The following is a 461373-nucleotide window of genomic DNA, read 5'->3' on the forward strand; positions in this document are numbered from 1 at the left end:
ATATTCGCGTGTAGAACAAAGTTTTGGAGACATAGATAAGGTGTTGCTATTCAACAAGATAGGAACTTTGAAAGTATTGGAGTTCTGTCGTAAACACCATTGTAAGCTAGTATATGCAGGAAGCAGTACTAAGTTTGGTGATGGGGGAATAGGCAAAGACCAGAGTCCGTATGCGTGGAGCAAATCGTCTAATACTGAGCTTGTAAAAAACTATGGTAATTGGTATGGATTAGAATATGCTATTGTATATTTTTATAATGTATATGGTAAGCGTGAGATACGCACAGGTAAATATGCCACTCTTATTGCGCTTTTTACTGAAAAAATGAAGAAAGGTGAGCCCCTGACCGTAGTAAGTCCGGGTACGCAACAGCGCAATTTTACCCATATAGATGATATTGTAGATGGACTACTTATCGTAGGCGAGAAAGGCAAGGGTGATGGCTATGGCATTGGTAGTCCTGAGACTTATACGGTATTAGAAATTGCACAGTTATTTGGTGGTGAGATACAGATGCTACCAGAGCGAAAAGGCAACCGTATGACTGCCGAAGTAGTTACCCAAAAAACAGAAGCGCTTGGCTGGAAAGCTAAGAGACATATAAAAGAGTTTATTGAAGAGTTAGTGAATTAGCAAATTATAGATAAGCTATGAAGGAATACGATTATTTGGTTGTTGGTGCGGGTCTTTTTGGGGCAGTTTTTGCTTGTGAAATGACTAAAAAAGGTAAGAAATGTTTAGTAATTGATAAGAGAAAACATTTAGGGGGTAATGTATATTGCAAAGAAATAGAAGGAATACAAGTACATCAATATGGTCCTCATATATTTCATACTAATGACAAGGGTATTTGGGATTATGTAAATCAGTTTGCTGACTTTAATCATTTCATCTATAGTCCTATAGCTAACTATAAGGGTAAGTTATATAATTTACCCTTTAATATGAATACTTTTTATCAGTTATGGGGAGTTACCACACCTGAGGAAGCACAGCAAATTATAGAAAAACAGATAAAAGAGAGTGGTATTACTTCTCCTAAGAACTTAGAAGAACAGGCTCTTTCGTTAGTAGGATGTGATGTATATGAAAAACTCATCAAAGGATATACAGAAAAACAATGGGGGCGCCCAGCGACAGAATTACCTTCTTTTATAATTAAAAGACTTCCTTTGCGTTATACTTTCGATAATAACTATTTCAATGATAGGTATCAAGGAATACCTATAGGTGGTTATAATGTTATTATAGAGAATATGCTCAAAGGCATTGAAACTAAAACAGGAGTAGATTATCTTGAAAATAAGAACTATTATGATAATATAGCTAACACTGTAGTATATACGGGTAAGATTGATGAGTACTTTGGTTATTGCTTTGGCGAACTAGAATATCGCTCATTGAGATTTGAAACAGAAGTTTTAGAGATTGAAAACTTTCAAGGGTGTGCAGGAATGAATTATACTGATGCAGAAACCCCTTATACTAGAATAGTGGAGCACAAACATTTTGAATTTGGAAAACAGAAGCACACAGTTATCACTAAAGAATACTCTCAGAATTGGGATAGAGAAAAAGAAGCTTATTACCCAGTAAATAATAGTGTTAATCAAGAGCTATACACTAAATATAAAGAGAAATCTTCTGCTTTAAAAAATGTTATCTTTGGAGGGCGATTGGCAGAGTATAGGTATTATGATATGCATCAAGTAATTGCTTCAGCAATACAAAAAGTAAAAACAATAATATAGAAAATAATGCAAATTAATTATATTATACTCACACATAAAAGTCCGACACAGTTAGAAAGGCTTATTGCTAAGCTTGACGATGAGGAAGCTACATTCTTTGTTCATATAGACTTAAAAACAAATATTGAACAGTTTAAGTACTTGCAAAAGGAGAATGTGATATTTTTGGAAGATAGGGTAGATGTAGTTTGGGGAGATTTCAGTATAGTACAGGCTACACTCAATGCGATGAAAAGCGTAGTAGCACACAAAAATAATGGTTATACTATTTTGCTTAGTGGACAAGATTACCCTATTAAGAGTAAAACAGCAATCAAAGAATATCTTTCAAAAAACCAAAATTTCGATTTTATTGAGTTCACAAGAGTTGAAGAACGTTGGAAAAGGTATAGAGAGAGAACTGTAGCAAGAAAAATAAACTTTTCCTCAAAAAAAGGAAGATTTGCAGTTATTTTTTCTATTTTTGACATTAATATTTTTAAACCACAAGAGGTGGCTATATATTGTTATAACTTATTAAAATTCTTATATTTCTCACCCTTTAAGAACTATGGAAAGCTGTTCTCTATACTTTTCAAAAAAACTAAGAACCCTTTTTCAGCTCAATATGGAGGAAGCGCTTGGTGGGCTTTTCGTCATAACACAGTAACAAAAATACTTGAACTGATAGCTCAAAGGGAAGAATTTGTTGAATATCATAAAGTATCTTTGTTGCCAGATGAAATGTTTTTTCAAACACTTATCAGCCTAATTGATAATTCTGAAAAGCAAATAAAACCTACTATTACTTATGCTAATTGGGGAAAGAAAGCAAAATCCCCTCTCACCTTTGATGAAAGAAACTTTGAAGAGCTATCTCAGCAGCCTGAAAATATGTTATTTGCGAGAAAGTTTGATACAGAACCAATTCTAGATATGATAGATAATTTTATTACAGTAAGGTGAATATTAAAAAATTAAAACACCATAAGAAAATAATTGAAAACTTTTCATACTTGTCAGCACTGCAAATTTTTTCAATGATCACTCCGTTGGTTACTTATCCATATTTGGTAAAGACTTTAGGAGAGGTAATATATGGTACTGTGGTCTTTGTACAGGCTGTAGTAACTTATTTTAACATTTTAGTTATTTTTGGTTTTAATTTTACTGCTGCAAAAGGGGATAATAGGGATAACCCTAAAAAGTTGAATGAAATTATCACTACTGTAACTATTATCAAGATATTATTCCTGATATTTTCATTATTCCTGATGACTGCTTATACGTTCTCCAAAATGGATCACACTTATATTATTTATCTTTTTGGATATGTGTCAATGAGATTCTCTTTCATTATTGGTTTTTTCAAGTAGCGGAATTGACCATGTGATGTTCTACTTTGGTAAATTGAATTTTTCCACTATAAATTTAGCATAATCATAGCTACCAATGTAATAGAAGAATCATTAGTTTCTATAAATATATACATAAAAAATAATAGATTTATGAGAGATAAATTACTTACTATAACTATTCCTGTATATAATACAGAAAAATATCTTCCTAAATGTCTAGATTCATTAATTATTGATAAATATATGAACCTTTTAGAGGTTTTAGTAGTTATTGATGGAAGTCCTGACAATTCATTAGCTATAGCTCAAAATTATGTTCAAAAATATCCTGAAACATTTATTGTTGTTAATAAAGAAAATGGAGGACATAGTTCTGCTATAAATAAAGGATTAGAACTTGCAACAGGAAAATATTTTAAACTCTTAGATTCTGATGATTGGTTTGATAAAGAGTCCTTTAAGGTTTTTTTAGAAAAATTACAAGGATTAGATACTGATATGGTTATGACAGATTATGTAGTAGAATATGTAAGCCAAAACAAACAAAAGTTAGTAGGTTTAAATATATCAGAAGATACTATTTATTCTATTAAGCAAATGAATATCAGCATATCAAGTTTTTTAGCAATGCACAGAATAACATATAGAACCTATTTATTTAAAGAGGTAAACTTTAAATTACCTGAAAAAACATTCTATACAGATGTTCTTTATGCCCATTTGCCCTTTTTTAAAACTAATAACTTTATTTATTATAAGCTACCTCTATATCGTTACTATATAGGTAGAGAAGGACAAAGTATGGATTTAACCAATTTATTTCGTAATAAAACACATCTATATTTAGTTTTTTCAATACTATATGAAAACTTTCTTTTGTATAAAGATAGTATAAGTACTAACAAAAAGGAATACTTTTTGAATTTTTTAAAAGAGTATAATTTATATATTTTTAGCATTTTACTGAAACAATCTTATTTTACAGCAAAGCAAGATATCAAAGAACGAAAAAAATATTTGAAGCAAGAAGTTTTAGAGCGAAAAATATATAGTTCTTTTAAGATTGATATAATATTTAAACTTCCTTTTTGGTTATTAAAAAAGTTAATAGATATGAGATTTTTAAATATATAAATAAAATATAAGCACCACTAGATCAAACGCACGAAATTTTTATTATCTTTGCGCATTAATTATATCCACTATGGATATAAAAGCTTATTTTGAAGGGATAGAAGATTTTCGTATGAAGACATTTATTATCAGGTATTTTAATGATAGGACTATTTACTTACCTATCAGGAGGAGAAAATTATGAAGATATAGTTCTTTTTGTAGAATCAAATGAAGATTTTGTATGGAAATACTGTGTTCTTCCTAATGAAATACCCTCTCACGACACATTTAATCGTTTTTTTTAAACAATAAAGCCAGAAGTAATACAAAATGTTTAGATGACTGTGCAAAAACTATTGTAAATACACTAAATGAGATACAAATCTGTATAGCTGGTAAGAAAATTAAGGGGGGGGTAATCCTCGATCCAAAGATAATTCAGGTCTCTATATAGTGAGTGCTTGGGTAAGTGAAAATGAAATTTGCGTAGGTCAGCAACGAGTAGAAGAGAAGTCAAATGAGATTACAGCAATCCCTAAAATTATAGATGGATTAGACATTGAGGGAGCTATAATTACCATTGATGCTATAGGTTGTCAAAAGGAAATAGCTAAGCAAATTATTGATAAGAAAGAACATTATTTACTGTCTTTGAAAGAGAATCAGTTAGATTTATTTGAAGACACTTAACTAGGTTTTAAATTAAAATCAACAGACTGTTTTTCAGATGAATGGGAATATAGCAGAGCTCGTTTTGAAACCAGAAAATGTAGTGTAATAGCAGCTAAAGATATGTTGTTAGAAGAAAGTCTATCAGCTTGGGCAGGTCTAAAAACATTGATTAAGATAGAGTCTACGCGACAGATAGATGGAAATACTACTGAAGAGACACGTTACTATATTACTAGTGAAGAAGGGTTTTCAGCGTGCTATTACAATTCCTTAGTTAGGGGGCATTGGGGAATTGAGAACAAACTTCATTGGCATTTAGATGTTACATTTAAGACGCTTGTAGAGCAAGGAAAGGACATGCCGCTGGAAATCTATCAACTTTAAGGAAATTATGTTTGCAAATAATTAAAAATCAGAAAGATAAGCTAATTTTAAGAAAAAGAAGACTAAAAGCTACCTATAGCATTGAGTATTTAGAACAGCTTTTGTTACAAGTTTTGTGCGTTTGACCTAAACTACCTCTCCTAATAAATTATAGTTTATAAAAAAATCTATAAGAAGAGAGTTTCTATAATAAATAGAAATTCTAAGTTAGCTATCAACACTTTTAATTTAGTTATAAAAAATGAGATTTAAATTACTATGGTTAAAAAATACATTTATTAGTAATAAGAAAATAGCTGAGAACTATTTTTTTATGACTTTATTGTTAGTATTGAACTCTTTTTTTGGATTACTTATTTATCCTTATTTAATTAGAACCTTAGGAGCTGAATTGTATGGAGTATATATTTTTGCTTCTACAGTAGTAAACTATTTCATCTGTTTTATAGGTTTTGGATTTGATATGTATGGGGTAAGATTAATCGCAGAAAACCCTTTTTCTATAAAAAAAAAATCAAATGTTTTATCAATTATATTTACTACAAAACTGTATTTAGAGATTGTTTCTATTATATTGGCTATTCTTGTAAGTTTTGTTTTTCCCATACTAAGAACCTACTTTTGGGTATACATAGTATGTTTTGCCAATACTTTGCTAAATATTTTTTTTCCTACTTGGTATTTTCAAGGTGTACAAAAAATGAGAGTAGTAAGCTATATACAACTAATTTTTAAATTGTTATCGCTTCCTTTTATTTTTATTTGTATAAAAAAACCTGATGATATCTTGCTTTTCGCTATTATTATGACAGCATCCTCTTTATTAGGTGCTCTCTATGCCTTTATACATCTATTAGTTTTCGAAAAATTGAAAATTTCATTAGTACCTATAAAGCATACTTTAGTTTATATTAAAGAATCTCAGTATTTCTTTTATACTAATTTTCTAAATATGATGAAAATACAAACTATCAACTTGATCATAGGAACTCGTTATAGTATGACTGATCTAGCCTTATATGATTTAGCTAATAGAATAGTTTCCATCCCCCTTATGCTTATAACTAACATTAATAGCGCCTTATTCCCTAAAGTGGTGTCTAACTTCAATGTTCCATTGATAAAAAAAATTTTAAGGACAGAACGTATAATAGGTATATTAGCTGTTTTAACTGTAGTTGTTTTTGGAAAAATAGCTATACAAATTCTTGGAGGTGAAACAATGGAAGGATCTTATTGGATCGCTGTAATTTTGAGTTTTACTATTTTTGCTTTTTTACAAACAAGTTGCTACATAGGGCTTATTTTAATTCCCAATAGGAAAGACTCTTACGTACTTAAAGATTTAATCCTTTCATTCACCACCCTTTTTACACTTATTGTATTAGGAATGCTACTTTCTAAAAATATATTAGCGCTACCCTTGGCTTTCTCATTAGCTGCTCTTGTCGAGCTTTTATACCTAAGAAACGTAAGTAAAAAAATATTAATATAATGACATTATCATACCTTTTAGAACAATATAAAATTTTTAGAAGTAAAGACTCTTTAAAACTTTACAACTTTTTCCCTATTGATAAAGAATTAAATTGGTTTTATTATTTTATGGAACATAGAGATATTCATACTCCTATCAATATGTTTTCAGTGTATGGTAATCGAAAACTAATGAAGTTTATAGGGGGTAAAAAAGTATTTTTCGCTGGAGAATACTTACAAGAAACTACAATTAATAACCAATGGAAATCCTTTGCTGACCACTGTGTAAGTGAAGTTAATTTATCAATGGGCTACGACTATATCAACCACCCTAACTATTTAAGGTTTCCTTTATGGATACTATTCTTTGTGCGACCTGATGCTACATTTGAAGATATAAAGAAAAAAATTGATTTGATTAACAATCCCGACTATAGAATTAAGATACAAAAAACAGGCTTTGCTTGTGTGATAGCCAGCCACGATACCAATGGCATTCGTAGAAAAATTGTTGAACAATTAAATAAAATAGAACTAGTAACTTGTGCTGGTAAATTCTTAAATAATACGCAGGAATTATCAGAGGCTGAAAAACATATACAAAAGCACTATGAAAAAGCAGATGAATTTAGCTTTGATACGTTTTACACTTTAAAAAAAGAATACCTAAAGAAATTTAAATTCAACATCTGTGCTGAAAATGCCTCTGGGAAAGGTTATGTAACCGAAAAACTTTTTGATGCTATAGAAAGTGCTTGTATTCCTATTTATTGGGGAGGTGGTGATAAAAAAGATTTCGTAGAACCCGAGATTATCAACCCCAAGGCTTTATTGTATTACGAAGAGGGAAAAGAAGATAAGTTGATAGAACAAGTAAAAACTCTCAATAATGATAAAAAAGAATATGAATCTTTTATGAGTATTCCTCCTTTTAAAGATACAGCGCCTGAAGCTATTTGGGCTATGTTACAAGAGTTTGAAAATAGATTAAAAAACTTATAAAATGCTGTTCTCTATTGTTATACCTGTATATAATGTAGCACCTTACTTACATGAGTGTGTAGATTCTGTATTGGCACAAGAATTTACTGATTATGAGATTATTTTGGTAGATGATGGATCTACTGATAATTCTCCGTCTATTTGTGATGAATATGCTGAAAAGTATAGTCAAATAAAAGTAATTCACAAAGCTAATGGAGGTCTTTCTGACGCTCGTAACTTTGGTATAAAAAAAGCTCAAGGAGATTACTTGATGTTCTTAGATAGTGATGATTTTTGGAATGGGAGAAATGTCTTATTAGATCTTCATAATATTATTAAAGAAAATAATCCTGACTTAATAATTCATGAATTGAGCAGTTTCTATAATTTAGAAAAAATTATTCCAAGAAAATTCAAAAACAAAGAAATACAAAATTTTTCTTATGATTTTAAAGAAGATTTAAAATATTTAGTAAATAATGATATTTATTACGCAACAGCTTGTAATAAAGTTATAAAAGCATCTATTGTAAAAGAAAATAATATTGAGTTCCCTAAAGGAAAATTACATGAAGATGTTGTTTGGTGTGCAGATATTATTCCTTATATAAACAATTATGCACTTTATTCTAACCCTTTCTATTATTATAGAAAAGAGAGAGACGGTTCTTTAACAGTCCAAATTAGACCTAAAAATATTATTGACTTAATAGATATAATTTCTGAGAAAGAAACACTTTTATCTAAATTTGATGGTGGATTATCTTATTTATCTTATAACTATTATATTTATCTTAATAATGTAAATTTGTTAGAGGAAGAACTAAAACAAAAATATTTAAGAAAACTCATTAATCTAAACTATCTATTAGACTATTATCCAAGAAACTTTTTATCTTTAAAAGGGAAAATACGATTAGCTCTTTATAAACTATTGGGTATAAGATATGCAGGTTTAATAGAATATAACATCAGAAAATTTCTAAAGAAATGAAGTATAAACTCCTTTTCATATTTGGTACACGCCCCGAGGCTATCAAAATGGCTCCGCTCATAAGGGCTTTTCAAAAAGAAACAACTTTTGATACAAAAGTATGTGTGACAGCACAACATCGTGAGATGTTAGATCAAGTGTTAGGCTTTTTTGATATAAAAGCAGATTACGATCTCAATGTAATGAGGCCTAATCAGAATTTGTATACACTTACCGCTACAATCATTACAGAACTGAAAGCTGTTTTAGAAGATTGTAACTCTGACTATATATTTGTACACGGCGATACCACTACCACTATGGCAGCGAGTATTGCTGGCTTTTATGCAGGAGCTAAAGTGTGCCATATAGAAGCAGGTCTTAGAACCTTTAATAAATACGCACCTTTTCCCGAGGAGATTAACCGCAAAGTAACAGGAGCCATAGCCGATTTTCATTTTGCCCCTACTCAGCAAGCGAAGCAAAACTTACTAAGAGAAGGTGTGGATGAGAAAAGTATTTTAGTAACAGGTAATACTGTAATAGATGCTCTTTTAGAAAGCTCTAAAAGAGTGGTGAATTTGCAAGACAAAGAGATTGATACCCTAAAAGATGTCGTAGATTGTACTAAAAAGTTAATTTTAGTCACAGGGCACAGACGTGAAAACCAAGGCGAAGGTTTTATACATATCTGTGAGGCACTTAAAAAGATAGCTTTGCAAAACCCTGAGGTACAGATAATCTATCCGGTACATTTAAACCCCAATGTAAAAGAACCTGTTTATCGTATATTATCAGGTATTGAAAATGTGAAGCTTATAGCACCCTTAGCCTATCCTGCTTTTGTTTGGCTGATGAATCAATCCTATCTCATCATTACTGATAGTGGAGGTGTACAAGAGGAAGCTCCTAGCTTAGGCAAACCTGTGTTGGTAATGCGTGATACTACTGAGCGTCCTGAAGCGGTAAGTGCAGGTACAGTTATCTTGGTAGGTACTGATGAGCAAAAAATAGTAGATGAATGTGAACAACTACTTAACAACCAAGAAAAATACTCAAAAATGAGTGCTTTACATAACCCTTATGGTGATGGTAAGGCTTGCGAACGAATAGTTGAATTTTTTAAGAAAAAGAAATGAAATCAATATTATACTTAATGCATATCCCTTGGCAATGGATTAAACAACGCCCTCATTTTATTGCGGAATATTTATCAGAATATTTTCAAATAGATGTTCTTTACAAGATTCCTTTAAATGTACATAAAAAGAATTTAATAAATAAAGAAGAATATATCCCTAACATAAAACCTTTCTTTCAATTTCCTTTTAAAAGATTCAAGTTTCTAAAAAGATTTGACTTTCTTAATAAATTATTTTTTAGATTTTCTATTTCTCAAAAAAAGATCAATTCTTATGATTATATTTGGATAACAAGTATTTCTCTATATCCAATGATTTCTCATCTAATAACAGATAGAACAAAAATTATTTGGGACTGTATGGATGATGAATTAGAATTTAAATCTTTTAAAGATAATAAAATTCTATTAAATTCTTTTTTGAATATAGAAAAAGAATTAATAGGAAGAGCTGATATTATCATCTGTTCAAGCAATTATCTTTCTCAAAAAATACAAAGTAGAACATCAGTTTTTAGAGAGATTTTTGTAATAAATAATGCAATTGAAATACCAAAAATTAATGTTAGCTTAAAAAATACAGTAGAAATTCCTAAATTAAACCTTATAAGAGAAATAAGTAATATCTTTATGTATATTGGTGCTATATCAGAATGGTTTGATTTTAAAATCTTATTTAAAATGTTAGAAGAAAATAGCGATATTAACATTGTTCTTATAGGACCTAATGATATAGAGATTCCTAAACATAATAGAATAATACATTTAGGAACAATAAAAAGAGACTATATTTTTGATTTTATGAGGTATGCTAAAGCTTTAATAATGCCTTTTAAAGTTAATGAACTTATTAAATCTGTAAACCCAGTGAAAATATATGAATACATTTGGATGGGATTACCTGTGATCGCTCCTCATTATGGTGAGACAGAAAAATTCTCAGATTATATATACTTATACAACAATCCAGATGATTTTATTAATATATCAAAAAGTATAGAGAAGAATCAAATTACTATAAAAAAAACAAAGGAAGAAAATAGACTTTTTGCAGAATCAAACCAATGGAAAAATCGATGTCAAGAGATATTGAAAATATTAGCTCTATAAAGAAAATAATATTTTTTATATTATTTTTATTATATTCTTTTCTGCCTGGTATATACAAGATCTTAGGGAATCAAATGATAATGTTATTTTCTATCCCTATTGTTTTGATATTATTATATCTTACAAGAAAATCTTATAAACCTTTAAAAATTGATGTCGTTTTTATCATTTTTTTTTGTTATGTTATTTTGCAATCAATTTTATGGATGTGTTCTCCTTGGGTAAATAGGATAGGAATTTTGATGGGAATGTATCTAAATATATTTCCAATGTTAGGTTTTTTTATTTCTAGAGGAATAGAATTTAAAGTTTTTAAAAGTATTATTTTAAACATAGTCCTAATACATTGTATATTAGGTATTATACTATATCCTTTTTTTAGAATTGTAGATGCTGGTTCACCTTTAGTTAAATCTTTAACAGAAGGTGTAGCTTATGGTAGGATGTCAGGAATATCAGGTTCTCTGATCTTTGGGAACTTAATTATGATTGGTTTTATAATGAGTTTTTTTACAAAAAAAATGTTTTTACCATTAATAACTTTTTGTCTGTTATTTAACGCTCAAAGAAGTGCTTGGTTAGCAGCAGCATCTTCTATTCTAATATATCTTCTTTATCTATTAAAGAATCTAAGAATCAAAAAAATTTTAACTTATACCATTTTTATTCTTGTATTTGTAATAATAGGAATATCTTTAATATCAAACTATATTAATTTTGATATTGATTTTATGTTGTCACGCCTTGACTCTGTAGGTAATGCATCTTCTGAAAGGCAAGATCAATGGGTATCTGGTTTGAAGAACTTTATTTCATACCCCTTAGGAACAGGTGTTGGACAAGTAGGACACGTGGCAGCTCGATTTGAGGGAGCTTCTAGCATTTATAATATAGTCCCTGATGGTGATTATTTTAGAATACTTTCAGAATATGGAATGATTGGAGGCTTATTTTATATGTTTGTAATTTTATCCGTTTTTTTATCATTTATATTTATTAAAAAAATGGATAAAATAGTTGTTTTGGCATTAATAACAGGGTATCTTATTCAGATGGTAGGATCAAATATTTCTGAATTTTACTTTACTAATTTTGTTTATTGGTTTATATTTGGCTATTATTTTTATTTTTTGAATGATAACTATAAATTTAAAATATGATTTCGGTTTGTATAGCAACATATAATGGTGAAAAATATATAAAAGAACAATTACAATCTATATTACAACAACTCTCTGAAGGAGATGAAATTATTATCTCAGATGATGGGAGTACTGATAATACCATTAAAATAATAAAAGATTTAAACGATAATAGGATAAGAATATTACAACATATAAAAAAGTACTATAAGGGATTTAGTTCATCACACCAATATTCTTCTTCAAATTTTGAGAATGCTATAAAAGAGGCAAAAGGAGAATATATCTTTTTGTCTGATCAAGATGATATATGGTATACCTATAAAGTAAAAAAAACATTAGAAATATTATCAGATAAGAATATCTATCTAGTTATGTCTAATTACTCTTTAATTAATACAGAAGGTATTCTAATTAAAAAAAAGATGTTTGAGAAAAACCCAATTAGTAATAGTAATCTTATAAATTTAATTAAGACTCCTTTTCATGGCTGTTGTATAACCTTTAAGAAAAATATACTGAAAAATGTACTACCTTTCCCCTCAAATTTAGTTTTACATGATAATTGGATAGGATTTTTAGCTAAAGGACATATAAAATACATTGAAGAACCTTTAGTTTTATATAGAAGGCATGATAAAAATGTTTCGGCTCAAAAAGGGGAAAGTAAAAATCCTTTGTGGTACAAAATTTACTATCGTATAGTTTTTTATATGCAATACATTAGGAGATCTTTTAAGAATATTATATGAATTTTTCTGTACTTATATCACTATATCACAAAGAAAAACCACAATTTCTAAGAGAATGCTTAGAGAGTTTAAAAAATCAAACGCTTTCAGCTACAGAGATTATAATGGTTTTTGATGGAGCTATTTCCTCTGAGTTGGAGGAAGTGGTAAGACAATTTATTACTATTCTACCTATTAAAATTATTAGACTACCACAAAATGTAGGATTAGGAAAGGCTCTCAATGAGGGGTTAAAATATTGTTCCTATAATTGGGTATTTCGTATGGATACTGATGATATCTGTTTGCCTGAACGTTTTGCAAAACAGCTTGCTTTTATATCAGAATTTCCTAAAGTTGTACTTTTTAGTGCACATATTGCTGAGTTTATAGAAGATAAGGCACTCATATCAACCTATAGAAGAGTGCCTATTGGTAATAAAAATATTAAAAAGTATGCACTTTCAAGAAGTCCATTTAATCATATGGTAGTTGCTTTTCGCAAAGATATTATAGAAGAAGTAGGGGGATATCAACATCATCTTTTTTTAGAAGATTATAATCTATGGTTACGAGTTATAGCTAAAGATTATGAAGTAGGAAATATAGATGAAGTACTACTTTTAGCACGGACAGGAGATGGTATGTTATCACGTAGGAGAGGGAGACAGTATATCAAAGGAGAATGGAAACTTTTTAAATTGAAAAAAAAGTTAAAGCTACAAGGTATATTTTTAGGTTTTCTTACTTTTTTGTTGCGTGTAATTCCAAGAATGCTACCAACTATGGCCTTAAAGATGATATATAAGATATTAAGAAAAAAATAATATAAAAGTTTTTAGTATATTGTTAATCAATATTTTATGAATGCTTTTGAATATTTCCTTAGTAAAAAATATATATTTCAAAAAACTAATTACTACCTTTGCACCCATTAAACCTAATTATAAACATTCAAAATGAGTTAACTAATGTCTAAAAACATTTTAAAAAACAGAAGATTCTATCAGAAAAATGTATTAAAAGGAGAAGAATACTTACAAAAAGAGAAAAGGGGTATAGATAATGTATTGTTGCTTCCTATCACAGTGGTCTCTTCTGTATTCTATTATGTAGCTCATACTACTGTTAGTATACCTTTATTTGCAACAGCAGTAGCCCTATTTTGTACATTCTATTATATAATTGTAAGATTGGGGATGAATCTGCGCATGCAAAGGTATTTAGCAAAAACCGTAGAGGGCTATCATTTTCGTTGGTATGAGTTATGGCATATACGTTGGAATGACAAAGCTCTTGTTTCAGCTTGGCATAAGAAACTTATAGAGATGGCTAAAGAAGAAGCTCTTACAGATACTCAGATAGTACAAATTATAGAAAATCAACGCCTTGGGAATCGTAAGAGGGTTTCATATGCTTGGCTTATAATAGTTATAGGTTTCTCGATATTACTTTCTATACTCTTTGTTTCAATAAGAACAAACTATAAAATAGCAGAGCTTCAACAATATAGAAGGAGGTATAATTTAGAAAAGACTTACTCTGTTACAACTAAGAAACAGATTATACTTCGATCATTTTTTATAAAATTTGTTAGACAACATAAATGAAACAAAAGATATTTTTAACTGGTGGAACCGGAATGGTAGGTAGTAATATACGCGAACATAAAGCAAGTGAGCAGTATATTATATTATCTCCTACAAGTGCAGAGTTAGATTTAACACATTTTGATAGTGTAAATAGCTTTTTAAAACAGCATAAGCCAGATATCATTATACATTCTGCAGGATTAGTAGGAGGTATCCAAGCCAACATAAAGAACCCTGTAGATTTTTTAGTTAAAAATTTGCAGATGGGGCTGAATGTTATTTTAGCAGCTCAGCAGAATAATGTAAAAAAGCTACTTAATTTAGCAAGTTCTTGTATGTATCCACGTGATATGGAAATAGGGCTTACAGAAGATATGATACTGAAAGGTGAGTTAGAACCTACCAATGAGGGGTATGCTTTGGCTAAAGTAGTGGCAACTAGGCTATGTGAGTATATGAATAGAGAGGATGAAAAGTGGCAATATAAGAGTGCTATCCCTTGTAATCTTTATGGCAAATATGATAAATTTGACCCTAAACATTCGCATATGGTACCTGCTGTTATTAGAAAAATATACGAGGCAAAAGAAAATAATATTAATGAGGTAGAGATTTGGGGTGATGGACTTTCGCGAAGAGAGTTTATGTATGCTGGCGACTTAGCTGATTTTGTATATTATGCCTTAGATCACTTTGATAAAATGCCTCAAAACCTAAATGTAGGATTAGGCAGAGATTATACTATTAATGAATATTATCAAGTGATAGCAAAAGTGATAGGCTATGAGGGTACTTTTACCCACGACTTGTCTAAACCTATGGGAATGAAAAAGAAAATGATAGATAATACACAGCTTATAGCTTTTGGTTGGCAACCTAAAACATCGTTAGAAGAAGGTATCAAACAAACATTAGAATATTTTAAAAATACAATTTTATGATAAAATATCCATTGGCATCCTCTACGTGGGATGAAAAAGAAATTGAAGCAATTAATAGTGTGATCGCAAAAGATATGTATACAATGGGCGAGGGAGTAAAGCAATTTGAAGAAGATTTTTCAAAATTCTTTGGCTCAAAGTACAGCGTAATGGTAAACTCAGGTTCTTCAGCCAACTTGATAGCTGTGGCAGCTCTTTTCTATACTAAAGAACCTAAGTTAAAACGTGGAGATGAAGTGATTGTTCCGGCAGTTTCTTGGTCTACTACTTTTTACCCTTTATATCAATACGGTCTAAAACTTAAGTTTATAGATGTGGATTTACAAACTTTAAACTTTGATTTAGAGCAACTTAAAGCGGCTATTACAGATAAAACTAAAATGATTTTAGCGGTGAATTTATTAGGAAACCCTAATGACTTTGACGCTATTAAAGAAATAATAGGCGATAGAGACATATTGCTTATGGAAGACAATTGCGAATCTATGGGAGCTAAATATAAAGGTAAATATACCGGTACTTTTGGTATAATGGGTACCTTTTCAACTTTTTACTCTCACCATATGGCTACTATGGAAGGAGGAGTGGTTTGTACTGATGATGAGGAATTGTACCATATTTTAGTATGCTTAAGAGCTCACGGTTGGACACGCCATCTTCCTAAGGAGAATAAAATCTCTAATAAAAGTGACAATTGGTTTGAAGAGTCTTTCCGTTTCTTATTACCAGGCTACAATGTGCGCCCCGTAGAGATGAGCGGTGTAATAGGGATTGAGCAACTAAAAAAATTACCAACATTCTTAGAGCAACGTCGAAAAAATGCTGAGCTATTTGTGTCGCTATTTAAAGATAGTAAGACTTTCTATATACAGAAAAATGTAGATGATAGCAGTTGGTTTGGTTTCAGTTTAATTATTAAGCCAGAATCTAAGGTAGATAGGAAAGATGTGGTTAAAAAATTAGAAGAAAACGGCATTGATTGCCGCCCTATTGTTACTGGTGACTTTACTAAAAATGAGGTGTTGAAATACTTTGATTATGAAATTTTTGGTCAAGTAAGAAATGCAAACTATTTAGATGCAAAGGGCTTATTTGTAGGAAATCACCAAATAGACTTGACTCAAGAGATAAAACATTTGTATAACGTTTTAAAAGAATTTTAACATTATGAAGAAGAAAGCTCTTATTACAGGGATTACAGGTCAAGATGGTGCTTATTTAGCAGAATATCTTCTAAAAAAAGGGTATGAGGTACACGGTATGAAGCGCCGTTCTTCATTGTTTAACACCGATCGTATCGATCACCTTTACCAAGACCCTCACGCAGAGAATCTAAATTTAATCTTGCATTATGGTGACCTTACTGATAGTATGAATATCACCCGCCTTATCCAAGAGGTACAGCCTGATGAGATTTACAATCTTGCTGCGATGAGTCACGTACACGTGAGTTTTCAAACACCCGAATACGTAGGTAATGCTGATGGATTGGGTACTCTTCGTATTCTTGAGGCGGTACGTTTATTGGGGCTTACTGATAAAACTCGTATTTATCAGGCCTCTACTTCAGAACTTTATGGTTTAGTACAGCAAGTGCCTCAGAGTGAAAAGACCCCTTTCTATCCACGTTCGCCTTATGCTGTAGCTAAACTTTATGCTTATTGGATTACAGTGAATTATCGTGAAGCTTATAAAATGCACGCCTCTAATGGTATCTTATTCAACCACGAATCGCCTATACGTGGCGAGACTTTCGTAACTAGAAAGATAACTCGTGCTCTCAGTAGAGTAGCTTTAGGTATGCAAGACAAGTTTTATATGGGTAACTTAAGTTCGCAACGCGATTGGGGGCATGCTAAAGATTATATCAAGGCGATGTACCTCATTTTGCAACAAGACACCCCTAGCGATTATGTTATAGCTACAGGTATCACTACTGCTATCCGCGATTTTATCAAAATGGCAGGACAAGAAATCGGTCTGACTATTGACTTTAAAGGTAAAGGTGTAGATGAAAAAGGTTATATAGCAGCGATAGACAAGGCTATTTTTGCTGAAAAAGTAGGTGAAAAGTACCTTCCTGCTATAGAAGCTAAAGTAACTAATAAGGATGAAATAGTAGTGGTAGACCCACAATACTTCCGTCCTACAGAGGTAGATTTGCTTATTGGTGACCCTACTAAGTCGCAAACAGTTTTGGGTTGGAAACCTGAATATGACCTAAAAGCCCTTATTGAAGATATGATGCGTTCTGATATTAAGCTTTTCAAGCGCGATGCCTACCTAAAAGAAGGAGGGTTTAAAGTGATGAACTATTTTGAATAACAGACAATTTTCTTTCTATAACAAAATTATAAACTGATGAGGCTCACGGCTTCATCAGTTTTTTTTAACATTTTATTTTGGTGGTTTATTATTATTTATATACCTTTGCTACATAAATTAAGAAATTAACCTCATAGTGTTATGTTAAAGAAATTGTATTTTTATGTGCTTTTATTGTGCTCTATTACTGCTTTTTCTCAGGTGAAAGTTGAAGGAACAGTAATTGATGAGATAACTAAAAAGCCTTTACAGGGTGTGAAAGTACGTGTGAACTCCCCTCGCCGTTATGCTGAAACTGATAGCAAAGGTAGGTATGTGTTGCAACTTCCACAGGGCGACTTTCTCCTTTTCTTCTCGCTTAATGGCTATACTACCCGCGAAGAGGTAGTAATGATTGAAAAAGAGCGCCGTCAGCTTCTCGACCCCTACGCCCTTTCGCCTGACTATGCTCAAGAAGCAGAGCAGTTAGCGGTTATTTCAGAAAACGAACTTGAAGATGACGAGAGCCAAGCCGATGCTATGTCAGGACTCTTGCAGAGTTCGCAAGATGTCTTTATGCGCCGTGCTGCTTTTGATTTTAGTTCGGTTTTCTTCAAACCACGTGGCTATGATTCTAAAGATGTGAGTGTGCTTATCAATGGTATTCCGATGAACCGGTTAGAAAACGGACGAGCTCAGTGGGCTAACTGGGGCGGACTTAATGATATTACTCGCAATCAAGAACTCTCTAATGGCATTGCTAAATCTGACTATACCTTTGGCGGACTTGCAGGCTCTACCTACATTCATATACGTCCGTCTCTCAACCGATCTGGGTTGCGCTTTTCTTCTTCACTAAGCAACCGTAGCTATGTAGGTAGGCTAATGGCTACTTATAGTTCTGGGCTACAGCGCAATGGCTTAGCTTACACCCTTTCAGCTTCTCGTCGTTGGGCAGCTAATGGTAGCTGGGTCGATGGTACTCTTTATAATGCCTATGCTTTCTCCGGAGCGATTGAATACCAACTTAATAACTATCACAACTTCAACTTAGTAGGGATGTTTTCTCCTATTAAAAGAGGGAAAACTTCCCCTCTTACACGCGAGGCAATCGACCTAATGGGCTATCGCTACAATCCTTATTGGGGCGACCAGCAAGGCGATAAAAGAAACTCTCGCAACCGTATTATCTCCGAACCTATTTTTGTGCTTTCGTATAACTATCAGAAGGACGATACGCGCCTAAATGTAGACTTAGGCTATCAGTTTGGCGAGATAGGCAATACCCGTATCAGTTATGGTAATGCACAGAACCCAGAGCCTAATTACTACAAGAAGATGCCTAGCTATTATCTAAATCAACAACCTTCTGATGAGGCAATGGCAGAGCTCCAAAAGAATTATTTTTTGAACAATTCTCAGCTGAATTGGGCTGACCTATACGCTGCCAATCGCAATGCTACCGATGGGCGTAGTGCTTTCATCGTAAGCAATGATGTAAACCGCGAGCGTACCTTTACTACTAATGTAAACTTTTCTACCCCTGTGTATGAGAATATTAAGAGTACCTCAGGCTTAGTGTACCGCAGAATAACTTCTGACAACTACGCTTTAGTAGACGATTTATTAGGTGGTAACTATTTTATGAACTACGATTATTTCGAAAGTCAGCCCTATAACAGTCTCGAGGCTGATAGAAAGAAGCAGCAAGGCGACAAGTGGAACTACTCTTATGCGCTTAATAGCAACGTAGTAGAAGCCTTTAGTCAGCTTGAGTTTACCTTCAAAAAAGCAGAAGTCTTTGTAGCGGCTCGTTATCATTATACTGATGTTCAGCGCGAAGGCAATTTCTACTACCCTGTATATCCTGATTCGTATGGCAAAGGTGCCCTACAAGTGCAAAAAGGTATGAGCACTAAGGCAGGATTTACGTATGCTATTACCGGCAGACACTTATTGCAGTTTAATACCGCTTACTTCAATACACCTCAGTCAGTACGCAATATTTTCGTAAACGTACGCAATTCTAACCGACTATTGCCTAATATAAAGAATGAGGTAGCTTATACTGCCGATGCCAACTATATTTTGCGTTTGCCTTACCTCAAATCTCGCCTTACAGGATATATTACCGAGATAGAAAATACCTCAGAAACCAACTTCTTCTACACCGAAACAGCTCTTACTGATGAGATAAGCAACGGTTTTGTAGCCCAAACAATTGATGGCATAAAGAAACGTCATTTTGGTTTAGAATGGGGGGCTGAAGCGCAATTACTTCCTACCCTCAAACTTTCAGCAGCTGTTGCTTTAGGGCAATACACTTATGTTAATAATCCAAAATTATATATTTCGTCTGATGATATTCCTCAGGGAATTGCTTATGATGAGGTGAAATTGAAGAATTACCACGTACCAAGTGGCCCTCAGCAAGCATATTCAGTAGGGTTAGAGTACCGCAGCAATAACTATTGGTGGGTAAGTGCCACAACCAATCTATTGGCTAAAAACTATATATCGCTTTCGGCGCTCAATCGCACCTCACAGTTCTTCATCGACCCCAATACCCGTCAGTCATTTACCAATATCGACTACGATAAGGCTCGACAACTCCTCAAACAAGAGCGTTTAGACGATGTTTTCTTAGTGAATTTAGTAGGAGGAAAGTCTTGGCGTGTTAAGAAGGTGTATATTAGTGCGATGCTAAGCATTAACAACCTATTCGATACCCAATTCTTGTCTGGTGGCTTTGAGCAATCGCGTACCGCTAACTATGGCAAAATGTTGCAAGACAACGCTCACGGGGTTCCTTCATTCGGCAACCGCTATTTTGTAGGATACGGCCGTACCTATATGGCAAACTTAGCTATCAGTCTCTAAATAATTAATGTATTAAAAAAATCGAACAATATGAAACTAAATGTATTAAAAAACACAGCTATAGCGTTTATTTCGCTATGTACTGTAATGTCGTGCGTAAAAGACGATGATTACGAATTGCCCGACAACAAGAAAGTGCTACCAGCCTTTGCTGGCAAGGTAGTGAGCTTTTCTGATGTTGCCAGTAGAACTACCGCTACTATAAAAACTTACAGTGCCGATGAAGCTATCGAAGGATATGTAATTTCAAGTGATGAAGGAGGTAATTTCTACAAGAAAATCTACATCCAAAACGAAGATAAAACCCAAGCCCTTTCAGTAGCACTCGATAAGAGCGGTATCTACACCGAATTCCCTATTGGCGCTAAGGTGCAACTTCGCCTCAAAGGACTTACTACTCAGCTTAATAATGCCATTACTGAAGTAGGTTATAAGATTTATAAAAACGAAAAATCAGGTCGCGAGAGTGTAGGTTCTATGGCCGAAGCTATTTACAAAACCCATCTATACGATATGGGTGGAGAGCGTAAAACCCTTGCTTCGCTTGCTAAAGAAGTTACCTCTATAGACGCAGTTAAAAATAATGCTAATGCAGGACAGCTTATCACCCTCAAAGGCGTACATTTCCCTAATGAAGTAGTTGGCAAAACGATGTACGACAAAAACAAAGATTTAGGAGGGGCTACTAACTACAAACTTACCGATGCCAATGGTAAGACCATAGACTTCAGAACCAGCAGTTATGCTAAGTTCAAAGACGAAAAAGTCCCTGCAGGAACTCTTGATATTACAGGGGTACTATCTAAATTCAATACCTCTTGGCAGTTTATGGTAAGCAATTATGCTGATATCAAAGTAGTAAGTAGTGCTACCACCACCTCTACCCAAACAAGTACTCAAACAGCTACCGTAGTAGCTCTCGATGCCGCTACTGCAACCGTAGCCGACTATGTAGTGGGCAAACGCGTTAAGCTACACGGCATAATAACCGTTAAGAGTAACCGTACTTACATTACATTCAAAGATGGTACTGAAATACAAGTCTATGCTCCTCGCGAAGTTACGCTCTCTCAAGCAGCTAAAGACAAATTGTTGATGGCAGGCTATGAAATAGCTGTAACCGGAGTATTTACCGATTACCCACTCAAAAACGGCACTGTGGTAAAAGAAATTATATATAGCAAAGAGAGCGATATAGAGTTTATCAAAGCACCCGCTACAGTCCCTCAGATTACCACCCTCGATGCCACTACTGCAACCGTAGCCGACTTTGAGGCTAATAAAGACAAAAGAGTACTTCTAAAAGGTACGCTTACACCAGAAGCAAAAAATACCTATATACACCTTTCTGATAACACTAAAATACAAGTGTTTATAGTGTCTAGCGTATATAAGAAACTATCAGCTGAAGCAAAAAATAAACTTAAAACAGCGGGACAAAAAATAGAAGTAAAGGGTACTTTTGACGTTTATAATGGCAGTAAACAGATAAAATGCGAAGATGCTAATGATTTAGTATTCAAGAATTAGAACTTTTACTTTTACCTTATAGCTTTTATTAAAAGAGGCTACCCTTTTTCGGATAGCCTCTTTTTTTGTCTCTTTACTTCAGATATACGAAGGATACAGGAAGACCGAAGGATCACTAGACGATTACCGAACAATCACCAAAAAATAAACATCTAAAAATCCTTCTCAAACCTCCTAATCCTCCCTGCCTTCTCAATCTTCTCAGCCTTCCCAACCCTCCCAGAAAAAAACAACAATAATTCCAACCTTTTAAAAAACATTTCGTTTATATAAACGAAAATTAAGATTAACAAAACCAATGAAAAAAATTATCCTATCACTGCTATTAGCAGTAACCGCCAGTGCCTTTGCGCAATCTTCTTTCAAAGGCACCCTTGTAAGCACTGACCAAAAACCAATAAGTGCTGCCAATATCATTCTTATTACCCTCCCCGATTCTACTCTTGTCAAAGGGGCTATCTCCGATGTTAAAGGCGTTTTTGAATTGCCTAACACGGCAGAGAATAAGAAAATCATTATTAAAATCACCCATTTGGAGTACGAGCCAAAGATACTTACCCCCTCACAATCGCAGTTGGGAATTATAGAGCTCACCCCTGCTACCAATCAGTTAGGCGAGGTAGTACTAACCGCCCGCCGACCAATTATCGAGCAGAAAGGCACGCGCATCAGCACCAATGTAGCACAATCATCTTTGCAAAAGATGCCCCGTGCCGAGATGCTCATCAACTTCCTACCTGGGGTAAGCACCTCGTATACCGGCGGAGGCTTTGAGGTCTTTGGCAAGGGCAACCCTATTTTTTATATCAATAACCGCCGTGTGCGCAACCTCGATGAGGTCTACCACCTTGCCCCTAAAGATATCGAAAGCATAGAACTCGAAACCCAACCGGGTGCCGAGCACGACAATACCGTAGGAGCCGTGATATATATTAAATTGAAGAAAAAACAAGGCGATGGACTTAGTGGTTCTGTCGAAAATGAAGAATATTTCCGCAAAAAAGGGCTAAATAATAACAATTGGGTAAGTATGAACTACCGCACTGGCAACACCGATATTTTTGCCAATATTGATACTTATCATAACTTCGGAAATCACTACTACCGCACCAAAGACCTACAAGTCTTTACCACCCCTAACCAATGGCGCGTTACTACTGATGAAGATAGTAATAACAACGATAAAAATGCTGAAGTGAAAGTGGGATTTGCCCACGATTTCTCTGACAAACACGCTATAGGAGCCAGTGTGCAAGGGGGTATATCGCCATATGCAGGGCACGCCTATACTGACCAACAAACAGAAACCTATCGCAATAACACCCTTATTGCCAAAGGACTCAATAAATATGACCAAATAAACCAAAACAAGAACCTCAATGCCAATGCTTACTACGAAGGCAAACTTACCTCTAAGCTAAAACTCCAAACCGATGTAGATTATATAGGGCAACGCTCAGGCAATACTTCTAATATCGCTGAGCACAACCTCCTTACTTCATCGTTGCGCCACGTGCGTACTCACCAAGATGCTGCTTCTGACTGGTGGGGACTCAAGGCAACTTTCTTACAACAGTTAGGCAAAGGAACTCTCAACTATGGGGCTGAACTTGGCAATTTGCACCGTACCGAATACTACCAAGACAATGTGCTTACCACTTCTGATATCAAGAATACTGAGAGTCGTTCAGCAGGATTTGTTAGTTTCTCATATCCTTTCGGGAAAGTAAGCCTAAAGCTCGGCACACGCTACGAGTACGCCGATTTTGGGTATTACGAAAACGGACAGAAAAGCAATGTAAAGAGCCAAACCTACCGCGATTGGTTGCCTAATGTATCAGTAGCTTTCCCTTGGGATAAAACCCAACTCACCTTTAGCTATACCCGCAAGATACGTCGTCCTGCGTTCTATGAACTCAGCGATTATAGTGCCTATAGTGCCCCTTTCTTATACAATAGAGGGAACCCCTTTGTGGTTCCTCAGCTTACTGATGAGTGGAATGCACTGGCTACCTACGGACCTCTTTCGGCTGCCGTGATATACAGTCATTTTCACAAGGCCATTCACGATGATTATGGGCTTTCAGCTACTGACCCCAATGTGATAGAGAAAACCCTTCGCAACTACGCTGATTATAATACACTTAGATGTGTGCTCAACGCTCAAACTCAGATAGGCAAGTGGATGCCTAAACTTACGTTTACGTATCTCAAACCTTTTGTAAGCGGAGTACTACCTACTAATGAGTCTTCTTTTTCTGTAGAAATGATGAATCAAATAGCACTAAGCGACAACTGGATGGTATTAGCCTTATTCAACTACGCCAGCAAGGGCACTGTTAGAGAGTATTATATGAACGAACCGCGCAGTGGGGTACACTTAGTTGTAGCGCGTATGTTTTTCAACCAATCGCTTACCGTATATGGAGGTGTAATGGACGCTTTCAACCAGTTAAACAACCATACGGAGTTCCGCAACCCTTATGTAGTGAGTCGTGCTACTAACAACTACAGCAACTACAGTATCAAAATAGGGATAAGCTATAATTTCAACGCTACCCAAAGCAAGTATAAAGGACAAAACGCTTCGGAAGAAGAAAGAAGCCGTATGTAGCAGCTACTATTAAATAACAAAAGGGCTTTGACAGTATTACCTGCCAAAGCCTCTTTTTGTTGTCAGAAAATCTACTCTTTTTTAAATGTTAAAAGCTCTTGTCCTTGTGCATCTAAGAGCACTAATTGTTTTTGTGTTACACGGTAAGCTTTTACCTTTTGTATTTCAGCGTGAAATAAGTCGGGTTGCTCCATATTTTCGCATAACATTAGAGAGGTTGCCAAGTCACTTAAAATAAGCTCCTTGTCCGTAGCTTTTTCAATCATACCCATAAAGGTATTGCAGCCGTCATTGCCATTTACCTTTTTGTCCTTTAGGTTTAGTTGTAATACGACACCCGTAGCAGCGGGTTTGCCATCAATATGGGTTAGCTGCCAACTGCCTTCTAAGGCTTCTGGAGAGGAACTGCTGCAAGCGCTAAGTGTAGCTACTACGGCGCTCCACAATAATAGTTTAATCTTTTTCATTGGTATAACGTTTTTATTTGTTTTCTATACTCTTTAAAAATATCCGCCTTTTTTGCGGTCTTCCATAGCGGCTTCTGTTACTTTGTCGTCTATACGGGTTTCGCCACGCTCTGAAATGCGAGAGGCTGTGATTTCGGAAACCACCTCTTGTAGGGTAGCCGCATTGCTCTCAACAGCCGCTGTACAGGTCATATCGCCTACCGTACGATAGCGCACGCGCTTGGTAAGGATAGTATCACTCTCATCTATTTGTATAAAAGGGGATACCGCTATCAGTCTGCCTTCGTGCTCAATAACCTCGCGGTCGTGGGCAAAATAGATAGAAGGAAGTTCGATATTTTCCTGCTCGATATAGCTCCATACGTCCAACTCCGTCCAGTTAGAGATAGGGAATACACGTACGTTTTCGCCTTTCTGTATGCGTCCGTTGTAGATGTTCCACAGCTCAGGGCGCTGTAATTTAGGGTCCCACTGACCGAACTCGTCTCTTACTGAAAAGAAACGCTCTTTGGCACGTGCTTTTTCTTCATCACGGCGGGCACCCCCTATGCAAGCATCAAAGTGAAATTCTTCGATGGTATCTAACAATGTGTGGGTTTGGAGCCAGTTGCGCGAAGCAAACTTGCCTTTGGGCTCTGTCAGTCCTTTAGCTTTAATAGTGTCTTCTACTTGGCGTACAATAAGCTCGGCACCTATACGTTTAGCCAAAGCATCGCGATATTGTAGTGCTTCAGGGAAGTTATGCCCTGTATCGATATGCACCAAAGGGAAAGGTATTTTCATTGGGGCAAAGGCTTTGATAGCCAAGTGTACAAGGGTAATAGAGTCTTTTCCGCCACTAAACAGTAGGGCAGGACGCTCGAACTGCGCTGCTACTTCGCGCATTATATAAATACTTTCAGCTTCTAATTGTTTTAAATGTTCTTTACTCATATTAGATGTCAGTCGTTAGAAAACCATATCAGATTGCTATTGTTGCAATTTAAAATTGATAGGGTATATGCCCTTTACGGCTATGGGTTCGTTGTTATGATTTTTAGCTGGGCTAAATGTTGGAAAGGATTCAAAAATGCGTCTGCCTTCAGCTGCCAAGATAGCCTCTCCTTCTACTTTTTCTACAATAATCTTGCCATTCTTGTCAATGAGGTAATGGACTAATACCTTACCTTGAATGTTTTTCTCTATAGCCTCTTTTGGGTATGAGAAAGCAAGCATTACCTTTCTATCAATACAATTGGCAAACAGGCGTTTATCTTCTCCTTTTTCGTAAGTAAGATTAGGATTTTCGCATAAAGGGAATTGTTTTACTTCATCGCTTTTCAGGTCGATAACTTTGGTTTGGGCTCGCATTGCAAAAGAAAATGCTACCCATAGTATCACGATAAAATATCTTGTTTTTACCATATTCATTAAAAAATAGCGTTAATAACTTTTTTCTTTATCTCTTCAAAATAAGGACGCTTGATATATCCTATTTTCCGAAGTATATCTCTTGTTGTATTTCCTGAGATAATATGACATTTCACATAACTCTGTCCAAAAACTTCAAAATTATGTTGCTTTTTACAAAGGACAAAGGTACTACTTTTTTAGTAAATAGCCAAATAAAAATAAAAGCGTTGCTTCTATCACAGAGCAACGCTTTCTTTGTTGTTAATAAAATATTTAGAATAATAGCGGAATGACTAAGTAGGCTACTAAGGCGGCTATCACCCCGTAGATGAACATCGGTACTGCCGTGGTTTTAATGATGCGTCCTTCGGCCTTGTCTATGCCCAATACTGAGCAAACGGCTATGATATTGTTGATGCACACCATATTACCCATCGCTCCTCCTACTGACTGTAGGGCTAAAATAAGCGGTACTGATATACCTGTAGCATTTGCCACAGAGTACTGTACTGCCCCGAAAGTAAGGTTGGATACGGTATTAGAACCTGAGAAAAATGCCCCTATGGCTCCGAGGTAAGAGGCAAACATCGTCCAATACTCGCCTGTAGCACTGGCTAACCCTCTACCTATGATTTGTACCATTGAGTTCTCACCCCCCATTAGCATCACATTCACCATAATAAGTGCCCCTACTAAGGCTAAAAATGGTTTTTGCACTTGCTTGAAGCTGGCTGTGAATAGGCTCTGAGCGTTTTTCCACTTCAGAGAGAAAATAGGGATAGAAATAAGCACCGTGATAACGAAAGGAATAAGCGCTGGTACGTACAACATCTTATAGCTTGCCGCTTGTGTGGTGGTGAAAATATCGGTGAGTGAGAAGATAAGTCCTTTGCTGAGGTGGAAGTTACCAAGGTAACCTAAATGAAGGCTGAAAAGCTCTGAACTATCATTGAGCATCGCTTTGAATGGCAATTGCTGAATGCGGGTGATAGCCAAAATAATAATAAGTGAGGCTGTAGGGAACAGGGCTTTTAGCAACTGAGGAGTGCTCACTTTTTCGTGATGTACTTCACTCTCTTCTTTTACTTTTGATAGCCCAATGCCTTTGCTAGCTACGCCTACAGAGATGAATAGCCCTATAGCACCTCCTACTAAAGAAGGAAACTCGTAGTTAAACCACGCGATGGCTACATAAGGCAGTGTACAAGCTAGTATGCTGATGATGATGAATAGTAAGTTCTGGCGTATTTGTTGCCACGATACGATAACGCGCAAAGCTAATATAGGTATTATTAGTGAAGCGAATAAATGCACTACTGAGGTAATCTGTCCGATTTCTGACAGCTGTCCGTCGTTTATATACCCTTTGTTAATAAGCTCACCAAAGCCGAACCACGTAGGGGTACCTACTGCCCCGAATGATACTGGTACAGAGTTCATAATAAGCGCCAAAATAGCTACTTGTAGCGGTTTGAAGCCTAAGCCCACTAATAGGGGAGCTGCAATAGCCGCAGGTGTACCAAAACCACTTGCCCCTTCAATCATAAAGGCAAATGCCCAGCCTATAATCATCAGTTGGGCTACAGGATTTGGGCTGATATTGCCCAACCAATGGCGCAATACGTCCATTGCTCCTGTCATTTCCATCATTCTATTGAAGAGCACCGCCCCAAAAATAACGGTAATAGGGGTCATTACCGAAATAATAGCTGATATAAAGTTAGCGTTTAACTCTAAAAACGAGCCGTCAAAATAAGTAAGGTGAATAATATATACTAAGCCTGCAATTAGTGGCAAGGCTACGTATGAAGGCAAAGCATTGCGCTTCACCATTAGGTAAATAAGCAGTACAATAGGTAGTACACTTAGAATTAAATCCATAACATTGATTTTCTTTAATTTTTCTTTCCGAGCGCAAAGATAGTGCTTTTTTTATAAAAAGCAAGCATAACGAAAGAAAAAATTATTATATCAATATTATTGATTATTTTCGGCTGTTTTATAAGCATCGATGATACTACGTACTAAGGGGTGACGAACCACATCTTTATCGTCTAAATGTAGGAAGGCAATTCCTTTTACGTTTTGCAGTATGAGCATTGCTTCTTTGAGTCCTGAGGATACTTTGCGCGGTAGGTCTACCTGCCCAGGGTCGCCTGTAATCATAAACTTGGCATTGCGCCCCATACGGGTAAGGAACATTTTCATCTGGGCGTGGGTGGTGTTTTGCGCCTCATCGAGTATTACGAAAGCATTGTCGAGCGTACGTCCGCGCATAAAGGCAAGGGGCGCAATTTCGATAATGCCAGCTTCGATGAAAGCGTTGAGCTTTTCGTGAGGTATCATATCGCGCAAAGCATCGTAAAGGGGCTGCATATAGGGGTCGAGTTTTTCTTTTAGGTCGCCAGGGAGGAAGCCTAAATTCTCGCCCGCCTCTACTGCAGGACGGGTTAGGATTATCCGTTTTACTTGTTTTTCTTTTAGCGCTTTTACCGCCAAGGCTACCCCTACGTAGGTTTTGCCCGTACCGGCTGGTCCTATGGCAAAAACCATATCGTTTTTGTGCATTAGACTGACCAATTTGACTTGGTTTTTGGTTTGCGGGCGTATGACTTTGCCGTTTACTCCGTGCACAATAATGTCGGTTTCGCTTTCTTTTTCGGCACTTTCAGTCTCAGAGGTCGATAGGATACTATCAATAGCTCGGTGGTCGAGGCGATTGTACTTAGTGGCGTAGGCTATGAGTTTTTCGAGTTGCTGTTGAAAGTCAGCTAAAAGGTGTTCTTCGCCAAAAGCGATGAGTTTGGTGCCGCGGGCTACTATTTTGAGTTTAGGGAAGAGGGTACGTATATGATTGATATTGGTATCGTCTTCCCCATAAAAAAGCTGCGGATCAACGTCTAAGTGTAGGGTAAGCTCGTTCATCAATTTTTTAGTATTGTTCTAATAAATATTTGATAAGGTCGGTGGTGGTGACTAAGCCTACGAGTTTTCCATTCTCGACTACGGGTATAGAGTGGAAGCTCTGTTTGGCAAGGATTTCGGCTACTTCTTTGATAGAGGTATCGGCGGCTACCGTTAGAGGGGTTTTAGCCATTATCTGTGGTATGGTGTACATATCGTACACTACTGAGGTTACTTCGTCTTCGCCGTCAGTCATATCAGCAAAACTGATGCGCAAAAGGTCGGAATAGCTAACAATGCCTATTATTTTATCGCCTTCGACTACTGGAATATGGCGAATGTTGTGCTTCTTGAAAAGGCGTTCGGCATCGTAAAGCGATTGGGTAGGAGTAAGGGTGATAAGCTCCTTGCTCATAATCTGTGATACGGGGACTCTTTGTTTCATATTAGTTTTTTTTAGTTTTTAGTCGTTAGTTATTAGCTTGCTAAGAGTTTGCTATGGTCTTCGGTTATTTTGCGGTAATAAGGGAGGTCGCCAACTTCGTCAATTCTTCTATTAACATCGTCTTCCTCCATATCACCTTCTTCTATATCGACTTCTTCAAACCCGCAAGAAAGAGCTAAATTATAAAGCTCTTCGGGGTCTGCTTGACTGAAGTATCTATCTATTATTTCTTTTGCTTCTGAAAATTTCATACTATTGCTCCTTTTTTTATTATTTTGTTGAACTTAATGTGTTTTTGAGGGTTATAAACAGAACAAATAGTGCAGTTGCACGTTCTAAGTTCGATTTTATTAACCCTTTCATTTTTAAATTTAATGTAAAAGTTACCTTTTATTATATCAAAAGAAAAGATGTTAGCTTTTCTTGCCCAGTTTAGTAAAAGTCCGTCATAGAATCTTAATCCTCTTTTTCTATTTCTTTGCACATTCTTTATCAAATGCAGAAAATTCTCTGCTAAATAAAGTAATGTTTTTATGCCATCGGCAGTGGTTAAGTCTAAAAAGTTTTCTTCTTTTACCTCTATTTTAGAGGCCATAACGGTATATTGGTTATACTTATACTTTTTAGTATCGTTATCCCAAGACTGGGCAATAGCCCATTTTTCAGCGAGCTCAATGGCTTTTTCGGCATTGGTAAGCACACTTTCTACGAAAAAGTAAACGCCATCTCCCAACCAGTGTGTATCTCCTTCTGATATTTGGTAATTGTCACTAAGTATTGTATGAGTATTAGCAAAATCTGTTCCGTGATAGCCTATTAAAGAAACTTCGTTCATAATTGGTTGTTAGTTATTAGAATGGTGCAATTGTTTTTTGCCCTACAAAGATACAAAATAAAAATGAATTGGCAAATAATAATTCAATAAAAAAATTATCAAAGGGGAGAAAGTGAAATGCTGTGCGTAGTATATTTTTCTGCTTTGAGGCGGATTAGTAGACGTTTGTACCTGGGTGGTTTTTTGAGTTATTCTCTAGTCTTCCTGTATCGTTCCTATATCCTTTCTATATCGTTTGTATAGGGGAGGGGTGAAAGAAAAATATTCTAAAGACGAGAAACTAAAGACAAAAGACGAAATGCAAGAGGCAAAAAAAAGACGAAGCTAAAAGTATGGCTTCGTCTTTCGTCTGTTGGATTTTGTATTTAAAAATCGGTTTCTTCGATGCTGCTGAATTTGTCTTTCCAATTGGCTACCGCTTCGTATTTAGCTTTGCTTCCTTTAGGGACGTATAGCACTCGGTTAGCGCCTGCTAGTTTACTAGGGAAGGTGGTGCGGAATACTTTTGGAGGCTCTGTAGCGGCGATACGTAGGCTTGCTAACTGACGACAAAAGTTAAAGGCACTAGCTCCTATCTCAGTAGTTTGAGCAGGTAGGCTAACGCTCTTTAGTTCGGCACAATTAGCAAAGGCTTCTTTGCCTAGCTTTAGCGGACTGCCCTCTACCCCTGTGATAGTAACCGTTTTGACTGAAGCATTTGATTGAAAGGCTCCTGTACCGATACTCTTTACTCCCTCTAAGTTGATGTACTCTACCTGTTGGCAGCTATGAAAAGCATTATTGCCAAAAGTCTCTACGCCTTTGGTAGTGACAGAGATAAACTCGCCAAAACCTTTGAACACGTTGTCGCCTACGGCTTTTACGCCGGTAAGCACCAAATGAGTGTCGTCAGCGAAATTGTGGCGGTCGGAGTGGGTGATGGTTTCACTCTCAACACTATAGAGTGCTTTTACGCTTACGGCGATTTCAGCTTTTTGCTGGCTCTTGGTATCGACTACGGTTACAGTAGTAGTACCGGTGGCTACGCTGGTGAGCTGTAGCGTATTGCTTACCACCTCTAAACTAACGATAGGTAGTGCCGTGGTGGCGGTATAGCTGCCTGATCCTGCGGTAATGCCTACCGACTGGGTGCTGCTAAGGGTAGTGAAACTAACCGTATTGGTAGCCACACTTAGGTTATCGTAGTGGGGGGTAGGAGTGGGGTTCTCTCCTCCTTTATCGTCTTTGCCGCAAGCTACAAGGGCTGCAGCGCATAAAAAGGTAAGTATTTTCTTCATTTTGAATAAGGTTTAAAAGATTATCTGTTAGGGACTGCTATAGCAGGGAACTTGATAGGTATGCTATAGCTTTGGAATAGGTAGGTGTCGAATCTATTACCATATTTGGTTTGTAGGTTCTTCACATACAGTCCGTTGCGGCTAAGGGCTAAGATAGCATAAATGGCCTGCTGTGCTTTGGCGTAAATAGCGCTGTTTTCAGGCTTCTGCCAAAGAGTCATATTGCTTGAGCTTAGGTCTCTTAACGGTGTGTCGATAAAGAGGCGTTTGTCTCTTAGCGAAAAGGTAGATACCGAATAAAGACTTGCTGAAGTACCACCAAAATTGTATTCTACAAAGATACCGCAAATTCCCCTTTGGAAAATGATGTCGATGCGGCTAAAAGACTTAGTATCATCGATTTTGAACACGGTGTTATAGAATAAGTCAGAGGTTTGTGGCGCCTCTTTTACATAGCTGTTGAGCAGTACTAACTGGCTGATATTGTTGAGCTCGGCATAGTCGTTGCTCAACTGATCGGGGGTAGGGTTACGGGTAAACCTTATCTCGGCAGTAACGCTCTCGACGGTAGCAATATAGCGCGCAGGTGAGGCATTATTGTCCCAAGGCAATTCGGTGAAAGTCTTGCCTTCGATTACTAAAGGAGGATTGAATTTGAGTCCTTCGGTAGTAGGGAGTACGCCTGTTTTTAGCACTTTGCCGCTATTGCTTGTAGAGGTAAGGGTTAGATACCTATGCGATAGCGATAGGCTGTAATTCTCGACATTGCCATTAGCGGTTACTTTGAAATAATGCCTAATGGGTTCGCTCCCTAAAGCCTCTATGCTTCCCCAGAGGTTTTGCATAGTACTCCACTCTTGTGCCGTAGCAGGTTCGAAATACACAAACTGTTCGGTATCTTTTCGCTGGGTACGGAATTTTAGTTTATTGCCCTCTTTGCCGTAGTAGATGAATTGGAATTCGCCTTCTAAGCCCTTACCATTCAAATCGCTTGGGTTTTGAGGGTCGCCCAGCTTATGGATATGGTTATAGGTAGAGAATACCAATAGGGTGCCTTGCGCCTCTTGTATAGTGTATTGGCTTTGGGTAGAGCCGAATTCTTCGCCTATATCGGAGGTCATTTCGACCCTTCCGTTTCGGTCGAACTTCATCAGTAAGGTATAGCCCCCGAATGTTTCGCTATTAGTGAAATAGGAGAGCTTCCACCCTTGCTCAGAGGCAGTAAGGGCTGCAAGGAGTTCGTTTTTGTTTTGCTCAAAACGTTCAGCAGGTGTTTTGCCAAAGAGGTCTTCGGGTTCGTTCTTCTGGCAGCTAACAAAGGTTGCTAAAAAAAATACAAATAAAATCTTCTTCATAGTGTAAATATGCTATAGAGGTACTCCCCAAGCAGGGAAGGTATACAAAGGATACTCGTGGCTTTGTAGGTAATATACAGGGTTGTCGGTAAGCGGTTCGATAACTATATCTTTTTTCTTGATATAGTAACCTTGTACGCCCAAGCTGTATATAGCCCCTAACGCGCGTTTTGCTTTCTCTAAAACGGCAGCATTCTTTGCGTCATTCCAAGCCGTAGCATTGCTTGATCTTAATCGGCTATCTAAGTTTTTGAGGTAAAGACGGTTGTTTTTCAACTCGTACTCGCAATTTACTTGAATGATAGAGAAACCGCTGCCGGCAAAAATATGACCTATTTGTATTTCGCATTCTCCTGCGTCTACGAAGTTGATTTTAAGCATAAACAAGTCGGTGCTGTTATTTACCTTTAAAACATCTTCATAGAAAGTTTTAGACATAAACTTATTGTTTTTGAAGTGTTGTGTCATTATGGAGAATCCTTCGATGCTTGTATTGATATCTCTGTAATCATTAGAACTTAAGAACTCTGGGCTTATTGAAGAAAAGAATAAGCTGGCGGTAACCCCATCGACTGTCGCACTGTAGGTAGGAGTAACGGTACCCCCACTGTGGGTAAGCGAGGTGAAGCTCTTGCCTTCGATAGTAAGAGGGCTTAAGAAAGCGATACCTTCTTGAGTAGCTGCTACGGGGGCTTTGATGTTAGTATCCTTTAGGGCTAAGACTCTGCTATCAAAACTTACATTGTAATAGGTAACAGACTGTGTAGCCGTTGTTACCTTTAGATAGTAATAGTCAGTAAGTTTTGTTATAGGGTTGAGGTTAGCAACGAAAGCATCAATATTTGACCAATCATTAGCGGTAGCGGGCTCGAAAACAAGGGTGGGTTTGCTGCTCTTCAATAGGTTTAGAAACTTGAGGTTGTTGCCCTCTTTGCCTGCGTATTGAAATTGGTATACCTTGCCCGATAAACCATTAGCGGCGTTGCCTTTGATAGCATCGGCTAATTGGTGGAGGTAGTTTTGCCCTATAAAGCTTAATACAAGAGCCCCATTTTTTTCTTGGGTGCTATAGCTGGTAGCTGTAGGGGTAGTAGTTGATGAGATGTCGGAGGTCATAGTAACGGTACCATCATCGCCAAACTTCATCAAAAACTGGTAGCCCCCAGTAGAACCATCTTCGGCTATATAGGTGAGTTTCCAGCCATCTTTATTGCTAGTAAGCTCGTTTTGTAAGGCTTTATTTTGCTCTTTTCTGTCCTCATCTTGAGAGGTGTCGTCATCGTTTTTTTGGCAACTTGCCAGCAGGGCAAGTGCAGCTAAGAATAGTATTTTTTTCATAGCAATATTTTTTTAAGGTTATAAAAGCTATTATTTATCTATACCGAGGAATGGTGCGATGTACTCAGGGGCGCTAAAACTTTGCAATCTGTAGAGTTTATAGCCTGAGTAGGTACCACTGCTCTTGACATAGAAGCCTCCAGCCCCGAGGTCTAATATTTTTTGTATTAGAGCTCTACCTTTGGCAAGAATAGCTGCATTTTGAGTTCGTCTCCAACTGTTTTGTACGTTTAGAGAGGTAGGATTGTTTAAATATAAGCGTTTGTTGTTAAGCTCATAGTTACAATCGAGGTAAATCCAAGAGTTTCTGCTATCGCCGTCGAACTTGTATCCTACTTGTATAGAGCAAGTGCCGTCATCTTCGAAATCTAATCTAAAGATGGCGAAGGTTTTACCCCCTCCGAGCTCGAGAAGTTCTTTGAACACATCAGACATCAAAGGATGGTTTACCATAGGGTTTGGCACTATCACTAAACCTGATATGCTGGTGTTAATATGCTTATAATCATCGTTTATAAGCTCTTGAGGTGGCACTAATGAATAGCTTAGCTTGGCAGTAGTACCTTCGACAGTAGCCTTATAGGTAGGAGGGTTAGTGCTGTTATCTCTGACTAAACCGGTAAAGTTTTTGCCGAGAAGGCTAAGAGCCGGCTCAAAAGCAATTCCGTTATTGGTAGGCACCACATTGGCTTTTATTGTTTCATTCCCTGTAATTGATTTTAACGTTAGGAAGCGGTGTGCAAAGCTCATTTCATAGCCTGTACTGGTAGCGGTATTGCTAACGGTAAAGAAATAATTATCGGCATTGTCTTCGATGAGGTTGATGTTTTCGCCCCACGTTTCTACATTAGCCCAATCATTGGCAGTGGCAGGCTCGAAATATACAAACTGCTCGGTATCTTTTCGCTGGGTACGGAACTTGAGTTTGTCGCCTTCTTTGCCGTAGTAGATGAATTGGAATTCGCCTTCTAAGCCTTTACCATTTAAATCGCTTGGGTTTTGAGGGTCGCCCAACTTATGAATATGGTTATAGGTTGAGAATACCAATAGAGTACCTTGCGCCTCTTGTATGGTGTACTGGCTATTGGTAGGGGTGTAGCTACCGCCTATATCAGAGGTCATAGTGACGGTGCCTTCGGCAGAGAACTTCATTAGGACATTGAAAGTACCGAACTTCTCTTTATTGGTGGCATAGGCTAACTTCCACCCTTGCTGAGGGGCCGTAAGGGCAGCGCGCAATTCGCTTTGGCTTTGCTCAAAACGCTCAGAGGGCGTTTTGCCAAAGACATCGTTAGGTTCGTTCTTTTGGCAGCTGACTAAAAGAACGAGTATAGAAAGGAATAATAATTTTTTCATAGTCATTACTGTTGTATTTTACGTTGTACTTCAGCTTGTAGTTCATAGAAATCGATATTCCATTCGCTTTTGAAATAGTTTACTACGAAAGCTTCTTTTTTTCGTAAAGCCTCTTTGCCTGTGGCACTGGTGATAGCATTAATCTTAGTATCCCAAGCAGTTTTGCCCATTATAAGCATATGTGCGGTCATCTCGGCAAAGTCTTCGATGTTATTAGCACGAGCGTAAGCACTGATAAAACCTAATTGTAGGGCTTCGGCATCAGTATGGTTATTCCATACAGCCGTGTAGCCTGAAGGGGTAATCTTAGCAAACTCGTCGCTGTAAGGTTTTTTCTGATTGACAATGTGGCAATACTCGTGGTGCACGGTATGGAAGTACTCGCGCACTCTATCGCGGTCGGTTAGGTCTATTTTATCGACCCCAAATAGGGCTATCTTCATACCACTATCGGCAAAACCTAAGGTGATAGTACCATTTTCCTCATTGACTAACCAACTGCCAATAAGTGATATTTGACGAGGAGCAGCCCCTTTGATAAAGTCTTCGCCAGCTATACGGGTATAAGGGTCTATCCAAATACGTTTTAGCTTTTTGAGTATGGGGACAACATTGCTTTCGGTAGCAGGATAAAGGTATTTTTTTTGATTTTCATCGCTGAAATCATTATCGACAAACTTATAAAGGACACCTACATTATAAGGTTTTTGGATACTATCGTAGATATACTGCTCAATATTATTTCGGGTTTGAGCAGAAGGCTCTTCGATTACACTCTTTTCGGTATCGAGTGCTTTTTCTTTTTGGCAAGCTGTAGTTAGTGCTACAGTCATTGCTAATATATATATCTTTTTCATATAGTTGCTATTTTATAAGTTTGTTATCTTGGGTTAGCGGTAAGCCCTTGCTTTATAGCGTAGTCGGGCAATTGTAGTTCGCGTCTTGGGTCGTTTTTAGGTAACTCGATAGTAGCACCGTCTTTGAGGTGGGTAATCTTCATACCGAGACGTTTGTTATCGAACCAACGGAGCCCCTCGAAAGCGAATTGTACACGGCGCAAATCTAACAAGCAAGCTAACCATACACGTTGGCGAGAGTTAAGAGTATAGGCAGGGTCGAGATCAGTGCCTTTGCCGTTGTATTTAGTTTCTATCACACTCTCGGTAAGACCGCTAGTATTGAAGTCAGCTTCTGTTTTGACAGGCAAGAATACTTTTAGGTCATCTAAGAACTTAGTGTATTCGTTTTTCATCAAGTAGGCTTCCATACGGTTTAGGATAACTTCGTCATACGATAGTAGGGTAACCATAGTATGAGGGACACCTGTTCCTGCTGATACATTCATATCAGTATAATAAGGTTGGAATTTTAGCAGGTTTTGGTTATTGACAGTAGCACCGTATACGGTATAAGCCCAACTTAAATTTAATGGGTGGGTACGCGCATTGATAATTTGGTTGTTCATCAAGTCGTAAGTCATACCGTATTTGTTAGAAGTTTGTCTGAATTGATACTGAGAGAGTACGCCCGCTATCAACAGGTTAGACACTTCGGCACTGCTGCTGTTTTGTTCGCGTTTTTGCAAAGCCGTAAGGGACTTTTGTTGTACCTTTTCATTGCGCAATTTGCTTTGAGGATTGCTGCCCAAAATCGCGTCGGCGTGCTCGATAACTTTATCCCAATCGCCTTTGTATAGGTAAAAACGAGTGGCAAAAGCGTGAGCCGCTTCTTTAGTAAAGTGGAATTTGGGTTTGCTGTACTTAGTATTGTCAATCAAAGGTAAGCCCTCATTGAGGTCTTTTTCGATAGCATTATAAAAAGCCTCGAGCGATATGCGTTTGTATTTACCAAACACTACAGTTTCGGGCTTATCAACATAAGGCAAGCCTAAATCGGTAGCCGCTGTAGCTGGATTGAAAGGTTTGCACCACAAATATGCTAACATAAAGTGAGCATAAGCACGCGCTACTAAAGCTTCGCCTTTTAGAAATTTTTGAGCGTTGCCTCCTTTCATCTGCTCGAGTGACGCTAAGGCTTGGTTAGCAGAAGCGATGGCATTATAAGCGGCTGTCCAATAGAATACAGGGGTATCGCGTGTGGTTTCGTTGCTTCCTCTCCAAGTATACAAGTCGGTGTTGAGGGGGCTTGATTCGGGTAGGGTAACCTTATCGCTAGCGTTATCGCTCATAGTTTCGGCTATATCCATATATAGTCCGTTAGGGTAAGCACTTACTAACAGCTCTTGAACCTCTTCGACCGTGTCTATTTCAGTACGGTTATCAGGCAATTCGTCTAAAAATTTATCGCAAGAACTTAAGCCAAATAAGCTTAAACTTACTAAAGGTATATATATCTTTTTCATTGTTAGCATTTTTTAAATTCCGAGATTGATAGTGAATGTATACTGAGAAGTAACAGGGTAAGCAACCCCACCAGAGCGGAAAAACTCAGGGTCTTGTCCGTTGAGGTCTTTATCAGCATAGATTAAGAAAGGATTGGTAGCTTGCAAACGTAAGCTAAAGTTGCTAACGCGTAAAGCATCGAGTACCTCTTTGCCAAAAGTATAAGAAAGGCTTATACTCTTCATACGAGCAAACGAACCATCGACTACTCTTGCAGAAGAATAGTTGTAAGCGTTATACACTCTTCTGAGTGTGTTTTCGCCTAACTCGGTAATGGTTCTCTTGCTTGGAATAGCAGGGATGTTAGTGATTTGCTCATCGCCAGCAGCTACCCAACGGTTGCGCATTTCTTTAGGGAAAACGCTTAGGTCATTATAATCAACACTGTACTGAGGGGCTTTGCGTATCTTATTACCCGCTTGTACGGTGATAAGGGCGCTGAGTTCCCAGTTTTTATAACGGAAGGTGTTAGAAAGACCTCCGGTGATGTTAGGCTCTACTGCTCCTTCTTTCTTCAGATAGCTTAAGATATTAGTAATCGATTGGAAGTTAATATCTTGGTAAGCTGTACTGCCGTTTAGCAAGTTGAAGAGCGGCATTCCCTTATCGCTAAGACCGATAAAATCGTATGAGTAGAGGGTATTGCGCGCGCCTCCTAATACATTTCCTCCTAAATCGCGTACTAAGTTGTAAACGTTAGGCTCATCGGAAAGCTTGGTAATTTCTTGATTGAAATAGGCAAAGTTGATACCGGTACTCCAGCTAAAGTTGTCTGTTTTGATGTTTTTAGTATCTAATGCCAACTCTATACCTTTGGTTACCATTGAGGCATTGTTGGCTAACTTGATACGTTGCCCCCCGATACCAGAGGTATTTACATAGTCAATCAGGTCTTTAGAGTTCTTTTGGTATATGTCGGCAGAAAGGGTGAGGCGGTTTTTGAATAGCCCTAATTCAAGCCCTAGGTTGCTTTCATATACTTTTTCCCAAGTAAGCTCGCTGTTTTGCAAAGAAGAGATTCGGATAGCACTTTCTTTATCGCCACTTCTGTAACGCTCCATTACGGCATTTCTGAAGATAGGTAAGGCATTACTTGCAGGGCTTAAGCCGGCGATAAGTCCGTAGCTGGCTCTGAAAGCAAGATTAGAGATGGTGCTATTGTTTTCTAAGAACTTCTCGTTGCTAGCATTCCAACGGCCACTGATATTCCACGTAGGTAACCAACGCGCTGAACGACTGCGACCTAATTGGTTAGTACCTTCGTAATTGAGTGTACCTGCTAATACGTAGCGGTTGTCGTAAGTGTAAGTACCTTGAGAGAAGAAAGCTATACCACGCTCTTTGGTGTATGATTTGCCATAATAAGGGTTGCTTTCGTCAATAGCCTTTTGTACGGCACGGTAATCGGTGAAAACGGTGCCTCCGCGGTTGAACTGATAGCCATAACCTGTAAAGTTATTATTATCGCGGTCGGTATGGCGATACTCTTGCCCTAAGAATATCTTTATGTCGTGAACATCTTTGAGTAGTCTTTTGAACTCTAACGCATTACGGAAATAGTAGCTTTGGAGGTTGTTTTCGCTTAGCTTAAAGATACCTCCTTCAGGCATTACTACTTTGGCGATAGCCTCGGGGTCGTTAGGATCGGTGAATAAGAAAGGGTTTTGCTGTCTTACTATAGTAGTTTCGGCAGCACGGAAAGCATTTGACACGTTAGAATCTTCGGTGATAGAGTGTTCGCTGCTGCTCTTTACGTGGCGCACAGACCCTAAGAAGTTATATTTTAACCCTTTAGCTAATTTTATCTCTAAATCGCCTTGTAGCTTTAACTCGATAACATTCAGGTCGATGTAGTTATTAGCTAGCTCGTTAAGGATATTCATCTTAGCGTAGTTATAGCGATAGTACTCGAGGTTGCCATTATCGTCATACGGACGCAAAGTGCGGCTGGTGTTGAGCGCATAACTGAAAGGGTTGATGTCGAAATCGCGGTCGTACCCCCCACTAACGGTGTTTTCTGAACGAGCAAAAGTACCCGGTGCTTTCTGAGTACGGATAGACCCTTGGGTAAGGATTCCTATCTTCACATTAGGAGAAAGGGTATAACTTGTCTTTAAGTTACCTGTAACGCGGTGTACGCGGTCGGCTATTGTCCAACCTGGGTCGGCAAAGAAACCTATTGAACCATAGATAGAAGCGTTTTCGCCCCCACCTGAAAGGCTCACGGTATGGTTTTGAGTAAGTGAAGGACGGAATAGGGTTTTAAACCAATCGGTATTGGCGTATTCGTATTTGCGCAAGAAAGCTGCACGCGCTGCATCGGAGTTTTCGAGTAAAAACTTGCCTGTAGCAGGGTCGTAAGTATCGATAGCGCGGTACATAATATTGTATACCCCTCCGTAACGACCTTGGGTGTGTGAAGAGAGTGAGAAGTAGCCTTTGCGCTCTAACTCTTGGTATACGTCCATTGTCTCTTGAGAGTTCATAATGTCGTACTGGCTATAGGTAGGCACCATACGCACTGATTCCTCTAACTGGTAATTCACTTGGGTTTTCATATTGCGTTTGCCCCCTTTAGTGGTGATAATCACTGCACCGTTGAGCGCACGTGCCCCATAGAGTGAAAGCGCAGAAGCGTCTTTAAGGATTTCGATGCTCTCGATGTCGTTGGCATTGATACCTGAGATAGCTGAGCTTACTAAGGTAGAAGCATCACCAGAGGCGAGCTGTTCGAAGGTTAGCGGTACTACCTCTTCTTGTACAGCCCCATCGACTACCCATAGCGGTTTGGTATCGCCAAAGATAGATGAACCCCCACGAATGGTGATTTTAGGTGAAGTACCAAAAGTACCTGAAATGTTCTGTACGTTTACACCGGCTGCACGACCTTCAATCATACGCCCTACGTCTACAACGCCGTCCATTTTGATATTGTCGGCTTTGAGGGTTTGGGCATTACCGGTAAATTTAGAACGGTCGAACTCTTGGTAGCCGGTAACCACCACCCCTTCGAGCTGTTGCGCTTCGTCTTGAAGGGTAACATTGATTACTTTGTTGGCACCAACAGTGCGTTCAACGGTTTTAGCTCCTAAAGAAGAGAAAACGAGCACCGTTTTGTTATTAGGGACTTTGATGGAGTATTTACCATCTAAGTCAGTAGCTACCCCGTGAGAGGTGCCTTTAACAACTACAGAGGCACTGGGTAGTGGAGTGCCATCGCTGTCTTTTACTACCCCTGTGATGGTGAGCTCTTGGGCATAGGAAAGTCCTACCGCCGATAGCACCCATAGCAGTACATACGTCAGTTTTTGTCTCATCGCTATTACTATTATTTTATTAACGGGGGCAAAACTAAATAAAAAATATCTACAATGCAAATATAAAAAGAATTTTTTTTCATACTAAATATGATATTATAGCAAAAGTAACTTATACAAGAGGTTTTGCTTATAATGTAATTAAATTGTTAAAACGGTATGGTATTTATGTTATAATACTGCAAACTGTTGCGAATATGTCAAAAATATAAATGATTTTTTGAAGCTTTTATATGTAAAGTTGTATTTTTAAAGTTCTGATAATCAGTATTAAATATTTTTTTGTTGGAAATATATTTCAGCAGTGGCTAAAAAGACAGCTATTTAGTAAGCAAAAATTAAAAAAGGCGGTAGAAGTATATTTTTCTATTTTTTAGTCGGTTAGTAGATGTTTGTACTTCGGCAATTCTTCGCTTATCCTTCGCTTATCCTTCGCTCTTCCTGTATTGTTCCTATACTGTTTGTATAGGGTAGGTGGCGGTAGAAATTTTTTCTAATTTGCTAAATTGCTAATTATGTAGTACTTTTGCCGATTATTAATAGTTTTCTATTTTGTATACATTTCCTAAAAGAGAAAAACTCTGCAAACGCACTCATATACAACAGCTTTTTGCCGAAGCGGATAGCTTAAGTAGCTATCCGCTGCGGTTGCTTTATGCGCCTATACCTGCCTTGGAGGCGCCCTATCAGCTGCTGATAAGTGTGCCTAAGCGTCAGTTTAAGCGGGCAGTACACAGGAATAGGCTTAAACGGCTTATTCGGGAGTGCTACCGCTTGCAAAAGCATTTGCTGCCACCCCCTAAGCAGCCTTGCGCTTTGGCTCTTATATATATAGGTAAAGAAGAACTGCCCTATCAGGCTATCTATGAGAGGGTAGGAGAACTAATGAGACGATTAGGTGATTTGCCGATTTGTCAATTAGAAAATTAGCTGATATATGATAAATAACTTTACTTTAGCACTACTGCCACCACCCTCTGAAATAGAAACACGCGAAGTACTTAAGCAGCTATCGCTTTCGCACCGACATCTGGCAGAACTCAAAGGGATTGTTAAAACTATTCCGAATGAGCAAATACTTATTAATACGCTTTCGCTGCAAGAGGCGAAGAGTAGTAGCGAGATAGAAAATATCGTTACTACCCACGATGACCTCTATAAAGAGCATATTATGATAGAAACAAACCCTGCCAGCAAAGAGGTAGTAAACTATGCCAAAGGTTTGAAAATGGGCTTTGAGATTGTGCGCAATCAGAAATTACTACTCAATAAACATATATTGCTTATTCAGGAGCAGTTAGAAGAAAATAAAGCTGGTTTTAGAACGCAAGCCGGTACAAAACTCATCAATAGCAAGAATGAGGTAGTCTATATTCCACCTCAAGACAAAGATGAGATACAAAACTTTATGGCAAACTTAGAGAAATTTATTAACGACCCAGATTTCTCAGACCTTGACCCACTTACTAAGATGGCTATTATTCACTACCAGTTTGAGAGTATTCACCCTTTTTATGATGGTAATGGACGTACAGGGCGTATTATCAATATTTTGTACTTGGTATTAGAGGGTCTTTTAGACTTACCCGTACTATACCTCAGTAGGTACATTATTCAGCACAAAGACGATTATTACAAGGCTTTGCAAGGGGTAAGAACTGGCGGTGACTGGCAAACGCTTATATTGTACTTGTTAAAAGGAGTAGAAGTAACGGCTATTGAAACTATAAGTTTGGTAGAAAATATCAAAGTACTGATGCAGCAAACTAAACAACGCCTCCGTACTAACTTGCCTAAAGTATATAGTCAGGATTTGCTTAATAACCTTTTTAAAAACCCTTACACTAAAATTGAGTTTTTAGAGGCTGATTTGAATGTAAGTTATCAAACAGCGCGTAAGTACTTAGAAATACTGACAAAGGAAGGTTATCTGACAAAAGTTCAGAAGTGGAAAACTAGTTACTATATTAATGAACCGTTGTTAAATTTATTTCTTAAATAGTTTTATCATTTATACGAAAAGGCACTTTTGTATAAATGAGGACTCTATCATTTATACGAAAAGGCACTTTTGTATAAATGATACTAACCCTAACTAACCCCTATAAAAAAATGCTAAAAATAGTTGTTTTTGCGTCTGGTTCGGGCTCTAACGCCGAACGTATCGCTACTTATTTCGCTGAAAAAGGTACTGCACAAGTGCAGGCTATCCTATCTAACAATCCGCAAGCGGGTGTGCTAGCGCGTGCCAAACGGCTGGCTATCCCCTCGATAGTATTCGATAGACAAGCGTTTTACCATTCGGATATAGTGCTCAACATCGTTAGAAGTTTGCAGCCAGACCTTATAGTATTAGCGGGCTTCCTGTGGAAAGTGCCTGCCTACCTGACTGAGGCTTACCCTGATAAGATTATTAACATACACCCTTCGCTATTGCCTAAATACGGCGGTAAAGGTATGTATGGCGCCTATGTGCACCAAGCGGTGATTGACCACGGCGAAAAAGAAAGTGGCATTACCATTCACTACGTAAATGAGCATTACGATGAGGGGAATATTATCTTCCAAGCGAAAACGGAGGTACTCCCCACCGATACTGCAGATACTTTGGCTGAAAAAATACACCAATTAGAGTATCAGTATTTTCCGGAAGTGATAAGTCGATTTGCCGATTAGGTGATTTGGCGATTTGTCAATTTGCCGATTTGTCAATTAGATGATAAAAAATGTTTTTTGAAGATTGGAAAAATAAAGAGAAGATGGAAATATTCATCAGAGTTTTACTATGCAAACAGAAATCATTTGGAGGAAACAGTTTAAACAATCGCCCGCTTTTAATATTACCCCTATAGCCGACCCTTTTAACCCCAATTGCTTTTATGTAGGGGGTGGAGCTGAAGATGATTATGGAAGATATACACGTCTACGCCGGTTGTCGTTTGCTACAGGTGAGGAAGAAGCTTCTGTATCTTTAAAAAACAATATTAAGGAAATATACTTTACTCCCGATACACAATTCATATTAGTTCTATCTGACGACTATTTGTTAAGAATACAACGTGAAAACCTGCTTATCACCGATATATATGATAAGAATTTCCCTAAAACCGCTAGCTGTATGGCTTTTAATCATCAGCCTATTTTTTTCTTGATGAATTCAGCTGATAAAAATCTCTTTGCTTTCAATTGTATTGAAGGCACTAAAAAAAGAAAAGTAACCAAGGTGGAGGGGTGTTTATCTCTTGATTTTGAAGATGATGACCACCTCCTTATCTATGCTCCTACAGCAATACAACGTTACGATTTGGTAAAAGATAAAATAGAGATACTTTTCAATACAGCCCCTTATAGGTCTGTAGTGAAAGATAGTAAAGGCAATATTTATATGAATTTATGTGATAACAACAGAAAACTTCTATCCATTATCCGTAAAATGGCTTCCGATGGCACTTATAAAGATTATGATTTAACTCCTTTCAATATAAAATTTGACAATTTCAAACTTTCTAAAGATGAAAAATATCTCTTTTTAATGGATTGTTACGAAAAAACAAATACTTTTTGTAAGTTTTCATTAGAGAACAATGAGATAGCAAGCAAATTCACATTCTCAGAAAACGAAAGACTCCTAATGTTTTTTGAGCAACAACAGCTTATACTCACAAAAGAAAAAGATAGCTTTCAAATGAATTTTATAGGTAGAAAAATAATTAAAGAATGAAATTATTCAAGCAAAAAACGTGGCAGTTTGAAACCTCGGGAGTAGAAGGCGCGGTAAAACTCTTTGGCGTAAATATATTTGACTACAAATGGCAAGAAACGGGAGAATATGTAAAAGTAACAGACCCTCTCTACCACGCCGAAAAATCTTTTACTCTTTATGAAGTAGTGATAAACGGCGAGACACACACCTTTGTAGCAGGAGAGTTTAGCAATATGATATGGGGATTTTATTTGCTGAAATATTAAAAATAATTATTAGTCCTTAGCCATTAGTGACTACCTAACAACTAAGGACTCAAGTTAGCTTTCCCAAGCAATAGAACTAAAGCTACCGTCTAAGTTAAAACGAACAGCAAGAATCTCGTCACTTTGGTCAGGGTCTATCATATAATCGATAGTAATTTCTGCCTTTGAAAGACAGTACCAAAGCGCTACGTGATGAATTTTCATAGCTGTCACAAAATCATCAATAGAGGTAGGCACCTCTAACTCTAATTCGTCTATATGAAAATCTATATACTCGCTATCTTGTTCTAAATAGCTTTTGAGCGCTTTGCGCGCCTGTTGGTCTCTTTCAGGAAAATGCTTGATAAATTGCTTAAACAAATCCAATCTTTCCTTGCTGATTTCTTCTTTTTTAGCTAACCAAAGATTAAACTCAACAGGGTCGTTTAATTCTTGGAAAGTCACTTTTTGTTCCCATAACACATCTGGGTCAAAATCTTCTTGTATAACACTGGTATCAAGAGTACCAAAATAAGGGTGTGTAATAGATGCCATAATGATATTTTTTTATTTAACTTTGCAAAGATAAAATAAAAAAAATGAAATACAATTAACAATATGACCGAAGCAGTAGCGAAACACATCAAAAAGCTCTATCAGTTGGAGAAAAAGGCGATTTGCCGATTTGCCAATTTGGCGATTTGCCAATTTGTCGATTTGGCGATGAGAAGATTTGAAAAAGAGTAGAAAAACACTGTTTTAAGACGCTGTTGCAGGCTGATAAAACAGTGTTTTTTTGTGTTAATAGTGATGAAATCTTCTGTTGATGAGGGTTTTATTTCTTTTTAAACATTGTTTTAAAATATATGTAAAAATAATTTAATATAAATTAAAACTTTATTTTTAGGTTTATCTAAAAATATTTTATACCTTTGCCCGCTCAAATAACAAAACTATGAATTACAAAGTATTTATTTTATCAGTAGTGGGCAGTCTGAGTTTGATTGCTTGTAAAAAAGAAAAAGATGAGGCAGAACCCTTGTCTGTTACTAATGATGTAAAGATGCTAAATGCTACATCGTATGAAAAATGGGTGTATTACTCGCTTGAAAAAGGAGCTATTGTAGAGGTGAGTTCGCCTGAAACTGACCTTACGTGGGATATAGCTTTCCAACGCTGGTATGTGAAAACCAATAGTGGTACCTCAGGCTTAGGGAAAGGGGGCGCTATTAACACTAAAAAAACAGATTGGGATAAGGTGGTTATAGCTCCTCCCACAGGCTATAAAGTAGATGCGATAGGAACGCTAAACGGTTGGGACGTAGTAAAAAACGTTGAAACTAAAAAAGAAGGTACTTTTTCTCAAGAGGCTTCGCTTTATGTAACCTACATCAGTGGAGGGAAATACAAAAATAGAAATGAGGTTTACTTGCTGAAAACAGCTAAAGGTAAGTTTGTGAAAATACAGTTTTATGACTATGTGAACGAAAGACTAAAAGGAGGTTATCCTAGTTTTAGATATAAATTAAGTGATAATGAAAATTTTTAATGTAAAAATGAGGTATTTATGGATATTGCTAGCTCTGCTGGCTCAGCAGGCTATGGGACACGCTATTTGGATTGAAACCAACACAGAGGCAAAGATAGGCGATTGGCACGAGGTGCGTATTTTCTTCGGTGAACCGAATGAAACCAATAAGCCTACCCCTACTGCTAAGTGGTATTCTGACTTGAATACGCTTTCACTTTCACTCATCTCCCCTTCGGGGAAAGAGACTGTTTTGGAAAAGAAGCAGTCAGAATGGTGTTATTACGCCCACTTTAAGGTAGAAGAAGAAGGTGTTTACAAATTGAATATTAATCATTTGGTGGCTAAAGTATACAAACGGATGCGCTTGAGGTATCAGTCCGTTGCTTTTGTGAGTACGAAACCGCTGACTGAAACGGTTGTCTTGGGTGATAAATCGTTTTTTAGATTGGGGGTGGCTCCCGCTAAAGGAGACGCGCAGGAGTATAGAGCCTTCTACAAAAAAAGAGGACTAAAGAAAGGAAAAATTACCTTTGATTTTTCAGTAGATAAAAGTATTACTGGTATTACTGACAAGGAAGGTGTTTTGACCTTTCAGCCAGAAATGCCTAATAAATATATAGTGAACCTTGCTAAACAAAAGAAAAATAGAGGTAAGCACAATGGTAAAAAACATCTTTTTGATTATATTTGGCTGACTTACTTATGCGCAAACAAGGAAATTATAGAGCAAAATAAGTTTTGATTTGCCAATTAGCTAATTTGCCAATTTGCCGATTTGTCGATTTGTCGATTTGCCAATTTGGCGATTTTGAAATTTGTTAATTAATTTTTTTTGCTGTTTCAAAAAAAAGTTGTACTTTTGCGCCCTAAAAATAGGAGTGCCCTTTGTTGGCACCAAAAGGAATGTTTAATTTATAATAAAAATCACAAAGAGTGGACACATTAAGCTACAAAACCATCTCTGCCAATAAAGCTACTGTAAATAAACAGTGGGTTTTGGTAGATGCTGACGGACAAACTTTGGGTCGACTTGCCTCTAAAGTGGCTAAGCTACTTCGCGGTAAGTACAAACCTGAATACACCCCTCACGTTGATTGCGGCGACAACGTAATAGTTGTAAATGCTGAGAAAATCAACCTTACGGGTAACAAATGGGAAGATAAAACATATCTTCGCCACACTGGCTATCCAGGCGGACAACGCACAGTAGGCGTGAAAGACCTACTAGCTAAACACCCAGAACGTATCATTGAAAAAGCTGTAAAAGGTATGTTGCCTAAAACTAAATTGGGTGCAGCTGTATTACGTAACCTAAAAGTGTATGTAGGCACTGAGCACAAACACGAAGCTCAACAACCTACTGCCATTAACTTAAACGATCTTAAATAATGGATGTAATTCACACTATCGGTAGAAGAAAAACCGCTGTAGCGCGTATCTACCTAAAAGCAGGCAACGGTACCATAACCGTAAACAAACGCGAACTTAACAATTATTTTACTACTCCTACCCTTCAGTATAAAGTGAAACAAGCTCTTGCTTTAGTTGGAGCTGAAGACGCATATGATGTGAAGGTAAATGTATACGGAGGAGGTATCACAGGACAAGCTGAAGCAACTCGCTTGGCTATAGCACGTGCGCTTTGCCAATTAGACGCTGAAAACCGCGCTACCCTAAAACCAGAAGGTCTGTTAACTCGTGACCCTCGTATGGTAGAACGTAAGAAATTCGGTCAGAAGAAAGCACGTAAGAGATTCCAATTCTCTAAACGTTAGGATAATTATGAATTTTGAGTTCTTAATTCAAAATTTAAAATTCAAAATTAAATTTGCTCCTTAGTTTAGCATCCAAATGGCTCAGGCGGTTGTTTATCAGAAAAGAAAAACCTCACCAAGCCATTGCTGACGCTGTAGGAACGTAAACTATTTAAAAAACAAAAATGGCAAATAACATAGAAATTAAAGAATTATTAGATGCAGGCGTACATTTTGGTCACCTTACGCGTAAATGGAACCCTAATATGGCTCCCTACATCTATATGGAACGCAACGGTATACACGTAATAAACCTTTACAAAACCGCTGCTAAAATAGAAGAAGCTGCTGAAGCCCTTAAGAAGATAGTAGCTTCTGGCAAGAAAGTACTTTTCGTTGCCACTAAAAAACAAGCTAAAGATGTAGTAGCAGAAAAAGCTACATCAGTGAAAATGCCTTACATCACAGAACGTTGGCCAGGTGGTATGCTTACCAACTTTGTGACTATCCGCAAGGCAGTGAAAAAAATGTCGTCAATCGACAAAATGAAAAAAGACGGTACCTTTGATACCCTTTCAAAACGTGAAAAACTACACGTAGAACGTTTGAGAGAAAAACTAGAAAAGAACTTAGGTTCGATAGCCGATATGTCGCGCTTACCAGGTGCCCTCTTTGTGGTTGATACCCTACGCGAACACATTGCTGTAAAAGAAGCACAAAGATTAAACATTCCTATTTTTGCAATGGTAGATACAAACTCTGACCCACGTGAGGTAGATTTTGCTATCCCTGCTAATGATGATGCTTCAAAATCTATCGACAAAGTACTTTCATACATCACTGAAGCAGTGAATGAAGGTCTTGCCAATAGAACCGCTACAGCAGAAAAAGAAACTAATGAATAATTACTTAATGACAAATGACAAACCATAAATTTGTCATTTGTCATTCACATTAAAAAATTAATAAAATGGCAAATATTACCGCCGCAGACGTAAATAAACTAAGACAAGCCACCGGTGCTGGTATGATGGACTGTAAAGCAGCCCTTATAGAAGCCGAAGGCGATTTTGATAAAGCAATAGAAGTATTGCGCAAAAAAGGTCAGAAAGTAGCTGCTAAGCGCGCTGACCGCGATTCTAAAGAAGGTGCTGTTATCGCTCAAGTAAACGGAAACCATACAGTAGGTGCTATCATCTCGCTTAACTGCGAAACTGACTTCGTAGCTAAAAATGCTGATTTCGTAGCTCTTGCTAAAGATTTGGCTGAACTTGCTCTTGGCGTAAACAGCAAAGAAGAACTTCTTGCTCTTAACTACAAAGGTATCAGCGTAGCTGAGAAACTTATCGAGCAAACTGGTGTGATAGGTGAGAAAATAGAACTTGGTGCTTTTGAAAAAGTTGAAGCTCCTTTTGTAGGTTCTTACATTCACAATGGTAACAAGATTGCTGCTATCGTAGGTCTATCAAGCGCTATCGCTGATGCTGCTGAAGTAAGTAAAAACTTAGCGATGCAAATTGCTGCTATGGGTGCTGAAACACTTTCATACAAAGACTTTAGCGCTGAGTACATAGCTAAAGAAACTGAAGCTCGTATCGCTATCATCGAAAAAGAAAACGAAGAACTACACCGTTTGGGCAAACCGCTAAAACACGTACCTCAGTACGTATCATACGCTCAGCTTACACCTGAAGTATTAGCAAAAGCTGAAGCTGATGCTAAAGCTGAACTAAAAGCAGAAGGTAAACCTGAACAAATATGGGATAAAATCCTTCCTGGTAAAATACAACGCTTTATCTCTGATAACACTACCCTTGACCAAGAGAAAGCTCTTCTTGACCAAGTGTATATCTATGACGAAAGCAAAAAAGTTTCAGATTTTGTAAAATCTAAAAACGTAGAAATTACTGGCTTCAAACGTGTAGCTTTGTAATCGTAATAAGGTCATAATATTAGATTTTTAAAGTTAATACTAAGCCTCCACGTAAAAGTGTGGAGGCTTTTTTTGCAATGAAACACATTATCCACCTCTTGTTTTTATGGCTATTTTTTAGCTTACAGACAACTTACGCACAATCGACCCTAAGTGGGAATATAGCTCTCCCTACTGATGAAACTCTTACTTTGCAGTGGCAAGAACGGGAGAACTCGCAGCAAAATAAAGGTATCCATACCTTTGTAGGTTACTACCAAAATCAGTTTGTCGCCACTTTGGTAATACACCCTAATAAGGAGGCTTCTGGCAGTTTGCAATGGGAAGGCACAACTTACCAACTGACAGGCACTCCACAAGGCGAGCTATCGGCAAAGGTACGCTTTCACTACAATCCTAATAGTAAGTGTGGTACCTCTCTTCAAAGCAGCCACACAGCTCGTCCTATTACCTCTCTTACTTCTATAATGCCTAACGACCCTGAGGGTATCTTGTATCTCTACCGGTTGGCAGTACTTATTGATTATCACGACTTCGCTAATACTTTCAGCAGTGATATAAAACAGGTAAAAGATTTTTTACTTAACCTTGAAGTCTTTCTCAATGAGGTGTATGTACGTGATATTGGGGTAAAATTTAGTATAGTGGCTGATGACCGGCTTATTATTCAGGAGGCTACGAAGCAGCTATACGACCAAACTTCGCGAAGAGATATTATTGAAAATTCTACTGAAAAAATAAATGAGCTTATAGGCGATAAACAATATGATTTGGGAATAGTGATTGCGCCTGGAACGGATTCCACCTTATCGGGGCTTGCTTTCTTTTCTGGAGGGTTCCGCCTTATACGAAAAGGAGGGGCTTCGGCAATAGCTGACAATGCTACCATAGCCCACGAAATAGGACACTTATTTGGCGCCGACCACACTTTTAAGAATGCTTATTCGGGTAACTCTCTCTATACAGAGCCCGCTTATGGTCAATCGCTAATGGGCTATAGCAATAATTTTCCTGATGGGGCTTTCTTCTCGCTGCCTACAGCTTATCAAATACGAGGAGGAATTGTTAATCGCTCTTATTTTAAAGACCCTGAACGCACTCAGTTAGTAAACCGCAATGGGAATGATGTGAGTAACTTCAATTATGCCTACGGCATCAAAACTGAAAGTTCTTTCCCTACCATAAACCGCACTAAGCTGCAAGAAACTTATACAATCCCTAAGGATACTTACTTCCAATTCTATATCAATGCGACTAATACTAATAGTATTCCGATTTATTACACAGCGCAACTGACCAGCAAGGCAGGCGTAAATGACCCTAAGTTCCTCACTCGTAAAGGGAAAACGGGTAAAGAACCTATTACTTTTCAGACCCAATACAGTGATTTGGGTGGATTTATAAACTACACACGCACAAATGCAAAAGGCGAACATCTTTTTTGGTTAGCGGCTTCGAATCCTGCGCCTCAGCACTTTGTGAATTACGATATGGTAGCTGTAAAAGTGATTATTGCAGAGGGTAAGACTTTCGCTATCACTAATGGAATGAATGATGAGTATGAAGGGGGCGCTTCCCTCACGCTAAACTGGCAAGTAGACCCTAATTTCTTTGACGCCAATAGCAAAGTGCGCATTCTTCTTTCTGATGATTTTTGGAAAACCTTTAAATATACTTTGGTGGAAAGCACCGAAAACGATGGTAGTTGCGAGATTACTCTCCCTAATATAGAGGTCGGCACTGTAGAATGGGGCAAACAAAAGAAAATACAGCTTCCCGCAGGAGTTATCAAGGTAGAGGTGATAGACCATATAGCTTTTGCTACTACCAATGTGGCTCCTTATAAAACCTCTAACGGGAAGTTAGTGCCTAATGGCGGTTTTAAAATTAAAAAGAAAGCAGAATTGCCTGAGCCAAAACCAGAACCCCAGCCTAATCCACTTCCGCAAGAGCCAGAAAAGAGGGTCGTTATCTATAACGGAGTTTCGTCAGCCAACCCTCAGAACTATTTTGCAGTAGAGGGGGTAGATGTTACTACGCCTATTCATCTTCTTATCTTTGATGAAATGGGCTTGAAAGTATATGAGAACAAGGATTATGGCAAAAACGGTGATTGGTTTAGAGGATATGCTAATATTAAAAACTTTATAAATAATAATAAAGCGTTGCACGGCACTTATTTCTATATAGTTAGTTACAGCAAAAATGGCAAGATAGAAAGGCAAAATGGTTTTTTGTATGTGAGGTAAAAACTTCATTTTCTTTTGAAATAAAAATATTTTATAAAAATTTCTTTCGTTTTCTTTGCACGGTTCAATAATATTAACTACCTTTGTCGCTCATTAGTATAAATAACCAAATAATTACATAACGAATTAATATATTATGGATGTAAAAAAAATTATGACCTCTTTGGAGGCTAAACACCCAGGAGAAAAAGAGTACTTGCAGGCTGTACACGAAGTGCTTGAGTCGGTAGAAGAGGTGTATAATCAGCACCCTGAATTTGCTAAAGCTAAAATTGTGGAACGCATCGTAGAGCCTGACCGCATCTTTACTTTCCGCGTAGATTGGGTAGATGACAAAGGCGAAGTACAAAGCAACCTCGGTTACCGCGTGCAATTTAACGCTGCGATAGGCCCTTACAAAGGAGGTATCCGCTTCCATAAAGCTGTAAACCTATCGATGCTTAAATTCCTCGGCTTTGAGCAAACTTTCAAAAATGCTCTTACTACGCTACCTATGGGAGGAGCTAAAGGAGGTTCAGACTTTGACCCTACCGGTAAATCGGACGCTGAAATTATGCGTTTCTGCCAAGCCTTTATGCTTGAACTATGGCAACATATAGGTCCTGATACCGATGTGCCTGCTGGTGACGTAGGTGTAGGCGGTCGCGAAATAGGCTATATGTATGGAATGTACAAAAAATTGGCTCGCGAGTACAACACAGGAGTACTTACTGGGAAAGGTATTAACTGGGGAGGTTCTCTTATCCGTCCGGAAGCTACTGGTTATGGAGCGCTTTACTTCGTAGACCATATGCTTAAAAAACTTGGCAAAGACCTTAAAGGACAACGAGTGGTAGTATCAGGTTTTGGTAACGTAGCTTGGGGAGCATCGCAAAAAGCTACTCAGTTAGGGGCTAAAGTGATTGGTCTGTCAGGCCCAGATGGTTGTGTGGAAGTGCCAGGAGGTATGACTCACGAAATGATAGACTACTTATTAGAGCTTCGCGCTTCTAACCGCAATATCGTAGCGCCTTTTGCTGAGAAATTTGCAAAAGAAAGTAAATTTACGGCTGGTAAGAAAGCGTGGGTAATTCCTTGTGATATTGCATTGCCTTGTGCTTTCCAAAATGAATTGAACGAAGAAGATGCTAAAACGCTTATCGCTAACGGTGTGAAATTGGTAGCAGAAGTATCGAATATGGGTTGTACACCAGAGGCTATCAAAGCTTTCCAAGATGCTAAATTGCCATTTGCCCCAGGTAAAGCGGTGAATGCAGGAGGGGTAGCTACTTCAGGTCTTGAAATGACCCAAAATGCGGCACACCTTGCCTGGAGAGCGGAAGAAGTAGATGCTAAATTGCACCAAATTATGGAGTCTATCCACAACGCTTGTCTAAAGTACGGACAAGAAGATGGTTATATTAACTACGTGAAAGGGGCTAACATAGCTGGCTTTATGAAAGTAGCACACGCTATGCTTGACCAAGGAGTGGTTTAATGGCAAAAAAACAATAAATAATAAAAGCTGCTTCTGCAAAAAGGAGCAGCTTTTTTTGCTACTTTCAATCTCCAATAATAGCGTTCTATCTTTCTTTCTAAAAAAAAATATGAAAAAACGCCCTTTCTCTAACCTCTGATTTCCAACCACTTAACTATCCCCCTCAAAAAAACTTGAAAAAAAGTTGCTGAAAAATTTGCAGAATTAAAAAAACGCCGTACCTTTGCACCCGCAAATGAGACGATAAGTGCTCTTGCAAGAATAAACAACACGTACATTGACATAATGTTGTACAGCACAAAAGAAGATTTAAAGAATCGAGTGAAACCTGAAGTCAATAACTTAAAAATCGGTTAGAAGAAATTAAAGATTTTAACGATGAAGAGTTTGATCCTGGCTCAGGATGAACGCTAGCGGCAGGCCTAACACATGCAAGTCGAGGGAGGAGCTTTCGGGCTTCGACCGGCGTACGGGTGCGTAACGCGTATACAATCTGCCTTTCACATAGGGATAGCCCGAAGAAATTTGGATTAATACCTAATGGTATATAGGGATGGCATCATTTTTATATTAAAGCTGAGGCGGTGAAAGATGAGTATGCGTTCTATTAGCTAGTTGGAGAGGTAACGGCTCCCCAAGGCTACGATAGATAGGGGTTCTGAGAGGGATATCCCCCACACTGGTACTGAGATACGGACCAGACTCCTACGGGAGGCAGCAGTGAGGAATATTGGACAATGGTCGGAAGACTGATCCAGCCATGCCGCGTGCAGGAAGACGGCCTTATGGGTTGTAAACTGCTTTTGCAGGGGAAGAATAAGGAGTACGTGTACTTTGATGACGGTACTCTGCGAATAAGCATCGGCTAACTCCGTGCCAGCAGCCGCGGTAATACGGAGGATGCGAGCGTTATCCGGAATCATTGGGTTTAAAGGGTCCGTAGGCGGGCTAATAAGTCAGAGGTGAAAGCGCTCAGCTCAACTGAGCAACTGCCTTTGAAACTGTTAGTCTTGAATGGTTGTGAAGTAGTTGGAATGTGTAGTGTAGCGGTGAAATGCTTAGATATTACACAGAACACCGATAGCGAAGGCATATTACTAACAATTAATTGACGCTGATGGACGAAAGCGTGGGGAGCGAACAGGATTAGATACCCTGGTAGTCCACGCTGTAAACGATGGATACTAGCTGTTTGGTTGTAAGACTGAGTGGCTAAGCGAAAGTGATAAGTATCCCACCTGGGGAGTACGCACGCAAGTGTGAAACTCAAAGGAATTGACGGGGGCCCGCACAAGCGGTGGAGCATGTGGTTTAATTCGATGATACGCGAGGAACCTTACCAAGGTTTAAATGGAGACTGACGTACTTAGAGATAGGTATTTCTTCGGACAGTTTTCAAGGTGCTGCATGGTTGTCGTCAGCTCGTGCCGTGAGGTGTCAGGTTAAGTCCTATAACGAGCGCAACCCCTGCCATTAGTTGCTAGCGAGTAAAGTCGAGCACTCTAGTGGGACTGCCGGTGCAAACCGTGAGGAAGGTGGGGATGACGTCAAATCATCACGGCCCTTACATCTTGGGCTACACACGTGCTACAATGGTCGTTACAGAGAGCAGCCACTGCGTGAGCAGGCGCGAATCTATAAAGACGATCACAGTTCGGATCGGAGTCTGCAACTCGACTCCGTGAAGCTGGAATCGCTAGTAATCGGATATCAGCCATGATCCGGTGAATACGTTCCCGGGCCTTGTACACACCGCCCGTCAAGCCATGGAAGCTGGGGGTACCTGAAGACGGTCACCGAAAGGAGCTGTTTAGGGTAAAACTAGTGACTGGGGCTAAGTCGTAACAAGGTAGCCGTACCGGAAGGTGCGGCTGGAACACCTCCTTTTTAGAGACGACCGATGTTATAGACGAATAGAAGGATAACACCTTTTCTTTAAATCTTGCTGGACAACAAAAAAACAAGCAGTCTCATAGCTCAGCTGGTTAGAGCGCTACACTGATAATGTAGAGGTCGGCAGTTCGAGTCTGCCTGGGACTACGAAAAGATAAGCTGAATTGAGGAAATTCTAGGAGCTGAAGAGTTAGATAGTTAAATGGCTAACGACTAACGACTAATAACTAACGACTAAACACGGGGAATTAGCTCAGCTGGCTAGAGCACCTGCCTTGCACGCAGGGGGTCAAGGGTTCGAATCCCTTATTCTCCACAAAAATAGTACATTGACATATTGGGATAAAAAGCATAAGAGATCAATAATAGATTATTGATAATCTAACGAAAAAATATTAAAAAGAATCAAAGAGAACGAGGTATTTTCTTAATTTAGAATTTAAAATTCAGAATTAAGAAAGACTACAAGCGCGAAAAGTTATGTAAGGGCGTATGGGGGATGCCTAGGCTCTCAGAGGCGAAGAAGGACGTGATAAGCTGCGAAAAGTTGCGGGGATTGGCACATACGATTAGATCCGCAAATATCCGAATGGGGCAACCCAGTACATTGAAGATGTACTACACCGATTGGTGGGCAAACCTGCTGAACTGAAACATCTTAGTAGGCAGAGGAGAAGAAAACAAAAGTGATTCCCAGAGTAGTGGCGAGCGAAATGGGAGCAGCCCAAACCCATATTGTTACGGCAATATGGGGGTAGTAGGACCCAGATATAGGTTGTAAAACTGGATTAGAAGTGTTTGGAAAGACACACCATAGAGAGTGAAAGTCTCGTATAGGTACAGCTTTATAAATCTTATGGGTATCCTGAGTAGGTCGGGGCACGTGGAACCTTGACTGAATCCGCCGGGACCATCCGGTAAGGCTAAATACTCCTGAGAGACCGATAGTGAACCAGTACCGTGAGGGAAAGGTGAAAAGAACCGTGAATAACGGAGTGAAATAGACCCTGAAACCATACGCTTACAAGCGGTCGGAGCAGCATTAGCTGTGACGGCGTGCCTTTTGCATAATGAGCCTACGAGTTACTGTTACCAGCGAGGATAAGTATTTCAGATACGAATCCGTAGCGAAAGCGAGTCTGAATAGGGCGATAAATAGTTGGTAGTAGTAGACGCGAAACCTGGTGATCTACCCTTGGGCAGGTTGAAGCGCTGGTAACACAGCGTGGAGGACCGAACTGGTTGTCGTTGAAAAGACTTCGGATGACCTGAGGGTAGGGGTGAAAGGCCAATCAAACTGGGAAATAGCTCGTACTCCCCGAAATGCATTTAGGTGCAGCGTTGATGCGAGTTTAATAGAGGTAGAGCTACTGATTGGATGCGGGGGTTTCATCGCCTACCAATTCCTGACAAACTCCGAATGCTATTAAATGCTCATCAGCAGTGAGGGTATGGGTGCTAAGGTCCATATCCTAAAGGGAAAGAACCCGGACCATCAGCTAAGGTCCCCAAATATATGCTAAGTTGACCAAACGCGGTCTGACTGCACTGACAGCTAGGATGTTGGCTTGGAAGCAGCCATACATTTAAAGAGTGCGTAACAGCTCACTAGTCGAGCGGTTGGGCATGGATAATAAACGGGCATAAGCATATTACCGAAGCTATGGGGTTATTACTTGAAGTAATATACCGGTAGGGGAGCATTCTATTGGCGTGGAAGCTAAAGGCGTGAGCCATAGTGGAGCCTGATAGAAAAGAAAATGTAGGCATAAGTAACGATAAGGCAGGCGAGAAACCTGCCCGCCGAAAGATCAAGGTTTCCTCAGCTATGCTAATCAGCTGAGGGTTAGTCGGGGACTAACGCGAACCCGAGTAGGGGTAGTGGATGTACAATAGGTTAATATTCCTATACCATTAGTCTGTTAAAAGTGACGGAATGAGATAACTACCGCGTACTGACGGAATAGTACGTTTAAGGAGTTGTTATGACTTCGAAAGTACGCTGAGGCTTCGGCCGAGGTGAGTGTGGTGACAACGTTTCCAAGAAAAGCGAAGGCTAATGCCCGTACCGTAAACCGACACAGGTGATTGGGATGAGAATTCTAAGGCGCTCGAGAGATTCATGGCTAAGGAACTAGGCAAAATAGACCTGTAACTTAGGGAGAAAGGTCGCCTATCATTAGATAGGCCGCAGTGAAAAGGTCCAAGCGACTGTTTATCAAAAACACAGGACTCTGCAAAATCGAAAGATGAAGTATAGGGTCTGACACCTGCCCGGTGCTGGAAGGTTAAGAGGAGAGCTTAGCAGCAATGCGAAGGTTTGAATTGAAGCCCCAGTAAACGGCGGCCGTAACTATAACGGTCCTAAGGTAGCGAAATTCCTTGTCGGGTAAGTTCCGACCTGCACGAATGGTGTAACGATTTGGACACTGTCTCGGCCATGAGCTCGGTGAAATTGTAGTATCGGTGAAGATGCCGATTACCCGCAGTGGGACGAAAAGACCCTGTGCACCTTTACTATATCTTCGTATTGGTCTTGGATAAGTGATGCGTAGGATAGGTGGGAGACTGCGAAGCGGCTATTCCGGTAGTTGTGGAGTCATTGTTGAAATACCACCCTTTGCTTATCTGAGGTCTAACTTTGCACAAGGCAAAGGACAATTCGTGGAGGGTAGTTTGACTGGGGTGGTCGCCTCCAAAAGTGTAACGGAGGCTTCTAAAGGTTCCCTCAGCACGCTTGGTAACCGTGCGTAGAGTGCAATGGCATAAGGGAGCTTGACTGAGAGACATACAAGTCGATCAGGTACGAAAGTAGAGCATAGTGATCCGGTGGTTCCGTATGGAAGGGCCATCGCTCAAAGGATAAAAGGTACGCCGGGGATAACAGGCTGATCTCCCCCAAGAGCTCACATCGACGGGGGGGTTTGGCACCTCGATGTCGGCTCGTCACATCCTGGGGCTGGAGAAGGTCCCAAGGGTTGGGCTGTTCGCCCATTAAAGTGGCACGCGAGCTGGGTTCAGAACGTCGTGAGACAGTTCGGTCTCTATCTACTGTGGGCGTTAGAAATTTGCGTGGATCTGACTCTAGTACGAGAGGACCGAGTTGGACGCACCGCTGGTGTATCTGTTGTCTTGCCAAGGGCATAGCAGAGTAGCTAAGTGCGGATGGGATAAGTGCTGAAAGCATATAAGTACGAAACCCGCCACAAGATGAGATTTCTTTTAAGGGTCGTGGGAGATGACCACGTTGATAGGTTACAGGTGTAAAGGTGGTAACATCATAGCCGAGTAATACTAATAACCCGTAGACTTTTCGCGCAGCATTCTTTTTAAAAGAGAGTTAGTTAAATATTTGCTTTTTATCCTCATATGTTAAAATATATGGGCTATGTAGTTAGTATGTAGTCTAAATGATTTAAGGTGGTTATAGTCAAAGGTCTCACCTCTTACCATTCCGAACAGAGCAGTTAAACCTTTTAGCGCAGATGGTACTACGCAAGTGGGAGAGTATGTCGCCGCCTTCTTATAAAAAGAGCAATCTAAATAATTAGATTGCTCTTTTTTTGTTTTAAAGAATTGAGCTGTATACCATACTAAACAAAATATCAAAGAACACGTTTTTTAGACTGCAAAATTGCAGTTAATTTTGTTCTTAAGCAAATAGTTGTCGTATGGAGGAACAAGGTTGTAAACTTAGAAAGAGTAATGAGTTTATTCAGAGCCTTTTTGATAAGGGGTATAACCTATGCTTCAAATTTTTTCAAAATCAATTAAAGACAGGCTTGAGCAGAGGTTATTATGAAGAGAATAGGGGTTAGTAGAAATTAAAACAGTGTGAGATTTTACTGTATAATACTCATATAAAAAAGCGATTCCTTACTAAGAGAATCGCTTTTTTATTACTTTTTAGGGTTATTTTTTTGTCAGTTCACTTTCAAAAAAAGTAATCAATTTATTTATAACATCTTTTTCACGTTTTTCAATATCTTCCTTCACCCAGTCAGATTTAGGATATTTTGAGAGACTCTGAACTGTAGCTATTTCAGACTCAGCATATTTGTTTTTTTTCAGTGCAAAATATTGATTCCCAGCTTGTATATTAAGCCTCTTTTCAAAAATAGTTTTATTACCTAATTTATCTAAATATAAATCAGCATCATCTCTTTCCCAACCATTATAGTTTGTATTTTGCCATTTCTTAGGGAAAATGTGTTCTATATCAAAGTTATTGTTTATTAATTTTGTTTGATTTTCATCTAAGTATGCATAAAGTAATAAAAGAGCTCTAGTCATTCTTGTAGAAGAACCAATGCTTTCAATACGCTCTCTTAAAGAATCTTTATTAAACTCAATATTGTATTTTAGTTTGTTTTCAGTGTGTAATGCTATGCAAGAATCAAAAATATCATCTCTAATGACATTTACTGATGGAGCATATATAAATTTTACAAATAAGAAAGCAGTAAGTTCTCTGAGTATAGAATTAAATTTTTCGTCAAAATTAGGAGTATTTCTATTTCTAATAAAAAATACACTTACAGGAAATTTCCAAAATTCATTGGGGTAGTAGTTTAAACATTGGATATATTTCCTTGTATCATCAGATATATAATAAGGATATTGATCAATGGCTTTATTGCTATTTAGATACCTCCAAAAGATAGCAAGATCTATAATATCTGCTAATAAGTTGGGGCTTCTGAGTTTTTCGTACTTATTTTCAGCATAAAACTTTCTCAATCCTATTTCTCTTGATTTATCTTTTTTTTCTGCTCTAAGAATGTGAGTGTAGTATTTGAAGACATCATCAATAGTAAAATTCCCTTCTTCACATATTTTTGTTAATTCTTTCCACTGATCAGTAAATTCTCTTTTAGCTTCTCTCTCATAATTTTTATATAACTGAGCTTTAAATATATCAGAATCAGCAAGAGGCATTCCTCTATCATTTAAAGTAGAAAATATAGTGAGGGCAGTATCTTGTGTATCGCATTCTATTGGTAGAATTACACATTGTTCAAGAATTGTTACGCAGAAGTCATTCCAATGCAAAGGATTACTTTTAGCATATTCATTACATTGCTCAAGAAAGAAAGCATAGTTAATGGAATAATTGTCTTGTTTATTTTTATCAACTTCCCCTATTTCTAAGATTTTGTGAAAAGTATTATTATCCTCATCTGTAGCAACTTCAGAATGAATATGAATTTTAGTTTTATCTTCTACTTGTTGTGATATTCTGCTTACTTCCCAAATGCAAGGTGCTATTTGATTTTTAAGTCCCGTTACATTAGAATCTTCATCCATCATTTCAAGTTTTTTATAAAAAGCTCGTAGTAACAACATAAAAGATGTAATACGCTGTTGCCCATCTATTATTTCAGGATTCTTATCATTATTTGTATAAGAGACAATAGTACCTAAAAAGTAGTCAGAATGTTTTTTAGCTTCTGTTGTGTAAAACTCTTTGAGATCTTCCCATAAAGTTCTACATTTATCAATATCCCATTTGTAAGGGCGTTGATAATCAGGAATAATAATTTTTTTAGTTTTTAACTCTGAGAAGAGTTCTTTAATGCTTTTTTTACTTACGATAAGGTCTGCCATTTTTTATATGTTTTATTGGTTCTTGCAGCAAATGTACAAAATTAAATTATATAAAAAGCTCTTTTAATTTATTTTTTTACCTTAAAGCATTTACAAGAAGAACTGACAGCCAAACAAAAATAACAGTCAATAAAAAAGCGACTCCCAACTTTAAGGAAGTCGCTTTTTTTGTTAGCCTAAAAAGGTAGATCATCTTCTTCTATAGGAGCTGCCGCTGGTGGCGTAGCTGCTTGCGGAGGCACTTGGAAAGGCTGCTGTGGTTGCCCTAATGGTTGCCCTTGAGGCATTGACTGAAAGGGCTGAGCAGGAGCCTGCTGATATTGCGGTGGCGCTTGCTGGTACTGAGGCTGTGCATATCCCTGAGGCGGATAGGCAGGCTGTCCGTATCCTTGTGGAGGGTATTGCGCATAGCCTTGTGGCGGATAAGCAGGTTGTCCATACCCTTGAGGAGCTGCCTGTGCAGCTGCCATAGCGTCTTGTATGCGCCATCCTTGCAAGTTCACTATATATTTAGTTTCCCCTTGTGGATTTACCCATTCGCGTCCTCTTACGTTGAAGCTGATGAGCACCACTTGTCCTTCGTGGAAGCTGTCGAGTAGGCTGCATTTCTCTTGTACAAAATCGAATGGTATGTACTGAGGGTACTGATCTTCAGTCATAATTACCACATCGCGGCGTTGAAAGCCGTTCTGACCTACCGTTTGAACAGGTCCTATTTTTATGATTTTACCTTGAATTTCCATATTTGCCATATTTTGGTCTTACATTTTAAATTTCTTGTCGGCAAAAGTACAACATAATTTGCGAATTAGCAAATTTGTGAGTTACCAACTACGCTAATCTGTAGTACTCTTTTAGTTTTTGGGGTTACCCTAAAGCGGTGGTCTAAGCGCTTGCCCACCACCCATACTATACGGTCGCCACTGCACAATAACCATTGCTGCTGACGCGCTATCTGACTGTATTTTTCGTCTATAAAATACTTGCTCAACTTCTTAGCACTACCCAAGCCTATAGGGTAAAATATATCACCCTCGCGCTTGTGTCGCAATGCTAATGGGAACTCTAATTTATCAGCATCTACACTGATAGTATTAGGGTCTTCCGATATGGCAGCGGTAGGGGGTACCTCTTCAAATACCAAACGTATAGGGGTTGTAACCTCGCGCGTACCCTCAGCTATCAGAAAAGGCGCTTCTTCTTCGTCCTCTATTGGCAACAACCATACCCATTCTTTGTCCTTTATCAGTTGGTGAGAGGGCGAACAGAGCATCTTGCCCGCTTCCGCCGTAAATAAAAGCTGCTGCAAGTCCTTTACATTGTTGAACCCGTAGGGATAGAAGAGCCTATGCAGCACCAAAGGCAGTTCAGGCACTTGCAGTAGGGGAGAGGGGCTAATGCGAATAGGATCCCCCTGAAAACACTCATTTCTTATCTTTTCGATATAATAATCGATAAAACGAGCCGATTGGTGCAAATATTCTTGCGTTTGATTAAAGTTTTCTAAGTAATTAGGGTGTACGTAGCGCAATTGAGGGATAATTTCGTGCCTAATAACGTTGCGCACGTACTTATTCGAAGCATTCGAGCTATCCTCACGCCAACTCAGCTGCTTTGCTTGGGCGTACTGGTATATTTGCTGACGCGAAAACGAAAGTAACGGACGTATTAGCTTGCCATTTTGCTGCGGAATACCCAAAAGACCGTCTAAACCACTGCCACGCGATAGGTTAATCAAGAAAGTCTCAAGGTTGTCGTTAGCGTGGTGGGCAGTGGCTATATAGGCGCAGGCATAAGCCTGAGCCATACGGTCAAACCATTCATAGCGAAGCTCACGGGCAGCCAATTGGGTGTTTAGCTGGTGCTCTTTGGCGTAGGCGTGAGTGTCGAAGCGCTCTACCAATAGCTGTACTCCTAAGCGCTCCGCAAAGCTGCGCACAAAAGCCTCATCGCCATCGCTTTCTTCTCCGCGCAAGCTAAAATTGCAGTGGGCGAGTATCACCTCGGCACCGTGACTGTAGAGCAGGTGGGCTAGCACCACGCTGTCGATGCCCCCGCTGATAGCCACCAACACACGCTGGTGCTTCAGCGCTTCTAAAAGGTTCGTTTTCATCGGTATATAGGGTTAAACTATCCCAAAGCGGGCAATCGTATTGAGTTTGCCTATCAGGCTTTTGGTTGCCGTATGGGTATAAGTCTTTTTGCGGTATTGGCTTACGGGCTGTATGCCTATAAGGCTGTTGGTGATAAATAGTTCATCGGCTTTTTGCAGTTCAAAAGGCGAAATAGAGGTCTCCTCCACCTGATAATCGCCTACTTTTTGTAGCGATTTTATAAGCATCTTGCGGGTAATGCCGTTTACAGCGCCATCGGTTAGGGCAGGCGTCTTTAGCGTGTTGCCATTTACTAAAAAAATATTGCCGTCCAGCGCCCCTGCAATGTTCTTTTGGCTGTTGAGCAGTATGCAGTTCTGATAGTCGTTTTCTTGGGCGAAAATACTGCCCAATACGTTCACTATCCGATTGGTGTGCTTAATGTTAGCCAACAAATCGGGTTGTATATAAAAATCCTTAAAAAGTTCCACCTCGTACGGCTCTTCGTTTAGCACGTAGAAAGCGCTGCTTAAGGGCTGTGTTTCAATAAGATATTCTATGTCGTTATTAGTAGGGGTATAAGTGTTGCCGCTCTTTCTAAATATGCTGATGCGTACCCTTACGGGCTGACTTTCAAGGGCATTGCTGCGGATAGTTTTTAGTATTTCCTCTTCAATGTATTCCATCGAAAAAGACATTGGTATATTCATACGCAGCACGCGCATGCCTGCCATTAGGCGCAGGTAGTGTTCTTCCCAAAACAACAACTGCTGATAGCTGTACTTGCTCACATCGGTTACGGCATCGCCGTAGGCAAAGGCGCGGTTGTGCAGCGCAAGTATATTGCCCTCTGCACCGATAAGCACGCCATTATAGTTTATATTCATTTATTTTTAAAAGTGATTTATTTTTAGTTAAGGGTATTTTTAGCCGCCAATACGTGCTTTTAGGTCAGCAATTTGCAGCCGCCACATCTGTTTTGCCTCTTCTATCTCATCAGGATAGGCAAAATCGACGATAACAAGCGATACTTCTTGGGTAAGTTCATCTACATTGATACGAATTTCGAAGAAAGTATTCGCAGGGTCGTCATCTACCCAATGAAACCGTATGTATTCGTCTAACTTAGTGCGCATCAAGATAGCTTTTTCGGGCGATTTATTCCAGAAAAACAGATATACATCGGCATCAGCGCGTACATCGTCAGCGTACCACGAAGCCAATCCTGCCGGAGTGGATATGTACTGGTAAAGCAACTGCGGAGAGGCATTAATGCCCACTTCCAATTGGTATTTTTCTTTCGTATTCATATCGGTAGGGGGGTTAGGGGCTTTAGTGGGCGCAATATACAACATTTTTTTTAATTAGCACCAATCCCGCTACTTTATCTCTTTTAGTTTTTTAATAACTTCTTCAGTATTAGCGCGTTGAGTGTAGTCAGCATTAACAAAAGCATATACTATTACCCCCTTTTGGTTAATGATATAAGTAGCAGGCATCGGCAATTGGTTCAAATGATTACCATTGTAAGCCGATAGTCCAAACCCTTTTTCATACCTAACTGCAGTGTTCTCATCTAAGGTGAAAACCAATCCGTAACGGCTGGCAACCTCGTTATTAAGGTCTGTTAGTATTTCAAATGCTAACTGATGTTTTTCTTTGGTCGATAAACTGTAGTCAGGAAGCTCAGGGGTTAAGGCTACAAAGGTAGCACCTTGTGCTTTTATTTCGGGTAAAACTTCTTGCCAGCCTTGTAGCGCCCTATTACAATACGGACACCAACCTCCGCGATACCAAGTTAGCACCACATTCCCATTTTTCAGTAGGGTAGAGAGTTTTACTTTTTTGCCTAAGGCATTTTTAAGGGTGAATTGAGGGGCTTTATCACCCACTTTTAGCGCTTTAGAAGTGTCTTGCCCATAAATAGGCGCTACTGCCAATAAGACAGCAAATAATAGTGTTTTGAATATTTTCATTAGTTAAATAAAAATAAAATTTCCTTAAAATAGTATCAAAGATTATACCATTTGCCTTCGTCTGACAGTAATAATAATAGCGATACAGAAACGATATAGGAACGATACAGGAACATCGAACGATGAGCGAAGGATAAGCGAAGGATAAGCGAACCGTTACCGAAGTGGAAGCAGCTAAAAAAATATCTTCTTTAATGCTGCTAATTTCTTAAAAATATCTTATTTTTGCACGCTATTTATGAATTGAAAAATGAAGAAATATCATACCAAAACCTTTCTTTTTGCACTATTATTAATCCTCCTCATTTCCGCAGGGGCGGTGGTCTTCTTCTTTACTCATAAAGAGGACTATACTTCTGTAGAAGCTGTTGATACTGTGGGGCATAACAGCTATGTGGGGGCTGCTTCCTGCCGAGAATGTCACTCTGCTGAGCACCAGCAATGGCAGCTATCCGACCACTTCAAAGCGATGCAAATCGCTAATGACAGCACCGTATTAGGCGATTTCAACACTTCGTATACCGCCGATGGTATCACCTCGCGTTTCTTTAAGCGAGATGGCAAATTCTTTATCAATACCCAAAACGAAAAAGGCGACTACCAAGACTACGAGGTGCTGTATACCTTTGGCTATTACCCTCTGCAACAATATATTACCGACTTTCCTAACGGCAAAAAACAAGTCTTTCGGCAGAGTTGGGACAGTCGTAAAAAACAATGGTTTCACCAATACGCGGGCGAGGTAATTCCGCCTGACGACTATCTGCATTGGACGCAAGCAGGGCAGAATTGGAATCTGATGTGCGCCTCTTGTCACAGCACTAACTTACAGAAAAACCTCGACCCTTATACCGATTCTTACCACACTACTTACAGCGAACTGACCGTCGGCTGCGAGTCTTGTCACGGAGCTGCTGGCGCACACGTACAGAGCAAGGGCAAAGCGCCTTTAGTGCCGATGCAGCAACAAGGGCAGGAACTCACTGCCTGTATGCCTTGCCACACAAGGCGCGGCGAGGTAAGTCAGCACCACGGTTTTTCGGCTGAAGTAATGGACAACTACATACCCGAAGTGCCTGTAACCGACCTGTATTTTGCTGACGGACAGGTGATGGGCGAGAACTACAAATATTCGTCTTTCCTGCAGAGCAAAATGTATCAGCAGGGCGTTCGCTGCACCTCTTGCCATTCCCCTCATACGGGCAAACTAAAAGCCGAGGGCAGCAAGGTGTGCTTGCAGTGCCACGCGCCTAACTATGCCACCACAGCCCATACCTTCCATAAGGGTAACGATGCCGAAACTGACTGCCGCGTGTGCCATATGCCTACCCGCACCTATATGGGCAACGATGTGCGCCACGACCATAATTTCTATGTGCCGCGCCCCGACCTCAGTGCTAAGTACGGCACGCCTAATGCCTGCAATGCCTGCCATAGCGATAAGAGTGCCCAATGGGCAGCCAAAGCAGTGGTGCAATGGTATGGCAAAGAGCGGAAGCCTCATTTTGCCGAAAACCTCATTATCGGCAGTAAGCAGACCGCGGAGAGTCTGCCCCGACTGCAATCGCTATTGCAAACCCCTAACACCCCCGATATTATACGGGCGGCAGCCCTGCATTACTTAGGGGGGCAACCTTCAGAAGCACGCTTTCCGCTGATAGTCAAAGAGCTGACGGCTGCTGATGCCCAAACGCGTTATCGGGCGGTGATAGCCCTAAGCGAGTACCCCCTATCGCGCTACGAAGCCCAGTTGCTGCCGCTGCTGACCGATAAGGTGAAGGCGGTGCGTATGGTAGTTGCCAATGTCATACTTACCCAAAAAGGCTGGGACAATGCGCGCGCTATGAGTCCGCATTTCGAAAAAGCCCATCAGGAGTACCGCGATTTTGTACTCTCGCAAGCTGATTTCCCGTTAGGAAGTGCTACGGCAGGCGACTATTTTGTGAAGATAAACCAACCCGTTGAGGCTATCCGCTTCTACGAGCGCGCGCTTCAGAAAGACAAAAATCTGAACTATCTACGGCTGAACCTCGCTACCCTCTACAATGGCGAGGGGCAAAACGACAAGGCAGCCGCTGTGCTACACACCGCCTTGCAATACGAGCCCAAAAATGCTGAAATATACTACTTTTTAGCGCTGCTGTACAGCGAAGAAAAGCGATACACGGAAGCTAAAAACGCCTTTGAAAAAGCGATGCAGCTCGGTATGAAAGACGAAAACATACAACGAAATTATAGAAATTTATTGCAGCTATTGGTTGGTATAAAAAAATAGCTTATATTTGCCGTGCGAAACAGAAAAAACACGAAAAAAAATGAATAAAAAATTAATGACCCTTGGAGTTCTTGCTACCCTTTTAGCAGCTCCTAACTATCTTGCAGCTCAAGAAGCAGACGAGATGGCACCTAAAAACAGTATTGACATCACTGCGCAGATACGTCCGCGTTTTGAGTACCGCAATGGGGCTTATCTGCCTTTGCAAGACGGCGATGCACCTGCTATTTTGGTGAACAACCGCACTCGTCTGAACTTTGAGTACAATAACGCTGACCGTCTGAAAGTGTACGTGTCATTGCAAAATGTGAACATTTGGGGGCAAGCACCTCAAATACAAGCCACTGATAAAACAGGCGGTATGTCAGTATTTGAAGCATATGCGGCATTCCCATTGGCTGAGCAAGTAAACATCAAATTAGGACGCCAAGTGATAGCCCTTGATGATGACCGTATTTTTGGTTCTCTCGATTGGCACCCAGCAGGTCGTAGCCACGATGCTGTAAATATCAATTGGGCACCTAACGAAGATTTTACCCTACGCGGCTTTATAGCTTACAACCAGTCGGCTGCATCTCCACTAAATGTAAACTTCCCTAAAGGACAGTATTTTAGCGGAGGACAACCTTACCAACACTTAGAAGCGCTACACGCTCACTACCACATCGCTCCTACCCAACAGCTTTCATTCTTATTTGCTAACTTAGGCTATAAGACTGATGCTGCTAAGGCTAACAATATGCAAACTTTTGGGGCGCACTACGCAGGCAAGAGCGATGAGGTAACCTATGGCGCTACTGCTTACCTACAAACCGGCAAAAACGCTGCAGGTGTTAGCAAAAGTGCTTATATGTTCGCGCTTAATGCAGGATACCGTTTCTCTCCTATCTTTGCTCTTACAGCAGGTCTTGATTACCTAAGCGGTAATGCAACTGATGACACTTCAGGCAAAGACAAGGCTTTCGATCCTTTCAGCGGTACTAACCACAAGTTCTATGGCCTTATGGATTACTACTTTGTAGGAGCTCCTGGTTCTAACAATGCTCCTGCACAAGGATTGCTAAATCCTTACCTTACTGCTAATGTTCGTACAGGCGAAAAGAGCAACCTAAGTGCTACTTACCACTTCTTTGGTCCTGCGGCTAAATACCAAGTAGGTACTAAAAAACACAGCAGCTATGGTAGCGAAATAGACTTAGTGTACAGCTTGAAAGTACAACCTTTCGTAGGACTACAATTAGGCTACTCTACCTATTTAGTTAATGATGGTACTAAAGCGCTTAAAGGTACACCTAACCCACGTGCTTACCAAGACTGGTTATGGTGCAGCCTAAACATCAATCCTAAGATTTTCTCTGCTAAATTCTAATTAGAGATAAAAGACGAAAGACGAAATACAAACGTCTTTCGTCTTTTGTATTTCGTCTCCTTGTCTTTTGTATTTATGAAGAAATTTACTATCAGCTTATTCTTATTGCTACTTATAGTAGTTGGGGGGGTATACCTCTTGGGCTACGGCTATCTCTTCAAAGCCGTAAGGGTAGTGTATGCCACAGGGCATAGCACTACTTTTTTAGATGACTACACTTATTTTGATAACCGCACTATCAGTCGCAGTACTACCCCGCAAGCGTGGGCACTTGCCGCTGAATATAATCAAGTGGCTGAAACCCCTGAACTGCAAAACGCTCATCACAAGTATGGTACAGTAGCCTTCCTCATCATTAAAGGTGATAGTATATGGCACGAACGCTATTTTGATAACTATAACTCTAAGAGCAAGAGCAACTCTTTTTCAATGGCGAAAAGCTACGTGTCAGCGCTTTTGGGCAGGGCTATAACCGATGGCTACATAAAAAGTCTAGACCAGCCAGTAAGCGACTTTTTCCCGCAGTACAAAGAAGGTTTGGCGGCTAAGCTAACAGTAGGCGACCTTTCGTCTATGGCATCAGGTCTCGACTGGGACGAGGCTTATTATGACCCTTTTTCTATCACCACCCGTGCTTATTTTGACGAGCATTTTCGCGAAAAGATGCTACAGCTAAAGATTACCTCTGAACCGGGGAAGGCTTTTAAGTACCTCAGTGGTAACACCTTTTTGTTAGGGATGGTAATAGAGAAGGCAACAGGCAAAACCCTTAGTGAGTATCTTGCAGAAGCGCTTTGGCAGCCTATGGGGTGTGAGGGTGAGGCACTTTGGCAGTTAGATAGTGAAGAAAGTGGATTAGAAAAGGCTTATTGCTGTATAGCCTCTAATGCCCGCGATTTTGCTCGTTTGGGCAAGCTCTACCGCGACCACGGCAAGTGGGACGGCAAACAGCTATTAGATAGTGCATTTGTAGCTAAATCGGTACAACCCCGCTTTGCTGACCACCCTGAGTATGGCTATGGCTGGTGGTTGTTAGATTACAAGGGCATTCACTTCTTTATGATGCGCGGACATTTGGGGCAATACGTTATTGTCAATCCAACTGATAAGGTTATCATAGTGCGTTTAGGGCATAGTCTCTCAGATGAAGCCCCTGAAGGCAGTACATTTCCATCTGATATTTACACCTATATTGATGAAACGTACAAAATGATTAATGGGAATTCATAATTTATAATTCAAAATTAAAAGAAGGTGCTCCATAAAATAAACCTCGAAGATATACTTTTTTTAGACATTGAAACAGTTCCTCAGTACCCTGATTACAGTTGTGTACCGGCAGCTGCACAAGCCTTATGGGAAGAAAAAACGCAATACCTGCGCAAGGACGAGCATACTGCTGAAGAATATTATAATCGTGCAGGCATATGGGCTGAGTTTGGCAAGATAGTATGTATATCGGTAGGTTATTTTTCTTTCCGACACGAGCAACGCACCTTTAGGGTAACCTCATTTACAGGCGAAGAAGACAGCTTATTACGTGATTTTGTGCGTTTGGTAGAAGAACATTTTTCTCGCCCTAACAAGCTTTTTTGTGCTCATAATGGCAAGGAGTTTGATTTTCCTTATCTCTCACGGCGTATGATTATCAATGGTATTCGTATTCCAAATAAGTTGCAACTCTTTGGCAAAAAGCCTTGGGAGGTACCCCACCTCGATACCCTTGATCTCTGGAAGTTCGGCGACTATAAGCATTACACTTCTTTAACTCTCTTAGCCCACACATTGGGTATTCCTTCGCCTAAAGATGATATTAATGGCAGTCAAGTACGCGATGTATTTTATGAAGAAAACGATATACATCGTATTGCTACTTATTGCGAGAAAGATACTATAACGGTAGCCCAAATACTATTGCACCTGCGTTACGAACCGCTCTTAACAGACGATGAAATACTCATCATTCCGCGCTAATACTATTAGTACTTGCTTATTTTAGATAAGTAGGTTCGAAATAAGCGATATCTTCAAAATTAGCGGCTTTATACTTCTCTATAGCAAAAGGAATCATATCTTTGGCCTCGGGGAAAGCTCCTGCAATAAATGTAGCATTAGGATGTTGGCAGATAGTAGCAAACTTAGTACTACCATCGCCTAAGAATGTCACTTTACCCTTATCCAAATACTCTTTATAACTGTCTGCATCGAGTATTTTAGCTTCAGTAGGAGATACAAAACGATATTCGCTATCAAATACAGCACTATAAACCTCCATACGGCGCGCATCGAGCATAGGAATAATGCAATCAGCTGCTACTTGGTGCGCAAGGATTTGCAAAGTAGGAATACCTATAAGTGGCTTGCCAAGAGCAAAACACAATCCTTTGGCAGTAGCAACCCCTATGCGCAAACCTGTATAAGAGCCTGCGCCTGCGCTTACGGCTATAGCATCAAGGGAAGAAAGCGGTACCCCTGCTGTAGTCATCACAGTTTCAATAAACAAATGTAGATTTTCAGAGTGCGTGAAGTGTCCTGCATTCTGAGCTTTAGTAGCTAAAATTGTGTCATTATCAGTAAGGGCAACTGAACAGTTCACCCCTGATGTTTCTATATGAAGTAATTTCATTATCTGTTGCCTATTATCTATTCCCCGATAAAACGAATACTATTTCCCCTTTGATATTTTTGTCTTTATAATACTCTAATAACTCTTGTAGTGTACCACGCTGGGTTTCCTCGTGTACTTTGGTAAGTTCTCGGGAGATACTTGCTTGACGGTCAGCCCCGAAAGTAGTGATAAAATCGGTGAGGGTTTTAAGTAATTTATGAGGAGAGACGTAAAAAATCATCGTTTTAGTTTCTTGAGCGAGGAGCTGTAAACGTGTTTGACGCCCTTTTTTGTCGGGTAAAAAGCCTTCAAAAGTAAAACGAGCATTAGGTAAGCCACTGCTTACTAAAGCGGGTACGAAGGCAGTAGCCCCTGGTAGGCACTCTACAGCTATCCCCTCGGCTATACAAGCCCTTGCAAGTAAGAAGCCAGGGTCGGAAATAGCTGGTGTACCAGCATCGGTTATAAGCCCTACTGTAGTACCCCCTTTGATACGTTGCACCCAAGTGTCTACCACCTTGTGTTCATTAAACAGGTGGTAGCTTTGCATTGGGGTGTGAATATCATAGTGCTTTAGCAATTTGCTGCTAGTACGAGTATCTTCGGCCAAGATGACCTCTACTTCTTTGAGCAAACGTAGCGCACGTAGGGTTATATCTTCTAAATTGCCGATAGGAGTCGGGATAAGATACAATTTGCTCATTATTCAAAACGGCGTAGAATAAGGTGTAAGAAGCGTTCTTCGTACTCTTCTTTGCCTTTCCAATTATTATAAGTAGGTTTTACTTGTTGTTGAATATATTGCGCCGCCTCTTCTAATGAGTGGAGTTGGTTTAAGTGTTGTAGCACACGGTTATACTCACTTTCACTTCCGAAGAAAAGCTTTTGTATGAAAGCCAACTTATCGTTTAGCCCTATTTGTATTTCCTTGCTGAAGCGGTCGTTTAGCGACTGTGCGGGTTTTACCTCCTCAGTATGGTCTTTTTTGTCGAAAGCTGTAGCTTTTGATTTTGCTAAAAACTCTTCAAGCGAAGGTGTCTGACGAAGTATTTGTTGCTCTTCTGTCAGATGTTGTTGCTGAATAAAGTTTTCTGGCTGTGCTGATTGTACCGGCTGAGCTACGGGTGCTTGTGCAGCTGCTGTAGGTTGCGCTGTCTGATGTGGGTGCAAACGCTCAGCTGTTAGCACTTGCTCTACTACTGAAGTAGGAGCTTGCTCAGGTGCTGCTGCGTGTATTGGCTCGTGTACGGTCTCTGCTTGTTGTGGACGAGGAGGTACTATAGGTTGCTCTATTGATACTGCCCAATCAGGAGTAGAAGCCTCGCGCAATGGTTGCTGTGTATTAATAGTAGTAGGAGGAGTTATGTTCTCTACTGGCTGAGTCACTGCTTGTGCTACTGGAGCGGCTTGCACTGGAGCAGCTACTGTTGTTTGTGCAGGTGCTACTTCTGATGCAGGGGTTGCTGCAGGAGCTGGAGTAGCTACAGGAGCAGAAACTGGTGCGGCTACTTCTGCAGGCGGATCATCAGGAAGAGTGTAAGAATGCCAATCGTTCCAATCTTGATATAAAGAGGTAAGATCTTCATCAGAAGTATTCGTTACTGGTTGAGCCGCTGCGGGTTCAGTTATTGCAGCTTCAGGGGAAGCAAACTGTGTCATCTCTACTACCGAATCTGTTGTGGTTTCTGGAACTTCAGCTGGAGTAGGTTCTGCTACTACTTCAATAGAAGCCGCTGCGGTCTCTACAGGAGGAGTAGCAAAGTGAACAGGCTCTACAGGTGCCGGTTCAGCTGCTGGAGTAGGTTCTGCAGGAGGAGTAGTAAAGTGAACAGGCTCTACAGGTACTGGTTCAGCTATTGGAGCTGGTTCAGTCACTACTGTTGCAGGTGCTGGAGTAGGGTCTGTAGGAGGGGTAGCAAAGTGAATAGGCTCAGCAGGTGCCGGTTCAGCAGGAGCTGGCTCAGGTGTTGGTTCAGGAGTAGGCTCAGCAACCTTCTCGGCTATTGGTTCAGCAGCAGCCTGAACGGGTGCTGGTTCCATAGCTACAAAAGCAGGTTTTTCAGCCGGTGTTTCTTCTATCAAAGGCTGCTCAAGAGGTTGTAACTCTTTGAAAGCTACATCAATATTGAAGATGTTTTCCTGTTCATCAATAAAATTAGCAACCTTTCGCAAGGTATAAGTCATACGTTGCTCTGAGGTTCTTAGCATTTGGTAGTATTTTTCGACAAAGCCCAATATAGTGATTTTCTCAGAAATCTTATGCGCTTTTTGGCTAAGCTCGCTGAGATTTAATCGCCCTTGATAGGCTATAATTTCGGTGGCTAAATCAACTAATTCTTGCTCTAATGTTTCTTTCATAGCAAATGGAGTTTATGATGTGGCAAAGATACAATTTTTTTGGTAATCTCTTGCTTATTTTTCTAAAAAACTTTCTTATTCTTTTTATAGCTCTCTTTTCTTTTTGTGCTTCAGTAGTTTAGCTGTACTTTTCTCTAATACTTTCAAACTCTCTAAATAAGATTGTTCTACAGGCGATAACGTTTTCGCTTCGTAAGTTCGGTATTCTTGTGTTGCTTTTTGTATAGCTTGCTCGTGACTAATATTTCCGGCTCCTTTTAGTACTCCTTTGCCATAATTGGCTGAAAATTTGTCTAATTCTTCTATCCAATCTTTCATATACATAGGTGTCTGCATTTCTGCTTTGAGTTCTGCTAAATCAAAAAAAGCAGAAACAAGGCGGTTTAAGCGGAATAACTCCTCTTCTGTAAGATAATTCTTGGCGATTTTAGCTTCATTAAGCGTAGGCAATGCTCCTTTGAAAGTAGTCAGTCCCATAAAATCTTTGCTACTATCAGCTTTGTGATAAATTAGTTCTGCTGAAGTTTGTTCGCTGCTGGCATAATGCAGTTTGTTCTGTACTACTTTGAAAAAAGCAATAGTAGTTTCACTTTTAGGATCGTAGTCTAAACTGGTAGCATACAAATCGAGTACTTGACGGTATAAAGCCTTTTCACTAGAACGAATATCTCTAATTCTATTAAGCAGCTCTTTCCAATAGTTGCCCCCAGCATTACCTTTCAGCCGCTCATCATCCATTGTAAAACCTTTTATAACATATTCTTTAAGCCTTTCGGTAGCCCATTGTCTAAAACGCGTTCCTTGTACTGACCTAACGCGATAGCCTACTGAAATAACTACATCTAAATTGTAGTGTTTTACTTCTCTTTCTTGAGTTTTACTCTCTATTGCACCGTGCTTATAGGTTTGTCGGAAACTCCGACAGACCACTTTTTCATCTAATTCTCCTTCCTCAAAAATGTGAGAAATGTGTTCCGTGATAGTACTACGCCCTTTTCCAAATAAAGTAGCCATTTGTTCTTGCGTAAGCCATACGGTTTCGTTTTCAATCTTTACATCTATTTGTACTGAACCATCTTCACGTTGATAAAGTATGATTTCTCCTTTTTGTGCTTCCATTTTTTATATTTGCGCAAAAAGACTTCAGCTCTCTTATGAGGGCTAAAGTCTTCTTATTTATTAGGTGTCTCTTTATGCTACTTTCTGTGCGGCTTACTTTACTGAGGCTTCGTAAATACCCTCAATGGTCTCTGCTAACATTTGGTTGAATTCTGTATCTGTTTGCTGAGCAGAAAGTCCTTGAGTGAGAGCACGTGAGAAACTAGCGATTACTCCTTTGTTCTTAGCCAATATTTCATTGGCTTTTTCGCGAGGATAGCCCCCTGAAAGGGCTACTACACGTACTACACGAGGATGTTTAGTAAATTCTTTATAGAAATTATCAATAGTAGGCAAAGAGAGTTTGAGCATCACGTCAGAGGTGTCGCGCAAACGATCTAAATGCTTCCTGATTTCATCGCGTAGGATAGCTTCTGCTCTTGACTTATCAGGAATGGTAATGTCTACCTCTGGCTCAATAATCGGAACAAGTCCTGCATCGATAATGACTTGCGCTACCTCAAACTGTTGGGCTACTACTTGTGCAATACCTCTGGGAGAGGCTTCTTTGATTACTGAACGCATCTTAGTACCGAAAATATGTCGCTCGTTGGCACGCTTTAGTAGGTCTGGTAGTCCGTCGATTGGCTTCATCAGTTGTACCCCATCACTATCGATATCTAAAAGTCCTTTATCTACTTTGAGGAAAGGAATAATGTGTTTTTCTTCCCAAAGATAATCAGCCGTGTATTTACCGTCGATAAGGTTATCCATTGTCTGCTCGAAGAGGATAGCCCCAAGTATTTTTTCACTATTGAAAGCAGGACTTTTGATGATACGAGTGCGCATTTGGTGAATAAGAGCAAACATTTCAGCATCGTTAGTATACTGACTTTCGTCTATCCCATAGAGCTTTAATGCTTTAGGAGTGCTCCCCCCACTTTGGTCGAGTGCCGCAATAAAGCCCTTTCCATTTTTCATTTGTTCAAGTTGTTCTTTTTTCATTGTAAAAACCTTTATTTAATGCCACAAAGGTACAACATATTTTTCTAAAAAACAAATGTACTTGTAGGTAATTCTTCTTCATTTACCAAATTGGCGTCAGTGACGGGGCTCCAAGCATAGCGTACCGACTTAGGGATACGGACTTGCTCGCAACTTACCTTGACCTCATCGCCTACTATCTCGGCAGTGGCAGGATAGAAAATACCATTGCCATCAGAAAGCTCGAACCCACGTATGGGCTTATTGTCGGAGGTGTGCAAGCCTTTGGCGTAATTGAAGCTAACAAAGGCTGCCCCTTCGGCAAAATGTACCGAACGCAAAAGAGGTCCTGAGGGGGTAATATGCTGCTTATCGTATGTTCGATTTAGCGCCCAACGCGCTAAACGCTCGCCTATAGGTTGCTTGTTTTTGGGGTGTACATCGGTACGGTGACCGTAGTCGTAAGACACTGCCATACCGCTATAGGGCACCTCGGAGAGCAGACGGCGTTGCGAATCGCGGAACCAACCCCAAGAAGGGCGGTTGATGCTCGATAACTGCACATAGTAAAACGGCAATTTAGGATTTTGAAACGTTTCCCGCCAACTTTTTACCAATAGCTTAAATAGCTTAGAATGAGCATCTTTATTATGAGCATTCGATTCTCCCTGATACCATATCACTCCTTTGATAGGGAAGTCTTTTAGCGGCAATATGGCTGCCTCGTACAGATAAGCAGGCTCATAGGGGTGGCGCTGTAGTTTGTCCGTACTCTTTTTGATATTTTGAGAGGCACGCTCGCGTACCCATTGCATTATAAAATCGTTATTACGCCAATCGTATAATATGCGAGGGAAATTGTTTTCAAGAGTATTTCTGCCAACCCACGCTTCAGTAGGAGAGCCTCCTACAGCATTGCAAATCAGTCCGATAGGCATATCTAAATCTTTTTGTAGCCATCTGCCGAAATAATAGCCTACGGCTGAAAACTCAGCTGCGGTTTTCGGGGTACATTCTTGCCACTGTGTATCGCGATAGTACTGTAGGTGGTTGAGCGAATCGAGGACTGTGGCATTCCACTCTACCGCATCGGTACGCCAGCGGGCTTTCATATCGTAGAAACGTATATTAGGATTAGTGGCTCGTGGTATATCAGTAGCTCCGGTAATGATTTGTTTGAGCATAAACTCCATATTTGATTGCCCTGAACAGAGCCATACCTCGCCAGCTACCACATTTTTGAGTATGCGTTTCTGCTTGCCAGCTACTATGCTAAGCGTATAGACTTCTTTGGCTTTCAGCGGGTCTAAAACTACTTGCCAATTGCCATTTTCGTCGGCTACGGCGCTGTATTTCTGTTTGCCTATACTCACCATTACCTTAGTGCCTGTATTGGCGGTACCTTTTATCGGTAATGGCTGTCCGTGCTGTAGCACCATATTATCGGTGTAAATAGCAGGCAATTGCAGTCCACCGTAATCGCCAGTGATAGCACTGTATACTACCTTAGCCAAGCGAGCAGCGCCTTCAGCATTAGGATGCAGTCCGTCGGGGAGCAACTGAGGATAAGGGTAAAGAGGCGCGTGGAAATCTATCAGTTGGGCTTGCGCCTCGCGGGCTACCATCGTAATAGCCTCTTGAATCTCGGCGTGCCAATCGCGGGTGCCTGACTCGAAGCGCGGGTGCCGATGTGAAATAGGACTCATCTGCGCCAAAAGGATACGCGCCTGAGGATTGACTTCCTTGAAAGAAGCGATAAGCTGTAGATAGTCGCTTACAAAATTATCGCGGTAGTTAGGCCAGTTGCGAGGGTCGGTATCGTTGATGCCTAAGTGGATAACCACTATATCGGCTGCAAAAGCAAGTGCTTGTTTATACTCATCTTGTTGGGTGTAGGGGCGGTGACCTTTGTTGAGCAAGGTAGCCCCTGATTTGCCAAAATTGCCTACTAAATAAGCTTTGCCTAAAGCGCGCTGCAATACTGAAGGGTAGGCATCTTGGGTTCTGTTTTCGAGCAAATAACCATAGGTAATGCTGTTGCCTACACAGGCCACTTTAGTCAGTTTTTTTTGAGCTCCTGCCCCCAATGAGAGTAGCAGCAGCATTGTCAATAATATTTTTTTCATTCTGATATGGTTTTTCTGTTGTTATAGTCCACCGATGCGCACTAAACTACCCAATACAACCATTGTAACCCCTAAGAGTGTTACACAGATGATGTGCACTGCCATTTCAGGTAGTTTTTTGATATTTCCTTTGCGCAGCTGAGGTAGTACACGTGTTTGCGCCGAGATGGCAAAACACACAGAAGTAAGCAAACAAAGGAGTTTTAGGGAAACTACTTTTTCTATTGAAAAATCGAAGTGCAGCCAAGTGCTGAAACTTACTCCGTAGTCGTATGCCATTAGTATACCCGTGATAACCAACACTAAGAGTGATGGCATTCCGATAGGCTCGTACGTTTTTTCGAAATTGCCTATATAGCTAAAATCGTTGTGCTTAAGCGCTTTAGGGAGGTAGCCTATAGCCAACACTAAGTGTCCGCCTACCCATATAGTAGCCGCCACTAAATGCAAAATTAAAAGGATATGATGTGTGTACATTACTTATTATTAAATGTGTTCATTGTTATTGCAAGTCCTGCTAAGCCATATGAGAGTACTGCCTCAGCACATTTAGCTACGCGCTCAGGGAGTAGTGTTTGTTCTTCGGGCGCCCACTCGCCTAATACGTAGTCTATCTGTTTACCAGACTCGAAATTACTACTGATACCGAAGCGCAAACGGGCGTACTCTTGGGTACCTAACTGATACTGAATATCTTTAAGTCCGTTATGTCCGCCATCACTACCTTTCCCTTTGATGCGCAAGGTGCCGAATTTTATATTGAGGTCATCGCAGACTACTAATAGATTTTCAGCCGTCAAACGTTCTTTTTCGAGCCAATAGCGTACTGCTTTGCCACTGAGGTTCATATAAGTAGAGGGTTTCAGCAGTATAAATGTGCGCCCTTTCACTTTTATCTCGGCGAGGTCGCCCAGCTTTTGAGTGGTGAAAGAAGCATTATGGTCTTTAGCCAACTTATCGGCTACTAAAAAACCGATGTTGTGGCGCGTATTAGCATATTCAGCCCCTATATTGCCGAGGCAAGCAATTAGATATTTTTTCATAGCTACAAAGGTAATAATAATTTGCTAAATAGGCAATTTGTTTGCGTTTTTAAACCACAGGTTCGCCGTAGAGGTCGTAATCGGTGGCATCTATGATTTTTACTTCTACAAAATCGCCTGTTTTTACGTAGTGTTTTTTGGCATCGATAAGTACCTCATTATCGACATCGGGAGAGTCGTACTCAGTACGCCCTACAAAGTAATTGCCCTCTTTGCGGTCGATGAGACAACGGAAAGTCTTGCCTACCTTCTGTTGGTTGAGTTCCCACGATATTTGCGACTGTATTTCCATTATCTCGTTGGCACGAGCGAGTTTTACCTCTTCGGGTACGTCGTCTTCAAGGTCGTAGGCGGTGGTATTCTCTTCGTGGCTGTAGGTGAAGCAACCTAAACGGTCAAAACGCATTTCTTTCACAAAGAATTTTAGCGCCTCGAAGTCGGCTTGGGTTTCACCTGGGTAACCAACGATTAGGGTGGTGCGTATTGCCATTTCGGGCATCGCCTCGCGGAATTTCTTCAGCAGTTTAGTGGTTTTCTCTTGGGTAGTGCCGCGCTTCATACTCGCCAAAATAGGGTCGGAGATGTGCTGCAACGGTATGTCTAAGTAATTGCATATTTTGGGCTCTTCTTTCATCACCTCTATGACGTCCATAGGGAAGCCTGTAGGGAATGCGTAGTGTATGCGTATCCACTCGATGCCTTCGACTTTTACGAGGGCGCGGAGCAGGTCGGCAAGAGCGCGTTTTTTGTAGAGGTCGAGTCCGTAGTAAGTAATATCTTGAGCGATGAGTATCAGCTCTTTAACGCCTTTGGCAGCGAGCTTTTCGGCTTCGGTGACAAGCGCCTCGATAGGGGTGGAAATGTGAGCGCCCCGCATCAGTGGGATAGCACAAAAGCTACAAGGGCGGTCGCAGCCCTCAGATATTTTGAGATAAGCGTAATTTTTAGGGGTAGTGGTGAGGCGTTCGCCTATCAGCTCGTGCTTATAGTCCGCCCCCAATACTTTTAGCAGTGCAGGCAGTTCGCTAGTGCCGAAATACTGGTCGACATCGGGTATTTCTTTTTCTAAATCGGGTTTGTAGCGCTCAGAGAGGCAGCCCATCACGAATACCTTGTCGATTAGGCCTGCTTCTTTCTGCTGCACATAGTCTAAAATGGTGTTGATGCTCTCTTCTTTGGCGTTATTGATAAAGCCACAGGTGTTGATAACCACGATATTACCCTCTTGCTCGTGAACTACATTTTTGCCGCCAGCCTTTAGCTGCCCCATAAGGACTTCGCTGTCGTATACGTTTTTAGAGCAACCGAGGGTTACTACGTTTATAGTGTTTTTCTTTATACTTCTTGTTCGCATTTGTTGTTAGTTTCAGGCGGCAAAGATACGGATAATTTGCTAATTAGGCAATTTGTGGATTTCGTTAATGAGAGGAAAGGGAAGGCTGCGGGAAGTAATAAATTATTTTTATCTTTGCACCCTTAAAAAAAACATACAAAAAAATGAAGAAAAGATTTTTGATAGCGGCTTTTTTTGCGCTATTTTTAGGAGGTATTGCCGTAGCACAATCTCAAGAGCAAGCCTCAACCCTTACTGAACTACAAGCTGAAAAAGAAAAATTGGAAGCCAAACTCGCTAAAGTCCTTGAAGAGAAAGAAAATGCAGAAAATTCTTTAATAGGTAAATACAAAGATGTAGCATTTGCTTTTAATAACCACATCAGCAAAAAACAAAAGAAGTTTGCTAAGATTGTTTTGCGAGGTGCCAAACGCAAAGAAAAGCGAATTAAAAAGGAATTGAAAAGGCTTAATAAACGTATTGAGAAAATTAGCAAATTAGAGAATTAGAAAAATCCCCGCTTATAGGTTGTTCTATGAGCGGGGATTTTTATGTTTATTCGGGGGCAGAATAGGTTACTATATCAATACCAATGCCGTTGGGGTCTATAATAGCAAAATGACGGTCGCCCCAAGGTTCTTCGCGAAGCTCTATGGCAATGGGTACTCCTTGCTCTTTTAGGCTGTGGTAATACTCATCTACATTCTCTACTTCAATGGTGAGGTATACTCCCTGTTGGGTAAAAGGTTTTTGAAAGAGAGGCTGTTGCGAAGGGTGATTAGGCAATAAAAAACTGATTTCTGCCTCGTGATTGGGGGTGTGCAACAGCAAATAAAAGTCGTTTTCAAAAGTAATACCAAATTGCAATACTTGAGTGTAGAAAGCCTTGCTCTCGGCTAATTTCTCGGTTATAATACCTGCGTTTAATTTCATTCTGATAATGTATTTGTTATTCGGCGGCAAAAGTACCGCAAGCACAGGGAATGTGATTGTAAAAAACGGACAAAAAATGACTAGTCTAAATCAATGTCAAATAACATTTCTAAATCTGTCTTATAAATAATACTTATTTCTGTATTGTATAATAAGAAACCAGAAACTTTAGGAGGATAAACTTTATCTAAAGTTTGTTCTTCTAAAATGAACTCCTTTCTTAACTGCATTAGTAATCTGCCAAGAGCGTTTTTACCAACTAAAAAACCATTTTCTTCTTTTGCCCCCCAATCTCTATCTTTATTGGATAATTCTACAATAGGTTTTTCTTCTGTTTTCCTTAGAAGTTCCGAAAGTCGATGATAATTATGTAAAAGTTTTATTTTTAAAACCCAATACATTATATCATATTTTTTTTGTTCCCAATCTTGACGAGTATATTTATAGTGTTTTTTACTAATCATTTTAGCTGTCATTGGGCTATTTTGGTTTATTATTTCCTCTTGTATTGCAGGAAAAAGAGGATATCTACAAGCCTGATATAAGGCTTCTGACGAAGGGATAATAACATTATTTACCAAAATCGAAAAACCAGAAGCCATATTAGATAAAGCTCCAAATGATTCTTTTGTACTTCTAAAAGTAATGACTTCTTCTTTCTTGTATGTTCTCTCGTTTGTATTCATATTCCTCTATTTTTAAGTGAAAATAAGGGTGTCCAATTATGTCCAAATACATCCCACCAAAATACTATTGGGCAAGTGTTAGAGATATTTCTCCAAGTAAAAAACAAAGTACCTGTTCCTAATGTTTTATGTGATTTTACAGTGTCTCCTAAAGGCCTTTTACGAGGGTCTGGATTTTCTTTTTTTACCTTTTGTAACAATTCTAATCCTTTGTCTAAAATTATCTTCTCAAATTTATTTCTATTCTCTTTAGAACTAAAAAAAGTTTCTTCTAAGGGTAGCTGTTCTGGTCTAAATGTAGGAGGAGAATAAGGGTTGTTTACATTAAGTTTTCCTATATATTCTGATATTTTACTAGATTGTTTATCAATAGGATAAGTACAATTTATCTTTTGTTTCTGAGCAATCCATTCGGGTTTTAATTTATTTTCTATTATGTAATTAGCTTCTATATCCAATATATCTTTTAAAGGAACTCCTATATCTTTTCCTAATCCCCATAATATGTTTCCATATCCTAATGTATGATAACAAAATAGACTTAAGGCAATTGTTTTTTGCTTATTAATAAAAGAATCTCGCTCTTTTTCTATAATAGATTTTAAATCTCTACTTATAGTTCCTCCTGTGGCTAAAATATCATCAAAATAAATATAATGTTTCTTTGAAGATATCTGTATTAAAAAATTATAGTCTATTCCGTACTCTTTTTGTAATATTTCTTTTACTAAAACTAAAATTTCTCTCTGACTTTTTTCTTCTTTTTGAAGATCAATAAAATAAGCATTTTTAATAAAGTCATTCATAGATGAGTATTTATATCTTATTCTAAAAGATTCTAAATGTTCTTTTAGAATAGAAATGGCTTTTTCTTTTGAAACATATATATTTGGTAAGAAATGAAGAAGTTCTGTTAGTATAAACTCACCATCACCTCCAAATTGTTCAGCCCATTTTAAAATATGTTCAACAGACATTTTATGTTTTGTGTCTGGGTAATCACAGTGATAATCTTTTAGTATTTCAAATATTTTTTCTGCTAATTCTTGCATATTTAAAAAGTGTCTTTTGTAGTAGAAAGTATGAATTAGTAATTTATGAGGGCAAAATTAATTAAAAAATCGTTACTTCAAAATCTTTTTAACATTTTACTATATAAATACCTTGCTAGGGGTATCGCCGTATAATGTTTTAAACGATTTGATAAAGTGGGCTTGGTCGTAATAAGTGTCTAAAAAGGAATGGTTGTGATAGGCTTTTGTACTTAGTATATGCTGGAAGCGCACAATATTGCTAAAAGTCTTTGGGTTATCGCCTATGTAGTAGTCGAAAAGGCGGCGCAACTGTCTGGGGCTGATGCCTGTATCTAACTGACTAATATGCATCGTGCCTTTGCTTTGCAATATCTGTGAAAGTGCTGAGAAAAAGCGGTTGTCAATCTGCAAAGGACGTTGTAATAGGTGGCGGAGAAAATAGACGTCTAAGCACTGTGCTGTGGCAGGTAATGATAGAGGAGCTCCCAACTGCTGAGCTATAAAAGTAGCCAACGCGGGAACTACCTCGCGTAAGGGGATTTCTTGTGCGCTGATTTCAAAAGCATCTTGACCAAAAAGTAACGGAAAGGCACTAGGCAGGAAGCGCACCCCTACATAGTGGAAAGCCCCCGTTATAGGAAACTCTATGTATGTATTGCAATAGCCCATAAGGGAACTCATCTGCGGGTTATCGCATTCAAAAAACAAGTCGATGCAGCCATCGGCAACTACTCGATAGAAGAAAGGTGTGTTGCGTGGAGGAGATTTCAGTTCCCAATAGCAATAGATAAATGGACGCAAAGCCTCGCAGGGAAGAAACTCGGTATAGGTAACCTCTTTTTCTTCCGCAGGAATAACCGATTGCATAGGGTGATAATAGGGGCGAAGTGATAACACGCGTATTGCTATTGATTGAATGCAAAAGTACAAAGAATTAGCCAATTAGGCAATTTGTGGATTTGGTTGATGGGAGGAATAGGAAGGCTATGAAGGCTGAGAGGGCTGGAAGAGGAATGAGATAATGATATTTTCAAGTTTATAAAATCCCCGTTTATAGGTTGTTCTATAAGCGGGGATTTGTTGATTTTGCTAATTGTTATCGGCTAATGACTATCCATTGTCCGGTGGTGCGGGTGTTGTAGCGGTTGTTGTACATCGCTTCGGCATAAGTGCCTGGTAGATAGTATCTACCTGCATACGATGCGTTTAACTTCAGCTTTATCACCTTAGTTTCGTTGGCTCTAAGTGATAAATAGAAGTTCGCACGGTCATCGCGGAAATCGGCGTAGTCTATATACTCGTTATCATCAGCTCCGTAATCGGTGAAGCGGGTGTTGATAATCTCAAACCCTGAAGGGATGAGCTGTGTAAGAGCAACGTTATCTACCCGCTCGTTGGTGAGGTTGCGCACCTCTATAGAGGCGGTTAGCTCGGTGCTTTGACGTAGGGTGCTGACATCTATCGTTTGTCCCTTATTATTATGGAAAACTGTTTTGATAGAAAGTCCGTTTTGCATAGCTAACTCTTGTCCCACAGGTAAGACTCCGCTGCTAATTAGGCGTACGTAAAGCGTTTGCTTTGAGTTGTTTTTCACCTGTACAGGCGTTTGTCCTTTGGTGTTGAGGGTTACTTGTACCATTGGTTCGCTTGAGCTTACTTTTTCGGTCTTGCCATTTACGGTATAGGTAGCCTCGAAGCTCTTGCCACTCTTGTTTACTGCTACGTACTTAGCCATAGCATAAAGCGAATAGGCGGTGGTTTGAGTGCTGAGCCAATCGTTAGAAGATAGTTTTTCGGCTATCTCGGCTGCCCAACGAGCAGCATCGGTTTTTCTGCCTATTAGTAGGGCTGTTTCCATTGCCATTGCCTTGTTGCGCCATACGGAACCATAATAATAATCGCTGTCCTCATCTATAGCAGTGGTGAGGAAGAGTTTTTCGGCCGTCTGTTTCTGACCAATAAGAGCATAAGCCGCTGCTAAGGTACGTTTGGCATTTTCGCTTATATCTTTGAGTTCGCGTAGGCGGTTCATAGCTCCTTTGTTGGCACTACCGGCTAAAGCCAAAGTATAGAGGCGGTAGGCTTGCGCGAAATCATTGCCATATTCGGGTTCGTATCGCCATTGGCGCGCTTCAGTATTCTGGTAGTCTAACCACTTCTGCTTGCTGCCAGAAGGTAATACATAGCCTTTCTTCTCGGCTTCGATATAGAAGTGACCAATGTATGAGGTAACCCAATTATCGGCATAACGACCGCCTTTCCAATAGCTGAAGCCACCGTTGCTCAATTGGTTTTCGTGTAGCTTGCTAATAGCCGCTTTGACATTCTTGCTCACTTCGTCGGCTTTGTCTTTGCTAAGCGTTATAAAGTCGGCTAAGAATAGCTGAGGGAATGCGCCAGAGGTAACTTGCTCGCCACAACCGTGAGGGTAACTGATGAGGTAGCCCAAACGCTGGTGTAGGTTCACCCCTGGGAAGCTAGAAATCTCGAGAACTGTTTTATTCTTTTCGCCTAAAGCAGCCGTGTTGAGGGTCTGTGCTTGTCCGCTAGTAAGTACTGCATTTTGTACCGCATAGGTAAGCGGATTAGGGTTGTAAACGCCCATTTCGACCTCGTAAGTAGCTTTTTCTTTGCCAGAAGTAGCGGTTATTTTGACCTTGCCTACCCCTTGTTGGGCAGCTTCGAGTTCAAAATAAGCCATTTGCTCTCCGTTTTTGGTAAAGGTGAGCGACTGTTGGCTATTACCTACTACCTTGAACTGTCCGTTAGTGCTAACGCTAAGGCTTACGTTGCGCACGTGGTTTTCCATAGCAAATACAGTTACTGGCAATACTACTTTTTCGCCAGGTACGGCTTTGCGTGGCAATGAGCCTAAAAGCGATAATGGGCTAGTAACCGGTATGTCTTTCTTCTCGGCACTACCATAGGCGTTGTTCTTGACATCGGCTGCTACTACCATTACACGGGCAGACCCCATATAGTTAGGAATCGCTACTGAGTGAGTATTGCTGCTGCCTTTCTTGAGTTCGAAAGGCCCTTTGAAGATGACGAACGGTTTGAACCTATTGGCTTTTTGAGCTTCGCTACCGCCCAAATCTTCGTCGCCCCCTATACTGAATGCCTGATTGATAGTGCCTCCATAAGCCCCTATCACATCATTATACACGTCCCAAGTTTTTACGCCCAAAGCGATTTTAGAGAAGAACGCATTCCAAGGGTTAGGGGTGCGGAAGCGGGTGAGGTTTAGCAAGCCGTCTTCTACAATGGCTAATGTATAATGCATTGGCTTGCCTGTTTTTTCGCTTACCTTTATGTTCACTTTTTGGTTAGGGATGAACTTATCAGGGGCTTGTATCACCGGAGTTAATATGGTATTAGGGTCTACTACCTTTATAGGAGCCACGCCATAGAGGCGTATAGGGGCATCGTTGGCAGTTTGGTTATGCGGCTGCAAGAGGGTAACGTATAGGTATACATTAGGGGTCATCTTGCTAGTAATAGGTAGGGTGAAGTTGGTTTCTTTGTCGGTTGTTTCTACCCAATGCGTTTCGAGTACATCACTACCGTTTTCTACTGATACGAGGGCACGTCCGCCTTTATCAGAAGGGAATGAAAGAGTCGCTTTTTCGCCTACGCTATACTCCTTTTTATTAGTACCCAAGGTTAGCATAATGGCTTCGCTACCTTCGCCGCCACGTGACTTGCCGCTCCAGCTACCCCAATCGAAATAGACGGTAGTACCACAACGGTGACCGCTTTGCTCATCGGTGAGTAGGACAAAATATCTGCCCCAATTATCGTCAGAGATGTTGAGGTTAAACTGCGCCTTGCCCTGTGCATTGGTTATTAGGCGGTGTTGCTCGTACAAAGCATTGCTACTGCTGCTGTTGTAAGTAGAGATGTTTTGGTTAGAGGCGTCCCACCACCAATTCCAACCTACTTTATAGACAGCTACGGTAACCTCTTTGCCTTTTAGCGGTTTGCCATTTTCGTCTAACACTATGGTTTCGAAAGTATGGTCTTGCTCGGTGTCATAATAGTCGTATTTGTTTACGGCAGGGAGGTGTAGCCCCACATACTCGCTATAAGGCGAATACATAGCCGAGCATACATCGGTACTAAAGTCGCCACCACTTTCGTTGGCTTGGGTTAGGAAGTTCACCTTTAGCATACCAGGGGCTTGCATTTGGTTAGGCTTGAAGAAGAAAGAAGCATAGCCATCGGCATCGGTACGACCTTCGTATAGGTTGAACTCTTCGCCCTCGAAATCATAAGCTTTGTTATTGAAGAGGTATTTTTCATAGCCTTTGAAAGCTGTTTCGGTAGGGTAGAACTTCGCTTTTACGCTTACCCCTGTATTGCCCGCTGGGCTGCCGTGTAGCCAAAGCACCTGCAACTGCGCATTGCTACCATTGGCACTGATGCGCTTGCCACTAAGGTTATTTTCTATCTTTAGGCGGTTAGGCTTGATGGTTTCTACCTTTATCAGTTTGCTGAACTGAGAAGCCCCAGCAGAGATGAGGACATTCCAGCCTCCGGTAGGGGCATCGGCAGCTGTTTTGAGTCCGAATACGTATAGGTTGTTTTCTTTAGCCCCTTGCATCTGCTCGCTGATTACCTTGCCATAAGGGTCGCTAAAGCGCAATTTGATAGGAAGTTTTTCGGGGTTCTTCTGAGCAAAATCGTTAAGCACAAAGCTGAGGTGTATGCTATCGCCAGGACGGTATACGCCGCGCTCGGTGTAGATAAAGCCATTTAAGCCCTTTTGTAGCTTGATACCATCGATGTCGTAATTGCTGAGCGATAGAGGAGCTCCCTCGTCTAACTTCACATAGGTAGTGAATTTGTCTTTCTTCACCTTAGCAAAGTACGCACGGCTGCTGAGTTCTAAAACTGCCAACCCTTGTTTGTCGGTTTTGGCCTCTTGTATTTTCTGTTGCTGATAGGTGTACACCTCTATGGTAGCCCCTGATACGGGTTCGGTAGAAAGCAGGTTGTTCACCGCAAAGACATAGCTGTTGTTTTGTCCTTTTTTCACTATAACGCCAAGATCGGTAGAAAGCACATTGGTAACCGCCTTTTTGTTATAATAATACTCCTCATCGCAAGGGTTTTCGCTATAGCCCCAATAGTCTTCATCGTCATCGTAATAATACTCGTTGTAGTTTACATCATCGTCATTAAGCGATTTTTGTTCGTATGAGAGGTCTAAAGGCTCGGTATTTTGTCCTTCGCAGGCGTAGAGCGAATAGTTTTTCTTCATACCTATTTCGACCCTATAGATAGCGCCAGGTTCGGGAGTGATGAGGCTGGCGAGGTCTAAGGCGTAGGTATTCCAATCGTGTAGGGAATTGCGCACATCGTGGTCTAAAGCGATGACTTTGCGCGCAATAGGTTTGCCCACACGGCGCAGGCTGCCATCGGTGCTGCCCAAGCTGTTGTCTTGCAAAAACTGCAAGATATTATTTTCATAAATACGTGATACCTTTACGTGTACTGCACGCAGATTGATGGCCTGAAAGTTGATTTTGAGGTTAGCCGAGCTAGGTAGCAAGGTACCACTACGCACCAAGCGTACTTGAGGGTTGAGCGGTGGGAAGGAGATAGGTATATAGCGGTCTTTTGCCAAACGCTGACCATAGATGTTCTTCACCCCTTGCATTACATTGACAGTGAAGTTGGAAGCGGTGCTTACCTCTTCGCGCATCACCTTTAGCACGTTACCATTGACGCTGTATTTTTGGCTAACACCGCTAAGAGTTACCAATCCTTCGAAATCTTGGTTTTTATCTAAAGGGTCAGAGAAGTTTACGCTGAACACGCGGTTAGCTGAACTCTCATCGATGCGGACATTTACCACCTCGAAAACTCCTTTTTTAGGCAGGTTGAAGCTAAAAGGCAGTAAGTTCTCTTTTTTGACCCCTGAAGCGTCCCACTTCACCTCTAAGGTTTGTTCTTTATCGGTGCGAGGGAGGCTGTCGAACACTATCGCAAAGCGGTTAGACATCTGGTTAGACTGGAATTTTACCGACACCTTTTTGCCGCCCACAGTAGCCGAAAGGAGCTCTTTAGCCTCGTTATAAGTAAGCTGGTCGTTAGCGAGCAACTCGGCATTGAGGAAGTAGAGGTCTGGGCTGTAGGACTGTAGGTCGCCTTTTTGGATACGGAAAGCCTGCTCGAAAGTTTTGAGCGTGAAGTTAAACGCCTCGAGGGCTTTGTCATTGACCTCGAAGAGTTTTTTTAGCTGAAAAGACACTTGGTATTTGGTGTCTTGCTTAAGGGGCTCGTTGGGAATAAAAACTACCTCGGTAGGGGTAGCGCATACGACTTTACCCTTGACGTTAGGGGAGATGCTGAAGAGGTCGAGGCTCTCGATTTTATCCATCTTGTCTTGCGCAATGGGTTGGTTTAGCAGGATTTTCACCTCGGAATGGGCTGATACCAAACCAGAGGTGTAGCCTGAGATATAGGCTTTGAACAGCATAGGGTCGCTGTTGAAATTAGCATTTTTCTTACACGCAAAAAGGGTAAGTAATGCTACTAATAATAAACTAATTTTTTTCATATAATTATAATTTTTTTTGAATGATATACTACGGGTGATTTTCGCGGTAAAGGTACGAATGATTTTGGTAATTAACAAATTTTTTTTAACATCCCGCTTTGTAGATAAACATCCCCCCAGCCCCCTTCAAAGGGGGAGATGTGATGGTCAGTATACACGAAAAAAAATCTAGTTAGGGTAGGATTGTTAGCTGTTTGCTCTTCGGTTATTGTTCGCTAATCCTTCGCTAATTCTTCGTCACATACTCGGCTGTGCCAGCTCGCCGACTTTCCTTCGGTGTTCCTGTATTGTTTGTATAGGGTAAGTGTATTTAGAAAAATTTTCTGTAGCTGTGGAGGTACAATATCTTGATAATATAACTAAAAAAAAATATCTTTGCAGCCGTAGTGGTGGGGGTGAGAATTTTGAATTTTGAATTTTGAATTGGGTGGGACGAGTGGGACAGGTGGGACAGGTGAGAGAATTTTGAATTCTGAATTTTGAATTGGGGACAAGCTGCAAGCTTGCACCAGCGGGGGCTGTTAGTATTGTTCCTATTGAAAGAAAGGGAACTATCTCAGATAAAGAATTAGGAGAGCGAATAGCTTCGACAAGAAAGGAATGGAATAATTGTTCTAAATTGTAATGTTATGTCATTTGAAGAAGAAGTAGTAAAATCTTTAGATTCAACAAAAGAATTAAATTCTTTTCAACCAATGAGAGATATGGTTGCTTTAGCAAGGGGTAAGAATATTTCTGATAAAGAAATTAAGTCTAAACTGCTAAGTTTGTTTATCAAGTATTATGAAGAAGGGGAGAATAACAATGAAGAATCTCGTGATAGAGCTGATAAAATAGCAGATTTATTAGATGAAATGGATTATAATCGTGTTTAAAAGAAATAATGTATCTGATGTTTTAGGCGATGTATCAGATGTGTTGTTAAACGCAGAACAACTTAACTATTAGTAAAATATAAAATGACTAAAACCTTATTTTTCTTTACCTAACATAGAGACAAGCGTTTTAAAAGACTATAATGGCTTTAGATAGTGCGCGAGGGGAATTATGAATTTTGGGACGAGTGGGACTGGTGGGAGGATTGAGAAGGCTGAGAGGATTGGGAGGATTGGGACAGGTGAGACGAGTGGGACAAGTGAGACGAGTGGGACAGGTGAGACAAGTGGGACAGGTGAGACAAGTGGGACAGGTGAGACAAGTGGGAGTGCGAGCCGCACCAGCAGAGATGTGGGACGGGTGAGACGAGTGGGACAAGTGGGACAAGTGGGACAGGTGGGCGTATTTTTCTGTTTTTGTGGTTTATCATTTGTAATTTGTAATTATTTCGTATCTTTGTCGCTTGAAAATTATAATTGAAAAACATAATTATTAAAAAATGCTGCATTCTCAAATAATAGGCGAGGGGGGAACTCCTTTTATCATATTGCACGGCTTCTTAGGTATGTCGGACAATTGGCGTAGCTTGGGCTTGCGATATGCCGAAGCTGGCTATGAAGTCCATTTGATAGACCAACGCAACCACGGACATAGCTTTCACTCGCCCGACTTTAACTACTCGCTTATGGTAGCTGACCTATTGGCGTATGCCGAAGGACACCACCTGAAGGCTTTCCACCTGATGGGACACTCTATGGGTGGCAAAACGGCTATGCTCTTCGCTACAGAATACCCCCATAAGGTGCTTTCGCTTATCGTAGCTGATATGTCGCCTAAATTCTTTCCGCCTCATCATCAGCAGATATTGCAGGGATTGGCTTCGTTGGATTTCGACCAAATACACTCGCGCGCTGAAGCTGATAAGGCTCTTACTCCTTACGTTAGCGAGCCTGGGGTACGTCAGTTTTTGCTTAAAAACCTATATTGGGAGACTAAAGACCGCTTAGGTTTGCGCCTGAACCTGCCTGCCCTGATAGAGAACGAAAGCGAAATAGGGGCTGAACTGCCCGACAGCAATGTATATGAGGGCAAGACGCTCTTTTTGAAAGGCGAGTTTTCGGAGTATGTGATGCCTGAAGATGAAGCCTTGATATACACACACTTCCCGCACGCAATTATCGATACGATTAGCCAAGCGGGGCATTGGCTTCACGCCCAAAATCCTACTCAATTTTATCAAAAAACAATAGATTTTTTATGCGACAATATTTAATAGGTATTTTTGTAAGTGCTATCCTTATTTTTTTGTTGGGATACCTTAATGTAGGGGCTCAGATAGAGAACTTTTTTTCGGCTATCTTGGTGGCCTTTGTGCTATCGGTGCTCAATGTGATGGTGCGCCCTATTCTGACTATTATTTCTATTCCTATCACCGTTGTTACCTTGGGGCTTTTCTTGTTGGTAATTAATGCGGTTATCATTCTTTTGGCCGGCGAGGTAGTGAGTGGTTTTGTGGTGCACGGCTTCTGGGGCGGGATGATGTTTAGCGTATGTTTATCGCTGGCACAAACGCTTGTTTTTGGCATTATCGAAAAAGAAGAAGTTAGTAATTAAGTGCGCTGCACAGATAAAATACGAAATACAGAAAAATGAATATCAAAGAAAGTTTGAAAAAAACTGGCCTTACGCTGTTTTGGCAGTTGGTGTTGGCTGTGATTGCTGGGGGTATATTGATATGGTGCTCCTTGCAATTGCTCAACTTTTATACTGACCACGGCAAGTTTATAGTAGTGCCTAACCTGACCAAAAAAACGCTCTCGCAAGTGCAAATTCTCTTAGATGAACAGCAATTGCGCTATGAGGTAATCGACTCTACCGAATACGACCCTACATATGCGCCTTTCGCCGTGATAAGTCAGAGTCCGGAGCCTAACGAACGGGTGAAGAAAAACCGCAAAATATATCTGACCCTCAACCCTTCGGGCTATCATAAAGTGACCGTACCAAAGGTGATTCAGGTAACACGACGCAGCGCTGAGGCTACCCTACAATCGGTGGGATTGGCTATCGGTACCGTTACTTATGTAGATGATATCGGTAAGGATATGGTGCTGGAAATGCAGTATCAGGGCAAACCGGTACTACCTGGGGATAAGTTGGTGAAAACTTCGCGCATTGACCTTATCTGTGGTAATGGTATGGAGGCGAGAGACTCTATTCCTGAGGAAATTCCTATTGAGGAGTTGATGGGGAATTAGATGATGAGGCGATTTGCCGATTTGTCGATTTGTCGATGAGGCGATTATAAACATCCCCCCCCTTTGCACATACTCCGCTGCGCCAGCTCGCGGACTTCCTTCAAAGGGGGAGATGTGACGGTTAGCAGGACGGGGAGATGTGATGGTCAGCAAGACGGGGAGATATGACGGTTAGCAGGATGGGGAGACGTGACGGTCAGCAAGACGGGGAGATGTGATGGTTAGCATACACGAAAATCAAAGTATGATGTTCGGGTATGAGTTCCCCCTTTTGAAGGGGGATAGGGGGATGTTGGAAATAAAAATATGAAAAATATAGACGAATTAGAAAATATAGATGATATAGACGAATTAGACGAGTTAGATGAAGAGGGGAGTCCCTCGATGTATGAGCATTACTCGTTTAAGGCGGGGAAAGGGCAGGAACCGCTGCGCGTGGATAAGTTTTTGATGAACTTCGTGGAAAACGCTACTCGCAATAAGGTGCAACAGGCGGCTAAACAAGGGAATATATTCGTAAATGGTCAGCCGGTAAAATCTAATCATCGCGTGAAAGCTAACGATGAGGTGAAGGTGTATTTTGCGCATCCGCCTCACGAAGATTTGTTGATACCCGAAAATATACCTCTGCAAATAGTGTATGAAGACGATAGTCTGCTGGTGGTAAACAAGCCGGCGGGTATGGTAGTACATCCTGGACACGGCAACTATAGCGGTACCCTTATTAATGCGCTGGTCTATCACTTTGAAAACCTGCCTAACAACAGCAGTAACCGTCCTGGGTTGGTGCATCGCATCGATAAAGATACCAGCGGACTGCTGGTTATCGCTAAGACCGAAGAGGCTATGCTGCACCTGACTCAGCAGTTTTTTCACAAGACTACTGAACGCGAATATATAGCCCTTGTGTGGGGCAATGTGGAAGCTGATGAGGGTACGGTGCGCGGGCATATAGGGCGGCATCTGAAAGATAGGCTACAGATGGATGTTTTCCCTGATGGGTCGCACGGCAAAGAGGCGGTGACGCACTACAAAGTGTTGGAGCGTTTTGGGTATGTGACCCTCGTGTCGTGTAGATTAGAAACAGGGCGCACCCACCAGATACGGGTGCATATGAAGCACATAGGGCATACGCTCTTTAACGATGAGCGCTACGGAGGCGACAAGATACTGAAGGGGACGACCTTTGCCAAGTATAAACAGTTTGTAGACAACTGTTTTAGCGTATTGCCGCGCCAAGCCTTGCACGCCAAGACCTTGGGTTTTGAACACCCTGTGAGCGGTGAGTACCTGCGCTTTGACAGTGAACTGCCTGCCGATATGCAGGCGTGCATAGAAAAGTGGCGCATATACAAATCAGCAAATTAGTTTTGGTACTTACATATTTTTATAGTATTTTTGCCATTTAGAAAAAAGAAAAGAACTTGCATTGCAGTTATGATAATTGATAAAATAAAAGAGCATATCGCTAAGATTGAGGACTTTAAAGTTCAGACTAAAGAAGAACTTGAGCAATTGCGCATTCAATACCTCGGCAAAAAAGGGGTGCTGAATGAGTTTTTTGCTGCTTTTAAAGAAGTGCCTGCTGCCGAAAAGAAATCTTTTGGGCAGGTACTTAATGAACTCAAACAAAAAACAGAAACTAAAATACAAGAAATACGCGACCTTTTGGAGCAAAAAGAGGAGCGCAAAGGGGTGTATGCAGACCTTACCCGTCCGGCATATCCTACTCCCTTAGGGGCGCGTCACCCTATTTCGTTAGTGAAAAACGAAATACTGACCATCTTTGCTAACATAGGCTTTGATGTGTCGGACGGGCCTGAAATAGAAGATGATTGGCACAACTTTACTGCCCTGAACTTGCCTGAATATCACCCAGCTAGGGATATGCAGGACACTTTCTTTATACAAACGAATCCGGATATACTGCTTAGAACGCATACCAGTTCGGTGCAAATACGCTATATGGAAGGGCATCAGCCGCCAATACGCACTATTTCGCCAGGGAGGGTGTTCCGCAACGAGGCTATCTCGGCGCGTTCGCACTGTCTTTTTCACCAAGTAGAGGGGCTTTATATCGATAAAGACGTATCGTTTGCTGACCTTAAACAGACTTTGCTATACTTCACCAAAGAGATGTTTGGCAAGTCGCGCATACGCTTACGTCCGTCATACTTCCCTTTTACCGAGCCAAGTGCTGAGGTGGATATTTATTGGGGGCTGAACAATGAGGTGGATTATCGCATCACTAAAGGTACCGGTTGGCTTGAGATAATGGGCTGCGGAATGACAGACCCTAACGTATTGAAAAACTGCGGTATAGATAGCGATACTTATAGTGGTTTTGCCTTTGGTATGGGAATAGAGCGCATTGCGATGTTACTGTACCAAGTGGGTGATATACGTATGTTTTACGAAAATGATTTGCGCTTCTTAGAGCAGTTTAAGAGTGCTTATTAATAACATCCCCCCCCTTTATATAAACATCAGTATATAAAACATCCTCTTATATAAACATCCCCCCTTTATATGAACATCCCCCCAGCCCCCTTCAAAGGGGGAGATGGGACGGTCAATATACACGAATATCATAATTGTATATCATACTAATATCATACTTATATATCATACTAAAGCTATTGGATGTAAAATTGAAAAATAATTAATGCTAAAACTTGATCATATTTCATACGCTTATGATGGCGGGCAGTCGATTTTGAAAGATATATCGTTTGTACTGCCTCAGGGCGAGCATTTGGCAGTGATGGGCGAAAGTGGCTGCGGGAAGAGTACGCTGCTGAAAGCTATCTATGGGCTTATAGATGTGCAAGGGAGTATATACTTCTGCGAAAACCGCGTGTGGGGGCCTTCGCGTCAGTTAGTACCCGGTTATGCTGCGATGAAGTATTTAGCCCAAGACTTTGGCTTAGGTCCTTATCACACCGTGGCTGAAAATGTCGGTAAATTTGTGTCGAACCTCGACCTTGATTACAAGAAAGAACGCGTGGCAGAACTCCTCAGTTTAGTGGGTATGCAGGATTTTGTTCAGCGCAAAGCCTTAGACCTTAGTGGGGGAGAAAAACAACGCGTAGCCCTTGCTATGGCACTGGCTCAAGAACCCCAGCTGCTGCTCTTAGATGAGCCTTTTAGTCAGGTAGATAATTTTAGGAAGAACGAATTACAGCGCACGCTTTTTGCTTACCTTAAGGAGCGCGGCATTAGTTGCGTAGTGGCTACCCACGATGGTAAAGAGGCTCTCTCATTTGCTGATAAAACTCTTATAATGAAAGGCGGGGAGTTATTGCATTTTGGCGATACGCTAACTGTCTATGCGCAAGATACTGATTATTACACTGCTTCGCTCTTTGGCGAGGTAAGTTGGCATAAAGGTAAGCTATTGAAGCCTCATCAGATACACATCTGTGCCCACTCTGACTGGCAGGTTACTGTACAGCAGCACTACTTCCAAGGGATACAATATCTTATAGAGGCAACTTCAGAAGAGGGGAAAGTTTATTTCTACAGTTCAGAATCTATAGCAAAAGGAGAAGTTTGTAGTTTAGAAAGTTAATTTTTTTAGTAGTAGGCAGCTTTGCGCTGTTAGACATAAAAAAAGCTCTTCAAGTTTGAACCTGAAGAGCTTTTTTCGTTGGTCTACTAGGACTCGAACCTAGAATAACAGAACCAAAATCTGCTGTGTTACCATTACACCATAGACCAATCTTTTTGCATTTTTGCGGTGCAAAGGTACAGCTATTTTTTTAATCTCCAAATTTTTAAGCGTATTTTTTTAAGAAAAAATTTAAGTAAAAAAGCTAACTTATTAATAATTAGTGTATTGATGTTTTTTGGGAGTGTAATTTTTTTTGAAGTTTCAGTAAAGTTTTGTATATTTGCCCCTCTATTGAGGTAAAAAACAATTATTTATGCAATTACATTTCAGACAGGCTACGGCTGCTGATGCCAGATGTGTAGCCCACCTCCTTACCGATGCGTTTGCCAATTATAATATGTATCGCGCTGTGCTAAATCGGTTTTTCTTTTCGGATAGTCAGTATATCGATTATCTGAACAAACTGCACTACGTACAGGCGATGAGCAATATTCGCAAAGGGTACTGCTTGCTGGCTGAGCACGAAGGTACCCCCGTAGCGGCGGCTGTGATGCAGCATTTGGGTAAAACTCACATCGGCTTATGGGACTACTTGCGCTCGGGTGCTTTTGCCCTATGGCAATACGCGAAACCTACGAAGCATTTTTTGCCTTTTCTTGACCAAAGCAGCGAGCAGGCGAAAAACAATGCACCTGAAGGGACGTGGTACTTAGAGAGTTTGGTGGTAAGCCCCGAATGGCAAAGCAAAAAGGTAGGCGGTAGGTTTATAGACCAAGGTATAGTGCCTTTTATAGCCCAACGCGGGGCTACCCAACTGCGCTTGGTGACCAATACGGCTATGAATGTGCATTTCTATACCCGACACGCTTTTCGGCAAACGGACTACCGCAAGATACAAGAAGTAGAGGTATGGACATTGCAGCGAGAAATAGCACTTGAAGAGTAAAAAATGTGGAATTATTTTTGGTAGTTACAAAAATAGTTGTATTTTTACACCCTTGAAAAAATGAATTAATAACTAAATACTCAGAATATTATGGAAGAAAATATAAGAGTGCGCTATTCTGATAAAGAATTAGAAGAATTTAAAGCGATTATAGAAGAGAAAATAAAAAAGGCTCAGACAGACTTAGAACTTATCCGCAGTTCGTATATGAACAGCGCTACTAATGGTACTGACGATACATCGCCTACCTTTAAGGCTTTTGAAGAAGGCTCGAAGGTAACGAGCAAAGAAGAGAATACGGCATTGGCCATTAGACAAGAGAAGTTTATTCGCGACCTTAAGAATGCGCTTGTCCGCATAGAGAATAAGACTTATGGTATCTGTCGCGTAACAGGTAAACTGATAGACAAACGTCGCTTGATGGCGGTGCCCCACGCTACCCTAAGCATTGAGGCTAAAAATATGCAATAAGTACCTATGAGTCCGACAGAGTACATTTGCCAAGAGACCCTTATCACCCCTGAAGTGCTTGCGCCTTTGGTAGAAAGGCTTTTTGAACAAAAGCACTACAAAAAGTATCAAACGCTGCAAAAAACAGGTAGCAATGAGGGACGGTTGTACTATGTGGAACAGGGACTGCTGCGCACTTTCTACGAGAAAAAGAAAAAAGACATTACCCATTCTTTTTTTATGGAGCAAATGTTTTATTTTCCGGTAGAGAATATTTATTTTGACAGTCCCACCCCCATTCAATTAGAGGCATTGGAGGATTGTGTGGTATGGGAAGCCGACTTTAGAGAGGTAGAGCGTGTGGTAAATGAGCATCAGGAGCTGGAACGGCTGATGCGACTGCTGTTAGTATCGGCCATACAGACCCTTAGAGAGCAGCTGTACACGATTAAGTTTCAGACCGCCCAAGAGCGGTATGAGTTGCTGCTGAAGAAATACCCCCAGATACTACTGCGTGCGCCTTTAGGGCATATAGCCTCGCTATTGGGTATCACCCAACAAACACTAAGTGTAATACGAAAGAATTAAACGATTAGTCAATTAGAAAAAATAAGCCAATTAGCAAATGAGAGAATTTGTTAATTGGCTTATTTTTAATAGGTTAAGCACTTTTCTTACTTAGAATAATAATAAATTTCGCTATTTTTCGTTTTTTATTTTGTAATGAAAGGAAAGCGTGGTATATTTGCAACGAAAAGACACGAAATACCTTATTTATTATATAATGGCGACAACTGATAAAGACACTCAAACAAAAAACAAACGATGGTTTCGTTTTCTGATACCTTCCTTGGTAGGTATCTTGATAGGTCTTGCGGGGTATATATTCTACCTATCTAAAGCACATTCCTATCTATCTGACGATCCAAAGGCGTGTGTGAACTGTCATATTATGGAGCCTGAGTATGCTACGTGGTTGCACTCATCGCACGGACGTAATACCGTGTGCAACGACTGCCACGTACCGCACGACAATGTCTTCCGTAAGTATTATTTCAAAGCTAATGACGGTTTGCGCCACGCTACGATGTTTACCTTCCGAATGGAGCCACAGGTTATCAAGATGCACTCACCAGGACAAAAAGTAGTGCAAGAGAACTGTATTCGCTGCCACAGCACCCTTGTAAGTGAGGTGCAGATAGGCAAGGTAACTGCCCCAATGGCACACGCTGGCAATGGCAAGCTCTGCTGGGAATGCCACCGCGAAGTGCCTCATAGCCGCGTACGCGGGCTGAACGCTGCTCCTAACTCGCCCGTGCCTATTATTGATGATATGGGCGCTAACGTTCCTGATTGGCTACAAGAAATGGCCGCTAAAAGTAAAAAAAGTAATAATTAAAAAAAACGAAATATAATTTATACAGCGATGAAAAAGAAACATTGGTTAATTGCAGGTATATTGGCAATAGTGACCTTCTTATTAGGACTATTGGCTAATTCAATAATGAATAGATCACAAGAGGCTGAGTTTATCGCAAAAGGCGGTAATAACCTCCCAGATCAGGAGTGTAAGAACGAGCTATTCGCACCGTTCTACCCACGTCAGTACGACTCTTGGAGAGCGACTGCTGACACTACATTCCGCTCTAGGTATATGAGCAGTCAAGATGATGATTTGCTCGCTTTGCGCCCCGAAATGGTCGTGCTTTGGGCTGGTTATGCTTTCTCTAAGGAATACAACGCTCCACGCGGACATATGCACGCTATTGAAGACGTTACTAAAATTCTTCGTACTGGTGCGCCTACCGATTCTACCCACTCTCCTCAGCCTGGTACTTGCTGGACTTGTAAAAGCCCTGATGTACCTCGCTTAATGAAAAAAGTAGGATTAGACAATTACTATAGTGCTCCTTGGGATAAATGGGGTAACGAGATAGTAAACCCTATCGGTTGTGCTACTTGCCACAATACTAAAACAATGAAGCTTGAAATTCACCAACCAGCTCTTGTTGAGGCTTTTGAACGTCAAGGGAAAGATATTAACAACGCTACTCACCAAGAAATGCGTTCGTTAGTATGTGCACAATGCCACGTAGAGTACTACTTCAAAGGTGATAAAAAACACCTTACTTTCCCTTGGGATAAAGGTATGACTATTGAAAAGATGGAAGAGTACTACGATGCAGAAGGTTGGACTGACTATGTACACTCACTTAGCCGTACTCCTATCCTTAAAGCACAACACCCCGACTATGAACTTTCTCAACTCGGTATTCACGGACAACGCGGCGTTTCTTGTGCCGATTGCCATATGCCATACAAAACTGATGGTGCTGTGAAATTCTCTGACCACCATATCAGCAGCCCACTACGCAATGTATCAGCGAGTTGCCAAACTTGTCACCGCCAAAGTGAAGAAGAATTGGTGAAAAACGTATACGATCGCCAAGATGCTGTATATGGTATGCGTATGAAACTCGAAAAACAATTAGCAAAAGTACACTTCAAAGCTAAATTCTTGTGGGATAACGGTGCTAACGAAGAACAAATGAAACCTACTTTGGCACTTATCCGCAAATCACAATGGCGTTGGGATATGGTACACTCTTCACACGGTGCCGCTTTCCACGCTCCTATCGAATCTGAACGCCTCCTTAGCGATGGTCTTATCTATGCTTATCAAGCTGAAAATAATTTAGATGTGCTTAAAGAAAAACTAAACATCAAAACAGCTTTCGTAATGCCTGATATTAGCACTAAAGCTAAAGCCCAAAAAGAAATAGGCTTGGATATACCAAAAGAAGAAGCTGCTAAGAAAAAATTCTTAGAAACTATAGTGCCTAAATGGATAGAAGAAGCTAAAAAAGCAGGACGCTTAGTATCACAAAAATAGTGCACGCCGTATTAGGCAATAACAGTCAATAATATAGACTTTGCCAAAGGTCGTGGGACGAAAAGCCTGCGAGACTTTGGCAAAGTTTGTCTTTATTATATTATTATTTTTTAGTTTTTATGAAGCAATACCCATTCGCTACCTTAGTAGCGTGTATATCCCTTATAATAGGGCTTATTTTACAACTTACCGTCGGGAGCCTCAGCAAAAGCTGGTTTAGCTTTCCTGATAATATCGTCGCAGGGTTCACTTTTGTAGTGATTACCACGCTGGTATTCTTTATTTTTAGAAAGTCGGCTTTCGTAAGTAGATTTTCATCAGCTCCGTTTGCTATTGTAATTGTAGCCGTTTTAGGCTTACTGACTATCGGGCTTGGGAGTATCAATGTAAAACCTGAAGAAATGCAAGGTGTTTTAGGCAAATTAGGCTTAAATGACCTAACTAAGACGTGGTATTTTGGTCTTATATTTGTATTAGCCCTTATGAACCTTTGGTTTGCGATACTCAAACGCTCTTTGGTATACGAGAGCAAGAATATTCCGTTTTTGCTCAATCACTTTGGACTATGGTTGGTGATGTTTGCAGGTGTACTCGGACAAGGAGATATCGTACGACTAAAAATGAATCTCTACAAAGACAAAGCTGAGTGGCGCGCCTTTACTGAAGAGAACAAAATGGTGCAACTGCCTTTGGCTTTAGAGCTTAAAGAGTTTAGCATAGATATTTATCCTAATAAACTGTTTGTGATAGATACTACTGGTTCGGCACTGCCTGTAGAGAAACCTCAAGGCTTTATGCTTGAAAAGGAAGGGGAGAGTATGACTCTTCTACATTGGAAAGTTACTCTTCATAAATACCTTGAAAAGGCAATACCCGACACAGATAGCACTTATATAAACCACACTATGTGGGGAGCTACTAACGCTGCCCAAGTGACGATAGAAGACTTGCGCACTCATAAGAAGAAAACGGACTGGATATCAGCTGGTAACTTTCAGTTTTCGCCTCGTGCTATCGACTTAGATAAAGATCATACATTAGTGATGGCACCCCCTGAAGCACGTAAGTTTCAGTCGCAAGTGTTAGTATTTCAGAAAGATAAGAAAGATGAGATACGCGAAGAACGCATAGAGGTAAACCATCCTATTAGCGTAGGAGGCTGGCGTATTTATCAAGTGAGCTACGATGAGCGTGCCGGTCGTTGGTCTGAACTTAGTGTAGTAGAGCTTATCTCAGACCCTTGGCTACCAGTGGTTTATACAGGTATATTTTTGCTTATTGCTGGTGGTATAGCTTTCTTGTTCCAAGTGAAAGGGAAGAAAGAGGTAATTGTAAATTCATAATTCTAAATTCATAATTAAAAGAAATGTGGCATCATTTTGACATAGTAACCTATCTCTCGGTAGCACTTTGGCTATTAGGAGGTAGCCTTATTTACAGTAAAAACAAAGCCCTAAGGGTAGCGAGTATAGCTGCTCACTTAGGAGCGACCCTTATAGTAGGGGGCTTTATTATAGCACTTTGGAAGAACTTAGAGCGTCCGCCATTGCGCACTTTAGCAGAAACACGTATATGGTACTCACTCTTTATGGGGCTTATAGGCTATGCTATCTACTTGCTCTATCGACAAAAATGGATGCTTAGCTACTCAGCTGTAATGGGTATTGTATTTATAGTGCTCACTTATACGCACCCTGATACGATGAACAAAGCGCTAATGCCAGCACTGCAAAGTGTATGGTTTATACCGCACGTAATCGTATATATCTTTGCCTATGCGATGTTAGGTATGGCATCGCTTACAGCTTTTTATGGCATCTATAGATATAAAAAAGGACAAGAAACTAGCAGCATATTTGCTGTGATAGACCAGCTTATAAAGGTGGGTTATGTATTCTTAACCTTTGGGTTGCTCTTCGGAGCGCTATGGGCAAAAGAAGCGTGGGGACACTATTGGACGTGGGACCCTAAAGAAACGTGGGCTTTCATCACTTGGTTGGGCTACTTGGTATATTTGCATCACAAGTACAATCATAATGAGCGTAAACCACTACAAAGCTTCGTAATTGTAGGGATAGCATTTATCCTTTTGTTGGTATGTTGGTTTGGCGTGAACTACCTACCTACTGCTCAAATGAGTGTACATACTTACTCAGGATAGGACAAAACGAAATATAAAAACGAGCACCGGTCTAAAAAGACTTACCTTTTTAGACCGGTGCTCATTTTGTATTATTACTTCTACTTCTTCATTCCCATAAAGAAAAATCCGTAGCAGCGCTCATTTTCTTCTAATTGTAAGAAATCTTTCATCTGAAACATAAAGCCGGGGGTACCCCAATAGCACCCTATGCCGTGGGCAGTGCAGGTGAGGTACATATTTTGTACAGCCATCGCTGTCGCAGCTATTTCTTCCCACTCAGGCACTTTTCCACTAAAACAAATGCTAATAGTTACTATTGTATCTGATTTAGCTGTTTTTTGGGCTATTTCATTCATTTTTCGCTCAGAAAAGTTCTCAGCAGGTACATTTTCTTTGTACAGTCGTACTAATTCTTCTCCCAAAAGGGCTTTATCAGTACCTCTATGAGCTTTTAGGCGCCAAGGTTTGGTGCGTTTATGGTTAGGAGCATAGTCAGCAGAGCTGATAATCTCTTCTAATACTTCTTTGGCTATAGGTGCATCACTATATTCAGGAGGGAATATACTCTTGCGAGTGGTAATGATGTGTCGGAGTGTTTGGGCTTCTGTCATAATACTAAGAATTAATGTTTAATGGGGCAAAGATAATAAATTACTAATTATTATGTATCTTTGCGCCCAATAAAATAGATAATATATGGGAAGTAAAAATAAACTTAAACGTTTTGAAGAAAACAAGACTTTTGCTAATGTTATACAGCCTTCGCGAGAGGAGCTTTTAACCAACACTTTTGCTTATAAAGAGAAGTGGAATGAGCTGTATTTTAAGAATAATAACCCTATTGTCTTAGAATTAGGCTGTGGTAAAGGCGAATATTCAGTAGGCTTAGCTAAACGACACCCCGAAAAGAATTTTATAGGTATAGATATCAAAGGAGCGCGCTTTTGGAGAGGAGCTAAGACAGCAGTTGACGAGCAAATAGCCAACGTAGCTTTTCTTCGTACCCAAATAGAACTCATAGAACAATGTTTTGCACCCGAAGAGGTGAGCGAAATATGGATTACTTTCCCCGATCCTCAGATAAAATACAAACGCACTAAACACCGGCTAACAAATGCTGATTTCTTAGCCCGTTATCAGCATATTCTAAAACCAGAAGGCTATATACATCTGAAAACTGATAGCGAATTTATGCACGGCTATACTCTCGGACTGCTACACGGAGCCGGACATAAGGTGCTGTATGCCAACCACAATATCTACAATAGTGATGGGGTACCTACAGAAGTTACCGAAATCAAGACTTTCTACGAGCAGTTTTATTTAGAGCAAGGCAAACCTATCACTTATATTAGATTTCAGCTAAAACGAGATTAACAAACTACTTTTTAAGAGCAATCACCCGAATGGTGCGCTTAACTTGTTCTGCTATAGCGCGTGCTTGTGCAACCTCAGGGTTTACAATTGTAACGTGTCCCATTTTTCGGAAGGGACGCGTTTCTTTTTTACCATAAATATGCGGAGTTACCCCCTCCATTGCTAATATTTGTGCTATGTTTTCATATACTACCTCTCCTTGCTCACCTTCAGCTCCTACAAGATTTACCATTACACCAGCTACTTTGCTTTGGGTACTGCCTAATGGAAGCCCTAAGATAGCTCGCAGGTGTTGTTCAAACTGGTTAGTATAAGCAGCCTCTATGCTGTAGTGACCAGAGTTGTGAGGGCGTGGGGCTACTTCATTTACTAATATCTCATCGTCTGCTGTTTGAAAGAGTTCAACAGCCAAAAGACCAACCACACCAAAAGCCTCTGCTACTTGCACAGCTATAGCTCTTGCCTTCTGGGCAACAGCATCATCTATACGAGCGGGACAAATAACGTATTCTACCTGATTAGCCTCAGGGTGAAACTCCATTTCTACCACCGGATAAGTACAAACTTCTCCTTGACTGCTTCTGGCTACTATTACAGCTAATTCTTTAGCAAAAGGTACTAAAGTTTCAGCTATACACTGCCCATCAGGCAAGCCGTTAAGGTCGGCAAGTTGGCGTACTATCTTCACGCCATTGCCGTCATAGCCAAAACGTGCAGACTTCCACACAAAAGGCAATTTTAGTGTACCTACTTCAGCAGCTGCGCACAAATCGGTAAGAGACTCAAATGCCGTAAAAGGAGCCGTAGGAATACCGTTTGCTGCATAGAATTGCTTTTGCACAGCCTTGTTTTGTATCTGCCGAATAGTCTGCGGACTAGGATATACTTGCACCCCTTCAGCTTGCAGCTTTTCAAGGGCATCAACGTTTACATTCTCAATTTCTATAGTGAGTACTTGTACATCTTTGCCGAACTGATAGACGGTATCAAAGTCGGTCAGGCTTCCTTGCACAAAGGTATTACTACCGATGCGGCAGGGCGCTTCAGCAGAGGGGTCTAGTACTTTAGTAGCAATATCAAATTTGCGAGTTTCGGTTAAGAGCATCTTGCCGAGTTGTCCTCCACCGAGTATGCCGAGGGTAAAGTCTGATGAAAAATAGTTAGTCATAGTTAAAGTTATTTGTTTTTTATCTCTCTAATCAGGTATATATATACAGGGAAGTGGTCTGAATAGCCCCAAGTGTAGTTGCCATTTGCCATACTGCGGAAAGGATAACCTTTATAGCGTCCTTTGGGGTTTGCCAAATAAGGACGGTTGAAAATACCGGCTTTCCAATAGCGGTAACTGCTCTTGTCTTCTTTTAGTAGGTCGTAGGTGAAATATATTTGGTCAAAGAGATTCCAACCGTCTTGATAGGCGAGAGTCCCCATTCCTTTCTTTAGCATTGCCTCCATAGGGTTGAAGAGCTCACCGGGCTTAACATCTTCCTTTTTATCTTTAGTTTTAAGTATGTTTTTAAATCCGGAGTTGATAGGGTCGTCATTAAAGTCGCCCATCGACATTATCTTAGCATTAGGATTTATCTTTAGCAGCGAATCAATAATCTGCTTGTTTAGAGCAGCAGCTTTTTCGCGCATAGGACGACTTTTAGCCTCTCCTCCTAAGCGTGAAGGCCAGTGATTTACGATAAAATGTACTTCTTCACCATCTAAATCCCCACTAACTAATAGCTGGTCACGAGTGTAGAGGGGTTTACCGTCTTCTTTGGTTAGGTATAGAGGGTGTGCTTTAGATGATGAGGGCTTAAAAACACCTTGTTTGTACAGAAGAGCCACATCTACCCCACGTGCATCAGGCGATTCGTAATGTACAATGCCGTAATTATATTTCTTTAGGTAAGGGGTATTGATAAGGTCGGTTAGTACCACATCGTTTTCTATTTCGGCGACGCCTATAATATCCGGAGCGTGATGGGTAACATCAGTACCTATTTCTGAGAGTACCTTTGCTATCTTCTGTACGTGGTCGTTATATACTTTTGAAGTCCAACGGTCAGCCCCGTTAGGGGTACGGTCGTCATCAAACTTATGTGGGTCGTTGATGGTATCAAAAAGGTTTTCTACGTTATAAAAAGCAACGGTTCTTACCATAAATTTCTTCGGTTGTGCGTTTACATACGCTAGTGCCAATAAGCACCATACTAAAATTAAATTTCTTCTCATTATATTAGTCATTAATCAGTCATTAGTTATATTATTACCTAAAAATTCTATTAAAAAAGCTCTTTTTCTTTTCGGGTTCTTCTTTTTGTTGGGTAGCGCTTTGGGTGTTAGGGTTCATCACATCGTCTATCGAAATCTCATCGTCATCATTGTCTATATCGTGCAGCTTACCTTTGCGCTCATATAGGCGATAGTGTATATCTCCTGCGTATATAGTATCTTTAGGCGGAGCGCTTAGAAGGCGGTCTATAAAGCCCTCGCGTACTACCGATTCGCATTCTAATACCTCGCTGCGTACCTCATCACTCACTTCAAAAGTAGCTTTTGTAAGCGAGTTAAACTGCCGATTGCGGTTCAGTTGTTGTATAAACAGAGCAGCTATAGGCAGTGCCGAGTTAGCTCCTTGCCCTATACGGGTACTGCGGAATCCTATCTGGTGGTCATTACCTACCCAGCTAATCATCACTAAGTTAGGAAGCATTCCAGCGAACCAACCGTCTTTGTTGTCTTGGGTAGTACCGGTCTTACCTGCTAAATCGTTGGTAAGTCCGTACTGTCCACGCATACGGGCAGCGGTACCTTCATTTACGGTAGCGCGCATCAGCTGTATCATCTTTTGGGCAGTGGTCTCACTAATGGCAGCCTCTTGTTTAGCAGGCTTGTGTTGCCATATCACTTTCCCTTTTTTATCTACTATTTTTTCTATGAAATAAGGTTGCGAAGGCACCCCTTTATTAGCAAAGGTAGTAAAGACTTTTGCCATTTCTATAACCGGTAATTCGGCAGAACCTAAGGCTATTGACGGCACTTGGGGCAGAGGGGTTTTCACTCCCATCTTATAAGCTTTTTGGATAACATTTTGCAGTCCTGCGTAGAAAAGGGTCTGTACAGCTATAGTGTTCAACGATTCTTTCAGCGCCTTGCCTACCGAATAATAAGTGCTGGGGTCATCGTCTGTGGCTGACGAGTTGCGAGGCGTCCAGTACTTCTCATCGGCATAGGTAAGAGCACGTGGCGAGAAATGCGAACATACAGGCATTCCCATTTCTAAGGCAGTAGCATAGACGATAGGCTTAAATATCGAACCTACCTGCCGCTTGCTCTGTAGTACGTGGTCGTATTTAAAATGCTCAAAATCAACACCTCCTACGTAGGTCTTTACAGCGCCTGTCTGAGGGTTTACACTTACGAACCCCGTGTTTAGCAAGCGTATGTAGTGCGAAAGGCTATCGAGGGTGCTGTGCTGCTGTACCTTGTCTTCTTCGTAAAACGACAATTCCATATTTTTCTTTTCGCTCAGCTGCTTCCATATCTCCTCTTCAGTTAGGTTTTTAGCTTTCAGTTCTTTATAGATAGGCAGTCGTTTTACTTCTTGCTTAAACCAATCGCTGTCTAAGTTCCAAGGCGCTTTTTTGCCATAAGCCTGCTCAAATTCTTTTTGTAGGCGGGCTAAGTGCTTCTTTACAGCTGTTTCAGCGTATTCTTGCATCGTATAGTCGATAGTTGTGTAGATGCGAAGCCCATCTCTGTAGATATTGTAAGGAGTGCCGTCTTCTTTTGTGATATTTTTTAGCAGTTCCGGCAGTTGTAAGCGTATTTGCTCGCGCAAATAGGGAGCAACCCCTTCACTTATTATGGTATTGTAGTTTATTTTCAGGCTGTCTTTAGTTTGTGCAGCAAAATCTTCATCTGTCAGATAGCCATTTTTCTTCATTTTAGCCAATACCGTATTCCGGCGCTCCTCACTGCGCTGAGGGTACAGACGAGGGTTGTAGTTGTTGTTTGCCTTTAGAGTGCCTATTAGCGTAGCAGCTTCGTTCAGGGTCAGCTCCTTAGCAGGTTTGTTAAAAAAGCGATACGAGGCACTCTCTATACCGTAGGTATTATCGCTAAAAGGCACAGTGTTTAGGTAGAGGGTAATGATTTCCTCTTTGGTGTAAACGCTTTCTATCCGCCTTGCGATAATCATCTCTTTTATTTTGTGTACAGGCATCGTCAGTTTGCCATAGCGTTCCCCACGCCCAAAGAGGTTTTTAGCCAATTGCATCGTTAGGGTACTCCCCCCTCCTGAAGAGTCATCTTGCAGTAGGAGAGTTTTAAAGAAAACCCTAAAAAGACTCTTAGTATCTATCCCACTATGGTCGTAAAAACGCTCGTCTTCAGTGGCTATAAGCGCATTGATAAGGTAAGGGGGAAAGTCTTTGTATTCTATACGCGTACGGTCGAAGATAAAAAACTTACCTATACAAACGTTGTTATCATCGTAGATAAGGCTGGCTTCAGCTTGGCGCAATTCTTTAAGTTCCTGTTTGGTAGGCAGTTTGCCAAAAGCCCCAAAGTAGATGAGTAGTATCAGTAGCAATAGGCAACCCAAGCCACTAGCTATAATGATGCCTCCCCATTTCAGGTAAGATTTTCGCGAAGTGCCGCGCAATGAGTAGATACCAAAAGGTATGAGCACTATAGCGGCTACAGCGGCTATCCAAAGGGTTTTAAGGCAATAGCGCAATAGGCGGTATAGTTTTTCGCCTATCCACACACATCCCTCTAGCACACGCGAAAGCCCTGTGCCCAGAAAGAGCAGGCACGCTACCGCATACTTTTTATAAGGTATATTTTTGTGCATTAGCTTCTTTGATTTAACCATTTCAGAGTACAAAAATACAAAACAATTATTAATTAGCAAATTTGCCAATTATAAGTTGATATATTTATCGAAATAGTTAGCTATATTTTTCAGTTCTTCGCGATAGAGGTCATCTTCTTTTTCTGAGAGGATACCATAGCCGTAACGCCTAAAGGTCTGTAGCACTTCCGAAAGAGCATCGGTAGTGAGCTTTACGGTTATCAGTACAGTATCTTCGTGATAGTTAGAAATGTATAACCCTAAAAGCTGACTGTGGTTGCTTTCCACTATCTGGGCTATTTCGGCAAATGAATAGCTGTGGGCGTCTTTTTCTAAGATAAGCACGCGTCCTGTCTCTTTTATAAAAGGGGTTTCAGCCAGTTGCAGTACAAAGTCGCGAAGCTGATAGCAACCTATTAGGTGCTGAGCTTCATCTACTACCGGCAGCATATCTGTCCGATGGGCAGCAAAAGCCTCCATTACCGCATCCCACGAGGTGTTTACCGACACGCTGTAATGGTCAAAAGCATAGCGATACTCGCTGATAAGAGCCTCTTCGGCTTCTTCAGCGATAGTAGCTTTGCTTAGCACCCCCACTAATAGTCCCTCTTCGCACACGGGGAGTGCCGAAAGACTATGCGCCTCAAAGAAAAGTTTTGCCTCCTCTACCGAGCGGGTTATTTCTATGTATAAAGAATGTGTGGTCATAAGCTATGGAGGTTTTAATAACAATCTGTTTTTATTTGTCCATTGTTTTCAAAGTAGCTCAGGGGTTTGCGTAGGTGAAAATGACAGACCTCTTCTAAAGTTTCCTTTACAGCTTTTAGCATTGCCATCGAACCGCAAATCATCACTACCCCTCCTTCGGCTAACAAGTTAGCAAAAAACGAACCTTCGCGGTGAATGATGTCCTGCACGTAAAACTTGTCTCCTTCTCGCGAAACGGCCTGCCAGTAAGTGCTGATTTTCCCTTCTTCTATATAAGGGTCTATATAAGGGCGATACAACTCTAAAGAGGCTTCGCGCCTACAACCCCATACTAAGGTAAGAGGCTTTTTGTCGGTATTCTCCTCTATCATTCCAAGGAAAGGCGCCATACCGGCTCCATTGGCGATACATACCACTTGGGGCGCTTTCTTAGGGAAATGAAAATTTGGGTTAGGCTCTATCACTGCCCGCAATGTTTCGCCTATAGGCAGGTCGTTTAGCAGGTTCGATACCACCCCTTGCGCAACCAGCTTAACGCTTAGCCATATTTCTTCGCGATATTTGGCTATAGAGTACAAACGCTCGCGACCATCAGCAGGGGTAATACCCAGTAGGTCGCCCGATTCAAAAGCTACATTCTTAAGCGGTTTTAGGCGTACTAAGAAAATATCATCATCCATCACAGGCGTTCTCTCTACTACTGTCAATTCTGTGCGTTTGCGTTTTTTACGAGTCAGGAAGTCTGACGGCAAACGCAGATTGAGGTCTTGGGTAGCACTCCACTTTTCAGCCCACTGCCTAAAGGCGTCTACCGACTGGTCGCTTATGGTGTGCAACGGAGTCATCGCCTTGGCTTGTGGCTCTTTGGCTAAGAGTACATCTACCTCTTTGGCAAATCGGCAAAACTCAGGATACGAAAGCGACCCAAACCCGACCACCGTATAGCCAAAGCTCTGCACTATAGGGTGTTTCTTCCAGAGTTCAGCAAAACGAGTCCCCGTCATAGGGGCATCGCCATCGCCGTAAGTACTCGCAAAAATAAGCAATTGTTCTAATTGTGGATAGTTGCCAAAATCGTTCATATCAGCTATATAAGAGCGTTTGCCTTGCCTTAGCAGGTCATCGTGTACAGCGCGTGCAAACTCGCGAGTACTACCGCCCTCAGTACCTACTAACACTATGTATTCACACACTTCTTTAGCAAACGGATTCACGCTCTTTTTGCGCCTTTTCAGCGTGATAGCAAAACCCGAATAGATAAAAAATAGTATAGCCAAACAGCTGATAAATAGCAGAGTAGCCCAAATATAATGCCCTTTGCCTATGTGTAGGGTGCGCACTAAGTAAGCCAATCCTTTAAAAGGAGAGGTCGAGGTGCTGATAATCTCACCTGTAAACTGATTCACAATCACATTTTTATTGATAAAATCTATCTTATACACCTCTTCAACATCTTCAAAAGCAGGAAACTCTACCGACCGCACTTCAGACAGGGGTACGTTGAAGACCTCAAAATCAGTGTAAGCTCTTGCGGGTTCTTCCGATAGGGTAGAGGCATCGTACTCGTGTTGAGGTTTAAATTTAGGTACAATTCCTATGGTTTCCAGCGTCATATACACGCCGGTAAGGCAAATAATAAAGATAAATACGAGCATCCAGCGCCCTATAGCCGAATGGTAATGAGGGTTAAATTCTTCCCCTTCGGGTAGTTTTCCAAAGAAGTGGCGCCAGCGTTGCTGTTTGCGTACAATCAGCCATATACCCGATAAGGCTATTATTGCAAAGCACAAAGCCGTGATTCCCATTATCACCCGTCCTGTTTTGCCCATATAGAGCGAGCGGTGCAAGGTTTTAACGAACTGTATAAACTTCGAAGGCTTATAATTTCCCTCCATTACCGCGCCCGATTGGGGGTGTATAAATAGTTTTTTACCCTCCGATGTCTCTACTTGCACAAAGTGATTGCGGTCGATAGTGAGTTTAAGGGCATCTATCTTCTTCTCTTTTAGGGCGGCAATGGTTTGGGCAAGAGTCGCCTTTTCAAACTCTGCACTTTTGTAAGGCAATGTTTGGTTATACACCGATTCTACTGCTAATATAGCCCCTGTAAGAGCTCCCAGCAATATGAATACCCCCGCTATTAGGGCAATTATTAAATGAAGTTTTCTTGCCATTTGTCAGTTAGTTACATCTTGGTTCATCAGTTATAAGAGCTTTTTCAATTCTTATTTCTTCAAGGCGTTTTAGTTTCTTTTCTTTTACAAAATCGTATAGATAGTAATAACCATCAAAAGATACTATAGCAACATTCTCTCTTAAGTATTGTATACTATTATATTTAGGTTCAGCTATTATTTCTCCTTTCAGATTGATAAGACCTATACCGCTATCAGTATAGTATTTAGCAACCCCATTTTTAAAGGAGCTTACCCCTCTATTAGTAAACTCAAACGGAATCACTACCTCATTTTTTAGGTTGATATACCCCCATTTACCATCTTTGCGTACCGCAGCCAATCCTTCGCTAAAATTACCTACTTCTTCATATTCTAACGGAATTATTACCTTGCCATAGCCATCTATATAGCCCCATTTACCCCCTTTTTTAACCCCAAAAATACCATTACCACTCCAATTGTTTATAAAACCATCATAGGTATCTAATAAATTACCATTCAAATCATAGACCATATACTTACATTCCTTACGTACCCCTACTATGTAAGTGTTGTCAGAAGGTTCAATCACATCGGCATCAAAATCTTGAATAACAGGTTCTCCTTTAAGGTTGATATATATGTAATCTCTCACTTCCATTACTTTAGCCAAACCTTGTCGAAAGGCAAAAGCATCTCTGTAGGTAGCAGGTATCACCCATTCATTTTTAGTATTGATATATCCCTCTTTGCCATTCAATCTTGCTACAATAGGAATATTGTCATCTATCTCATCGGTGTAAATCCAGCGATAGCTTATAGGGATAATTTCTTTCCCTTCAGAGTTAAAAAGACCTGTTTTATCATTAAGAGTTACTGTATAGCCATTTTTGTTAGAGTTTATAAATGAATATTTTAAGGGGAGTATTATAGTACCTTTTTCAGAAACCACCCCATATTTCCCATTCTTCTCAACAATAAACTGACCTTCACACCCAAATCTTATAGAGTTATAAGTTCCTTTAAGAATGGGTCGTAAATTTTCGTTATACACCCAGCAGCCTTTTGTTTTACCACAAGCAATGATGTATGGTTGTTTTTGTTTTATAGAATTAAAAGTAGGGGCTAACACTGTTTTTCCCTGCAAATTGACCAATCCTAACTTACCCTTTTCTTCAAAGATAAAGTATTTAGGTTGTGCCAACCCCATAAAGCCACACAACAGCAAGACTAATTTGATTATTTTCATTATTTTCATATTTGCTAATTTGTTAAAGGTTAAAATTTGTTTAAGTCTCTCCCCAAAGTTTTTCGTGTATGCTAACCGTCACCTCTCCCCATCCCACTGACCATCCCATCTCCCCATTCTGCTGACCGTCATATCTCCCCATCCTGCTGACCATCCCATCTTTCCTTCCTGCTGACCATCACCTTTCCCCATCCTGCTGACCGTCACATCTCCCCCTTTGAAGGGGGCTGGGGGGATGTTAATCGTCAAACCGTCACCTCTCCCCCTTTGAAGGAAGTCCGCGAGCTGGCGCAGCGGAGTATGTGCAAGGGGGGATGTTAATCGCCAAATCGTCAAATTTGCTAATTCCCTAATTTGTTTGGCACGAGTTATAGGCTTGCGCCAGCGGTGGGTAAAAAAGGCTTCTCTTCTAATGTTTCTAAATTGAGTGTGCTAAAGTTGTGATTTTTATCTATCAACAGTAATGAATTGTTGAAAAACTCACTAAACCCTACTCTTCCTAATTTGTATTTTTTGTAGGAAAAATCATTGCGATTGACGATGAACAACCAATTGCCATCTAACAAATAGACCGCTATATAATCAGGATTATCAGAAAGACATATTGAAAAAAGTGTTTTGCCACTAAGCTTTTCTTTTTCTTTAAAATTGATACGCCAAACTTCCTCGTCTTCATTGTTCATATACACTAAGATATTACTGCCTAAATAGTAGTAACCTTTGTTGTCGCAAGCTACTTTACAATCAGATATACGTATTTTTTTATCAGTAGGTATGGCTGAAAACATAAGTGTATCAAAGTTGAATTTGTACAGATTAGGCTGTCTGAAAGCACTAAAATACACCGAATTACTTGCAGGATGATAAGCAGTGTTACCCCATTGTGTTTTTTCGTCGAGAATAGCTATTACTTTACCCGTTTCGACATCTACACAAAAAGGGTTTCCATAAATATTCTTATAAATATCGCTTTTAGTTACTGAAAATACTTTGCTACCTTCTCTATCAAGACAAGGATAGATAAAAGTATGATTATAAATGGTATTTGTTATAGTTTTTTTATCAACATCAACCATAAGTAATGGTTCATTAGTGTCAATACTACGAGAAACAGCTATGGTTTTTCCGTTATCAGCTATAGCCCTAACCATATAATCCTTGTATAAAGAATCTTTTAGCACACAAAATGCTTTTTCTTTATCAAAATCCCGACACCAAATACCCTCTTTCCCAAAGTAGTATCTGTGCCAAAAATACATTCGTCTGTTAGTAAAATCTGTAATTATACTCATTTTATTGATTTACTGATTTGCTAATTTGTTCGAGGCTCTCCCAAAAGTTTTTCGTGTATGCTGACCATCCCATCTCTCCGTCCTGCTAACCGTCACCTCTCCCCGTCCTATTGACCGTCACATCTTTCCATCCTGCTGACCGTCACCTCTCCCCCTTTGAAGGGGGCTGGGGGGATGTTAATTGTCAAATCGTCACCTCTCCCCGTCCTATTGACCGTCACATCTTTCTATCCTGCTGACCGTCACGTCTCCCCCTTCGAAGGAAGTCTGCGAGCTGGCGCAGCGGAGTATGTGCAAAGGGGGGATGTTAATCGCCAAATTGCCAAATTGACTAATTAGTCAGCTCAAACCGTATTTTCTTCGCATTCTTCAGCGCCTCGTGACTGATAAAATACGATTTGTAAGGCTTCCCATCGATGTAAATATTCTTAATGTAAATATTTTCGGGCGAAGCATTACTTTCTATTACCAAATCACCAGCAGGATAGTACTTCGGATCGCGTTTGAGGGTGATTTTAGTGAACTTAGGCGAGGTAAAAGTATAGTTAGGCTCAGCAGGAGTAATAGGATAAAAACCTGCCATACCATAGATAAGCCAAGCCGACATTACCCCTGTATCCTCATTCCCTGGCAGTCCCGCAGGTTTGTTTTGAAAATACTCATTGATAAGTTGGTCTACTTTCTGTTGGGTCTTCCACTCTTTACCTTTAAGGAAGTTGTACAGATACGGATAGGCAATATCAGGTTCGTTAGCCATATCGTACTGCTTACTGTCAAAAATATGGTCGAGTTGCTTTTCAAAAGGCTTTTCACCACCCATTAGCTTAATCATTCCTTTCACATCGTGGGTTACCATATATACGTATTGCCACGCATTACCTTCTATGTAGCCCACATTTTCTTCAAAGTTAGCCCCACTTTCAGGGTTGAAAGGCGCATACCATTTGCCATCAGCGTGGCGCGGACGCAATAAATGGGTTTCTTTGTCAAATAGCTTTCTATACGAATAAGCCTGTTGATTAAACTTCTCGTAATCAGCTTTTTTGCCTAACTTCTTAGCTATTTGTGCAATAGCAAAATCAGCCGCATTATACTCTTGGGTAGTTGATACCGGACCTCTTACACCCCCATCTACACTCAGGTAACCCAACTTCCAATACTCTTTCACCCCTGGGCGTATAGGATTGTTTTCAAGCGTATTCGCCCCTTTTAGCATCGCCTCGTAGGCAGTTTGTATGTCAAAATCGGTCAGACCGCGCAAATAAGTATCTGCCAGTACTATGCTGGCAGGGTCGCCTACCATCGTAAAGGTTTCTGTGGAATTGAGTTCCCATTTAGGCAGCCAACCGCTTTCTTTATAAATGTCGAGCATCGTGCGCACCATTTGCAGTTGCTGTTCGGGGTAGAGTAGGGTCAGCAGTTGGTGGTAATTCCTATAAGTATCCCAAAGCGAGAATACCGTATAACGCTCGTTGCTTTTGCCTATTTTGTTGGTTTTGCTTTCGGGGTAATCGCCATTAACATCATTTAGTAAGTTCGGGTGAATAAGCGCGTGATACAGAGCCGTGTAGAAGATAGTTTTCTGCTCATCAGTACCCCCTTCTACGGTAGCGCGGAGGGCATCGTTCCACGTTTGGCGGGTAGCGGTGTACACCTCATCGAAAGTGCGGTTGCCTATCTCTTTCTCAAGGTTTTCACGAGCGTTAGCTATACTCACGTACGAGATGCCCACTTTTAGTTCCACCACCTCTTCTTTGTCGAATTTATAACGGAAATAAGCCCCAATACTATCGCCTACCACCTCGCGGGCAAATTGCTCTTTTAGGCGCGTATCGCCGTTGTACCACATCCATTGGGCTTCCACCCCTTGGTGTTTTTCAGGCGTATGCCATACCCCGTATGAGGGGGCAACTTTGTTCACTTTAGCTACGAAATACACCGGATAAGCCAGCTCCGGACTGTTATAGCAGAAAGTCCCTACCATACGCATTCCTTCCACCTCGGTAGGCGATACGAATTTCAGCATAGCCCCCTTTTCGTTTGTAAGTCCCAACCCAAGATTGAGCAGCAAATTGGCTTCTCCTTTCGGGAAGTGATAGCGAGTAATACCAGCCCTTGTAGTGGCGGTAGCTTCAGTTTTGATATGATATTTAGTAAGGAAATTGCTGTAATAACCAGCTTTAGCCACCTCATTTTGGTAGGTTGAGCCATATTTTAGGTGATTTACCTCCAATTTACCAGTAGTAGGCATTGCGATAATCACCCCGAGTTCAGGACAACCAACACCGCTGAGGTTCACGTGGGTAAGTCCGGTGAAGAAGTTGTTTTCATTCACATAAGGGTTTGAAAGCCAACGACTATCTTTTTCAAGTGGAGCTTTCACGCCAGTAGTATCGAAAGCCACGTTAAAGGGGGAGATGCTAAGCATACCGCGAGGTGCGATAGCCCCAGGGTGAGTAGCCCCAAAGTTAGACGTTCCAATAAGCGGATTGATATAATCCACAGGTTGCTGCTGAGCGTGTATTGATAGAGCCACCCACAGAGCGGCGAAAGAGAGTACTTTTTTCATTAGTCTAAAACGCTAAAAATGGTTAATCAGGCTACAAATATACGACTATTTTTTGAAGTTACAACCCTAACACCCTTTTTTATACCCCAAGTCAATTCCATTGCCTAATAACTTCGTTTGTTAATGCTAATGAAGTTTTTTTCTTTACATAAATGAAGAAATAATAAAAAACGCTGGTCTATTTTTTTAACCAGCGTTTTTTGTTAAAACCTAATGTAAAATCTATAATTATCTTAGGATATAGACATTATTACTTGCATTTTGTCTATAATAAGCTGCTGCAATTTCTTTAATAGCATTTATGCGATATTTTTCTAAAGAAACTTTATCCTTATATTGTTGCATCATAAAATTCCATTGTTTATCATCTTCTGCTTTTATCTTATTTTCTATAATACTAATTTGCTTTTTAGCTTCATTGTAGCAAGATGTAGAGGGATCTACATTCATTAATATAGATAAGGCTTCTTCATAATTTTTATTAGCTATTAAAGCACTAACTTTTTGAAGTTGTTGTTTACAATTTTTCTCTTGGTATTTATTGTAAATTTGTAATGCGTTTTTTTGAGCATTAGAATAACACTCTTTTACCTCTTCTGGAATACTCAACAATAAAGCAATAGCTTCTTCATACTGTTTTCTTTGAGCAAATCCTTCTGATTTCTGAATAATACTATTACAATTTTCTTTATAATAAGAGATTATTTCTTTTTTTCCTTCTGAAATAAATTTTTTCAATTCAGCAGATTTGTTATTTATTTTGTTAATAGCATCAATAACCGCTTTATCTTTTCCCATAGCACTACCTTTTAAAGTAGAATAATAAGAAGAAAATATTTTACCTGTTGTGTTTTCTTGTATAATTAAAGATAGATCTAGCCACACAACATTTATATTCTTCATTCCTCCCTCTATAACTTCGCTATTTTGTAAAGAAACTTTAGGAGTTATAGTAAAATTTCCATAAGTAAAAGAAGATATACCTTCAGAAGTTATTGTTTGTTCAATTCTTTTTGTTAATAAAGATTGTTGTGCTTCAGATATATCACTTTCAATGGGAGCTATACTCAAAGTTATTTTTCCAACATCTGAAATGGTTTGAGCTGATAATAGTTGGAAAAAAGATATAAATACAAAAAATAATGTTATTTTTTTCATTATTCAAATTTATTTAATGATGATGAAAATAGTATTGCCTTTTATGTCTCGTCCCACTTCAAGCCCTAAAGTTTTAAGGTATTTAATAAGAAGAGAAGCAAATTTATTTGGATTATAGTTACGTCCGTTACTTTGATCTTTTAAAGGGATTTTTACATCGTCAAAAATCATTCTTAAATCAGTAGTTCCTTGTATATGATAATTGTTTTTAAAAGCATTTTCTTCCATCCAAGTTTCTAATAAATCAGAAAATAATTCATCTTTAAACTCAGAAGATGTATTATAATGAGAACTTTCAGCAAAACTAATATCTACAATAATAGATTTTCCATTATTTACAACATCTGTAAACTTTGTCTGCATAACATTTAAAAAGTCATCTATACAACTTTCTACAGCTTTTGAAGCTAATCTTCCAAAGTCATCAGAGTAAAACTTTCCACTTTCGCATACTTTATTAGAAAGAGAATTTCCTGTTGATACTTCATAACCCGTAAGTATAATTTTGATTGAGTTTCCAGAACTTCCTTTATGTATAACAACTTCAGAAAGAACATAGATATCAGCACCTGACATTTCAATAATCTGTGTTTTTAAGTCATTTTGATTATCAGAAGTAAAAATAGAATTATCTTTTGCACTTTTCAATTTGGCAGTAAAATCAACAGTTGTAAAACCTCTGTTATCAAACCCTTCCTTAATTTTTGTAATAGCTATACGCTTATCTGCATCTTCTTCTAAAATAGTACGAATATCTTCACCTTCTTTTACAAATGGAATGACCATAATTTTAGGCTGAACAGTTATTACTTGTCCACCGCTATCTGTTGCTTTGTTTTGAGCATTTAATGAAAAACTCAAAACAAATAATAAGAAAAATATTTTTTTCATTTTAATAACCAAATTTTCTAATTACACCGTTTTGCTCTAAGTCTCTTCTTAAAGCATTGACATTGATCTTCATTACAATATCTAATTGCTTATTTCCTCTTATATTTTTAGAAATATTACTTTCTTGAGACAGTATGAAAAATGTCTTATAAAATCCTTTATCAAAAAAATTTGAAAAGTACTCCTTATACTGTACTAAACTTTGATTTTCATTAGGGACTAATGGAATGTTAAGGCTATTACTATTAGCAATCCCTCTAAACAATATTGTTTGCATTACTAATTTTTGTGCTTGTTCTACTCCTTTATCACTATTTTGACTAATAGTTTTAAGTGTTATTTCTCCTTTATTTTCAGATATTAAAAGTATATTGGGTGTTTGATATTGAGTAACTTTACAACTACTCAATAATACAAAAAGTACAAAAAAATAAAATAGATTATGTTTCATTTCCTTATTGATTTTTGTAAGGAGTTGCTTACATAAAGCAACTCCTTATGAAGTTATTGTTTAAAAGTAACTTTTAGGTTAGCATTAGTACTTATTTTTTCTTTCAGCAGTTTATCCCCTGATTTGATAGAACAAGTTGAAAAGTTTTCATCTTCAACTTTTTCTACTTTTAGTTCTGCAACATCTTTTTTGCGCTTAAGTTCTTTGCCATTTACATTTATCATTGTTTCTTCATAAACCTTCAAAATATTACCTTTTTTTACGCCAGATGAACTACCTCCAGATACTAATAACTTCCCTTTATCTTGTTCTTCTACTATTGCAAATTCAACAGGAAAGTTCTTAAGTACGAACTCTTCAATTTGAGGAGACATTTTATCAAGAGTCTTTTTAAAAGCTTTTTCTTGACTTGTTAAAGAACCTTCTGTCTCTAGTGCTGCATTTACAACTCCACTTAATAAAGTATTACCAAACCCTCCTGATTTTGGAGTTAAATTTTCAGAAGCTATGATCTCTCCTGTTTCAACATCAATTGCTTTTATAGAAATTAAGAATTGACACTTGTCGCCTGTATTTACATAATCAGATAATACACTTGAAATTAGGTATTTAGCACCTATACTTTTAGACTGTGAGATTACGGAGCCATCTAAAAAGTCTTCTGTTTTTTGAAGTTCTCTTTCTCGTTTTAAAGACTCCATTTTAGATCTGTCTACAATGCTAAATCGATTAGTTTTTAAAAAAGCATTTGATAATTCTTCTGTCACCATTACAGTTTCTTTTGTAATTTGACCATTTGCTCCATTAGTAGGAAGTATTCCTACTGAAATTTTTTCTGATTGTGCATTTACAGCTATTGTAGTTGTAAATAATGTGATGATTGTTAAAAATGTTTTTCTCATTGAATAAAGAAATATTAAAGTTATTCCCTACTCTTTTTAGGCTTTTCGGGATTTCGCCTCTTATAAAAATAGCTATTTTTTTAGTTACTGTTTTATATATGTTTTTGAAAAACTATATTCATTCCCTTTCTTATCCTTTTCCTTCCCTGATATCGTTAGATGATTTTTTGAAAGAGTCGCTGTATAAGAAAAGTCACCTTCTGCCGTCTTAAATTCAATTTTATTGCGAACAGCTTTATAATTTCCTGATACTACACGTACTCTACAAGTTTTTCGGCCATATTCTTCTTCAAATCCATACTTGCTATGAGTGAATTCTACACTACCAAAACTTATATGTTCATCGCTAGTACAATAGTCCAGTTCTTGTTTGACATCATTAATTGTTATACTTTCTATTATATAATTATGTCCAGATAGCTCATTATTAGTAACAGCATCTTTTACACAAGAAACTAATAAAAGTAAGATACTGATAATAAAGAATAGATTCTTCATCTGATAAAATATTAGTGTTATTCCCTACTCTTTTTAGGCTTTTCAGGATTTCGCCTCTTATAAAATAGCTCTTCGGATAGCTGCTTTATTCGTAATATTCATAGCTAAAAAATAAAAACAAATCAATGTTTTAAGGCATTGCTTCTATAATATTAGCGTATTTATTCCACTGGTTTGCAGCTTTATATTCTAATACACTATTTGCAGGCACGTAAATTTTTTTGATTTTATTTTTAAGTAAAAATGGACTATCTAATTCAGGCGGAATGCTTCCCTCTAAAGTGATAGTAATAATATTGTTAGCAAAAAAAGCAAAACCATTAATTTTTCTAACATTGTGCGGAATAGTAATATGCTTTATAGCTTTACAATCTCGAAATAAGAAATTATCAATAGTAATAAGTGTTTCAGGTAGCTTTACATTTTCTAAAATATCACATTCAGAAATAAAATACCCTCCAATGCTTTTCATATTATTAAGTAATGTGATACTTTTTAACTTTCTACATTGATAGAAAACAATAGGTTCTATATTAGTAAATATAGATACAAAAGTTACTCCTTTAGGAATTATAATTGAAGTTAAGCCACTATTACTGAAAGCAAGCTCTTCAATTTGTACAACAGCATTATTAGGAATGTTAATATTACCCAATGAATAACAATGAGCAAAAGCAAGAGTACTAATATAGGTAATACTATTAGGGATATTTATTTCTTCTAATAGCTCACAACCTTTAAAAGCTGACTTATAAATTACTTTTAGTCCTTTAGGAAGTGTTACACTTCTTAATGATTTACAATCTGCAAAAGCTTCTTCTCCAATGCTTCTAACTCCTTCTTCAATTACTACCGATTGTATATATTGGTTGTTACTAAAAGAAAAGTGAGTAACAGTACTTGGTATTGTAATATGCTTTAATGAAATACAGTCTCTAAAAGCTGTTTTGATTGTTTTTAAACCTTTAGGAAGAGTAATAGAGGTTAATGCCTTACAATTATCAAATGCAGTAGCTTCAATACTTGTAATCCCTTCTTCAATTATTACCGATTGTATATATTGGTTATTACTAAAAGAAAAGTGAGTAACAGTACTTGGTATCGTAATGTTTTTTAAAGAAGGACAATCGTTAAAAGCTCCTATTTCAATAGCTGTAATATTTTTAGGAAATTTGATACTCTCTAATGATTTGCAACCATAGAAAAAGCTATTGGGGATACTACTCATTTTATTGAGAAAAGTAATGCTTTTTAATTTTTCACATTGATAGAATGTTGTGAAAAAGTTGAATTGGTTAGGTATAAGGGTTACTTTTTCAGGAATGGTAATTGATGTAAAACCACTATTATGGAAAGCCCCATCTTTTATACTTTCTACACTATTAGGAATGTCAATACTCTCTAATGATATACAATTATAAAAAGAGTTCTGTCCTATAGATTTTAAGTTTTGAGGAAGTTTTATCTGACTTAATGCCTTACAATTACTAAAAGTTCGATCATTAATAATTGTTACCTCTTCAGGAATTACAATTGATTTTAGGGCTTCACATTGTCCAAAAGCATTTACACCAATATCGGTAAGTTTATCAGGTAGTACAATTGACACTACTTTCTTACAATTTTCAAAAATATTATCACTAATTTTGGTTACCTCTTTTAGTACTTTGTCCTCTTGCATATTAATGCTAGTAGCCTCGGTATTAAACCACTGCATTAAAGTTTTTTTGTCAGGGCTTAGCAGATAGTATTTAGAGGGAATTTTTCCCTCTTCTTTATTTTTCTGATAACTGATATTGCCTTTCCCATTGTTGTCAATAGGTAGAGATTTATCACTTTTAGAACAATTAAACGATAAACAACCGAATAAAAATAGAGTAAAAAATATCTTTTTCATTATTATTGATATATTAAAATCAATTAATACACTTAGTGCCCAAAAAGTTTCACCTTTTTAGACTTAGGAGTTTTTATAAAAGCCGAAGATTTATTCTTTTTTTAGAAGAAGTCGCATACGGCAAAGGAAAGCACTTTTTTGCAAGTACTCCCTTTGCGCTATAGGCTAACCTATTCTGTGTTGCTATCGAAAGTTTCCAGTTTTCAGATAACAGAACAAAGCTAACGCCTTTTCTTAAATGTATAAAATAGTAGAAATAAAAAAAGCGTGAGTAACACTCTTTGTCATCTGAGGTACTGGAATCACCTTGCAACACAAATAGGTTTCACTCACGCCTATAAAGGCGATGAGCATTACCCTTTTGTACTGTGTCGCAATGAAAGTTTCCAGTTTTCAGATAACAGAACAAAAGCTAACGCTTCTTATTTTTTCTATATTTTAGGGTGCATAATTACAATAAAAACACAAAATACACAAATTTTTTAACATTTATTTTATGTATAATCTTTCAACTATTTCACAATCAATAAGATATAATTTGAGAAAATAGGTCTCCACACTCCCACTTGTCCCACCTGTCTCACCTGTCCCACTTGTCCCACCAGTCCCACCTGTCCCACCTGTCTCACTCGTCCCACCCCTCCCACAATCGCCCCACACCCGTCTCACCTGTCCCACCTGTCTCACCTGTCCCACTCGTCCCACCCGCCCCACTTGTCCCACAATCGCCAGTGCGGCTCGCACTCCCACTTGTCCCACCCGTCCCACCTGTCCTACCTGTCCCACAATCGCCAGTGCGGCTCGCACTCCCAATCCTCCCAGCCTTCTCAGCCCTCCCATCTGCCCACCCCTCCCAGAAAAATTTTCTAAATACACTTACCCTATACAAACACTATACAAACGATACAGGAAGAGCGAACGATAAGCGAACGCTCACCGAAGTATAAACGTCTACTAATCGCCCTCAAAAAAGAAAAAAACACTGCTTTTGCCAAATCCCCCACTTGATAATTTTATAACAAAAAAGTGTTTTAGTGAGATATTTTTTTCTCTTCCTTGCATTTTAATAAATAAAATAATACCTTTGCCACCTTGTAATAATAAAAATCAAAATGAGGAAATTAAAACAGTTATTCACTTGGGGCTTCTTCTTTTTGGCGATATTTTCCGTATCGGCTCAAAATGTGCAGCTTTCAGGTACAGTGAAAGATGAAGCTGGCACGCCTCTCTTAGGTGTGTTTATTATGATTAAAGGCACTCAGCGAGGAGCCACTACCGACACCGACGGTAAGTACACCCTCAATGCCAGCGTAGGCGATGTGCTCGACTTTACGTTTCTCGGAATGAAAACCGTACAGAAGAAAGTAACCGCCAATACCAAAAAGCTCGATGTAGTGATGAAAGACGACGTACAAGAGCTCGAAGAAATGGTAGTTACCGGCTATGGGGCTCCTAAGCTCGCCAGCCGTACGGTAGCGCAAGTAGCGCAAGTGCAGGGCAAGGACGTAAGTGCAGCACCTGTAGCCAGCGTATCCGATGCGCTACAAGGCCGCTTAGCAGGGGTTGTCGTTACCAGCGATTCGGGTCGCCCTGGTAGCAATAGCGATATCCTTATCCACGGTTATAACAACTTCCAAGGGGCGCTACGCGGTGAAAGAACCCAAGAACCCCTCTATATAATGGACGGGATTGCTGTTAGTGCCAATGTGATGAGCCGATTCAACCCTAATGACATCGAGAGCATTACGGTGCTCAAAGATGCAGCTTCAACCTCTATCTATGGGGCACGTGCGGCCAATGGGGTCATACTCATCACCACCAAAAAAGGGCGTAATAACGAGCGTACTAATGTTACTATCAGTCACCAACTCGGTTTTACGGCACTTACTAACGCTAGCCGTAAGTTCTTCGATGATATGATGACCCCTCGCGAGTATATGGATTTCTGGATAGAAAAAGATCCTCAAGCCGTAAACTTGGCAGCAGGCAAGTTCACTTCAAACAAGGATGTTGCCAGACAGTCAGCAGATAAAATCTTAGCTGCCAATCCTTACAATACTCGTTGGGATAAGGTTTTCTTCAGAGATTTCGTACCGTTGATTCGTACCGATGTCTCTATCTCTGGGGGTACTAATAATAGCTCTTATTACCTATCATTTGGGCACTTCAGCCAAGAGGGTTCTACTTCACCTCGCAGCGATTACCGCCGTTATACCGTCAATGGTAGTATCAATACCCAAATCACAAATTGGTTAAAAGTAGGTTTCTCATTTGCTGCCGGACATACTGAGCGCGAAGGCGGCTCTTCTCTCAATATGCCTAAGGTGATAGCTTTGCCGCTTTACAGTCCTACTTACGAAGATGGCAGACGCAAGAACTATATCCCTGGTATCACTAGCCGTTCAGCTGGTTTCTATCACCCCGACTACTATGCCGAAACACACCCTACCGAGTCCTTCAACGATGACTTTTTGCCATCAGGGTTCGTTACCATAGAGCCTATTAAAAACCTTATATTCAAAACACAAGGAGGGGTACAATACGGCTATGGCGAATCAGAACAAAGAGAATTGCCATCGTTTATAGACTATAAGTTCTACGATGATCCTAATCCTTACACTTTTGTCTCTAACAACCGTACCCTTCGCAAAACGCTTACTAATACATTAGAGTACCGCTTTTTGTTAGGTGAAGCTAAAAAGCACAGCTTCAATGTGTTATTGGGGCAAGAGTCTGTCGAAAACAGCACTAAACAATTAGATGCGGCTACTTATGGGCAGCCTGCCGAAGGACTTACAATGCTCCGTCACGGTAGTAAAAATAAAAGAATAGAAGACCAAAAGTCAGTAAGTACTTTCAACTCTTACTTCGGAAGATTAGAGTACTCTTACAATACCCGTTATTTCGTAGATTTATCAATGCGCCGCGATGGTTCGTCAGCCTTTGGTAAGAACAATCACTATGGTAATTTCTGGGCGATAGGTGCGATGTGGAAGCTAAAACAAGAGAACTTCTTAAAAGAGGTGAAATGGCTTTCAGACCTTAATTTGCGCTTCAGTACAGGGCTTTCAGGAAACGCTTTAGGGGGCTATAACCACATCACCACTGTAAAGCCTGACAATTTCTACCAAAGCAAAACAGCTTATACCGTAGGTAAATTAGGGAATCCTGACTTGCGTTGGGAAGAACAACGCAAAACTACTGTAGGGCTAAACTTGGTGGTAGATAGAGGTACTTCTTTCAACATCGAGTACTACGACCGCGAAACCTATGATATGATTTCTAGCCGCGACCTCAATAGTACCACTGGGCAAGTTCAATTCTATGACAATGCAGGGGGTATGCGCAATCGTGGTGTCGACTTTACTTTCTCGTCAGTAGTTTACAGAAGTAAAAATCAAGACCTAACAGTGCGTCCTTACTTCAACGTAAACTATAACAAACAAGAAGTAACCGCCCTTTTTGGCAACAAGACCTCTAATGTGATTCCTTCTTCTGAAATAGGGTATAAGTTAGGGCGTGCGCTCGAGTGGGCTGCGGTTATCCCTAAAGGGGTAAATCCTGATACCGGACAAATGGAGTACTATATACCAGGTGATGACCGTATGGAGCAAGTAACCGATGATAATAGGGTGTCAACTACTTACGATTCTAGTAAATTAGGACAGACTACAGGCAAGAAAATGCAAGCACCTATCAATGGTGGTTTTGGTTGGAATGTAAGCTATAAAACATTCTCGCTCGATATGGCATTCTCTTTTTCGTTAGAAAGATACAAATGGAATTACGATATGAAGTATACCGAAAATCCTGACCAGTTTGGCGATCACAACCTAAGCAGAAAGATTTTGGATTATTGGAAAAACCCAGGTGATAACACTCGTCACCCTAAGATAAACACTACAACATTTGTAAATTCATCTGATGCGCGTATGATACAAGATGCATCGTTTATGCGTCTAAAGAATATTACCCTTAGCTACAGCCTTCCTAAAGAGGTTATTAAGCAGATACGATTCTTTGAAGGGGTACGCTTATATGCTACGGCTCGCAATATCTTTACGCTTACCAAATATGAGGGGGCAGACCCTGAATACACTAATCCAATATCATCAGGGGGCTATCCTCCTTCACGTCAGTTTACTTTAGGGGTTGATGTTAATTTTTAAAAATGCAAAACAATGAAAAAGATTTATAAAATAATAACTTTAGTAGTGGCTCCTTTGTTTTTCGCAGGCTGCTTTAGCCTAGATCAACAGCCTTATGAAGATTTGAGCCAAGCTAACTCGTTCAAAACGGTACAAGATGCACAGTTTTGGGTGAATGGTATGTACAATACCTTGCGTACAAACGTATACGGAAGTGCGATGTATGCTACCGATTTGCAAGCTGATTTCTTGAATATGACCAAAAGAGATGGTACTAACGAAACGATTACCAATTTCCAAAACTGGTCATTATTCACAGTCAATAACGGAGCTACAGCTGCTATTTGGCAGCGTTATTGGAAGGCGGTACAAGACATCAATATAGGTTTAGAGGGTATTCCTACCATTGCTATTCCACAAGAGAATTATCGCACCGATTCGGCACAAATAAAGCACAATTTAGGCGAATTGTATTTAGCACGAGCTTATTATTACACTTATCTAATTACACATTACTGTCCTACTGACGAGGCTTCAGCATACGGACTGCCTTTGTTAAGCGGGCCTACTATCAACAACTTCCCTAACAGAAGTACAGTAGGTCAGACGTATGATTTTATTTTAGCCGATATAGCGCAAGCAGAAACCCGTCTCAGCGATGTAACAGGCTCATTAGGGGCAGAGAAGTTTACTAAAGATGCAGTGGCAGCACTCAAAGCGCGAGTATTGCTTTACAGAGGCAAATGGGCAGAGGCTTATGCCGCAGCTACTTCTATCATTGGCAGTCGTTATAGCTTAGTAACCAGCAGTAGTGATTTAGAAAAAGTATGGAAAGATGATGATACTGCAGAGAGTATTGTACAGCTTTATGCTAAATACGATGTAGGTAATACAGCAGAGTTACCCTCAGCCAATGACATTTATTTGGGCTACCAAAAAGAGTGGAATTATAGATTGCGTAGGTATGAAATAAGGTATTTGCCAAGAGTGGTGCCCACTCAAGATTTTGTAGATTTGTATAATAACAGCGATTATCGTAAGTCTATTTACATCAAAAAGCTTTTTGCTAATTATGGTAGTGTTACTTTCACCGATTTGTATTTGGTAAATAAATACCCTGACAATCCTCTTCTAAAGCAAACATCAGGTACTTCGTCTACTTATATGCACCGTCCTAAAGTATTTCGTATTGCCGAGATATACTTAATAGCAGCCGAAGCCGCTTATAAAAACAACGATCAAACCAATGCTAAAATCTATTTGGATAGGTTGCGTGCAGCGCGAGGCATTGGCAGAGTCACCTATACCGACCTTTGGGCAGAGATACAAAATGAGCGTAACCGCGAACTTGCTTTCGAGGGCTTCCGTATGGCAGACATCAAGCGTTGGAATTTAGGGGTAGTACGTGGTACTCCTCAAAATCTGAATGCCATAGTATCAGATCCCGCTGACCAATATCATCAACTGAATATTCCAGCAGCCAATTATAAGATGGTTTGGCCACTTCCTCCAAGTGATATCCTTTACGAAAGAGGCAGAGCCAACTGGCAACAAAACCCAGGCTGGTAGATAATTATAATATACAAACAAAACGGCTGTACTCCATAGAGTACAGCCGTTTTATTTTTATATTAGTATTTTTGTTAATTAATTCCTCCCCAGAAGAAATAAGCTATTATCGAGATAAAGATAATAGAAAGAATATTGAGTACAAATCCTGCTTTTATCATATCGCGTTGGCTTACCATTCCCGTACCAAAAGCAATAGCATTAGGAGGGGTAGCCACAGGCAGCATAAAGGCACAAGAGGCACCCAATCCTATGATGAGCGAAAGCCCTAAAGGATTCACTCCTAAACTTTCAGCTACCGATATAAATATAGGCACTAACAGAGCAGCACTAGCAGTATTTGATGTAAATTCGGTAAGGAAGATAATAAAAGTAGCTACTAAAAGCCCAATCACAAAATGGCTTTGTCCTGCTATCAGAAACTGAATAGAGTCTACTAATGCCTTACTTGCCCCTGATTGGGTTAGGATAAGGCTTAAAGAGAGCCCTCCACCAAAGAGCATTAGCACTCCCCAATCGGTATTTTCTTGTATTTGCTTCCATTCAGCCACTCCGGTTATACATACAGCTATAGCGGCTATCATAGCTATTACAGCGTCAAAATCACCTATCTTGCTGATGCCTAATAAAGAAGACAGTTGTACATTTAGGGTATCACCAAATATCCAGCATAGTGCCGTGACAGCAAAAATAAGAATAGTGATATACTGCTTGCTGTTAAGTTTATCAGTTGTTACCTCTGGTGTTATTTTGATATTTAGTTTAGGGCGGAATATGAGGTACATAGTACCCAACATTAAGGGCATTAAGCCTAATACGGTAGGCATACCATATTGCAACCATTCAGAAAAACTGATTTTAAGTTGTGAGGCCACAATAGCATTCGGTGGACTACCCACCAAGGTGCCCATACCACCTATACTTGCACTATAGGCTATACCTAATATAACAAAGGCATAAGTACCTTTATTACTTTTGTAGTCTATATTTTTGAGCATCCCGATGGCCAAAGGGATAATCATAGCAGCAGTAGCAGTATTGCTAATACCCATTGATAGGAGAGCGGTAACTAATAATAGTAAAAAGACTGCAACCATAAAGTTGCCTCGAGCTAAGGCTATCACCTTATAAGCGATGTATTTGTCGAGTTGTTGCACACTTAGTGCTGTGGCAATGGCAAAGCCCCCAAAAAACAAGAAGATAGTAGGGTTGGCAAAGGCTTGCAAAGCAGATTTAGTAGTTTCTAAGCCTAATAGTATCGCTATTACGGGTATTGAAAGTGCTGTAATAGTGATGTGTATAGCTTCAGTAAGCCACAAGATAGCTACGAAAGCTAAAAGAGCTAGGCCTTTGTTAGTTTCTGCAGGGTAAGGTAAGAAAGCATATAGTAAAGAGGCTATGAGTATAGCTATTACTATAAGGGACGGTTTTCTAATCATTTTGGTTAAGGACATATCAAATAGTTTTAGAGTTTTGTTTAAAAAGGTAGGTAGGAGAGTAGTTACGATTGTTGTGTTATGATAATAATTCCTTTTTGCAGCAAGAGATTGTTGGGTAGGGTTATCTCTTCGCCTTTAGCTGTTTTTAGTAGGGTATAGAAAGATCTGATATCTATAATTTTAGCTTCTATAGGGAATTCTTTATCTACGAATCTAATAGTGTTACCTATTCTGAAAGGGGAAGAGAAAAATATTATAATTCCTGCAGTGATATTGCTCAATATAGACCATTGAGCAAAAAATGCCACACCTATCACCGTAAGTACAGACGATACGAAGAGAAATATTTGCTCTGGTTTAATACCCCATATAGAGACTAAGGTAAGCACCGCCAAGGCATAGATAAAATAGTCGATGTACTTTTTTACCAATTGAGTACGGCTCTCACCAAAGTCTGCTTTTCTTCCGAATTTTCCAATAATAGAATTTACCAAATAACGCAATACTACAAATACTACGATAGCTATTACCGTAGCAATAATCTGATATAGATATTGTTGTAGTATCATAAAAGGGGTATTACTTGGCGATATTTACTGCCCTCGTTTCGCGGATAACGGTTACTTTCACCTGTCCTGGGTAGGTCATATCAGTTTGTATCTTTTGCGATAGGTTAAATGATAGTTCTGCCGCTTTATCATCAGTTACTTTTTCGCTTTCTACTATTACGCGTAACTCTCTACCAGCTTGTATAGCATAAGCTTTCTTCACACCTTGGAAAGTGAAGGCTGCGTCTTCGAGGTCTTTTAAGCGTTGTATATAAGAGTCAAGCACTTGGCGGCGCGCTCCTGGGCGTGCTCCACTGATAGCATCGCATACTTGTACGATAGGCGATAGTAGAGAGGTCATCTCTATTTCGTCGTGGTGTGCCCCTATGGCATTGCATACTTCTGGTTTTTCGCCGTATTTCTCAGCCCATTCCATACCGAGTAGTGCGTGAGGAGTTTCACTTTCTACTTGTGGCACTTTTCCGATGTCGTGTAGTAGTCCGGCACGTTTGGCAAGTTTAGGGTTTAAACCTAATTCTGCAGCCATAACCCCACATAGTTTAGCTACTTCGCGAGAGTGCTGTAATAAGTTTTGCCCATATGAAGAACGATATTTCATACGCCCTACACACTTCACTAATTCAGGGTGTAGTCCGTGTATACCGAGGTCTATCACAGTGCGTTTCCCTATTTCAACAATTTCTTCTTCTATTTGTTTAGTAGTTTTTTCTACTACCTCTTCTATACGAGCAGGGTGTATACGGCCATCGGTAACGAGTTTGTGTAATGAAAGGCGTGCTATCTCGCGGCGTACAGAGTCAAAGCAAGAGAGGATAATTGCTTCAGGGGTGTCGTCTACTATTATCTCTACCCCAGTAGCAGCTTCGAGGGCACGTATGTTGCGCCCTTCGCGCCCAATGATACGGCCTTTTACTTCATCAGACTCGAGGTTAAATACCGATACACAATTGTCTACTGCCTCTTCAGTACCGATACGTTGTATGGTATTGATGATAATTTTGCGTGCCTCTTGGTGTGCAGTTAGTTTTGCTTCTTCAATAGTGTTTTGTATATAAGCCATTGCATCGGCTTGTGCTTCGCTACGCAGCGAATCAGTTAATTGCTTTTTGGCCTCTTCAGCAGAAAGTCCTGAAATAACTTCTAACTGTAGCACTTGGCTTTTGTGTAGGCGGTCTATTTCCTCCTGCTTTTTGTCGAGTGTTTGCAGGCGGTGTTCAGCCTCTTGTGTTTTAGTTTCTAACTCGTCTTTTAAACGTTTGTTTTGGGCTAACTCGTTAGATACTTGCGATTCCTTATCGCGAATACGCTTCTCTGCCTCTGCCATTTTCTTGTCTTTAGCAGCGATAGTTTTTTCGTGTTCTGATTTAAGTTCTAAGAATTTCTCTTTGGCTTGATAGATTTTTTCTTTTTTGATGTTTTCTGCCTCGTTTTTAGCATTTTTGAGTAGAATGTCGGCTTCGCTTTGTGCATTGAGAATAATTTTTGAAGCGTTCTTCTTCTCAAGAACTTTTGCTATGCTAAATCCTACGAATAGCGCAATGATAAAAACGGCAATGATTACTATAATACTTGTACTGTCCATCTTTTGGTATATGATATAAAATTGATTATATAAAAAAAGCCTATATTGATTAGATTGTTTCACGTAAAACTCTGAGAAACAGGTTTAGGGATACTGGGTGGGGCAAGTATCCGCAACGCAATGGCGGCACGCTTTAGCCACTCCAACTCACCCTTTTTTTTAATGTTAATGTTGAGTTTACCGAAAGGTTAATCAATATAGGCAGTAAGTTTTTCTTATGTAAAAGAACTTTTATTTTAAGCAAGACTATTAAGCACAGCATAAATATCCTGTAGCTTTTTAGTTATTTGCTCTTGTTTGTCATCTTCGTCCAGCTTTTCTTGCGAGGCTTGGCGCGCTAGCACTATTGCACACATAGCTATAGCGTCTTGCTTGTCGCGCAGGTCGTAATGCCGCTCGAAGGTTTGAATCATTTCATTTATCTTTTTAGCCGCCAATCTAAAACTTTCCTCTTCTGAGGGGTCAATGGAGAGAGGATAGAGCCTATCGGCTACCATTAGTTTGATATTCAGCAAATCCTTGTCCATTGCATTTATTTAGAAAGTTGTGCTATGCACGCATCGATTTCGCGTATGAGTGCATTTATTTTCTGTTTTGTTTCAGTTTTATGTTCTTTACTGCCCAATATGCGGTTCGCTACTTTCAGGGCATCATTCTGCTTCTTCAGTTCAGAGAGGTTGTGTTCACACTCTTTTTTTTCTTCAAGGAGACCGTTTATACACTGCTTTAGGCTTTCGTTTTCCTCCTTCAGTGCCTCTATATTCTTCTTTAGCAATACGGTCTTAGCCTCAATTAAGTCCACTAATTGGCTTATATTACTCATCAGTAGCGATACTATAATATTTGGCGCAAAGATAGTGTATTTTTAAAATAAAAACAATTTTTTTAATAGATAATTGAAAAATATACTTTTAATAGTCTCACTATCAGCACCTAATTGTGTTTATTTCTGAGCTTTTTGGGTAGACTTCCAAATATATACTATTTGCACTATTATCAAAAAAGCATTGGGTAGAATCACAGGAATGCTCATTATACAATAGCCGTATATTACAAAGAGGATACACCCCACAAGGTTGGTAAGGCGTATATACAATAAGTTGTCTTTGATGATAAAGCTCAAAACAACAAAAAAGGAGGCTGCATAACCTATAAAATCAATCATTTTCTTGTTTGTTTTAGTCGGGTTTGTCTTCTTAGCCAAAACATTGCTACTGCGGCTATGGCAAAGATGATATACATATAAGGTTTGCCTTGTGTAGCATTCCACAGCTGATACGCCTCGTAGGCGCAATAAAGGGCAATTGCCAAATAGGCGTATTCAAAAAAGATACGTGCATTCATATTTTATTCGTCTTTGTCTTCAATAGATAGAATACCAGTAGTTTTATGGGCTTTTACGGTTGAAAATTTCTTGTCGAAGTCCATTCCTATTCCTTTGGTAACAGTACCTTTTTTGGTGTCGGTAAAGGTGAACTCTCTGTCGGTAAAAATCCAGTCTTCTTTTTGGTCCCAAAACAGTTGTGCTGTATTGAGTTTTTTGCCATCGTAGGTAGTCAGCACTACGCTGTCGCGCAGCTCTACCATATCAGCACTCGGGTAGATGATGCCGTACTTTGCCTGCACGGTATTCTTATGGCGGGCTTGGTCGTAAAATTCTACCTTAACTCCTTCGGGGAACTCAGAATAGGGCATTTGTTGGTTTGAAAAATCCTTGTTCAGAGGGCTAGTCAGTACAGCTACTACTTTAGAAGAGTCGGTATATACCAACTTAAAGTCGTAGGCTTCTCCTTGAGGGAATTTCTTCTGCACACTTAGTTGCTGAAGATTTTTCATATCATTACTACACGAAAAAAGCATTGCCATACCCAAAGGTATGACAATACTTTTCATTAATTTGTATGTAATTATTTTCTTCATATAATCGCTTGCAAATTTGTTCATTTTCAAATCTGCTTATTACCACTACAATCTTGGTACAGTAACAGACTGTCCTACCCAGCATTTGAAGCTGATAGTTTTGCCAGCTAAGCCAGACTCGAAGATGTCAGCTTTGCTTGGAGCAAGAGCATCATAGCGAGCTGCTAAACTTTCCAAACCTCCTTTGCGTGCCATTTGTGCCGCTAACCAGTATACTGCTCTCTTCTCAAAAGAAGTGCTACCACATTCGTTAGCAGAACTTGCGTAGGCGTGTGCCATTATACGGTAAGCATCAGAGTTTGAAGGGTTGTAAGTTAAGGCTTTCTGAGCGTAACCTACAGCTTGTGCTTTGCTGTGCTTAGAAGCTATTTTGATAAGCAACTTAGATTTTTTAAAGTTATCTGTCTCAAGGTTTACAGCCTCATTGTAATACTGTATCGCTTTAGAGGTATTGCCATCTTTGTCGCTCATAACCCCTAAGTAGTAAGCTGAGTTAGCTGATGGTTTCACGTTGTGTAGTGAAGTTACTATCTTAACGAATAGAGGGTCTTTAGTACAGTCTTTATCAGACATTTTTCCAGCAGCACGACGTAGCCATTCTTCGTTAGTTTTGTTAGCCTCGAAGTTCTTAGTATACAATGGAATAAGGTTTTGGCAATCGGCTAACTGCCCTAATTTAGCATCTACACTTTCGGCTATAGTTTCGTAGTTATCTACACGTTTACGGCTTGCGTCTAATGTTTTCTTATCTTTTTCGCTGATAATACCAGCTTCTTCTTGAGCTAAATACTGGTTGATAGTAGCAGAAAGCTCATTCTTTTCGTCTTGTATTTTTTCTGATACGTTATCGTAAGCATCGAATACTTCTTGTAATTCTTTTTGTCCTTTCTCGTGTAGAGCTACCAATTCAGAGAAGTACAAATAAAGAGCTTTTTCGTTCTTGAAGTTAGCTCTGTCTTCAGTGAAAGCCTTGTTTAGCAAGTCGTATATTTCTTGTTCGCTACCAGCATTTTCGTCAAACATAAGTAGCGCTTGGCGTATGCGCATATCGGTAGTTGATAGGCGAGTAGGGAATAGCTTATTATAGTCGGTGTATAGCTGAATAAGCTCTTTTACAGATTGAGCTTTTTGTCCTGCAGTATTGTTTTTGATACGGTCTTGCAATATGCGTTCGCCATAGGCAAAAGTAGCATAGTGCAATGAAGGGCATTGGGTGTACACTTCTTTCCATATAGGGTATGCCTCGTTGTAATTTCTAGCTTTTGCATACTCACTAAATATAGAAAGTTTTTGCTTTAGTTCATCATTGCTTTTGCAATCTTGTGCTTGCACGTTCGCGGCGAAGAAAAAACTCGCGGCGATAGTGGCTAATAAAATTCTTCTTCTCATTTTCGTTTGTTTTTATTGATACTTTGTTTTTTGGAACCACTTATCATTTAAAGTGAATCCTATTTTTAGGTTGAAATAATTCTCTTTCAGCAATCCCGCACTTAGGGTACCGCGCTTGCTGTACTCGAATACGGTAGTGATGTTAGAAAAGCCTTTCACTGGCAAACTAAGTCCAAAAGACGTGCCAAATTTGGTGAGGGCTTGTCCGTTAAGTACTGTGCCAGTGTTTTCGTAGTGAAATCCTGCACGGTAAGTTACTCTTTTCCAATAACTTGTGAATGAGTTGTAGTTAGGTATCCAAAATCCACCTACTTCTATTTTATAGCTGTCTTTGTAGCTTACATTAGTAGTAGTTAGGAATGGATTAGCAAATTTGCTGGTGTTAGCATAGGTGTATTCTAATCCGGCAAACCATTTTTGTTGCTCGCCTATCCCTATACCTGCTTCTATTTGGCTGCCCATTGTTAGGTTTGTTTTCTTGATGCCTTGCGCGCTAAGGTTTACTTGTTGCACCTCGCGTACCGATAGCTGGGCACCCCCATTTGAATTTGAACTTGAAGCGTAGCCTAAGGTAGAGATACTGCGCTCGTTGTCAGACCTTAACACACTTTGAGGGGTGTATACTAATGAACTGTAGAGGTGCAATCTGTGTTGTAAAGGGTGTTCGTAATAAAGTCCGAGGTTGAAAGTAGCGCCTTTTACTACTGATTTGCTGTCTTCTTGAGTAAAGAACTCTACATTGCGCAACTGCTGTATGTCAGTCATTTGTATAGTACCGAAGTTGTAGCGAACAGTAGCCCCTAAACTGAAGCCTTGGCGAAGTTTATAGCCAACTGAGGCAAAAAATTGGTTTACGTTGCCATTGCCCTGATACTGATAGGTAGTGCCATAGGTTTCTGATTTTAGCTGGTAGCCCACTGATGAGTAAGGTACTAAGCCAAAAGAAACGCCTAACCTATCAATAATAGGAAATCCTAAGGTGAAATAATCAAAAGCTGACGAACGGGTGTTGACACTTGTGTTATTTGTAACAATTTTTTTTGATTGCATCGTCATACCTGCTGAAAAAGCCGTGTATTTCAGTTCTGATAGGGTAGCAGGATTTTGCATATTTACCCTTGTACTATCGGCAAAGACACCGATATTTCCCATAGCGCTCTCTTCAGCTATACCGTTGAAATTGCGTTCGCCTACTCCGTAAAACGAGTAAGGAGATTCAGTAGTCTTTTGAGCAAGTGCGCTGTAACTTACTGATAATAAGGTGATGATAAGTGTAATTAGCTTTTTGTTCATAGTTGTTTTTGATATTCAAGAATAGCGTTTAAGCCCTCCAACAATACGAATGAGCCTGCAAATATCCGATTTTTTATTCTTTTCTCCAAATAAATCTGATTTCCACCTGTGAGAATAGTTGTCAAATCGGGGTATTTTTGGGTGTATTGGGCTATTACGCCGTCTATTTCGCATACGATATTATTATATACTCCTGAGAGCATACAGTCTCGGGTGTTAGTGCCTATAAACTGCTGATTGTCAAAATCTTGTTCGCTTATCAGCGGTAGTTTAGAGGTGAAATGGTGCATTGCTTTTAGGCGCATTGCTATGCCTGGGGCTATAGCGCCACCGAGGTATTCATTTTTTTTATTCACAAAGTCGAAAGTTAAGCACGTACCAGCATCAATAATAAGGGTATTATGCTGTGGGAAACGACTCACCGCGCCTGCTACTAAGGCGATGCGGTCGATGCCTAAGCTGTGGGGGGTAGCGTATCGGTTAGTGAAAGGCACGGGTGTCTGTGCGCTCATCATTACGCAGTGGCTTACTAATGATGAGAGGAAGCTAAAACGCTCTTCAGCCTCAGCTACGACTGTAGCGATAATGGCGTGTGTGCAGTCTTGTAGCGGAACTCTCGCCAAGAATTGCTGCTGAAAGTTGTCTTTCTCAAAGGACTCGAAAAACTGTTGTTTACCTCCGTCGTAAACGGCTACTTTTATAAGGGTATTCCCCTCGTCAATTACTAAATTCAAAATTTTCTATGATTGTTTTAAGGACTCTAACAATTCTTTACCTACATATTAGCTGCTTTTTACATTCTGTTTAGTGAATATAGCAGCGAACAGCTACCTAATGTGTAATTTGAGTTAAAATTTGTTTTTGGTGTTCTATCTCCTCAGCAAGTTCTTCTTCAGTAGGTAAATAAGGCATATATTTGGTAGCAAAAAGATGTTTATTTTCGGCTAAAACAGAATATTTTGCTATAGTTTGGTCTGTTTGGGTACAAAGTAAGATACCAATAGTAGGGTTATCAGTTTCTGATTTTTCTAAATCGTCAAACATTCTAACATACATATCCAATTGCCCTATATCTTGGTGGGTGATTTTGTCTGTTTTGAGCTCAATAATTACAAAGCACTTTAATATATAGTTATAAAATACAAGGTCTATATAAAAATCTTGGGTTTCAGTGCGAATATGTTTTTGCCTTGCTACAAAAGCGAAGCCTTTACCTAACTCTAATAAAAATTGCTGTAAATTATTGATAAGGTTTTTCTCTAAATCACTTTCATTATAAGCATAGTGGGTAGGAATGTTTAAGAACTCTAATACAGCAGGATTTTTGATAAACTCATAAGGGTCTTGCTGAAATTCTGCTGTTTTTTGTTGCATTTCTTCTACAACAATATCTTTCCTTTGCGAAGCCAACAAACGCTGATAATAAGACGTATTGATATTTCGCTCTAAGGTGCGAACTGACCAATGTTGCTCAGCAGTCTCCTGTAAATAATAATCTCTTGCTTGAGTGCTTTCAACTCTCATTATCAGTCGAATATGAGACCACGTTAATTGTGCACACATGTGTGCAGAATCTTTGATGTTAGGAAAGGTAAGATAAAACTTTTTATAATCCCAAAGAGTTCGTTTGCTAAATCCTTTGCCTAATTCTTTTGAGAGTTGAGCTATAATCTGCTCTCCATAGTTAGCACGCACACTACCCTGTTGTTCTTCTTTTACAATACGTTCACCTATAAGCCAAAAACCTTCAATTTATTAATCACCAATCCTCATAGCGCCGGCTCTTTCTTGGCCGTCAGGGGTTACGAATACACAGGTGAAGTGCCACTTTACTAATCGTACTTCAGGGGTGCTAAAGCTGCCAATAGGTAGTTTTAACAATACACGATTCCAGCCTTTGTTGAGCGTTACCCTCAGTGGAGGACGTACCTCGAAGTTCTCATTTGTCAGCGGTACCTCATTAGAGGGGGTGCTGTGCTGAGATTGCCATATTGGCGGTGCAATTTCTGTGCCATTAAGCCAAATTTTACTCTGTTTATAGTCCCAGTTGCCTATGCGTGGGGGTATGTCTTTCTCTGAACGACTGTAATTTTGGAAACTTATCCAGAGTCCAACGGTCTGTTTTTTAGGACTATACACGCGTGTGTAAGCATAAGCGGTACTATTAGGTTTGGGGTGAGAGTAGAAACTAGGTATAAGGTCACCCCAAGTGTGCCGCAGGTAGATACTCGCCCCATAGGCTTTGCGAGTAGGGGCATTAGTCCAGTCGAAATCTTTGCTTAAGTCGCCACCATTATTGAAAGGTTCGGTGATTGCCCACTCTATGTCGGTTTGTTTTACATAGGCAAAAGGTACGTGTTTGAAGTGGTGCGCTTTGTGCCATAGCATACGGGCTTCAAAATCGGCAAACTGCTGAAATATAGGGTCATCGGGTGAAGAGGGCAACATAGTGCCATTGCCATCGAAATAAGCATTGCCTCCGCCACGCCACGCGCGTTCGGCTAAGGCTAAGGCTGCTGGATAGAAGTTGTTTTGAGCGATAATATCGCGTTCGCTCGCTATATAGCGGTCATTCCATATAGCGATGATAGCCCCTGCGTGGTCTTCATCACCTTGCTCTACGTTTAGTATACGACTGTTATACAGGGCAATGAGGTCGGCAAAAGCATCGTAGTGATTTAGGTAATGAAAACGGCAGTCTATAGCAGGGATACCCTTTTGAGCTTTGCCCCGATAGCTCCATAGCTGGGTCATATCTATCTCTCCAGCTTGGTACTGCCAACCGGGGTTCCACGAAATCACTTTCTTGCCCTTGTCACGCAAGTGCTGCACCATTTCGGGCACGAAGCGAGGGTTAGTAAAAGCAACCTCGTCAGTACCTATATGTATATAAGGGACGCTGAAGGTTTCGCAGACCTCATCTAATAGGTTTTTGAGTATGCTGATGCCTGCTTCAGTCTGCATAGAGGTGCCAAAAGCTTTCTCGAACGCACGACTATGCCCCGGCATATCGATTTCGGGTATAAGCATTACGTGGCGTTGGCGGCAGAACTCGACCAGCTCTTTGGCTTCGGCTAAGGTGTAGTACTGGGCAGGCATACGCTCGTAGTTTTCGGCAGCATTGAGCTGTGGATATCGCAGACTCTGCAGTCGCCAACCTTCATTTTCGGTCAGATGCCAATGAAATACATTTATCTTATACTGAGCGAGTAGTGCTATTTCGGTTTTCAGCTCTTCTATGCTCAGGTAGCTGCGCCCTGCGTCTTGCATAAAGCCACGCACCCTAAAGGCTGGGTAGTCGGTAATGGTGCAGCCTTCGATATAGCGCTTTTTGCCCTTTTGTACCACTAACTGCTGTAGGCTTTGGTGCGCCCTATAGACCCCTAAAGCCGTAATAGCGGTAATGCGCACCTTATCGCGCGTCACCTCTAATATATAGGCTTCGTCTTTATTGAGGGGTATTTGGGGCAAATCGGGGACTAATTGTACCGTAGCAATATCGGTCAGTAGAGTAGAGGCACTAAGCGGGTATTGCTGCCCATTTGGGGTTACTGTTTGTGGTATAGGAAGCAGTTGCCTCAGACCAGCCAAGGCAACTGCTGGGAATAATAAATATACGTAGAATAGTTTTTTTATCATTTTGGTTTTAATCTGTTAGGAATGTATTGGTAAGATATTCATAATCTTACGCTAAAATTTTCAGCAAATGTAGGAAAAATAAATGAAATGGGCAAAAAAATATTAACATTTCTTTTTGATTTACCTCTTATTCTCCCCAGCCCTCTCCGCCTTCCCATCTACAAACAATGAGCGAACAATGAGCGAACAATGAGCGAAGGATAAGCGAAGGATAAGTCATTTGTCAGCTAAATTAGTAAATTGGCAAATTATTACTATCTTTGCAGCGTAATTTTGTAATTCATAATTAAAAATAGTGCTCGAACAGGTAAATTTAACATACGAAAAAGTAGTCTTAATTGGTATTATAAACCAACTACAGACGGAAGAAAAATCAAAAGAATACCTCGATGAACTCGAATTTCTGACTTATACCGCTGGTGGCGAGGTACTGAAACGTTTTACCCAAAAATTAGACGTACCCAACCCTAAAACCTTTATCGGTACCGGTAAAATGGAAGAGGTACAGCAGTACGTAGAGGAAAACGAGGTGGGTACGGTTATCTTTGACGATGAGCTTACCCCTGCCCAACAGAAGAATATAGAACGCATACTCAAAGCTAAAATATTAGACCGCACGGGGCTTATCTTAGATATCTTTGCCCAGCGCGCGCAGACCAGCTACTCGCGTACGCAGGTAGAGCTTGCCCAGTACGAATACTTATTGCCACGCCTTACAGGTCTGTGGACGCACCTCGAACGCCAACGCGGGGGGATAGGGATGCGCGGACCGGGTGAGACCGAAATAGAAACTGACCGCCGTATCGTGCGCGACCGCATCGCCCTACTGAAAAAGAAACTCTCGGCTATTGATAAGCAGATGGCTACCCAGCGCAGCAATCGCGGGGCATTGGTGCGTGTAGCCCTCATAGGCTATACCAACGTGGGCAAATCGACCCTGATGAATGTGATAAGCAAAAGTGAGGTGTTTGCCGAAAATAAGCTCTTCGCTACCCTCGATACTACCGTGCGCAAGGTGGTGATAGAAAACTTACCCTTTTTGCTATCAGACACCGTAGGCTTTATACGTAAACTGCCTACCCAGCTGATAGAATCGTTTAAGAGTACTTTGGACGAGGTGCGCGAGGCTGACTTATTGCTGCACGTGGTGGATATTTCGCACCCTAATTTTGAAGAGCATATACAGTCGGTAAACCAGATATTGGCAGAAATACACAGCGCCGACAAGCCTACCATTATGGTTTTTAACAAAATAGACGCTTATACCCACGAGGTGATAGCCGAAGACGACCTTGCGACCGAGCGCACTACTAAGCATTTCACCCTTGAAGAGTGGAAACAAACGTGGATGCAGAAAGTAGGTAAAGATGTGCTATTTATTTCAGCCCTTAACAAAGAGAATCTGGAAGAATTTCGCAAGGTAGTGTATGAGAAGGTGAAGGAGATACACATTACTCGCTTCCCTTATAATAACTTTTTGTATTAGTAATGGCAAAAATAGGAAATATAGATTTGGGAGAATTCCCTTTGTTGCTTGCCCCTATGGAGGATGTGAGCGACCCGCCTTTTCGCCGCCTGTGCAAGTTGCACGGGGCTGATATGCTTTACAGCGAATTTATTTCGTCTGAAGGGCTTATTCGCGATGCGATAAAAAGCAGGCAAAAGCTGGATATTTTTGATTACGAGCGTCCGGTAGGGATACAGATTTTTGGGGGTGATGAAGAGGCTATGGCGCTTTCGGCAAAGATAGTAGCTACGGTTCGTCCGGATTTGGTGGATATTAATTTCGGCTGTCCGGTGAAGAAGGTGGTGAGCAAAGGTGCTGGTGCAGGGGTGCTAAAAGATATTGACCTGATGGTGCGCCTTACTAAAGCAGTAGTGCGTAGTACTGACCTGCCGGTAACCGTAAAGACGCGTTTGGGCTGGGACGAGAGTAGTATCAATATAGAAGAAGTAGCTGAGCGCCTACAAGATGTGGGCATTAGCGCCCTTACCATTCACGCTCGCACTCGCAGCCAGATGTACAAAGGGCATTCGGACTGGAGCTATATAGCCAAAGTGAAGAATAACCCCCGCATACACATTCCTATTTTTGGCAATGGCGATATTGATAATCCGGAGAAAGCCTTAGAATACCGCAATAAATACGGGGTAGATGGTATAATGATAGGGCGTGCAGCTATTGGCTATCCTTGGATATTTAGAGAGATAAAACATTATTTTGCTACCGGTGAACTTTTGGCGCCCCCTACCATAGCCGATAGGGTAGCGGCAGCTCGCAATCACCTAATATGGTCGGTAGAGTGGAAAGGAGAACGGCAAGGGGTATTGGAGATGCGTAGGCATTATGCGAACTACTTTAAAGGCTTGCCAAACTTTAAAGAACACCGCCAGCGCCTCGTAACCTTAGATAGCGCTGCTGAAATAGTAACAGCCCTTGAAGAGATAGTGGCAAAATACTAAAAAATAAAAGACTTTAATATAACTCAAATTCCTAGTAATGATGGGAAGAATTTTCCTACATTACATAAGATAATACATCAAGTAAAGTCTTGGATACGAGGTATATATTCTTGGGGTTCAGAATTTAACATAGACCGATTCCCAAAGTCAATTAGTATGTAGCTAAATAGACACCTTAATTATAATATTCCCAAAATAACTGCTGATGAGGCGAATAAGAAACATTTTTTAAATTTAGAAACAGAAGAAAATGAACAGACATTTTAAGGTATTATTGACTATTTATAGTATATTTATCTGTACTATTGGCATAGCACAAGAGGATAAAAATTATAGAGAGACTCCTCTTACAGATATGGAAATTAAAAAACTTTTTCCTGCTGAGGTGTTGCAGCAGATAGGAGTTGAATTTCCTATATTTAGGGTGTATCCTTTTGAGGATAAAGATGGCAAGCAGTATTTGATTCTTACTGAAAAGGTGACAAAAGGGAATATACAGGACGAAAATAGTCTGAAGCGGTCTATAAAGGCTTTTAACGTATCTTTTGAAGTAGATAAGACTGTAAAAGTGCGATGGACTATTACTGATTATATTGATAAAGAAAGAGAGACCTCTATTTGGTTTTGGTCACGTTATTTAAGATTGAAAGACTTAGACAATGATGGTTTTGTAGACCCGATTGTAGTGTATGGGACGAAATCTATCTATGGAGATCATTTTGAAGAAGGTAGGGTAAAAATTCTGATTTATCATCTCGGGAAGAAAATAGTTATCCGTCATCAGAATTCGGAAATGGATGATGCAAGACACACCCAAGTGGATAAAAGTTTTTATGCTTTACCTCTTAGCATAAAGAAAAAGGTATATGATATAATTGATCTTCTGGAAGATAATGGACATGCTTTGTTTCTTTCAGAAGTAAAAGAACAAATTAAAAACTCATTGAAGACTCAGAAAAATACAACTTCTTCCTTTGATAAAGGTGAAACCATTGATGAATTTTTACAAAGAGCCAAAAAAGCAGCTTCTTCTAATGCTGAACTACAAAAGACGATAAACTTTCCGTTACGAGTAAGAGGGATTAATGATAAATCAGCTGTTTTTGAAGATAAATTTTATTCATTTGCAGAAATAAAGGATAATGTAATGCTATATGAAGGAACTTTCAAGGCAGGACTACTTTCAGCTGTTCGTATTTATCGTGGAGATTGTCAACTTTTTAATGATAAAAATTGCTTTGTAATAAAATCAACTGAAATTGGTCTTACTGAAGTTGTTCTTTTGAAAAAAGGCAAACGATATATAATAGTAGGAATAGAAATATTGACAGCATAATAATACTTACTAAAATTTCTATGATGTAAGTTTATGAAAAACCTTTACCTTTGCAAACAAATAAAACAAGATAGAACAATGAACAACCTACTCACCCATTATCCTGTAAATTGGATAGACGAATGAAGCTAAGCAGTAGCCACATTATCGCTGTGCAGGACTTTGTTACCGACAGCCTTAGATAAAAAATAACAATAAAAATTCTTAAGCTATGAAAAAAAAGAGAAATTAATATCTATTACCATTAATGATAAAACCTCAATTAATAATAATAAATAATAAATAATAAAAAATATGAAATATTGTGTAGTATTCTTGTTGTTCTTTCAGATGAGTTGGGCTCAAAAACTCATTACTGAAGATGATATTATAGAGAAAAAGTATGGCTTGGAAAGTGTCTTTTCTCTTAGGGCAGATGGTTCGCCCCTAAATGGTAGCTATAAAATAGCCCAAGGGATGGGGGAATATTACGAGGCTACTTTTGCCGATGGGAAGCTTAACGGTGTGGCTAAATACTACGACCGCAAGGGCTCTATCAATATGGAAGTAACTTTTAAAAATGGTAAGGTGGCAGGTCTTACCAGAGAATATTACCCTAATGGCAACGTGAAAAAAGAGGGTATTATAGAAGACGGTATACAGAACGGATTTTATAAAGAATACGCACCTTATGGAGCTATAAGGTATGAAATGAACTATAAAAATGGCGAGTTAGAGGGTAAATTTATAGAATATTCGTCAGGTAAACCTTCAAAAGAGGGGACTTATAAGAACGGGAAGTTAGACGGCGAGTGGAAAGAGTATGATGATGACGGCAAAGTAGTGGTTATAGAGCATTATAAGTTGGGCAAAAAGGAAGGGAAGCACTGGCGCACCTCGCTTTGGGATAGACGCAGTGGTATAAAAATGATCTCTACGGAGTATTATAAAAACGATGCTCCTGCTGGCAAATGGGAAAAGAAATTAGACACAGGTAGGCTGATAGAAACTCGCGACTACAAAGACGATGGTACTTCGGTGAGAAATAGTTATCACGAGAATGGTAAGCTCTATGAAACCAAGCACTACAAAGGCGATAAATATCACGGTGATTTTAAACGCTATGACGATTTGGGTATCCTCACCAAAGAGGGTAGTTATGAAAATGACTACATAAACTACGAAAAAGAGTATTACCCCAATGGGCAACTGAAGTTTGAAAAACATTTCAGCAATCGTGAGCCTGACGGTAAGTACTTGGCATACAATGAGAGAGGTAAGCTCCTCACCTCTGGTGAATACGACAAAGGCTATGAAAAAGGCTTGTGGAAGTACTATTCGCTTAAAGGGGTGCTTGAGAAAGAAGTCAATTTTAAAGAAGGTAGAAAAGAGGGGGCTTATAAAGAATATTACCCTTCAGGAGAGGTGTCAGTAGCAGGGCAATACGCTAATAATCAGAAAGAAGGGGTATGGAAATACTATACTGAGGCAGGGCAACTCAGCAAAGAAGTAGAGTATAAGGCAGGCAATCAGCAGAGCGTAACTAAATACGAGCTAAAAGAGAATTAGCAAATTTGCCCATTGTCAATTATTTTGTACCTTTGCGCCCAATTATGAATCAGAGCAAACGAGATATAAGAGCTTTCACTAAAGAGGAGCTAAGGCGTATTTTTGAAGAAAACGGCGACCAAGCCTTTCGTGGTAACCAAGTGTACGAATGGCTATGGCAGAAAGGGGTGCATTCGTTTGAGGCGATGACCAATCTGCCCAAAGCTACCCGCGAGATGCTTGATAAGCACTTCGTTATCAACCACATCAAAGTAGATGTGATGCAACGCAGCGACGATGGGACAATCAAAAATGCAGTGCGCCTACACGATGGGCTGTTGGTAGAGTCGGTATTGATACCTACCGATACCCGTACTACCGCCTGCGTATCGAGTCAGGTGGGGTGTAGCCTTAACTGTTCGTTTTGTGCTACGGCAAGGCTAAAGCGTATGCGCAACCTGCTACCCGATGAGATATTCGACCAAGTGCGGGTGATAGATGAGCAAAGCAAGGCTTTCTTTGGCAGACCGCTCTCTAACATTGTATTTATGGGGATGGGCGAGCCGCTGATGAACTATAACAATGTGCTAAAAGCCATTGACAAAATCACTTCAACCGAAGGACTGGGAATGTCGGCTAAGCGCATCACCCTCTCCACTTCGGGCGTGCCTAAACTCATAAAAAAGATGGCAGATGATGAGGTGAAATTTAAATTGGCAGTATCGCTACACTCAGCCATAGATAGCGTACGCACTAGCATTATGCCTTTCAATGAACAGTTTCCGCTATCGGAACTGCGGGAGGCTTTGCAGTATTGGTACCAAAAGACTAAAAACCGCATTACTTACGAGTATGTGGTGTGGAAAGGTATCAACGACCAGCGCAAAGATGTGGAAGCCCTCATCAAATTCTGTAAGTTTGCCCCCTCAAAAGTGAATTTGATAGAGTATAACCCTATAGATGATGGGGAGTTTCAGCAGGCTGACAGTCGCGCGCTCACTCTTTACCAAACGATGCTTGAAGAGGCAGGCATAACGGTGACCGTACGCCACTCGCGCGGCAAAGATATAGATGCCGCCTGTGGGCAATTGGCGAATAAAACGACTAAAAACTAACGACTAAATAATGGATATATTTCTGATAAAGGCGGCTCAGCTGATTCTGAGTCTTTCAATTTTGGTTGTCTTACACGAGTTAGGACACTTTATTCCGGCAAAACTATTCAAAACAAGAGTAGAGAAGTTCTTTTTATTCTTTGATGTGAAGTTTGCTCTTTTTAAGAAGAAAATAGGCGAGACCGTATATGGTATAGGTTGGCTGCCCCTTGGTGGCTACGTGAAAATAGCGGGAATGATAGACGAGAGTATGGATAAAGAGCAAATGGCTCAGCCCGCTCAGCCGTGGGAGTTCCGCTCAAAACCCGCTTGGCAGCGACTTATTATAATGATAGGGGGGGTAACCGTAAACTTACTCTTAGGATTTTTTATCTACTCGATGATACTCTTCGTGTGGGGGCAAGATCAGCTAAAGCCAGAGGGCATCAAAGAAGGGTTTGCGGTATCGCGCACTATGCGTGCATACGGATTTAGAAACGGCGATGTAGTGACTGAAATAAATGGTAAGCCTTTGGAGAATGTGAGCGACATCAGCAAGTATATCTTGCTTCGCGATGTTAGTCAGCTGACCGTAAAAGATAGCGAAGGCGCTATACGTCACCTTTCGCTACCTGACTCGATAGGCAAGATGCTTTTCTTGCGCGGCGAGACTTCGCCTTTCACCCTGAAAATAGCGCCTATTATCGACTCGGTGCTACCTAATATGCCAGCAGCCCAAGCAGGAATGCAGAAAGGCGATAAGATAAAGAGCGTAAACGGCGAGCCTATTTATTACTACTCTGACCTTATCCCAGCGATGAACTTAGTGCCGCAGGGGAGTCCGCTGCTGATAGACATAGAGCGCAATGGCACTGACCTACAGCTAAAGGTGATACCTACTGAAGGGCGCAAAATAGGAGTAATGGCTGCACAAGTAGATGATAAAATACAAATCACCCATAAAAATTACGGCTTAGGCGAGGCGTTTTCCCACGGTATAGGCTATGGCTACAATGTACTTCGCGACTATGTAGCACAATTTAAGTTCGTATTCACCAAAAAAGGAGCAAGCGAGGTAGGAGGTTTTGGCAGTATAGGCAAGCTCTTCCCCGAAAAATGGAATTGGTTAGCTTTCTGGCATATCACCGCTTTCTTATCGATAGCTTTAGCTTTTATGAATATATTGCCTATCCCAGCCCTCGATGGCGGACACGTAGTATTTCTACTATACGAAATGGTAACCGGCAAAGCTCCTAGTCAGAAAGTACTCGAATACGCCCAAATGGTAGGTTTCGTACTATTAGTATCGCTATTGCTTTACGCTAATGGTAGCGACCTGTATAGGGCAATATTTAAATAATTCAGAATTAATAACTCAAAACTCATAATTAAATACAATGGCTGAAGAAATAAAAGAACCACGCGCTAATAATTTTATCGAAAATATCATAGAAGAAGACCTTGCGGCAGGTTTTCCGGCGAATGCTTTGCGCTTTCGCTTTCCGCCAGAACCCAATGGCTACCTACATTTGGGGCACGCGAGCTCTATATGCCTTAACTTTGGGTTAGGCTTGCGCTATAATGCCCCTGTAAACCTCCGTTTTGATGATACTAACCCCAGCAAAGAGGAACAGGAGTATGTAGATGCCATTCGCCGCGATGTGCAATGGCTCGGCTTTCAATGGGATAAGGAATGCTACGCCTCAGACTACTTTCAAGAGCTATATGAGTGGGCAGTAAAGCTCATCAAACAAGGTAAGGCATATGTAGATAAACAAACCTCTGAAGAGATAGCAGCCCAAAAAGGTACCCCTACCATAGCAGGTAGCGATAGTCCGTATAGAAATACTTCGCCTGAAGAAAACCTTGCTCTTTTTGAGCGTATGAAGAATGGCGAGTTTGCTAACGGTACTTATGTGCTCCGTGCTAAAATAGATATGGCATCGCCTAATATGCTGATGCGCGACCCTATCATCTATCGTATAATGAACGCTTCGCACCACCGCACAGGCGATAAATGGCATATTTACCCTATGTACGACTGGGCACACGGCGAAAGCGACTACTTAGAACAAATATCGCACTCGCTCTGCACGCTTGAGTTTTTGCCTCATAGAGAGCTATACGATTGGTTCTTAGACCAAGTAATCCCCTCCCCAACCCTCCCCCAAGGGGAGGGAGGAACTCGCCCTAAACAACGCGAGTTTGCACGTAGGAATTTGAGTCACACCATTGTTAGCAAACGCAAGCTGTTACAATTGGTAACTGAAAATTATGTAGCAGGTTGGGACGACCCGCGTATGCCTACTATTTCGGGCTTGCGCCGACGTGGCTATACCCCTGAGTCTATACGCAAGTTTGCTGATACTATCGGTATTGCTAAGCGCGAAAACCTAATAGATGTATCGCTTTTGGAGTTTTGCGTACGCGAAGACCTCAACAAGAAAGCTAATCGGGTAATGGCAGTGCTCGACCCCGTAAAGGTAGTGATTACTAACTATCCCGAAGGGCAAGAAGAGTGGTTAGAGGCAGAAAACAACCCTGAAGTAACCCCTATGACCTATCGCAAAGTGCCTTTCAGCAGAGAGCTATACATAGAGCGCGATGACTTCCGCGAAGAAGCTGATAAAAAGTACTTTAGACTGAAGTTAGGAGGTGAAGTGCGCCTGAAGAACGCCTACATTATCAAGGCTGAAAGCGTAGTGAAAGACGCAGAGGGCAACATCAGTGAAATACACTGCACTTACGACCCTGACAGCCGCAGTGGTAGCGGTACTGAGGCGAGTATGCGCAAGGTGAAAGGTACGCTACATTGGGTATCGATAGCCCACGCAGTAGCTGCTGAAGCGCGCCTATACGACCGTCTTTTCACCGTACCAGAACCAGACAGACAAGAAGATAGTTTTCTGAATTATATAAACCCTGAGTCGTTAAAAGTAGTAACCGCCTACGTAGAGCCGAGCTTAACTACCGCTAAGGCAGGTGAGACGCTTCAGTTTCAACGTCTTGGCTACTTCTGCGTAGACCCTGATAGCACTGCTGAAAAACTAGTGTTTAACAAAACGGTAGGGCTAAAAGATACTTGGGAGAAGATAAAGAGCGAATAATAAAACAAAATACTTAAGAATGAGCAGACAAGAAATTATTGAAATTACTACCCGTATATTTGTAGAAGAATTTGAAGTAGAAAGCACTGCTATTAGTCCTGAGGCTAATTTTCGCGAGGGTTTAGGCTTAGACAGCCTTGACTACGTAGATTTGGTGGTGATTATCCAACAAGAATTTGGGGTCAAGCTTGTAGAAGCAGACTTTAAAGAAATCGTTACTTTTGAAGATTTCTACACTACTTTAGCCAATAAAGTTAATGCACAATAACCCTACTAAATGGCAAGGAAAATCAAAAGGTACGGTACTAGGCTACCGTATCTTTGTTTTCTTGATGAAACACTTGGGCATTTACGCTGCTTATTCGTTGCTTGTTTTCGTCGCCTTGTATTACTTCCTTACCGAATGGCAGTCCAACCGCTTTATGTACTATTATTTTAGGCATCGTTTGGGGTATAGTGCCCCTAAAGCCTTTTGCTCTCTTTACCTCAGTTACTTCACTTTCGGACAAACGATCATCGATAAAATAGCTATTTTAGCAGGCCTTGAGGAGAAGTATACCTATACTTTTGATGGTGTTGAGCACCTAAAAGAACTCTTAGCTAATCGGCAGAGCGCGATACTCATCTCGGCTCATATTGGCAATTTTGAAATAGCAGAGCCTTTCTTTAGGAAGATAGACCTAGAATTGCAAATCAGTACTGTTATTGCCGATATGGAGCGCTCGGTAATTAAGGATTATATACAAAGTATTTCGCAGAAGAAACCTTCGCATCAGTATATAGTGATAGCAGAAGATATGTCGCATATTTTTAAAATCAACGAGGCACTGGCCACTAATAAAATAGTATGCTTCACTGGAGACCGCTATTTGCAAGGCACGCGTGCGCTTAAAGCCCCTTTTTTAGGAGCCGAAGCCTCTTTTCCTGCAGGTCCTTTTCTCATTGCCGCTAAGAAGAAAGTACCAGTGGTTTTCGTATATGTTATGAAAGAAAAACATTTGCACTACCACCTTTATGCCCGTATAGCACACCCTGCAACCCCTGATGCCGCAGGATTGCTTTCGGCATATACTGACAATATGGAGCAAATGCTACAACAATACCCTTTGCAGTGGTTTAATTATTTTGATTTCTGGGATTTTTTAGAGAAAGAAGAAAGATGATGACACCCCCTATTACCGATTTACCGTCTGTTATAAGCCTTATTCCGCAGCGTCCGCCAATGGTAATGGTAGATGCCCTGCTAAGCTATACCGCTACTACTGGAGCCGCAGGACTGACTATTGCCGCTGATAATCTTTTTGTGCAGAACGGACAACTACAAGAGGCAGGGGTGGTAGAACATATAGCACAAAGCATTGCTCTGCACAAAGGGTATTATTACTATCTGCAACATCAGCCCGCGCCTATGGGCTATATAGGGTCTATCAAGCGTATGAGTATATACGCTCTACCCCAAGTAGGAGCTACCCTCACTACCGAGCTGAGTATTATTCAGGAATTTATGGGGGTTACCCTCGTAAAGGTACGGACTACCGTTGGTGAAGAGCTCATCGCTGAGGGTGAAATGAAGACCGTAATAGCGGAGAGTATTGATAATTAGCAATTACTTCAACCTATAAGCAAGAAAGTTTTGTGCTTTTAGCTTTTTTCTGTACTTTTGTCCCAAATAAAACAATAAAGAGATATAAAAATGGAACTCACTATAAATATCAACACACAGCAACCTAAAGTAGATGCCTTTTTAAACTTTATAAAATCACTTGATTTTATAGAGATTACAAATATTAAGAGCAATGAAGATAGGAAGCATTTACAGCAGAAAAAGTTTAAGAAAAAACTTTTTACAGCTTTAGATGAACTTAAAGATGCGAGAGAGGGGAAAATAAAGTTAGGTAATTTAGAAGATTTGCTCAATGAAATATAAATTTGGTTACCTTCCTTCGTTTGGTAAAGAATTAAAAGCTTTATCTAAGAAATATAAGAGCTTAAAAAAAGATTTTGAAGCTTTAAAAGAAGAGATAGAGAATAATCCAGAAATAGGCGTTTCATTGGGGGAAGGCATTAGGAAAATCAGACTTAACATCACCTCTAAAAATAAAGGAAAAAGAGGTGGAGCGAGAGTTATTACGCACGAAGTATTAGTTGAAATAGATAGTGAAGAGGCTACTTCTGTAGCCTTTGTTTCTATTTATGACAAGTCAGAATACGATACTATAGATTTGGATATTGTGAAAAAAATGATAAAAGAATATCGTGGAGAAGCATAATGTCTGTATTGTAATCCCTAGCTATAACAATGCTAAAACCCTTAGGCGAGTGCTTGAGGGATTGTTGCGTTACCCCTATCAGGTATTGGTGGTAAATGACGGTTCTACCGATGATACTGCCGCAATTCTAACTCAATACCCCTCCGTAACCACTATTACACACCCCAAAAACCAAGGTAAAGGCAAAGCCCTGCAAACAGGTTTTGAGCAAGCTCGCACAAAGGGGTATGACTACGCTCTGACATTAGACTCTGACGGACAGCATTACCCTGAGGATATCCCTGCTTTTATAGAGGCTTTGGCTGCTGAAGAGTCGCCTGTACTATTAGTAGGCAACAGAGATATGCAGCAAGAGGGAGTGCCTAAAAAAAGCAGTTTTGGGCATCGCTTTTCGAACTTTTGGTTCCGATTAGAGACAGGGGTAGCCTTACCCGATACGCAGTCGGGGTTCCGCCTATATCCACTGCATTTTATTCCAAAGAAATACTACACCCGAAAATTTGAATTTGAGATAGAAATATTAGTGCGCAGTAGCTGGTGTGGTATAGCCATTAAGCCAGTGCCTATCAGGGTGCTTTACGACCCTGCAGAGAGAGTCTCTCACTTCCGACCCTTCCGCGATTTTACTCGCATCAGTATCCTCAATACCGTATTGGTAGTACTCACCTTTTTGTACATCAAACCTCGCAACTTCTTCCGCGAGGCACGCCAAAAAAGTTTTAAACAGTTTGTAAAAGAAAATATATTAGAAAGCGACAGTAGCAAAGAAGTGAAAGCCTGTTCGGTAGCCTTAGGGGTCTTCTTTGGCATTGCTCCTTTTTGGGGCTTGCAAACCGTGCTTACCATCGCTTTGGCAGTCTTCTTCCGATTGAACAAAACACTCGCTTTTATCTGCTCTAACGTGAGCATCCCCCCTATGATACCGGTGTTGATACTCGCCTCTCTAAAAATTGGGGCTTTTATAACAGGCGGACAGGTATTGCCTGAAGGAGAGATAAATATGGACTACGTAAAGAGCCATTTGCTGCAGTATTTGGTAGGGAGTATGGTATTAGCTATTACGGCTGCGGTAGTATTAGGAGGGGCAACTTATCTGCTACTGAAAAAACGGCAAAAATAATTCTGAATAGAGGATTGTGAATTATTAATTATTTTTTATCTTTGCGCGCAAAATCATTCTAAATAAAAAGATATATTTATGGAAGCGTGTACTATTGCGCAACTCAAAAAAGGAGAGAGGGGCATTATCAGCAGTTTTGATGTAGATAAAATCCCGCTCAAACTTATCGAATTAGGTTGTTTTGTAGGCAGTGAAGTAGAGGTGCTGCAGAAAGCGACCCTCGGCGACCCTATCTATATACGTATGAATGAGGCATATCTTTCTATTAGAAAAGATATGGCGGCACTGATACAACTAACTACTAATAATAAGTAACATTGGCAAAATCTTCAATAAAAGTAGCTCTTATAGGTAACCCCAATACGGGGAAGACCTCGCTGTTCAACGCACTGACAGGGCTTAATCAGAAAGTAGGTAACTACCCAGGGATAACGGTAGAAAAGAAAATCGGACAATCGCGCTTGTGCGATGACTGCAAAGCGCATATCATCGACCTACCAGGTACCTATAGCCTAAATGCCAGCTCTGAAGACGAACGCGTGGCGGTGAATATACTGCTCGACCGCAAAGGGGAGTACTTCCCTGATGTGGTGGTGGTGGTCTGCGATGTGAATAACCTAAAGCAGAATTTGCTTATCTTCACCCAAATAAAAGACTTACACCTGCCTACTCTGTTGGTTATCAATATGGCAGACCAAATGGAGCGCAAGGGTATTAGCATAGATATTGACGCCTTAGAGCAATCGCTCAATACTAAAGTAGTACTTACCAGCACCCGTACAGGTGAGGGGATAGAGGCTCTTAAGAAAGCTATCAAAGCCTATGAACAGCTGCCTGTAGCGCCTTGTGTAGCAGTAGAACGACTTGATAAGGCGTATTTTGACCATTTATCTTCTCTTTTTCCTAATGAAAATACCTACAAGCTATGGCTTATCATTTCGCACAACACCTATATCATCGAGAATTATAAGGAAAATGACCTTACAGAGGTAAAAAACACCAAAACCGAGAGCGAAATACGCCGAATGAAGCAAAAAGAGACGATTATTCGTTATCAATGCATCAATGAGACGCTTAAGAAATGCTATGTGGTAGACCAGCACAAAGCACAAACGCTGCGGGCTCGCCTCGACCGACTGCTCATTCACCCTGTGTTGGGCTACGTTATCTTTGCCCTTATCCTATTAGTTATTTTTCAAGCTGTATTCACTTGGTCGAGTTACCCTATGGATGCCATAGAAGCAGGTTTTGACCATCTTATCAGTTTCTGCGAACGCGTATTGCCTGAAGGGGCGCTGACTGACCTGCTCACCAAAGGGATACTGAGCGGTATTTCGGGTATCGTAGTGTTTGTGCCGCAAATTGCTATCCTTTTCACTTTCATCTCGCTCTTAGAAGAGAGTGGCTATATGAGTAGGGTGGTATTTCTGATGGACAATATTATGCGCCGTTTTGGGCTGAATGGCAAGAGTGTAGTACCGCTGATTTCGGGGGCTGCCTGTGCCATACCAGCGGTGATGATAGCCCGCAATATAGAGAACTGGAAAGAGCGACTCATCACTATACTCGTTACCCCTTTTATCACCTGTTCGGCACGATTGCCGGTGTATCTTATCATCATCAATTTGGTAATTCCAGAAGGTGATTTTATGTGGATAAGCTATAAGGCGTGGACGTTTTTTGCTATGTATTTCTTAGGCTTTGCTATGGCACTGCTGTCAGCTTTTATTTTCGATAAAGTCCTAAAAGTATCAAAGTACAAGAGTTTCTTTATAGCCGAAATGCCTGATTATAAAGTGCCTATGTGGCGCAATGTCGGTATTACGGTGTATGAGAAAACCAAAGGTTTTGTGATGGGGGCGGGTAAGTATATCTTAGCCATCTCTATTCTCTTGTGGTTTTTAGGTTCGCACGGAATGGGCGAGCACTACCACAACATCGAAGCTACTGCCGATACATTAGCCCAAGAACAACAATGGGATGAAGACCAAAAGACACATTATATAGAGTCAGAAAAATTAGAATATTCCTTTTTGGGGTATATCGGCAAGGGGATAGAACCTGTATTTCGCCCGTTGGGCTATGATTGGAAGATAAGCATAGGAGTCGTGGCCTCATTTGCAGCGCGCGAGGTGTTCATTAGCACGCTATCGTCAGTCTACAGTTTAGGGGGCGATTTAGATATTGAAGAAGCAGAAGGCGAACGCACTATTTTAGCCAAGATGCGCAGTGAGTTGCGCCCCGATGGTACGCCGGTCTACACCCTTGGTACAGGTATATCGCTCTTGTTGTACTATGCCTTTGCGATGCAGTGCCTTAGCACCGTAGCTATCGTTCGCAAAGAAACTAACAGCTGGAAATGGACAGCTATACAATGGGTATTTATGACCGGAATAGCCTACATTAGTGCGATGTTAGCCTATTTGTTAATCAGATAATTTGTCTCTTATGAAAAAACTTGGGTTGGTATTTTCAGGAGGGGGCGTACGAGCTTTAGCACACGCGGGACTTCTGAAGGCATTAGATGAAAATGGTATACAACCGTCTATTATTTCGGGCACTAGCGGCGGGGCTCTTGTTGGGGGGCTGTACGCTTGTGGGGTAGCTCCAGAACAGATGCTCGATTTCTTCAAGAAGACGCCCGTCTTTAAGTGGTCGATGCTCACCTTTAAGAAAATAGGCTTAGTAGATAGCGGCAAATACACGAAGTTCTTTCAGAAGTATTTCAAATACCCGACTTTTGAAGACCTACGCATTCCCTTGTCAGTAGCGGCGACCAACCTGCTGACCGGTAAAGTAAAATACTTTAGCGAGGGCGAACTAATACAGCCACTGATAGCCTCTTCGGCATTACCTCCCTACTTCTCGCCCGTAAAGATAGGTGATGGACTTTATTCCGACGGAGGTCTGTTAGACAATTTGCCTATAGAGCCCATCAGAAAACGCTGCGAGGTGATTATAGGCAGTTTTATAAACCCGCTTGAAGTGATAACTGAAAACGAATTGACCAGCTCCTTTCACTTTATGCAGCGCATTTACAGCATAGCGATGGACGGCAATTACAGCCGTAAGTTTAAGAAGTGCGACCACGTATTCTTTCACAACCTGAGCAATATAGGGGTACTCGATACCAAAATGCTTGAGCGCGCTTACCAGTACGGATACGAACAAACAAATAAACAAATAGAGCTAATTAAGTCGTTAGTTGTTACTGATTAGCCAATTGATAAATTAGCAAATTAACACGTTAAAATTATGAGTGAAATTTCACAAATCTTATTTTTGGTATCTGATAGCTTGCTGATACCCGACATTATTGTACTATTGGTGCTCTTCGTACGAGCGCTGCTATTAGTAGGCAGTTTTTACAACCGCTTTATCACTAAGTACAAAAACGATAGACTCCTCAACGAGGCTATCAGAAACCTCACCCCCGATACGGTAGCGCAGTTCAAAGACTTGTTGCCCGAGCGCGACAATGCCTTGTACATACAATACCTGCGCGACTTCGTTCACCACACCCCTGATGAGGCGTATTATAATTATATGATTTCTAACTTCGAAAACGAAGCCGAGAAAGATATAGCCACCTCTAAGCTATTGGCTAAGGTAGGGCCTGTATTAGGGCTTATTGGTACCCTTATCGCTATGAGTCCGGCGCTTACAGGCTTATCTACTGGCGATATATCAAAGATGGCTAGCAATATGCAAGTAGTCTTTGCTACCACAGTAGTAGGGTTGGTAATCAGCTTAGTAGGTCTTGTAACCCTACAGTTTAAACAACGTTGGTACAGCAAAGAAATCAACCAATTAGACTATGTAAGTAGTGTATTAACCAAAAATCTAAAACAATGAAAACAAACCGCCGCCAATCACACCTAAAAGAGGATGATGCCGACCCACTAAGCGTAGTGGTAAACCTATTCGATGTAGCGATGGTGTTTGCTGTAGCGCTGATGGTTTCGATGGTGATGAACCTCAATATGCAAGATTTTTTTTCGGGCGAAGACTTCACGATAGTAAAGAAAAAAGGAGATGATATGGAGATACTTAGGCGCGAAGGACAGAAAATCACCAAATACAAAACGGTACAAGGGGCTACCCCCGATGCTTCATCGCCTCAGAAAAAAGGAAAACGTTTGGGCGTAATGTACGAGACCGAAAGTGGTGAAACGATATTAGTACCCAGCGAATAACGAATAAAAACAACAAATTACTGAATTAGCAAATTAGTAAATCAGAGATTTTCTCAATTTACTAATTTGCTAATTTTTTAATGAAAAAATATCTTCTATAGCTTCCCTTTACAAAGAATATACTTACCCTTTAGGATGAGCGAAGGATAAGCGAAAGCTCACCGAAAAATAAGCATCTAATTATCCTCTCAAAACCAGAAAAATATACTATCCCCATCGCACACCTCTCAGCCCTCCCAATCCTCCCATCAACCAAATTAGCAAATTAGCAAATTATTTTGTACCTTTGCCCCGAAAATATAAAATATCAATCGTATGAAAAAAATTTTATTCAGTATTTTAGCTATCGCAGCTCTTATAGGTTGTGGTAAAGACGACAACAATACCGATGCGCCTGCGTATTCAGCTGAGGAAGCCAAGACAGAAGTAAAAGCTACAATGGACAACTTTTACGACTGCCTCAAGAAAGCTAACGATGGTGGTTTTGCTAACTTTCTTTATAACACTATTACCAAAGCACCGGGGCAAAACCAAGCTTGGTTTGGTAAATTGGCAGACCAGTTTGAACACCAACATCAGGGGCTATTTACAGCGTTAGATGATAATAAAAGATTTGATTTCAACAGCTTTAAAGGTACTTATACTTGGAGCAATGTAACTAATAGTTGGACAAAAGAAGCTAATACCGCAAAAATAGTTCTTATATTTCCTGCTACAGCTACCAGCACTACTAACAATGCACGTGCCGAGATTGATAGTTATCAAGATGAACTAGTAATAAATCAAGATAATGAGAATGTTTATCTACCCAAAAAAGCGCACCTTTTCATTTCAGTAGATAATACTAAACAGCTTGAGGTAACGCTTCGCAATGTAGAGTACAAAAAGTTAGGTGAAGGTTTTATGCCTACTGCTATTGATTTGGCTATCTTTACCAATCCGTTTACTACTACTATCAAATTAGCTAAGAAAGAGCCAACTATCTATACGCTTAACTTCAATTTTAGTTCGCCACAAGGTTGTGCTACCGGATTAGTGGGTAGTATAAAACTAACTTCTGATAATTTAGATAGCTTTACATCATTTGAAGAAGCAGTAGAATCTATCAATGTAGTAGCTTTCCAAGATAAATTCCAAGTAATAGCAAATGTTGATGTTAAATCAGTACATAAAGCAGGAAAGAAATTAGCCGATTTGGAAGGAGCTGAACTCAATACTTACTTTAAAGCAGAGCTTTACAAAAACAACAGAAAAGTAGCCGATGTGAAAGTAGAAGAAGACAACAGAGGCGATTCAGACCTTTTCTTTATCTTCTCTGATGGTTCTAAACAAAGAGCCGAAAGCTATATAGAAGATTTTGAAGAGAAAGTAGAAAATATATTCAAGCGCTTTTTCAAAGACTAAAATATGAAAAAGATAGTATTTATCTTACTTATTATAACTAATGGCATTGCTCTCGCTCAAGAGGGCAATGCTATTTTTACACCTGCTGATAGCCTAACCACTGTCCCAAGGCACCAGATAGGTATAGGGCTTTCGCGCTTTGTTAATGCAGCTTTTCCCAGCGATAGTAACACTTTCTTATTAGAATACCGATACCTAAAAAGTCCTATTTGGGCGTATAGAGTAGGGGGGGACTATAGTGCTCATAACCAAACAGACAGCCTTTATGAGGTTGCCCTAAAAGTAGGAGTCGACCACCTATACAAAAACTATCAACGTTGGCACTTTTACTATGGTGTAGATGTATGGGCGCGCCATTTGTACTACAAAGACCGTCAGCAATACTTCACCAGCATAGCGGTGAATCCGTTTTTTGGCATACAATACAAACTGAGTAAGAACTTTTCTATAGCTACTGAACCGGGTTTCTTTCTGAAATATAACATACGCCGCGACCGTAGGAGTTTCGACCCTAATGCGCAAAGCGATACTTGGGAAAGCCGATTGGCTAAAATAGGAGTGGTGCAAGTCAATTTTCATTTTTGATTTGCTGATTTGCTAATTAGTGAGTACTTTTGCCGCCCATATTTATTGTACTAATGAAAATATATCAAGACCTTTTACGACATATCTTAGCCAATGGCTATTCTAAAGACGACCGTACCGGCACAGGTACTACCAGTGTATTTGGTTACCAAATGCGCTTCGACCTCAATGAGGGTTTCCCTTTAGTTACTACCAAAAAAATACACCTCAAGTCAGTAATTTATGAGTTGCTTTGGTTTTTAAAGGGCGATACTAATATCGGCTATCTCAATGAACACGGGGTGCGCATCTGGAACGAGTGGGCTGACCCTAATGGCGACTTAGGTCCCGTCTACGGAGCCCAATGGCGCAACTGGAATGGCGAGGCAATCGACCAGCTCAAGGCAGTAGTCGATACCCTAAAGCACAACCCTGAGAGCAGGCGTATTATTGTATCGGCTTGGAATCCTTCCGTGCTACCCGATACTCGCAAGAGTTTTGCAGAGAATGTAGCCAATGGCAAGGCTGCCTTGCCTCCTTGTCACGCTTTGTTTCAGTTTTACGTAGCCGATGGCAAACTCTCTTGTCAGCTATACCAGCGCAGTGCCGATGTATTTCTGGGGGTGCCCTTCAACATTGCTTCGTATGCACTGCTAACGATGATGCTGGCACAGGTGTGCGACCTGCAATTAGGCGATTTTGTGCATACTTTTGGCGATGTACATATCTACAACAACCACCGCGAACAGGTAGCCCTGCAGCTTAGCCGTACACCGCGTCCCTTGCCTACTATGCACCTCAATCCTGCTGTAAAAGACCTTTTTGCTTTTAATTATACTGATTTCAGACTCGAGGGCTACGACCCTTACCCTACTATCAAAGCAGCAGTAGCTGTCTGAAGCGTTAAAGTTTAGTTAAATAGAGAATAAAACTTTGCTATATGCTGTTTTTTAGCGTTATTTGTGCTGTCTTAACAAATAAATTATAGCAATGAAAAAAATCAGTACCCTATTGTTAGTGCTATTGGCACTACCTAATGTTTTTGCCCAATTTACGACAGAAAACTTCTCGTCTGGCAAGCTAAACCGCTCGCAGAAAATAGGTATTTACAAACCTGCTAACTACTCTGATAAGCAAAGCTATCCGCTATTGGTAGTACTCGATGCCGAAACGCTCTTAGAGCCTGTTATCACAATGGCTAAGTACTATGAGCAGTACCAAGAGATGCCCAAATGTATCATCGTAGGGGTGTTTGGTACAAAATTAGAAGATGTAGCTATCATCGATGAGGTAGCCCGCCCGATGAATGAATCTGCACGTTTCTTTGAGTTTATCTCTACCGAATTGGTGCCTTATATGCAGGGGAAATTCCCTATAGCCGAGATGAAAGGTATTATAGGGGCTGAGGCAGCAGGATTTCTCATCAACTACTATATGCTGTCAGAAAAGCCAGTGTTTAATATGTACGTCAGCCTCAATCCTGTAACCATACCACGTATGGGGGAACAGTTTGCTGAAGCCTTAGCATTAGGATTTAAGAAGCGTATGTTTTACTATATGGCAGTTGCCGATGTAGAAAACAAGTTGAATTACGACACAGCTATTCGTTTTCAGCAAGCGATGCGTTCTACCCCTGCCCACGAATCGGTACAATACTATTTTTCTGATATGAAGGGGGAGGCTGTCAATCGCGCTAAGTTAGAAGGATTAGCAGAAGCTTTTGATAAGTGCTTCGATGTATATAAACCTATAGGCGGCAAAGAATTCAAAACCAAAATGGAGACGCTTAACAGTGGTATTTTTGAGTATTTAGAAAATAAGTACAATACAATTGAGGAGTATTTTGGGGTTAAGAAAAAGCCAACACTTAATGATATAATGGCAGATTATACCGCCATAAAAGGCGCTGCTGATTGGCCTTCGCTCAAGAAACTATCAAAATACGTAGAGGATAATGGCTATGCCAAAACAGCTATGCCAAGCTACTTTATGGCAGAATATTATGAGAAAACCTCCGATTATAAAAAGGCGCTGAAAACGTACCAAAAGGCGTATACAGAGCAAGATATAGATTTTATCACCGGCGATTTGATAACAGATAAAATAAATCAGCTAAAATCAGGAGGTAAGAAATAAGAAAATTGAATTTTGAATTATGAAAGTTATTAAAACAAAGATTGAAGGGGTAGTGATTATTGAGCCCCAAGTGTTTTTTGATGGGAGAGGCTACTTTTTTGAGTCTTTTTCGCAACAGCGATTTAATGAGCAAGTAGCCCCTATTACCTTTGTGCAAGACAACGAATCGAAATCATCGTATGGTGTCTTGCGCGGACTTCACTTTCAGAAACCACCATTCACACAATCTAAATTAGTGCGAGTAGTGAAAGGCAAAGTGCTAGACGTAGCAGTAGATTTACGTCGCAACTCACCTACCTTTGGGCAGTACGAATCGGTACTACTTACTGAGGAAAACAAAAGGCAGTTTTTTGTACCTCAAGGTTTTGCACACGGATTTGCAGTATTGAGTGATGAGGCTATCTTTCAGTACAAATGCGATAACTACTATGCCCCCCAGAGTGAAGGGAGTGTGCGTTGGGACGACCCCTCTATCAACATCGATTGGCAACTGCCTATAGCAGATGTATTGCTCTCAGAGAAAGATAAGAACGCACCTCTGTTAGAAGCACTCGAAACGATATTCTAATGAATTTTGAACGTATAAAAGAGAAATTAGCCATTCTGGCTGATGCAGCTAAATATGACGTTTCTTGCTCTAGTAGTGGTAGTAACCGCAAAGGAGTAAAAGGCGACTTAGGCAACACCTCCGCTTTTGGTATTTGTCATTCATTTACCGAAGACGGCAGGTGTATCTCTTTGCTCAAAATTTTGCTTACCAATCACTGCATTTATGATTGTGTGTACTGCGTATCGCGCCGCTCTAACGACATCAAGCGGGCTGCCTTTACTGTAGAAGAGATTGTCGATTTGACGATTAATTTCTACCGAAGAAATTATATAGAGGGACTTTTCCTCAGCTCAGGTGTATTTAAAGACCCTAATACTACTATGGAGCGCTTGGTGCGTGTGGCTAAGAAGCTGCGGTTAGAAGAGCGTTTCAACGGGTATATCCACCTGAAGACAATCCCAGGTGCTAGCGATGAACTCATCAGAGAGGCAGGCTTGTATGCCGATAGGCTTTCTATCAATTTAGAAATTCCTACTAAAGAGGGCTTGAAACTCCTCGCTCCTGAGAAAGATCATAAGCAAATGCTCTCTAATGTCGAATTTGTGAAAAACGAGTTGGCTATCAGCACTATTGAAAAGCAGAAGTACAAACACGCTCCTAAGTTTGCTCCTGCCGGACAGACTACCCAGATGATTATAGGGGCTACGAATGAAACTGACCAAAAAATCATACACGTAGCCGACTATATGTATCAGAAGTTAGCCTTGAAGCGAGTGTATTACTCTGGTTACGTGCCAGTGTTGCAAGACAGTAGGTTGCCATCGCTACAATCACAAGTGCCGGTAGTGCGCGAAAACCGCCTCTACCAAGCCGATTGGCTGATGCGCTATTACGGTTTTGCTCCTAATGAAATAGTAGACGAGCGCCAGCCTTTCTTAGACCTCGAAATAGATCCTAAACTGGCGTGGGCTTTGCGCAACTCGCACCTATTCCCTATAGATATCAACCAAGCCCCTCGCGAAATGCTGCTGCGCATACCCGGTGTAGGGGTTCGCTCAGTACAGAAGATACTGATGGCACGCAAGTTTCAGACACTTAGTTATTACGACCTGAAGAAAATGGGGGTTACCCTAAGCCGAGCAAAGTATTTCATTACCTGCAGTGGGGCTACTCCTTTGGCTGGTACCATAGACCCTCTCCGATTGCGCGGCTTGCTACTTAGTCAAAGTCATAGCAAACACAAACAGCTTTTTACAGGCCAGTTATCACTTTTCTAATCGCTTTCTCTTTTGAAATACCTAATCTACGACCATACTTTCGAAGGACTGCTCACGGCTATCTTCACCGTATTCGAGTACCGCTATGAGCAGGTAAAGATTATCAGCGAGCAGCGCTTTACGCCTATTCTTTTTGGTGAGGAAGTGCCTATATATACCGATGCCGCTAAGGCACAGCGAGTGTTTACTAAGTTAGAAAGTCTTGTAGGAAAAGAGGGGGTGCAGACCCTTCTGTACGCCTTTGTCTCAGAAGAAGAGGGGATGGAAAATAGTCTTTTAGAGGCGGTGCAGCTTATACTCAAGCACCCTACAGACAATGTGCTGACTAACTTTGCACATCCTGCTATCCTCAGCATTCGCAAGGCTGCTAAAAGCGTAGGGCGCGAAGTACATCGTATGAAAGAGTTTGTGCGCTTCGAGCAGGTAGGCGACTTATACTTTGCTAAAATCACTCCTTTTTTTGATGTATTACCCTTGGTAGTGCCTCATTTTCGCAATCGGTTTTCAGACCAAAAATGGGTGCTTTATGACCCCCAGCGGTTCTATGGCTTTGCTTACGACCTGCGGTCGGTTACGCACTTTACCCCAGCTGATAAGCACTTTGGTATTACCCAAGCGGTAGCTTATGAAAGCTACGAAACACTATGGCGCACTTACTTTCAGCATATCAACATCAAAGAACGCAAAAACCAGCGATACCAAATGCGTAATCTTCCCAAACGCTATTGGAAATACTTGCCTGAAATGTAATTTTTTATTCTATCTTAAAAACATTCCCTTTTTTTATAGCCTCTCTTTCAGAAAAACGCCGTAATTTTGCCCCGTCAAACAAAAGTAAAAGTTTTTATGAAGAGACTTATCTTATACGAATCATTTTCTTGCTTATTTTCTGCCCCTATGTGGGCACAGTCGCTTTCGTGGACTGAAGCCTTAGACCGGATGCAAAATCACAATCAAAAACTCAAAGGGATAGAGAAACAAACTGAGGCAGCTACCGAGGGCAAAAAAGCCTATCAAGGGCTTTACTTGCCACAACTGAGCCTCAATGCAAGCTATATGCACCTCGCCGACCCCTTATCGCTAGATTTTAATGATAATAAAGCGCCTTTGAAAAGTGGCTTGCAGGGCTTTGCTACCCAGCTACCGCCTACAATGCGCCCATTATTCACCCCTTTACTCGGAAGGGTGCAACCCCTCTTTGCCCAAGATTGGCGCTATGAGTTTCAGAAACAAGACATTTGGAAGATAAGTGCCGATGCCAAATGGGTACTTTTTGCTGGCGGAAAGGTGAGAGTCGCTAATAAAATAGGCACACTCAATACTGAAATGGCAACAGTAGAACGCCAAAAAACCGAAAATGTACTAATAAGCGAGTTAGCTGAACGTTATTTTCAACGTCAGTTAGCTGAAAAGGCTTTAGAAGTTCGCCAGAAGTCGCTATCTACAGCAGAACATCACTACGAGAATGCTCAAAAGCTCGAAAAGAATGGTATGATAGCTTCAGTAGAGGTGTTACAAGCCAAGAAAGCTGTTACCGATGCTCAGCGCGAGGTGATGGCAACTGAAAAAGATATGCAGTTAGCGCAGACAGCTCTGTATGGCGTAATGGGCATAGCTGAGCAACCTCTTACAGCCCTTACCACCGAACTTTTTGAGGTAGCACCGCTACAGCCGCTCGAATACTACCAACAGCAAGCCAAAGAGCACTATCCTGCTATAGTGCAAGCGAAGATAAAAGCCCAAATGGCTACCCAAAGCGTCAAAGCACAGCAAGCCGCCTACCTACCCGATGTAGCTGTAGTAGGCAAGAAATACTTGTGGAGCGAAAATCTACCACTTACCGAACCCGATAATTGGGTAGTAGGAGTAGGGTTGCAATGGAATCTCTTCAACGGATTGCAAGATAAGCACAAAATAGCCCAAGCCAAAGCCTTACGCGAGAGTGTAGAGCTCATCACCGCTCAGGCTGAAAAAGACGTACAAACCTTGGTAAAGAAACAATATACCGAGATAGAGAAGCAACGCGAACAATACCTCAGTTTAGAAGAGAGTTTGCGCTTTGCTGAAGAATTGGTGCGCGCTCGCGATAAGGCTTTTGCCGAAGGGCTCTCCACCTCTACTGATGTAGCCGATGCGAACCTCTATTTGGCTTCTATTAAAATCAAACGTTATCAAGCCCTTTTTGAAATGGACAAAACCCTCGCTCAACTTCTCGAGACCTGCGGAATGAGCGATAAATTTACTTCAATGATCAAATAACTAATAATTCAAAATACGCTATATACTATAATTATAACAAGATGAAAAAGAAAAACATCACCGGACTTATTATCACTATTGCCGTATTTGCGGTAGTACTCATTCTTTCTATTTACTTCTTTAGCGACCGCGAGCCCGTATACTTGCAAGGTCAGGTAGAAGCCAAACAAATCAACGTTGCTCCAAAAGTACCTGGTAGGGTAAAAGCTATTTATAAGCAAGAAGGCGACCAAGTGCGCAAAGGCGATTTGCTTTTAGAACTAGAGAGCACCGAACTCGATGCTAAGCTATCACAAGCCCAAGCAGCGCGTATGGCAGCGCAAGCCCAGTCTGACAAAGCCCAAAGCGGAGCGCGTACTGAGCAGATACGAGGGGCGTACAACGTATGGCAACAAGCAAAAGCAGCTGCCGAGTTGGCTGAGAAAACCTATCAACGCGTAAGCAACCTCTATAATGAAAAAGTATTACCTGCTCAAAAGAAAGACGAGGCATACACCCAGATGATTGCCCTACAAAAGCAAGCCGAGGCAGCTGAATCGCAGTACGAAATGGCTAAAAACGGAGCTCGTGTAGAGGATAAAACGGCAGCACAAGCACTTGTTGCCCAAGCGCAAGGGGTTATTACAGAGGTAAATGCTTATAAAGAGGGGGCTAAAGTATTTGCCCCTGCCGATGCCGAGATACAGACTATCATTCCTAATGAAGGCGAAATCGTAAATGCAGGTTATCCTGTGATGAACCTCATCGACAGCAGCGACGAGTGGGTAGTATTCAACATCCGCGAAGATAAAATGGCTAATTTCAAGATAGGCACCAAGTTTAAAGGGATAGTCCCTGCTCTTGCCAATCAAGTGATAGAGTTAGAGGTAAAACATATAGCTGTACAAGCCGATTTTGCTACTTGGACAGCTACCAAAAGCAAAGGCGACTTCGACAAGAAAACTTTTGCTATCAAAGCCTACCCTACCCAAAAAGTAAAAGACCTAAGACCAGGAATGTCGGTGTTAGTAGAAGATAAAAAGTAAAGGTGAAAATAACTGAAGGACTATCAACTAAAGATAAGCAAGCCATTATATATTGGACAAATAGCAAAGGGACAGATTTCTTGCAACAATGGGCAGGCGATGCTTTGCCCTATCCTATTACAATAGAAGCGCTCAATGCTTTGCCTCATTGTTTTCGTATTGAGGCAGGAGGTAACTTTATAGGAATGATTCAGAAAATAAGAGTAGAGGATAACAATGTACATATAGGTAGGTTTATTATCAATCCTTCGCTTACAGGAAAAGGATTAGGCACAGAGGCAATGCGCTTGTTTATCTCTATGCTTTTTGAAGAGGAATATGTTAGCTCCATTAGTTTAAATGTATTTGATGACAACCCCATAGCTAAAGGACTTTATACAAAACTCGGTTTTGAAGTAGTAGCCACTATTGAGGGAGAAAGAAAAAAATACAAAATGGTTAAAAATGCACCTACTTATGAAAAGTAATTGTTTACCTTGTCTATAGGTTGAGCGAAGGATAAGCGAAGAATGACCGAACTCGCCTCACAATCGCACCAGCAATTACAGAAAACCAAGCATTTTTGTAGCATAAAAAATTATTAATATGAACCCATTACAACAAATAGAACAAACTTATAGTTTTCAGTACCCCAAGCTATATCACCAGCTTTATGAGGATGGTATGCTCAATTGGGGACAATTTGGGCCTCGTTGGCGCGAACTTGAGTACCCTAAAATCAAAGATAATCCACCATTACTTTTAGAAGGGCGTATGGATTTTGAAATTTTAGAACTCTCTGAAATATCAGAAGAAATAGAATTCTTACACGGTGCCGAAAGTTTTTATAAAATTAAGCCTGAGTACCTCTTCATCCCTTTTGGGCAGAATGGAGCAGGCGACTATTATTGTTTATTTTATAATAAAGAAAACCCTTTTTCTGAACCTAGGGTAGTACTATTTGCTCACGATTTTAACGAAGCAGAAGTTCTAGCCGATAACTTTCAGAATTTTATTTTCTACGGATTGTTAGAATGTGTGTTATATATGGATGAACTCCTTGCTGATGACGATTCTTTTTATACCGAAATAGCCAATATGCTCCGCACTCATCGCCCTTATCTAAGTGAACAGCAAACAAAAATAGTAGAAGACATTTATAAAAGAAAAACTTTTGAATCTACTTACACCTATACATTTAAGGATAGAGAACGCACAGAAAAATATATAGGGTTGCTTTCGCGAGAAGAGTTCGACACTTTGTGTAGCAAGTTTATTGCTATTCCAAAAGAAGAAAAACAATTTGAATATAGCGATGTCTAAAAAGAAACATCTTTACCCCTGACGAGTTTATGGTAATCTCTCGGTACAGATTAATAAGATTTTTGAATAATATGAACTTAGAAGAACTCAGAGAATATTGTTTGTCTTTGACTCACGCTACTGAGGATATGCCTTTTGACGAGGATATTTTGGTATTTCGTATTTGTAATCGCATATTTGCGCTTACAAGTTTAGAAACAAGACCTTTGCGGGTGAGCCTCAAATGCGACCCCGAGCGCGCGATAGAACTCCGCGAGCAATACCCCGATAAGATTGTAGCGGGCTACCACCTCAACAAAAAACATTGGAATACGGTCTCTTTAGAAGACTTGCCTCTCACTCTTATTAAGGAGATGATACAACACTCTTACGACCAAGTACTCGCTAAAGTCCCCAAGAAAGAGAGAGAAATGTTAATCCATTGATTTCTCTAAAATAATTGATTTACTCGCAATCTATCTTTGTTTGACTATAACTAAAAAAACAACTATTCAAAATGACTGAAACAGAACAAACCCTACGCCAGCGTTTCACTGCTTTCTTACAAGCGATGTACGACTGGGAAACAGAAGCCAACAGAGTTGACGAAGAAGAAGTGGAAAAAAAGAAAACCCTCTCTTGGGAAGACTTTTGCAAAAAGCAAACCGAGCTCCGTATCCCTATTTATAAGGAATACATCACCGAACGCGAACGCAAATATGGTGGTTCCGAATACACCAGTCACGGATTCCCTCCTAACTACGACCCCTCTAAAGAAAGCATTACTGAGGTACAAATCTCGGGTAAAAAAGCCTCTATCTTTACCGATAGGGTCTATGCCGGAATGAATTACAAACGTGAGTACAAATACAAACTTGTAGAAGATCGCTGGCTATTAGATACTATCAAAGAACAGTATTTGCCAGAAAACAGAGACCCTGAAAAATGGAAGAGTGTGATTATATAAGTATTTATTTTATTATCAAGAGCTTACAAAAAGTCACCAAGTTGGTGACTTTTTAGAGATGTCACTGAGCATCGCCTCTTATCAACTCAAAGAAATCATCGATAACACTATCGCTGAATTTGAAAAAAACAAACTTAAAACCTCTTAGGAATAGAATGACACGAAGTAAATTAACTTTTATTGTTTATGGCGATATGTTTGATGTAGATGAGTTTTCCAAAATCATAAATATATCCCCTACCGAATTTGCTTACAAAGGTGATAAACTAAAATTTAGGATAAGTACAGAAACATTTTGGCAACATTCATTTAAAGATATTATATCTCTTTATGTAGAAGATAGTTTAAAGCCTCTTGAAAAAATTATAACCCCAAGAATTGAGGAGATAGCTTCATTTATGCAGAAAAACGATTTAAAATCTATAATGCGTTTTAAAGTTGAAACAAATAAAGAACCTGCTCCAGCAATAGTTTTTGAAAACAATACTATCAATTTGCTAAGCAAACTAAACAGTTCTATTGATTTAGATTTGTATATCTATGATTGATATAAGTCACCAATTAACAAAATGAACACATCTAATTATACCACCAAGTTTGGCACTCTTGCTTTCTCACAAAAAGTGGGAGACGAGTATTTTTGGGAGGCTTCATATCAGTGTAAAAGTGATTTCTATAAAGAAACTTTACAGCTACCTTTTTCTGTGTTTAGCAAAAGTGGAACCATCACCCCTGATACTATTGCTTTTATTGAACAGATCCTTATCAGAGCAGATAAGTTGGTAGCCAAAGCACTTTCTTATTTTCAAGAACAACTGCTGATATGTTCAGAAGGCTTTCATCTTTCAGAAGAAGAAAAACAATTGCTCAGTGTTCCCTTGCAGGAAGTCCCTTTGGAAAGTCCGCAGTTCCTATTTTATGACAACAAAGAATGGATATTGCATTTTGCCAGAGGTAGTTTCAGCTTTTGCGAACCTTATGGCGTTTCTTTTCACTTTAAAGACAAAGAACCTATCCTAATAGAAAACTTAGAAGACGCTGAAGAAATATAACTAATTTTCAAATTATACGATGAAATACTTTAAAACCGAATGCAAGAACCTATTCCTATCACCTAAACGGCTGTTTTACGTTTTGGTGCTTCCCTTTATTATCTTTGGGTTCTTTGCGGCTATTTTCTACAAAGGCGTTCCTCGCGACCTGCCTATGGCGTATATCAATTACGACCAAAGTCAGCTCTCCGAAAACCTTTTGCGTATGCTTGATGCTACGCCCAATATCGACCTGAAAATCAAACTCACCGATGAGCAGGAAGCCCAACGCCTTATTCAGCAACAACAGATAATGGGCTTTATTGTCATTCCTGCCGATTTTCAGCAGAAACTTTTCAAAGGCGAAAACCAATCGGTAATTTGCTATACCAATAACCAATTTATGTTGGGGGCAAGTCTTATTCAGAAGGATTTTCAGACCACAGTAGGTACTTTCTCAGCTGGATTGGTGATGAAAAAGAAAATGCAAAAAGGACAACAAACCGACAAGGTATATGCGGAAGCCCAGCCTATAAAGGTAGACGACCACGTTTTGTACAATCCTTATGCTAACTATGCCTATTATCTGCTCACGGCCTTTTTGCCTATGATGTTTCAGATGATAGTAATGATGGTAACCGTGTATGTATTGGGTATAGAGTTCCGCTATCGCAGAGGCAAACAATGGCTCAAAAGAGCAGGCGGCAGTCCGCTAAAAGCTCTTGTAGGGAAACTCTTGCCTTACACCTTAGCCCTCTTCTTTGTAGCGTGGTGGATGAATTATCTGCTCTTCGGACTTATCGGCGCACCTCTACATATCCCGATGCTCAATGTGGTGCTTATTACCTTTGCCTTAGTGATAGTATATCAGATTATCGGTATTACGCTTGTCTCTTTTATGCCTAACTTTAGGTCAGCACTCACTGTAGGTAGTGGCTTTACCGCCATAGCTTTCTCGTTTGCGGCTTATACTTTTCCTATGGAAGGGTTGCCTCGTAGCATACAGTATTTAGCGCAAATCTTCCCTTATGCCCATTTTATGAAATATTATGTGAATCGCGCTATCAAGGGTATCCCTGTAGAGATGACTTGGCAACCGCTTTTAGCATTGTTGCTCTTTGGTTTGCTACTGATAGTAGCCTACCCTATGTTTGTAAAGAAAATAAAATCAGGAGGATATGAAACAATTTAGAAGTTATGTATATCAAAGCTCAGCCGATTTTACCCGTGCTATGCTTTGGGAAGCCAAATATATATTCCGCGATAAAGCGGTGTTCTTTTCATTTGTAATTGTAGCTATTGCCGTCTCTTTCTTGTACACCTACCTTTATTCTGAAGAGACTCTACAAAAACTCCCTATAGGGGTGATAGATGAAGACAATACTGCCCAAAGCCGCCAGTTCTTGCGTATGATTGATGCTAATAGCGGCGTGGCTATCTATAGTAGTTACCTAAATCTTTCTGAAGCACAAAAGGCTTTTCAGCAGGAGAAAATACGTGGTATAGTTACGGTTCCTAAAGGCTTTTCACGCGACTTGCAACGCGGCGAACAACCCTCTATATCTGTCTATGCCGATGCCTCTTATATGCTCTATTACAAGCAAGTGCTTACAGCAGCCAAAATATCAGCTACTTACCTCAACGCAGGAGTAGAGATGAAACGCTCTTCAGCACAAGGCAAACTCCCTACCCAAGCGCGCGAAGAGGCTATGCCCGTAAGTGCTAAGGTAGTGAGCCTATATAACCCCTCTTCGGGCTATGCTACCTTTCTTATCCCTATGGTATTTGTGATTATCTTTCAGACTACCATTCTCACTGCGGTGGGCATTCTCGGAGGTACGATGCGCGAGGGCAATAAGCTACGCCGCATATACCCCAATTCTAATAGCTTCTGGGGGGCACTGCCTATAGTGATGGGCAAAGCGACTACCTATTTAGGTCTTTCTATGGTCATTTTGCTCATAATTCTCGGGATAATAATGCCTCTTTTTGGTATCCCAATGCGCAGTACGATGCTTACCACTATGGTGTTTATGACACCTTTTATCCTTTCAATAGTCTTTATGGGGCTTTGTTTGCTGAACTTTCTCCGCCGTAGAGAAGACGCTATTATGCTCATTATGTACACATCATTACCAGCGATGATGCTTACCGGTTTTTCGTGGCCTTCAGTAGCGATGCCCGAGTGGCTAAACGTCATCTCATATGTTGTGCCCACTACTTTAGGGGCGAAAGGCTTTACCTCTATTACCCAGATGGGTGCCTCCTTGCCTACCATTATGCCCTATTGGCTTGGTATGTGGGGGTTATGCCTGCTTTACCTATTTTTAGCAACCCTTACCCTTCGGAAGGTGCTGCGGTAATTAAGCAAATTTGCTCATTTGCTAATTAAGTTTTATCTTTGCCGAAAATATTAAAAATCAACAAGTTTTGGAAAATAACAGACAGAAGAAAATAGCAGGTATCATACAAGAGGAATTAGCCAAAGTCCTTCAGCAGTCTATTCGCGACGCAGGACAGCAAAACCTCTTAGTTTCAGTCACTAAAGTTACCGTTACTATTGATTTATCGGTAGCTAAGGTCTATTTAAGTGTATTTCCTGAAGCCAAAGCAGCTGAGGTGCTCAAAGGAGTAACCTCTAACAGTCCGCTTATCAAGCACGAACTATCGCAGATTACCAAGCACCAATTCAGACGTATGCCCGAATTGCTTTTCTATATTGATGATTCTTTACAATACATTGAAGGTATAGAGCAATCACTAAAAGAAGAAGAGAACCCGATTGAAAATCGCGAGTTGCTTTACAAGAGAAAAATGACATAGAAACGATGAACCCCATTTTTTATATAGCAAGGCGATATATATTCGCCAAAAGTTCTCAGAATGTTATCAACATTATCAATAGGGTAACAGCCTTTGTAGTAGTACTTGGGGCTGCTGCCCTTTTTATTGTCCTTGCAGGTTTTGCGGGTCTTAAGCATTTTACCCTTTCTTTCTCTTCAACTTTCGACCCCGACCTAAAAATCTTACCAGCCAAAGGCAAATACCTCTCACTTACCTCACAAGATACTCTTAAACTACAACAAATTAGCCAAGTAGCCCACTTTACTAAGGTGCTCGAAGAGCAAGTATTTCTCACCCATAATCAGAAAAATCATATAGCTTACATCAAAGGGGTAGATGAGCAATATCCTAAAGTCAATGAAATCGATAGTATCATTGTGCTCGGCAACTGGCAGCTTACCCCACCTAGCGTAGTGGTAGGAGGTACTATTTTCAACAAATTAGGCTTAAACCTTACCGATGCCTCTTCTCCTTTGCAGATAGTGGTGCCCAAGGCAGGCAAAGGCAGTATACTAAGCGACCCAATGCCTTATCGACAAGCTTTTTCGGTAGTGCAAGGCATCTATCAACTCACGGAGGATTTAGATAAGAAATATGTATTTTCATCTTTAGATGAAGCACGTTTTTTATTGGGAGTAACGCCTGATAAAGTGTCGGCTATCGAAGTGAAGTTAGTACCACAAGCCGATGAAAAGACAGCAACGGAAGCTATTGCGCGCGCTTTTGAGCAACCAGTAATAGTGAAGAACCGTGTGCAGCTAAATGATGCGCTCTATCGTATGTTAAACACCGAGAATATAGCGGTTTATCTTATTTTCATCTTAGTGCTAATTATAGCGTTATTCAACCTTGTAGGGGCTATTATTATGATGATTCTTGATAAAAAAGACGACCTGCAGACGCTTTATGCTTTGGGTATGAATCAGCGGCAAATGCGCCAAATCTTCTTTTGGCAAGGTACGATGGCTTCGGTGGTAGGGGCAACTATAGGCATTGCTTTAGGGGCGCTAATAGTATGGCTACAACAGCAATTCTCTTTAGTAATGATAAGCCCTACATTGGCTTATCCTGTAGCCATTACCCCTATGAATACGCTTATTGTATTGGTTACTATTGTAGTATTAGGCTTGTTAGCCTCGTTAGTAGCCTCTTCAAGAGTGAAGAATAGAATGAAATAACCTTTAAAATATAGTAAACAAAAAAGGCTTCACAGAAATGTAAAGCCTTTTTCTTTTGCTCCCCCTACTGGACTTGAACCAGTGACCCTCTGATTAACAGTCAGATGCTCTAACCAACTGAGCTAAGGAGGAGTGTTATATTCTTCTCTAATGCGGTGCAAAGGTACGACTATTTTTGAAACCTGCAAATTTTTCAGCAAAAAAATATCAATTATTTTTTATAGAATTTTATAGGTGCTTAAAAATCAGTTAGATAAAAAACAATAAACTTTGTCAAAGTCTTAAAAACTCTGACAAAGTTTATTGTTTTTTATCTATTAACCGACCTATTTGTTGTTCACAAAGTAATGGTAGAACCACGGAATAGTTTCAATTCCTTTAAGGAAGTTGAAAATACCATAGTGTTCGTTAGGCGAGTGTATCGCATCGCTGTCTAAGCCAAAGCCTAAAAGAATAGACTTGCTGCCCAATTCTTCTTCAAAAAGAGCTACAATAGGAATACTACCGCCTGAGCGCACTGGTATAGGCTCTTTGCCAAAAGACTCTTTGCAAGCCTTTACTGCTGCTTGGTAAGCAGGAGTGTCGGTAGGGGTTACGTACCCTTGTCCGCCGTGGTGAGGAGTTACTTTCACGCGTACCCCTGCAGGAGCGATACTCTCAAAATGCTTAGTAAAGAGTTCGGTAATCTCTTGGTTATCTTGGTTAGGTACTAAGCGCATCGATATTTTAGCATAAGCCTTGCTTGGGATAACAGTTTTAGCTCCTTGCCCAGTATAGCCTCCCCAGATACCATTTACATCAAGGGTAGGGCGTATAGAGGCGCGCTCGGTAGTGGTATAACCTTTTTCACCATATACAGCATCAATGTCTAAGGCTTTTTTATAAGCTTCGAGCGAGAAAGGCGCTTTAGCCATCTCATCGCGTTCAGCTTGCGAAAGCTCTTCTACTTTATCGTAGAAATGCGGAATCGTGATGTGGTTATTCTCATCGTGTAGCGAAGCTATCATCTTAGTAAGCACATTGATAGGGTTCGCTACTGCCCCTCCGTATAAGCCAGAGTGCAGGTCGCGGTTAGCGCTAGTTACTTCTACCTCCACATAACTAAGTCCGCGCAAGCCAGTGGTGATAGAAGGAGTATCATTAGCCAACATACCTGTATCAGAGATGAGGATAATATCGTTTTTGAGTTTTTCGTGGTTGTTTTTCACAAACCAACTAAGGCTACCAGAGCCCACTTCTTCCTCGCCCTCAATCATAAACTTCACATTGCAAGGCAACACGTTGTTTCTGACCATATATTCCAGAGCTTTCACGTGCATAAACATCTGACCTTTGTCATCGCAAGCCCCACGAGCAAAGATAGCACCATCAGGGTGAATATCTGTTTTTTTAATCACAGGCTCAAAGGGGTCAGAATCCCATAGTTCAATAGGGTCAGCGGGCTGCACATCATAGTGTCCGTACACTAGTACGGTAGGCAGCGCTGGGTCTATCGTTTTTTCACCGTAGACGATAGGGTAACCAGGGGTTTCACATATTTCCACCTTGTCGCATCCTGCTTTTTCCAAAGCATCTTTTACGGCTTCTGAAGTGTTCAGCACATCTTGCGAATAAGCTGCATCGGCGCTAATAGAAGGCATTTTCAGCAGTTCTATCAGTTCTGCAATAAAACGGTCTTTGTTTTCTTGAATATAATTCTTTACTGAATTCATATATTTTACGATTAACGATTTTTATAAAATTATTTACCAAACAATTCTGATTTTTCTCTTTTAACGCCCCAAAGGTACATTATTTTTCTTAAATAACAAAATAAAAAAGAAAACTATCGCCCCATATATATCACCAATACGCTGATGTCAGCTGGCGATACCCCACTAATGCGCGAGGCTTGCGAAAGGGTTATTGGGCGTATCTTCTTTAGCTTTTCACGCCCTTCAAACGAGAGCGATACTATCTTGTCATAATCAAAGTTTTCGGGTATGCGTACGCTCTCTAAGCGGTTGAGTTTGTCGGCGTTGTTCTTCTCTTTTTCTATATAGCCAGCGTATTTTATAGCTACTTCAGCACACGTCTTTTCCTCTTGGCTGAGGTCGTGCTCAGCTATATAGCGGCTTACTTTGGACAACTGCTCAAAGTCTGATAGGGTTACGCTGGGGCGGGTGAGTACTTTCTGCAGTTTATCCCCCTGTTTCATAGGCGATGAATCGTATTTTTCGAGTATAGGGTTCACCTCTTCAGGGGTAACGCTCAGTTCTTTTATATAAGTGATAAAATCATCTACTCTTTGCTCTTTAGCCTCCCAAGCGCGATAACGCTCCTCACTAACAGTACCTATCTCATAACCGATAGGGGTGAGCCTGCTATCGGCGTTGTCTTGGCGCAATAGGGTGCGATACTCAGCACGCGATGTAAACATACGGTAAGGCTCTTCGGTTCCTTTAGTGATAAGATCGTCTATAAGTACCCCTATGTAAGCTTGGTCGCGTTTGAGGATTAGCGGTTCGCGCTCACGTATTTTTAGCACAGCGTTAATGCCTGCCATAAGTCCTTGGGCAGCAGCCTCTTCATAACCAGTAGTACCGTTTATTTGTCCGGCGAAATACAGATGTTCTATCAGTTTGGTTTCGAGAGTGTGTTTTAGCTGGGTGGGCGGGAAATAATCGTATTCTATAGCATAGCCAGGGCGCAAGAACTTCACTTTCTCAAAACCTACCACCTGACTAAGGGCAGCGTACTGCACTTCTTCAGGTAGAGAGGTAGAAAAGCCATTTACGTACATTTCTACAGTATGCCAGCCTTCGGGTTCAACGAATATCTGGTGGCGGTCTTTGTCCGCAAAACGATTGATTTTGTCTTCTATAGAAGGGCAATAACGAGGTCCTACACCGTGAATAATACCTTGGAACATAGGCGAGCGGTCAAAGCCAGTGCGCAGTATGTTGTGTACGCGCTCGCTGGTGTAGGTCATATAGCAGTCCTTTTGTACTTGCAGGGGTTGGGTAGCTGCTGAAAAGGAGAATTTCTGAGGATGCTCGTCACCTGGTTGAGGTATCATCTTACTAAAGTCCAGCGAACGGGCATCTACACGGGGGGGAGTACCGGTCTTCATACGTCCAGCTTCAAACCCTTGCTGCACAAGGCATTCAGTGATGCCATAAGCAGCAGGTTCACCAGCACGACCTCCGCCGAATTGTTTCATTCCTATGTGCATCACCCCATTGAGGAAAGTACCATTGGTTAACACTACGCTTTTAGCTTTGATACTGATGCCTAAGGAAGTACGCACCCCTACTACTTTGTGTTTTTCTATAAGTAGGTCGTTTACCATACCTTGAAAGAAATCGAGGGTAGGGAGGCTTTCTAATTGTAGTCGCCACGCTTCGGAAAAGCGCATACGGTCTGATTGCGCCCGCGGGCTCCACATTGCAGGCCCTTTAGACTGGTTGAGCATTTTGAACTGTATAGCCGTCTTATCGGTAATGATGCCCATATAGCCACCCAAGGCGTCTATTTCGCGCACTATCTGCCCTTTGGCAATGCCCCCCACGGCAGGGTTGCAACTCATTTGGGCTATATGCTGTAGGTTCATAGTGATAAGCAGGGTTTTAGCCCCCATATTGGCGGCAGCAGCAGCAGCTTCAGCTCCTGCGTGGCCTGCCCCTACTACTATTACATCGTATTCAGTTGTAAACATTTTCTTACGTTTTTAAAATGATAAGGAGTATTGGCTAATGAAGAATGTGGCGGCAAAGGTACAAAACAATTCACAATCCACAATTCATAAGTTATAATTAATCTTTGTGGAAGGCCTCGCGATAAGCACGCTCTAAGAAGTGGTATTGGTCTCTGGGCATCGTTACAGTAATGGGGGTATTGGGTTGCTCGCGGGTGTAGATATGGGCTTCTTCTACTAACTCATATTTGTTCTCTGAACGGTTGTGGTACTCTTCCCGGCTGTCCCATTCTAAATGCACTATATCCTTTAGTGGCAAACCCTCGCCCAAACTCGACATAAAGTAGGCTTTCCCTTGGCAAATCACTACAAAAGGCGAATAGCGTTGGGTGAAGTTCATCACCTGCATCATCTCTGTAAAACGCTCATAATCAGCATCGCTCATTGCTTCTAATAGCTTTTGCAAGTGTTGTATATTCCTGTTGTGATAAAAATATAAGCCTATGCACCAGCCTAAGAAACCAGCAGCGGTAAAGCAGATAATATAAGGGTGCTGTTGGGGGTAAAGAAGTAAATTTTCGTAGAAAGAATAGGGCATATGGAAAATTTCGAAAAGCAAAAAAGAGCAGAAAGGCACACAAATCAATAACCCTGTAGAGATGGATACTATAACTACATATTTCTTTAGTTTGCTAAGGTACTGCTTCCGTTTTTCGGGCATATAATGCGCACTGCTATAGCGCAGGGTATCGGGTTTCCTATTGAAAAAATAATAAACTGTTACGATACAGAGTGCCCAAAAAGGAATAGTAGCTACAAAATCCATTATTGATTTTCTGATAAGAGGTTATGAAGCGCCTTTATAGAATGCTCAAATCGCTTGATGAGCTTGGGGTTACTCACTTGGTGCCATAGCTGCGGTTGCTCATACCAAGCAGTGTCAGCTCCTGCTTTGGCGTGGCCGAGCTCTAATTGGTCGTCTATACTAACAATAAAGTAATAATCAGAAGGGAAATAGGCATCTTTTACATCGAAGAATACGATTGCCTTAGGTAGGAAAAAGTCGCCATACTCATAGGTAGTGTGGCTTTTTTCAGAGTTCCACACTACGGCATATTTAAAATTCTTGTCTTTTTTCCAAAAAAAGATAGAAGAAGAGGCTACGGGTGGTAGTTCAAATATTTGCAAAGCATCTTCAGCTATAAAGTCACTTTTTTTCATTATTTCGTTGAATAATGAAGGGGTAATCACCTCGTTTTTCAGGGGAGGTGTATGTAGTTTTCTTTCTCTATAATAGATTCTAGGCATAATTTTTAAAGTCTTATTTTAGTCGGCAAAGATACAAAGTAATTAGCAAATTAGCAAATTAACAAAATTTATAATACCAAAATTTCGTCTATAAATAACCACGCGTCACCGCCTTTTGGGGGTGTTTTTACATTCTTGAGTTCTATTTGTAAGTAGCGAGTGCTTTGGGGGTCGAACTTTAGTACAAAATCTTTTAGCGAGGGTTTTCCTTTGATAGTGCAGGGCTCTTCTTGCGCTGCCACTTCGCGGTAGTTTTTGCCATTGGCTGAAAGGGCAACCGTTAGTCGCTCAGGGAAGTAAATACCAGATGATTGGGCATCCATTGCGCCTATACGCACCTCGCTTACCGCTGTTGTTTCGCCTAAATCGAGGGTAAGGGTTACATCATCGCCTAACCAACCGAGCCATTGCCCGTCGTGGAAGTTCTTCGTGCCGCGAATTACATTGGTAAGAGTACCTTCGCCTTGCCCCTGATAGCTCTTGTGGTATAGCGGACTATAGCTTACCGGTTTGCCTATCGCTTTGTGAAAGGTAATCTGCCCAGAGGTAATGGTGTTGGTAGCGTTTGCCGAAAAGACTGCTGCTTTGTAGGTAGTAGTGGCTTTGATAGCAATAGGACTGGTGTATTTCTCTCCTTTTTCTATAGGGGTATCGCCTAAAGCGTAACGAATATCGGCATTAGGCACTTCGCATTCTAATTTTAGGTAGATATTGCCCTCTTTGTTCTCTACGGTAGGCACTACTTGGTATACCGAATGGGCGTAATGTATGACCATCACGTCCATTCGCTGCATAAAGTGCTGGGTACGCCTCATAAAACTGTCCCAATCTTTTAGTTTATCGTTTGTCCAACTGATTTCAGCAAGTGCTAACAATCTGGGGAAGAGCATATATTCGGAGTGTTCGGTACTGCCTACGTGTTCAGCCCATAGGTTGGCTTGGGTGCCGAGTACTTTGCTTTTTTCAACAGAAGCATCAGCTAAGGCTTCTTTTTCTAAGTCGTAGTTGTATAGCTTTTTCAACGGCAGATAGCCTCCGTTGGCTTGTGGCTCGTAGTCGGGTAGCCCTTGGTAATTGTCTATATAGCAATCGCTGGTCAGCACTATAGGGTTGCCTTGTGCAAGGGCTTTCTTGCCTACTTCTATGCCTCGCCAGTTCATCACTACTGCATTTTCTGCTAGTCCGCCGTCCATTATCTCGTCCCAACCGACTAAAGTGCGTCCTTTTGAGGTTAGAAAATCATCAATTCGCCTGATAAAATAGCTTTGTAGCTGATGTACATTCTTTAGCTGGTGTTCTTTCATTCGTAGCTGACACTTAGGGCAGTGCTCCCATTCGGTATGGGTAGCCTCATCGCCGCCTACGTGTATATATTGGCTGGGGAAGAGGGCTAACACCTCGGTAAGTACCTCTTCTATAAAGTTAAAAGTTTCTTCTTGTCCGGCGCAGTAGATGTCAGTAATAGGCCACACCGCTCCTGAAGGCACTCCTATAGGGCGTTTATGGCACGACAGTTCCGGATAAGCCGCTATGGCGCTCATCGCGTGGGCGGGCATCTCTATTTCGGGTATTACCGTGATGCCGCGCTTAGTGGCATAGGCTACTATTTCTTTAATGTCTTCTTGGGTGTAAAAGCCGCCGTATTTTTTAGGAGCCGTGGTGGGGTTTGCAAAAGCATTGGAGGGGTTAGGAGTGCGTTCGTCCCATAGTTTATCCTCTTGGTCTACGCGCCAAGCACCTACTTCAGTCAGTTTAGGGTATTTTTTAATTTCTATACGCCAGCCCTCATTATCCACCAGATGAAAGTGAAAGGTGTTGAGCTTGAGCATCGCCATACGGTCGAGGGTTTTGAGTATATATTCTTTAGGGAAGAAGTGACGCGATACATCTAACATCAGTCCACGCCATTGATACTGTGGGGCGTCAGTGATAGTAACCGCAGGCACAAGCCAGTCGCGTTTTACTAATTCTGAACTTTCTACTTCGTTGGGGAGTAGCTGGCGCAGCGTCTGCAAGGCGTACAGAGCCCCATTGTAATCTGCCGCCTTTATGCTGATTTGCTGAGGGGTTACTGCAAGGGTATAACCTTCTTTGGGTAGCGATTTATCCGTATCAATTACTACCGAATTAGTTAGTATAGCTGCTTTTTGTATTGCAAACTTAAAACCAGAAGCGCGCTCAAATTGTTTGAGGAAAGGCAGTCTAGCAGGCATTAGCGCAGGGTCAATTACAAAAACAGTCTCTTGGGTAAACTGAAAATACCCTTTGCCTAATACCATCGATTGGGGTTGCGGAATGATAGTAAGGTCATTTTCGGTAAAAACTACCTCTTTTTGTAGGGTGTGGCAGGCAGTTAAGCATAAAAGTACGCTAAGGTATAATAGTTTTTTCATCGTCTTCATTGTTTAATTTGTTAATTGTTTTAAGTGAAATACGCTACCGCAAACCCTACACATACGCTTAAAAACTTCAGAAGGTTAAAACGATGCCCTTCAGCGTTTTCAAACAGAATAACGGTAGAGATATGCAAGAAAATACCGATAACTATTGCCGAAAGTTCGGTGTGATAAGCAATAAGTTGGGGTACATTGGCGCTTAAATAGGTGCCAAAAGGGGTCATCAGCGAAAAAAACAACAAAAAGAGAGCTGTTTTCCATTTATTGATACCCGAATTAATAAAAAAAGTGGTCAATACAATAGCCACCGGTAGTTTGTGTACAAAAATACCGTATACTAAATCGTGATTGTGCCCGTGCGATAGCGGGAAACCCTCTAATATAGAGTGAATGCTAAGGCTGATAAATAGCGATAGCGGGAAAGCTGTATGGGCAGTATGTAAGTGCCCCGGATGTCCGTGTTCGGCTCCGTGAGAGAAAAATTCTAAAACAATTTGCAGCAATACCCCCACTATAACAAATAGCCCTATGTATTTGAAATCGAGGGGGTGGTCGTGCTGGTGATATACTTCAGGAATGAGCACAAATACTGTTAGCGCCAATAAATACGCCCCACTGAATGACAGCAGCAACTTAGTATACCGCTGCGAGGCAGGTTTTAAGAAAGTTACCACACTCCAGCCCAATACTACCGATAAAAAAGGAAGAAAATAGTTCATTTTCTCATTTGTTATTTGTCAATTGTTAATCTGAAAGTAGCTCTTCTGGCAAAGATAACAGGGTCGAAATTCTTCCATAGTTGCTGAATAGCCAAGTTCTCTTCTAACTCTGGTGTGATAACACATTTAGTTACGCCATTGCGCTTAAATACATTGTAATAATAGTCGAATAGCAATGCCGGAATACCCTTGCTTTGGTATTCTGGCGCTACCCCTATCAGGTAAAATTCTACCGTATCGTGGTGCTTTTTAGCTTTTAGCAAGTGCCAAAAACCAAAAGGGAACAACTTGCCTTTTGCCTTTTGCAGGGCTTTAGAGAATGACGGCATCACTATGGCAAAAGATATGAGTTTGCCCTCTTTGTCCTCTATAAAGCGTATGTACTCAGGGTTGATAAACGGAATGTATTTCTTCTTAAAATAATCGCGTTGGGCATTGCTTACCGGCACGTATGAGGCTAAGCGCGAATAGGTTTCGTTATATAGGTTAAACATAGCATCTACGTGCTTAAGTACCTCTTTAGTAGTTGGTGTATCGATAAGTCGCACGCCATAACGTTTTCTAATAGCTTCAGCCGTCTTCTTAAAAAGTTCAGGCTTAGAGTTTTCTAACAAAAACGACATATCAATAAAACCCTTTTCCTTCTCAAAGCCTAATTTGGCCAAATGCTCTTTGTAATAAGGGTAGTGATACCACGTCATCATATTGGCTATGTGGTCATAACCATCGGTCAGCAGTCCTACCTTGTCCATACTCGAAAAGCCCATAGGCCCCTCCATATAGTCTAATTGGTGCTCGCGACCTTTTTCGGCTACTTTTTGTATAAGGGCTTTAGTTACGTTTAGGTCGTCTATCATATCCAGCCACCCGAAGCGTATTTTCTTAATGCCTTGTTGTAGGTCGTTTTGGTTAATGATAGCCGCTACACGACCTACTATCTGCTTTTGCTCATTATAGGCGAGGAAGAAGAAAGCCTGTGCTTGCTCAAATACAGGGTTCTTGTCTTTACTAAAAGAGGCTACTTCGTCGCTAATGAGGGGCGGCACCCAATAAGGGTTATTTTTGTATAATGAGAGAGGAAACTTCACAAAGTCAGTGAGTTCTTTTTGGGTAGCTATTTCTTTAATCGAAATCATTCTTTTTTCTTTTCTTAGGTTTTTTCTTGTGTTTTATTTTAGTAGTTTTAACCTTATCGTTCAGTACTTTTTTGATGTAACTATTGTGATTATCTATCCTATACGAAGCCCCTATCAGTCCCATATAGCGTTGGGGGGTATCGTTCCAACCGATGCCCAAATCAGCGTTTAGCTGTAGGTTGGCAGAGGCGATAAAAGCGACTCCTAAGCGTGTAATTTGGTCGCGATAACGGTCGCTATACACTCCTTGTTGTTCGGCAAAAATGCTAAACCAACCATTGTCCAAATTGTGGGTAACGGTTAGTATATAGCTGTATTCGGTACTTTCTTTGGTTAGGAATCTATCGCCTATCAGGTTGAGTACCGTCACTACGCGCGGTATGGGTTCTGCCTGAAAGATAGCCGCCACTTTGGGCGATAAGGTTGGCACCGACTCGTAATAATAGCGCTCGTTAGGCAAAAAGTTCATACCCGCATAAAGGGCTATCGAGGGGGTGAGGTTGCGCCAGCGGAAAGAGTTATTAGCTTTCCAGCTGTATATATTGGGCTCTTCGTCTAAAAATTTAGGCTTGAAGAGCAAGTATTTAGCCCCTATGGTATTATTTACAAAACCAAAGTGGGTAGTGGTGGTGTTATGGGCTAAAGTCTTGTCGTATGCCAAAGTACCGTTTAGCATAGCCTCTAAGCGTTCGCGAAAGAACCCATAACGCACAGCGTAGTTTATCCCTGCGTAGTGCATTTCAGTTTGGGTAACTTTATGTCGGTTATGCTCGTACCATAATCCACCCTCCATTTGTAGCACTCGGGGACCTACAGCATAAGCACTTTGCGAGTTGCCCGGCAGGTTAGAGTTGATAATATCGGTATACTGCCCTACCATAGTATAGGGTAGCAGGCTTAATAGGAGTAGGTATATTTTATTCATTGTTATTAAGTATTTCTTTCAGGCGACAAAGATAAGAAAAAAGAATTAATAATAGAAACTTGATTTTGTTCTGATGATGCTATAAGGGTTGTAACGCCAGTACAAATTCTTCTTTAGCGCATAAAACTTCTCAGCCATTTTCTCCTTAGGCTCTCTTAGTCCGTAATAAAAAACACCCATCATTGCTTTATTCAGCTGTAATAGGTTTGCAGTTAGCTTCATTATCATTTCTTGGTCGAAATAACTGATGTCGTGCTGCTTCAAAATAAAGTCAGTATGCCGCTTTTGGTACTCAGCATATAGGCTTTCTATTTTCTCAGTATCCATTTTTTTCTTAGCGAGTTCTTGTTCAGTGGTCTCTATCAGGGTTTTTAGTGCCAAAGCCTCTTGTTGGTAGCTGTAGAAAACCTCGCGCTCATACGCTCCTTGTAGCAGTTTTTTCATTGCCCATTCTGCTTTGGGTTCTATTTTAGCAAAGAAAGCAGCTTCGGTGGCTAAGAATGTTTTTGTATGGGCAATATACGTGTTGATGTCCTTTTGTATATCTGCAGTTGTTTGCGCAATAGTAGTGCTTGAGGCTATGCGTTGCACTATAGAACCTCGCGTTTGGTATAGCTCTTTGGCTTTGCGTACTAACTGATTATACAGAGCCTGCAAGCTGTCCGTCTCTTCACCCAAAAAGCCTCCCGCAAACTGTCTTTCTAATGCCCCTTGCTCTATTTCTTTTTTGGCTTTCGTATCCCACTTAGGGGGTGCTATAGTATCATTAGCTTGCTTTTTGGCTGTCAGAAAATTGGTTAGAGCCTTTATAGGCTCTGGGTCGGTCAGTTGTCGGTGACAAATACCCGAAAATGTATAGCAAAGGTTATAGAAGTCAATAACATCGCGAGCATCATTTTCTACTATTTTAGGCTCAAAGTATGTTTCTTCTTTTGCCGTAGAGGCTTCTTCTACAGCGGCGGCGGCTTCTATTTCCTCATCAGAAGAACACGCTTTTGCTAAAAAGGCGTATAAGAAAATAGCCATTATCACACTAAATACCCCAAAAATTATTTTTTCGACTACCGCCTGATTTTGCAATAACGACTTAGTTTTTCTTTCGGCTGTTCTCTGCTCTTTTTCCGAACTCACGTATTCTAGCGAAAGAAAATCAGAGAGCAGAGGCACTAAGGCTTTTGCCAAAAGGTACATATTAGTAGTTTTAGGCAGAGGTAGTCCGTTTTGGTCGGGGGCATAGTGCTTTTCAGTAATCTGAGCAGCAGCTTCAATGTCAATCAATGCTCTGAAAGCTTTTAGTCCTCCTTCGCCCTTGGGTTCTATAGCGTCATACCATACCGAAAAGGTAGGGTTACAGCTTATTAGGGTGATGTTTTCGCGTTCGCACAAAGGGCGAATTTCAGCTAAAATATCGTAGTATTTCTCAGTTTCGCCAACTACAAATAGCTGGTCGGGTTGTCCTGCAATAGCGGTGCGGCTATAACTGTTTTTTAGGTTTTCAATGATAGCCCATAGGTCTTGAGCGCTGCCGAAAGCATTCGTAGCTATCGGTACGTATTGTATTCTGCCCGAAGATTCATTGTAGCGCAGGGTGTCGAAATACTGCTGCATCTCAGGGTTGCTCCTGAGGTAGATAATGACTACTAATGCTTTGGGCAGCAGGTCTTTATGGGTGTTATTTTTGCTATAGGTTCTCATCGGCTTTTTTTAAGATAATGAGGTGATAGAAGGAACAGCACCATAGCGCCCTTGTAGGTAAGCGGTAGCTATAGGCAAGCTATTGCCCAATTTAAAATCGCTGAGCGAATACAGAGAAGAGGCGCCCTCTTTCTTTTCGGCAAACCATACCTCATCGGCACGCAAGAGGGTAGGGTTATCGAGTAGTGGGGTGCAATGGGTAGTGAATATCAGCTGACCTTGCGGGGTCTTATCAGTGTAATACTGCAACAAAGCGGATAGCAGTCGGGGGTGTAATTGCCCTTCTATAGCATCTATAAAAACTACTTTTTCCGATTGTTGGGCTTGGTATAACACCGGCAAGAGGCGCAACAGCTGTACGGTGCCTTCTGACAGCTCTTCAATGTCTATGTACCCTACGCTGTCATCTGGACCGTATTGTAAGAATAATAGCTCATCAGAGCCTTCTTCCCTCTCTATACCGTCTATGTCTAAGTCGCAACTTTGTATTATATCTTCAACAAAATCGAATAGTTTTTCATCGCTAGTAAGTTGCTTAGCCAGCTCTAGGTTGTCAGAAGGGTACTTTACGATGCAAAGCTGCTGCTCAAACCACTCGTACGCTGCCTTTAGTTCAGGGTTATAGCTCGCTCCTAATCCTTGATGCAGTACTAATAGCGAAGCCTTCTTATTAGCAGTGAGTAACTCATTAATAGCACTTTCGTTCAGCAGTGAATGGGTAAGGAGTTTGCTGTCTTTACGCTCAAAGATTAAGGTATCAGCACTTTTGCCTAAGCCAGAAAGATAGAGACTTTCCTCTATGCTCTCCTCAGTGATAGCCACTTTGTAGAGGTAGGCTTTCTGATGCGATAAGAATTCTACCTCAAGGCAAATAGGCGGTTTAGTATCTTCATCGGTCATACGGAAAGAGTAATCGCATACTTCTATTTCTTCCAAACATTTGGGGTTGGTACACCAGTTCTTAAGAAAAACAAAAGCTTTGATAAGATTGCTTTTCCCAGCGCCATTAGCTCCGTAGATAGCCGCTTGCTTGAGCAGTGGCAGAGGAGTGTCTTTGCTGATATGGTGGGGCAACCCTTCTATCTTCGGGTCGGTCAACATATCAAAAGAGGTTTCTTTTTGAAAAGAAAGAAAGTTCTGTATTCTGATTCTCAATAACATAGTAATGCTTTTTGTGGTTTATAGTCTAAAAATATCTTCGGTAGCTACGCTTAAAAGATTTCTAAATTGTCTTTAAAGGTTATTAGGGGCAAAGATACAAATAATTTACTAAATAATCAATTAATAAGTTAGTCGTTAGTCATTAGAATATTAACTCCTAAAGACTAACGACTAACTAATAAAATGTTTAGCGACTAATAGTTACCGTCTCCTTTTCCTAATGAAAATGATAAGCCCTACAAAGGCTAACAGTACCGCCGCACCTATCCATACAGCATTAAACGATACTTTCTTGCTTTCTTGAGCAGGGTTTTGCTCTTCCTTTTGCAATACTTTAGCGTTTTTAGTATCTACGGTCTCTCCGCTGGCTTTTTGGCTGTTAGCAAGCTGCTGTTCGTAGGCTTTAGCATTTTCAGCACTAGCTTTCTGACTGATGTAGGCTTGTAGCTTTTTGTTTTCTGATGAAAAATTTGACGAGCTTACCCCAAATTGTTCTGTCAGTTGGGTGTGTAGGTTCGCTAGGTTGCTTATCTGTTCAGCAGAGGCTTTCCACATACCTTTGCGGGTAGCCTCAAGCATTACAGCACTTACCTCTTGTAGAGCAGCTACGTTTTCCTTCTTTATAAAGTCGGTGATGCCTAAGTGCTGTTTGTCTTCTATGTAGGTGTCGTACACCTCATTCCACATGGCATCATCTATCAGTTCAGGGCGAGTAGCTTCCCAACCGTGCATATTAGTTACTATCTCGGCTATCTGTCCAGCGCTCGAGGCTTTACCCTTCATCATTTCTTTGATGTATTTAGGGTTTAGTATCGTACTGCGCGCTTCTACTCCTACAGCTTCTTTCAAGTCTTGTAGGTGCATATTCTTATGGTTGCGATAGTCAGCAAGGTAAGCATCGGGGTCTTTGCCGGTTACTTCTTTAATAGCAGCATTCATACCACCCATAAACTCATATACGTGGTCGAGGCTTAGAGCGCCCCAAGTGTTGTTTTGGCGAGGCTGAATCAGTACATCGGCATTCTTAATAGCGGCGCGGAACATCCCCTCTTGGAATTTGCTCCACTGCTCTTTGCTGCCGTAGAAAGCCCCCATATTGTGCATATACACATCGGCTATTTCTTTCTGAGTATCCCATTTGTCGCCGGCATTTATCATCTCTTTTATACCGGTGTCGTATCTGCCTTGCAACCCGCCAAAAATACGCTGAGTAGAGAGTTCGCGGGCTTCTTTAGGGGGGACGCCTGCTTTTACAAGTTCCTTTTCTATGTCTACAGTTCCGGCACTCACCTCATTGGTGTAACGCTCTTCGGGTAGGGCACTGACCATCTCAATGGCTTTGGTAAGCAAGAAAAGACGAGAGGCAGCCAAGTCACGAAACTGACCAGAGGTTTGTATCACTACATCTATACGAGGTCTTCCGAGCTCTTCTGAAGGGATAATCCTAACATCACCTACGCGTCCAAAGGTATCCCATACAGGCTCAACCCCTAGCATATAAAGGGCTTGCGCTATCGATACCCCTTCTGTTTCTATAAACTCCGAACTCCAGAAAGTGTAGGCTATCTTTTTAGGGTACTCCCCGTGTTTCTTTTGGTATTCGCTTAGGGTGTTTTGTGCCATATTCACCCCTCTGTCCCACGCTAATTTAGAAGGGGTACTTTCAGCATTCACCCCATACAAGTTGTGCCCTGTAGGAACGCCTTTAGGGTTAGCAACGGCATCACCGCCTGATGAAGGAGGCGTATAGCCACCATTTAAGGCATTAAAAAAAGCTTCTTCTTCTTTGCGCGGACTCTCCTCTAACCCTTTTTTGTACAAAAGTACATTCTGTATGGTTCTTTCCACCTCTACAATGGCTCTTGCGTGGTCTATTTTCGCTTTTTTAGCGGCTATTTCAGCTAATTCTTGCTGAGTGAGTGGCTTGCGGTCAGGTTTTTTGGCAGGGGCTTTTATCTTAGTAGGTCTGCCTACAGCATCGGGTTTCTTGGCTGTATTGGTAGCAGTACTTGCCATAGTAGTACTCGCTGTGTTAGTAGCGGTGCCAGCCTGTTTAGCAGCTTCTTTCTGCATACGTTGTTGCAAAAAGTAAGGCATACCCTTGCCCTCTTCGGTAGCCATTACCTCTTTAGCTTTGGCTAAGGCTTCAGGGGTTACGTGGGCATAGCTGCAAACCAATTCAGTGGTTACCGGTTTGCCCGCTAATAGTTGTTTTACCAAATTTTTAGCCGGATTAAGGTATTTTTCAGTGAAGAAAGTTTTGCGTTTAAGGTCTTTTTCCGTCACCTTGCCCTCATACTTATCTATAGTAGCGATGCTATAAGCTATAGGGTCAGCACTCATAGCCAGTACAGTAGAGTTGATTTTGTCGGCAGTATAAGGCACGCCGGTTACGTAAAATTCGCCATTTATCTTTTCGGTAGCTATTTCTTCAGCAAAGTTAGCAAGGCGCTCTATCTCTTCCTCAGTATAAGGTTTGCTTACAATACTATCTAAGCGCAGGTCGCGGTGCAAGCCCATTTGTACAGCTAATTTTTTGATGTGTAGCCCTATGGTTTGTTTGTCCGAAGGGTTTTTAGCTTTTTCATAAGAGAGAATGGTATTTTCTAACTGGTTGAAAGTGTTGCGCATATCACTCTCAGTAAAAGCAGGCGTTAGATACGAGATGATGCTTCCGTACGAGCGGCGTTTGGCCATCATCGCTTCCCCTATATTACCGATAGTGTAGTAGTAAAAGTGGGGAATGGTGCCTACTAATATATCGCCCCAATCGTAATCAGAGAGGGCTACTTGTTTGTTAGGGGTGAACTCCAAAGAGCCGTGGGTACCAAAGTGAATAAGCGCATCGGCTTTCAGTTTGTTTTGTACCCATAGGTAAGCCCCCATATAGGCGTAAGGGGGCACTTCTTTCACCCCGTGTAGTACCTTAAAGTCGTCTTCGGTGCTGATAGCAGCAGGGGGCTGAGGCAGAATAGTTACGTTGCCAAAAGTCAGTTGCGCAACCGCCAAATAGACTTTGCCGTCTTTGGTAGTGCTGAGGTACTCACCAGGCAATGCGCCATTTTTAGCTAACACCTCTTGGTATAAACGCTGTGGTAGAGCAGTTTTTAGCCATTGGTTCAGCTGGTTAGCTTCTACCAGTGCAGGAGCCCCAGAGGCTATAAACTTCTCTATATCGCCTTTGGCACTCGCGCGGTAAGTATTGGCGTGACTGATAAGCTGTTGGTTGAAAGCCTCTAAGGTAGGAGGGAGGGTACCCACATTGTAGCCTTGCTCTTTTAGTTGGTGCAAGAAGCGGAATAACGACGCTTCCACCTCTAAGCCTTGAGCCGCGGCAGGGGTAAGCCCTACGCCTTTAAAATAGACGATAGCCACCTTTTTATCGGCATTAGCTTTGTGCTTGAGGGTCGTGAAGTTATGCACTATCTTGGCGAACTTCTCTGCGCGGTTTTTGATAGTGTTCAAAAAGTAATAACCGTCTTTGTTTTGCTCTTGGGCAATGACTACATACGGGTAAAGCGCTCCATCGAGTTCGGGCATTACAATAGTTTGCCCCATAAAGCCTCCCGACATACCCATAGGGTCTTTTTCCCAATCTTCTTTCATCGCTAATACCGATAGACCCGTAAACAGAGGCACATTGTGCGCCTTAGCCCAGTTGGTAAAGCTTTCGGGTTGTCCCATCATCATCTGTCCGTGCGGGAAATAGATTACCGCATCAGGGTTGATAGCTTCAAGGAATTCTATGCGTTTGCTCTGTGCCGTAAAGGGGTATACATTAAGTCCCTCGTTTTGTAGGGTGTTAATCATACCGTTTAGGTGCTCTTTGTTGCCCGCAAAAGGTTCGTGCAATCCAGCTACTATAGCTATGCGGGGCGCTCCTTCTTTGTAATAATGATGCTCGCGTATATAGGCTTCGTAGCTTTTAAGGTCACCAAAAGAGCGCTCGTCATCTAAGTGAAAAAAGACGTTTTCTTTCAGTTCGATAGGGGCACCAGGTTCGGGGGCAAACCATTTTTTATCAATGTATTTGCGTATGTAGCGGGCTAAGTTCTGATAATTATTCTTATTGCCACTCTCTAAGTAGGCGGCTACTTTTTTCAGTTCGGTTTCCGATAGACTACTGATGTCGTTATCCGGATTGGTAACAGCAAAGCTGTGAAAAGGCACACGATTGGCGGCGGCTACCAGCTGGTTGCGCTGCTCATCGCTTATTTTCAAGCCCATACCCCAAACTAATACGAAGTCGTATTTTTTAAGAGTTTCGAGCTTGTCTAACGGCACTTCTTCAAACTTGATAAACTTGTCCTTGTTAGAAAGGGCGATGTTAGAAGCCTGATAACTGATGAAGTTCACCAGTGCAATGCGGGTAGGGCTTATGTATCTACGCCACCCCCAATAACCCCCTAATACTATGATAACGAGGGCTAAAATACTTAAAATCTTTTTTTTCATTATGGTTAGCTTTAGTCCTTTCAGTAGAAGAAGAAAGGCACTTTTGTTTTGAGCCGCAAAGATACGAAATTATTTTGAATTAAAACAAATAAAATATCCTCTTTATAGCTACACTATACAATGGATATACTAACAAGCCAGCTATAGCGAACGATAAGCGAACGATGAGCGAAGGATAAGCGAACGATTATAATTAAAATCTATCCTCTCAATGGGTTAATTATCTCATTTTGTTTTAACAGAATATTGTCAGAATATAAGGTGTTTTTTTTCGATATTCTCAAAGAAAATGTATTTTAATGAAAATACTGCAAGAAAATAAAGTTTTTATTGCTAAATTTATGTACTCTTCTTTTTTTAGTTGCGAAAAAAATAACAGAAAAAGTTTTGAGGTAACATAAAAATATTTATATCTTTGCGCTGTTGTTAATTAAAATATTTAGAAGATGAAATTGAACAGACTTGTGTACGCACTGTTATTAGCATTAATAGTGCACGGCTTCTCCCTCGCACAAGAGCGAGAAGTAAAGGGAACTGTACGCGACTCTAATGGTTTAGAGATGCTCGGCGTGGCAGTAGTGGTAAAAGGCGAGGCTCACGGTACCGAAACGAACCTCGATGGTAAGTATACCATTAGGGTAGCCGATGGCAAGACTCTCGAGTTTTCGTTCTTAGGTATGAAAACCAAACGCTTCAAAGTAAATGGGCAAAGCCGCATAGATGTCGTGATGGAAGAAGAAGCTCAAGAAATTGGTGAAGTGGAAGTAGTGGGCTACGTAACGGTGAAGAAAGACCAGTATGTGGGTACAGCAGCTACTATTGATAAAGAGTCTCTTAAAAGGAAAAGCGTTTCTAACGTGTCTAAGGCTATTGCGGGAGAAGTAGCTGGGGTACGTGTGATTAACTCTTCTGGGCAACCAGGTACTGAGGCTACTATACGGGTGCGCGGGTTTGGTTCAGTAAACGGTAACCGTTCACCACTTTATGTGGTAGATGGGGTACCTTATGAAGGTGCTGTATCTTCAATCAACCCTGATGATATTGAGAGTATGGTAGTACTCAAAGATGCTACTTCTACTTCAGTATACGGCTCACGCGGGGCTAATGGAGTGGTACTCATCACTACCAAAAAAGGACGTGTCGATACATCACGCATACAAGTAGAATCAAAAATAGGGTTTAATATGCGTTTATTGCCTCGTTATGAAACGATTACAAGTCCTGAGCGCTATGCAGAGCTCGGATGGGAAGCTTTGCGTCAAAGTGGGGCACTAACACAAGCTAAAAACCCAGCAGCTTTTACAAGAGCTGGTTATGCTAGTCCAGCTGATTACGCTAGCAAAAATTTATTTGGCAAATTAGGTATTGCTCCTAAATATAATATGTGGAATGTGGCGGGGGCTAATCTTATCAATCCTGCTACAGGTAAAATAAACGATGGGGTAACCCGCAAATACGACCCAGAAGATTGGGGTGACTACGCTTTCCAAACAGCCGTGCGCAGCGAGTACAATGTAAGTATGAGCGGAGGTAGTGGCAAAACCACTTATTATACAGGTTTTGGTTACCTTAAAGATGATGGATATGCTATCAATTCTGGTTTTGAGCGTTATACAGGTCGCCTTAACTTGGGCTATCAGCCTAAAAGCTGGCTTAAAGGAGAGTTTAACTTAAGTTATGCTCATACTAAAACTAAAGCTAACGGACAAACTTCTGACTCTAACAGCTTGTTCTGGTTTACTGATAACATTCCTTCTATCTATCCGTTATTCTTGCGCGATAGCAATGGTGATAAAGTAGATGACCCTCATTACGGAGGGTATCAATACGACTTTGGTAAAGGGCGTGGTTTTGGAGCGCTTACCAATGCCGTGGCACAAGCTACTTACGATAAGAAAGATAGAACACGCAATAACGTGCTTGGTAATGTATTCCTTCGTGCTGATATAGTAAAAGGACTTACTTTCGAAACTCGTTTGGGGGGTGAGTATTTTAATAATGCTTATAATAACTATACTAACCCTTACTATGGTAGTTCAGCAAGCCAGAATGGTAGCCTTAGCAAAACCCGATATGAATTGCTTAACTACACTTTCTTGCAAATGTTGCGTTACTCTCAACAATTTGCCAAACACAATTTACAAGCCTTTGTAGCGCACGAAAGTACTACTTTTGATTATTATATTCTGAGTGGAGGTAAGAGTGGTTTGGTAGACCCTAAAGGTACAGAGCTCGAAAACGCTATCAAATTAAACAGTTTTACTTCTTATATCCATAACTATCGATTGGAAAGTTATTTCAGTCAGCTGCTATACGATTACGAAGGTAAATACTTGTTCTCAGGTTCGTTGCGCCGCGATGGTACTTCGCGTTTCTTGAACCACAAATGGGGTACTTTTGCTTCAGTTGGTTTAGGATGGGTAGTGAGCAAGGAAAACTTCTTAAAAGAGAAAGAATGGTTGCCTTACTTCAAACTCAAAACCAGCTATGGTACTGTAGGCGACCAAGAGGTAGGTAGTGGCAATGCCTCTTACTACTCAGGCTATGATGTGTACGATTTGGGCAGCTTTATGGGCTTGCCTTCAGCAGTGTTCAACCGTATAGGCTACCCCGACCTTACTTGGGAAAAAGCTAAAATATTCCAAGTAGGAGCTGAGTTTACTTTCCTAAAATCGCGTGCTATCGAGTTGCAATTAGATTATTACCACAAAACTACCGATAATTTGGTATTCGACAGTCGTTTAGCACCTTCTAGTGGTAATGGCCTTTGGAAAGTAAATGATGGTAAATTGGTGAACAGTGGTTTTGAGTTCAACTTACAAACGCACGTGGTTAATACTAAAGACTGGCGCGTAGATGTAGGGGTAAACGGCGAACTACTCAACAATAAGCTTACCCAAATGCCTTATGATAAATCGATAAAAGGTGAAAAAATCATAGATATATCAGGTATTTTTGGTAGAAGCAAAGGGCACTCGCTCTATGATATTTACACACAAGAATATCGTGGGGTAAACCCTCAAACAGGGGCTGCCCAATGGACAATGCACTATGCCGATAATAATAACAATGGTACCTATGACAATGGTGACGAGGCTATCGCTTCATTGCACGAATATCAAGCCAAATATCCTAACGCTAATATAAAAGAAAAGCTAACAGAAGATTATAGCCAAGCTACCCAAAAATATATAGGCAAAAGTGCTATACCCGATGTACGTGGGGCGTTTAACTTCAATGTAGCATACAAAGGGCTTTCGCTTAGTGCGCAGTTATTGTACAGCTTAGGCGGTTATGCTTACGATGGGGTATATGCAGCCTTGATGGGTAATGAAAAAATAGGAAGTAATAACTGGCATAAAGATATAGAAAACCACTGGAAACAGGCAGGTGATGCTACTGATGTGCCAAGATTGACATCAAACTACGGCAATGATGGTCTGGCTAACAGCACTTCATCACGTTTCTTAACTAAAACAGATTACTTGGCACTTAATAATGTTACCTTGGCTTATAGCTTAGATAAAAAGGTATGTCAGACTATAGGGTTTGAAGGTTTAACCTTTACCTTAGCAGGTGATAACTTATGGTTAGCTACAGCTCGTAAGGGCTTTAACCCTACCACTTCAGAATCAGGTAATTCTGCTCGTTATACTTACTCACCTTTATCAACCTTTACTTTAGGGGTAAAAGCAACTTTTTAAACAGAACGCACTATGAAAAAGATATTAACATTTAGTATATTATCGGCAGTAGCTTTCAATCTTACTGCTTGTAAAAAAGATTTTCTTAACACCTCACCTACAGAGGTAGTATCTACAGCCCCTGCTGATGTGCGCCTTAATGGTTTATACCTAATGACCTACCAAACAGGTACAGGAGGTACTTCTGGGCATACAGACTTTGGGCAAAAAAACGTAGATATTTGTACCGATATGCTCTGCGGCGATATGGCGCTGTTGGCAACAAATTATCATCAGTATCAAGATGTTGCCAATTTAAAAGCGACCCAACAACCAAGTGATAATTATAACTATATCCCTTGGCGTTATTACTATCGTTTGATATACGAGGCTAACAAGTCGATAGCCGAGTTGGCAAGCCCTAAAAACAATAGCGAGAAGTATACTTTGGCACAGTTTCGTGCGCTACGTGGTTATGCTTATTTTTATCTAATGCAGATATTCACCACTAAGTACGAACCAGATTCAAGAACTAACTCTATACCACTCTACACTACCGCCGATATAACTAGCAAACCGAGAGTAAAACAATCGGAAGTGTATGCCCAAATAATAAGCGATTTAGAATTTGCGGTTACTAACCTTGCTGGGTTTACGCGTAGCAAAAAAGGTATGATTGATAAATATGTAGCAGAAGGCTTGCTAGCCTATACCTACGCAGCTATGGGCAATAACCAAAAAGTAGCCGACTTAGCACAAGATATCGTCAATAATAGTGGCTACCCACTTACTACTCGCGAACAAATTTTTTATGATACTACTACTAAAAAAGGTGGTGGTTTTAATGATGTAGAAACTAAAAGCTGGATGTGGGGGGTTGACCTTATCACTGAAAACAGTTTTGATTTAATATCGTGGTGGGGTATGATAGATATCTATACTTATAGCTATGCTTGGGCTGGAGATGGTAAAGCTATGGACGACAAATTATACGCCCAAATACGCACTAATGATATCCGTAAAAAGCAGTTTGATGAAGAATTGCTTCCTTCTAACAAGTTCTTTTCACCTGATAGAGTGATAGGAGGGCAACGAAAAATTTCTACTGACTATATATATATGCGGGTAGATGAGTTTTACTTATTAGCAGCAGAAGCCTTGGCTAAGTTAGGGCAAGATGCACAGGCTAAAACTATCTATAAAAAGCTTTTGAAATTGCGCTATCCTGAGGCAACTGCTACTACTGATATAGCCTATGTAGATGCGCTTACTAATGCACAGTTGCAAGACGATATCTACCTCAATACTCGTATAGAGTTATGGGGGGAAGGCAAAAGCTACTTTGCTATGAAGCGCAACCACAAAACAATAGAAAGAGGTAGTAACCACGTAGAGGAAAAGAATACAACTTTTAGCTACGACAATCCACGCCTTACCTTTGCTATTCCTCAGAATGAAAGTATTAATAACTTGAATTTGTAAAAGATTCTATATACACAACCAAGAACTGCCCCCAATAAAGGGGCAGTTTTTTATTTAGGGTAATTTGCGAATTGCTAATTGTTTTGTACCTTTGCCAAAAATACAGAATAATCACTATTAAAACCTATAAGATGAATGCTAAATATAGGTTCTTATAACCCCTAACATCTAATACAAAAGTGGAAAACATACAAACTATAAAGCAGCGATTTGGTATTATTGGCAATGACCCTAAGCTAAATCGTGCCCTCGAAAAAGCTGCTCAAGTAGCCCCTACTGATATTTCGGTATTAGTAACTGGCGAAAGCGGTGTGGGTAAAGAGGCTATCCCTAAGATTATCCACTCGCTATCACTCAGAAAACACGGCAAATATATAGCGGTAAACTGTGGCGCCATTCCCGAAGGTACTATCGACTCAGAGCTCTTCGGTCACGAAAAAGGGGCTTTTACAGGAGCGACTGCTACTCGTAATGGCTATTTTGAAGAGGCTGACGGCGGTACTATCTTCCTCGATGAGGTAGGTGAGTTACCTCTTACTACCCAAGTGCGACTGTTGCGTGTGCTTGAGAATGGTGAGTTTATAAAAGTAGGCTCTTCAGTAGTGCAGAAAACCAATGTGCGCATAGTAGCCGCTACCAATGTCAATATGCAAGAGGCTATTAAGAAAGGGCGTTTTCGCGAGGATTTATATTATCGTCTTAGCACTGTAGAAATACATCTGCCGGCTCTGCGCGAGCGCAAGGATGATGTGCATTTGCTCTTCCGCAAGTTTGCTTCAGACTTTGCTAATAAGTATAAGATGCCGCCTATTAGGTTGACTGATGATGCGGTGCAGCTGCTGGTAAACTATCGTTGGAGCGGCAACATACGTCAGCTGCGCAACGTAGCGGAACAAATATCGGTATTAGAACAGAAACGAGATATCAGTGCCGCGATATTGCGCAGTTACCTGCCTGATGAGGGGGCGCAACTGCCTTCAGTAGTGCCGCAGCACAATAGGTCAGAAACAGACTTTAGTAACGAACGCGAACTGCTCTACAAGGTGCTTTTCGATATGAAAAGCGACCTAAACGACCTGAAGAAACTCACCCTTGAGTTGTTAGAAAACGGCAATTCGGCACAGGTACAGCAAGACAATCAGGTGCTTATACATCGTATCTACGGCGACCCTAATAAGATGAAAGACCCTACACCATCGCCTTATACAGTGATACCGGTACAGCCGATTGATAAAGAACCGCTGATTCACGAGGATAGTTATGATTATGAAGAGGCTGCCGAAGAAGAGCGTTTCTCGCTTCAAGATCAGGAGCGTGAGATGATTATTAAACTATTAGAACGCAATGACGGCAAACGCAAAGAGACTGCTAAAGCCTTAGGCATTTCTGAACGCACTCTCTATCGCAAAATAAAGCAGTACAATCTTGATAATTAGTAAATTACTATGAAAAAGGTGTTATTTTTTTTACTTTTCTTGGCTTGTAATAGGGGCTATACGCAGCTTTCTGTAGTAACAGGTTACGATTACATCGGTAGAAATACCTTTCATACAGGGCTTGCTGCCGATATCGATATTTCTGACCACTGGGGGGCTCTCCTCACCACTGGAGTGCATCTTACTGGCTATGAAGGGAGTACGCGAGGTATCTTTGAAGCTACAGGGGCTATAAGCTATAATAGAATATTCGCAGGAGCTACTTGTACCCCTTATTCGGTTATCCCTAAAATAGGAGTGGGGCAAAAAGATTTGTATTTATATGTGGGCTATGCTATTCCTACCAAAGACCATTCGCCTTTAGATAAAGGTGTGGCGGTAGGGATAAATATAAATCCGCTCTATGTACTGATGTTGCCCCTTGCGCTAATTATTGGTGACCCACTAAAATAAATTAGCCTATTAACTCATCAATAAATTATTAATATGAAATCATATAAAATAGGCATTATAGGGCTCGGTTATGTGGGTTTCCCCTTAGCGTGTTTGTTTGCCAAAAAATATCCTACGGTGGGCTATGACCCTTATCAGGAGCGAGTGGCACGTTTGTCTGAGGGGGTAGATGTTACTAACGAAATTAGTACGGAGGTGATACAAGCGCGCCTGAGTACCCATCTGCGCTGTACCGCTACCCCTAATGAGCTGCGCGACTGCAATGTGTATATAGTGGCGGTACCTACCCCTATAGACCTCTATCAGCAGCCTGATCTTACGGCTTTGCGCGAAGCAAGTAGTACAGTGGGCAGCTTGCTAAAGCAGGGCGATATCATTATTTATGAATCGACTGTTTACCCTGGGGTTACCGAAGAGGTATGCGTGCCTATACTCGAACAGACGGCTGGGCTCACCTTTAACAGAGATTTTTATGTGGGCTACTCGCCAGAGCGTATTAACCCTGGAGACAAACAACACACGGTAGAGAATATCTGCAAAATAACCTCAGGCTCTACTCCTGAAATAGCCAGAGAAATAGATGCTCTCTATAACTCGGTACTCATAGGAGGAACTTACCTCGCTTCGTCTATCAAAGTAGCCGAAGCAGCCAAAGTGATAGAGAATGCTCAACGCGATGTGAATATCGCTTTTATGAACGAGATAGCTAAGATTTTCAATATTTTAGACATCGATACGAATGCAGTAATAGATGCTGCCAGCAGTAAGTGGAACTTTTTGCCTTTCCGCCCAGGGTTGGTAGGGGGGCATTGTATAGGGGTAGACCCTTACTACCTTATTCAGAAAGCAAAGCTACACGGAGTATCGCCCCGCCTGATGATGGAAGCCCGCAAAACTAACGACTCGATGGGGGGCTATATAGCTTACCAGATTATCAATCAGTTGTGTTTGCGTGGGTTACCAGTGAAGGATAGCAGAGTATTGCTGCTGGGTTTTACCTTCAAAGAAAACTGTCCTGATACACGCAATACTAAGGTGATAGACATCTACCGCACACTACAACATTTTACTGATAACATTACGGTGTACGACCCCTTTGCTAATGCCGAACGCGTGGCTGAAGAATACGGTTTGACACTTACTACCGAGCTGGCGCAACTCCCTACAGATAATGATGTGGTAGTGCTATGTGTGCCTCACCAGTGTATTCTTCAAACAGATGTGTGTCAATACCTCAAACCAGAGGGAATTATTTATGATGTAAAAGGCAAGTTGCCCCTTTCGGAGCGCACCTATAGGCTTTAATAATTAAAAATTGGCATACTTTTTGAGTGTTTCTAAAAAGAATACAAAAACTAATTGATAATGAAAAGAATAGTGTGGTGTATGACCCTTATAGCTACCATAGTAGTAGGTTGTGGTAATAGTAAGAATGCGGTCGCTTATAGCGTGGCTCAGAATTATTTTGTGAATAATACTTTTGAAAATAAAGAAGTAGAAACTCTCAAGATAGACAGCCAAGACGAATTTGACCGTATTTTTGGAATGGCAACAACGATGGGCAGCAAGCCTACCGCTATTAACTTTAAAACTCAAAGTGTGTTGGCTATCATAGCACCAGCCAGTGAAAAAGAAACAATTATCCGTATTCGTGCTCTCGAAACCACCCTTACTAATGGTATTTTGGTAAAATATACTGTAGAAAAAGGTAAAGATTTGGGGTATACCGCTCAAGCTGCTCAGATATTATTGGTCAATAAAACTGATAAAGAAGTGCAGTTTGCTGATTACTATTAATGCTAAAAAAGAGAAATCGCTATTATATTACATATTTTAAAAGGTGTACAATAAAAGGTTGTACACCTTTTTTTAATTTATAATTCGAAAATCATCATTCAATATTCAAAATTGTTTTGTATCTTTGCACCCGAAATGAAGTGTTATGAAAGTACTCAAACTATCGGTAGACGATTTTTGCGATTATCACCTCATCGCAGTTTATACTCATTTACAGGACTATAAGCTAGCGTATTACCTCAATAAAGTACTTAAGCTGCACTTGTGTAGAGAGCACGAAAAACCTTGTTTGTATTGTCCTCATACACAAAACACGTATCCTTATTACCGATGGGAAGATACTCTTTTGCGCGTTACTTGGCATTGTATTGCTAACAAACTAAGTGGCAGTCAGCAGTTAGATGAGGGATTCTTTAGCACAACTAACACTGTGCACTACCTTATAGATAAGCTAAAAAAAGTAGATTTCTTTCTGAAAATAGATACTGAGGGCACGTTTAATGCCCAGCACATTATCGCTAAGATACAGCAAATACCAGCGACTAACGCTCATACTGTTGCACTCAATACGTTGAATATAAAACATAAATTGCTTTTTCAAGAATGCTAAACACTAAAAAAACAAAAATAGTAGCAACCTTAGGCCCTGCTACCGAAGACCCCCAAGTAATCAAAGATATGATGGCTGCTGGGGTGAATGTATTCCGCATCAATTTCTCTCACGCCGATTATGACGATGTGCGTGCTCGCGTAGAGATGATTCGCAAGATAAACCAAGAACACGGTTTTCATACAGCTATCCTTGCCGACCTACAAGGCCCTAAGCTCCGTGTAGGCGTAATGGAAGACGATATAATAGTAGCTCCAGGCGACCATATTACTTTTGTAACCGGAGAACCTTTTGTAGGCACAAAAGAACGTGTGTATATGAACTACAAAGAGTTTCCTACTGATGTAAACCCAGGGGAGCGTATCCTTTTAGATGACGGTAAACTTATCTTTGAGGTTGTATCAACTAACCGCGAAGACGAAGTAATGGCTATAGTAGTACAAGGGGGACCTCTCAAATCAAAAAAAGGGGTGAACTTGCCTAATACTAAAGTGTCATTGCCAGCTCTTACTGAGAAAGACATACGCGATGCTCTCTTTGCAATTACCCAAGATGTAGATTGGTTTGCGCTTTCGTTTGTTAGAAATCCTGAAGATATACAAGACCTTAAAGACCTGATAGAAGAGAATGCGGGTCATAAAATACCTATCATCGCTAAGATAGAAAAGCCAGAAGCATTGGTAAATATCGATAAGATTATGGCAAACTGCGATGGTATAATGGTAGCTCGTGGTGACCTTGGGGTAGAAATACCAGCTGAAGAAGTGCCACTTATACAAAAAGAGTTGGTACGCAAGGCTAAATCGCATCATATACCAGTAATCATTGCTACTCAGATGATGGAAAGTATGATTTCGAGCCTTACGCCTACACGTGCTGAGGTGAATGATGTAGGAAACTCTGTACTCGATGGTGCCGATGCGGTGATGCTTTCAGGCGAGACCTCAGTAGGTAAATACCCAGTACAAGTAATTCAGCAGATGAGCAGAATTATCAAGAGTGTAGAGGATTCTGACCTTATACAAGTGCCTCTTGAAACACCTTTTATCCGTTCATTGCGCTACGTTACTAATACCATCTGTTTCCACGCAGCTAAGATGGCAAATGATACCAATGCCAAAGTAATAACCTCGCTAACGAATAGTGGTTATGCGGCATTCCGTATTTCATCATACCGTCCTAATTCGCACATACTTATCTTCACCTCAAATAGACGTTTGCTTACTCAGTTGAACCTTTTGTGGGGAGTTACTACTTTCTATTATGATCGTTTTGTCTCTACTGACGAGCTTATAGAGGATATTAACCATATAGCCAATGAAAAAGGCTATGTAGATATGGGCGACATAATGATAAGCCTTGTGTCTATGCCAATGCAAGGCAAAGGAATGGTAAACACTCTACGTGTATCAGAAATTGATTCATGTGCAGTGAACTTTGATAAAAAAGGAAGAAGATAATTCACAAAAATAAACGATAAAGGCTGCCTATTAATTAGGCAGCCTTTTTATTATGCTTATAGTATAAACAAAAAAATAACGCCTTTTTAGGCGTTATTCTTTTATTCAGGGTGGAATATGGGGCTCGAACCCACGACCTTCGGAACCACAATCCGACGCTCTAACCAACTGAGCTAAGACCACCATCTATGTTTTTCGAGTGCAAAAGTACAGCTTTTCAGTATATCTACCAAATTTTTTACTAATTATTTTTTATAATAGTATTTAAAACGCTGATTGTCAGTTGTTAATTGTTATAACTAAACCTTAACACCTACCTCCTCTTAAACACCGCTACCGCTAAAAATACTACCAATGAAGGCAACACCCATTCCAAATCATATGCCGCTAAGGGTAGCTGTTTTTTAAGTTCATATAATCCTCCCAAAGGCAACTTCAGATTGTTACACGTATCAATGAGCGACAGCAGTGCAGTCGTCAGCACACTCGCTATATAAGGCGCAGGCGTCCGCACCCAATTGCTGAAAACCAATACACATAAGATAATCGTAAACACTATCGGGTAGATAAACACCAATATATGTCCCGCATAGGCTATGATACTATCCACACTATTCACCGATAGCACCACCGCTATAAGCGTACACAGCACCGCCCCCATTTTATAAGGCAAACGCCCTTTGGTAAATTCTTCAAAAAACGAACTTACAGCCGAGATAAGCGCAATCGCAGTCGTCAAACACGCAAAGCCAATAGCCGCCGCCACCGCCATTGTGCCCCAATGCCCTAATACAGAGTGCGATATGTGCAATAACAGCTTTGTGCGCGTACTTCCCTCATTCAGAGGATATCCCGAGGTCGCCCCTAAGTAAATCAACCCTCCATAGATAAAAAGCAAACATAAGGTCGATACCATTCCTGACAATAGCGTCATTTTAGTGCGTTTCGCAGGCGAACTAAACCCTTTATTCACCACAGCCGCTATGATGATGCTCGCAAAAATCACTGAGGCAAGCACATCCATTGTTTGGTAGCCCTCCGTGAAGCCCAACACAAAACTTTCCGTAGCCGTCATCGAGGTAGGCTCAATGGCAGCAGTAGGGTATAGCATCCCAAATATGATGAGCAAAAACAAGACAAACAACAGAAATGGCGTCAGAAACCGACCTATAATATCTACTATTTTAGTTTTTGAAATCGATAGAATAAGAGCAGTGCCGAAGAAAAGAATAGAAAACCAAATCGGCGAAAAGTCGGGTAGGAGAGGGTGTATCCCTATCTCAAAAGTAGTCGCTCCTGTACGAGGCAAGGCTACCAGCGGACCTATACATAATATGATGAGCAGCGTCAGTAGCCTCACAAGGGTAGGGTGCAACAGCAGCCCCAAGTCAGTAAACTGTTTCCCCACTTTCGACACCATCAGCACCCCTAAAAAAGGCGCAAGTATAGCAGTGATAAAAAGCCCGATGAGTGCCCAAGGCCATTCATACCCCACTCTTATCCCTATAAAAGGCGGAAAAATAAGATTACCAGCCCCAAAGAACATAGCAAAAAGAGCAAAGCCCACAGTAGTAACCGTAGTCCATTTATGTTTAGATAGATGCTTCATAACCTCAAACTGATAAAATAAGCGCAAAAAAAATAAAAAAAATAGAATAAAACAAACTTTATACAATAATTAACACTAAGTAAATCAACAAATCGACAAATTTGCTAATTAACAAATTATTTTTCGTATTTTTGCCTCCGAAACAAAAAAAACAAATACCTAATACCGATGCGAACCTTAGTAATAGGCGATATACACGGGGCAATCAAAGCCCTCACACAAGTCCTTGAGCGTGCCGACATTCAGCCCACCGACCATCTTATCTTTCTTGGTGATTATGCCGATGGCTGGAGTCAGACCCCCGAAGTCCTCGATTTTCTCATCTCCTACCAGCACCAGCAGCGCTGTCTCTTCTTGCGCGGCAACCACGATGCCCTTTGCTACGATTTCCTACAGGGAAAGAATATGGATACCCTCTGGCGATTACACGGCGGCAAGGCAACCGAAAAAGCCTACCAAAACGTTACCGAAACCCGCCGCCAAGCACATTTAGACTTCCTTGCCTCTCTACAAAATTATTACTTAGACGCTCAAAACCGCCTCTTCTTGCACGCCGGATTTACCAACCTACGCGGCATCGCCTACGAGCACTTCCCCGAAATGTATTATTGGGACAGAACCCTATGGGAGCTTGCCCAGAGCAGCACCCTGTCGCCTACCGACCCTCACTACCCCAATCGCCTCAAGCTCTATACACATATTTATATAGGGCATACCCCTACCACTCGATTAGGAACAGATAAACCATTGTCTTTCAACGGAGTAACCAACGTCGATACAGGAGCAGCCTTCAAAGGGCGCATTACCATTATGGACATCGATACGCTACAGTACTGGCAAAGCGACCCCGTATACACCCTCTATCCCGATGAAGCCGGACGCAACCAATAACCCCTAAAAATCAATTTAAAATGAAATACCTAATATTTTTATTACCGCTATTCAGCTTAGCCCAACCCAATATGACTGACGTACAAGTCATTGAAAAACAACTAAAAATCGACAAGCGCCACATCGATTGGCATCTTTATGCCGAGCAACGCCTCAAGAGCGACACCCTCTACAAGCTTATTGCATTTCCTCTTACTCGCACAGCCCCTCACGCCGAGCAAGTACAGCACGATGCCTATATAATCCTGTATAATACTAATAATCATAAAGTTGAAAGTGCTTATATAACCGAAAACGAATGGAAAGAAAGTCCAGAGGCACGCATACAAGGCATCGAACTCAATCCTAACCAACAGCTTTTAGGCAAGCGCACCACGGCCTACGAAGTCAAAATCTTCTATTCCAACAACCACCGCACCAGCCCTCGCGCCACCGAGGAATTGTTGTTTTTTGAAAGGAAAGGCAAAAAGCTAAAGAAAATATTCACAGCTCAAGCCTCTTCATATATAGGTGAAATCAATATAGGGCAAATAGGAGCCGCACAAAGCAACTGCAGTGGCAACATCACCGAAGAGCGCAGTACTTTTAGTATTACAGACGAAAAGGAGAGAGGCTATTATATAATAAAGGAGGAAAGAACGACTAAGACCCTTCGTATTGTCACCGACAGCACCGGCTTTTGTACCGAACAAACCACTGATATGGAACAAACCACCCACTATTGGCGTTACAAACGCAAAGCCTACCATCCCGATTAGGAAAAGAAATCCAATACAACTAATATAGGAATGATACAGATATAGGAACAATACAGAAACGATACAGGAACACCGAAGGATAAGCGAACAATCAGCAAAAGATTACCGAAGTACAACCGTCTAACAATCGCTTATCCCACCTGTCCCACTTGTCCCAGTCCTCTCCGCCTTCCCAAGCCTCCCATTTGCCCCACTTGTCTCACCTGTCCCACCTGTATCACCCGTCCCACCAGTCCCACTTGTCTCACCTGTCCCACCTGTCTCACCTGTCCCACCTGTCTCACCCGTCCCACCAGTCCCACTCGTCTCACTTGTCCCACTCGTCTCACTTGTCCCACTCGTCTCACCTGTCCCACTCGTCCCACTTGTCCCACCCGTCCCATAACCGCCTGTGCGGCTCGCTCTCCCACTTGTCTCACCTGTCCCACTTGTCTCACCTGTCCCACTTGTCTCACCTGTCCCACTTGTCTCACCTGTCCCACTTGTCTCACCTGTCCCACTTGTCTCACCTGTCCCACTTGTCTCACCTGTCCCACTTGTCTCACCTGTCCCACTTGTCCCAGTCCTCTCAGCCTTCCCAAGCCTCCCATTTGCCCCACCTGTTTCATAATCGCCTGTGCGGCTCGCCCTCCCAGCCCTCTCAGCCCTCTCAAACCTCCCAGCCTTCCCATTCCTCCCATTTTCCCCCAAAAAATCTTCATCTCTCTAACCATTGATTTCCAACCACTTAACAATTCCCCTCAAAAAAACTTCAAAAAAAAGTGCTAAAAAATTTGCAGAATTAAAAAAACGCCGTACCTTTGCACCCGCAAATGAGACGATAAGTGCTCTTGCAAGAATAAACAACACGTACATTGACATAATGTTGTACAGCACAAAAGAAGATTTAAAGAATCGAGTGAAACCTGAAGTCAATAACTTAAAAATCGGTTAGAAGAAATTAAAGATTTTAACGATGAAGAGTTTGATCCTGGCTCAGGATGAACGCTAGCGGCAGGCCTAACACATGCAAGTCGAGGGAGGAGCTTTCGGGCTTCGACCGGCGTACGGGTGCGTAACGCGTATACAATCTGCCTTTCACATAGGGATAGCCCGAAGAAATTTGGATTAATACCTAATGGTATATAGGGATGGCATCATTTTTATATTAAAGCTGAGGCGGTGAAAGATGAGTATGCGTTCTATTAGCTAGTTGGAGAGGTAACGGCTCCCCAAGGCTACGATAGATAGGGGTTCTGAGAGGGATATCCCCCACACTGGTACTGAGATACGGACCAGACTCCTACGGGAGGCAGCAGTGAGGAATATTGGACAATGGTCGGAAGACTGATCCAGCCATGCCGCGTGCAGGAAGACGGCCTTATGGGTTGTAAACTGCTTTTGCAGGGGAAGAATAAGGAGTACGTGTACTTTGATGACGGTACTCTGCGAATAAGCATCGGCTAACTCCGTGCCAGCAGCCGCGGTAATACGGAGGATGCGAGCGTTATCCGGAATCATTGGGTTTAAAGGGTCCGTAGGCGGGCTAATAAGTCAGAGGTGAAAGCGCTCAGCTCAACTGAGCAACTGCCTTTGAAACTGTTAGTCTTGAATGGTTGTGAAGTAGTTGGAATGTGTAGTGTAGCGGTGAAATGCTTAGATATTACACAGAACACCGATAGCGAAGGCATATTACTAACAATTAATTGACGCTGATGGACGAAAGCGTGGGGAGCGAACAGGATTAGATACCCTGGTAGTCCACGCTGTAAACGATGGATACTAGCTGTTTGGTTGTAAGACTGAGTGGCTAAGCGAAAGTGATAAGTATCCCACCTGGGGAGTACGCACGCAAGTGTGAAACTCAAAGGAATTGACGGGGGCCCGCACAAGCGGTGGAGCATGTGGTTTAATTCGATGATACGCGAGGAACCTTACCAAGGTTTAAATGGAGACTGACAGGTGTAGAGATACGCTTTTCTTCGGACAGTTTTCAAGGTGCTGCATGGTTGTCGTCAGCTCGTGCCGTGAGGTGTCAGGTTAAGTCCTATAACGAGCGCAACCCCTGCCATTAGTTGCTAGCGAGTCGAGTCGAGCACTCTAGTGGGACTGCCGGTGCAAACCGTGAGGAAGGTGGGGATGACGTCAAATCATCACGGCCCTTACATCTTGGGCTACACACGTGCTACAATGGTCGTTACAGAGAGCAGCCACTGCGTGAGCAGGCGCGAATCTATAAAGACGATCACAGTTCGGATCGGAGTCTGCAACTCGACTCCGTGAAGCTGGAATCGCTAGTAATCGGATATCAGCCATGATCCGGTGAATACGTTCCCGGGCCTTGTACACACCGCCCGTCAAGCCATGGAAGCTGGGGGTACCTGAAGACGGTCACCGAAAGGAGCTGTTTAGGGTAAAACTAGTGACTGGGGCTAAGTCGTAACAAGGTAGCCGTACCGGAAGGTGCGGCTGGAACACCTCCTTTTTAGAGACGACCGATGTTATAGACGAATAGAAGGATAACACCTTTTCTTTAAATCTTGCTGGACAACAAAAAAACAAGCAGTCTCATAGCTCAGCTGGTTAGAGCGCTACACTGATAATGTAGAGGTCGGCAGTTCGAGTCTGCCTGGGACTACGAAAAGATAAGCTGAATTGAGGAAATTCTAGGAGCTGAAGAGTTAGATAGTTAAATGGCTAACGACTAACGACTAATAACTAACGACTAAACACGGGGAATTAGCTCAGCTGGCTAGAGCACCTGCCTTGCACGCAGGGGGTCAAGGGTTCGAATCCCTTATTCTCCACAACACGCACCCACAAGTTCCCTCTCCTTTGGAGAGGGTTAGGGTGAGGAAAACAGTACATTGACATATTGGGATAAAAAGCATAAGAGATCAATAATAGATTATTGATAATCTAACGAAAAAATATTAAAAAGAATCAAAGAGAACGAGGTATTTTCTTAATTTAGAATTTAAAATTCAGAATTAAGAAAGACTACAAGCGCGAAAAGTTATGTAAGGGCGTATGGGGGATGCCTAGGCTCTCAGAGGCGAAGAAGGACGTGATAAGCTGCGAAAAGTTGCGGGGATTGGCACATACGATTAGATCCGCAAATATCCGAATGGGGCAACCCAGTACATTGAAGATGTACTACACCGATTGGTGGGCAAACCTGCTGAACTGAAACATCTTAGTAGGCAGAGGAGAAGAAAACAAAAGTGATTCCCAGAGTAGTGGCGAGCGAAATGGGAGCAGCCCAAACCCATATTGTTACGGCAATATGGGGGTAGTAGGACCCAGATATAGGTTGTAAAACTGGATTAGAAGTGTTTGGAAAGACACACCATAGAGAGTGAAAGTCTCGTATAGGTACAGCTTTATAAATCTTATGGGTATCCTGAGTAGGTCGGGGCACGTGGAACCTTGACTGAATCCGCCGGGACCATCCGGTAAGGCTAAATACTCCTGAGAGACCGATAGTGAACCAGTACCGTGAGGGAAAGGTGAAAAGAACCGTGAATAACGGAGTGAAATAGACCCTGAAACCATACGCTTACAAGCGGTCGGAGCAGCGTCAGCTGTGACGGCGTGCCTTTTGCATAATGAGCCTACGAGTTACTGTTACCAGCGAGGATAAGTATTTCAGATACGAATCCGTAGCGAAAGCGAGTCTGAATAGGGCGCTCATAGTTGGTAGTAGTAGACGCGAAACCTGGTGATCTACCCTTGGGCAGGTTGAAGCGCTGGTAACACAGCGTGGAGGACCGAACTGGTTGTCGTTGAAAAGACTTCGGATGACCTGAGGGTAGGGGTGAAAGGCCAATCAAACTGGGAAATAGCTCGTACTCCCCGAAATGCATTTAGGTGCAGCGTTGATGCGAGTTTAATAGAGGTAGAGCTACTGATTGGATGCGGGGGTTTCATCGCCTACCAATTCCTGACAAACTCCGAATGCTATTAAATGCTCATCAGCAGTGAGGGTATGGGTGCTAAGGTCCATATCCTAAAGGGAAAGAACCCGGACCATCAGCTAAGGTCCCCAAATATATGCTAAGTTGACCAAACGCGGTCTGACTGCACTGACAGCTAGGATGTTGGCTTGGAAGCAGCCATACATTTAAAGAGTGCGTAACAGCTCACTAGTCGAGCGGTTGGGCATGGATAATAAACGGGCATAAGCATATTACCGAAGCTATGGGGTTATTACTTGAAGTAATATACCGGTAGGGGAGCATTCTATTGGCGTGGAAGCTAAAGGCGTGAGCCATAGTGGAGCCTGATAGAAAAGAAAATGTAGGCATAAGTAACGATAAGGCAGGCGAGAAACCTGCCCGCCGAAAGATCAAGGTTTCCTCAGCTATGCTAATCAGCTGAGGGTTAGTCGGGGACTAACGCGAACCCGAGTAGGGGTAGTGGATGTACAATAGGTTAATATTCCTATACCATTAGTCTGTTAAAAGTGACGGAATGAGATAACTACCGCGTACTGACGGAATAGTACGTTTAAGGAGTTGTTATGACTTCGAAAGTACGCTGAGGCTTCGGCCGAGGTGAGTGTGGTGACAACGTTTCCAAGAAAAGCGAAGGCTAATGCCCGTACCGTAAACCGACACAGGTGATTGGGATGAGAATTCTAAGGCGCTCGAGAGATTCATGGCTAAGGAACTAGGCAAAATAGACCTGTAACTTAGGGAGAAAGGTCGCCTATCATTAGATAGGCCGCAGTGAAAAGGTCCAAGCGACTGTTTATCAAAAACACAGGACTCTGCAAAATCGAAAGATGAAGTATAGGGTCTGACACCTGCCCGGTGCTGGAAGGTTAAGAGGAGAGCTTAGCAGCAATGCGAAGGTTTGAATTGAAGCCCCAGTAAACGGCGGCCGTAACTATAACGGTCCTAAGGTAGCGAAATTCCTTGTCGGGTAAGTTCCGACCTGCACGAATGGTGTAACGATTTGGACACTGTCTCGGCCATGAGCTCGGTGAAATTGTAGTATCGGTGAAGATGCCGATTACCCGCAGTGGGACGAAAAGACCCTGTGCACCTTTACTATATCTTCGTATTGGTCTTGGATAAGTGATGCGTAGGATAGGTGGGAGACTAAGAAGCGGCTATTCCGGTAGTTGTGGAGTCATTGTTGAAATACCACCCTTTGCTTATCTGAGGTCTAACTTTGCACAAGGCAAAGGACAATTCGTGGAGGGTAGTTTGACTGGGGTGGTCGCCTCCAAAAGTGTAACGGAGGCTTCTAAAGGTTCCCTCAGCACGCTTGGTAACCGTGCGTAGAGTGCAATGGCATAAGGGAGCTTGACTGAGAGACATACAAGTCGATCAGGTACGAAAGTAGAGCATAGTGATCCGGTGGTTCCGTATGGAAGGGCCATCGCTCAAAGGATAAAAGGTACGCCGGGGATAACAGGCTGATCTCCCCCAAGAGCTCACATCGACGGGGGGGTTTGGCACCTCGATGTCGGCTCGTCACATCCTGGGGCTGGAGAAGGTCCCAAGGGTTGGGCTGTTCGCCCATTAAAGTGGCACGCGAGCTGGGTTCAGAACGTCGTGAGACAGTTCGGTCTCTATCTACTGTGGGCGTTAGAAATTTGCGTGGATCTGACTCTAGTACGAGAGGACCGAGTTGGACGCACCGCTGGTGTATCTGTTGTCTTGCCAAGGGCATAGCAGAGTAGCTAAGTGCGGATGGGATAAGTGCTGAAAGCATATAAGTACGAAACCCGCCACAAGATGAGATTTCTTTTAAGGGTCGTGGGAGATGACCACGTTGATAGGTTACAGGTGTAACGGTGGTAACATCATAGCCGAGTAATACTAATAACCCGTAGACTTTTCGCGCAGCATTCTTTTTAAGGTAATAGTTAGTTAAATATTTGCTTTTTATCCTCATATGTTAAAATATATGGGCTATGATTAATATGATATAGTCTAAATGATTTAAGGTGGTTATAGTCAAAGGTCTCACCTCTTACCATTCCGAACAGAGCAGTTAAACCTTTTAGCGCAGATGGTACTACGCAAGTGGGAGAGTATGTCGCCGCCTTCTTATAAAAAGAGCAATTCAGAAATGAGTTGCTCTTTTTTTTGCTTTATAGGGTTTGCTTTTTCTCGGTTACATTCTTAGGAAGATCTGTAACTGTAACGGTGAGAATGCTGCCTGTAAAGCTGCTCTGATTAGCTGTAGCAGTATAGACATATAGCATACCTTCTTTTACTGCATCACCTTGCTCGATAAGAGTGCCTCCGCTTTGATGAAGGGCAACTTTTACTGATTGGACTGAAATATCGTCTAAGATGATGAAGTAGATTTTATCGCCTATTTTTCCGCGATAGTTGCTGACATCTATACGACGTACTACTGGAGGGTTTAGATAGTCCGCTATGGCTACGTTGAACGCACTCATTAGCTTTCTTTTTACCTTGTGATCTGCCTGATACAATGCTTTTTGAGTAGGATTGGCAAGCACACTTTTGGCATACAAAACCGCTTCTTGGAATTTGCTACGGCGTTTTAGCTGCTTTTCGGTAGCTTTGAGCTCTGGGTTTCGTGGTCGTGGATAACGAGCTACGAATGTTTTTTCGCCACGATGGCGGAATACGATGGTTTTACCTACCTCGCCGCGGAGGTCTTGGGTAAGAATGTTGAAACTTTGTGCCATTTTTTTTATTGTTTTTGTTTGACGGTGCAAAGTTGCGGCAAATATGTTTCTCTGGCAAATAGTTGTTTCAGGGTGTAACAGAGTTGTAAAGTGAAAAAAAGCTAATTACTTAAGAATGATTACTATAGGCGATGTATATAGAGTAGGGAACATTTTATTCGGGTTAAGGATTGATAATTTCTTGGGTTTTCTGTAGGGCTACTATCATCTGTTGATAATGGATAATATCATTGTATGTGAGGGTTTGACCTTTGCGGTCTTTGAGCCATTTTTGGGCGGGCTGGTAGCCCCCGATGTAGGCTTCCCACGCTTTGAAGGGTACATCTGCGAAATATTGGGTATCGTTGATATATACGTTGCCTTTGTCTTTTTGCCCAGTATTTACCCATTTTATTTCGGTAATGGTGTTGTTTCCTGCTATGGGGAAAGAGGTGATAAGGGCTTGTAGCTGGGGGCTTTCGAGCAGGTGTAGCTCTCGCAGGTGTTTGCCTATGGTGGCGTAGTGCTGAAGTTCCTCGTTATCTTTTGGATAGGGGATGCGGGGGAAGTCTATTTTTAGGAATTCTTTATATTGTTCTCTATAGTTTTTATCGTGCAATACACCATAGCAATAGTCGAAGGCGGTGAGTGGGTTGCCTCCTAATTTTTTAAGAATTTTAGGGTTTAGGTTCGGGATTTTGTCTAAGGTGTCTTTAAAGTGTCCTTCGCCTTGGAGGTATAGGTAGAGGGGGAAGACATAGCCTATTTCTCCTGTCTTATTTGATACGATACAACTTTCAGCAATCTGATTTGTAATAAAAAAATGTTGATATACCTCTCCTGATTTTACTTGTTTACAGATAACTAAACCTATATTATTTCCTTCAATAAAATGTTGCATTACTTCATTGCGAGGGTAACAATGAAATCCTTTTGATTTTCCTGTATAGTAAGTATAACGTGTATCAAAAGGGCGATAGCTTATAGGAATTAGCACACCTTTATTAGGATAGCATTCTTGTAGGTCTTTTCGGGCATAACTTACTTGCCAATCGCGTACATCTTTACCTAATTGAAAGGTATCCCGAGCTTTTTCATTATCTAATTGCAAGAACTGCTGAATGGTTTGCTTTACTTCCTCTTTAGTAAAATGAATGGTGAAGTTATCTCTTGCGGTTACTATCCCTACACTATTGATTTTAAAGAGTTCGTTAATAGAGAACCCTTGGTTATATTCTGCTAAGAGGGTATCGTCTTTGGGTACAAAAAGGTAGTTAGGGGCGGTGGGGTTCAGTTGGGTAAAGGGTATGGTGTGGAGGTTGTTTTCGCTTAAAAAGGCGAGTTTTTCAGTACGCTTACCATAGAGGTCGTAGTGGTATACTTTGGCGAGTTCTGAGTTTTTGGGGTTTGGTTTTTTGACAAAGATATTGATACTTACGCCTTGCATAATGTTGAATACATTTTCGTCGGTTTCGCCATTGGGTGTGGTTTCTTTTTTTCGGCTGTTGCCGTGTAGGTCGATAGTATGGATGCTGTCAAAGGTTTTGAGCAGGTGGTAACGCATCCCGCGGAAGGTGGGATTATCTAAAAAGCCGTGTGGGTTGATATAGATGAGGATACCGTTGCCATTTTTCTCTATGAAATGAGCACCAAAGCGGATAAATTTGACATAGTCGTCATTTATCCACTTTGGATTTCGTTCGGCGAGTTTGTTTTTGGTGTTGGGTTCTTTTTTATAGTCTTCCATTAGGTTCATTATCCAAGAGCCTTTGTTGGTGCTTGAGCCGTTATAGGGAGGGTTGCCTATTACGCACATTACGGGGGTGTCGCGCTTGATGCGGTTGGCTTCGTTGGCTTCGTCGGAGAGCCATCGGGCGAGGGGTAGTGAGCGGTCGGGGGTGGGTTCTTCGAGGGAGTTGGTCAGGTATATTTGTATGCGGTTGGTGCTCTGGGTGATTTGTGTTTGAGAGAGGAGCATATCGAGCTTTAGGTGTGCGATGGCGTAGCTTGCCATTAGGAGTTCGAATCCGTTGAGGCGTGGCAGGAGGTGTTCTTGGACGTAGTTTTGCCAAATGCCTTGTTGCTCTTTGAACTGCTGGGCTATATACTCGATGATTTGGGCAAGGAAGGTGCCTGTACCGGTGGCGGGGTCGAGTATTTGTACGCGGTGGTATTCTTTTTCTTCTATATCGAAGCCTGCTACTTTGTTGTCTTGCTGGGTTTGTACTTTTATTTTGGAGGTATCGGCGATGCCTTGTGGGAGGTGGAATTGCTCTTTGAGTAGGGTATCGAGTGTACGCACCATAAAATTGACTACGGGCAGTGGAGTGTACCATACGCCGAGGGCTTTGCGTACTTGGGGGTCGAAGGCTTCGAGGAAGTCTTCGTAGAAGTGTACGATGGGGTCTTTGGTGGCGTCTTTGCCATAGGAGGCGAGCATTTGAGCTACATCGCAGGCGAGGTACATTTGCACGAGGTCGTCGATGACCCAGCTGATACGGGTATCTACTTCCATTCCTGCGATATATCCGAATAGTTTTTTGAGGAAGGGGTTGGAGGCTGGCAGGAGTTGGTAGGCTTCTTGTCGGCTAAAGGTTGGGAGGGTGGGGTCGTGATAGCGTGCGGTAAAGAGCCCATAGGTAATGGTTTGGGCGTACATATCGGCGAAGTCTTTAGCGGAAATGTCGTGAATGAGTACGTTGCTAAAGGCGGTGAGTTGGTCGGTGAGGTCTGTTTGTATGCCTTTTGTATGGTCTTCGTTGAGTGCTTTTTCGATGATTTTGGAGAGTAGTTGTGCTTTGGCAGCCATTAGGGTAACGAGGTCTTCGGCTTTGGCGATACCTGAGGGCTGGAAGGAGCCGAAATTTTGGATATAGGTGAGGAAAGTATCGAAGTTTTCGGGTAGGGGTATGATGCCTTTGTCGGTTACTTTTCCGATGGTTACAGAATGTAGGAGTTCTTCATTTCGGTAGAAATGGAAGGTGAGGTAATCGGTAAATATAAGGTTGGTGAGTGATTTTTTGTATCGGTCGAATTGTTCTTTGTTGCCGTTTTTGGATTTTTCGCCTTTGAGGTCTTTGTCGTTAATGTCTTTGGTTTCGATGAAACCGATGGGCAGGTCGGCGAGAGTTAGGATATAGTCGGGTGCACCACAAGCTTGTCGCTTGGGTTCGTTGATGATATTGAGTTTTGGGAGGAGGCTTTCTAATAGGTTTTTGAGCAGGGGGCGGTAGGAGTGTTCGGTGGCTTTGCCAGAGGTATATTGGGTATTGAGGTTTTTGATATAGGAGTGAAGCATTTTGTTTTGTTATTAAATGTGAGGGGACAAAGGTAGGGATAATTTGTCAATTAGGCAATTTATTGATGGGAAGAATGGGAAGGCTAAGAAGTCTGGGAGGTTTGAGACGAGTGGGAGTGCGAGCCGCACCGGCGATTGTGGGACGAGTGGGACAGGTGAGACAGGTGGGACAGGCGAGCAGAAAGGGCGTTTGTAAGATGTTTATCCTTCGCTTATCCTTCGCTTATCCTTCGCTTAACGTTCGGTGAGGGGATATGGGTGTGATGATAAAATTAGAAATTATCATTCGTAATTCAAAAAAGTTTTGTACATTTGCCGCAAGTTTAATCAATATAAAAAGAATCTCAATGAAAAAAAGTATTTTATGGACTGTTTTTGTAGTGTTGTTTTTTAGCTATGGCTATACAAACGCTCAGGAACAACGCGAATGTATCCCTTCAAATGGCGAAATGTGGAGTAGTTTGTTACAACGTTGCGTTAAATTTGAAGAAGGTGTGCGCCTTGACCCTATAGATAGTGAACAGCGAGAAGTTTTCTTTAGTCTTGCAGCCTTTTTTAACGCTGATAAGAGTAAAATGGAGGTTTTTGCTGAAGGAGCTCCCCTAATAATGGATAAAAAAGAAGGAAATACTTACCAAAATGGTAAATATAGCTATAATGCCGATAAACAAGAGTTTTTTGTAGATGGGAAACTCACTTTTAGAGGTGTTAAAAAGTAGTGTGTAAAGGCGAAAAAAGATAAAATGTAAAAAAGTAAACTTCTTCCTATTTTTCTTAAAATAAGAAGGAGTTTTTTTGTTAGTATTGCTAATTGGAAAAAAGTTTATATCTTTGTCGCATATTAACATTATCTGACTATCCAGATTCTGACTATATAGGATTTTTAATTCACCTTAAAAACTAAATATCGATGACAACAGAACAAAAAAGAACTAAGGAAAAAGAACTATGGGATAAGTTTGGTGTCAGAATTACGTATAAAGATAAAGATACTGAACCCTATGACAAAAATAAGATATATTTCACTGAAAAAGTGGAAGAAGCAAGGGCTTTATTCGCTAGAATAGGACACCCTAAAGACCTTATAGCTAAACTAAATACTACTTCCTAATTATTAATTATAAATTATTAATTGAAAAAGATGCTTCTTTTCTTTAAAAATCCTAAAAATACGCTTTATGTGGTGGCTGTCGAGGCTGCCCTTGCTGAGCCTCACCTCAATAAACTGAAATGGCTGTTTGGCAACGCCGAGCAAATTGACCAACCTACACTTAGTGGCTCTTTCGTTGGGCCTCGCGCGGCAATGATTACTCCTTGGAGTACTAACGCGGTGGAAATTACCCAGAATATGGACATTCAGGGCATTACTCGCATTGAGGAATTCCACGAGCTGACTGACCCTGATAACCCTTTTGATCCGATGCTTTTTGAGCGATACGACGGTCTTACTCAGGATAGTTTCACCATTGATATAGCTCCGCAAACTACCCTTGAAATAGATGATATTGAGGCGTATAACCAACAAGAGGGACTTGCACTGAGCCCTGAAGAGGTGGCTTATTTGGAAAATCTCTCTAAGCAACTGAACCGCAAACTTACTGACTCGGAAGTGTTCGGCTTCTCGCAAATTAACTCAGAGCACTGCCGCCATAAAATCTTCAATGGTACTTTCGTAATTGACGGTGAAGAAAAACCTTCTACTCTCTTTAAACTTATCAAAAAGACTTCGCAGGCAAACCCCAATAGCATAGTATCGGCTTATAAAGATAATGTGGCTTTCATCAAAGGGGCTACCGTAGACCAGTTCGCACCCAAAAGTGCTGATAAACCTGATTTCTACGAAGTTAAACCTTTTGAGGCAGTACTTTCGCTAAAAGCAGAAACGCATAACTTCCCTACTACGGTGGAGCCTTTTAACGGGGCAGCTACCGGTTCGGGTGGTGAAATACGCGACCGCTTGGCAGGCGGACAAGGTTCGTTGCCTTTGGCAGGAACGGCGGTGTATATGACGGCTTACCCCCGATTAGAACAAGACCGCCCTTGGGAGCAAGGAATGGCTGAACGCAAATGGTTGTATCAAACGCCTATGGATATCCTTATCAAAGCCTCGAATGGGGCGAGCGATTTTGGCAATAAGTTTGGTCAGCCGCTGATTACAGGTTCGCTTTTCACTTTTGAACACGAAGAAGGAGGGCGCAAATTAGGGTTCGACAAGGTGATAATGCAAGCGGGTGGGGTAGGCTATGCCAAAGCCTCGCAAGCTATAAAACACACCCCTAAAGAAGGTGATAAAATAGTTATTTTGGGCGGTGAAAACTACCGTATCGGTATGGGGGGTGCTGCCGTATCGTCAGCCAATACAGGGGCTTTTGGCGCAGGTATCGAGCTTAATGCGGTGCAGCGTTCTAACCCTGAAATGCAAAAACGTGCCGCTAATGCTATCCGCGCGATGGTTGAATCGGAAGAAAATCCTATCGTCTCGATACACGACCACGGGGCAGGTGGACACCTAAACTGCCTCTCTGAACTTATTGAAGAAACCGGCGGTAAAATAGATTTGGATAAACTGCCTGTAGGTGACCCTACTTTATCTGACAAAGAGATTATAGGCAACGAATCGCAAGAACGTATGGGCTTGGTATTGCCAGAAAAGGCTATAGCCCAACTAAAAACTATCGCAGACCGCGAGCGTGCGCCTATGTATGAGGTGGGTGTAGTGACTGATGATAAGCATTTCAGTATAGCCTCTAAAAAGAAAGGCACTCACCCAATGGACTTAGACCTTAGCGCCCTTTTTGGCAGTTCGCCTAAAACGGTGATGACCGATGAAACGGTAGTTACCACCTACGAAGGGCTTACTTACTACCCAAGTCAGTTGTACACCTATTTGTCGCAAGTGCTGCAATTAGAGTCGGTAGCTTGTAAAGATTGGCTTACCAACAAGGTAGACCGCTGTGTAGGGGGTAAGGTAGCCAAACAGCAATGTGCAGGCGCTCTGCAACTCCCCTTGAACAACGTAGGGGTAATGGCTCTTGACTACAACGGCAAAGAGGGAATCGCTACCAGCATAGGACACTCGCCACTTACGGCACTTATCAGTCCGACAGCAGGTAGCCGCAATGCGATAGCAGAAGCCCTTACTAACATAGTATTTGCTCCTTTAGAAGGCGGACTAAAAGGCGTATCGCTATCTGCCAACTGGATGTGGGCTTGTCGCAACAAAGGCGAAGATGCGCGTTTGTACGAAGCGGTAGAAGCGGCTTCGGACTTTGCTATACAATTGGGCATCAATATCCCTACGGGGAAAGATTCGCTATCGATGAAACAAAAATACTCTGAAGGAGGCGATGTGATTGCCCCTGGTACTGTTATCATCTCGGCAGCGGCTCATTGTACTGATGTGCAAAAGGTAGTTGAGCCCGTACTGAAGAGAGATGGAGGGGCTATTTACTATCTGAATTTATCAGATGATAGCTATCGATTAGGCGGTTCGGCTTTTGCTCAAATCCTTAATAAGATAGGCACTGAAGCACCTACGGTAAGAGATAGCAACTACTTTAAGAAAGCCTTTGATGCGGTACAAACTCTTATAAATGAAGGCAAAATACAAGCAGGGCACGACATTGGTAGTGGTGGTCTTATCACAACCCTTTTAGAAATGTGTTTTGCTGATAACGAGTTAGGGGCTACCATAGACCTTACTGCTTTGGGTGAAGAAGACTTGCTAAAAGTGCTTTTTGCAGAGAATGTAGGGCTTGTATTGCAAGCAGATGCCTCTGTAGAGGGCTTTTTGGAGGCACAAGGCGTACATTACGCTAAAATAGGTACTGTGGCTACTGCTGAAACCCTTACCATTAAACATTTGGGCAAAGAATACCACTTCAACATACCTGAATTGCGCGATGTGTGGTATTTGACCTCTTATCTATTAGACAAACAACAAACTAAGAATGACAAGGCTACAGAGCGTTATCAGAACTACTCTGAGCAGCCTCTGCAATACACTTTCCCTGCGCACTTCACCGGTGAAAAACCAACCCGCCCTGCAGGCAAACGCCCAGTAGCGGCAGTGATACGCGAGAAGGGTAGCAACTCTGAGCGCGAAATGGCAAATGCGCTTTATTTGGCAGGTTTTGACGTGAAAGATGTGCATACCACTGACCTTATCAGCGGACGAGAAACTTTAGAAGATGTACAGTTTATAGGAGCTGTTGGCGGGTTCTCTAACTCTGATGTACTAGGTAGTGCCAAAGGTTGGGCAGGAGCATTGCTCTACAATGAGCAGGCTAAAAAGGCATTGGATAATTTCTTTGCTCGTCCTGATACTCTTTCAGTAGGGATATGCAATGGTTGTCAGTTGTTTATGGAGTTGGAGGTCATCAATCCGGAACATTCAGAGCACGGCAAGATGTGGCATAACGACAGTGGCAAGCACGAAAGCGGCTTTGTGTCGGTAGCGATTCCGGAGAACAACTCGGTGATGTTATCGAGCCTTGCAGGCAGTACTTTAGGAGTATGGATTTCGCACGGTGAGGGTAAATTCCATTTGCCGTTAGAAGAAAGCGCTTATAACATAGTAGGTAAATACGCTTATGAAGAGTATCCTGCCAATCCTAATGGTTCAGATTACAACACGGCTATGCTGTGCGATAAATCGGGAAGGCATTTGGTGACGATGCCCCATATAGAGCGCTCGGTATTCCCTTGGCAGTGGGCTTATTATCCGAATGAGAAGGCGGTCGTAAGTCCTTGGTTAGAGGCATTTATCAATGCCCGCAAGTGGATAGAGGCGCGCAATGCGAAATAAAAATGGTAAATAAAATCTTAAAAAGGATAAGATTTTCAATATTAAAATTACGCTAAAAGGGGCTGTATAAGCCCCTTTTGTATTAAACTTTTGTTAAACTTAAAAATACACTTGACAAGTACGGTTTTATTCGTACCTTTGCAGTGCAATGAGGGTGGTAGCTCATTGTAAACTTCAAATAATAGTTTTCATAATTTAAAGTTTTGGTTGGTTAATGAAGAAGTCCGATAATTTTTTATCGGACTTTCTTTTTTTTGTAGGTGTTGTAGCACTTCTTTTAAATAAACATCAGCTAGACATAATATGGCGATGTATTCATAAACATCCCCCCAGCCCCCTTCAAAGGGGGAGCTTATACACGAACATCATAATAGCATAATATAGCTCATATCGAACTTACAATACACACGAGGGTTGAGGTCTATTTCTTCACAAGTAAAAAATAAGAATTCGGTCATAAAATTATATTGTTAATCTCCTTAATAGGACATTGGCTTTATAGATGCCTAAATCGTTGTAAAGTAATTTTATTTTTGGGTGTTGTTGTTTTATATCTTAGATTATTTTCTACTATCGTAGCCCTATAACAGTAGGGATAATTATATAGTGTAAATGTACAAAATAATTATGAGAAAGCAAGTTAGCAATGATAGTGATAATATGGGAGGGCTGGGAAGAATGGGGAAGGTACGAGCTGCAAGTTTGTGTTGGCGGTGTGGTAGTAGCGTTAAATTATTCTTAATATCTTCATAAATAATAGCTAAAAATTGGGGGCTTTGCAGGGGGTGACAGTAGTGCGAAAAGGAGGGGAACGAGAGGTAAATGCTTTAGAAATGAGCTACTTAAAAGGTTTGTAGAAAGTAGAGAGGCATCGTGGCATTATTTTTGCCGTACTAAACTGATATGTAAGTCATAAAAGTAACCTTAATTAGAATTTTTTTATATGATTCTTTTTTTGTACTTTTGTGCGATTTATAGTGCTTAGTAGGCACTTCAGTTTAGCAATGTTTTTAATATTTTAAAGGAAAAAGATGAAAGTAACAAGATTTTTAGCGTGTACTATAGTAGCTTTTCTGACGTATTTTAGCAATATGCAGCTATACGCTCAGACCCAAGGCTCGCTTAAGCAGGCTAAGTTGGGTTTTGCGATATATGCTTGCCCTAAAAGTGATTTTAACAGCTTTAGGGTAAATATCTCGTGGAAACCTCCTTTCCCTAACGCTGATAACAAATACTTTGTAGAACTTTCGGATGCTGATGGTAATTTTGACAACCCTACCACTCTTGCTACGATTACTGATAAAAACAATCGCAGTGAGATACCTGTAACCTTTCAGTTCCCTTCTACTACCCAAGGTAAGAAATACAAAATAAGGGTAAGAAGTACAAGTCCGTCGAATGAAGTGGTAGCCTTTTGGGAAGCTGGCGGCAATAGAGGGGAAGAGATAGAAGTTCATTATCAGGATGTTACCACTCAGATAACCGTATCGCCTATCAATGTAACGCTTTGCTCAGGGCATACACAAGAGCTAAAAGTTACTGCTTTGCCAGGGGGTAAAAATCCGTCTAACTACAAGTACAAATGGTATAAGCTGAAAGAAGCAGGCTCTTCGGGCAATAACATTCTTTTGGCAAGTGACGCGCCTCCTACCCAGACGGTTAGCGAGGCAGGTAAGTATTATGCTGAAATAGATTACGGCGCTTGTTCAGGAGCGACTAATGCGCGTTCTGCCAATATCACAGTAGGAGTATCGGGTAATCAGACTGTTACCCTTAGCAGTTCGTCTACCGCTATCTGTACTAACGATGCTTTTACGCTTACCGCTACCCCTCCTATAGCAGGGAGTAAGTATTTTTGGTATTACTACGCTTCAGACCCTCAGACAAAAACTAAAATAGCAGAGACTGACAATAATACCTACACTGTGAATGCACCTGATAATAAGGCAGGGAAATATTATGTGGAAGTAGGAAGTGGAGGTAATTGCGATGTGCGTTCTAACCAAATTGCTATTACTCGCAAAGACGATATTATGGCTACTCTGAACACTACAGGCGGTAGCGTGCTAATGCCCGGTAAGAATAAGACTTTTACAGTAAGCACTACAGCCGAAGCGCCTACCTACAAATGGTTTAAAGATGGTACGGAGATTAGCGGTGAAACAGGTGCGACCTTAGTAACTACTTCGGCAGGTAAGTACAAAGCTGAAGTAAGTCAGACAGGTAGTTGCCCCGTAACAGTGCAAACGGCTGAATATGAGCTTACTCAGCCAGATAACTTCAAAGTAAGCATCAAAACAAAATCTGCTTATCAGGATTGTACTTACGACCGCGTAACCCTAACGGTAGATAAGATTGTAGCGCAAATAGGCAGCAATGAGGTAACCGTAGACCCTACTGATTATTCGTTTTTTACCTTTCAATGGCAGGCGAACATCACAGGTACTTATGCTAATGTAGGCACTAATGCTAAAGAGATAACCTTGAGCAGTGCCTTAGAAAACGGTAAATATAAACTGAATATAACAGGGCCTAACTATAGTAGCATACCCGAATCGAACGAAATAAGCATTTTATTGAAAGATGCTAATGCGCTGAAGATAAACGGAGGTGTTGCAGACTTAGAATATTGCGGTGCCTCTGTAACCTTAACCGTTACTACTGGTGCTAATGCTTCGTCTACCTACACTTGGTATAAGGACGGTGCACAAGTAGCACAAGGGGTAGGACTTACTGAGTATAGTACTGAGGGCTCGGGGTCATTCTACGTATCGGTAAGTGCTAATTATGGTGGCTGCCCTGCGACTTCAGCAGCGATAGTAGTAAGAAAGAAAAATATAGTAGTGCGTTGGGAAGATGATATGGGTACACGCGAGATTTTCTACGCAGGGAAAACTAATGAGCTGAAAGTATCGCATAATATGGAATCGCCTACTATAGAGTGGACAAAAAATGGTACTGTATTGACAGGTGAGACAGGCACCTCGCTTACTATAAGCACTGCACCTACTTCAGTAGATATTTATCAGGTAAAGCTAACAGATACTGGTACTTGTGGTAATACAGTAACTTTAGGGCCTGTTTATTTTGAAACCATCTCTGATATTCAGCAATTGCGCGTAGGTACTGTAGCTTCAGTAAATTGCGAAACACGCACACAAACTACCCTTGAATTGCAACAAATAAAAGTAAAATTGAGCAGTTCGGGAGAGGAAGTGATTGTAAAGAAATCAGATTATCGTTATTTTAGCTTCCAATGGGCTAAAGATGGTAATGATGTATATGGAGAAACGAATCCTACTTATGTAGTATCGAGTGCGGGCAACTCTGATGCCGCTCAATATACCGTGCGTGTGATTTACAATACTAGTATTATAAAGGTTTCAGACCCTAAAACAATAGCCTTTACACCTATTCCTGATTTTGAAATATCTTCATCGGAAGGCGCAAAGACTACCGCTTACTTATGTCCTGGAGGTTCGCTAACTTTAACTGTAGCCTCTGATAGTTTTGACCCAAGTTCGTCAGTAGCGGATAGTTTTTCGTACAAATGGTATAAAGTAACCAGTGCTAACTATCGCAACGATACCGCTTTGGGTAGTGAACAGCCTACTGCAACCGTGAGCGAGACCGGAGAGTACTATTTGGAGATAAACAACGGAGGTTGCCCTAAGCGCGCCCACATAAAGGTAGAAAATTACCGCACAGGTAACCTAAAAATAAAACAAATTACCGCTACAGGCGCTTTAGCTAAGGAAATCACCCAACACAGTTCGGCAAGAGAGCGCAAGTTAGATGTGAATGTAGGACAGCAATTGGTAGCTGACGGAGGTAATAACTTTGTTTGGGCGAAATCAGACGGCACAGTGACCTATGGCAGTACCCTAAGAATCACTTCAAAAGATATGGCAGGCACCTATACACTAAAAGAAGAATCGTGTACAGCTGTGGGGGCTAACACCCTTGATTTTGAGCTGAATATTTTTGAAGTAAAAGTAATTCCGAATATAGTAACGCCTAATGCTGATGGCGTAAACGACTATTGGGTAATACCTGATACGTATTGCCAACCTAATGTGCGCGTGACCATCTATAGTCAGGAAGGGAAAGAGGTGCTTTCGACTACTAATTATCAGAACAATTGGCCAGATAGCACTACTTATAAAGAATTAGGCAAACGCTCATTAGTGTTTATCTATGTGATAGAAGGAGGCAATGTGGAAAAACAGAAAGGAGTGATTACCTTATTAAAGTAAAAGAAACAGATGAAGATTATATCTAAAATAACAGTTCTTGTGTTTGTGCTTTGTACCCAATACCTTTTGGGGCAAAGTGACGGTAATTACTTGCCATACGAATTGCCAGGACATACAGCCGTAAAGTATAACACCTATCTGATGAACCCTGCTTTCCCGATTTTTGGCAAGAATGAATCGCAGATTACCTTCTTCCACCGAAACCAATGGATGGGCTTTAAAGAGGATAAATTTAATACTTTTGGGCTATCGTACGGAAAGAAATGGGGGGGTGATGCCGGCAAGAAAACTGTGGTAGATGACGGGAATAATATGGCGCACGGACTTATCTTTCAGCGTACCGCTTCTATCTTTGCCAACACAGGTGTATTAGGTAACTATGTGCACCAAGTGGAAATATCAGATGATAACTTTTTGAGATTGGGTATTAATGCGGTGTTTGCCCGCAGTAGCATAGATAAAAGCAAAGTGCGTGCGAATGTGAATGACCCTCTTATAGAGAATGCTAAGGCGGTAAATATTATCAATATACAACCAGGTTTTGATATTAATTTCAACGAAATGCACTTTGGTATTACTGCCGAAAACCTATTAGACTACGCTTTTTCGGCTGGAGAAATGGCAGTGCCTTTCAACGAAAAATCGCTTACTGCCCACGCGATGTATCGTCACGCATTAGATAGCAATAGCGATTTTTTAGAAGATGCTGTTTTGACCGTATTAGCTAAGGGGAAGAAGAGCAGTGATAACTTTCAGTTAGGCGGTCACGTGATGCTTGATGCTAAAATGGGTTGGGCTTATGCCGGCTATGACCAAAAGTATGGCGCTTTTGGAGGGCTGGGCTTTAATATAGCCAACCACGTGAGTATAGGGTTTGGCTATGAACAGAGCATAGCGGCTTATGTATCGGAATTGGGAGGTAGTTATGATATAGTACTTTCGTATCAGTTTGGTGGTAAACATCACATCAAACCGCCGAAGGTAACGCCTACACCACCTACACCGCCAGCACCAGTGGTAGAAAAACCTAAACCAGCTGTTGCCACTCCGACAGTAAGCGAAACTAAAACGCCTACTACGCCACCACCAGCACCAAAGAAACCTAAGTCAATTTCAGATCAACTAAAAGACCGTATGACTTTGGTAGAAGATAAGATTGCAGGAGCAGGTATCCCAGAAGGACACTATGTAGTGATAGGGGTATATCGGAATGCAGGAGGAGCTTATGATATGCTGAAGAAAGTACGCCAATTAGGCTTAAGTGTATTCTCATTTAAACACCCTGAAAACCAGATGACTTATCTATATGTAGAAAAACCATTTGCATCGAGAGGTGAAGCCGGAGAGGCGATGATAAACCTACTGCGCCGACCTGAGTTTAAAAACTCTAGGGTATGGGTGCTAAAAGTAGGACGATAACCATATATAAAAACGATGCTTTAGTGTACTAAGGCATCGTTTTTGCGCTATATTAAATAATTAACCACTAAATAAAAGAAGGATATGAAGAGGATGATTGCGAAAACTATCTTATGCCTTGTTATGGGGCTAGTGTATGGCATTGCCCAAGCACAGAAAAGTGCAGAAGTGCAAAGTGCTTTAGACCAACGAATGCGCCTGATAGAAGACAAGATTTCGAGCGAGCAGATAGCTGAGGGCTATTACATAATTGTAGGCGTGTACAGCCACTATAAAGGGGCTTGCACCAAGATGAAGCGTATTCAGCAGTTGGGGATTAAGGCAGCCGTTTTTACACACCCTGAAAACCAGATGAGTTATACCTACATAGAAAAGGCATTTGATACACGCGGTAGGGCAGGAGAGATGCTACTAAAATTGCTTAGGCTACCAGAGTTTTCAGAAGCAAAGCTATGGGTGCTGAAAGTAGGCAGTAAATTAGCTAAGTAGCAGAAGGACAGATGAATTAATAATAAAAGAGAATTAAGAAAAATGAAAATAAAGCTTGTAAGGATAATATTATGCTTGTGTTGTGCTTTGATGATGAGTGCTTGCGGAACAGCAAAAAAGCCAACGGGAGTGTATAAAACTGATGTGAGTGCGAGTTATTACCACGATAAGTTCAACGGGCGAAAGACTGCCAGCGGAGCGATATTTAGCAATAATAAACTCACTACAGCTCACCCCTCTTTGCCCTTTGGCACTCAGCTAAAAGTGACGAATAGGGCTAACGGCAAATCGGTAATAGTAACCGTAACTGATAGAGGCCCTTTTACTAAAGGGCGTGAGCTCGACCTTACCAAACGCGCCTTTATGGGTATCACCGATAATAAGAACAAAGGCGTATTGCAAGTAGATATAGAAATTGTAAAACAATAACAAATGATAACTTCAACAACCAAGATTCTTTACCTACACGGGCTTGATAGTACCCTGCAAGACGACCGCCGAGCGGTGCTGGCTCCCTATGGAGAGATTGTTGCCCCTGTGCTCGATTATCGCAATACTCCCGACCTTTTTTCAACATTGGTTAGGGATTATGCCGATGTAACGGCTATTATAGGGTCGAGTGCTGGTGGATTAGTGGCTTACTATCTGGCACAGGCGTTGCTAAAACCGTGTTTGCTCTTCAATCCAGCTTTCACCTATAAAAACGAACTGCCGGCTACGGTGCAGTCCAATCCTTATTACGCTGCTTATACTCAGATAGTTATAGGATTGCAAGACACTGTGATAGACCCTTGGCAGTCGTTAGCAGAACTAAAAGGACAGCTTAAAACCCGTCAGCCAGCCGAAATACACCTTATCAACACTATGGCGCATAGCTATCCGATAGGGATTTTTGAAAAAGAAGTAGCTTATTTTATGCAAAAGATTGATGATTAATAATTTATAATTAATAAAGATGTATCCATTAAGAAGAAACCGCCGTTTGCGCCAGAATGAAGCTGTGCGCAGTCTTGTAAGAGAAACTATAATTACTCCAGATGATTTTATGGTGCCCCTATTTGTAGTAGAAGGTAAAGGAGTAAAAGAAGAAATAGCTTCGATGCCAGGTTATTACCGCTATAGCCTTGACCTATTGGCAGTGGAAGTGAAAGAACTTTGGAACTTAGGGTTGAAAGCAGTACTTCTATTTGTAAAAGTACCTGATGACTTAAAAGACAATAGAGGAACAGAAGCCTCTAACCCTAAAGGACTGATGCAGCGCGCTATACAAGCCGTTAAGAACGCTGTGCCTGAAATGTTGGTGATGACTGACGTGGCTCTTGACCCTTATTCTGTTTATGGTCACGATGGTATCGTAGAAAAAGGACAGATAATAAATGACCCTACGGTAGAAGCCCTCTGTGGTATGGCACTTTCGCACGCTGAAGCAGGTGCTGACTTTGTAGCCCCCAGCGATATGATGGACGGACGCATAGAGGCGATACGCGAGACCTTAGAAGACAATAACTTTCAGAATGTAGGGATAATGTCGTACAGCGCTAAGTACGCTTCGGCTTTTTATGGTCCTTTCCGCGATGCACTCGATAGTGCTCCTGTAGACCAAAACGATATTCCTAAGGATAAGAAAACCTATCAAATGGATTATCACAACCGTTTGGAAGCCCTACGCGAAACCCGTATGGACATAGAAGAAGGGGCTGACATTGTGATGGTGAAACCAGGGCTTTGCTATTTAGACATCGTGCGCGAAGTGAAGAATATGAGCGAGGTGCCGGTAGCAGTTTACCAAGTATCAGGCGAGTATGCTATGCTGAAAGCAGCTGCAGCTAATGGTTGGCTTGACCACGATGCGGTAATGTTAGAGCAGGTAGTGAGCATAAAACGCGCTGGTGCAGACATTATTGCGAGCTATTTTGCTAAAGAAGTAGCTAAAATTATTAACAGATAACACTATACTATGAAAAAAACACTATACACACTCTCAGCTATAGCTTTTTTGGCAGTAGGCTGTGGCGGAGGCACTAACAATAATAACTCTGCTAATGATAATGCGAATGAAACTGTAAATACAGCCAATACTACAGAAGTACCTAAAGAGGCTTCAGCAAAACCTACTGAATATCCTAACTGGCAGACAAACAAAGGAATAGGGAAAGTGAAGACTATCACTCCCCCTTTAGCCGACACTCCTGATGCCGCTATGGCAGCCAAAGGAGAGGCTACGTTTAACCAATATTGTATGGCTTGTCACCGTCCTACTAAACGACTTATAGGGCCAGCAATGGCAGGGCTAACCGATTATCGCACTCCTGAATGGTTGATGAATATGATACTGAATCCGGAGCAGATGATAAAAGAAGACCCTATCGCCAAAGCGCAGTTAGAAGAGTACGGCAGCATAATGCTAAACCAGCATTTAACTGAGCAACAAGCCAGAGAAGTGTTGGAATATTTGCGAACCATAAAGTAATTTGCTTATTAAGATTATTTTTTGTACCTTTGTAGCTTGAAAAATATAATAATATTTTAAATATATAAGATATATGAGAACCATAGACAATTTTAATTTCGCAGGCAAAAAAGCCCTTATTCGTGTGGACTTCAACGTGCCTTTAGATGAAAACTTCAAAGTAACCGACAATACCCGTATTGAGGCTGCTAAACCTACTATCAGCAAAATCTTGAATGATGGCGGTACTGTAGTGCTAATGAGCCACTTAGGTCGTCCTAAAGGAGAGCGCAACGATAAGTATTCTTTGCGTCACATCGTAGGTGAAGTAGAGAAAGTATTGGGCAAGAAAGTGATTTTCGTAGAAGATTGCGTAGGCGAAGTAGCTGAGAAAGCCGTAGCCGCAGCTCCTGCAGGTAGCGTAATATTATTAGAAAACCTACGTTATCACAAAGAAGAAGAAAAAGGTGATGAAGGTTTCTCTAAAGAGTTGGCTAAGCTTGGCGATATTTATGTGAACGATGCTTTTGGTACGGCTCACCGCGCTCACGCTTCTACAACTATTGTAGCAAAATTCTTCCCAGAACGCAAATGCTTTGGTTATCTTCTCGCTAAAGAGATTGAAAGTATCGACAAAGTGATGAAATCAGGTGAAAAACCTGTAACTGCTATCTTAGGAGGCTCTAAAGTATCATCTAAAATCACTATTATTGAAAATATTTTAGATAAAGTGAACCACCTTATCATCGGTGGAGGTATGGCTTATACTTTCATTAAAGCACAAGGCGGTAAGATAGGTAATTCTATCTGCGAAGACGATAAACAAGAACTCGCTCTTGATATTTTGGCTAAAGCAAAAGCTAAAGGGGTAGAAGTACACCTACCTATAGATGTGGTAGCAGCTGATGCTTTCGACAACAATGCTAAAACCCAAGTAGTACCAGTAAATGCTGTACCTGATGGATGGGAAGGTCTTGATGCAGGGCCTAAAACCCTTGAAAATATCAAACAAGTACTTCTAAAATCTAAAACTATTCTTTGGAATGGGCCTGTAGGAGTATTTGAGTTGCCTACTTTTGCTAAAGGAACTATAGAAGTAGGTAATTTTGTAGCTGAAGCTACTAAAAACGGAGCTTTCTCGCTTGTAGGAGGAGGTGATTCAGTAGCAGCAGTGAAACAATTTGGCTTTGAAAATAAGGTAAGCTATGTATCTACCGGTGGTGGTGCAATGCTCGAAAGCCTTGAAGGTTTAGTATTACCAGGTATTCAAGCTATTAACGAATAAAAACGATACTACTTTTGAAAGTAGCTATCAAACATATAACAGAACAACAATTCTCCACCGCACCAGTGCGAGTGGAGAATTATTGTATTTATATGTTGCAAGGGGAAGGCGATTTTGTGGTAGATGGCACTCCTTATTCTTACAAAGGTAATACGCTGCTTTTTCTTACGCCTTTTCAGTATTTTCAGTGGGTAGCCGCTAGCAATAGAGAGGCAGTGCTATTGCAGTTTCACGGCGATTTTTACTGTATAGAATACCACAAAAAAGAAGTAGCCTGCAATGGGTTGCTCTTCAATGCGCTATTCTTGCAGCCCCATATAACTGTTAGTGAGGGTGTTTATGCTGAAATACAGACGCTTTTTGCGCGTATAGAGGCTGAAGTGGCTAGTCTCTCTCCTTATTCTGAAGCCGTATTGCGCTCTTATCTACAGCTTATCTTAGCGCTCTCGAGCAAAGCCAAAGGCGAACAGATAGAAGATGTTCCTACTGAGGCAGACCACCGTTTAGCAACAGACTTTCAACAATTGCTAGAAACGCATTTTATAGACCAGCGCGAACTACCTTTTTATGCAGAAGCACTGCACCTCACTCCAGATAGTTTCAGCAAGAAAATAAAAAAGCAACTTGGTAAGACGCCTACTCAGTTGCTACAAGAACGTTTGGTGCTTGAAGCCAAAAAACAGTTGCACCTCACCTATAAATCTATTAAAGAGGTAGCTTTCTACCTTAATTTTGACGATCCTTTCTACTTCAGCAGATTCTTCAAAAAACACGTAGGAGTATCGCCTAAAAGCTTCCGCGAACACGTAGGAATTTCAATCGTGGCAGAAAAGTCTATGTAATGGACTTTTTTATCCATTCTTATCTACTTAAATTGTTGTACCTTTGCCCCCGAAATAAGTAATTTAAAAAACAGTAATTATTATGCAAAAGTTATTATCATTTTTAGCAGGTAGCGAACGTTGTTTTGTAAACTATATTAGAGTCGCTATCTTTATTGTAATGGCGTGGATTGGCGGATTGAAAGTATGCCAATACGAAGCTGATGGTATCGTACCATTTGTAACTAATAGCCCTTTTATGAGCTTTTTCTATGCTAACTCTGGCAAAACTGCCATAGACGAAAACGGCGTAACAGGCGAAGCTAACAAAGGTAAAGAAGTAGCTCAATACAAGCTGCACAAAAACCCTGAAGGTAAGATGGTGAAAGCCAATATAGAGTGGCACAAAGAAAACGGTACTTATGTTTTTTCTTACGGTTTAGGAACTTTTATCTGCCTTATTGGGTTACTTACTCTATTAGGTATCTGGTCACCTAAGATTGGTGTGATAGGAGGTTTGCTTACCTTTGGTATGAGCATTGTTACTCTTTCATTCCTTATCACTACACCTGAAGTGTACGTACCTAATTTAGGTGGAGATATGCCTACACCAGCTTATGGTTTCCCTTACTTATCAGGGGCTGGGCGTTTGGTATTAAAAGACGTTATTATGTCGGCAGGAGGACTTATAGCAGCTTCTGAAGCAGCTCGTCGCTTGCTTAAAAAACAAGAAAAATAAGATTTATAACGCCATAAAAAAATAGGCTGCCTATAAAGGTAGCCTATTTTTTTATATTATTTATTGTAGTTTGATTGTACTTCTTTGAGGTTCAGAGGTCGCTTCTTGCGTGCTTGCTGTTTTTGGTACTCGTCAAACTGCATCATTAGGTTATTATTTGCTCTGATAAGCGCATTGGTCTCTAATAAGATACTGAAGTAAAGCTTAGTAGTTTTCTGGCTTGTTTCAGTAGTGCGAATACGGTCTATCTGCTTTTGCACCATTTTAGACACCTCATCTTTCAGATTACGACAATCGGCTAAGATAGTGTGCAACTTAGAATAGTCTTCCCCTTTAAATATTTCAGCCTCTGCCTTAAATACCTCTTCCATCTTGTCTGATATACTCTTCAGGTCGCGGAGCTGATTAAACTTCAGATTCTTATGATTGTTGTTAACGTGTTCATAACTATTTAGTGTGATAGCCGTCATACATTGTGCCATATCTTGCAAGTAATCTAAGATAAGAATGTAAAATTTGCTCGAAGCTACTGAACTTTCTGTCAGGGACTTGATAAAGTAGTATACATTCCCTTTCATCTCATCTAACTCTTTCTCTAATTTCTTAGCGTTCTTCTTGTTCTTTGTTAGCTTGCTAAGGTCTTGTGTGCTAAGATTTTTCACCACTTTACTATATAGTTGGTCTATGCGGGAAATAGTGTCTGAAACATAAGTAGAACTTTCTTTAATAACGCCGCCTATGGTAGCTAAGTCAGCGCGGTGGAAGTGTCGTCCTTGCGACTGGGCACGCTGTTTGTTTCGGTAGGCTATTGCGTTGCGTATCAACAAGAAGCCTACTACAAAAATCATCACAATAAGTCCTATAACGCTGCCGTAGTACAATATACCTGCTACGATAAAGGCTCCTATGCAAGCCACTATAGCTGTTAAAAACCAGCCGCCTACTACGTTTAGTACCCCAGCAACCCTATATACGGCACTATCGCGACCCCAAGCTCTATCGGCTAATGAAGACCCCATCGCCACCATAAAGGTAACGTAGGTAGTAGAAAGAGGTTGCTTTAGCGAAGTACCAATCGCTATTAAGCTACTCGATACCACCAAGTTAATCGCAGCCCTTACCAAGTCGAATGCTGGTAGGTCTTCTTCTTTTATATTGGGATTAGGGGCAGGCTTTTCAAAACGCTTATCTATCTTTCGGCTTATGCTCTTAGGGGTTATAAACTCTATAAAGTTAGCAGTTCCTACTGTGATGCGCACCAGAAAACGAGATAAAAAGTTAGCCGAAAACTGCTCAGCTCCTTCGCTCTGACGTGAGAGATTTACCCCTGTTTGTATTACGTGGTGGGCTTTCTTTGAGAACCAAAGCGTCAGAATCATTATAGAGCCTGTTAAAAGCAAAATAGCTGTGGGGGTACTCATCTGTCCGCTGCCTAATGCTGTCATCTCCAAAGCATTATGGGCTACCCCGCTATTGTGCCATATATCATACGACTGATAAGCGGCGACAGGCACCCCTATAAAGTTCACCAAGTCGTTGCCTGCAAATGCCATCGAAAGGGCAAACGTACCGCTGAGGATGATAATTCTAAATATATTTACGCCCATACGTATAAGAATGTGCGAGAGTATGCTATAGAATACTAAGCAACCTATTAGCAGCATTCCTATATTGTCATTCATCCACTCTATGGCTGTTTTAGGGATAAAAGTAACGTCTTTAAGTCCTTTGAAAATAATAAAATAAGAAAGGGCAGTAAGCGAAAAACCTCCGAATACGCCTCCTATATATTTGATACTTTTCTCATAGCGGAACGAAAATACCAAACGTGCAAAATACTGCACGATAGCCCCCACCACAAAGGCAATCGCTACCGAAACGAAGATACCTAAAATGATTTTTCTTGCTTCAGTAGTATTGATATAGTTATAAATATCGCTTAAAGGCTGATCTGCCTGTAGGGTTTTGATAAAAGCCACGCACATAGCCGCTCCTAAAAGCTCAAATACGATAGAAACAGTGGTAGAAGTGGGCAGCCCAATGGTATTGAAAAGGTCAAGCAGCAGTATATCAGCCAAAATGACCGACATAAAGATAACCATTACCTCATCAAAGTAGAATTGAGAGGGGTTGAATATCCCTTTCCGAGCAATTTCCATCATTCCACTCGAGAAAATAGCCCCTATGGCTACCCCTACACTAGCTACTATCATAATAGTGCGTAGGGTTGCTACTTTCGAACCCACAGCCGAGTTTAAGAAATTTCCTGCGTCATTGCTTACCCCTACCGTCAAATCGATGATAGCAAGTACTGCAAAGACAAAAAGCATAAAAATATATACTTGTTCCATATAAAATGTTTAATTTAGCTATTTCATTTATTCATCATTCTCCTTGATGAATATTCTTACTGTTTCTATTCTGGTTTGCGAACAAGCCTCTATCAAAAACACAAAAGGCGGCAGACTTATCGTTTCTCCTTGTGTAGGTATCTCTTCAGTATGCAAAACAATAAGTCCTGATAGCGTTTCGTACTCTTCGCTCTCAGGCAAGTTCAAGTGATAAGTTTCGTTGATGTAATCTACCTCTAATCGCGCTGAAAATAGGTATTCATCATCTGATATTTTTTCTTCTATAAATTTATCTTTGTCGTGTTCGTCTTCTATTTCGCCAAATAGCTCTTCAACTATATCTTCTAAGGTAACGATGCCTGAAGTACCACCATACTCGTCCAATACCACCGCCATACTCTTGCGCTTGCGCATTAGCAGGTTGAGGACTTCATTTATCTGTATCGTCTCCGGAATCGTTACTACAGGTATAAGCACTTCTTTGATAGTTTTAGGTTTTTTAAACATATCAAAAGAATGCACATATCCTACTATATCGTCTATATTCTCATTGTAAATCAATATTTTAGAGAATCCAGATGAAACAAAAGTAGCTATTAGGTTCTCAATAGTTTCATTTAGGTCTACCGCTACTATCTCCGTGCGCGGTATCATAATCTCGCGTGCTTTTACTCCAGAAAACTCCAGCGCATTCTGAAACATCTGTACTTCAGCATCAACCTCTTCTTTTTTGGGGGCATTACCCATTTGCTCTGAGATGTAATCTACTAACTCTACTTTGGTAAATGAAAGCGGCACATAATCGCCTTTGGTTTTAAAAAACACCCGCAGTACGAAGTCTGAAATCCATATAATAAAACTCGAAAAAGGATAAAAGAGGAGATAAAAAAAGTAAGCAGGTATCGCAAAAAGTTTTAGCAATTGGTTAGCGTAGATTTGAAAGAAAACTTTAGGCATAAACTCTGCCGTGATAAGGATAATCAGAGTAGAAATAATGGTATGCCACAGTACATTCTGAAAAAAAGGAGGAAGAAGTAGCGTCATCACCTTACCCATTTCAAAACCATATACTACTAAGGCTACATTATTGCCTACAAGCATAGTAGCCAGCAGTTTAGATGGGCGATAAGTCAGTCGCGTAAGTATATTCGCTATCAGCCCCTCTTGCTTCTTTAGGATTTCGATGTGCACTTTGTTAGAAGATACGTACGCAATCTCAAACCCTGAAAAAAAAGCCGACAGCACAAGGGTAGTCAGTATTATAACTATGGATATTGGTTCAATCATATATTTAAATAAAAGGCAGCAGTAGCTACCATTGCCTTTTATAGGTTTGCATTATTTAGTAGCTTTAGCTTTTACTACTAACTCTATATCGTCATTGATAAACTTATCTTTAAGGTCATCAAAAACCGATTTAGAACCGTAGTTTACTCCGAAATCTACACGGTTAATTTTAAAAGGCTCAGAGCTAATTTCCACTGCGTTATCGCTAACAGCTACAGTGGCAGGGAAAGAAATCTCTTTAGTTTTACCTTTGATAGTAAGGTCGCCTGTAAGGTTTTTGCCGTCAAAACTTTTGAAGACAAAAGAAGCGGTAGGATACTCTTTTATGTTGAAAAAGTGGTCTACTTTCTCAGGGTCAGTGCCTTTTAGGTGCGCTTCAAGAGCTTCTTTGCCATCGCCAGCTTTCAGGTCAAGTACGGTGATAGTACCCATATCAAGTACAAATTCAGCTTTAGTGATAGCGCCGTTTTCAACGTTTACACCACCAGAAGTTACATTCACAGTACCGTGATGTTTACCTGCTGGCTTAGAGCCTACCCATTCTACTACCGAGGTAGGGTCTACTGTATAAGCATAAGCAACTTGAGCTTCAGGAGTTTCTACTACAGCTTGTTCAGTAGTGGCCGAAGCGGTATCAGCTCCTTGCTGAGAGTTAGTATTCTCACAGCCTACCAAAGCGATACTTGCTATCATAGCCATACTAAGTACGATTTTTTTCATAAATGAAAATATTATTAAGTTTATTATGCGGCAAAGGTACAAAATAATTATTAATTGACAATTAGCAATTAATAAAAAAAGACCCTCCTTTGTTAAGGAGAGCCTTTTTTCACAATGCATATAAATACTACTACTAACTCCAAAATTAATACTTTAGTTCTAATAAATGATTTTTAGTAATTTAATTTTTTTCAATACTTTGTTTTAATAAAATGAATATAATGATGATAGGATTTGTTTAAGTATTTTCCAAAAATAAATGTTTTAATGAATGTAATTTAATTTTTATCTAACAATGTTTCTTATAGCAATTTCAGTAATTTTGTTTAATTCAGTTTTTCAATATTAGTTTATCATTTATTATATTTAAAATGCACTACTGTAACCCAACTAACATCCCGTCTGCCAGTTACGCTATCTATATAGAAAATAGCGTGCCAAACTCGTAATCTTTTATATAAATATTTGTAAAAGACTCATTATCAGTATAAAATAAAAATTCTTTTATCTCAAATTTTTATGCTTAATCCGTTCTATTTGTATAGTAGATATACAGCTGATTGTATAGCTAACACCTCTTATACACGCTAAAATAAAACAGGCAGCGAGCCGAAAGCTTCACTGCCTGTATGATTATTAGAAAAAAGATTATTAAAACTTATAGCCTATTTTGATACCTAAGTTAGGTTCGATAGCCCAGAATTTGCCATCGTCATTTACTCCTTTATCAAAGTTGCGTGCTATGTTAGCATATGGTGCGATGATAAAAGTATCGTTGTAATTCCACTGATAACCAGCCCCTATACCCAATATAAAGCTGTTAAGACTTGTTTTGGTGCCATCTTCGTATTTGAAATGACCAAAACGTTGTTTGATAAAAGGGTTAATGTACGGACCAGAGTTGCCGTCTAAATCGAAGTAGTAGTTATATCCTACTTTGATACTTGTAGCATTAAATTTTTCCCCTTCTTTACGAGTAAAGAAAGAGAAACGGTCATTGATAAAAATCTCACCTTCTATCGATTGGTTAAAGGCGATATAGTGTTCGTATCCTAACTCTACAGAAGATAACCATATAACATTCAAGATATTAAGATTTACTTCGTGTTTAGGAAAATCGTCTTGTGCGAATGTTTTACCAGTGAAAAACAATAGCACTGCTGCTAAAATAATTCTTTTCATTGTTCTTTCTTAAATTAAAAAATAATGGCAAAGATACAACTAATTTGTTAATTAGCAAATTTGTGGTGACTAAATAGCAAAAAGTCCAGCATCACGCCGGACTTTTTTATTTAAAACTAACTAATTCACAATTTGAAGGAGTAGGTAACAACTATAAAAAACACTAAAAAAAGAAATACCCCCCAAACGATGAACTGCAAACGAAATATAAAAACACTGCTATAATGTTTCTGTTTAAATACGGGGCAAAGATATATATTATTTTGATATATTCAAAATAATATATAGAATAATTTTAAACAATATATCTAATTACTTCATTTTCAGTCTTTAGTATTTTCTTCTTTGTCTATCCAACTAGCGTATTTAGGGTAGTTAGTGGCGGTACGGCGTATGAGGGCTTTCTGCGCCTCGGTCGTATCTTTTAGCTTTTTGGCAGGTATCCCAGCATACAGACTGCCTCGCTCTATATGAGTGTTGGGGGGCACTACAGCGCCCGCTGCTATAATACTGTCGCTTTCTACCACACAGCCGTCCATCACTATGCTGCCCATTCCTATCAGTACATTGTCTTCTATGGTGCAGCCGTGTACTATAGCATTATGCCCTATAGATACATTGTTACCTATAGTAGTAGGGTGTGTTTGGTAGGTAGCGTGGATAACGACTCCGTCCTGAATATTAGTATTGTTGCCTATGCGAATGCTATTAACGTCGCCACGCACTACAGCGTTGTACCATACAGTGCAATGGTCGCCTAACTGTACATCGCCTGTGAGGGTGGCGTTTTCAGCAAAAAAGCAACCTTCCCCAAAGGTAGGTTGCTTCCCATTTACTTTCTTTAGTAACATTTTTTTAAATTTTGAATTATCTAACCACTAACAGCTAGCGACTAACGACTAACCACTAACGACTTCAGATTATCAATAATCTCTTGTAGTCCGTTAGTTTTTATCTCGAAAGTAGTAGCTAAAAGCATACCCAATTTGCCTTTCGGGAAGCCTTGAGTGCTAAACCACTCTAGATAATGAGAGGGCAAATCGGCTATCATAACACCCTTATATTTACCATAAGGCATCGGGGTAGTAATGATTTCTTTTAGAATATCAGGGTTCATTTAATTAGAAAATTATTGGCAAATAGGTTCGTTAAAAAATCCTTCAGGGAAGTGTACTTTTTTTAATATTTTATTTGCCCGTTCTAATTTTTTAGAGAAATATACTCGTGTATTATCCAAAATGGGAGTATCACTATAAGTTACTCTGATGTTGTATTTCTCTAAATACTCTTTTTCTTTGGCTCTTTTTTCTTCTGCTGTCATATCATTGGCGTTTTTTGCGATAAACTAAAAAACCTATATAATTACCATTTGGGTCAAAAGGTTCCATTATTTCTTCTGAAACTAAACCGTAGATATAAAAATCTTCTAAAGCTTGTTTTAAAAACCTTGTGATTCCTTTTCTATAAAGCCTATTTCTTGAAGGGGTACTACCTTCAGCATATATGTACGCATCCGGATTTTCATTTGTGAAAAGATAAACAGTTGCTACTACCGTAGCTAATACTTTTTCACTATCTCCATTATCAGATACGATAGTATCATCTAATAGTTCTCCCGTCTCAATATCTTTATCTCCAAAACCTAAGTTAAAAAAGCCTTTAGTTTCTGTCTCTTGAAAGATAACTACTTTATATATTTTTCCTTTTTTCCCTTCACTTATGAACTGATAAATATAAGGCGTTTCATCGTGAATGATATCATATTGTGGTAGGTTCATTGGTTCTTATACTAATCTTTCATTACATTAGCAAATCAGCTACGCTAATTTTACCATTTTTCTCTTCTCTTCGTTGCGCTCTATCTTGTGGTTAGGACGCGTCCATTTAGGGTTTTCTCCTAACGAATGGTACTGCGAGTCAGCTGCTTCCACGGTCTGTGGTTGTGGGTGCGTTTCGAAAGGCTTTTGTATGCGCATACCCAGTACGCCAAGCATCTGCATATCCTCATTGATGTCAGGGTTAGGGGTAGTCAGTAACTTGTCGCCTGCAAAGATAGAGTTAGCCCCTGCAAAGAAACACAAGGCTTGTCCCTCTTGGCTCATTTGGGTACGTCCGGCTGATAGGCGTACTTGCGACTCTGGCATCACGATACGCGCTGTGGCTACCATACGCACCATCTCGAATATATCTACCGGCTTACAATCTTCTAAAGGAGTGCCTTCTACGGGTACTAAAGCATTGATAGGCACAGACTCTGGTTGCGGATTGAGCGTTGATAAGGCTACTAACATACCTGCTCGGTCTTCTAATGATTCGCCCATACCTATAATACCCCCACTGCATACGGTGATATTGGTTTTGCGCACGTTGTCAATCGTCTTCAAACGGTCTTCGTAGCTACGAGTAGAGATAATCTCTTTGTAGTATTCTTCAGAGGTGTCGAGGTTGTGATTGTAGGCGTACAAACCAGCTTCGGCAAGGCGTTTAGCTTGGTTTTCGGTTAGCATACCAAGGGTGCAGCACACCTCCATATCAAGTTTGTTGATAGTACGCACCATTTCGAGTACTTGCTCAAATTCTGGACCATCTTTTACATTGCGCCACGCTGCCCCCATACACACGCGCGAAGCCCCTGCCGATTTAGCACGTAGAGCTTGTGCTTTCACGTGGGTAACGCTCATCATATCGGCGTTTTCTATTTTCACCTCTGTTTCGTAGCGTGCCGACTGCGGACAATAAGCACAGTCTTCAGAGCAACCTCCTGTCTTGATAGAGAGTAGGGTAGAGACTTGCACCGAATTAGGGTCGTGGTACTTGCGGTGTACGGTCGCTGCTTCGTAGAGCAAGTCCATTAGGGGTTTGTTATAGATAGCGATAATTTCTTCTTTCGTCCAGTTGTGGCGCGCTCCGCCACAAGAGCAATTGTGTTCACACATATTTTTTTATTTTGTCTTTTCTTTAATCGTTATAATACTCTTCTACTACTTCTTTTATAATTTTCATATCTACGGTGGTATATTCACTTTTATTAAAACTATAATTCATTGAGTACTTCGTCTAAATCACGCGTTTGTAACTTTCCTTGTCTGACGGCTTTTACTTCTTTTACCCTCTCGATGAACATCTCTTTAAATTCTTTTTCTTTGGCAGAAAGTTCTTCTCTAAAAGAACTATCGAATTTAGTTTTGGTGGTATGAGCAAAACCAAGCCCTTTCGTATATTCTACGAATATCGATGCTTGCTTGGCGCTGTCGTCTGTGGTGATAGTATGCGGCATAAGGTTCAATTATTTATTAACCAAGGATAGTATTTTTTCAACTTGTTGGTCGATGGTTAGGTGGGTGTTGTCGATAACGATAGCATCATCGGCTTTCTTTAGGGGCGACTCTTTGCGTGTGGTATCGATATGGTCGCGGTGTTGTATATTGGCAAGCACTTCGGCAAAAGAGGTATTGTCGCCTTTGCTTTTCAGCTCGTTATAACGACGCTCAGCACGCACTTGTTCGCTGGCGGTCATAAATATTTTTAGTTCAGCATCGGGGAATACTACCGTCCCAATATCCCGACCGTCCATTACTACACCTTTCGCTTCGCCCATCTTGCGTTGTAGGTTTACTAAATAAGTGCGTATTTCGGGTTGTTTGGCTATCTCGCTCACCCAATTAGCTACATCTATGCTACGGATGTCGTTTTCTATATTTTTACCGTTGAGGTATAGCTCTGCGAAGCCTACTTCGGGGTTGTATACGAATTTTATTTCTGACTGTCTGAGGGCTTTCATCAGCGGTTTCACCTCGATGCCTGAGGTAGAGGCATAGCCTTTCTCGAGGGCGAGGTAGGTAACGGCGCGGTACATCGCACCTGTATCAATATACACATAGCCTAATGCTTTGGCTACTGCTTTGGCGGTAGTACTTTTCCCTGTAGAGGAATAGCCATCAATGGCGATAATGATTTTCATCAATTTTAAAATTTGAATTAATAAATTAGTGACTGTAAATCAGGGTGGTTGAATAAACCGCTCATATTCTACACGGCAAAGGTACGAATAATTTGCCAATTAGCAAATATGTCAATCAGCAAATTAGTAGCTTTTGTTATTATTTAAAATACAAAAAAGCCTCTCCGCTTGGAAGAGGCTTGTAGTTGTTCGCTTTTTAAGTGCCTGTTTTACTGCTTGTGTAAAAGGACACTGTTACCAAAATGCCGTCGCATTTCTATGGTGCAAAATTACAACATTTTTTTATTCTACCAAAGAAATTTTAGATTTATCTTTTATAATTTTCATAATTCTCTCATTATCAGAATGTCTAAGAAATAACTCTTTTAAATTATTTTGAAAATCATTAGCTCTATTAGCAGATATTTGTTGCAAAAAATAGCTTATTACTTTTATAATAGCACTCAGAGAGTTCTTTTCTTCGTCTGAAATTTTAACAACACCTTTCTTTACAACGGTTTCATAATAACTAAGGTCGTATAATACACGAGTATGCGAACAGATATTGCGAATATTACGGATAACCTTAAAATAATTATCAAATACTTTGATATTTCGTACTCTATATTTTGAAGCTATTGCTGTCTTTATTTCTTCCTCTTTTAGTGAGGTAAATAGCGTATAAAGACTTCCTAAAGTCATAAATTCAAGTGTTTTCCAAGCAGGAGCGTACTTGTCATTGGGGTATTTGCGGTGATGCTCGGCAATAACTTTATTTTTCTTTTTAATATCAGTGTAGAAATTATCTAAAGTATCTACAAATTGGTTTTTCATTATTTTTTTGTCGGCAAACCAAAACGGATTATCTTTGTAGTGGTTAGAAACAATGTGGATAATACGGGTTCGCAGATTGATTTCTATTCTACTTAGTACTTTGATGAGTAAGAAACGCAAATCAACATCTAGGTAATATAAATTGATTACTGTAGAGAAATGGGTATTATCTAAGAAAAGATGTTTTTTGAAGTCTTTTTGAAAATGATACCAATAAAAACCTAATCGGTAATAGCCTACATCTTCTAATATTTGTTCGGCTTTATCTTCATCGTCAAAAATCATTCCTCGTTTTTTAAGGAGTTTTATTTGTTCTTCAATACTTCTTGCTTTTCGCGCCATAATAATAGTTTTAGCTGTTTAGAAAGGCAAAGGTACGAATAATTTGCCAATTAGCAAATATGTCAATCAGCAAATGAGTAGCTTTTGCTATTATTTAATAATAAAAGATAAGATAAAGACAACTCTTAAAAAGAGTGCTGGATATTGAACGTAGGCGCGTCAATTATAAAATCATAATACCTCCAAAGAGTATTTAATTCTTTGGAGGTATTTTCTGCAAAAAAGCACTATAGCTCTGTAATCATAGGTATAACTATAGACTTGTGCCAGTGGTATTTTACTAATTTGCTGTTATTTCGTAGCTTCTTTCACTTCTTTTTCGAGGTCTTCTATGCGGTTCTTTAAATCATCTGATAACTTTTGAGCAGAACCTTTTAACTTTTTCAGATTGAACGAAAGTATTACAGATGAAATACCTGTGAAGATAAATGCTAAACCAGTGAATACTACTAATGAGATACCTGTAAAGATAGGATTAGCAATCAAAATGAACGAGAGGATAATACTCAATACGCTCACTATGGCTAAGTTCCCCCAATTCAGTACGCCTGCTTCTTTTTCTTCGAAGGCAAAACCAAGTAGCTGAAACGAACGGAATAGCAACGTAAAACCTACTACCAATGGTAATATAAACATTGATAGGGCAGGATACATAAGTAAAAAAATACCCATTATCAATGAAATGAGTCCGCTTACCAAATACCAACCCCAACCATTGAGATTTTTAGTATTCTGTAGAGCAAAGAAGGATTCAGTTATCCCCGATACTAAGAACGAAAGACTAAAGAGTATTGAAAGGGTAAGATAAGAAGCTTGTGGTGATATAATTACCCCTATACCACAAAGAATGAACAAAATCCCTAAAATAAGGTGAATGTACCAGTGTTTTACTGATCTTCTGATGGATTTGAAAAAATACAACATAACTTTATCATTTAAAAATTAACGACGCAAAGGTAAGGATATTTTTTTGATTAGCAAAATATTTATAAATAAGTTATTTTTCGCTTATCTTTCGCTTATCTTTCGCTCATCCTTCGCTCATCCTAAAGGGTAGGTATATCCTTTGTAAGGGGTAAGTACAAAAGAAAAAAATTCTGAATTAGTAAATTTGCTAATTGACAAATTTGCTAATTGGCAAATTATTTTATATCTTTTTTGCTCATCTCAAAAAAAATTCGTAAAATTGCACCCGCTAAGAATAGTGTCCTAAAAACACTTAAACAACTGATTATCAAGATATATACATTAACAGAAAGAACATAATATGGGTTTTTTTGATTTCTTAACTGAAGAAATAGCCATTGACTTGGGTACTGCTAACACCCTAATTATCCATAATGATAGGGTAGTAGTGGATAGTCCTTCTATTGTAGCCTTAGATAGAAGCACTAAAAAAATTATAGCTGTGGGACAAGAAGCGCGCCTTATGCAGGGGAAAACACACCCTAGCATCAGCACTATTCGTCCGCTAAAAGACGGGGTTATCGCCGATTTCGACGCTTCTGAGCAAATGATTAGTATGCTCATCAAGAGTATTCCTGCGCTTAAAAAGCGTTTCTTTTCACCTTCACTCCGTATGGTGGTGTGTATTCCTTCAGGCATTACCGAGGTAGAAACACGTGCGGTACGCGAGTCGTGTGAGCGCGTAAACGGAAAAGATATTTACTTAGTACACGAACCTATGGCAGCCGCAATAGGTATTGGGCTTGATATTATGCAGCCTAAAGGTAATATGATTATAGATATAGGAGGGGGTACTACTGAAATTGCTGTTATTGCACTTGGCGGTATCGTTTGCGATAAGTCGGTGAAGATAGCAGGGGATATTTTCAACTCTGATATAGTGCATTATATGCGTACCCAACACAACCTATATGTGGGCGAAAGTACTGCCGAAAACATCAAAATAACAGTAGGGGCAGCCATCGAAGACCTCGATTCGCCACCTGAAGATATTATGGTGCAAGGTCGCGACCTGCTAACCGGCAAACCTAAGCAGGTACAGGTATCGTACCGCGAAATGGTGAAAGCCTTAGACAAGTCGATTTTGCGTATAGAAGACGCTATTATGGAAACGCTTTCGCAAACGCCTCCTGAGCTTGCTGCCGACATTTATAACACCGGTATCTATATGGCAGGCGGTGGAGCGATGCTACGCGGTTTAGACAAGCGTATTTCGCTTAAAACCGATTTGCCTGTATATGTTGCCGAAGACCCATTGCGCGCAGTAGTTCGCGGTACGGGTATCACCCTAAAGAATATTAATAAATTTAAGAGTATATTGCTTAAATAGTGAATCAAATCATACAGTTCTTTATTCGTTCGAGGGACTTCTTACTGTTTTTGCTACTCTTTGGGCTGTCTATTAGCTTAGTATTCAAAAGTAATTACTATTCGCAGAGTGCTTATCTGCATTCGGCTAATGCTATTAGTGGCAAACTGTACGGCTTTTCTAACTATTGGGCGCAGTATTTCAACCTCAGAAGCCAAAACGAGTTGCTTAGCGAGGAAAATCGCACCCTTCGCAAAGAGTTATTGCAGCTACAGCAGCAGGTTAGTAGCTTATCTCATACCGATTCGCTTACCTTTGCTCACGCTGATACCTTGCGCTTTAAGGTGCTTACTGCCAATGTGATAAAGAATAGCTTCAGATTGCACAAAAACTATTTAACGATAGACAAAGGTAGCAATGACGGAGTGAAGCAAGATATGGGGGTAGTCTCTCCACAAGGGATTGTGGGGATAGTAGAGAATACCTCAGGGCGATTTGCTACCGTGCAGAGTGTGCTAAACACTAAATCAGCCCTTAATGCGATGATAAAACGCACCCGCCATTTCGGTTCGCTACATTGGGATGCCCAATCATTGAATAAAGTGCAGCTATTGGAAGTGCCTAATATTGCGCCTATACAATACGGCGATACTATAGTAACTGGGGGAATGTCTAACATCTTCCCTAAAGGGATACCTATTGGCAAAATAGTACATTATCAGAAAAGTCAGCACGATAATACTTACATTATCGATGTACAGCTTTTTACCGATATGTCTAACCTCGACTACGTATATATCATAGAAGATACCGACCGTACTGCCGTAAAGGCAATTGAAAAACAAGACAGCAAATGAATCACCCTATAGTAAAAAATACATTTCTCTTTGTAGTATTGGTATTGTTGCAGGTGCTTATTTTTAACAATGTAGCTTATTGGGGGTATGTAAACCCGATGATTTACATCGTTTACCTATTGGCAGCTCCTTATAGAGAGAATAGGGTACCCTATCTGCTGACAGCTTTTTTGTTGGGGCTCTGTATAGACATGTTTTCTAATACAGGTGGCTTGCACGCTGCCAGTAGTGTGTTTATAGCTTATTGGCGCTCGCCTATCTTGCACCTTGTGTTTGGCAAGAATTTTGAGTACCAAGAGTTAGACCTTTTGGCCTATCCGTTTACCAAAGTGTTTAGTTATACCACTCTGATGGTGGTGTTACACCACATATTATTCTATTTTTTAGAGATTTTCAACTTTAATCACGTACTGATTACCCTTGTAAAAATCATTTGTGCCTCAGTATTCACCATCATTGTTTGTTTGCTATACATTTATCTGTTTAGTAAAAGTAAAAAATGAGAAAATTTCTGTTGCCATTCATCATATTATTTACAACCATTGTGATAATCTTGCGCCTGTTCTTCTTGCAAGTGGTTTATCACGATGAGAATACTTCTGGTATCGACAATATCGCTATCGAAACGGTATACGACTATCCTGAGCGCGGCTATATATACGACCGCAATGGCGAATTGCTGGTCTCTAATCAGCCTGCTTATGACGTGATGGTGATACCCAGTGAGGTAAAGAACTTAGATACCCTCGAACTTTGTAGCTTATTAGAACTTTCTAAAGCTGATTTCACCGAAAAACTACAGAAAGCCAAAGATTATTCGCGCAAAAAACCATCAGTAATAGTGCATCAGCTCTCTAACACCGACTATGCAGTGCTACAAGAGAAGATGCGCAAATTCGAGGGTTTTTATATACAAAAGCGAATGCTGCGCAGCTATCTGACCCATAACGCAGGTAATGTGTTGGGCTACATCAGCGAGGTAAACGAGTGGGAACTGAAGAAGAACCCTTACTATCTGGCGGGAGAGCTTATTGGACGCAGTGGAGTAGAGAAGCAGTACGAAGAGTTTTTGCGCGGCAAAAAAGGGGTACAATACTTCCAAAAAGACAAACACAATGCGGCGATAGAGCGTTATAAAAATGGAGCGCTCGACACCTTGCCTATTATGGGGCAACCGCTACAACTGACCATAGACATTGGGCTACAGGCTTATGGCGAACTGCTGATGCAGCACAAGCACGGCGGTATAGTAGCTATCGAGCCTAAGACGGGCGAGATACTCGCTTTGGTATCGGCGCCTTCTTTTGACCCCAGTCTGTTGGTAGGGCGCGACCGCTCTAAGAACTACACGGCGCTCTATAACGACTCCATAGGCAAGCCTTTATACGACCGCACGCTATTGGCGCAGTACCCCCCAGGGTCGCCTTTTAAGGTGGTCAATGCTCTTATAGGGCTGCAAGAGGGGGTAATAACCCCTCAGAGCGTTTTCAGTTGCGGTGGGGGCTATCGCTATGGGGGGCATATAATGCGTTGCCACTGCGGGCGCGGTTCGAACGACCTGCTATACGGTATTGCCCTATCGTGCAACGCCTATTTTGCCAATACTTATAAGCGGGCTATCGATATGAAAACTTCTTCGGAAGTGGGAATGGAAAAATGGACTGCCCACGTGAAGAGTTTTGGGCTCGGTAACTTCTTAGGTTCTGATTTGCCTACAGGTACCCCTGGGAAGGTGCCCGACATCAACCTCTACAACAAACAATACGGCAAAGGGCGGTGGAATGGCACTTCTAACATTTCTAACGCTATTGGGCAGGGCGAGATACTCACCACCCCTATACAGCTTGCCAATGTAATGGCAGCCATAGCTAATAAGGGCTATTACTACACTCCTCACATTGTGAAGAAGATAGACAATAAGGTAACTCCTTTTAAGGAATATACGGTGCCCAAACATACTACCATCGACCCTAAACATTTCGACCCTATCATCAGAGGAATGAATATGGCGTACTTAGCTGGTACCGCACGACGTACCCAGATAGATGGCATAAATATTGCGGCTAAAACAGGGACGGCGGAGAACTTTATCAGGGTAAATGGCAAGCGTATGCAGCTAACCGACCACTCTATATTTGTAGCTTTGGCGCCTGTAGAAGACCCTAAGATAGCCATAGCGGTTTTTGTTGAAAATGGTTATTACGGAGCGCGTGTAGCAGGACCTATTGCCTCGCTAATGATAGAGAAATACCTAAAAGGAGAGGTATATCGCTGCGATTTTGAGCGACAAATGCTCGAAAAGAGTCTCGAACACGAATACCTAAAGCCTTATCTGGGGCAGAAGTTTTATATCAACCAGTAAAAAGAGTAATAATGAAAAAAATAATCTTAGCCTCAGGCTCACCGCGGCGTCAGCAATTCCTAAGAGAATTAGATATACCCTATGAGGTAGTGCTCAAACCGGTAGAAGAGACCTATCCCGCTCATTTGCAGCGCGAGCAAATCACTGATTATTTGGCAGAGCTAAAGGCCACGCCTTTTGAAGGCGAAATACCTCCTAACTGTGTGCTGCTGACCTCAGATACCCTTGTGTGGCATGAGGGCAAAGCTCTTGGCAAACCCAAAGATGCTGCCGATGCCTTTGCGATGTTGCGTTCGCTCTCAGGTAAGACCCACGAGGTGATTACCTCGGTGTGTTTTACTACCAATGACGCTCAGGGTACGCATCACTGCGTTACAAAAGTAACTTTTAGAGAGCTTACCGATAAGGAGATAACGCACTATATTGAAAAATATAAGCCTTTTGACAAAGCAGGCGCTTACGGCATACAAGAATGGATTGGACATATAGGGGTAACCTCTATTGAGGGCTCTTATAACAACGTAATGGGACTGCCTACGCACCTGATTTGCCAATTTGTCAATTAGCAAATTCATAAATTAGTAAATAGAAAAATATGAAAAAGCTCCTTTTAATATTTTTATTTCCTTGGGCGATGCTCTCACAGGAGGTGTTAGTGGAGAAAACGCCCCCTGATTATATAAAAACGATTATCTTTAAAGCCGATGGCAATGATAAGAACCAATTTCCTATTGTGCGCCGCAATGAGTCGTTTAGCCTACAGTTTGACGACCTCGGAGGGAATGAGGAGACTTACTACTATAAAATTACCCATTGCAATGCCGATTGGTCGGTTTCTTCTCTGATGAAAAGCGAATACCTAAAAGGGATTGACAATCAGCCGATACAGCCTGAGAGCAACTCTTATGGCACTCTACAGAGCTATTCGCACTACCGACTTACTTTCCCTAATGAACTTACCCAACTGACCCTCAGTGGCAACTACATACTCTCTATAACCGACAGCTATGGCACTGAACTCTTTTCGCGTCGGTTTGTGGTCTATACTCCTCAGGTAAACGTGCCGGCTGAGGTAAAGCGCGCTCGTGACCTAAAATACTACGATACGCAGCAGATGGTACAGTTCACCATCAATCAGAAAGATTTCAGACTCGATAATCCGCAAGTAGCCGTAAAGGTGGCTGTGCTGCAAAATTACCGTTGGGATACCGCTATCACGGGGCTTAAACCGCAATATATCATCGGCAATGAGCTGGTATATCGCTACGACCGTGAGACGGCTTTCTGGGCAGGTAATGAGTATTTCTACTTCGACAGCAAAGATATACGCGTAGCAGCTTCAGGTATTGCGCGTTTTACTCGCGATCGCCTTGTAGGCAGTTATCTTTTTACTAATGTCAGTCGCGCTAATAGTGTCTATACTTATTACCCCGACATCAATGGCGACTTCCTTATCACTACTGTCAATGGGGCTAACCCTGCCAACGAAGCTGACTATACCCAAGTGCATTTTGCCTTAGAAGGCAAATCGACTTTTTGGGGCAAAGAGGTGTATGTATATGGCAAGTTTAGCAACTATGAGCTTCGAGACGAATACAAACTTACCTATGATGAAAAAGACGGTCTTTTCAAAGGGGAAGTACTGCTCAAACAGGGTTTTTACAACTATAAGTTCGCTACCAAAGAGGGGCGCACTATAGACTTCAATGAGATAGGGGGTAACTTCTATCAAACCGAAAATACGTATATCATATTAGTATATTATCGCGCTCCTGGTGCTCTCTATGATGAAGTAGTAGGGGTGGGAGCTACTAAATAATTGTTAATCAGATGACGCCACTTGCAGAACGTATGCGTCCCACTACGCTTGAAGACTATGTGGGACAAGAACATTTGGTAGGCACGCAGGGTGCTTTGAGCCAACAGATAGCGCGTGGCTTCTTGCCCTCGCTTATCTTCTGGGGGCCTCCTGGTACTGGCAAAACGACTTTGGCAAACATCATTGCTCATCAGAGTAATCGCGCTTTCTATACCCTCAGTGCTATTAGTTCGGGCATTAAAGAGGTGCGCGAGGTCATTGAGCAAAGCAAACAAAGCGGGGGACTCTTCACCACTCAAAACCCTATTGTTTTTATAGACGAAATTCACCGTTTCAATAAAACGCAACAAGACTCACTACTACAGGCGGTAGAAAAAGGCTGGATAACCCTTATTGGGGCTACTACCGAAAACCCCAGTTTTGAGGTGATTCCTGCGCTGCTATCGCGTTGCCAAGTGTACATACTCAATGCTTTTGAGCGCAAGGATTTAGAGCAATTACTACAAAACGCTATCGCTAAAGATAGCGTGCTAAAGACTAAAGATATACAGCTAAAAGAAACTGAAGCGCTGCTAAAACTATCGGGTGGTGACGGGCGCAAGTTGCTCAATACTTTTGAGCTTATTGTGAATGCTACCCCCGAAGGACAGTCCGTAGTAATAACTAACGATAGTGTGCTACACCTCGTGCAGAAGAACACGGTGCTATACGACAAAACGGGCGAGCAGCATTATGATATTATTTCGGCGTTTATCAAGTCGATACGAGGTAGCGACCCTAATGGGGCGGTCTATTGGTTAGCGCGAATGATAGAAGGGGGCGAAGATGTGAAGTTCATCGCGCGCCGTATGCTCATTTTGGCTTCTGAAGATATAGGTAATGCCAATCCTACGGCTATGATTTTGGCTAACAATACCTTTCAGGCAGTTACCACCATCGGCTATCCTGAAGCCCGCATTATACTGAGTCAGTGTGCTATTTATTTGGCGTCATCGGCTAAGAGCAACGCTTCGTACAAGGCTATCAACAAGGCACAACAGGTGGTAAAACAAACAGGCGACCTATCAGTGCCTATACACCTACGCAATGCCCCTACTAAGCTGATGAAAGAGCTGGGGTATGGCAAAGACTATCAATACGCCCACGACTACGAGGGCAATTTCGCTTTTCAGGATTACCTACCTGACGAATTGCAAGGAGAGACTTTCTACGAGCCCTCTGATAACCCTCGCGAAAATGCCCTAAGAGAGTATCTGAAAAAACATTGGGGCAACCGATATGGCTATTAAATTTAATACCTAACGACTAAAAATGAAATTCTCTATAGTTTCCGATTTTGCCCCTATGGGCGACCAGCCCCAAGCGATACAACAGCTTGTAGAGGGTATTGAAAAAGACGATAAATACCAAGTGCTATTGGGCGTTACAGGCTCGGGCAAGACTTTTACTATCGCTAATGTGGTAGAGAAGATACAACGCCCTACCCTTGTATTAGCTCATAATAAAACTCTTGCTGCCCAACTTTACTCCGAATTTAAGGCTTTTTTCCCCAATAATGCGGTGGAATACTTCGTGTCGTACTACGATTACTACCAGCCCGAAGCCTATATTCCTACCACAGGTACTTATATCGAAAAAGACCTCTCTATCAATGATGAAATAGAAAAGCTGCGCCTCAGTACTACCTCTGCCTTACTATCGGGCAGGCGTGATGTGCTGGTGGTCGCCTCAGTGTCGTGTTTGTATGGTATCGGTAACCCTGTGGAATTTCAGAAGAACGTTATCACTATCAAGCGGGGCGATATATTGCCACGCACTAAGCTGATGCACCGCCTTGTGCAGAGCCTCTATGCCCGTACTACGGCTGACTTTAGGCACGGTAATTTCCGTATCAAAGGTGATGTGTTAGACGTTTTCCCAGGGTATGACGATAACGCCTTCCGCATTCACTTCTTTGGTGATGAAATTGAAGAAATAGAACAATTCGACCCCACTACCAATCATATATTAGACCACTACGAGAGCCTCAATATCTACCCTGCTAATATGTTCGTTACCTCGCCGGATATACTTCAGAAGGCGATATGGAACATTCAGCAAGACCTGATGAAACAAGTAGAGTTTTTTGAAGCATCGGGTAAAGCTTTGGAAGCGAAACGGCTGAAAGAGCGCACAGAGTTTGACCTCGAGATGATACGCGAATTGGGCTATTGCTCTGGTATTGAGAACTACTCGCGCTACTTAGACGGTCGCGAAGCAGGTACGCGTCCGTTCTGTCTTATCGACTATTTCCCTGATGATTTCTTGATGGTAATAGACGAAAGCCACGTTACGATGCCCCAAGTACACGCTATGTATGGGGGCGATCGCAGTAGGAAGGAAAACTTGGTAGAATACGGCTTTAGGTTGCCGGCAGCTATGGATAACCGTCCGCTGAAGTTTGAAGAGTTTGAAGCCCTCCAAAACCAAGTGATATACGTGAGTGCCACCCCTGCTGACTACGAGCTACAGAAAGCGCAAGGGGTGTATGTAGAGCAGGTGATACGCCCTACAGGGCTGCTCGACCCCGAGATAGAAGTCCGCCCAAGCCAAAATCAGATAGATGACCTTGTGGAAGAAATACAAGTACGCGTAGAGAAAGACGAGCGCATACTCGTAACGACCCTTACCAAGCGTATGGCTGAGGAACTCACCAAATACCTTACTCGTATAGGGGTGCGTTGCCGTTATATACACAGCGATGTCGATACTTTGGAGCGGGTAGAGATTATGCAAGACCTCCGCAAAGGGCTTTTTGATGTACTCATAGGAGTAAACCTCCTCCGCGAGGGCTTGGACTTGCCCGAAGTGTCGCTTGTGGCTATTCTCGATGCCGATAAAGAGGGTTTTTTACGCTCTACGCGTTCGCTTACCCAAACGGTAGGACGGGCGGCGCGCAACGTAAATGGCAAGGCTATAATGTATGCCGACAAGATAACCGACAGTATGCAGCGCACCATTGACGACACTAACTATCGCCGTGAAAAGCAAATGAACTACAACAAAGCACACGGCATTACCCCACAACCGCTACAAAAGAAGATAGAGAACAGCCTTAGCAAGAGTCCGATTACCGAGTTTCATTATGACCCTTCGTTTGCTCACAGGCAAGCGGCAGAAGCTCAGGCAGTATATATGACAGCCAAAGAGATAGAGAAGAAAATTAAGGAGACCCGCAAACTTATGGAGGCCGCCGCTAAAGACCTCGATTTTCTGAAAGCTGCCCAATACCGCGATGAAATTGCCCGACTAAATGAATTGCTGAAGCAATAGAAAGCGCTTCGTAGGAGGTAGCCCTTGAGTAATAAAACCTCCCCCTTGCCCCCTCCAAAGGGGGAATAGGTACTTACGACTTTTAGTGTTTAGTTATAAGGTTTAAGGTATCACAAACCTTATATAAACTTGCGTTAATAGATAAAAAAGCACCGCTTAGATAGCTAAGCGGTGCTTTTTTTGTTAAAGTTTTCTAATCTTTTAGAGAAACTTCTTATCTTTGCAACGTTATTGAAAGTCAATAATGCCTATGCAAAGAGGGCAAGTTCTTTGAAATTATTTTAAGAGATGAACTTAGTAATCCAAATTAAGTTTAAATCCTTTGAAATGCTTATTAGCTTTTCACTAAAGAAAATGCTAAGAAAGTTATTTTAGGGGTTAGGCAGGGGGTTGCAGCCCTCTGCCTACATCTCTTAAAAAGATTTTACAAGTGCAAAGATACTACTTTTTCTGAAATAAACAACTGTCTATTGTAATTTCATCTAACTGAATCTTTCAATTAGGCTTTCTACTATTCCATAATTTAGCTTCTTCCCTAAACTATAAAGATGTTCTTTGATAGCTCTTCGCTCGGAAAACTTCTGCTTCTCAGTCCGTTTTAGCGCTATAAGCCATTGCTGTATTTCTTCATAATGTTGCGTCTTCCAATGCGGTTGTCGTTTCGATTCTAAAAGCGGAATTCTCTCATCGAAAAGGTGCATCATCTCTACAGTCTGTGCGGCAAAATTAGTGTCGCGTTCATATACAAAGTTCTTCGACTGATGCTCTACTGGGTCTTCCGTTGAGAAAAGTTTCTCGCTATAAGTACTGTAAATCTCTATTGCAAAATCTATTTTTCCCATCCATATAAGGGCATTGCAGAGCTTAGATACTAATATGTCGGGCGTCTGGAAATACTCGCCAAAAACGTATAACGGCTCAGTATGTGAGTTGCGGATTAGGGCGGCTTCGGCTACCCTAGTAGCCTCTTGCTCATTGCCTTGCAGATATGCTTGTGCTACCTTAGCAATAGTATAGCGCGTTTCGGGATAATGAAAGAAACTGTCGGGGTAGTCTCGATATATCGAATCTATGTGTTTATCGGCGTTTTTGACGTATTTTTCTACTTCAGTAAGCACTTGCTTTCTTCCTCCGTTTGCGGCGCAAAACGCCCCATATGCAAGGAAAGAGTTCTGACAAACGCGTAAGTGCTTTAAAGGCTCCGTAGCTAAGTAGGCTTCGATAAGCTGGACATAGCTGCGCTGTGCCATTTGGTCGTAGTAAGGGAACCACGGGTAGAGCGATTGGGTGATAACGGGGTAGGCTTTATAACGCTCTAAAAAAGTATAGGCATAAGGTAGGTCTTTGATGATAAGCTCGGCATACGCCTCGTGGGTGTCGCGCAGCTTGGGGTCGAAGAAAGTAGCCCCAGAGTAAGCAACGGTATCGTAGAAAGCGTTGATAAGCTCGTGAACATTCACCTTAGGGGTATCGGGTTGGACACAAAAACTCTCCCAGTCAGCAAAACCTATGTACTGACAAATTAGGTTGAGGCTTGCGGCGCTCAGCTGTTTGTCCTTATCGATTTTGCCATAAAAGCGGCGTAGTGTTTGGGTAGAAAGGTGTATTTTTTCGGCTAATAGTTCAAAATCGAACATAGAGGTAACGGTGCGCCCAAAAGTGCGATTTACTTCTGTTTGTAGTCGTATAATATGCTCTTGGTAATTCATTTTGATAGGATATTTTTCTGATTTTTATATGATGATTAGATGTTCATCTTTTGCTTATCCTTCGCTCAACCTTCGCTCATCCTATAGTGTTCTTATATCTAATGTAAAGGGAAGGGGTAAAAGAAAAAATTTCTGGGCAGCAAAAATATAATAAAAACTTTATTTGTACAAATTTGGACAAAACTTTTACACTTCAATTGGAAAATATTGGACTTTTATATTTTTTGGGGAGGGTGTAGATTTGCGGCTGAAAATTAATAAGGGGGGGACAAGTGGGACAGGTGAGACGAGTGAGACAGGTGAGACGAGTGGGACAGGTGAGACTAGTGGGACTAGTGGGACAAGTAGGACGAGTAGGACAAGTGAGACGAGTGAGACGAGTGGGACAGGTGGGACGGGGAGAGAATTTTGAATTATGAATTTTGAATTGGGCACAAGCTGCAAGCTTGCGCCAGCGGGGGAAATTTAAGTTTGTAAAGGATTACATTTTTTATTTTTGCAGGCAGGTATAGATTTGTACTGAAATTTTTTAGTTTAAAGTATATAAAAGTAAAACGTTTATTATGCTGAAAAACTGAGAGTTATACGATATGTTATATTTAGAATAAAAATAAATTTACTAAAAAATAGTAACTAAAGAGTGTTTTTGTATGATATATAGTAAAAACAATAAATTGGTTGAATATTTAAAACATAGCAAAAAATGAAAACAATTGTACTTATTTCGTGTGTTTCTCAGAAAGAAAATACAGCGGTAGTAGCAGAAGGGATGTATAAAAGCCCTTTATTTAGAAAAAGTTTGGCATATGCTAAAAAATTAGTAACTGATGATGCTATCTATATACTTTCGGCTAAGCATCATTTATTGCCTCTTGATAAAGTGATAGATCCTTACAATGAAACGCTTAATAGAATGCGTAAGGAAGATAGAACAGCTTGGGGAGCAAAGGTTATAGAGCAATTAAGAGAGGTTGCTGATCTTCAGGAAGATAAATTTATTATCTTGGCAGGTGAAAAATATATAGAACCTATTAAGGATTGTTTGACAAATATTGAACTTCCTTTAAAAGGGATGAGGATAGGTCAACGACTACAATATTTAACATTTGAAAATCATAATTTAAATAGTATGCAGAAATCATTAACATTGAGATTACACGAGTTATTTAACTCGCTTGAACGTTTTAGTTATCCTTTTGAAGCGGAAAAACAACAAATTCCAGCTAATGGCATTTATGTAATGTTTGAGGAAGGAGAAACTTTTGAAGGTTTAGATCGTATAGTGAGAGTAGGAACTCACAATGGTGACAACAACCTATTCAAACGCTTAGAAGAACATTATGTAAACGAAAACAAAAACCGTAGCATTTTTCTCCAAAGAGTGGGTGATGCTTTACTAAATAAGGAAAATAATCCTTATTTTGAAGTTTGGAATGTAAATGCCACTGCAAAAGAAGCGCAGGAAAGAGTGGCAGGGAAAGTAGATTCTGTACTTGAAGCACAAATAACTGAGGAAGCTGTAGCTCACATTAGAGAAAAAATAACTTTTGTGGTTTTTGCAGTAGAAGAGGAAAAAGATCGTAAAAAATGGGAGAAAAAACTCATTGGAACTCTTTCTAATGCAGCCAAAGCAGGTGAAATAAAAGTATCTGACGGGTGGTTAGGTAATTTTTCTACTGAACCAAAGGTTAAGGAAAGTGGTCTTTGGCAAACACAGGGATTATATAGTGAAAGCCTTACAGAAGAAGAGTTTGCAGCACTTCAAAAAATAGTGTAATACATTTATTACAAAGAACATAAAAGGGAGAGGATAAAAGCACTTTTTCCTCTCCCTAATCTTAGCAAACAAACAATTGTAAAAGTACTATATCTTTTAAAATTAAAAGTAATAGACCTATAAAAAGTATTCTGAGTTTCCATTTTTTGTTGAAAAGATATCAAATAGAAGAATGGTATACTGGAACAGCTTTATAGTGAGAGTTGAATAGAAATAGTAATTAGAAAAATTTGTTAAACGTAAAAAATAATAAAAATGGCATCATTAATTGCAAATATAAAAGGTGCAAAAAATGTACCAGTAATCGAAAGACTTAAGAATGAATCCCCAGATTTTAATTGTGTAAGTGGAGGTTATACTCAAGTTTTTAATGGTGTAGAGGAGGAGATGAAAAAAAGTTTAAGTAACTTTATAATGGATATTTGCGACTTACTGAAAAAAAGTATAGAGATTGCAGACCAATATAACGAACCTGATATTTTTGAAACTAGTCCTTATACATTTACTCCTCCACAAACTCTCATAGAGTACTATGTAGCAAAGTATCTACGTGGCCGGTTAGATAAAGAACGATGGAATCTTCTTTTTAAGAAACCAATAAATGGGGTTGTTCACGATATTAGATTGGTTGAAAAGGAGCTTCCTCAAACGGGTGAAAAAACTCCTAAAAGGAAACAAAAACTTAGAACCATTATTATTGATCTATTTGCAGAACTATGGTTATTTCCGCTATCTAATTCTGATTTTATTCAGAATAGAAAAGCAGAATTTCCTGCAATCACTCTTGATGAACTTGTGGCAAAAATTAAGGCAAAAATGGAAGCATCGGGAGTTACCCCTGAAAATTATTTTGTTGCTTTAATCGTTTTGCCTGCAACTAATGGTGGGGAAGGGATTGATTTAGATGAGCTTGCTAAAAGATTAGGGATTCCAAGAAAAAAACTCTTTATATGTAGTAAGGTAATTGATATTGTAAAGCTATTTGAAGAACTTATTGAAATGATCTGGTCATTAAAAGTTCTTTTTGAATCAGAAGAAGAAAATATTAAACATTAGAAAAATGAAGAATTTTATTTATATCGCGATGGCGATAGCAGCTCCTATAGCATTAGTGAACTGCACCAAAGAAAAAACAATTGTAGAAGTACAAAAAGGTAATACTATCCTTTCGGGTACTGAAACTCCTACCGCTACTTTGGGTAGTGTAGGTGATTATTACTTGAGACTTCCTGTCTATGATTTTTATGGGCCTAAGACCGCTGAGGGCTGGGGCACTCCTGTAAGCCTAAAAGGTGCGCCCGCAGGACAGTCGGGCTCTAAAATTCATTCTGGCAGTGGCGCTCCGGATGCTGACAAAGGTAATGAAGGCGATTGGTATATAGATACCGTAAACAAACGTCTTTACGGTCCTAAAACCGCTACTAGTTGGCCTACTACTTATATAGGATTAGGAGCTGATGACGAAGATGATGAAGAGCCAGACCAACCTATTACTGCTGCAGACTATGAGCTAAGTCCTGATGGTAAAACGTTGATAAAGTGGAAAAATAATAAGACTAAAAACTTAAATATGCAGGCTGACCCAGTGCTGAAAAATGTAACCGCTATTGGCAACTATGCTTTTGAGGATAAGAAAAAGTTGATAACTGTTGTTTTGCCCGACAACTTGCTAACTATCGGTGATAGAGCTTTTGCTAATGATTTCTTCACTGTAGAGTCTACTATGTATGAAATAAGAATTAATATTCCTAATAAAGTAACTCATATTGGCAAAGAAGCCTTTAAGTATAGAGGGTTAAGTTCTATTATAATACCTAACAATGTAGTAAGTATAGGTGAAGGAGCTTTTTCATTCAATAATTCGAATTCTGTAGTTATTTCTAATAGTATTACTGTTATTCCTAAGAATGCTTTTCAAGCAAATGTATTTACTACAGTTACCATACCTAATTCGGTGGTTACTATAGAAGACGAGGCTTTTTTTGTTGGCAAATTAACATCTATTAGTATTCCTAATAGTGTACAAGTAATTGGCAAAAATGCTTTCGGCAACAATCAATTAGCAACCCTTACTATACCTGCTACTGTTAAAGAAGTAAAAGAAAATGCTTTTCAGAATAATCGTCTTACTACTATTACTTTTGAAGGGACTACCCCTCCGCTAAAAAGTAATAAGGATAATAACACTATTTTTGCAGAAAATAGGATTCAGCATATCTATGTGCCTGCAAGTAGTGTGGCTGCTTACAAAGCATTGCTCCCTACTTATCAGAGTTATATAACTGCTAAATAACCTATAGCAACCTTAAAACCAAAGCACCGCTTACACAATGTTAAGCGGTGCTTTGGTTATTAAAAACTTACTGAAAAACAAATTTGCGCATTAACTAATAATTGCTTACTTTTGGCACGTATTTTTAAATCGTATGAAAAAGAATATTTTATTAGCCTTATTGTCTGGGGGCTTGCTTGCTGGGGCGTGGGTTACTTATGGCTTTACTGCTCTGATATTCATTGCTTTAGTGCCTTTGTTGTTGATGGAATCTCGCGTTAGAACACGCTATCAGCACACCAAGCGGAAGGTCTTTGCCCTTAGCTATTTGGCTTTTTTGGTGTGGAATATACCCACTACTTGGTGGATATGGTATTCCACCCAAATAGGGGCTGTCTTTGCTATCTTGGCTAATACCTTGCTGATGACCATTACCTTTTTGTTGTATCACCTTGTGGCTAAAAGGCTTTCAACAAAAGTATCGCTTGTTTTTTTGGTCTGCATTTGGCTCTCTTTTGAGAAGTTTCACCTGTGGTGGGACGTCTCTTGGCCTTGGCTTAACTTAGGAAATGTCTTTTCTGAACAAATAACGTGGATACAATGGTACGAATATACAGGTGCTTTTGGGGGTACGCTATGGGTTTGGTTGGTGAATATAGCGCTTTTTATAGGGGTAAAAGACTATTTATCGGATAAAAACCGTCCGCTACTTGCTAAAAGGGTAGGGGGGGCGATGCTACTATTTGCTGTACCTGTGCTTATTTCGTATTTTCAATACCAAAACTACTCCGAAGAGGGCAAAAAGACTATCAAAGCTATTGCTTTGCAGCCTAATATCGACCCTTATCAAGAGAAATATGACTTTAGTAATGCTAAAGTAGCGCAATTATTAGTACAATTGGCTGAGGTGAAGATGGATAAAGAAGTGAATTTTATCGTTACTCCAGAGACTGTATTTGCTGATAATGTGAAGCTACACGAACTGCCTTATACCCAAGAGGTGGCTATATTGCGCACTTTGGTAGATCGTTATCCTCAGCTCAATTGGGTAGGGGGTACTGCTATGATTGAGTTCATTACTGATAAGGCGCATACTACCTCGCAAAGCAACTACTTACCCCAATATAATATATGGTACAACGACTATAATACGGCTTTTCTGCTTAATAGTCGCCCTGAAGTGCCTTTGTATCACAAGAGTAAATTGGTGGTAGCGGTAGAGAATTTTCCTTATCAGCAAGTGCTAAAGCCTATATTAGGCGAGACGCTTATCAATTTGGGTGGTACTGTGGCGCTTAAGACTACTCAGCCAGAGCGTACTGCTTTTGCAGGGGTAGGGACTGAGGGTAAGGCGGCTCCTATTATTTGCTATGAGACGATTTACGGCGAGTTCGTAACCGATTATATCAAGAAAGGCGCTAACTTTTTGGCTATTCTCACCAACGATGCGTGGTGGCGCAATACACAGGGGCATAAACAGCTGCTCAGCTATACCCGTTTGCGTGCTATTGAGACGCGTCGCAGTGTAGTGCGCAGTGCCAATACGGGTATTTCGGCGTTTATCAATGGACGTGGCGAGGTACTGCAAACTCTACCTTATGGTGTGCAGGGCAGTCTGAAAGGTACTATTGCCCTTAATGAAGAAGTTACTTTTTACGTGCGTATGGGTGATTACATTGCGCGCATTGCGTATTTCTTGGCATTTTTTATTTTTTTAAGTGCTGTAGTAAAGCGCAGAGGGTTACTATCAAAAAACTAAAGAAGCTATTATAGAGATGGTACATTATATTTCTAATGAAGTACTCCTTTTGGAGCAGTTAGATACAATTATCAATACTGATGTGAAGCTCAAACTCTCTGAAGAGGCGGTGCTAAACATCGAAAAGTGTCATACTTTCTTTACTGAAAAGGTGAAAGATACCTCATTGAGCGAGGCAACAGAGCAGCACTATACCCAACTGAGGCATTATGCCTGTGGAATAGGCGAACGCCTGCCTTGTAAGTTAGTGAGGATAATGCTGTTTCTCAAAATACAATCTTTTTCGTACGGATTCAGTGGGGTACGTCTCGCTTTAGTACAGCGTCTTATTGACTTTTTCAACAATGGGGTATACCCTGTGGTTTATTCTAAGGATATTCCTGATGAGCGCATCGCATTAGCGCATCTCTCGCTACCTCTTATAGGCGAAGGCGAGGTATGTATCCAAAACAAAATCTATTCAGCTCAGGAGTTGGCTTCTAAATATGGCTGGGAGCCCTTACCTCTTAGTCAGCGTGAGGTAGATGCGTTGCTCAACGGCACGCAACTTACCACAGCCTATAGTGCGCATAACCTTATTGAGTCGCTTAAGCTTATAGAGTGGGCGGACTTTGTAGCTTCAGTTTCTACTCAAGTGTTTGGGGGTAACCTATCGGCTTTCTCAGAACTGATGCAGGTAGTACGCCCTCACAAAGGGTTAGTAGAGACGGCACAACACCTGCGCACGCTGCTAAAAGACAGTACATTAGTAGATAGTCCTGAAGATTTTCAGAGTATGCCAGAAGCTTTCTGCTCTATTCCTCAGATACACGGAGCCGTACGCGAGGCTATTGCTGCTATTCGCAAGGTAGTAAAAACCGAAATAAATTCCGTAACCGATAACCCTATTCTCTTTCCTGAACAAGGCGAAATTATCTTTGGGGGCAACTCGCATACGCTACCTCTTTCCTTAAGTATGGACTTTCTCAGTATCACGCTCACCAGCTTAGGCAACATCTCTGAACGCCGTGTGTTTTACTTGCTTTCTAATGTTGGGAAAGATATAGAGACAGAGATTGATTACCCTATATTTCAGCGTATTATAGAGGGAATACTCAATGAAAACCGCCGTCTTTCTACTCCTTCTAGTATAGAAAGTCCTATACTCTTTGAAAAAACGATAGATATAAAGGGGATGGGCGGTAGTTCGGCTATAAAATGCTCTCAAATAGTCAAAAATGTAATGCAAATCATTGCTATTGAACTTATTTTAGCTACTTCACTTTGGAAAAAGAAACCTCTTCGTTATCATTCTTCTATATTTAAAGATTATCTTGATTTTATAGCAGAAGAGGAAGCAACTACCCTCAAAAAACAAATAGAACACACAATACAATTTTTTAATAGCACACAAAATTAGAAATTATGAAGAAATTGCAAATACTTTTGGTTTTGTTAGGAGCAATCGTTAGTCTTCACTCTTTTGCGCAAGGCGGAAAAGTTAATAACTTAACGATGTATGTAGGTACTTATACCGAAGGAGGTAACTCTAAAGGTATTTATACTTATAATTTTAATCAGGAGAATGGTACTTTTGAGTTGCTGAACACTGCAACAGCAGCCAATCCTTCCTTTGTAACCTTATCGCCTGAAGGGAAACGGCTATATGCAGTAAGCGAGTATAACGACGGGCGACAAGGGGCGTATTCGTTTGATTTAAGTGAAAACAAAGCAAAGCTAAGCAATCCTGTATTTCGACCTACGGCTTCTAAAGATGCCTTGCCACGAGCAGGTGCCGACCCTTGTCATATTGTAAGTGATGGTAACTATGTCATCACAGCTAACTACACTGGGGGCGATACCAGTGTTTTCTCATTAGATACAGAAGGGAGATTACAAGCAGAGGTGCAACACATAGCTTTTGCAGGGCGCACTCCTGAGCGCGTAGCTCATATTCACTGCATTATTCCCACCCCTGATAAAAAGTATATATTAGCAACCGATTTGGGCAACGACCGCGTGTATCGTTTTCGTTACAACAAGAAAGCTAGCAAAAAGGCTGAGGTACTCACCGCTCAACAAGTAGCTTATCAGGTGAGCGATGGGCAAGGGCCTCGTCATCTTACTTTTAGTAAAGACGGTCATTTTGCTTACCTTATTAACGAATTAGGGGGCGAATGTGTGGTGCTCAGCTATCGCAAGGGTAAACTGAAAGAGGTACAGCGCTTAATAGCTGATGAAGGTGGCGGGTGTGGCAGTGCCGATATACATATCAGCCCCGATGGGCGTTTCTTATATACCTCACACCGCCTGAAGAAAGACGGTATAGCAATCTTTGCTATCAATCCTAAGAAAGGTACTTTAACCAAAGTAGGCTACCAACTCACAGGCGTCCACCCTCGTAATTTTGCGATAACTCCCAATGGTAAATACCTTTTGGTTGCTTGTCGCGACAACAACAAGATTCAGGTTTTTCAACGCAATGAAACAACAGGAGAACTTACTGAAACCTCACAAGAAATTGAGGTAGATAAACCTACTTGTATTCTGTTTGCAAAATCCAACTAAAATCACTACTTTTGTCGCACAAAATTATTAATTCTCAATTGTTTATGACTGACTTAGAAATTGCCCAAAAGGCACAGATGCTCCCTATTAGAGAGGTAGCCAAGAAACTAAATATTAGTGAGGACAACCTCGATCCTTATGGCAAGTATAAGGCGAAGCTACCCCTGCATCTTATCAATCCTGAGAAGATGAAAAACAGCAAGTTAGTACTCGTTACTGCTATTACTCCTACCCCTGCAGGCGAGGGCAAAACTACTGTCAGCATTGGGCTTACTGAGGGGCTCAATAAGATAGGCAAAAAAGCTATAGCCGTACTGCGCGAACCTTCTTTAGGGCCTGTATTTGGTATCAAAGGCGGAGCGGCAGGCGGGGGCTATTCGCAAGTAGTGCCTATGGAAGATATCAATCTACATTTCACTGGCGACTTTTCGGCTATTGAGAAGGCTAATAATCTTCTTTCTGCTGTTATTGACAATAATATACAAAGCAAAACACACAGCATCGGTATCGACCCGCGTACGGTAGTTTGGAAGCGCGTAATGGATATGAACGACCGCGCTCTTCGCCATATAGTGGTAGGCTTAGGGGGCAGCACTCATGGTACACCTCGCGAAGACGGTTTTAATATCACTCCAGCTTCCGAGATTATGGCCATATTATGCCTTTCAGAGAGCTTTTCTGACCTCAAAAGGCGTATAGGCAATATCTATGTAGGCAAGAAGTTCGATGGCACTCCTGTTTTCGCTCGAGACCTTAACGTAGTAGGCGCTATGGCACTCTTGCTCAAAGAAGCTATCAAACCTAACCTTGTACAAACGCTTGAGAATAATCCCGCTATCCTTCACGGCGGTCCCTTTGCTAGCATAGCGCAGGGTACAAACACGGTATTAGCTACCAAAATGGGACTTTCATTAGGCGATTATGTAGTTACCGAAGCGGGCTTTGGGGCAGACCTTGGCGCGGAAAAATTCCTTAATATCAAATGTGTATCAGCAGGCTTAGCCCCTGATGCAGTAGTAGTAGTAGCTACTATCCGCGCGTTGCGTCATCACGGGGGCGCTAAAAAAGAGGAATACAACACTCCCGACTTGCAAAAAGTGAAACTTGGTATTGCTAATTTAGAAAAGCACATCGAAAATGTGCAACACTTCGGACTTAAAGCAGTAGTAGCCATTAACTATTTCCCACACGATAGCGAGGAGGAGATTGCTTATGTAAAAGAAGTATGTGCCAAAAAAGGAGTAGAAGCAGTGGTTAGCAAAGGTTTTAGTGAAGGAGGCAAAGGCACTGAAGAACTCGCTCGTGCCGTAGTAGCTATAGCCGAGAGTGGCGAAAGCCATTTCGCGCCATTGTACTCTCACCAGGCAAGTATAGAGGATAAGATAACTACCGTAGCTACTAAGATATATGGTGCAAACAAGGTCAATTACAGCAGCAAAGCACTTAGCCAGCTTAAGCAGATAAACAAGTTAGGCTTTGATAAATTACCGGTTTGTATCGTCAAGACGCCCAAATCACTCAGTGATGACGAGAAAAAGCTCGCACGTCCTACTGATTTCGAGGTAACGGTACGCGAGTTTGAGTTCGCTTCAGGAGCAGGCTTTGTAATCCCTATTTTGGGTGATACCGTTCGTATGCCGGGCTTACCTAGCGTACCCGCTGCCGAAGGTATGGATATAGATGATGAGGGCATCATCTCCGGACTCTCTTAACACATAAACTACAAACAAAAAAAGAGGCTGTACAAAACTTCTGTACAGCCTCTTTTTTTGTCTTTCGTCTTTAGAACGGATAGTTTATCCCAAAGTTAAACACCACATCTTTCATTTTAAACTTCTTAATCCATCGGTCTCCAACCTCGTAAGCAGGGTCGTAAGTCGGCACGCCCATATCAAGACGAATTACAAAAAAGTTAAAATCATAGCGTAGCCCAAAGCCCGTACTTACCCCCACATCTTTTAGCGAAGAGAAATTTACGAATTTATTATCAGCTATAGGCGTATTATCAGCTACATTCCAGATATTCCCCACATCCGTAAAAAGAGCCCCTTTAAAAGCCCCTAACATCTGAAAACGATACTCCAAATTCAGCGTCAGCTTCATATTCGCCTCGTTATAATCAAATACCGACTGACTTGCGCCTGGCCCTAAACGATAGGCTTTAAAACCCCTATTGTCGGTAGTTCCTCCTGCAAAGTAACTCTGCGAAAAAGGTATATTATCAGAGTTGCCATAAGGTACCGCTATACCAAAAAACGAACGAAAAGCCAGCGAATTCTGCTTTCCTATCGGGAAATGCTTAATAAAATCCAGCTCTCCTTTAGCAAACTGAGCGTATTCAACCCCAAAAATCTTATTTTTGTTATTATCCGTCTTCACTACGTTATAAGTAGAAGCCAAAGTATTGAGCAAACCGCCTGCTGCTTCTACTTTTATACGGAATTGCGAGAAGTCACGCTCAAAAAACTGTGATTTACTGTTGAAAATATACGTATAACTGCTCGAAACGATAAAGTCGTTGTTCGTAATCCGGTTGTACCGCTCTAAAATACCTAATAGCGGTACCACATCTTCTGCTTGTACGGGTATAGTTCGGTTGAAAATATCTCCTAAAAACCTAAAAGTACCCTCTCTTGGGGTCAGATTACCTCTACTATCCACATAAGCCGTTCCTAAATGATACTTTCTCGATATATCGTTCAGCCGTTCGTACGTACTTTGGTAGATACTAAAGAAGTTCCGCGGATTGATATTATTAACGTACTGCACGTTGATAAGGTCAAAAATCACCTTATTTTTCTGCTCACGTGGGTTCCATACATAGCGCAATAACCCCGACGTGGTACGCTTGTCAATGCCTATATTCGTCTGATAACTCATACCCGCCTGCAATATTGTCTGAGGAGTCATATAGTACGGAATCAGCTTGCGTGTATTCAGCGGAAAGAGAATAGTAGGGAAGATAAACCTCACATCGCCACTTATCTCAGAGGTGTTAAAAAAATGCGAGTCGTTCAGCGAAGGCTGCGAAGCAAAAGTACCCTGTAGGTTCAGTTCTAACGTCTCAGCCCCTCTAAATACATTGCGCGCCGAGAAAGCAGTACCTACGCCAAAACCTATTGCCTCAATCTCCGAACGCTTTATCTCATTGGTCAGCCTAAGCGAAAACTTATCTAACGGACTTAAATAGATATTCGCGTCTAACTTGTTCATTAGCGTATCTTTAGCCGGATATTTAAACTCCATATTCGGGTAGCGAAATACGCGCAGATTGTTTAGCTGCTTATAAGTATTCCCCCTATCAGTATCGCTGTATAGCTGTCCTTGGCGCAAGCCCGAAGCACGCCAAAGCACCCGCGGACGGTAGTGCAGCTTATCCTTGTAGTAGATAATTAGGTCGCGGTAAGTTATCGAATCAAGCGCCGATTTATCCGTCTGACTGTCATAATCAGTATACATACGTATCTTATTGATATGATGCACTTTATATTTCTTAGTAGTCACCACATCACCATCGCGCTCTATCAGGTCGCCTATATTAGTGCTCACCTGTAGGTTGCGGTCTTTCTGCTTATGCACCGTGTCGCGCACTATCTCAAAATTGATAGAACTCTGCTGAAAAGTATAAAAACCCTTGTTGCGGAAAAGCGTATAGAGGCGCGTACGCTCCCCAGCAAAGTCCGCCAACTGATACGGAGCTCCCTGTTTTAGCAGCGTCTTATCAAGGTGCAATCGGTACACCGAATCTATCTCTGGCGATGTGATAGCCGTCTTCAGACTGTCTATATAATAGCGGTCGCCCGTTTGTATGTAGTAATCTACAATAGCCGTGCGCTTTTCAGTCTTCGTCAGCTTGCGGATACTATCGCCCACCTTAGCGTTAAAGTAGCCAATACTCCTGTAGTAAGCCGCCAGCTGCTTAGTCGACCGCCGCACTTGTGCCGTATCAAGTATCACAGGGGCTTCCCCAATCTTCTGTAGCTGGTGGTCAATACCCGACACCAAAAAAGATTCTTGCAACCTCCCCACCTGCTTTTTAGAGAGGAAGCCATTCAAAAATCGATGCCAACGAGGGTGATTATCAAGCCATTGTACAAATTCCTCTTCAGAATGAGGGTTCGCCCAGTTGTAAATATACAAACTCACCGGCAACCCTAAAATATACGAATTAGGCTTTTGAAAGATAAAATTGTTTACCTTTGCATCATCAGTAAGGGCATCATTCACATAAACCTTGTTTTCGCGCAGCAAATAATCATCGGCAGCCACCCGTTTAGTAGCCTCACAAGCCGACAAATAGCAGAGCAAAACACATAGCCCACTGATAAACGAATATCGAAAAAACGCCTTTTTCACAAATAATTGTTTTTAGGGCTCAAAATTACATAATATATTTATGCTTAGCAAAAATCAAGTAAAATTAATTCAGAAGTTACACCACAAAAAATATCGTAACGAGCTGAACCTCTTCATAGTAGAGGGCAAGAAAAGTATCAACGAATTTCTACAAGCAGGCTACACCCCCCAGCTGCTTATCGCTACTGAAGCCTTTACTACCAGCGTGCCACAGCATCTTATTACACCTGTTAGCAAAGACGAATTGCGCAAGGTCAGTACCCTCCAAAACCCCGATGAGGGCTTAGCCGTTTTTCAGCAGCCTAAGCACAAAGGCATTTTGCAAGAGGGCGTTATTGTAGCACTCGACAATGTACAAGACCCTGGCAATCTGGGCACTATCATCCGCCTATGCGATTGGTTCGGAGTCGAAACCCTACTCTGCAACACCCAAACGGTCGATTGCTACAATCCCAAGGTGGTACAAGCCACTATGGGCTCGCTTACCCGCGTAGCAGTGCATTACCTCGATTTAGCCGCTTTTCTAACCACCACAGCGCTCCCTGTATACACAATGGATTTAGAGGGCGAAAACCTCTATACAGCCACTTTCCCTAAGGATTGCATACTTATTTTAGGCAACGAAGCCAATGGCATCAGTTCAGAGGTACGCGCCTTATCCAATGAGGTGATTACGATTCCCCGCTTTAGCCAACACCAACGCACCGAGAGCCTCAATGTAGCGATGGCAGGAGCGATTATTTTAAGTGAAGTTATGGGGCATCATTAGAAAATTTTTCTAAATACACCTATCCTATACAATCGATATAGGAAGGATACAGGAACACCGAACAATCACCGAAGGATTAGCGAAGGATTAGCGAAGTACAAACGTCCAACAATCGACCTTAAAACAGAAAAAAGTACTATACCCACCAGTATATTAAGTATTCTCTTTTATTCAATAAAATCATATTTTTCGTGTATACTTGCCCGTCACATCTCCCCCTTTGAAGGGGGCTGGGGGGGATGTTAATACCCCCGTTTGCCCGTCACATCTCCCCCTTTGAAGGAAGTCCGCGAGCTAGCGCAGCGGAGTATGTGTTAGGGGGGATGTTAATACCCCTCCCACTTTTAGCACGATTTTTGCATCACATTCTAAAACCTAACACCTACAAGATGCCCCTACCTTATATATTAATACTGTTTCGCTTTTTATTAGCTCCCACTATATTCTGGATAGCCTACGCCACCCCCGAAAGCGTAGCCCGCCCCGCTATTGTCATCGCAATAGTAGTAGGACTCCTATCCGACATCTTCGATGGCATCATAGCCCGCCATAGGGGCATTAGCACCGTAAAGATGCGCCGCCTCGATAGCCAAACCGATTTAGTCTTCTGGCTCTCAGTGGGGGTAGCCTGCTATTGGCTCAATCCCGCCCTAATTACAGCCTACCGCTATCAGATTATAACCCTATTCGTTATGGAAGCCCTCTGCTATGGTTTGAGTTTTTTGCGCTTTGGCAAAGAGACCTGCACCCACGCCTTCCTTTCTAAAATATGGGGACTTACCCTTCTCATAGCCTTTGTCTCCCTTATTGGTTTTGGGTATGGCGGCTTCCCATTGCAGTTAGCTATCTATTGGGGACTATTATCCCAAACCGATGTCATTCTTATTATATTATTGCTCCCCCGTTGGCAAAACGACATCCCCAGCGCCTACCACGCCTACCTTATCAGAAAAGGAAAGACTATCAAAAAAAATAAATGGCTGAATAGTTAGGATAGTTAGAAAAAAGTACTATATTTGCGGCTCAATTATAAACTTTTAAAAACGTATGAAATTACCAATCATTTTAGGGCTTCTTACCGCCTCTATTACAGCCAGCTTTGCACAGCCTTTTCGCGACACTACTGTGCTACAATTAGCCGACACCAAAGTGCTAACAGCAGAAACTTCCCAAGCCCAACACTTAAACCTAAACCCTTTTTTAGTAAAGGACAAAGAATTCGATTTTGGAGCGCTACTCAAAGAAATCAATTTCGTACCTTTAGAGACCACGGCACAAAGCCGTTTAGGGCAGATTCGCAAAGTCGTTACCACTGCCGAACACATCTATATTATGGACGACCTTGATGAGTCGGGCATAGTCATTTTCACTCGGCAAGGGAAATTCGTAAAGCGTATTCCTAATGGCAAGAAGCCAGAACAACTCTATCGCCTTTATGACATCGATTTTAATACCCAAACCAATGAACTGATTGCTTACAAACGTTCCTTTCTTCTTATTTTTGATAAAGAAGGCAATTTCCTTCGTTTCAAATACCTGCCTATAGGCTTTCTCAATATGGCAGCTACCCCCGACGGATATGTGCTAAAATCGCTTGTAGGGCAAAATAAAAACTTAGGCGACAAAAGCAACTACCGTTTGCAGTTTATAAATAAAGACCTCAAGCTCAATGCGGTAGCGCTACCCGATAAAGAGAGCAAAGCCTTTTCGGCTAAAAGTTACCTTTATAGAGTAGCCGATTTGGTAAAGATAACAGCCGAAATATCCGACACTATCTATCAATATAACCCTAAAGACAACAAATTGGCAGCAGAGTTTATTTTAGATTACGACCACAAACTGCCACGTTCGTATATTTATGGCAAAGATTTTAGTGTTTTTGAAAATGCTATACGCGACCATAATTATAACTATTGTATAGGCGATTATATCGAAACCACTCATCACAATGTGTTTTTTATTTCTAATAAAACAGCCAATGTTGTAGTTTACCGCGATAAGCACAGTGGCAATATGGTAGGAGGGGGTATAGCCCAAAGCAAACAAGGACTTCCTTTCTTAGCCTTCCCTGATAGTTTTTATGATGATCAGCTTATCAAGTATTATTATCCAGGGGAAAATGATTACGAAGTGCTAAAAGAGATGCCATTTCTTTCTGAAGCCAATAAGAAGAAAAGCGAATCCTTCAAAAAAGGCGATAATCCCATTCTAATTTATTACACGTTGAACAAGTTCTAAAGAGATAACTAAAGAAATAAAGAGATATAGAAATGTAGAAATATTTTTTGATAAAGAACTTCGGAAAAAACTTTGCTAAAAGCTATAGGAATACCCACTATAGCTTTTAGCAAAGTTTTTTTGCACAATATCCCACCCGTCCCTACATCATATTGTTCGTGTATGCTTGCCCGTTGCATCTCCCCCTTTGAAGGAAGTCCGCGAGCTAGCGCAGCGGAGTATGTGTTAGGGGGGATGTTACTCCCAAGCCTCCCACCTATCCCTACATCATATTGTTCGTGTATGCTTGTCCGTCGCATCTCCCCCTTTGAAGGAAGTCCGCGAGCTAGCGCAGCGGAGTATGTGTTAGGGGGATGTTTCCTCCCAAGCCTCCCACCTGTCCCTACATCATATTGTTCGTGTATGCTTGTCCGTCACATCTCCCCCTTTGAAGGAAGTCCGCGAGCTAGCGCAGCGGAGTATGTGTTAGGGGGGATGTTACTCCCAAGCCTCTCACCTGTTTCTATATCATATTGTTCGTGTCTGTTTGCCCGTCGCATCTCCCCCTTTGAAGGAAGTCCGCGAGCTAGCGCAGCGGAGTATGTGTTAGGGGGGATGTTTCCTACCAACCTCCCAAAAAACTTTCTCTCACTAACCTCTGATTTCCAACCACTTAACCATCATCCTCAAAAAAACTTCAAAAAAAAGTGTCAAAAAATTTGCAGAATTAAAAAAACGCCGTACCTTTGCACCCGCAAATGAGACGATAAGTGCTCTTGCAAAAAGAAACAACACGTACATTGACATAATGTTGTACAGCACAAAAAGATTTAAAGAATCGAGTGAAACCTGAAGTCAATAACTTAAAAATCGGTTAGAAGAAATTAAAGATTTTAACGATGAAGAGTTTGATCCTGGCTCAGGATGAACGCTAGCGGCAGGCCTAACACATGCAAGTCGAGGGAGGAGCCTTCGGGCTTCGACCGGCGTACGGGTGCGTAACGCGTATACAATCTGCCTTTCACATAGGGATAGCCCGAAGAAATTTGGATTAATACCTAATGGTATATAGGGATGGCATCATTTTTATATTAAAGCTGAGGCGGTGAAAGATGAGTATGCGTTCTATTAGCTAGTTGGAGAGGTAACGGCTCCCCAAGGCGACGATAGATAGGGGTTCTGAGAGGGATATCCCCCACACTGGTACTGAGATACGGACCAGACTCCTACGGGAGGCAGCAGTGAGGAATATTGGACAATGGTCGGAAGACTGATCCAGCCATGCCGCGTGCAGGAAGACGGCCTTATGGGTTGTAAACTGCTTTTGCAGGGGAAGAATAAGGACTACGCGTAGTTTGATGACGGTACTCTGCGAATAAGCATCGGCTAACTCCGTGCCAGCAGCCGCGGTAATACGGAGGATGCGAGCGTTATCCGGAATCATTGGGTTTAAAGGGTCCGTAGGCGGGCTAATAAGTCAGAGGTGAAAGCGCTCAGCTCAACTGAGCAACTGCCTTTGAAACTGTTAGTCTTGAATGGTTGTGAAGTAGTTGGAATGTGTAGTGTAGCGGTGAAATGCTTAGATATTACACAGAACACCGATAGCGAAGGCATATTACTAACAATTAATTGACGCTGATGGACGAAAGCGTGGGGAGCGAACAGGATTAGATACCCTGGTAGTCCACGCTGTAAACGATGGATACTAGCTGTTTGGTTGTAAGACTGAGTGGCTAAGCGAAAGTGATAAGTATCCCACCTGGGGAGTACGCACGCAAGTGTGAAACTCAAAGGAATTGACGGGGGCCCGCACAAGCGGTGGAGCATGTGGTTTAATTCGATGATACGCGAGGAACCTTACCAAGGTTTAAATGGAGACTGACAGGTGTAGAGATACGCTTTTCTTCGGACAGTTTTCAAGGTGCTGCATGGTTGTCGTCAGCTCGTGCCGTGAGGTGTCAGGTTAAGTCCTATAACGAGCGCAACCCCTGCCATTAGTTGCTAGCGAGTCGAGTCGAGCACTCTAGTGGGACTGCCGGTGCAAACCGTGAGGAAGGTGGGGATGACGTCAAATCATCACGGCCCTTACATCTTGGGCTACACACGTGCTACAATGGTCGTTACAGAGAGCAGCCACTGCGTGAGCAGGCGCGAATCTATAAAGACGATCACAGTTCGGATCGGAGTCTGCAACTCGACTCCGTGAAGCTGGAATCGCTAGTAATCGGATATCAGCCATGATCCGGTGAATACGTTCCCGGGCCTTGTACACACCGCCCGTCAAGCCATGGAAGCTGGGGGTACCTGAAGACGGTCACCGAAAGGAGCTGTTTAGGGTAAAACTAGTGACTGGGGCTAAGTCGTAACAAGGTAGCCGTACCGGAAGGTGCGGCTGGAACACCTCCTTTTTAGAGACGACCGATGTTATAGACGAATAGAAGGATAACACCTTTTCTTTAAATCTTGCTGGACAACAAAAAAACAAGCAGTCTCATAGCTCAGCTGGTTAGAGCGCTACACTGATAATGTAGAGGTCGGCAGTTCGAGTCTGCCTGGGACTACGAAAAGATAAGCTGAATTGAGGAAATTCTAGGAGCTGAAGAGTTAGATAGTTAAATGGCTAACGACTAACGACTAATAACTAACGACTAAACACGGGGAATTAGCTCAGCTGGCTAGAGCACCTGCCTTGCACGCAGGGGGTCAAGGGTTCGAATCCCTTATTCTCCACAACACGCACCCACAAGTTCCCTCTCCTTTGGAGAGGGTTAGGGTGAGGAAAACAGTACATTGACATATTGGGATAAAAAGCATAAGAGATCAATAATAGATTATTGATAATCTAACGAAAAAATATTAAAAAGAATCAAAGAGAACGAGGTATTTTCTTAATTTAGAATTTAAAATTCAGAATTAAGAAAGACTACAAGCGCGAAAAGTTATGTAAGGGCGTATGGGGGATGCCTAGGCTCTCAGAGGCGAAGAAGGACGTGATAAGCTGCGAAAAGTTGCGGGGATTGGCACATACGATTAGATCCGCAAATATCCGAATGGGGCAACCCAGTACATTGAAGATGTACTACACCGATTGGTGGGCAAACCTGCTGAACTGAAACATCTTAGTAGGCAGAGGAGAAGAAAACAAAAGTGATTCCCAGAGTAGTGGCGAGCGAAATGGGAGCAGCCCAAACCCATATTGTTACGGCAATATGGGGGTAGTAGGACCCAGATATAGGTTGTAAAACTGGATTAGAAGTGTTTGGAAAGACACACCATAGAGAGTGAAAGTCTCGTATAGGTACAGCTTTATAAATCTTATGGGTATCCTGAGTAGGTCGGGGCACGTGGAACCTTGACTGAATCCGCCGGGACCATCCGGTAAGGCTAAATACTCCTGAGAGACCGATAGTGAACCAGTACCGTGAGGGAAAGGTGAAAAGAACCGTGAATAACGGAGTGAAATAGACCCTGAAACCATACGCTTACAAGCGGTCGGAGCAGCGTCAGCTGTGACGGCGTGCCTTTTGCATAATGAGCCTACGAGTTACTGTTACCAGCGAGGATAAGTATTTCAGATACGAATCCGTAGCGAAAGCGAGTCTGAATAGGGCGATAAATAGTTGGTAGTAGTAGACGCGAAACCTGGTGATCTACCCTTGGGCAGGTTGAAGCGCTGGTAACACAGCGTGGAGGACCGAACTGGTTGTCGTTGAAAAGACTTCGGATGACCTGAGGGTAGGGGTGAAAGGCCAATCAAACTGGGAAATAGCTCGTACTCCCCGAAATGCATTTAGGTGCAGCGTTGATGCGAGTTTAATAGAGGTAGAGCTACTGATTGGATGCGGGGGTTTCATCGCCTACCAATTCCTGACAAACTCCGAATGCTATTAAATGCTCATCAGCAGTGAGGGTATGGGTGCTAAGGTCCATATCCTAAAGGGAAAGAACCCGGACCATCAGCTAAGGTCCCCAAATATATGCTAAGTTGACCAAACGCGGTCTGACTGCACTGACAGCTAGGATGTTGGCTTGGAAGCAGCCATACATTTAAAGAGTGCGTAACAGCTCACTAGTCGAGCGGTTGGGCATGGATAATAAACGGGCATAAGCATATTACCGAAGCTATGGGGTTATTACTTGAAGTAATATACCGGTAGGGGAGCATTCTATTGGCGTGGAAGCTAAAGGCGTGAGCCATAGTGGAGCCTGATAGAAAAGAAAATGTAGGCATAAGTAACGATAAGGCAGGCGAGAAACCTGCCCGCCGAAAGATCAAGGTTTCCTCAGCTATGCTAATCAGCTGAGGGTTAGTCGGGGACTAACGCGAACCCGAGTAGGGGTAGTGGATGTACAATAGGTTAATATTCCTATACCATTAGTCTGTTAAAAGTGACGGAATGAGATAACTACCGCGTACTGACGGAATAGTACGTTTAAGGAGTTGTTATGACTTCGAAAGTACGCTGAGGCTTCGGCCGAGGTGAGTGTGGTGACAACGTTTCCAAGAAAAGCGAAGGCTAATGCCCGTACCGTAAACCGACACAGGTGATTGGGATGAGAATTCTAAGGCGCTCGAGAGATTCATGGCTAAGGAACTAGGCAAAATAGACCTGTAACTTAGGGAGAAAGGTCGCCTATCATTAGATAGGCCGCAGTGAAAAGGTCCAAGCGACTGTTTATCAAAAACACAGGACTCTGCAAAATCGAAAGATGAAGTATAGGGTCTGACACCTGCCCGGTGCTGGAAGGTTAAGAGGAGAGCTTAGCAGCAATGCGAAGGTTTGAATTGAAGCCCCAGTAAACGGCGGCCGTAACTATAACGGTCCTAAGGTAGCGAAATTCCTTGTCGGGTAAGTTCCGACCTGCACGAATGGTGTAACGATTTGGACACTGTCTCGGCCATGAGCTCGGTGAAATTGTAGTATCGGTGAAGATGCCGATTACCCGCAGTGGGACGAAAAGACCCTGTGCACCTTTACTATATCTTCGTATTGGTCTTGGATAAGTGATGCGTAGGATAGGTGGGAGACTAAGAAGCGGCTATTCCGGTAGTTGTGGAGTCATTGTTGAAATACCACCCTTTGCTTATCTGAGGTCTAACTTTGCACAAGGCAAAGGACAATTCGTGGAGGGTAGTTTGACTGGGGTGGTCGCCTCCAAAAGTGTAACGGAGGCTTCTAAAGGTTCCCTCAGCACGCTTGGTAACCGTGCGTAGAGTGCAATGGCATAAGGGAGCTTGACTGAGAGACATACAAGTCGATCAGGTACGAAAGTAGAGCATAGTGATCCGGTGGTTCCGTATGGAAGGGCCATCGCTCAAAGGATAAAAGGTACGCCGGGGATAACAGGCTGATCTCCCCCAAGAGCTCACATCGACGGGGGGGTTTGGCACCTCGATGTCGGCTCGTCACATCCTGGGGCTGGAGAAGGTCCCAAGGGTTGGGCTGTTCGCCCATTAAAGTGGCACGCGAGCTGGGTTCAGAACGTCGTGAGACAGTTCGGTCTCTATCTACTGTGGGCGTTAGAAATTTGCGTGGATCTGACTCTAGTACGAGAGGACCGAGTTGGACGCACCGCTGGTGTATCTGTTGTCTTGCCAAGGGCATAGCAGAGTAGCTAAGTGCGGATGGGATAAGTGCTGAAAGCATATAAGTACGAAACCCGCCACAAGATGAGATTTCTTTTAAGGGTCGTGGGAGATGACCACGTTGATAGGTTACAGGTGTAACGGTGGTAACATCATAGCCGAGTAATACTAATAACCCGTAGACTTTTCGCGCAGCATTCTTTTTAAGGTAATAGTTAGTTAAATATTTGCTTTTTATCCTCATATGTTAAAATATATGGGCTATGTAGTCAGTATGTAGTCTAAATGATTTAAGGTGGTTATAGTCAAAGGTCTCACCTCTTACCATTCCGAACAGAGCAGTTAAACCTTTTAGCGCAGATGGTACTACGCAAGTGGGAGAGTATGTCGCCGCCTTCTTATAAAAAGAGCAATCTAAATAATTAGATTGCTCTTTTTTGTTTTAAATTTTAAATTGATAAACAGATATGAGAGTAGTAATTCAAAAAGTAACACAGGCTTCAGTAAGTATAGAAAATCAAATAGTAGCCTCTATAGATAAAGGCTTATTTGTCTTAGTAGGTATAGAAGATACTGACACTAATGACGATATAGCGTGGCTATCAGCTAAAATAGTCAATTTGCGTGTTTTTGACGATGATAATGGGGTAATGAATCTCTCGGTAAAAGAAGTGGAGGGAGAGGTGCTTATAGTGTCTCAATTTACCTTGCACGCCTCTACTAAAAAAGGCAATCGTCCTAGTTATATAAAAGCTGCTCGTCCAGAGGTAGCCATACCTATTTACGAAGCCTTTATAAAGCAAGTAGAAAGTCTGTTAGGCAAAAGAGTGCCTACAGGGCAATTTGGTGTGATGATGCAGGTCAGCCTATGCAATGATGGACCGGTTACCATTCTTATAGACACCAAAAATAAGGAATAAAAAAAGCCCCGAAGATAGTCGAGGCACTAAATGTTTTCACAACGGAATAATCCTTATTGTGAATTGCTTTCAAATTCTGCGACAAAAGTAAGTATAATATTTTTAATGTACAAATCTTTTTTTAATTTATTTTTACTTTTTATTTCTTTTTGTTATTTTTGCCTCACCAAATTACAAAACAATGAAAAATATACTTGGATTAGATTTGGGTACCACCTCAATAGGTTTTGCCCATATCGTAGAAGATGAAAATAAAGAAAAATCAGAGATTAAGGAATTAGGAGTGCGTATTGTTTCTTTAGCCACAGATGAACAATCCGACTTTGAAAAAGGAAAATCAATTAGCACTAATGCAAATAGAACCCTTAAACACGGAGCAAGGCTAAATCTTGATCGTTATCAACAAAGGCGAAAATTTCTCATAGATTTATTGCAGAAAGCAAATCTAATTACTTCTGCCTCTATCTTGGCTGAAAATGGCAAAAATACCACACATTCTACTTGGCAATTGAGAGCTAAAGCCGTTACCGAACGTATTGAGAAAGAAGAGTTCGCTAGAGTATTACTAGCTATTAATAAAAAAAGAGGCTATAAGAATAGCAGAAAAACAAAAACTGAAGATGAAGGACAAGCAATAGATGGAATGGCTATAGCAAAGTGCCTCTATGATGAAAACCTAACTCCAGGACAGTTATCGTTACAATTACTTCAACAAAACAAAAAACTCCTCCCAGATTTTTATCGTTCAGATTTACAAAAAGAATTTGACCTTGTTTGGAATTTACAAAAACAGTTTTATCCTGATATCCTAACAGATAGTTTTTACAAAGAATTGCAAGGGAAAGGTAAGGATGCTACTTCAAAAGCCTTTTCTAAAAGATATCATTTTGACACAGCTGAAAACAAAGGTTCTAAAGAATCTGTTCGTTTGCAAGCCTATCAGTGGCGTGCGGAGGCTATATCTAAACAACTTTCAAAAGAAGAAGTAGCTTATGTCTTAACCGAAATCAATAATAATTTGAACAACTCAAGTGGCTATTTAGGCGCTATTTCCGATAGAAGTAAAGAACTCTATTTCAATCGTCAAACAGTAGGGCAATACTTGTATGCACAGCTTCAAGAAAATAGACATAATAGTCTTAAAAATAAAGTATTTTACCGTCAGGATTACTTAGATGAGTTTGAACGCATTTGGGAAACTCAAGCTTCATTTCACAAAGAATTGACAGATGAACTTAAAAAGCAAATCCGTGATGTGGTAATTTTCTATCAACGTAAACTTAAATCTCAAAAAGGATTGGTATCATTTTGTGAGTTTGAGAGCAAAGAAATTGAGATAGAAAAAGACGGAAAAGCTATAACTAAAAGCATAGGAGCTCGTGTTGTCCCTAAATCCTCTCCTCTATTTCAAGAATTTAAGATTTGGCAAATACTCAATAACGTTACCTGTAAGAGAAAAGGAATTAGAAAAAAGAAATCATCTGCTAAATCTACTGAATTAGACCTATTCAATGAACCCTCTCAATCAATTTTTAGTTTGGATATGGAGTGCAAGCAACTCCTTTTTGACGAACTGAACCTAAAAGGAGACCTAAAATCGGATAAAGTACTGAAATTATTAGGCTATTCTCCTCAAGAATGGGAAATCAACTACAATCAATTAGAAGGAAATCGTACTCAAAAATCACTCTATGAAGCGTATTTAAAAATTATTGAAATAGAAGGTTATGAGGTGAAAGATATTTTACAAATAAAATCTACAAAAGACGATTGGTCTTTAGATGAATCTCCTCTTTCAGCTTCCGAAATTAGAGAAAGAGTAAAGGTTATCTTCCAAACATTAGGAATATGTACTAAAATCCTTTATTTTGACCCTCTTTTGCCTGTAAAAGAGTTTGAACAGCAGTATTCCTATCAGTTGTGGCATTTGCTTTATTCTTATGAAAGTGATGATTCTACTTCTGGAAATGAAACCCTTTACCGAATCTTAGAAAAGAAATACGCTTTTAAGAGGGAACACGCTACAATACTCGCCAATGTAGCCTTGCAAGATGACTACGGTAGCCTATCTACTAAAGCTATCCGCAAGATATACCCTTATATAAAAGAAAATCAGTATAGCACAGCTTGTGAATTGGCAGGTTATAAGCACTCTAAACTATCTTTAACCACAGAAGAGTTAGAGGCTCGTGAACTGAAAAATATCATTCCACTACTTAAAAAGAATGCTTTGAGAAATCCTGTAGTTGAGAAAATTCTCAATCAGATGATCAATGTAGTGAACGCTTTAATTGAGAAAAACAGTGAACGAGATGCTGAAGGGAAAATTACAAAATATTTTCATTTCGATGAAATTCGCATTGAATTAGCTCGTGAATTGAAGAAAAATGCCCAAGAAAGGTATGAAATGACCCAAAATATCAACAAAGCTAAATTAGAACATCAAAAGATTAGCGAAAAACTTCAGAAACAGTTTGGCATCAAGAATCCTACTAAATCTGATATTATTCGTTATCGCTTGTATCAAGAATTGGAACACAATGGCTATAAAGAACTATATACCAACACCTATATAGCCCCCGATGTATTGTTTAGCAAGAATATAGATATAGAACATATTGTCCCTAAAGCTCGTGTGTTCGATGATAGTTTTTCCAACAAAACATTAGCTTTCAAAGAGTTTAATATCAAAAAAGGAGAATCTACAGCTTTTGATTATATCACCTCTTTAAACTGTGAAGGAGAACTCAATCAATATCTCACCAGAGTAGAGAATGCTTATAAAACAAAAAGCATTTCACTTACTAAATACAAGAATTTACTCAAAAAAGCCTCTGAAATAGGTGATGGCTTTATCAATAGAGACCTGAGAGATACTCAGTACATAGCCAAAAAAGCTAAAGAAATACTTTTCCAAGTAACTAAAAATGTGCTGTCTACCTCAGGAAGTATCACCGATAGATTGCGCGAAGACTGGGGCTTGGTCGATGTGATGAAAGAGCTAAATATGCCTAAATATCAGTCATTAGGACTCACAGAAGTAGAAGAACGCAAGGATGGCAATAAAGTAACTGTAATTAAGGATTGGACAAAGCGCAATGACCACCGTCACCACGCAATGGATGCCCTTACAGTGGCTTTCACCAAACCTTCATACATACAATACCTTAATCATCTCAATGCTCGAAAAGACGAGAATAACAAAAATTATTCGGTTATTTTAGCTATCGAGAAAAAAGAAACAATTAAAGTCCCAATTAATAATGGTAAGAATAAGAGAGTTTTTATAGAGCCTATACTTAACTTTAGACAAGTAGCCAAAAAACACCTCGAAGAAATATTCATTTCGCACAAAGCAAAGAATAAAGTAGTTACCAAAAATATAAATAAACCTGCTGGTACTGACAAACAACAAATCACACTCACTCCAAGAGGTCAGCTACACAAAGAAACTATATATGGTAAATACCAATATTATGTCAATAAAGAAGAAAAGGTAGGCGTAAAGTTTGATGAAAGAACTATCACAAAAGTCTCTAATCCTCTTTATCGCGAAGCATTGCTGAAAAGACTGCAAGCTAATGACAACGACCCTAAAAAAGCCTTTGCAGGGAAGAACGCACTATCTAAAAACCCTATTTATTTAGATGAAGCAAAAACTAAAACTTTACCAGAAAAAGTAAATCTCACCTACTTGGAAGAAGACTTTTCTATCCGCAAAGATATTTCTCCTGATAATTTCAAAGATTTGAAATCTATTGAAAAAGTAATTGACCAAGGAGTAAAGCGCATTCTTATCAAGCGACTCCAAGCCTACGATAATGATCCTAAGAAAGCCTTTGTAGACTTAGAAAAGAATCCTATTTGGCTCAATAAAGAAAAAGGAATTGCGATTAAACGCGTTACTATAAGTGGCGTGAGTAACGCTCAACCTTTGCACATAGGGAAAGACCATTTAGGAAAAACTACTTTAAATAAAGAAGGGAAAGAAGTTCCTGTAGATTATGTAAGTACGGGCAATAACCACCACGTAGCTATTTATAGGGATAAAGAAGGTAATTTGCAGGAACAAATTGTCTCTTTCTTTGAAGCTGTCGTGCGAGCTCAGCAGGGGCTTCCTATTATTGATAAAAACTATAAACAAGCAGAAGGTTGGCAATTTATGTTCACTATGAAACAGAACGAAATGTTTGTATTTCCTAACGAAGCGACAGGTTTTAATCCCGCTGAAATAGACTTGTTAGATCCTAAAAATAAAAAATTGATAAGCCCCAATTTGTTTAGAGTACAAACAATATCAATTGTAAAATATGGAAATAGTGTGGTTAGGGACTTTAAATTTAGACATCATTTAGAAACAACTCTTCAAGATGATAAAATATTACAAGGAATTACTTTTCAACAGATTAAAAGTTTAGAACCCTTAAGGAATATCGTAAAAGTTCGTATTAATCACTTAGGCGATATTGTAAACATAGGCGAATATTAAAAAACTTTTTTAAAACCAATAAAACACCCTTTAAACTATGTTATACCGTTCTATTTACATTGGCAATCCAGCTCATTTAAAGTGGAAAGATGAGCAACTCATAGTCTATCTTGAATTATGATCATAGCAGAACGATATAATGCTTATAGAATTATGTGGGTATTAGTATTATACGATTTGCCAACAGAAACGAAAAAAATGCGTAGAGAAGCACAGGTTTTTCGTGATAAACTTATAAAGGATGGCTTTACGCTCTTTCAGTTTTCGATGTACATAAGACATTGCCCCAGTAGGGAGAATGCCCAAGTGCATATCAATCGTGTAAAACAAAACCTACCACAGTACGGCAATATAGCTATTATGTGCCTAACCGATAAGCAGTTTGGCGATATGGAGTTCTTCTACTGCCAAAAGGAAACAACAGCCCCCGAAACCTATGTACAATTAGAGCTTTTTTAAGAAGAATAGGAAAGAGAAAACCTCCTCTTTTGCCTTTGTTTATAAGGCAAAAGAGGAGGTTTTTCAGTGCTGTTTTTAAGTAAAACTGATTGATACTAAAATCTTTAAAAGATTGAGGATGTTATCAATCACAAAACTACAAAATTTGAAAGCAATTCACAACAAAGACTTCCCTATTTTGAATAACCTGATAGTTGTTATCAATCACAAAACTACAAAATTTGAAAGCAATTCACAACCAGTCCTTAATGTGTAGAGGGAACTGCCATGTTGTTATCAATCACAAAACTACAAAATTTGAAAGCAATTCACAACGAGCTATGTAGCTATACACAATGAGGGAGGGATGTTATCAATCACAAAACTACAAAATTTGAAAGCAATTCACAACTGCCAGCCTTGTAGCATATAGATAGCGTTAGATGTTATCAATCATTAAACTACAAAATTTGAAAGCAATTCACAACAAACCGCTTACTCCAATAATCGCGTTTGTTGTTATCAATCACAAAATTACAAAATTTGAAAGCAATTCACAACAGGCTTTTTTGAAGGGGTTTTTGCTTGAGGTTGTTATCAATCGCAAAACTATAAAATTTGAAAGCAATTCACAACCAACAAATGAATGAAACAGCAAAACAAAGTGTTGTTATCAATCGCAAAACTACAAAATTTGAAAGCAATTCACAACAACTACATCTTACAAGGCTTTGGATTTAGGGTTGTTATCAATCACAAAACTACAAAATTTGAAAGCAATTCACAACAAAAGCTGGAACGCCCTTTTGACGAGTATAGTTATTATCAATCGCAAAACTACAAAATTTGAAAGCAATTCACAACTACGTTAGGCATTATAACCTTTGCCGATGAGATGTTATCAATCGCAAAACTACAAAATTTGAAAGCAATTCACAACCTCTCGCCCTCCCTCCCGTTGGTCGGTTGGGATGTTATCAATCACAAAATTACAAAATTTGAAAGCAATTCACAACAAAGCATTAAACAAACAACAAGAGATACAAGTTGTTATCAATCACAAGACTACAAAATTTGAAAGTAATTCACAACGTTTTCTAACTTTATGAAACCCGGACAAGAGTTGTTATCAATCGCAAAACCACAAAATCTGAAAGCAATTCACAACCTGTCACCTATTTGGTATTGATTTGAAAAAGATGTTATCAATCACAAAACTACAAAATTTGAAAGCAATTCACAACTACCCAGTGGAGGACCCTCAAGCACACTTTGATGTTATCAATCACAAAACTACAAAATTTGAAAGCAATTCACAACCAACAAATGAATGAGATGAGCAAACAAAGTGATGTTATCAATCACAAAACTACAAAATTTGAAAGCAATTCACAACCAACAAATGAATGAGATGAGCAAACAAAGAGATGTTATCAATCACAAAACTACAAAATTTGAAAGCAATTCACAACTTTTAGCACAAACAAGAACGTACGAAAGTTGTTGTTATCAATCACAAAACTACAAAATTTGAAAGCAATTCACAACTTTTTTTGCATAAAAAAGTTTTAATTTGTTTTATTATATAATAATTCTTATCTTTGTACTTTAATTTAAATTTTTAATTTATGGGAATTATTGCAACACTTATTATTGGCGCCATCGCAGGATGGTTAGGAGGAACTATCTACAAAGGTAGTGGATTAGGACTAATAGGGAATATCATTATTGGTGTTCTTGGGAGTAGCGTGGGGTATTGGCTTCTAGGAAGTGTATTACACATCTCTCTTGGAGAAGGATTGATTGGTTCTATCTTAACAGGAGCTATTGGAGCTATTGTTATTTTATTTTTAATAAATTTGATATTTAAAAAGAAGTAATAAGGAAATAGGAGAAATAAAAAGCCCCGAAATATTATATATTTCGGGGCTTTTTAGTATACTTTTTCTCTTAATTACCTTTTTGCGTTAGCAATCCAGGTCTTTCCATCTGTAGTATACAGAATGTACAGTGAAGATGCGTTTATTCTAATTACTTTTAAACCATCTTGCAAATCAACATTTACTAAAGTGTTATCTCCTTCTTTTTTGAAACTAACACCTTTTAGGTCTTCAATGCCATCTGAAAAACGGAAATAATAATCATTTCCTGTTTTAACAACTGTTACTGAACCATTGTCAACAGATTTTTTTTCTTTTCCTTTTAGGAAAGAAATTTCACCTTTATAGGTTCCTACAAAAAGGTCATTGTCTGCTGGGTCATCATTTTTGCTACAAGAAGCAAAAAAAACTAGTGATAAACAAATCACTGAAGCTAATGCAATAATTTTCTTCATAGTTGATTAAATTTAAAAATTAATATTAAAGTTTGATGTAATAATTATATTATTGAGATGCTTAATGCAATTTTTAAAAGATATTAATTGTAATATTTTTTTAAGAAAATATTTTTTATTTGTTTTTATTTAAATATCTTTTTGCTAAAAGTTGCATTCCGTATCCCAAAGCTATATTTAACCATCGTTTGTTGTTAAATAAAGAGCCCAAAGTATTAGCTAATAAGTTTTTTGGACTTAAACTTTCTGCTGAAGCTGATACTTGTTGTGTGAGAGATAGTCGGTCAATCTCTTTTTCTAATCGCAGTAGTCTAATCTCATTGTCAATTTCTTCAAATGATGAATAGGTTTTATTGTTCATTTTCTTCTTCGTCTTCTGGGTCAGATTTAAAATAGATTTCTGATAGTTTTTGCAATAGCGACTTCTCAATTAGTTTCCTGCGAAACAATAAAACTACTAACGATAACAATATATAGAACGCTCCTACAATAGCAAACCCTAAACCATTACTACCTAAAGCTTCACCTATAGCATAAGCAGCGGCAAGTGATAGGAAAAATAATATTAATAAGCAGGCAAAAGCATAAACAAAAAAAGTTATAAGCCCATACGAAGACTTAGCTATAAACCTGAAAACTATCATTTTATAGTAAGCAAATTGCGAATTAAAGGCTGTGTTTGCTTTTGTAGGGACTTCTACAAACGTTTCTTTAATAGAATAAATCGCCATAAAATTACTTCTTGATTTTAGCGGCTTCTTCTTTCAATGAAGCTAATTTCTTTTCTAGCAGACTAATTACATCTTCAGCTTTATTGCTTGATTTTGAAAAGAGTCTATCTACTTTTTCTTCTAAAGAACCTTTTAATTCCAAAGATTTCTCACGCACGCTCTCTGTAAGATTATCTAATTGCTCTTTAAATTCATCAGACTTGTCTCTAAGAGAGTCCTTAATTTTTTTACGTGTGTTTTTACCTTCGTCTGGCGCAAAAAGAATGCCCAAACCTACTCCGATAGCAGTACCTACTGCTAAGCCTAATACGGCATTTGCTGTTTTTGACATAGTGTTCAAATTTAATGTTATTAAATTAGTTATATAAATTAAGTATGGTGCAAAGGTATAAATAATTTTGATAAAATATATTTTTTAATAATACTTTTTAACTATAAGACATAAGAAAAACTTATTATTACTTTTTATATGTTTGTTTTTAAGAGGTTTATATATTTCTTTTAAGTTTGTTTTCCCATTGATAATCCATAAGCTAAGGATATAAAATCATTGCGATAGCCCAAATGATTGCCAGCAATATTATCCAAGGCAAACAACCTGAAAACATATGGTATAAGGCTCTAAACGCTTCGAATATTATATTATTTTTCATAACAATAATCAGTATTATTACGGTGCTAAGCGCTCTATTTTCCAATCGTAGTCTTCGGTGAGGGTGTAACGCAGACGGTCGTGTAGGCGGTTGGGGCGTCCCTGCCAGAACTCTATGCTCTGAGGGCGCACTAAGTAGCCGCCCCAATGCGCAGGACGCGGTACTTCCTTACCTTCGTATTGCATTTCTAAAGCGTGTAGTTGCTCTTCTAAGTACTCGCGTGTGGGTATTACCTCGCTCTGTGGCGATACTATAGCTCCTAATCTACTCCCCAAAGGGCGCGATTCAAAATAACCGTCAGAGGTGTTGGCGGGCACTCGCTCTGCTATCCCTTTTATGATGACTTGCCGCTCGATAGAAGGCCAAAAGAATGATAAACACAGATGCGGATTAGCTTCTATTGCCTTACCTTTTTCGCTGTGGTAGTTGGTGTAGAAGATAAACCCTTCGTAAGTGTACTGTTTGAGCAACACTACGCGCGTTTTAGGAAAACCGTCAAGTCCGATAGTGCTAACGGACATAGCATTGGCTTCGTCTATACTATCTGTTTCATCTGCTTCGTAAAACCACGTCTGAAAAAGCTGCATAGGGTTTTCAGGAGCATCTTTCTCTAAAAGCTCTCGTTTATTATAGGTTTTTCGATAATTACTTAAGTCCATTTTGTTTTTCTGCAAATATACTAATAATTTATAAATCGGCAATTAATAAAATAAAAATAAGAGGCAATAAGCACTCACTTATTACCTCTTATTTTATTACTTATCAGTTGTTTCTATTAATAGAAAGCACTTATATTTTCTTTGATAGTAGCACTATTTTCAAGCGATTTGAGTATGCCTTGTCCAGCGCGCTCTGTGCGTAGCTTCTCGATAGTCTCTGCATACGTTTTGTAATCATTAGTAGCAGGTGCTACTGATACTGATGATACTTGTATCACATATACAGCATTCTCACCATCGATAGGTTTAGAGATAGCACCTTGCTTAAGTCCAAAAGCAGCCCCGATTACTTTAGGTTCGCGTCCTTCTCCTATAAGGATAGGGTTGTTCATCGTTAGTCCGGTAGCCGTTTTTACTTCTGTTTTGTTAGCCGAAGCAATTGCTGCTAAACTGTTGCCTTTAGCTTTCTCTTTTAGTATAGCGGCTTTTTTCTCGCGTATAAGAATAGGTTTTACAAATGGCGCTACGTCTTGTACGTCGCTAAGTCCTTCTTCTCCTTGTTTCACTAATTGAGCTACTATATAGTTACCTCCGTTAGTGAATTTTTTAAGGTCTCCTACTTTTGTTTCTTTGTTGAATAGCCACTGTACTATTTGGCGGTTAGCACCAAGCCCGATGATTTGGTCGTCGTTTTTGTGTAGGTTATCTGCACGAAGCACAGTCAAGTCTGATGATTTAGCGATGTTAGAAAAATCTTTAGGATTTTGACTCGCTTTCATCTCAAAATTGCTCACTTTAGAGAAAAGTTCGTTGAGGGTAGCTTCAGAAGGCTCAACCTTGCGAGTGATAGTAGCCAACTGCACGGTAGGCGCTTTATCAGTTACTTTCACTACGTGGTAACCAAAATCAGTTTCTACAATACCTATAGTACCTACAGGGTTAGCGAAAACGAATTGCTCAAAAGGTTTTACCATAGCCCCGCGTTTGAAGAATCCGAGGTCGCCTCCGCGATAGTTAGCACCTGGCTCATCAGAATTTTCGCTTGCCAAAGCCGCAAAGTCAGCACCAGCTGCTTTAGCCTCAGCCAAAAGCGATTCAGCTTTTGCTTTTGCTTCTTCTTTAGTGCGAGTAGTATTAGGAGTAGCGGCTTGGCTACCTTTGTAAGCGATAAGTATATGGCTTGCTTTCACAGCTCCGTTAGGGTCTTTAGCTATCATACGGCTTAGTTTTAGGTTGCCGTCTTCTTCATAAGGACCGAATACTTTGCCAACTGGTAGGGCGAAAAGAGTATCAGCATAAGCAGAACGCAAATCTTCTTTGCTTACGAAAAGGGTATCATAAGGAGTATCAGAGTGGCGGTCTACGAACTCTTTTACGTTTTTAGTTTGAGCGAAACCAGCGATAGTATCGTTAGCGTGTGTTTGGTTGTTAAACACGATTTCAGGCTGAAGCAATTTGTTGATAGCTTCTTTTTCAGCTTGCGTATCGGCAGCCGAAGGTTTTTCGTTCACCACTATATATTGTATATTGCGGTAAGCCTCTTGTTTGAATTGTTTTTCGTGTTTTTTGATATAATCTTTTATTTCGCTGTCGCTAACATTTATGTTTTTATCGTCAATACTGCTGTATTGTAGCGCAACATAGCTAATGTCAGCCATATCTTTTTCTTGGTGATAAGCTATTTCGGCTTCAGCATTGGTTACCCCTAAGCCAGCGCGTATAAGGCTAAAATACATTTGCTGTTTAGCCCCTTCGATAATAGCGTCTTCTTGCATTTTCCACTGAGCATAGGCTTGCGGATTGTTGCTTTTGAGGGTATTGAGGTAAGCGGTAAATTTAGAAGGGTCAAATACACCGTATTCGTTTACGAACTGAGGGTTTTGAGCAAGAGGTGTTTTAGCGAGTATAGAGATGATTTGGTCTTTCTCCACGCTGAGTCCTAATTTCTCAATTTGTTGATTGAGAAGTATTTGTTGAACGTTTTGCTCCCACACATACTTTGCAGCTTCTATGCTACTTGCCTGACCGTTAGCCTGATGCACGGCATTTTCTACCTGTAGACGGAAAGCGTCAATAGGTACATCTTCACCGTTTACCGTACCTATTTCGGTAGGTTGATGGTTACTAAAGCGCCCTTTGCCAATAAAGTCTGAGATGATAAAAGCAAAGAGAGCGAGCCCGATAATTGCAATCAAGAATACGGTTTTACTTCTGATTTTTTCAAGTACTGCCATTGTTTATAATCGTTTATAAAAAGTATAAATTTGTTTGGTGTTATTAATCAAACGGCAAAAGTAATCCTTTTTATTGAAATACAAAAATAATTAGCAAAAAAAATGTTGATTTGTCAATTTGCCGATTTGTCAATTTGTCGATTTGCTAATTTTCCCAAACCTCCATTAATTAGAAATTTTATCTTTTATACTTACCCTTTACTTTAGATATAGCTACCCTTTACCTTGAGCGAAGGATTAGCGAAAGATGAGCAAAGTATAAACGACTAATCAACGCCCCAAAAATAGTAAAATATGCTACGCTCCATCTTGCTTCTCTTTTCATCTCTCATAATCGCCAAATCGGCAAATCGGCAAATTGCCAAATCAATAAAATTTGCTAATTATCAAATTTTTACTATCTTTGCGCTTTGAAATATCTAAAAAATGCCTACCACTATCTATAAAACTTATGTATGTATCCTTTTCTTTGCGCTACAACTCTGCTTTTCCCAAAAAGGGGAGGAGGCACTGTTTATCAAAGAAGGTACGCTACTTAAATGTGAGAACAACCGCATTCCTGCTGACGGTCGTATAGAGTTACCACGTACAGTTAAAGCCATTGCTCCTGAGGCATTTAAAGATTGCTCCCGACTCAAATCTATCAACATAGGGGGGAGCGTAACTCTGATAGGCGACCGTGCTTTCTACGGATGTAATACCCTTACTAAAGCTGAGTTCCTGCCCAATACAGTTACCGCTATAGGCGAACAAGCCTTTGCTTTTTGTGGGAAGCTCAGCAGTGCTAACTTGCCCAACTCGGTGGCTACTATTGGCACTGAGGCGTTTCGTGCTTGTTTTGCGCTTACCGCTATCACTATCCCCGAAAGTACTACTAATATAGGTGATAACGCTTTTTTAGATTGCAGTTCGCTACAGCAGGTTACTTTTCTTACTAACCAGTTACCTATACTTCCTTCCGGAATTTTTTACCAATGCAAGCAGCTCAAAGAGGCGTTACTGCCCGCTAGTGTGCGGCGCATCAAAAGCAGTGCTTTTGCTTATTGCGAAAACCTCAGTAGGGTAGTGCTGCCGGAACAGTTAGAGGCTATAGGCGATGATAGTTTTGAGTACTGCAAGAGTTTGCGCGCTATTGATATTCCTGATAGTGTGGTGTTTATAGGGGCGAGTGCCTTTCATAGCTGTAGTTTGCTAACCGATGTGAAGTTGCCCTACGGCTTGCGCCATTTGCTCAACGATACTTTTTTAGATTGCACTTCGCTTAAGGCTATTCTCATACCCGATACGGTAGAAAAGATTGATATGCAGGTGTTTCGCAACTGTAGTTCGTTAGAGGCAGTACAATTTCCTTTGGCACTAACCGACATACTCTATGCCGCTTTTTACGGTTGCAAAAAGTTGCAAGAAGTTACCCTGCCCGACGAGGTAAAATATATAGGTATGTTTGCTTTTGCTGAATGCGAGAGTTTAGCGTATATAGAGTTGCCCCGTGCGGTGGTCGATATAGCCGCTAAAGTGTTTTATAACTGTACGAGTCTTAGCGAGGTGAAGCTCTCTAAATTCACCGCCACTATAGGGGTACAGGCTTTTTACGGCTGTACGAATCTAAAAGACTTACGCCTTCCGCCCTCGGTAGAAAAGATTGACTTAGGGGCGTTTGAAAATACGGGACTTACCGAATTGCACTGCAAGGCTATCGCACCGCCAGAGGTGAACAGGAGTTTTGGATATAAGGGGAAAGTATTAGTACCTTTCCGTTCGTTAGACGCCTACAAAGCGGCGATAGGTTGGCAAGATTGTGCCTTAGAATAAAAAAATATTAAAAAAAGTTTTGCAGATTAAAATATTTGCAGTACTTTTGCCACCCAAAAGCGTGCATAATAGGACGCTTAATAACTCACCAAATAAATTAATACATTATGGTTCAGTATGTTAAAGAATCTTACGAAGAACTAAAGAACCACGTTACGTGGCCTACTCTTGCCGATTCACAGCGTGAAATGGTGGTAGTAGTGGTATTCTCTATCTTATTCTCATTAGTTATCTGGGGAATGGATTCGTTCTTTGAATGGATAATAGCTGAGTATTTTAAATTTATGCAATAAAAACAACGGAGAATGTCTGGATTGTTAGAAAAAAAATGGTATGTAATCAAAACCGTTACCGGTCAGGAAAACAAGATTAAGAACTACGTAGAAACGGAGTCAGCTCGTTTGGGCTATGCCGACTATGTAGAAGAGGTGTTGGTGCCTACCGAGAAAGTGGTGCAAGTGCGCAATGGTAAAAAAACTACCAAAGACAGAGTGCATATGCCTGGCTACGTAATGGTGAAAGCTCATTTAGCAGGTGAGGTGGTGCATATCATCAAATCAATACCAGGGGTAGTGGGCTTCTTAAGCGAGACTAAAGGTGGCGACCCGCTGCCTTTGCGCAAAGCCGATGTAAACCGTATGTTGGGGCAAGTAGATGAGCTATCAGAAACCGTAGAAACGGTAGCTATACCTTTTGAAGTAGGCGAGGTAGTAAAACTTATCGAGGGGCCTTTCAACGGCTTTAACGGTACAATAGAGCGTGTGAATGAAGAGAAGCGAAAATTGGAAGTAATGGTGAAGATTTTCGGTAGAAAAACACCTTTAGAGCTCAACTATACCCAAGTTGAAAAATTGTAACTTATAAGTCCCTGAAAGGTATTCCTAAAGGGGTATATTTTAAATAATTTATTAATAATAAACAATGGCAAAAGAAATTAGTAAAGTAGTTAAACTACAAGCTCGGGGAGGTCAAGCGAACCCATCGCCACCAATTGGACCCGCATTAGGTGCTGCCGGTGTTAATATTATGGAGTTCTGCAAGCAGTTCAACGCTCGTACGCAGGACAAACAAGGAAAAGTAATTCCTGTAGTTATCACCGTGTACAAAGATAAGTCATTCGACTTTATTATCAAAACAGCGCCTGCTGCCGTTCAGCTATTGGAAGCCGCTAAGGTTAAAGGAGGTTCCGGAGAGCCAAACCGTAAAAAAGTAGCAAGTATCACTTGGGATCAAGTGAAAGCAATTGCAGAAGACAAAATGCCTGACCTAAGTGCATTTACACTCGAATCTGCAATGAGTATGATTGCTGGTACGGCACGCTCAATGGGTATAACAGTAACTGGTGAAAAACCTTTTTAATCGGAAAGCATTATGGCAAAATTGACAAAGAAACACAAAGAAGCGCTTGCTAAAGTAGACAGAAACAAGCTCTACACGCTTAAAGAGGCTTCTGCATTACTCAAAGAAATCACTTACACTAAATTTGATGCTTCTGTGGATATTGCAGTGCGTTTAGGGGTAGACCCTCGTAAAGCAAACCAAATGGTGCGTGGCGTAGTTACGTTACCTCACGGAACAGGTAAAGATGTGCGAGTGCTCGCCTTGGTAACCCCAGATAAAGAGGCTGAAGCTAAAGCAGCTGGAGCTGACTATGTAGGGTTAGACGAATATCTACAAAAGATAAAAGACGGTTGGACAGACGTAGACGTAATCGTAACTATGCCTGCCGTAATGGGTAAATTAGGTCCTTTAGGGCGTGTGCTTGGTCCGCGTGGATTGATGCCAAACCCTAAAACAGGTACCGTTACTATGGAAATAGGTAAAGCTGTACAAGAGGTAAAAGCTGGTAAGATTGACTTCCGCGTAGATAAAACCGGTATCGTACACGCTTCTATTGGTAAAGTGTCTTTCTCTGCTGAGAAATTAGTAGACAACGCCAATGAACTATTGCAAACGTTGATAAAAATGAAACCTACTGCTGCTAAGGGTACTTATATGAAATCGATATACTTATCATCAACTATGAGCCCTAGTGTAGCTGTAGATACTAAAACAGTTTAATTGATTAGTTAAAAAACGAAATTATGACAAGAGAAGAAAAATCATTAGTAATAGACAATTTAACTGCTCAGTTAGCTGAAAACAATGTTATTTACGTAACAGACCTAACTGGTTTGAACGCGCAAGATACAAGTGCTTTACGCCGTGCTTGCTTCAAAGCGAATATCAAGTTAGCAGTAGTTAAAAATACCTTGCTTGCCAAAGCAATGGAAGCCTCAGAAAAGGAATTTGGTGAATTACCTAATATCCTAAAAGGAAACTCTTCACTTATGTATGCCGAAGTAGGTAATGCACCTGCTAAGCTTATTAAAGAGTTCCGCAAGAAGTCAGATAAACCTATCTTAAAAGGAGCTTATATTGATTCAGCAGTATATGTAGGCGATAACCAATTAGATGCGTTAGTAGCTATCAAATCTAAGAATGAAGTTATTGGCGATATCATCGGATTGCTTCAATCACCTGCTAAGAATGTGGTATCAGCTCTTAAGTCAGGAGGTGGCAAATTGGCCGGTATCATCAAGACTTTATCTGAAAAATAATAAACAGAACGCACAAAAATTATTTATAAACAATTAAACAAAAACGATAGAAAAATGGCAGATTTAAAAAATTTCGCAGAACAATTAGTAAACTTAACTGTTAAAGAAGTAAACGAGCTTGCTCAAATCCTTAAAGACGAATATGGTATCGAGCCAGCAGCAGCAGCAGTAGCAGTAGCAGCAGGTCCAGCAGCAGGTGCTGGTGAAGCAGCAGCTGAAAAAACTGAATTCGACGTAATTCTTAAATCAGCAGGTGCTAACAAACTAGCAGTAGTTAAATTAGTAAAAGATCTTACTGGTCTTGGACTAAAAGAAGCTAAAGAAGTAGTTGATGGTGCTCCTTCAAAAGTAAAAGAAGGTGTTTCTAAAGAAGAAGCTGAAGGGCTTAAAAAATCTTTAGAAGAAGCTGGAGCTGAAGTAGAGTTGAAATAATTTTACTAAGTAAACCCTATAAGGTTTAGGTCTTTTTCAGTAGGAATTAGACCTAAACCATTTTGTAATTTAAATAAAAACTAACACACAAAACAATACAATAACAATATTAGGTAGAATATATTTCTGCCAAATAAACATAAAACAAAATGAGCAAACACCTTGAACGTTTAAATAATGTTTTTTGGGACTTCCGTGAAAGAGATTTACATCAATATGCAAGTGTAGAAGAGTTTAAGAAAGATGTCATTTTAATGAATGAAGAGCTTCAGAATGAAAAAGAATGGCAATTAGATGATGTGGTTATTGAAGAACCTAAAATTGAAGTAACTTATACAGCATATGTATTTCCTGATGACTTATTATCAAATGAGCGTTTAGCGAGTAATGGAGTTAGTACGCTTGAAGATAATGAAACTATTTTTGAACGTGAATCAGAAGAGTATGATGGGCGTTATTACGCTGAGATTACTGCTACTATTGAGCCGAATAATGGACAGTGTTTTTCAGGATATGAATTTCTGATGAAAGTACATATTCAAACATTGAATAAAGATTTAGGCGATGATAACTTTTATGAAGGTGTAGAAATAACAAGAAATAAAGATAATACAGCTATAGCCTACATTTATACAGGAGGATAACGACTAACAACTAATGATAACGACTTACTACTAACGCACTAAACAATAATTTAAAGTAAAGAAAATGCTTACGAATCAAACCGCAAGAGTGAATTTTGCTTCCGTGAAACACACCCCTGAATATCCTGACTTTTTGGATATTCAAATCAAATCGTTTCAAGAGTTCTTTCAGATGGAAACTAAGTCGGAAGACCGAGTGCACGAAGGATTGTATCAGACTTTTAAAGAAAACTTTCCTATAACCGATACTCGTAACCAGTTCGTACTGGAATTTCTCGACTATTTCGTAGACCCCCCAAGATACTCTATTGAAGAGTGTATTGAGCGTGGCCTTACTTATAGCGTCCCTCTAAAAGCTCGGTTGAAGCTCTATTGCACTGACCCCGAACACGAAGACTTCGAAACTATCGTACAAGACGTTTACTTGGGTACGGTGCCTTATATGACTACTAGCGGTACATTCGTTATCAACGGTGCCGAACGCGTGGTAGTTTCGCAATTGCACCGCTCTCCAGGGGTTTTCTTTGGTCAGTCGTTTCACGCTAACGGTACCAAATTGTACTCTGCCCGTATTATCCCTTTCAAAGGTTCGTGGATAGAATTTGCTACCGACATCAATAACGTGATGTACGCCTATATCGACCGTAAAAAGAAATTGCCTGTAACTACTCTTTTCCGTGCTATTGGTTTTGAACGCGATAAAGATATATTAGAGATTTTTGACCTTGCTGAAGAGATAAAAGTATCTAAAACAGCGCTTAAAAAGTACATAGGCAGACGTTTAGCGGCTCGTGTGCTTAACACTTGGCACGAAGACTTCGTAGACGAAGATACAGGAGAGGTAGTATCAATTGAGCGTAATGAGATTATCCTCGACCGTGATACGGTGCTTGATGAAGACAATATTCAAGAAATACTCGATGCCGATGTAAAAACTATCTTGCTACACAAAGAAGATAGTCAGGCTACCGACTATACTATCATACATAATACCCTACAAAAAGACCCTACCAACTCTGAAAAAGAAGCGGTAGAGCACATCTACCGACAGCTGCGTAACGCTGAACCACCTGATGAAGAAACGGCTCGCGGTATCATCGATAAGCTGTTCTTCTCAGACCAACGTTATAACTTGGGCGATGTAGGGCGTTATCGTATCAATAAAAAATTAGGGCTTGATACCCCTATGGAAAAGCAAGTGCTTACCAAAGAGGATATTATCACTATCGTAAAATACCTTATTGAGCTTATCAACTCTAAGGCCGAAGTAGATGATATTGACCACCTTTCTAACCGCCGTGTACGTACGGTAGGCGAGCAGTTGGCAGCACAATTTGGTGTAGGACTTTCGCGTATGGCGCGCACTATCCGCGAGCGTATGAACGTACGCGATAACGAGGTCTTTACTCCTATCGACTTGATTAACGCTAAGACACTTTCGTCAGTTATCAACTCATTCTTTGGTACGAACCAGCTTTCTCAGTTTATGGATCAAACTAACCCATTGGCTGAGATTACCCACAAACGCCGTTTATCTGCCTTAGGACCTGGAGGTCTATCGCGTGAGCGTGCGGGCTTCGAGGTGCGAGACGTACACTACACCCACTACGGTCGTTTGTGTCCTATTGAAACCCCTGAGGGTCCAAACATCGGGCTTATTTCGTCATTAGCGGTGTTCTCTAAAGTGAATGGTATGGGCTTTATCGAAACGCCTTATCACAAAGTGAGCAATGGTAATGTAGATCTTAAAGATATGACCTACCTTACTGCTGAAGATGAAGAAGGGCTTAAGATTGGTATGGCGAATATCGCTTTAGACGCTGATGGCAACATCACTGAGGAGAAAGTGGTAGTAAAAGAAGACGGGGACTTCCCTGTAATTGAACCTAATGAGGTACAATATATAGACGTGGCGCCTAACCAGATTGCTTCTATTTCGGCTTCTTTGATTCCGTTCCTTGAACACGATGACGCGAACCGTGCGCTGATGGGCTCGAATATGATGCGCCAAGCGGTGCCATTATTGAAACCTGAAGCACCTATCGTGGGTACTGGTTTGGAACGCCGTGTGGCTTCTGACGCCCGTGTACTGATGAATGCTGAAGGCGATGGTACAGTAGATTATGTAGATGCTGAAAAAATCATCATTACTTACGACCGTACCGACGAGCAAAAATTGGTAAGTTTTGACCCTGATGAAACGGTGTATAACCTTATCAAATTTAGAAAAACAAACCAAGGTACTTGTATCAACCTAAAACCTATCGTACACAAAGGTGAACGTGTGAAAAAAGGACAAGTACTCTGCGAAGGCTATGCTACCGAAAACGGTGAATTAGCTTTAGGACGCAATATGAAAGTAGCGTTTATGCCTTGGAAAGGGTATAACTTCGAGGATGCGATTGTAATTTCGGAACGAGCTGTACGCGATGATATATTCACCTCTATCCACATAGACGAATATGTATTGGAAGTGCGCGATACTAAGTTAGGGGCTGAAGAGCTTACCAATGACATTCCGAACGTATCAGAAGATGCTACTAAGGATTTGGACGAAAATGGTATGATACGCATCGGGGCTGAAGTACGCCCAGGTGATATACTAATAGGTAAAATCACACCAAAAGGAGAATCTGACCCAACCCCTGAAGAAAAACTGCTACGCGCTATCTTTGGTGACAAGGCTGGTGATGTGAAAGATGCTTCGCTAAAAGCTTCTCCATCGCTCTACGGGGTAGTAATTGATAAGAAACTTTTCTCGCGTGCGGTAAAAGACAAACGCAAACGCAATAAAGACAAAGAAGATATCGCTACTTTAGAGGCTGATTACCAAGCTAAATTTGAAGCTCTTAGAGGTAAATTGCTCGACAAAATCTTCTCGTTAGTAAACGAAAAGACTTCAGAAGGAGTAGTGAATGATTTGGGCGAAGAGATTGTTCCTAAAGGTAAGAAATATACCAAAAAAGTGCTTGAGGCTATTGAAGACTACACTCACCTTACCTCATCAGGCTGGACAGATGATAAGCACATCAACAGTTTGATAGACGACCTATTGCACAACTACCGCATTCGCGAAAACGACTTGCAAGGTATGTTGCGCCGCGATAAGTTCACCATTTCGGTGGGAGACGAGTTGCCAGCAGGTATCCTCAAATTGGCTAAGATATATATCGCTAAGAAGCGTAAGCTGAAAGTGGGAGACAAGATGGCGGGTCGCCACGGTAATAAGGGTATCGTAGCGCGTATTGTTCGCGATGAGGATATGCCATTCTTAGAAGACGGTACTCCGGTTGATATAGTGTTGAACCCTCTTGGGGTGCCTTCTCGTATGAACATCGGTCAGATATACGAAACCGTACTCGGCTGGGCAGGACAAAAACTCGGTAAGAAGTTTGCCACTCCTATCTTTGATGGGGCTTCGTTAGAGCAAATCAATGAGCTGACAGATGAGGCAGGCGTACCACGCTTTGGTCACACTTACCTATACGATGGTGGTACTGGTGAACGCTTTGACCAAAAAGCTACCGTAGGGGTGATTTATATGATTAAGCTCGGACATATGATTGACGATAAGATGCACGCGCGTTCTATCGGTCCGTACTCACTCATCACCCAACAGCCATTAGGTGGTAAAGCACAATTCGGTGGACAACGTTTCGGAGAGATGGAGGTATGGGCATTAGAGGCTTATGGTGCTTCGAGTACCCTACGCGAAATCTTGACCGTAAAATCGGATGACGTAATAGGTCGTGCGAAGACTTATGAGGCAATAGTGAAAGGTGAAACAATGCCTGAACCAGGATTGCCAGAGTCTTTCAACGTATTGATGCACGAGCTAAAAGGTCTTGGATTAGATATAAGATTGGAAGAATAAGGATTAATTGTTAAAAATTAATGGTTGATAAAATTCCGAACTATTGAGATATTCAGTGGTTCGGAATTTTTTTTAAATTATGAATTGTCAATTATTAATTATTTTTTATCTTTGCTGCATAAAACGGATTATGTATTATGAAAAGAAAGACTATTATTATCATTTTAGTACTACTGCTGTTTATCATCGTGCTTATCGCTGGTAAAAAAGCAGGATGGTTTGGCGATGACCAAGAATTGGTATCAGTTGAAACTCAAAAGGTTACTGCAGCTACCCTTACGCAAAAAGTATCGGCTACTGGTAAAATACAACCAGAGTTGGAAATTAAACTATCGTCGGAGGTATCGGGTGAAATTATAGAACTGCCTATAAAAGAGGGACAAACGGTGAAAAAGGGCGACCTATTAGTGCGTATAAATCCGGATATTTATCAGTCAGGACTCAATAGGGTGTTGGCAAGCCTTGAAACTGTACGCGCTTCGCAACAACAATCGGAAGCAAGCTATAAAGAGGCTGAAGAAAACTACAAGCGCAATAAATTGCTCTTTGACAAAGGGGTGATTTCGAAGGCTGAATGGGATAAGATAGTTTCGGCTTACGAGATGGCTAAAGCTGCCCGCGAGTCGGCACGCTATAACGTGCAGAGTGCAATGGCAAGCGTATCAGAAGCGCAAGATAACCTAAAGAAAACACAGATATATTCGCCTTCTGACGGTACTATCTCTAAGCTCAGTGTAGAGTTGGGCGAGCGTGTGGTAGGTACCATACAAATGACCGGTACGGAGATTATGCGCGTGGCTAACCTCGGTAGTATGGAGGTGGAAGTAGATGTGAATGAAAACGATATAGTGAAAGTGAACAATGGGGCAGAGGTGAATGTAGAAGTTGATGCTTATCCTAAACGCACTTTTAAAGGTACGGTAACCAACATAGCTAACACCGCTAATGCAACCGCAAGTGCTGACCAAGTAACGAACTTCAAAGTGAAAATACATATAGAAGAAAGTTCGTATACTGACCTTGTGAAAGATAAAAAAGAAGGGTATTCGCCTTTCCGCCCAGGGATGACTGCTACAGTTGATATTCTTACCCAAACGAAAAAAGATATAGTAGTGGTGCCTATTAGTGCCATCATAGTGAAAAAGAAGTCGGAAATAGACGAGAAAACACCTAAAGAAGAGGCTGATAAGCGACAAGAGGCGGTATTTGTGTACAAAGATGGCAAGGCAGAGCTTAGAGCAGTGACTACGGGTATTCAGGATAATGTGAATATAGAAATTCTTTCGGGGGTAGCTAAAGATGAAGAGATTATCACAGGGCCTTATAATGTGATATCTAAGACGCTTAAGAATAATGAAAAAGTTAGTAAATTAGCAAATTAGCAAATTTGGCAATATGAATGCAAAGCAAATCCTAACAATCTTTGTAATTAGTCTTCTAATATTTCTTAGTAGTTGCAATTCTATGAAAAGGCAAATAGATCCTTATCAAGAGAAAATTGGCAAGAAAGGCGATGATTACTCATTGTCTTATTATAAAAGTAAAAGGGCGTCGGTTAAAAGTATTTTAAATATTAAAATTTTTGAAGGAGACGGCTCTTTGTCAACTAGTAATTTGTATTTACATATTAATGGACTGCCTATTATTTCAAATTATAAAGAAAATTTTTATCTTCTTCCTAATAGAAAATACGATGTGCAAGTCACTACTTTTTCAGGGTATAAAGGTTTGTATATAAATAATATAAAGCTGAAAGAGAAAGATTCGGTAGTGCTAAATGTATATCTGAAAGAACCTGCTCTGATATTTTGTGAGTAGCACAAAATGAAGAAAGGCTATACACGCTGGGGCAAATTAGCAAATTATTTTGTATAATAAATAAAAAGTATTACTTTTGCAAAAATTATAATACCTATCATATTATGTATTGGACATTAGAACTTGCATCTTATTTAAGTGATGCACCGTGGCCTGCTACTAAAGATGAGCTTATTGATTATGCCATTCGTACAGGTGCTCCTATGGAGGTGGTAGAAAACCTTCAGGAAATTGAAGACGAAGGAGATATGTATGAATCTATTGATGAAATCTGGCCTGATTATCCGTCAGAAGAGGACTATCTTTGGAATGAAGATGAGTATTAGAAAAAGTCTCAACAGAGACTTTTTTTTGATTTGTTGATATGACAATTTGGCAGGAACTGTCAGTTTGGTATATTTATTGACTAAAAACAAGAGACGAAAAATAAATATTAATAATTTAATAATTGACCATTATAAATGAGTATTATCAATTCACTTATTAAGCTATTCGTGGGCGATAAAGCCAAAAACGATTTGAAGTCTATTCAGCCGTTGGTTGAAAAGATTAAGGCGTATGCAGCAGAGTTAGAGCATATTAGCAATGACGAATTGCGCGGCAAGACGATTGCCTTCAAAGAAAAAATAAAAGAGGCACGTGCTACTTTTGACACGCGAATAGCTGACCTACAAACACAAGCGAATGCTACGGAAGATATAGACAAGAAAGAAGACCTTTATACTGAAATTGATAAACTCAGTGCAGAGGCTTATCAGGCTTCTGAAAAAGTGCTAAACGATATTTTGCCTGAAGCCTTCGCTACGATGAAGGAAACCGCAAGACGTTTTGCTACTAACGAGACTATCAGCGTAACAGCTACTCCGCGTGACCGCGAGCTATCGGCTACCCACGACTATGTGACCATAGAAGGGGATAAGGCAATATGGAAAAACCATTGGGATGCGGCTGGTAAAGACGTTACTTGGGATATGGTGCACTACGATGTGCAACTTATCGGGGGTATTGCCCTACACCAAGGTAAGATAGCTGAGATGCAAACCGGTGAGGGTAAGACCCTTGTGGCTACACTGCCTGTATATCTGAACGCCCTAACAGGTAACGGGGTGCACTTAGTAACCGTGAACGACTATTTGGCACGCCGAGATAGCGCGTGGATGGGGCCTCTGTTTGAGTTTCACGGCTTGCGAGTGGATTGTATAGACAACCACCAGCCGAACTCACAGGCTCGTCGCAATGCGTATAACGCTGATATTACCTATGGTACTAACAACGAATTTGGTTTTGACTATCTGCGCGACAATATGGCGCACACCTCTGAAGACCTTGTACAACGCGCTCATAACTACGCGATTGTAGATGAGGTGGACTCAGTACTTATAGACGATGCGCGTACACCGCTTATCATCTCGGGGCCTACTCCTAAAGGCGACCGCCACGAGTTTAACGAATTAAAACCTTTAGTAGCCGATTTGGTAGAAAAACAGCGTACTTACTTAACTAAAGTACTTGCCGATGCTCGTAAACTAATAGCAGAAGGCAATACTAAAGAGGGTGGTTTTCAACTATTGCGCGTATATCGCGGCTTGCCAAAGAACAAAGCTCTTATAAAATTCCTCAGTGAAGAAGGGGTAAAACAACTGCTACAGAAGACAGAAAACTACTATATGCAGGATAACAATCGCGAAATGCCTAAGGTAGATGCTGAACTTTACTTCGTGATTGATGAAAAGAACAACCAAATAGAGCTTACTGATAAAGGTTTTGCCGATATAGCTTCTTACGATGGTGATAAAAACTTCTTCGTATTGCCTGATATAGGGGTAGAAATTGCTAATATTGAGAGCCAAAATCTGCCGATAGAAGAGGAAGCTAAGCTAAAAGAAAAGCTATTGCAAGACTTCACCGTAAAAAGTGAACGCATTCACACCCTTAACCAATTGCTAAAAGCCTATACGCTCTTTGAAAAAGATGTGGAATACGTGCTTATAGACAATAAAGTGTTGATAGTAGATGAGCAAACAGGTCGTATAATGGACGGACGCCGTTATTCTGACGGATTGCACCAAGCTATTGAGGCTAAAGAAAACGTGAAGATAGAGGCCGCTACGCAAACCTACGCTACTATCACGCTACAAAATTACTTCCGTATGTATAGCAAGTTATCGGGTATGACAGGTACGGCTATTACCGAAGCGGGAGAGTTTTGGGAAATATACAAATTGGATGTGATGGAAATACCTACCAACCGTCCTATTGCTCGTAAAGACTACAATGACCTGATATACAAGACTAAACGCGAGAAATATAACGCGGTGATTGACAAAGTAGTATCGCTATCGGAAGCAGGACGCCCTGTACTTATCGGTACTACTTCGGTAGAGGTATCGGAGCTTTTGAGCCGTATGCTAACGATGCGCAAGATAAAACACAATGTATTGAACGCTAAGTTGCACAAGAAAGAGGCAGAAATTGTAGCTGAAGCAGGGCAATCGGGAGTAGTAACTATCGCTACCAATATGGCAGGACGTGGTACGGACATTAAGCTAAGTCCGGAAGTGAAAGCTGCTGGTGGTTTGGCTATCATAGGTACTGAGCGCCACGATTCGCGTCGTGTAGACCGTCAGTTGCGCGGTCGTTCAGGACGTCAGGGAGACCCAGGAAGTTCGCTTTTCTACGTATCGTTAGAAGATAATTTAATGCGTCTGTTTGGTTCAGAGCGTATAGCGCGCCTAATGGACAAACTCGGACACAAAGAAGGTGATGTGATAGAGCACTCTATAATGACCAAACGTATAGAAACCGCTCAGAAGAAAGTAGAGGAGAACAACTTCGGTATCCGTAAGCGTCTGTTAGAGTATGATGACGTGATGAACGCACAGCGCGAGGTGATATACAAACGCCGCCGCCACGCCCTTGAGGGAGAACGCCTAAAAGTGGATTTGGCAAATATGATATTCGACACTTGCGAGGTGATAGTAGAAAGCAATAAGAGTGCTAATAACTATAAGAATTTTGAGTTTGAGTTGATAAAATACTTCTCGCTCAAGACCCAAATATCAGAGACTGAATTTGCTAAAACTGCTAATAACGAACTGACTTTCAGACTTTATCGCGAAGTGTTAGACCACTATCAGCAAAAGACAGAGCGCAGTGCTGCACAGGCTTTCCCTGTGATAAGAGAGGTGTATGAAAACCCATCGAATACTTATGAGCGCATAGTGGTGCCTTTCACAGATGGTCAGAAGATGCTTAATATAGTAACCGACCTGAAAGAGGCATACGAAAGTGGAGGTAAGAAACTTATTAGTGATTTTGAAAAGAATATTACCTTAGCGATTATTGATGATGAGTGGAAAACGCATTTGCGCCAAATGGATGAGCTTAAACAATCGGTACAGTTGGCGGTACACGAACAGAAAGACCCGCTACTTATCTATAAGTTTGAGGCTTTCCAACTCTTTAAAGCAATGATAGATAAGGTAAACAAAGATATAGTGTCTTTCCTTTTCAGAGCAGAGCTACCTACACAAGCTCCTGCGGTACAAGAGGCTCACGCCCCTCAGCGCAGTAATGAACACTACCAAACAAACAAAGAGGAAGTGCTTAACAGCGATGAAATGGCAGCTCAAGCACGCGAGGTAGGGCAACAAGCTTCGCAAAGGCGTTCGGTAGTAGAGACTATCATACGCGAGCAGCCTAAAGTTGGTCGTAATGACAAGGTAGTAATCCAAAACATTCGCACTGGTGAACGCAAAGAACTTAAGTTCAAACAAGCGATGCCGCTATTGGAAGGTGATTGGATATTGGTTAATTAGTTAATTGGCTAATTTATAGATTTAAAAGATACTTTGCCAAAGGTTATAGCACCAACGCTACGCCCTTTGGCAAAGTTTTTTTGTAAAGATAGCAGCTTGCTAATTGATTAATTATTCTTATCTTTGCCCAAAATATAGTATACACGATTAGAATGAATAAACTAAATATTTTTCTGTTAGTTTTTTGTTTTCATATCTCTCTGTGGTCAGTGGCGCAAGAGGATACTGATGATGGTATGATTGATACTGAAAAAGAGCGGGTGGCGCCAACTTCAGTGGTTGATTCGCTTTACCTTGAAGACCAATTTTATTTGGGTTTTACCTATGATTATCTGGCAGGGAAGGCGTCTAATGTGGTGCAGCACAACCTTTCGAGAGGCTTGCACTTGGGGTATATACGCGACCTACCTCTGAATGCGGAGCGCAATTTGGGGTTCGGTTTGGGGATTGGCTACGCCTATGACCGCGTGTATAACAATATGTTAGCAAAAAAGACTAGTGCAGGTATTAGCTATGAAATTGTAGAGCATTTTAGAGATTTGAATCTGTCGCGTAATTTCTTCGAGACGCATACGATAGAGATACCGGCTGAGTTTCGCTTTCGTACCTCTACGCCCTATTTGCACAAGTTTTGGCGTGTGTATGCGGGGGTGCGATTGGCGTATATCTTCAGCAGTAAGAGTTTGTACACTGCCGATGATGTTTCTACTTCGTTTGCTAACAGTCAGCTGAATAGGGAGTTTCAGCTGAAACCTTATATAGCGTTTGGCTATAATGCGCTGAACTTTTTTGTACAGTACAACCTTACTCCGCTACTTAAAAACGCCGAGACTACCGATGGTACAAGCCTGAAATCGAATATCTTGCAGATAGGGCTGATGTTTTATATTTTATAAAGAAGAAATACTAAATAAATGGAAGCTCATTTTACACGTTGGCGCCTCATATTGGGGCAAGATGCTCCTGCTATGGAAGGGGTTGCCTTAGACGAACAGCAGTCGCTTATGGACGCTACGCTGGCGGCTCTGTATGACCATACCGATGGGAAAGGGGGGAATGCTGGTGGTAAGCGCTCAGCAGGATTGGGGAACTCAGCTCCTAACTTGGCTAAATGGCTGACAGATGTTCGCTCGTTCTTTCCGCCAGATGTGGTGAGCGTTATACAAACAGATGCAATAGAGCGCAAAGGGCTTACTAAATTGCTCTTTGAGCCTGAAACCCTCAAGAATGTGAAGCCAGATATCTCGATGGTAGGTACCCTGATGGCACTAAAAGACCAGATACCTGCAAAATCGAAAGAGACAGCCCGAGAGTTAGTGAAAGAGGTGGTAGATGAGATTATGAAGCGTATGGAACAGAATTTGCGTAGAGCAGTGACGGGAGCTCTGAACAAGAAAGCGCATACGCCTATAGCTAACTTTTTGTCTACTGACTGGAAACGCACTATTCAGCGCAACCTTAAAAACTATGACACTGCTACCAAGCGGCTTATTCCGGAGAAATTCTATTTCTTTGAACGCACCCAAAAGCAGAAGAATTGGACGGTGATATTGGATATAGACCAGAGTGGTTCGATGTGCGATTCTATTATCTATTCGTCGGTAATGGGGGCTATCTTTGCGAGTATGCCTGCGCTCGACACGCACGTAGTGGCATTTGATACCCAAGTAACAGACCTGACCGAGCTATGTAGGCAAGACCCTGTGGATATGCTTTTCGGGGTGCAGCTGGGTGGGGGGACTGACATTAATAAGTCGGTAGCCTACTGTCAGACTTTGATAGAAAACCCTCGCAAGACGATGTTTATCCTCATATCTGACCTTTATGAGGGGGGCGTGCGCGCGGGGCTTTTGCGCCGCCTGAACGAGATGCACGAAGATGGGGTAAAGGTAATAGTACTGTTGGCGCTCTCGGACAACGGGAAGCCTTATTATGATGAAAAACTCGGTAAGGAGATTAGCAAACTGGGTATTGCCTGCTTTGCTTGTACGCCTGACCGTTTGCCTGAATTAGTAGAAAATGCTCTCAAAGGCAATCCTTTATTACCTAAAGGGAATGACAAATGATAAATTGTAAAAGATGAAAAAACATTCAAAAGTTTGGAATGAAATCAAGACGAATGACTCTTGGTCGATATTTAAAATAATGGGAGAATTTGTGCACGGCTATGAGCAAATGAGCTCTATAGGTCCGTGTGTGTGTATCTTTGGGTCGGCACGTATCAAGCCTGAAACGCCTTATTACGAACTGACAGTGCGCATTGCCCAAAAGATTGTAGATGAGGGGTTTGGTATCATCACAGGGGGGGGACCTGGTATTATGGAGGCAGGCAACAAAGGGGCGCACCTCAATAAAGGTGTATCGGCAGGGCTCAATATCGACCTGCCTTTTGAACAAACTAATAATAGCTATATAGACCACGATAAGAATATAAAATTTAACTATTTCTTTGCCCGCAAGGTGATGTTTGTAAAATATTCTAAGGCATTCGTAGCTATGCCGGGTGGTTTTGGTACTCTTGATGAGCTTTTTGAGACGCTAACTCTCGTACAAACCCGAAAAATAGATCAAATACCTATTATTTTAGTAGGAACTGACTATTGGAGAGGGCTATTAGAATGGATAAAGACGGTATTATTAGAGAAATTTAGCAACATCAATGCTGAAGATATGAATCTTGTGCATTTGGTAGATACCGAAGATGAGGTTATTAGGGTTATTGAAGAGTTCTATAATAATAAACATCAGTTGAAACCGAATTTTTAAAACTATAGCAATAATGAACACTAAAAAATTATTAAAATCTTTTTTATTATTACTTATTTTTAGCTTGTTGCCTATTGGTTTGGCAGCGCAACAAGGAGGTATGTGGATACCTTCGCTTTTAGAAGGAATGAACGCCAAAGAGATGAAGTCTTTGGGAATGAAAATGTCGGTGAGCGATATTTATAGTGTGAACAAATCGAGTTTGAAAGATGCAGTGCCCCACTTCAACGGAGGCTGTACTTCTGAGATGATTTCGAGCAGAGGGCTATTGCTTACGAATCACCACTGCGGATATTCGCAAATACAATCGCATTCTTCTTTGCAAAACGACTACCTAACTGATGGTTTTTGGGCTAAAAACTTATCGGAAGAATTACCTAACAAGCATTTAGAAGTTACTTTTATCGTACGCATTGAAGATGTTACGCAGAAAGTATTAGAAGGAACGGCTGCCATTAGCGATGAGAATGAGCGTGCGGCTAAGATAGAGCGTAATGTAGCTAGTTTAGTGAAAAGTTCGCCCAAAGAATTTTGGCAAGAGAATCGCATTCGTGCTTTCTATGATGGAAACCAATATATCCTTTTCGTAGTAGAAACGTTTAAAGATGTGCGTTTGGTAGGGGCACCGCCTTCAGCTATAGGCAAATTTGGCTCAGATACTGACAACTGGGTATGGCCACGCCATACAGGTGACTTCTCTCTTTTCCGCGTATATGCTGACAAGAACAATCGTCCTGCTGAGTATTCAAAAGACAATGTACCATATCGCCCTAAGCATTTTTTCCCTATTTCATTAAAAGGGGTAAAAGCAGGTGATTTTACGATGGTATTCGGTTATCCTGGTCGCACTCAGGAGTATCTGCCTGCGGTAGCGGTGGAGCAAATTGTAAATGTGTTGAATCCTGCCAAAATAGGCATTCGGGATGTGGTGCTTAAAACTCAAGATGGTTTTATGCGTACCAACCCTGAAATAAAAATAAAATATGCCTCTAAATACGCTAGCGTGGCTAACTATTGGAAGAAATGGATAGGCGAAACGCAAGGTTTGAAGAAATCAGGAGCAGTAGCTTTGAAGAGAAAACAAGAAGAGAAATTCCAAAAAACTCTTGAAAAGAATGGTAAAACAGCTGTTTACGGACAATTATTACCACAATTTGCTGAGAAATACGCGCAAATGCAAGATTACGCTTTGGCTAATGATCTCTTTTCAGAGTTAGTATTGCGCAATATAGACCTTTTGAGCAATGGTTATAGGGTATTACAATTGCAAAATGCCCTACATCAAAAAGGAGCACAATCATTTGCTGACCGCCGTCAGAATCTTTTAAACAGCCTTCAAACGGTATTTAAAAATAACGATAAGGCGGTAGACAAAGCAGTATTTGAGAAAGCGGTAGCCTACTACGCCCAAGCGATGCCAGCACACTTACTGTCAGCTAACTTGCAAAATCTTAATGCTTCAGCCTTAGCAGATAAACTGTACAACGAATCATTTTTAACTTCTTATAGCGAAATAGAAAAGGTACTCAATCTACCTCAAGAGGATTTTGAAGCACGTATGCAACAAGATGCAGGGGTACAGTTTGTACGCGAACTAGTGTTACACTATATCGAAAAGGTAAGTCCGTATTACTATCGTTTAAATGATGAGATTACTGCACTGCAACGAACTTATATGAAAGCTCTTTTAGAGTTTGCTAAACCTGAAGATCGTCTTTTTCCTGATGCTAATAGCACTCTTCGCGTAACTTATGGCAAGGTAGCAGGTTACTCGCCTAGCGATGCTGTAACTTACGATTATATGACTTATTTAGATGGGGTAATGGAGAAATATGTGCCTAATGACTATGAGTTTGACGTACCAGCTAAGTTACGTGAGCTCTATGAGAAGAAAGATTATGGCATTTATGGTAAAAACGGAAAGATGCCTGTGTGCTTTGTAGCTACTAACCACACAACAGGTGGTAATTCAGGAAGTCCCGCGATTGATGCCAAAGGCAATCTGATAGGGCTTAACTTCGACCGTGTATGGGAAGGCACTATGAGCGACATACATTACGACCCCAATATTTGTCGCAATATAATGGTAGATATTCGCTATGTGCTCTTTATTATTGATAAATATGCGGGGGCAGGCTATCTGATTGACGAGATGAAGTTGGTGAAATAGTACGCATTTTGTCAAAGTTGATTTATCGAAGAAATAAAAACCAAACAATATATGAAATTAAATAAACTAATAGACCACACACTTCTAAAAGCAACAGCTACCCTTGCTGAGATAGAAACCCTTTGCAAAGAAGCGGTAGAGTACGATTTCTATTCGGTATGTGTGAATAGTTGTTATGTAGCAGCTGCTAAGAAATTCTTAGCAGGCACTGATATAAAGGTTTGCAGTGTAGTAGGCTTCCCTTTAGGGGCAATGTCAGCCAAAGCTAAATATTTTGAAACTAGCGAAGCCATTGCGGATGGTGCCGATGAGATAGATATGGTGCTCAATGTGGGTTGGCTTAAATCGGGGGAAACACAAAAGGTATTAGAGGATATAGCTGCTTTAAAACAGTGTGTAGGCGAAAATAGGGTGCTAAAGGTAATACTTGAGACTTGCTATCTGACAGACGAAGAAAAACGCTTAGCTTGCAAGTTAGCCCTTGAGGCACACGCCGATTTTGTAAAGACCTCTACTGGTTTTGGTACAGGTGGAGCTACTCTTGCTGATGTAAAACTAATGAAAGAATGCGTACAAGGCAAGGCAAAGGTAAAAGCCTCTGGAGGTATCCGCGATTACGAGACTGCTATGCAGTATGTAGCCCTTGGGGTAGAGCGCATAGGCACCTCTAATGGTATTGCTATTTTAAAAGGTGAAAAAGGAACAGGTTACTAATGAAGATTATCAGTTATAATGTAAATGGCATTCGTGCTGCTCTTACTAAGGGTTTTACAGAGTGGTTGAAAAGTGCTAACCCCGATGTGCTTTGTCTGCAAGAGATTAAGGCTTTAGAAGCACAAATACCTACTGAAGTATTTACTGAGTTAGGCTATACCTACCAGTATTACCACAGTGCCGAAAAGAAAGGTTATAGTGGGGTGGCTATCCTCTCTAAAATAAAGCCTAAACACGTAGAGGTAGGTACAGGTATTGATTATATGGACAAAGAAGGACGAGTACTCCGCGCGGACTTCGATACCCTCTCAGTGATGAGTCTTTATCTGCCATCAGGTACTAATCCCGACCGTTTAGACTTCAAGCTAACCTTTATGGCGGACTTTCAGAAATATATCGACAAGTTGAAGCAAACAATACCTAATCTTGTTATCTGTGGCGACTACAATATCTGCCACGAAGCGATAGACATACACGACCCTGTGCGCAATGCTACTGTATCGGGCTTCTTACCTATAGAGCGCGAATGGTTAGATAAGTTTATGAAGAGTGGGTTTATAGATAGTTTTCGATATTTTCACAAAGAACCTCATCAGTACTCTTGGTGGAGTTATCGTGCCAATGCCCGCAATAACAACAAAGGATGGCGTATTGATTATCACTTAGTATCAGCCCCTTTAGAAAACCGTATGGAGCGAGCACTTATTCTTCCTGAAGCAAAACATAGCGACCATTGCCCTATAGTATTAGAGGTCAGTGACAAATAATAAATAGCAAATCAAAAAAAAGGCTGTTGAACAATTGGTTCAACAGCCTTTTTTTTGATTATTTATAGCAGCTACAACGCTGTGATTACCAACGAATGATAGCACTACCCCACGTAAAACCACTACCAAAAGCAGCGAGCACTACTAAGTCGCCCTCTTTTATTCTGCCTTGTTGTACTGCTTCAGTAAGAGCGATAGGAACAGAGGCGGCGGTAGTATTACCATACTTCATTATATTATTAAATATTTGTTCATCAGAGAGTTTAAATTGGTGCTGAACAAACTGCGATATACGGTAATTTGCTTGGTGAGGAATCAATATACTAATATCTTCACGAGTAAGCCCATTAGCTTTCAACCCTTCTTCTATTACCTCTGCAAAGCGTACTACAGCATTCTTAAATACAAACTGACCATTCATATAAGGGTAATAACTCACATCGTCAGGGTCATTTTCAGCCAAAATCTGAGGCACCCATTTAGTACCTACACCAGGGGTAATCATAGCCAATTCAGTAGCGTGCTCTCCTTGACTGTGCAAGTGCGTAGAGAGAATACCGCGAGCAGGGTCATCAGAGCGAGACACCACAGCAGCCCCAGCACCATCGCCAAAAAGTACCGCCATATTGCGTCCGCGTGTGCTCATATCCAGCGCAGGCGATTGCGTTTCAGCACCTATCACAAGGATATTTTTGTACATACCAGTTTTGATAAACTGGTCAGCTACCGATAGCGCGTAGATAAAACCCGAACACTGGTTGCGAATATCTAAAGCACCCACTGTTTTTAGTCCTAATTCTTTTTGGACTAACACTCCACACCCAGGGAAGTAATAATCCGGACTAAGAGTTGCAAAGATAACAAAGTCAATTTCATCTTTACTCACTTGCGCAGCTTCAAGGGCTTTAAGACTGGCTTTTACCCCCATCGAGGTAGTGGTATCAGTCCCTTTTAGCACGTGTCGGCGTTCTTTTATACCGGTACGCTCTTGTATCCACTCGTCGCTAGTATCCATTAGCTTCGATAAATCATCGTTGGTTACTACATTGTCAGGGACGTAAAACCCTAATCCCTTAATTCTTGATATATACATATTTTTAGTTTTTAGTTGTTATTCTTCAGCTTCTTAGTCTTAGTAGTCGCTTTCTAACTACTAACGACTAATCACTAACGACTAAATAAACACCTCTAACAAGTCCATTCCCTTAGTTTTAACCTCCAATTTGTTACAAGAGGCAGGGAAAAGCACTGTTTCACCTTGTTTAATGGGCAATTCAGTCGTGCCATCACCTATTGTACCCTCCCCTTTTACGCACATATAGATGTGAAAAGAGTCATCTTGAGCAAGCGACTTCTCAAAACCAGCTGTGAGAGGCAACAAATTAGTAATAAAATAAGGACAATTCACCACTTTGTTCACCTCATTAGCCGTATTAGTATATTTTACTTTGAAGTCATCTTTCTTCTCGTAATCAATAGCATCAAGCGCTAATTCAGTATGCAATTCGCGCAGATTGCCATTTTTATCCCTTCTGTTGAAGTCATACACACGATAAGTAATGTCGCTAGTTTGCTGAATTTCAGCAATGATAATCCCCTTACCGATAGCGTGCACTTTACCCGTATTGATAAAGAAAGTATCGCCATCTTTCACCTTTTCGTAGTTCAGAATATCAGTAAGCGTACCCTTGTCAAGGTGCTGTTGGTACTCTTCTTTGCTAACCGTTTTGTTGAAACCGACAATCAGTTCAGCACCAGCATCGGCGTGAAGTACATACCACATTTCCGTTTTACCAAAAGAATTATGACGTTCTTTAGCCAATTTATCGTTAGGATGCACCTGTATAGAAAGGTCTTCGCGTGCATCTATAAATTTAATAAGGATAGGAAAATCGCGACCGAAACGCTCGTATACGTGCTTACCAAGCAACTCATTAGGATATAAATCAATAAGTTCTTGCAGACTTTTGCCCTCAAGAGCCCCGTTGGCTACTACTGAAATATCACCAGGAACGCCCGATACCTCCCAGCTTTCGCCAGTAATGTCGCTTTCGATAGGTTTGTTGAATAAAGTTTTTAGTTTAGTACCACCCCAAAGACGTTCTTTGAGGATTGGTTTAAATTTTATAGGATACATTTTTATTAAGGTTTGTTAATTAAACAGGGCAAAGATACAAATAATTTGCCAATTAGCCAATTTTTACATTTTCTAATTATTTCTATAAACTTCCTCAAACGGCAATCTAAACCTTTCTCCCCAGATGCCGCGCTCTTCACGAAGCCCACAGGTCACCACCATACTCACTTCAGCCCCATAAGGTAGGTGTAGCAGTTTCTTAATACGATGGCTATCATACCCCCCTAACGGACAAGTATCGTATCCCTCCTCTGCCATTGCAAGCATAAAGGTTTGCGCTACAAGCCCACAGCTTTTATGTACTTCCACACGTATATCACCTTCAGAGAGTTCTCGCACCATAGGGCGAAACCAACCAATCACCCCAGAGAGTTTGCGAAAAGCACCTAATAAGCCAAAAAAACGACTGTACACAAAAGGGATTAGTTTCTCATAATGCTTCTCTTTATCTTTAATGCGCTTAGCTTGTCTTTCGGGCGGACTATTGCGCTGTATATTACCGCGTTCAAATTCCAAAATCATCTTGGCGTGCTGGCGGTGTTTGTCCTGTCGAGTCACGAAAACCACCATCTGTTGCGCCGTGCTTGCTGTAAGCTGGTCGAGGCAGGCGTGTGCTAATTTTTCTAACAAAGCCTTATCAGTAATATGGTACAACTCATACAGTTGCATATTGAAACCAGTAGGTGCTAGTGTAGCGAGTCTAAGGCATTCACGCACCTTTTCCTCACTAATGGGCGTAGGAGCGTAATAACGTACCGCCCTGCGGAAGTGTAAAATATCTTTTAACATATTAATAAATTGTAACAAATTAAGCTACAAGACTAAGGCAAATTGCTATGATAGCAGGCATAGCTTGGGCAAAGAATGCTTTACCGCGAGTTTCCCAAGCGAACATTTCCATATAGAGAATATACAAATGCTCAAGCATCACAAAAACAGTAAAAATAGTAGCTAAAATTCCTAACATTTTTTTGAAATAATTGATTACAAATGCAAATGTATAAAATAAATTCTAAAAACTTACTATTAAGCCAATGTCTTACCAAGTAATAATTTGTTTTATGCTGCAAGATAATAGCAATTCCCAAATCTTTCTAGCCTTCCCAGCCCTCCTAAACCTTCCAGTTCTCTCATTCTCTAATTTTCCAATTTTAAAGAAAAAAACTACTTATAGTCCTACCCTTTACTTTAGATATAGCTACCCTTTAGGAAGAGCGAACGATAAGCGAAAGATGAGCAAAGTATAAACGTCTAACCATCATCTCAAAACCAGAAAAAAATCCTATTTCCCAGCCTTCTCAGCCCTCTAAAACCTCCCATTTCTCAATAATAGCCCTGTCATTTTGTCAGTTTTTACACTATGGCAAATAATTTGCTATAATAAAAGGGACAATAACAGAAAAATAGTATGAATACCGAAGATATCAAAGACGAGGAAGTGAAGAACACTCCTGAAGTAGAAAAAACAACTGCTGAAGCTACAGCAGAAGTCAACACACCTGCTGAAGAGACGGCAGAAGACCTATTAGCAAAAGAAAAAGACAAATACTTGCGACTTTTTGCCGAGTTCGAAAACTACAAAAAGCGCACTGCTAAAGAGCGTGTTGAGTTATTTAAAACTGCCGGACAAGACATTTTGTCAGCTATGCTGCCCGTAGTCGATGATTTCGACCGCGCTTTGGCAGAACTTTCTAAGTCAAGCGACAAAAATACACTGATGGGGGTTGAGCTTATCTATAACAAACTTATGACTACCCTCAAACAGAAAGGATTAGAGAAAATGGAGGTAGCACCTAATGATGTGTTCGACAGCGAGCACCACGATGCTGTTACCCAAATACCTGCACCTACCCCCGATGCCAAAGGCAAAATCATCGATGTAGTACAAACAGGGTATAAGTTGGGCGATAAGATTATCCGTTTTCCTAAAGTAGTGGTAGCACAATAACTAACTAAAAAATGAAAAAAGATTACTACGAAATTTTAGAAGTATCCAAGACGGCCAGTGCAGCCGAAATAAAGAAAGCCTATCGTAAACAAGCATTGAAATATCACCCTGATAAGAACCCAGGTGATAAGGAAGCAGAAGAAAAGTTCAAACAAGCAGCCGAAGCCTACGAAGTCCTAAGCGACGAAAACAAACGCGCCCAATACGACCGATTTGGTCACGCAGCTTTCGAAGGCGGTATGGGTGGCGGAGGCTTCTCAATGGATGATATTTTCAGCCAATTTGGCGACATATTTGGCGGACATTTCTCTGGCTTTAGCGGTGGATTTGGTGGCTTTGGAGGAGGTAGACAGCAACAAATGTATATCAAAGGTGATAACCTGCGCATACGTGTGAAAGTCACTCTCGAAGATATCGTAAAAGGAACAGAGAAGAAAATAAAAGTACGTCGTAAAGTAAAAGCTGAAGGCACTACCTATAAAACTTGCCCTACCTGTAACGGACAAGGGCAGATTGTACGACAAGTGAACACTATGCTCGGAATGATGCAGACGGCTACCACTTGTAGCACTTGTGGAGGGGCAGGCGAGGTGATAGACAAACGTGCTGCCGATACCGATGCACAAGGACTTAAAACGGTAGAAGAAACCATACCAATCAATATACCTGCAGGGGTAGTAGATGGTATTCAACTGCAAGTCAATGGCAAAGGGAACGAAGCGCCAGTCAAAAATGGGGTAGCAGGCGATTTGTTAGTTATTATTGAAGAGCAAGAGCATAGCACCCTCAAACGTGAGGGCGACAACCTGCATTACGACCTTTATATCAGTGTACCTGAAGCAGTATTAGGGGCTACTAAAGAGATAGAAACGGTTACCGGAAAGGTACGTATTAAGTTAGACGAGGGTATACAGTCAGGCAAGATACTTCGTTTGCGAGGCAAGGGCGTACCTAATCTTCGCACGCACTACACTGGCGACCTTATTATCCACGTAAACGTTTGGACGCCTAAAAACCTAACCGACAAGCAGAAAGCCTTTTTCAAAGAAATGCTTGATAACGATGGTTTTGCACCCAAACCCGACAAAAATGACAAGTCATTTTTCGAGAAAGTAAAAGAAATGTTTTCATAGGTTATTGATTATAACTAAAAAGAGGAACCACTCTATTGAGTAGTTCCTCTTTTTATATTTCCTTCAGATTATCTTCTTATTGATATATTGGGGTAAAAGCTATAATTCTTTGCGCAAGCGTGCTACAGGTATATCCAATTGTTCACGATATTTAGCGATAGTACGCCGTGCTATAGGGTAGCCTTTTTCTTTGAGTAGTTGGGCAAGTTCGTCGTCAGGTAGTGGTTTGCTTTTGTCTTCCTTAGCGATAATATGCTGCAGTATCTGCTTGATTTCTCGGGTTGAAACATCTTCTCCTTGGTCGTTTTTCATTGCCTCTGAAAAGAAATCTTTGATGAGTTTAGTACCGTATGGTGTAGTCACATATTTGCTGCTAGCAACGCGTGAAACAGTAGAAATATCCATTCCTACTTTATCGGCAATATCTTTAAGGATAAGCGGTTTTATTTTCAGTTCATCACCTGTGAGGAAGTATTCGCGCTGGTGCTCCATAATAGCCTCCATAGTAATAAGCAGGGTCTGTTGTCGCTGGCGTATAGCATCAATAAACCATTTAGCAGAATCTAATTTCTGTTTAATAAATAGTACCGCTTCTTTCTGCGAGTTGCTCTTCTCTTTGCTCTTCTTGTAGGTGTCTAACATTGTACTATACTCTTTTGATACGTGTAGCTCAGGAGCATTACGCCCGTTTAATGAGAGTTCTAATTCATTGTCAACAACCTTTACCGTAAAGTCAGGAATGATTTGCTCAATATGTATATTGTTGCCTGCATAGGAGCTACCAGGTTTAGGGTTTAGCCGCTCCACCTCTTGTACAGCATCTTTTAGCTCCTCTTCACTAACTAAGAAGCGTTGTTGTAGTTTGCTATAGTGTTTTTTGGTGAAGGACTCAAAAGCTTCGGTAAGCATTTTTATAGCTAAGGTTACTGCTGGAGTTTGTTTTTTGCGGCGCAGTTGTATCAGCAAACACTCTTGTAGATCGAAAGCTCCTACACCTGCAGGGTCGAGCTGAAAGATGATTTGCTCACGTATTTGCTCTACGTGTTTTTCTTCGGTATAAATATTTTGAGTGAAAGCCAAGTCATCAGTGAGATCTTGTATAGAGCGACGTATGTAGCCACTATCATCTATACTGCCTATGAGGAACTCAGCTATAAGGTAGTCTTCGTCTGAGATAGTGAAAGTGTTTAATTGGTTAATAAGCGATTGGTGAAAAGAGACCTCTGCGCTAAAAGGCACTTCGCGTTCTTCATCATCATCGCTGTAGTTATTAGCGTGCAATCGGTAGTCGGGTATTTCATCATCGCTGAGGTATTCATCAATATTGATATCATTCATATCAATGATGTCACTATCGTTATATTCATCAGCCGAGTTGTCAAATTCATCGTGAAAGTCGTCAAGAGTTTCTTCTTCACGCCCTGACTCTAAAGCAGGGTTTTCTTCCATTTCCTGCTTTACGCGTTGCTCAAAAGCAAGAGTAGGAAGCTGCACGAGCTTCATTAGCTGTATTTGTTGAGGAGAGAGCTTTTGAGAGAGCTTAAGTTGTAAATTTTGTTTTAGCATTTCTTATTATATAGGGCGCAAAGGTACGAAAATTTTATTTCTTTTTTCCGATATAATTTAATATATGTCGTATTTTCTGTTTGTTTTTTCGTGTATAGTAGCTTCTGTTGATATAGAATAATATACAGACCAGCCCTGCAAAAATAGCGCAGAATACTACCCCTAACCATAGTGAAGATAGGTAAGTATTTAAACACAAGATGACAATAAAAACACTTAAGTTAATACTAGCTAACAGTATACTAGCTTTAGCGTGCGATAGTTTTAGGTAATCTATGATAACGTGGTGTATATGGCTACGGTCAGCTTTGAAAGGTTTGCCGTGCCGTATGATACGCGATGTAAATACCCGAGTAGTATCAAAGAAAGGTATAAAAATAATACTAAGCAATACCCAAACTTTATTAGCTGGGTTGATAATAGCACTTTCTAAAGAGGTAGTGTCTAAAGCAAAAAACTTGATTGCTAATACGGCTAAGATAAAACCGACAATCATAGAGCCTGTATCGCCCATAAATACACGTTTTTTGTTAGATAGATTGTATCGTAAAAAAGCTAATAGAAAACCTATACACAATATAGACAACAGAAAATAATAGTACATTTCAGCATCGTAGAACACATAGGCAAAAGCCGAAAAAATAACCATTCCCACCATTGAGGCAGACCCATTGATGCCATCTATAAGGTTGTAAGAATTTACAATAGCCATCACTATAAAACAGCTGATAAATACAGATACTCCATAAGGAATATCAGTGATATTTAGAAAGCCATCAAGAGTACCTATTTTTAGCCCTGTCCCAAAAAGTAGCATAAAGGTAGCTATGATTTGACCTATCATTTTAGTGCTGGGGTTTACCCCAACAAGGTCATCTTTAAGTCCAACGAAAAAGAGTACGCCTACCCCTGATAAGATGTTAATACCGACCTTGTCGAAGTCGAATGAGCGGAACACCATTAAGGTAAAAACTAGACTTACAAAGAATGAGATACCTCCTAAGGTAGGAGTTCTCTCTTTATGAGAACTTCGTTCGTTAGGCTTATCCATCAAGTTCTTTCGTTTTACTACATATATTATGCTAGGAAGTGCAAAATAAGCTACTGAAAACGATAGTAAAAACACAAAAACAGCCGTGAACCATAGGTTCTCTGAAAATAAATTAGTAATCATATCATCTTATTGTGTGTGGTATTTTCAGCAAAAGTAAGAAAAAAACTTTGAATAACAACTATTATCTTTCTTTTGAACTCATTTTTATAGTTTTTTTAACGTTATTACTCTAACCATATCGACCTATTCTTCGGGTATTTAACTGAAAATTCTATATTAATTTCCTTCTTTTCAGTAGGTTGTAACCCAAATTCCCATTTAAGTTCTCCTGTTTCTTTATTGTACTTCCCTTCTGAACTGTTTAGTACATTTACTTCTATTTCTTTGAGGGTAGGAATAGGTATTTGGTCGAGGACGGTTAGGTGAATAGGCTGCTGTTTGTTATTGCGAATCACAGTTTTATATAGGCGAACATCTTCTTTCTTACTGCCCATAAACTGACGAGAAGCAAATTGTTTTACCTTTTCGCGAGTTACTGATACTTTCTTGTCTTGTCCTAATGAGAGTTTCAGGGTGTCAGCGGTTTGGGTGGGTTGTATATTAGTTTTTCCTACAAAAGTATCTTCAAAAAAGATGTTAGCTTCTCCTTCTAATAAGTTGTACTGTTGCCAGTTGGTCACATAACCTATCAAATAGGCCGTTTGCTCTACTTTTGGCACTACGTAGTAGTTATAATCAGCAGGTACTTGTATTGATTTCATATCTACTGAATATACTTGATTGTCAGATTTTACGGTGTAAGGGGTAGCTATTTCAAACTGTACATTAGTCTGGATGTCAGCTGCTTTTACAGGAATGAGGTCAGCTTGAGGGCTACTGCCACTTCTCATTTTAGCAGCACTATCACCGCTGAGGCTACCTGTTACGCTACTCTTTCTTTTATTACCATAGCCTACTACCACTACTTCCTCTAACTGCTGAGATTCATCTTTTAACCTTACAGTCATTGTTTTTTGTGGAGATAAGGTAGCTGTTTGATAACCGAGATATGATATTTCGAGCATTCTATCTTCATAATTAGTCATATTCAGCTGAAAATTACCGTCAAAATCAGTAGAAGTGCCTATTGCAGTGCCTTTTATTAGTACACTAGCACCAGGTAGAGGCTCTCCTTTTTCGTCTACCACTACTCCTTGTATATTTTTATTGCCTAACCCTATTCTCATTTTAGGTTTTTTAGCGAAATTAGGGTCTATCGTATTATAATTTAGGAAGTAAGTCTGTAGGGTAGGGGCTTCGCCAGAGATATTTGGGTCAGCTGATGAGAAGGTAAGCTTCACTTGGTTCCAATCTTCCTTAGTATCTTGCTGTATATTGGCTTTGTAGATGAGGTTGATAGGCTGACTAATGTCAGTGGCTCTAAGGTCGTATGAGGGTGTCCAGCGGGCATTATCAACTATGTATTGTAGCTCTAACGGATAGTTCTTAGCACTTTCGGCATTTACTTTCACATATATTTCTCCTTTTTCAGTGTCGTTTTTGCCTATAACGGTGCGTTTCTGATTCTCTAATTTTTTAAGCTGAGCATTTAAATCTTCTAATTTTGCTATTCGGTTGTTTGCATCAAACTTTAGCTCTGTTAGTCGTTTGTGAAAGTAATCGGCTATTTGCTGTAAGTTTGCCAATTGGATAGGAGCATTTTTACCGCTTAGCTCTTTGTTCCTTTGCAATAGGTCGATGTTATCTCTGATAATTTCTAAGTGGGTTTGCTCTGTTTCTATCTGCTTTTTCAGCTGTTCTATCTCTTTGTCGAGGGTTTCTACCTCAGCAGAAGGCTTTAACTTGTCTAAAAAATTGATTTTATGACTTACTGATAGGATAGTTATCCCTTTTACAGCTTTTACATTTACACTTTCAGGAGCTATATAAGGAGATAAGTCGGTGAATTTGAGTTCGCTTACTCCTTTAGGTAGCATAATGGTCTTTTTGCGCGTAATTTGTGCTCCGTTAGTAAAAACGGTTACCGCATCAACAGTGGTTTTAATTTCTTTAGGGGCTTCTTGCGCACTGAGTAGAGTGCTAAGGGCTAAGCTCGATAAAAACAATATCTTTTTCATTTTATGTATTAATTGTTAATTCTGTGTTTAGATATACCTCCTACATTTTCTTTGTTCCATACTATTGTTTTTACAAAGGGCTTGCGCCTGTTGGGGCAGTTTATACTACATAGTTCGCACGAAAAGTCTTTGCAGTAATCTAAGTGAAAATTAAACTCTATAGAGCGATCTACTTTTTCTGCTAATAGGTGTATCACCTTTTCCATTTCTTGGTGTGCCTGCTGTAGGGGGTAGTAATACGGCAGAGTGATATGGGCATCAATGTGCAGATGCGCCCCAAACTGCTGTATGCGCATATTGTGTATGTCTATCCACTCGATATGTCGGTAGGTTTGGAGTATTTCCACTACGTTGGCAAAGAGGGCTTCATCGCGCTCATCCATAATACCACTGAGGGCTTTGCGCACTATCTTCCAGCCTATTACTATTATATAACTACCAAAACCGATGGCAATTAAAGGGTCGAGCCATCGCCAGCCGGTAAAATGCATCAAAAGTAAGCTCAATACAATAGCTGAGGTGGCATAAGTATCCGATTGCAGATGCTTGCCTGCGCTCATCAGTACTAAAGAGTTTTCTTTCTTCCCTTTTTGGTAGGAAATATACCCCATAGCGTAATTGACTATGGCAGTCGACCCAAAAAGGGCAATCCCCCAGTCTAATTTGTCGAGATGTATTCCTTTTATAAGTGATGAAAAGGCTTCGATGAGAATAAGTATCCCCGCAATAGCAATGAGCATTCCCTCAATACTTGCAGTTACAAACTCTACTTTGCCGTGCCCATAAGGGTGGTCAGTATCGCGTGGTTTATTGCATAAATAGAGGGAGTACAACCCCATAAATGCGGCAATAATATTCACGATGCTCTCCATTGCGTCTGAAAAGATAGCGTTAGAATTGGTGATGCGCCACGCTATCAATTTCACGATGAAGAGTATTATCCCTACAAAAGTAACGAGCTTCTGAAACTGAAACGTCTTCATTGGTTACTCACTAAAGACTGACTTCGGCTACTTCTAACAAGAATTTGTGCATATCGGTATTGCGCATAAAAGGCTTTAGCTTTTCACTTCCTGGTCCGTACATTCCTAATTCGGTATAGTCTGACGAGTGGTCCATACTAATCCAGCCAACTGAGGTATGTGCTTTTTGAATCTCAGCAAAAAGTCGATAAGGTAGGTGTTTATAGTTATAAAGTCCGTCTTCTTTTCTTTCTGTCTTGGCATAATAGGCTAATAGCTCTTTTGCCTGTTCTTCATTGATATTCATTCCGCCACAGTGCTGAGCGATATGTTCTCTTACCTTGTCTATAGAGTCATTAGGGTTGATTTGTTGCAATATCCAGTCGTTAGAATGGGTGAAGTTTTGCAATCTATCAAAATTGTTATTGCACTCTTTGCCATAGATAAGCCCTGGGTTAGCATTGCCGTGGTCTGAGGTGATAACTACAAGGGTGTTGCCATCAGCTTTAGCAAAGTCTAAGGCTACTTTCACAGCTTCGTCAAAAGCTACTTGGTCGTAGAGCAATGCCCCTATATCGTTGCCGTGTGCTGCCCAGTCTACTTTTCCTCCTTCTACTTGTATCACAAAGCCATTAGGGTGACTTTTTAGCTGCTTGATAGCTTTAGCGGTCATCTCGGCAAGAGTAGGGATAGCCGCTTGGTCTTCACTACTTTGAGCGCGGTCAATAGAGTAGGGTAGGGCTTCCTCAGCAAACATACCATATAGGGGTTTGTTAGTGGGGGCTTTTAGCATCTCGTTGCGGGTGCGAGCTACAGTATAGCCTTTTTTCTTTAAAGTATCAAAAAGGTCTTTTTTATCTTTGCGATGGGCAGGGTCGAAATATTTGCTACCGCCCCCCAGCATCACATCAAAACCTAATTCGGTGTAGTTAAGGGCTATTTCGTCCATTGCATTGCGACTCTTGCTCCACGTACAGAAACCTGCCGGAGTAGCGTGGTTAATCATCACGGTGGTTATACAACCTACTTTTTTGCCTGCTTTTTTAAACTTTTGCAAGATAGGCATATTCTCTTTGCCATTGGGACTTATATTCAGGCTGCCGTTGTTCACGCGTACGCCTCCTCCCCACGAAGAACTTGCCGCTGATGAGTCGGTTACTACCGAGCTTGCAGATGCCATATCCATTAGCGCACGTTGCCCCAGATTGCTTTCGTATAAATCCATCCAGCTTGAAGGGCGACCGTATTTGCGTTTTAGGTATAGGTCAGCCATTACCATAGTGCCGGTGCTCATTCCATCACTCACTAAAAAAATGATGTTCTTAGTGCGTTTGCCTCTGTTAGCTTCACCAAGTGTTTGGGCTTGTAAATCAAAAGAAGGAAGTACTAATCCTCCTAATGCAGCCAATGTTCCGTTTTTAAAAAATGCTCTTCTTTTCATATCTGTATTATAAAATGTTTAATTTTTCTTTTAATTCATTAATTGTTAGTTAAAGCATTCCAGCCCCTTGCAATGATAGGGATAGACTGCCCTGAGCGAGTGATGAGGTTTACTCCTTCGCTCTTATCGGTGATGTAGCCAATTATGCTAAAGTGCGGATTGCCTTTTATCTTGTCATAATCGGCTTGCTTTATGGTGAAAAGCAATTCGTAGTCCTCACCGCCACTTAACGCAATAGTGGTACTGTCTAAATTAAACTCCTCGCAGGTGCTTATCACTTGTGGGTCGAGGGGGATTTTGTCTTCATACAGCCTGCAACCTACCCCTGATTGGGTGCAGATATGCAGTATTTCAGACGAAAGTCCGTCGCTTACGTCCATCATAGCAGTAGGTTTTACGCCCAACTCTTTTAGCAATGGTGGAATGTCTTTGCGGGCTTCGGGTTTGAGTTGCCGCTCTAAAATGTACGAATACATCTCTATATCGGGTTGCGAGTTTGGATTTACCTGAAAGACCGCTTTCTCGCGCTCTAATATCTGCAAGCCCATATAAGCCCCTCCTATATCGCCTGTAAGCACAATAAGGTCGTTTTCTTTAGCACCATTGCGGTATACGAGCTCTTGCTCATCTGCTTCACCTATAGCAGTAACCGAGATGATGAGTCCGCGTGTAGAAGAGGTGGTATCGCCTCCTACCAAATCTACCTCATAACGCTTACAAGCTAGGTGTATACCTGCATAAAGCTCTTCTAAGGCTTCTAACGGAAAGCGGTTAGAAACAGCTATCGAAACGGTGATTTGGGTAGCACGGGCATTCATCGCATAAATGTCCGACACATTTACGCTTACAGCCTTGTAGCCCAAATGTTTTAGCGGTACATAGCTGAGGTCGAAATGGACGCCCTCGATGAGCAAATCGGTTGAGATGACCGCTTTTTTATCCTTAAAATCTATTACAGCAGCATCATCGCCTACACTTTTGAGGGTAGAAGGCTGCTTTGCTTCAAAACCTGCTGTTAGGCGGTCTATAAGTCCGAATTCTCCCAAATCGCTTAGCTGGGTGCGGTGGGGTGTTTTGTCTTCTATCATTTAGCGAAATAGTTTAAAGCAATCACTACCCCAAGGTGCATTCCCTCGTGGGTATTGTTGAAATGGATAGCATCTTCTATACAAGTCAGTGCATAGCCGTAGCTGGTGGTGTAAGGAGTAAAGTTTGCAAATATGTCTCGCTCATAGTCGGCTTGTAGCTGCTTTTGGGTGCTGATAAGCAGTGCGCGCAGCTCTTGTATTTCGTCAGCAGTAGGTATGTGTCCGTCAGGGAAAGTACCTTTTTTGTAGGTTTCTATAAAAGCCTCAGGTACTACGGGTTTCACCCCAGAGAGTTTGTAGCACAATATCTGCTGTGTTGCTACGCAATGGGCAATATTCCACCAGATGCTATTATGGAATCCTGCGGGTATTTGTGCCAATTTTTCAGGCGTTACATTTTCTAAATAGGTTAGTAGGTTGTTGCGGGTTGCCACGTGTAGGGCAAATACTTGTTCTTTCATATATTAGTGTTTAGTAATTAGTCGTTAGTCTTTAGTCCCTAGTCGTTAGAATAGAGTCTTTAGTCACTAGAATAGAGTCACTTTCTAACGACTAGCGACTAATCACTAGCGGCTAAACTCTAACGACTAGCGACTAATCACTAACGACTAAATCCAGAGGCAAAAGTACGAAAAATACTTGAAGATACCGCATAAAATAAAAAAGATTTGTATTTTTGCGCTCAATTTTATAAAAATCGTTATGTATCAATTAATTAAAGAAGTGCACTCGCTGAGTGCTTACATAGTGCTAGTGGTACTATTTTTGTCTGCAACCAATGCACTTATTGGCTATTTCACTAAAAAAGAAACTTATCAGTTGAAAGACCTCCGCCTAAACTTGTTTGCTCTTATTTTTGCCCATATTCAGCTGCTATTAGGCTTACTGCTCTACGTGCTTACGCCGCTTTTAGCATCGTGGCAAGAAGGCAAGATGGTGATGAAAACCAGTCTGTTGCGTCTTTTGCTTTTGGAACACCCTCTAATAATGATTACTGCGGTAGTGCTTATTACTATTGGCTGGTCAAAACACAAAAAGCAAGATACACCTCGTGCTAAGTTCGCCAAAATAGCTCTTTTCTACGGTATTGCTTTGGTGTTGGTGCTCTCGCGTCTTCCTTGGAAATTGTGGTGGGGACTAATATAATGAAGAAATGAAAGTACTTAAATACTTTTTTTGGATAATATGGAAAAGCTGGTTCTATGTAGTAGTAACCAGCTTGATTCTTTTACTGTTGCCGCTACTCTTGGTGCTTACTGCTCGTCAGCGTTGGTATCCGGCACTCTATTGGGTAGCGCGACAGCTATGGGCTACGCCTATTCTCTACGCTATGGGCTTTTACCCCAGAATAAGGAGGGCGTTTGCTGTAACTAACGACCACCATAGCTATATGCTGGTGGCTAACCACTATAGTATGATGGATATTATGCTGATGCTTTATTGCAGCAAAAATCCGTTTGTGTTTGTAGGCAAAAAGGAATTGGCTAAACTACCTCTGTTTGGTTATTTCTACAAACGCGCGGCTATATTAGTAGACCGCAAAAATTCGCAGAGTAGGCGTGAGGTATATAAACACGCTCTAGAGCGGATACAAAGCGGATTGAGTATCTGCATTTTCCCTGAAGGAGGCGTGCCTGATGATGAGAGTATAGTACTCGATAACTTCAAAGATGGCGCTTTTCGCATCGCCATTCAGTGTCAGATACCTATAGTGCCTATGGTGCTGTACGATACTAAAAAGCGTTTTCCGTTTCGTTTCTTTGCCGGTAGTACAGGGCGAATGCGCGTAGATATACTGCCGCCCATTTCTACCGAAGGTAAAACTCTTGACGATAAAGACGCGCTACGCGAAGAGGTGCGCAGCCTTATACTACAACGACTTACCGCTGCTGCACCAAGCGCGCCACATACTTCCCAATAACATCGAATTCTAAATTTACTACACTGCCTACTGCTAAGCAGTGCAAATTGGTATGCGCTAAAGTGTAAGGGATAACGGCTACCGAAAAACCATCGCGAGTGGCATCTACCACTGTTAGGCTTACCCCATTAACGGTTACAGACCCTTTTTCTATCACTACATTGCCAGTTGAGGGGTCGTAAGCAAAGCTAAAACGCTTGCTGCCACCTTCTTCTTTTATGGCTGTACAAGTAGCAGTCTGGTCGATGTGGCCTTGCACTATATGTCCGTCTAAGCGCGTGTTTAGCAACATACCGCGTTCTAAATTTACGATATCGCCAGCTTGCAGACTTCCTAAGTGGGTTTTGGCTAAAGTCTCGGCTATGGCTGTCACTTGATATACATCGCCGTCAATAGCTACCACCGTTAGGCATACGCCATTGTGAGCCACACTCTGGTCAATCTTCAGTTCTTTAGTAAAAGTACACTTCACGAAAAGATGCAGATTAGCACCCTCGCGCACTACGCGTACTACCTCGCCTATTTCTTCTATAATTCCTGTAAACATAAAATTAATTAGTAAATTAGTTAATTAGTTAATTAGCAAATTAGCAAATCGGCAAATCAACTAATTGATTTATGGTCTTTTTTTGTATAAGTGTTTTTTGAGTTCTTCAGTAGAAGTAAAAAAATGCCCATAACCTTTAGCGGTAAGTCCTTTCTTCAGTTTTTCATCGCCCGACCATATTTTATGACCTGTGTGTAGGTGTAAGGCTATGAAAAAGACATCTTCAGGGTCTACATCTCGTACTATTTCTTCTGCTTTGTCAAGAGCTTTTTTAGTTACTTTTTGGTCGTATACCTTTATCAGGTTTCGGTAGAAAAGTAGTTCTGCTTTCAGTTCTTTGTCGCTTAAGAGGCTAAGGACTTTTATTTTATCCCAATGCTCATCTATCTCCTCAAAGACAAAGTCTGGGGCGATGAATTGAAAGTTATGCTTGGCTTTTATAATAGAGGCTATAGCCCCATTGGGTGTGATTAACGCACTAATAATTAGATTGCTATCGGTTATTAAAATCATTCTTCTAAAATCATCTTCATTAAGTTTCTTCGGGTAACATTTCTGTTGATTGATTGTGCTATTTCATCAATTGCTTTTTTCTTTTGATAATAAGAAAGTTTCTTTTTAGGGGCTTCTTTTGTAGCTCCTAATGCTTTGTGGTTGGTGGTAGTTGTCGGGTTTATGGCTATTGCTGGCATAATGTTATAGGTTTTTATAAGTTTTATTGATGCAAAGTTAATAATAATCGCCAAATCGGCAAATCAATCTAGTTCTGCTGTGAGTTCAGCAAATTCTGTTTTAGCTCTTTTGCCTTCGTATAGCACTTTATACACGGCATCGAGTATAGGGGTGCGACTCGGTTTTTCTTGGTTTTTGTTGATAAGGTAAGCACTCTTAGTGGCGTAATACCCCTCAGCAACCATATTCATCTCCGCCATTGTGCTCTTCACGGTATAGCCTTTGCCTATCATCGTGCCAAACATACGATTGCGACTGAAAAGTGAGTACGAGGTTACTAATAGGTCGCCTAAGTAAGCGGAATTGTTGATGTTGCGCTTTATCTTGTAAATATGCTTGATGTAACGACGCATCTCGCGAATGGCATTGCTCATCAGCACACTCTGAAAGTTATCGCCATAGCCTAATCCGTGGGCTATACCCGCAGCTAAGGCGTAGATATTCTTCAGCATCGCAGCATACTCTATGCCAATAACGTCGTCTGATATTTTCGTCTTCACATAATGGCGACTCATCGCTTCAGCCATAAAGCGCGCTTTCCCCTCGTCGAGGCAAGCGATAGTGAGGTATGACAACCGCTCGAGGGCTACCTCTTCGGCGTGACAAGGCCCTGCTATAATGCCTATTTGGGCATAAGGTACGTGGTGTATTTTGTTGAAATATTCGCCTACTATCAGTCCGCTTTTGGGTTCTATACCTTTGATAGCTGAAAAGATAGTCTTATCGGTCAGGGGTAGGGTGAGTTTGCTTAACTCATCGCTTAAGAAAGCCGAAGGGATACAAAAAATAATGTAATCGCTAAAGGCTACCGCCTCATCGAGGTGGCTGGTGAGGTGCAGTTTATTGATGTTTAGGTGTACATCGCTTAGGTAATTAGGGTTGTGCTTGGTAGCTTTGATGTGCTCGATGGACTGCTCGTTGCGCATATACCAGCACACTTGGTCGATATTGGCGGTAAGGATTTTAACAAGGGCAGTAGCCCAACTACCTCCGCCTATTACAGATATTTTGGTTTCCATATATAAGAAAATTGGCAAATTAGCAAATTAGCAAATCGGCTAATTGATTATAGTATTTTTTTGTATTTTCTCTTTACTGATTTCGAGTTTTTTAAGCATTCAATAAGATCGTTAAACAATGATATTTTCATTTGTCCCCATATCTGGTAATCAGAGGCTTCATAAGGGTAAAGTTCTGTTAATGTATCTATAGAGTACTCATCTAATAGATGTCCGTATAAATAAGTAGAAACACTGAAACATTTTCCGTCTTCTGTGATTTTAGTAGAAGGAGAGAGTACAAAACAATTGAGGTTACTACTTTCGCATTCTATACAACCTTGTTCAATTACCAATTTCTCAGGGATATAATCTTTACTAGTGGGTAAAGAAGCAAGAATACTTTTGTTATCAATATTTTTTAGTACTACAAAATATTTGTTCTTAGCTGTATTTCCATTTTTAAAGTAAAAAGGAGTGAAATATATAATGGTTCTTTCTGTAAACATTTTTAAAACTGTTCGATATAATCTTCATAAATAGCTTTTTTGCGTGGGTCATTGGCTACTAAATCGGCTAAATTAAGATAAAGGTTGGTACTGTTTATGGTTTCATTTTCTAAAAGGTTTAACACCTTATTTTCTTTGGCAGTCTTATTCCATAAAGACTCTTCGTTATGCGTATAAGCAACTAATTCTTTGGCTGTTTTATTGCCAAAGCTCTTAATAACTTCGTCTAATAATTCTATGTCATTATCTGAAAATTCATCATCTTTAAAGGCTTTTTTAGCTGATAGGTGTCCTTTTTGATTACTTTTTATAAATGGAGCTAAAAGGCTCATTTCTGATGATAAATCAATAAAAATAGGTTCGGCTACAGGACCAAATTTCCATACTTTATAATCTAAATTTAAGAATGGAATTCCTGATTGCTTAATAGAAAGCTCATCTAAAATATACAGTAATTTTAGAAACTTTGTTTTTGACAAATTCGGTATTCTTTCACTCAAATAAATAGCGGTATTCCCTATTTTATTGAGTTGAGCTTCATTGTACTGTGTGTAAGTGTTGTTCTTCATATTCTTTAATTGCCAAATTAGCAAATCGACAAATCGGCAAATTGATTTATGGTCTTTTTTTGTATAAGTGTTTTTTCACTTCTTCGGTAGTAATTACTATCATTTTGTGTTAGTTTTTAAAAGGTAAGTTTAGGTTTCTGGCTTTGTCTAATTTGCGCGCAATGGCTCTATTAGTTTTTTTAGAGAGAGCCATTATAAGTTCATATTGCTCTTGTGTTTCTTCTTCAAACTCTTTTATTTCAGTTACTTTCACAAAGTCAAGCTTCTTAGCTTTTTCTACATAAGCTAAGGCTTGTGGGGTATCGTGGGGTATAGTGATAGTGTATGGCATAATTTCTATGTATTTTTTTACAAAGTTAATAACTAATCGCCAAATTGACAAATTAGCTCGTCAGATGGATAAGGGCGAAAACGGCATAATTGACCATATCTTGGTAGTTAGCCTCTACTCCTTCGCTTACAAGGGTTTTGCCTTGGTTGTCTTCTATTTGCTTGACGCGTAGGAGCTTCTGTAGGATAAGGTCGGTGAGGGAACTCACGCGCATATCGCGCCACGCCTCGCCATAGTCGTGGTTTTTAGCCTCCATTAGGCTGCGTGCTTCGACTACTTTTTGGTCGTATAAGGCGGTTGCTTCCTCAAGGTTTAGGTCAGGTTGTGCCGCTATGCCTTTTTCTATTTGTATGAGTGCCATTAGGGCATAGTTGATAATGCCGATGAACTCAGCAGTTTCGTCTTCGTCTATTTTGTGCTCTTTGTTTTCTTGGAGTCCGCGTATGCGCTGGGCTTTGATATAGAGCTGGTCGGTAAGCGAAGGCAAGCGCAAGATGCGCCACGCACTGCCGTAGTCCTTCATCTTCTTGATAAAAAGCGAACGACATCTGTCTATTACCGAGTTATATTGGTCTATGGTGTTCATTTGTTTGTTAAATTAGATGCAAAGATAATAATTAATTAGCAAACAGACAAATTAGAAAATGAGCAAATTAGCAAATTAGAAAAAATTTCTTTTATATTTACCCTTTACGTTCAATATAGCTACCCTTTAGGAAGAGCGAAGAGTTAGCGAAAGATGAGCAAAGTACAAACGTCTAATCATCGCCCTAAAACCAGAAAAATATCCTATTTCCCAGCCTTCCCAGTCCTCTCAGCCCTCTCAGTCCTCCCACTGAAAAAAAACAAGAAAAAAATTCTCATTTCAAAAAACAGTTGTATATTTGCACTCTCAAAAATGAGTAGTAATTTTATTTTTCAAAAACCATAAAGTAAAATAGTAATAATAATGAAAAAGAATCTGACAATGCAGTTATTGCCCTTGTGGCTATTAGCGTTTTTCTTTTTTGCCTCTGTGCCTATAAAGGCGCAAGTAAAAGGATATGCCGGCGTAACCAAGCTTATTGGTTGCGGTAGCGGTGCTAACGCCAATAAGGCAGAAGTAAGTGTTACCAATGTAACAGGAGGTACGCCTCCCTACCAATATCAGTTTAATGTTGGGGCTTGGCAACCTAGCAATGTAGGCTGGCTACCTGCAGGTACTCATAATGTACGGATAAAAGATAGTAGTAACAACTATAGTAGTTATATTTCCGTAACAGTACCAACCGCTTCAGTAGCACCAGTGATTACAAAGGAGATTTTCTACGATTGCGATGGGCGCCCTACTTTAAAGGTAGGAGTACAAAACCCACAGCCTTCTTACCGTTATCTGTTTAAATTAGATAATGCCCCTACTTTTTCAGAAAAATATCTTTTTCAGAATGTAAGTACGGGTACGCATACTATTACTGTAAAGTATGAAGATACCACTATTCCTTCACCAAGAATGCTCATAAATGAAGATTTTGGCAAAGGAGCTCCTGAGTCTTTGGGTAGTATAGTGCCCTCTAACTGGAGTTTCCAGCCTGCTAATGGTACTGTTCCAGCAGGTGACTGTTTACATGAAGGCTACTATACTGTAGCTCCTCATAATAAAGTACAAATATGCTCAACTTGGTGTTGGACAATACCTAAAGACCATACTTCTAACGGCACTGATGCTACAGGACGTTTTTATGCAATGAACGTAGGAGGGGCTGCTTCAGGACAACGCTTTTATTATAAAGATGTTGATGGTATAAAACCTAATGTACCTATTAAGTATGAAATGTATTTGATGAACTTATTGAATACATCTTGTGCACCACATCCTACATCTATTGATGCTAATATCGAAATTAGAATAGTAGATAAAAACAATCCTTCGCATATATTAGATACAAAAACTACTGGACGTTTACCACGTGCTATAAATGCTTTAGACTGGCGAAAATATGAGGGTACACTGAATACGGGAAGTGTAACTTCTATTCGTATAGAATTTAGAGATTTAGAAGCAGGTAATAGTGGTAACGACTTTGCTATAGATGATATAAAAGTATGGCAGATGCCTGAAACTTGTGGGCAAGAAGTGTCTACAACAGTAAGTGTTACTACTTTGCAAATGCCTACAATCTCAGCTAACCTTAGCAATTGTAGTCCTTCTAATAATACCCTTAATTTGGTGGTAACGCCTACCTCTTCGCTCTTTACCTATCAATACCAAATGGATGGGGGAGCACTACAAAACAGCAATGTGTTTACAGGCTTGGCTATGGGTACTACCCATAATTTTAAAGTACATTACAAACCGGTAGCTTCAGTAGTTACCCTTGTAAATGAAGATTTTGGAGTAGGGAATAATGCTACCGCTAATAGCTATGTACACCCTGATTACTTCTTTGAGCCGATGAACAACTCACCAATAATATACAGCCGTTCAGGAGCTTCTAAAGATAATACAGGGCCAAATATGAATAACACCGTTAATGGTGAATACGCTATTGCGAGATACATTACGGCTACTATACCAGGGCTTTGGACAACCCCTAACGATGCTTCGCATACTCCACAAGGTAGAATGTTGCTCGTAGACCTCGATCCTGGTAAGCCTAATTTCTATATGCGCACATTTAGTGTATTGCCTAATAAAAAAGTTGATTTCTCAGCTGCTATAATGAACTTGGTGAACTCTTCAGGAGGGCATGTGTGTTCAAGTTCAACTCCTCACACAATGCGCGTACGTTTTTACACTAGCGAAGCAGCTTATAAGGCAACCCCAACTGCTTATTTAGCAGAACAATCAGTAGTATTGCCACATTCTACTAATCCTAATGATTGGAAACGACTTACCCTTAGCATTCCTGCTACTACTGTAGGAACTAATACTTCTTTGTTCTTTGTATTAGAAATGACTGTTTTTGGTGGTTGTGAAGATATAGCCGTAGACGATATTGTTATAACACAAGCTTTGGCGGAATGTACTAAAGATTTTACTACTACTATTAATACTTCAGTAACTAATGCTTTTGCAGGCGTTACCAAACTAATAGGTTGTGGTACAAGTGCTAATGCTAATAAAGCAGAGGTAACTATAGCCAATGTAGAAGGCGGTAGTGGTACTTACGAATACAGTTTTGACGGTATAACTTGGACGGCTTCTAACACCAGCTGGTTACCTGCAGGTACGCATACAGTTTCGGTACGCGATGCTGTTACTCACGGTTGTCCGTTTGATATGAATGTAACGGTACCAGCAGCTTTGGCACAGCCTACTATTAAAACAGAGGTATTCTACGCTTGCGATGGTAAGGCTATCTTAAATGTAGGAGTAGAAAACCCAGACCCTGCGCTTAAATACCTTTATAGTTTAGATGGAGCAGCTTATACTACTACTTATGTATATACTAATGTAGCAAGTGGTACACACTCAGTAAGTGTACAATATGAGTACAGAAATGCGCCCTCACCAGTGATGCTATTGAAAGAGACTTTTGGTAGTGGACCAAGAACAAGTTTACCAGCAACAACAACACCGATGCCTTTTGGATTAGGAGTGGGAGCTTATGAAGTAACTAATCCTACTCAATATAATGCTACTTATACTCCTATGGCAGGTGGTGCTGGGCATGGAAAAAGTATGTTGTCATTAACTTGCGCTCCAAATCACGTGTGGGTACCTGTCCCTGATCATACTTCAGGAGGTACAGATACACAAGGACGCTTCTTCTTAACAAATGCGCAAGCAGTTCTTTCTGATGGTGATGTGTTCTATAAAAAGAAAGTAACAGGAATAGCTCCTAATTCTGAAATAAAATGGGAGTTCTTTATTTTGAACTTATTCCGTGAAGATGAAAAAATGGGAGGTTCTCAAAATGCGATTAAGCCTAATATTCGCGTAGTATTAGTAGCAAATGATAATACTGTGATAGCTTCTAAAAATACGGGAGAGGTTCCTAACTCTATCTGTGGTGCAGGGCTTAATAACTGGCATAAATATGAAGGAACATTTAACTCAGGTACTCACACCGAATTTACTATTGAATTCCGTTCTAACGGTTCATCTTCACATGCTTGGGGAAATGATTTCTGTATAGACGATATCACTGTATATCAAGTACCAAAGGCTTGTGGTCAGGTAGTAAGTACTACGCAAATAGTAACAGCTAATGGGCAAGATATACCTGCCTTTACAGTTAGCAAAACTTATGATTGTGCGACAGGTAAGGGAGTTCTAACCGTAACCCCAACGGCTACTACTGGCTTTACTTATACTTATACTTTGGGTAGCACTACTTATACTAGTACAACCGCTACCTTTACAGGTTTAGATTTAGAGCGAACTTATACAGTTAGCGTAAGCTATCAAGCAGTAAGCAATACTATTACCTTGCTTAATGAAGATTTCGGTGTAGGTACAACGCCTACTCACGCAGTGAAGAGCCCATATACAGGTAAGAATCTGTATTTCGACGAAAATATAAATGCAAACTATACAGTTTATAATGCTAACGGGCAATCGAAACCTCACTCTGGTAGTGACTTGAATGAAGGTGAATATACTATATCTCATAACCTTCTTGTAAATATTTTTAGTAGTGTTTGGCGCACTCCTAATGACCATACAGGTAATACAAATGGTAGGATATTCTTTGTGAATCCATCACCGAGCACTTTGCAAACTATTTATGCTCGTGAGGTAAACGTATTGCCTAACCAAGCACTTACTTTTTCTGCTTATTTCTATAACTTGCTTATAACTCCTGGTAATAATCCGAAGGTACAATTAACAGTCTATAAAAATAAAACAGATTATGAAAATAATTCAACACCACTAAAGAATTTTATTTCTAATGAAATTCCTCGTAATGCAAATAATCCCAATGCTTGGAAGCAAGAAAGTGTGAGCCTAACCGCTACAGAAGTAGGGGCGCGCTCATCGGTATACGTAGTAGTGAGTATGGTGAACCCTGAGTCTGGCGGTCACGATATGGCTATGGACGATATTAAGGTAACCCAAGTTATAGCCCCTTGTACTACTTCAGTAACCGCTACCCTTACTAAGGGTGATGTAGCAACACCAACGCTTACCTTGCCAGCGAACTTAAGCGTGATATGTAGTGCGCCAACGGCTTCGGCTACTATCAGCAGCTGGATAGCTTCGGCTACTGCTACAAGTACTTGTGGTACAGCTACTGTAACCCATAACTATAGTTATCCGTCTAACCTATGTAATGTAGGCGGGGCAGTAACCGTAACCTTTAGCACTACCGATCCTTTCGGTAATGTAGTAACTGCTACACGTGTCATTAGCTTTGCCACTATGACGCTTACCGTTACACCAACTACCCTTAGCGTACCTAATGGGGCATTGGGTGGTACTACCAGCAGTGTACTTACCGGAGTAAGACTCAACGGTAATGTAGTAACGAATACTAACTCAGTAACGATAACCTTTAGCGGTCTGCCAGCAGGGGTAACTACCGATACACAAGGACGTATCGTGGTACCAGCAGGCACCCCAGCTACTAGCACTCTTGTTACTTACAAAGTATGTGAGAAACTTAATCCAACCAATTGTCAGACAGTAACTAGTACCTTGGTAATTGGTACTGGTAGCTTAACAGTAACGCCAGTAACGCCACTTACTGTACCTAATGGTATAACAGGTGGTACTACTAGCAGTGTACTTACTGGAGTAAGACTCAACGGTAATGTAGTAACGAATACTAACTCAGTAACGATAACCTTTAGCGGTTTGCCAGCAGGCGTTACTACCGATACACAAGGACGTATTGTGATACCAGCGGGCACTCCAGCTACTAGCACTCTTGTTACTTACAAAGTATGCGAAAAACTTAACCCAACCAATTGCCAAACCGTAACTAGTACCTTGGTAATCGGTACCGGTAGCTTGACTGTAACACCTGTAACACCGCTTACGGTTCCTAATGGTATAACAGGTGGTACTACTAGCAGTGTACTTACAGGTATCACCCTAAACGGCGCAACGGTAACCAATACTAATTCGGTAACCATCAGCTTTAGTGGTCTGCCAACAGGAGTAACCTCTAATACTAACGGTCAGCTTGTAATACCAGCAGGTACTCCAGCGGGTACTCATACTATTACTTATAGAGTATGCGAAAAGCTTAACCCAACGAATTGCCAAACCGTAACAAGTACATTGGTAATCGGTACTGGTAGCTTAACAGTAACGCCAGTAACGCCACTTACAGTTCCTAATGGTATAAGCGGTGGTACTACTAGCAGCGTACTTACTGGAGTAAGACTCAACGGTAATGTAGTAACGAATACTAACTCAGTAACTATTAGCTTTAGCGGTCTGCCAACAGGGGTAACCACTAATACTAACGGTCAGCTTGTAATACCAGCGGGCACTCCTGCTACTAGCACTCTTGTTACTTACAAAGTATGTGAGAAACTTAACCCAACCAATTGCCAAACTGTAACAAGTACTTTGGTAATCGGTACCGGTAGCTTAACAGTAACACCAGTAACGCCACTTACTGTACCTAATGGTATAACAGGAGGCACAACTAGCAGTGTACTTACCGCAGTAAGACTCAACGGTAATGTAGTAACCAATACTAATTCAGTAACCATCAGCTTTAGCGGTCTGCCAGCAGGTGTAACTACCGATACACAAGGACGTATCGTGGTACCAGCAGGCACCCCAGCTACTAGCACTCTTGTTACTTACAAAGTATGTGAGAAACTTAATCCAACCAATTGCCAGACAGTAACAAGTACTTTGGTAATCGGTACAGGTAGTTTGACTGTAACGCCAGTAACGCCACTTACTGTACCTAATGGTATAACAGGAGGCACTACTAGCAGCGTACTTACAGGAGTAAGACTCAACGGCACAACGGTAACCAATACCAATTCGGTAACCATCAGCTTTAGCGGCTTGCCAACAGGGGTAACCTCTAATACTAACGGTCAGCTTGTAATACCAGCGGGCACTCCAGCAGGTACTCATACGATTACTTATAGAGTATGCGAAAAGCTGAACCCAACAAACTGCCAAATCGTAACAAGTACTTTGGTAATCGGTACCGGTAGCTTAACAGTAACACCAGTAACGCCACTTACCGTTCCTAATGGTATAAGTGGCGGAACTACCAGCAGTGTACTTACTGGAGTAAGACTCAATGGTAATGTAGTAACCAATACTAATTCAGTAACGATAAGCTTTAGCGGTCTGCCAGCAGGAGTAACTACCGATACTCAAGGACGTATCGTGGTACCAGCAGGCACTCCAGCTACTAGCACTCTTGTTACTTACAAAGTATGTGAGAAACTTAACCCAACCAATTGTCAGACAGTAACTAGTACATTAGTAATAGGAACAGGCAGCTTGACAGTAACGCCAGTAACGCCACTTACTGTACCTAATGGTATAAGCGGCGGCACAACTAGCAGTGTACTTACCGGAGTAAGACTCAATGGTAATGTAGTAACCAATACTAACTCAGTAACGATAACTTTTAGCGGTTTGCCAGCAGGGGTAACTACCGATACTCAAGGACGTATCGTGGTACCAGCAGGTACTCCTGCTACTAGCACTCTTGTTACTTACAAAGTATGCGAAAAGCTTAATCCAACTAATTGCCAGACAGTAACAAGTACCTTGGTAATCGGTACTGGTAGCTTGACAGTAACACCAGTAACGCCACTTACTGTACCTAATGGTATAACAGGTGGTACTACCAGCAGTGTACTTACTGGAGTAAGACTCAACGGTAATGTAGTAACGAATACTAACTCAGTAACGATAACCTTTAGCGGTCTGCCAGCAGGGGTAACTACCGATACACAAGGACGTATTGTGATACCAGCGGGCACTCCAGCAACTAACACTCTTGTTACTTACAGAGTATGCGAAAAGCTCAACCCAACTAATTGCCAAACCGTAACAAGTACATTGGTAATCGGTACTGGTAGCTTAACAGTAACGCCAGTAACGCCACTTACGGTTCCTAATGGTATAACAGGAGGTACTACTAGCAGCGTACTTACCGGAGTAAGACTCAACGGTAATGTAGTAACCAATACTAATTCGGTAACGATAAGCTTTAGTGGTCTGCCAACAGGAGTAACTACCGATACACAAGGACGTATCGTGGTACCAGCAGGCACCCCAGCTACTAGCACTCTTGTTACTTACAAAGTATGTGAGAAACTTAATCCAACAAACTGCCAAACCGTAATAAGTACTTTGGTAATCGGTACCGGTAGCTTAACAGTAACGCCAGTAACGCCACTTACTGTACCTAATGGTATAAGCGGCGGTACTACTAGCAGCGTACTTACCGGAGTAAGACTCAATGGTAATGTAGTAACCAATACTAATTCGGTAACCATCAGCTTTAGTGGCTTGCCAACAGGGGTAACCACTAATACTAACGGTCAGCTTGTAATACCAGCAGGTACTCCAGCTACTAACACTCTTGTTACTTATAAAGTATGTGAAAAGCTTAACCCAACCAATTGCCAAACCGTAACAAGTACATTGGTAATCGGTACCGGTAGCTTAACAGTAACACCAGTAACGCCACTTACAGTTCCTAACGGTATAAGTGGAGGCACTACTAGCAGCGTACTTACAGGTATCACCCTAAACGGCGCAACGGTAACCAATACTAATTCGGTAACCATCAGCTTTAGCGCTCTGCCAACAGGGGTAACCTCTAATACTAACGGTCAGCTTGTAATACCAGCGGGCACTCCAGCAGGTACTCATACTATTACTTATAGAGTATGCGAAAAGCTTAACCCAACGAATTGCCAAACCGTAACAAGTACATTGGTAATCGGTACCGGTAGCTTAACAGTAACGCCAACTGCTTTAACACACCCTAACGGTACACAAGGCGGTACTACTACCGGCACAGTACTTACTGGTGTGAAGATAAATGGTAATCCGGTGAATACGGCTTCAGTAACCATTACTTGGAACAGCTTGCCACCAAATGCTACGGGTAATGCGAGTGGTACGGTAACCATCGCCCCTAATACCCCAGCAGGTACTTACACAATTAGCTATACTGTTTGCGAACGCCTCAACGGCAACAGCAACTGTCAGTCAGTTACTTCGCAAATTACCATAGGAGGCGGTAATATGACCGTAACACCTACGACTTTAACACACCCTAACGGTACACAAGGTGGTACTACTACCGGCACAGTACTTACTGGTGTGAAGATAAATGGTAGTCCGGTGAATACGGCTTCAGTAACTATCACTTGGAACAGCTTGCCACCAAATGCTACGGGTAATGCGAGTGGTACGGTAACTATCGCCCCTAATACCCCAGCAGGTACTTATACAATTAGCTATACTGTTTGTGAACGCCTTAATGGTAACAGCAACTGTCAATCAGTTACTTCGCAAATTACTATAGGAGGAGGTAATATGACTGTAACGCCAACTCAATTGATAGTGGCAAATGGCGCTACAGGAGGTACTTCAGTAAATAATGTATTGACAGGAGTAACTATTAATGGTAACCCTGTAAATACTAACTCGGTAACCATTACTTGGAATAGTTTGCCACCAGGATTTACAGGTACTAACAGCGGTACTGTTACTGTTCCAGCGAATACGCCAGCAGGTACTTATACTGTAAGCTATACTGTTTGCGAACGCTTGAATCAAAACAATAACTGTAAGACAGTAACTAGTACTATTACAGTAGGAAATGGCAATATGATAGTAGTTCCTACTCCTATAACAGTGCCTAATGGTACTATTGGCGGCACCTCTACACCAAGTGTATTGACAGGAGTAGTGCTTAACGGCAACAGCAATCCAGCTCCTAACACAGTGTCTATTACTTGGAATACTTTGCCACCGCGAGCAACAGGTAATAATGACGGTACTGTGAATGTGGCTCCTAACACCCCAGCAGGTACTTATACCGTAAGTTATACTATCTGCGAGGCTCTTAACAGCGGTCACTGTACTACAGTAACTAGCACTATCACTATAGGTGGGGGCGTATTAACCGTTACTCCGGTTACTACCCTAACAGTAGCCAACGGCGCACAAGGTGGTACCACTACCAGCTCAGTACTGACAGGGGTTAGCCTTAACGGACAGCCAGCTAACAGTCAGTCGGTAACGATTACTTTCACAGGCTTGCCTGCAGGGGTAACTAGCAATACTAACGGACAGTTGGTAGTAGCACCAGGAACACCAGCTACTAACACTACTATCTATTATACAGTATGTGAAACCCTTAATGCTAATAATAACTGTCATACTTATAGCACTACTTTAGTGATAGGTACGCCAAACCTTAGTGTGACACCGCGCACTTATACTATTCCTGATGCTACTATAGGTGGTACTACTAGCAGTGTGTTAGAAACGGTAACTATAGATGGACATACGCCAAGCAGTCAGTCAGTAACAATTACTTTTGACAATCTGCCAGTAGCTATTCAAACTACTACTTCAGGTGGATTTAGAGTACCAGCAGGTACACCGACAGGTATACATACCGTTACTTATACTGTATGCGAAGTGTTGAATCCTGATCATTGCATAACAAGCATTGCTACTATAGCAGTGGGCAATGTGCCAGTGGTAACGCCTAATGCCTTTACCTATACCGGCACCGCTACTGTTACAACACCAAGTATATTAGACGATGATACAGTAGGTACCCAATCGGCTACAACAGGTACAGGTGGCAATGTGGTAATCAATATTACTAGTACACCTACCGGAACTGTAGTGCCAAGTTTGGATGCTAACAACGGAAGGGTAACTATACCAGCAGGAACCCCACCAGGTATTTATACTATAACCTACGATGTTTGTACAACAGCTACGCCAACAGCTTGTACTCCGGGGGCAGTAGTTATTACTATACCAAATGTGCCAGTGATAACCCCTGATGATATGGTATATACTGATACTACTACCACTACAGCGGGCAATATATTGACCAATGATAGGGTAGGTACCCAATCGGCTACAGCAGGTAATGGTGGTAATGTAAGCATTACCGTTACAATACCAGCTACTCCTAAAGCACCAGGTGCTACTGTACCAACGCTTAATCCTAATACAGGGGTAGTGACCGTACCAGCAGGAACCCCATCAGGTACTTATACGATTACTTATAAGATATGTACGACTGCTACACCTACCAGCTGCGATACAGGGGTAGTAACTATCACGGTATCGGGTACTGTAACTGATGCACCAGATACTAACGATGTAACGGCTTATACTCGTATCAATACACCGGTAACAGTAGGAGTAACTAGCAGTACAACTGTAACGGTAAGCATACCATCGCAACCAGCCAACGGAACTGCTGTAAGCAATGGTGATGGTACTATAACTTATACGCCAAACAATGGCTTTAAGGGTACTGATAGCTTTGAGTATAGTTTGTGCAACGCGGCAGGTTGTCGTACCGCTACTATAAGTATACACGTAACCAGCGAGTTGATCATCTACAACGGAGTATCAATAGGTGGTAGTGATAAGAATAACCACTTCCATATTGAAGGCATAGAAAACTATCCTAACAACACGGTAAGAATTTACAACCGTTGGGGAGTGAAAGTCTTTGAAATGAGCGGTTATAATAATACCACTAAAGCTTTCAGAGGAGTATCGGAAGCTCGTGCTACCTTAGAAGCCTCAGACAACTTACCACAAGGTACTTATTATTACATCATCGAGTATGTAGATGAACATAATAAAACACAAACCGAAACCGGTTGGTTGTACTTGAAGAAAAATTAGCAATTAGCAAATTTGGAAATTAGCAGATTAGGAAATTTAGTAGATTTTCTAATCTGCTAATTTGCTATTTAAAAATAAAGTTGTACTTTTGTGCCTTAAAACATTAGATAATCGACAAATTGACAAATTAGCAAATCGACAAATTATCTAATCGACACATCATATTAATGAATTTATTTGAACAATTAGGTCTTGATGAACCTATCCTCAGAGCCATAACTGATATGGGCTTTGAAACTCCTTCTGAAATCCAACAAAAAGCCATTCCTACCCTCTTAGAAGATGATACCGATATGGTAGCTTTAGCTCAAACAGGTACTGGTAAAACAGCTGCCTTTGGCTTCCCTCTTCTGCAGCTTATCGACACTGATAGCAAGCTTACACAAGGGCTTATCCTTTCGCCTACGCGCGAACTTTGTTTGCAAATTGCTTCAGAATTGAAAAATTACGCTAAATATTTGCCTAAGGTGAATGTGGTAGCGGTATACGGTGGTGCGAGTATAGAAGAACAAGCGCGTAGCCTGAAAAAAGGGGCGCAAATAATAGTGGCTACTCCAGGGCGTATGCAGGATATGATACGCCGCAATTTTGTGGATATTAGCCATATTAACTACTGTGTGTTAGACGAGGCTGATGAGATGCTCAATATGGGCTTTTATGAAGATATAACCGCTATTTTGTCGCATACCCCTAAGGAGAAAAGTACGTGGCTTTTTTCGGCTACGATGCCTAATGAGGTTGCGCGGATAGCTCGTCAGTTTATGCGTAAACCTATCGAGATAACTGTCGGCACACGCAATCAGGCGAGTAGCACTGTGCAGCACGAGTATTACGTGGTAAATGGGCGACATAGGTATCAGGCACTCAAACGATTAGCAGATGCCAATCCTGATATTTTCTCGGTAGTTTTCTGTCGTACTAAGAAAGATACGCAAGCCGTAGCTGAAAAGTTGATAGAAGATGGTTATAATGCGGCAGCCTTACACGGCGATTTGAGTCAGAATCAACGCGATTTAGTGATGAAGTCCTTTAGGGCACGCCAAATACAGATGCTAGTGGCTACTGATGTGGCAGCTCGCGGTATAGATGTAGATGATATTACCCACGTGATACATTACCAGCTTCCTGACGAGATAGAGACTTATAACCACCGCAGTGGGCGTACGGGTAGAGCTGGTAAGTCGGGTATTTCGATGGTTCTCGTACCTAAAAGTGAGCTTAGGAAGATAAAGGAGATAGAGAAGATTATCAAACAACCTTTTGAGCAGAAGGCTTTGCCTACGGGCATTGAAATATGCGAAATACAGCTATACCATTTGGCTAACAGTCTGAAGAATGTAGAGGTCAATCCGGCTATAGAAGATTATTTGCCTGCCATTTACAAAGAATTGCAACACATAGACCGCGAAGAGCTTATCAAAAAAATATTTGCGGTAGAGTTTACTCGCTTCTTTAATTATTACAAAAATGCTGAAGTTTTGCCAGAAGAAGACGCAAAAGAGAGCAGAAAAGGAGGCGATAGCGGTGAGGTGCGTTACTTCATCAATATAGGTGAGCGCGATGGTTATGATTGGAAGACGCTTAAGGACTTTCTGAAGGCTACGCTCAACTTAGGAAGAGATGATGTCTTCAAAGTAGATGTAAAAAATAGCTTCTCTTTCTTTAATACCGAAGCAGACCAAGCGGACTTAGTGATGAGTACCTTTGCTGATTTTAGAATGGACGGCAGGTTTATCAATGTAGAGATTTCTGACAAAGGAGCAGGGCGTTCACGAGGCGATAAAAAAGGCGGCGAAAGTAGGAGAAAAGGAGAAGATAAGAAGAAAGGTGAAAAGAAAGGCGAGAAGAAAAGTCGTAAACAGAAGACTGTAGAGGCTTTTGAACAGGCTTTCAAGAAAAAGAAAAAACGAAAATAAACCTTACTAACCAACTATTGCGATGTTAGACTATATCATTGAAAAAGACAAAGAATGGCTATGCTATCTGAACCAGATGGGCAGTACAGAAGCCGATGCGGTGTGGTTGGTGATTACCAATGAGCTTGCCTCTATTCCGCTCTATGCTTTTCTGTTGTATTTGTGCTGTAAGTATTTTCATTGGAAGAAGGTACTGCTGATATTGGTGTGTATTGCCTTAGTAGTGGCTACTACCGACCAATTAGCTAATATATTTAAGCACGGCTTTCAGCGGTTGCGCCCCTGCCACGATGAGACCCTCATAGACCGTATGCGAATGGTAATTTGCGGAGGCAAGTATGGTTTTTTCTCGGCGCACGCTAGCAATACAATGGCTGTAGCGGTCTTTTTCAGCAAGCTACTGAAAGAACGCCTAAGGTATATCACTCCTTTTTTGCTATGCTGGTCGTTAGTGGTTAGCTATAGCCGTATTTACTTAGGGGTGCACTTCCCTGGAGATGTGTTGGTAGGCTTGACTATAGGCGCTTTGTTGAGTTTGTTATACTACCGACTTTTTCTTTGGCTTGAAAAGAAAATGCTATGAAAGAAGATTTCTTGCATTATCTTTGGAAATACAAAAAGGTACCTCTCAGTTGCCAACTTAGTACAGGCGAAATGCTTGAAATACTGTCGTTTGGGCAATATAATACCCTTTCAGGAGCAGACTTTTTCAATGCAAAGTTGCTGATAGACGGGCAACAATGGGCGGGCAATGTAGAGATGCATCTGAAGTCCTCGCATTGGTATGCACACGGGCATCAGCAAGATCCTGCCTATCGCAATGTAATACTTCACGTGGTTTGGGAGCACGATATAGAGGTGTTTGACGCTAATAATCAGCCTATACCTACCTTAGAACTTAAGAATGTGATAGCACCAGAGCTGCTCAGTCGTTATCAAACGTCATTAGGGGCGCCTTATGAGTTCATTCCGTGTGAAAAGGACTATAAATCGACCCCAGAGATGACATTATTGTCTTGGAATGAGCGGCTTTTTGTAGAACGATTGGAAGAAAAGTCAGCTTTTATAGCAGAAGTATGGCAAGAAGCCCAATGGGATTGGGAGAAAGTGTTATTTCTTCTTCTGTTGAAGTATTTTGGAGGGGTTGTAAACGGAGAGGCTTTTTTAGAGATAGGTAGGCAGTTAGATTTTTCGATTATTCGCAAGGAATGTAGTCACCCTTTGCATTTAGAAGCATTGTTTTTAGGGCGCGCTAACCTACTGCCAGAAGAAGGAGAACATACTTATATAAAGGATTTGCAGCAACATTATGCTTATTTGAAGCAGAAATATAATCTTCAAGATATCACTGCAATAATTAACTTTAAAGGTTTGCGCCCTCAGAGTTTCCCCACTATACGACTATCGCAGTTAGCACAAGTGTATGAGCAGCGCGAAAGTCTCTTTTCTAAAATCTTAGAGATAACGGATTTACATAGTCTTTTAGCCTTGTTTAAGGTAGGTGTATCGGATTTTTGGGAGACGCATTACACTTTTCATAAGGTATCTCCTAAGGTGAAGAAGCCTATAAGTGCTACTTTGCTACAACTGCTATTGATAAATGTAGTGGTACCTATTCAGTATTTCTATTATAAGACTTTAGGTAAAGACATAACAGAAACATTGATAAAAACTATAAAGGGACTACCTGCAGAGCGTAATGGAGTGGTAGATGCCTTTCAGCACTTAGGCGCCAAGGTAGAGACGGCTTTTGATTCGCAGGTATTGTTGCAGCAACACAAGCAATATTGCAAAGGCAAACGTTGTTTAGATTGCGCAATAGGGGTAGCTTTGCTACGGAAGAAATCTTAGCGAGATAATGCTAAGGCTACGTTGTAAGCACTCTCGAAAGCTAAAAGATTAATCCCTGTCAAGAGGTGCTTGGCTTGGCAATACGTAAGGAGTTTTTCGGTAGGTAAGTAACCGCCTATACCCCTAATAGCACTATAGAACTGCCGTTTTCCAGCTTCGTAGTCTGCTTGTAATGAAGAGTACCAATCCTTTTCGGTGTATAGTTTTTTAATAGCTACCTCATCGTCCTCCTTCAGTCTGATTATTTTAGTTTGAGTATTGCTGAAGTCTAATTGATTACTTATTTGTTGGATGTCTTCTTGTACGGCAATGGCATAAAAGCCAACAGCCAACAAAGATTGTAGGTAATCTTTATTGGCTGTAAAAGCGCATTCTATAATTTGTATTTCTTGAGTCATTATCGGGTTAAAAGTTCGTTCATCGAGTGGATTATATGGTCAGCTTCTTGTAAGTTTTGACCTCCAGAGAGAGGATTTTGGAAGCCTATGCAATGCATACCAGCACTTTTAGCAGCTTTTACACCATTGGTGCTATCTTCTATTACGGTAAATTGTGTAGGGGGTAGGGCATACCATTCGGCTACTTTTAGGAATATCTCGGGATTAGGTTTGCTGTACTTCACATCATCACCGCTCATAATCACTTCAAAATAGTGTTTAATACCTACCTGCTCAGTGAAAATCTCTATAAGTTTTCTACCAGAAGAAGAGGCTAATGACAGGTGCTTCCTCTCTGACTTAAACTGAGCTAATACTTCTTTGACGTGAGGTACTGGAGCTACGTGTAACTCTGGTAACTTCTGAAAGAAGTAATCTTTATGAAACTGTACTAATTCTTCGACGGTTTCAACTCTCTGAGCATCCTGTTTTATCTTTTGCCACATAGGGAAAGCCGACATACCCGTGAGGGTCTGTATATAGTCTCTATCCAAAGGGATATTTTTAAGCTGAAATACTTCATAAATCACCTGTTGGTGCATAGGCTCACTATCTAAGAGCACCCCATCCATATCAAAGATAATGTGTGTCATTAAGCAGCTTCTTTTAGTTGTTTTCTAAAATCTTTTAAGAAGACATTACCAATACCTATTACCAAACCTACGAATGTCCAGATAGCTATAATCATCATACGCTTTGGTTTAGAAGGAGCGTTTGGCACGCTTACAGGCTCAATAACGGTGAAAATAGGCTGGTCTTCTTTTAGCTTGATACGTTTAGCTTCTAATTGTTTAGCTAACTCGGTATATACATTAGCTGCGAGGTTATATTCAGCTTGTAATTGTTGTAAACGGGTTTGGGGTAAGTTGCTAAATAGGTCGCGGTTGCGATCTTGAAACTGAGCTACTGCATACTGTTTAGCTTTGAAGTCTTGTTCGGCTTCAGTACAGCGTTTTTGCACAAAGTCATATTCTTCTTTAGCTTTTTGTAGCTTAAATTCAGTAACAGTCTCTTGTAGTAGTTTTTGGGCACTTTGCAGCATTTGGGCAGCAGGTACTGCTTCAGGCATAATATATGAGAGAGTAATATACCCTTCTTTTTCATTAAGGTCTAACTTGATGTTATTGTCAATGCTATTTAATATGCCTCTCTCTTCATTACTAATAGCTGTTACGGTTAGGCTATCGCTCATTTTGGGTTCAGCTGGTGGTGTACTACTTTTGAATATACCCATCACACGACCTAAAAGACTAGGTTTTGTATACTTCTTCATATATTCCTCATAAGTAATGTTCTTGGGAAGGTCTTTAAAGGTAAGAGGAGTCTGTATTAGTTTCTTCTTAAAAGGAATACTCTCAATGATTTTAGTATAGGTAGTCAACGGTACAGCATCACTACCACCACCTCCTAAGCTAATACCTGCCATAGCAGCCAACCCACTAAGTCCTCCACCAGCTTTATTGTCAGAGGTTTGAGGTATCATAAGAGTAGAAGCAGTATATTCTTTAGAAGCAAACAGAGCTGCTAATATTCCTATAACTAAGAATATCAGTGTAAACAAAGCTATTGATTTTCGCGACTTCCATACTTTCTGTATGAGGGCTATCAAATCAATTTCGTCTTCTTTTATGGTAGTATTGTTTTCCATATATTATTTTGTAATTACATTATAAATTAGAACTCCCATAGTGGTAATTGCGGAGATGATACCTATGGTTTCTCCGGTACTCATTTCTTTCTTTTCTGGTTTTGACGGCACAATGATAATCGCTCCAGGAGCTAATTCAGGGTAGTTTTTAAAGAAAAGAGAGGTGCGTGTAGATTTGATACTTCCATTAGCATATAGTACATATATCGAACGTTTTTTAGCTCTATTAGAAAATCCTCCTGCTTGGTCTATGTACTGGCGCAGTGATTGTCCTTTCTGGAAGCGTACCATTGAGGGAGCTAATACTTCACCCCGTATTTCTACCGTTTGCCTTTCTGAAGGTATAAGCAACATATCGCCCTCGTTGAGTAATAGGTCGTATTTGCTGTGCTTGTGCTTGAGTATTTTACTTATATCTATACCTATACGGTATTCATTTGTTTTCTTAGCTACTTTTTTAAGTGATTTAGAGCTCTCATCAGTTGTACTTTCTTGGGAGATGAGCTCATCTAAGAAATCTTCTTGTTGAATTTCTCCTTCTTCTGTCTTTTTACGCACAAGGGTAGCCCCTTCCTTATAGGCAAAAGGCGTAAATCCACCTACACGCTCTAATAAATCCGAAATGTGTTCATTTTTAGACTGAATGCTGTATACACCTGGGTATAGCACTTCACCCATTACTGACACTGTTTGTAAGGGAGTAAATCCTTTTATATATCGTACAGAAACCACATCGTTAGGTTGCAGTACCATTGCTTCTCCTTCAGATTTCAGTTCATTGTTAGACGAAACTTTAAACGCTTGACTTAGTTTTTCAAAGTTACCATCATTTGTTTCTCTAAAAACTTCTATCACTGAAGGGTCAGCCCCATTAGAAAGACCTCCAGCTAGCGAAATCGCGTCTTCTACTGTCATATTTTCCATATAAGACAGCTCTCTAGGTTTGTTTACAGCCCCTTCTACTTTTACGAATCGTTTAAATTGCAACGAATCTTTGTAGAATATATACAAGCTATCGTTGTCTTTCAGCGTAATGTTGTGTTTATTTTCAATCAAATCTTTTACTGAGAAACTCAGTGTTTGATAATCTACGCGGTTCTCTGTGCGAAAGATAAGACCTCTGTTTAATGAGGCATCTTTCTTTACTCCATTAGCACGGTTTAGCAGGTCGAGGGCAGTCATACCTTCTTTGTATTCGTATACCCCAGGCTGATAAACAGCACCTCCTATACTTAGACGGTTTTGGTATTCATTTGTAATAGCGTGTACTTTTAACCGGTCGCCGTTTTGCATTTTCAGCTTTGATATTTCGCTAAAATTTATCTCTTTCACCTCACGTTTAGCCTCTTTGATGCGTTCAAGCACTAAGGTATTAGTAAAAGCATCAGAGGTAAAACCTCCAAAGAAACTTACTAAGTTAGCCAATGTCTCAGAGTTTAACATTTCGTAAAAACCTTTACGTTTCACTTGACCTTCTACCCATACGCGGTTTTTGTAGGGGGGTACAATAATTACGTCTTGGTCTTGCAAGCCTAAATTGCCTTTTTCAGAGCCATTGATAAGAAAATCATAAATATCAAAGTTAGCTATTTTCTTACCTCCACGCACTAAACTAATTTCCCTAAACGACCCACTTTCTGAAGGCCCTCCACAAGCATAGAGAGCGTTAAGTACAGTAGAGAGCGAACTGAGCGAGTAGGTACCTGGTACCATTACTTCGCCTATGATGTTCACTTTCACAGTGCGCACTTGGGTGATAGTCACGCCAGTATATATTTTAGCATAACTACCATCGGGAGCAGAAATACCAGAATAGATACGCTTTAAGAAAGAATTTATTTTCGCTTTTACTTCCGAAAAAGAGAGACCTGCTACGTGTATGCGTCCTACTCCGTTTAAGAAGATGTTACCTTCAGCATCTACTTTTTGTTTGAAATTACCTTCAGTAGCGCCCCATACTTCTACTAATAGTTCGTCACCAGGACCTACTTGGTAGTTTTCAGGGGTAGCCATATTTAGGTTAGGAGTAAATGAAATCTTCGGATTTTTGAAGAAATCCATCCCGAATATTTCCTTGTCTTTCTCAGGTTGAGGCGTTTTTTCTTTAGGTTCGTTACCGCTGTAGCCGAATATATCTTCTTCCTCGGCAGGTTTACGCATTTTGTCTGTGCTGCTAGTTCCCTTAGTGGTGCTTTTGGTAGCACTACCTAACTGCATAAGGCGTTGTCTTAGCTTCATAGCTTGAGCTTCTTGCATACCACGTGCACGTGCCATAGCCACAAATTGGTCAATGCTATACCCTTGTGCTTGTGCGCGAGCCCAAGCAGTTTGTAGCTGGGTATCAGTCAGGTTGTCTACATTCACCGATGTAACATCTACATTGTTGGTATTGCCTACTTGCGCGCTAAGGCTTGCTACCCCGATGAAAAAACATACTAAAAAGATTCTGAGTCTCAACATTTCTTATAAATACTTTTAGGGTGCAAAGATACAAAACAATTGATAATTAGCAATTAATAAATTAATAATTATTATCTTTGCACTTTAATTTTAACTCAAAACAAAATGCAAAACGGAATTTATGCTAAAATAACAACTCCTAAAGGGGTTATTTTACTGCGCCTTACGTATGATAAAACGCCTGCTACGGTGGGTAATTTCGTAGCCTTAGCCGAAGGCAAGATGAAAAACAGCCAAAAACCACTCGGAGTACCTTATTATGACGGACTTACCTTTCACCGTGTCATTCCTAACTTTATGATTCAAGGGGGCTGCCCTCTTGGCACAGGCACCGGCGAACCTGGCTATCGCTTCGATGATGAGTTTCACCCTGAACTTAAGCACAATAAACCTGGCGTGATTTCAATGGCAAATGCAGGTCCTGGCACCAATGGCAGTCAGTTTTTTATCACTCACGTACCTACGCCTTGGCTCGACGGCAAGCATACAGTTTTTGGTGAAGTGATAGAAGGACAATCAGTAGTCGATGCCGTAGCACAGGGCGATACTATCGAAAAAATAGAAATCATCAGAGTAGGCGAGGAGGCACAACAGTGGGATGCCGTTCGTGCTTTCCAATCGTTAGAAGAAACAAAAGCAGCGCGCCTTGCAGAGCAAAAACGCCAAAACGAAGAGGCTTTTGCTAAAGAAACAGCAGGATTCGATAAGACCGAAAGCGGTTTGTACTATCAAATCACACAACACGGTAATGGCAAAAAAGCGCAAGCCGGACAAAAGGTAGCAGTGCACTATACCGGTATGCTACTCGATAAAACGGTGTTCGATAGCTCTTACCGTCGCCAACAGCCACTTAGTTTTACAGTGGGCGTGGGACAAGTAATTGAGGGCTGGGACGAAGGTATCCTTCTCCTTCACGAGGGCGACAAAGCGCGCTTAGTTATTCCTTCAGAGCTTGCTTACGGAGCTTCTGGTGCTGGCGGAGTTATCCCTCCTCACGCTCCTCTTATCTTCGATGTCGAATTAGTAAAAGTAAACTAATACTAACAATAACAAATAAAAAGTCGGTTAAGCTCATAACTTAACCGACTTTTTTTATTTGTCTCTTGTCTCTCGTCTTTTATCCAAACACGTGCATTGCTTCAAAGGCTACTAAGGTTAGGTAACCTAATACGAAGCCTAATAATGCCATCCAAAGGATATTTTTAGCGTACCAGAAGAAACTTATTTTTTCCATACCCATTGCTACTACACCTGCTGCCGAACCGATAATCAGCAAGCTACCTCCTGTTCCAGCTGAGTAAGCAATAAAGTGCCAAATACCGTTGTCTAATCCTTCTTGGAACATACCCATACTTGCCGCCACCAATGGTACGTTGTCAATTACTGCCGAAGCAAATCCTAACAGAAGTACTACTATGTTTTTGCTTGGGATAGCGCTATTAAGGTTTTGTGCAAAGTTAAATAGCGTACCGATAGTTTGTAGTGAGGCAACTGCCAATAGTATTCCTAAGAAGAATAAGATACTCGAAAACTCTATACGGCTAAGGGCGCGGTGTATACCAAATTTCTCTTCATCTTCTTCATTTAGTTCTTTAGGTTTAAGTTTTTCACCCACAAACCACATAGTAGCCAAAGCGAAAAGCATACCCATATAAGGAGGAAGGTGTGTAATTGATTTGAAAATAGGTACAAAGATAATAGCGATAATACCTATCACTAGTACTGGAGTACTACTTTTATAGGTCACCCCTTCTTGGTTGTTTTCAGTATTTAAATGACCTCTGAATACAGGCAAGAAAGAAGCGATAAGTAGCGGTACTATTAAGCATATAGTTGAAGGGATAAGTACATATTCTACTAATTTAGCCGCACTTACTTTGTTTTTCACCCATAGCATAGTAGTAGTTACGTCTCCAATAGGCGACCACGCACCACCAGCATTAGCCGCAATTACGATAAGCGATGCATACCAAATGCGCTCTTTTTGGTCAGGGATAAGTTTGCGTACGATAGTTATAAGGATAATAGTAGTAGTAAGGTTATCAATGATAGCTGATAAGAAGAACGCGATAAGACCGATAATCCACAGCAGTTTTACCTTGCTTTTAGTGCGGATAATACGTTTGATAATTTCAAAACCGCGGTGCATATCAATCACCTCTACAATGGTCATCGCGCCGATTAAGAAGAAAAGGATTTCGGCAGTTTCAGCCAAGTTGTGTTGTAGAGCAGCATCTATAGCAGAGGCGTTACCTTCGGGCGTATTACTTACAGGGAAGAGCTCGCCATTCATAATATGCATTACATCAATGTTTGATACTTTTAGTATCGTCCAGCATATCACGGCCATAGCCAAAGCCGAAATTGTTTTGTCTACTCTAATCTGATGTTCAGTAGTAATACAAAAATAACCAATAAAAAAGATGGCAATAATCCAAGATTCCATATATACTATTTTTTTATTAAAATTTAACGCCGCAAATATACAAAATCTTTTTATTACTTTCCAAATATTTTTTGATTTATATTTTAGTAGTTAGTCGCTAGTCGTTAGATCATTGTCGCTTTCTAACGACTAGCGACTAACCACTAACGACTAGCGACTAAAGCCCAGCTTTATACACCACTTCTTGTACTCGCTGTCTTATCAATTTGTTTATCAACAATTTGTTTTCAGCCGAAGGGTAAGTCCGGTTAGAGAGGAAGACCACTACTATTTCGTTTATAGGGTCTGCCCAAGCAAAGGTACCCGTAAAACCCGTATGCCCAAAGCTTTCCATTGGCACACAGCCGCAGGTAGGCCCAGCCTTGCCTAATTGAGGTTTGTCAAAACCTAAGCCGCGTCTGTTCCCTTCAGTGCAATAGTTACAAGTGTTAAATAGCTGTATAGCTTGCGGTTGCAAATACCACGTGCCGCCATAATACCCTTTTTGTAGGTACATTTGCATTATCTTAGCCACATCGTCAGCAGTGCCAAAGAGTCCCGCGTGTCCACCTACACCGCCGAGCAAGGCAGCTCCTTGGTCGTGCACATAGCCGCGTAACTCCTGCCCTCTAAAAGTCTTTTCATCTTCAGCAGGAGCTATATTTGTTATCGGGAAGCGCTCCAAAGGTAGGTAAGTCAGCTGATAAGCCCCCAATTCTCGGTAAAAATGCTTTTGTACCGCCTCTTGCAGGGGCTTTTTAGTTTTCTTCTCTATAAAAAGTTTAAAATAGTAGTACGGCAGGTCGCTGTACAGATACTTCTTATCTTTTATCAGATTGCTGTCGTCTATACGCTTGTAAATACTATCCGTAAACCCTTCTCTTAAATACAAATCCTTCGCTACTTGGGTAGGGAAGGAATCGCTGGCGGTAGTACTATAAAATTCTGGCAATGGCTTTTTGTTCTTGTCAAGGGTTTGGTTGAAAAACGGTATCCACGACTGAAACTGTGCGTAGTGCGAGAGCACCTCCTTCATTGTCATCCCTCCCTTGTTAGTATCTTTTAGCCTCGGCAGCAAATCCTCAAAAGTGTCATTAGGCCTAAAATCCCCTTTGGTGTACAGCCGCATCAGTTCGGGCAGGGTAGCCAGTATTTTCGTCAGCGAAGCAAGGTCGTATATCGTATGGTCATTTACTTTGTGTGCAGGGTTGTAGTCTAAGGTACCGAAGTTTTTCCGATAGACTATCTTCCCTTTTTTGGCTACCAATATTTGCATTCCGGGGGTCATCTTTTGGTCGATGGCCTCTTGGGCTATGCTGTCTATGGTCTTGAGCTTATCCGAACTAAGTCCCACACTCTCAGGCAGTCCGTAGGCTAAACGCCCTATTTTAGGGGTTTCTACCGAGGTGCCTACCGGTAGGTCAGGGTGGGCAGACACAGGCAGTATACCTTTCCCTTCTATCGCCCCGAAGAGCAACTGAGCCGTTTTTTCTTGGGCTACTTTATGGTTCTGATACGCAAATACAATACCCTCCAATGGGTGTATGTGCTTCACATTGAGCATAGCGTAAGGACGTGTAAATACAGTCAGTATAGTCTTCTTTTTCTTAGCGATATGCTCTAACCATTTTAGTTCATTTTCACTGAAGTTATAAGCGTCCCACGGAGTTTTGTCTGGTTTGTGCAACCCGATGATTATAGTGGTGTAGGGTTCTATAGCCTCGTATAGTTGTGCTTCATTTTTAGGTTCTATAAGGGCTACATCAGCGTATTTCTTTAGGGTGCTGTAGAAAGTCCAACCGCTGTCATTGCCAAATTTCACATAAGCTATTTTCTGTTTGTCTAACTGCTTTAGCGGTATAATCTGACTCTTGTTTTGGGCTACTGTCAGTGCGTTTTCAAAAATAGCTTCAGTCAGTAGGTCATCTTCAGTTGTGTGCAGCTCTTTGCTCACAGTTGACTCATCTATAGGGGTGAAGGTGGTCAGCCCTACTTTGTATTTAGCCATTAGTATTTTCTTTACCGAGTGGGCTAAACGCTCCTCGCTAATGCGCTTGCTTTGGTAGGCTTTTTTCATCGCCTCAAAGCCTTTAGGCAGATTGCTCGGCATCAGTAGTATATCGTTTCCAGCTAAAAAAGCCTCTACTTCTACCTCGCCTATAGGTAGGTATTCCGATACGCCTTTCATTCCGAGCGCATCGGTAAAGATAAGCCCCTCATACCCCATTTTTTTCTTTAGCAAATCGGTGATAATCGTTTTAGAAAGCGATGAGGGTAAACCGTTTTTAGGTTCTAAGGCAGGCACGTTTAGGTGACCTACCATCACGCTCGCTACGCTTTTAGAAAGGGCTCTAAAAGGGTAGAGTTCTACTTCTTCCAAGCGGTTAGCCGTAAAGTTGATAGTAGGTAGTGTTTTATGCGAATCTTTCGCTGTATCGCCGTGTCCAGGGAAGTGCTTAGCACTGCCCAGCACGCCTACCGACTGCATTCCTCGGGTAAAAGCAAGTCCTTTTTGGGCTACATTCTCTTTGTCTTCACCAAACGAGCGGTTACCTATAATAGGGTTCTCCGGATTAGTATTGATGTCGATGTCTGGTGCAAAGTTAAACTGCATTCCTATTTGTTTGCAGTGCTGCCCGATGCGTTTGCCTGCGCGTTCTATCAGGCTATTGTCTTTTACAGCCCCCATTGTCATATTCCAAGGGTAGGCGAAAGTAGAGTCTAGGCGCATAGCCAGACCCCATTCGGCATCCATAGCCATAAAAAGAGGAATTTTAGAGAGAGGTTGATACTCATTAGTGAGTTTCACCTGTCTTTTCGGGCCTCCTTTCGAGAATATGATACCGCCTATATAATATTTTTTAATCCAATCTTTTACTTCTTCAGCTCTTTTAGTACCGATATGGCTTGAAAACAGCGATACCATAAACAATTGACCTATTTTTTCGTCTAAAGTCATTTGTTTATAAGTGTTTTCCACCCATTGTTCTTGTTCTTTAGCTTTGTTAGTCATCACCAGCGGACTTTGAGCCCTTCCGATAATTGTGGTTAATACCCAACAAACTGCTATAAGTAAGTGTTGTTTTTTCATTTTTGATATTCTTCTAATTCTTTACTAAGGATATTGATGTATTGTTGATGTTCAGGTTTATAAATAAAGTTAATATAATGGTTGCCTATAGGTTCATTCATAATAACAGAGCTTTTAATCAATAAGTTTTTAGGTTTTGCTTTTTCAAATAAAGCATAAAAAAGCTCATTCCTAAAGTGTTGAGGCGAAAAGAAATGCCGCTTATCATTATTTCGGTAATATATTGGCGAATTATCGCAATAATAATAAAGTATAACATCTCTTTCAGATAAATATTGACGTATTTCTTCAATAATATGATTGAAAACTTTCATCGAGTTAGTAGAATAAGTCTGTTTTTTCAAACTCAAACTTACTTCTACTACTGGTATAGTTATATTTGAAAGAGGTTGATAAATAGAAAAAAGCAAAACATATTGGTTACCTTTTTCACTTTCAAAAGGTATTTTAATATCTAAGCCCAATGTCAAATTCTTTTGTATTCTTTAAATTCCATTTGCATAATTTCCTCTTTTAGCTTTTTAGACCTTTCTGCTATTTGTTCCATAAAAGCTAATAGTTTCTCACTGGGGTTCTTTATCATTACTTGCGTGGCGTTGTCCGATTGGCGTAGCACCACTACTTCTTGTTTCTTCTCCATACGTTTTTCATATTTAATTAATAGAGAGTTAGGAGTCCAGCCCCTAACTCTCATAGAAAATATATTAACAATTAAAAACTTTTCTTAATCATCTAATTGTCAAATTAGTAAATTGGCAAATCGCCTAAAACTCCTCTATGTTATACGCTTTCAGCTTGTTATAAAGGGTTTTACGGGTGAAGCCCAGCAGTTTAGCCGCTTCAGTCTTATTGTTGTTTGTTTCGTGTAGCGCTCCAATGATCAGTTCGCGCTCATTCTCTTTGGTCGAAAACGAAAAACGTTCAGTAGGGAAGTGGCGTGTCTCGCTCATCACAAAGTCTGGCAACTCATTTTCGCTGATATAATCAGTAGTGGTGAGCAGTGTAGCGCGCTTCACTACATTCGATAACTCGCGTAGGTTACCACCCCAATTGTAGTTCAACATCTTCTGAACAGCTCTTTCGGTAAAGCCTTGCACGTTTTTGTGTAGCTTTTCATTAGTTATCTCTAAGAAATACGAAGCAAATATCATCAAGTCGTCTTTGCGCTCGCTTAGCGATGGCACTTTTATAGCGAACTCATTTAAGCGGTGGTATAAATCCTCGCGAAAATCACCTTTGTTCACCGCCTCCAATAAGTCCTCATTAGTAGCCGCTAATACTCTGATGTCTACCTCTATTTCTTTTGAACTACCAATAGGTTTGATACGGCGCTCTTGTAGGGCGCGTAGCAACTGTATTTGGTTCTCATAGCTAAGGTTACCCACCTCATCAAGGAAGATTGTACCGCCATTAGCTTCTTCAAAATGTCCTTTTTTATCGGTGATAGCCCCTGTAAACGAACCTTTTACGTGTCCGAAAAACTCACTCGAAGCTATTTCTTTAGGTATGGCTCCGCAGTCTACTGCTATAAAAGGCTTGTTGCGGCGCTCGCTTTTTAGGTGTATCAGCTTTGCTACCACCTCTTTACCTGTACCGCTTTCGCCCATAATGAGCACCGACATATCGGTCGGAGCCACCAAGTTGATAAACTTGCTCAGCTTTTTAGACGCGGGACTTACTCCCTCTATAAACGGATTTTCTTCCGTCACCTTAGGGGCTTTCACCATTTTCGCCGGACTGCTATGGTCAGTTTTGCTCAAAGGAGCAGCAGTCTCTACAGTTTCAGGCTTAGGGGTAGAAAATACTGTATTTTGGGCATTTTTTATCACATTAAGCACATCTTCCTGCTGAAAGGGTTTAGAGATATAGTCAAAAGCACCGAGTTTCATCGCTTCTACAGCAGTCGAAACCTCGGCGTAGCTGGTCATAACCACCACGGGCAAGTTAGGGAAAATATCTTTCACCTGCTTTAGAAAGTTGATACCATCACCATCGGGTAGCCTTAGGTCGGTAAATATCATTTTAATAGCAGGGGTCAAGTTCTTCTCGGCCTCTTCTAAACTATAGCACCCAATCACATCATATCCGTTGCGTTCCAAAAAGCGGCTAAGCATTTTTGAAAATACTACATCATCTTCTACTAATAGAATGGGGGTTTTCATACGTTTTCTAAATCTATATAATTAATATTTGCTTTTGTTACAATAATTCAGAATTCAAAATTCAAAAAGTGTGCAAAAATACAATTTTATTTTGAAATAATTACACTTTTTACTCAAAAAAAAAGTCCCCTTATCACAAGGGAACTTTTTTCAATGCATATAATATAAATACTACTACTAACTCCCAATTTTGTTAGCTCAATGAATGATAGCTGTTTAGCAATTAAATTTTAGCAATGTTTCTCAATGAAAAGTTGTTTCCCAACAACAAAATGAATTTAATTTTTTTCAACAACTTCGTTTTAATGATTCTTATCTAACAATGTTTCTTTTAGCAATTTTTTTCAGTAATTTAATTTCTTAACCAATTTCTTGTATATGCTGAAAGAGCCACCATTCATATTATAAGTATGCACTAATAAATTATAAATGTTTAATCTTCTAACTTACGCTATATACTTTGAAAAAACTGTGCCAAACTTATCATTACCCGTTAATAAATACTTCAATGTCTTTATAATCAAATAGATAATCCGTTAATAACTTGTCGATAGCCTGTTAATAACTATGTTAATAAATGTGTAAAAGGTGTGTAATTACACGTTACAGGTTACACTAGATTTCCCATATTCCTAATTTTTTTGCTTTTTCTTGAATGTTTAGAAAATTATTCTCTCTACGCTTACCCTATACAATCGATATAGGAAGGATACAGGAAGAGCGAACAGTTAGCGAACGATTAACGAAGTATAAACATCTAATAAACCTTCCAAACATAGAAAAACATCAAAATTCAAAAATATTTTGTATCTTTGCCAAAAATAAGTAGAGATTATGCCATACACTAACGGCTAACAACTAACGACTAGCGACTAATTACTAACAACTAACGACTAACGACTAACCACTAATCACTAACGACTAAAAATGGACATTTCCCTTTCTAAATCCTCACTGCGTTCAGGGCAGTCACTACAGCTGTCAGGCTCCAAATCCGAAAGCAATAGAGCGCTACTCTTGCAAGCGCTGTACCCCGAACTCTCTATTAGCAACCTCTCTACAGCCGATGACACTCGCCTACTCCTAAAAGCATTGTATTCTTGCACACCGCTGATAGATGTGCATCACGCCGGTACGGCTATGCGTTTCCTTACAGCCTATTTTGCAGCACAGTTAGGAGCTGATGTCCTGCTGATGGGCTCAGAGCGTATGCACCAGCGACCCATAGCCCTATTAGTCGATGCTCTGCGCTCGCTTGGGGCTGATATCACCTATACAGAAAAAGAAGGCTTTTCACCGCTGCGCATCAAGGGGAAAGAACTAAACGGTAGCCATGTCAGCTTGCAGGGCAATGTCAGCAGCCAGTACAGTTCTGCCTTGCTCCTCATTGCACCCACGCTCCCCAACGGACTTCATTTAGAGCTCACCGGTAGTATCACCTCTTTACCCTACCTACAGATGACCCTCGACCTGTTGTCCTATTGCATTGGTGCTGAGCACGTACATTTCAGCGGTAACGAGATACGCATCACCCCTGCCGATAGCCTACAGAACTATCATTGGCAAGTAGAGTCAGATTGGTCTTCAGCTTCCTATTGGTATAGTTTTGTAGCCCTTTCGCCTGTAGGCACCACCCTCTCACTCCGCGACTTTAAGCAACCGAGTCTGCAAGGCGATAGCGCACTACAGCAGCTGTATCGCGCGCTGGGGGTTACCACTACCCTTAGTGATACGACCCTCACGCTTACTAAGGTGTCAGCCCCTCAAACGGACAGCTTTACGGCCGACCTCAATGCTACCCCCGACATAGCCCAAACCCTTGCGGTTACCTGCTTAGGCTTGGGGATAGGCTGTGCGCTCTCAGGCTTACACACCCTAAGTATAAAAGAAACCGACCGCCTCACAGCCCTACAAACCGAGTTGAGCAAGTTTGGTGCGGAGGTAACCATCACCAGCGACAGTCTGCAATTTCCTCCTTGTCGTAGTTTGAATAGCGGAGTGCAAGTGGCTACTTATAATGACCATCGTATGGCGATGGCGTTTGCCCCGCTGATGCTTCTCACCCCACTCGTAATACTTGATAAAGAGGTGGTAACTAAGTCATATCCAACTTTTTGGCAAGATGTAGCCCAGCTAACAGTAGAAGATGAAGAAAAGTGATAAAAGTTATAAAAATCTGATAATCAGCATTTTGTTATCTTTTTGAAAGAAAGGAGATAAATAAAAGCTAAAAAAAATCTGCTAACATAGTGTTTATTAAATATTTAATTTGTATCTTTGCGCCCACAAATACGAAGATGAATATTCATATATAAAAATAACAAAGATGACAAAAGCAGAAATTGTATCAAAGATTTCCGACAAATCAGGTCTTGACAAAAACGAAGTTCAGTTAATCGTTGAAAACTTTATGGATGAAGTGATTAACTCTTTAAAAGATGGACAAAACGTGTATTTGAGAGGTTTCGGCAGTTTTATAATCAAAACAAGAGCCGAAAAAACAGGGCGTAATATTTCTAAAAATACTACCTTAAAAATACCTGCTCACAACATTCCTGCCTTTAAGCCAGCTAAGGTATTTGTAGACACTGTGAAAGACAATGTAAAAGTAAATTAATATTAATCATATAAAAATAATAAAGTTATGCCAAGCGGAAAAAAAAGAAAAAGACATAAAGTGGCTAACCACAAACGCAAAAAAAGAGCGAGAGCTAATCGCCACAAAAAGAAAAAGTAGTTTTTAACTACTTTTTCTTGCTTAAAAACAACCCTAAATTGTTCATTGAATTATTAACTAAAAATCCAACAAAGTGGAAAAAGAATTAATTATCCGTTCTGGCTCCTCTTACGTAGATTTTGCTTTGCTCAGAGACGGTAGGCTGATAGAGCTTCACAAAGAAGAAGATACTAACGGTCTGGGTGTGGGCGACATAATGTTAGCCAAAGTGCGCAAGCCTATACAAGGGCTCAATGCGGCTTTCGTTAATGTGGGGCACGAAAAAGATGCCTTCCTACATTACCACGACTTAGGCCCTCAGTTAGCTTCTTTACTTAAGTTCATCAAGTGGGTTATCTCAGGGAAATTAAAAGATTTTTCCCTAAAAGACTTCCCTCTTGAACCAGATATCGATAAGAATGGCTCGGTAGCCGATACTCTCAAACCTAATCAGCCCATATTGGTGCAGATAGTCAAAGAGCCTATCTCTACCAAAGGTCCTCGTATCAGTTCTGAACTCTCTATAGCGGGTAGGTATTTAGTACTCGTACCTTTTTCTGACCGTATTTCTATCTCGCAGAAGATAGAGAGCAAATCCGAAAAAGAACGTTTGCGAAAACTCTTGCAAAGCATTAAGCCTAAAGGCTTTGGCGTAATAGTGCGCACGGTAGCCGAAGGGAAAAAAGTAGCCGAATTAGACAAGGATTTACAGTCTCTCTTCAATCGCTGGGTTTTGATGTGCAGAAAAATTCAAAAAGCGGTTTATCCCTCTAAGGTGATGAGCGAAGTGAACAGAACAGGTGCCATACTCCGCGACTTGTTCAACGATACTTTTACAGGCATACACGTAGATAACGAACAGCTGTACGAGCAGATAAAGAAGTATGTGCAAGAGATAGCACCTGAAAAAGAAAGCATCGTAAAATTATACCGCTCATCGGTACCTATTTTTGAGAAGTTTCATATTGAACGTCAGATAAAGACGGCTTTCGGTCGTACCGTATCAATGCCCAAAGGGGCTTACTTAGTCATAGAGCACACCGAAGCCCTACACGTAATCGACGTAAATAGTGGAAATCACTCTAACAAAAATAACGACCAAGAAACTACAGCCTTATCTGTAAACCTAATTGCTGCTACCGAGATAGCACGCCAACTGCGCCTCCGCGATATGGGGGGTATCATAGTAGTTGATTTTATTGATATGGCAAGCAGCGATAACCGCCGTATATTGTTTGACCATCTTCGCGATGAAATGGCTGAAGACCGTGCCAAACACAAAATACTGCCCCCAAGTAAGTTCGGGCTTATACAAATCACTCGGCAACGCGTACGCCAAGAGCTGAACATCAAAACTAAAGAAGAGAACCCAAGCAAAGAGGGCGAAATTGAAGCCCCTATTGTTCTTATTGATAAAATCAACATAGAACTTGAAAGCATTATTAAGGAGGATGCTTACAAAGGGCGTATTGTGCTCAATGCACACCCTTTTATAGCAGCTTATTTGACCAAAGGATTCCTAAACTCTATTCGTTTTAAATGGTTTCTGAAATACAAGCGGTGGATAAAGATACTGCCCCGCGATGCCTATTCTTACTTAGAATATCGTTTTAAAACTAATGAAGGAACCCCTCTTTAAAAATTTAATCGGTGTGCTACTACCCTCATAGTTGCACACCGATTTCTTTTTTTATATCTTTTATATATGAAAATTTTATCTACCAAATGCCTTACCTCTGCCCAGCAACAGCGCCTACAAGCATTAGGCTTTACGCTGGTGCAGCATAATTTTATTGCTACGCCTCCGCTACCTTTTGCGCTTTCGTTGCCTTATGAATGGCTTATTTTCACTAGTCAGAATGGGGTGCAGAGTGTATTAGCACACCCGCAGTGGCAAGAGTTGCTCTCTACGCCTGTACTTTGTGTGGGCGTCAAAACACAGCAACTGCTACAATCAAAGAGGTTTAAGGTATGCTATGCTGCCGACTATGCTACCGATTTGGTAGCCTATATGCGCAACGACTTATCGCGCTATCAAGGGGGACGCATTGCTTTTTTTGCAGGTATGCACCGCCTCAACACCCTCCCTGATTTCTTCGCCTCTGAAAAGCTACAAGTTGCAGAGATTACCGTTTATGATACGGTCTTTACCCCTATAACTCTTGCAGAACCAGTAGATGCGATTCTGTTTTTCAGTCCTTCGGGGGTGCAGAGTTACCTATCCACTCATACAACAGCAGCAGAGCAGGTGTATTGCATAGGGACTACTACGGCGCAGGCAGCTACTCCGCATTGGGCATCAGTAATAGTTGCTACAGAGCCTACTGTAGACGGAGTGCTACAGGCAGTAGTAGCATCACTTATCCCTTAATGTCGTGTATGCGCAACTGAGGGCGTATAATACCATTCCATATGTTTTCTTCTATAGAGTAGATAATGCTGAAAGGGCGCCCCGATTCTACTATGGGCAATCGGTCAGCTAAATCGAAGGCTACAGCCCCGAAGTAGTGAGGGCAGCCAACCTCGCGTAGGTTGAGCTTTAGGTGCTTTTCATCTTTCCCAATAGCTTTAGCAAACCCCGTATCAATTACATTGTCAGCATAGAAAAGAGGAGGTAGATTGTTAGGCCCAAAAGGCTCAAAGCGTTTGAGTACCCCTATTAGCTTTTCGGTTATCTTGCTCAGTGGTAGCTGGGTATCATAGCAGATTTTAGGGTCGCGAGGCAAATTAGCTAACTTTTGCACTACTACTTGCTCAAAAGCTTCTTTGAAGTCTGGGTATTGCTCAGGCAAGAGCGTGAGCCCTGCGGCATAGGTGTGTCCGCCAAATTGCTCGAGATACTCGCTACATTGCTCTAAAGCATCGTAGATGTCAAACCCTGTAATAGAGCGCGCCGATGCAGCATATTTGTCGCCACTTTGGGTGAAGACTAAAGTAGGGCGATAATAGGTTTCTATCAGGCGCGAGGCTACAATACCAATGACCCCCTTATGCCAGTGGGGGTTGAATACTACAGTACTATAGCGGTTTTGCTCTCCGTTTTCTTCTATCTGAGCCAAAGCCTCTTGGGTAATACTGCTGTCTAATTCTTTCCGTTCGCTATTTAGCAATTCAATCTCGTAGGCTTTTTCTTTTGCCTTGTGGCTGTCGGTTTCAGTCAGTAGGGCTACTGCGTATTTGCCGTGCTCTATCCGTCCTGCAGCATTGATGCGAGGTGCTGCCTTAAACACTACATCACCAATACCTACCCTTTTTTGATTTTCACCTAAGAGTGCATCGACTCCTGCTGAAGGTTGCTGGTTTATCACCTCTAAACCGAAGTAGGTAAGGGTGCGATTTTCGCCATTCATCGCTACTATGTCGGCAGCAGTGGCAATCGCTACCAAGTCTAACAAAGGGCGTATTTCTTCAAAAGGACGTGATAAATGTTGTTGGTAGGCTTGCACTAACTTGAAGCCTATACCACAGCCGCAGAGCTCTTTGTAAGGATAGGGGCAATCGGCTTGTTGGGGATTGAGTATAGCCACGGCGTCAGGCACTTGCGCATCGGGGCGATGGTGGTCGCCGATAATAAAGTCGATACCTTTATCGGTGGCATACTGCACCTTATCAATAGCTTTGATGCCACAGTCGAGGGCAATGATAAGGCTACAACCCTTGCTGGCAGCGTAGTCTATCCCCTGAAACGAAATGCCATAACCTTCGGTATAGCGGTCGGGTATGTAGGTGTAAAGCAGAGAGGTATGATTGCTGAGATAGCGGTACAACAGCGATACGGCTGAGGTGCCATCTACATCATAATCGCCATAAATAAGTATTTTTTCTTGAGTATTGATAGCTTTGCTCAGACGCGCAACTGCCTTGTGCATATCTTTCATCAGAAAAGGGTCGTGCAGAGAGGCTAAGCTGGGGCTGAAGAAGTGCATTGCCTCATCATAAGTAGTGATACCGCGCTGGGCTAATAGGGTAGCGGTGGTTTGGCTCAAATGGAGTTCTCGTCTGAGTTTTTCAATAATAGCTTCTGAAGGTAGTAGTTTTGGTTCCCAAATATAATTCATTTTTTAATTTGCCGATTTGTCAATTTGCTAATTTGCCGATTTGTCAAATGTTTCATTGTCAAATCGGCAAATTGGCAAATTGTCTTGTTATCCTAAGTATGTTTTTAGTATTTTGCTTCGCGAAGTGTGTTTGAGGCGACGGATAGCTTTTTCTTTTATCTGGCGTACACGTTCGCGGGTAAGGTCGAAAGTTTCGCCTATTTCCTCAAGGGTCATTGCGTGCTGGTCGCCTAAGCCAAAGTATAACCTAATTACGTCGGCTTCACGAGGGGTGAGGGTCTCGAGGGCACGCTCAATCTCGGTGCGCAATGAGGCAAGGATAAGCTCTTTGTCGGGGTTAGGCGACTCGTTGCTTCGGATTACGTCGTAAAGGTTTGAATCTTCGCCTTCTACCAAAGGAGCGTCCATAGATATATGGCGACCTGAGTTTTTCATCGATTCTTTCACATCATTTACTGACATATCAAGCTCGCGGGCAATCTCTTCAGCCGATGGTACACGCTCGTTGGCTTGCTCTAAATAGGCGTACATCTTGTTAATCTTATTGATAGAGCCAATTTTGTTTAGAGGCAAGCGTACTATACGCGATTGCTCGGCTAAGGCTTGCAATATAGACTGCCGAATCCACCATACGGCATACGATATAAACTTAAAGCCTCGTGTTTCGTCAAAACGTTGGGCAGCCTTTATAAGCCCCAAATTGCCCTCGTTGATGAGGTCGGGTAGGGTAAGCCCTTGGTTTTGATACTGTTTGGCTACTGATACTACGAAGCGCAGGTTGGCTTTGGTCAGTTTTTCTAAGGCAGCTACATCGCCCTCTTTGATACGTTGTGCCAATTCTACCTCTTCGTCAGCGGTGATTAAATCAACGCGCCCTATCTCTTGTAGGTACTTATCAAGAGAGGCCGTTTCGCGGTTCGTAACCTGTTTGGTAATTTTTAGTTGTCTCATTCAGAAAATATCCTTAATTTTGTCTTTTCTTGTTCAGTCTATTATACGTACAAGAAAATCAAGATGTTACAAAAGCACTAAACTTTAACAATACTTTAACAGATGCAATACAGTTTTATCATTCCTGTATACAACCGTCCTGACGAATTAGACGAACTGCTGAAGAGCCTTGCAGAGCAGACTTATACCGCTGATTTTGAGGTAGTAGTGATAGAAGACGGTTCTACCATTTCATCAGAGTCGATTTGTCAGCAATACCAATCTTCGCTTTCAATTACTTATTTGGCTAAGCCTAATACAGGTCCCGGTGACTCGCGCAATTATGGTATGCGCCACGCCAAGTACGATTATTTTCTCATTTTAGACTCAGATTGCCTTTTGCCACCTCATTATTTAGAGGCGGTAGACGACTATTTGCAGGCGCATTATGTAGATTGTTTTGGAGGAGCTGATACGGCTGACGAGCATTTCACTAAGGTACAAAAGGCTATCAATTATACAATGACTTCGTTTTTCACTACGGGGGGCATACGCGGTAGTGCGCGTGGGGTGCAGCGTTTTGAGCCGCGCAGCTTCAATATGGGGCTTTCGAGGGCGGCTTTTGAGGCTACTGGTGGTTTTGGTAAGATTCACCCTGGTGAAGACCCAGACTTGGTGATTAGATTATGGGGAAAGGGTTTTGAGACGGCGTTTATACCCGAGGCGTTTGTCTTTCACAAGCGACGTATCTCTTGGCAGAAATTTCAGAAGCAAGTCAGTAAGTTTGGACAAACACGTGCGATTCTCAACCATTGGCATCCGCATACGCGCAAAATCACTTTTTGGCTACCTACTTGCTTTGCTTTAGGGCTTTGTGGGGCCATATTATTGGCTTTGTGCGGGTATATAGGGGCTCTTTTGGTGTATCTGTGTTATTTTGTGCTTATAGCGTGGGATAGTGCTCGCGAAAATGGTAGCATTCAGATAGGATTGATGTCCGTTTGGGCAGTATTAGTACAGTTTTTTAGCTATGGGTTTGGTTTTCTGTGGGCTACCCTGAAGATTTTCTTAGTTAAGAAGCCTATGGAGGTGTTGTTTCCGAAGTTGTTTTTTGCTTAAGGAGTAGTTGGTGTTTGTTCGCTCAACCTTCGCTTATCCTTCGCTCATTGTTCGCTCAACCTTCGCTTATCCTTCGCTCAACCTTCGCTCATCGTTCGCTTGGGTAAGAGCGGTATCAAACTTATTTTAAAATCAAAAATCAGAAAGTGAATATTATTTATCAATATATAGTCAGGCATAAGCTGGCGGCGGTTGCTTTTTTGGCGGCGTGGCTGCTTATAGCGCTATGGGGCGTGAGTAGGCTGCGCTTTGAGGAAGATATTACCAAAGTGCTTCCGCAGAACGATAAGACCACTCTGACCTCAAAAGTGCTTAAACAGCTCAATTTTGCTGATAAGATTTCGGTGATACTCTCGGCTAAAGAGGGGTCGCTTGCCGATATGCAGGCAGCCGCAACTGCTATAGTTGATAGTCTGAATACTAAGGCATTTCAACCCTATATAGCTGGGGTACAGGGTATTGTAGCTGATGAGGAGGTAGAGAGTGCGTGGCAGTTTGTCAATAGTCATTTGCCGCTTTTCCTCACGGAAGACGATTACACTTCGCTGGCAGCACGTATGCAACCCGATAGCCTTAACGCTTTGGTGCAGGCGCATTACAAGACGATGCTTACCCCTGCGGGTATGGTAGCCCAATCGTTTATACGCACTGACCCTTTTGGCCTCACTTTCAAAGGATTGCAGAAGTTACAAGCCCTCAATATAGGGACGGACTTCAAACTCACGAATGGCTTTCTGACTACCAAAGACGAGCAGCATTTGCTCTTTTTCGTCACTCCCCGTTTTGAGGGCAATGATACCGAGCACAATACGGCTTTGGTGCAACAGCTCGAACAGCTGCAAGCGCAACTACAGCAACACTATGGGGCAAAGCTGCAGATACACTTTTTTGGTGCTCCGTTTATATCGGTTAGCAATGCTACTCAGATAAAAACGGATATACTCACTACTGTACTCATCTCTTTATCAGTGCTTTGCCTACTGCTTATTTTCTTCTATCGCAGTGTGTATATACCCCTTATAGCCTTTATCCCCTCGGTGTTTGGGGTGCTCTCCGCCTTGGCGTTTCTGTATGTGCTTAAAGGTAGTATTTCTGCTATTTCTATCAGTTTAGGAGCGGTGTTATTAGGGGTAACTATCGACTATTCGCTGCATATACTCACTCATTACAAGGTAGCCAAAACGGCTTCGGAATTGTATCGCGCTGTAACGGTGCCTATACTGCTCAGCAGTATTACTACGGCTATTTCTTTTCTCTGTTTGCTGTTTGTCCATTCAGAAGTGATGCAAGATTTGGGCATTTTTGCCTTTATTGGCATTATGGTTTCGGCCTTGCTCTCTCTGGTGTTAGTGCCGCATCTTTACCGCGCTGATAAGGGGGTGGCGGTGCGCCGTACGTTTCTTGATAGGGTAGGGGGCTACCCTTTCCACCGCAATAAGTGGATAGTAGGCGCGTGTTTGTTGCTGATAGGGGTGAGTTTTTTCTACTTTCAGAAAGTGAAGTTTAATGGCGATATAGTCAGTATTAATTATGTAAATCCGCGCTATCAGGTAGCGCAGCAGCAGTTAGAACAACTGACTGATAGTCAGTATAAATCGGTGTACGCAGCTGCCTATGGCAATAGTTTGGAAGAAGCCTTAACGCATAACTACCGCTTATACCAGCAATTGCAGCATCTGAAGGCAACCGATAGCATTAGGCAGTTTAGTTCGGTAGCTGCCCTTATTTTGCCCCAAACGGAGCAGCAAAAGCGCATTAAGCGTTGGCAAACGTTCTGGTCGGGAGCTCGTCAGGAGGCTTTGCGCACACAATTGCAGCAGTTGGGCGCTCAATATGGCTTTAAAGAGAGTACTTATGCTCCTTTTTTCGATTTTCTTACTACTGACTTTGAGCCTATACGCTCTTTAGACGATTATAAGGCTCTTTCAGCACTTCCTTTAGATGATTTTATCACAGAAAAAGACGGTTTTTATACCCTTGCTAACCTTGTGAAGCTAACTGATAGTGAGCATACGCGTTTTGTTGAGCAGATAGAGCAACGCATAGGGGCTATAGTGATAGACCGCAAGAACCTTAGCGAGACTTTTTTGGGTAAGCTTAAAGACGATATACTGCTATTGGTAAATTATTCTTCTATTGCTATTTTTCTTATTTTATTGCTTTTTTTCAGGCGTATAGAGTTAGTGCTGCTCACTCTTATTCCTATTGGGGTGACAGGGGTAGTTACGGCTGCGTTGATGTACTTTTTCGGTATAGAATTTAACGTTTTTAGTATGATAGTCTGTACCTTAGTGCTCGGTCATTCCGTTGATTTTAGTATTTTTATGACTTGTGCCCTACAAAAAGACTATACTAATGGCAGAAATGAGCTTCCTGTTTATAAAGTATCAGTATTATTAGCCTCTATTACTACCTTTTTGGCGATAGGGACGCTTATTTTTGCTAAACATCCTGCGCTCAGGTCGATAGCATCAGTGTCTGTGCTGGGTATTTTTACTGCTTTGGTTATTACTTTTGTGTTTTATCCTACTATATTTAAGTTTTTTATCTTCCGAAGACCTCAAAAAGGGCTTTCTCCGGTTAGTTTGCGTTTGTTGCTGCACTCTATATTTTCTCTTTCTTACTATGCTTTGTCGTCAGTAATTCTCAGCAATGTAGGTTGGGTGCTGGCTACTGTTTTTCCGCGCAGCAAGCCTTGGCTACGCAGGCTCTCATCGGTCTTAGCCGCTACGGTGCTCTTCTCTAATTGGCGGGTGCGCAAGCGGGTGGAGAATCGCCAGCTACTCAATACCGATACGCCTTCGGTAGTGATAGCCAATCACACTTCGTGGCTCGATACGCTTGCGTTGGAGCTATATAGCCATCGGTTGAGTTATGTGGTAAATGATTGGGTGTACCGCTCGGTTATCTTTGGTAGATACCTTCGCGCTATGGGGGCTTATCCGGCATCAGAGGGTATAGAAAAAGGAATGCCTTTGCTGCAGCGGCACTTACAAGAAGGGATTTCGGTGGTGATATTTCCGGAGGGGAAACGCTCGGAGAGTAATCGCATTCATCGTTTTCATCAGGGGGCATTCTACATAGCGGATACTTTGCAGAAACCTATAGTGCCGGTGTATATTCACGGTACTTCAGAAGTACTGCCTAAAGGAGATTTTATCATTTATGACGGGGCAGTTACTATAGTAGCTGCTGAACCTATCGCTCCTGATGATACCCAATTTGGTACTACCCCGCGTGAGAAAGCTAAGCAGGTGGGGGCGTACTTCCGTGAGCAGTTTGCTCAGTTGCGACAACGCTTAGAGGGGGTCAATTATCTGAAGCAGAAATTGCAGTTGAACTATCTGTATAAAGATATTGAAGTAGTAAGGGTGGTAAAAGCTGATTACACTGCTCACGCAGCCCAATATTACCAACTGAGCCGTAGTCTGCCTGCTAAAGCGCGTATATTACACATAGCTGATGACTATGGGCAGTTAGACTTTTTGTTGCTGCTTACTTACCCAGAGCGTGAGATTGTTTCAGTAATAGAAGATGATGAGAAACGAGCTGTAGCCCAGCAGAGTTACCTTGTGCATATACGCAAACTGCAATACCTTAAAGCACGCCCTGACGAGTCTTTTGATATAGAGATTATTGGGGCTGAAGTAGTTAGAAAAAGGGTATAAAAAAACTTTGTCAAAGTCCTGAAACTTTGACAAAGTTATTATATTATATAGTTTTGTTTTTTAGGCTTTTGCTTTTAGCTCTGCTATTGTTTGGGTAGGATTAGCAGCGTTGAACACGAAACTACCTGCTACTAAGGCATCGGCACCTGCCTCTACAAGAGCTTTGGCATTGCTTAGGGTTACGCCTCCATCTATTTCGATAAGGGTATTAGCTCCCGCTTGCGTGATAAGCGCTTTAGCTTGTCGTACTTTTTTATAGGTGTTTTCTATAAATGACTGTCCCCCAAAACCTGGGTTTACGCTCATTAGTAAGAGAAGATCTACATCTTTGATAATGTCTTCTAACAGAGTGACAGGCGTATGAGGATTGAGAGCAACCCCTGCTTTCATACCCTCGGCTTTGATAGCTTGTAGCGTGCGGTGTAAGTGAGTACAAGCCTCGTAATGCACCGTGAGTATGTGGCTACCCAGCTTTGCAAAGGTACTGATATAGCGGTCGGGGTCGATAATCATTAGGTGTACATCTAATGGCTTGGTAGCGTGCTTATTGATAGCCGAGAGTACTGGTATACCATATGAAATATTAGGTACAAATACCCCGTCCATAATATCAATGTGGAACCAATCGGCTTCACTGGCATTGACCATCTGCACAGCTTGTTGCAGGTTGCCAAAATCTGCTGCTAGTAATGAAGGTGAAAGAATCATATTTTTTTCAATTAATAATTGAGAATTAACCTACACTTCCTTCTAATGAAATCTCTAAAAGTTTTTGAGCTTCTACGGCAAACTCCATAGGGAGTTTATTTAGTACCTCTTTGCCAAAACCATTTACGATAAGTGAAATGGCTTTCTCGGTATCAATACCGCGCTGGTTGCAGTAGAAAATCTGGTCTTCACCGATTTTTGAGGTCGTTGCCTCGTGCTCTATCTGTGCCGTAGGGTTTTTAGCTTCTATATAAGGGAAAGTATGTGCTCCACAATTATTGCCCATCAGTAATGAGTCGCACTGAGAGAAATTGCGGGCATTCTTAGCCTTTGGTACTACTTTTACTAATCCTCGGTAGCTATTTTGTGATTTTCCTGCTGAAATTCCTTTAGAAATAATTGTTGATTTAGTGTTGTTGCCCAAATGTATCATCTTAGTACCTGTATCAGCTTGCTGAAAGTGGTTAGTAACCGCTATAGAGTAAAATTCGCCTATAGAATTATCACCTTTTAGCACTACTGAAGGGTATTTCCAAGTGATGGCTGACCCTGTTTCTACTTGCGTCCATGATATTTTAGCATTCTTCTCTGCTAAAGCGCGTTTAGTTACAAAGTTGTAAACACCGCCTTTGCCGTCTTTATCACCAGGAAACCAGTTTTGAACAGTAGAGTACTTTATCTCGCCACCTTCCATTGCTATAAGCTCTACAACGGCTGCGTGTAGCTGGTTTTCATCGCGTCTGGGGGCTGTACAACCTTCTAAGTAAGATACGTAAGCACCTTCGTCTACTATCAAAAGAGTACGCTCGAACTGCCCTGTACCTGCCTGATTGATACGGAAATAGGTAGAGAGCTCCATAGGGCAGCGGACTCCTTTAGGTACATAGCAGAAAGACCCGTCTGAAAAGACAGCTGAGTTTAAAGCTGCATAGAAGTTGTCGGTCTTAGGGACTACTGTACCGAGGTACTTGCGCACTAAGTCGGGGTGCTTTTGTATAGCTTCAGACATTGAGCAGAAGATAATACCTCGCTCGGCTAAGGTCTTTTGAAAGGTAGTAGCTACTGACACCGAGTCCATTACTACATCCATAGCTACTGCGGGTTTGTCTTCTACCCCTGCAAGGCGTTTTTGCTCTTCAAGTGAGATACCCAATTTCTCAAAAGTCTCTAAAAGCTGAGGGTCTACCTCATCAAGGCTGTTGAGCTTAGGTTTCTGTTTAGGGGCTGAATAGTAAGCAATGTCTTGAAAGTTAGGAGTTTCGAACTGTACATTAGCCCAATGTGGTGGCTCAGCCATAGCTTGCCATGCTCTGAAAGCCTCTAATCGCCATTCAGTCATCCATTCGGGTTCGTTTTTCTTTTTCGACAAGGCTATTACTACCTCTTCATTGAGCCCTTTAGGAAATGTATCCGACTCAATATCAGTGTAAAAGCCATACTTGTATTCGCTATTTTCTAATTCTTCTTTAAGTTCTTCTTCTGTATATTTAGCCATTTTTATCTATTGAATAATTATATGTGTGTTAGCTATCTGATTTTAACCGACCTTTTTGTCTATTTCTCAAACAGCGCGCAAAGATAGTATTTTAGATTGAATTTAAAATACTATTGCTATAATTATTTTTAACTTACAAATAAAAAACACTTATTGTAAGAGCTGTTCTATCAGTTGGTGTACTGCATCGCTATTCCATCGCGCTATTCCTTCTTTCTCAGCACGAACCTTTCCGTTCTTATCAACTATATAGCCCGAAGGTATTTTTTCAGGGTCGAAAGGCATTTTCTCGCCTATAATTAGGTAGGTAACTTTGAAGTGAAAGTTGCGTTTTTGCATCATTTCGTCTACAGGAGTAGGTAACTCATTGGTGATGATATAAAAATCTACCTTATCTTTATAAGTATCATATAGCTTTTCGACTGCATATAGGTCGGCAATACTGATACCTCTCCACGATGAAAAGAAATATACAAAAGCAGGCTTCTTTCCTTTGGTTTGTGAAAAATTGAACTGCTTATTATCGCGGTCTTTCAGTTGCCAATCAAAGTCGATGGTGCGTGCTTGATTTTCGGGTATAATATCTACTGAACTAGCAAAAATGCGTTGCAGCAATATTTTACTTTCATATCCTAATGGTGTTACAAAAAAAGAAATCACAAAAAGGATAAGTAATAAATTCCAAAAGGTTCTTCGTTTCATAAAACTATTTTATTTTATCAAAATTCGTCATTCTCTACAATAATATCTTTATATTCAGCCCAAAAAGCCTCTATTTGTGCCATTCCATCATTCAAAAATACCATTACCTCTTGCCAAGTTGCTTTGTTATGAATGCTAACACCTGTTTTTTCGATGTATATAGCACTTATTTCTTTCTGATTGTCTAATATTAAATGCTCCTCGTAGATAGCATCGGGTAGAAAATCAGTTTGCAAGATGTTCTTCAGCGAAAGCATTTTATTATAATACAAGGCGCGCTTTTCTTTATCGCTATCTTCTATAGCGATGAGTACTCGTGCCTTTTTCAGGTCGAATGAAAACTTAAAACTGAAATCCTTTATTTTAGTGTCGTATAGCGTCCATTTCCGGGGGAACGACTTGCCAAAGGAAGTCCAGAAGTCTTCGCGTAGTTTTTTTGCTTCAGCTTTAGAATACAAGTAAGATTGTTTTTTTAGTTATTCAATAAATTTAATTGATGCCAGAACGGCAGTGCCTTTCCCCTCTATTTCTGTGTATAAGGTGATTCTGTAAAAAGTTGAGCCATCTTTTTGTACTATGCCAAATTTATGGTTGGCTACCTCATAAGCTACATATAGGTCGGGGGTAATAGTCTTTCTAGCTTTTAAAAATAACTCATCATTATGTCGCCAGCGCAACTCGTACAAATCGCCTACTTTTTTAGCATTGAGTTGGTAAATAGAATCTTCTTCTGGAGTTTCATTAACTGATGACTGAGAAGGTTTTGGCGATTGAGGTTGCTGATACTGTTTTCTGAAAGTAGCCAAAGCATTTCCGGCTAAAGCATTACGCAGTGCCTCTTGGTATGATTTTTTGTACTCTTTTTCTCTACTTTTACCTACTTCAGAACTGAAAACTTCTTTATTAGCACAGTCGGTTAGCACTAATCTGAGTTTAGAAGTCATCATATTTGATTCGTTTTTCACATCAGCTTTGAGTAGATTGCAAGGGGTGTTTAGCAATTCCGCAGGCACTTCGTTTTCCATATAGGCTTTAAACCCTTGTTTTTCAATCAAGAATTTGGTAAGTATATTTAGCTGGTATTCGTTATCACTCTTTAAGAAAGCAAACTTATTAGGTACGACTACCGTCTGTGCTACTGCTACCACTTGTAGCAGTGCTATGGTTGCAAATAATATGATTCTTTTCATATATCTAAAAAACTTCTATTGTTTGTTTTCTACTTTACTCTCATTCTTGGCATTGTCTCTGGCCTCGAGTTCTGCTTGAAATTCTTCAATTACAGGCTTCATTGTGCTATCAGGTAGGTCGGCTATTCTGATGTACATCAGCCCATCGACCGAGTTATTAAACAACGGGTCTACATTGAAAGCGATAACCTTAGCGTTCTGCTTGATATACTTTTTGATGAGCACTGGTAGGCGCAAGTTGCCCGGCTCGAGCTCGTCAATAATCTTATCAAACTTATTAAGGTCGGCTTTGGTTTCGTCAAAAATAAAGTCTTTATCTTCATCTTTCAGCTTTACTTTAAACTCCTTTTTAGGGCGCACGTATTGAGCGATATAAGGGTCGTAGAAATTCGACTTCATAAACTCAATCATTAGTGACTTAGAGAAGTTAGAAAACTGATTGCTAATACTCACACTACCGAGTAGATATGAGTGCTCTGGATAGCGCAAAGTGGTATGAGCTATCCCTTTCCAGAGCAAAAATAGCGGCATAGGCTTCTGTTGGTATTCTGAAATGATAAAAGCACGCCCCATTTCTATGGTTTTGCTCATCATATCGTAGAGTTCGGGCTCAAAACGGAATAAATCGTGGGTATAGAAGCCCTCAATGCCGTATTTAGGGAAAATCTCAGCCCCTAAGCCCATTCGGTAAGCCCCGACTAATTTCTTTGCTTGTGTATCCCATAAGAAAAGGTGACGGTAATAAAGGTCGAACTTATCTAAATCTGACGAAGCATTAGTACCTTCGCCTACTTCGCGGAAAGTTATCTCGCGCAACCTACCTATTTCCTTCATTATGTTGGGTATCTCTTCATAAGGAGCGAGAAATACCTCATAATTGTTATTCTTTAGTAGGCGGTAATCTTTTTTGGTGATGTTATCTATTTCTTTCTCTATCAGGTCAGTCTGTATAGGGGCTTCTATTTGTTGAGGGTTGGGTTGAGCTTTGCTGATGCTCAGTACATTAGACAAAGGCAAAAACTTCTTGTCTTGCTCGAAAGCATTGGCTAAAATATATGTTTTCTTACGCAAAAACTCGGTATAGTCGTCTAATTCGGGGTGCTCTTCTTGCATAGCAAGTGAAATAGGCTTTCCGATGCGTATATAGATAGTGCGCTCCTTCTGAGTGAGCAGTTCTGAAGGCAACTTAGCCGTACGCAGCGTATCGCTAATATTAGCTAAAAAGTAGAATAACTTGCTGTTTTTAGCGTGAAAATAGATAGGAATGATAGGCACTTTTGCCTTTTGTGCCAATTTCATAGCAGCCTCTTCCCAAGGCTTGTCTACCATTAGCTGCCCTTCTTTGGTAACAGATACTTCACCTGCGGGGAACAAGCCCAAAGGCTGTCCTTGGCGTAAATGTTCGATAGCGTGTTTAAAGCCTAATACGCTTGATTTTACGTTCTTGCGGTCTTCAAACGGATTTACAGGCAGCACATAAGGAGCTAAAGGCTCGATGCGCTGTAGCAGAAAGTTAGCAATAATCTTGAAGTCAGGGCGTTTTTCTACCAAAAGTTTAAGCAGTAAAATGCCATCTATCCCCCCTAATGGGTGGTTAGAAATAGTGATGAATGCCCCTTCTTTGGGGATATTTCTGAAATCTTCCTCTGGTATCTCGAATTTTATTTCAAACTCATCTAATAGTGTGTTGAGGAAGTCTATCCCTTGGCGGTGTTTGGTGCGGTTATAAATATCATTGAGCTTTGAGAGGCGTAGCAGCTTCATCAGCGTCCACCCCCCAAAGGTACCCAGAAATCCTAATTTATCTATATTGATGGCCGCAGCTACTTCTTTGGCACTCACTAAACCTTTATCTTTTTGCATTTCTTTCTGTTTTAAAGTAGTATTATTGTTTTGCTCTTTGTATTTGCTTTATCCTCTTCAGTCTTGTCATTACCTCATCGCGGTACAGTGCCTTGCTCGCTACCTTGCCTACCGAAAGTCCTTGTATCAGTATAGAGAATAGTACTACTATATAAGTAATTTGTAATAATGTTTCTTTTATGCCAGCTTTATCTGCCGGAATTGAGAGTACTAAGGCGATAGATACGCCTCCGCGTATACCCCCCCACACCATAGTGATAAGTGAGCCGCGTGAGTAGGTAGTTACTTTGCGAAGTATCGTTTTGGCAGGGATATAAATAGAAAGCCCACGCGCTAATAAACACACTATGATAGCTATTCCGCCTAAGAGAAACTGTCCGTCTAAATTCTTGATTAGCAGCATCTCAAAACCTATGAATAGGAATAGAATAGCATTCATAATCTCGTCTACTATTGCCCAAAACCTTTCGAGGTAGTCTTTATTTTCCTCGCTATTGGCTTTCTTGCCCACATTGCCTATAAATAAACCAGCAATCACCATTGCCAAAGGTGATGATACGTGGGAAGCCTTAGCTATTAAGAAGCCCCCCATAACTACCGCTAAGGTAAGGAGCACACTAACGTGATAGTCGTCTGCTTTCTTCATCATTTCTGAAGCTAGCCAACCTAATAGTACCCCTAAGAAAATACCCCCACCTGCTTCGAGTAAAAAGAGCTTGGTAATGGTATTGAACGAAGGTACAAACGAGGTATCGGTAGCCAATTTGAGCACTACGGCAAACATTACTACGGCTACCCCATCATTAAAAAGCGATTCGCCTGTTATTTTAGTCTCGATGCGTTTGGGTACTTTAGCCTGTTTTAATACCCCCAATACTACGATGGGGTCGGTAGGCGAAATGAGCGTACCAAAAAGCAGACAGTACACATAAGGTATGTGAATGCCTACCAGCGGAGCTATGTAGTACAACAAAAGCGACACGAAGAACGCCGAAAGCACTACGCTGATAGTAGCATAAGTGAAAATAGGAAGTTTATACTCTTTTAGGTCTGAGATATTGATGTGTAAAGCACCGGCAAAAAGCAGGAAGTTAAGCATTGCCCCCATCAGTATTTCGGTAAAGTCAAAGCCTTGTAATAGAGATTCTAACTTATGCGATAATCCTGAAAATATCTCACCTCCGAAGAGGCGAACCCCTACGGATACCATCATAGCGATGACCATAATACCTATGGTCATAGGCAGTTTCACATAACGTACATTTACGTATGAGAACAATGCCGCTAGAACGATAATTACAGAAAAAGCGTAGTATAACTCCATAATAATTTTATTTCGGGCAAAAATACAAAAATAATAATAAATGGCAAAAACCGCCTTATGATTTTAACACAAAAAAATGCCGGAGGGCATATTTTGAACTATGACCTCCGGCTATATTAAAATTAGTATTAGTTAAAAACTTATTTTTTTCCGACTACTACTTTTAGCATTTCGCAGCCTCTTTGTACACCATTTTCGCAAGCTTGGTCGAACCAATCGGCAGCACGGTCGTCTGACTGACCAATACCTTCACCGTGAAAGTAGCAGTGAGCTAAGCGATATTGAGCAATAGGATATCCATTGCGAGCTGATTGGCGGTATAGTTCGGCAGCTTTTTCGTAAGAACGTTCTGCCCCTGTACCATTGTAATAGCAGTTAGCAAGGTTGCATTGTGCCTCAGCAAAATCGCGTTGTGCTGCTTTTTGGTAGTAATTTAGAGCCTGACCAAAGTCTTGTTTAGCACTGTAATACTTACCAAGTTCGTTCTGTGCTTGTACGTAGTTTTGCTCTGAAGCCTTTGTAAGCCATTGTACCCCTTTGGTTTCGTTTATATACTTCATCGGCTTTTCTTTGCTTGTAAACTTAACATTGGCTTTCATAGCCGAACGGTGACGAATAGAAGGGGTGTTATGTTGAGTAGTTGCTGTAGCAGTAGCTGCTGCTTGTGCTGGTTTAGCAGGGGTTGATGTGGTATTAGAGGCTGTATCGGGTACCAAGGTTAGGTAGTACTTACCGAGTTGGTACTGTGTTTCTGCATCCCCTCTTTTAGCGATACGCTCTTGCCAAGAGAGTGTTTTTTCAGCGTCTTTTTTAGGGTTTTTCGCATCAGAATAATACTCTACTAAACGTTTTTGAGCTACTAAATTCTCTTGCTTAGCTAATTTTTCGTATAGCTGAAAAGCCTTATCATTTTCTTTTTTAGCACCTTTTCCATAGAAATACCCATCGGCTACAGTTAGGATTGCATTTACTGAAGCAGGGTCTTTAGGGTCGTTAGCCTCTATTCTCTTTAAGAGGTAGTCGAAAGCAGCTTTATTAGATAAATCAGCGGCTTTGATAGCCCACATTTCGGCTTCTTTGCTTGATTTTTTAACCCCTTTGCCTTCAGCATAACATTGTGAAAGCAGGTAAAGCACCTCTGAATAGACTTCGTCTTGCTGTTGGAAGAAGTAATCTAAAGTTTCAGTAGCAGTGGCAGGCGCTTGTTGAGCTGCTTTGGTGTAATACTCAAAACCGCGTTCGCGTGTTAGGTTAGTGTACTTACCATTATAGTATAAGTCGCCTAATTTTTTTAGTGCTAAAAGGTTGTTTTTAGCAGCTGATTTTTCGAGGTATTCAAAACCTTTCTTAACATCTAACTGTCCTTCTTCTAACAAGAGAGAACCTAAGTTATACTGTGCCATAGCATCGCCTGCTTCGCTTGCTTTTTGGAAAAGCTCCATAGCCTGAGGTATAGAAGCTCTGGTTCCGTTTCCGGTAGTGTAGCATACCCCTAAGTTATTTTCTGTTACAGGGGTAGGGTCAGCGTTTACAGATCTTGACAACCAGTTGAAAGCATCGCGGTAAGACTGAGTGCCTCCTATACCATTATACAAGCAAACAGATAATTGGCGTTGCGCATTGGCATCGCCTTTAGCAGCTGCTTTGCTGTAATACTCAATCGCTTTTTTGTAGAATTTGCCAATAAGAGGGCTATTGCCGTAGAAATAAAAGTTACCCATAGTGTATAGGGCTTCAGCACTACCTTTGGCAGCTGCTTTTTCGAGCCATTCTATTGCTTTTTCTTCGGATTTGGTTACGCCTTTACCATTGAGGTAAGCCTGACCAATAGCGTTTTGTGCCTCAGGATTGCCTTTTTCAGCGACTTTCATTAGCTTTTGTAGAGCGTCGGGGCTATTAGGACTAGCTTCATAAGCCCATTTAGCCAATAGATATTCAGCCTCTAAGTTGCCTTTAGCTGATGATTTTTCAGCCCAGAAACGCGCTTTATTGAGGTCTTTTTTTACTCCATCGCCTACGTAGTAAGCTTTGGCTAAGTCCAATTGAGTTTCAGGTTTTTCACCATCGGCTACTTTTTCAATCCAGAAGAAGTATTTTTCGTTAGATTGTGCTACACCACGCCCGTCGCGGTAGCATAATGCCAACTGGCGTTGCGCATCGGCATTGCCGCCTTCGGCTACTTTGGTGAGCCATTCTACCCCTTTTTCTTCAGATTTAGCTACACCTTTTCCTTCCATATAGCACTGGGCTATTTGGTATTGAGCATTGACATCGCCTGCTTCAGCCGCTTTTTCTAACCATACTACGGCATCTTGGAAAGAGCGTTTTAATCCGCCTTTGCCATTAAAATAAGCATCAGCCAGCTCCATTTGGGCTTGGGCGTCGCCTTTCTCGGCGAGGCGCATAATTTTTCTCATATTACTATCTTGTCCGTATGCATTGGCTACTAACAAGATAGAAAGTGCTAAAAATAAGTTTTTCATAGTGTCGTTTCTTTACTTTTTTTATTATCGGTTTGGGCGACAAATATACGTAAAATTTTTAAACTATTTATGAAAAGATAAATTATTTTTTTAAATTTGTTTCGTGCTTAAGAGAATTGAAACCGTCGAGCTCTGCTATTAACGAGCCTACACGCAAGGCAGCCTTTAGTTTTACGGGTATTTTATTCTTGTCGTCAGTTATCCACATTGTGATACTTTCTTCTTCTTTAAACACGCGTCCGTCTTGCACTAAAGGGCAGAACTTCAGTGTATTAACTGTTCCGAAGTTAGTTTTTATTTGCTCTCTACCCAATAGCTTTAGCTTAAATTTATACACTTCATCATCATCAAAAATCATATCTAAGGAAACCTGCTCGCCTGTTTTGAGCTGGTCGATATTGGGGTAATGACGCAAAGCATAAAAAGCCGAGATAACATCTTGCAACCCGGGTTGAAAACTGATTTCGGTGTTGTTTCCGTTCTCTACATTGTTAATTTTTACCTTGTTTTCGGTGTGATTGAAGTACATTTTGAGGTATTTGGTATAACCGCCTTCGTAGATGTTGCGGATAAACAAGCGCGGTTTGCCATCATTGATGCCAAAGTAACTTTCGTATACATCATCTACTCTGAAAAATACACGAGCTAAGCCCGTAGTAGAGCCTTTGCCAATAGCGTGGTATACTTTTTCGCCATTGTACATCTCTTCTTTTAGCGATAGGGTAGCCATACTGGCATTGAAGATACCATATCGCACTTTGAAGCGCAACCACTCTCCGTTTTTGAAGGGCAAATCGGTTGTTTGCCCTATCAGTAAGCTGCTAAAGCATATACAAAATACTGTAATTAGGTTTTTCATAGTGTTAGGTGTTAGTTTTTAGGGGGTATTTAATCAATTAGTATGCCAAATGAATTAGCAAATTAGCAAATTAGCAAATTTGAAAATTGGCTAATTGTCGGATAGGCGTTTTTTGCGCTCTTCAGTAAGCTCGGTAAAGTTAAACCGGAGGGCAGGTACTTGAGGTTCGAGTTCGCCTCTGTTTATAGCGCGTAGTATGATTTCCTCTATCCAATAATCTTCTTCTACGTTATGAGGGTCATATTCTTTTTTGAGCGATAGGTCGTACAGCCAAGCGGTTTTGTTATACCAATAGGCATTCCAACCATTGCGCAATTCCTTTACAAGGTTATAGGCAGTTCTACCTGTTTGACGGTGAATGAGTTTGATGAGGATACGCCCTTGTGAGCGTGAGAGTTTTTTCAGCTCGTCAGTAAAGTGTTCTTCTATATAATGCTGGGTGCGCTTGATGTACACTCTTTTTTGGCGATTGTTCTGCATAGTATCCATAGTGTGCTGCATAGCGCTTAGGCGATCGGCTGCCATTTTGGCGTACGGATAAACACGCTTCACCCTACTGCGCAAGAGGAGGTAGCGTTTTTGAGCCTCGAGGTCGGCAAAGGAGCGCTCTTTACCAAAGAGGTTAATCTCGGTAAGCTGAATAGTGTCGCCTGCGTAGAACTTTTTGTCGAATATAAACAGCGTATCGCGTATTTGTGCCGGTAGTAGGGGGCAGGCAATAAATAAAAAACAAATGACGAATAAGTGTTTCATATTACTATAGTTTTATTCTCTTCCTACAGCTACCATTTTGAGTGCTGTGACAGCGGCCTCAACGCCTTTGTTGCCTAATTTGCCGCCACTGCGGTCGAGTGATTGCTGTAGGGTGTTGTCGGTTAGGACACAGAAGATAACAGGGACATCGCTCTGTACGGCATTGAGGTGGGAGATGCCTTGTGTAACCCCCTGACATACAAAGTCGAAGTGCTTTGTTTCGCCTTGTATGACACAACCTATTACTATGATAGCGTCGGCAGTAGTAGTGTCGAGCATACGTTTGGCTGCGTGTACGAGCTCGAAGCTGCCCGGTACAGACCAATTAATGATGTTTTCAGGCGCTACACCACAGTCCTTTAGGGTGTTGATAGCCCCTTCGCGCATTCCGTGCGTTACTTGTTCATTCCACTCTGAGGTGATGATTCCTATTTTGAAATCTTTAGCGTTAGGAAGGGTACTTTTGTCGTACTGAGATAGGTTTTTATTTTCTGTAGCCACTTTTTAATTATGAATTTTGAATTTTTAATTATGAAATAACAGGTAACAAGTAATGCTTGCTTACCTGTTACCTGCTTTCTTATTATCTGATGTATATTATTAATAGCTTATTTTTCCGATAAGGATATCGACGGTGCGCGCTTCTTCTGAAGTAGGAAATTCATCTTTGATACGCTCATAATACTTCAGTGCATCGTCTTTTTTGCCTTGAAGGGTAGCTACGATACCAGCTTTTTTGAGGTATATAGGCGTGATAAAGTCGTTTTTGCTGTATTCGAAGGCTTTCACGTAGTAATTAAGCGCCTCGGCAGGATTTTTCTGTTGTAGGTAAGCATCGCCGATATTGCCATAGGCTAAAGCGCCAAAGATGTCGTCAGAAGCATCGAATTGCTTTAGGTGGTTGATAGCATTGGTGTAATCGCCTAAACGCATATACGCCATACCCATACTGTACTCAGCTAAATTAGCCGCTTTGGTACCGCTGTAGTTTTGAACTATTTGCTCAAATCCGTACTTACCTCCACCGCCTTTGATGGATACTCTAAAGAGTGAATCTTTAGCTTTAGCATCGGTAGCTTCCATAGCCTCATCGAAGACTTGTTGCGCGAAGAAGAGTTCGTTAGCGGCATTCTTTTCATTAGGAGCCTTTACGAACTGTTGGTATAGCAAATAGCCTAATCCTACCACAGCGATAGCTACGAGAGTGATGATAATAGGCTTTTGGTTTTTGCGTACCCAATCTTCGGTGCGGTTAGCGCCAGCATCGAGGGCGTCAAACACTTCGGCGGTAGTACTTTCTTGGTGTAAATGAGCTTCGTGAGCTTCTTCTAAGAGCTCGGTGTCTTTGTGTCTATTAGGTCGGTTGTTGTTCTTTTTGTAAATTGCCATATATAATTTTCATTAAAGTTCGGCAAAGGTACAACAATTATTTTAAATAGCAAAATTATTTTTTTTTGATTTGCCAATTTGCTAATTTGTCAATTTGCCGATTTGTAGATTTGCATTATTTGCAGCGTTTTGCTGTTTTGGTTGCTAATTTGACAAAAGAGATTCCTTAGGTATTCTATATTCTTCCTGTATTCATTGTATATTCTTTCTGTACCCTTAATCTATTTGCTGATTTGGTAATGAAATGATGAGAGAGTTGATAAATTGGCAATTTTATAAATTGGAAAATTTAACTATCTTTGCCCTTATGAAAAAATATCTATACCTATTATTAGTATTGTTAGGGGCTTGTAGTTATGAGGATACTCCGCCTGAGCAGGCTCTGTATTGCTGGAAAACACAGGTGCAATTTTCGGCTGAAGAAGCTGATTTTGTGAAGAATAACCGGATAGAACGCCTTTATATTCGCTATTGCGATGTGGGGTTGCGCGACAATGCACCCGTCCCCATCGCACCTGTAGATATTGATACCCTTAGCGTACAAGGCAAGACGGTTATACCGGTTGTCTATCTTAAAAATGAGATTTTTAACCCTGAACTTACCGAAGGAAACTCTACCTATATAAGTACGCTGGCGCATAAATTAGGTGATTATATTGAGCAAATCAATAGGTATTACCGCCTTAGGGTTAATGAGGTGCAGTTTGATTGTGATTGGTCGCTTTCTACTAAACAAGCGTATTTCAGTATGTTGGAGGCGTTTAAGAAGGAGTATCCTTATCAGCTTTCTGCCACTATACGCTTACACCAAGTGAAGTACAGAGAGGAAACGGGCGTGCCGCCGGTGGATTATGGGGTGCTGATGTACTACAATATGGGGCGCATCACCGCTACGGGGGCTAACTCTATCTATGACCGCTCGACCGCTTTGCGTTATTTAGGCAAGCTTAGAGAGTACCCGCTTCCTCTTGATATTGCTCTGCCGATGTTTGCTTGGGGTGTGCATTCGGCTGATGGTCAGGTGCTTAATTTGGTAGGGGGACTTACGCACGCCGAGGCACAGGCTATCAGCACCTTAGTACGCACGGATGACCCTGATATTTATAAGGTGGCTGAACAAACCTATTACAAAGGGCGGGTTTGGCAAGCTGGCGACCTGATAAAAATAGAAGAAGTGAGTGATGCTCAGCGCAAAGAAATGTTAGCAGACCTTAGAGAACACTCTTCTGAACCTATCAGGAGGGTTATATGGTTTGTAGGGGCAAATTTGAGTGAGTAAATAATCCAATTATTTATTGTATCTTTGCCCAAAGTTCCTGAATTTTGGTGTTCTTTTTTTCTCAAACACAAAATTACTAATTTTCGGGAACTTTTATTTGAAAAGTTTAAACTGCTTCGATATAAAAGTTGAGAAACATAATCATTAAAATTATCCTCTATGGTATTTGAAGATATAAAAAAAGAGAAAATTGATGAAATGTCTTATAATGAATATACTTTATATTCTCTTTGGAACACAGAGAGAATGTTCTCTTTGTTTAATAAAAGCTTCTTTAGGTTAGAAACTATTAACATTTTATTCAGAATGAAAAACTATTTATGGAACTTCCTATATAATAATGTGAGAGACTTATCAATAGAAAATAAATTAGAAAATTTAGAGAGTTTATTTCTGACTGAACAAGATAATGTTATTGCTCTAAATATGATTATCTGCTTAGATACTACTTATAATTGTGTAATTAATAGAAAGAATAAATCTTTTACTACTTTTTATTATGTTTATGATATAATTCAACAAATAATTCTAATTAAATCAAACAATATAAAAATAATAACAGACGAAATAGAATATATTTTAGATAACAATATGTTTATCAAAGATGAAATTAATAGACAGTTATCTATAATCCAAAGAATTGAAACAAACAAAATTAACAAAGATTTTATTCAAAAAGTAAAAAATGATGCTATTACAAATAAAATACCATTTGATGAGATTCTACCAATAGAACATTTAAAAGGCAGATAACTATAAACCTGTTTAAACTTTTTTGAGGAACTTGAAGATAAACCCTAATAAGAGCATTCCAATCTAAGTTATATCAAGAAAATAAATATCTGGTTGCTCTCCATTATTAAAGCTAAATCTTCTTTTTTACACTTAAAAAGGTAATAATCCAATTATTTATTGTATCTTTGCATAAAGTTGCTGAATTTTGGTGTTCTTTTTTTGCAACACACAAATTGACTAATTTTCGGGAACTTTTATTTCTCTAAAAAAGTTTAAACTGCTTCAGAAATAAGTTTAAACAGCTTCGATGATAGACGAAGCAAGGGCTAGTAAAAAAACAAAGGCTTCAAAACAAGAACTTATAAATATGCTTTACAAATAATATTATCAGCTTATGGGCATTATGAAGATAAATAAGGATATGAAACTATTAAGAAAAAAAACAATTATTATTACGGCTTGTGTAGCCTGCGTACTTAGTGCAGGGATGTACCTTTACGCTTGTATATTCGAGCCTGAATGGCGCGAGTACGGCTCGGTGTTTTCACCTGAAGTGACGGTGAATAATGCTAATTACCAACCTCTTTTCTTCGATACTGAAAACGCTTTCTACAACGGGCAGTATATCGATGCCAGTAGCCGTGACTACAGCCGAAATGACGTAGCTGACTGGAATGCCTATTTGAGAACTCAACTCCCTACTAATACTATATATGCGCTGATGTATGGTGAGAGTCCGTCTTTGCAAACACTTAAAGCTAATAAAAATGAGCGAGTGCAGAATTTTTTCGCTTTTTTACAGATAGCTCGCAATAATGAGCCTATTACGGCGACTCACTTCGACCCTTGGAATTACGACGAAAGTAAGCAGGCTGAGCGCATTGCTCAAACTGAAATAAGCAAAGCAGACAAGCTATACGCACAAGCTTTGAAGCAAAAAGATGCTTTCTTTGCTAACCGGATGTGGTTTCAGTCGGTTCGTTTGCGTTTCTATTCGGCTAACAGAAGCAGTGTGATAGACTATTTTGCTAAAACCCAAGACGCACAACCTAAAAACCGTTTGTATTACCGCGCTTTGTACTATGTGGCAGGTGCCTACAAAGCCCAAAAGCAATACGCTAATGCCAATGCTACTCTTGCCAAGGTGTGGGTAGGTATGCCTGACAAAGCCCAGATGCTCACTTACGATTACCACCCGCTTACCAATGCGCAAATGAACAGCATATTGCCAAGTCTATCCGCTCAGGAGCAATGCGCTCTGTGGGCTATGCAAGGGTATTATGACAAAGACGAGGCAGAGGCTATACAGCGTATTTTGGCTATAAATCCGGCTTCGGAAGAGGTGGACTTTTTGCTATCGCGCTATGTGAATGGCGTAGAATACAAGGTAAATGTATGGAATGAAGACAATCCGCTGAAGCAAACAGCTACCTATCACCAGCACAATAAGAAGGAGATGAGTGGCCTCGCTATAGATTGGCTCGTTAATGCGGCAGAGCATACTGCAGTGAAAAACAAGTACTTATGGAATGTAGCAGCGGGCTATCTGCTGATGTATAAGGGTGAGAATGCACGGGCTAAGGCATTCCTACAAAAGGCAGAAAAAGAGGCTAAAACGCCAGAACAACAAGCGCAAATAAGAATTATAGATGTGCTAAATGAGGTAACAAGCTGTAAGACTATTGACAAAGAAGTAGAAAAACGACTGTTGAAGCGTGTGCAATGGTTGTGGCACTATTTTGAGGATGCTAACGACAACGAAAAAGGAAAGTTGCGCAGTGGTAATGCCTTTGCTTTGGTAAGGCAATACTTGGCGGCACTATACCACGAGAAAGGCAATATACTGATGAGTGAGTTGCTCAACTTTCAAGCTAATTACTACAAAAATGAGCAGCAGTCGGTAGCGATGGAGCAGTTTTTGCTAAAAACAGACAAGAGCGAATGGGAGCAGCATTGGGCTAACTACTACGCTTTTAACTTAGGTGATATTTATGAGAGTCGCGCTATTTATGCTTTCTATCGCGATGCTATAGACGAGGCGATTGCCCAAATGAAGCAAACGCCTTATGTAAATGAAAGGGTATATGATGAAGAGACAGGCAGAATGGTAACTAAGAGACTGAAAAAGAGTGATGCGTTATTGCCTGCTAATCCGTTTAATGGCTTTATAACCGATTGCCACGACTGCGAACACGCTAAAAAACAGCGAAACCCCTATACTAAGCTCTCTTTCTTAGAAAAAGTGAAGGAGATGGAGGCGAAAATAGCGCAAAATGACGACGTATATAACAATGCTCTCTTGGTAGGGAATGCGTTTTACAACGCTTCTTACTACGGTAGTTTGCGCGCTTTTTACTACAATAATATTCTGGGAGAAGCGGGTTCGCTGAGAGTAAAAGACGAAAACCGAGTGTTGCTACTCGGTATGGATAAGGCGAAGCAGTATTACCTTTTGGCTCAAAAACACGCTACTAACGACGAGCAAAGAGCCAAAATAGCCTATCTGATTGCCAAAACAGAGCGCAATGAGTTTTACAACCAAGCTTATTTTTACAAAAATAGGGATGGGGCTAACTATGATGATGTTATGTTTAAAGACTGGAAAGGCTTTAAAGAACTGCGGAAATATCCGCACACTAAGTACTACAAAGAGGTGCTAAACGAGTGTGAGTACTTTAGAAAAACCGTAAAATAAATTATAATTTATAACTTAAAAATTCAAAATTGAACAAGATAGACATTCTATTATTAGTAATCTTAGGCTTCGGACTGGTACGAGGCTTTATGCGCGGTCTCATTATTGAGATGGCATCTTTATTAGCCATAGTAGTAGGTATCTATGGGGCGATACACTTTTCGTTTTTTACGGCTCGTCTGTTGGGTGAACTGATGCCCAGCAGCCAACAAACGATAGAGGTCGTGGCTTTTGGAATCACGCTGATAGTGCTGATGTTGGCAGTGATGTTTTTGGCTAAAGTGCTTACCAAAATGCTAAAAGCGGCTGAGTTAGGATTTTTGAATCGCTTGGCAGGGGCTCTCTTTGGAGCGCTAAAGGCAGCGGTAATAGTTGGGTCGCTATTTGTGTTTTTAGAGCGCACTTTTCAGACAGAAAAATGGTTATCGCCCTCAGCTCTTAGCGAATCAGTCTTGTACGAGCCTGTGAAGAGTATCAGTGCCGTAGTGTATGCTAATGTATTTTAATTTGCCGATTTGCCGATTTGTCGATTTGTCGATTTGCCGATTTGTCGATTTGTCAATTTGTCAATTAGCAAAGAATTTTTACAGTAGAAAAAAATTAATTAGAAACTATAACTATAAAAAATTAAATACAATGAAAAGAACATTTCTCTTATTATTATCAGGTCTTTTGTGGGTAAGCTGCGAGAGAAAAACAGCGGCTGATGTATATGATAAAGACCGTTATGTCGATGTCTATCCCATAGACCCTGCGGAGAACGACAGCATCCTAAAAGCTAACAATGCTGAGCTTACTCTACGACCATTAAGAGTGATTTTTACGGGGTACCCTCAGTACGCTTTGCTGCCTATGCTAAAAGTGCGCTATGATGATGACGGCTCCCCCTATACAAACGATATAGAGTATAATGAGCTGTCGTATAGGAATGAGAACGATTATGAAGAACTACGCAATAAGGCTGACTACTACAATATGCACAACAATATAGTAGCCGGCTTTGAAGCTATCTATGGTGATGACCTGATGAATATCTTAATAACCAACAATACCACTGGCGAACGCAAAATGCTGTTTGAACAACCTGTGAGGATAAAAAACTTTTACTACCCCTCACCGCTAACGGATGTGTTGGCTAACAAACCCGTAAAACGCCAATATTATATGGTGTCTTGCTATGATGAGGATACTAACAAAGACGGCTATATAAATCGCGATGATTTACGTCGCTTTTACCTCTTTAGCTTAGACGGTAAGCTAGTACGTGCGCTTATAGAGAAGAATTACGGGGTAGTGGGTTCTGACTACGATTATGTGAATGACCTACTATTTGTATACGCTTACTTAGATAGTAATAATAACGGGAAAGTAGACGCTAAAGACCCTAAACATATTTTCCGCATCGACTTGAAAAAGCCTGAAACTACTTCAGTAGTATATAATTAAATGGAAGGATTGGTATATAAATCGACAGGTAGCTGGTATGTAGTGAAAGATATAGCTACAGGGGCGGCGTATGATTGCCGCATCAAAGGGCGTTTTAGGCTGAAAGGTATTAAAAATACGAATCCGATAGCGGTAGGCGATAGGGTGACTTTTGAGGTAGAAGAGGGGACTAAAGGTATTATTACCGAAATTAAACCTCGCGATAACTACATCATACGCCGCTCGGTAAACCTATCGAAGCAAACGCATATTATTGCCTCGAATATAGATCTTGCTTTTTTAGTAGTGACACTCAATAATCCGCTGACCTCTACTACCTTTATAGACCGTTTTTTAGTGACGGCTGAGGCGTATGGTATCAAGACGATACTGCTTTTTAACAAGATAGACACTTATAACGCAGAAGAGATTGACGAAGTGAAGTTCCTCGCCCAGCTATACCGCCAAGCAGGCTATGAGTGTATAGGCATTTCGGCGGCTACAGGTAAGAATGTAGATAAGGTAATGACAGCAATGGAGGGTAAAACCTGTGTGGTATCGGGGCATTCGGGGTCAGGTAAGTCGACTCTTATCAATGCAATAGACCCAGAGCTGCACCTTAAGACAGCCGCGATAAGCGAGCAGCACCTACAAGGGCAGCACACTACTACCTTTGCTGAGATGTTCGACCTACCTAATGGGGCGCGTATCATCGATACCCCTGGTATTAGAGGCTTTGGTATGGTAGAGATAGAGAAAGAAGAACTGACCGATTATTTTCCTGAGTTTTTTGCTCTTAAGCACCATTGCAAGTTTCATAATTGCCTCCATACTGATGAACCCCAGTGTGCTATTAAAGAGGCTTTAGAGGAGGGTACTATTGCTTGGTCGCGCTATAAGAGCTATCTGCAGATACTTAACGGCGAAGAAGATAGATAATTAGTTGATTTGCTGATTTGTCAATTATTAATGGTAGCAGTAGCTAATACGCCTGTTACTAAGATGAGTTTTATCATATTGTGAAGTAGGGCATAGCGAGGTTGGGTATGGCTTAGCCATAAGAAAAGGAGAAAGAGGCATAAGTAGCCCATCATAAATTGTAAGAAGTATCCTAACCAACCAATACTGAAATAATTGAGCAGTAGGTATACAGGTAGGCTACACAGCAATACGCTAAGGGTGATAAGCCATTTAGCAAAACGCTCCCCATACACTACGGGTATAGTAGCATAATTATGTACTAAATCGCCTTTGATATTTTCTAAGTCCTTTACAAAATCTTTGGTAAGTACGAGCAAATAAATAAGTATAGCGTGTAGAAAGATACTGTGGTCAAAATTGCGATAATACACAAATACTGCAAAAAAAGGAATAATAGCCAAGCTGGCGGAACTAAGGTTGCCCCAGAAGGCTATTTTTTTTATGCGATGTGAGTAGAGCCAAAGAGCAAAGATATAGAGCGAAAAGAAGAGTACAGCCCTGAAAGATACGTAGCTGGCTACTATCACCGATAAGAGGTTAAGCAAGAAATAAAGGGTGAGCCGTGTGTTTTGACTTACTAAGAGGTCAATCATCGTTTTCATAGGTTTGTTGATGAGGTCTTTTTCTTGGTCGTAAAACCCATTGATGATATAACCACCAGCTATGGCTAAAGCTCCTGAGAATACGAGCATAAATAGCGATTCGTCAAAAAGTACCTCTTTATAAGGGCGTTGCGATAGCACAAAGATACCCGCCAGATACTGAGCTAAACATACCATCATAATATTATAGCCCCTCACTGCCGAAAATAAGCTTAGAAGTTTTAATAAAGTAGTTTTTTTCATTATACAAAAAAAAGAGCCCGAAAATCTTTCGGACTCTTTATGAAAGTTTTATTTATAAATAATAAGTCGTTGTCCTACTCTTACGTTTTTACCTTTGATACGGTTCCATCGTTTGAGGTTAGAGATACTCACCCCGTTGCGGCTAGCAATCTTACCAAGATTATCACCTTTCTTAACGGTATAGACTACTTTATTACCAGCTTTGGCTGAATATTGGTCGCCTTTCATCACTTCAGGCAGTGGTTTTTCGCGTTTAGCTTTTTCTTCATTTAGGTAAGAGTAGATAGCTTCTTCGTTCGCTACAAATTTTCCTATCTCCGATATTGGCAGGCGTATAGCATAGTTGCGTCCTTCTACGTAAGGCACTATATCAAGCTGGTAAGAAGGGTTAAAAAACTGTATATCTTGCACATCCATACCCGTAATCTCAGCTATATCTTTAAATGGTACCGCTTGTTTTACGCGTATAGTGTCAGTCTCAAATAAATGGTTAGCACGCTTTTGAGGTTTGAAACCGTGTTCTTTAGCATATTCAAATATGTAGAGCGTAGCCAAGAAAGCAGGCACATAGCCGGCGGTCTCTTTAGGCAAGTAAGGACGCAAATTCCAATAGTTAGTCTTGCCTCCTGAGCGGCGTATCGCTTTAGTTACGTTACCAGGACCAGAGTTATAAGCGGCGAGCACTAAATCCCAATCGCCAAAGATTTTGTAAAGTTCGTTCAGGTATTTAGCAGCCGCCTTAGTAGCTCTAATGGGGTCGCTGCGTTCATCTACGTAGTTATTGACCTCTAAGCCGTAGCTTTTGCCAGTAGCGTACATAAACTGCCATAAACCGGTAGCTCCTGCATGCGAACGAGCTTTAGGGTTTAATGCCGATTCAATTATAGCCAAATATTTAATTTCTAAAGGAATTTTCTGGTTGCTCATTTCCTGCTCAAACATCGGGAAGTAGTAATCGCTAAGGCTCATCAGGCGTTCTAATGACGAGCGGCGGTTTTTGAGGAATGATTTGATAACCTGTTCTAAAACAGGGTTGTACTCTATGTTGAAGAGACTTTTTTCATTGAGTTTCTCAAGGCGTTCTTTAAGCACTTCAGTAGGTAGTTCGCCATAATCTACGTTAGTAGGTTCAGAAGCAATATCTTCGCTCATCTGAAAGAAAAGGTCTGAATTAGAGAGCTCTTTCAGCCATTTCTCATCGTATTTTTTAGCTTTAGGGTTGTCGTTTAGCTTATTGAGGGCTTCGTGTTTATTAGCAGGCAATATTGTTTTAATAGTGTCTTTAGGAGTAGTATTTTGGGCTTGAGGGGCAAGTACGCCCATCATAAAGCACATAAATGTTCCGAGTGTATATTTTCTAAATTGCATATTCTAAAAGAGATTGTTTTTCTTAAGTGTTACGTTGTAAGGCGACAAAGATAGTAAAAAAAATAGAAAGGCACAAAAAAATTCACTAATTATCCGTATCTTTGCCCCGTACAAACGCACTACAACAATGGCAGAACACAATATTCGTACCAAACATACCTTCCGACAACTTTCTTATTTTGTTAAACCTTATAGGGGTACTTTTGTAGCGGTAGCACTCTTTGCGGTGCTATCGTCTATCTTCTCTACAGCTCAGCCTTACCTTATCAAAGTTGCTATTGATAGCTATATCACTCCCAAAAACTATGATGGGTTAGTACTCATTACCTACGTTTTGGTGGGGCTACTATTGGCTGAGGTACTAATGCAATTCCTCTTTTCATACTTCTCTAACTGGTTGGGACAGACAGTAATACGCGACATCCGCCAGCGCCTGTTCGACCACTTGCTATGGGCAAAGATGCGCTATTTCGATAAGTCGTCTATAGGGGTGCTCGTTACTCGTGCCGTAAACGATATGGAGCGTATAGGCGAGATATTTAGTTCAGGACTCTTCGAGATGGCAAGCGACCTGCTCAAAATGTTGGTCATTACCATAGTAATGTTTGTAATCGACTGGAAATTAGCCCTTATCAGCTATGCTACTATGCCGTTGATACTCTATTTTACCCGTTGGTTTCAGCGCTCTATGAAGGCCGCTTTTGTTGAAGTCCGTCACCAGGTAGCTAACCTCAATTCTTTTGTGCAAGAGCGTATCTCGGGCATTAAGGTATTGCAGTTGTTTGCTCAAGAGAAAGAAGAACTCGACCGTTTCAAAAAGATAAACGAAAAGCACAAACAAGCGTGGCTGAAAACCATTTGGTATAACTCTATTTTCTTCCCTATTGGCGATTTGGGTATCTCTATTACCATTGCGCTCATCGTCTGGTTTGGCGGTAGAGAGTTGGTAAATAATAGCGTGTACGACTTAGGGAATATCTTCCTATTCATTCAGCTCTCACAACAACTTTTCCGCCCGCTCAGACATATAGCCGATAAGTTTAACGCCCTACAGATGGGGGTCATCGCTTCAGAACGTGTGTTTGCTATCCTCGATACCGATGCCGATACCGAAAAACAAGGTACGAAAGAACTTACTCAGGTAAAGAACTCTATCCGTTTTGAAAATGTTCATTTTGAATATATAGCTGGTGAAGAGATTTTGCACGGAATTACTTTTGAAGTAAAACATGGCGAGACAGTAGCGATAGTAGGGGCTACGGGGGCTGGTAAAACTACTATTACCAACCTGCTGAATCGTTTCTACGACCTTACCGCAGGGGCTATTTATATAGATGACGTCAATATCAACACCTTCACCCTTACCTCTTTGCGCAAACATATAGCTACCGTGCTACAAGATGTATTCCTCTTTGCTGATAGTATTTACAACAATATCACGCTGCGTAATCCCGATATTACTCGCCAGCAGGTCGTTGAGGCAGCTAAGCGCATAGGCGTACACGACTTCCTGATGCAGCTGCCCGAAGGCTATGATTATAATGTTAAGGAACGCGGTACGATGCTCTCAGCAGGGCAACGACAGCTTATTGCTTTCTTACGTGCTTATGTGCATAGTCCGGAAATACTTATCTTAGACGAGGCTACCTCATCAGTCGATTCGCACTCCGAACAGCTGATACAAGAGGCTACCGAAAAGATAACCGAAGGGCGCACTTCTATCATCATAGCCCACCGACTTACTACGGTCAAAAAGGCAGATAAGATAATCGTACTCGATAAAGGTAATATCGTAGAGATAGGCACTCACGACGAGCTGCTACAAATAGAGAACGGCTACTACCGCAACCTATACGAAGTACAGTTTTTATAAAGACGAAAAATGAAAGACGAGAGTGTGTTGCTCTCGTCTTTCATTTTTCGTCTTTATTTTTTAGCAATAGCGCACTTCAACGCTAACACACTGCCCAAATGCACTCCTTCGTGCGAAATATTGAAGTAAATAGCCTCATCAATATTGGTCAAAGGGTATTCTATGCCTGTCAGGTAGTGGTTATAGTGCTTAAATATCCCTTTAGCGTAGTCAGCTTCCAGATGGTCAAGAGTGCTGAACATTAGGCTGCGCACTTCCTCTATCTCGGTAGCGGTAGGGATATGCCCATCAGGCACAGTGCCTTTGCGGTACTTCGCTATAAAATCATCGCTTAGGTAAGTCGGCAGGTCGCTATTAGCATAGCAATACAGCTGCTGGGTTACCACACAGTGGGCGATATTCCACAATATGTTGTTCTTAAAACCCGCTGGTATAGTGGCGAGCTCTTCAGGCGTGAAGCTGTTCAGCAACTTTAACTGACGCTCACGCAATTTTCGGTACAAAGCAAATACTTCTTTCATATCCTTAAAAATCAAAGTCAAAATCGTTTAGTTCTTCTAATTTGCTGGTTTCTGTTTCGTTCAGCACCTCTTGTAGGCGTTCAGCGGTAGCCTCTTTACCAGTACCCCAAAGGTCACCCAATAGTTCAGCTATACTGTTTTTTTGGTTAGGCTCAAAATCAGCAAAGGCGCGACGCAAGAAGACTACTGACCGCAAAAACTGTTCTTCGTCTAACTGACGTACATAGTTGTCTAACTCCTGCCATATAATGGTGCGCGATAGTAGCGCGTAGCGGTTGCGCCCCGAAAAACCTTCAAACCATGCCGCTCCTAAATCAGCAGGAACGCCAGCAGAAAGCCGCCGCGATACCTCCCGACTGCACTCCTCTTCGGTAGCCAAATTGTGCTCTAACAGAACAGCAAAAGCCACGCCTGATAGCTTGCTATTCAGGTCATCTCGCCACGCCACGTGCGCTACCTCTTTGTGCCACGTTTCTACATCTACCAGCTCGTATTGTTGCTCACTTATGTACTCCATAGCGTTGATAGCCGGCACTATAGTGTTGGCAGCTTTGTCATCGCAAGCAGCCGCATCAGTCAGCAAGAGGGCAGCGCGCAAAAAGAGCTGTTGCAGTATAGGCTTCAGCGGTTCGAGGTTGAACTGTCTTAGGTCGCCGTATTGTATGAGCACCGATAGCTCTTGCGCAGCCATAGCCGTTTCCACAAAGCTATTAGTGTCTACTAATAGCCGTTGGAGAGTACTTAGTGCGTTGCTGAAAATATCCGTGAGCCTACACTCGCAGGCTTTGCGTATAATCTTGGCTACTAATGATATATCGGTACATTCGCTTAGCTGTTCTTTTAGTACAAAAGCAGTAGCGATCTCTAAAGTTTCCCCTTTTAGGTTCGCTTCTACTATCTCTATTTCTACCTCCGGACTCCATTGCAGCACCCATTTCTCTGCCCACGAAGCTTTGTCCTGAGCCGTACCCTGCTGGGTAGCAAAGTGAATGCCGAGCACTGTCAGCCGATGTAAGAATGTAGAGCGATTGAGGTCGATAAAGGCAGCTTCTTTGCTTTTTACTTTCAGATTTTCGCGCAGGTCTAGGCTGAGGTCTTGAGCTATAGCCGATTTGTAGTTCGTCAGCTTAAGCCGCTTCAGCTCTTGGTTCATATCCTCCTGCACAGGCGTTTGGCTTACCCCTTCAGGTAGTGCCCCTATAGCCGTACCAATGTCTACCTTGTTTATGGCTTCAGCTACCCCTGCCAATCCACCACCGCCAAAGCAAGTGATAACCGCATCGTGTAGGTCTTCCAATACAGGATATTCACCCCCTTTCATTGCCGATAGCACATTGGCAAGGCGCACCGCCTCTATCACGCTGGCAGACGAGGCGTTTTGCCCTTGCGAGCGCAATATCTTGGCAACTTTAGTCAGATAAGTAGCCGCCAATTTATCCATAGTGTTTTGCTGCATCGCTTGCCACATCAGCTCAAAGTAATAAGGAGCCATATTGCCCGCTCCATACCCCGTGCGGCTGCTTAGGCGCAAATACGAATAAGGCATTAGGGTAAGCTGACTGCTGGCTTTAGGCAACTTCTTCAGCTCCTCATCAGTCATCGCAGGCAAGTCGTTTTCTATACCCGATAGATGATAAGCCCCCACGATTACCACTATCTCCTCAGGCTTAAACTCGGTGCAAGCCTGCGCTATTTCACGCTTCATATATGCCTCGCGAATAAGGTTGTACGAAAAGTCAAACGGAGCTTCCTCGCATTCCTTATCTACTACCATCTTGCGCATTTCTTCCGATTGCAGCGCAAGGGTAGGGGCAAAGCTATCCTTTTCTTGCCGATGCTCAAAGTGCCTTTCCCAGTAATTTTCATAGTCCGTTTCGCCCATTTGCTCTGCTAATTGCTTGTACAGACTATTGTGATAGGTATAGAAAGCCTTTGCCTTTTCGCCCTCTTCTTCCGAGGGTTGCTCTTGGCGTAGTTTTAGCATATTTTCCGAAGGCAAATCTATAAACCGAAGAGTAGCTTTCTTCTTTACCCCCCAACAAATAGCTTGGTACTCAGGCGAATAAGAAGCAAACGGATAGAGTACCGTCTCTATAGGCAGTTCAGTGGTATAGCCCAACATAGCGATAGGTGGCTTCACCCCTTTCTGAGCCATTTGGGGCATTAACGGAGTAGCATCAGCCGGACCCTCTATGAGGATACATTTAGGTTTGTGCTTGTCTAAGAATTGCAGCAGATGCGTAGCAGCATTAGGCGAAAGGTGTCGTACACCAAAAAGGTGAATTTTATTCATAATAGTCAAGGGTTCGTTCTATAATTTGGGTGGGACTGCCATTCACGAAGTACACGGCACTCACCCAGTTGTTATGAGTATCGTAGGTATACTGAAAGGTCTCAACGATTTTCACTTTAGTAGTTTTATTATGCACTTCCCAGCGAATGCAATCGCCTTGGGGGTTATAGGTCTTATCACTCGTTTTTATCAGTCGGTTGTCTTTGTTGTAAGTGCGTATGCGCACCACCAAGCCTTGGGCGTTGTATTTAAAAAGGCGTTTCTCCACAAAGTTGCCTTCCTTGTCATACTTTATACTCTCAATTACCTGCCCTTTGCGGTTGTACTGATAAGTAGTGCTTTCCGTAGGCGCATTGCTGATATAATGAGTCTCTTTTTCTCTGCGTCCTTGCGCATCTACCTCATAATCAATATGCGATTTAAGAAAGCCCCCTGGCGAATAGGTTACTTCTTTCACCAAAAAGCCTTGTGGGTCGTACACAAACATTATCTTGTCAGAATTCTGCCTTTCCATAAACAGCTTGCCCTGTGGATTGTAATAATACTCACTGCGCAAATAGATAGTTTCGTCTTTGAACAAAAAGCGTGTTTCTACGAGCATTCCTTCAGGGTTATAGCGTTTATATTTATTGTAGATATTCGACATTTTGAAGACCACAAGGTCGTCATCGTCTTCAATTTCGCCTTTGCTAAAAGCAGTACCTTCACCGCCTTTCACTTTATAGGGGATAGCGCGCAATGATTTTACCTTGCCGCGCAATTGGTCTTCCTGCCAATCATTTTTAGGTTGCGCTCCAGCCATCGCAAAAAGCACACAAAAGAATATTGTAAATAAACTCTTCATTTTTATTAATTTTTTATCTCTTTAATCTAAAGGAGTAGGTGTTATAATATTCCTATCGGAAAGTTTATAAAATTTTAATTCTTTAGGTTCTAAAATAGTTTGTTTGCCATTGTCACCTATCAATTGAAAGGTGAGGTAATCATTGTCGCGATTTATCCGAATATCCAAATGAGCCGTTACTTTATCGACTTCTTTTCCAAATACTTTTTGATAAGCAGCTACTACTGCTTCCCAATCAAAACTTACTTCAGCCAAATATTTTTGTCCGCTTTCAGCTTTGTAAGAAATGACTAATTCTTTAAACAAGGAACGTTTTTGAATAGGTTCTTCTAAATAGAAGAAATCTTCTTTACCCATATAGGAAGCGAAATCGGTATACAAGGTAGTGCCTGCCTCTCCATTCCAATAGCGATAGTCTACATCACCCATCTTTCCATTGGGAATTTCATAGACAGGGAACCATTGGTACTGATGGTTTCTATAACTATCCCATAAGCCAAAGGGGATGGGCTTGTTTTTATTAGCTTCGCGTACTGCTTTAGGAATAGCCAAATCGCTATTTAAAGTTTCTTCTCTGTCTTCTTTACTAAATATAAGACGTTGGTGACTATCTAACCCAGGAGGCTCTTTCAAATCTATTTTCTCAGCTTGGTATCTTCCTATTTCAGTAATTTTAAAATAGGCGTTACCAGCCCATAATACTACTACCCCGCCAGGAGCTATACCTACTACTACCGTATTATAAGTAGTGTGTTTTACCTCCCCATTAGGCAGTCTTTCTTCATAGCCTTCTCTAAAGAGTTTTGCTATCTTTTCGTAATCAATAGCTGTTTTGAGTCTATAAAAGCAATCCTCTTTATAAGAAAGCCATACCATATCTACACTTGCAGGCAAGTATCCCATTGAGTGGCTTTCATATCCATAAGCATTTCCCCAATCGGGTTCTTCTTTTTCAGTGTAGAACTCTCTTGAAATGGGAGTTCCTCCTACCATAGCAGCGTAAAACCGTATAGGGTAACCTATGGGGACATTCACCGCTACGCCCCAATCGTATTGAGGTTCGTTTATATTCTTATTATTGCTATTATGGTTTTGACAGCTAGCGAGCTGCAGGATTAACAGTAAAAATAATAATATCTTTTTCATAATTATCCTTTATTGAATAGCATCTATACTGACCGCCACGTTTTCTCGTCCTAATGCTCGTGTATGCTGACCGCCACGTTTCCCCCTTTGAAGGGGGGTAGGGGGATGTTTTATTTGAAGGGAGTCCGCGAGCTGGCGCAGCGGAGTATGTGCACTCGAGGGATGTTAATAATCAGATACGCAAAAGTAATAAAAAAATACCAATCAGCCAAAAAAAATAGACTGCCCTTTTTGGGGGCAGTCTCGATTGTTAAAAAATATAGACGAATTGATAACCTTAAATTACTTCGTTGAGGTAAGCTTTAAGCATCCACACGTTCTTTTCCTGACCAGAGATGAAGTCGCTCATTAGTGAGTTAGTACCCTCGTCGTTAATTTCGTCAGAAAAATCAAGGATTTCTCTTTCCAAAGGCAATAAAGCACTAATGGTGTCGATTACTAAGCGAACGGTTTTTTCATCGTCAAAGATATTTTCACCTACAGGCACAGAGGCGTGTTTCACGTAGCTTTCAAGGGTATGGAAAGGCACGCCGCCGAGGGTAAGGATACGTTCAGCTATTTCGTCAACTTGTTCTTGGGCGGTAGTGTATAGTTCTTCGAACTTCACGTGCAGTTCAAAGAAGCGTTTTCCTTTGATATTCCAATGCACTCCGCGAAGGTTTTGGTAATAAGTTTGATAATTAGCTAAGAGCACGTTAAGTAGCCCAATTTCTTTTTCAACATCGGCTTTGTTAAGCCCTAAAGTATTTAATTTCATAAGATATTTGTTTTTAAAATTCTACGCCGCAAAGGTACGCCATTTTTTGCTGAAAAGAACGCCATAACGATAGATATTTCTAATTTTAGAATAAGCAAACATTTTGCTACTTTATTAAAAATACTGCAATTATATCTTCAGTACAGAAAGGATATATAATGGATATAGGAAGAATACAGGAAGCCTCAACAAAATCTATTATCAAATCAGCAACAAAAATATCGAAACATTGCAAATAATGCAATACCACTTCTACTACTCCCACTCGTCCCACTTGTCTCACCTGTCCCACTCGTCTTACTAACGAAAATCAAAAATACAAGCAACAAACTCACATTAGTGAAAATATAGTAATTTTGTTTTTTAGCAAAAAGATGTATATTTGCACTTTGTTTTTGAAGAATGAATGTAAATATTTGTAACATATTAAATGTAGAAGTTTCCTTTCAAGAAAACACTTGGACAGAGATTACTAAAAATATATCCATTCAACAAGTGTTAAATATCATAAAAAAGGAGGAATATAAAAATGTAATAGGAAAATTGCGTAATGAACTTGAAAAGGGAAATATAGAATATTATAATAGCAATAAGAAAAGATTGCCAGCTGTTACCTTTTCAGGAACATTTAAAAAGAAAAGAACTCTTGATTATATTCAATCTTATAATCCTATTGTTGTTATTGACATAGATAAATTAGATAATGAGGAACTTGATAGAGTTTATGATGTATTAGCTAAAGAACCCTATGTACTTAGTTTTTGGAAATCACCTTCAAATAAAGGTTTTAAAGGGATTGTACCTCTAAATTATAATACTGATAGTCAAGATTCAAACTTAATTCATAAATCTGCTTTCGAAAAACTATCTGAGTATTTTAAAAAAGAACATAATATAGAACTTGATAAGAGTGGGAGCGATATTACACGATTATGTTTTATTTCTTCTGATAAAGAGTTAGTTTTAAAAGAAGAAGTTACTTTTTTCAAAGTTGAGGATGAAGATTTATTAGATAACAAAAGTAGTAAAACTGATGAAAAAATAAAACATTATGTTTTGAAATTTTCTAATAAAAGAGATGCTTTATATAATCCTAAAAATAGGAATAAACCTAAAGACAGAACTGCTATGTCGAATATAATTAAATATCTTAAAGTTAAAAATAAAAGTATAACCTATAGCTATGCCAATTGGTATAAAGTAGCTATGGGAATAGCTAATTCATTTACATTTGACATAGGGAAAAAATATTTTAACAAATTAAGTGCTTTAGATGTTGGTAAATACAATTCTATTAATTGTGAAAACTTTTTAACTGACTGCTATGAAATACGAAATGGCTCTATCACGTTTGCCTCGATAATATATTTAGCAAATCAGCAAGGTTATAAAACAAAATCTCAAAAAAATAAAGGGGGGTTCTGAAGACGGCGGACAAAAACAACTGTCGTAAGTATCACTCCATTAACGGTAAGTTACTGCCTGAGAGCTTAAAATAGGACATAAGGCATATCTATGTCAGAATATTTGGTATGCAATATCAATAGCGGGAACCCCCTTTATTATCTATGAAACCAATAGAAGATTTTTTATCAGAAACAGAAATTATAAAAAGTATTTGTAAAATCAGAGTTAAGCTAGCTAAGAGTAGGTCTAAAAAACATTTGTTAAATTACTTAACTAAAAATCCAAAATATAATTATCATCAAAGTATTAAACTTACAAATGAATTAGAAAAACTTCAATTTGAGATAGATAAACAACTAAAAAAAATACTTCCCCCAAGAAAAAAATGGAAGGAGCCTTTACTTCCTATAATAGACAATGAGAGTAGAAAAATTATTAAAAGAAGAGAATTCAAAAATTCTTCTGACAGAAATTTCTATTCATTACTAAATACAATTAAGTATTATAAAAACATCAATTCACAAGAAACGTGGCTTTTAAATTTAACTAAGTTTGTTACTGAAATTAGAGATATTCTGATAGATAAAAAATATACTTTAACTTCTCCTATTGTAATTCCTAAACTAAAAAATGAAAAAATACAAAAAGAAGAAAATGAATGTCGCCCAATATGTATGTTCAATTTAAAAGATAGAATTGTTCTAAGTATTGTCAATAAGTTTTTAACTTATTTATTTGATAGTACTTTTGAAAATACTTCTTATGCTTTCAGAATTAAGAAAAATAGTGAGGGGAAAAATCTCTCACATCACGATTGTATAAGAGACATTCTAAAATACAAAGAACAATATAGTAATGAACAACTATTCATAGTAGAATGCGATATGCAAAAATTTTATGATACAGTTAATCATAATATTATAAAAGAAGAATTTAATACTCTCATTTCAGAGGCTAAAGAACACTATCCTAATTTAGATTTAGATTTAGCTATAAATATATTTCACAATTATTTAGAATGTTTTTGCTTTAATAAGGATATTCCTAAAAGAGAAGAATTAGAGTATTGGAAATCATATAAAATACCTAATGGTTTTTTTGGTTGGATTAACGAAAAGGAACTGTTAGATTATAAAATTAATATTAATACAGAGAGGATGGGAGTTCCTCAAGGAGGTGCTCTTTCAGGGTTAATTGCAAATATTTATCTCAATAAGGTTGACAAAAAACTAGCTACATTTAAAAATATCTTTTATGCAAGATTTTGTGATGATATGATAATTATATCTCCTTCTCAAGAAGAATGCGAAAAATCTAAAGAAGTTTATATAAAAACTTTGAAAGAATTAAAATTATTTCCCCATTTATTTCAAAAAAATGAAGACTTACTAAATGTAAAAAATAACAGGAAAAATTACAAAGCTTTTTGGAAAGGAAAATCCAAAGGTTCCTATTTATGGGCACGTGAAGAAAATGATAAATTATCTTTTCCTTGGATAGGTTTTGTAGGATATGAGATTAATTATAAAGGAGAAGTTAGAGTTAGAAAAAAATCTCTTCAAAAAGAGCTTAAAAAACAAAGAACAATTGTTGAAGAAATAAAAAAAGCTGTTTGTAAAGGACAAAGATGTTCCAAATATACAGTTATTGAATCAGCAATTAACCGATTGATAGGAATGTCTGTTGGAAGAGTAAAAATGTATAACTATGATAAAGTTCCTGCTAATCTATGTTGGAAAAATGGCTTTAAAGAGCTAACACTCAATAAATACTCATTAAAGCAAGTAAAAGAACTAGACCGTAATAGAAATAAATTATATTATAGATTATTTAAAGAGATTGATGAAAAGGAGTCTAAAAGTAAAAGCAAAACAAGAAGACTTCCATATAAATATAATAAACCTTTCAGTTATTATTATCAAATTTTGGAAAGAGGAAGATGAAATATCAATTTGGTATAAAATTTAGCAGAGAATTTGTGTTGTAATTCCCATTTTCTTTATAAAAGGGCTACAAAAAAAGAGCTATCCAAAACCTTTTGGATAACTCTTTTTTAATCGTCAAATTGTCAAATTGCCAAATCGACAAATCGACAAATTAGTCTGATAGTCCTAATTCTTCTATAGCAGGTTCTTCCTCTTCTTGAGTCTCTACTTTCTTAGCTATAAATTTCTCTAAAGGCTGGTTGTTGAGGTTATAAACTACCGATTGAGCGTCCAACTCGTCTAAAAACGCATTGTTGATACTTACTTTCAGCTGTGCATTGTCCATATTTAGGTGGATATTATCCTCCTTATGATGTACCACAAAGTAAACAGGCTGTTTTCCTTTGTGTTTGCTCACTAAAGACTTGTATTTATCAATCATCGGCTGACTAATATCCTCTATATTTAGGTGAAAGGTAACTTTTTTAGAGAGTTTTTCTAATACATCTTGCAAGAACTCTATCTGTAGTACCTGTATACGTGGCTCGCCTCGCTGCTGAGTTTGATTGTTCAAAAAGCCTTCTACTACTTTGAATTTGATGAATAGAAAGGCTCCCATCACCATATATTGGCGAAACTCTCCATAGTCCTTATTAAAAAGTCTGAACTCGAAAGAACCGTCATAATCTTCTAAAGTGAAAAATCCAAACGGACTACCATTCTTGCTGGTGCGGTGCTGCTCATCGGTTATCATACCCGCTACGGTAAGTTCGCGGTTGATAAGTGGTGTGAGGTTTTGTAGCTGCGATAAATTGATATTGCAATAATGCTGAATAGTATGTTTAAAATCGTCTAACGGATGCCCTGATATATAGATACCCACTACCTCTTTTTCGCGACGCAGCTGCTCAAGGTTGCCCCACGACTCACATTTAGGTATCACCGGTTCAGGTATTTCGGCTTCGTCTATCCCCCCAAACAGACTCATCTGCGCTGAGTTTTTGCTTTCCTGATATTTGTTCCCAAAACGAATGGCTTTCTCAAGGAAAGGAATACCGTCAGCTTCAGCATAAAAATATTGGGCGCGGTGAGTGCCTGCAAAAGAGTCAAAACCACCTGCTAAAGCGATACTTTCAAAGGCTTTTTTGTTGATACTCTTATAATCTACCCGCTTTGCTAAGTCGAAAATAGAAGTATAAGGGCGCTCTTTGCGGTTTTCTACTATAGTGTCTACGGCAGCCTTACCAACTCCTTTTACTGCCCCCATACCAAAGCGGATATCCCCATTTTTGTTTACCGTAAATTTGTATAACGACTCGTTTACATCCGGAGGTAATACCCTAATACCCATACGATGACATTCCTCAAGGAAGAAAGTAATCGTCTTAATATCGTTCATATTGTTAGACAGTACCGCAGCCATATACTCGGCAGGGTAGTTCGCTTTCAAATAGGCAGTTTGGTAGCCCACCCACGCATAGCAGGTAGAATGCGACTTGTTGAACGCATAAGCCGCAAACTTCTCCCAGTCAGCCCATATCTTTTCAAGTTTTTGGGTATCGTGCCCCTTTTCTGAGGCTTGGGCAACAAACTTAGGTTTCATTTTGGCTAGTACGGCTATTTGTTTCTTACCCATCGCCTTACGTAGTACGTCAGCTTCACCTTTGGTAAAGCCTGCTAGCTTTTGCGAGAGTAGCATCACCTGCTCCTGATATACCGTGATGCCATAGGTTTCTTCCAGATACTCTTTCATATCAGGCAAGTCGTATTCTATGGGCTCAATACCGTGTTTCCGCTTGATAAAGCTCGGTATATATTCCAGAGGCCCTGGGCGGTAAAGAGCATTCATCGCTATTAGGTCAGCAAAAACAGTAGGCTTGAGTTCGCGCATATACTTCTGCATACCTGCGGACTCGTATTGGAATATCCCTACCGTTTCTCCTCGTTGAAAGAGTTCATAGGTCTTTTTATCGTCTAACGGAAAAGCCTCAGCATCGAGCTCTATGCCGTGCGTTTGTTTTATATTCTCAATCGTATCTTTGATAAGAGTAAGAGTACTAAGCCCCAAGAAGTCCATCTTTAGCAGTCCAGCACTTTCTACTACCGAGTTGTCAAACTGGGTAACGAATAGGTCAGAGTCTTTGGCTAAAGCTACAGGCACAAAGTTAGTGATGTCGTCAGGGGTAATAATCACCCCGCAGGCGTGAATACCAGTGTTGCGCACCGAGCCCTCAATAATGTTGGCCTGCTGAATAGTTTGGTTGCTCTCCTCTTCGCCTCCGCCTGCCAAAAGCTGCTTGAGTTCGTCTACTTTGGGTAGTTCTTCACTACGCACTTTTTCTTTGAGCTTTTTCTCGTCCCAATTGAAGAGGTTTTTTAGCGAAAGTCCAGGGGGTTTAGAGGGTACTAAGCCTGCCAATCGGTTCGACTCTTGCAGAGGCACATCCAGCACACGGGCGGTATCTTTTATAGCCGACTTAGCCGCCATTTTACCATAAGTAATGATACGTGCTACCTGACTTTCGCCGTACTTATCAATCACGTAGTTGATAACGTCTTGTCTGCCGGAATCTTCAAAGTCTATATCAATATCGGGCATTGATACACGGTCGGGGTTTAGGAAACGCTCAAACAGCAGGTCGTACTTTATCGGGTCCATATTGGTAATGTCTAAGCAATACGCCACTGCCGACCCTGCTGCCGACCCACGACCAGGCCCTACCGATACCCCCATCTTGCGCGCGGCTGCAATGAAATCTTGCACTATCAGAAAGTAACCAGGGTAACCTGTCTTTTCTATAATAGAAAGCTCAAAGTCTAATCGTTCGCGTACCTCATCAGTGATTTCTAGGTATTTGCGCTTAGCTCCCTCGTAGGTAAGGTGACGCAAATAATTGTTCTCACCTTTCTTGCCTGTAGGGTCGTCTGCCACCTGAAAAGCTTCAGGAATATCAAATTTAGGCAAGAGAATATCACGGGCTAAGCCATAGGGCTCTACCTTATCGATAATTTCCTGAATGTTGAGTATTGCCTGAGGTATATCTTTGAAGAGTGCCTTCATCTCGGCACTTGTTTTGAAATAATATTCGTCATTAGGCATTCCAAATCGATAGCCACGTCCGCGCCCGATAGGTGTTTTCTGCTTCTCACCATCTTTTACGCATAGCAGAATATCGTGGGCACTAGCATCTTTTTTATGAATGTAGAAAGTGTTATTAGTAGCAATGAGCTTCACGCTGTACTTTTTAGACAACTCTACCAGCACACTATTTACGTGCTCTTCTTCCTGTTGCCCGTGGCGCATCACTTCTAAGTAGAAGTCATCGCCAAAAAGGTCTTTCCACCATAACAAAGCCTCTTCAGCTTGTTTGGTACCTATATTGAGTATTTTAGAAGGAATTTCACCATTGATACCTCCCGAAAGCACTATAAGGTCGGCTTTATACTGCGCAACAATCTCTTTGTCGATACGAGGTACGTAATAAAAGCCTTTAGTAGAAGCTATCGAAGCCATTTTGATAAGGTTCTGATACCCTTCTTTGTTTTTAGCTAAGATAACCACTTGGTAACCATTATCCTGGTGACTTCTATCCAAGTGATTTTCACAAATATTGAACTCACAACCTATAATAGGTTTGATAAGTGTTTCGGTAGGTGCTTCACCTTTTTCTTCAGCCTCCTTATTTTTGCCTTCAGCCTCTTTGTTGTATTTTTGTATCTCTTGCACAAAGTGAAAAGCCGCCATCATATTGCCTGTATCAGTCAGTGCTACGGCAGGCATTTTCTCTTTAGCAGTGCTTTTCACAAGGTCGCTTATAGCTGTAGTCGATTGTAAGATAGAGTATTGAGTATGATTGTGTAGATGGGCAAAGGCAGCCGTTTCAAGTAGCGCTATTTCTTCTTCCGAAGCGGTTATTTCAGGAGTACTGCCTTTGCTGCGCAATGCCTCGGAAGCCTCTTTGAGGTTTACGTGTTTGAGCCCTATAAGCCCTATGGGAGAGGAGTGATGCGCTTGAAAGTTTTCAATATATTCTCTACTAAAAGTACCTTCTTTGAAGCCCTCACCACGCCTTATAAGTTCGAAGAAACAGCGGGCGGTAGCTTCTACATCGGCAGTAGCGTTGTGAGCCTCGGCAAAAGGTACGCCAAATAAGAAAGAGTGCAACTCAGTAAGCGAGGGGAATTTATATTTACCCCCGCGACCGCCCTCTATCTTGCAGAGGTTAGCGGTTGCCTCGGTACAAGTATCGATTACAGGTAGTTTATCCAACGGACTTTCCACTCCATAGCGATAAAACTCAGCCCCCATAATATTGATATCGAAGCCTATATTTTGTCCTACTACGTACTGAGCCTTACTAAGAGCCTCGTTGAAGGCAGCGAACACCTCAGCAATGGGCACCCCTTGCTTTTCAGCTAGTAGGGTAGAGATGCCGTGTACTTTCTCGGCATCATAAGGAATGTCAAAACCATCAGGAGCAATTAAAAAATCCTGATGTTCTATAAGCGCCCCCCACTGGTCGTGCAATTGCCACGCTATTTGCACTGCGCGCGGCCAGTTGTTGCTATCGCTAATAGGAGCATTATAATTACGGGGTAACCCCGTGGTTTCGGTATCGAATATTAAGTACATTTCTTTCTAATCTATAAAAATATTAAAAAACCTGTCTGTAGGTTTAATTTCTCTCTTTCAGCATTGGTACGAACTGAAAGTCGCCGTAGGTAGTTTTATGAAACTCCTTTTCGCTGATGCGTTCGTAGAGGGTCATTACTTGTGTTTTTTCGCCTATGGGTATCACCATACGTCCGCCAATGGCTAATTGCGCCAATAAGGCATTGGGTACATAGGGAGCCCCCGCCGTGACTAATATACGGTCAAAAGGGGCTTCTTGAGGCAGACCCTTATAACCATCGCCAAAATACATCTGTACAGGACGGTTTATCAGTTTGGGTAGTAGTTGTTGGGCGAGCTTGAAGAGCTTTTGTTGTCGCTCGATAGTATACAGATATACCCCGAGGTACATCAGCACACTTGACTGATAGCCGCTGCCAGTGCCTATCTCTAACACCTTTTGGCGCGGAGCTACCTGTAGCAGTTCTGTCTGAAAGGCTACCGTATAAGGCTGCGAGATAGTTTGGTCTTCGCCTATTGGGAATGCCTTGTCTTGGTAGGCGTGGTCTTCAAAAGAGCTATCCATAAACAGGTGGCGTGGTATAGCCCGTATCGCCTCGAGCACACGCGTATCGCGTATGCCTTTTTCTTTGAGCAGGTCGGCTAGCTGATTGCGCAGACCGCGGTGTTTTAAAGTGTCTTTCAAAGGGAACATTTTTCAGTATGAAATAGGTTATAAAAAGTTATAGTACAAAAAATCTTACAAAAAATTGGTATTAACAAAAAATTTTCTATCTTTGTACGCAGAAATAAACTAAATTAGCAAGAGATGAAACGTTTTAATCAAAAATTACCTTTCATCTTTATCCTTTTACTATTAGTATCTTGCCGCGCCACAGAGACTTCGGTGCAGGTAGTAAAAGTAGAGGATAAGTATGAAATGAAACTACCTACTTCTCTTACTTACCAAAACAATCTTTATGACCAAGCCTCGCTAGAATACGCCAATCCTAAAGAAGCCTTTTTTGTGGCTGTGATTGACGATAATCGAGAGGAACTGACAGAAGCTCTGTTTGAGCTGCTGAAAGACAAGCTGGGCGTACAAACCAAAAAAGCTTTTGCTGAGCGCTTCCGCCTAAAGGATTACTTTGATGTGTGCTATCAGGGTTGGGTAGAGGCTAAGATGATGCGCCCTTCTGCGGCGAAAATCACAACCACTACTATTCATAGGCTGCCTGCTATGGTGGTTGAGACTACTGAACAAGTAAACGGCAATAAGGTGTTCTACATAGTGGCAGTGGTAGAAACTGAGAAAACTTATTACCAAATCTTTACTTGGACACTCGATAGCAAAAAGACTCAAAACGAGCAGCAAATGAAAGAAATTATCAGCTCTTTTAGAGAGTTATAACTGCTAAAAAGGCTTTGACAAAGTTTCGAACTTTGTCAAAGCATTTTTTGTTTTGTATCTTGTATTTTGTCTTGTTTTTAGACTATCACAATTACAAAGTAGTTCTTCTTCCCGCGTTGTAGCAAGACAAACTTGTCGTCGATGATGTCTTTCTCACCAATTATATAGCTTTCTTCTACTTTTTCTTTATTTACAGCGATTGATTTCTCTTTTAGTGCGCGTCTTGCTTCGGAGTTAGAGGCTATAAAGCTTGTTTTGGCCGATAAAGCCGCTATCATATCTAAGCCTGCCGCTATGTCTGCACGAGTTACTTCAGCTTGTGGTACTCCGTCGAACACTTCTAAGAATGTTTTAGCATCTAACTGTCTGAGGTCGTCAGAAGTTGAGTTGCCAAAGAGTATTTGCGAAGCTTTTTGGGCTTTTTGTAGTTCCTCACGTCCGTGTACGAGTACGGTTAGCTCTTCAGCCAATTTGTTTTGCAATACGCGTAGGTGAGGGGCTGCTTGGTGCTCGCTGATAAGTTGCTCAATCTCTTCACGGCTTAGCATCGTAAAGATTTTGATGTATCGCTGTGCATCTTCGTCGGATACGTTTATCCAATACTGGTAGAACTTATAAGGCGAGGTTTTTTCAGCATCAAGCCATACGTTGCCGCCTTCGCTTTTGCCAAACTTAGTACCATCGGCCTTAGTGATAAGCGGACAAGTAAGGGCGTATGCCTTGCCTCCTGCTATACGGCGGATAAGCTCGGTACCAGTAGTGATATTGCCCCACTGGTCAGAGCCCCCCATTTGTAGCGTTAGTCCTTTTTGGCGGTATAGGTGCAAAAAGTCATACCCTTGTAGCAATTGGTATGAAAACTCAGTAAACGACATACCATCGGTGTTTTCGTTGGGGTCGAAGCGTTTTTTTACTGAGTCTTTTGCCATCATATAATTGACAGTGATGTGCTTACCGATGTCGCGAATGAATGACAGGAACGAAAATTCTTTCATCCAGTCGTAATTATTAACTAACTCGGCACGGTTAGGGGCTTCGCTTTCGAAATCGAGGAATTTAGCTAATTGCTTTTGGATACCCTTTATATTGTGAGCGAGTACTTCTTCTGTTAATAGGTTGCGCTCAGCTGATTTGCCTGAAGGGTCGCCTATCATACCGGTAGCACCCCCTACTAAGGCATAAGGTTTATGTCCGCATTTTTGAAAGTGGCGCAACATCATCACGCCTACTAAGTGACCAATATGTAGCGAGTCGGCAGTAGGGTCAATCCCTACGTAGGCAGCGCGGAGCCCTTCCATAAGGTGTTGTTCTGTTTCAGGCATAATATCCTGAATCATACCGCGCCAGCGCAGTTCTTCTATAAAGTTCTTCATTAGTTTATTTGTTATATATTACAATATTATCATTATTTACTAAACTCACGTTCTTCTTGCTCTCCCGTTAGCATATTCTTCAGTATATAGGTGCCTTTTTGTAGCTCGCTTTCGCCTATAATAGCTACGTAGGGTATGCCGCGTTTGTTAGCGTAGTCCATTTGCTTTTTAATCTTAGCCGCTTCGGGGTAAAGTTCTGCTTTTTTGCCTTCTTTTCTGAGTTGTTGCAAAAGCTTCATACTCTGTAGCGCTTCGGCATTGCCAAAGTTTAAGCAAAGTATTTTGACTGTACTATTAAGTGTTTCGGGGTAGAGGTTGAGCTCTTCCATCACCAAACCGATACGGTCTAAGCCAAATGAGATGCCAATACCGCTCATTCCTTTGAGACCGAAAATGCTGGTTAGGTCGTCATACCTACCACCGCCCCCTATTGAGCCCATTTGCACTCCGGCAGGTGCCGCAATCTCGAAGATAGCCCCTGTGTAGTAATTCAGTCCGCGTGCTAAGGTAACATCGAGGTCTAATAAGGCAGTTTGTAGCCCTAATGCTGCTATTTGTTCTCCTACGAAAGTGAGTTCTTCTATGCCTTTGCACCCCACTTCGGAGGTAGCTAAAATAGCAGATAAGGCAGCTAACTTCTCGGTAAATGACCCTTTGAGCCCAAAGATAGGTTTTATCTTTTCGATAGCTGCTGCGTTGATACCTCTTTCGCTCATTTCTTTTATAACGCCCTCTTCACCTATTTTGTCGAGTTTGTCTAAAGCTACTGTAAAGTCGATGAGTTTATCGCTTTCGCCTATCACTTCAGCAAAACCACTGAGTATTTTGCGGTTGTTAATTTTTATAGTAACCCCTTTTAAATTAAGCGCTGTGAAAACCGCATCGTACAACTGAACGAACTCTACCTCTTGCCACAAGCTATTGCTGCCCACCACATCGGCATCGCATTGGTAGAACTCTCTGAAACGCCCTTTCTGCGGACGATCGGCACGCCAAACGGGCTGTATTTGGTAACGCTTGAAAGGGAAAGTAAGTTCGGCTTGGTGCTGTACTACATAGCGCGCAAAAGGTACCGTTAGGTCATAACGCAAGGCTTTTTCGGATATTTGAGGGGTGAGCTTTTGAGGGTTCTTAGCCTCCCAATCTTCTTGTTTTACCCCTTGTGTAAAATCACCAGAATTGAGGATTTTGAAGATAAGGCGATCGCCCTCTTCACCATATTTGCCCATTAGGGTATCATAATTCTCAAAACTTGGCGTTTCGATAGGTTGAAAGCCAAAAGTGCTAAATGTATCGCGGATGGTATTGATGATAAAGTATCTTTTTGCTAATTCGGCAGGTGAAAAATCACGGGTGCCCTTAGGAATACTGGGTTTCTGTACAGCCATTGTTCTTTGTTTATTCAAGGTTAATTCTCAAAAAATAATTAGATAGCTTGTTGCTTTTCTCTTTATAACACCGCAAAGGTACAAAACAATTAATAATTAGCATTAATAATTGGCAATTAATTTTTATTTTATACCTTTGTGTCCTAAATTAAATAATTGGAACAATGAAAACAGAAAGCAGCTTAAATCAGAAACAAGGACACTGGATTCTTGCTAAACTTGGCAAAAAAGTATTGCGCCCCGGTGGTCGCTTGCTTACCGAATGGTTGGTACGCAATTTAGAGATTACCTCTAAAGACGATGTGGTAGAGTTTGCCCCAGGGCTGGGCTTTACGGGGAGTATAGCCTGCTCTTACAAACCTTTTAGCTATACGGGGGTTGATATGAATAAAGAGGCGGCAGTACTTGCTAAGAAGAATATCCGCTACGATAAGGCACGAGTGATTATAGCCGATGCGGCTGATACCCAACTGCCTGATGGTTTTGCTGATAAGGTATACGGCGAGGCGATGCTAACTATGCAGCCTATTGAGCACAAACGAGCCATTATAAGCGAGGCGTACCGCCTGCTTAAACCAGGGGGCTATTATGCTATACACGAACTTGGCTTGCAGCCTGATGAGGTGAGCGAAGAGGTGAAAAATGGCCTTTTTAAAGACCTTAGCAGCAACATCAGGGTACACGCCCGACCTATGACGGCTAAAGAGTGGAAAACACTTTTAGAAGAACAAGGTTTTAAAGTAATAAAAGAACAACACAGCCCGATGCTATTATTAGAGGGTAGCCGTATTTTAGAAGATGAAGGCTTTTTCCGCACCCTCAAATTCTTATTCAACTTATTGCGCTACCCTGACTTGCGCAAGCGCGTTCAGAAAATGAAACAATCTTTCCGCAAGCACCAGCAAAACCTTGATGCTATTGCTCTTATTGCTCAAAAACCCCTTTAGCTTCTTGCCAATAGGCTTCCATTTCGGCTAAAGTCATATCGCGTAATGACTTACCGCTCTCGGCAGCCTTGCGCTCTAAGTACTGAAAACGAGCTATGAACTTCTTATTAGTGCGCTCTAAGGCATCTTCGGGATTTACTTTTAGAAAACGCGCATAGTTTATCAAACTGAAAAGCACATCGCCAAATTCAGCTTCAATGGCGGTGTGCTTTTGTGCTTTTACTTCGGCGTGAAGCTCTTCTATTTCTTCTTTTACTTTGGCAAACACATCGTCTATATTATCCCAATCGAAGCCTACCCCTGCCGCTTTATCTTGTATGCGACTGGCTTTTACAAGGGCTGGCAGACTTTTAGGCACGCCCCCTAATACGCTCTTGTTGCCTTCTTTTAGCTTTATTTTTTCCCAATTGCGCTTTACATCTTCTTCGTTATCAACCTTCACATCGCCATAGATGTGAGGGTGGCGTATGATGAGCTTTTCGCACACCCCATTGGCTACATCAGCAATATCGAAATCGCCAGTTTCGCTGCCTATTTTGGCATAGAAAACAATGTGTAGCAATAGGTCGCCAAGCTCTTTTTTTACCTCTTGCAGGTCGTTATCGAGTATGGCATCGCCTAATTCGTAAGTCTCTTCGATAGTGAGGTGACGCAGGCTCTGCATTGTCTGCTTCTTGTCCCACGGACATTGTGCCCGCAGGTCGTCCATTATGTTTAGTAGCCTTTGGAAGGCTTCGAGTCGTTTGTCCATTATATCAGTCCTATAAATTTGCTACGGGCTAAAAGGCTAGCGCCTAAAAGTCCTGCTTTTTCGCCTAATTTTGATACTTTTATCTGCGAATCTTTATTTACTAAGTTTAGTGAATACTTTTTGATAGCACTGCGCAGCGGTAGTAGTAGGTAGTCGCCTGCAGTGGCAAGCGTGCCCCCTATAATCACCAATTCGGGGTTGAAAAGGTTGATAAGGCTAGCAGTATGCTTGCCCAAAGCATTGCCCACTTCTTCTATAAGCTCTATGGCGAGCATATCTTCTTGTAGGGCTACTTTTATGATGTCTTCTAAAGAGATAGGTGCTTTGGGGTCGTAGTTCTTTTGCTGGGTGAGTAGAGACGAGTGTCCGTGTTGGAGTTTGTCTATAAATTTGCGGTGTAATGACGAGCCAGAGGCTTCAGTCTCTAAACAGCCTTTTTTGCCACAGTGGCAGAGTATTTCGTTATCGAAAACGGCTATATGCCCAAACTCGCCCGAAAAGCCTGACTTGCCGTAATACAGCTGTCCATCGATGATGATACCTAAGCCTAAGCCCCAACTTACATTCAAGAATAGAATATCTTTTTCGCCTTTTACCCTGCCTTTTATATATTCGCCGTAAGCCATTGCGCGGGAGTCGTTATCGATGGTAACGCCTATGCCCAAACGCTCTTCGAACATTTCGGTTAGAGGGCGTTCATCGAAGTAAAAACCGCTGTAACTATGTCCGGATTGGGTATTGACGCGGCCTGAAATATTGATGCCGATACTGAGAATATGCTCTTTAGGAACCACTGTTTGCGCTATAAAGTCGTTGATGATTTGGCACAAGAGCTCAAAGCGCTCTTGCGGCAACTCTTCAGCAAAAGGAATACGGATTTTTTCGTCAATCAGTTCGCCTTTGAAGTTGATAAGCCCTATATTGACGTGAGAATGGGTGATATCTACCCCAATGAAATAGCCCGAACTCTCATTAAGTCCGTAAACATTAGGGCGGCGGCCTCCAGGGGTTTCGAGCTTCCCAAAGTCCATTACGATACCGTCGTCAATGAGTTCGCCTACTAGCTTGGTAACCGTAGGTACGCTGAGATTGAGCTCCTTACCGAGGTCGGCAAGGGTGTTATCACCGTTATTGATGTAATAACAGATAATGTCTTTCTTAAGAGAGGCACTGCGGATGCCCATTCTTACTTCTTCTAAAAATTTAAGAGCCATATTTTTTGATTTGTCGATTTGTCGATTTGCTGATTTGCCGATTTGTCGATTTGTCAATTTGATGATTTTTATAGAAACATCCCCCCTTCACATACTCCGCTACGCCAGCTCGCGGACTTCCTTCAAAGGGGGAGCCCATACACGAACATAATACTAGTTAGTGATTGGCTAATTAACTCATTGACTAATTGACTAATTGGCAAATTGACTAATTAATAATCATCTGTACGGTGTCTGATGATACTTGTTTTAGCAGTACGTTTTTGCCGGTTGCTACTTCGGCAATAGCTGCTTCGGTAGCGTGCCTAATGGTGTAGAGCGTTACCCCTTCGGTTACCGATACTTTGAAACGCTCTTCTAACTTCTCTAAAAGCTCTGGTAGCGTATCAAACTTGTTTTCAACACATACTGAAAAGCTGATAGCTGAATTTTGTATCACACTTACTTTCATTTGAGCTTTGTGCAAACTCTTGAAAATGTAGCTGATACCCTCTTCCATAATAAACGAAAAGTCGCGAGAGGAAAGAGAAAGCAGTATTTGGTCTTTTTTGAGTATAAAACAAGGTACTTTAGGTTCTAAACTCGCTACATTGCACACCGCACTACCTTCTTCGGTAGGATTTACAAATGAGCGCACGTATAGCGGTATCTCTTTCTGCTGGAGTGGTTGTAGCGTTTTGGGGTGAATGACTGATGCACCGTAAAACGCTAACTCTATCGCCTCTTGGTAAGGTATTTTGCGCAACAACTGGGTATGCTGGAAATAACGAGGGTCGGCATTGAGTACCCCTGGAACGTCTTTCCAAATCGTTACGCTCTTAGCGTTTAGGCAATAGGCAAAGATAGCCGCCGTATAGTCGGAGCCTTCGCGCCCAAGAGTGGTGGTGAAGAAGTTAGCATCGCTACCCAAAAAGCCCTGTGTGATATTGAGCAACGACTTGTTGATATTATTGCTGATATTGGTTTGAGTTTCTTCCCAATCGATACCTGCATCGCGGTAGTTGCTATCGGTCTTGATGAGGTTGCGCACATCTATCCAATTGTTTTTGATGCCGTTATCGTTTAGATACTGGCTGATGATAGTGGTAGAGAGCAGTTCGCCAAAGCCTATGACTTGGTCGTACACAAAACTGTGCTTAGGCGACTTATTGCGCTCTAAAAACGAACTGAGTTCGGCGAAAAGACCATCGACTTTCCAATAAACAGGGTGGTTTTCGTCGCTGAAGAGTTCGCGTATAATCTGGTAATGAAAATCTTTAATAGTCTGTAGGCTTTCGGGCAGCTGAGCAGGGGCTTTGAAGTAGTTATTAACTACGACTTCTAAAGCATTGGTGGTTTTGCCCATAGCCGAGATAACAATGAGAGAATGGGCATAGCCTACTTTTTCTAATATTTTAGCGACATTGCGCACGCCTGCAGCATCTTTTACTGAGGCACCTCCGAATTTAAATATTTGCATATTCTCTTTAATTTGCAAGAATTTAGTTTTAATGCCGCAAAGTTAAAAAAATATTTAATAATAAGAGCGCTAAAAAGTGTATTTTTTTTGATAAAAAAAGATGGGAGGAATGAGAAGGCTGGGAGGTTTGGGAGGAATAGGGGGGATGGTAGGATATTTTTCTGGTTTTTAGTCGATGATTAGACGTTTATACTTTGCTCATCTTTCGCTAAACCTTCGCTCTTCCTGTATTCTTCCTATATTGTTTGTATAGGGTAGATGGCTACAGAAATTTTTTCTATCTTTGTCCCCTTAATTATTATACTATGAAAATCGTTATATCACCGGCTAAAACTATCAATGAAACCTCTCCGCTCCCCACAGAGCGTTATTCGTCGGCTATCTTTACCAAAGAAATCGCTGAGGTACACGCGGCTCTTCAGCCATTGTCGCCTCAGCAACTCTCGACCTTGATGAGTATTTCACCCAAACTTGCTGAACTGAATTGGCAGCGTAACCAAGTCTTTACGATGCCTTTAACTCCGCAAAATGCGCGTCCAGCCCTTTTTGCCTATGATGGCGATGTATATGAGGGGCTTGATGCTTATTCGCTTGCTGAGGCTCAACTTAATAAACTGCAAGAGAGTTTGCGCATTCTCTCAGGGCTTTATGGAGTCCTTAAGCCTTTAGACCTTATCGCTCCTTATCGGTTGGAAATGGGCATTAAACTATCCGTAGGCAAGGCAGCGAACCTTTATGCTTTTTGGAAGGAGCGCATCACTCAGGCTCTTAATGATGAATTGGAAGAGGGGGAACTTTTTATCAATCTCGCCAGTGAAGAATATTTTAAGGCGATTGATACTGCTAAGCTAAAAACAAGCGTAATAACCCCTGTTTTTAAAGATTACAAGGGCGATACGCTGAAAATAGTGAGTTTTTACGCCAAAAAAGCCCGTGGACGTATGGTGCGCTATTTGGCTGAAAACGATATTCGCTCGGCTGAAGACCTCAAAGGCTTCAACGCTGATGGGTATGTGTTTTCGGAAAAATTTTCGGAAGGGAATACGATTGTTTTTATTAGATAATTAGCTGATTTGCCGATTTGTCGATTTGCCGATTTGTCGATTTGCCAATTTGTCGATTTTTGTAGAAACATCCCCACTCTTTATATAACATCCCCCCTTCACATACTCCGCTACGCCAGCTCGCGGACTTCCTTCAAAGGGGGAGCCCATACACGAGCATTATACTAGCAATATGTTGATTGACAAATTGACTCATTGACAAATTGACTCATTGGCAAATTAGCAATTAGCAAATTGACAAATCAATTACGAGTCCTTCGTTGGCGCGGACATTGAATACGGTATCGTCTTCAAAAATAAGGTATTGTCCTTTAATACCAACCAGCGTGCCAGTATAGGTAGGGGTGCGGAGCAGTTGTAGTGACTGCACTTTGGTAGGATATTGTTGCACAGGGAAGTGTATCTGTAAAGGCGCTATATCTTCGGTGATGTAGGGTTGCACCTCTTCGGGTACCCAAGGACGTACTTGGGCTTTCACCGCTAATAAATCTACTGGGGTGATTTGGTTGGTGAGCATCTTGCGCCAGTTGGTTTTGTCGGCTAAATGCTCTTTGAGAGCTACTTCGGCTACCCCAGCTAAATAGCGGTTGGGCACTTCAGCAAGTACCAAAGCCTCGTGCGCCCCTTGGTCAATCCAGCGGGTAGGAGCTTGCGTTTTGCGAGTTACCCCCACTTTTACCTCGCTTGAATTAGCCAAATATACGTAGTGCGGCTGCAACTGCACTTGTTGCTCGTAGGTTAAATCGCGCTCTTCGATGTTTAGATGCGCTTTGCTCAGTTCGGGGTGCATTATCCAATCGGCAGTTTGAGGAACTTCAAAAAAGCACTCTTTGCAATAGCCCTGCCTAAAAATAGGCTTGTTCTGACCACAATTCAAACACTGAAAGCCCTTTAAATCTATAGTGATGGCCTTGCCTAATAGATTGTTCATCAGTACATAATCGCCCTGCATAGGCAGGTAATACCGTATAGGGTCAGCCCATTCGGTTAGCATCTTCTGTAATACACCTTGAAACATATTTTCTTTGTTTTTCTAGAAATTTAGGTGCAAAGATACACCCTAATTTGCTAACTGACAAATTTGTTACTTTTGCTAATTATGCGTACCTTTGCACCAATGAAGAAGCGTTTGCTACATATCATCAGTTATATACGTAAAAAAGTACGTCAGCACCCTATCAAATCGGGGGTGGCTCTGCTATTGCTGCTCGCTTACGCCTTTTGTTTACCGCGCCATCTCTTTCCGCAGCCCTATGCTACTGTGCTTGAGAGTGCAGAGGGGAAACTGCTGTCGGCTAAGATAGCTACAGATGGGCAATGGCGTTTTCCGGAGGTAGATAGTGTGCCTTATCGGTTTAAAATGTCGGTATTGCAGTTTGAAGATGCTCATTTTTATCACCATTGGGGGGTAAATCCGGTATCTGTAGTCAAAGCCTTGGTGCGCAACGTAAAGAGCGGACGGGTGCAGCGGGGAGGGAGTACGCTTACCCAGCAGGTAGTGCGTATAGTGCGCAACCACCAGCAGCGTACTTATGCTGAAAAACTGATAGAGATGATTTGGGCTACCCGTTTGGAGTTCAGGTATTCGAAAGAATCTATTCTCAGGCTTTACGCCTCGCACGCGCCTTTTGGAGGGAATGTAGTGGGACTTGATATGGCAGCTTGGCGGTATTTTGGGGTGGCGCCTCATCAGCTTTCGTGGGCGCAAAGTGCTACCTTGGCAGTATTGCCCAACGCGCCCAGTCTTATCTTCCCCGGTAAGAACCAACAGCGACTATTAGCTAAGCGCAATGCCCTACTTCACAAACTTTATACGGCTGAAATTATCGATAAAGAGACCTATGACTTAGCCCTTACTGAGCCCTTGCCAACAGAGCCACACCCTATTCCGCAGTTGGCTCCTCATCTGTTGGCATATGCGAGTAAGACCCTTGAAGGTCAGCGTATTACCACCTCTTTGCCTATCGATTTGCAACAGAAAGTCAGTCAGATAGTAGCGGGTTATTACAGTCATTATTCGCAATCGGAGATTTATAATATGGCAGCGCTGGTGGTAGAGGTTAAAACGCGTAAGGTTTTGGCTTATGTGGGTAATACGCCTACCGATGAGAACCATCAGAAAGACGTAGATATCATTCACGCACCACGCAGTACTGGCAGTGTATTAAAACCCTTTTTATATGCGGCTATGCTGCACGAGGGCGAACTGCTGCCCACTACCTTAATCCCAGATGTGCCAACGCAGATAGCAGGTTATTCGCCACAGAACTTTAGCAATAGTTTTGAGGGAGCAGTACCAGCAGATATGGCATTAGCCAAATCGCTGAATGTACCTTTTGTGTGGCTTTTGCGGCAGTTTACTACCTATCGTTTTTATGAAGTATTGCAGAAGTTGCGACTGAAGAATATATCGCGCCACCCTGACCATTATGGTCTGTCTATCATCTTGGGAGGAGCCGAGAGTAACCTATGGGATTTGGCGCAAGCGTATACTAATTTGGCTTCTGAAGTAAATGTTTTTGCCGCTACTCAGCAGTATCGTAGCGCCGAGTTTCAGTCCCTTAGCTATATGGCAGGAAATTCTCCTGATTTTGGCAAGGCTACCACAGCCCTTCCGACTATTAGGGCAGGGGCTCTCTACAGTATGTTTTCGGCTATGAAAGAAGTAAACCGCCCTACTGATGATGTAGCGTGGCGGTATTATGAGTCCGCTAGGAAAATAGCTTGGAAGACAGGTACCAGCTTTGGTAATAAAGACGCGTGGGCAATAGGGGCTACCCCCGAATATGTGGTGGCCGTATGGGTGGGCAACGCTACAGGGGAGGGGAGGCCTACCCTTACGGGGGTATCGTATGCGGCTCCTGTGATGTTTAGTATCTTTAATGCTTTGCCGCACACTACGTGGTTTCAACAGCCTTTAGACGATATGCGCGAGGTGACGATATGCGAGCAGTCGGGCTACTTAGCCAAACCTGAATGCCCTCAGAAGCTCTTGCGTACGACTCTTGCCCCAAAAGAGATAGGACAGTGCCCTTATCATAAGTTAGTGCATCTTACTCCTGATGGGCAGTATCAGGTAAATGCTTCTTGTCAGCCAGTAGACCAGATATATACCAAAGCGTGGTTTGTGTTGCCCCCTGTGATGGAATGGTACTATAAGCAGCAACATGTACACTATCAATCATTGCCGCCTTTTCGCTCTGATTGTACCGAAGGGGTAGCCCAAAAAGCGTTAGATTTTGTGTATCCTAAGCACTTGAGTGTTATCTATACTACTAAGAGTTTTGGAGGGGAACAACAGCCTTTTGTGGCTAAAGCAGCCAATCGCTCTGGTAAGCTATTTTGGTATATAGATGATGTTTATTTGGGTACTACTGATACTTTCCACGAGATGAATATCTTTGCAGCCAAAGGAGAGCATTTGCTTAAAATAATCAATGAAAAAGGCGATGAAAAGACGATAAAGGTGATTTGCCAATGAGTTGATGAGTCGATTTGCCAATTTGCCAATTTGTCGATTTGTCGATTTGACAATGAAGTAATATTGTTATTAACAATTAATAATTAAAAAATGATTACACAATTACAAGGGAAACTCGTAGAGAAGAACCCTACTAATGTAGTGATAGACTGCCAAGGGGTAGGGTATTTTGTTAATATTAGTCTCAATACTTATGCTGCTTTGCCAGAGGGTGAGGCTATTAAATTATATACTTATTTGCAAATTAAAGAAGATGCTCATACACTTTATGGCTTTCTTACTAAAGCAGAGCGCGAAGTGTTTGTACTGCTTATTTCAGTTTCGGGGGTAGGAGCAGGTACGGCACGGACGATGCTCTCCTCCCTAACAGCAGCACAAGTGCGCAATGCTATCGTCAATGGTGAGGTAGCTACTATTCAGTCAGTGAAAGGTATAGGTGCTAAAACTGCCCAACGGGTAGTACTCGACCTAAAAGATAAGATGCTAAAACTCCAAGACTTTGCCGATGCCCCTATTAGTGCAGTAAGTACCCATAAAGAAGAAGCCCTTTCCGCCCTAGAAGTATTAGGCTTTGTGCGTAAGCAGGCTGAAAAGGTAGTCGATAAGATAGTACAAGCAGCTCCAGACTCGCTATCAGTAGAAGATATTATCAAGCAAGCCCTAAAGAGTTTGTAATTTAAGATTTATAATTAAAAAGGCGCTGTTAGTATTAACTAACAGCGCCTTTTTAATTATAAATATGAATAATGGTGTGAAAAACTTATTACATCATTCCTGGCATACCGCCACCCATTGGTGGCATAGCAGCCGCTTTATCGTCTTTAATGTCTACCAAAGCACATTCAGTAGTAAGTATCATTCCAGCTACTGAAGCAGCGTTTTCAAGGGCAACACGGGTTACCTTTTTAGGGTCTATGATACCTGCTCTAAACATATCAGTATACTGTCCGCTCTTAGCGTTGTATCCAAAGGCTTCGCGTGAAGACTCAAGTACTTTTGATACAATTACAGAACCTTCTACTCCTGCGTTTTCTACGATAGTACGTAGCGGAGCTTCAAGGGCTTTAAGTATGATTTTTATACCAGTTTCCTCATCAGCGTTTACAGGTTTTATTTTAGCCAAGGCATTCTTAGCGCGTAGTAGAGCGATACCACCACCAGCTACGATACCTTCTTCAACCGCTGCACGGGTAGCGTGTAGAGCATCATCTACACGGTCTTTTTTCTCTTTCATTTCTACTTCTGAAGCAGCTCCGATATAGAGTACTGCTACCCCACCTGATAGTTTAGCCAAACGTTCTTGTAGCTTTTCGCGGTCGTAGTCTGAAGTAGTGTTTTCTATTTGTGCTTTTATTTGTGCAGCACGTGCTTTAATATCTTCTGATTTACCAGCACCGTTTACGATAGTAGTATTATCTTTGTCGATAGATACTCTTTCAGCAGTACCAAGCATATCAATAGTAGCGTTTTCAAGGGTAAAGCCTCTTTCTTCAGCTATTACAGTACCTCCAGTAAGGATAGCGATATCTTCAAGCATTGCTTTGCGACGGTCTCCAAAACCAGGAGCTTTCACAGCAGCAATACGTAGGGTACCGCGTAGTTTATTTACTACAAGGGTAGCCAAAGCTTCACCATCGATATCTTCAGCGATAATCAATAGAGGTTTTCCAGACTGAGCTACGGGTTCTAACACTGGCAACAAGTCTTTCATAGTAGAGATTTTCTTGTCGTACAACAAAATGTAAGGACGATCAAGTTCTGCTACCATTTTCTCAGAGTCAGTTACGAAGTAAGGAGATAGGTAACCACGGTCAAACTGCATACCTTCTACTACATCTACGTAAGTGTCAGTACCTTTAGCTTCTTCTACAGTGATAACACCCTCTTTACCTACTTTTTCAAAGGCTTGAGCGATAAGTTCACCAATAGTTTCATCGTTGTTAGCTGATATTGAAGCTACTTGTTTTATTTTTTCTGATGAAGAACCTACTTCTTTAGCTTGTTTAGCAAGGTGTTCTACGATTTTTACTACGGCTTTATCTATACCGCGTTTCAAATCCATAGGGTTAGCACCTGATGCCACGTTCTTAAGACCTTCTTTTACGATAGCTTGTGCCAATACAGTAGCGGTAGTAGTACCGTCACCAGCAAGGTCGTTAGTTTTTGAAGCTACTTCTTTCACCATCTGAGCGCCCATATTCTCAAGAGCGTCTTCTAGTTCTATTTCTTTAGCCACGCTCACCCCGTCTTTAGTTACTTGAGGCGAACCAAATGATTTGTTAATAATAACGTTACGTCCTTTAGGACCAAGAGTTACTTTCACTGCGTTAGCCAACGCGTCAATACCGCGCTTTAAGCCTTCACGCGCTTCTATGTCAAATTTAATATCTTTTGCCATTTTTACTTTTTATTTGATGATTTATTAGAAGATGTAGAGGTTTTTGAAGGGTTGTTACCTCTTCCTCCACCACTTTTATTTCCTGTTGTGGAAGGCATATTCCCTCCTGTACTATGGAATGGATTGCCTGGTTTACTTGTTGTTGCCATAATTTTCTTTTTTAGATTACTGCCAACACGTCATTTTCACGCATAATAAGGTAATCTTTACCTTCCAATTTCAGTTCTGTACCTGCGTATTTGCCGTATAGTACGGTATCGCCTACTTTCAGGGTTACAGGGTTATCTTTAGTACCAGCACCTACTGCTACTACAGTACCTTTTTGAGGTTTTTCTTTTGCCGTATCAGGGATAATGATACCCGATGCAGTGGTTGTTTCAGCTACGGCTGGTTCAATCACCACTCTATCAGCTAAAGGTTTGATATTCAATTTTGCCATTATTTGTTTAGTTTTTAGTTATTAACTCATTTACTTACAAATTTGTTAATTTTCAAATTTGCTAATCTCCTATTCCCTAAAACCGTGCCAATCTCTAAAAACTGACATTTTGTCAGTATATATTAAAGTCAATCATAAACATTTCGTTAAAAATTAGCACTAACAAAATAGGAGGGTGTCCAAAAAGTTTTTCGTGTATATTGACCATCTCATCTCCCCCTTTGAAGGAAGTCTGCGAGCTGGCGCAGCAGAGTATGTGCATAGGGGATGTTAAGTTTATATTAACAAACCCTTTTCAAGAAGAAATAAAACTTTTCGGACAACCTCTTAGAATAGAAATCGTATAAATGTCTCAAGGAGACAGATTTTTCTTAGTTACCTGTGTTAGTAGAGGTTGCAGGAGTTGCAGGTGCCTCAGTAGCGTTGTTAGCAGGCGCTTGTTGTAGAGGAGCTACAGGAGTATTGCCGTCTAATAGTTTAGAGTCAGCGTTGACACCGGTATTGCTGAGCAACAAAGTGTTAGCTACTAAGATAAGCACTGCCAAAGCGCCGGCAAATGTCCAAGTACTGCGCTCAAGAAAGTCACCGGTTTTCTTCACACCACCCACTACTTGGGTATTACCTCCAAAGGTAGAAGAAAGTCCGCCCCCTTTAGGGTTTTGAACCATAATAACTAAAGCGAGTAGTAAACATACCACTACACATAAAACTAAAAAGATGTTGAATGCTGTCATTTGTTATAAATTATTTTGCTGTAATTTTTTGATATTTTCTATTTGGGCTGCAAAGTAAGCACTTTTTTTTGGATTTTTCAAAATTAATATTTGATAAGCCTGTATGGCTTGTTTGTATTTACGCTGATTTACATACACTTGCGCTAGTGTTTCAGTCATCAATTGTCTCTCATCACCCTTCACTTCATCTGCCAAATTCACGTTCGACACATAGTCTTTAGAGGCTTCAATTTTCGGGTTGTTCTCTAAGAATTTATCTATGAGCTTAAATTTCTCTGCCACAGTGTCACTCTGATAATGCGCAGGCGTAGGGTCGTCAGCCGGTGGTGGGGGCGACCAAATGGGCATCTCAGGCTTAAGCGTAGGCTGCTCCGTCTTAGGTACGAATAGGTCAGTCAGCTCCTGATGGTTGATAAGCTCATCAGGGATAATCTTTTCCTCAAAGATTGGGTCGGGTAGGGTAGGGCGAAAATTACGCGGACTATTATCTATATAGCTCACTTTTGGTGGCGCATTGTCTTCTACCGCTTCTTTGCGCTCGTGTGCTTTACTAATACGCTCAAAATCAGACCTAATCGTTGAGAAATCAGGAATAATATCTTTTGAATTGATAAAGTTAAACAGCACCGTGCGGTCAGTCACGTGTACGGCTGCCAGTTTCAGAGCTTTGCTATAGCGATAGTTACCCTCAGAGTGCAGCAGTTTGAGTTGCAATACCCTTGCTGCCTGAAAATAAGGGAACTCCTTCACTATCTCGTCTAATTCGCGCGCTTGTGCACTGCTGATAGTGTAGGGCTGCCTAATAATCTCTATGAACTCCTTTACTGTCAATTTGTCAATTTGTCAATTTGCTAATTTGCTAATTTGTCAATCTTTCTCATTGGCAAATCAGCAAATCAGCAAATCTACCAATCTGCTAATGATGCGTTAAAAATATCTTGAGTGATGCGTTCGAATATCTGCGGTATAGCCTGTCCTTTCACCGAGTTAAACTGAGCGGCAGCCGGATAATCATAGTAGAAAGAAAAACGTTTTTCAAAGTCTTTTTTCTCTTCAGTATGATTGGTAAAACGCACATTTACACCTATAGTCACGCGGTTTTGGGCAGCGGTTTGTCCTGCAGTAGCCGTCATCGGGGTGATGCTAAATTCCACTATTTCACCCTCATATACTAAGTCGCCATTGCGGTCGGTAAGGCTTAGGTTTGTTTGGTTATTGATAAGGTCTTGCAGGGCGAGGGTAAAGTCTCGGTCAAGACCAGGTTCTACTAACGGAGCGTCATTTCGGAAGAAATTAACCTGAAAAGTCTTAGCACTTCCGGTACTTCCTCCGGTGAAATTGTAGATACCGCAGCCTGTAAACCCTAAGGCTAAAAGTATATATATAAGGTATTTCATTTCAGTAGAAAAGATAATTTAGCGGGCAAAGATAATAAAAAAATGGCAAATGGCAAAAGACAAATGATAAATAGCCTAAAAAACTGCAAGGTAACTTAAGTATCCTTGCAGTTTTTCAATTCTTTTGATTAGTAATTACTGACTAATTATGCGCAATTCCTTGCAAAAAGTCCTTAGGGTGTCCTATTCTGTTAAATAGGGCTTTAGCAGCAATAGCTTTTTCAGTTAAATATCCCTCGTTATTATAAGGCTCTGCGCTATCTTTAAATTTAATTTTTATCTGATGTTCGTCCCACATCTTCTTTTCTAAATCTTTTTTTTCTTCTGTTGTCATAGTTGTTTATTTTTTAAATGAATTAGGTATCCTACATAATCAGTATTGGGGTTAAATACCTCAAACTCTTCATTAGGCAACATTCCATAGATGGTGAATGTTTCAAGAGCTTCTGATAAATATTTTGTAATTCCACGTCTATACAGCCTATTGCGGGTATGTGTGCTCCCTGTTGCAAATATATAAGCATCAGGATTTTTGTTTATGAAGGTATATACAGTAGAAATAACAGTAGCTAATATTTTTTCTGTATCACCATTGTTTGTTACAGCCTTATCATTAATATGTCCAGTAGTTGTATCTCTATCTCCAAAAGCTAAATTAAAAACGCCCTCATTAATTTCTTCATAGAGTACCATTTTTTCTACTGTACCATTCTTTCCTTCGCTAATAAAAGTAAATTTATACAATTTATCATCAGAAGTAACTTCGTATTGTGGTAGGTTCATTTTTTTTGGTAAATTATTCTTCAGTGCAAAGATACGAATAATTTATCAATTAGCAAATTTAGAATAATGCACAATTTTGCGTAAGTCTATTGGTTTATAAATTCTTGTTCTTCTTTAGTGAGCATAAACTTAGCTTCACCTTGTTTGTGAGGAGTAACATATTCAAAGAAAGGTTCTTCTACATTTATACGGTCAGCTTTTTTAATGTGTTTACCCTCTTGCAAGCCCGTACGCAAGAAAGATTGCTCAATGTTAGCCTTGTCTTTTTTTCCTTCATATTCAAATATCGTACTCCCTTTTAATAAGAATGAGCTAAACAAAAGTTTCCCTTTGTATGGGGTAAAGCTAATTTCCCAACTTCCTTTATTGTCAATAGTCTTGTAGGGTATTTTCTTTTTCTTTGAAATACCCTCTTTTGAAGTAGGTTTTTCGTTGAATACAATACGTTTGATAGCATTGGTAGCATTATCAAAATAAACCATCGAATTTACAAAATAGATGTATTTACTTTTGTTAATATAGCTATCAGCATTAAAGGTTACAATAGTATTTTCTTTATCTTTTTCTACTTTTTTAATCTCTATGTTCTGGGCGTTGTTAAGCAATATTAAGTAGAAATTAAGATGAAGATATGGCAATACGAAAGAAGGTGCAAAAAAAGCACTATTTGTACCCTCATCAAGGTCAGATATTTTCGAATAATCTGTGTTTTTAAGGTGAATATGTATATTTTCATTGAGTGTTTTTTTAAACTGAAGAATATAGTTTTTGCTCCACCAATCCAGCTGTACTTGGTAAAGGCGTGTAAGGGTATCATTTTTTATAAACTTCTCTCTATAAGTACATTCCAATATTTTAGCTTTAGTGTCATATAGTTTAAAGTAATTATCCATAACATATTTTACCTTGCTTTTCAAATCGAAATTATATAACACCACTTCATCAAGTTGTATTTCTTGAGGATTGAGATAGATGGTTGCTTGAGCAAAGGTTTTGTCAGTAAAAATCTTCTTAGTTTCGTAGCCAATATGGCTCAAAACAAGCGTATCATTTTCCAAAGTGATGCGCACTTTCCCCTCATTATTGCTAATAGTTCCGTTGAGGGAGAGCGTATAATAAGCCTCAGCATTACCTATGGGGAGTTTAGTAGAGGCATCAAGCAGCGTAAAATCAATAACTTGAGCTTGCAAAAAGTTTTGTAGGAAAAATAAGAAAAAGAATAATTGTTTCATTTTGTTATTATTTTAATATAAACGAACTGTACAAAAAGTTTTTAGTAAATCACTCTTAAGCACAAAGATACGAATAATTTATCAATTAGCAAATTTGCCTATTAGCAGAAAAATTTTCTCTTTACACTTACCCTTTACATTCGATATAGGAACAATACAGGAAGAGCGAACGATAAGCGAAAAAACATCGAAGTATAAATAACTAATAAGAGTCCAATATAAGGTATATTATACTGCTCGTGTATGCTGACCATCACATCTCCCCCTTTGAAGGGGGGCAGGGGGGATGTTATATGAGAACGATATAGAAACACCGAAGAAACATCGAATAAATATCGAAGTACAAATAACCAATAAACCTTTCATCAGAAAAAAAATCTTGTAAAAACTTTTTATATTCAAAAAAAAGTTTCTATCTTTGTCGAAAAGTTATCAAATTAATCAACGTATGAATTTACACGAATATCAAGGAAAGGAAATCCTATCGAGTTTCGGAGTACGTGTGCAGCGTGGTATCGTAGCACAAACTCCCGCTGAAGCAGTGGCAGCGGCTAAAGAATTAACTGAGACGACCGGTACCAAATGGTATGTGGTAAAAGCACAAATACACGCCGGCGGACGCGGTAAAGGCGGCGGTGTAAAGTTGGCTAAAGGATTGCAAGATGTTGAACCGCTTGCTTCACAAATCATTGGTATGCACCTTATTACCCCTCAAACCCCTCCTACGGGCAAAGAAGTGCATCAAGTTCTTATAGCCGAAGACGTGTATTACCCTGGCGAAAGCGAGCCGGCAGAGTTCTATATGTCGGTATTGCTAAACCGCGCCAAAGGTAAGAATATGATAATGTATTCTACTGAAGGAGGTATGGATATCGAAACGGTAGCTGCCCAAACGCCTCACCTTATTTTCACTGAAGAGATAGACCCTGCTGTAGGCTTACAGCCCTTCCAAGCACGCCAAATAGCGTTTAATTTAGGACTTAGTGGCGAGGCGCAAAAAGATATGGTGAAGTTTGTTACAGCCCTCTACAATGCCTATGTATCATCTGATGCCAATTTGTTCGAGATTAACCCCGTGTTAAAAACTTCAGACAATAAGATATTAGCAGTAGATGCCAAAGTAGTACTCGATGACAATGCGCTTTTCCGTCACCCTGAGTACGCGGCTTATCGCGATATACGCGAAGAAAACCCTGTAGAGGTAGAAGCTAAAGCCGTAGGGCTCAATTATGTAGCCCTCGATGGCAACGTAGGCTGTATGGTAAACGGGGCAGGCTTAGCAATGGCTACTATGGATTTAATTAAGCAGGCAGGGGGTTCACCCGCTAACTTCCTCGATGTAGGAGGTACTGCCGATGCCAAACGTGTAGAAGCAGCTTTCCGCATAATTCTCAAAGACCCTAATGTAAAGGCAATTCTTATCAATATTTTCGGTGGTATTGTGCGCTGCGACCGAGTAGCACAAGGGGTAGTCGATGCTTATCAAAATATGGGCGATGCTATCAAAGTGCCTATTATCGTGCGTTTGCAAGGTACCAATGCCGAGCTTGCCAAAGAGATATTAGACAATTCAGGCTTAGCCGTTCATTCAGCTATTTTATTCCAAGAAGCAGCCGATAAAGTAAAGGCAGTCGTTAGTCAATAATTAATACACAATAAATTTTAGTCGTTAGTGGTTAGTATCAAAGAGCATACTAATCACTAGCGACTCACTATTATTTGTTTACTTATAAGCTATAAAACAAAAACACTTAAAAATTAAATAAAAAAGTAACTAAATTAAAATGATCAAAAAAATCTTTTCAGTATTAATAGCAGTAGTTTTGTTGGCTAGTTGCCAAAATTCTCCTGCCAAAAAACAACCTGACCCCGAAAAAGGGGTATTAGCACCTCACGCTATGGTGGTGAGTGCTAAAGAAGAAGCCTCGCAAATAGGACTTGCTATCCTCAAAAAAGGTGGTAATGCTTTCGATGCTATGATAGCTACCGAATTGGCTTTAGCAGTAGCCTACCCCAATGCCGGTAATATAGGCGGCGGAGGCTTTATGGTATACCGCTTAGGCAGTGGTGAGCGAGGCGCTTTAGACTATCGCGAAAAAGCACCTGCCAAAGCCCACCGCGATATGTATTTAGACAAAAACGGCAAGGTCATTGCCGATAAGAGTACGCTGGGCGCGCTGGCAGTAGGCGTACCGGGTACTATTGCCGGAATTTTCGAGGTGTACGAAAAGTTTGGGTCGCTACCTATTGGCGAACTTATACAGCCTGCTATCGATTTGGCGCGCAAAGGGGTGCTTATCACCGAGTTGCAAGCCAATTCTTATATGAATAAGAATGTTGAACTCATCAAGCAGGCTAATAATTATGTTACCCCTTTTGAAAACGGCTGGAAAGCAGGCGAACGCTTCAAGTACGAAGAGCTTGCTAAGACTTTAGAGCGGATACGCGATAATGGCAGCTATGAGTTTTATAATGGCGAAACAGCTAAACGCATAGTGTCTTACGTGCAAGAACTCGGCGGTATTCTCTCTTTAGACGACCTGAGAAACTACCGAGCCCAATGGCGCAAGCCGATTACCTTCACCTATAAAGATTATATCATTAGTTCTATGCCGTTGCCCTCAAGCGGAGGCATCTGTTTAGCGCAGATACTCAAGAGTGTAGAACCTTATAATATAGGTCAGTACCCTCATAACGGCGAGCAGTATATTCAATTATTGGTAGAAGCCGAACGCCGTGCTTATGCCGACAGAGCCTATTATATGGGCGATGCCGATTTCGTGAAAGTGCCTACCCAACAGCTGCTATCACCCGATTATCTCAAAGAGCGTATGAGTAGTTTTTCGTGGGATAAGGCTAGCAAATCAACTGAGATAGCTCACGGCAAAATAGCCGGCTACGAAAGCGATGAGACCACCCATTACTCTATAGTTGATCGTTTTGGCAATGCCGTTGCTGTAACCACTACCCTCAATACTAACTATGGTAGTAAGGTATATGTAAAAGGTGGAGGCTTTTTCCTCAATAACCAAATGGACGATTTCAGCATCAAACCAGGCGAGCCTAATACCTACGGATTGGTAGGCTCTGAAAAAAATGCCATTGCCCCTAACAAACGTATGCTAAGCTCTATGAGTCCTACTATTATAGAGAAAGACGGCAAGCTGTTTATGGTGATAGGCACCCCAGGGGGCTCAACTATCATTACATCGGTGTTGCAGTGTTTTCTCAATGTGGCGGAGTATGGTATGACGATGCAACAATCGGTTAGCAAACCGCGCTTTCACCACCAATGGCTGCCCGATGATGTGATGTATGAGCCCAAAGGCTTTGCTCCAGAGGTGATAGCTAATCTCAAAGCTAAAGGCTATAAGCCGCGCGAAGAAAACTTTGTAATCATAGGCAAGGTAGATGCTATCTTAGTACAACCCGATGGCACTTTAGAGGGCGGTGCCGATCCTCGTGGCGATGATACAGCTGTAGGATACTAAATATTAAAAAGTAATAAACAACTAATAATCGAGGCAAAAACAGAAAAAAATACTATATTCTTGCGCTGCCATAAATTTTTCTATATATTATTTTGGTAGGTAAAAAAAATATTGTAGTTTTGCCGTCAAATAACAAATACTATATGAAATCGAACGTATTAGGCTATCCTCGTATCGGTGAGAAACGAGAACTTAAAAAAGCCAATGAGTCTTTCTGGGCTGGTAAAATATCAGAAGAAGAGCTCTTAGCGGTGGCTGAAAATATCCGCGTACATAACTGGACATTGCAAAGAGAAGCAGGAGTAGAGCTTATCCCCTCTAACGACTTTTCTTTCTACGACCAAATGCTTGACTTTTCCTTTACTGTAAACGCTATCCCTGAGCGTTTCGCCCCTATTCACAAGTTGAGAGATTTGGAGCGCTACTACGCCTTAGCTCGTGGTTATCAGAAAGATGGTATCGATATCACCGCTATGGAAATGACCAAGTGGTTCGATACTAACTACCATTATATAGTACCCGAATTTACTAAAAATCAAGAATTCCGCATATTAGTAAACAAACCTTTGCAAGAGTATAACTTGGCTAAAAAACACGGTTTCGATACCAAACCTGTTCTTATCGGTTTAGTTACTTACTTATTGTTAGGTAAAGAAAAAGAACAAGGCTTTAACCGTTTAGATTTAGCTGACCGCCTATTGCCTGTATACCTACAGTTGGTAGAAAGTTTGGTAAATGCAGGGGCTAAAACTATCCAAATCGATGAGCCTTATCTTGTACTCGACCTTCCAGAGGGAGCGGCAGAGGTGTACAAAAAAGTTTATGCCGAACTAAGAAGCAAGTTCCCTACTACCGAGTTTATTCTTACTACTTACTTTGGTGCGCTTGATAATAATACCGAGTTAGCAGTATCATTGCCTTTCAATGTTCTCCACATCGATTTAGTACGTGCAGCAGCTCAACTCGACAAAGTGCTTAAAGCGCTTCCTGCCGATAAAAAACTATCGCTTGGGGTAGTTGATGGGCGTAATATCTGGAAAAACAACTTCGAGCACTCATTAGCATTGATTGAAAAAGCTAAAGAAGCTATCGGGGCTGAGCGTCTGCTTATAGCTACTTCTTGCTCGCTATTGCACTCACCTTGCAACCTCGAGCTCGAAAACAACGAAAAGGTACTTACCCCTGAAATCAAACAGTGGTTAGCCTTTGCTAAACAAAAAGTAAAAGAGGTTACTACTCTGCAAGCTATTGCTAACGGACAGATAACTCCTGAGGTAAAAGCTATTTTTGAAGAGAACAAAAAAGCAGCTGAAACCCGCAAAACCTCTCCGCTTATCCACGATAATAAGGTAAAAGACCGCGTGCGCAACATTACCGATAAAGACGATGTACGCCACAGTCCATTCAGTCAGCGTAAGGTAGCACAACACGAGGCGTTAAAATTGCCAGCGTTCCCTACCACTACTATCGGGTCATTCCCTCAAACAGACGAGGTGCGCAGCTGGCGTGCTCGCTTCAAAAAAGGCGAACTTACTCAAGCTGAATACGATAAGTTATTAGAAAAAGAAATTGAAGAGTCTATCCGTTTCCAAGAAGAAACTAATATCGATGTACTCGTACACGGAGAGTTTGAGCGTAACGATATGGTGGAATACTTTGGCGAATTGCTTAAAGGATATACCTTTACCAAATTCGGTTGGGTACAAAGTTATGGTTCACGTTGCGTAAAACCACCGATTATCTTTGGTGATATTTCGCGCCCAGAGCCAATGACCGTACGTTGGAGCAAATACGCACAATCGCTTACCAAATTGCCAGTAAAAGGTATGCTTACAGGCCCTGTAACTATCTTACAATGGTCATTTGTACGCGATGACCAACCTCGTTCAGAAACTTGTTTGCAAATAGCATTAGCAATCCGCGACGAAGTGGTAGATCTCGAAAAAGCAGGTATTAAGGTTATTCAGATAGACGAGCCAGCTATCCGCGAGGGATTGCCATTGCGCAAGAGCGAGTGGAAAGCCTACTTCGATTGGGCTATCAAAGCCTTTCGTATTTCAGCTTCAGGAGTGAAAGACGAGACACAAATCCACACCCATATGTGCTATTCGGAGTTCAATGATATGATTGAAGCTATTGCCGATATGGATGCCGATGTAATTACCATAGAGTGTTCACGTTCACAAATGGAGCTTCTTGATGTATTTGGTGATTTCAAATATCCTAACGAAATAGGACCAGGGGTGTACGATATTCACTCGCCACGCGTACCATCGCAACAAGAAATGACTGATTTGATGAAGAAAGCCATTAGCGTAGTGCCTAAAGAGCAGCTATGGGTAAATCCAGACTGCGGACTTAAAACGCGCCACTGGCCAGAAACCAAAGCAGCCCTACACGCAATGGTAGATACCGCCAAAGAACTCCGCAATCTTTACAAATAATTAATGTGATTTCGAATTACCCATTCCCCCTTTGGAGGGGGCAGGGGGAGGTTCTCTTACAAGATATTAATTAATAAAAGCAATGTACCCTAAAAGGTACATTGCTTTTTTTGTTAAAATCCCTCTTTTTCTTTGTAGGGAAGATATTTTTTTATACATTTGTCCCGTCAATTAACAATATATAGCGTTTCGCTTTACTATAGCAAGACCTACACCGATAAAGGCGGCAACCGAAAAGCCTGAACAGAGTAGGAGTAATCTAAAAATCAACAAACAAATGAAAAGAAGCATCATTTTAACAGCTCTTTTAGTACTAAATCTTAGTTTTGCACTAGCACAAGCTAAAAACTCCAGAAAAGAGTATACCGCTGTAGATAACCACACTTATAAAAAAGGAGATATGCTCACTTTTGGTACGCCTGCACGAGGTACTGAATACGAGTATATCATCATTAGCGATATTGTATCAGTAGGTGATTACATTACTGTTTTTACAGGAGGTACTATTGAGGAAAAGAAGAGTAATAATGCTACTAAAGAGCAACTTTCAAAAATGAATGGCTCTGTGATTAAGCACTTTGCTAATGGCGTACAAGATAACAAATTGGCAGTGCTAAAGTACAATGATAATAAAGAGATTTTGGTTTTCTTTGATAAAGCCTTACAAAATGGGGAAATCAAATCACAAGCCCAAGATTTTCAAACTACTGCTGATAAAATCTTTGCCAATAAAGCTAGTAGTGGTCAAGGAGATGGTAATGGTACTGTAAAGAGTTTTTCTCCTGATTTTGATGTGAAAATTCTTTCAGTAGTAGGAGATAAGAAAGCTCAAACAGTAACTGTAAACCTCTTGATTTCTCATAAAATAGTACATCAAAAAGTTTGTTTTAATAAAACTTGTAGTCTTTTTGATGTAAAAAAAAGTAAATGTTTTGACTATGAAGGAAATGAATATCCTTATAAAGAAGTTGGAATAGGAAACGAGAGAACAACGTATTCTGTGTGCAATACTATACCCACACAAGTTCCTTTAAAAACTTTTGTAACTTTTAAACAGATACTTCCAAGTGTACAAGGTATGAGCTTTGTAACTATTCCTGTAACATATGGAGCTGAAGATGGAGAAAATTATACTTGTAATGATTTAGAACTTTCTAATCTTGTGATAGATTGGAAATAGTAAAATTACCCCCACTGGCGCATTTCTTGTAGCTCACATTATTAAATTATATTTGCGTTATAATCCGTGTAAATCCAGCAGCGCCAGCTACCAAAAACAGTGAAGTTGTTTATCTATGTGATTAGTAAATAATTAAATAGATATTTCTTACATCGAACTTACATTATTTAAGGAATAAAAAGAGCAAAGCACTTTAAGCGCTTTGCTCTTTTTATTATAAAATATTTCATCAAAAGTTTGGATATAAGTATATAAATATATACCTTTGCGTTATCAAAAAACCAAGATAAACTATATGAAGTCAAGTGAGTTACATCGGCAAACATTGTATGATATGAAAAACATTACTATTATTATAGAGCGCAGCAATGATTTTTATTGGGCTTATGCTGATAATATAGAAGGTATAAGTGCAGGGGGCGAGACTGTACAAGAGGCTAAAGATGGTATTTTAGAAGCTATTGCACTTCAAAAAGAACTCAATAACTTTCCTTATACTGATTATCAACTCACTTATAAATATGATGCCGAAAGTGTTTTGCAATATTTTAAAGGCGTAATAAGCAATCCTGCTTTTGAGCGGCTTACCGGTATCAATCAGAAACTTATTCACCAATATGCTGTAGGGCTAAAAAAACCACGTGCAGCCCAACGCCAAAAAATACAGGAAGGACTACATAAATTAGGAACTGAACTTCTAAGTGTGCAGTTGTAATAAAATATTATAAAAACCGAATGAACCTTTTTATCTATATAATTGCTTATCCTATTGTCTGGTTAGTGTCGCGTATGCCTTTTAGGCTGCTCTACATTGTGTCAGATTTCTTTTATCTTATCATATACAAGCTGTTGAAATTCAGAGTAAAAGTAGTGCGGAAAAACTTGCATACTGCCTTCCCTTTTAAGTCTGAAGCTGAGCTAAATACTATCGAACAGCGCTTTTATCATCACTTTTGCGATACTTTCTTAGAGATGGTCAAATCGTATGGTATGAGCGAGCAGGAGATGAAGAAACGTATGGTATTTAAGAATATAGAAGTGCTGAAGAAATACGAGAGCGAGGAGCGAAATATCATCATAATGTGCAGTCATTATGCTAGTTATGAGTGGTTACTGTCATTAGCGTACTACCTGCAACACAAGTCCTATGCGCTATATACACCGCTTAGTAACCCTTATTTCGATCGTCTTATTCAGAAGATACGTATGAAGCACCACAGCTACCTATTGCCGCGCTACACAGCTCACCGCGAAATGAAAAAACACAAGGACGAACACGGAGTGTATTGCTATGGTTTTGCTGCCGACCAAATACCCAATAACAAGAAGAACTATCGCCGTCCGTTTTTAGGACTTAACGTACCCGTATTTACAGGGGCAGAACGTTTGGGCAAGGCTCTCAATACAGTGATTGTCTTTGCTAAGATTGAAAAGCTAAAGCGCGGTTACTACCAAACTACTTTTGAATTATTAGCCGAAAACCCTAATGACTATGTAGATTTTCAGATTACTGATACTTTCTTCGAGCACGTAACCAGACAGATATACGATAAACCAGAGTACTACCTCTGGACTCACAACCGATTCAAAAGAATGCGGTAAGGATTTGCTAATTATTAAACGAATAAACGATGCAAAAAACATATATTTTAGCCATAGAATCCTCTTGCGATGATACTTCTGCAGCGGTGCTTTGCAATGACAAAGTACTCTCTAATGAGGTTGCTAATCAAGAGGTGCATAAGCAATACGGTGGGGTAGTACCCGAACTAGCTTCGCGCGCCCACTTACAGAATATTGTGCCCGTAGTAGCCCAAGCCCTCAAAAAAGCAGGGGTAAGCAAAGAAGAGCTCTCTGCTATAGCTTTCACACGGGGGCCTGGCTTGATGGGGTCGTTGCTTGTGGGTACTTCTTTTGCCAAGTCATTGTCTATGGGCTTACGCATTCCGCTTATAGAGGTGAATCATATGCAGGCACATATTTTGGCACATTTTATAGATGAAGGGCAAGTTAAACCACAATTTCCGTTTTTAGCGATGACCATCAGTGGCGGACATACACAGATTGTAAAGGTGAACAGCTTTTTTGATATGGAAGTATTAGGCGAAACGCTAGATGATGCTGTAGGCGAAGCATTTGATAAAACCGCTAAAATATTAGGACTTCCTTACCCAGGAGGGCCTCTTATTGATAAATACGCCCAAGAGGGTAACCCTAAAGCCTTTCAGTTTTCACAACCTAATATTGCAGCCCTCAATTTTAGCTTCTCCGGACTTAAAACGGGTATCCTTTATTTTATACAGAAACACACGGCTGATAATCCTAATTTTATAACGGAGCATTTAGCTGATATTTGCGCTTCAGTACAACATACTATTGTAGAAATACTGATGAAGAAGCTTAAAAAAGCAGTACAGCAGACTGGTATTCGGCAGGTAGCCATTGGTGGAGGGGTATCAGCTAATAGCGGCATTCGCACGGCACTACAAAGTATGGGCGAAAAGCACGGTTGGAAAACTTTTGTACCTAAGTTTCAGTATTGTACTGATAATGCTGCTATGATAGGTATCGTAGGTTACTATAAGTTTTTACAAAGCGACTTTACCCAGCAAGGGGTTACTGCCCAACCTCGCTTGCCTATTAGTCAATTAGCAAATTGATAAGTTGATGCATCAAAAAAGCTCATATCTTTATAAGAATAATCTTATAAAAATATGAGCTAAAAAAAGTAACAAATAAAAATAACTTTCTAATGGTCTTTCACTATCACTATGCGGGCTTTAGAACCTGTAGCTAAGTCCCAACGATTTCTCTCAATCACCTTTCCTTTATCGTCTAATACCTGAAACTCTGCCGTGTTAGGTCCTGATTCTCCTTGGTTTAAAGCTAAGAACTCTATACTGTTAAAACCGGGTTTTAGTGTAATCCGGAAGCCGGTAAACTCTCCTACTAAGAAAATGTCGCGCACTTCTTCTACTCCATTTACAAAAATACTAACCCTATCACCATCGATAGCTGCAAAATCGCGACAATATACATTTACAAAATCTCCATTATTAGTAAAATCTCCAAAAAATTGGTCGCCTTTTACTGCTTTATAATCTTCTTTTTGGTTGCCAAAGTTATTAGTCCTTGGGTTAAGCTCAATCTTGCGGTGTACTAAGTTGCTTTTGCTTGTAAAGTCAATACTTTTTTCTGACGGATTAGCAAAAGCTGGCTGGTAAGGCGGCAATTTAGCTCCTACAGAGAAAGGTTGCGTATTGCTCTTAGTAGGGGCGGGCAACTCGGGGGCTTTTTCTAAAGGCACTACCACTGGCACTTGCCGCTTTTGTGTCTCTAAAGGTTGCGCTTTCACTGCCCAAACACCTATCAACAAAAATATAGAGAGTAATAATGTTTTCATCTTTTCTAATTTTGCTAATTATTTTATAGCTATAATTGTGCCAAAATGTTGTTGTATACAGATTATTTTGTATCTTTGCCCTAATAATATATCATTTTTATTTATGAAAAACATTACATTATTTGTAGCTTTGTCGTCATTCTTCTTTGCGACAGCTCAAGACGACCTGATTAAATCGGTGGCTGGTAACCATTCTAACAATGCCGGTTTTAAATTCACAACTGTTATCAATCTCGAACGTACTGACGTGAAAGACCAAGGTAGTAGCGGTACTTGCTGGAGTTATGCAGGGGCTTCTTTCTTAGAAAGCGAAATGAGCCGTATGGGCAAAAAGCCTATCGACCTTGCTGAAATCTACACTGCGCGTAATTGCTATATCGAGAAGGCAAAACAATATGTGCGTATGCACGGCTACCTCGATTACGGACAAGGGGGCGAATTGCACGATGTTATCAATATGTATGCTAAGTATGGTGCTGTGCCTCAGTACGTATATACAGGCTTGCAGTATGGTAGCACACGCAATGATTTCGGTGAATTGCACGCTATCCTCAAAGGATTCTTAGAAGGAATGGTAAAAGGCAATCAGGGTAAGAAAGCGCTAACACCTAACTGGGTATCTGCTTTTACATCTACTATTGACTCTTATTTGGGTGCTGTGCCTGAAAGTTTTATGTATGATGGGAAGAAATACACCCCTCAGAGTTTTGCTAAAGAGCGCGTAGGTATCAATCCTGATGATTATATCGAGATGGTATCGTATAATGACCAGCCGCTTTATAAGAATACTTTTATGGCTGTACCTGATAACTGGAGCTATGACCACGCTTACAACGTAGCGATGACCGACCTTACTAAAACTATCGATAATGCCCTAAAGAAAGGCTATACTGTAGCTTGGGCAGCCGATGTAAGTGAGCGTTATTTTAGCTGGAAAAACGGAGTAGCTTTTGTGCCTGAAAAAGAAGTAACTGAAATGTCTTATGAAGAAGCTCGCGACCTTTTCAATATACCTCCTACTGCTGAGAGACGTATCACCCCTGAAATGCGTCAAAGAGATTTTGATAACTATCAAACAACTGATGACCACGCTATGCACATTGTAGGACTTGCTAAAGACCAAAACGGACGTGAATACTATATGGTGAAAAACTCTTGGGGTGTACGCAATGACTATCAAGGTTATCTATATGTCAGCAAAGCATTTGTAGAGTTTAAAACTACTGCTATTATGCTTCACAAAGGAGGTGTACCTGCTGAAATCATTAAAAACTGGAGTAAATAATTTGCCAATTAGTCGATTTGCCAATTAGCAAATTAGTTAATATAAAAAAGGCTGTTTCCATAAGAAACAGCCTTTTTTATGTCATTACTGACTAATTAGTTTTGATTTGCTGATTTTTCAGCATCTGCTTTCATCTTTTCGTTAGGAACGATTACTACATTTACACGGCGGTTTTTAGCACGACCTTCAGGAGTACCATTATCGGCTACTGGGTTTTGCTCACCAAACCATTTGGTAGTAAATCTGCTTGCTGCCAATCCGTTAGAAGTGAAGTAGTTAGTTACTGATTGAGCACGACGTTTTGATAAGCCCATATTATACTCATCTTTACCAACGCTATCAGTATAACCCGCTACTACTACATTAGTTTCAGGATATTCTTTAAGTACTGCAATTAGCTTATTAAGCGTCTCTTTTGATTTTTCGTTGATGTTATGCTTAGCTGTTTCGAAGTATACACCACTGTTTTCGTCAAAAGTAACTACGATACCATCATCAACACGTTTTACTTCAGCTCCTGGGATTTCTTCTTCTATCTTCTTAGCTTGTTTATCCATTTGGTTGCCGATTACAGCACCAGCAGCTCCCCCTACTACAGTACCAAGTACTGCCCCAAGTTCGCTATTCTGACCGTTACCTATGTTGTTGCCCAAGATAGCCCCTAATAGAGCCCCACCGGCAGCTCCTATCACAGCTCCGCGTTGTGTTTTGTTAGAGTTGTTATAAGCGTCGCAGCTTACTAATAAAATAGCTGCTGACAATGTTAAAACTGCAATTTTCTTCATTATTTACTTAATTATTCAAAAGGTTATTTTACAAAATTCATTGAGATTACAAAAGGTTTGCCGTCTACTCTTAGGGTTTGTTCCCATACCATTGAGTCGTCTGATAGGTTAGCTAAGTGCAAACGTATACCTTGGTTGCTCTCTGATACATATTTTTCATTAGTAGGCTTCAAAAGGAAGTCGTAATACCCAGTTGATTTATCGATTTCTTGCACGATAAAGATAAAGTTTCTTTGCCCAGTAGAGCAATCTGATGCGTTGATAGTGTAATGCCCACGATTGTTATTAGGCACAAACTTCCAAGTACTACCTTCAAAACACTCTTTTGAAGTATCGTTTAGCAAGGTAACATTAAATTTGCCTGACTGACTGTAGGTGATTGATTGTAGTGTCCATTCACCTTTGATTGCCTTGTTAGCAATGTTAGTTTCTTTTGGCTTTGAAGTCATAGTGCCTGAATTGCTGGTTTTGCAGGCTACTAAACTAATTGCCATTACAAATAGAAGTGCAATTTTTCTCATAGTAATTCTAATTTAATTCGGGGCAAAAATAGCCCTTTTTATTAGAACTACCATAACAATTAACTAAACATTAACATTCAACAACTAAGTTGTCATAAGCTAACCAGACTCCTTCTGGTAGCCGTGCTTGCACCTCTTTGTGAAAGCCAAAAGTTTGACTGATATGGGTTAAATAGGTGCGTTTTGGCTTTAGTATATTGATAATTTCTAAGGCTTCTGTCAGATTGAGGTGGGTAGGGTGAGCGAGGTCGCGGAGGCAGTTAAGCACTAATACCTCTAAGCCGTGTAGTCGGTTTAGCTCTTCTGAAGTGATGTATTTAGCATCGGTGATATAGCCCAATTTTTCGATACGATAGCCCAATATGGGTAGCTGTCCGTGCATAACCTTTATGGGTTGTACCTCTTTGCCGTATAGCTCGAAAGGCTGTCCGTCTATAAGATGTGCTAATACGGAAGGGGCACCCTCATAGCGGTTTTCGGTAGCAAAAATGTATGCGAACCTTGTGCGGAGTTCCTCAATAACGCGAGGGAGCCCATAGATAGGCATATCACCTTGCATTTTTACAAACGGACGTATGTCGTCTAAGCCCGCAGTATGGTCGGCGTGCTCGTGAGTGAATAGGATAGCTTCTAAGTGCTGTACGTTGTGCTGTAGCATCTGCTGGCGGAAGTCGGGCGAGCAGTCGATATTGATATTGGTATCGCCCCAAGATATAAGGGCTGAAGTGCGCAAACGTTTATCTCTTGGGTCTGTACTTTTGCCTACGGGGTGGTCGCTGCCTATTACAGGAACACCTTGTGAGGTGCCTGTACCGAGAAAAGTTATTTTCATAGTAATATAATACAATAGGTAATAGGTAACAGATAAGAAATGCTTCGTTACCTGCTACCTATTAGCTGTTACCTTTTTTTAAAAAAGGTTTATTTTTTATGACGTGGTTCAGATGATACAGTTAGTTTCTTACGTCCTTTAGCACGGCGGCGCGCTAATACTTTTCTACCGTTGGCAGTTGCCATACGCTCTCTGAATCCGTGCTTATTTCTTCTTTTTCTCTTAGAGGGTTGAAATGTTCTTTTCATTGCTGTAAATCTTTTAAAATCTTATTAAAATGACTAATCTTTCTCTATTTATCAATAGCGGTTGCAAAAGTACGTATTTTTTTTGGAATAACAAGTATTTTGTATTTTTTTTCTCAAAAAAAATGTCATTTGTTATTTATCATTTGTCTTTTTTCTTGTGTAGTACTCTATATTCTTCGTAGCATTGACTGATAGCCTCTAATACTTGTAAGTCGTTGGCTGTCATTATAAAATCATTAGAATAATTGCAAGAACGTATGATTTCTTCTAATTCGCTGCGGTCTACTTGCAATAGTTCTAAGAGGGTTTCGCGGTCGTAACGAGTAGAAAGGGCATCGCTTAGCTTATTGTCTTTCTTTATATCGCGTAGTTTCCGCAGTTCTTTGCCCTTTTTGCTAAAAGACCTATACAGCAGGTCGGCAGGGTTCATAACACTGCTTAACACTCGCCCTACAGCACTTGCGCTTGCTCTGCTTTCGTAGCCTATCTCTAAACCTGAGATGCTATAACGCGTATTGCTATTGCTGTTTACGGGTGCATTTTTGGCGTCAATATCTAAATAACCTGTTAATTTATAGGGGGTAACGACTACTTCTTCGAGGGCATAAGCTAATTCGGTCATTCCGATTTTTAGTCCTTGAAACTTAATCATATCATTGGTTACCCTTATCTTAGTAGATTTATAGCCTAAAAAAGAAATGTACAAGGTGTCATTGGCGGCTGCACTTATGGTGAAATCGCCTTTGTGATCGGAGGTGGTACCTTTTACTTTGTTGAGGTTTAGAATATGTACGTTGGGCATCGGTTTTTCGGTCTGTACACTGTATATATGCCCGTGCAGCTCAGTTTCTTGTGCGATAGTGTAGCTGCTGAACAGTAGTACGCAAAACCATAATAACTTCTTCATCATCACATTTCTTTTTTTAAGGTAAAAAGAGGGTGTCCGAACTTTTTTTCAGCTCGGACATCCTTCTTTGAGTTAAAAAGACTATTTACTAACCTAATAGATTAGTTCTTTACGTTGAAAGCTTTTTCTTTTGGATAGTATGCTACAGAGCCTAATTGTTCTTCGATACGAAGCAATTGGTTGTATTTTGCCATACGGTCAGAGCGAGAAGCTGAACCGGTTTTGATTTGTCCGGTGTTAAGTGCTACTGCAAGGTCAGCGATAGTATTGTCTTCAGTTTCTCCTGAACGGTGAGACATCACAGCGGTGTAACCAGCACGGTTAGCCATTTCGACAGCTGCAATTGTTTCAGAAAGTGTACCGATTTGGTTTACTTTGATAAGGATAGAGTTAGCGATACCTTTAGCGATACCTCTTTCAAGAATAGATACGTTGGTAACGAATAAGTCGTCACCTACTAATTGTACGCGGCCTCCAATTTTTTCGGTAAGCAATTTCCAGCCGTCCCAGTCGTTTTGATCCATACCGTCTTCGATAGAGATGATAGGATATTTAGCTACTAATTCAGCTAAGTATTCAGCTTGTTCAGCAGAAGTACGTACTTTACCTTTAGCGCCTTCGAAGATAGTGTAATCGTATTTACCATCTTTGTAGAACTCAGAAGAAGCACAGTCTAAGGCAATCTTAATGTCTTCGCCCCATTTGTAACCAGCTTTGTTTACCGCTTCTTTGATAGAGTCGAGAGCATCTTCGATGTCTTTGAATGCAGGAGCGAAACCACCTTCGTCGCCTACAGCAGTACCTAAACCTTTGTCGTGTAATACTTTTTTAAGGTTGTGGAATACTTCAGCCCCCATTTGGATAGCTTGTGAAAAGTCTTTAGCATTCACAGGCATAATCATAAATTCTTGGAAAGCGATAGGAGCATCAGAGTGAGCACCAGCGTTGATGATGTTCATCATAGGAACAGGCAAAGTGTGAGCACTAACCCCTCCTACGTAGCGGTATAGAGGTAAGCCAAGTTCTTCAGCAGCAGCTCTTGCAACCGCCAATGAAACCCCAAGGATAGCGTTAGCCCCTAATTTAGATTTGTTAGGAGTGCCATCGAGGGCAATCATAGCTTGGTCGATAAGGTTTTGTTCGAATACGTCGATACCTACTATCTCTTCAGCAATGATTTCATTAACATTAGCAACGGCTTTTAAAACGCCTTTACCCATATAATCTTTACCACCGTCGCGTAATTCAACGGCTTCGTATTCACCAGTTGAGGCTCCTGAAGGCACAGCTGCTCTACCAAGAAAACCGTTTTCGGTCAATACATCTACTTCTACAGTCGGATTTCCTCTTGAATCCAAGATTTGGCGTGCGTGCACGCTTACAATTCTACTCATATTTTTTTATTTTATTTAATTAATTTACTATGTTTTAGTCGTTAGTTATTAGTCGTTAGTCGTTAGAATGTGTCGCTATTTAGTGACTAATACTATGCACATATGAGAAATCGGCAAAATTAGCTAATTAAAACTTTGTCTTGCCCAAAAGAATGGTGGTTCGATGTTTAAAGCACGGAGGTATGTATAGCCTTGTCCGCGGTGGTGACTCTCGTTTTCAATGAAGTATAGTATCCATTGCGCAAAGCTAAAAGTCATTTGATAAATAGTAAGCGGTTGGGTATAATCGCCTACTTTTGTCCATTCGCGGTCGAGAATTTCAGTGGCTCTATCCCACAAAGCTAATACTTCTGCTTTGGTAGTAGGGAAAGCTCCTTCTAAGAAAAGCGTGTGTTGCTCCTGAAATCTTTCTTTAAAAAGATAGTCCATAACTCTTAAAAACTCTTCTACCATTGCTGAAAAGGGACGCAAGTTAGCTATATTGAACTCAAAAAGGTCTTTCTCAGGGAAAGCCTCAATCACCTTGCGGGTGAGGGCACGTACATCTTTTAAGTTAGTGAGCAGTGCTTCGGGGGTAAGTATTTCTTTCATTTTTATTTAGTCGTTAGTACGTTAGTAATTAGTCGTTAGAATGTTAGTCGTTAGTGTTATTGTCGCTTTCTAATGACTAAGAATCTTTACAAATTGGTCAAACAGATAGGTGGCATCATTAGGGCCTGGAGCGGCTTCGGGGTGGTACTGCACACTGAAGCATTTTTTGCCTTTGATGCGTAAGCCCATTACTGTATCGTCGTTTAGGTGTGTGTGTGTGATTTCTATATTAGGGTTTGCTTCGGCTTCTGCTCTGCTGACTGCGAAACCGTGGTTTTGTGAGGTAATCTCGTCTTTGCCTGTTAATAGGTTTTTAACAGGGTGGTTGATACCGCGGTGCCCATTGTGCATTTTGTAGGTAGGAATACCGTTTGCCAAAGCGATGATTTGGTGCCCTAAGCAGATGCCAAAGATAGGTAAATCTTCTGCTATCATCTGTTTTACTTGAGCGATAACTTCTGTTAGCGGCTCGGGGTCGCCAGGGCCGTTAGAGAGGAAATAGCCATCGGGGTTCCACGCTTTGAGTTCTGCTAAAGGTGTGTTATACGGGAATACTTTGACATATATATCGCGGTTGGCTAAGTGGCGCAAAATGTTGCGCTTGATGCCAAAGTCCAAAGCAGCTACTTTGTACTTAGCTTCAGGATTACCAAAAAAATAAGGTTTAGCAGTAGACACTTTTGATGCCAATTCTAAACCTTTCATATTAGGAATTTCGTTCAAACGTGCTTTGAGCACCTCTAAGTCGTCAGTTTCGGTTGAAATAACAGCATTCATAGAACCATTATCGCGTATGTAGCTTACCAAAGCACGCGTATCGACTTCGCAAATGGCTACCAAATGGTGGTCGTCTAAAAAGCTCTGAAGCCCTTGCTGTGCTTTGGGACGAGAATAGTCGTAACTAAAATTTCTACATACTAAGCCAGCGATTTTGAGTCCGTTAGACTCATAGTCGTCTTCAGTGATGCCGTAGTTGCCTATATGCGCATTAGCCGTCACCATTATCTGTCCGAAGTAAGAAGGGTCAGTAAAAATTTCCTGATAACCAGTCATACCGGTATTAAAGCAAACCTCGCCAAAAGCAGTGCCTTCATAGCCTACGCTTTTGCCATAGAAGGCAGTACCGTCAGCCAATAGCAACACCGCTTTTTTCTTTTGTTGATATTTCATTGTGCTACGTCGTTATTTCTGAGCGCAAAAATACAAAATAAATATCAATTAGCAATTATTAAGAAGAATATTTTTTGTTTTGAGGGGACATCCTTCCCCCTTTGCACATACTCCGCTGCGCCAGCTCGCGGACTTCCTTCAAAGGGGGAGATGTGACGGTCAGCATACAAGAGCCTCATAATACTATAATATACCTTATATTGGACTCTTTAGTTATTTATACTTCTATGTTTTTTCGGTATTCCTGTATCGTTCGTATATAACATCCCCCCTTTGCACATACTCCGCTGCGCCAGCTCGCGGACTTCCTTCAAAGGGGGAGATGTAATGGTCAGCATACATGAGCAGCATAGTAGTATAATATACCTTATATTTGGACTCTCCTAAATTCAAGTAATAAAAGTAACTTTTTAATAAGGGTTTGTTTTTAATTTTTGTCTGCTGCAGACAAAAATTAAAAACAAAAAAAGCAAGGAAAAATCATATAGTTTTTCCTTGCCAAATGAAAAAAATCCTCATATTTGCGTTGTTGAAATTGAAAAATGTAAAGTACAAATTATGAGTCATATTTCATTGGGGCAAAGATACAAAATAGAAGGATATCTACAAATTAATTTAAAAAGAGCTCAAATTGCAAAAGAAATAGGGTTGCCTAAAAAGACTGTAAATCAAGAAATTAAAAGAAACTCTAATCCTCAAACAGGCATATATAAAGCTGAGGAAGCTCATCAATTATACCTTGATAGAATGCAGAAAAAGAGAAAAGCTATACATTTTACAGAGGAAATTAAAGAGCAGGTAACTACCCTTTTAAAAGAAGATTATAGTCCTGAACAAATTGCAGGAACACTAAAAAATATTTCTCATCAAACTATTTATAAGTTTGTTTGGAATGATAAGAAAAAGGGAGGTGATTTGTACAAACACCTTAGAAATCAGGGGAAAAGGTATCAAAGAAAAGAAACTTATAAATCAAATGATCCTATTAACGATAGAAAAAGTATAGACTTAAGACCAGCAATCGTTGAACAACGCTCACGCATAGGTGATTACGAAGTGGATTTAGTAATGGGAGCTAATCATAAAGGAGCTATTTTAACATTTAATGATAGAGCTACAGGTTATACTTTATTAGGGCACTTGCCTTGTAAGGGAGCTATCCATACAAAAGAAATGATAGCTAAGTTAATTACTGAAAATCAACTAACTATACATACAATAACCTCTGATAATGGCAAAGAATTTTCTAAACACAAAGAGCTATCAGAAGAGTTCAATTTAGACTATTATTTTGCTCATCCATATCATAGTTGGGAGAGAGGTTCTAATGAGAATTATAATCGTTTATTAAGACAGTACTTTCCAAAGGGAGCTGATTTAAGGTTTATAAATGAAGAAGAATTGGAGAGAGTACAAAACAAACTTAACAATAGACCTCGAAAAAGATTTGGTTATATGAGTCCAAAACAGGTATATTTGCAAGCTATTAAAAATCAAGGAAACGTTAACTTATTGAATAACAATCAGCAAAATTAAAAGTTACCTTTATGAATTGAATCTGCCTCTTATTAGTTATTTATACTTCGATATTTATTCGCTTATCCTTCGCTCTTCCTTCGCTGTTCGTATATCGAATGTAAAGGGTAAGAAGAAAGAGAAAAAATTTCTGTCTTGGCTATTTAAAAAGAAATGGCTATCTTTGCCACAAAACTTATTATTCTTTTTGCAGTGTAGCAAGCTGTGACTCGATTGTGATGAAATACTTTTTACTATTCTTTTTAGCGTTATTATCTACTGGCTGTCAGCTTTTTCAAGGACGACAGCAAGCAGGGGAGAATGTGGCTACTGAAGCAAAACAAGAGGAAGTGTTTGTGCCGGTAGAGAAGGAACTGTATGTGATTAAAGAAGGCACTATAAGAGATAAAGACTTTAAGATAAAGGGAGAGGCTTATTCATTTCCTTTTGGCGAAAAGATAAAAATAGTAGCAGAGGGAAAGGAATTTTATAGAACAGAAAGAGGAGACTATATAGAGAAAAATAATGTGGGAAATTGGGAGACTTTGAAAGCCCTAATCACCGATGAAATGCTTATACAAAATATTGATATCAACGGGAATCCTAATGATAGTATTGCTAAATATTTAGCTATAAACCAAATTTCTTATGAAGAATATCAAGAAGCCTTGAAACATAAAGTAGATTTTCTTATAGAAGATACTCTTTCGATTGTAAAAAAGAAAGGGATACTTACTTTTCCTTGTCAGCATAAAACAGTTTACCTAAAAGATCAACCTGATGATTTTGAGAATCCTTTTTCTACAACTTATGCTTATGTAGGGAATATGCCTGCTCTAAATCAATATTTAGTATTTGAAGATTCACAAGATTTTTATGCTTATATTTTTATAGACAAAACTACTGGTAAGCAAACAGAGTTTCAACGATTTCCCTTTCTATCTACTGATAAGAAGTATATCATTACAGTCGGTAGGGCTTATGAAGATTTAGTAGGAATTATTTCTTTATATCGTATAGAGAGTGTAAAACCTTTTAAAATAAATCTTTTAGTAGATGAAAGTACAAGATGGTGGGCAGCCTACGATTATTTTGATAAACAACCTATCTTTTTCAGTAAAAATGGCTATTTATATGCGTCAATGAATGTGGTAGCTAACTTTTTCGATGAAAAAGATGAACTTAACCCCCAAAGAATGTACATAAAGATAAAAATCAAGTGATAAAATAAACATTTGTGTGAATAACACTACATTAATATTATGAAATATATCGTTATCCTTATGGGACTATTTAGCTTTTTTAATACGCAGGCTCAAATTGAGCGTGTAGAACCGCCGTTTTGGTGGGAAGGTATGCAATATGCTGAGGTGCAAATATTGCTCTATGGCAAAAATATAGCGCAATATCGCGTGGAAAGCGACTTGCCTATCACTAATGTGCTGAAAACGGAAAACCCTAACTATCTATTCGTTACCATAGATACCAAAGGTAAAAAAGCAGGTAACTACTCGCTTTCTCTCTTGCAAAAGAACAAAAAAGTAGGTAGTGTAGCTTACGAACTAAAGCATAGACGCGAGGGGTCTGCTCTTAGAAAAGGCTTTGATAGCTCGGATATGATTTACTTGCTGATGTCTGACCGTTTTGCTAATGGTAATCCCAACAACAATTCGCATTCGGCTCTTACTGACAAGCTCAATAGAAAAGCTTCTGACGGTAGACACGGAGGGGATATACAAGGCATTATCAATCATCTGGATTATATACAGACCTTAGGGGCTACCGCTATATGGAGTACCCCCTTGTGCGAGGATAACGAACCGCAGCATTCGTATCATACATATGCCCAAACTGATGTCTATAAAATAGACCCTCGCTATGGTACGAATGAGGAATATATACAGCTGTCTAAGGCTCTGCACAAGCGGGGTATGAAGCTCATCAAAGACTATGTGACTAACCACTGGGGGAGTCAGCATTGGATGGTGAAAGACTTGCCTTGCTATGATTGGTTGCATCAGTTCCCAGGGTACGGACAGAGTACTTTTAGGATGAGTACCCAGATGGATAGCAATGCTTCAGAATGGGATAAAAAGTATTGTGAGAAGGGGTGGTTTGCTCCCTCAATGCCTGACCTTAATCAGGCGAATCCGTTGGTGCTTAACTACCTGACGCAGAATGCTATCTGGTGGATAGAGTACGCTGACCTTGATGGACTACGCGTAGATACGTATTCATACAACGACAAAGAGGGCATCGCTAAATGGACGAAAGCGATTATGGATGAGTATCCGCACTTTAATATTATGGGTGAGGTATGGCTCAACCAAAGCGCTCAGGTGTCGTATTGGCAAAAGGACAGTCCGATAAGTGCCATACAGAGCTATAATACTTATCTGCCTACAGTGATGGATTTTCCGCTTTTTAATGCGATAGGTGAGGCGTTTCGCGCTGCTCCGTCGTGGGATAAGGGTATGATACAGCTGTATGACAATTTGGCGAATGATTTTCTGTATAAAGATATTAATAACTTGCTTATCTTTGCTGAAAACCACGATACAGCACGTCTTAATCACGTATATACAAAGATAGCTGACTATAAGCTCATTATCAGTATGTTGGCTACAGCACGCGGTATTCCTCAATTGTACTACGGCAGCGAGATAGGTATGGCAGGCGACAAGAGCAAAGGTGATGGCCATATACGGCAGGATTTTCCTGGTGGTTGGGAAGGCGATGAGCAAAACGCTTTCACTGCTGCTGGGCGTACGGCTATCCAAAATGAGTATTACGATTTCACCGCTAAGCTTTTTAACTGGCGTAAGGATAAGGCTGTGATTCACTATGGTAAAACTAAGCAATATTTGCCTGAAAATGAAGTATATGTCTATTTTCGCTACAACGATACCGAGTCGGTAATGGTTGTGCTTAACAATAGCGAAAAGCCGCAAACGCTTCAGCTGAACCGTTTTGCTGAGAGTTTGGCGGGATTTTTGAGGGGTACAGATGTGGTATCGGGGAAAGAGATTGTTTTAGGTGATACTTTGGAAATAGGAGGGAAGAGAAGTTTAATTATAGTGAAGAATGGTAAATGATAAATACATAAAGATTTTTTGTTTTATTTATATAATGACTAGCTTTCCTTTGTTGGCACAAGAAGAGAAACCTATCAATACTGCATTTCCTTTTTTGTTGCTCAGTACAGATGCCGTTTCTTCGGGCAGAGGAGGTATAGGAGTATGCACACCTCCTGATGTATTTTCACAGCAATGGAATGCCTCTAAATATGTATTTGCCTCAGCACCTTCAGCAATAGGACTTAGTTATTCGCCCTACTTGAGTAATGTAATAAAAGATGTTTTCTTAGGAAATATAACTTTTTATAAACGTACTAACAGAAGTGCGTGGGCGGGAAGTTTTACTTACTTTACTATTGGCGATGTAGCCCTTACTGAGGATATAAGTGAGGGGGCTTATCAGTTGGGTAACGTACGTCCTTCAGAATTTTCGATAGATTTTTCTTATAGTCTAAAGTTAGATGAGAGATTTTCTATGGGGGTTGTTAGTAAATATTTACAATCATCCTTATATCTTCCTTCTGATGATAAATTAATTGCACGAGGTTTTGCTTTTGACATATCGGGTTACTATATTTCTAATAAGCATTATTTAGTTAATAGTTTGGGAGAGTATATATTAGGATTCCAGCTTTCTAATATAGGTAGTAAAATAAAATACACTGATTTAAGTAAGGCGTATTTCATACCTACAAATTTAAAGATAGGAGGTAGCTATAATTTTTCTTTTAATGAGATAGATACTTTTTCGTTATTCACAGAAATAAATAAACTATTAGTACCATCAGTTTCTAATAATGTTGATTTTTTAGAAGGTATGATACAATCATTTACAGATGCTCCTAAAGGTTTTTCAGAAGAACTTCACGAAATTGATTGGGCGTTAGCGGGTGAATATAGCTATAAAAAAGATTTTTTTCTACGAACAGGTTATCATCACCAGCATAAGAACAAAGGGGCTAATCAGTTTATCAGCATAGGTGTAGGTGTAAAATATCAATCTTGGAAGATTGATTTTGGATATATTTTTTCAACTGTTTATACTCATAATTCAGCAAATTCGGGGTTAAAAATATCTCTACAATACCAAAATAAATAAAACATTTTTTTCTTTCTGAAGAATAGGATTATTCAAAATGATTTTGTAACTTTGCCTCGTATTTAATCCTTAATTATTGTTCCTATGTTTAGATTGTTATTTTTATGCAGTACATTATGTATTTATGCTCAGAAAGAATATTGTTTTCAATATGATAATGCGGGCAACCAAAAAGAGGTATTGTTATGCTATGGAGGAAATGCTAAAAAAGCATTTTTTGAGGACTCTTCTGATATCAGTAAAGAAACTTCTAATTCTCTTAGAATTACATTAGGAGTAGCTCCTAATCCTGCGAGAGACAATGTTGCAGTGTATTGGCATCACAGTGGGAATGCTGTGCTTAGAGAACTTGTCTTACTTTCAATAGAAGGAAAAACAATGTATAGTATTAAGAATGTAGTTATCAATAAGCCTTTTCATATTGACATATCAGGATTGTCGGCTGGGTATTATTTTTTAGTAGCTACATTTTCAGATGGCAGCAAGAAAGTGTTTAAGGTAATAAAATTATAAACACAAATCAAAAATGAAACGCTATTTATTATTTATATTAGTTCTTTATACATTAAAAGGAGAGGCACAGAAGACTTATCCTTTAGAAGCTATAAAGCGGACTTCACTCTATGAAGAACCGCTTGATATGCCCACTTATACAGCACTTCCCATTAGTAGTGCTATTAGTGCACGAAGTAATGGAGCTACTACTGTAGGGCAGACAATGGGAAACCTAAGTGTGTCGGAGACTGGAGCAGCTGTGTATACAATACCTATTGCTGTACCTCGAGGAATTAGAGAGGTTGCCCCTACTTTGGCACTAACCTATAACAGCCAAAGTGGTAATGGCATTGCAGGGTATGGTTGGCACTTAGCGGGGCTATCAGTAATAAGCCGTGTGGGGAGTACAAAATACCACAATGGTAAAATCAGCGAAGTGAATTTTACTAATACAGACCAGTTTGCTTTAGATGGACAGCGTTTGCTACTGAAAGAAGGAATACACGGTGAGAATGGTGCAATATATGAAACTGAGATTTTTTCGCAAGTACGTATTAGGGCAGTAGGTAAAAGTAAAAACGCTGCTTTTGGTCCTGACTACTTTGAAGTGCTTTATCCTAATGGGGCTAAAGCTTATTATGGAAGAAATTTGAAAGGGAATAGAGCACAAAATCTATTGGAATATGCACTTTCTCATTGGGAAGACGCGCAAGGAGTAAGTATAGAATATTTTTATACTACAGAAAATAACCGTTTGTATATTGATAGAGTTGAATACGGAGGAAAAGAGAAAGTGCTTCACACCATTAACTTTAAATATAAAGCTCGTAATCGTATAGAAAGTGCTTGTGTGGGAGGGAGTCGTTTTATAAATTATAGGTTACTATCAGAGATTAGAGTAACTAATAATAATGCTGATTATAGAAAATATATTCTTACTTATAACACTAACGCACTAAATTATAATCGATTAGTAGCTGTAGAAGAAATGGTAGGAGGAGAAAAGTATACACCTATTGAATTTAGATATTGGGATACTGCAAAAGGATTTAAAAATAATAATTTTAAGTCGGAAGTGCCCTTAGTAGGCGTTGACAATCAAAATTCGGCTGTAGTACCCTTAGACCTTGATGGAGATAATCATACAGATTTTGTAATGTATCCAACCATAGGAAAAGATGCTTATAAGAAAATATATCTTTTTGATGTTTTCAGGAAAAGTCCTTATCAACTTACAGGAGGTCTTCCTTTAGGATATACTTTTAAAGATATTTTTCCTGCAAAACTTGTTTTGAGTACGGGAAAATTATTTGATGGACAAGGTATTGTAACTACCCATCAAGAAAGTGATAAAGTTGTTTTTAACAGCTATGTAAAATCATCTATGACAGCTTTATCTTATCAGAACACAAAGGAATGGAAACTTCCTACTTATGAAGATAGAGGAAGAAATTATTGTAATCTTTTAATAGAAGAATGGAAAAAGCAGGGAGGGCCTCCTCATATTGTTGCAGAAAAGAAAAATATTTCATACAATGATTTGAAATTTTTATCAGGTGACTTTAATGGAGATGGACTCACTGATATTATAGCTATAGAATATCCTATTGAAAGAGAGACTTGCTTTATACAAATGCCTTCTTTCGATCAAATTCCGTTTGAACCCACTTGTGAAAGGTGTGAGTATACTAGAGATGATAGAAGAAGGGTATATTGGATTGATTTAGACAAACGAAATGAGAGTGAACATTCAGAAGGAATAGGTAATATGCAAGAAAGCATATCTTGGAATGATTTAGTTATGGCAATGGATGTTAATGGAGATGGTAAAACAGATATTATTCATATTACCGAAGGGGCTCTTTTTGTATATGAGATGGATAATTATCAGCATTTGCACTTGTTGTATCGGCATAATAGCAACTATATAAAATTAGGTATTTTTCATCCTATGGTAGGAGATTTTAATGGTGATGGCAAGATAGATTTCTTATTACCTACTGCTAATGAAAGTAAGGAGTTTGGTGTACTTACTAATACTGGAAAAGGATTTGATTATGAATTAAAAAGGTTTAGTTTTGCATTTACATCCAAAACGATTGAAGAAGTAGAACAAGTGGAAGATGGGGTAGATCATTACACAGGTGATCCTATTTATTATGACAATTATTATTATAGAAACTATTTTTTAATTCCTATAGATGTTAATAATGATGGCAAGACAGATATAGTGCAGTATGAGTCTACAAGATTTAATCTACCAAACACTAAATCAGACCAAATTCGCAATATAAAAGTATTTAATAACCAATCAGAAGGTACAGAACTTTCGTTTGTAGAGGGAGCTTCTAAAAGACTTATCAGTGGATTTCCGGCACATATTATTTTTTCAGCACCTGATGAGCGCAATAGAGTAATGGATATATCTTTTTTTTCGGGTAACTTGATAGAAACAGCTTACTTGCAAGAGAATAATAAAGAAGAACTTTTGCTTAGAGAAGTTTATAATGGAGGAGTACAAGAAAAAATATCGTATAAACCAATGGCTTCTGATACAGATATAGAAAAAGAGCCCATTTATAAAGCAGAAATCTATAGCGAAAACTATCCATACGTAGCTGTTGTAAATATGCAATCAGTACGATTAGTTTCTAAGTTAGAACGTGAAGGGGTTAGTATTCCTAAAACAGAACGTTATTTTGCTTATTATAATGCCATTACAAATACAGAAGGCTTAGGATTCTTAGGGTTTACAAAAATAGGAAGTACAAACTGGAATGAACCTTATAAATATAATAATCAAATCTATACACAAAAAGTAATGAATCCTCACTTAAGAGGAGCCTTAATAGAGGATTTTTCATTAAATTATATTGTTTCTACATCATCATATATACCTACAGATTATTTTCAAAAAAACTCCTACCAATACACTCATACCCTCAGTTCTAACAAAGTCTTTAAACTACAGCTTACTCAACAAACCACTGAAGACAGGCTTTTAGGACTAACTACTACTAATAATTTTACTTATGATGCCGAAGGTAACCTTACCGAACAACGCACCCAAACGGATGGTTATAGCCAAAGTACGCGTGTGAGCTATTTGCCAAAGAGTGAAAGTCCGTATTTTGTAGGCTTACCTCAAAAGAAAGAAACGACTACCACCTTAGCAGGTGATAGTTTTAGCACCGCTGAAACTTTTGCTTATGAGAAAGGCTTGCTCACTACTCATAAGACCCAAGGCAATGGTACGGGTTGGCGCACTACTTCTTATGGTTATGACGAGTACGGCAACGTAACTGAACAAACTGCCACCGCTGAAGATGGGCAACAACGCACCGAACGTTACACCTATGACCCAAGCCACCGTTTTGTAACGGCTCATACCGATCACGAAGGACAGGTAACCAAGTTTAGTTATAATAACAAAGGTCTGCTGGAAAGCGAAACGACTCCATTGGGACAAAGTACTCTTTATGCCTATGACCTTTTGGGCAGACCTACCCAAACCACAAATTTCTTAGGCAAGAAAACCACGATGCGCTATAGCTTTGACGGAGGTATTTTTAAAACCATTACCGAAAACGAAGAAGGCGCTTACAGTGCAGAGAGCTATAATACTTTAGGCTGGTTGTTAGAAAAAGAAAGTAACGATGCTTTTAACAACCACTATGCGGTTAGCTACGAGTACGACGGTATAGGGCAACAAGTAGCTGTAAGTGCTCCTCACCCCACAGGAGGTGCTTCTCAAAAGGCGAAGAGGACAGAATACGATGTATATGGACGACCTACCACTATCACCAGTCCCGAAGGTAAAATAACCCGCTTTACTTATGACAAGCTCAAAACCACTGCCGATGATGGACAGCAACAAGTGATAAGCACCCGCGATGCGCAAGGTAACATCGTAGAACACCAAGATATGGGTGGTACTGTGCGCTATACCTACTTTGCCAACGGTAGCTTAAAAACAGCTGACTATGGAGGTGCCATACAAAAGATAACCCAAGACGGATGGGGACGCAAAACAAGCCTCACCGACCCCTCAGCAGGACGATATACCTATCAATACGACACGTGGGGAAACCTCACCGAAGAGACTACTCCTAAGGGTAAGACCACCTTTAATTATGCGCAAGGCACCGACCGCCTCACCGAAAAACATATCACGGGCGATTATACCGATATGCGCATACGCTATACCTATAACGCCGACAAACTGCTTACCCAAATAGACAACCAAAACAAAGACGGCAATAACGACAGTTACCGCTATGAGTATAACGGACTCAAACAATTGGTTCAAACTACCGAAACCAACCCCCAAGCGGTATTTACTAAAAACTATACTTATGATGCCTTTGGACGTGTGCAACAAGAGACTACTACCGCCCAAACGGCAGGCAAACGTGTGAGTAGTGCCGTGCAATACCACTATGAAAATGGTGATTTGATAGAAATGAAAACACCAAGCGGAGCAACCCTCTGGAAACTGAGCGCAAGCAACGAATACGGACAGCCATTGAGCCTTCACAAAGGCAAAACCAAAGAACTTTTAGACTACAACTCCCATTTTCCTAAAACACAAACTGTACAACGGGAAGATACTCCGCTGAACGTATTGCAATACGATTTTAATACGCAAAGAGGACTGCTGAATCATCGTACTTATAGTTTTTATAACCAAAAAGAAGAATTTGCGTATGACCCTACTGACCGCCTCACCCGCTGGGGCAATGCCACTCACCAATACGATGAACGCGGAAGGATCACTGAGAATAGTGCGATGGGTACCTATGAATACACACGTAATGGATACCAACAACAAAAGCTCACTACCAATGAAGCAGGCGAGACATATTTAGAAAAATACCCTTTGCCCACTGTAAGGTATAACGCTTTCAAAGCTCCTGAGCAGATATACGTAAAAGATAAAGAGCGGATAAGCTATGAATATAACGCCTTTGGCGAGCGTTCACATTGCTATTACGGTAATGCCGAAGTAGAAAAAGCTAAACGCCCACTGCTAAAACACTACAGCCACAATGGTAGTGTAGAGATAGTATGTAACAAGACCAATAACAGTACCAAGTTTGTGTTTTACTTAGGAGGTGATGCGTATAGTGCCCCTGCGATACTCATTTCGGATGGTGAAGCGCAAAAACTCTATTACCTACACCGCGACTATCTGGGAAGCATTGTAATGCTCACTGATGAAGACGGCAATATCGCTGAAAGACGCCATTTTGACCCTTGGGGACAACCCATAAAAGTAGAAGATGGAGCGGGAAAAGTGTTACAAGGTTTAACTTTATTAGATAGAGGCTATACAGGGCACGAACACCTACAAACCGTAGGACTTATCCATATGAACGGACGGTTATACGACCCAGCCTTACACCGTTTCTTACAACCCGATAACTACGTACAAGACCCTTTTAACACCCAGAACTTTAATAGGTATGGATATTGTTTGAATAACCCACTGGTGTATGTGGATGAGAATGGGGAGTTTATTATAACAGTTCTTATAGTAGGGGCTATAATAGGTGCTTATATAGGAGGTTCTCAAGCCAATGGTACCTATAACCCTTTTAAATGGGACTTTAACAATGTTGATACTTGGATAGGAATGGTAGGAGGAGCTGTAGTAGGAGGCGTCTCGGGGGGCGTAGCGGCTTATGCAGGAGGGTTAGCTGCGGCAGGATTAGCAGCCTATGGAATTACCGGAGGAGTTATAGGAGGTGCTGTAGTAGGAGCCACAAGTGGACTTGTGGGAGGAGCAATAAGTGGTGGTTTTATGTCGTTATTACCCGGAGGGAATGGGAAGTTTTGGGAAAGTGCTGGTTGGGGAGCTTTGTCTGGTTTTGTAGGAGGAGCTATATTAGGAGGAGCTACAGGAGCTCTTACCACCCCTAAAGGACATAATATTTGGACAGGACGAGAAATACAACAACCTGTTCAAACCTTAGAAGGAGCTCCTATAAATATTAACCTTGAAGCTAATGATTTAGATGGTTTAAGTTTACAAGATGCTAAACTTCAAATAAAGCAAGCTATTTCTGATAATGGAGGACCAATAAAATATAGAGCCGAATACATAAAAAAAGTTACAGGGCTTGATGTGAATCATAATTGGAATAGAGAAACTATTGAAATAGTTGCAGATCACGGAAAAATATTTAATTCTGTAGGAGGAGATGGTAGTAAACAAATATTAATACAAATGTTAGGAAAAAAATATGGTGTAGATGGTGTTTATGAAATAATAATTAGAGATGGTGTTGTTACTCATCAACGTTTTATACCTGGAGGTGTTATTAATGGAATGTATAATCAAAGTGGAAAGGGAGTTAGTGCTCCCCCAACTTGGTGGAAATAAAAATAATTAATAAAGAATTTATTATGATTTTATTTGACAAAGGTTTTATGCTAAACGACTGGAGAACTGTATATGTAGGATTAAAAAAACATTGGCTTACTCCCAAAGAAATATTATCTTATTGTGAATATGGCTATATACTATGTAGTGAGGAAATGTTTAGTGGAATGTATATGTCGTCTGAACTCTCAGATGAAAATCTTTTAAACTTAACAAGAAAGATATATCCTGACCCGATTTGGGAAAAAATTGATGATGATCTTTATGAAAGACAAATAGAAGTAAGTAAGAATTACTATTTATTTTGGGCTGTGGAAAAATTATTAGAAATAGTAGCTTTAGGTAAAGATAAAACATCTAAATTATATGAAGTAGATATGATACATTCAGAGTTTGACTGGCCTATCGAATGGCATAATTTCATATATTATATGCCACCTAAAAAGGGAGAAAAGATGGGAATAGATGTTTTGTATGATGACTTAATAGAATATATAGATAATTCTACAAAACGATTAATAGAGAGTAAGACTATAGAGCTGAAAAAGGTATAATAGCTGAAAGACTCTTTGACCCTTGGGGACAACCCATAAAAGTAGAAGATGGAGCGGGAAAAGTGTTACAAGGTTTAACTTTATTAGATAGAGGCTATACAGGGCACGAACACCTACAAACCGTAGGACTTATCCATATGAACGGACGGTTATACGACCCAGCCTTACACAGTTTCTTACAACCCGATAACTACGTACAAGACCCTTTTAACACCCAAAACTTTAATAGATATGGCTATTGCTTGAATAACCCACTGGTATATGTAGATGAGAATGGAGAATTTATTATAACAGCTATCATAGTAGGTGCTATAGTAGGCGCTGTAGTAGGTGCTTATATAGGAGGTTCTCAAGCCAATGGTACATACAATCCTTTTAGGTGGGATTATAGTAGCAAAAATACTTGGCTTGGTATAGGTGGAGGAGCTCTGATAGGCGGAGTCTCAGGAGCAGCTGTACTTATGTAGGAGGATTAGCGGCAACAGGATTAGCTACTTATGGAATTACTGGTGGAATAGTAGGAGGAGCAGCTGTAGGAGCAGCTAGTGGATTCGTAGGAGGAGCAATAAGTGGTGGTTTTATGTCGTTATTACCCGGAGGGAATGGGAAGTTTTGGAGTAGTGCTGGTTGGGGAGCTTTGTCTGGTTTTGTAGGAGGAGCTACAGGAGTTCTTACCACCCCTAAAGGACATAATATTTGGACAGGACGAGAAATACAACCTGTTCAAACCTTAGAAGGAGCTCCCATAAATATTCATTTAGATGCTGAGAATAATATAACAGGAAATTTAGAATTAAATACTCCAACAACAAATTCGGTTTTAGATCTTTAACAGCCTAAACTAATCCCTATTGAAACACCTGATGGAGGAATTAGACTTCTAAGAATGGGGAATACAGATATTAATAGTTTACAAGGAGAGGTTAGAAACAACTTTAAGAGGTTTATAAGTAAGATACCTGCAAATTCTAAAACAAATGCTACTTGGAGAGTTTTAGATGATGGAAATTATTTATTTCAAACTATATCCCCAGGTAAAGTTCCTGGTTCTACAGCTCTATATGAAAAAATAGTGAGTCCACAAGGAGAAACATTAAGAATGATAAAAACAACATTTTCACCACAAGGAGATATTATTCACGTAAAATCAAAATTATGATGACAGATAGGAAACAGTTACTTTTAGACTTAATTCTTTTAAGAGGTAAAACCCAAGATATAAAAAAAGAACTTTCTAAATATTCTTGGGATAGTGTGTCTCCTATTGTTAAAATAGATACACAATCTATGATTTTTGTTTTAACAAAATATATCAAAGGGGAGATATCAACTGATGAATTAGAAGAGTGGGCTAATCTGGTAGAATGTAGAGATGATATAGAAATTCCTTCGCTGATACAAGAATTTATTTTTGAGTTAGCTAATCCTGAAATAAATGGAGATATAACTAAGAAAAAAGTAAATGATTATGTAAAAGCTTTAGAATGTGAGAATATTTAAAAAAATTATGAACATAACAACTATTTTTGAAGGATACGAAAAGTACGATTATATCTTTTACCTAAATAATACATATCAAGTACGGGTGCCAAATAATGAAAGAAAAGAAGAAATGTAAAGAATGATAAAATTTATTTTCTCTTGAATATACAACGCCTTTGGCAAACGTTCACACTGTTATTACGGTAATGCTGAATTAGAAAAAGCCAAAAACTCTATTACCTACACCGCGACTATCTCGGAAGCATTATAATGCTCACCGATGAGGACGGCAATATAGCCGAGCGCAGACACTTTGACCCTTGGGGGCAACCCATAAAAATAGCAGACGGCTCAGGCAATACCTTAGACAAACTCACCCTATTAGACCGAGGCTTTACAGGACACGAACACCTATAAACGGTAGGCTTGGCACATATGAACGGACGGTTGTACGACCCTGCGCTACACCGTTTCTTACAACCCGATAACTTTGTACAAGACCCTTTTAACACCCAAAACTTTAATAGATATGGCTATTGCTTGAATAACCCATTACTCTATACTGACCCTAATGGGGAGTTTTTCTGGGCAGCAGTTATTATTGGTGCTATTATAGGTGCTTCAAGTTATGC

The 461373-nt window shown here is 40.6% G+C and carries 387 protein-coding genes, 9 tRNA genes, 9 rRNA genes, 2 pseudogenes and 1 CRISPR repeat array (2 of these 408 running past the window's edge); of the genes and pseudogenes, 228 read left to right on the plus strand and 179 right to left on the minus strand.

Features of this window, described 5'->3' with window-relative positions:
• The 22 genes and pseudogenes from FOC45_RS00270 to FOC45_RS00370 form a co-directional block, all read left to right on the plus strand.
• On the plus strand, window positions 1–634 hold the 3' portion of the coding sequence (locus FOC45_RS00270; RefSeq protein WP_009388341.1) for an NAD-dependent epimerase/dehydratase family protein. 215 nt of this gene lie to the left of the window's left edge; 634 of the gene's 849 nt are visible here — the last part of the coding sequence; the start codon falls outside the window, past its left edge; the stop codon is at window positions 632–634.
• A 17-nt stretch (window positions 635–651) separates the two neighbouring features.
• Window positions 652–1752 carry a UDP-galactopyranose mutase gene (glf, locus tag FOC45_RS00275; protein WP_155846576.1) on the plus strand — a complete coding sequence of 367 codons (1101 nt, stop codon included), beginning with the start codon at window positions 652–654 and terminating at the stop codon, window positions 1750–1752.
• A 6-nt stretch (window positions 1753–1758) separates the two neighbouring features.
• Window positions 1759–2697, plus strand: coding sequence for a Core-2/I-Branching enzyme (locus tag FOC45_RS00280; RefSeq protein ID WP_009390848.1), 939 nt, complete (start codon window positions 1759–1761; stop codon window positions 2695–2697).
• A gap of 74 nt (window positions 2698–2771) precedes the next feature.
• The gene (locus FOC45_RS00285) at window positions 2772–3107 is read left to right on the plus strand and encodes an oligosaccharide flippase family protein (RefSeq protein WP_155846577.1); all 336 of its coding nucleotides are present in this window, start codon (window positions 2772–2774) and stop codon (window positions 3105–3107) included.
• A 132-nt stretch (window positions 3108–3239) separates the two neighbouring features.
• A complete protein-coding gene (locus FOC45_RS00290) occupies window positions 3240–4223 on the plus strand; it encodes a glycosyltransferase family 2 protein (RefSeq protein ID WP_009390844.1) in 984 nt (327 codons plus the stop codon).
• Window positions 4224–4363: 140 nt separating this feature from the next.
• On the plus strand, window positions 4364–4510 hold the full coding sequence (locus FOC45_RS12050) for a transposase family protein (protein ID WP_231121871.1): 147 nt from the start codon (window positions 4364–4366) through the stop codon (window positions 4508–4510).
• A 148-nt stretch (window positions 4511–4658) separates the two neighbouring features.
• Window positions 4659–5261: pseudogene (locus FOC45_RS12055) on the plus strand (ISAs1 family transposase).
• A gap of 241 nt (window positions 5262–5502) precedes the next feature.
• The gene (locus FOC45_RS00300; protein ID WP_009390840.1) at window positions 5503–6756 is read left to right on the plus strand and encodes an oligosaccharide flippase family protein; all 1254 of its coding nucleotides are present in this window, start codon (window positions 5503–5505) and stop codon (window positions 6754–6756) included.
• A 110-nt stretch (window positions 6757–6866) separates the two neighbouring features.
• Entirely contained in the window at window positions 6867–7742 is an 876-nt protein-coding gene (locus FOC45_RS00305) for a glycosyltransferase family 10 domain-containing protein (RefSeq protein ID WP_231121873.1), read from the plus strand.
• Window position 7743: 1 nt separating this feature from the next.
• Window positions 7744–8718 (plus strand): glycosyltransferase family 2 protein, encoded by a 975-nt coding sequence (locus FOC45_RS00310; RefSeq protein ID WP_009390835.1) that lies wholly within the window; start codon window positions 7744–7746, stop codon window positions 8716–8718.
• On the plus strand, window positions 8715–9836 hold the full coding sequence (gene wecB, locus FOC45_RS00315; protein WP_009390834.1) for a non-hydrolyzing UDP-N-acetylglucosamine 2-epimerase: 1122 nt from the start codon (window positions 8715–8717) through the stop codon (window positions 9834–9836). Before FOC45_RS00310 ends, wecB begins: the two co-directional genes overlap by 4 nt.
• Complete coding sequence (locus FOC45_RS00320; protein ID WP_009390832.1) at window positions 9833–10948, plus strand: glycosyltransferase group 1 family protein; 1116 nt, start codon at window positions 9833–9835, stop codon at window positions 10946–10948. The genes wecB and FOC45_RS00320 overlap by 4 nt, the downstream gene beginning before the upstream one ends.
• Complete coding sequence (locus FOC45_RS00325; protein WP_084063410.1) at window positions 10903–12108, plus strand: O-antigen ligase; 1206 nt, start codon at window positions 10903–10905, stop codon at window positions 12106–12108. The genes FOC45_RS00320 and FOC45_RS00325 overlap by 46 nt, the downstream gene beginning before the upstream one ends.
• A complete protein-coding gene (locus FOC45_RS00330; RefSeq protein WP_009390829.1) occupies window positions 12105–12842 on the plus strand; it encodes a glycosyltransferase in 738 nt (245 codons plus the stop codon). The genes FOC45_RS00325 and FOC45_RS00330 overlap by 4 nt, the downstream gene beginning before the upstream one ends.
• On the plus strand, window positions 12839–13648 hold the full coding sequence (locus FOC45_RS00335) for a glycosyltransferase (RefSeq protein ID WP_009390827.1): 810 nt from the start codon (window positions 12839–12841) through the stop codon (window positions 13646–13648). Before FOC45_RS00330 ends, FOC45_RS00335 begins: the two co-directional genes overlap by 4 nt.
• 144 nt (window positions 13649–13792) lie before the next feature.
• Entirely contained in the window at window positions 13793–14431 is a 639-nt protein-coding gene (locus tag FOC45_RS00340; RefSeq protein WP_009390825.1) for a hypothetical protein, read from the plus strand.
• On the plus strand, window positions 14428–15354 hold the full coding sequence (locus FOC45_RS00345; protein ID WP_009390823.1) for a GDP-L-fucose synthase: 927 nt from the start codon (window positions 14428–14430) through the stop codon (window positions 15352–15354). Before FOC45_RS00340 ends, FOC45_RS00345 begins: the two co-directional genes overlap by 4 nt.
• Window positions 15351–16517 carry a DegT/DnrJ/EryC1/StrS aminotransferase family protein gene (locus FOC45_RS00350; RefSeq protein WP_009390822.1) on the plus strand — a complete coding sequence of 389 codons (1167 nt, stop codon included), beginning with the start codon at window positions 15351–15353 and terminating at the stop codon, window positions 16515–16517. Before FOC45_RS00345 ends, FOC45_RS00350 begins: the two co-directional genes overlap by 4 nt.
• Before the next feature lie 4 nt (window positions 16518–16521).
• Complete coding sequence (gene gmd, locus FOC45_RS00355; protein ID WP_009390821.1) at window positions 16522–17679, plus strand: GDP-mannose 4,6-dehydratase; 1158 nt, start codon at window positions 16522–16524, stop codon at window positions 17677–17679.
• Window positions 17680–17820: 141 nt separating this feature from the next.
• Window positions 17821–20538, plus strand: a complete 2718-nt coding sequence (locus tag FOC45_RS00360; RefSeq protein WP_009390820.1) for a TonB-dependent receptor — start codon at window positions 17821–17823, stop codon at window positions 20536–20538.
• 30 nt (window positions 20539–20568) lie between these two features.
• On the plus strand, window positions 20569–22068 hold the full coding sequence (locus FOC45_RS00365; protein ID WP_009390819.1) for a DUF5689 domain-containing protein: 1500 nt from the start codon (window positions 20569–20571) through the stop codon (window positions 22066–22068).
• A 298-nt stretch (window positions 22069–22366) separates the two neighbouring features.
• Window positions 22367–24682, plus strand: a complete 2316-nt coding sequence (locus FOC45_RS00370; protein ID WP_009390816.1) for a TonB-dependent receptor domain-containing protein — start codon at window positions 22367–22369, stop codon at window positions 24680–24682.
• Between the two features lie 71 nt (window positions 24683–24753).
• Here FOC45_RS00370 and FOC45_RS00375 read toward each other — a convergent pair whose 3' ends face one another.
• The 15 genes from FOC45_RS00375 to FOC45_RS00445 all read right to left on the minus strand — a co-directional run bounded on the left by FOC45_RS00375 (window position 24754) and on the right by FOC45_RS00445 (window position 41770).
• On the minus strand, window positions 24754–25149 hold the full coding sequence (locus tag FOC45_RS00375; RefSeq protein ID WP_009390815.1) for an META domain-containing protein: 396 nt from the start codon (window positions 25147–25149) through the stop codon (window positions 24754–24756).
• Between the two features lie 33 nt (window positions 25150–25182).
• A complete protein-coding gene (gene cysD / locus FOC45_RS00380; protein WP_009390814.1) occupies window positions 25183–26082 on the minus strand; it encodes a sulfate adenylyltransferase subunit CysD in 900 nt (299 codons plus the stop codon).
• A gap of 36 nt (window positions 26083–26118) precedes the next feature.
• The gene (locus FOC45_RS00385) at window positions 26119–26553 is read right to left on the minus strand and encodes an energy transducer TonB (protein ID WP_196774061.1); all 435 of its coding nucleotides are present in this window, start codon (window positions 26551–26553) and stop codon (window positions 26119–26121) included.
• A 261-nt stretch (window positions 26554–26814) separates the two neighbouring features.
• Window positions 26815–28422, minus strand: coding sequence for an L-lactate permease (locus FOC45_RS00390; RefSeq protein WP_009390808.1), 1608 nt, complete (start codon window positions 28420–28422; stop codon window positions 26815–26817).
• Window positions 28423–28518: 96 nt separating this feature from the next.
• Window positions 28519–29466, minus strand: coding sequence for a PhoH family protein (locus FOC45_RS00395; RefSeq protein WP_009390806.1), 948 nt, complete (start codon window positions 29464–29466; stop codon window positions 28519–28521).
• Window positions 29467–29473: 7 nt separating this feature from the next.
• Entirely contained in the window at window positions 29474–29890 is a 417-nt protein-coding gene (locus FOC45_RS00400; protein ID WP_009390802.1) for a CBS domain-containing protein, read from the minus strand.
• A gap of 32 nt (window positions 29891–29922) precedes the next feature.
• On the minus strand, window positions 29923–30141 hold the full coding sequence (locus FOC45_RS00405) for a hypothetical protein (RefSeq protein ID WP_009390800.1): 219 nt from the start codon (window positions 30139–30141) through the stop codon (window positions 29923–29925).
• Window positions 30138–30725, minus strand: a complete 588-nt coding sequence (locus FOC45_RS00410; protein ID WP_009390799.1) for a hypothetical protein — start codon at window positions 30723–30725, stop codon at window positions 30138–30140. Before FOC45_RS00410 ends, FOC45_RS00405 begins: the two co-directional genes overlap by 4 nt.
• A gap of 365 nt (window positions 30726–31090) precedes the next feature.
• Window positions 31091–32002 (minus strand): leucine-rich repeat domain-containing protein, encoded by a 912-nt coding sequence (locus FOC45_RS00415; RefSeq protein ID WP_009390797.1) that lies wholly within the window; start codon window positions 32000–32002, stop codon window positions 31091–31093.
• A 20-nt stretch (window positions 32003–32022) separates the two neighbouring features.
• On the minus strand, window positions 32023–33357 hold the full coding sequence (locus FOC45_RS00420) for a DUF4302 domain-containing protein (RefSeq protein ID WP_009390795.1): 1335 nt from the start codon (window positions 33355–33357) through the stop codon (window positions 32023–32025).
• Window positions 33358–33369: 12 nt separating this feature from the next.
• Window positions 33370–34695 (minus strand): DUF4302 domain-containing protein, encoded by a 1326-nt coding sequence (locus FOC45_RS00425; protein ID WP_009390792.1) that lies wholly within the window; start codon window positions 34693–34695, stop codon window positions 33370–33372.
• Between the two features lie 30 nt (window positions 34696–34725).
• Complete coding sequence (locus FOC45_RS00430; protein ID WP_034539492.1) at window positions 34726–36051, minus strand: DUF4302 domain-containing protein; 1326 nt, start codon at window positions 36049–36051, stop codon at window positions 34726–34728.
• Window positions 36052–36056: 5 nt separating this feature from the next.
• The gene (locus tag FOC45_RS00435; RefSeq protein ID WP_009390788.1) at window positions 36057–36908 is read right to left on the minus strand and encodes a putative zinc-binding metallopeptidase; all 852 of its coding nucleotides are present in this window, start codon (window positions 36906–36908) and stop codon (window positions 36057–36059) included.
• A 23-nt stretch (window positions 36909–36931) separates the two neighbouring features.
• On the minus strand, window positions 36932–38422 hold the full coding sequence (locus tag FOC45_RS00440; protein ID WP_009390786.1) for a RagB/SusD family nutrient uptake outer membrane protein: 1491 nt from the start codon (window positions 38420–38422) through the stop codon (window positions 36932–36934).
• Window positions 38423–38425: 3 nt separating this feature from the next.
• On the minus strand, window positions 38426–41770 hold the full coding sequence (locus FOC45_RS00445; protein WP_009390784.1) for a SusC/RagA family TonB-linked outer membrane protein: 3345 nt from the start codon (window positions 41768–41770) through the stop codon (window positions 38426–38428).
• 552 nt (window positions 41771–42322) lie between these two features.
• Here FOC45_RS00445 and rnpA point away from each other — a divergent pair.
• From rnpA to FOC45_RS00470, 5 genes are all read left to right on the plus strand, one after another.
• Window positions 42323–42700, plus strand: a complete 378-nt coding sequence (gene rnpA, locus FOC45_RS00450; protein ID WP_009390783.1) for a ribonuclease P protein component — start codon at window positions 42323–42325, stop codon at window positions 42698–42700.
• A gap of 7 nt (window positions 42701–42707) precedes the next feature.
• Window positions 42708–43772: a Fic family protein gene (locus FOC45_RS00455; protein ID WP_009390781.1), complete on the plus strand. Its 1065-nt coding sequence runs from the start codon at window positions 42708–42710 to the stop codon at window positions 43770–43772.
• 110 nt (window positions 43773–43882) lie between these two features.
• Complete coding sequence (gene purN / locus FOC45_RS00460) at window positions 43883–44446, plus strand: phosphoribosylglycinamide formyltransferase (protein ID WP_034539490.1); 564 nt, start codon at window positions 43883–43885, stop codon at window positions 44444–44446.
• Window positions 44447–44555: 109 nt separating this feature from the next.
• Entirely contained in the window at window positions 44556–45491 is a 936-nt protein-coding gene (locus FOC45_RS00465) for a hypothetical protein (protein ID WP_009390778.1), read from the plus strand.
• Window positions 45488–45739 carry a hypothetical protein gene (locus tag FOC45_RS00470; protein ID WP_009390776.1) on the plus strand — a complete coding sequence of 84 codons (252 nt, stop codon included), beginning with the start codon at window positions 45488–45490 and terminating at the stop codon, window positions 45737–45739. Before FOC45_RS00465 ends, FOC45_RS00470 begins: the two co-directional genes overlap by 4 nt.
• 54 nt (window positions 45740–45793) lie before the next feature.
• Here FOC45_RS00470 and FOC45_RS00475 read toward each other — a convergent pair whose 3' ends face one another.
• The gene (locus tag FOC45_RS00475) at window positions 45794–46273 is read right to left on the minus strand and encodes a DUF2004 domain-containing protein (RefSeq protein WP_009390774.1); all 480 of its coding nucleotides are present in this window, start codon (window positions 46271–46273) and stop codon (window positions 45794–45796) included.
• A gap of 63 nt (window positions 46274–46336) precedes the next feature.
• Between FOC45_RS00475 and FOC45_RS12145 the strand changes: the two genes are divergently transcribed.
• The 14 genes from FOC45_RS12145 to rrf (FOC45_RS00540) all read left to right on the plus strand — a co-directional run bounded on the left by FOC45_RS12145 (window position 46337) and on the right by rrf (FOC45_RS00540) (window position 60079).
• A complete protein-coding gene (locus FOC45_RS12145; protein ID WP_009390773.1) occupies window positions 46337–46465 on the plus strand; it encodes a hypothetical protein in 129 nt (42 codons plus the stop codon).
• Between the two features lie 208 nt (window positions 46466–46673).
• Window positions 46674–47267 (plus strand): HmuY family protein, encoded by a 594-nt coding sequence (locus FOC45_RS00480; protein ID WP_009390768.1) that lies wholly within the window; start codon window positions 46674–46676, stop codon window positions 47265–47267.
• Window positions 47268–47274: 7 nt separating this feature from the next.
• Window positions 47275–47991, plus strand: a complete 717-nt coding sequence (locus tag FOC45_RS00485) for a hypothetical protein (RefSeq protein WP_231121875.1) — start codon at window positions 47275–47277, stop codon at window positions 47989–47991.
• Window positions 47992–48182: 191 nt separating this feature from the next.
• The gene (gene rplM / locus FOC45_RS00490; protein ID WP_009390763.1) at window positions 48183–48638 is read left to right on the plus strand and encodes a 50S ribosomal protein L13; all 456 of its coding nucleotides are present in this window, start codon (window positions 48183–48185) and stop codon (window positions 48636–48638) included.
• The gene (gene rpsI, locus FOC45_RS00495; RefSeq protein ID WP_009390760.1) at window positions 48638–49024 is read left to right on the plus strand and encodes a 30S ribosomal protein S9; all 387 of its coding nucleotides are present in this window, start codon (window positions 48638–48640) and stop codon (window positions 49022–49024) included. Before rplM ends, rpsI begins: the two co-directional genes overlap by 1 nt.
• Window positions 49025–49188: 164 nt before the next feature.
• A complete protein-coding gene (rpsB, locus tag FOC45_RS00500) occupies window positions 49189–49908 on the plus strand; it encodes a 30S ribosomal protein S2 (RefSeq protein ID WP_009390757.1) in 720 nt (239 codons plus the stop codon).
• 65 nt (window positions 49909–49973) lie between these two features.
• Complete coding sequence (tsf, locus tag FOC45_RS00505; RefSeq protein ID WP_009390755.1) at window positions 49974–50936, plus strand: translation elongation factor Ts; 963 nt, start codon at window positions 49974–49976, stop codon at window positions 50934–50936.
• Between the two features lie 77 nt (window positions 50937–51013).
• Complete coding sequence (locus FOC45_RS00510; protein ID WP_034539464.1) at window positions 51014–53185, plus strand: reprolysin-like metallopeptidase; 2172 nt, start codon at window positions 51014–51016, stop codon at window positions 53183–53185.
• Between the two features lie 136 nt (window positions 53186–53321).
• Window positions 53322–54662: an NADP-specific glutamate dehydrogenase gene (gene gdhA / locus FOC45_RS00515; protein ID WP_009390753.1), complete on the plus strand. Its 1341-nt coding sequence runs from the start codon at window positions 53322–53324 to the stop codon at window positions 54660–54662.
• A gap of 375 nt (window positions 54663–55037) precedes the next feature.
• Window positions 55038–56549: ribosomal RNA gene (locus FOC45_RS00520) — 16S ribosomal RNA — on the plus strand.
• A 79-nt stretch (window positions 56550–56628) separates the two neighbouring features.
• A tRNA-Ile gene (locus tag FOC45_RS00525) sits at window positions 56629–56702 on the plus strand.
• A 95-nt stretch (window positions 56703–56797) separates the two neighbouring features.
• Window positions 56798–56871 (plus strand) — tRNA-Ala (locus FOC45_RS00530).
• A 155-nt stretch (window positions 56872–57026) separates the two neighbouring features.
• A 23S ribosomal RNA gene (locus FOC45_RS00535) occupies window positions 57027–59873 on the plus strand.
• Window positions 59874–59971: 98 nt separating this feature from the next.
• Window positions 59972–60079, plus strand: a 5S ribosomal RNA gene (rrf, locus tag FOC45_RS00540).
• The 16S, 23S and 5S rRNA genes sit together here with 2 tRNA genes alongside, the layout of an rRNA operon.
• Before the next feature lie 388 nt (window positions 60080–60467).
• On the opposite strand, the gene FOC45_RS00545 is transcribed toward rrf (FOC45_RS00540), so the two are convergent.
• The 6 genes from FOC45_RS00545 to FOC45_RS00570 form a co-directional block, all read right to left on the minus strand.
• A complete protein-coding gene (locus FOC45_RS00545; protein ID WP_155846578.1) occupies window positions 60468–62162 on the minus strand; it encodes a DUF262 domain-containing protein in 1695 nt (564 codons plus the stop codon).
• A 176-nt stretch (window positions 62163–62338) separates the two neighbouring features.
• Window positions 62339–62905 carry a DUF3127 domain-containing protein gene (locus FOC45_RS00550; RefSeq protein ID WP_034539970.1) on the minus strand — a complete coding sequence of 189 codons (567 nt, stop codon included), beginning with the start codon at window positions 62903–62905 and terminating at the stop codon, window positions 62339–62341.
• A gap of 65 nt (window positions 62906–62970) precedes the next feature.
• On the minus strand, window positions 62971–64275 hold the full coding sequence (tilS, locus tag FOC45_RS00555) for a tRNA lysidine(34) synthetase TilS (protein ID WP_009390857.1): 1305 nt from the start codon (window positions 64273–64275) through the stop codon (window positions 62971–62973).
• A 12-nt stretch (window positions 64276–64287) separates the two neighbouring features.
• On the minus strand, window positions 64288–65142 hold the full coding sequence (locus FOC45_RS00560) for an aminotransferase class IV (protein WP_009390859.1): 855 nt from the start codon (window positions 65140–65142) through the stop codon (window positions 64288–64290).
• Window positions 65143–65181: 39 nt separating this feature from the next.
• Window positions 65182–65565 (minus strand): START-like domain-containing protein, encoded by a 384-nt coding sequence (locus FOC45_RS00565; protein ID WP_034539967.1) that lies wholly within the window; start codon window positions 65563–65565, stop codon window positions 65182–65184.
• A gap of 69 nt (window positions 65566–65634) precedes the next feature.
• Window positions 65635–66231, minus strand: coding sequence for a peroxiredoxin-like family protein (locus tag FOC45_RS00570; RefSeq protein ID WP_009390872.1), 597 nt, complete (start codon window positions 66229–66231; stop codon window positions 65635–65637).
• 250 nt (window positions 66232–66481) lie between these two features.
• Between FOC45_RS00570 and FOC45_RS00575 the strand changes: the two genes are divergently transcribed.
• From FOC45_RS00575 to FOC45_RS00590, 4 genes are all read left to right on the plus strand, one after another.
• Window positions 66482–68506 carry a multiheme c-type cytochrome gene (locus tag FOC45_RS00575; RefSeq protein WP_009390874.1) on the plus strand — a complete coding sequence of 675 codons (2025 nt, stop codon included), beginning with the start codon at window positions 66482–66484 and terminating at the stop codon, window positions 68504–68506.
• Window positions 68507–68546: 40 nt separating this feature from the next.
• The gene (locus FOC45_RS00580; protein WP_009390875.1) at window positions 68547–69875 is read left to right on the plus strand and encodes an alginate export family protein; all 1329 of its coding nucleotides are present in this window, start codon (window positions 68547–68549) and stop codon (window positions 69873–69875) included.
• Between the two features lie 75 nt (window positions 69876–69950).
• Window positions 69951–71105 carry a serine hydrolase gene (locus tag FOC45_RS00585; protein ID WP_009390877.1) on the plus strand — a complete coding sequence of 385 codons (1155 nt, stop codon included), beginning with the start codon at window positions 69951–69953 and terminating at the stop codon, window positions 71103–71105.
• Window positions 71106–71129: 24 nt separating this feature from the next.
• Window positions 71130–71849 carry a 3'-5' exonuclease gene (locus FOC45_RS00590; RefSeq protein WP_009390878.1) on the plus strand — a complete coding sequence of 240 codons (720 nt, stop codon included), beginning with the start codon at window positions 71130–71132 and terminating at the stop codon, window positions 71847–71849.
• A 16-nt stretch (window positions 71850–71865) separates the two neighbouring features.
• Here the strand turns inward: FOC45_RS00590 and tsaB are convergent, their stop codons facing one another.
• From tsaB to rimO, 9 genes are all read right to left on the minus strand, one after another.
• The gene (gene tsaB, locus FOC45_RS00595) at window positions 71866–72501 is read right to left on the minus strand and encodes a tRNA (adenosine(37)-N6)-threonylcarbamoyltransferase complex dimerization subunit type 1 TsaB (protein ID WP_009390879.1); all 636 of its coding nucleotides are present in this window, start codon (window positions 72499–72501) and stop codon (window positions 71866–71868) included.
• 13 nt (window positions 72502–72514) lie between these two features.
• Entirely contained in the window at window positions 72515–73186 is a 672-nt protein-coding gene (gene rsmI / locus FOC45_RS00600; RefSeq protein WP_009390880.1) for a 16S rRNA (cytidine(1402)-2'-O)-methyltransferase, read from the minus strand.
• Window positions 73186–74841 carry a hypothetical protein gene (locus FOC45_RS00605; RefSeq protein WP_009390881.1) on the minus strand — a complete coding sequence of 552 codons (1656 nt, stop codon included), beginning with the start codon at window positions 74839–74841 and terminating at the stop codon, window positions 73186–73188. The genes rsmI and FOC45_RS00605 overlap by 1 nt, the downstream gene beginning before the upstream one ends.
• Before the next feature lie 84 nt (window positions 74842–74925).
• The gene (locus tag FOC45_RS00610; protein ID WP_009390882.1) at window positions 74926–75960 is read right to left on the minus strand and encodes a virulence RhuM family protein; all 1035 of its coding nucleotides are present in this window, start codon (window positions 75958–75960) and stop codon (window positions 74926–74928) included.
• Between the two features lie 93 nt (window positions 75961–76053).
• Complete coding sequence (locus FOC45_RS00615; RefSeq protein WP_009390883.1) at window positions 76054–76944, minus strand: fructose bisphosphate aldolase; 891 nt, start codon at window positions 76942–76944, stop codon at window positions 76054–76056.
• A gap of 44 nt (window positions 76945–76988) precedes the next feature.
• Window positions 76989–79049 (minus strand): GDSL-type esterase/lipase family protein, encoded by a 2061-nt coding sequence (locus FOC45_RS00620; RefSeq protein ID WP_009390884.1) that lies wholly within the window; start codon window positions 79047–79049, stop codon window positions 76989–76991.
• A 21-nt stretch (window positions 79050–79070) separates the two neighbouring features.
• Window positions 79071–79526 (minus strand): hypothetical protein, encoded by a 456-nt coding sequence (locus tag FOC45_RS00625; RefSeq protein ID WP_009390885.1) that lies wholly within the window; start codon window positions 79524–79526, stop codon window positions 79071–79073.
• Window positions 79526–80092 carry an aminoacyl-tRNA hydrolase gene (gene pth, locus FOC45_RS00630; RefSeq protein WP_009390887.1) on the minus strand — a complete coding sequence of 189 codons (567 nt, stop codon included), beginning with the start codon at window positions 80090–80092 and terminating at the stop codon, window positions 79526–79528. The genes FOC45_RS00625 and pth overlap by 1 nt, the downstream gene beginning before the upstream one ends.
• Window positions 80093–80141: 49 nt before the next feature.
• Entirely contained in the window at window positions 80142–81446 is a 1305-nt protein-coding gene (gene rimO, locus FOC45_RS00635) for a 30S ribosomal protein S12 methylthiotransferase RimO (RefSeq protein ID WP_009390889.1), read from the minus strand.
• A 143-nt stretch (window positions 81447–81589) separates the two neighbouring features.
• On the opposite strand from rimO, the gene FOC45_RS00640 reads away from it, so the two are divergent.
• Window positions 81590–81934: a hypothetical protein gene (locus FOC45_RS00640; protein WP_009390893.1), complete on the plus strand. Its 345-nt coding sequence runs from the start codon at window positions 81590–81592 to the stop codon at window positions 81932–81934.
• A 46-nt stretch (window positions 81935–81980) separates the two neighbouring features.
• Here the strand turns inward: FOC45_RS00640 and FOC45_RS00645 are convergent, their stop codons facing one another.
• The 5 genes from FOC45_RS00645 to FOC45_RS00665 all read right to left on the minus strand — a co-directional run bounded on the left by FOC45_RS00645 (window position 81981) and on the right by FOC45_RS00665 (window position 90643).
• Window positions 81981–82358 carry a VOC family protein gene (locus tag FOC45_RS00645; protein WP_009390895.1) on the minus strand — a complete coding sequence of 126 codons (378 nt, stop codon included), beginning with the start codon at window positions 82356–82358 and terminating at the stop codon, window positions 81981–81983.
• 80 nt (window positions 82359–82438) lie between these two features.
• Window positions 82439–83044: an NADAR family protein gene (locus FOC45_RS00650; RefSeq protein ID WP_009390897.1), complete on the minus strand. Its 606-nt coding sequence runs from the start codon at window positions 83042–83044 to the stop codon at window positions 82439–82441.
• Entirely contained in the window at window positions 83041–84096 is a 1056-nt protein-coding gene (locus FOC45_RS00655; protein WP_009390899.1) for a hypothetical protein, read from the minus strand. Before FOC45_RS00655 ends, FOC45_RS00650 begins: the two co-directional genes overlap by 4 nt.
• Window positions 84097–84195: 99 nt before the next feature.
• Window positions 84196–84945 carry a helix-turn-helix domain-containing protein gene (locus tag FOC45_RS00660; RefSeq protein WP_009390901.1) on the minus strand — a complete coding sequence of 250 codons (750 nt, stop codon included), beginning with the start codon at window positions 84943–84945 and terminating at the stop codon, window positions 84196–84198.
• Between the two features lie 229 nt (window positions 84946–85174).
• Window positions 85175–90643, minus strand: coding sequence for an alpha-2-macroglobulin (locus FOC45_RS00665; RefSeq protein WP_009390902.1), 5469 nt, complete (start codon window positions 90641–90643; stop codon window positions 85175–85177).
• Between the two features lie 629 nt (window positions 90644–91272).
• On the opposite strand from FOC45_RS00665, the gene FOC45_RS00670 reads away from it, so the two are divergent.
• The 8 genes from FOC45_RS00670 (at window position 91273) to FOC45_RS00705 (ending at window position 97348) form a co-directional block, all read left to right on the plus strand.
• Window positions 91273–91518: a hypothetical protein gene (locus FOC45_RS00670; RefSeq protein WP_009390903.1), complete on the plus strand. Its 246-nt coding sequence runs from the start codon at window positions 91273–91275 to the stop codon at window positions 91516–91518.
• A gap of 179 nt (window positions 91519–91697) precedes the next feature.
• Window positions 91698–91883, plus strand: coding sequence for a hypothetical protein (locus tag FOC45_RS00675; protein ID WP_196774062.1), 186 nt, complete (start codon window positions 91698–91700; stop codon window positions 91881–91883).
• A gap of 135 nt (window positions 91884–92018) precedes the next feature.
• Window positions 92019–92792, plus strand: a complete 774-nt coding sequence (locus FOC45_RS00680) for an alpha/beta fold hydrolase (protein WP_009390905.1) — start codon at window positions 92019–92021, stop codon at window positions 92790–92792.
• Window positions 92777–93133, plus strand: coding sequence for a phage holin family protein (locus FOC45_RS00685; protein WP_009390906.1), 357 nt, complete (start codon window positions 92777–92779; stop codon window positions 93131–93133). Before FOC45_RS00680 ends, FOC45_RS00685 begins: the two co-directional genes overlap by 16 nt.
• Window positions 93134–93168: 35 nt before the next feature.
• Window positions 93169–93777 (plus strand): PASTA domain-containing protein, encoded by a 609-nt coding sequence (locus tag FOC45_RS00690; RefSeq protein ID WP_009390907.1) that lies wholly within the window; start codon window positions 93169–93171, stop codon window positions 93775–93777.
• A gap of 306 nt (window positions 93778–94083) precedes the next feature.
• Window positions 94084–95145, plus strand: coding sequence for an RluA family pseudouridine synthase (locus tag FOC45_RS00695; RefSeq protein ID WP_009390908.1), 1062 nt, complete (start codon window positions 94084–94086; stop codon window positions 95143–95145).
• 69 nt (window positions 95146–95214) lie between these two features.
• Entirely contained in the window at window positions 95215–96237 is a 1023-nt protein-coding gene (gene pheS, locus FOC45_RS00700; RefSeq protein WP_009390909.1) for a phenylalanine--tRNA ligase subunit alpha, read from the plus strand.
• A 205-nt stretch (window positions 96238–96442) separates the two neighbouring features.
• On the plus strand, window positions 96443–97348 hold the full coding sequence (locus tag FOC45_RS00705) for an ABC transporter ATP-binding protein (RefSeq protein ID WP_009390910.1): 906 nt from the start codon (window positions 96443–96445) through the stop codon (window positions 97346–97348).
• 78 nt (window positions 97349–97426) lie between these two features.
• Here the strand turns inward: FOC45_RS00705 and FOC45_RS00710 are convergent.
• Window positions 97427–97497, minus strand: a tRNA-Gln gene (locus tag FOC45_RS00710).
• A 206-nt stretch (window positions 97498–97703) separates the two neighbouring features.
• On the opposite strand from FOC45_RS00710, the gene FOC45_RS00715 reads away from it, so the two are divergent.
• The 7 genes from FOC45_RS00715 (at window position 97704) to ccsA (ending at window position 103840) form a co-directional block, all read left to right on the plus strand.
• Window positions 97704–98336: a GNAT family N-acetyltransferase gene (locus tag FOC45_RS00715; protein WP_009390912.1), complete on the plus strand. Its 633-nt coding sequence runs from the start codon at window positions 97704–97706 to the stop codon at window positions 98334–98336.
• Window positions 98337–98426: 90 nt separating this feature from the next.
• Window positions 98427–98807 (plus strand): TraR/DksA C4-type zinc finger protein, encoded by a 381-nt coding sequence (locus tag FOC45_RS00720; RefSeq protein ID WP_009390913.1) that lies wholly within the window; start codon window positions 98427–98429, stop codon window positions 98805–98807.
• Window positions 98808–98813: 6 nt separating this feature from the next.
• On the plus strand, window positions 98814–99374 hold the full coding sequence (locus FOC45_RS00725) for a Crp/Fnr family transcriptional regulator (RefSeq protein ID WP_009390914.1): 561 nt from the start codon (window positions 98814–98816) through the stop codon (window positions 99372–99374).
• Between the two features lie 196 nt (window positions 99375–99570).
• The gene (nrfH, locus tag FOC45_RS00730; RefSeq protein ID WP_009390915.1) at window positions 99571–100185 is read left to right on the plus strand and encodes a cytochrome c nitrite reductase small subunit; all 615 of its coding nucleotides are present in this window, start codon (window positions 99571–99573) and stop codon (window positions 100183–100185) included.
• 27 nt (window positions 100186–100212) lie between these two features.
• Entirely contained in the window at window positions 100213–101679 is a 1467-nt protein-coding gene (gene nrfA / locus FOC45_RS00735; protein WP_009390917.1) for an ammonia-forming cytochrome c nitrite reductase, read from the plus strand.
• A gap of 119 nt (window positions 101680–101798) precedes the next feature.
• Window positions 101799–103022 carry a cytochrome c biogenesis protein ResB gene (locus FOC45_RS00740; RefSeq protein WP_009390918.1) on the plus strand — a complete coding sequence of 408 codons (1224 nt, stop codon included), beginning with the start codon at window positions 101799–101801 and terminating at the stop codon, window positions 103020–103022.
• A 23-nt stretch (window positions 103023–103045) separates the two neighbouring features.
• Window positions 103046–103840, plus strand: coding sequence for a cytochrome c biogenesis protein CcsA (ccsA, locus tag FOC45_RS00745; protein ID WP_009390919.1), 795 nt, complete (start codon window positions 103046–103048; stop codon window positions 103838–103840).
• 80 nt (window positions 103841–103920) lie between these two features.
• Here the strand turns inward: ccsA and FOC45_RS00750 are convergent, their stop codons facing one another.
• Complete coding sequence (locus tag FOC45_RS00750) at window positions 103921–104433, minus strand: nitroreductase (protein ID WP_009390920.1); 513 nt, start codon at window positions 104431–104433, stop codon at window positions 103921–103923.
• A gap of 85 nt (window positions 104434–104518) precedes the next feature.
• On the opposite strand from FOC45_RS00750, the gene trmB reads away from it, so the two are divergent.
• Complete coding sequence (gene trmB, locus FOC45_RS00755) at window positions 104519–105199, plus strand: tRNA (guanosine(46)-N7)-methyltransferase TrmB (protein ID WP_009390921.1); 681 nt, start codon at window positions 104519–104521, stop codon at window positions 105197–105199.
• Window positions 105200–105203: 4 nt separating this feature from the next.
• Here trmB and purK read toward each other — a convergent pair whose 3' ends face one another.
• The 15 genes from purK to FOC45_RS11920 all read right to left on the minus strand — a co-directional run bounded on the left by purK (window position 105204) and on the right by FOC45_RS11920 (window position 124659).
• The gene (gene purK, locus FOC45_RS00760; protein WP_009390922.1) at window positions 105204–106367 is read right to left on the minus strand and encodes a 5-(carboxyamino)imidazole ribonucleotide synthase; all 1164 of its coding nucleotides are present in this window, start codon (window positions 106365–106367) and stop codon (window positions 105204–105206) included.
• 8 nt (window positions 106368–106375) lie between these two features.
• The gene (locus FOC45_RS00765) at window positions 106376–107422 is read right to left on the minus strand and encodes an endonuclease (RefSeq protein ID WP_034540311.1); all 1047 of its coding nucleotides are present in this window, start codon (window positions 107420–107422) and stop codon (window positions 106376–106378) included.
• A gap of 34 nt (window positions 107423–107456) precedes the next feature.
• Complete coding sequence (locus tag FOC45_RS00770; RefSeq protein ID WP_034540305.1) at window positions 107457–110048, minus strand: transglycosylase domain-containing protein; 2592 nt, start codon at window positions 110046–110048, stop codon at window positions 107457–107459.
• 69 nt (window positions 110049–110117) lie between these two features.
• Window positions 110118–110756: an HPP family protein gene (locus tag FOC45_RS00775; RefSeq protein ID WP_009390925.1), complete on the minus strand. Its 639-nt coding sequence runs from the start codon at window positions 110754–110756 to the stop codon at window positions 110118–110120.
• A gap of 14 nt (window positions 110757–110770) precedes the next feature.
• Entirely contained in the window at window positions 110771–112930 is a 2160-nt protein-coding gene (locus FOC45_RS00780; RefSeq protein ID WP_009390927.1) for a PepSY domain-containing protein, read from the minus strand.
• 7 nt (window positions 112931–112937) lie between these two features.
• Window positions 112938–114170 carry a WG repeat-containing protein gene (locus tag FOC45_RS00785; protein ID WP_009390928.1) on the minus strand — a complete coding sequence of 411 codons (1233 nt, stop codon included), beginning with the start codon at window positions 114168–114170 and terminating at the stop codon, window positions 112938–112940.
• A 359-nt stretch (window positions 114171–114529) separates the two neighbouring features.
• Window positions 114530–115453 (minus strand): hypothetical protein, encoded by a 924-nt coding sequence (locus tag FOC45_RS00790; RefSeq protein ID WP_009390932.1) that lies wholly within the window; start codon window positions 115451–115453, stop codon window positions 114530–114532.
• Window positions 115454–115784: 331 nt separating this feature from the next.
• Window positions 115785–118022, minus strand: coding sequence for a GH92 family glycosyl hydrolase (locus FOC45_RS00795; protein WP_009390934.1), 2238 nt, complete (start codon window positions 118020–118022; stop codon window positions 115785–115787).
• A 228-nt stretch (window positions 118023–118250) separates the two neighbouring features.
• Complete coding sequence (locus FOC45_RS00800) at window positions 118251–119180, minus strand: hypothetical protein (RefSeq protein WP_009390935.1); 930 nt, start codon at window positions 119178–119180, stop codon at window positions 118251–118253.
• A 9-nt stretch (window positions 119181–119189) separates the two neighbouring features.
• Window positions 119190–120071, minus strand: a complete 882-nt coding sequence (locus tag FOC45_RS00805; RefSeq protein WP_009390936.1) for a DUF6175 family protein — start codon at window positions 120069–120071, stop codon at window positions 119190–119192.
• Between the two features lies 1 nt (window position 120072).
• Window positions 120073–120522, minus strand: coding sequence for a hypothetical protein (locus FOC45_RS00810; protein WP_009390937.1), 450 nt, complete (start codon window positions 120520–120522; stop codon window positions 120073–120075).
• 53 nt (window positions 120523–120575) lie between these two features.
• Window positions 120576–121424 (minus strand): CsgG/HfaB family protein, encoded by an 849-nt coding sequence (locus FOC45_RS00815; RefSeq protein WP_009390938.1) that lies wholly within the window; start codon window positions 121422–121424, stop codon window positions 120576–120578.
• Window positions 121425–121508: 84 nt separating this feature from the next.
• Complete coding sequence (locus FOC45_RS00820) at window positions 121509–121922, minus strand: hypothetical protein (protein ID WP_009390939.1); 414 nt, start codon at window positions 121920–121922, stop codon at window positions 121509–121511.
• 130 nt (window positions 121923–122052) lie between these two features.
• Window positions 122053–123819: a leucine-rich repeat domain-containing protein gene (locus FOC45_RS00825; protein ID WP_009390940.1), complete on the minus strand. Its 1767-nt coding sequence runs from the start codon at window positions 123817–123819 to the stop codon at window positions 122053–122055.
• Between the two features lie 489 nt (window positions 123820–124308).
• A complete protein-coding gene (locus FOC45_RS11920) occupies window positions 124309–124659 on the minus strand; it encodes a hypothetical protein (protein WP_009390943.1) in 351 nt (116 codons plus the stop codon).
• 272 nt (window positions 124660–124931) lie between these two features.
• Here FOC45_RS11920 and FOC45_RS00830 point away from each other — a divergent pair, with 272 nt between their 5' ends.
• Together FOC45_RS00830 and FOC45_RS00835 are read left to right on the plus strand one after the other, a co-directional pair.
• Entirely contained in the window at window positions 124932–127988 is a 3057-nt protein-coding gene (locus FOC45_RS00830) for a SusC/RagA family TonB-linked outer membrane protein (RefSeq protein ID WP_009390944.1), read from the plus strand.
• A gap of 12 nt (window positions 127989–128000) precedes the next feature.
• Window positions 128001–129536 (plus strand): RagB/SusD family nutrient uptake outer membrane protein, encoded by a 1536-nt coding sequence (locus tag FOC45_RS00835; RefSeq protein WP_009390948.1) that lies wholly within the window; start codon window positions 128001–128003, stop codon window positions 129534–129536.
• 74 nt (window positions 129537–129610) lie between these two features.
• Here the strand turns inward: FOC45_RS00835 and FOC45_RS00840 are convergent, their stop codons facing one another.
• The 13 genes from FOC45_RS00840 to FOC45_RS00900 form a co-directional block, all read right to left on the minus strand.
• Complete coding sequence (locus FOC45_RS00840; RefSeq protein WP_009390950.1) at window positions 129611–130990, minus strand: DASS family sodium-coupled anion symporter; 1380 nt, start codon at window positions 130988–130990, stop codon at window positions 129611–129613.
• A 47-nt stretch (window positions 130991–131037) separates the two neighbouring features.
• Window positions 131038–131544, minus strand: coding sequence for a mechanosensitive ion channel domain-containing protein (locus FOC45_RS00845; RefSeq protein ID WP_009390951.1), 507 nt, complete (start codon window positions 131542–131544; stop codon window positions 131038–131040).
• Between the two features lie 10 nt (window positions 131545–131554).
• Window positions 131555–133126: a ribonuclease Y gene (rny, locus tag FOC45_RS00850; RefSeq protein ID WP_095914157.1), complete on the minus strand. Its 1572-nt coding sequence runs from the start codon at window positions 133124–133126 to the stop codon at window positions 131555–131557.
• 236 nt (window positions 133127–133362) lie between these two features.
• Window positions 133363–133653, minus strand: a complete 291-nt coding sequence (locus FOC45_RS00855) for a cell division protein ZapA (RefSeq protein WP_009390953.1) — start codon at window positions 133651–133653, stop codon at window positions 133363–133365.
• Between the two features lie 5 nt (window positions 133654–133658).
• Entirely contained in the window at window positions 133659–133949 is a 291-nt protein-coding gene (locus FOC45_RS00860) for a hypothetical protein (protein ID WP_008623307.1), read from the minus strand.
• A gap of 120 nt (window positions 133950–134069) precedes the next feature.
• The gene (locus FOC45_RS00865) at window positions 134070–134291 is read right to left on the minus strand and encodes a hypothetical protein (protein ID WP_009390954.1); all 222 of its coding nucleotides are present in this window, start codon (window positions 134289–134291) and stop codon (window positions 134070–134072) included.
• A complete protein-coding gene (locus tag FOC45_RS00870; RefSeq protein WP_009390955.1) occupies window positions 134288–134470 on the minus strand; it encodes a hypothetical protein in 183 nt (60 codons plus the stop codon). Before FOC45_RS00870 ends, FOC45_RS00865 begins: the two co-directional genes overlap by 4 nt.
• 3 nt (window positions 134471–134473) lie before the next feature.
• Complete coding sequence (gene lptC, locus FOC45_RS00875) at window positions 134474–135019, minus strand: LPS export ABC transporter periplasmic protein LptC (RefSeq protein WP_370513653.1); 546 nt, start codon at window positions 135017–135019, stop codon at window positions 134474–134476.
• A gap of 72 nt (window positions 135020–135091) precedes the next feature.
• Window positions 135092–136435 carry a hypothetical protein gene (locus FOC45_RS00880; protein WP_009390957.1) on the minus strand — a complete coding sequence of 448 codons (1344 nt, stop codon included), beginning with the start codon at window positions 136433–136435 and terminating at the stop codon, window positions 135092–135094.
• Window positions 136436–136447: 12 nt separating this feature from the next.
• Window positions 136448–137728, minus strand: a complete 1281-nt coding sequence (locus FOC45_RS00885) for a membrane protein (protein ID WP_009390958.1) — start codon at window positions 137726–137728, stop codon at window positions 136448–136450.
• Window positions 137725–138462: a type III pantothenate kinase gene (locus tag FOC45_RS00890; RefSeq protein WP_009390959.1), complete on the minus strand. Its 738-nt coding sequence runs from the start codon at window positions 138460–138462 to the stop codon at window positions 137725–137727. Before FOC45_RS00890 ends, FOC45_RS00885 begins: the two co-directional genes overlap by 4 nt.
• Window positions 138463–138559: 97 nt before the next feature.
• The gene (locus FOC45_RS00895) at window positions 138560–139480 is read right to left on the minus strand and encodes a YhcG family protein (protein WP_034540250.1); all 921 of its coding nucleotides are present in this window, start codon (window positions 139478–139480) and stop codon (window positions 138560–138562) included.
• Between the two features lie 3 nt (window positions 139481–139483).
• On the minus strand, window positions 139484–141367 hold the full coding sequence (locus FOC45_RS00900) for a family 20 glycosylhydrolase (protein ID WP_009390961.1): 1884 nt from the start codon (window positions 141365–141367) through the stop codon (window positions 139484–139486).
• Between the two features lie 295 nt (window positions 141368–141662).
• Here FOC45_RS00900 and hflX point away from each other — a divergent pair, with 295 nt between their 5' ends.
• The 38 genes and pseudogenes from hflX to FOC45_RS01090 all read left to right on the plus strand — a co-directional run bounded on the left by hflX (window position 141663) and on the right by FOC45_RS01090 (window position 174996).
• Window positions 141663–142853, plus strand: coding sequence for a GTPase HflX (gene hflX / locus FOC45_RS00905; protein WP_009390964.1), 1191 nt, complete (start codon window positions 141663–141665; stop codon window positions 142851–142853).
• Between the two features lie 2 nt (window positions 142854–142855).
• On the plus strand, window positions 142856–143830 hold the full coding sequence (gene dusB, locus FOC45_RS00910) for a tRNA dihydrouridine synthase DusB (RefSeq protein ID WP_009390966.1): 975 nt from the start codon (window positions 142856–142858) through the stop codon (window positions 143828–143830).
• A 6-nt stretch (window positions 143831–143836) separates the two neighbouring features.
• Window positions 143837–143971 (plus strand): annotated as a pseudogene (locus FOC45_RS00915) (IS1595 family transposase); the annotation flags it as partial.
• 109 nt (window positions 143972–144080) lie between these two features.
• Entirely contained in the window at window positions 144081–145166 is a 1086-nt protein-coding gene (locus FOC45_RS00920) for a M949_RS01915 family surface polysaccharide biosynthesis protein (RefSeq protein ID WP_009390968.1), read from the plus strand.
• Between the two features lie 294 nt (window positions 145167–145460).
• Window positions 145461–146714 carry a toxin-antitoxin system YwqK family antitoxin gene (locus FOC45_RS00925; protein ID WP_009390970.1) on the plus strand — a complete coding sequence of 418 codons (1254 nt, stop codon included), beginning with the start codon at window positions 145461–145463 and terminating at the stop codon, window positions 146712–146714.
• 44 nt (window positions 146715–146758) lie between these two features.
• Entirely contained in the window at window positions 146759–147808 is a 1050-nt protein-coding gene (rlmN, locus tag FOC45_RS00930; protein ID WP_009390971.1) for a 23S rRNA (adenine(2503)-C(2))-methyltransferase RlmN, read from the plus strand.
• Window positions 147809–147818: 10 nt separating this feature from the next.
• Window positions 147819–149147 (plus strand): RIP metalloprotease RseP, encoded by a 1329-nt coding sequence (gene rseP, locus FOC45_RS00935; protein WP_009390972.1) that lies wholly within the window; start codon window positions 147819–147821, stop codon window positions 149145–149147.
• 37 nt (window positions 149148–149184) lie between these two features.
• Window positions 149185–150894, plus strand: coding sequence for a glutamine--tRNA ligase/YqeY domain fusion protein (locus tag FOC45_RS00940; RefSeq protein ID WP_009390973.1), 1710 nt, complete (start codon window positions 149185–149187; stop codon window positions 150892–150894).
• Window positions 150895–150913: 19 nt separating this feature from the next.
• Complete coding sequence (locus FOC45_RS00945; RefSeq protein WP_009390974.1) at window positions 150914–151162, plus strand: phosphopantetheine-binding protein; 249 nt, start codon at window positions 150914–150916, stop codon at window positions 151160–151162.
• On the plus strand, window positions 151152–152057 hold the full coding sequence (locus FOC45_RS00950; protein WP_009390975.1) for a lipid A biosynthesis acyltransferase: 906 nt from the start codon (window positions 151152–151154) through the stop codon (window positions 152055–152057). The genes FOC45_RS00945 and FOC45_RS00950 overlap by 11 nt, the downstream gene beginning before the upstream one ends.
• Window positions 152057–152497 carry a hypothetical protein gene (locus FOC45_RS00955; protein WP_034540253.1) on the plus strand — a complete coding sequence of 147 codons (441 nt, stop codon included), beginning with the start codon at window positions 152057–152059 and terminating at the stop codon, window positions 152495–152497. The genes FOC45_RS00950 and FOC45_RS00955 overlap by 1 nt, the downstream gene beginning before the upstream one ends.
• Window positions 152498–152587: 90 nt before the next feature.
• On the plus strand, window positions 152588–152821 hold the full coding sequence (locus FOC45_RS00960; protein WP_009390978.1) for a hypothetical protein: 234 nt from the start codon (window positions 152588–152590) through the stop codon (window positions 152819–152821).
• Window positions 152811–153164, plus strand: a complete 354-nt coding sequence (locus FOC45_RS00965) for a hypothetical protein (RefSeq protein WP_009390979.1) — start codon at window positions 152811–152813, stop codon at window positions 153162–153164. The genes FOC45_RS00960 and FOC45_RS00965 overlap by 11 nt, the downstream gene beginning before the upstream one ends.
• On the plus strand, window positions 153151–154284 hold the full coding sequence (locus FOC45_RS00970) for a DUF2062 domain-containing protein (RefSeq protein ID WP_009390980.1): 1134 nt from the start codon (window positions 153151–153153) through the stop codon (window positions 154282–154284). Before FOC45_RS00965 ends, FOC45_RS00970 begins: the two co-directional genes overlap by 14 nt.
• A 78-nt stretch (window positions 154285–154362) precedes the next feature.
• Window positions 154363–154599 (plus strand): FeoA family protein, encoded by a 237-nt coding sequence (locus FOC45_RS00975; protein ID WP_009390982.1) that lies wholly within the window; start codon window positions 154363–154365, stop codon window positions 154597–154599.
• Between the two features lie 2 nt (window positions 154600–154601).
• On the plus strand, window positions 154602–156722 hold the full coding sequence (gene feoB / locus FOC45_RS00980) for a ferrous iron transport protein B (protein ID WP_009390984.1): 2121 nt from the start codon (window positions 154602–154604) through the stop codon (window positions 156720–156722).
• 10 nt (window positions 156723–156732) lie between these two features.
• Entirely contained in the window at window positions 156733–157503 is a 771-nt protein-coding gene (locus FOC45_RS00985) for a patatin-like phospholipase family protein (RefSeq protein WP_009390986.1), read from the plus strand.
• A 36-nt stretch (window positions 157504–157539) separates the two neighbouring features.
• Window positions 157540–158139 (plus strand): MotA/TolQ/ExbB proton channel family protein, encoded by a 600-nt coding sequence (locus FOC45_RS00990; RefSeq protein ID WP_009390988.1) that lies wholly within the window; start codon window positions 157540–157542, stop codon window positions 158137–158139.
• Window positions 158136–158480, plus strand: coding sequence for a DUF2149 domain-containing protein (locus FOC45_RS00995; protein WP_009390989.1), 345 nt, complete (start codon window positions 158136–158138; stop codon window positions 158478–158480). The genes FOC45_RS00990 and FOC45_RS00995 overlap by 4 nt, the downstream gene beginning before the upstream one ends.
• A gap of 315 nt (window positions 158481–158795) precedes the next feature.
• Window positions 158796–159884 (plus strand): hypothetical protein, encoded by a 1089-nt coding sequence (locus FOC45_RS01000; RefSeq protein WP_009390993.1) that lies wholly within the window; start codon window positions 158796–158798, stop codon window positions 159882–159884.
• 3 nt (window positions 159885–159887) lie between these two features.
• Window positions 159888–160469, plus strand: coding sequence for a hypothetical protein (locus FOC45_RS01005; RefSeq protein WP_009390995.1), 582 nt, complete (start codon window positions 159888–159890; stop codon window positions 160467–160469).
• A gap of 53 nt (window positions 160470–160522) precedes the next feature.
• Window positions 160523–161347 carry a thymidylate synthase gene (locus FOC45_RS01010; protein ID WP_009390997.1) on the plus strand — a complete coding sequence of 275 codons (825 nt, stop codon included), beginning with the start codon at window positions 160523–160525 and terminating at the stop codon, window positions 161345–161347.
• Window positions 161348–161438: 91 nt separating this feature from the next.
• Entirely contained in the window at window positions 161439–162584 is a 1146-nt protein-coding gene (locus FOC45_RS01015; RefSeq protein ID WP_009390998.1) for an alpha/beta hydrolase, read from the plus strand.
• Between the two features lie 19 nt (window positions 162585–162603).
• Window positions 162604–163152 carry a dTDP-4-dehydrorhamnose 3,5-epimerase gene (rfbC, locus tag FOC45_RS01020; protein ID WP_009390999.1) on the plus strand — a complete coding sequence of 183 codons (549 nt, stop codon included), beginning with the start codon at window positions 162604–162606 and terminating at the stop codon, window positions 163150–163152.
• Complete coding sequence (locus FOC45_RS01025) at window positions 163152–164411, plus strand: putative DNA modification/repair radical SAM protein (protein ID WP_009391000.1); 1260 nt, start codon at window positions 163152–163154, stop codon at window positions 164409–164411. Before rfbC ends, FOC45_RS01025 begins: the two co-directional genes overlap by 1 nt.
• 12 nt (window positions 164412–164423) lie before the next feature.
• Window positions 164424–165161 carry a TIGR03915 family putative DNA repair protein gene (locus FOC45_RS01030; RefSeq protein WP_009391001.1) on the plus strand — a complete coding sequence of 246 codons (738 nt, stop codon included), beginning with the start codon at window positions 164424–164426 and terminating at the stop codon, window positions 165159–165161.
• A 96-nt stretch (window positions 165162–165257) separates the two neighbouring features.
• On the plus strand, window positions 165258–166670 hold the full coding sequence (locus FOC45_RS01035; protein WP_034539897.1) for a TolC family protein: 1413 nt from the start codon (window positions 165258–165260) through the stop codon (window positions 166668–166670).
• Between the two features lie 41 nt (window positions 166671–166711).
• Window positions 166712–167695: an HlyD family secretion protein gene (locus FOC45_RS01040; RefSeq protein WP_009391003.1), complete on the plus strand. Its 984-nt coding sequence runs from the start codon at window positions 166712–166714 to the stop codon at window positions 167693–167695.
• 2 nt (window positions 167696–167697) lie between these two features.
• Window positions 167698–168162 carry a GNAT family N-acetyltransferase gene (locus FOC45_RS01045; RefSeq protein ID WP_009391004.1) on the plus strand — a complete coding sequence of 155 codons (465 nt, stop codon included), beginning with the start codon at window positions 167698–167700 and terminating at the stop codon, window positions 168160–168162.
• Window positions 168163–168280: 118 nt separating this feature from the next.
• Window positions 168281–168997, plus strand: coding sequence for an SMI1/KNR4 family protein (locus FOC45_RS01050; protein ID WP_009391005.1), 717 nt, complete (start codon window positions 168281–168283; stop codon window positions 168995–168997).
• Between the two features lie 71 nt (window positions 168998–169068).
• Window positions 169069–169422: an MmcQ/YjbR family DNA-binding protein gene (locus tag FOC45_RS01055; protein ID WP_009391006.1), complete on the plus strand. Its 354-nt coding sequence runs from the start codon at window positions 169069–169071 to the stop codon at window positions 169420–169422.
• A gap of 71 nt (window positions 169423–169493) precedes the next feature.
• Window positions 169494–169943, plus strand: a complete 450-nt coding sequence (locus FOC45_RS01060) for an NTF2 fold immunity protein (RefSeq protein WP_009391007.1) — start codon at window positions 169494–169496, stop codon at window positions 169941–169943.
• Window positions 169944–170098: 155 nt separating this feature from the next.
• Complete coding sequence (locus tag FOC45_RS01065; protein WP_009391008.1) at window positions 170099–170491, plus strand: DUF4279 domain-containing protein; 393 nt, start codon at window positions 170099–170101, stop codon at window positions 170489–170491.
• A 21-nt stretch (window positions 170492–170512) separates the two neighbouring features.
• Complete coding sequence (locus FOC45_RS01070) at window positions 170513–170995, plus strand: hypothetical protein (RefSeq protein WP_009391009.1); 483 nt, start codon at window positions 170513–170515, stop codon at window positions 170993–170995.
• Between the two features lie 19 nt (window positions 170996–171014).
• Window positions 171015–172166 carry an ABC transporter permease gene (locus tag FOC45_RS01075; protein WP_009391011.1) on the plus strand — a complete coding sequence of 384 codons (1152 nt, stop codon included), beginning with the start codon at window positions 171015–171017 and terminating at the stop codon, window positions 172164–172166.
• Entirely contained in the window at window positions 172153–173337 is a 1185-nt protein-coding gene (locus FOC45_RS01080) for an ABC transporter permease (protein WP_009391012.1), read from the plus strand. Before FOC45_RS01075 ends, FOC45_RS01080 begins: the two co-directional genes overlap by 14 nt.
• 67 nt (window positions 173338–173404) lie before the next feature.
• Complete coding sequence (rbfA, locus tag FOC45_RS01085) at window positions 173405–173797, plus strand: 30S ribosome-binding factor RbfA (RefSeq protein ID WP_009391013.1); 393 nt, start codon at window positions 173405–173407, stop codon at window positions 173795–173797.
• 5 nt (window positions 173798–173802) lie between these two features.
• Entirely contained in the window at window positions 173803–174996 is a 1194-nt protein-coding gene (locus tag FOC45_RS01090; RefSeq protein ID WP_009391014.1) for an ABC transporter permease, read from the plus strand.
• A 58-nt stretch (window positions 174997–175054) separates the two neighbouring features.
• Here FOC45_RS01090 and FOC45_RS01095 read toward each other — a convergent pair.
• From FOC45_RS01095 to FOC45_RS01150, 12 genes are all read right to left on the minus strand, one after another.
• A tRNA-Asn gene (locus tag FOC45_RS01095) sits at window positions 175055–175128 on the minus strand.
• Window positions 175129–175322: 194 nt separating this feature from the next.
• Window positions 175323–176708 carry a dipeptidase gene (locus FOC45_RS01100; protein WP_009391019.1) on the minus strand — a complete coding sequence of 462 codons (1386 nt, stop codon included), beginning with the start codon at window positions 176706–176708 and terminating at the stop codon, window positions 175323–175325.
• 113 nt (window positions 176709–176821) lie between these two features.
• Window positions 176822–178693, minus strand: a complete 1872-nt coding sequence (gene mnmG / locus FOC45_RS01105; protein WP_009391020.1) for a tRNA uridine-5-carboxymethylaminomethyl(34) synthesis enzyme MnmG — start codon at window positions 178691–178693, stop codon at window positions 176822–176824.
• A gap of 97 nt (window positions 178694–178790) precedes the next feature.
• Window positions 178791–179498, minus strand: coding sequence for a hypothetical protein (locus tag FOC45_RS01110; protein ID WP_009391021.1), 708 nt, complete (start codon window positions 179496–179498; stop codon window positions 178791–178793).
• Complete coding sequence (locus tag FOC45_RS01115) at window positions 179498–179980, minus strand: hypothetical protein (RefSeq protein WP_009391022.1); 483 nt, start codon at window positions 179978–179980, stop codon at window positions 179498–179500. Before FOC45_RS01115 ends, FOC45_RS01110 begins: the two co-directional genes overlap by 1 nt.
• 68 nt (window positions 179981–180048) lie before the next feature.
• Window positions 180049–182382 (minus strand): glycoside hydrolase family 20 protein, encoded by a 2334-nt coding sequence (locus FOC45_RS01120; RefSeq protein WP_009391024.1) that lies wholly within the window; start codon window positions 182380–182382, stop codon window positions 180049–180051.
• A 20-nt stretch (window positions 182383–182402) separates the two neighbouring features.
• Window positions 182403–183095, minus strand: coding sequence for a ZIP family metal transporter (locus FOC45_RS01125; protein ID WP_009391025.1), 693 nt, complete (start codon window positions 183093–183095; stop codon window positions 182403–182405).
• Window positions 183096–183106: 11 nt separating this feature from the next.
• Window positions 183107–184231, minus strand: coding sequence for a GNAT family N-acetyltransferase (locus tag FOC45_RS01130; RefSeq protein ID WP_009391027.1), 1125 nt, complete (start codon window positions 184229–184231; stop codon window positions 183107–183109).
• The gene (locus tag FOC45_RS01135; protein WP_009391030.1) at window positions 184218–185156 is read right to left on the minus strand and encodes a transporter; all 939 of its coding nucleotides are present in this window, start codon (window positions 185154–185156) and stop codon (window positions 184218–184220) included. The genes FOC45_RS01130 and FOC45_RS01135 overlap by 14 nt, the downstream gene beginning before the upstream one ends.
• Before the next feature lie 45 nt (window positions 185157–185201).
• A complete protein-coding gene (locus FOC45_RS01140) occupies window positions 185202–186851 on the minus strand; it encodes a hypothetical protein (protein WP_009391031.1) in 1650 nt (549 codons plus the stop codon).
• A 9-nt stretch (window positions 186852–186860) separates the two neighbouring features.
• Window positions 186861–188012: an ATP/GTP-binding protein gene (locus tag FOC45_RS01145; RefSeq protein WP_009391032.1), complete on the minus strand. Its 1152-nt coding sequence runs from the start codon at window positions 188010–188012 to the stop codon at window positions 186861–186863.
• 201 nt (window positions 188013–188213) lie between these two features.
• Window positions 188214–192467 (minus strand): cobaltochelatase subunit CobN, encoded by a 4254-nt coding sequence (locus FOC45_RS01150; RefSeq protein ID WP_009391036.1) that lies wholly within the window; start codon window positions 192465–192467, stop codon window positions 188214–188216.
• Window positions 192468–192913: 446 nt separating this feature from the next.
• Here FOC45_RS01150 and FOC45_RS01155 point away from each other — a divergent pair, with 446 nt between their 5' ends.
• From FOC45_RS01155 to pyk, 8 genes are all read left to right on the plus strand, one after another.
• A complete protein-coding gene (locus FOC45_RS01155) occupies window positions 192914–196171 on the plus strand; it encodes a SusC/RagA family TonB-linked outer membrane protein (RefSeq protein ID WP_009391040.1) in 3258 nt (1085 codons plus the stop codon).
• A 12-nt stretch (window positions 196172–196183) separates the two neighbouring features.
• Complete coding sequence (locus FOC45_RS01160) at window positions 196184–197632, plus strand: RagB/SusD family nutrient uptake outer membrane protein (protein ID WP_009391042.1); 1449 nt, start codon at window positions 196184–196186, stop codon at window positions 197630–197632.
• A gap of 179 nt (window positions 197633–197811) precedes the next feature.
• Window positions 197812–199068 carry a sigma-54-dependent Fis family transcriptional regulator gene (locus FOC45_RS01165; RefSeq protein ID WP_009391044.1) on the plus strand — a complete coding sequence of 419 codons (1257 nt, stop codon included), beginning with the start codon at window positions 197812–197814 and terminating at the stop codon, window positions 199066–199068.
• Window positions 199069–199077: 9 nt separating this feature from the next.
• Window positions 199078–199521, plus strand: a complete 444-nt coding sequence (locus FOC45_RS01170) for a hypothetical protein (protein WP_009733805.1) — start codon at window positions 199078–199080, stop codon at window positions 199519–199521.
• Window positions 199522–199554: 33 nt separating this feature from the next.
• Entirely contained in the window at window positions 199555–200826 is a 1272-nt protein-coding gene (locus FOC45_RS01175; RefSeq protein WP_009733806.1) for a nucleotide sugar dehydrogenase, read from the plus strand.
• Between the two features lie 60 nt (window positions 200827–200886).
• On the plus strand, window positions 200887–201318 hold the full coding sequence (locus FOC45_RS01180; protein ID WP_008623381.1) for a hypothetical protein: 432 nt from the start codon (window positions 200887–200889) through the stop codon (window positions 201316–201318).
• Between the two features lie 145 nt (window positions 201319–201463).
• A complete protein-coding gene (locus FOC45_RS01185; RefSeq protein WP_009733807.1) occupies window positions 201464–201928 on the plus strand; it encodes an IPExxxVDY family protein in 465 nt (154 codons plus the stop codon).
• A complete protein-coding gene (gene pyk, locus FOC45_RS01190; RefSeq protein ID WP_009733808.1) occupies window positions 201922–203388 on the plus strand; it encodes a pyruvate kinase in 1467 nt (488 codons plus the stop codon). The genes FOC45_RS01185 and pyk overlap by 7 nt, the downstream gene beginning before the upstream one ends.
• Before the next feature lie 108 nt (window positions 203389–203496).
• Here pyk and FOC45_RS01195 read toward each other — a convergent pair.
• Both FOC45_RS01195 and brnQ read right to left on the minus strand, forming a co-directional pair.
• Window positions 203497–203572 (minus strand) — tRNA-His (locus FOC45_RS01195).
• A 129-nt stretch (window positions 203573–203701) separates the two neighbouring features.
• Window positions 203702–204997, minus strand: a complete 1296-nt coding sequence (gene brnQ / locus FOC45_RS01200; protein ID WP_009733809.1) for a branched-chain amino acid transport system II carrier protein — start codon at window positions 204995–204997, stop codon at window positions 203702–203704.
• Between the two features lie 168 nt (window positions 204998–205165).
• Between brnQ and FOC45_RS01205 the strand changes: the two genes are divergently transcribed.
• Both FOC45_RS01205 and FOC45_RS01210 read left to right on the plus strand, forming a co-directional pair.
• Window positions 205166–205888 carry a metallophosphoesterase gene (locus tag FOC45_RS01205; RefSeq protein ID WP_009733810.1) on the plus strand — a complete coding sequence of 241 codons (723 nt, stop codon included), beginning with the start codon at window positions 205166–205168 and terminating at the stop codon, window positions 205886–205888.
• Between the two features lie 20 nt (window positions 205889–205908).
• A complete protein-coding gene (locus FOC45_RS01210) occupies window positions 205909–206646 on the plus strand; it encodes a hypothetical protein (protein ID WP_009733811.1) in 738 nt (245 codons plus the stop codon).
• 131 nt (window positions 206647–206777) lie between these two features.
• Here FOC45_RS01210 and FOC45_RS01215 read toward each other — a convergent pair whose 3' ends face one another.
• Complete coding sequence (locus tag FOC45_RS01215; protein WP_155846580.1) at window positions 206778–207347, minus strand: hypothetical protein; 570 nt, start codon at window positions 207345–207347, stop codon at window positions 206778–206780.
• Window positions 207348–207598: 251 nt separating this feature from the next.
• Between FOC45_RS01215 and FOC45_RS01220 the strand changes: the two genes are divergently transcribed.
• From FOC45_RS01220 to rrf (FOC45_RS01240), 5 genes are all read left to right on the plus strand, one after another.
• Window positions 207599–209110 (plus strand): 16S ribosomal RNA (locus FOC45_RS01220).
• A gap of 79 nt (window positions 209111–209189) precedes the next feature.
• Window positions 209190–209263: transfer RNA gene (locus tag FOC45_RS01225), tRNA-Ile, on the plus strand.
• A 95-nt stretch (window positions 209264–209358) separates the two neighbouring features.
• Window positions 209359–209432 (plus strand) — tRNA-Ala (locus FOC45_RS01230).
• Between the two features lie 202 nt (window positions 209433–209634).
• Window positions 209635–212480, plus strand: a 23S ribosomal RNA gene (locus tag FOC45_RS01235).
• A gap of 100 nt (window positions 212481–212580) precedes the next feature.
• Window positions 212581–212688 (plus strand): 5S ribosomal RNA (rrf, locus tag FOC45_RS01240).
• Window positions 212689–212731: 43 nt separating this feature from the next.
• On the opposite strand, the gene FOC45_RS01245 is transcribed toward rrf (FOC45_RS01240), so the two are convergent.
• Window positions 212732–213301, minus strand: coding sequence for a hypothetical protein (locus FOC45_RS01245; RefSeq protein WP_009392394.1), 570 nt, complete (start codon window positions 213299–213301; stop codon window positions 212732–212734).
• A gap of 163 nt (window positions 213302–213464) precedes the next feature.
• Complete coding sequence (locus tag FOC45_RS01250) at window positions 213465–216578, minus strand: type ISP restriction/modification enzyme (protein ID WP_009392395.1); 3114 nt, start codon at window positions 216576–216578, stop codon at window positions 213465–213467.
• Window positions 216579–216652: 74 nt separating this feature from the next.
• On the opposite strand from FOC45_RS01250, the gene FOC45_RS11925 reads away from it, so the two are divergent.
• The 14 genes from FOC45_RS11925 to FOC45_RS01315 all read left to right on the plus strand — a co-directional run bounded on the left by FOC45_RS11925 (window position 216653) and on the right by FOC45_RS01315 (window position 232843).
• A complete protein-coding gene (locus FOC45_RS11925) occupies window positions 216653–216826 on the plus strand; it encodes a hypothetical protein (protein WP_196774063.1) in 174 nt (57 codons plus the stop codon).
• Between the two features lie 99 nt (window positions 216827–216925).
• Window positions 216926–217297 carry a hypothetical protein gene (locus tag FOC45_RS01255; RefSeq protein WP_052141369.1) on the plus strand — a complete coding sequence of 124 codons (372 nt, stop codon included), beginning with the start codon at window positions 216926–216928 and terminating at the stop codon, window positions 217295–217297.
• Window positions 217298–217488: 191 nt separating this feature from the next.
• Entirely contained in the window at window positions 217489–217689 is a 201-nt protein-coding gene (locus tag FOC45_RS01260) for a hypothetical protein (protein ID WP_009392398.1), read from the plus strand.
• A 30-nt stretch (window positions 217690–217719) separates the two neighbouring features.
• On the plus strand, window positions 217720–221385 hold the full coding sequence (gene purL / locus FOC45_RS01265) for a phosphoribosylformylglycinamidine synthase (protein WP_009392399.1): 3666 nt from the start codon (window positions 217720–217722) through the stop codon (window positions 221383–221385).
• A gap of 1031 nt (window positions 221386–222416) precedes the next feature.
• Complete coding sequence (locus FOC45_RS01270; protein ID WP_009392400.1) at window positions 222417–225641, plus strand: gliding motility-associated C-terminal domain-containing protein; 3225 nt, start codon at window positions 222417–222419, stop codon at window positions 225639–225641.
• A 9-nt stretch (window positions 225642–225650) separates the two neighbouring features.
• Window positions 225651–227060 carry a PorP/SprF family type IX secretion system membrane protein gene (locus FOC45_RS01275; protein WP_009392402.1) on the plus strand — a complete coding sequence of 470 codons (1410 nt, stop codon included), beginning with the start codon at window positions 225651–225653 and terminating at the stop codon, window positions 227058–227060.
• Between the two features lie 84 nt (window positions 227061–227144).
• A complete protein-coding gene (locus tag FOC45_RS01280; protein WP_009392404.1) occupies window positions 227145–227549 on the plus strand; it encodes a hypothetical protein in 405 nt (134 codons plus the stop codon).
• A gap of 42 nt (window positions 227550–227591) precedes the next feature.
• A complete protein-coding gene (locus FOC45_RS01285; RefSeq protein WP_034539878.1) occupies window positions 227592–227978 on the plus strand; it encodes a septal ring lytic transglycosylase RlpA family protein in 387 nt (128 codons plus the stop codon).
• A 3-nt stretch (window positions 227979–227981) separates the two neighbouring features.
• Window positions 227982–228485 (plus strand): YqiA/YcfP family alpha/beta fold hydrolase, encoded by a 504-nt coding sequence (locus tag FOC45_RS01290; protein WP_009392406.1) that lies wholly within the window; start codon window positions 227982–227984, stop codon window positions 228483–228485.
• Window positions 228486–228504: 19 nt separating this feature from the next.
• Window positions 228505–229497, plus strand: a complete 993-nt coding sequence (hemB, locus tag FOC45_RS01295; protein ID WP_009392407.1) for a porphobilinogen synthase — start codon at window positions 228505–228507, stop codon at window positions 229495–229497.
• A gap of 9 nt (window positions 229498–229506) precedes the next feature.
• Window positions 229507–230019, plus strand: coding sequence for a cytochrome c (locus FOC45_RS01300; protein ID WP_009392409.1), 513 nt, complete (start codon window positions 229507–229509; stop codon window positions 230017–230019).
• Between the two features lie 73 nt (window positions 230020–230092).
• Window positions 230093–231283 (plus strand): phosphoglycerate kinase, encoded by a 1191-nt coding sequence (gene pgk / locus FOC45_RS01305; protein ID WP_009392411.1) that lies wholly within the window; start codon window positions 230093–230095, stop codon window positions 231281–231283.
• Window positions 231284–231297: 14 nt separating this feature from the next.
• Window positions 231298–232125, plus strand: a complete 828-nt coding sequence (locus FOC45_RS01310; RefSeq protein ID WP_034539881.1) for an AraC family transcriptional regulator — start codon at window positions 231298–231300, stop codon at window positions 232123–232125.
• An 82-nt stretch (window positions 232126–232207) separates the two neighbouring features.
• Window positions 232208–232843, plus strand: coding sequence for a DUF417 family protein (locus FOC45_RS01315; protein ID WP_009392421.1), 636 nt, complete (start codon window positions 232208–232210; stop codon window positions 232841–232843).
• Window positions 232844–232899: 56 nt separating this feature from the next.
• On the opposite strand, the gene FOC45_RS01320 is transcribed toward FOC45_RS01315, so the two are convergent.
• The 13 genes from FOC45_RS01320 to FOC45_RS01380 all read right to left on the minus strand — a co-directional run bounded on the left by FOC45_RS01320 (window position 232900) and on the right by FOC45_RS01380 (window position 244423).
• Entirely contained in the window at window positions 232900–235194 is a 2295-nt protein-coding gene (locus FOC45_RS01320) for an inorganic phosphate transporter (protein WP_009392424.1), read from the minus strand.
• 27 nt (window positions 235195–235221) lie between these two features.
• Window positions 235222–236481, minus strand: a complete 1260-nt coding sequence (locus FOC45_RS01325) for a hemolysin family protein (RefSeq protein WP_009392426.1) — start codon at window positions 236479–236481, stop codon at window positions 235222–235224.
• 51 nt (window positions 236482–236532) lie between these two features.
• Window positions 236533–237201: a YceI family protein gene (locus tag FOC45_RS01330; RefSeq protein WP_034539883.1), complete on the minus strand. Its 669-nt coding sequence runs from the start codon at window positions 237199–237201 to the stop codon at window positions 236533–236535.
• 651 nt (window positions 237202–237852) lie between these two features.
• On the minus strand, window positions 237853–238383 hold the full coding sequence (locus FOC45_RS01335; protein WP_009392429.1) for a hypothetical protein: 531 nt from the start codon (window positions 238381–238383) through the stop codon (window positions 237853–237855).
• A gap of 323 nt (window positions 238384–238706) precedes the next feature.
• Window positions 238707–239234, minus strand: coding sequence for a gamma carbonic anhydrase family protein (locus FOC45_RS01340; protein ID WP_009392430.1), 528 nt, complete (start codon window positions 239232–239234; stop codon window positions 238707–238709).
• Between the two features lie 41 nt (window positions 239235–239275).
• A complete protein-coding gene (locus tag FOC45_RS01345) occupies window positions 239276–239500 on the minus strand; it encodes a DUF3820 family protein (RefSeq protein ID WP_009392431.1) in 225 nt (74 codons plus the stop codon).
• Between the two features lie 12 nt (window positions 239501–239512).
• On the minus strand, window positions 239513–239704 hold the full coding sequence (locus tag FOC45_RS01350; protein WP_009392432.1) for a hypothetical protein: 192 nt from the start codon (window positions 239702–239704) through the stop codon (window positions 239513–239515).
• A 1-nt stretch (window position 239705) separates the two neighbouring features.
• Entirely contained in the window at window positions 239706–240161 is a 456-nt protein-coding gene (locus tag FOC45_RS01355) for a hypothetical protein (RefSeq protein WP_009392438.1), read from the minus strand.
• A gap of 39 nt (window positions 240162–240200) precedes the next feature.
• The gene (gene bioB, locus FOC45_RS01360) at window positions 240201–241319 is read right to left on the minus strand and encodes a biotin synthase BioB (RefSeq protein ID WP_009392439.1); all 1119 of its coding nucleotides are present in this window, start codon (window positions 241317–241319) and stop codon (window positions 240201–240203) included.
• A 98-nt stretch (window positions 241320–241417) separates the two neighbouring features.
• Window positions 241418–241660: a hypothetical protein gene (locus FOC45_RS01365; RefSeq protein ID WP_009392440.1), complete on the minus strand. Its 243-nt coding sequence runs from the start codon at window positions 241658–241660 to the stop codon at window positions 241418–241420.
• A 9-nt stretch (window positions 241661–241669) separates the two neighbouring features.
• The gene (gene cmk, locus FOC45_RS01370) at window positions 241670–242344 is read right to left on the minus strand and encodes a (d)CMP kinase (RefSeq protein ID WP_009392441.1); all 675 of its coding nucleotides are present in this window, start codon (window positions 242342–242344) and stop codon (window positions 241670–241672) included.
• Between the two features lie 282 nt (window positions 242345–242626).
• A complete protein-coding gene (locus FOC45_RS01375) occupies window positions 242627–243499 on the minus strand; it encodes an Abi family protein (protein ID WP_009392443.1) in 873 nt (290 codons plus the stop codon).
• Window positions 243500–243790: 291 nt separating this feature from the next.
• Window positions 243791–244423 (minus strand): HdeD family acid-resistance protein, encoded by a 633-nt coding sequence (locus tag FOC45_RS01380; protein WP_009392446.1) that lies wholly within the window; start codon window positions 244421–244423, stop codon window positions 243791–243793.
• A 343-nt stretch (window positions 244424–244766) separates the two neighbouring features.
• On the opposite strand from FOC45_RS01380, the gene FOC45_RS01385 reads away from it, so the two are divergent.
• The 8 genes from FOC45_RS01385 to uvrB are packed head-to-tail and all read left to right on the plus strand — an operon-like array spanning window position 244767 to window position 254124.
• The gene (locus tag FOC45_RS01385; protein ID WP_009392450.1) at window positions 244767–245795 is read left to right on the plus strand and encodes a rod shape-determining protein; all 1029 of its coding nucleotides are present in this window, start codon (window positions 244767–244769) and stop codon (window positions 245793–245795) included.
• Window positions 245795–246631, plus strand: coding sequence for a rod shape-determining protein MreC (mreC, locus tag FOC45_RS01390; RefSeq protein WP_009392452.1), 837 nt, complete (start codon window positions 245795–245797; stop codon window positions 246629–246631). Before FOC45_RS01385 ends, mreC begins: the two co-directional genes overlap by 1 nt.
• Window positions 246628–247134 (plus strand): hypothetical protein, encoded by a 507-nt coding sequence (locus FOC45_RS01395; RefSeq protein ID WP_009392453.1) that lies wholly within the window; start codon window positions 246628–246630, stop codon window positions 247132–247134. The genes mreC and FOC45_RS01395 overlap by 4 nt, the downstream gene beginning before the upstream one ends.
• Window positions 247131–248993 (plus strand): penicillin-binding protein 2, encoded by a 1863-nt coding sequence (mrdA, locus tag FOC45_RS01400; protein WP_009392454.1) that lies wholly within the window; start codon window positions 247131–247133, stop codon window positions 248991–248993. Before FOC45_RS01395 ends, mrdA begins: the two co-directional genes overlap by 4 nt.
• Before the next feature lie 11 nt (window positions 248994–249004).
• Window positions 249005–249559 (plus strand): Maf-like protein, encoded by a 555-nt coding sequence (locus tag FOC45_RS01405; protein ID WP_009392455.1) that lies wholly within the window; start codon window positions 249005–249007, stop codon window positions 249557–249559.
• Window positions 249560–249588: 29 nt separating this feature from the next.
• A complete protein-coding gene (locus tag FOC45_RS01410) occupies window positions 249589–250812 on the plus strand; it encodes a type IX secretion system plug protein domain-containing protein (protein WP_009392456.1) in 1224 nt (407 codons plus the stop codon).
• A gap of 11 nt (window positions 250813–250823) precedes the next feature.
• On the plus strand, window positions 250824–252101 hold the full coding sequence (locus FOC45_RS01415) for a replication-associated recombination protein A (protein WP_009392457.1): 1278 nt from the start codon (window positions 250824–250826) through the stop codon (window positions 252099–252101).
• 22 nt (window positions 252102–252123) lie between these two features.
• Entirely contained in the window at window positions 252124–254124 is a 2001-nt protein-coding gene (gene uvrB / locus FOC45_RS01420) for an excinuclease ABC subunit UvrB (RefSeq protein ID WP_009392458.1), read from the plus strand.
• 482 nt (window positions 254125–254606) lie between these two features.
• Here uvrB and FOC45_RS01425 read toward each other — a convergent pair whose 3' ends face one another.
• Window positions 254607–255833, minus strand: a complete 1227-nt coding sequence (locus tag FOC45_RS01425) for a hypothetical protein (protein ID WP_009392460.1) — start codon at window positions 255831–255833, stop codon at window positions 254607–254609.
• Between the two features lie 272 nt (window positions 255834–256105).
• On the opposite strand from FOC45_RS01425, the gene FOC45_RS11930 reads away from it, so the two are divergent.
• The 8 genes from FOC45_RS11930 to FOC45_RS01460 all read left to right on the plus strand — a co-directional run bounded on the left by FOC45_RS11930 (window position 256106) and on the right by FOC45_RS01460 (window position 265900).
• A complete protein-coding gene (locus FOC45_RS11930; protein ID WP_196774064.1) occupies window positions 256106–256252 on the plus strand; it encodes a hypothetical protein in 147 nt (48 codons plus the stop codon).
• Between the two features lie 284 nt (window positions 256253–256536).
• Window positions 256537–257610 carry a DUF6884 domain-containing protein gene (locus tag FOC45_RS01430; protein ID WP_009392464.1) on the plus strand — a complete coding sequence of 358 codons (1074 nt, stop codon included), beginning with the start codon at window positions 256537–256539 and terminating at the stop codon, window positions 257608–257610.
• A 255-nt stretch (window positions 257611–257865) separates the two neighbouring features.
• Complete coding sequence (locus FOC45_RS01435) at window positions 257866–258666, plus strand: hypothetical protein (protein WP_009392465.1); 801 nt, start codon at window positions 257866–257868, stop codon at window positions 258664–258666.
• A gap of 4 nt (window positions 258667–258670) precedes the next feature.
• Window positions 258671–259903 (plus strand): leucine-rich repeat domain-containing protein, encoded by a 1233-nt coding sequence (locus FOC45_RS01440; protein WP_034540502.1) that lies wholly within the window; start codon window positions 258671–258673, stop codon window positions 259901–259903.
• A gap of 133 nt (window positions 259904–260036) precedes the next feature.
• Complete coding sequence (gene lnt, locus FOC45_RS01445; RefSeq protein WP_009392468.1) at window positions 260037–261641, plus strand: apolipoprotein N-acyltransferase; 1605 nt, start codon at window positions 260037–260039, stop codon at window positions 261639–261641.
• Between the two features lie 16 nt (window positions 261642–261657).
• A complete protein-coding gene (locus tag FOC45_RS01450; RefSeq protein ID WP_009392470.1) occupies window positions 261658–263040 on the plus strand; it encodes an aromatic amino acid ammonia-lyase in 1383 nt (460 codons plus the stop codon).
• Window positions 263041–263045: 5 nt separating this feature from the next.
• Window positions 263046–264188 (plus strand): lactonase family protein, encoded by a 1143-nt coding sequence (locus FOC45_RS01455; RefSeq protein WP_009392472.1) that lies wholly within the window; start codon window positions 263046–263048, stop codon window positions 264186–264188.
• A gap of 44 nt (window positions 264189–264232) precedes the next feature.
• Window positions 264233–265900, plus strand: coding sequence for a formate--tetrahydrofolate ligase (locus tag FOC45_RS01460; protein WP_009392473.1), 1668 nt, complete (start codon window positions 264233–264235; stop codon window positions 265898–265900).
• A 70-nt stretch (window positions 265901–265970) separates the two neighbouring features.
• On the opposite strand, the gene FOC45_RS01465 is transcribed toward FOC45_RS01460, so the two are convergent.
• Entirely contained in the window at window positions 265971–268496 is a 2526-nt protein-coding gene (locus tag FOC45_RS01465; RefSeq protein WP_369700502.1) for a BamA/TamA family outer membrane protein, read from the minus strand.
• A gap of 88 nt (window positions 268497–268584) precedes the next feature.
• On the opposite strand from FOC45_RS01465, the gene FOC45_RS01470 reads away from it, so the two are divergent.
• From FOC45_RS01470 to FOC45_RS01525, 12 genes are all read left to right on the plus strand, one after another.
• Window positions 268585–269313 carry an RNA methyltransferase gene (locus FOC45_RS01470; protein WP_009392476.1) on the plus strand — a complete coding sequence of 243 codons (729 nt, stop codon included), beginning with the start codon at window positions 268585–268587 and terminating at the stop codon, window positions 269311–269313.
• 389 nt (window positions 269314–269702) lie between these two features.
• On the plus strand, window positions 269703–270305 hold the full coding sequence (locus FOC45_RS01475) for a CDP-alcohol phosphatidyltransferase family protein (RefSeq protein WP_034540508.1): 603 nt from the start codon (window positions 269703–269705) through the stop codon (window positions 270303–270305).
• A gap of 55 nt (window positions 270306–270360) precedes the next feature.
• The gene (locus tag FOC45_RS01480; protein WP_009392478.1) at window positions 270361–271551 is read left to right on the plus strand and encodes a 6-bladed beta-propeller; all 1191 of its coding nucleotides are present in this window, start codon (window positions 270361–270363) and stop codon (window positions 271549–271551) included.
• 875 nt (window positions 271552–272426) lie between these two features.
• Window positions 272427–273938, plus strand: a 16S ribosomal RNA gene (locus tag FOC45_RS01485).
• Between the two features lie 79 nt (window positions 273939–274017).
• Window positions 274018–274091 (plus strand) — tRNA-Ile (locus FOC45_RS01490).
• Between the two features lie 95 nt (window positions 274092–274186).
• Window positions 274187–274260: transfer RNA gene (locus tag FOC45_RS01495), tRNA-Ala, on the plus strand.
• 202 nt (window positions 274261–274462) lie between these two features.
• Window positions 274463–277309: ribosomal RNA gene (locus tag FOC45_RS01500) — 23S ribosomal RNA — on the plus strand.
• A gap of 99 nt (window positions 277310–277408) precedes the next feature.
• A 5S ribosomal RNA gene (gene rrf / locus FOC45_RS01505) occupies window positions 277409–277516 on the plus strand.
• Between the two features lie 68 nt (window positions 277517–277584).
• Window positions 277585–278037 (plus strand): D-aminoacyl-tRNA deacylase, encoded by a 453-nt coding sequence (dtd, locus tag FOC45_RS01510; RefSeq protein WP_009392515.1) that lies wholly within the window; start codon window positions 277585–277587, stop codon window positions 278035–278037.
• Between the two features lie 181 nt (window positions 278038–278218).
• Window positions 278219–282526 (plus strand): type II CRISPR RNA-guided endonuclease Cas9, encoded by a 4308-nt coding sequence (cas9, locus tag FOC45_RS01515; protein ID WP_009392516.1) that lies wholly within the window; start codon window positions 278219–278221, stop codon window positions 282524–282526.
• Window positions 282527–282643: 117 nt separating this feature from the next.
• Window positions 282644–282985, plus strand: coding sequence for a CRISPR-associated endonuclease Cas2 (gene cas2 / locus FOC45_RS01520; protein WP_009392517.1), 342 nt, complete (start codon window positions 282644–282646; stop codon window positions 282983–282985).
• A 119-nt stretch (window positions 282986–283104) separates the two neighbouring features.
• Window positions 283105–284512: direct repeats of the CRISPR family, unit length 32 nt; unit sequence CAAAACTACAAAATTTGAAAGCAATTCACAAC.
• Between the two features lie 80 nt (window positions 284513–284592).
• The gene (locus FOC45_RS01525; protein ID WP_009392525.1) at window positions 284593–284844 is read left to right on the plus strand and encodes a GlsB/YeaQ/YmgE family stress response membrane protein; all 252 of its coding nucleotides are present in this window, start codon (window positions 284593–284595) and stop codon (window positions 284842–284844) included.
• A 74-nt stretch (window positions 284845–284918) separates the two neighbouring features.
• Here the strand turns inward: FOC45_RS01525 and FOC45_RS01530 are convergent, their stop codons facing one another.
• The 6 genes from FOC45_RS01530 to FOC45_RS01555 all read right to left on the minus strand — a co-directional run bounded on the left by FOC45_RS01530 (window position 284919) and on the right by FOC45_RS01555 (window position 289576).
• A complete protein-coding gene (locus tag FOC45_RS01530; RefSeq protein WP_009392526.1) occupies window positions 284919–285299 on the minus strand; it encodes a hypothetical protein in 381 nt (126 codons plus the stop codon).
• 115 nt (window positions 285300–285414) lie between these two features.
• Complete coding sequence (locus FOC45_RS01535) at window positions 285415–285660, minus strand: DUF6327 family protein (RefSeq protein WP_009392527.1); 246 nt, start codon at window positions 285658–285660, stop codon at window positions 285415–285417.
• Window positions 285650–286030, minus strand: coding sequence for a phage holin family protein (locus FOC45_RS01540; RefSeq protein WP_009392528.1), 381 nt, complete (start codon window positions 286028–286030; stop codon window positions 285650–285652). Before FOC45_RS01540 ends, FOC45_RS01535 begins: the two co-directional genes overlap by 11 nt.
• 4 nt (window positions 286031–286034) lie before the next feature.
• Window positions 286035–286361, minus strand: coding sequence for a YtxH domain-containing protein (locus tag FOC45_RS01545; RefSeq protein WP_009392529.1), 327 nt, complete (start codon window positions 286359–286361; stop codon window positions 286035–286037).
• A 339-nt stretch (window positions 286362–286700) separates the two neighbouring features.
• Window positions 286701–287342: a pyridoxamine 5'-phosphate oxidase gene (pdxH, locus tag FOC45_RS01550; RefSeq protein WP_009392530.1), complete on the minus strand. Its 642-nt coding sequence runs from the start codon at window positions 287340–287342 to the stop codon at window positions 286701–286703.
• Between the two features lie 116 nt (window positions 287343–287458).
• Window positions 287459–289576: a peptidylprolyl isomerase gene (locus tag FOC45_RS01555; protein WP_009392531.1), complete on the minus strand. Its 2118-nt coding sequence runs from the start codon at window positions 289574–289576 to the stop codon at window positions 287459–287461.
• 426 nt (window positions 289577–290002) lie between these two features.
• Here FOC45_RS01555 and FOC45_RS01560 point away from each other — a divergent pair, with 426 nt between their 5' ends.
• From FOC45_RS01560 to FOC45_RS01650, 19 genes are all read left to right on the plus strand, one after another.
• Entirely contained in the window at window positions 290003–291388 is a 1386-nt protein-coding gene (locus FOC45_RS01560; RefSeq protein ID WP_009392535.1) for a leucine-rich repeat domain-containing protein, read from the plus strand.
• A gap of 107 nt (window positions 291389–291495) precedes the next feature.
• Window positions 291496–291681 carry a preprotein translocase subunit SecE gene (gene secE, locus FOC45_RS01565; RefSeq protein ID WP_009392536.1) on the plus strand — a complete coding sequence of 62 codons (186 nt, stop codon included), beginning with the start codon at window positions 291496–291498 and terminating at the stop codon, window positions 291679–291681.
• Between the two features lie 12 nt (window positions 291682–291693).
• On the plus strand, window positions 291694–292245 hold the full coding sequence (gene nusG / locus FOC45_RS01570) for a transcription termination/antitermination protein NusG (protein WP_009392537.1): 552 nt from the start codon (window positions 291694–291696) through the stop codon (window positions 292243–292245).
• Between the two features lie 64 nt (window positions 292246–292309).
• The gene (rplK, locus tag FOC45_RS01575) at window positions 292310–292747 is read left to right on the plus strand and encodes a 50S ribosomal protein L11 (RefSeq protein WP_009392538.1); all 438 of its coding nucleotides are present in this window, start codon (window positions 292310–292312) and stop codon (window positions 292745–292747) included.
• Between the two features lie 12 nt (window positions 292748–292759).
• Window positions 292760–293449 (plus strand): 50S ribosomal protein L1, encoded by a 690-nt coding sequence (rplA, locus tag FOC45_RS01580; RefSeq protein WP_009392539.1) that lies wholly within the window; start codon window positions 292760–292762, stop codon window positions 293447–293449.
• A 23-nt stretch (window positions 293450–293472) separates the two neighbouring features.
• Complete coding sequence (gene rplJ / locus FOC45_RS01585) at window positions 293473–293988, plus strand: 50S ribosomal protein L10 (protein WP_009392540.1); 516 nt, start codon at window positions 293473–293475, stop codon at window positions 293986–293988.
• A gap of 54 nt (window positions 293989–294042) precedes the next feature.
• Window positions 294043–294420, plus strand: a complete 378-nt coding sequence (rplL, locus tag FOC45_RS01590) for a 50S ribosomal protein L7/L12 (RefSeq protein ID WP_009392541.1) — start codon at window positions 294043–294045, stop codon at window positions 294418–294420.
• A 149-nt stretch (window positions 294421–294569) separates the two neighbouring features.
• Complete coding sequence (locus tag FOC45_RS01595) at window positions 294570–295064, plus strand: hypothetical protein (protein WP_009392543.1); 495 nt, start codon at window positions 294570–294572, stop codon at window positions 295062–295064.
• Between the two features lie 64 nt (window positions 295065–295128).
• The gene (rpoB, locus tag FOC45_RS01600; RefSeq protein ID WP_009392545.1) at window positions 295129–298938 is read left to right on the plus strand and encodes a DNA-directed RNA polymerase subunit beta; all 3810 of its coding nucleotides are present in this window, start codon (window positions 295129–295131) and stop codon (window positions 298936–298938) included.
• A 137-nt stretch (window positions 298939–299075) separates the two neighbouring features.
• A complete protein-coding gene (locus FOC45_RS01605) occupies window positions 299076–300320 on the plus strand; it encodes an efflux RND transporter periplasmic adaptor subunit (protein WP_009392546.1) in 1245 nt (414 codons plus the stop codon).
• Between the two features lie 82 nt (window positions 300321–300402).
• Window positions 300403–300756 carry a hypothetical protein gene (locus FOC45_RS01610; RefSeq protein WP_231121882.1) on the plus strand — a complete coding sequence of 118 codons (354 nt, stop codon included), beginning with the start codon at window positions 300403–300405 and terminating at the stop codon, window positions 300754–300756.
• A gap of 104 nt (window positions 300757–300860) precedes the next feature.
• On the plus strand, window positions 300861–301082 hold the full coding sequence (locus FOC45_RS01615; RefSeq protein ID WP_002673751.1) for a DUF2795 domain-containing protein: 222 nt from the start codon (window positions 300861–300863) through the stop codon (window positions 301080–301082).
• 135 nt (window positions 301083–301217) lie between these two features.
• Entirely contained in the window at window positions 301218–304574 is a 3357-nt protein-coding gene (secA, locus tag FOC45_RS01620; RefSeq protein ID WP_009392552.1) for a preprotein translocase subunit SecA, read from the plus strand.
• 152 nt (window positions 304575–304726) lie between these two features.
• Entirely contained in the window at window positions 304727–305470 is a 744-nt protein-coding gene (locus FOC45_RS01625) for a porin family protein (RefSeq protein ID WP_009392554.1), read from the plus strand.
• Window positions 305471–305488: 18 nt separating this feature from the next.
• Window positions 305489–306640, plus strand: coding sequence for a VWA domain-containing protein (locus FOC45_RS01630; protein WP_009392558.1), 1152 nt, complete (start codon window positions 305489–305491; stop codon window positions 306638–306640).
• A gap of 13 nt (window positions 306641–306653) precedes the next feature.
• The gene (locus FOC45_RS01635; RefSeq protein WP_009392559.1) at window positions 306654–307340 is read left to right on the plus strand and encodes a TIGR00730 family Rossman fold protein; all 687 of its coding nucleotides are present in this window, start codon (window positions 306654–306656) and stop codon (window positions 307338–307340) included.
• A 13-nt stretch (window positions 307341–307353) separates the two neighbouring features.
• Window positions 307354–309510 carry a S46 family peptidase gene (locus tag FOC45_RS01640; RefSeq protein WP_009392561.1) on the plus strand — a complete coding sequence of 719 codons (2157 nt, stop codon included), beginning with the start codon at window positions 307354–307356 and terminating at the stop codon, window positions 309508–309510.
• Window positions 309511–309561: 51 nt separating this feature from the next.
• On the plus strand, window positions 309562–310224 hold the full coding sequence (gene deoC, locus FOC45_RS01645; RefSeq protein ID WP_009392563.1) for a deoxyribose-phosphate aldolase: 663 nt from the start codon (window positions 309562–309564) through the stop codon (window positions 310222–310224).
• Window positions 310224–310991 (plus strand): exodeoxyribonuclease III, encoded by a 768-nt coding sequence (locus FOC45_RS01650; RefSeq protein WP_009392564.1) that lies wholly within the window; start codon window positions 310224–310226, stop codon window positions 310989–310991. Before deoC ends, FOC45_RS01650 begins: the two co-directional genes overlap by 1 nt.
• 85 nt (window positions 310992–311076) lie before the next feature.
• On the opposite strand, the gene FOC45_RS01655 is transcribed toward FOC45_RS01650, so the two are convergent.
• The 4 genes from FOC45_RS01655 to FOC45_RS01670 all read right to left on the minus strand — a co-directional run bounded on the left by FOC45_RS01655 (window position 311077) and on the right by FOC45_RS01670 (window position 314095).
• Window positions 311077–312084: a 3-oxoacyl-ACP synthase III family protein gene (locus FOC45_RS01655; protein ID WP_009392567.1), complete on the minus strand. Its 1008-nt coding sequence runs from the start codon at window positions 312082–312084 to the stop codon at window positions 311077–311079.
• An 81-nt stretch (window positions 312085–312165) separates the two neighbouring features.
• The gene (locus FOC45_RS01660) at window positions 312166–313128 is read right to left on the minus strand and encodes a type I phosphomannose isomerase catalytic subunit (protein ID WP_009392569.1); all 963 of its coding nucleotides are present in this window, start codon (window positions 313126–313128) and stop codon (window positions 312166–312168) included.
• 72 nt (window positions 313129–313200) lie between these two features.
• Complete coding sequence (locus tag FOC45_RS01665; protein WP_009392570.1) at window positions 313201–313917, minus strand: nitroreductase family protein; 717 nt, start codon at window positions 313915–313917, stop codon at window positions 313201–313203.
• Window positions 313918–313936: 19 nt separating this feature from the next.
• On the minus strand, window positions 313937–314095 hold the full coding sequence (locus FOC45_RS01670) for a conserved domain protein (RefSeq protein WP_009392572.1): 159 nt from the start codon (window positions 314093–314095) through the stop codon (window positions 313937–313939).
• Between the two features lie 441 nt (window positions 314096–314536).
• Here FOC45_RS01670 and FOC45_RS01675 point away from each other — a divergent pair, with 441 nt between their 5' ends.
• Together FOC45_RS01675 and dnaJ are read left to right on the plus strand one after the other, a co-directional pair.
• Window positions 314537–315076 (plus strand): nucleotide exchange factor GrpE, encoded by a 540-nt coding sequence (locus FOC45_RS01675; RefSeq protein WP_009392573.1) that lies wholly within the window; start codon window positions 314537–314539, stop codon window positions 315074–315076.
• 11 nt (window positions 315077–315087) lie between these two features.
• Window positions 315088–316209, plus strand: coding sequence for a molecular chaperone DnaJ (gene dnaJ / locus FOC45_RS01680; protein ID WP_009392576.1), 1122 nt, complete (start codon window positions 315088–315090; stop codon window positions 316207–316209).
• 99 nt (window positions 316210–316308) lie between these two features.
• Here the strand turns inward: dnaJ and rpoN are convergent, their stop codons facing one another.
• From rpoN to FOC45_RS01715, 7 genes are all read right to left on the minus strand, one after another.
• On the minus strand, window positions 316309–317775 hold the full coding sequence (rpoN, locus tag FOC45_RS01685) for an RNA polymerase factor sigma-54 (RefSeq protein WP_009392577.1): 1467 nt from the start codon (window positions 317773–317775) through the stop codon (window positions 316309–316311).
• Between the two features lie 34 nt (window positions 317776–317809).
• Window positions 317810–318949 (minus strand): glycosyltransferase family 4 protein, encoded by a 1140-nt coding sequence (locus tag FOC45_RS01690; protein ID WP_009392578.1) that lies wholly within the window; start codon window positions 318947–318949, stop codon window positions 317810–317812.
• 104 nt (window positions 318950–319053) lie between these two features.
• On the minus strand, window positions 319054–320946 hold the full coding sequence (locus FOC45_RS01695; protein WP_009392579.1) for a DUF4139 domain-containing protein: 1893 nt from the start codon (window positions 320944–320946) through the stop codon (window positions 319054–319056).
• A gap of 8 nt (window positions 320947–320954) precedes the next feature.
• Window positions 320955–321929 (minus strand): cation diffusion facilitator family transporter, encoded by a 975-nt coding sequence (locus FOC45_RS01700; protein ID WP_009392580.1) that lies wholly within the window; start codon window positions 321927–321929, stop codon window positions 320955–320957.
• 10 nt (window positions 321930–321939) lie between these two features.
• Window positions 321940–323349: an alkaline phosphatase gene (locus FOC45_RS01705; RefSeq protein ID WP_009392581.1), complete on the minus strand. Its 1410-nt coding sequence runs from the start codon at window positions 323347–323349 to the stop codon at window positions 321940–321942.
• A 38-nt stretch (window positions 323350–323387) separates the two neighbouring features.
• Complete coding sequence (thiL, locus tag FOC45_RS01710) at window positions 323388–324437, minus strand: thiamine-phosphate kinase (protein ID WP_009392582.1); 1050 nt, start codon at window positions 324435–324437, stop codon at window positions 323388–323390.
• Window positions 324434–324898, minus strand: a complete 465-nt coding sequence (locus FOC45_RS01715; protein ID WP_009392583.1) for a DinB family protein — start codon at window positions 324896–324898, stop codon at window positions 324434–324436. The genes thiL and FOC45_RS01715 overlap by 4 nt, the downstream gene beginning before the upstream one ends.
• 241 nt (window positions 324899–325139) lie before the next feature.
• On the opposite strand from FOC45_RS01715, the gene FOC45_RS01720 reads away from it, so the two are divergent.
• Entirely contained in the window at window positions 325140–325583 is a 444-nt protein-coding gene (locus tag FOC45_RS01720; protein ID WP_034539784.1) for a hypothetical protein, read from the plus strand.
• Between the two features lie 7 nt (window positions 325584–325590).
• A complete protein-coding gene (locus tag FOC45_RS01725) occupies window positions 325591–326358 on the plus strand; it encodes a 1-acyl-sn-glycerol-3-phosphate acyltransferase (protein ID WP_009392585.1) in 768 nt (255 codons plus the stop codon).
• Here the strand turns inward: FOC45_RS01725 and FOC45_RS01730 are convergent.
• The 8 genes from FOC45_RS01730 to FOC45_RS01765 form a co-directional block, all read right to left on the minus strand.
• Window positions 326318–326905, minus strand: a complete 588-nt coding sequence (locus tag FOC45_RS01730; RefSeq protein WP_009392586.1) for a riboflavin synthase — start codon at window positions 326903–326905, stop codon at window positions 326318–326320. The genes FOC45_RS01725 and FOC45_RS01730 overlap by 41 nt on opposite strands.
• Before the next feature lie 69 nt (window positions 326906–326974).
• Window positions 326975–327418, minus strand: a complete 444-nt coding sequence (locus FOC45_RS01735) for a PIN domain-containing protein (RefSeq protein WP_009392587.1) — start codon at window positions 327416–327418, stop codon at window positions 326975–326977.
• Window positions 327415–327597: a hypothetical protein gene (locus tag FOC45_RS01740; RefSeq protein ID WP_034540822.1), complete on the minus strand. Its 183-nt coding sequence runs from the start codon at window positions 327595–327597 to the stop codon at window positions 327415–327417. The genes FOC45_RS01735 and FOC45_RS01740 overlap by 4 nt, the downstream gene beginning before the upstream one ends.
• A 63-nt stretch (window positions 327598–327660) precedes the next feature.
• A complete protein-coding gene (locus FOC45_RS01745; RefSeq protein WP_009392589.1) occupies window positions 327661–328656 on the minus strand; it encodes an NAD(P)H-dependent glycerol-3-phosphate dehydrogenase in 996 nt (331 codons plus the stop codon).
• Window positions 328657–328703: 47 nt separating this feature from the next.
• Window positions 328704–329144 carry a hypothetical protein gene (locus FOC45_RS01750; RefSeq protein WP_009392590.1) on the minus strand — a complete coding sequence of 147 codons (441 nt, stop codon included), beginning with the start codon at window positions 329142–329144 and terminating at the stop codon, window positions 328704–328706.
• A gap of 2 nt (window positions 329145–329146) precedes the next feature.
• Window positions 329147–329713, minus strand: coding sequence for a Panacea domain-containing protein (locus tag FOC45_RS01755; protein ID WP_009392592.1), 567 nt, complete (start codon window positions 329711–329713; stop codon window positions 329147–329149).
• A gap of 109 nt (window positions 329714–329822) precedes the next feature.
• The gene (locus FOC45_RS01760) at window positions 329823–330044 is read right to left on the minus strand and encodes a hypothetical protein (RefSeq protein WP_009392593.1); all 222 of its coding nucleotides are present in this window, start codon (window positions 330042–330044) and stop codon (window positions 329823–329825) included.
• A 52-nt stretch (window positions 330045–330096) separates the two neighbouring features.
• A complete protein-coding gene (locus FOC45_RS01765) occupies window positions 330097–330630 on the minus strand; it encodes a DUF1599 domain-containing protein (RefSeq protein WP_009392594.1) in 534 nt (177 codons plus the stop codon).
• A 363-nt stretch (window positions 330631–330993) separates the two neighbouring features.
• On the opposite strand from FOC45_RS01765, the gene FOC45_RS01770 reads away from it, so the two are divergent.
• From FOC45_RS01770 to FOC45_RS01785, 4 genes are all read left to right on the plus strand, one after another.
• Window positions 330994–341859 carry a gliding motility-associated C-terminal domain-containing protein gene (locus tag FOC45_RS01770; protein WP_155846581.1) on the plus strand — a complete coding sequence of 3622 codons (10866 nt, stop codon included), beginning with the start codon at window positions 330994–330996 and terminating at the stop codon, window positions 341857–341859.
• A gap of 167 nt (window positions 341860–342026) precedes the next feature.
• Window positions 342027–343775 (plus strand): DEAD/DEAH box helicase, encoded by a 1749-nt coding sequence (locus FOC45_RS01775; protein ID WP_009389263.1) that lies wholly within the window; start codon window positions 342027–342029, stop codon window positions 343773–343775.
• Between the two features lie 22 nt (window positions 343776–343797).
• The gene (locus FOC45_RS01780) at window positions 343798–344358 is read left to right on the plus strand and encodes a phosphatase PAP2 family protein (protein ID WP_009389264.1); all 561 of its coding nucleotides are present in this window, start codon (window positions 343798–343800) and stop codon (window positions 344356–344358) included.
• Complete coding sequence (locus FOC45_RS01785) at window positions 344355–345626, plus strand: DUF2851 family protein (RefSeq protein ID WP_009389265.1); 1272 nt, start codon at window positions 344355–344357, stop codon at window positions 345624–345626. The genes FOC45_RS01780 and FOC45_RS01785 overlap by 4 nt, the downstream gene beginning before the upstream one ends.
• On the opposite strand, the gene FOC45_RS01790 is transcribed toward FOC45_RS01785, so the two are convergent.
• Genes FOC45_RS01790 through FOC45_RS01805 form a run of 4 tightly spaced genes read right to left on the minus strand, consistent with a single transcriptional unit; the run spans window position 345623 to window position 350171 of the window.
• Window positions 345623–346027, minus strand: coding sequence for a pyruvate carboxyltransferase (locus tag FOC45_RS01790; RefSeq protein WP_369700495.1), 405 nt, complete (start codon window positions 346025–346027; stop codon window positions 345623–345625). The genes FOC45_RS01785 and FOC45_RS01790 overlap by 4 nt on opposite strands.
• The gene (locus FOC45_RS01795) at window positions 346024–346656 is read right to left on the minus strand and encodes an HAD family phosphatase (protein ID WP_009389267.1); all 633 of its coding nucleotides are present in this window, start codon (window positions 346654–346656) and stop codon (window positions 346024–346026) included. Before FOC45_RS01795 ends, FOC45_RS01790 begins: the two co-directional genes overlap by 4 nt.
• A complete protein-coding gene (locus tag FOC45_RS01800; RefSeq protein ID WP_009389268.1) occupies window positions 346656–347711 on the minus strand; it encodes a Wzz/FepE/Etk N-terminal domain-containing protein in 1056 nt (351 codons plus the stop codon). The genes FOC45_RS01795 and FOC45_RS01800 overlap by 1 nt, the downstream gene beginning before the upstream one ends.
• A gap of 3 nt (window positions 347712–347714) precedes the next feature.
• Window positions 347715–350171 (minus strand): SLBB domain-containing protein, encoded by a 2457-nt coding sequence (locus FOC45_RS01805; RefSeq protein WP_009389269.1) that lies wholly within the window; start codon window positions 350169–350171, stop codon window positions 347715–347717.
• A gap of 105 nt (window positions 350172–350276) precedes the next feature.
• Here FOC45_RS01805 and FOC45_RS01810 point away from each other — a divergent pair, with 105 nt between their 5' ends.
• Window positions 350277–351209 (plus strand): peptidylprolyl isomerase, encoded by a 933-nt coding sequence (locus FOC45_RS01810; protein ID WP_009389270.1) that lies wholly within the window; start codon window positions 350277–350279, stop codon window positions 351207–351209.
• 79 nt (window positions 351210–351288) lie between these two features.
• On the opposite strand, the gene nhaD is transcribed toward FOC45_RS01810, so the two are convergent.
• The 5 genes from nhaD to FOC45_RS01830 all read right to left on the minus strand — a co-directional run bounded on the left by nhaD (window position 351289) and on the right by FOC45_RS01830 (window position 357849).
• Window positions 351289–352617, minus strand: coding sequence for a sodium:proton antiporter NhaD (gene nhaD, locus FOC45_RS01815; RefSeq protein WP_009389271.1), 1329 nt, complete (start codon window positions 352615–352617; stop codon window positions 351289–351291).
• A 157-nt stretch (window positions 352618–352774) separates the two neighbouring features.
• Window positions 352775–355687, minus strand: a complete 2913-nt coding sequence (locus tag FOC45_RS01820) for a glycoside hydrolase family 3 N-terminal domain-containing protein (RefSeq protein WP_009389272.1) — start codon at window positions 355685–355687, stop codon at window positions 352775–352777.
• Window positions 355684–356151: a hypothetical protein gene (locus tag FOC45_RS01825; RefSeq protein ID WP_034539936.1), complete on the minus strand. Its 468-nt coding sequence runs from the start codon at window positions 356149–356151 to the stop codon at window positions 355684–355686. Before FOC45_RS01825 ends, FOC45_RS01820 begins: the two co-directional genes overlap by 4 nt.
• 2 nt (window positions 356152–356153) lie before the next feature.
• Entirely contained in the window at window positions 356154–356327 is a 174-nt protein-coding gene (locus tag FOC45_RS11935; protein ID WP_196774065.1) for a hypothetical protein, read from the minus strand.
• Window positions 356328–356451: 124 nt separating this feature from the next.
• The gene (locus FOC45_RS01830; protein WP_009389275.1) at window positions 356452–357849 is read right to left on the minus strand and encodes a sigma-54 dependent transcriptional regulator; all 1398 of its coding nucleotides are present in this window, start codon (window positions 357847–357849) and stop codon (window positions 356452–356454) included.
• Between the two features lie 927 nt (window positions 357850–358776).
• Between FOC45_RS01830 and FOC45_RS01835 the strand changes: the two genes are divergently transcribed.
• The 4 genes from FOC45_RS01835 (at window position 358777) to FOC45_RS01850 (ending at window position 362936) form a co-directional block, all read left to right on the plus strand.
• Entirely contained in the window at window positions 358777–360009 is a 1233-nt protein-coding gene (locus FOC45_RS01835; RefSeq protein WP_009389276.1) for a 3-phosphoshikimate 1-carboxyvinyltransferase, read from the plus strand.
• Window positions 360010–360175: 166 nt separating this feature from the next.
• Window positions 360176–360466, plus strand: a complete 291-nt coding sequence (locus tag FOC45_RS01840; protein ID WP_009389277.1) for an HU family DNA-binding protein — start codon at window positions 360176–360178, stop codon at window positions 360464–360466.
• Window positions 360467–360659: 193 nt separating this feature from the next.
• Window positions 360660–362204 carry a ribonuclease E/G gene (locus FOC45_RS01845; protein WP_009389278.1) on the plus strand — a complete coding sequence of 515 codons (1545 nt, stop codon included), beginning with the start codon at window positions 360660–360662 and terminating at the stop codon, window positions 362202–362204.
• A 66-nt stretch (window positions 362205–362270) separates the two neighbouring features.
• Window positions 362271–362936: a uroporphyrinogen-III synthase gene (locus FOC45_RS01850; RefSeq protein WP_009389279.1), complete on the plus strand. Its 666-nt coding sequence runs from the start codon at window positions 362271–362273 to the stop codon at window positions 362934–362936.
• Here FOC45_RS01850 and recJ read toward each other — a convergent pair.
• On the minus strand, window positions 362926–364623 hold the full coding sequence (gene recJ / locus FOC45_RS01855) for a single-stranded-DNA-specific exonuclease RecJ (RefSeq protein ID WP_009389280.1): 1698 nt from the start codon (window positions 364621–364623) through the stop codon (window positions 362926–362928). The genes FOC45_RS01850 and recJ overlap by 11 nt on opposite strands.
• 87 nt (window positions 364624–364710) lie before the next feature.
• Window positions 364711–365574: an RNA polymerase sigma factor RpoD/SigA gene (locus tag FOC45_RS01860; RefSeq protein ID WP_009389281.1), complete on the minus strand. Its 864-nt coding sequence runs from the start codon at window positions 365572–365574 to the stop codon at window positions 364711–364713.
• Window positions 365575–365676: 102 nt separating this feature from the next.
• On the opposite strand from FOC45_RS01860, the gene FOC45_RS01865 reads away from it, so the two are divergent.
• Together FOC45_RS01865 and FOC45_RS01870 are read left to right on the plus strand one after the other, a co-directional pair.
• The gene (locus FOC45_RS01865; RefSeq protein WP_009389282.1) at window positions 365677–366672 is read left to right on the plus strand and encodes a glycosyltransferase family 2 protein; all 996 of its coding nucleotides are present in this window, start codon (window positions 365677–365679) and stop codon (window positions 366670–366672) included.
• A 146-nt stretch (window positions 366673–366818) separates the two neighbouring features.
• The gene (locus FOC45_RS01870; RefSeq protein WP_009389284.1) at window positions 366819–370340 is read left to right on the plus strand and encodes a 1-acyl-sn-glycerol-3-phosphate acyltransferase; all 3522 of its coding nucleotides are present in this window, start codon (window positions 366819–366821) and stop codon (window positions 370338–370340) included.
• Window positions 370341–370400: 60 nt separating this feature from the next.
• Here FOC45_RS01870 and rpe read toward each other — a convergent pair whose 3' ends face one another.
• The 12 genes from rpe to FOC45_RS01930 form a co-directional block, all read right to left on the minus strand.
• The gene (gene rpe, locus FOC45_RS01875; RefSeq protein ID WP_009389285.1) at window positions 370401–371048 is read right to left on the minus strand and encodes a ribulose-phosphate 3-epimerase; all 648 of its coding nucleotides are present in this window, start codon (window positions 371046–371048) and stop codon (window positions 370401–370403) included.
• Between the two features lie 25 nt (window positions 371049–371073).
• On the minus strand, window positions 371074–372543 hold the full coding sequence (gene sufB / locus FOC45_RS01880; RefSeq protein ID WP_009389286.1) for a Fe-S cluster assembly protein SufB: 1470 nt from the start codon (window positions 372541–372543) through the stop codon (window positions 371074–371076).
• Between the two features lie 150 nt (window positions 372544–372693).
• A complete protein-coding gene (locus tag FOC45_RS01885; protein WP_009389287.1) occupies window positions 372694–373245 on the minus strand; it encodes a redoxin domain-containing protein in 552 nt (183 codons plus the stop codon).
• 17 nt (window positions 373246–373262) lie between these two features.
• Complete coding sequence (locus FOC45_RS01890; protein WP_009389288.1) at window positions 373263–373703, minus strand: DUF4268 domain-containing protein; 441 nt, start codon at window positions 373701–373703, stop codon at window positions 373263–373265.
• 18 nt (window positions 373704–373721) lie between these two features.
• Window positions 373722–374435 (minus strand): hypothetical protein, encoded by a 714-nt coding sequence (locus FOC45_RS01895; protein WP_009389289.1) that lies wholly within the window; start codon window positions 374433–374435, stop codon window positions 373722–373724.
• A gap of 15 nt (window positions 374436–374450) precedes the next feature.
• On the minus strand, window positions 374451–376298 hold the full coding sequence (locus FOC45_RS01900; protein WP_009389290.1) for a lysophospholipid acyltransferase family protein: 1848 nt from the start codon (window positions 376296–376298) through the stop codon (window positions 374451–374453).
• 22 nt (window positions 376299–376320) lie between these two features.
• Window positions 376321–377622, minus strand: a complete 1302-nt coding sequence (locus FOC45_RS01905; RefSeq protein WP_009389291.1) for a sodium:proton antiporter — start codon at window positions 377620–377622, stop codon at window positions 376321–376323.
• A gap of 140 nt (window positions 377623–377762) precedes the next feature.
• Window positions 377763–380105 carry a tetratricopeptide repeat protein gene (locus FOC45_RS01910; RefSeq protein ID WP_009389292.1) on the minus strand — a complete coding sequence of 781 codons (2343 nt, stop codon included), beginning with the start codon at window positions 380103–380105 and terminating at the stop codon, window positions 377763–377765.
• Window positions 380106–380187: 82 nt separating this feature from the next.
• Window positions 380188–380964, minus strand: coding sequence for a DUF3108 domain-containing protein (locus FOC45_RS01915; RefSeq protein ID WP_009389293.1), 777 nt, complete (start codon window positions 380962–380964; stop codon window positions 380188–380190).
• A 90-nt stretch (window positions 380965–381054) separates the two neighbouring features.
• A complete protein-coding gene (locus tag FOC45_RS01920; RefSeq protein ID WP_009389294.1) occupies window positions 381055–381717 on the minus strand; it encodes a DUF4294 domain-containing protein in 663 nt (220 codons plus the stop codon).
• 12 nt (window positions 381718–381729) lie between these two features.
• Window positions 381730–382218: a 6,7-dimethyl-8-ribityllumazine synthase gene (ribH, locus tag FOC45_RS01925; RefSeq protein WP_009389295.1), complete on the minus strand. Its 489-nt coding sequence runs from the start codon at window positions 382216–382218 to the stop codon at window positions 381730–381732.
• A 99-nt stretch (window positions 382219–382317) separates the two neighbouring features.
• A complete protein-coding gene (locus FOC45_RS01930) occupies window positions 382318–383106 on the minus strand; it encodes a tetratricopeptide repeat protein (RefSeq protein WP_009389296.1) in 789 nt (262 codons plus the stop codon).
• Window positions 383107–383413: 307 nt separating this feature from the next.
• Between FOC45_RS01930 and FOC45_RS01935 the strand changes: the two genes are divergently transcribed.
• The 6 genes from FOC45_RS01935 to rsgA all read left to right on the plus strand — a co-directional run bounded on the left by FOC45_RS01935 (window position 383414) and on the right by rsgA (window position 390179).
• Window positions 383414–384385: a hypothetical protein gene (locus FOC45_RS01935; protein ID WP_034540474.1), complete on the plus strand. Its 972-nt coding sequence runs from the start codon at window positions 383414–383416 to the stop codon at window positions 384383–384385.
• A gap of 159 nt (window positions 384386–384544) precedes the next feature.
• Window positions 384545–385138 carry a DUF416 family protein gene (locus tag FOC45_RS01940; RefSeq protein ID WP_009389298.1) on the plus strand — a complete coding sequence of 198 codons (594 nt, stop codon included), beginning with the start codon at window positions 384545–384547 and terminating at the stop codon, window positions 385136–385138.
• A gap of 403 nt (window positions 385139–385541) precedes the next feature.
• Entirely contained in the window at window positions 385542–387815 is a 2274-nt protein-coding gene (locus FOC45_RS01945; protein ID WP_084063437.1) for a hypothetical protein, read from the plus strand.
• A 29-nt stretch (window positions 387816–387844) separates the two neighbouring features.
• A complete protein-coding gene (locus tag FOC45_RS01950) occupies window positions 387845–388321 on the plus strand; it encodes a CvpA family protein (protein WP_034540465.1) in 477 nt (158 codons plus the stop codon).
• 130 nt (window positions 388322–388451) lie between these two features.
• Window positions 388452–389261 (plus strand): hypothetical protein, encoded by an 810-nt coding sequence (locus FOC45_RS01955; RefSeq protein WP_034540463.1) that lies wholly within the window; start codon window positions 388452–388454, stop codon window positions 389259–389261.
• Window positions 389262–390179: a ribosome small subunit-dependent GTPase A gene (rsgA, locus tag FOC45_RS01960; protein ID WP_009389305.1), complete on the plus strand. Its 918-nt coding sequence runs from the start codon at window positions 389262–389264 to the stop codon at window positions 390177–390179.
• A 20-nt stretch (window positions 390180–390199) separates the two neighbouring features.
• Here the strand turns inward: rsgA and FOC45_RS01965 are convergent, their stop codons facing one another.
• Window positions 390200–391066 carry a geranylgeranylglycerol-phosphate geranylgeranyltransferase gene (locus FOC45_RS01965; RefSeq protein WP_009389306.1) on the minus strand — a complete coding sequence of 289 codons (867 nt, stop codon included), beginning with the start codon at window positions 391064–391066 and terminating at the stop codon, window positions 390200–390202.
• A gap of 48 nt (window positions 391067–391114) precedes the next feature.
• Window positions 391115–392434: a lytic transglycosylase domain-containing protein gene (locus tag FOC45_RS01970; RefSeq protein WP_009389308.1), complete on the minus strand. Its 1320-nt coding sequence runs from the start codon at window positions 392432–392434 to the stop codon at window positions 391115–391117.
• 127 nt (window positions 392435–392561) lie between these two features.
• Between FOC45_RS01970 and FOC45_RS01975 the strand changes: the two genes are divergently transcribed.
• A complete protein-coding gene (locus FOC45_RS01975) occupies window positions 392562–394307 on the plus strand; it encodes an ABC transporter ATP-binding protein (RefSeq protein ID WP_009389309.1) in 1746 nt (581 codons plus the stop codon).
• Between the two features lie 53 nt (window positions 394308–394360).
• Here the strand turns inward: FOC45_RS01975 and FOC45_RS01980 are convergent, their stop codons facing one another.
• From FOC45_RS01980 to FOC45_RS02000, 5 genes are all read right to left on the minus strand, one after another.
• Window positions 394361–394828, minus strand: a complete 468-nt coding sequence (locus tag FOC45_RS01980) for a DinB family protein (RefSeq protein WP_034540461.1) — start codon at window positions 394826–394828, stop codon at window positions 394361–394363.
• A gap of 4 nt (window positions 394829–394832) precedes the next feature.
• Window positions 394833–397121, minus strand: coding sequence for a DUF5682 family protein (locus FOC45_RS01985; protein ID WP_009389314.1), 2289 nt, complete (start codon window positions 397119–397121; stop codon window positions 394833–394835).
• On the minus strand, window positions 397114–397965 hold the full coding sequence (locus tag FOC45_RS01990; protein ID WP_009389315.1) for a hypothetical protein: 852 nt from the start codon (window positions 397963–397965) through the stop codon (window positions 397114–397116). Before FOC45_RS01990 ends, FOC45_RS01985 begins: the two co-directional genes overlap by 8 nt.
• Before the next feature lie 21 nt (window positions 397966–397986).
• Window positions 397987–399111 (minus strand): DUF2931 family protein, encoded by a 1125-nt coding sequence (locus FOC45_RS01995; protein ID WP_034539854.1) that lies wholly within the window; start codon window positions 399109–399111, stop codon window positions 397987–397989.
• Window positions 399112–399388: 277 nt separating this feature from the next.
• Window positions 399389–399868, minus strand: a complete 480-nt coding sequence (locus FOC45_RS02000) for a Dps family protein (protein ID WP_009389318.1) — start codon at window positions 399866–399868, stop codon at window positions 399389–399391.
• A 402-nt stretch (window positions 399869–400270) separates the two neighbouring features.
• On the opposite strand from FOC45_RS02000, the gene FOC45_RS02005 reads away from it, so the two are divergent.
• On the plus strand, window positions 400271–401293 hold the full coding sequence (locus FOC45_RS02005; protein WP_009389319.1) for a BT4734/BF3469 family protein: 1023 nt from the start codon (window positions 400271–400273) through the stop codon (window positions 401291–401293).
• A gap of 143 nt (window positions 401294–401436) precedes the next feature.
• The gene (locus FOC45_RS02010; RefSeq protein WP_009389321.1) at window positions 401437–403218 is read left to right on the plus strand and encodes a reverse transcriptase/maturase family protein; all 1782 of its coding nucleotides are present in this window, start codon (window positions 401437–401439) and stop codon (window positions 403216–403218) included.
• 154 nt (window positions 403219–403372) lie between these two features.
• On the opposite strand, the gene dnaE is transcribed toward FOC45_RS02010, so the two are convergent.
• Window positions 403373–407833 (minus strand): DNA polymerase III subunit alpha, encoded by a 4461-nt coding sequence (gene dnaE / locus FOC45_RS02015; RefSeq protein WP_009389323.1) that lies wholly within the window; start codon window positions 407831–407833, stop codon window positions 403373–403375.
• Window positions 407834–407876: 43 nt separating this feature from the next.
• Complete coding sequence (locus FOC45_RS02020; RefSeq protein WP_009389324.1) at window positions 407877–408527, minus strand: protein-L-isoaspartate(D-aspartate) O-methyltransferase; 651 nt, start codon at window positions 408525–408527, stop codon at window positions 407877–407879.
• A gap of 114 nt (window positions 408528–408641) precedes the next feature.
• Here FOC45_RS02020 and FOC45_RS02025 point away from each other — a divergent pair, with 114 nt between their 5' ends.
• Window positions 408642–409223 carry a hypothetical protein gene (locus FOC45_RS02025; protein ID WP_009389326.1) on the plus strand — a complete coding sequence of 194 codons (582 nt, stop codon included), beginning with the start codon at window positions 408642–408644 and terminating at the stop codon, window positions 409221–409223.
• Between the two features lie 77 nt (window positions 409224–409300).
• Here FOC45_RS02025 and tyrS read toward each other — a convergent pair whose 3' ends face one another.
• Together tyrS and hisS are read right to left on the minus strand one after the other, a co-directional pair.
• Window positions 409301–410596 carry a tyrosine--tRNA ligase gene (tyrS, locus tag FOC45_RS02030; protein WP_009389328.1) on the minus strand — a complete coding sequence of 432 codons (1296 nt, stop codon included), beginning with the start codon at window positions 410594–410596 and terminating at the stop codon, window positions 409301–409303.
• A 32-nt stretch (window positions 410597–410628) separates the two neighbouring features.
• Window positions 410629–411984 (minus strand): histidine--tRNA ligase, encoded by a 1356-nt coding sequence (gene hisS / locus FOC45_RS02035; protein WP_009389330.1) that lies wholly within the window; start codon window positions 411982–411984, stop codon window positions 410629–410631.
• A 164-nt stretch (window positions 411985–412148) separates the two neighbouring features.
• Here hisS and FOC45_RS02040 point away from each other — a divergent pair, with 164 nt between their 5' ends.
• Complete coding sequence (locus FOC45_RS02040) at window positions 412149–412931, plus strand: class I SAM-dependent methyltransferase (RefSeq protein WP_009389332.1); 783 nt, start codon at window positions 412149–412151, stop codon at window positions 412929–412931.
• Here FOC45_RS02040 and mazG read toward each other — a convergent pair.
• The 3 genes from mazG to FOC45_RS02055 all read right to left on the minus strand — a co-directional run bounded on the left by mazG (window position 412909) and on the right by FOC45_RS02055 (window position 416355).
• A complete protein-coding gene (gene mazG, locus FOC45_RS02045) occupies window positions 412909–413682 on the minus strand; it encodes a nucleoside triphosphate pyrophosphohydrolase (protein ID WP_009389334.1) in 774 nt (257 codons plus the stop codon). The two genes, FOC45_RS02040 and mazG, sit on opposite strands and share 23 nt — an antisense overlap.
• Window positions 413682–414896 carry an ROK family transcriptional regulator gene (locus FOC45_RS02050; protein WP_009389336.1) on the minus strand — a complete coding sequence of 405 codons (1215 nt, stop codon included), beginning with the start codon at window positions 414894–414896 and terminating at the stop codon, window positions 413682–413684. Before FOC45_RS02050 ends, mazG begins: the two co-directional genes overlap by 1 nt.
• A 208-nt stretch (window positions 414897–415104) precedes the next feature.
• Window positions 415105–416355, minus strand: coding sequence for an aspartate kinase (locus FOC45_RS02055; RefSeq protein WP_009389345.1), 1251 nt, complete (start codon window positions 416353–416355; stop codon window positions 415105–415107).
• Between the two features lie 305 nt (window positions 416356–416660).
• Here FOC45_RS02055 and yaaA point away from each other — a divergent pair, with 305 nt between their 5' ends.
• On the plus strand, window positions 416661–417419 hold the full coding sequence (gene yaaA, locus FOC45_RS02060; RefSeq protein WP_009389347.1) for a peroxide stress protein YaaA: 759 nt from the start codon (window positions 416661–416663) through the stop codon (window positions 417417–417419).
• 226 nt (window positions 417420–417645) lie between these two features.
• On the opposite strand, the gene FOC45_RS02065 is transcribed toward yaaA, so the two are convergent.
• A complete protein-coding gene (locus FOC45_RS02065) occupies window positions 417646–418437 on the minus strand; it encodes a DUF2797 domain-containing protein (RefSeq protein ID WP_009389351.1) in 792 nt (263 codons plus the stop codon).
• 81 nt (window positions 418438–418518) lie between these two features.
• Between FOC45_RS02065 and pbpC the strand changes: the two genes are divergently transcribed.
• Together pbpC and ruvA are read left to right on the plus strand one after the other, a co-directional pair.
• Entirely contained in the window at window positions 418519–420900 is a 2382-nt protein-coding gene (pbpC, locus tag FOC45_RS02070) for a penicillin-binding protein 1C (RefSeq protein ID WP_009389353.1), read from the plus strand.
• Window positions 420901–420990: 90 nt separating this feature from the next.
• The gene (ruvA, locus tag FOC45_RS02075; RefSeq protein ID WP_009389354.1) at window positions 420991–421575 is read left to right on the plus strand and encodes a Holliday junction branch migration protein RuvA; all 585 of its coding nucleotides are present in this window, start codon (window positions 420991–420993) and stop codon (window positions 421573–421575) included.
• An 88-nt stretch (window positions 421576–421663) separates the two neighbouring features.
• Here the strand turns inward: ruvA and groL are convergent, their stop codons facing one another.
• The 9 genes from groL to FOC45_RS02115 form a co-directional block, all read right to left on the minus strand.
• On the minus strand, window positions 421664–423298 hold the full coding sequence (groL, locus tag FOC45_RS02080; RefSeq protein ID WP_009389355.1) for a chaperonin GroEL: 1635 nt from the start codon (window positions 423296–423298) through the stop codon (window positions 421664–421666).
• 2 nt (window positions 423299–423300) lie between these two features.
• A complete protein-coding gene (locus tag FOC45_RS11940; RefSeq protein ID WP_009389357.1) occupies window positions 423301–423447 on the minus strand; it encodes a hypothetical protein in 147 nt (48 codons plus the stop codon).
• 11 nt (window positions 423448–423458) lie between these two features.
• Window positions 423459–423737, minus strand: coding sequence for a co-chaperone GroES (gene groES / locus FOC45_RS02085; protein ID WP_002673428.1), 279 nt, complete (start codon window positions 423735–423737; stop codon window positions 423459–423461).
• Between the two features lie 371 nt (window positions 423738–424108).
• Window positions 424109–424471, minus strand: coding sequence for a preprotein translocase subunit SecG (gene secG / locus FOC45_RS02090; RefSeq protein ID WP_009389360.1), 363 nt, complete (start codon window positions 424469–424471; stop codon window positions 424109–424111).
• Window positions 424472–424474: 3 nt separating this feature from the next.
• Window positions 424475–425302 (minus strand): hypothetical protein, encoded by an 828-nt coding sequence (locus FOC45_RS02095; RefSeq protein WP_009389363.1) that lies wholly within the window; start codon window positions 425300–425302, stop codon window positions 424475–424477.
• Between the two features lie 74 nt (window positions 425303–425376).
• The gene (locus FOC45_RS02100) at window positions 425377–425868 is read right to left on the minus strand and encodes an LptE family protein (protein WP_009389365.1); all 492 of its coding nucleotides are present in this window, start codon (window positions 425866–425868) and stop codon (window positions 425377–425379) included.
• A 142-nt stretch (window positions 425869–426010) separates the two neighbouring features.
• Entirely contained in the window at window positions 426011–426202 is a 192-nt protein-coding gene (locus tag FOC45_RS02105) for a hypothetical protein (RefSeq protein ID WP_009389367.1), read from the minus strand.
• Window positions 426199–426651, minus strand: coding sequence for a hypothetical protein (locus FOC45_RS02110; RefSeq protein WP_009389369.1), 453 nt, complete (start codon window positions 426649–426651; stop codon window positions 426199–426201). Before FOC45_RS02110 ends, FOC45_RS02105 begins: the two co-directional genes overlap by 4 nt.
• Before the next feature lie 86 nt (window positions 426652–426737).
• Window positions 426738–427883, minus strand: coding sequence for a hypothetical protein (locus tag FOC45_RS02115; RefSeq protein WP_009389371.1), 1146 nt, complete (start codon window positions 427881–427883; stop codon window positions 426738–426740).
• 448 nt (window positions 427884–428331) lie between these two features.
• Between FOC45_RS02115 and sucC the strand changes: the two genes are divergently transcribed.
• The 7 genes from sucC to tsaD all read left to right on the plus strand — a co-directional run bounded on the left by sucC (window position 428332) and on the right by tsaD (window position 437658).
• Window positions 428332–429528 carry an ADP-forming succinate--CoA ligase subunit beta gene (gene sucC / locus FOC45_RS02120; RefSeq protein WP_009389375.1) on the plus strand — a complete coding sequence of 399 codons (1197 nt, stop codon included), beginning with the start codon at window positions 428332–428334 and terminating at the stop codon, window positions 429526–429528.
• Between the two features lie 139 nt (window positions 429529–429667).
• A complete protein-coding gene (gene ggt, locus FOC45_RS02125; RefSeq protein ID WP_009389377.1) occupies window positions 429668–431374 on the plus strand; it encodes a gamma-glutamyltransferase in 1707 nt (568 codons plus the stop codon).
• Between the two features lie 143 nt (window positions 431375–431517).
• Complete coding sequence (metE, locus tag FOC45_RS02130) at window positions 431518–433818, plus strand: 5-methyltetrahydropteroyltriglutamate--homocysteine S-methyltransferase (protein WP_009389379.1); 2301 nt, start codon at window positions 431518–431520, stop codon at window positions 433816–433818.
• A 277-nt stretch (window positions 433819–434095) separates the two neighbouring features.
• Window positions 434096–434998, plus strand: a complete 903-nt coding sequence (locus FOC45_RS02135; RefSeq protein WP_009389382.1) for a hypothetical protein — start codon at window positions 434096–434098, stop codon at window positions 434996–434998.
• Window positions 434999–435332: 334 nt separating this feature from the next.
• Window positions 435333–435713 (plus strand): type II toxin-antitoxin system HicB family antitoxin, encoded by a 381-nt coding sequence (locus tag FOC45_RS02140; RefSeq protein ID WP_034539858.1) that lies wholly within the window; start codon window positions 435333–435335, stop codon window positions 435711–435713.
• Between the two features lie 20 nt (window positions 435714–435733).
• Window positions 435734–436600 carry a lysophospholipid acyltransferase family protein gene (locus FOC45_RS02145; RefSeq protein ID WP_009389385.1) on the plus strand — a complete coding sequence of 289 codons (867 nt, stop codon included), beginning with the start codon at window positions 435734–435736 and terminating at the stop codon, window positions 436598–436600.
• A gap of 29 nt (window positions 436601–436629) precedes the next feature.
• Window positions 436630–437658, plus strand: coding sequence for a tRNA (adenosine(37)-N6)-threonylcarbamoyltransferase complex transferase subunit TsaD (tsaD, locus tag FOC45_RS02150; RefSeq protein ID WP_009389386.1), 1029 nt, complete (start codon window positions 436630–436632; stop codon window positions 437656–437658).
• A gap of 89 nt (window positions 437659–437747) precedes the next feature.
• Here tsaD and FOC45_RS02155 read toward each other — a convergent pair whose 3' ends face one another.
• Window positions 437748–438401, minus strand: coding sequence for a hypothetical protein (locus tag FOC45_RS02155; protein WP_009389387.1), 654 nt, complete (start codon window positions 438399–438401; stop codon window positions 437748–437750).
• A 103-nt stretch (window positions 438402–438504) separates the two neighbouring features.
• Here FOC45_RS02155 and FOC45_RS02160 point away from each other — a divergent pair, with 103 nt between their 5' ends.
• The gene (locus FOC45_RS02160; RefSeq protein WP_009389388.1) at window positions 438505–439686 is read left to right on the plus strand and encodes an aminopeptidase C; all 1182 of its coding nucleotides are present in this window, start codon (window positions 438505–438507) and stop codon (window positions 439684–439686) included.
• Between the two features lie 95 nt (window positions 439687–439781).
• On the opposite strand, the gene FOC45_RS02165 is transcribed toward FOC45_RS02160, so the two are convergent.
• The 8 genes from FOC45_RS02165 to carA form a co-directional block, all read right to left on the minus strand.
• The gene (locus FOC45_RS02165) at window positions 439782–440471 is read right to left on the minus strand and encodes an OmpA family protein (protein ID WP_009389390.1); all 690 of its coding nucleotides are present in this window, start codon (window positions 440469–440471) and stop codon (window positions 439782–439784) included.
• A 23-nt stretch (window positions 440472–440494) separates the two neighbouring features.
• Entirely contained in the window at window positions 440495–440992 is a 498-nt protein-coding gene (locus tag FOC45_RS02170; protein WP_009389392.1) for a lipocalin family protein, read from the minus strand.
• A 70-nt stretch (window positions 440993–441062) separates the two neighbouring features.
• Window positions 441063–441824, minus strand: a complete 762-nt coding sequence (locus FOC45_RS02175; RefSeq protein ID WP_009389394.1) for an MBL fold metallo-hydrolase — start codon at window positions 441822–441824, stop codon at window positions 441063–441065.
• A gap of 89 nt (window positions 441825–441913) precedes the next feature.
• Complete coding sequence (rpmH, locus tag FOC45_RS02180; RefSeq protein WP_002669412.1) at window positions 441914–442072, minus strand: 50S ribosomal protein L34; 159 nt, start codon at window positions 442070–442072, stop codon at window positions 441914–441916.
• Between the two features lie 139 nt (window positions 442073–442211).
• Window positions 442212–442982 carry a carboxypeptidase-like regulatory domain-containing protein gene (locus tag FOC45_RS02185; RefSeq protein ID WP_009389404.1) on the minus strand — a complete coding sequence of 257 codons (771 nt, stop codon included), beginning with the start codon at window positions 442980–442982 and terminating at the stop codon, window positions 442212–442214.
• A gap of 98 nt (window positions 442983–443080) precedes the next feature.
• Window positions 443081–444373 carry a phosphopyruvate hydratase gene (eno, locus tag FOC45_RS02190; RefSeq protein WP_009389406.1) on the minus strand — a complete coding sequence of 431 codons (1293 nt, stop codon included), beginning with the start codon at window positions 444371–444373 and terminating at the stop codon, window positions 443081–443083.
• A 123-nt stretch (window positions 444374–444496) separates the two neighbouring features.
• Window positions 444497–444964 (minus strand): DinB family protein, encoded by a 468-nt coding sequence (locus FOC45_RS02195; RefSeq protein WP_009389409.1) that lies wholly within the window; start codon window positions 444962–444964, stop codon window positions 444497–444499.
• Between the two features lie 69 nt (window positions 444965–445033).
• Entirely contained in the window at window positions 445034–446134 is a 1101-nt protein-coding gene (gene carA, locus FOC45_RS02200; RefSeq protein WP_009389411.1) for a glutamine-hydrolyzing carbamoyl-phosphate synthase small subunit, read from the minus strand.
• 495 nt (window positions 446135–446629) lie between these two features.
• On the opposite strand from carA, the gene FOC45_RS02205 reads away from it, so the two are divergent.
• From FOC45_RS02205 to FOC45_RS02265, 13 genes are all read left to right on the plus strand, one after another.
• Window positions 446630–447670, plus strand: a complete 1041-nt coding sequence (locus FOC45_RS02205; RefSeq protein WP_147715965.1) for an IS30 family transposase — start codon at window positions 446630–446632, stop codon at window positions 447668–447670.
• A 218-nt stretch (window positions 447671–447888) separates the two neighbouring features.
• Window positions 447889–448872: a hypothetical protein gene (locus FOC45_RS02210; RefSeq protein ID WP_009388877.1), complete on the plus strand. Its 984-nt coding sequence runs from the start codon at window positions 447889–447891 to the stop codon at window positions 448870–448872.
• A gap of 39 nt (window positions 448873–448911) precedes the next feature.
• Window positions 448912–450744, plus strand: a complete 1833-nt coding sequence (locus FOC45_RS02215) for a glycoside hydrolase family 13 protein (protein ID WP_009388878.1) — start codon at window positions 448912–448914, stop codon at window positions 450742–450744.
• Between the two features lie 34 nt (window positions 450745–450778).
• On the plus strand, window positions 450779–451825 hold the full coding sequence (gene porV, locus FOC45_RS02220; protein ID WP_231121884.1) for a type IX secretion system outer membrane channel protein PorV: 1047 nt from the start codon (window positions 450779–450781) through the stop codon (window positions 451823–451825).
• Window positions 451826–451909: 84 nt separating this feature from the next.
• Window positions 451910–452338: a T9SS type A sorting domain-containing protein gene (locus FOC45_RS02225; protein ID WP_009388880.1), complete on the plus strand. Its 429-nt coding sequence runs from the start codon at window positions 451910–451912 to the stop codon at window positions 452336–452338.
• Between the two features lie 13 nt (window positions 452339–452351).
• Window positions 452352–458705: an RHS repeat-associated core domain-containing protein gene (locus FOC45_RS02230; protein WP_009388881.1), complete on the plus strand. Its 6354-nt coding sequence runs from the start codon at window positions 452352–452354 to the stop codon at window positions 458703–458705.
• Between the two features lie 23 nt (window positions 458706–458728).
• On the plus strand, window positions 458729–459259 hold the full coding sequence (locus tag FOC45_RS02235; protein ID WP_034540938.1) for a DUF2247 family protein: 531 nt from the start codon (window positions 458729–458731) through the stop codon (window positions 459257–459259).
• A 62-nt stretch (window positions 459260–459321) separates the two neighbouring features.
• Window positions 459322–459726, plus strand: a complete 405-nt coding sequence (locus FOC45_RS12060; protein ID WP_231121885.1) for an RHS repeat-associated core domain-containing protein — start codon at window positions 459322–459324, stop codon at window positions 459724–459726.
• Window positions 459663–460091: a hypothetical protein gene (locus tag FOC45_RS12065; RefSeq protein ID WP_155846583.1), complete on the plus strand. Its 429-nt coding sequence runs from the start codon at window positions 459663–459665 to the stop codon at window positions 460089–460091. The genes FOC45_RS12060 and FOC45_RS12065 overlap by 64 nt, the downstream gene beginning before the upstream one ends.
• A 54-nt stretch (window positions 460092–460145) precedes the next feature.
• Window positions 460146–460418: a hypothetical protein gene (locus FOC45_RS02250; RefSeq protein ID WP_009388885.1), complete on the plus strand. Its 273-nt coding sequence runs from the start codon at window positions 460146–460148 to the stop codon at window positions 460416–460418.
• Complete coding sequence (locus tag FOC45_RS02255; RefSeq protein WP_009388886.1) at window positions 460415–460759, plus strand: hypothetical protein; 345 nt, start codon at window positions 460415–460417, stop codon at window positions 460757–460759. Before FOC45_RS02250 ends, FOC45_RS02255 begins: the two co-directional genes overlap by 4 nt.
• Window positions 460760–461011: 252 nt before the next feature.
• A complete protein-coding gene (locus FOC45_RS12070) occupies window positions 461012–461158 on the plus strand; it encodes a hypothetical protein (RefSeq protein WP_009388887.1) in 147 nt (48 codons plus the stop codon).
• 18 nt (window positions 461159–461176) lie between these two features.
• A protein-coding gene (locus FOC45_RS02265; protein WP_231121890.1) for a polymorphic toxin type 23 domain-containing protein crosses the window boundary here: on the plus strand, window positions 461177–461373 show its beginning. It continues 937 nt past the right edge of the window; 197 of the gene's 1134 nt are visible here — the first part of the coding sequence; the start codon lies at window positions 461177–461179; its stop codon lies beyond the right edge, outside the window.

The sequence above is a fragment of the Capnocytophaga sp. FDAARGOS_737 genome, from assembly GCF_009730375.1.
In the GTDB taxonomy this organism is placed as follows: Bacteria; Bacteroidota; Bacteroidia; order Flavobacteriales; family Flavobacteriaceae; genus Capnocytophaga; species Capnocytophaga leadbetteri.

What these genes read in the sequence shown, in the direction of transcription:
- glf (WP_155846576.1), top strand. Translation starts at nt 652, where the DNA reads ATGAAGGAATACGATTATTTGGTTGTTGGTGCGGGTCTTTTTGGGGCA.
- FOC45_RS00280 (WP_009390848.1), top strand. Translation starts at nt 1,759, where the DNA reads ATGCAAATTAATTATATTATACTCACACATAAAAGTCCGACACAGTTA.
- FOC45_RS00285 (WP_155846577.1), top strand. Translation starts at nt 2,772, where the DNA reads ATGATCACTCCGTTGGTTACTTATCCATATTTGGTAAAGACTTTAGGA.
- FOC45_RS00290 (WP_009390844.1), top strand. Translation starts at nt 3,240, where the DNA reads ATGAGAGATAAATTACTTACTATAACTATTCCTGTATATAATACAGAA.
- FOC45_RS12050 (WP_231121871.1), top strand. Translation starts at nt 4,364, where the DNA reads ATGATAGGACTATTTACTTACCTATCAGGAGGAGAAAATTATGAAGAT.
- FOC45_RS00300 (WP_009390840.1), top strand. Translation starts at nt 5,503, where the DNA reads ATGAGATTTAAATTACTATGGTTAAAAAATACATTTATTAGTAATAAG.
- FOC45_RS00305 (WP_231121873.1), top strand. Translation starts at nt 6,867, where the DNA reads ATGGAACATAGAGATATTCATACTCCTATCAATATGTTTTCAGTGTAT.
- FOC45_RS00310 (WP_009390835.1), top strand. Translation starts at nt 7,744, where the DNA reads ATGCTGTTCTCTATTGTTATACCTGTATATAATGTAGCACCTTACTTA.
- wecB (WP_009390834.1), top strand. Translation starts at nt 8,715, where the DNA reads ATGAAGTATAAACTCCTTTTCATATTTGGTACACGCCCCGAGGCTATC.
- FOC45_RS00320 (WP_009390832.1), top strand. Translation starts at nt 9,833, where the DNA reads ATGAAATCAATATTATACTTAATGCATATCCCTTGGCAATGGATTAAA.
- FOC45_RS00325 (WP_084063410.1), top strand. Translation starts at nt 10,903, where the DNA reads ATGGAAAAATCGATGTCAAGAGATATTGAAAATATTAGCTCTATAAAG.
- FOC45_RS00330 (WP_009390829.1), top strand. Translation starts at nt 12,105, where the DNA reads ATGATTTCGGTTTGTATAGCAACATATAATGGTGAAAAATATATAAAA.
- FOC45_RS00335 (WP_009390827.1), top strand. Translation starts at nt 12,839, where the DNA reads ATGAATTTTTCTGTACTTATATCACTATATCACAAAGAAAAACCACAA.
- FOC45_RS00340 (WP_009390825.1), top strand. Translation starts at nt 13,793, where the DNA reads ATGTCTAAAAACATTTTAAAAAACAGAAGATTCTATCAGAAAAATGTA.
- FOC45_RS00345 (WP_009390823.1), top strand. Translation starts at nt 14,428, where the DNA reads ATGAAACAAAAGATATTTTTAACTGGTGGAACCGGAATGGTAGGTAGT.
- FOC45_RS00350 (WP_009390822.1), top strand. Translation starts at nt 15,351, where the DNA reads ATGATAAAATATCCATTGGCATCCTCTACGTGGGATGAAAAAGAAATT.
- gmd (WP_009390821.1), top strand. Translation starts at nt 16,522, where the DNA reads ATGAAGAAGAAAGCTCTTATTACAGGGATTACAGGTCAAGATGGTGCT.
- FOC45_RS00360 (WP_009390820.1), top strand. Translation starts at nt 17,821, where the DNA reads ATGTTAAAGAAATTGTATTTTTATGTGCTTTTATTGTGCTCTATTACT.
- FOC45_RS00365 (WP_009390819.1), top strand. Translation starts at nt 20,569, where the DNA reads ATGAAACTAAATGTATTAAAAAACACAGCTATAGCGTTTATTTCGCTA.
- FOC45_RS00370 (WP_009390816.1), top strand. Translation starts at nt 22,367, where the DNA reads ATGAAAAAAATTATCCTATCACTGCTATTAGCAGTAACCGCCAGTGCC.
- FOC45_RS00375 (WP_009390815.1), bottom strand. Translation starts at nt 25,149, where the DNA reads ATGAAAAAGATTAAACTATTATTGTGGAGCGCCGTAGTAGCTACACTT.
- cysD (WP_009390814.1), bottom strand. Translation starts at nt 26,082, where the DNA reads ATGAGTAAAGAACATTTAAAACAATTAGAAGCTGAAAGTATTTATATA.
- FOC45_RS00385 (WP_196774061.1), bottom strand. Translation starts at nt 26,553, where the DNA reads ATGGTAAAAACAAGATATTTTATCGTGATACTATGGGTAGCATTTTCT.
- FOC45_RS00390 (WP_009390808.1), bottom strand. Translation starts at nt 28,422, where the DNA reads ATGGATTTAATTCTAAGTGTACTACCTATTGTACTGCTTATTTACCTA.
- FOC45_RS00395 (WP_009390806.1), bottom strand. Translation starts at nt 29,466, where the DNA reads ATGAACGAGCTTACCCTACACTTAGACGTTGATCCGCAGCTTTTTTAT.
- FOC45_RS00400 (WP_009390802.1), bottom strand. Translation starts at nt 29,890, where the DNA reads ATGAAACAAAGAGTCCCCGTATCACAGATTATGAGCAAGGAGCTTATC.
- FOC45_RS00405 (WP_009390800.1), bottom strand. Translation starts at nt 30,141, where the DNA reads ATGAAATTTTCAGAAGCAAAAGAAATAATAGATAGATACTTCAGTCAA.
- FOC45_RS00410 (WP_009390799.1), bottom strand. Translation starts at nt 30,725, where the DNA reads ATGAACGAAGTTTCTTTAATAGGCTATCACGGAACAGATTTTGCTAAT.
- FOC45_RS00415 (WP_009390797.1), bottom strand. Translation starts at nt 32,002, where the DNA reads ATGAAGAAAATACTTACCTTTTTATGCGCTGCAGCCCTTGTAGCTTGC.
- FOC45_RS00420 (WP_009390795.1), bottom strand. Translation starts at nt 33,357, where the DNA reads ATGAAGAAGATTTTATTTGTATTTTTTTTAGCAACCTTTGTTAGCTGC.
- FOC45_RS00425 (WP_009390792.1), bottom strand. Translation starts at nt 34,695, where the DNA reads ATGAAAAAAATACTATTCTTAGCTGCACTTGCCCTGCTGGCAAGTTGC.
- FOC45_RS00430 (WP_034539492.1), bottom strand. Translation starts at nt 36,051, where the DNA reads ATGAAAAAATTATTATTCCTTTCTATACTCGTTCTTTTAGTCAGCTGC.
- FOC45_RS00435 (WP_009390788.1), bottom strand. Translation starts at nt 36,908, where the DNA reads ATGAAAAAGATATATATATTAGCAATGACTGTAGCACTAACTACAGCT.
- FOC45_RS00440 (WP_009390786.1), bottom strand. Translation starts at nt 38,422, where the DNA reads ATGCTAACAATGAAAAAGATATATATACCTTTAGTAAGTTTAAGCTTA.
- FOC45_RS00445 (WP_009390784.1), bottom strand. Translation starts at nt 41,770, where the DNA reads ATGAGACAAAAACTGACGTATGTACTGCTATGGGTGCTATCGGCGGTA.
- FOC45_RS00455 (WP_009390781.1), top strand. Translation starts at nt 42,708, where the DNA reads ATGATAAATAACTTTACTTTAGCACTACTGCCACCACCCTCTGAAATA.
- purN (WP_034539490.1), top strand. Translation starts at nt 43,883, where the DNA reads ATGCTAAAAATAGTTGTTTTTGCGTCTGGTTCGGGCTCTAACGCCGAA.
- FOC45_RS00465 (WP_009390778.1), top strand. Translation starts at nt 44,556, where the DNA reads ATGCAAACAGAAATCATTTGGAGGAAACAGTTTAAACAATCGCCCGCT.
- FOC45_RS00470 (WP_009390776.1), top strand. Translation starts at nt 45,488, where the DNA reads ATGAAATTATTCAAGCAAAAAACGTGGCAGTTTGAAACCTCGGGAGTA.
- FOC45_RS00475 (WP_009390774.1), bottom strand. Translation starts at nt 46,273, where the DNA reads ATGGCATCTATTACACACCCTTATTTTGGTACTCTTGATACCAGTGTT.
- FOC45_RS12145 (WP_009390773.1), top strand. Translation starts at nt 46,337, where the DNA reads ATGACCGAAGCAGTAGCGAAACACATCAAAAAGCTCTATCAGTTGGAG.
- FOC45_RS00480 (WP_009390768.1), top strand. Translation starts at nt 46,674, where the DNA reads ATGAATTACAAAGTATTTATTTTATCAGTAGTGGGCAGTCTGAGTTTG.
- FOC45_RS00485 (WP_231121875.1), top strand. Translation starts at nt 47,275, where the DNA reads ATGAGGTATTTATGGATATTGCTAGCTCTGCTGGCTCAGCAGGCTATG.
- rpsI (WP_009390760.1), top strand. Translation starts at nt 48,638, where the DNA reads ATGGATGTAATTCACACTATCGGTAGAAGAAAAACCGCTGTAGCGCGT.
- rpsB (WP_009390757.1), top strand. Translation starts at nt 49,189, where the DNA reads ATGGCAAATAACATAGAAATTAAAGAATTATTAGATGCAGGCGTACAT.
- tsf (WP_009390755.1), top strand. Translation starts at nt 49,974, where the DNA reads ATGGCAAATATTACCGCCGCAGACGTAAATAAACTAAGACAAGCCACC.
- FOC45_RS00510 (WP_034539464.1), top strand. Translation starts at nt 51,014, where the DNA reads ATGAAACACATTATCCACCTCTTGTTTTTATGGCTATTTTTTAGCTTA.
- gdhA (WP_009390753.1), top strand. Translation starts at nt 53,322, where the DNA reads ATGGATGTAAAAAAAATTATGACCTCTTTGGAGGCTAAACACCCAGGA.
- FOC45_RS00545 (WP_155846578.1), bottom strand. Translation starts at nt 62,162, where the DNA reads ATGGCAGACCTTATCGTAAGTAAAAAAAGCATTAAAGAACTCTTCTCA.
- FOC45_RS00550 (WP_034539970.1), bottom strand. Translation starts at nt 62,905, where the DNA reads ATGGAAATTCAAGGTAAAATCATAAAAATAGGACCTGTTCAAACGGTA.
- tilS (WP_009390857.1), bottom strand. Translation starts at nt 64,275, where the DNA reads ATGAAAACGAACCTTTTAGAAGCGCTGAAGCACCAGCGTGTGTTGGTG.
- FOC45_RS00560 (WP_009390859.1), bottom strand. Translation starts at nt 65,142, where the DNA reads ATGAATATAAACTATAATGGCGTGCTTATCGGTGCAGAGGGCAATATA.
- FOC45_RS00565 (WP_034539967.1), bottom strand. Translation starts at nt 65,565, where the DNA reads ATGAATACGAAAGAAAAATACCAATTGGAAGTGGGCATTAATGCCTCT.
- FOC45_RS00570 (WP_009390872.1), bottom strand. Translation starts at nt 66,231, where the DNA reads ATGAAAATATTCAAAACACTATTATTTGCTGTCTTATTGGCAGTAGCG.
- FOC45_RS00575 (WP_009390874.1), top strand. Translation starts at nt 66,482, where the DNA reads ATGAAGAAATATCATACCAAAACCTTTCTTTTTGCACTATTATTAATC.
- FOC45_RS00580 (WP_009390875.1), top strand. Translation starts at nt 68,547, where the DNA reads ATGAATAAAAAATTAATGACCCTTGGAGTTCTTGCTACCCTTTTAGCA.
- FOC45_RS00585 (WP_009390877.1), top strand. Translation starts at nt 69,951, where the DNA reads ATGAAGAAATTTACTATCAGCTTATTCTTATTGCTACTTATAGTAGTT.
- tsaB (WP_009390879.1), bottom strand. Translation starts at nt 72,501, where the DNA reads ATGAAATTACTTCATATAGAAACATCAGGGGTGAACTGTTCAGTTGCC.
- rsmI (WP_009390880.1), bottom strand. Translation starts at nt 73,186, where the DNA reads ATGAGCAAATTGTATCTTATCCCGACTCCTATCGGCAATTTAGAAGAT.
- FOC45_RS00605 (WP_009390881.1), bottom strand. Translation starts at nt 74,841, where the DNA reads ATGAAAGAAACATTAGAGCAAGAATTAGTTGATTTAGCCACCGAAATT.
- FOC45_RS00610 (WP_009390882.1), bottom strand. Translation starts at nt 75,960, where the DNA reads ATGGAAGCACAAAAAGGAGAAATCATACTTTATCAACGTGAAGATGGT.
- FOC45_RS00615 (WP_009390883.1), bottom strand. Translation starts at nt 76,944, where the DNA reads ATGAAAAAAGAACAACTTGAACAAATGAAAAATGGAAAGGGCTTTATT.
- FOC45_RS00620 (WP_009390884.1), bottom strand. Translation starts at nt 79,049, where the DNA reads ATGAAAAAAATATTATTGACAATGCTGCTGCTACTCTCATTGGGGGCA.
- FOC45_RS00625 (WP_009390885.1), bottom strand. Translation starts at nt 79,526, where the DNA reads ATGTACACACATCATATCCTTTTAATTTTGCATTTAGTGGCGGCTACT.
- pth (WP_009390887.1), bottom strand. Translation starts at nt 80,092, where the DNA reads ATGAAAAAATATCTAATTGCTTGCCTCGGCAATATAGGGGCTGAATAT.
- rimO (WP_009390889.1), bottom strand. Translation starts at nt 81,446, where the DNA reads ATGCGAACAAGAAGTATAAAGAAAAACACTATAAACGTAGTAACCCTC.
- FOC45_RS00640 (WP_009390893.1), top strand. Translation starts at nt 81,590, where the DNA reads ATGAAGAAAAGATTTTTGATAGCGGCTTTTTTTGCGCTATTTTTAGGA.
- FOC45_RS00645 (WP_009390895.1), bottom strand. Translation starts at nt 82,358, where the DNA reads ATGAAATTAAACGCAGGTATTATAACCGAGAAATTAGCCGAGAGCAAG.
- FOC45_RS00650 (WP_009390897.1), bottom strand. Translation starts at nt 83,044, where the DNA reads ATGAATACAAACGAGAGAACATACAAGAAAGAAGAAGTCATTACTTTT.
- FOC45_RS00655 (WP_009390899.1), bottom strand. Translation starts at nt 84,096, where the DNA reads ATGCAAGAATTAGCAGAAAAAATATTTGAAATACTAAAAGATTATCAC.
- FOC45_RS00660 (WP_009390901.1), bottom strand. Translation starts at nt 84,945, where the DNA reads ATGCAATCGGTTATTCCTGCGGAAGAAAAAGAGGTTACCTATACCGAG.
- FOC45_RS00665 (WP_009390902.1), bottom strand. Translation starts at nt 90,643, where the DNA reads ATGAAAAAAATTAGTTTATTATTAGTAGCATTACTTACCCTTTTTGCG.
- FOC45_RS00670 (WP_009390903.1), top strand. Translation starts at nt 91,273, where the DNA reads ATGTCATTTGAAGAAGAAGTAGTAAAATCTTTAGATTCAACAAAAGAA.
- FOC45_RS00680 (WP_009390905.1), top strand. Translation starts at nt 92,019, where the DNA reads ATGCTGCATTCTCAAATAATAGGCGAGGGGGGAACTCCTTTTATCATA.
- FOC45_RS00685 (WP_009390906.1), top strand. Translation starts at nt 92,777, where the DNA reads ATGCGACAATATTTAATAGGTATTTTTGTAAGTGCTATCCTTATTTTT.
- FOC45_RS00690 (WP_009390907.1), top strand. Translation starts at nt 93,169, where the DNA reads ATGAATATCAAAGAAAGTTTGAAAAAAACTGGCCTTACGCTGTTTTGG.
- FOC45_RS00695 (WP_009390908.1), top strand. Translation starts at nt 94,084, where the DNA reads ATGAAAAATATAGACGAATTAGAAAATATAGATGATATAGACGAATTA.
- pheS (WP_009390909.1), top strand. Translation starts at nt 95,215, where the DNA reads ATGATAATTGATAAAATAAAAGAGCATATCGCTAAGATTGAGGACTTT.
- FOC45_RS00705 (WP_009390910.1), top strand. Translation starts at nt 96,443, where the DNA reads ATGCTAAAACTTGATCATATTTCATACGCTTATGATGGCGGGCAGTCG.
- FOC45_RS00715 (WP_009390912.1), top strand. Translation starts at nt 97,704, where the DNA reads ATGCAATTACATTTCAGACAGGCTACGGCTGCTGATGCCAGATGTGTA.
- FOC45_RS00720 (WP_009390913.1), top strand. Translation starts at nt 98,427, where the DNA reads ATGGAAGAAAATATAAGAGTGCGCTATTCTGATAAAGAATTAGAAGAA.
- FOC45_RS00725 (WP_009390914.1), top strand. Translation starts at nt 98,814, where the DNA reads ATGAGTCCGACAGAGTACATTTGCCAAGAGACCCTTATCACCCCTGAA.
- nrfH (WP_009390915.1), top strand. Translation starts at nt 99,571, where the DNA reads ATGGCGACAACTGATAAAGACACTCAAACAAAAAACAAACGATGGTTT.
- nrfA (WP_009390917.1), top strand. Translation starts at nt 100,213, where the DNA reads ATGAAAAAGAAACATTGGTTAATTGCAGGTATATTGGCAATAGTGACC.
- FOC45_RS00740 (WP_009390918.1), top strand. Translation starts at nt 101,799, where the DNA reads ATGAAGCAATACCCATTCGCTACCTTAGTAGCGTGTATATCCCTTATA.
- ccsA (WP_009390919.1), top strand. Translation starts at nt 103,046, where the DNA reads ATGTGGCATCATTTTGACATAGTAACCTATCTCTCGGTAGCACTTTGG.
- FOC45_RS00750 (WP_009390920.1), bottom strand. Translation starts at nt 104,433, where the DNA reads ATGACAGAAGCCCAAACACTCCGACACATCATTACCACTCGCAAGAGT.
- trmB (WP_009390921.1), top strand. Translation starts at nt 104,519, where the DNA reads ATGGGAAGTAAAAATAAACTTAAACGTTTTGAAGAAAACAAGACTTTT.
- purK (WP_009390922.1), bottom strand. Translation starts at nt 106,367, where the DNA reads ATGACTAACTATTTTTCATCAGACTTTACCCTCGGCATACTCGGTGGA.
- FOC45_RS00765 (WP_034540311.1), bottom strand. Translation starts at nt 107,422, where the DNA reads ATGAGAAGAAATTTAATTTTAGTATGGTGCTTATTGGCACTAGCGTAT.
- FOC45_RS00770 (WP_034540305.1), bottom strand. Translation starts at nt 110,048, where the DNA reads ATGCACAAAAATATACCTTATAAAAAGTATGCGGTAGCGTGCCTGCTC.
- FOC45_RS00775 (WP_009390925.1), bottom strand. Translation starts at nt 110,756, where the DNA reads ATGACCACACATTCTTTATACATAGAAATAACCCGCTCGGTAGAGGAG.
- FOC45_RS00780 (WP_009390927.1), bottom strand. Translation starts at nt 112,930, where the DNA reads ATGGCAAGAAAACTTCATTTAATAATTGCCCTAATAGCGGGGGTATTC.
- FOC45_RS00785 (WP_009390928.1), bottom strand. Translation starts at nt 114,170, where the DNA reads ATGAAAATAATGAAAATAATCAAATTAGTCTTGCTGTTGTGTGGCTTT.
- FOC45_RS00790 (WP_009390932.1), bottom strand. Translation starts at nt 115,453, where the DNA reads ATGAGTATAATTACAGATTTTACTAACAGACGAATGTATTTTTGGCAC.
- FOC45_RS00795 (WP_009390934.1), bottom strand. Translation starts at nt 118,022, where the DNA reads ATGAAAAAAGTACTCTCTTTCGCCGCTCTGTGGGTGGCTCTATCAATA.
- FOC45_RS00800 (WP_009390935.1), bottom strand. Translation starts at nt 119,180, where the DNA reads ATGAAAAAAATAACATTATTTTTTGTATTTATATCTTTTTTCCAACTA.
- FOC45_RS00805 (WP_009390936.1), bottom strand. Translation starts at nt 120,071, where the DNA reads ATGAAAAAAATATTTTTCTTATTATTTGTTTTGAGTTTTTCATTAAAT.
- FOC45_RS00810 (WP_009390937.1), bottom strand. Translation starts at nt 120,522, where the DNA reads ATGAAACATAATCTATTTTATTTTTTTGTACTTTTTGTATTATTGAGT.
- FOC45_RS00815 (WP_009390938.1), bottom strand. Translation starts at nt 121,424, where the DNA reads ATGAGAAAAACATTTTTAACAATCATCACATTATTTACAACTACAATA.
- FOC45_RS00820 (WP_009390939.1), bottom strand. Translation starts at nt 121,922, where the DNA reads ATGAAGAATCTATTCTTTATTATCAGTATCTTACTTTTATTAGTTTCT.
- FOC45_RS00825 (WP_009390940.1), bottom strand. Translation starts at nt 123,819, where the DNA reads ATGAAAAAGATATTTTTTACTCTATTTTTATTCGGTTGTTTATCGTTT.
- FOC45_RS11920 (WP_009390943.1), bottom strand. Translation starts at nt 124,659, where the DNA reads ATGGGAGGGCTGAGAAGGCTGGGAGGATTGGGAGTGCGAGCCGCACTG.
- FOC45_RS00830 (WP_009390944.1), top strand. Translation starts at nt 124,932, where the DNA reads ATGAGGAAATTAAAACAGTTATTCACTTGGGGCTTCTTCTTTTTGGCG.
- FOC45_RS00835 (WP_009390948.1), top strand. Translation starts at nt 128,001, where the DNA reads ATGAAAAAGATTTATAAAATAATAACTTTAGTAGTGGCTCCTTTGTTT.
- FOC45_RS00840 (WP_009390950.1), bottom strand. Translation starts at nt 130,990, where the DNA reads ATGTCCTTAACCAAAATGATTAGAAAACCGTCCCTTATAGTAATAGCT.
- FOC45_RS00845 (WP_009390951.1), bottom strand. Translation starts at nt 131,544, where the DNA reads ATGATACTACAACAATATCTATATCAGATTATTGCTACGGTAATAGCT.
- rny (WP_095914157.1), bottom strand. Translation starts at nt 133,126, where the DNA reads ATGGACAGTACAAGTATTATAGTAATCATTGCCGTTTTTATCATTGCG.
- FOC45_RS00855 (WP_009390953.1), bottom strand. Translation starts at nt 133,653, where the DNA reads ATGGACAAGGATTTGCTGAATATCAAACTAATGGTAGCCGATAGGCTC.
- FOC45_RS00860 (WP_008623307.1), bottom strand. Translation starts at nt 133,949, where the DNA reads ATGAGTAATATAAGCCAATTAGTGGACTTAATTGAGGCTAAGACCGTA.
- FOC45_RS00865 (WP_009390954.1), bottom strand. Translation starts at nt 134,291, where the DNA reads ATGATTGATTTTATAGGTTATGCAGCCTCCTTTTTTGTTGTTTTGAGC.
- FOC45_RS00870 (WP_009390955.1), bottom strand. Translation starts at nt 134,470, where the DNA reads ATGAATGCACGTATCTTTTTTGAATACGCCTATTTGGCAATTGCCCTT.
- lptC (WP_370513653.1), bottom strand. Translation starts at nt 135,019, where the DNA reads ATGAAAAGTATTGTCATACCTTTGGGTATGGCAATGCTTTTTTCGTGT.
- FOC45_RS00880 (WP_009390957.1), bottom strand. Translation starts at nt 136,435, where the DNA reads ATGAGAAGAAGAATTTTATTAGCCACTATCGCCGCGAGTTTTTTCTTC.
- FOC45_RS00885 (WP_009390958.1), bottom strand. Translation starts at nt 137,728, where the DNA reads ATGAACAAAAAGCTAATTACACTTATCATCACCTTATTATCAGTAAGT.
- FOC45_RS00900 (WP_009390961.1), bottom strand. Translation starts at nt 141,367, where the DNA reads ATGATAAAAAAACTATTCTACGTATATTTATTATTCCCAGCAGTTGCC.
- dusB (WP_009390966.1), top strand. Translation starts at nt 142,856, where the DNA reads ATGGCAAAAATAGGAAATATAGATTTGGGAGAATTCCCTTTGTTGCTT.
- FOC45_RS00920 (WP_009390968.1), top strand. Translation starts at nt 144,081, where the DNA reads ATGAACAGACATTTTAAGGTATTATTGACTATTTATAGTATATTTATC.
- FOC45_RS00925 (WP_009390970.1), top strand. Translation starts at nt 145,461, where the DNA reads ATGAAATATTGTGTAGTATTCTTGTTGTTCTTTCAGATGAGTTGGGCT.
- rlmN (WP_009390971.1), top strand. Translation starts at nt 146,759, where the DNA reads ATGAATCAGAGCAAACGAGATATAAGAGCTTTCACTAAAGAGGAGCTA.
- rseP (WP_009390972.1), top strand. Translation starts at nt 147,819, where the DNA reads ATGGATATATTTCTGATAAAGGCGGCTCAGCTGATTCTGAGTCTTTCA.
- FOC45_RS00940 (WP_009390973.1), top strand. Translation starts at nt 149,185, where the DNA reads ATGGCTGAAGAAATAAAAGAACCACGCGCTAATAATTTTATCGAAAAT.
- FOC45_RS00945 (WP_009390974.1), top strand. Translation starts at nt 150,914, where the DNA reads ATGAGCAGACAAGAAATTATTGAAATTACTACCCGTATATTTGTAGAA.
- FOC45_RS00950 (WP_009390975.1), top strand. Translation starts at nt 151,152, where the DNA reads ATGCACAATAACCCTACTAAATGGCAAGGAAAATCAAAAGGTACGGTA.
- FOC45_RS00955 (WP_034540253.1), top strand. Translation starts at nt 152,057, where the DNA reads ATGACACCCCCTATTACCGATTTACCGTCTGTTATAAGCCTTATTCCG.
- FOC45_RS00960 (WP_009390978.1), top strand. Translation starts at nt 152,588, where the DNA reads ATGGAACTCACTATAAATATCAACACACAGCAACCTAAAGTAGATGCC.
- FOC45_RS00965 (WP_009390979.1), top strand. Translation starts at nt 152,811, where the DNA reads ATGAAATATAAATTTGGTTACCTTCCTTCGTTTGGTAAAGAATTAAAA.
- FOC45_RS00975 (WP_009390982.1), top strand. Translation starts at nt 154,363, where the DNA reads ATGGAAGCGTGTACTATTGCGCAACTCAAAAAAGGAGAGAGGGGCATT.
- FOC45_RS00985 (WP_009390986.1), top strand. Translation starts at nt 156,733, where the DNA reads ATGAAAAAACTTGGGTTGGTATTTTCAGGAGGGGGCGTACGAGCTTTA.
- FOC45_RS00990 (WP_009390988.1), top strand. Translation starts at nt 157,540, where the DNA reads ATGAGTGAAATTTCACAAATCTTATTTTTGGTATCTGATAGCTTGCTG.
- FOC45_RS00995 (WP_009390989.1), top strand. Translation starts at nt 158,136, where the DNA reads ATGAAAACAAACCGCCGCCAATCACACCTAAAAGAGGATGATGCCGAC.
- FOC45_RS01000 (WP_009390993.1), top strand. Translation starts at nt 158,796, where the DNA reads ATGAAAAAAATTTTATTCAGTATTTTAGCTATCGCAGCTCTTATAGGT.
- FOC45_RS01005 (WP_009390995.1), top strand. Translation starts at nt 159,888, where the DNA reads ATGAAAAAGATAGTATTTATCTTACTTATTATAACTAATGGCATTGCT.
- FOC45_RS01010 (WP_009390997.1), top strand. Translation starts at nt 160,523, where the DNA reads ATGAAAATATATCAAGACCTTTTACGACATATCTTAGCCAATGGCTAT.
- FOC45_RS01015 (WP_009390998.1), top strand. Translation starts at nt 161,439, where the DNA reads ATGAAAAAAATCAGTACCCTATTGTTAGTGCTATTGGCACTACCTAAT.
- rfbC (WP_009390999.1), top strand. Translation starts at nt 162,604, where the DNA reads ATGAAAGTTATTAAAACAAAGATTGAAGGGGTAGTGATTATTGAGCCC.
- FOC45_RS01025 (WP_009391000.1), top strand. Translation starts at nt 163,152, where the DNA reads ATGAATTTTGAACGTATAAAAGAGAAATTAGCCATTCTGGCTGATGCA.
- FOC45_RS01035 (WP_034539897.1), top strand. Translation starts at nt 165,258, where the DNA reads ATGAAGAGACTTATCTTATACGAATCATTTTCTTGCTTATTTTCTGCC.
- FOC45_RS01040 (WP_009391003.1), top strand. Translation starts at nt 166,712, where the DNA reads ATGAAAAAGAAAAACATCACCGGACTTATTATCACTATTGCCGTATTT.
- FOC45_RS01050 (WP_009391005.1), top strand. Translation starts at nt 168,281, where the DNA reads ATGAACCCATTACAACAAATAGAACAAACTTATAGTTTTCAGTACCCC.
- FOC45_RS01055 (WP_009391006.1), top strand. Translation starts at nt 169,069, where the DNA reads ATGAACTTAGAAGAACTCAGAGAATATTGTTTGTCTTTGACTCACGCT.
- FOC45_RS01060 (WP_009391007.1), top strand. Translation starts at nt 169,494, where the DNA reads ATGACTGAAACAGAACAAACCCTACGCCAGCGTTTCACTGCTTTCTTA.
- FOC45_RS01065 (WP_009391008.1), top strand. Translation starts at nt 170,099, where the DNA reads ATGACACGAAGTAAATTAACTTTTATTGTTTATGGCGATATGTTTGAT.
- FOC45_RS01070 (WP_009391009.1), top strand. Translation starts at nt 170,513, where the DNA reads ATGAACACATCTAATTATACCACCAAGTTTGGCACTCTTGCTTTCTCA.
- FOC45_RS01075 (WP_009391011.1), top strand. Translation starts at nt 171,015, where the DNA reads ATGAAATACTTTAAAACCGAATGCAAGAACCTATTCCTATCACCTAAA.
- FOC45_RS01080 (WP_009391012.1), top strand. Translation starts at nt 172,153, where the DNA reads ATGAAACAATTTAGAAGTTATGTATATCAAAGCTCAGCCGATTTTACC.
- FOC45_RS01090 (WP_009391014.1), top strand. Translation starts at nt 173,803, where the DNA reads ATGAACCCCATTTTTTATATAGCAAGGCGATATATATTCGCCAAAAGT.
- FOC45_RS01100 (WP_009391019.1), bottom strand. Translation starts at nt 176,708, where the DNA reads ATGAATTCAGTAAAGAATTATATTCAAGAAAACAAAGACCGTTTTATT.
- mnmG (WP_009391020.1), bottom strand. Translation starts at nt 178,693, where the DNA reads ATGTTTACAACTGAATACGATGTAATAGTAGTAGGGGCAGGCCACGCA.
- FOC45_RS01110 (WP_009391021.1), bottom strand. Translation starts at nt 179,498, where the DNA reads ATGGATTTTGTAGCTACTATTCCTTTTTGGGCACTCTGTATCGTAACA.
- FOC45_RS01115 (WP_009391022.1), bottom strand. Translation starts at nt 179,980, where the DNA reads ATGCCTAGAATCTATTATAGAGAAAGAAAACTACATACACCTCCCCTG.
- FOC45_RS01120 (WP_009391024.1), bottom strand. Translation starts at nt 182,382, where the DNA reads ATGAAGACGATGAAAAAACTATTATACCTTAGCGTACTTTTATGCTTA.
- FOC45_RS01125 (WP_009391025.1), bottom strand. Translation starts at nt 183,095, where the DNA reads ATGAACTATTTTCTTCCTTTTTTATCGGTAGTATTGGGCTGGAGTGTG.
- FOC45_RS01130 (WP_009391027.1), bottom strand. Translation starts at nt 184,231, where the DNA reads ATGATTTCGATTAAAGAAATAGCTACCCAAAAAGAACTCACTGACTTT.
- FOC45_RS01135 (WP_009391030.1), bottom strand. Translation starts at nt 185,156, where the DNA reads ATGAATAAAATATACCTACTCCTATTAAGCCTGCTACCCTATACTATG.
- FOC45_RS01140 (WP_009391031.1), bottom strand. Translation starts at nt 186,851, where the DNA reads ATGAGAACCTATAGCAAAAATAACACCCATAAAGACCTGCTGCCCAAA.
- FOC45_RS01145 (WP_009391032.1), bottom strand. Translation starts at nt 188,012, where the DNA reads ATGTTATTGAGAATCAGAATACAGAACTTTCTTTCTTTTCAAAAAGAA.
- FOC45_RS01150 (WP_009391036.1), bottom strand. Translation starts at nt 192,467, where the DNA reads ATGAAAAAAAAGATTTTAAGTATTTTAGCCCTCGTTATCATAGTATTA.
- FOC45_RS01155 (WP_009391040.1), top strand. Translation starts at nt 192,914, where the DNA reads ATGAAATTGAACAGACTTGTGTACGCACTGTTATTAGCATTAATAGTG.
- FOC45_RS01160 (WP_009391042.1), top strand. Translation starts at nt 196,184, where the DNA reads ATGAAAAAGATATTAACATTTAGTATATTATCGGCAGTAGCTTTCAAT.
- FOC45_RS01170 (WP_009733805.1), top strand. Translation starts at nt 199,078, where the DNA reads ATGAAAAAGGTGTTATTTTTTTTACTTTTCTTGGCTTGTAATAGGGGC.
- FOC45_RS01175 (WP_009733806.1), top strand. Translation starts at nt 199,555, where the DNA reads ATGAAATCATATAAAATAGGCATTATAGGGCTCGGTTATGTGGGTTTC.
- FOC45_RS01180 (WP_008623381.1), top strand. Translation starts at nt 200,887, where the DNA reads ATGAAAAGAATAGTGTGGTGTATGACCCTTATAGCTACCATAGTAGTA.
- FOC45_RS01185 (WP_009733807.1), top strand. Translation starts at nt 201,464, where the DNA reads ATGAAAGTACTCAAACTATCGGTAGACGATTTTTGCGATTATCACCTC.
- pyk (WP_009733808.1), top strand. Translation starts at nt 201,922, where the DNA reads ATGCTAAACACTAAAAAAACAAAAATAGTAGCAACCTTAGGCCCTGCT.
- brnQ (WP_009733809.1), bottom strand. Translation starts at nt 204,997, where the DNA reads ATGAAGCATCTATCTAAACATAAATGGACTACGGTTACTACTGTGGGC.
- FOC45_RS01205 (WP_009733810.1), top strand. Translation starts at nt 205,166, where the DNA reads ATGCGAACCTTAGTAATAGGCGATATACACGGGGCAATCAAAGCCCTC.
- FOC45_RS01210 (WP_009733811.1), top strand. Translation starts at nt 205,909, where the DNA reads ATGAAATACCTAATATTTTTATTACCGCTATTCAGCTTAGCCCAACCC.
- FOC45_RS01215 (WP_155846580.1), bottom strand. Translation starts at nt 207,347, where the DNA reads ATGAAGATTTTTTGGGGGAAAATGGGAGGAATGGGAAGGCTGGGAGGT.
- FOC45_RS01245 (WP_009392394.1), bottom strand. Translation starts at nt 213,301, where the DNA reads ATGGCACAAAGTTTCAACATTCTTACCCAAGACCTCCGCGGCGAGGTA.
- FOC45_RS01250 (WP_009392395.1), bottom strand. Translation starts at nt 216,578, where the DNA reads ATGCTTCACTCCTATATCAAAAACCTCAATACCCAATATACCTCTGGC.
- FOC45_RS11925 (WP_196774063.1), top strand. Translation starts at nt 216,653, where the DNA reads ATGGGAAGGCTAAGAAGTCTGGGAGGTTTGAGACGAGTGGGAGTGCGA.
- FOC45_RS01255 (WP_052141369.1), top strand. Translation starts at nt 216,926, where the DNA reads ATGAAAAAAAGTATTTTATGGACTGTTTTTGTAGTGTTGTTTTTTAGC.
- FOC45_RS01260 (WP_009392398.1), top strand. Translation starts at nt 217,489, where the DNA reads ATGACAACAGAACAAAAAAGAACTAAGGAAAAAGAACTATGGGATAAG.
- purL (WP_009392399.1), top strand. Translation starts at nt 217,720, where the DNA reads ATGCTTCTTTTCTTTAAAAATCCTAAAAATACGCTTTATGTGGTGGCT.
- FOC45_RS01270 (WP_009392400.1), top strand. Translation starts at nt 222,417, where the DNA reads ATGAAAGTAACAAGATTTTTAGCGTGTACTATAGTAGCTTTTCTGACG.
- FOC45_RS01275 (WP_009392402.1), top strand. Translation starts at nt 225,651, where the DNA reads ATGAAGATTATATCTAAAATAACAGTTCTTGTGTTTGTGCTTTGTACC.
- FOC45_RS01280 (WP_009392404.1), top strand. Translation starts at nt 227,145, where the DNA reads ATGAAGAGGATGATTGCGAAAACTATCTTATGCCTTGTTATGGGGCTA.
- FOC45_RS01285 (WP_034539878.1), top strand. Translation starts at nt 227,592, where the DNA reads ATGAAAATAAAGCTTGTAAGGATAATATTATGCTTGTGTTGTGCTTTG.
- FOC45_RS01290 (WP_009392406.1), top strand. Translation starts at nt 227,982, where the DNA reads ATGATAACTTCAACAACCAAGATTCTTTACCTACACGGGCTTGATAGT.
- hemB (WP_009392407.1), top strand. Translation starts at nt 228,505, where the DNA reads ATGTATCCATTAAGAAGAAACCGCCGTTTGCGCCAGAATGAAGCTGTG.
- FOC45_RS01300 (WP_009392409.1), top strand. Translation starts at nt 229,507, where the DNA reads ATGAAAAAAACACTATACACACTCTCAGCTATAGCTTTTTTGGCAGTA.
- pgk (WP_009392411.1), top strand. Translation starts at nt 230,093, where the DNA reads ATGAGAACCATAGACAATTTTAATTTCGCAGGCAAAAAAGCCCTTATT.
- FOC45_RS01315 (WP_009392421.1), top strand. Translation starts at nt 232,208, where the DNA reads ATGCAAAAGTTATTATCATTTTTAGCAGGTAGCGAACGTTGTTTTGTA.
- FOC45_RS01320 (WP_009392424.1), bottom strand. Translation starts at nt 235,194, where the DNA reads ATGGAACAAGTATATATTTTTATGCTTTTTGTCTTTGCAGTACTTGCT.
- FOC45_RS01325 (WP_009392426.1), bottom strand. Translation starts at nt 236,481, where the DNA reads ATGATTGAACCAATATCCATAGTTATAATACTGACTACCCTTGTGCTG.
- FOC45_RS01330 (WP_034539883.1), bottom strand. Translation starts at nt 237,201, where the DNA reads ATGAAAAAAATCGTACTTAGTATGGCTATGATAGCAAGTATCGCTTTG.
- FOC45_RS01335 (WP_009392429.1), bottom strand. Translation starts at nt 238,383, where the DNA reads ATGAAAAGAATTATTTTAGCAGCAGTGCTATTGTTTTTCACTGGTAAA.
- FOC45_RS01340 (WP_009392430.1), bottom strand. Translation starts at nt 239,234, where the DNA reads ATGTTACTAAAGAAAGTAAATGGGAAGCAACCTACCTTTGGGGAAGGT.
- FOC45_RS01345 (WP_009392431.1), bottom strand. Translation starts at nt 239,500, where the DNA reads ATGAACCCTGATATTCTAAAAGAAATCATTACTACCCCGATGCCTTAT.
- FOC45_RS01350 (WP_009392432.1), bottom strand. Translation starts at nt 239,704, where the DNA reads ATGACAGCAGAAGAAAAAAGAGCCAAAGAAAAAGAGTATTTAGAGAAA.
- FOC45_RS01355 (WP_009392438.1), bottom strand. Translation starts at nt 240,161, where the DNA reads ATGAACCTACCACAATATGATATCATTCACGATGAAACGCCTTATATT.
- bioB (WP_009392439.1), bottom strand. Translation starts at nt 241,319, where the DNA reads ATGTGTGAACACAATTGCTCTTGTGGCGGAGCGCGCCACAACTGGACG.
- FOC45_RS01365 (WP_009392440.1), bottom strand. Translation starts at nt 241,660, where the DNA reads ATGCCGCATACTATCACCACAGACGACAGCGCCAAGCAAGCATCGATA.
- cmk (WP_009392441.1), bottom strand. Translation starts at nt 242,344, where the DNA reads ATGAAAATCATTATCGCCATTGATGGCTATTCCTCTACAGGGAAAAGT.
- FOC45_RS01375 (WP_009392443.1), bottom strand. Translation starts at nt 243,499, where the DNA reads ATGGCGCGAAAAGCAAGAAGTATTGAAGAACAAATAAAACTCCTTAAA.
- FOC45_RS01380 (WP_009392446.1), bottom strand. Translation starts at nt 244,423, where the DNA reads ATGTTGTATTTTTTCAAATCCATCAGAAGATCAGTAAAACACTGGTAC.
- FOC45_RS01385 (WP_009392450.1), top strand. Translation starts at nt 244,767, where the DNA reads ATGGGTTTTTTTGATTTCTTAACTGAAGAAATAGCCATTGACTTGGGT.
- FOC45_RS01395 (WP_009392453.1), top strand. Translation starts at nt 246,628, where the DNA reads ATGAATCACCCTATAGTAAAAAATACATTTCTCTTTGTAGTATTGGTA.
- mrdA (WP_009392454.1), top strand. Translation starts at nt 247,131, where the DNA reads ATGAGAAAATTTCTGTTGCCATTCATCATATTATTTACAACCATTGTG.
- FOC45_RS01405 (WP_009392455.1), top strand. Translation starts at nt 249,005, where the DNA reads ATGAAAAAAATAATCTTAGCCTCAGGCTCACCGCGGCGTCAGCAATTC.
- FOC45_RS01410 (WP_009392456.1), top strand. Translation starts at nt 249,589, where the DNA reads ATGAAAAAGCTCCTTTTAATATTTTTATTTCCTTGGGCGATGCTCTCA.
- FOC45_RS01415 (WP_009392457.1), top strand. Translation starts at nt 250,824, where the DNA reads ATGACGCCACTTGCAGAACGTATGCGTCCCACTACGCTTGAAGACTAT.
- uvrB (WP_009392458.1), top strand. Translation starts at nt 252,124, where the DNA reads ATGAAATTCTCTATAGTTTCCGATTTTGCCCCTATGGGCGACCAGCCC.
- FOC45_RS01425 (WP_009392460.1), bottom strand. Translation starts at nt 255,833, where the DNA reads ATGAATTACCAAGAGCATATTATACGACTACAAACAGAAGTAAATCGC.
- FOC45_RS01430 (WP_009392464.1), top strand. Translation starts at nt 256,537, where the DNA reads ATGAAAACAATTGTACTTATTTCGTGTGTTTCTCAGAAAGAAAATACA.
- FOC45_RS01435 (WP_009392465.1), top strand. Translation starts at nt 257,866, where the DNA reads ATGGCATCATTAATTGCAAATATAAAAGGTGCAAAAAATGTACCAGTA.
- FOC45_RS01440 (WP_034540502.1), top strand. Translation starts at nt 258,671, where the DNA reads ATGAAGAATTTTATTTATATCGCGATGGCGATAGCAGCTCCTATAGCA.
- lnt (WP_009392468.1), top strand. Translation starts at nt 260,037, where the DNA reads ATGAAAAAGAATATTTTATTAGCCTTATTGTCTGGGGGCTTGCTTGCT.
- FOC45_RS01450 (WP_009392470.1), top strand. Translation starts at nt 261,658, where the DNA reads ATGGTACATTATATTTCTAATGAAGTACTCCTTTTGGAGCAGTTAGAT.
- FOC45_RS01455 (WP_009392472.1), top strand. Translation starts at nt 263,046, where the DNA reads ATGAAGAAATTGCAAATACTTTTGGTTTTGTTAGGAGCAATCGTTAGT.
- FOC45_RS01460 (WP_009392473.1), top strand. Translation starts at nt 264,233, where the DNA reads ATGACTGACTTAGAAATTGCCCAAAAGGCACAGATGCTCCCTATTAGA.
- FOC45_RS01470 (WP_009392476.1), top strand. Translation starts at nt 268,585, where the DNA reads ATGCTTAGCAAAAATCAAGTAAAATTAATTCAGAAGTTACACCACAAA.
- FOC45_RS01475 (WP_034540508.1), top strand. Translation starts at nt 269,703, where the DNA reads ATGCCCCTACCTTATATATTAATACTGTTTCGCTTTTTATTAGCTCCC.
- FOC45_RS01480 (WP_009392478.1), top strand. Translation starts at nt 270,361, where the DNA reads ATGAAATTACCAATCATTTTAGGGCTTCTTACCGCCTCTATTACAGCC.
- dtd (WP_009392515.1), top strand. Translation starts at nt 277,585, where the DNA reads ATGAGAGTAGTAATTCAAAAAGTAACACAGGCTTCAGTAAGTATAGAA.
- cas9 (WP_009392516.1), top strand. Translation starts at nt 278,219, where the DNA reads ATGAAAAATATACTTGGATTAGATTTGGGTACCACCTCAATAGGTTTT.
- cas2 (WP_009392517.1), top strand. Translation starts at nt 282,644, where the DNA reads ATGATCATAGCAGAACGATATAATGCTTATAGAATTATGTGGGTATTA.
- FOC45_RS01525 (WP_009392525.1), top strand. Translation starts at nt 284,593, where the DNA reads ATGGGAATTATTGCAACACTTATTATTGGCGCCATCGCAGGATGGTTA.
- FOC45_RS01530 (WP_009392526.1), bottom strand. Translation starts at nt 285,299, where the DNA reads ATGAAGAAAATTATTGCATTAGCTTCAGTGATTTGTTTATCACTAGTT.
- FOC45_RS01535 (WP_009392527.1), bottom strand. Translation starts at nt 285,660, where the DNA reads ATGAACAATAAAACCTATTCATCATTTGAAGAAATTGACAATGAGATT.
- FOC45_RS01540 (WP_009392528.1), bottom strand. Translation starts at nt 286,030, where the DNA reads ATGGCGATTTATTCTATTAAAGAAACGTTTGTAGAAGTCCCTACAAAA.
- FOC45_RS01545 (WP_009392529.1), bottom strand. Translation starts at nt 286,361, where the DNA reads ATGTCAAAAACAGCAAATGCCGTATTAGGCTTAGCAGTAGGTACTGCT.
- pdxH (WP_009392530.1), bottom strand. Translation starts at nt 287,342, where the DNA reads ATGGACTTAAGTAATTATCGAAAAACCTATAATAAACGAGAGCTTTTA.
- FOC45_RS01555 (WP_009392531.1), bottom strand. Translation starts at nt 289,576, where the DNA reads ATGGCAGTACTTGAAAAAATCAGAAGTAAAACCGTATTCTTGATTGCA.
- FOC45_RS01560 (WP_009392535.1), top strand. Translation starts at nt 290,003, where the DNA reads ATGCCTACCACTATCTATAAAACTTATGTATGTATCCTTTTCTTTGCG.
- secE (WP_009392536.1), top strand. Translation starts at nt 291,496, where the DNA reads ATGGTTCAGTATGTTAAAGAATCTTACGAAGAACTAAAGAACCACGTT.
- nusG (WP_009392537.1), top strand. Translation starts at nt 291,694, where the DNA reads ATGTCTGGATTGTTAGAAAAAAAATGGTATGTAATCAAAACCGTTACC.
- rplK (WP_009392538.1), top strand. Translation starts at nt 292,310, where the DNA reads ATGGCAAAAGAAATTAGTAAAGTAGTTAAACTACAAGCTCGGGGAGGT.
- rplA (WP_009392539.1), top strand. Translation starts at nt 292,760, where the DNA reads ATGGCAAAATTGACAAAGAAACACAAAGAAGCGCTTGCTAAAGTAGAC.
- rplJ (WP_009392540.1), top strand. Translation starts at nt 293,473, where the DNA reads ATGACAAGAGAAGAAAAATCATTAGTAATAGACAATTTAACTGCTCAG.
- rplL (WP_009392541.1), top strand. Translation starts at nt 294,043, where the DNA reads ATGGCAGATTTAAAAAATTTCGCAGAACAATTAGTAAACTTAACTGTT.
- FOC45_RS01595 (WP_009392543.1), top strand. Translation starts at nt 294,570, where the DNA reads ATGAGCAAACACCTTGAACGTTTAAATAATGTTTTTTGGGACTTCCGT.
- rpoB (WP_009392545.1), top strand. Translation starts at nt 295,129, where the DNA reads ATGCTTACGAATCAAACCGCAAGAGTGAATTTTGCTTCCGTGAAACAC.
- FOC45_RS01605 (WP_009392546.1), top strand. Translation starts at nt 299,076, where the DNA reads ATGAAAAGAAAGACTATTATTATCATTTTAGTACTACTGCTGTTTATC.
- FOC45_RS01610 (WP_231121882.1), top strand. Translation starts at nt 300,403, where the DNA reads ATGAAAAGGCAAATAGATCCTTATCAAGAGAAAATTGGCAAGAAAGGC.
- FOC45_RS01615 (WP_002673751.1), top strand. Translation starts at nt 300,861, where the DNA reads ATGTATTGGACATTAGAACTTGCATCTTATTTAAGTGATGCACCGTGG.
- secA (WP_009392552.1), top strand. Translation starts at nt 301,218, where the DNA reads ATGAGTATTATCAATTCACTTATTAAGCTATTCGTGGGCGATAAAGCC.
- FOC45_RS01625 (WP_009392554.1), top strand. Translation starts at nt 304,727, where the DNA reads ATGAATAAACTAAATATTTTTCTGTTAGTTTTTTGTTTTCATATCTCT.
- FOC45_RS01630 (WP_009392558.1), top strand. Translation starts at nt 305,489, where the DNA reads ATGGAAGCTCATTTTACACGTTGGCGCCTCATATTGGGGCAAGATGCT.
- FOC45_RS01635 (WP_009392559.1), top strand. Translation starts at nt 306,654, where the DNA reads ATGAAAAAACATTCAAAAGTTTGGAATGAAATCAAGACGAATGACTCT.
- FOC45_RS01640 (WP_009392561.1), top strand. Translation starts at nt 307,354, where the DNA reads ATGAACACTAAAAAATTATTAAAATCTTTTTTATTATTACTTATTTTT.
- deoC (WP_009392563.1), top strand. Translation starts at nt 309,562, where the DNA reads ATGAAATTAAATAAACTAATAGACCACACACTTCTAAAAGCAACAGCT.
- FOC45_RS01650 (WP_009392564.1), top strand. Translation starts at nt 310,224, where the DNA reads ATGAAGATTATCAGTTATAATGTAAATGGCATTCGTGCTGCTCTTACT.
- FOC45_RS01655 (WP_009392567.1), bottom strand. Translation starts at nt 312,084, where the DNA reads ATGTATATATCAAGAATTAAGGGATTAGGGTTTTACGTCCCTGACAAT.
- FOC45_RS01660 (WP_009392569.1), bottom strand. Translation starts at nt 313,128, where the DNA reads ATGTATCCTATAAAATTTAAACCAATCCTCAAAGAACGTCTTTGGGGT.
- FOC45_RS01665 (WP_009392570.1), bottom strand. Translation starts at nt 313,917, where the DNA reads ATGTTAAAAGATATTTTACACTTCCGCAGGGCGGTACGTTATTACGCT.
- FOC45_RS01670 (WP_009392572.1), bottom strand. Translation starts at nt 314,095, where the DNA reads ATGTTAGGAATTTTAGCTACTATTTTTACTGTTTTTGTGATGCTTGAG.
- FOC45_RS01675 (WP_009392573.1), top strand. Translation starts at nt 314,537, where the DNA reads ATGAATACCGAAGATATCAAAGACGAGGAAGTGAAGAACACTCCTGAA.
- dnaJ (WP_009392576.1), top strand. Translation starts at nt 315,088, where the DNA reads ATGAAAAAAGATTACTACGAAATTTTAGAAGTATCCAAGACGGCCAGT.
- rpoN (WP_009392577.1), bottom strand. Translation starts at nt 317,775, where the DNA reads ATGCTAAAACAAAATTTACAACTTAAGCTCTCTCAAAAGCTCTCTCCT.
- FOC45_RS01690 (WP_009392578.1), bottom strand. Translation starts at nt 318,949, where the DNA reads ATGATTACTAATTTATTTTCAGAGAACCTATGGTTCACGGCTGTTTTT.
- FOC45_RS01695 (WP_009392579.1), bottom strand. Translation starts at nt 320,946, where the DNA reads ATGAAAAAGATATTGTTTTTATCGAGCTTAGCCCTTAGCACTCTACTC.
- FOC45_RS01700 (WP_009392580.1), bottom strand. Translation starts at nt 321,929, where the DNA reads ATGAAGACGTTTCAGTTTCAGAAGCTCGTTACTTTTGTAGGGATAATA.
- FOC45_RS01705 (WP_009392581.1), bottom strand. Translation starts at nt 323,349, where the DNA reads ATGAAAAGAAGAGCATTTTTTAAAAACGGAACATTGGCTGCATTAGGA.
- thiL (WP_009392582.1), bottom strand. Translation starts at nt 324,437, where the DNA reads ATGATAGAAGACAAAACACCCCACCGCACCCAGCTAAGCGATTTGGGA.
- FOC45_RS01715 (WP_009392583.1), bottom strand. Translation starts at nt 324,898, where the DNA reads ATGAAAGAACAAGTATTTGCCCTACACGTGGCAACCCGCAACAACCTA.
- FOC45_RS01720 (WP_034539784.1), top strand. Translation starts at nt 325,140, where the DNA reads ATGTATCAATTAATTAAAGAAGTGCACTCGCTGAGTGCTTACATAGTG.
- FOC45_RS01725 (WP_009392585.1), top strand. Translation starts at nt 325,591, where the DNA reads ATGAAAGTACTTAAATACTTTTTTTGGATAATATGGAAAAGCTGGTTC.
- FOC45_RS01730 (WP_009392586.1), bottom strand. Translation starts at nt 326,905, where the DNA reads ATGTTTACAGGAATTATAGAAGAAATAGGCGAGGTAGTACGCGTAGTG.
- FOC45_RS01735 (WP_009392587.1), bottom strand. Translation starts at nt 327,418, where the DNA reads ATGATTTTAATAACCGATAGCAATCTAATTATTAGTGCGTTAATCACA.
- FOC45_RS01740 (WP_034540822.1), bottom strand. Translation starts at nt 327,597, where the DNA reads ATGCCAGCAATAGCCATAAACCCGACAACTACCACCAACCACAAAGCA.
- FOC45_RS01745 (WP_009392589.1), bottom strand. Translation starts at nt 328,656, where the DNA reads ATGGAAACCAAAATATCTGTAATAGGCGGAGGTAGTTGGGCTACTGCC.
- FOC45_RS01750 (WP_009392590.1), bottom strand. Translation starts at nt 329,144, where the DNA reads ATGTTTACAGAAAGAACCATTATATATTTCACTCCTTTTTACTTTAAA.
- FOC45_RS01755 (WP_009392592.1), bottom strand. Translation starts at nt 329,713, where the DNA reads ATGAAGAACAACACTTACACACAGTACAATGAAGCTCAACTCAATAAA.
- FOC45_RS01760 (WP_009392593.1), bottom strand. Translation starts at nt 330,044, where the DNA reads ATGCCATACACTATCACTATACCCCACGATACCCCACAAGCCTTAGCT.
- FOC45_RS01765 (WP_009392594.1), bottom strand. Translation starts at nt 330,630, where the DNA reads ATGAACACCATAGACCAATATAACTCGGTAATAGACAGATGTCGTTCG.
- FOC45_RS01770 (WP_155846581.1), top strand. Translation starts at nt 330,994, where the DNA reads ATGAAAAAGAATCTGACAATGCAGTTATTGCCCTTGTGGCTATTAGCG.
- FOC45_RS01775 (WP_009389263.1), top strand. Translation starts at nt 342,027, where the DNA reads ATGAATTTATTTGAACAATTAGGTCTTGATGAACCTATCCTCAGAGCC.
- FOC45_RS01780 (WP_009389264.1), top strand. Translation starts at nt 343,798, where the DNA reads ATGTTAGACTATATCATTGAAAAAGACAAAGAATGGCTATGCTATCTG.
- FOC45_RS01785 (WP_009389265.1), top strand. Translation starts at nt 344,355, where the DNA reads ATGAAAGAAGATTTCTTGCATTATCTTTGGAAATACAAAAAGGTACCT.
- FOC45_RS01795 (WP_009389267.1), bottom strand. Translation starts at nt 346,656, where the DNA reads ATGACACACATTATCTTTGATATGGATGGGGTGCTCTTAGATAGTGAG.
- FOC45_RS01800 (WP_009389268.1), bottom strand. Translation starts at nt 347,711, where the DNA reads ATGGAAAACAATACTACCATAAAAGAAGACGAAATTGATTTGATAGCC.
- FOC45_RS01805 (WP_009389269.1), bottom strand. Translation starts at nt 350,171, where the DNA reads ATGTTGAGACTCAGAATCTTTTTAGTATGTTTTTTCATCGGGGTAGCA.
- FOC45_RS01810 (WP_009389270.1), top strand. Translation starts at nt 350,277, where the DNA reads ATGCAAAACGGAATTTATGCTAAAATAACAACTCCTAAAGGGGTTATT.
- nhaD (WP_009389271.1), bottom strand. Translation starts at nt 352,617, where the DNA reads ATGGAATCTTGGATTATTGCCATCTTTTTTATTGGTTATTTTTGTATT.
- FOC45_RS01820 (WP_009389272.1), bottom strand. Translation starts at nt 355,687, where the DNA reads ATGAAAAAACAACACTTACTTATAGCAGTTTGTTGGGTATTAACCACA.
- FOC45_RS11935 (WP_196774065.1), bottom strand. Translation starts at nt 356,327, where the DNA reads ATGGAGAAGAAACAAGAAGTAGTGGTGCTACGCCAATCGGACAACGCC.
- FOC45_RS01830 (WP_009389275.1), bottom strand. Translation starts at nt 357,849, where the DNA reads ATGAAAACCCCCATTCTATTAGTAGAAGATGATGTAGTATTTTCAAAA.
- FOC45_RS01835 (WP_009389276.1), top strand. Translation starts at nt 358,777, where the DNA reads ATGGACATTTCCCTTTCTAAATCCTCACTGCGTTCAGGGCAGTCACTA.
- FOC45_RS01840 (WP_009389277.1), top strand. Translation starts at nt 360,176, where the DNA reads ATGACAAAAGCAGAAATTGTATCAAAGATTTCCGACAAATCAGGTCTT.
- FOC45_RS01850 (WP_009389279.1), top strand. Translation starts at nt 362,271, where the DNA reads ATGAAAATTTTATCTACCAAATGCCTTACCTCTGCCCAGCAACAGCGC.
- recJ (WP_009389280.1), bottom strand. Translation starts at nt 364,623, where the DNA reads ATGAATTATATTTGGGAACCAAAACTACTACCTTCAGAAGCTATTATT.
- FOC45_RS01860 (WP_009389281.1), bottom strand. Translation starts at nt 365,574, where the DNA reads ATGAGACAACTAAAAATTACCAAACAGGTTACGAACCGCGAAACGGCC.
- FOC45_RS01865 (WP_009389282.1), top strand. Translation starts at nt 365,677, where the DNA reads ATGCAATACAGTTTTATCATTCCTGTATACAACCGTCCTGACGAATTA.
- rpe (WP_009389285.1), bottom strand. Translation starts at nt 371,048, where the DNA reads ATGATTCTTTCACCTTCATTACTAGCAGCAGATTTTGGCAACCTGCAA.
- sufB (WP_009389286.1), bottom strand. Translation starts at nt 372,543, where the DNA reads ATGGCTAAATATACAGAAGAAGAACTTAAAGAAGAATTAGAAAATAGC.
- FOC45_RS01885 (WP_009389287.1), bottom strand. Translation starts at nt 373,245, where the DNA reads ATGAAACGAAGAACCTTTTGGAATTTATTACTTATCCTTTTTGTGATT.
- FOC45_RS01895 (WP_009389289.1), bottom strand. Translation starts at nt 374,435, where the DNA reads ATGAAAAGAATCATATTATTTGCAACCATAGCACTGCTACAAGTGGTA.
- FOC45_RS01900 (WP_009389290.1), bottom strand. Translation starts at nt 376,298, where the DNA reads ATGCAAAAAGATAAAGGTTTAGTGAGTGCCAAAGAAGTAGCTGCGGCC.
- FOC45_RS01905 (WP_009389291.1), bottom strand. Translation starts at nt 377,622, where the DNA reads ATGGAGTTATACTACGCTTTTTCTGTAATTATCGTTCTAGCGGCATTG.
- FOC45_RS01910 (WP_009389292.1), bottom strand. Translation starts at nt 380,105, where the DNA reads ATGAAAAACTTATTTTTAGCACTTTCTATCTTGTTAGTAGCCAATGCA.
- FOC45_RS01915 (WP_009389293.1), bottom strand. Translation starts at nt 380,964, where the DNA reads ATGAAAAACCTAATTACAGTATTTTGTATATGCTTTAGCAGCTTACTG.
- FOC45_RS01920 (WP_009389294.1), bottom strand. Translation starts at nt 381,717, where the DNA reads ATGAAACACTTATTCGTCATTTGTTTTTTATTTATTGCCTGCCCCCTA.
- FOC45_RS01930 (WP_009389296.1), bottom strand. Translation starts at nt 383,106, where the DNA reads ATGGCAATTTACAAAAAGAACAACAACCGACCTAATAGACACAAAGAC.
- FOC45_RS01935 (WP_034540474.1), top strand. Translation starts at nt 383,414, where the DNA reads ATGAAAAAATATCTATACCTATTATTAGTATTGTTAGGGGCTTGTAGT.
- FOC45_RS01940 (WP_009389298.1), top strand. Translation starts at nt 384,545, where the DNA reads ATGGTATTTGAAGATATAAAAAAAGAGAAAATTGATGAAATGTCTTAT.
- FOC45_RS01945 (WP_084063437.1), top strand. Translation starts at nt 385,542, where the DNA reads ATGAAACTATTAAGAAAAAAAACAATTATTATTACGGCTTGTGTAGCC.
- FOC45_RS01955 (WP_034540463.1), top strand. Translation starts at nt 388,452, where the DNA reads ATGAAAAGAACATTTCTCTTATTATTATCAGGTCTTTTGTGGGTAAGC.
- rsgA (WP_009389305.1), top strand. Translation starts at nt 389,262, where the DNA reads ATGGAAGGATTGGTATATAAATCGACAGGTAGCTGGTATGTAGTGAAA.
- FOC45_RS01965 (WP_009389306.1), bottom strand. Translation starts at nt 391,066, where the DNA reads ATGAAAAAAACTACTTTATTAAAACTTCTAAGCTTATTTTCGGCAGTG.
- FOC45_RS01970 (WP_009389308.1), bottom strand. Translation starts at nt 392,434, where the DNA reads ATGCAATTTAGAAAATATACACTCGGAACATTTATGTGCTTTATGATG.
- FOC45_RS01975 (WP_009389309.1), top strand. Translation starts at nt 392,562, where the DNA reads ATGGCAGAACACAATATTCGTACCAAACATACCTTCCGACAACTTTCT.
- FOC45_RS01980 (WP_034540461.1), bottom strand. Translation starts at nt 394,828, where the DNA reads ATGAAAGAAGTATTTGCTTTGTACCGAAAATTGCGTGAGCGTCAGTTA.
- FOC45_RS01985 (WP_009389314.1), bottom strand. Translation starts at nt 397,121, where the DNA reads ATGAATAAAATTCACCTTTTTGGTGTACGACACCTTTCGCCTAATGCT.
- FOC45_RS01990 (WP_009389315.1), bottom strand. Translation starts at nt 397,965, where the DNA reads ATGAAGAGTTTATTTACAATATTCTTTTGTGTGCTTTTTGCGATGGCT.
- FOC45_RS01995 (WP_034539854.1), bottom strand. Translation starts at nt 399,111, where the DNA reads ATGAAAAAGATATTATTATTTTTACTGTTAATCCTGCAGCTCGCTAGC.
- FOC45_RS02000 (WP_009389318.1), bottom strand. Translation starts at nt 399,868, where the DNA reads ATGAAATTAAATACTTTAGGGCTTAACAAAGCCGATGTTGAAAAAGAA.
- FOC45_RS02005 (WP_009389319.1), top strand. Translation starts at nt 400,271, where the DNA reads ATGAATGTAAATATTTGTAACATATTAAATGTAGAAGTTTCCTTTCAA.
- FOC45_RS02010 (WP_009389321.1), top strand. Translation starts at nt 401,437, where the DNA reads ATGAAACCAATAGAAGATTTTTTATCAGAAACAGAAATTATAAAAAGT.
- dnaE (WP_009389323.1), bottom strand. Translation starts at nt 407,833, where the DNA reads ATGTACTTAATATTCGATACCGAAACCACGGGGTTACCCCGTAATTAT.
- FOC45_RS02020 (WP_009389324.1), bottom strand. Translation starts at nt 408,527, where the DNA reads ATGTTCCCTTTGAAAGACACTTTAAAACACCGCGGTCTGCGCAATCAG.
- FOC45_RS02025 (WP_009389326.1), top strand. Translation starts at nt 408,642, where the DNA reads ATGAAACGTTTTAATCAAAAATTACCTTTCATCTTTATCCTTTTACTA.
- tyrS (WP_009389328.1), bottom strand. Translation starts at nt 410,596, where the DNA reads ATGAAGAACTTTATAGAAGAACTGCGCTGGCGCGGTATGATTCAGGAT.
- hisS (WP_009389330.1), bottom strand. Translation starts at nt 411,984, where the DNA reads ATGGCTGTACAGAAACCCAGTATTCCTAAGGGCACCCGTGATTTTTCA.
- FOC45_RS02040 (WP_009389332.1), top strand. Translation starts at nt 412,149, where the DNA reads ATGAAAACAGAAAGCAGCTTAAATCAGAAACAAGGACACTGGATTCTT.
- mazG (WP_009389334.1), bottom strand. Translation starts at nt 413,682, where the DNA reads ATGGACAAACGACTCGAAGCCTTCCAAAGGCTACTAAACATAATGGAC.
- FOC45_RS02050 (WP_009389336.1), bottom strand. Translation starts at nt 414,896, where the DNA reads ATGGCTCTTAAATTTTTAGAAGAAGTAAGAATGGGCATCCGCAGTGCC.
- FOC45_RS02055 (WP_009389345.1), bottom strand. Translation starts at nt 416,355, where the DNA reads ATGCAAATATTTAAATTCGGAGGTGCCTCAGTAAAAGATGCTGCAGGC.
- yaaA (WP_009389347.1), top strand. Translation starts at nt 416,661, where the DNA reads ATGAAAATCGTTATATCACCGGCTAAAACTATCAATGAAACCTCTCCG.
- FOC45_RS02065 (WP_009389351.1), bottom strand. Translation starts at nt 418,437, where the DNA reads ATGTTTCAAGGTGTATTACAGAAGATGCTAACCGAATGGGCTGACCCT.
- pbpC (WP_009389353.1), top strand. Translation starts at nt 418,519, where the DNA reads ATGCGTACCTTTGCACCAATGAAGAAGCGTTTGCTACATATCATCAGT.
- ruvA (WP_009389354.1), top strand. Translation starts at nt 420,991, where the DNA reads ATGATTACACAATTACAAGGGAAACTCGTAGAGAAGAACCCTACTAAT.
- groL (WP_009389355.1), bottom strand. Translation starts at nt 423,298, where the DNA reads ATGGCAAAAGATATTAAATTTGACATAGAAGCGCGTGAAGGCTTAAAG.
- FOC45_RS11940 (WP_009389357.1), bottom strand. Translation starts at nt 423,447, where the DNA reads ATGGCAACAACAAGTAAACCAGGCAATCCATTCCATAGTACAGGAGGG.
- groES (WP_002673428.1), bottom strand. Translation starts at nt 423,737, where the DNA reads ATGGCAAAATTGAATATCAAACCTTTAGCTGATAGAGTGGTGATTGAA.
- secG (WP_009389360.1), bottom strand. Translation starts at nt 424,471, where the DNA reads ATGACAGCATTCAACATCTTTTTAGTTTTATGTGTAGTGGTATGTTTA.
- FOC45_RS02100 (WP_009389365.1), bottom strand. Translation starts at nt 425,868, where the DNA reads ATGAAATACCTTATATATATACTTTTAGCCTTAGGGTTTACAGGCTGC.
- FOC45_RS02105 (WP_009389367.1), bottom strand. Translation starts at nt 426,202, where the DNA reads ATGACAACAGAAGAAAAAAAAGATTTAGAAAAGAAGATGTGGGACGAA.
- FOC45_RS02110 (WP_009389369.1), bottom strand. Translation starts at nt 426,651, where the DNA reads ATGAACCTACCACAATACGAAGTTACTTCTGATGATAAATTGTATAAA.
- FOC45_RS02115 (WP_009389371.1), bottom strand. Translation starts at nt 427,883, where the DNA reads ATGAAACAATTATTCTTTTTCTTATTTTTCCTACAAAACTTTTTGCAA.
- sucC (WP_009389375.1), top strand. Translation starts at nt 428,332, where the DNA reads ATGAATTTACACGAATATCAAGGAAAGGAAATCCTATCGAGTTTCGGA.
- ggt (WP_009389377.1), top strand. Translation starts at nt 429,668, where the DNA reads ATGATCAAAAAAATCTTTTCAGTATTAATAGCAGTAGTTTTGTTGGCT.
- metE (WP_009389379.1), top strand. Translation starts at nt 431,518, where the DNA reads ATGAAATCGAACGTATTAGGCTATCCTCGTATCGGTGAGAAACGAGAA.
- FOC45_RS02135 (WP_009389382.1), top strand. Translation starts at nt 434,096, where the DNA reads ATGAAAAGAAGCATCATTTTAACAGCTCTTTTAGTACTAAATCTTAGT.
- FOC45_RS02140 (WP_034539858.1), top strand. Translation starts at nt 435,333, where the DNA reads ATGAAAAACATTACTATTATTATAGAGCGCAGCAATGATTTTTATTGG.
- FOC45_RS02145 (WP_009389385.1), top strand. Translation starts at nt 435,734, where the DNA reads ATGAACCTTTTTATCTATATAATTGCTTATCCTATTGTCTGGTTAGTG.
- tsaD (WP_009389386.1), top strand. Translation starts at nt 436,630, where the DNA reads ATGCAAAAAACATATATTTTAGCCATAGAATCCTCTTGCGATGATACT.
- FOC45_RS02155 (WP_009389387.1), bottom strand. Translation starts at nt 438,401, where the DNA reads ATGAAAACATTATTACTCTCTATATTTTTGTTGATAGGTGTTTGGGCA.
- FOC45_RS02160 (WP_009389388.1), top strand. Translation starts at nt 438,505, where the DNA reads ATGAAAAACATTACATTATTTGTAGCTTTGTCGTCATTCTTCTTTGCG.
- FOC45_RS02165 (WP_009389390.1), bottom strand. Translation starts at nt 440,471, where the DNA reads ATGAAGAAAATTGCAGTTTTAACATTGTCAGCAGCTATTTTATTAGTA.
- FOC45_RS02170 (WP_009389392.1), bottom strand. Translation starts at nt 440,992, where the DNA reads ATGAGAAAAATTGCACTTCTATTTGTAATGGCAATTAGTTTAGTAGCC.
- FOC45_RS02175 (WP_009389394.1), bottom strand. Translation starts at nt 441,824, where the DNA reads ATGAAAATAACTTTTCTCGGTACAGGCACCTCACAAGGTGTTCCTGTA.
- rpmH (WP_002669412.1), bottom strand. Translation starts at nt 442,072, where the DNA reads ATGAAAAGAACATTTCAACCCTCTAAGAGAAAAAGAAGAAATAAGCAC.
- FOC45_RS02185 (WP_009389404.1), bottom strand. Translation starts at nt 442,982, where the DNA reads ATGATGAAGAAGTTATTATGGTTTTGCGTACTACTGTTCAGCAGCTAC.
- eno (WP_009389406.1), bottom strand. Translation starts at nt 444,373, where the DNA reads ATGAGTAGAATTGTAAGCGTGCACGCACGCCAAATCTTGGATTCAAGA.
- FOC45_RS02195 (WP_009389409.1), bottom strand. Translation starts at nt 444,964, where the DNA reads ATGAAAGAAATACTTACCCCCGAAGCACTGCTCACTAACTTAAAAGAT.
- carA (WP_009389411.1), bottom strand. Translation starts at nt 446,134, where the DNA reads ATGAAATATCAACAAAAGAAAAAAGCGGTGTTGCTATTGGCTGACGGT.
- FOC45_RS02210 (WP_009388877.1), top strand. Translation starts at nt 447,889, where the DNA reads ATGAAATACTTTTTACTATTCTTTTTAGCGTTATTATCTACTGGCTGT.
- FOC45_RS02215 (WP_009388878.1), top strand. Translation starts at nt 448,912, where the DNA reads ATGAAATATATCGTTATCCTTATGGGACTATTTAGCTTTTTTAATACG.
- porV (WP_231121884.1), top strand. Translation starts at nt 450,779, where the DNA reads ATGACTAGCTTTCCTTTGTTGGCACAAGAAGAGAAACCTATCAATACT.
- FOC45_RS02225 (WP_009388880.1), top strand. Translation starts at nt 451,910, where the DNA reads ATGTTTAGATTGTTATTTTTATGCAGTACATTATGTATTTATGCTCAG.
- FOC45_RS02230 (WP_009388881.1), top strand. Translation starts at nt 452,352, where the DNA reads ATGAAACGCTATTTATTATTTATATTAGTTCTTTATACATTAAAAGGA.
- FOC45_RS02235 (WP_034540938.1), top strand. Translation starts at nt 458,729, where the DNA reads ATGATTTTATTTGACAAAGGTTTTATGCTAAACGACTGGAGAACTGTA.
- FOC45_RS02250 (WP_009388885.1), top strand. Translation starts at nt 460,146, where the DNA reads ATGGGGAATACAGATATTAATAGTTTACAAGGAGAGGTTAGAAACAAC.
- FOC45_RS02255 (WP_009388886.1), top strand. Translation starts at nt 460,415, where the DNA reads ATGATGACAGATAGGAAACAGTTACTTTTAGACTTAATTCTTTTAAGA.
- FOC45_RS12070 (WP_009388887.1), top strand. Translation starts at nt 461,012, where the DNA reads ATGCTCACCGATGAGGACGGCAATATAGCCGAGCGCAGACACTTTGAC.